The sequence below is a fragment of the Pseudomonas sp. DTU12.3 genome (assembly GCF_004124275.1).
Classification (GTDB): domain Bacteria; phylum Pseudomonadota; class Gammaproteobacteria; order Pseudomonadales; family Pseudomonadaceae; genus Aquipseudomonas; species Aquipseudomonas helmanticensis.
Map to the genome: position 1 here is coordinate 5,850,019 of NZ_CP027218.1, position 418,451 is coordinate 6,268,469.

375 protein-coding genes, 1 tRNA gene, 1 other RNA gene, 1 pseudogene and 1 riboswitch (1 of these 379 running past the window's edge) are annotated in these 418,451 nt (G+C 60.0%); of the genes and pseudogenes, 181 read left to right on the top strand and 197 right to left on the bottom strand.

Annotation, left to right across the window (positions count from 1 at the left end):
• The 12 genes from C2E19_RS27000 to C2E19_RS27055 all read left to right on the top strand — a co-directional run.
• A protein-coding gene (locus C2E19_RS27000; protein ID WP_129395772.1) for a bifunctional diguanylate cyclase/phosphodiesterase crosses the window boundary here: on the top strand, window positions 1-3,048 show its 3' portion. It extends 699 nt beyond the left edge of the window; 3,048 of the gene's 3,747 nt are visible here — the last part of the coding sequence; its start codon lies beyond the left edge, outside the window; the stop codon is at window positions 3,046-3,048.
• Window positions 3,049-3,063: 15 nt separating this feature from the next.
• Window positions 3,064-3,140: transfer RNA gene (locus tag C2E19_RS27005), tRNA-Ile, on the top strand.
• A gap of 571 nt (window positions 3,141-3,711) precedes the next feature.
• Window positions 3,712-4,173: an Lrp/AsnC family transcriptional regulator gene (locus tag C2E19_RS27010; protein ID WP_129395773.1), complete on the top strand. Its 462-nt coding sequence runs from the start codon at window positions 3,712-3,714 to the stop codon at window positions 4,171-4,173.
• Between the two features lie 893 nt (window positions 4,174-5,066).
• The gene (locus C2E19_RS27015; protein WP_129395774.1) at window positions 5,067-6,749 is read left to right on the top strand and encodes an NAD(P)/FAD-dependent oxidoreductase; all 1,683 of its coding nucleotides are present in this window, start codon (window positions 5,067-5,069) and stop codon (window positions 6,747-6,749) included.
• Window positions 6,750-6,761: 12 nt separating this feature from the next.
• A complete protein-coding gene (locus C2E19_RS27020; protein WP_129395775.1) occupies window positions 6,762-7,556 on the top strand; it encodes a carbon-nitrogen hydrolase family protein in 795 nt (264 codons plus the stop codon).
• A 38-nt stretch (window positions 7,557-7,594) separates the two neighbouring features.
• Complete coding sequence (gene pqqF / locus C2E19_RS27025; protein ID WP_129395776.1) at window positions 7,595-10,009, top strand: pyrroloquinoline quinone biosynthesis protein PqqF; 2,415 nt, start codon at window positions 7,595-7,597, stop codon at window positions 10,007-10,009.
• Window positions 10,010-10,165: 156 nt separating this feature from the next.
• Window positions 10,166-10,240: a pyrroloquinoline quinone precursor peptide PqqA gene (gene pqqA, locus C2E19_RS27030; RefSeq protein ID WP_003422658.1), complete on the top strand. Its 75-nt coding sequence runs from the start codon at window positions 10,166-10,168 to the stop codon at window positions 10,238-10,240.
• An 81-nt stretch (window positions 10,241-10,321) separates the two neighbouring features.
• Window positions 10,322-11,233, top strand: coding sequence for a pyrroloquinoline quinone biosynthesis protein PqqB (gene pqqB, locus C2E19_RS27035; protein WP_129395777.1), 912 nt, complete (start codon window positions 10,322-10,324; stop codon window positions 11,231-11,233).
• A gap of 138 nt (window positions 11,234-11,371) precedes the next feature.
• On the top strand, window positions 11,372-12,124 hold the full coding sequence (pqqC, locus tag C2E19_RS27040) for a pyrroloquinoline-quinone synthase PqqC (protein WP_129395778.1): 753 nt from the start codon (window positions 11,372-11,374) through the stop codon (window positions 12,122-12,124).
• A complete protein-coding gene (gene pqqD, locus C2E19_RS27045; RefSeq protein ID WP_129395779.1) occupies window positions 12,121-12,396 on the top strand; it encodes a pyrroloquinoline quinone biosynthesis peptide chaperone PqqD in 276 nt (91 codons plus the stop codon). The genes pqqC and pqqD overlap by 4 nt, the downstream gene beginning before the upstream one ends.
• On the top strand, window positions 12,389-13,528 hold the full coding sequence (gene pqqE, locus C2E19_RS27050; protein ID WP_174823984.1) for a pyrroloquinoline quinone biosynthesis protein PqqE: 1,140 nt from the start codon (window positions 12,389-12,391) through the stop codon (window positions 13,526-13,528). The genes pqqD and pqqE overlap by 8 nt, the downstream gene beginning before the upstream one ends.
• Window positions 13,494-15,305 carry a S9 family peptidase gene (locus C2E19_RS27055; RefSeq protein ID WP_129395781.1) on the top strand — a complete coding sequence of 604 codons (1,812 nt, stop codon included), beginning with the start codon at window positions 13,494-13,496 and terminating at the stop codon, window positions 15,303-15,305. Before pqqE ends, C2E19_RS27055 begins: the two co-directional genes overlap by 35 nt.
• A gap of 123 nt (window positions 15,306-15,428) precedes the next feature.
• Here C2E19_RS27055 and C2E19_RS27060 read toward each other — a convergent pair whose 3' ends face one another.
• Both C2E19_RS27060 and C2E19_RS27065 read right to left on the bottom strand, forming a co-directional pair.
• Window positions 15,429-15,587, bottom strand: coding sequence for a YqaE/Pmp3 family membrane protein (locus tag C2E19_RS27060; RefSeq protein ID WP_003228885.1), 159 nt, complete (start codon window positions 15,585-15,587; stop codon window positions 15,429-15,431).
• A gap of 192 nt (window positions 15,588-15,779) precedes the next feature.
• The gene (locus tag C2E19_RS27065) at window positions 15,780-17,063 is read right to left on the bottom strand and encodes an aspartate aminotransferase family protein (RefSeq protein WP_129395782.1); all 1,284 of its coding nucleotides are present in this window, start codon (window positions 17,061-17,063) and stop codon (window positions 15,780-15,782) included.
• A 169-nt stretch (window positions 17,064-17,232) separates the two neighbouring features.
• Here C2E19_RS27065 and C2E19_RS27070 point away from each other — a divergent pair, with 169 nt between their 5' ends.
• Window positions 17,233-18,147 carry a LysR family transcriptional regulator gene (locus C2E19_RS27070; RefSeq protein WP_129395783.1) on the top strand — a complete coding sequence of 305 codons (915 nt, stop codon included), beginning with the start codon at window positions 17,233-17,235 and terminating at the stop codon, window positions 18,145-18,147.
• Between the two features lie 227 nt (window positions 18,148-18,374).
• On the opposite strand, the gene C2E19_RS27075 is transcribed toward C2E19_RS27070, so the two are convergent.
• The 11 genes from C2E19_RS27075 to bioB form a co-directional block, all read right to left on the bottom strand.
• Window positions 18,375-20,153 carry an acyl-CoA dehydrogenase C-terminal domain-containing protein gene (locus C2E19_RS27075; protein ID WP_129395784.1) on the bottom strand — a complete coding sequence of 593 codons (1,779 nt, stop codon included), beginning with the start codon at window positions 20,151-20,153 and terminating at the stop codon, window positions 18,375-18,377.
• Between the two features lie 137 nt (window positions 20,154-20,290).
• Window positions 20,291-22,087: an acyl-CoA dehydrogenase C-terminal domain-containing protein gene (locus C2E19_RS27080; RefSeq protein WP_129395785.1), complete on the bottom strand. Its 1,797-nt coding sequence runs from the start codon at window positions 22,085-22,087 to the stop codon at window positions 20,291-20,293.
• 90 nt (window positions 22,088-22,177) lie between these two features.
• Window positions 22,178-23,467, bottom strand: a complete 1,290-nt coding sequence (locus tag C2E19_RS27085) for a GGDEF domain-containing protein (RefSeq protein ID WP_129395786.1) — start codon at window positions 23,465-23,467, stop codon at window positions 22,178-22,180.
• Between the two features lie 198 nt (window positions 23,468-23,665).
• A complete protein-coding gene (locus C2E19_RS27090) occupies window positions 23,666-25,768 on the bottom strand; it encodes a cytochrome-c peroxidase (RefSeq protein WP_129395787.1) in 2,103 nt (700 codons plus the stop codon).
• Window positions 25,769-26,042: 274 nt separating this feature from the next.
• Complete coding sequence (locus C2E19_RS27095) at window positions 26,043-27,848, bottom strand: phenylacyl-CoA dehydrogenase (protein ID WP_129395788.1); 1,806 nt, start codon at window positions 27,846-27,848, stop codon at window positions 26,043-26,045.
• Between the two features lie 275 nt (window positions 27,849-28,123).
• Window positions 28,124-28,420, bottom strand: a complete 297-nt coding sequence (locus tag C2E19_RS27100; protein WP_129395789.1) for a pyrroloquinoline quinone biosynthesis protein PqqE — start codon at window positions 28,418-28,420, stop codon at window positions 28,124-28,126.
• A 108-nt stretch (window positions 28,421-28,528) separates the two neighbouring features.
• Window positions 28,529-29,209, bottom strand: a complete 681-nt coding sequence (gene bioD, locus C2E19_RS27105) for a dethiobiotin synthase (RefSeq protein WP_129395790.1) — start codon at window positions 29,207-29,209, stop codon at window positions 28,529-28,531.
• The gene (gene bioC / locus C2E19_RS27110; RefSeq protein ID WP_129395791.1) at window positions 29,206-30,018 is read right to left on the bottom strand and encodes a malonyl-ACP O-methyltransferase BioC; all 813 of its coding nucleotides are present in this window, start codon (window positions 30,016-30,018) and stop codon (window positions 29,206-29,208) included. Before bioC ends, bioD begins: the two co-directional genes overlap by 4 nt.
• Window positions 30,011-30,742 carry an alpha/beta fold hydrolase gene (locus C2E19_RS27115; RefSeq protein ID WP_129395792.1) on the bottom strand — a complete coding sequence of 244 codons (732 nt, stop codon included), beginning with the start codon at window positions 30,740-30,742 and terminating at the stop codon, window positions 30,011-30,013. Before C2E19_RS27115 ends, bioC begins: the two co-directional genes overlap by 8 nt.
• A complete protein-coding gene (gene bioF / locus C2E19_RS27120; protein WP_129395793.1) occupies window positions 30,735-31,913 on the bottom strand; it encodes an 8-amino-7-oxononanoate synthase in 1,179 nt (392 codons plus the stop codon). The genes C2E19_RS27115 and bioF overlap by 8 nt, the downstream gene beginning before the upstream one ends.
• Window positions 31,914-32,043: 130 nt before the next feature.
• Window positions 32,044-33,099 (bottom strand): biotin synthase BioB, encoded by a 1,056-nt coding sequence (gene bioB, locus C2E19_RS27125; RefSeq protein ID WP_129395794.1) that lies wholly within the window; start codon window positions 33,097-33,099, stop codon window positions 32,044-32,046.
• A 91-nt stretch (window positions 33,100-33,190) separates the two neighbouring features.
• Here bioB and C2E19_RS27130 point away from each other — a divergent pair, with 91 nt between their 5' ends.
• From C2E19_RS27130 to rarD, 5 genes are all read left to right on the top strand, one after another.
• On the top strand, window positions 33,191-33,925 hold the full coding sequence (locus C2E19_RS27130; protein ID WP_129395795.1) for a ComF family protein: 735 nt from the start codon (window positions 33,191-33,193) through the stop codon (window positions 33,923-33,925).
• Window positions 33,926-34,102: 177 nt separating this feature from the next.
• Window positions 34,103-34,867, top strand: coding sequence for a TOBE domain-containing protein (locus C2E19_RS27135; RefSeq protein WP_129395796.1), 765 nt, complete (start codon window positions 34,103-34,105; stop codon window positions 34,865-34,867).
• A gap of 70 nt (window positions 34,868-34,937) precedes the next feature.
• A complete protein-coding gene (locus C2E19_RS27140; protein WP_129395797.1) occupies window positions 34,938-36,839 on the top strand; it encodes a PhoX family phosphatase in 1,902 nt (633 codons plus the stop codon).
• A gap of 193 nt (window positions 36,840-37,032) precedes the next feature.
• Window positions 37,033-38,007: a serine/threonine protein kinase gene (locus tag C2E19_RS27145; RefSeq protein WP_008083831.1), complete on the top strand. Its 975-nt coding sequence runs from the start codon at window positions 37,033-37,035 to the stop codon at window positions 38,005-38,007.
• Window positions 38,008-38,173: 166 nt separating this feature from the next.
• Complete coding sequence (rarD, locus tag C2E19_RS27150) at window positions 38,174-39,061, top strand: EamA family transporter RarD (RefSeq protein WP_129395798.1); 888 nt, start codon at window positions 38,174-38,176, stop codon at window positions 39,059-39,061.
• A 223-nt stretch (window positions 39,062-39,284) separates the two neighbouring features.
• Here the strand turns inward: rarD and C2E19_RS27155 are convergent, their stop codons facing one another.
• A complete protein-coding gene (locus C2E19_RS27155; protein ID WP_129395799.1) occupies window positions 39,285-39,803 on the bottom strand; it encodes a glycine cleavage system protein R in 519 nt (172 codons plus the stop codon).
• A gap of 677 nt (window positions 39,804-40,480) precedes the next feature.
• On the opposite strand from C2E19_RS27155, the gene C2E19_RS27160 reads away from it, so the two are divergent.
• Complete coding sequence (locus C2E19_RS27160; protein WP_129395800.1) at window positions 40,481-42,658, top strand: malate synthase G; 2,178 nt, start codon at window positions 40,481-40,483, stop codon at window positions 42,656-42,658.
• 338 nt (window positions 42,659-42,996) lie between these two features.
• Here C2E19_RS27160 and C2E19_RS27165 read toward each other — a convergent pair whose 3' ends face one another.
• On the bottom strand, window positions 42,997-43,443 hold the full coding sequence (locus C2E19_RS27165; protein WP_129395801.1) for a response regulator: 447 nt from the start codon (window positions 43,441-43,443) through the stop codon (window positions 42,997-42,999).
• 258 nt (window positions 43,444-43,701) lie between these two features.
• Between C2E19_RS27165 and C2E19_RS27170 the strand changes: the two genes are divergently transcribed.
• The 8 genes from C2E19_RS27170 (at window position 43,702) to C2E19_RS27205 (ending at window position 53,004) form a co-directional block, all read left to right on the top strand.
• Window positions 43,702-45,636, top strand: a complete 1,935-nt coding sequence (locus tag C2E19_RS27170; RefSeq protein WP_305955841.1) for a putative nucleotidyltransferase substrate binding domain-containing protein — start codon at window positions 43,702-43,704, stop codon at window positions 45,634-45,636.
• Entirely contained in the window at window positions 45,633-46,340 is a 708-nt protein-coding gene (locus tag C2E19_RS27175; protein ID WP_129395803.1) for a PolC-type DNA polymerase III, read from the top strand. Before C2E19_RS27170 ends, C2E19_RS27175 begins: the two co-directional genes overlap by 4 nt.
• Before the next feature lie 338 nt (window positions 46,341-46,678).
• Entirely contained in the window at window positions 46,679-47,155 is a 477-nt protein-coding gene (locus C2E19_RS27180) for an RNA polymerase sigma factor (protein ID WP_256661316.1), read from the top strand.
• Window positions 47,152-48,123 carry a FecR domain-containing protein gene (locus C2E19_RS27185; protein WP_129395805.1) on the top strand — a complete coding sequence of 324 codons (972 nt, stop codon included), beginning with the start codon at window positions 47,152-47,154 and terminating at the stop codon, window positions 48,121-48,123. Before C2E19_RS27180 ends, C2E19_RS27185 begins: the two co-directional genes overlap by 4 nt.
• A gap of 252 nt (window positions 48,124-48,375) precedes the next feature.
• Window positions 48,376-50,814 (top strand): TonB-dependent siderophore receptor, encoded by a 2,439-nt coding sequence (locus C2E19_RS27190; RefSeq protein WP_129395806.1) that lies wholly within the window; start codon window positions 48,376-48,378, stop codon window positions 50,812-50,814.
• Window positions 50,815-50,888: 74 nt separating this feature from the next.
• Window positions 50,889-52,022 (top strand): PepSY domain-containing protein, encoded by a 1,134-nt coding sequence (locus C2E19_RS27195; RefSeq protein WP_129395807.1) that lies wholly within the window; start codon window positions 50,889-50,891, stop codon window positions 52,020-52,022.
• The gene (locus C2E19_RS27200) at window positions 52,019-52,198 is read left to right on the top strand and encodes a hypothetical protein (RefSeq protein ID WP_129395808.1); all 180 of its coding nucleotides are present in this window, start codon (window positions 52,019-52,021) and stop codon (window positions 52,196-52,198) included. The genes C2E19_RS27195 and C2E19_RS27200 overlap by 4 nt, the downstream gene beginning before the upstream one ends.
• Window positions 52,199-52,374: 176 nt before the next feature.
• Window positions 52,375-53,004 carry a glutathione S-transferase gene (locus C2E19_RS27205; protein ID WP_129395809.1) on the top strand — a complete coding sequence of 210 codons (630 nt, stop codon included), beginning with the start codon at window positions 52,375-52,377 and terminating at the stop codon, window positions 53,002-53,004.
• A gap of 211 nt (window positions 53,005-53,215) precedes the next feature.
• On the opposite strand, the gene creD is transcribed toward C2E19_RS27205, so the two are convergent.
• The 4 genes from creD to C2E19_RS27230 all read right to left on the bottom strand — a co-directional run bounded on the left by creD (window position 53,216) and on the right by C2E19_RS27230 (window position 57,429).
• A complete protein-coding gene (gene creD, locus C2E19_RS27215) occupies window positions 53,216-54,583 on the bottom strand; it encodes a cell envelope integrity protein CreD (protein ID WP_129395811.1) in 1,368 nt (455 codons plus the stop codon).
• A gap of 171 nt (window positions 54,584-54,754) precedes the next feature.
• Window positions 54,755-56,173, bottom strand: a complete 1,419-nt coding sequence (gene creC, locus C2E19_RS27220) for a two-component system sensor histidine kinase CreC (protein WP_129395812.1) — start codon at window positions 56,171-56,173, stop codon at window positions 54,755-54,757.
• A complete protein-coding gene (creB, locus tag C2E19_RS27225) occupies window positions 56,173-56,853 on the bottom strand; it encodes a two-component system response regulator CreB (RefSeq protein WP_129395813.1) in 681 nt (226 codons plus the stop codon). The genes creC and creB overlap by 1 nt, the downstream gene beginning before the upstream one ends.
• Window positions 56,854-56,925: 72 nt before the next feature.
• Window positions 56,926-57,429 (bottom strand): ATP-dependent zinc protease, encoded by a 504-nt coding sequence (locus C2E19_RS27230; RefSeq protein ID WP_053124525.1) that lies wholly within the window; start codon window positions 57,427-57,429, stop codon window positions 56,926-56,928.
• 281 nt (window positions 57,430-57,710) lie between these two features.
• Here C2E19_RS27230 and C2E19_RS27235 point away from each other — a divergent pair, with 281 nt between their 5' ends.
• Window positions 57,711-58,598, top strand: a complete 888-nt coding sequence (locus C2E19_RS27235; RefSeq protein ID WP_129395814.1) for an acyltransferase — start codon at window positions 57,711-57,713, stop codon at window positions 58,596-58,598.
• 1 nt (window position 58,599) lies between these two features.
• Here the strand turns inward: C2E19_RS27235 and C2E19_RS27240 are convergent, their stop codons facing one another.
• On the bottom strand, window positions 58,600-59,157 hold the full coding sequence (locus C2E19_RS27240; protein WP_129395815.1) for a DUF2780 domain-containing protein: 558 nt from the start codon (window positions 59,155-59,157) through the stop codon (window positions 58,600-58,602).
• Window positions 59,158-59,305: 148 nt separating this feature from the next.
• Between C2E19_RS27240 and C2E19_RS27245 the strand changes: the two genes are divergently transcribed.
• The 3 genes from C2E19_RS27245 (at window position 59,306) to C2E19_RS27255 (ending at window position 61,135) form a co-directional block, all read left to right on the top strand.
• Complete coding sequence (locus C2E19_RS27245) at window positions 59,306-59,941, top strand: RNA polymerase sigma factor (RefSeq protein ID WP_129395816.1); 636 nt, start codon at window positions 59,306-59,308, stop codon at window positions 59,939-59,941.
• The gene (locus C2E19_RS27250; RefSeq protein WP_129395817.1) at window positions 59,938-60,612 is read left to right on the top strand and encodes an anti-sigma factor domain-containing protein; all 675 of its coding nucleotides are present in this window, start codon (window positions 59,938-59,940) and stop codon (window positions 60,610-60,612) included. The genes C2E19_RS27245 and C2E19_RS27250 overlap by 4 nt, the downstream gene beginning before the upstream one ends.
• A 208-nt stretch (window positions 60,613-60,820) precedes the next feature.
• Window positions 60,821-61,135: a hypothetical protein gene (locus C2E19_RS27255; RefSeq protein WP_129395818.1), complete on the top strand. Its 315-nt coding sequence runs from the start codon at window positions 60,821-60,823 to the stop codon at window positions 61,133-61,135.
• Window positions 61,136-61,192: 57 nt separating this feature from the next.
• Here the strand turns inward: C2E19_RS27255 and fdhA are convergent, their stop codons facing one another.
• The 8 genes from fdhA to C2E19_RS27295 all read right to left on the bottom strand — a co-directional run bounded on the left by fdhA (window position 61,193) and on the right by C2E19_RS27295 (window position 71,249).
• Window positions 61,193-62,392: a formaldehyde dehydrogenase, glutathione-independent gene (fdhA, locus tag C2E19_RS27260; RefSeq protein WP_008086916.1), complete on the bottom strand. Its 1,200-nt coding sequence runs from the start codon at window positions 62,390-62,392 to the stop codon at window positions 61,193-61,195.
• Between the two features lie 153 nt (window positions 62,393-62,545).
• Window positions 62,546-63,403 (bottom strand): formyltetrahydrofolate deformylase, encoded by an 858-nt coding sequence (gene purU / locus C2E19_RS27265; RefSeq protein WP_008086918.1) that lies wholly within the window; start codon window positions 63,401-63,403, stop codon window positions 62,546-62,548.
• Between the two features lie 214 nt (window positions 63,404-63,617).
• The gene (locus C2E19_RS27270; protein WP_129395819.1) at window positions 63,618-64,250 is read right to left on the bottom strand and encodes a sarcosine oxidase subunit gamma; all 633 of its coding nucleotides are present in this window, start codon (window positions 64,248-64,250) and stop codon (window positions 63,618-63,620) included.
• Between the two features lie 143 nt (window positions 64,251-64,393).
• Window positions 64,394-67,411, bottom strand: a complete 3,018-nt coding sequence (locus tag C2E19_RS27275; RefSeq protein ID WP_116028352.1) for a sarcosine oxidase subunit alpha — start codon at window positions 67,409-67,411, stop codon at window positions 64,394-64,396.
• Window positions 67,408-67,737 carry a sarcosine oxidase subunit delta gene (locus C2E19_RS27280; RefSeq protein WP_007913119.1) on the bottom strand — a complete coding sequence of 110 codons (330 nt, stop codon included), beginning with the start codon at window positions 67,735-67,737 and terminating at the stop codon, window positions 67,408-67,410. The genes C2E19_RS27275 and C2E19_RS27280 overlap by 4 nt, the downstream gene beginning before the upstream one ends.
• Before the next feature lie 14 nt (window positions 67,738-67,751).
• On the bottom strand, window positions 67,752-69,002 hold the full coding sequence (locus C2E19_RS27285; RefSeq protein WP_129395820.1) for a sarcosine oxidase subunit beta: 1,251 nt from the start codon (window positions 69,000-69,002) through the stop codon (window positions 67,752-67,754).
• 20 nt (window positions 69,003-69,022) lie between these two features.
• Entirely contained in the window at window positions 69,023-70,276 is a 1,254-nt protein-coding gene (locus tag C2E19_RS27290) for a serine hydroxymethyltransferase (RefSeq protein WP_129395821.1), read from the bottom strand.
• Between the two features lie 262 nt (window positions 70,277-70,538).
• Window positions 70,539-71,249 carry a TraX family protein gene (locus C2E19_RS27295; protein ID WP_129395822.1) on the bottom strand — a complete coding sequence of 237 codons (711 nt, stop codon included), beginning with the start codon at window positions 71,247-71,249 and terminating at the stop codon, window positions 70,539-70,541.
• Window positions 71,250-71,375: 126 nt separating this feature from the next.
• Here C2E19_RS27295 and C2E19_RS27300 point away from each other — a divergent pair, with 126 nt between their 5' ends.
• Together C2E19_RS27300 and C2E19_RS27305 are read left to right on the top strand one after the other, a co-directional pair.
• On the top strand, window positions 71,376-72,416 hold the full coding sequence (locus C2E19_RS27300) for a low specificity L-threonine aldolase (protein ID WP_129395823.1): 1,041 nt from the start codon (window positions 71,376-71,378) through the stop codon (window positions 72,414-72,416).
• Window positions 72,417-72,593: 177 nt separating this feature from the next.
• On the top strand, window positions 72,594-73,418 hold the full coding sequence (locus C2E19_RS27305; protein ID WP_129395824.1) for an NAD(P)-dependent oxidoreductase: 825 nt from the start codon (window positions 72,594-72,596) through the stop codon (window positions 73,416-73,418).
• 338 nt (window positions 73,419-73,756) lie between these two features.
• Here the strand turns inward: C2E19_RS27305 and gbcB are convergent, their stop codons facing one another.
• Window positions 73,757-74,857: a glycine-betaine demethylase subunit GbcB gene (gene gbcB / locus C2E19_RS27310; protein WP_129395825.1), complete on the bottom strand. Its 1,101-nt coding sequence runs from the start codon at window positions 74,855-74,857 to the stop codon at window positions 73,757-73,759.
• Window positions 74,858-75,153: 296 nt separating this feature from the next.
• Here gbcB and gbcA point away from each other — a divergent pair, with 296 nt between their 5' ends.
• Complete coding sequence (gene gbcA / locus C2E19_RS27320; RefSeq protein ID WP_008083155.1) at window positions 75,154-76,449, top strand: glycine-betaine demethylase subunit GbcA; 1,296 nt, start codon at window positions 75,154-75,156, stop codon at window positions 76,447-76,449.
• Window positions 76,450-76,546: 97 nt separating this feature from the next.
• Here gbcA and C2E19_RS27325 read toward each other — a convergent pair whose 3' ends face one another.
• The 10 genes from C2E19_RS27325 to C2E19_RS27375 form a co-directional block, all read right to left on the bottom strand.
• On the bottom strand, window positions 76,547-77,791 hold the full coding sequence (locus C2E19_RS27325) for a metallophosphoesterase (RefSeq protein ID WP_129395827.1): 1,245 nt from the start codon (window positions 77,789-77,791) through the stop codon (window positions 76,547-76,549).
• Window positions 77,792-77,816: 25 nt separating this feature from the next.
• Window positions 77,817-79,685, bottom strand: coding sequence for a hypothetical protein (locus C2E19_RS27330; RefSeq protein WP_129395828.1), 1,869 nt, complete (start codon window positions 79,683-79,685; stop codon window positions 77,817-77,819).
• A gap of 124 nt (window positions 79,686-79,809) precedes the next feature.
• The gene (locus tag C2E19_RS27340; protein ID WP_129395829.1) at window positions 79,810-83,262 is read right to left on the bottom strand and encodes a GMC family oxidoreductase; all 3,453 of its coding nucleotides are present in this window, start codon (window positions 83,260-83,262) and stop codon (window positions 79,810-79,812) included.
• Window positions 83,263-84,211: 949 nt separating this feature from the next.
• Window positions 84,212-84,778, bottom strand: coding sequence for a GNAT family N-acetyltransferase (locus tag C2E19_RS27345; RefSeq protein ID WP_129395830.1), 567 nt, complete (start codon window positions 84,776-84,778; stop codon window positions 84,212-84,214).
• A 154-nt stretch (window positions 84,779-84,932) separates the two neighbouring features.
• Window positions 84,933-85,703 carry an electron transfer flavoprotein subunit beta gene (locus tag C2E19_RS27350; RefSeq protein ID WP_129395831.1) on the bottom strand — a complete coding sequence of 257 codons (771 nt, stop codon included), beginning with the start codon at window positions 85,701-85,703 and terminating at the stop codon, window positions 84,933-84,935.
• A 9-nt stretch (window positions 85,704-85,712) separates the two neighbouring features.
• The gene (locus C2E19_RS27355; protein ID WP_129395832.1) at window positions 85,713-86,933 is read right to left on the bottom strand and encodes an electron transfer flavoprotein subunit alpha/FixB family protein; all 1,221 of its coding nucleotides are present in this window, start codon (window positions 86,931-86,933) and stop codon (window positions 85,713-85,715) included.
• On the bottom strand, window positions 86,933-88,882 hold the full coding sequence (dgcB, locus tag C2E19_RS27360; protein ID WP_129395833.1) for a dimethylglycine demethylation protein DgcB: 1,950 nt from the start codon (window positions 88,880-88,882) through the stop codon (window positions 86,933-86,935). The genes C2E19_RS27355 and dgcB overlap by 1 nt, the downstream gene beginning before the upstream one ends.
• 154 nt (window positions 88,883-89,036) lie before the next feature.
• Window positions 89,037-91,097, bottom strand: coding sequence for a dimethylglycine demethylation protein DgcA (gene dgcA / locus C2E19_RS27365; RefSeq protein ID WP_129395834.1), 2,061 nt, complete (start codon window positions 91,095-91,097; stop codon window positions 89,037-89,039).
• Between the two features lie 15 nt (window positions 91,098-91,112).
• On the bottom strand, window positions 91,113-91,643 hold the full coding sequence (locus C2E19_RS27370) for a DUF5943 domain-containing protein (protein WP_053124559.1): 531 nt from the start codon (window positions 91,641-91,643) through the stop codon (window positions 91,113-91,115).
• A 106-nt stretch (window positions 91,644-91,749) separates the two neighbouring features.
• The gene (locus C2E19_RS27375) at window positions 91,750-92,727 is read right to left on the bottom strand and encodes a dipeptidase (protein WP_129395835.1); all 978 of its coding nucleotides are present in this window, start codon (window positions 92,725-92,727) and stop codon (window positions 91,750-91,752) included.
• A 234-nt stretch (window positions 92,728-92,961) separates the two neighbouring features.
• On the opposite strand from C2E19_RS27375, the gene C2E19_RS27380 reads away from it, so the two are divergent.
• The 4 genes from C2E19_RS27380 (at window position 92,962) to C2E19_RS27395 (ending at window position 94,583) form a co-directional block, all read left to right on the top strand.
• Window positions 92,962-93,363 (top strand): lysozyme inhibitor LprI family protein, encoded by a 402-nt coding sequence (locus C2E19_RS27380; RefSeq protein ID WP_129396183.1) that lies wholly within the window; start codon window positions 92,962-92,964, stop codon window positions 93,361-93,363.
• 212 nt (window positions 93,364-93,575) lie between these two features.
• Entirely contained in the window at window positions 93,576-93,830 is a 255-nt protein-coding gene (locus tag C2E19_RS27385; protein WP_129395836.1) for a type II toxin-antitoxin system RelE/ParE family toxin, read from the top strand.
• Complete coding sequence (locus tag C2E19_RS27390) at window positions 93,814-94,137, top strand: helix-turn-helix domain-containing protein (RefSeq protein WP_122596526.1); 324 nt, start codon at window positions 93,814-93,816, stop codon at window positions 94,135-94,137. Before C2E19_RS27385 ends, C2E19_RS27390 begins: the two co-directional genes overlap by 17 nt.
• Window positions 94,138-94,166: 29 nt before the next feature.
• Window positions 94,167-94,583: a DUF3010 family protein gene (locus tag C2E19_RS27395; protein WP_129395837.1), complete on the top strand. Its 417-nt coding sequence runs from the start codon at window positions 94,167-94,169 to the stop codon at window positions 94,581-94,583.
• A gap of 137 nt (window positions 94,584-94,720) precedes the next feature.
• On the opposite strand, the gene C2E19_RS27400 is transcribed toward C2E19_RS27395, so the two are convergent.
• Window positions 94,721-95,665, bottom strand: coding sequence for a GlxA family transcriptional regulator (locus C2E19_RS27400; RefSeq protein WP_129395838.1), 945 nt, complete (start codon window positions 95,663-95,665; stop codon window positions 94,721-94,723).
• A 207-nt stretch (window positions 95,666-95,872) separates the two neighbouring features.
• On the opposite strand from C2E19_RS27400, the gene C2E19_RS27405 reads away from it, so the two are divergent.
• From C2E19_RS27405 to C2E19_RS27430, 6 genes are all read left to right on the top strand, one after another.
• Entirely contained in the window at window positions 95,873-96,817 is a 945-nt protein-coding gene (locus tag C2E19_RS27405; RefSeq protein ID WP_129395839.1) for a choline ABC transporter substrate-binding protein, read from the top strand.
• Between the two features lie 121 nt (window positions 96,818-96,938).
• Complete coding sequence (locus C2E19_RS27410; protein ID WP_129395840.1) at window positions 96,939-97,826, top strand: 3-keto-5-aminohexanoate cleavage protein; 888 nt, start codon at window positions 96,939-96,941, stop codon at window positions 97,824-97,826.
• Window positions 97,827-97,982: 156 nt separating this feature from the next.
• The gene (locus C2E19_RS27415) at window positions 97,983-98,948 is read left to right on the top strand and encodes an L-carnitine dehydrogenase (protein ID WP_129395841.1); all 966 of its coding nucleotides are present in this window, start codon (window positions 97,983-97,985) and stop codon (window positions 98,946-98,948) included.
• Window positions 98,949-99,402: 454 nt separating this feature from the next.
• Window positions 99,403-99,879 (top strand): thioesterase family protein, encoded by a 477-nt coding sequence (locus tag C2E19_RS27420; RefSeq protein WP_129395842.1) that lies wholly within the window; start codon window positions 99,403-99,405, stop codon window positions 99,877-99,879.
• 24 nt (window positions 99,880-99,903) lie between these two features.
• Window positions 99,904-101,067: a gamma-butyrobetaine dioxygenase gene (locus tag C2E19_RS27425; protein WP_129395843.1), complete on the top strand. Its 1,164-nt coding sequence runs from the start codon at window positions 99,904-99,906 to the stop codon at window positions 101,065-101,067.
• Window positions 101,068-101,413: 346 nt separating this feature from the next.
• The gene (locus C2E19_RS27430) at window positions 101,414-101,677 is read left to right on the top strand and encodes a hypothetical protein (RefSeq protein ID WP_016983943.1); all 264 of its coding nucleotides are present in this window, start codon (window positions 101,414-101,416) and stop codon (window positions 101,675-101,677) included.
• A 106-nt stretch (window positions 101,678-101,783) separates the two neighbouring features.
• On the opposite strand, the gene C2E19_RS27435 is transcribed toward C2E19_RS27430, so the two are convergent.
• Together C2E19_RS27435 and C2E19_RS27440 are read right to left on the bottom strand one after the other, a co-directional pair.
• Entirely contained in the window at window positions 101,784-102,887 is a 1,104-nt protein-coding gene (locus C2E19_RS27435; protein WP_007949927.1) for a GlxA family transcriptional regulator, read from the bottom strand.
• A gap of 549 nt (window positions 102,888-103,436) precedes the next feature.
• Window positions 103,437-104,813 carry an L-serine ammonia-lyase gene (locus tag C2E19_RS27440; protein ID WP_129395844.1) on the bottom strand — a complete coding sequence of 459 codons (1,377 nt, stop codon included), beginning with the start codon at window positions 104,811-104,813 and terminating at the stop codon, window positions 103,437-103,439.
• A gap of 437 nt (window positions 104,814-105,250) precedes the next feature.
• On the opposite strand from C2E19_RS27440, the gene C2E19_RS27445 reads away from it, so the two are divergent.
• From C2E19_RS27445 to choV, 3 genes are all read left to right on the top strand, one after another.
• Window positions 105,251-106,198 (top strand): choline ABC transporter substrate-binding protein, encoded by a 948-nt coding sequence (locus tag C2E19_RS27445; RefSeq protein ID WP_129395845.1) that lies wholly within the window; start codon window positions 105,251-105,253, stop codon window positions 106,196-106,198.
• 66 nt (window positions 106,199-106,264) lie between these two features.
• Window positions 106,265-107,110: a choline ABC transporter permease subunit gene (choW, locus tag C2E19_RS27450; protein WP_129395846.1), complete on the top strand. Its 846-nt coding sequence runs from the start codon at window positions 106,265-106,267 to the stop codon at window positions 107,108-107,110.
• Window positions 107,107-108,285, top strand: coding sequence for a choline ABC transporter ATP-binding protein (gene choV / locus C2E19_RS27455; RefSeq protein ID WP_053124583.1), 1,179 nt, complete (start codon window positions 107,107-107,109; stop codon window positions 108,283-108,285). The genes choW and choV overlap by 4 nt, the downstream gene beginning before the upstream one ends.
• A gap of 249 nt (window positions 108,286-108,534) precedes the next feature.
• On the opposite strand, the gene betT is transcribed toward choV, so the two are convergent.
• Window positions 108,535-110,532, bottom strand: coding sequence for a choline BCCT transporter BetT (gene betT, locus C2E19_RS27460; RefSeq protein WP_129395847.1), 1,998 nt, complete (start codon window positions 110,530-110,532; stop codon window positions 108,535-108,537).
• 126 nt (window positions 110,533-110,658) lie between these two features.
• Here betT and C2E19_RS27465 point away from each other — a divergent pair, with 126 nt between their 5' ends.
• From C2E19_RS27465 to yccS, 10 genes are all read left to right on the top strand, one after another.
• A complete protein-coding gene (locus tag C2E19_RS27465) occupies window positions 110,659-110,877 on the top strand; it encodes a hypothetical protein (RefSeq protein ID WP_129395848.1) in 219 nt (72 codons plus the stop codon).
• An 82-nt stretch (window positions 110,878-110,959) separates the two neighbouring features.
• Window positions 110,960-111,553: a transcriptional regulator BetI gene (gene betI, locus C2E19_RS27470; RefSeq protein WP_129395849.1), complete on the top strand. Its 594-nt coding sequence runs from the start codon at window positions 110,960-110,962 to the stop codon at window positions 111,551-111,553.
• 88 nt (window positions 111,554-111,641) lie between these two features.
• Window positions 111,642-113,114, top strand: a complete 1,473-nt coding sequence (betB, locus tag C2E19_RS27475; protein WP_129395850.1) for a betaine-aldehyde dehydrogenase — start codon at window positions 111,642-111,644, stop codon at window positions 113,112-113,114.
• 84 nt (window positions 113,115-113,198) lie between these two features.
• Window positions 113,199-114,902 (top strand): choline dehydrogenase, encoded by a 1,704-nt coding sequence (betA, locus tag C2E19_RS27480; RefSeq protein ID WP_129395851.1) that lies wholly within the window; start codon window positions 113,199-113,201, stop codon window positions 114,900-114,902.
• A gap of 280 nt (window positions 114,903-115,182) precedes the next feature.
• Complete coding sequence (locus C2E19_RS27485; protein ID WP_129395852.1) at window positions 115,183-116,625, top strand: TldD/PmbA family protein; 1,443 nt, start codon at window positions 115,183-115,185, stop codon at window positions 116,623-116,625.
• Complete coding sequence (locus C2E19_RS27490; protein WP_129395853.1) at window positions 116,625-117,962, top strand: TldD/PmbA family protein; 1,338 nt, start codon at window positions 116,625-116,627, stop codon at window positions 117,960-117,962. Before C2E19_RS27485 ends, C2E19_RS27490 begins: the two co-directional genes overlap by 1 nt.
• A 139-nt stretch (window positions 117,963-118,101) precedes the next feature.
• Window positions 118,102-119,529 carry a multidrug transporter subunit MdtD gene (mdtD, locus tag C2E19_RS27495; protein ID WP_129395854.1) on the top strand — a complete coding sequence of 476 codons (1,428 nt, stop codon included), beginning with the start codon at window positions 118,102-118,104 and terminating at the stop codon, window positions 119,527-119,529.
• Between the two features lie 288 nt (window positions 119,530-119,817).
• On the top strand, window positions 119,818-121,203 hold the full coding sequence (gene dbpA / locus C2E19_RS27500) for an ATP-dependent RNA helicase DbpA (protein ID WP_122594732.1): 1,386 nt from the start codon (window positions 119,818-119,820) through the stop codon (window positions 121,201-121,203).
• A 159-nt stretch (window positions 121,204-121,362) separates the two neighbouring features.
• Complete coding sequence (locus C2E19_RS27505) at window positions 121,363-122,541, top strand: NAD(P)/FAD-dependent oxidoreductase (protein WP_129395855.1); 1,179 nt, start codon at window positions 121,363-121,365, stop codon at window positions 122,539-122,541.
• Between the two features lie 226 nt (window positions 122,542-122,767).
• Window positions 122,768-124,960, top strand: coding sequence for a YccS family putative transporter (yccS, locus tag C2E19_RS27510; RefSeq protein WP_129395856.1), 2,193 nt, complete (start codon window positions 122,768-122,770; stop codon window positions 124,958-124,960).
• Between the two features lie 122 nt (window positions 124,961-125,082).
• Here the strand turns inward: yccS and C2E19_RS27515 are convergent, their stop codons facing one another.
• Entirely contained in the window at window positions 125,083-125,820 is a 738-nt protein-coding gene (locus tag C2E19_RS27515) for an ABC transporter substrate-binding protein (RefSeq protein ID WP_129395857.1), read from the bottom strand.
• Window positions 125,821-126,076: 256 nt separating this feature from the next.
• Between C2E19_RS27515 and C2E19_RS27520 the strand changes: the two genes are divergently transcribed.
• A complete protein-coding gene (locus tag C2E19_RS27520; RefSeq protein WP_129395858.1) occupies window positions 126,077-126,529 on the top strand; it encodes a GNAT family N-acetyltransferase in 453 nt (150 codons plus the stop codon).
• A 97-nt stretch (window positions 126,530-126,626) separates the two neighbouring features.
• On the opposite strand, the gene C2E19_RS27525 is transcribed toward C2E19_RS27520, so the two are convergent.
• The 3 genes from C2E19_RS27525 to C2E19_RS27535 form a co-directional block, all read right to left on the bottom strand.
• Window positions 126,627-126,923, bottom strand: a complete 297-nt coding sequence (locus C2E19_RS27525; RefSeq protein ID WP_007913779.1) for a helix-turn-helix domain-containing protein — start codon at window positions 126,921-126,923, stop codon at window positions 126,627-126,629.
• Between the two features lie 77 nt (window positions 126,924-127,000).
• The gene (locus C2E19_RS27530) at window positions 127,001-127,492 is read right to left on the bottom strand and encodes a M48 family metallopeptidase (RefSeq protein WP_129395859.1); all 492 of its coding nucleotides are present in this window, start codon (window positions 127,490-127,492) and stop codon (window positions 127,001-127,003) included.
• A gap of 45 nt (window positions 127,493-127,537) precedes the next feature.
• Window positions 127,538-129,661 (bottom strand): bifunctional diguanylate cyclase/phosphodiesterase, encoded by a 2,124-nt coding sequence (locus tag C2E19_RS27535; RefSeq protein WP_129395860.1) that lies wholly within the window; start codon window positions 129,659-129,661, stop codon window positions 127,538-127,540.
• Between the two features lie 322 nt (window positions 129,662-129,983).
• Between C2E19_RS27535 and C2E19_RS27540 the strand changes: the two genes are divergently transcribed.
• Together C2E19_RS27540 and C2E19_RS27545 are read left to right on the top strand one after the other, a co-directional pair.
• Window positions 129,984-130,652 carry a polysaccharide lyase family 7 protein gene (locus tag C2E19_RS27540; RefSeq protein ID WP_129395861.1) on the top strand — a complete coding sequence of 223 codons (669 nt, stop codon included), beginning with the start codon at window positions 129,984-129,986 and terminating at the stop codon, window positions 130,650-130,652.
• A gap of 707 nt (window positions 130,653-131,359) precedes the next feature.
• Window positions 131,360-131,950 carry a hypothetical protein gene (locus tag C2E19_RS27545; protein WP_129395862.1) on the top strand — a complete coding sequence of 197 codons (591 nt, stop codon included), beginning with the start codon at window positions 131,360-131,362 and terminating at the stop codon, window positions 131,948-131,950.
• 75 nt (window positions 131,951-132,025) lie between these two features.
• Here the strand turns inward: C2E19_RS27545 and fba are convergent, their stop codons facing one another.
• The 6 genes from fba to tkt all read right to left on the bottom strand — a co-directional run bounded on the left by fba (window position 132,026) and on the right by tkt (window position 138,375).
• On the bottom strand, window positions 132,026-133,090 hold the full coding sequence (gene fba, locus C2E19_RS27550; RefSeq protein ID WP_007913760.1) for a class II fructose-bisphosphate aldolase: 1,065 nt from the start codon (window positions 133,088-133,090) through the stop codon (window positions 132,026-132,028).
• A gap of 262 nt (window positions 133,091-133,352) precedes the next feature.
• On the bottom strand, window positions 133,353-133,685 hold the full coding sequence (locus C2E19_RS27555) for an MliC family protein (protein WP_008081029.1): 333 nt from the start codon (window positions 133,683-133,685) through the stop codon (window positions 133,353-133,355).
• Window positions 133,686-133,742: 57 nt separating this feature from the next.
• The gene (locus C2E19_RS27560) at window positions 133,743-133,964 is read right to left on the bottom strand and encodes a hypothetical protein (protein WP_007913756.1); all 222 of its coding nucleotides are present in this window, start codon (window positions 133,962-133,964) and stop codon (window positions 133,743-133,745) included.
• Between the two features lie 34 nt (window positions 133,965-133,998).
• The gene (locus C2E19_RS27565; protein ID WP_129395863.1) at window positions 133,999-135,162 is read right to left on the bottom strand and encodes a phosphoglycerate kinase; all 1,164 of its coding nucleotides are present in this window, start codon (window positions 135,160-135,162) and stop codon (window positions 133,999-134,001) included.
• Between the two features lie 12 nt (window positions 135,163-135,174).
• Complete coding sequence (gene epd, locus C2E19_RS27570) at window positions 135,175-136,227, bottom strand: erythrose-4-phosphate dehydrogenase (protein ID WP_129395864.1); 1,053 nt, start codon at window positions 136,225-136,227, stop codon at window positions 135,175-135,177.
• A gap of 150 nt (window positions 136,228-136,377) precedes the next feature.
• Window positions 136,378-138,375, bottom strand: a complete 1,998-nt coding sequence (gene tkt / locus C2E19_RS27575) for a transketolase (protein WP_129395865.1) — start codon at window positions 138,373-138,375, stop codon at window positions 136,378-136,380.
• Between the two features lie 270 nt (window positions 138,376-138,645).
• Between tkt and C2E19_RS27580 the strand changes: the two genes are divergently transcribed.
• The 4 genes from C2E19_RS27580 to C2E19_RS27595 all read left to right on the top strand — a co-directional run bounded on the left by C2E19_RS27580 (window position 138,646) and on the right by C2E19_RS27595 (window position 143,253).
• Window positions 138,646-139,641, top strand: a complete 996-nt coding sequence (locus C2E19_RS27580; RefSeq protein ID WP_129395866.1) for a metalloregulator ArsR/SmtB family transcription factor — start codon at window positions 138,646-138,648, stop codon at window positions 139,639-139,641.
• Between the two features lie 18 nt (window positions 139,642-139,659).
• On the top strand, window positions 139,660-140,850 hold the full coding sequence (gene metK / locus C2E19_RS27585) for a methionine adenosyltransferase (protein WP_008081040.1): 1,191 nt from the start codon (window positions 139,660-139,662) through the stop codon (window positions 140,848-140,850).
• Window positions 140,851-141,086: 236 nt separating this feature from the next.
• Entirely contained in the window at window positions 141,087-142,760 is a 1,674-nt protein-coding gene (ligB, locus tag C2E19_RS27590; RefSeq protein ID WP_129395867.1) for an NAD-dependent DNA ligase LigB, read from the top strand.
• A gap of 97 nt (window positions 142,761-142,857) precedes the next feature.
• Window positions 142,858-143,253, top strand: a complete 396-nt coding sequence (locus C2E19_RS27595) for a DUF1090 domain-containing protein (RefSeq protein WP_064388116.1) — start codon at window positions 142,858-142,860, stop codon at window positions 143,251-143,253.
• A 167-nt stretch (window positions 143,254-143,420) separates the two neighbouring features.
• On the opposite strand, the gene C2E19_RS27600 is transcribed toward C2E19_RS27595, so the two are convergent.
• Window positions 143,421-143,870 (bottom strand): cytochrome c, encoded by a 450-nt coding sequence (locus C2E19_RS27600; protein WP_129395868.1) that lies wholly within the window; start codon window positions 143,868-143,870, stop codon window positions 143,421-143,423.
• Window positions 143,871-143,998: 128 nt separating this feature from the next.
• Between C2E19_RS27600 and C2E19_RS27605 the strand changes: the two genes are divergently transcribed.
• On the top strand, window positions 143,999-145,171 hold the full coding sequence (locus C2E19_RS27605) for a murein transglycosylase A (protein WP_129395869.1): 1,173 nt from the start codon (window positions 143,999-144,001) through the stop codon (window positions 145,169-145,171).
• Between the two features lie 97 nt (window positions 145,172-145,268).
• Here C2E19_RS27605 and C2E19_RS27610 read toward each other — a convergent pair whose 3' ends face one another.
• Both C2E19_RS27610 and C2E19_RS27615 read right to left on the bottom strand, forming a co-directional pair.
• On the bottom strand, window positions 145,269-145,652 hold the full coding sequence (locus C2E19_RS27610) for an MAPEG family protein (protein ID WP_129395870.1): 384 nt from the start codon (window positions 145,650-145,652) through the stop codon (window positions 145,269-145,271).
• Window positions 145,653-145,691: 39 nt separating this feature from the next.
• On the bottom strand, window positions 145,692-146,525 hold the full coding sequence (locus tag C2E19_RS27615; RefSeq protein ID WP_129395871.1) for an EamA family transporter: 834 nt from the start codon (window positions 146,523-146,525) through the stop codon (window positions 145,692-145,694).
• Window positions 146,526-146,863: 338 nt separating this feature from the next.
• Between C2E19_RS27615 and C2E19_RS27625 the strand changes: the two genes are divergently transcribed.
• Both C2E19_RS27625 and C2E19_RS27630 read left to right on the top strand, forming a co-directional pair.
• Window positions 146,864-148,033 carry an MFS transporter gene (locus tag C2E19_RS27625; protein WP_129395872.1) on the top strand — a complete coding sequence of 390 codons (1,170 nt, stop codon included), beginning with the start codon at window positions 146,864-146,866 and terminating at the stop codon, window positions 148,031-148,033.
• Between the two features lie 290 nt (window positions 148,034-148,323).
• A complete protein-coding gene (locus tag C2E19_RS27630; protein ID WP_129395873.1) occupies window positions 148,324-149,589 on the top strand; it encodes a sodium:proton antiporter in 1,266 nt (421 codons plus the stop codon).
• Here the strand turns inward: C2E19_RS27630 and C2E19_RS27635 are convergent, their stop codons facing one another.
• On the bottom strand, window positions 149,590-150,477 hold the full coding sequence (locus C2E19_RS27635; protein WP_129395874.1) for a formate/nitrite transporter family protein: 888 nt from the start codon (window positions 150,475-150,477) through the stop codon (window positions 149,590-149,592). It lies immediately after the preceding gene.
• Between the two features lie 171 nt (window positions 150,478-150,648).
• The gene (locus tag C2E19_RS27640; RefSeq protein ID WP_016984776.1) at window positions 150,649-151,056 is read right to left on the bottom strand and encodes an acyl-CoA thioesterase; all 408 of its coding nucleotides are present in this window, start codon (window positions 151,054-151,056) and stop codon (window positions 150,649-150,651) included.
• Window positions 151,057-151,254: 198 nt separating this feature from the next.
• Window positions 151,255-151,353: riboswitch (S-adenosyl-L-homocysteine riboswitch) on the top strand.
• A gap of 23 nt (window positions 151,354-151,376) precedes the next feature.
• On the opposite strand from C2E19_RS27640, the gene ahcY reads away from it, so the two are divergent.
• The 4 genes from ahcY to C2E19_RS27660 all read left to right on the top strand — a co-directional run bounded on the left by ahcY (window position 151,377) and on the right by C2E19_RS27660 (window position 156,876).
• On the top strand, window positions 151,377-152,786 hold the full coding sequence (gene ahcY, locus C2E19_RS27645) for an adenosylhomocysteinase (protein ID WP_129395875.1): 1,410 nt from the start codon (window positions 151,377-151,379) through the stop codon (window positions 152,784-152,786).
• Window positions 152,787-152,945: 159 nt separating this feature from the next.
• Window positions 152,946-153,791, top strand: a complete 846-nt coding sequence (metF, locus tag C2E19_RS27650; protein WP_123376213.1) for a methylenetetrahydrofolate reductase [NAD(P)H] — start codon at window positions 152,946-152,948, stop codon at window positions 153,789-153,791.
• Window positions 153,792-153,960: 169 nt separating this feature from the next.
• Window positions 153,961-154,773: an ABC transporter substrate-binding protein gene (locus C2E19_RS27655; RefSeq protein ID WP_129395876.1), complete on the top strand. Its 813-nt coding sequence runs from the start codon at window positions 153,961-153,963 to the stop codon at window positions 154,771-154,773.
• Window positions 154,774-154,995: 222 nt separating this feature from the next.
• The gene (locus C2E19_RS27660) at window positions 154,996-156,876 is read left to right on the top strand and encodes a DEAD/DEAH box helicase (RefSeq protein WP_129395877.1); all 1,881 of its coding nucleotides are present in this window, start codon (window positions 154,996-154,998) and stop codon (window positions 156,874-156,876) included.
• A 263-nt stretch (window positions 156,877-157,139) separates the two neighbouring features.
• Here C2E19_RS27660 and C2E19_RS27665 read toward each other — a convergent pair whose 3' ends face one another.
• From C2E19_RS27665 to C2E19_RS27675, 4 genes are all read right to left on the bottom strand, one after another.
• Window positions 157,140-157,715 carry a YceI family protein gene (locus tag C2E19_RS27665; RefSeq protein ID WP_008083105.1) on the bottom strand — a complete coding sequence of 192 codons (576 nt, stop codon included), beginning with the start codon at window positions 157,713-157,715 and terminating at the stop codon, window positions 157,140-157,142.
• 31 nt (window positions 157,716-157,746) lie between these two features.
• A complete protein-coding gene (locus tag C2E19_RS27670) occupies window positions 157,747-158,298 on the bottom strand; it encodes a cytochrome b (RefSeq protein ID WP_129395878.1) in 552 nt (183 codons plus the stop codon).
• A 272-nt stretch (window positions 158,299-158,570) separates the two neighbouring features.
• The gene (locus C2E19_RS29055; RefSeq protein ID WP_164979458.1) at window positions 158,571-158,729 is read right to left on the bottom strand and encodes a hypothetical protein; all 159 of its coding nucleotides are present in this window, start codon (window positions 158,727-158,729) and stop codon (window positions 158,571-158,573) included.
• A 181-nt stretch (window positions 158,730-158,910) separates the two neighbouring features.
• Window positions 158,911-160,680, bottom strand: coding sequence for a flavin monoamine oxidase family protein (locus C2E19_RS27675; protein WP_129395879.1), 1,770 nt, complete (start codon window positions 160,678-160,680; stop codon window positions 158,911-158,913).
• 221 nt (window positions 160,681-160,901) lie between these two features.
• On the opposite strand from C2E19_RS27675, the gene C2E19_RS27680 reads away from it, so the two are divergent.
• Window positions 160,902-162,308: an adenosylmethionine--8-amino-7-oxononanoate transaminase gene (locus C2E19_RS27680; protein WP_129395880.1), complete on the top strand. Its 1,407-nt coding sequence runs from the start codon at window positions 160,902-160,904 to the stop codon at window positions 162,306-162,308.
• A gap of 144 nt (window positions 162,309-162,452) precedes the next feature.
• On the top strand, window positions 162,453-163,172 hold the full coding sequence (locus C2E19_RS27685; protein ID WP_007913710.1) for a 16S rRNA (uracil(1498)-N(3))-methyltransferase: 720 nt from the start codon (window positions 162,453-162,455) through the stop codon (window positions 163,170-163,172).
• Window positions 163,173-163,358: 186 nt separating this feature from the next.
• On the opposite strand, the gene C2E19_RS27690 is transcribed toward C2E19_RS27685, so the two are convergent.
• Window positions 163,359-163,976: a hemolysin III family protein gene (locus C2E19_RS27690; RefSeq protein WP_129395881.1), complete on the bottom strand. Its 618-nt coding sequence runs from the start codon at window positions 163,974-163,976 to the stop codon at window positions 163,359-163,361.
• A gap of 187 nt (window positions 163,977-164,163) precedes the next feature.
• Between C2E19_RS27690 and C2E19_RS27695 the strand changes: the two genes are divergently transcribed.
• Complete coding sequence (locus tag C2E19_RS27695; protein ID WP_129395882.1) at window positions 164,164-165,084, top strand: LysR substrate-binding domain-containing protein; 921 nt, start codon at window positions 164,164-164,166, stop codon at window positions 165,082-165,084.
• A gap of 207 nt (window positions 165,085-165,291) precedes the next feature.
• Here the strand turns inward: C2E19_RS27695 and madM are convergent, their stop codons facing one another.
• The 16 genes from madM to pilG all read right to left on the bottom strand — a co-directional run bounded on the left by madM (window position 165,292) and on the right by pilG (window position 183,725).
• A complete protein-coding gene (madM, locus tag C2E19_RS27700; RefSeq protein WP_129395883.1) occupies window positions 165,292-166,056 on the bottom strand; it encodes a malonate transporter subunit MadM in 765 nt (254 codons plus the stop codon).
• Window positions 166,057-166,061: 5 nt separating this feature from the next.
• Window positions 166,062-166,454, bottom strand: a complete 393-nt coding sequence (gene madL / locus C2E19_RS27705; RefSeq protein ID WP_129395884.1) for a malonate transporter subunit MadL — start codon at window positions 166,452-166,454, stop codon at window positions 166,062-166,064.
• Window positions 166,455-166,520: 66 nt separating this feature from the next.
• The gene (mdcH, locus tag C2E19_RS27710; protein ID WP_129395885.1) at window positions 166,521-167,441 is read right to left on the bottom strand and encodes a malonate decarboxylase subunit epsilon; all 921 of its coding nucleotides are present in this window, start codon (window positions 167,439-167,441) and stop codon (window positions 166,521-166,523) included.
• The gene (locus tag C2E19_RS27715) at window positions 167,438-168,058 is read right to left on the bottom strand and encodes a malonate decarboxylase holo-ACP synthase (protein ID WP_129395886.1); all 621 of its coding nucleotides are present in this window, start codon (window positions 168,056-168,058) and stop codon (window positions 167,438-167,440) included. Before C2E19_RS27715 ends, mdcH begins: the two co-directional genes overlap by 4 nt.
• Entirely contained in the window at window positions 168,052-168,837 is a 786-nt protein-coding gene (mdcE, locus tag C2E19_RS27720; protein WP_129395887.1) for a biotin-independent malonate decarboxylase subunit gamma, read from the bottom strand. The genes C2E19_RS27715 and mdcE overlap by 7 nt, the downstream gene beginning before the upstream one ends.
• On the bottom strand, window positions 168,834-169,685 hold the full coding sequence (locus C2E19_RS27725) for a biotin-independent malonate decarboxylase subunit beta (RefSeq protein WP_129395888.1): 852 nt from the start codon (window positions 169,683-169,685) through the stop codon (window positions 168,834-168,836). The genes mdcE and C2E19_RS27725 overlap by 4 nt, the downstream gene beginning before the upstream one ends.
• A complete protein-coding gene (locus C2E19_RS27730; RefSeq protein ID WP_007913697.1) occupies window positions 169,678-169,977 on the bottom strand; it encodes a malonate decarboxylase subunit delta in 300 nt (99 codons plus the stop codon). The genes C2E19_RS27725 and C2E19_RS27730 overlap by 8 nt, the downstream gene beginning before the upstream one ends.
• The gene (locus tag C2E19_RS27735) at window positions 169,977-170,849 is read right to left on the bottom strand and encodes a triphosphoribosyl-dephospho-CoA synthase (protein ID WP_129395889.1); all 873 of its coding nucleotides are present in this window, start codon (window positions 170,847-170,849) and stop codon (window positions 169,977-169,979) included. Before C2E19_RS27735 ends, C2E19_RS27730 begins: the two co-directional genes overlap by 1 nt.
• The gene (gene mdcA, locus C2E19_RS27740) at window positions 170,849-172,519 is read right to left on the bottom strand and encodes a malonate decarboxylase subunit alpha (RefSeq protein ID WP_093429846.1); all 1,671 of its coding nucleotides are present in this window, start codon (window positions 172,517-172,519) and stop codon (window positions 170,849-170,851) included. The genes C2E19_RS27735 and mdcA overlap by 1 nt, the downstream gene beginning before the upstream one ends.
• Before the next feature lie 336 nt (window positions 172,520-172,855).
• On the bottom strand, window positions 172,856-173,221 hold the full coding sequence (locus C2E19_RS27745) for a DUF6124 family protein (protein WP_129395890.1): 366 nt from the start codon (window positions 173,219-173,221) through the stop codon (window positions 172,856-172,858).
• Between the two features lie 535 nt (window positions 173,222-173,756).
• Window positions 173,757-174,227 (bottom strand): chemotaxis protein CheW, encoded by a 471-nt coding sequence (locus C2E19_RS27750; protein WP_129395891.1) that lies wholly within the window; start codon window positions 174,225-174,227, stop codon window positions 173,757-173,759.
• Window positions 174,220-180,129, bottom strand: a complete 5,910-nt coding sequence (locus C2E19_RS27755) for an Hpt domain-containing protein (protein WP_129395892.1) — start codon at window positions 180,127-180,129, stop codon at window positions 174,220-174,222. The genes C2E19_RS27750 and C2E19_RS27755 overlap by 8 nt, the downstream gene beginning before the upstream one ends.
• A gap of 11 nt (window positions 180,130-180,140) precedes the next feature.
• Window positions 180,141-182,201, bottom strand: a complete 2,061-nt coding sequence (locus C2E19_RS27760; protein ID WP_129395893.1) for a methyl-accepting chemotaxis protein — start codon at window positions 182,199-182,201, stop codon at window positions 180,141-180,143.
• A 143-nt stretch (window positions 182,202-182,344) separates the two neighbouring features.
• Window positions 182,345-182,884, bottom strand: coding sequence for a chemotaxis protein CheW (locus tag C2E19_RS27765; protein ID WP_129395894.1), 540 nt, complete (start codon window positions 182,882-182,884; stop codon window positions 182,345-182,347).
• 10 nt (window positions 182,885-182,894) lie between these two features.
• Window positions 182,895-183,260 (bottom strand): twitching motility response regulator PilH, encoded by a 366-nt coding sequence (gene pilH, locus C2E19_RS27770; protein WP_008084306.1) that lies wholly within the window; start codon window positions 183,258-183,260, stop codon window positions 182,895-182,897.
• A 60-nt stretch (window positions 183,261-183,320) separates the two neighbouring features.
• Window positions 183,321-183,725: a twitching motility response regulator PilG gene (gene pilG / locus C2E19_RS27775; protein ID WP_116028398.1), complete on the bottom strand. Its 405-nt coding sequence runs from the start codon at window positions 183,723-183,725 to the stop codon at window positions 183,321-183,323.
• Window positions 183,726-183,950: 225 nt separating this feature from the next.
• Here pilG and gshB point away from each other — a divergent pair, with 225 nt between their 5' ends.
• The 7 genes from gshB (at window position 183,951) to C2E19_RS27810 (ending at window position 190,000) form a co-directional block, all read left to right on the top strand.
• Window positions 183,951-184,922, top strand: coding sequence for a glutathione synthase (gene gshB / locus C2E19_RS27780; RefSeq protein ID WP_129395895.1), 972 nt, complete (start codon window positions 183,951-183,953; stop codon window positions 184,920-184,922).
• 107 nt (window positions 184,923-185,029) lie between these two features.
• A complete protein-coding gene (locus C2E19_RS27785; RefSeq protein ID WP_064388085.1) occupies window positions 185,030-185,929 on the top strand; it encodes an energy transducer TonB in 900 nt (299 codons plus the stop codon).
• A gap of 174 nt (window positions 185,930-186,103) precedes the next feature.
• Window positions 186,104-186,676 (top strand): YqgE/AlgH family protein, encoded by a 573-nt coding sequence (locus C2E19_RS27790; protein WP_129395896.1) that lies wholly within the window; start codon window positions 186,104-186,106, stop codon window positions 186,674-186,676.
• Window positions 186,676-187,113, top strand: coding sequence for a Holliday junction resolvase RuvX (gene ruvX, locus C2E19_RS27795; RefSeq protein WP_007913667.1), 438 nt, complete (start codon window positions 186,676-186,678; stop codon window positions 187,111-187,113). The genes C2E19_RS27790 and ruvX overlap by 1 nt, the downstream gene beginning before the upstream one ends.
• 80 nt (window positions 187,114-187,193) lie before the next feature.
• Window positions 187,194-187,700 (top strand): bifunctional pyr operon transcriptional regulator/uracil phosphoribosyltransferase PyrR, encoded by a 507-nt coding sequence (gene pyrR / locus C2E19_RS27800; protein WP_016985973.1) that lies wholly within the window; start codon window positions 187,194-187,196, stop codon window positions 187,698-187,700.
• 27 nt (window positions 187,701-187,727) lie between these two features.
• Window positions 187,728-188,732, top strand: a complete 1,005-nt coding sequence (locus tag C2E19_RS27805) for an aspartate carbamoyltransferase catalytic subunit (protein WP_095164512.1) — start codon at window positions 187,728-187,730, stop codon at window positions 188,730-188,732.
• Window positions 188,729-190,000: a dihydroorotase gene (locus C2E19_RS27810; RefSeq protein ID WP_129395897.1), complete on the top strand. Its 1,272-nt coding sequence runs from the start codon at window positions 188,729-188,731 to the stop codon at window positions 189,998-190,000. The genes C2E19_RS27805 and C2E19_RS27810 overlap by 4 nt, the downstream gene beginning before the upstream one ends.
• A 94-nt stretch (window positions 190,001-190,094) precedes the next feature.
• Here the strand turns inward: C2E19_RS27810 and C2E19_RS27815 are convergent, their stop codons facing one another.
• Window positions 190,095-190,526, bottom strand: a complete 432-nt coding sequence (locus C2E19_RS27815; protein ID WP_129395898.1) for an NINE protein — start codon at window positions 190,524-190,526, stop codon at window positions 190,095-190,097.
• A 249-nt stretch (window positions 190,527-190,775) separates the two neighbouring features.
• Between C2E19_RS27815 and C2E19_RS27820 the strand changes: the two genes are divergently transcribed.
• Window positions 190,776-191,399: a C40 family peptidase gene (locus C2E19_RS27820; protein ID WP_129395899.1), complete on the top strand. Its 624-nt coding sequence runs from the start codon at window positions 190,776-190,778 to the stop codon at window positions 191,397-191,399.
• Window positions 191,400-191,504: 105 nt separating this feature from the next.
• On the opposite strand, the gene C2E19_RS27825 is transcribed toward C2E19_RS27820, so the two are convergent.
• Window positions 191,505-192,539 (bottom strand): type IV pilus twitching motility protein PilT, encoded by a 1,035-nt coding sequence (locus tag C2E19_RS27825; RefSeq protein ID WP_007953348.1) that lies wholly within the window; start codon window positions 192,537-192,539, stop codon window positions 191,505-191,507.
• Between the two features lie 56 nt (window positions 192,540-192,595).
• Here C2E19_RS27825 and C2E19_RS27830 point away from each other — a divergent pair, with 56 nt between their 5' ends.
• From C2E19_RS27830 to C2E19_RS27875, 10 genes are all read left to right on the top strand, one after another.
• Window positions 192,596-193,282, top strand: coding sequence for a YggS family pyridoxal phosphate-dependent enzyme (locus C2E19_RS27830; protein WP_129395900.1), 687 nt, complete (start codon window positions 192,596-192,598; stop codon window positions 193,280-193,282).
• A 23-nt stretch (window positions 193,283-193,305) separates the two neighbouring features.
• Window positions 193,306-194,124, top strand: a complete 819-nt coding sequence (gene proC, locus C2E19_RS27835; RefSeq protein WP_129395901.1) for a pyrroline-5-carboxylate reductase — start codon at window positions 193,306-193,308, stop codon at window positions 194,122-194,124.
• A 10-nt stretch (window positions 194,125-194,134) separates the two neighbouring features.
• Complete coding sequence (locus C2E19_RS27840; protein WP_129395902.1) at window positions 194,135-194,725, top strand: YggT family protein; 591 nt, start codon at window positions 194,135-194,137, stop codon at window positions 194,723-194,725.
• Complete coding sequence (locus C2E19_RS27845) at window positions 194,722-195,015, top strand: DUF167 domain-containing protein (protein ID WP_129395903.1); 294 nt, start codon at window positions 194,722-194,724, stop codon at window positions 195,013-195,015. The genes C2E19_RS27840 and C2E19_RS27845 overlap by 4 nt, the downstream gene beginning before the upstream one ends.
• A 186-nt stretch (window positions 195,016-195,201) precedes the next feature.
• Complete coding sequence (locus C2E19_RS27850) at window positions 195,202-196,341, top strand: homoserine O-acetyltransferase (protein WP_129395904.1); 1,140 nt, start codon at window positions 195,202-195,204, stop codon at window positions 196,339-196,341.
• A 7-nt stretch (window positions 196,342-196,348) separates the two neighbouring features.
• The gene (gene metW / locus C2E19_RS27855; protein WP_008083798.1) at window positions 196,349-196,969 is read left to right on the top strand and encodes a methionine biosynthesis protein MetW; all 621 of its coding nucleotides are present in this window, start codon (window positions 196,349-196,351) and stop codon (window positions 196,967-196,969) included.
• A gap of 26 nt (window positions 196,970-196,995) precedes the next feature.
• Window positions 196,996-197,430: a DUF4426 domain-containing protein gene (locus C2E19_RS27860; protein WP_129395905.1), complete on the top strand. Its 435-nt coding sequence runs from the start codon at window positions 196,996-196,998 to the stop codon at window positions 197,428-197,430.
• Window positions 197,427-198,023 (top strand): RdgB/HAM1 family non-canonical purine NTP pyrophosphatase, encoded by a 597-nt coding sequence (rdgB, locus tag C2E19_RS27865; RefSeq protein ID WP_129395906.1) that lies wholly within the window; start codon window positions 197,427-197,429, stop codon window positions 198,021-198,023. The genes C2E19_RS27860 and rdgB overlap by 4 nt, the downstream gene beginning before the upstream one ends.
• Window positions 198,020-199,225 (top strand): radical SAM family heme chaperone HemW, encoded by a 1,206-nt coding sequence (gene hemW, locus C2E19_RS27870; protein WP_038358839.1) that lies wholly within the window; start codon window positions 198,020-198,022, stop codon window positions 199,223-199,225. Before rdgB ends, hemW begins: the two co-directional genes overlap by 4 nt.
• A gap of 34 nt (window positions 199,226-199,259) precedes the next feature.
• Window positions 199,260-199,583 (top strand): DUF3392 domain-containing protein, encoded by a 324-nt coding sequence (locus C2E19_RS27875; protein ID WP_034153666.1) that lies wholly within the window; start codon window positions 199,260-199,262, stop codon window positions 199,581-199,583.
• Between the two features lie 227 nt (window positions 199,584-199,810).
• On the opposite strand, the gene trmB is transcribed toward C2E19_RS27875, so the two are convergent.
• The 4 genes from trmB to C2E19_RS27900 all read right to left on the bottom strand — a co-directional run bounded on the left by trmB (window position 199,811) and on the right by C2E19_RS27900 (window position 202,216).
• Window positions 199,811-200,536, bottom strand: coding sequence for a tRNA (guanosine(46)-N7)-methyltransferase TrmB (gene trmB / locus C2E19_RS27885; RefSeq protein WP_129395907.1), 726 nt, complete (start codon window positions 200,534-200,536; stop codon window positions 199,811-199,813).
• 9 nt (window positions 200,537-200,545) lie between these two features.
• Window positions 200,546-201,340, bottom strand: a complete 795-nt coding sequence (locus C2E19_RS27890) for a thiazole synthase (protein WP_129395908.1) — start codon at window positions 201,338-201,340, stop codon at window positions 200,546-200,548.
• Window positions 201,341-201,400: 60 nt separating this feature from the next.
• Window positions 201,401-201,601, bottom strand: coding sequence for a sulfur carrier protein ThiS (gene thiS, locus C2E19_RS27895; RefSeq protein ID WP_122604433.1), 201 nt, complete (start codon window positions 201,599-201,601; stop codon window positions 201,401-201,403).
• Between the two features lie 243 nt (window positions 201,602-201,844).
• The gene (locus C2E19_RS27900; RefSeq protein WP_129395909.1) at window positions 201,845-202,216 is read right to left on the bottom strand and encodes a DUF423 domain-containing protein; all 372 of its coding nucleotides are present in this window, start codon (window positions 202,214-202,216) and stop codon (window positions 201,845-201,847) included.
• Window positions 202,217-202,290: 74 nt separating this feature from the next.
• On the opposite strand from C2E19_RS27900, the gene mtgA reads away from it, so the two are divergent.
• The gene (gene mtgA, locus C2E19_RS27905) at window positions 202,291-203,013 is read left to right on the top strand and encodes a monofunctional biosynthetic peptidoglycan transglycosylase (protein ID WP_129395910.1); all 723 of its coding nucleotides are present in this window, start codon (window positions 202,291-202,293) and stop codon (window positions 203,011-203,013) included.
• Between the two features lie 149 nt (window positions 203,014-203,162).
• On the opposite strand, the gene rpoH is transcribed toward mtgA, so the two are convergent.
• From rpoH to ftsY, 4 genes are all read right to left on the bottom strand, one after another.
• Window positions 203,163-204,017 carry an RNA polymerase sigma factor RpoH gene (gene rpoH / locus C2E19_RS27910; protein WP_003229146.1) on the bottom strand — a complete coding sequence of 285 codons (855 nt, stop codon included), beginning with the start codon at window positions 204,015-204,017 and terminating at the stop codon, window positions 203,163-203,165.
• Window positions 204,018-204,133: 116 nt separating this feature from the next.
• The gene (gene ftsX / locus C2E19_RS27915; protein ID WP_129395911.1) at window positions 204,134-205,159 is read right to left on the bottom strand and encodes a permease-like cell division protein FtsX; all 1,026 of its coding nucleotides are present in this window, start codon (window positions 205,157-205,159) and stop codon (window positions 204,134-204,136) included.
• Complete coding sequence (gene ftsE, locus C2E19_RS27920; protein WP_003229148.1) at window positions 205,156-205,827, bottom strand: cell division ATP-binding protein FtsE; 672 nt, start codon at window positions 205,825-205,827, stop codon at window positions 205,156-205,158. The genes ftsX and ftsE overlap by 4 nt, the downstream gene beginning before the upstream one ends.
• Complete coding sequence (ftsY, locus tag C2E19_RS27925) at window positions 205,824-207,398, bottom strand: signal recognition particle-docking protein FtsY (RefSeq protein WP_129395912.1); 1,575 nt, start codon at window positions 207,396-207,398, stop codon at window positions 205,824-205,826. The genes ftsE and ftsY overlap by 4 nt, the downstream gene beginning before the upstream one ends.
• Here ftsY and C2E19_RS27930 point away from each other — a divergent pair.
• From C2E19_RS27930 to C2E19_RS27960, 6 genes are all read left to right on the top strand, one after another.
• Window positions 207,397-207,591: a hypothetical protein gene (locus C2E19_RS27930; protein ID WP_025112092.1), complete on the top strand. Its 195-nt coding sequence runs from the start codon at window positions 207,397-207,399 to the stop codon at window positions 207,589-207,591. The two genes, ftsY and C2E19_RS27930, sit on opposite strands and share 2 nt — an antisense overlap.
• 152 nt (window positions 207,592-207,743) lie before the next feature.
• Window positions 207,744-209,099 carry a pitrilysin family protein gene (locus C2E19_RS27935; protein WP_129395913.1) on the top strand — a complete coding sequence of 452 codons (1,356 nt, stop codon included), beginning with the start codon at window positions 207,744-207,746 and terminating at the stop codon, window positions 209,097-209,099.
• Entirely contained in the window at window positions 209,092-210,582 is a 1,491-nt protein-coding gene (locus tag C2E19_RS27940) for a pitrilysin family protein (protein ID WP_129395914.1), read from the top strand. The genes C2E19_RS27935 and C2E19_RS27940 overlap by 8 nt, the downstream gene beginning before the upstream one ends.
• Window positions 210,582-211,196, top strand: a complete 615-nt coding sequence (gene rsmD / locus C2E19_RS27945) for a 16S rRNA (guanine(966)-N(2))-methyltransferase RsmD (protein ID WP_129395915.1) — start codon at window positions 210,582-210,584, stop codon at window positions 211,194-211,196. Before C2E19_RS27940 ends, rsmD begins: the two co-directional genes overlap by 1 nt.
• A 181-nt stretch (window positions 211,197-211,377) precedes the next feature.
• On the top strand, window positions 211,378-212,373 hold the full coding sequence (locus tag C2E19_RS27955; RefSeq protein ID WP_129395917.1) for a hydrolase: 996 nt from the start codon (window positions 211,378-211,380) through the stop codon (window positions 212,371-212,373).
• The gene (locus tag C2E19_RS27960) at window positions 212,370-213,200 is read left to right on the top strand and encodes an AraC family transcriptional regulator (RefSeq protein WP_129396184.1); all 831 of its coding nucleotides are present in this window, start codon (window positions 212,370-212,372) and stop codon (window positions 213,198-213,200) included. The genes C2E19_RS27955 and C2E19_RS27960 overlap by 4 nt, the downstream gene beginning before the upstream one ends.
• Window positions 213,201-213,276: 76 nt before the next feature.
• Here the strand turns inward: C2E19_RS27960 and C2E19_RS27965 are convergent, their stop codons facing one another.
• Together C2E19_RS27965 and C2E19_RS27970 are read right to left on the bottom strand one after the other, a co-directional pair.
• Window positions 213,277-214,131, bottom strand: coding sequence for a sulfurtransferase (locus tag C2E19_RS27965; RefSeq protein ID WP_129395918.1), 855 nt, complete (start codon window positions 214,129-214,131; stop codon window positions 213,277-213,279).
• A gap of 32 nt (window positions 214,132-214,163) precedes the next feature.
• Window positions 214,164-214,835 carry a TetR/AcrR family transcriptional regulator gene (locus tag C2E19_RS27970; protein WP_129395919.1) on the bottom strand — a complete coding sequence of 224 codons (672 nt, stop codon included), beginning with the start codon at window positions 214,833-214,835 and terminating at the stop codon, window positions 214,164-214,166.
• A 146-nt stretch (window positions 214,836-214,981) separates the two neighbouring features.
• Between C2E19_RS27970 and C2E19_RS27975 the strand changes: the two genes are divergently transcribed.
• The 5 genes from C2E19_RS27975 to C2E19_RS27995 all read left to right on the top strand — a co-directional run bounded on the left by C2E19_RS27975 (window position 214,982) and on the right by C2E19_RS27995 (window position 219,695).
• Window positions 214,982-216,412 (top strand): coniferyl aldehyde dehydrogenase, encoded by a 1,431-nt coding sequence (locus C2E19_RS27975; protein ID WP_129395920.1) that lies wholly within the window; start codon window positions 214,982-214,984, stop codon window positions 216,410-216,412.
• Between the two features lie 29 nt (window positions 216,413-216,441).
• The gene (locus C2E19_RS27980) at window positions 216,442-216,987 is read left to right on the top strand and encodes a twin-arginine translocation pathway signal protein (RefSeq protein WP_129395921.1); all 546 of its coding nucleotides are present in this window, start codon (window positions 216,442-216,444) and stop codon (window positions 216,985-216,987) included.
• A gap of 117 nt (window positions 216,988-217,104) precedes the next feature.
• The gene (locus C2E19_RS27985) at window positions 217,105-218,700 is read left to right on the top strand and encodes a GMC family oxidoreductase (RefSeq protein ID WP_129395922.1); all 1,596 of its coding nucleotides are present in this window, start codon (window positions 217,105-217,107) and stop codon (window positions 218,698-218,700) included.
• A gap of 115 nt (window positions 218,701-218,815) precedes the next feature.
• Entirely contained in the window at window positions 218,816-219,295 is a 480-nt protein-coding gene (gene coaD / locus C2E19_RS27990) for a pantetheine-phosphate adenylyltransferase (RefSeq protein WP_003229157.1), read from the top strand.
• 148 nt (window positions 219,296-219,443) lie between these two features.
• Window positions 219,444-219,695 (top strand): YfhL family 4Fe-4S dicluster ferredoxin, encoded by a 252-nt coding sequence (locus C2E19_RS27995; RefSeq protein WP_003213796.1) that lies wholly within the window; start codon window positions 219,444-219,446, stop codon window positions 219,693-219,695.
• A gap of 124 nt (window positions 219,696-219,819) precedes the next feature.
• On the opposite strand, the gene C2E19_RS28000 is transcribed toward C2E19_RS27995, so the two are convergent.
• From C2E19_RS28000 to C2E19_RS28010, 3 genes are all read right to left on the bottom strand, one after another.
• On the bottom strand, window positions 219,820-220,143 hold the full coding sequence (locus tag C2E19_RS28000) for a multidrug transporter (protein ID WP_129395923.1): 324 nt from the start codon (window positions 220,141-220,143) through the stop codon (window positions 219,820-219,822).
• A gap of 69 nt (window positions 220,144-220,212) precedes the next feature.
• Window positions 220,213-221,025 (bottom strand): bifunctional DNA-formamidopyrimidine glycosylase/DNA-(apurinic or apyrimidinic site) lyase, encoded by an 813-nt coding sequence (gene mutM, locus C2E19_RS28005; RefSeq protein ID WP_129395924.1) that lies wholly within the window; start codon window positions 221,023-221,025, stop codon window positions 220,213-220,215.
• Between the two features lie 12 nt (window positions 221,026-221,037).
• Window positions 221,038-221,850: an HDOD domain-containing protein gene (locus C2E19_RS28010; RefSeq protein WP_174823985.1), complete on the bottom strand. Its 813-nt coding sequence runs from the start codon at window positions 221,848-221,850 to the stop codon at window positions 221,038-221,040.
• A gap of 227 nt (window positions 221,851-222,077) precedes the next feature.
• Between C2E19_RS28010 and C2E19_RS28015 the strand changes: the two genes are divergently transcribed.
• The 6 genes from C2E19_RS28015 (at window position 222,078) to ilvD (ending at window position 229,804) form a co-directional block, all read left to right on the top strand.
• Complete coding sequence (locus C2E19_RS28015; protein ID WP_129395926.1) at window positions 222,078-222,617, top strand: type 1 glutamine amidotransferase domain-containing protein; 540 nt, start codon at window positions 222,078-222,080, stop codon at window positions 222,615-222,617.
• A 163-nt stretch (window positions 222,618-222,780) separates the two neighbouring features.
• Window positions 222,781-223,977: a class I SAM-dependent rRNA methyltransferase gene (locus C2E19_RS28020; RefSeq protein ID WP_064116292.1), complete on the top strand. Its 1,197-nt coding sequence runs from the start codon at window positions 222,781-222,783 to the stop codon at window positions 223,975-223,977.
• 444 nt (window positions 223,978-224,421) lie between these two features.
• Entirely contained in the window at window positions 224,422-225,495 is a 1,074-nt protein-coding gene (locus C2E19_RS28025; RefSeq protein ID WP_129395927.1) for a SagB family peptide dehydrogenase, read from the top strand.
• A complete protein-coding gene (locus C2E19_RS28030) occupies window positions 225,492-226,469 on the top strand; it encodes a diiron oxygenase (RefSeq protein ID WP_129395928.1) in 978 nt (325 codons plus the stop codon). The genes C2E19_RS28025 and C2E19_RS28030 overlap by 4 nt, the downstream gene beginning before the upstream one ends.
• Window positions 226,462-227,694: an MFS transporter gene (locus C2E19_RS28035; protein ID WP_129395929.1), complete on the top strand. Its 1,233-nt coding sequence runs from the start codon at window positions 226,462-226,464 to the stop codon at window positions 227,692-227,694. The genes C2E19_RS28030 and C2E19_RS28035 overlap by 8 nt, the downstream gene beginning before the upstream one ends.
• A 268-nt stretch (window positions 227,695-227,962) precedes the next feature.
• Window positions 227,963-229,804, top strand: coding sequence for a dihydroxy-acid dehydratase (gene ilvD / locus C2E19_RS28040; RefSeq protein ID WP_129395930.1), 1,842 nt, complete (start codon window positions 227,963-227,965; stop codon window positions 229,802-229,804).
• 160 nt (window positions 229,805-229,964) lie between these two features.
• Here ilvD and C2E19_RS28045 read toward each other — a convergent pair whose 3' ends face one another.
• Window positions 229,965-231,026: a haloacid dehalogenase-like hydrolase gene (locus C2E19_RS28045; RefSeq protein ID WP_129395931.1), complete on the bottom strand. Its 1,062-nt coding sequence runs from the start codon at window positions 231,024-231,026 to the stop codon at window positions 229,965-229,967.
• A 242-nt stretch (window positions 231,027-231,268) separates the two neighbouring features.
• Between C2E19_RS28045 and C2E19_RS28050 the strand changes: the two genes are divergently transcribed.
• Window positions 231,269-232,660, top strand: a complete 1,392-nt coding sequence (locus tag C2E19_RS28050; protein WP_129395932.1) for an L-cystine transporter — start codon at window positions 231,269-231,271, stop codon at window positions 232,658-232,660.
• 110 nt (window positions 232,661-232,770) lie between these two features.
• On the opposite strand, the gene C2E19_RS28055 is transcribed toward C2E19_RS28050, so the two are convergent.
• On the bottom strand, window positions 232,771-233,283 hold the full coding sequence (locus C2E19_RS28055; protein WP_129395933.1) for a dihydrofolate reductase: 513 nt from the start codon (window positions 233,281-233,283) through the stop codon (window positions 232,771-232,773).
• A gap of 85 nt (window positions 233,284-233,368) precedes the next feature.
• Here C2E19_RS28055 and C2E19_RS28060 point away from each other — a divergent pair, with 85 nt between their 5' ends.
• Complete coding sequence (locus C2E19_RS28060; RefSeq protein WP_129395934.1) at window positions 233,369-234,742, top strand: DUF2868 domain-containing protein; 1,374 nt, start codon at window positions 233,369-233,371, stop codon at window positions 234,740-234,742.
• Complete coding sequence (locus C2E19_RS28065; protein ID WP_129395935.1) at window positions 234,735-236,120, top strand: GTPase/DUF3482 domain-containing protein; 1,386 nt, start codon at window positions 234,735-234,737, stop codon at window positions 236,118-236,120. The genes C2E19_RS28060 and C2E19_RS28065 overlap by 8 nt, the downstream gene beginning before the upstream one ends.
• A gap of 173 nt (window positions 236,121-236,293) precedes the next feature.
• Here C2E19_RS28065 and C2E19_RS28070 read toward each other — a convergent pair whose 3' ends face one another.
• The 6 genes and pseudogenes from C2E19_RS28070 to C2E19_RS28095 all read right to left on the bottom strand — a co-directional run.
• Window positions 236,294-236,854, bottom strand: coding sequence for a phosphonate degradation HD-domain oxygenase (locus C2E19_RS28070; RefSeq protein WP_129395936.1), 561 nt, complete (start codon window positions 236,852-236,854; stop codon window positions 236,294-236,296).
• The gene (locus C2E19_RS28075; protein ID WP_129395937.1) at window positions 236,854-237,987 is read right to left on the bottom strand and encodes a TIGR03364 family FAD-dependent oxidoreductase; all 1,134 of its coding nucleotides are present in this window, start codon (window positions 237,985-237,987) and stop codon (window positions 236,854-236,856) included. The genes C2E19_RS28070 and C2E19_RS28075 overlap by 1 nt, the downstream gene beginning before the upstream one ends.
• A gap of 189 nt (window positions 237,988-238,176) precedes the next feature.
• Window positions 238,177-239,202, bottom strand: coding sequence for a putative 2-aminoethylphosphonate ABC transporter substrate-binding protein (locus tag C2E19_RS28080; RefSeq protein WP_041063660.1), 1,026 nt, complete (start codon window positions 239,200-239,202; stop codon window positions 238,177-238,179).
• A 35-nt stretch (window positions 239,203-239,237) separates the two neighbouring features.
• On the bottom strand, window positions 239,238-240,962 hold the full coding sequence (locus C2E19_RS28085) for a putative 2-aminoethylphosphonate ABC transporter permease subunit (protein ID WP_129395938.1): 1,725 nt from the start codon (window positions 240,960-240,962) through the stop codon (window positions 239,238-239,240).
• Window positions 240,962-242,038 (bottom strand): putative 2-aminoethylphosphonate ABC transporter ATP-binding protein, encoded by a 1,077-nt coding sequence (locus C2E19_RS28090; RefSeq protein WP_129395939.1) that lies wholly within the window; start codon window positions 242,036-242,038, stop codon window positions 240,962-240,964. The genes C2E19_RS28085 and C2E19_RS28090 overlap by 1 nt, the downstream gene beginning before the upstream one ends.
• 225 nt (window positions 242,039-242,263) lie before the next feature.
• Window positions 242,264-242,368: pseudogene (locus C2E19_RS28095) on the bottom strand (LysR family transcriptional regulator); the annotation flags it as partial.
• A gap of 271 nt (window positions 242,369-242,639) precedes the next feature.
• On the opposite strand from C2E19_RS28095, the gene C2E19_RS28100 reads away from it, so the two are divergent.
• The 6 genes from C2E19_RS28100 to C2E19_RS28125 are packed head-to-tail and all read left to right on the top strand — an operon-like array spanning window position 242,640 to window position 250,117.
• A complete protein-coding gene (locus tag C2E19_RS28100) occupies window positions 242,640-244,715 on the top strand; it encodes a type VI secretion system tip protein VgrG (RefSeq protein ID WP_129395940.1) in 2,076 nt (691 codons plus the stop codon).
• A 23-nt stretch (window positions 244,716-244,738) separates the two neighbouring features.
• Window positions 244,739-245,566, top strand: a complete 828-nt coding sequence (locus C2E19_RS28105; RefSeq protein ID WP_372238491.1) for a DUF4123 domain-containing protein — start codon at window positions 244,739-244,741, stop codon at window positions 245,564-245,566.
• Complete coding sequence (locus tag C2E19_RS28110) at window positions 245,563-246,336, top strand: hypothetical protein (protein WP_129395942.1); 774 nt, start codon at window positions 245,563-245,565, stop codon at window positions 246,334-246,336. Before C2E19_RS28105 ends, C2E19_RS28110 begins: the two co-directional genes overlap by 4 nt.
• Before the next feature lie 11 nt (window positions 246,337-246,347).
• The gene (locus C2E19_RS28115; RefSeq protein WP_129395943.1) at window positions 246,348-247,130 is read left to right on the top strand and encodes a hypothetical protein; all 783 of its coding nucleotides are present in this window, start codon (window positions 246,348-246,350) and stop codon (window positions 247,128-247,130) included.
• An 11-nt stretch (window positions 247,131-247,141) separates the two neighbouring features.
• Complete coding sequence (locus C2E19_RS28120; protein WP_129395944.1) at window positions 247,142-247,924, top strand: hypothetical protein; 783 nt, start codon at window positions 247,142-247,144, stop codon at window positions 247,922-247,924.
• 12 nt (window positions 247,925-247,936) lie between these two features.
• Window positions 247,937-250,117: a lipase family protein gene (locus tag C2E19_RS28125; protein WP_129395945.1), complete on the top strand. Its 2,181-nt coding sequence runs from the start codon at window positions 247,937-247,939 to the stop codon at window positions 250,115-250,117.
• A gap of 249 nt (window positions 250,118-250,366) precedes the next feature.
• Here the strand turns inward: C2E19_RS28125 and C2E19_RS28130 are convergent, their stop codons facing one another.
• Window positions 250,367-251,230, bottom strand: a complete 864-nt coding sequence (locus C2E19_RS28130) for a LysR family transcriptional regulator (protein WP_129396185.1) — start codon at window positions 251,228-251,230, stop codon at window positions 250,367-250,369.
• A 15-nt stretch (window positions 251,231-251,245) separates the two neighbouring features.
• Window positions 251,246-253,555: a heavy metal translocating P-type ATPase gene (locus C2E19_RS28135; protein ID WP_129395946.1), complete on the bottom strand. Its 2,310-nt coding sequence runs from the start codon at window positions 253,553-253,555 to the stop codon at window positions 251,246-251,248.
• Between the two features lie 84 nt (window positions 253,556-253,639).
• Between C2E19_RS28135 and cadR the strand changes: the two genes are divergently transcribed.
• Entirely contained in the window at window positions 253,640-254,089 is a 450-nt protein-coding gene (gene cadR / locus C2E19_RS28140; RefSeq protein WP_034153703.1) for a Cd(II)/Pb(II)-responsive transcriptional regulator, read from the top strand.
• 100 nt (window positions 254,090-254,189) lie between these two features.
• On the opposite strand, the gene C2E19_RS28145 is transcribed toward cadR, so the two are convergent.
• The 4 genes from C2E19_RS28145 to C2E19_RS28160 form a co-directional block, all read right to left on the bottom strand.
• Window positions 254,190-255,020, bottom strand: coding sequence for a hypothetical protein (locus C2E19_RS28145; RefSeq protein ID WP_129395947.1), 831 nt, complete (start codon window positions 255,018-255,020; stop codon window positions 254,190-254,192).
• A gap of 209 nt (window positions 255,021-255,229) precedes the next feature.
• The gene (locus C2E19_RS28150; RefSeq protein WP_129395948.1) at window positions 255,230-256,201 is read right to left on the bottom strand and encodes a thymidylate synthase; all 972 of its coding nucleotides are present in this window, start codon (window positions 256,199-256,201) and stop codon (window positions 255,230-255,232) included.
• 50 nt (window positions 256,202-256,251) lie between these two features.
• Window positions 256,252-257,067, bottom strand: coding sequence for a prolipoprotein diacylglyceryl transferase (gene lgt, locus C2E19_RS28155; RefSeq protein WP_007913003.1), 816 nt, complete (start codon window positions 257,065-257,067; stop codon window positions 256,252-256,254).
• A gap of 79 nt (window positions 257,068-257,146) precedes the next feature.
• Window positions 257,147-257,929, bottom strand: coding sequence for a sulfite exporter TauE/SafE family protein (locus tag C2E19_RS28160; protein WP_129395949.1), 783 nt, complete (start codon window positions 257,927-257,929; stop codon window positions 257,147-257,149).
• Between the two features lie 132 nt (window positions 257,930-258,061).
• On the opposite strand from C2E19_RS28160, the gene C2E19_RS28165 reads away from it, so the two are divergent.
• A complete protein-coding gene (locus C2E19_RS28165; protein WP_129395950.1) occupies window positions 258,062-258,808 on the top strand; it encodes an NRDE family protein in 747 nt (248 codons plus the stop codon).
• Window positions 258,809-259,043: 235 nt separating this feature from the next.
• On the opposite strand, the gene ptsP is transcribed toward C2E19_RS28165, so the two are convergent.
• Window positions 259,044-261,323, bottom strand: coding sequence for a phosphoenolpyruvate--protein phosphotransferase (gene ptsP, locus C2E19_RS28170; RefSeq protein WP_129395951.1), 2,280 nt, complete (start codon window positions 261,321-261,323; stop codon window positions 259,044-259,046).
• 22 nt (window positions 261,324-261,345) lie between these two features.
• Window positions 261,346-261,825 (bottom strand): RNA pyrophosphohydrolase, encoded by a 480-nt coding sequence (locus tag C2E19_RS28175; protein ID WP_003229203.1) that lies wholly within the window; start codon window positions 261,823-261,825, stop codon window positions 261,346-261,348.
• 143 nt (window positions 261,826-261,968) lie between these two features.
• On the opposite strand from C2E19_RS28175, the gene C2E19_RS28180 reads away from it, so the two are divergent.
• Window positions 261,969-262,625 carry an HAD family phosphatase gene (locus tag C2E19_RS28180; RefSeq protein ID WP_129395952.1) on the top strand — a complete coding sequence of 219 codons (657 nt, stop codon included), beginning with the start codon at window positions 261,969-261,971 and terminating at the stop codon, window positions 262,623-262,625.
• A 112-nt stretch (window positions 262,626-262,737) separates the two neighbouring features.
• Here the strand turns inward: C2E19_RS28180 and C2E19_RS28185 are convergent, their stop codons facing one another.
• Both C2E19_RS28185 and ilvA read right to left on the bottom strand, forming a co-directional pair.
• Complete coding sequence (locus C2E19_RS28185) at window positions 262,738-263,163, bottom strand: DUF2269 domain-containing protein (RefSeq protein ID WP_129395953.1); 426 nt, start codon at window positions 263,161-263,163, stop codon at window positions 262,738-262,740.
• Window positions 263,164-263,202: 39 nt separating this feature from the next.
• The gene (gene ilvA, locus C2E19_RS28190) at window positions 263,203-264,717 is read right to left on the bottom strand and encodes a threonine ammonia-lyase, biosynthetic (RefSeq protein WP_129395954.1); all 1,515 of its coding nucleotides are present in this window, start codon (window positions 264,715-264,717) and stop codon (window positions 263,203-263,205) included.
• 327 nt (window positions 264,718-265,044) lie between these two features.
• On the opposite strand from ilvA, the gene rpiA reads away from it, so the two are divergent.
• On the top strand, window positions 265,045-265,719 hold the full coding sequence (gene rpiA, locus C2E19_RS28195; protein WP_007913886.1) for a ribose-5-phosphate isomerase RpiA: 675 nt from the start codon (window positions 265,045-265,047) through the stop codon (window positions 265,717-265,719).
• A 144-nt stretch (window positions 265,720-265,863) separates the two neighbouring features.
• On the opposite strand, the gene C2E19_RS28205 is transcribed toward rpiA, so the two are convergent.
• The 4 genes from C2E19_RS28205 to C2E19_RS28220 all read right to left on the bottom strand — a co-directional run bounded on the left by C2E19_RS28205 (window position 265,864) and on the right by C2E19_RS28220 (window position 270,305).
• Window positions 265,864-266,781 (bottom strand): SdiA-regulated domain-containing protein, encoded by a 918-nt coding sequence (locus tag C2E19_RS28205; protein WP_129395955.1) that lies wholly within the window; start codon window positions 266,779-266,781, stop codon window positions 265,864-265,866.
• A gap of 210 nt (window positions 266,782-266,991) precedes the next feature.
• Complete coding sequence (locus C2E19_RS28210) at window positions 266,992-267,915, bottom strand: SdiA-regulated domain-containing protein (RefSeq protein ID WP_129395956.1); 924 nt, start codon at window positions 267,913-267,915, stop codon at window positions 266,992-266,994.
• A 288-nt stretch (window positions 267,916-268,203) separates the two neighbouring features.
• On the bottom strand, window positions 268,204-268,869 hold the full coding sequence (locus C2E19_RS28215) for a fumarylacetoacetate hydrolase family protein (RefSeq protein WP_007913879.1): 666 nt from the start codon (window positions 268,867-268,869) through the stop codon (window positions 268,204-268,206).
• Window positions 268,870-268,910: 41 nt separating this feature from the next.
• Window positions 268,911-270,305 carry an FAD-binding oxidoreductase gene (locus C2E19_RS28220; protein WP_129395957.1) on the bottom strand — a complete coding sequence of 465 codons (1,395 nt, stop codon included), beginning with the start codon at window positions 270,303-270,305 and terminating at the stop codon, window positions 268,911-268,913.
• Window positions 270,306-270,511: 206 nt separating this feature from the next.
• Here C2E19_RS28220 and serA point away from each other — a divergent pair, with 206 nt between their 5' ends.
• Window positions 270,512-271,741: a phosphoglycerate dehydrogenase gene (serA, locus tag C2E19_RS28230; protein WP_053124806.1), complete on the top strand. Its 1,230-nt coding sequence runs from the start codon at window positions 270,512-270,514 to the stop codon at window positions 271,739-271,741.
• 119 nt (window positions 271,742-271,860) lie between these two features.
• Here the strand turns inward: serA and C2E19_RS28235 are convergent, their stop codons facing one another.
• Window positions 271,861-272,286, bottom strand: a complete 426-nt coding sequence (locus C2E19_RS28235) for a DUF4399 domain-containing protein (protein ID WP_129395958.1) — start codon at window positions 272,284-272,286, stop codon at window positions 271,861-271,863.
• Between the two features lie 135 nt (window positions 272,287-272,421).
• On the opposite strand from C2E19_RS28235, the gene C2E19_RS28240 reads away from it, so the two are divergent.
• Window positions 272,422-272,994 (top strand): transporter substrate-binding domain-containing protein, encoded by a 573-nt coding sequence (locus C2E19_RS28240; protein WP_129395959.1) that lies wholly within the window; start codon window positions 272,422-272,424, stop codon window positions 272,992-272,994.
• 239 nt (window positions 272,995-273,233) lie between these two features.
• Here C2E19_RS28240 and C2E19_RS28245 read toward each other — a convergent pair whose 3' ends face one another.
• Both C2E19_RS28245 and C2E19_RS28250 read right to left on the bottom strand, forming a co-directional pair.
• Window positions 273,234-273,719: a DUF523 domain-containing protein gene (locus tag C2E19_RS28245; RefSeq protein ID WP_129395960.1), complete on the bottom strand. Its 486-nt coding sequence runs from the start codon at window positions 273,717-273,719 to the stop codon at window positions 273,234-273,236.
• Between the two features lies 1 nt (window position 273,720).
• Window positions 273,721-274,353 (bottom strand): 2OG-Fe(II) oxygenase, encoded by a 633-nt coding sequence (locus tag C2E19_RS28250; RefSeq protein ID WP_129395961.1) that lies wholly within the window; start codon window positions 274,351-274,353, stop codon window positions 273,721-273,723.
• A 108-nt stretch (window positions 274,354-274,461) separates the two neighbouring features.
• On the opposite strand from C2E19_RS28250, the gene C2E19_RS28255 reads away from it, so the two are divergent.
• Window positions 274,462-275,196 (top strand): DUF2059 domain-containing protein, encoded by a 735-nt coding sequence (locus tag C2E19_RS28255; RefSeq protein WP_129395962.1) that lies wholly within the window; start codon window positions 274,462-274,464, stop codon window positions 275,194-275,196.
• Window positions 275,197-275,271: 75 nt separating this feature from the next.
• Here the strand turns inward: C2E19_RS28255 and C2E19_RS28260 are convergent, their stop codons facing one another.
• Window positions 275,272-276,219, bottom strand: coding sequence for an alpha/beta hydrolase (locus C2E19_RS28260; protein ID WP_129395963.1), 948 nt, complete (start codon window positions 276,217-276,219; stop codon window positions 275,272-275,274).
• A 99-nt stretch (window positions 276,220-276,318) separates the two neighbouring features.
• Between C2E19_RS28260 and C2E19_RS28265 the strand changes: the two genes are divergently transcribed.
• Window positions 276,319-276,897, top strand: a complete 579-nt coding sequence (locus C2E19_RS28265; protein WP_129395964.1) for a DUF6436 domain-containing protein — start codon at window positions 276,319-276,321, stop codon at window positions 276,895-276,897.
• Window positions 276,898-276,999: 102 nt separating this feature from the next.
• Window positions 277,000-279,411, top strand: a complete 2,412-nt coding sequence (locus tag C2E19_RS28270) for a penicillin acylase family protein (RefSeq protein WP_129395965.1) — start codon at window positions 277,000-277,002, stop codon at window positions 279,409-279,411.
• A gap of 114 nt (window positions 279,412-279,525) precedes the next feature.
• Here C2E19_RS28270 and C2E19_RS28275 read toward each other — a convergent pair whose 3' ends face one another.
• The gene (locus C2E19_RS28275; RefSeq protein ID WP_129395966.1) at window positions 279,526-280,491 is read right to left on the bottom strand and encodes a GlxA family transcriptional regulator; all 966 of its coding nucleotides are present in this window, start codon (window positions 280,489-280,491) and stop codon (window positions 279,526-279,528) included.
• 223 nt (window positions 280,492-280,714) lie between these two features.
• On the opposite strand from C2E19_RS28275, the gene C2E19_RS28280 reads away from it, so the two are divergent.
• The gene (locus C2E19_RS28280; RefSeq protein ID WP_129395967.1) at window positions 280,715-281,356 is read left to right on the top strand and encodes an HD domain-containing protein; all 642 of its coding nucleotides are present in this window, start codon (window positions 280,715-280,717) and stop codon (window positions 281,354-281,356) included.
• 89 nt (window positions 281,357-281,445) lie between these two features.
• Here C2E19_RS28280 and C2E19_RS28285 read toward each other — a convergent pair whose 3' ends face one another.
• From C2E19_RS28285 to C2E19_RS28320, 8 genes are all read right to left on the bottom strand, one after another.
• Window positions 281,446-282,336 (bottom strand): ABC transporter permease subunit, encoded by an 891-nt coding sequence (locus tag C2E19_RS28285; protein WP_129395968.1) that lies wholly within the window; start codon window positions 282,334-282,336, stop codon window positions 281,446-281,448.
• Window positions 282,333-283,214, bottom strand: a complete 882-nt coding sequence (locus C2E19_RS28290; RefSeq protein WP_174823987.1) for an ABC transporter permease subunit — start codon at window positions 283,212-283,214, stop codon at window positions 282,333-282,335. Before C2E19_RS28290 ends, C2E19_RS28285 begins: the two co-directional genes overlap by 4 nt.
• Window positions 283,215-283,249: 35 nt before the next feature.
• A complete protein-coding gene (locus C2E19_RS28295; protein ID WP_008085321.1) occupies window positions 283,250-284,392 on the bottom strand; it encodes an ABC transporter ATP-binding protein in 1,143 nt (380 codons plus the stop codon).
• 66 nt (window positions 284,393-284,458) lie between these two features.
• Complete coding sequence (locus tag C2E19_RS28300) at window positions 284,459-285,556, bottom strand: polyamine ABC transporter substrate-binding protein (protein WP_129395969.1); 1,098 nt, start codon at window positions 285,554-285,556, stop codon at window positions 284,459-284,461.
• Between the two features lie 187 nt (window positions 285,557-285,743).
• On the bottom strand, window positions 285,744-286,856 hold the full coding sequence (locus tag C2E19_RS28305) for a polyamine ABC transporter substrate-binding protein (RefSeq protein WP_008085325.1): 1,113 nt from the start codon (window positions 286,854-286,856) through the stop codon (window positions 285,744-285,746).
• 171 nt (window positions 286,857-287,027) lie between these two features.
• The gene (locus C2E19_RS28310; protein WP_064116331.1) at window positions 287,028-288,392 is read right to left on the bottom strand and encodes an aspartate aminotransferase family protein; all 1,365 of its coding nucleotides are present in this window, start codon (window positions 288,390-288,392) and stop codon (window positions 287,028-287,030) included.
• A 56-nt stretch (window positions 288,393-288,448) separates the two neighbouring features.
• Window positions 288,449-289,807 (bottom strand): glutamine synthetase family protein, encoded by a 1,359-nt coding sequence (locus C2E19_RS28315; RefSeq protein ID WP_129395970.1) that lies wholly within the window; start codon window positions 289,805-289,807, stop codon window positions 288,449-288,451.
• A 96-nt stretch (window positions 289,808-289,903) separates the two neighbouring features.
• Window positions 289,904-290,272, bottom strand: coding sequence for a glutamine amidotransferase (locus tag C2E19_RS28320; RefSeq protein WP_129395971.1), 369 nt, complete (start codon window positions 290,270-290,272; stop codon window positions 289,904-289,906).
• Window positions 290,273-290,550: 278 nt separating this feature from the next.
• On the opposite strand from C2E19_RS28320, the gene C2E19_RS28325 reads away from it, so the two are divergent.
• Both C2E19_RS28325 and C2E19_RS28330 read left to right on the top strand, forming a co-directional pair.
• Window positions 290,551-291,927: a glutamine synthetase family protein gene (locus C2E19_RS28325; protein WP_028623670.1), complete on the top strand. Its 1,377-nt coding sequence runs from the start codon at window positions 290,551-290,553 to the stop codon at window positions 291,925-291,927.
• Between the two features lie 285 nt (window positions 291,928-292,212).
• Window positions 292,213-292,851 carry a TetR/AcrR family transcriptional regulator gene (locus C2E19_RS28330; protein ID WP_129396187.1) on the top strand — a complete coding sequence of 213 codons (639 nt, stop codon included), beginning with the start codon at window positions 292,213-292,215 and terminating at the stop codon, window positions 292,849-292,851.
• 153 nt (window positions 292,852-293,004) lie between these two features.
• Here the strand turns inward: C2E19_RS28330 and C2E19_RS28335 are convergent, their stop codons facing one another.
• The 8 genes from C2E19_RS28335 to C2E19_RS28370 all read right to left on the bottom strand — a co-directional run bounded on the left by C2E19_RS28335 (window position 293,005) and on the right by C2E19_RS28370 (window position 300,326).
• Complete coding sequence (locus C2E19_RS28335) at window positions 293,005-293,220, bottom strand: molybdopterin-binding protein (protein ID WP_003229256.1); 216 nt, start codon at window positions 293,218-293,220, stop codon at window positions 293,005-293,007.
• 106 nt (window positions 293,221-293,326) lie between these two features.
• A complete protein-coding gene (ssuB, locus tag C2E19_RS28340; RefSeq protein WP_129395972.1) occupies window positions 293,327-294,133 on the bottom strand; it encodes an aliphatic sulfonates ABC transporter ATP-binding protein in 807 nt (268 codons plus the stop codon).
• Window positions 294,130-294,912 (bottom strand): aliphatic sulfonate ABC transporter permease SsuC, encoded by a 783-nt coding sequence (gene ssuC / locus C2E19_RS28345; RefSeq protein WP_003229260.1) that lies wholly within the window; start codon window positions 294,910-294,912, stop codon window positions 294,130-294,132. Before ssuC ends, ssuB begins: the two co-directional genes overlap by 4 nt.
• 8 nt (window positions 294,913-294,920) lie before the next feature.
• Complete coding sequence (gene ssuD / locus C2E19_RS28350) at window positions 294,921-296,069, bottom strand: FMNH2-dependent alkanesulfonate monooxygenase (RefSeq protein WP_018928626.1); 1,149 nt, start codon at window positions 296,067-296,069, stop codon at window positions 294,921-294,923.
• 25 nt (window positions 296,070-296,094) lie between these two features.
• Window positions 296,095-297,060, bottom strand: coding sequence for a sulfonate ABC transporter substrate-binding protein (locus C2E19_RS28355; protein ID WP_053124845.1), 966 nt, complete (start codon window positions 297,058-297,060; stop codon window positions 296,095-296,097).
• A gap of 91 nt (window positions 297,061-297,151) precedes the next feature.
• Entirely contained in the window at window positions 297,152-297,745 is a 594-nt protein-coding gene (gene ssuE / locus C2E19_RS28360) for an NADPH-dependent FMN reductase (RefSeq protein ID WP_129395973.1), read from the bottom strand.
• A gap of 283 nt (window positions 297,746-298,028) precedes the next feature.
• Complete coding sequence (locus tag C2E19_RS28365; protein ID WP_129395974.1) at window positions 298,029-298,667, bottom strand: peroxiredoxin; 639 nt, start codon at window positions 298,665-298,667, stop codon at window positions 298,029-298,031.
• Between the two features lie 297 nt (window positions 298,668-298,964).
• Window positions 298,965-300,326, bottom strand: coding sequence for an OprD family porin (locus C2E19_RS28370; RefSeq protein WP_129395975.1), 1,362 nt, complete (start codon window positions 300,324-300,326; stop codon window positions 298,965-298,967).
• 367 nt (window positions 300,327-300,693) lie between these two features.
• Here C2E19_RS28370 and tauA point away from each other — a divergent pair, with 367 nt between their 5' ends.
• Window positions 300,694-301,680: a taurine ABC transporter substrate-binding protein gene (gene tauA, locus C2E19_RS28375; protein ID WP_164979459.1), complete on the top strand. Its 987-nt coding sequence runs from the start codon at window positions 300,694-300,696 to the stop codon at window positions 301,678-301,680.
• 97 nt (window positions 301,681-301,777) lie between these two features.
• Here tauA and argA read toward each other — a convergent pair whose 3' ends face one another.
• Both argA and argE read right to left on the bottom strand, forming a co-directional pair.
• Window positions 301,778-303,079, bottom strand: a complete 1,302-nt coding sequence (gene argA / locus C2E19_RS28380) for an amino-acid N-acetyltransferase (protein WP_129395976.1) — start codon at window positions 303,077-303,079, stop codon at window positions 301,778-301,780.
• Between the two features lie 245 nt (window positions 303,080-303,324).
• Window positions 303,325-304,470 carry an acetylornithine deacetylase gene (gene argE / locus C2E19_RS28385; protein ID WP_129395977.1) on the bottom strand — a complete coding sequence of 382 codons (1,146 nt, stop codon included), beginning with the start codon at window positions 304,468-304,470 and terminating at the stop codon, window positions 303,325-303,327.
• Between the two features lie 155 nt (window positions 304,471-304,625).
• Between argE and C2E19_RS28390 the strand changes: the two genes are divergently transcribed.
• Window positions 304,626-305,996 (top strand): inorganic triphosphatase, encoded by a 1,371-nt coding sequence (locus C2E19_RS28390; protein WP_129395978.1) that lies wholly within the window; start codon window positions 304,626-304,628, stop codon window positions 305,994-305,996.
• Window positions 305,997-306,085: 89 nt separating this feature from the next.
• Here C2E19_RS28390 and C2E19_RS28395 read toward each other — a convergent pair whose 3' ends face one another.
• Complete coding sequence (locus C2E19_RS28395; RefSeq protein WP_016983809.1) at window positions 306,086-306,550, bottom strand: Lrp/AsnC family transcriptional regulator; 465 nt, start codon at window positions 306,548-306,550, stop codon at window positions 306,086-306,088.
• 126 nt (window positions 306,551-306,676) lie between these two features.
• Between C2E19_RS28395 and C2E19_RS28400 the strand changes: the two genes are divergently transcribed.
• The 3 genes from C2E19_RS28400 (at window position 306,677) to C2E19_RS28410 (ending at window position 309,279) form a co-directional block, all read left to right on the top strand.
• Window positions 306,677-307,015: a hypothetical protein gene (locus C2E19_RS28400; protein WP_129395979.1), complete on the top strand. Its 339-nt coding sequence runs from the start codon at window positions 306,677-306,679 to the stop codon at window positions 307,013-307,015.
• A gap of 92 nt (window positions 307,016-307,107) precedes the next feature.
• A complete protein-coding gene (locus C2E19_RS28405; RefSeq protein WP_129395980.1) occupies window positions 307,108-308,892 on the top strand; it encodes a GspE/PulE family protein in 1,785 nt (594 codons plus the stop codon).
• A 66-nt stretch (window positions 308,893-308,958) separates the two neighbouring features.
• On the top strand, window positions 308,959-309,279 hold the full coding sequence (locus C2E19_RS28410) for a DUF2388 domain-containing protein (RefSeq protein WP_171057234.1): 321 nt from the start codon (window positions 308,959-308,961) through the stop codon (window positions 309,277-309,279).
• A 176-nt stretch (window positions 309,280-309,455) separates the two neighbouring features.
• On the opposite strand, the gene gcvP is transcribed toward C2E19_RS28410, so the two are convergent.
• Window positions 309,456-312,329, bottom strand: a complete 2,874-nt coding sequence (gcvP, locus tag C2E19_RS28415) for an aminomethyl-transferring glycine dehydrogenase (RefSeq protein ID WP_129395981.1) — start codon at window positions 312,327-312,329, stop codon at window positions 309,456-309,458.
• 156 nt (window positions 312,330-312,485) lie between these two features.
• Here gcvP and C2E19_RS28420 point away from each other — a divergent pair, with 156 nt between their 5' ends.
• Entirely contained in the window at window positions 312,486-313,631 is a 1,146-nt protein-coding gene (locus C2E19_RS28420; RefSeq protein WP_129395982.1) for a DegT/DnrJ/EryC1/StrS aminotransferase family protein, read from the top strand.
• Window positions 313,632-313,717: 86 nt separating this feature from the next.
• Here C2E19_RS28420 and gcvH read toward each other — a convergent pair whose 3' ends face one another.
• The 9 genes from gcvH to C2E19_RS28465 all read right to left on the bottom strand — a co-directional run bounded on the left by gcvH (window position 313,718) and on the right by C2E19_RS28465 (window position 323,326).
• Entirely contained in the window at window positions 313,718-314,101 is a 384-nt protein-coding gene (gene gcvH, locus C2E19_RS28425) for a glycine cleavage system protein GcvH (RefSeq protein ID WP_129395983.1), read from the bottom strand.
• A 48-nt stretch (window positions 314,102-314,149) separates the two neighbouring features.
• Complete coding sequence (gcvT, locus tag C2E19_RS28430; protein ID WP_129395984.1) at window positions 314,150-315,232, bottom strand: glycine cleavage system aminomethyltransferase GcvT; 1,083 nt, start codon at window positions 315,230-315,232, stop codon at window positions 314,150-314,152.
• A 155-nt stretch (window positions 315,233-315,387) separates the two neighbouring features.
• Window positions 315,388-317,004: an iron ABC transporter permease gene (locus C2E19_RS28435; protein WP_129395985.1), complete on the bottom strand. Its 1,617-nt coding sequence runs from the start codon at window positions 317,002-317,004 to the stop codon at window positions 315,388-315,390.
• 244 nt (window positions 317,005-317,248) lie between these two features.
• Window positions 317,249-318,253, bottom strand: a complete 1,005-nt coding sequence (locus C2E19_RS28440) for an extracellular solute-binding protein (RefSeq protein ID WP_129395986.1) — start codon at window positions 318,251-318,253, stop codon at window positions 317,249-317,251.
• Window positions 318,254-318,514: 261 nt separating this feature from the next.
• Window positions 318,515-319,732 carry a 2-octaprenyl-3-methyl-6-methoxy-1,4-benzoquinol hydroxylase gene (locus C2E19_RS28445; protein ID WP_164979483.1) on the bottom strand — a complete coding sequence of 406 codons (1,218 nt, stop codon included), beginning with the start codon at window positions 319,730-319,732 and terminating at the stop codon, window positions 318,515-318,517.
• A 9-nt stretch (window positions 319,733-319,741) separates the two neighbouring features.
• Window positions 319,742-320,227, bottom strand: coding sequence for a DUF4442 domain-containing protein (locus C2E19_RS28450; protein WP_129395988.1), 486 nt, complete (start codon window positions 320,225-320,227; stop codon window positions 319,742-319,744).
• Window positions 320,220-321,407, bottom strand: a complete 1,188-nt coding sequence (ubiH, locus tag C2E19_RS28455; protein ID WP_129395989.1) for a 2-octaprenyl-6-methoxyphenyl hydroxylase — start codon at window positions 321,405-321,407, stop codon at window positions 320,220-320,222. The genes C2E19_RS28450 and ubiH overlap by 8 nt, the downstream gene beginning before the upstream one ends.
• A complete protein-coding gene (gene pepP / locus C2E19_RS28460) occupies window positions 321,404-322,738 on the bottom strand; it encodes a Xaa-Pro aminopeptidase (protein WP_129395990.1) in 1,335 nt (444 codons plus the stop codon). Before pepP ends, ubiH begins: the two co-directional genes overlap by 4 nt.
• 27 nt (window positions 322,739-322,765) lie before the next feature.
• Window positions 322,766-323,326, bottom strand: a complete 561-nt coding sequence (locus tag C2E19_RS28465) for a YecA family protein (RefSeq protein WP_129395991.1) — start codon at window positions 323,324-323,326, stop codon at window positions 322,766-322,768.
• A 130-nt stretch (window positions 323,327-323,456) separates the two neighbouring features.
• Between C2E19_RS28465 and C2E19_RS28470 the strand changes: the two genes are divergently transcribed.
• The 4 genes from C2E19_RS28470 to C2E19_RS28485 all read left to right on the top strand — a co-directional run bounded on the left by C2E19_RS28470 (window position 323,457) and on the right by C2E19_RS28485 (window position 324,874).
• A complete protein-coding gene (locus C2E19_RS28470; RefSeq protein WP_007911197.1) occupies window positions 323,457-323,666 on the top strand; it encodes a TIGR02449 family protein in 210 nt (69 codons plus the stop codon).
• Window positions 323,663-323,980: a cell division protein ZapA gene (locus C2E19_RS28475; protein WP_007911195.1), complete on the top strand. Its 318-nt coding sequence runs from the start codon at window positions 323,663-323,665 to the stop codon at window positions 323,978-323,980. The genes C2E19_RS28470 and C2E19_RS28475 overlap by 4 nt, the downstream gene beginning before the upstream one ends.
• 30 nt (window positions 323,981-324,010) lie before the next feature.
• Window positions 324,011-324,189, top strand: a non-coding RNA gene (gene ssrS, locus C2E19_RS28480) — 6S RNA.
• Window positions 324,190-324,268: 79 nt separating this feature from the next.
• Complete coding sequence (locus C2E19_RS28485; RefSeq protein WP_129395992.1) at window positions 324,269-324,874, top strand: 5-formyltetrahydrofolate cyclo-ligase; 606 nt, start codon at window positions 324,269-324,271, stop codon at window positions 324,872-324,874.
• 36 nt (window positions 324,875-324,910) lie between these two features.
• On the opposite strand, the gene C2E19_RS28490 is transcribed toward C2E19_RS28485, so the two are convergent.
• The gene (locus tag C2E19_RS28490; protein ID WP_008081430.1) at window positions 324,911-325,066 is read right to left on the bottom strand and encodes a hypothetical protein; all 156 of its coding nucleotides are present in this window, start codon (window positions 325,064-325,066) and stop codon (window positions 324,911-324,913) included.
• A 197-nt stretch (window positions 325,067-325,263) separates the two neighbouring features.
• Here C2E19_RS28490 and C2E19_RS28495 point away from each other — a divergent pair, with 197 nt between their 5' ends.
• On the top strand, window positions 325,264-325,716 hold the full coding sequence (locus tag C2E19_RS28495; protein WP_127930177.1) for an EVE domain-containing protein: 453 nt from the start codon (window positions 325,264-325,266) through the stop codon (window positions 325,714-325,716).
• Between the two features lie 142 nt (window positions 325,717-325,858).
• On the opposite strand, the gene C2E19_RS28500 is transcribed toward C2E19_RS28495, so the two are convergent.
• Window positions 325,859-326,266 carry a flagellar basal body-associated protein FliL gene (locus tag C2E19_RS28500; RefSeq protein ID WP_034151993.1) on the bottom strand — a complete coding sequence of 136 codons (408 nt, stop codon included), beginning with the start codon at window positions 326,264-326,266 and terminating at the stop codon, window positions 325,859-325,861.
• Between the two features lie 150 nt (window positions 326,267-326,416).
• Here C2E19_RS28500 and C2E19_RS28505 point away from each other — a divergent pair, with 150 nt between their 5' ends.
• A complete protein-coding gene (locus C2E19_RS28505; protein WP_129395993.1) occupies window positions 326,417-327,394 on the top strand; it encodes an NADPH:quinone oxidoreductase family protein in 978 nt (325 codons plus the stop codon).
• A 16-nt stretch (window positions 327,395-327,410) separates the two neighbouring features.
• Here the strand turns inward: C2E19_RS28505 and C2E19_RS28510 are convergent, their stop codons facing one another.
• Window positions 327,411-328,040, bottom strand: coding sequence for a flagellar basal body-associated protein FliL (locus tag C2E19_RS28510; protein ID WP_129395994.1), 630 nt, complete (start codon window positions 328,038-328,040; stop codon window positions 327,411-327,413).
• A gap of 225 nt (window positions 328,041-328,265) precedes the next feature.
• Between C2E19_RS28510 and glpT the strand changes: the two genes are divergently transcribed.
• Window positions 328,266-329,615, top strand: a complete 1,350-nt coding sequence (glpT, locus tag C2E19_RS28515) for a glycerol-3-phosphate transporter (protein WP_129395995.1) — start codon at window positions 328,266-328,268, stop codon at window positions 329,613-329,615.
• Here glpT and C2E19_RS28520 read toward each other — a convergent pair.
• From C2E19_RS28520 to C2E19_RS28550, 7 genes are all read right to left on the bottom strand, one after another.
• The gene (locus tag C2E19_RS28520) at window positions 329,591-330,259 is read right to left on the bottom strand and encodes a gamma-glutamylcyclotransferase (RefSeq protein ID WP_129395996.1); all 669 of its coding nucleotides are present in this window, start codon (window positions 330,257-330,259) and stop codon (window positions 329,591-329,593) included. The two genes, glpT and C2E19_RS28520, sit on opposite strands and share 25 nt — an antisense overlap.
• A gap of 197 nt (window positions 330,260-330,456) precedes the next feature.
• Window positions 330,457-331,425 (bottom strand): CDP-6-deoxy-delta-3,4-glucoseen reductase, encoded by a 969-nt coding sequence (locus C2E19_RS28525; protein ID WP_129395997.1) that lies wholly within the window; start codon window positions 331,423-331,425, stop codon window positions 330,457-330,459.
• A complete protein-coding gene (gene ubiD, locus C2E19_RS28530; RefSeq protein ID WP_077574985.1) occupies window positions 331,425-332,891 on the bottom strand; it encodes a 4-hydroxy-3-polyprenylbenzoate decarboxylase in 1,467 nt (488 codons plus the stop codon). Before ubiD ends, C2E19_RS28525 begins: the two co-directional genes overlap by 1 nt.
• A gap of 69 nt (window positions 332,892-332,960) precedes the next feature.
• A complete protein-coding gene (locus tag C2E19_RS28535) occupies window positions 332,961-334,958 on the bottom strand; it encodes an acyltransferase family protein (RefSeq protein WP_129395998.1) in 1,998 nt (665 codons plus the stop codon).
• 207 nt (window positions 334,959-335,165) lie between these two features.
• Window positions 335,166-336,425 (bottom strand): transcription termination factor Rho, encoded by a 1,260-nt coding sequence (gene rho / locus C2E19_RS28540; RefSeq protein ID WP_003229334.1) that lies wholly within the window; start codon window positions 336,423-336,425, stop codon window positions 335,166-335,168.
• 249 nt (window positions 336,426-336,674) lie between these two features.
• Window positions 336,675-337,004 (bottom strand): thioredoxin TrxA, encoded by a 330-nt coding sequence (trxA, locus tag C2E19_RS28545; protein WP_129395999.1) that lies wholly within the window; start codon window positions 337,002-337,004, stop codon window positions 336,675-336,677.
• A gap of 120 nt (window positions 337,005-337,124) precedes the next feature.
• A complete protein-coding gene (locus C2E19_RS28550; RefSeq protein WP_129396000.1) occupies window positions 337,125-337,832 on the bottom strand; it encodes a FadR/GntR family transcriptional regulator in 708 nt (235 codons plus the stop codon).
• Window positions 337,833-338,088: 256 nt separating this feature from the next.
• Between C2E19_RS28550 and C2E19_RS28555 the strand changes: the two genes are divergently transcribed.
• From C2E19_RS28555 to ppx, 5 genes are all read left to right on the top strand, one after another.
• A complete protein-coding gene (locus C2E19_RS28555) occupies window positions 338,089-338,874 on the top strand; it encodes a transporter substrate-binding domain-containing protein (RefSeq protein ID WP_129396001.1) in 786 nt (261 codons plus the stop codon).
• Between the two features lie 21 nt (window positions 338,875-338,895).
• Complete coding sequence (locus tag C2E19_RS28560; RefSeq protein WP_129396002.1) at window positions 338,896-339,570, top strand: amino acid ABC transporter permease; 675 nt, start codon at window positions 338,896-338,898, stop codon at window positions 339,568-339,570.
• Complete coding sequence (locus C2E19_RS28565) at window positions 339,567-340,217, top strand: amino acid ABC transporter permease (protein ID WP_129396003.1); 651 nt, start codon at window positions 339,567-339,569, stop codon at window positions 340,215-340,217. Before C2E19_RS28560 ends, C2E19_RS28565 begins: the two co-directional genes overlap by 4 nt.
• Entirely contained in the window at window positions 340,204-340,941 is a 738-nt protein-coding gene (locus C2E19_RS28570; RefSeq protein ID WP_129396004.1) for an amino acid ABC transporter ATP-binding protein, read from the top strand. Before C2E19_RS28565 ends, C2E19_RS28570 begins: the two co-directional genes overlap by 14 nt.
• A 306-nt stretch (window positions 340,942-341,247) precedes the next feature.
• Entirely contained in the window at window positions 341,248-342,750 is a 1,503-nt protein-coding gene (gene ppx, locus C2E19_RS28575) for an exopolyphosphatase (RefSeq protein WP_129396005.1), read from the top strand.
• Window positions 342,751-342,917: 167 nt separating this feature from the next.
• Here ppx and ppk1 read toward each other — a convergent pair whose 3' ends face one another.
• Both ppk1 and hemB read right to left on the bottom strand, forming a co-directional pair.
• Window positions 342,918-345,143, bottom strand: a complete 2,226-nt coding sequence (gene ppk1 / locus C2E19_RS28580) for a polyphosphate kinase 1 (RefSeq protein WP_129396006.1) — start codon at window positions 345,141-345,143, stop codon at window positions 342,918-342,920.
• 18 nt (window positions 345,144-345,161) lie between these two features.
• Window positions 345,162-346,175 carry a porphobilinogen synthase gene (gene hemB / locus C2E19_RS28585; RefSeq protein WP_129396007.1) on the bottom strand — a complete coding sequence of 338 codons (1,014 nt, stop codon included), beginning with the start codon at window positions 346,173-346,175 and terminating at the stop codon, window positions 345,162-345,164.
• 207 nt (window positions 346,176-346,382) lie between these two features.
• Here hemB and C2E19_RS28590 point away from each other — a divergent pair, with 207 nt between their 5' ends.
• Complete coding sequence (locus C2E19_RS28590) at window positions 346,383-347,039, top strand: DedA family protein (RefSeq protein ID WP_129396008.1); 657 nt, start codon at window positions 346,383-346,385, stop codon at window positions 347,037-347,039.
• Here the strand turns inward: C2E19_RS28590 and C2E19_RS28595 are convergent.
• Window positions 347,020-348,255: a sterol desaturase family protein gene (locus tag C2E19_RS28595; protein WP_129396009.1), complete on the bottom strand. Its 1,236-nt coding sequence runs from the start codon at window positions 348,253-348,255 to the stop codon at window positions 347,020-347,022. The genes C2E19_RS28590 and C2E19_RS28595 overlap by 20 nt on opposite strands.
• A gap of 116 nt (window positions 348,256-348,371) precedes the next feature.
• On the opposite strand from C2E19_RS28595, the gene elbB reads away from it, so the two are divergent.
• On the top strand, window positions 348,372-349,040 hold the full coding sequence (gene elbB, locus C2E19_RS28600) for an isoprenoid biosynthesis glyoxalase ElbB (RefSeq protein WP_129396010.1): 669 nt from the start codon (window positions 348,372-348,374) through the stop codon (window positions 349,038-349,040).
• Window positions 349,041-349,157: 117 nt separating this feature from the next.
• Here the strand turns inward: elbB and C2E19_RS28605 are convergent, their stop codons facing one another.
• The 3 genes from C2E19_RS28605 to C2E19_RS28615 all read right to left on the bottom strand — a co-directional run bounded on the left by C2E19_RS28605 (window position 349,158) and on the right by C2E19_RS28615 (window position 352,621).
• Window positions 349,158-349,613 carry a YaiI/YqxD family protein gene (locus tag C2E19_RS28605; protein WP_127930187.1) on the bottom strand — a complete coding sequence of 152 codons (456 nt, stop codon included), beginning with the start codon at window positions 349,611-349,613 and terminating at the stop codon, window positions 349,158-349,160.
• Window positions 349,614-349,747: 134 nt separating this feature from the next.
• Complete coding sequence (locus tag C2E19_RS28610; RefSeq protein WP_129396011.1) at window positions 349,748-351,646, bottom strand: FTR1 family protein; 1,899 nt, start codon at window positions 351,644-351,646, stop codon at window positions 349,748-349,750.
• A 75-nt stretch (window positions 351,647-351,721) separates the two neighbouring features.
• Window positions 351,722-352,621 carry a LysR family transcriptional regulator gene (locus C2E19_RS28615; RefSeq protein ID WP_129396012.1) on the bottom strand — a complete coding sequence of 300 codons (900 nt, stop codon included), beginning with the start codon at window positions 352,619-352,621 and terminating at the stop codon, window positions 351,722-351,724.
• Window positions 352,622-352,793: 172 nt separating this feature from the next.
• On the opposite strand from C2E19_RS28615, the gene C2E19_RS28620 reads away from it, so the two are divergent.
• From C2E19_RS28620 to C2E19_RS28635, 4 genes are all read left to right on the top strand, one after another.
• Entirely contained in the window at window positions 352,794-354,182 is a 1,389-nt protein-coding gene (locus tag C2E19_RS28620) for a COG3014 family protein (RefSeq protein WP_129396189.1), read from the top strand.
• Window positions 354,183-354,286: 104 nt separating this feature from the next.
• Complete coding sequence (locus tag C2E19_RS28625) at window positions 354,287-354,667, top strand: YcfL family protein (RefSeq protein ID WP_129396013.1); 381 nt, start codon at window positions 354,287-354,289, stop codon at window positions 354,665-354,667.
• 35 nt (window positions 354,668-354,702) lie between these two features.
• Window positions 354,703-355,290: a penicillin-binding protein activator LpoB gene (gene lpoB / locus C2E19_RS28630; RefSeq protein WP_129396014.1), complete on the top strand. Its 588-nt coding sequence runs from the start codon at window positions 354,703-354,705 to the stop codon at window positions 355,288-355,290.
• Between the two features lie 3 nt (window positions 355,291-355,293).
• Complete coding sequence (locus C2E19_RS28635; RefSeq protein WP_129396015.1) at window positions 355,294-356,037, top strand: penicillin-binding protein activator LpoB; 744 nt, start codon at window positions 355,294-355,296, stop codon at window positions 356,035-356,037.
• A 60-nt stretch (window positions 356,038-356,097) separates the two neighbouring features.
• Here C2E19_RS28635 and rhtB read toward each other — a convergent pair whose 3' ends face one another.
• The 3 genes from rhtB to abc-f all read right to left on the bottom strand — a co-directional run bounded on the left by rhtB (window position 356,098) and on the right by abc-f (window position 359,375).
• Window positions 356,098-356,730 carry a homoserine/homoserine lactone efflux protein gene (gene rhtB / locus C2E19_RS28640; RefSeq protein ID WP_129396016.1) on the bottom strand — a complete coding sequence of 211 codons (633 nt, stop codon included), beginning with the start codon at window positions 356,728-356,730 and terminating at the stop codon, window positions 356,098-356,100.
• A gap of 153 nt (window positions 356,731-356,883) precedes the next feature.
• Complete coding sequence (locus tag C2E19_RS28645) at window positions 356,884-357,465, bottom strand: mechanosensitive ion channel family protein (RefSeq protein WP_129396017.1); 582 nt, start codon at window positions 357,463-357,465, stop codon at window positions 356,884-356,886.
• A complete protein-coding gene (gene abc-f / locus C2E19_RS28650) occupies window positions 357,465-359,375 on the bottom strand; it encodes a ribosomal protection-like ABC-F family protein (protein WP_129396018.1) in 1,911 nt (636 codons plus the stop codon). The genes C2E19_RS28645 and abc-f overlap by 1 nt, the downstream gene beginning before the upstream one ends.
• Window positions 359,376-359,425: 50 nt before the next feature.
• Between abc-f and C2E19_RS28655 the strand changes: the two genes are divergently transcribed.
• Entirely contained in the window at window positions 359,426-359,887 is a 462-nt protein-coding gene (locus C2E19_RS28655; RefSeq protein WP_129396019.1) for a TIGR02444 family protein, read from the top strand.
• On the opposite strand, the gene C2E19_RS28660 is transcribed toward C2E19_RS28655, so the two are convergent.
• Complete coding sequence (locus tag C2E19_RS28660) at window positions 359,884-361,026, bottom strand: AlgP family protein (protein WP_129396020.1); 1,143 nt, start codon at window positions 361,024-361,026, stop codon at window positions 359,884-359,886. The genes C2E19_RS28655 and C2E19_RS28660 overlap by 4 nt on opposite strands.
• A gap of 192 nt (window positions 361,027-361,218) precedes the next feature.
• Here C2E19_RS28660 and C2E19_RS28665 point away from each other — a divergent pair, with 192 nt between their 5' ends.
• Window positions 361,219-361,884, top strand: a complete 666-nt coding sequence (locus tag C2E19_RS28665; RefSeq protein ID WP_129396021.1) for an FKBP-type peptidyl-prolyl cis-trans isomerase — start codon at window positions 361,219-361,221, stop codon at window positions 361,882-361,884.
• 55 nt (window positions 361,885-361,939) lie between these two features.
• On the opposite strand, the gene C2E19_RS28670 is transcribed toward C2E19_RS28665, so the two are convergent.
• The 7 genes from C2E19_RS28670 to C2E19_RS28700 form a co-directional block, all read right to left on the bottom strand.
• Window positions 361,940-362,398, bottom strand: a complete 459-nt coding sequence (locus C2E19_RS28670; RefSeq protein ID WP_064116385.1) for an Rsd/AlgQ family anti-sigma factor — start codon at window positions 362,396-362,398, stop codon at window positions 361,940-361,942.
• A 184-nt stretch (window positions 362,399-362,582) separates the two neighbouring features.
• On the bottom strand, window positions 362,583-363,134 hold the full coding sequence (locus C2E19_RS28675; RefSeq protein WP_129396022.1) for a disulfide bond formation protein B: 552 nt from the start codon (window positions 363,132-363,134) through the stop codon (window positions 362,583-362,585).
• Between the two features lie 216 nt (window positions 363,135-363,350).
• On the bottom strand, window positions 363,351-364,589 hold the full coding sequence (locus C2E19_RS28680) for a heme biosynthesis protein HemY (RefSeq protein WP_129396023.1): 1,239 nt from the start codon (window positions 364,587-364,589) through the stop codon (window positions 363,351-363,353).
• Window positions 364,586-365,728, bottom strand: coding sequence for a uroporphyrinogen-III C-methyltransferase (locus C2E19_RS28685; protein WP_129396024.1), 1,143 nt, complete (start codon window positions 365,726-365,728; stop codon window positions 364,586-364,588). Before C2E19_RS28685 ends, C2E19_RS28680 begins: the two co-directional genes overlap by 4 nt.
• A 16-nt stretch (window positions 365,729-365,744) precedes the next feature.
• The gene (locus C2E19_RS28690; protein WP_129396025.1) at window positions 365,745-366,506 is read right to left on the bottom strand and encodes a uroporphyrinogen-III synthase; all 762 of its coding nucleotides are present in this window, start codon (window positions 366,504-366,506) and stop codon (window positions 365,745-365,747) included.
• The gene (gene hemC, locus C2E19_RS28695) at window positions 366,503-367,444 is read right to left on the bottom strand and encodes a hydroxymethylbilane synthase (protein WP_129396026.1); all 942 of its coding nucleotides are present in this window, start codon (window positions 367,442-367,444) and stop codon (window positions 366,503-366,505) included. The genes C2E19_RS28690 and hemC overlap by 4 nt, the downstream gene beginning before the upstream one ends.
• Before the next feature lie 126 nt (window positions 367,445-367,570).
• Window positions 367,571-368,317: a LytTR family DNA-binding domain-containing protein gene (locus C2E19_RS28700; protein ID WP_007911111.1), complete on the bottom strand. Its 747-nt coding sequence runs from the start codon at window positions 368,315-368,317 to the stop codon at window positions 367,571-367,573.
• A gap of 472 nt (window positions 368,318-368,789) precedes the next feature.
• Between C2E19_RS28700 and argH the strand changes: the two genes are divergently transcribed.
• The gene (gene argH / locus C2E19_RS28710; RefSeq protein ID WP_007911110.1) at window positions 368,790-370,184 is read left to right on the top strand and encodes an argininosuccinate lyase; all 1,395 of its coding nucleotides are present in this window, start codon (window positions 368,790-368,792) and stop codon (window positions 370,182-370,184) included.
• A 128-nt stretch (window positions 370,185-370,312) separates the two neighbouring features.
• Here argH and C2E19_RS28715 read toward each other — a convergent pair whose 3' ends face one another.
• A complete protein-coding gene (locus tag C2E19_RS28715) occupies window positions 370,313-370,972 on the bottom strand; it encodes a glutathione S-transferase family protein (protein WP_129396027.1) in 660 nt (219 codons plus the stop codon).
• 123 nt (window positions 370,973-371,095) lie between these two features.
• Between C2E19_RS28715 and C2E19_RS28720 the strand changes: the two genes are divergently transcribed.
• From C2E19_RS28720 to C2E19_RS28730, 3 genes are all read left to right on the top strand, one after another.
• On the top strand, window positions 371,096-371,386 hold the full coding sequence (locus C2E19_RS28720; protein ID WP_129396028.1) for a hypothetical protein: 291 nt from the start codon (window positions 371,096-371,098) through the stop codon (window positions 371,384-371,386).
• A gap of 196 nt (window positions 371,387-371,582) precedes the next feature.
• Complete coding sequence (locus tag C2E19_RS28725; protein WP_008084565.1) at window positions 371,583-371,828, top strand: TIGR02647 family protein; 246 nt, start codon at window positions 371,583-371,585, stop codon at window positions 371,826-371,828.
• A 195-nt stretch (window positions 371,829-372,023) separates the two neighbouring features.
• Window positions 372,024-374,867 carry a class I adenylate cyclase gene (locus tag C2E19_RS28730; protein ID WP_129396029.1) on the top strand — a complete coding sequence of 948 codons (2,844 nt, stop codon included), beginning with the start codon at window positions 372,024-372,026 and terminating at the stop codon, window positions 374,865-374,867.
• A gap of 7 nt (window positions 374,868-374,874) precedes the next feature.
• On the opposite strand, the gene rnk is transcribed toward C2E19_RS28730, so the two are convergent.
• The 3 genes from rnk to cyaY all read right to left on the bottom strand — a co-directional run bounded on the left by rnk (window position 374,875) and on the right by cyaY (window position 376,074).
• Window positions 374,875-375,294 carry a nucleoside diphosphate kinase regulator gene (gene rnk, locus C2E19_RS28735; protein ID WP_129396030.1) on the bottom strand — a complete coding sequence of 140 codons (420 nt, stop codon included), beginning with the start codon at window positions 375,292-375,294 and terminating at the stop codon, window positions 374,875-374,877.
• 221 nt (window positions 375,295-375,515) lie between these two features.
• Window positions 375,516-375,737 (bottom strand): DUF1289 domain-containing protein, encoded by a 222-nt coding sequence (locus C2E19_RS28740; RefSeq protein ID WP_129396031.1) that lies wholly within the window; start codon window positions 375,735-375,737, stop codon window positions 375,516-375,518.
• 4 nt (window positions 375,738-375,741) lie between these two features.
• Window positions 375,742-376,074 carry an iron donor protein CyaY gene (gene cyaY / locus C2E19_RS28745; protein WP_007911100.1) on the bottom strand — a complete coding sequence of 111 codons (333 nt, stop codon included), beginning with the start codon at window positions 376,072-376,074 and terminating at the stop codon, window positions 375,742-375,744.
• A 317-nt stretch (window positions 376,075-376,391) separates the two neighbouring features.
• Between cyaY and C2E19_RS28755 the strand changes: the two genes are divergently transcribed.
• From C2E19_RS28755 to C2E19_RS28780, 6 genes are read left to right on the top strand one after another with little or no spacing between them, the layout of a single operon-like run.
• Window positions 376,392-376,568, top strand: a complete 177-nt coding sequence (locus C2E19_RS28755; protein ID WP_129396033.1) for a lipoprotein — start codon at window positions 376,392-376,394, stop codon at window positions 376,566-376,568.
• 9 nt (window positions 376,569-376,577) lie between these two features.
• On the top strand, window positions 376,578-377,825 hold the full coding sequence (gene lysA, locus C2E19_RS28760; protein ID WP_129396034.1) for a diaminopimelate decarboxylase: 1,248 nt from the start codon (window positions 376,578-376,580) through the stop codon (window positions 377,823-377,825).
• Between the two features lie 3 nt (window positions 377,826-377,828).
• Window positions 377,829-378,659, top strand: a complete 831-nt coding sequence (gene dapF / locus C2E19_RS28765) for a diaminopimelate epimerase (protein WP_129396035.1) — start codon at window positions 377,829-377,831, stop codon at window positions 378,657-378,659.
• Between the two features lie 13 nt (window positions 378,660-378,672).
• Window positions 378,673-379,398 carry a DUF484 family protein gene (locus C2E19_RS28770; RefSeq protein WP_129396036.1) on the top strand — a complete coding sequence of 242 codons (726 nt, stop codon included), beginning with the start codon at window positions 378,673-378,675 and terminating at the stop codon, window positions 379,396-379,398.
• 2 nt (window positions 379,399-379,400) lie between these two features.
• Window positions 379,401-380,300 (top strand): tyrosine recombinase XerC, encoded by a 900-nt coding sequence (gene xerC, locus C2E19_RS28775; RefSeq protein WP_129396037.1) that lies wholly within the window; start codon window positions 379,401-379,403, stop codon window positions 380,298-380,300.
• A complete protein-coding gene (locus C2E19_RS28780; protein WP_129396038.1) occupies window positions 380,297-380,995 on the top strand; it encodes an HAD family hydrolase in 699 nt (232 codons plus the stop codon). The genes xerC and C2E19_RS28780 overlap by 4 nt, the downstream gene beginning before the upstream one ends.
• Window positions 380,996-381,138: 143 nt before the next feature.
• Here C2E19_RS28780 and sutA read toward each other — a convergent pair whose 3' ends face one another.
• The 4 genes from sutA to glnK all read right to left on the bottom strand — a co-directional run bounded on the left by sutA (window position 381,139) and on the right by glnK (window position 383,922).
• On the bottom strand, window positions 381,139-381,465 hold the full coding sequence (sutA, locus tag C2E19_RS28785; protein WP_007920420.1) for a transcriptional regulator SutA: 327 nt from the start codon (window positions 381,463-381,465) through the stop codon (window positions 381,139-381,141).
• Window positions 381,466-381,566: 101 nt separating this feature from the next.
• Window positions 381,567-381,992 carry a secondary thiamine-phosphate synthase enzyme YjbQ gene (locus tag C2E19_RS28790; RefSeq protein ID WP_129396039.1) on the bottom strand — a complete coding sequence of 142 codons (426 nt, stop codon included), beginning with the start codon at window positions 381,990-381,992 and terminating at the stop codon, window positions 381,567-381,569.
• Between the two features lie 215 nt (window positions 381,993-382,207).
• Window positions 382,208-383,545 carry an ammonium transporter gene (locus tag C2E19_RS28795; protein ID WP_064116402.1) on the bottom strand — a complete coding sequence of 446 codons (1,338 nt, stop codon included), beginning with the start codon at window positions 383,543-383,545 and terminating at the stop codon, window positions 382,208-382,210.
• Window positions 383,546-383,583: 38 nt separating this feature from the next.
• A complete protein-coding gene (glnK, locus tag C2E19_RS28800) occupies window positions 383,584-383,922 on the bottom strand; it encodes a P-II family nitrogen regulator (RefSeq protein ID WP_002555808.1) in 339 nt (112 codons plus the stop codon).
• Between the two features lie 413 nt (window positions 383,923-384,335).
• Here glnK and C2E19_RS28805 point away from each other — a divergent pair, with 413 nt between their 5' ends.
• A complete protein-coding gene (locus tag C2E19_RS28805) occupies window positions 384,336-384,596 on the top strand; it encodes an accessory factor UbiK family protein (RefSeq protein ID WP_129396040.1) in 261 nt (86 codons plus the stop codon).
• Window positions 384,597-384,652: 56 nt separating this feature from the next.
• Here the strand turns inward: C2E19_RS28805 and C2E19_RS28810 are convergent, their stop codons facing one another.
• From C2E19_RS28810 to C2E19_RS28845, 8 genes are all read right to left on the bottom strand, one after another.
• Window positions 384,653-385,561 carry a LysR family transcriptional regulator gene (locus C2E19_RS28810; protein ID WP_164979460.1) on the bottom strand — a complete coding sequence of 303 codons (909 nt, stop codon included), beginning with the start codon at window positions 385,559-385,561 and terminating at the stop codon, window positions 384,653-384,655.
• Between the two features lie 285 nt (window positions 385,562-385,846).
• Entirely contained in the window at window positions 385,847-386,701 is an 855-nt protein-coding gene (locus C2E19_RS28815; RefSeq protein WP_129396190.1) for a DMT family transporter, read from the bottom strand.
• A gap of 73 nt (window positions 386,702-386,774) precedes the next feature.
• The gene (locus C2E19_RS28820) at window positions 386,775-388,037 is read right to left on the bottom strand and encodes a cation:proton antiporter (protein WP_129396042.1); all 1,263 of its coding nucleotides are present in this window, start codon (window positions 388,035-388,037) and stop codon (window positions 386,775-386,777) included.
• A gap of 85 nt (window positions 388,038-388,122) precedes the next feature.
• The gene (locus tag C2E19_RS28825) at window positions 388,123-389,355 is read right to left on the bottom strand and encodes an ATP-grasp domain-containing protein (RefSeq protein WP_129396043.1); all 1,233 of its coding nucleotides are present in this window, start codon (window positions 389,353-389,355) and stop codon (window positions 388,123-388,125) included.
• A gap of 2 nt (window positions 389,356-389,357) precedes the next feature.
• On the bottom strand, window positions 389,358-390,230 hold the full coding sequence (locus tag C2E19_RS28830; RefSeq protein WP_129396044.1) for an iron-containing redox enzyme family protein: 873 nt from the start codon (window positions 390,228-390,230) through the stop codon (window positions 389,358-389,360).
• 14 nt (window positions 390,231-390,244) lie between these two features.
• Window positions 390,245-390,688, bottom strand: a complete 444-nt coding sequence (locus tag C2E19_RS28835) for a DUF3291 domain-containing protein (protein ID WP_129396045.1) — start codon at window positions 390,686-390,688, stop codon at window positions 390,245-390,247.
• On the bottom strand, window positions 390,688-391,146 hold the full coding sequence (locus tag C2E19_RS28840) for a VOC family protein (RefSeq protein ID WP_129396046.1): 459 nt from the start codon (window positions 391,144-391,146) through the stop codon (window positions 390,688-390,690). The genes C2E19_RS28835 and C2E19_RS28840 overlap by 1 nt, the downstream gene beginning before the upstream one ends.
• Before the next feature lie 21 nt (window positions 391,147-391,167).
• Window positions 391,168-391,917, bottom strand: a complete 750-nt coding sequence (locus C2E19_RS28845) for an ArpA protein (protein ID WP_129396047.1) — start codon at window positions 391,915-391,917, stop codon at window positions 391,168-391,170.
• 296 nt (window positions 391,918-392,213) lie between these two features.
• On the opposite strand from C2E19_RS28845, the gene C2E19_RS28850 reads away from it, so the two are divergent.
• The gene (locus C2E19_RS28850) at window positions 392,214-393,707 is read left to right on the top strand and encodes a YifB family Mg chelatase-like AAA ATPase (protein WP_129396048.1); all 1,494 of its coding nucleotides are present in this window, start codon (window positions 392,214-392,216) and stop codon (window positions 393,705-393,707) included.
• Here the strand turns inward: C2E19_RS28850 and C2E19_RS28855 are convergent.
• Window positions 393,704-394,918, bottom strand: a complete 1,215-nt coding sequence (locus C2E19_RS28855) for an aldose 1-epimerase family protein (RefSeq protein ID WP_129396049.1) — start codon at window positions 394,916-394,918, stop codon at window positions 393,704-393,706. The genes C2E19_RS28850 and C2E19_RS28855 overlap by 4 nt on opposite strands.
• Window positions 394,919-395,186: 268 nt before the next feature.
• Here C2E19_RS28855 and C2E19_RS28860 point away from each other — a divergent pair, with 268 nt between their 5' ends.
• The 11 genes from C2E19_RS28860 to C2E19_RS28910 are packed head-to-tail and all read left to right on the top strand — an operon-like array spanning window position 395,187 to window position 411,552.
• Complete coding sequence (locus tag C2E19_RS28860) at window positions 395,187-396,548, top strand: SrfA family protein (RefSeq protein ID WP_129396050.1); 1,362 nt, start codon at window positions 395,187-395,189, stop codon at window positions 396,546-396,548.
• A 17-nt stretch (window positions 396,549-396,565) separates the two neighbouring features.
• Window positions 396,566-399,625 carry a virulence factor SrfB gene (locus tag C2E19_RS28865; RefSeq protein WP_129396051.1) on the top strand — a complete coding sequence of 1,020 codons (3,060 nt, stop codon included), beginning with the start codon at window positions 396,566-396,568 and terminating at the stop codon, window positions 399,623-399,625.
• Complete coding sequence (locus tag C2E19_RS28870; RefSeq protein WP_129396052.1) at window positions 399,622-402,336, top strand: putative virulence factor; 2,715 nt, start codon at window positions 399,622-399,624, stop codon at window positions 402,334-402,336. Before C2E19_RS28865 ends, C2E19_RS28870 begins: the two co-directional genes overlap by 4 nt.
• Window positions 402,337-402,339: 3 nt before the next feature.
• Entirely contained in the window at window positions 402,340-403,353 is a 1,014-nt protein-coding gene (locus C2E19_RS28875) for a hypothetical protein (protein WP_129396053.1), read from the top strand.
• The gene (locus C2E19_RS28880; RefSeq protein WP_174823953.1) at window positions 403,353-405,344 is read left to right on the top strand and encodes a vWA domain-containing protein; all 1,992 of its coding nucleotides are present in this window, start codon (window positions 403,353-403,355) and stop codon (window positions 405,342-405,344) included. Before C2E19_RS28875 ends, C2E19_RS28880 begins: the two co-directional genes overlap by 1 nt.
• Window positions 405,345-405,354: 10 nt before the next feature.
• A complete protein-coding gene (locus C2E19_RS28885) occupies window positions 405,355-406,071 on the top strand; it encodes an ABC transporter ATP-binding protein (protein WP_129396054.1) in 717 nt (238 codons plus the stop codon).
• Window positions 406,055-407,278 carry an ABC transporter permease gene (locus C2E19_RS28890; RefSeq protein WP_129396055.1) on the top strand — a complete coding sequence of 408 codons (1,224 nt, stop codon included), beginning with the start codon at window positions 406,055-406,057 and terminating at the stop codon, window positions 407,276-407,278. Before C2E19_RS28885 ends, C2E19_RS28890 begins: the two co-directional genes overlap by 17 nt.
• On the top strand, window positions 407,268-408,812 hold the full coding sequence (locus tag C2E19_RS28895) for an SUMF1/EgtB/PvdO family nonheme iron enzyme (RefSeq protein WP_129396056.1): 1,545 nt from the start codon (window positions 407,268-407,270) through the stop codon (window positions 408,810-408,812). The genes C2E19_RS28890 and C2E19_RS28895 overlap by 11 nt, the downstream gene beginning before the upstream one ends.
• A 36-nt stretch (window positions 408,813-408,848) precedes the next feature.
• Entirely contained in the window at window positions 408,849-409,580 is a 732-nt protein-coding gene (locus tag C2E19_RS28900; RefSeq protein WP_129396057.1) for a hypothetical protein, read from the top strand.
• A gap of 4 nt (window positions 409,581-409,584) precedes the next feature.
• Entirely contained in the window at window positions 409,585-410,091 is a 507-nt protein-coding gene (locus C2E19_RS28905; protein WP_129396058.1) for a hypothetical protein, read from the top strand.
• A gap of 57 nt (window positions 410,092-410,148) precedes the next feature.
• Entirely contained in the window at window positions 410,149-411,552 is a 1,404-nt protein-coding gene (locus tag C2E19_RS28910; RefSeq protein WP_129396059.1) for a VWA domain-containing protein, read from the top strand.
• Window positions 411,553-411,680: 128 nt separating this feature from the next.
• Here C2E19_RS28910 and C2E19_RS28915 read toward each other — a convergent pair whose 3' ends face one another.
• On the bottom strand, window positions 411,681-413,657 hold the full coding sequence (locus C2E19_RS28915) for a methyl-accepting chemotaxis protein (RefSeq protein WP_129396060.1): 1,977 nt from the start codon (window positions 413,655-413,657) through the stop codon (window positions 411,681-411,683).
• A 184-nt stretch (window positions 413,658-413,841) separates the two neighbouring features.
• A complete protein-coding gene (locus tag C2E19_RS28920; RefSeq protein WP_129396061.1) occupies window positions 413,842-414,762 on the bottom strand; it encodes a LysR substrate-binding domain-containing protein in 921 nt (306 codons plus the stop codon).
• Between the two features lie 158 nt (window positions 414,763-414,920).
• Here C2E19_RS28920 and C2E19_RS28925 point away from each other — a divergent pair, with 158 nt between their 5' ends.
• On the top strand, window positions 414,921-416,318 hold the full coding sequence (locus tag C2E19_RS28925) for a NorM family multidrug efflux MATE transporter (protein WP_129396062.1): 1,398 nt from the start codon (window positions 414,921-414,923) through the stop codon (window positions 416,316-416,318).
• A gap of 197 nt (window positions 416,319-416,515) precedes the next feature.
• On the opposite strand, the gene C2E19_RS28930 is transcribed toward C2E19_RS28925, so the two are convergent.
• Entirely contained in the window at window positions 416,516-418,189 is a 1,674-nt protein-coding gene (locus C2E19_RS28930) for a bifunctional diguanylate cyclase/phosphodiesterase (RefSeq protein WP_129396063.1), read from the bottom strand.
• Between the last annotated feature and the right edge of the window lie 262 nt (window positions 418,190-418,451).

Sequence of the window (418,451 nt, forward strand, 5' to 3'; positions counted from 1 at the left end):
ATTCTGGATAAAGTCCTGGCCGACATGAGTCCGGACGAAATCAGCAGCATTCAGGAGCACTGGGTCGGCAACGTCCTCGATCATCGGACATTCTGGTCAGATCTATTGGTTTACGGCCTGCCCGGCTTGCTGCTGCTGGTGATCGTGCTGGCCGTGGTGATCCGCATCAACCGGCGCCTGAGTTCGGAAATCGCCCGGCGCATCGACCTCGAACAGGAATTGCGTAGCAGCGAGTACCACTATCGCGGGCTGGTGGAGAGCCTGTCGGCCATCGCCTGGGAAGCGCGGATGAGCGACTTCACCTACAGCTATGTGTCGCCGCACGCCGAAGATCTGCTCGGTTATCCACAATCGCACTGGCTGATCCCGGGGTTCTGGCGAAATATCATTCATCCGGCAGATCTGACCCGAGCTCAGGCCATCTGTGATGACGCCGTACGTGAGGGTCGCGATCACACGCTCGATTATCGGGTAATCACCGCCGATGGGCGCTGCCTGTGGGTGCGCGACATTGTCAGCCTGATCGAACACGGTCATGAGCCGGTGATGCGCGGCTTGATGATCGACATCAGTGAGACCAAACGCACCGAAGAGGCTTTGCGCCTGTCCGAGCAGAAATTTGCTTCGGTATTCCAGCAATGCCCGGACATTCTGGTAATCGCGCGGCTGTCCGATGGCTGTTTGCTGGAGGTCAACGAAGCGTTTGAGGAACAGATCGGACTGAAGGCCGAAGAAGTCATTGGCCAGACCGCCACCGACCTGAATATCTGGGGCATTCCCGGGGTCGGTCCGGGACTGTTGCAGCGCTTGCAGGCCGGCAGCATTCGCAACCTGGAAATGCCCTTTCGCCGCAACAACGGCCAAGTATTTACCGGCCTGATTTCCGCCGAGCCGTTCGACCTCGACACCACTCCGGCACTGGTGGTCGTGGTGCGCGACATTACTCAGCTCAAGGAAACCCAGCAGCAACTGCAAACCTCGGAAGAGAAGTTCGCCAAGGCGTTTCATGCCTCGCCCGATGGCTTGCTGTTGTCACGCCAGAGCGATGGCCTGCTGCTGGAGGTCAACGAAGGCTTCAGCCGCATCACCGGTTTCAACAGCGCGATGTCGGTGGATCGCTCGGCGCTGGATCTGGGCATTTGGGTCAATCTCAACGAACGCAAACAGATGCTCGATCTGCTGCATCGTGACGGTTTTGTACGCGACTTCACCTGCCATATCCGCCGCAGCGATGGGCTGATCCGCCTTTGCGAAGTCTCCAGCCGACCTCTGCCAATCGGCGAAGAAGACTGCATGCTGACCATCGCCCGGGACATTACCGAACGCCATCTGATGCAGGAAAAATTGCAGCAGGCGGCAACCGTATTCGAGAGCACCGCCGAAGGTGTTTTGATCACCGACACCCAGCAGCACATCAGCGCGGTCAATCGGGCCTTCACCGAGATCACCGGCTACAGCGAAAGCGAGGCGCTCGGCCACACGCCGCGCCTGCTCGCCTCCGGCCTGCATGACAGCGCGTTCTACGCGGCGATGTGGCATCAGTTGACCGACGAGGGGCATTGGCAAGGCGAAATTTCCAACCGACGCAAGAACGGCGAGTTGTACCCGAGCTGGCTGACCATCAGCGCCGTGCGTAACCGCGACAAATTCATTACCCACTTTGTCGCCGTGTTCGCCGACATCTCCAGCCTCAAGCATGCGCAGGCCAAGCTCGACTATCAGGCACACCACGACCCACTGACCGGCCTGCCGAACCGCACGCTGTTCGAAAGTCGTCTGCTCATGGCACTGAACAATCAGCAGGAAAACGGTGGTCAGGGCGCTGTGCTGTTCCTCGATCTTGATCGCTTCAAACACATCAACGACAGCCTCGGTCACCCGGTCGGCGACCTGCTGCTCAAGGGCATCGCCGTGCGCCTCAAAGAGCAACTGCGCGACATCGATACCGTGGCGCGACTGGGCGGCGATGAATTCATCATCCTGCTGCCCGGCCTGCAGCAGGCCAGCGACGCCGACAACATCGCCACCAAGCTGCTCAACTGCTTCGGCGCGCCGTTCCAGGCCGGTGAGCATGAGTTCTTCATCAGCGCCAGCATCGGCACCAGCCTGTACCCACGTGACGGTTGCGACGTCGCGACGCTGGTGAAAAACGCCGACGCGGCGATGTACCGCTCCAAAGCCAAGGGCCGCAACCGCGTCGAGAGCTATACCCGCGACCTCACCGCCCAAGCCAGTGAGCGCGTGGCGCTGGAGCACGAACTGCGCCGAGCCATCGAGCGCGATGAGTTGCACCTCTACTACCAGCCAAAAATCAGCCTCGACGACCACCGTCTGGTCGGCGCTGAAGCACTGATCCGCTGGCGGCACCCGACCTTCGGTGAAGTACCGCCAGAGCACTTCATCCCGCTCGCCGAAGAGAACGGCATGATTCTGCAGATCGGCGACTGGGTGCTGGAGACCGCGTGCCGACAGATGTTCGAATGGAACCAAGTCTATGACAGCCTCGGTCCTCTGTCGGTGAACCTCGCCGGCGCACAATTGCGTCAGCCGAACCTGCTTGGCCGCATCGAACAACTGCTCAACGACAACGGCCTGATGCCGGATTTACTGCAACTGGAAATTACCGAGAATTTCATCATGAGTCAGGCCGAAGAGGCGCTGGCCGTGCTGCACCAACTCAAACACCTCGGCGTGCAACTGGCGATCGACGACTTCGGCACCGGCTATTCCTCACTCAGCTATCTCAAACGCCTGCCGCTGGACATCCTCAAGATCGACCAGTCTTTCGTCCGTGGACTGCCCGACGACCCCCACGATGCGGCGATTGTCCGCGCCATCATCGCACTGGGCCGCAGCATGCAATTCACCGTCATCGCCGAGGGTGTGGAAACCCAGGCACAGCAACAATTCCTCGCCGCCGAAGGCTGCGAACAGATCCAGGGCTACATCGTCAGCCTGCCGCTGCCACCGGAAGAATTCGCGGCAACGTTTCTTCGTGTAACCGTATCGGATTATTCGGATAGCACAGCCGAGAAACCGTCGCTATAATCCGCGACCTACTGAGGGCCTATAGCTCAGTTGGTTAGAGCAGAGGACTCATAATCCTTTGGTCCACGGTTCAAGTCCGTGTGGGCCCACCAAATTGAAAGCCGCGCTAAATGCGCGGCTTTTTCTTGGGCAGTCGATCGGTAAACGTCAAAAAACATCAGTTATCCGAAACCGCGCAACTGACACCATTTTTCTCCTTCAGCCTTTTAACTTTTGGAAGCACTGGAAAGCAGAAAGCCCCGACGCTTTCGCATCAGGGCTTTCTGTAAATCTCTATCGGCTTGTTCTTTCACGGCTACCCGCATATCCCGCTCACTGGCTGGGAGTGACTTGCGCCACCGAAATCAACACGCCTTGCTACCAAGGTTCCGGTCAGTGCTGACGTGGCGATGATAGTGCCCGCCCCTTACGCAGGCAAACACAAAGGGCAGCATTAAGGCTGCCCCACGGGTATTCAAATCCTGATATCTGCATCCTCAGGAAATTGGATAAGAGGTCTCACCTTACACCGACTTAGCAGCATCGTTGAGGTACCTACGTCTGCTGAAGCCCTGCAAGGCAGCAGATTTCACGCTCTTGCCCACATCTTTGACAAGGATCAGCGTCGTGTCAACTTGGTAGTCTTGTAACATGCGTAACTCACCACCCCCATGGAGCCGCCCCTTGCCAGACACCCGCCCGCCCGCACTCGATGAAATCGACCGTCAGCTAATCGCCGCCCTGCAAATGAACGCCCGCGAAAGCGTCGCCATGCTTGCCCGGCAATTAGGCATTGCGCGCACCACCGTGACCTCACGATTGGCGCGTCTGGAAAAGGCCAAGGTCATCACCGGTTACGGCGTACGTCTGGGTCAGCGCGTGGTCGATGGCGGCTTGCAGGCTTACGTCGGGATCAAGGTGCAGCCACGCTCCGGCAAAGAGGTGGTGCGCCGGTTGAGTGCGATGGCGCAGGTGCAGCAGTTGTGTGCGGTGAGTGGCGAGTTTGATTATGTGGCGTGGTTGCGTACGGATTCGCCGGAGCAGCTCGATCAGTTACTGGATCAGATTGGTAGCGTGGATGGGGTGGAGAAGACGACAACCTCGATTATTTTGAGTAGCAAGATTGATCGGGGGCAGCCGGTTTAAGTGTTGGCCATATCATTTCGGTTGGCTGATAAGGCCTCTTCGCGGGCAAGCCCGGCTCCCACATTTAAACGGGTTGCTCACAAAATCTGCGCCAAGCACAAATCCACTGTGGGAGCGGGCTTGCTCGCGAAGGCGGTAGACCAGCTACTACTGATAGCGACTGAATGAATGCCTTCGTGAGCAAGCCCACTCCCACATTTAACCGGGTTGCTCACAAAATCTGCGCCAAGCACAAATCCACTGTGGGAGCGGGCTTGCTCGCGAAGGCGGTAGACCAGCTACTACTGATAGCGACTGAATGAATGCCTTCGTGAGCAAGCCCACTCCCACATTTAACCGGGTTGCTCACAAAATCTGCGCCAAGCACAAATCCACTGTGGGAGCGGGCTTGCTCGCGAAGGCGGTAGACCAGCTACTACTGATAGCGACTGAATGAATGCCTTCGTGAGCAAGCCCACTCCCACATTTAACCGGGTTGCTCACAAAATCTGCGCCAAGCACAAATCCACTGTGGGAGCGGGCTTGCTCGCGAAGGCGGTAGACCAGCTACTACTGATAGCGACTGAATGAATGCCTTCGTGAGCAAGCCCACTCCCACATTTAACCGGGTTGCTCACAAAATCTGCGCCAAGCACAAATCCACTGTGGGAGCGGGCTTGCTCGCGAAGGCGATTTGTCAGCAATAACGATGTCGACTGATCCGACGCTTTCGCGAGCAAGCGCGCTCCCACATTTTGGTCGGTGTGCAGGCAGCATTCGTCATATTGATCAGCTTATTGGCAAAACGACGACACTTTGCGTCTTATTAACGTGCTCTACGCTCCCTAGAATGGCTGGCATCTTTTCCTATACTCAGACGCGCATCCCGCGTCGGGTCGCCAGCAAGGTCAGCCATGAACAAGAACAATCGCCATCCTGCAGACGGTAAGAAACCAGTCACCATTTTCGGCCCGGACTTTCCGTTCGCGTTCGACGACTGGATCGAACACCCGGCTGGCCTCGGCAGTATTCCTGAACATAATCACGGCGCCGAAGTGGCGATTGTCGGGGCAGGCATTGCCGGTCTGGTGGCCGCTTACGAGCTGATGAAGCTTGGCCTGAAACCGGTGGTTTATGAGGCGTCGAAGCTTGGTGGTCGGCTGCGCTCGCAAGCGTTCAACGGCACTGATGGCATCGTCGCTGAACTCGGTGGCATGCGCTTCCCGGTCTCTTCCACGGCGTTCTATCACTACGTCGACAAGCTCGGCCTTGAGACCAAACCTTTCCCGAACCCGCTGACGCCAGCCTCTGGCAGCACCGTGATCGACCTGGAAGGCAAAACCCATTACGCACAGAAACTGGCGGATCTTCCTGCGCTGTTTCAGGAAGTGGCTGACGCCTGGGCGGATGCACTGGAAGCCGGCTCGCAGTTCGCCGATATCCAGCAAGCCATCCGTGAACGTGATGTGCCGCGCCTGAAAGAGTTGTGGAACACCTTGGTGCCGCTGTGGGATGACCGCACGTTCTATGACTTCGTCGCCACCTCGGAAGCCTTCGCCAAACTGTCGTTCCATCACCGCGAAGTGTTCGGTCAGGTCGGTTTCGGTACCGGCGGCTGGGACTCGGATTTCCCTAACTCAATGCTGGAAATCTTCCGCGTGGTGATGACCAACTGCGACGATCACCAGCACCTGGTGGTCGGTGGCGTTGAACGAGTACCGCAAGGTATCTGGCGTCACGTACCGGAGCGTTGCGTACACTGGCCAGCAGGCACCAGTCTGAAATCCCTGCACCGTGGCGCGCCGCGCTCCGGCGTGAAGAAAATCGCTCATGCGCCGGATGGCCGTTTCGCCGTCACCGACAACAACGGCGACACCCGCGAATACGCTGCTGTGCTCACCACTTGCCAGAGCTGGCTGCTGACCACGCAGATCGAGTGCGACGAAACCCTGTTCTCGCAGAAGATGTGGATGGCGCTTGATCGCACTCGCTACATGCAATCTTCGAAGACTTTCGTGATGGTCGACCGGCCGTTCTGGAAGGACAAGGACCCGGAGACCGGCCGCGATTTGATGAGCATGACCCTCACCGATCGCCTGACCCGTGGCACCTATCTGTTCGACAACGGAGACGACAAACCGGGCGTGATCTGCCTGTCGTACTCGTGGATGAGCGACGCCTTGAAGATGCTCCCGCACCCGGTGGAAAAACGCGTTGAACTGGCGCTGAACGCGTTGAAAAAGATCTACCCGAAAGTCGACATCGCCGCACGGATCATTGGCGATCCGATCACCGTTTCCTGGGAAGCCGATCCGTATTTCCTCGGTGCGTTCAAAGGCGCACTGCCCGGCCACTACCGCTACAACCAGCGCATGTACGCGCACTTCATGCAGGACGACATGCCCGCCGAGCAACGCGGAATTTTCATCGCTGGCGACGACGTTTCGTGGACGCCAGCATGGGTCGAAGGCGCGGTACAAACCTCGCTAAACGCGGTGTGGGGGATCATGAAGCATTTCGGCGGTTCGACACATAAAGCGAACCCCGGCCCAGGTGATGTGTTCAAAGACATCGGCCCTATCGCCCTGCCCGAGTAAGAGGAATCCCTGATGCGTGTAGCCCTTTACCAATGTCCACCGCTGCCACTGGACCCCGCCGCCAACCTGCAACGCCTGCATCAACTGGCGATGGAGGCCAAGGGTGCGGACTTGCTGGTGCTGCCGGAGATGTTCATGACCGGCTACAACATCGGGGCCGAGGCGGTCAGCACGCTGGCTGAGGTCTACAACGGAGAATGGGCGCAGCAGATCGGCCGGATCGCCAAGGCGGCGGGGCTGGCGATTGTTTACGGGTATCCGGAACGCACCGCTGACGGTCAGATCTACAACGCCGTGCAGTTGATCGATTCGCACGGTGAGCGCCTGTGCAATTACCGTAAAACGCATCTGTTTGGTGATCTGGATCGCTCGATGTTCAGCCCCGGCAATGACGATTTTCCCATCGTCGAACTCAATGGCTGGAAGCTAGGTTTCCTGATCTGCTACGACCTGGAATTTCCGGAAAACACCCGGCGTCTGGCACTCGCCGGCGCTGAGCTGATTCTGGTGCCGACCGCGAACATGATCCCGTTCGATTTCGTCGCCGACGTCACCGTGCGTTCGCGCGCCTTCGAAAACCAGTGCTACGTGGCCTACGCCAACTATTGCGGCCACGAAGGCGACATCCATTATTGCGGGCAAAGCAGCCTCGCCGCGCCGAATGGTAGTCGCATCGCCCAGGCCGGACTCGACGAAGCGTTAATCATCGGCGAGCTTGATCGGCAGTTGATGCTCGACTCGCGCGCAGCCAATCGCTACCTCAGCGATCGTCGCCCCGAGCTTTACGCCGCGCTGAACCAGCGCTAATCCGCTAGCATTGGCACTTCACTGTTCTGGAAGTGCCCATGCCTGCGCCGACTCACCCCCGCCCCCACACTGAAACCCTGGCCAACGGCTTGCGCGTGACCCTGCGTCATGTGCCCGGCTTGAAGCGCAGCGCCGCCGCATTGCGCGTGGCTGCCGGTAGCCATGACGTGCCGCTGGCGTGGCCGGGGCTGGCGCATTTCCTTGAGCATCTGCTGTTTCTCGGCACCGAGCGTTTTCCTGCGGGCGAAGGGCTGATGGCCTACGTGCAAGGTCACGGTGGCCAGGTGAACGCCAGCACCCGGGAACGTACCACTGATTATTTCTTTGAGTTGCCGACCAAAGCGTTCAGCGCTGGGCTGGAGCGTCTGTCAGACATGCTCGCCCAGCCACGTATGAAACCGGACGATCAGTTGCGGGAACGGGAAGTGTTGCAGGCAGAATTTATCGCCTGGTCGCAAGATCCTGCGGCGCAACAGCAATTTGCCTTGTTCGAAGGATTGCCGGCAGAGCATCCGTTGCGCGGGTTTCATGCAGGGAATCGGGACAGCCTTCAGGTTGAACGGCCAGCGTTTCAACAGGCGTTGAAAGATTTCCACCGGCAGTTTTACCAGACCGGGCAAATGAGCTTGAGTCTGGTCGGGCCACAGAGTGTTGAACAATTGAAAGCGCTGGCGGAGCAGTTTGCAGCGGCTTTACCCATTTCGAATAACGTTGCGCAGGCCGAACCTCTGCCATTGACGGTGAAAAGTTATCAACAGGTCGGCGAGCGACACGGCAATCTGTTGTTTGCGTTTGATGCCTTACCTGAGTCTTCGGTCGAGGCGTTGGCGTTTCTTTGCCACTGGCTGAACAGCGCCAAACCCGGCGGGTTACTGGCGTATTTGCAGCAGCAAAAACTGGCTGACGGGTTAACCGCTGCGCCGCTTTATCACTTTGCCGGGCAAGCATTGCTGCATCTGCAATTCAGCGCGCCATGCGAATCGTTGACTGTCATTGGCGAACGCCTGATCGATTGGTTGAGCTTCTTTGCTCGGCAGGATTGGACACCCCTGCGCGAGGAATACGCAGCCCTGCTTCAACGTCAGCAGCGAGTCAGCAGCGCACTGCAATTGGCGCGGCTCGACAGCGAACGAGGCGAAATGGCTTTGTCCGAGGCTGGCGTGACAGCGCTGCAACAGATCCTCAAAGAAATCGGCATTGTGGATAACTTCAGCGAGCACTGGCATCTGCCCGCCGCCAACGCTTTCCTGCGGTCCAGCGAACCACTGGCCAACGCCGGCCTGATTCGTGGTCAAACCAGCGCCCACCGAGGCTTGCGCACATTTGCCCAGGATCGCTCACGTGGGCGCCGCGAGCGCTCGCCGATGCAGTTCAGCCAGGCGTTGCCGGACGGCGACGATCAAGGCGCGGTTTATCTCCGTTGGCAGGTGGAGGCTGCAGCCAGCGCCGACCTGCTCTCAAGGTTGCAACGCAGTCTTTGGCAAACTCAGCAGGATGCACGCGAAGCCGGGGTCGACTTGTATTTCAGCGCCACAGGCAATCAATGGCTGCTGAGGCTCAACGGTCTTCAGGAGTCGATGCCCGGCATCCTCGAACACGCGCTGAAATGTCTGACACAGGTAGACGTCGATTCCGCTCGTGGCAAGGCGCAAACGCCGCTGATACCCATCCGCCAACTGCTTGAAGCGTTGCCGGAACATTCACTCGAGTCAGCCAAAACCGAGGACGATGCCAAGCACCTGTGGACAACTTCACGCTGGGACGGCCTCGCTCTGGGTCTTGATCAGCAGACGCAATCGGCCATGGGCCTGGCCCTGAGTCGTATTCCCGGGACCCCGGACAATCAGTTGCCAGCGCCGGCGGCGATCACCGCGCACAAGCACTGGAGCCACATCGATACCGCCTCCAGTGAACACGCCTTGTTGCTGTTCTGCCCAACCACCAATCGCGATATCGCCGACGAAGCTGCATGGCGAATGCTCGCGCAGCTGTGTCAGACACCGTTCTATCAGCGTTTGCGCGTCGAGTTGCAATTGGGCTACGCCGTGTTCATTGCGCTTCGCCAGATTCAGGGTCAGACCGCCCTGCTGTTCGGTGTGCAATCGCCAAGTGCCAAACCTGCGGAGTTGCTCAAGCACATTCAACAGTTTCACATCGGAATTCCCGCGCTGATCGAACAACTTGATGAAGCCAGTCTCAGCCAGCAACGGCAAAATCTCGCGGATCAATTCGGTGACGCCACACTGGCCAGCAGAGATGCCGCCGAACTGCTGTGGCAGGCCAGGCTCGCGGGCCACTCGTCGGATTATCTTGAGCAATTGATCAGCGCAATCGGCCAACTCGACCGCCAGACATTGCTCGCAGCTGCACAGCGTGTGATCAACGCAGAAGGTGGCTGGCTCTGCCTCGCCAGCGATCCGGCGCCGCAAACCGCATGGCAAGCGACAAAGTGATCATTACCAAGGCTGCAAGGAGCTTTCTCAAAGATTCACGGGCAAACCCGGTGACATTTTGAGTAACATAGCAGCCTAACTATTTGGAACATCTTTGCGCTGCCGTGGACTATACCTATGGACAGCGCTATCCCACCCACCCCGAGGAGACACACCATGTCCTGGACAAAACCTGCTTACACCGACCTGCGTATCGGCTTCGAAGTCACCATGTACTTCGCCAGCCGCTGAGTTCTGCTTACATAGAACTGCAGTGCAACGCCTCGGCTCGCCGGGGCGTTTTATTTTCCGCGTTGAAATGATGGAGTGTTCATGTTCGTCCAGATTCTGGGTTCGGCCGCTGGTGGCGGTTTTCCGCAGTGGAATTGCAACTGCGTCAATTGCGCAGGCTTTCGCGACGGCAGCCTGAATGCCAAGGCCCGCACCCAATCGTCCATCGCGATTTCCGATGACGGCGTGAACTGGGTGCTGTGCAACGCCTCGCCGGACATCCGCGCGCAGCTGCAAAGCTTCGCCCCGATGCAACCGGGCCGCGCCCTGCGTGACACCGGCATCAGCGCGATCATTCTGATGGACAGCCAGATCGACCACACCACCGGTCTGCTCAGCCTGCGCGAAGGCTGCCCGCATCAGGTCTGGTGCACGGACATGGTTCACGAAGACCTCAGCACCGGTTTTCCGCTGTTCAAGATGCTCACCCACTGGAACGGCGGGCTGGACTGGAACCGCATCGAACTCGACCAGAGCTTCACCGTGGCCGCCTGCCCGAACCTGCGTTTCACCCCGCTGCCATTGCGCAGCGCCGCGCCGCCGTACTCGCCGCACCGCTTCGACCCGCACCCGGGCGACAACATCGGTTTGATCGTTGAAGACCTGAACACCGGCGGCAAGCTGTTCTATGCGCCAGGCCTGGGCAAGGTCGATGCGCCGTTGCTGGAAATCATGGCGAGCAGCGATTGCCTGTTGGTCGACGGCACGATGTGGGATGACGATGAAATGCAGCGTCGTGGCGTCGGCACCCGCACCGGACGCGAGATGGGCCATCTGGCACAGAACGGGCCTGGCGGCATGCTCGAAGTACTGGAGCAACTGCCTGAACAGCGCAAGGTGCTTATCCACATCAACAACACCAACCCGATTCTCGACGAGGATTCGCCGGAGCGGGCGGAACTAGCGCGGCGTAATGTTGAAGTGGCGTATGACGGCATGAGTATTGTGTTGTAGCGACCGGCCTCTTCGCGAGCAAGCCCGCTCCCACAGGGGTTTTGTGTACGCCACAGATCCAATGTGGGAGCGGGCTTGCTCGCGAAGGCGTCCGAACAGACACCCAGGATTCCAACGGTTGTTCCCCGGAGAACCGCAATGACTGACACCCCGCTGTCCCCCGCCGAATTCGAAGCGGCCCTGCGCGCCAAAGGCGCTTACTACCACATCTACCACCCGTACCACGTGGCGATGTATGAAGGCCGCGCCACTCGCGAACAGATCCAGGGCTGGGTCGCCAACCGCTTCTACTATCAGGTGAACATCCCTCTGAAAGACGCGGCGATCCTCGCCAACTGCCCGGACCGCGAAATCCGCCGCGAGTGGATTCAGCGCCTGCTCGACCACGACGGCGCCCCCGGTGAAGACGGCGGCATCGAAGCGTGGCTGCGACTCGGTCAAGCGGTCGGTCTCGACCCGGATCAACTGCGCTCTCAGGAGCTGGTGCTGCCCGGCGTACGGTTCGCCGTCGATGCCTACGTCAACTTCGCCCGCCGCGCCAATTGGCAGGAAGCCGCCAGCAGCTCACTGACCGAACTGTTCGCGCCGCAGATCCACCAATCGCGCCTCGACAGCTGGCCGCAGCATTACCCGTGGATCGACCCGGCCGGTTACGAATACTTCCGCACCCGCCTCGGTCAGGCCCGGCGCGATGTCGAGCACGGTCTGGCGATCACGCTCGAGCACTACAAGACGCGCGAAGGCCAGGAGCGCATGCTGGAAATTCTCCAGTTCAAACTGGACATTCTTTGGAGCATGCTCGATGCCATGAGCATGGCCTACGAACTGAACCGCCCGCCGTACCACAGCGTGACCGAACAACGCGTCTGGCATAAAGGAATCACCTTATGAGTTTCGACCGCAGCAAAGTCCCGAGCTGGCGCCCCGGCTACCGTTTCCAGTACGAACCGGCGCAGAAAGGCCATGTGCTGCTGTACCCGGAAGGCATGATCAAGCTCAACGAAACTGCTGCACTGATCGGCGGTTTGATTGACGGCGAACGCGACGTCGCGGCGATCATCGCCCAACTCGATGAGCAGTTCCCCGGCGTGCCCGAGCTCGGTGACGACATCGAGCAATTCATGGAGGTTGCCCGTGCACAGCACTGGATCGAACTTGCCTGATCTGCCGCCCAAGCCTGAAATCGGCCTGCCGCTGTGGCTGCTCGCCGAGCTGACCTACCGCTGCCCGCTGCAATGCCCGTACTGCTCCAATCCACTGGATTTTGCCGAGCAGGGCAAAGAGCTGACCACAGAACAGTGGATCAAGGTCTTCCGCGAGGCGCGGGAGATGGGCGCGGCGCAACTGGGCTTTTCCGGTGGCGAGCCGCTGGTGCGTCAGGATCTCGCCGAGCTGATTCATGAAGCGCGGCAGTTGGGTTTCTACACCAACCTGATCACCTCCGGCATTGGCCTGACCGAGCAGAAAATCAGCGACTTCAAGAAGGCCGGCCTCGATCACATCCAGATCAGTTTTCAGGCCAGCGACGAGCAAGTGAACAACCTCCTCGCCGGCTCGAAAAAAGCCTTCGCGCAGAAGCTGGAGATGGCCCGTGCGGTGAAGGCCCACGGCTATCCGATGGTGCTGAACTTCGTCACCCATCGGCACAACATCGACAAGATCGACCGCATCATCGAGCTGTGCATTGCGCTGGAGGCCGACTTCGTCGAGCTCGCCACCTGCCAGTTTTATGGTTGGGCGCAGCTCAATCGTGTCGGCTTGTTGCCGACCAAAGAGCAACTGGTGCGCGCGGAACGCGTCACCAACGAATACCGCGCGAAACTGGAAGCCGAAGGGCATCCGTGCAAGCTGATTTTCGTCACCCCGGATTACTACGAAGAACGCCCGAAAGCCTGCATGAACGGCTGGGGCAGCATCTTTCTGACGGTCACGCCGGACGGCACCGCCCTGCCCTGCCACGGCGCCCGGCAGATGCCAGTGCAATTTCCCAATGTGCGCGATTACAGCATGCAGCACATCTGGTACGACTCGTTCGGCTTCAACCGCTTTCGCGGTTACGACTGGATGCCCGAGCCGTGCCGCTCCTGCGACGAGAAAGAAAAAGACTTCGGCGGCTGCCGCTGCCAGGCGTTCATGCTCACCGGTGATGCGAGCAATGCTGACCCGGTGTGCAGCAAATCCGAACATCACGGCGTGATCCTCAAGGCCCGCGAAGAAGCCGAGACCGCCACTCAAACCATCGAACAACTGGCCTTTCGCAATGAACGAAACTCGCGCCTCATCGCCAAGGGCTGAGCCTTTCAGCGCCTCGCAAGCCGTCGCCGCCGGCATGGATTTCACCGAGCTGCAGCTCGGTGCCAATGGATTGTTCTGGAATGAATATCGCCCGGAAGATGCCGCCTGCCGGATCTGGCATTGGCGTGATGGCGTGGCGAAATGTCTGACGCCGAACGGCTTCAGCGTGCGCAGTCGGGTGTACGAATATGGCGGTGGCGCGTTTTGTCTGACGCCGGAAGGGGTGGTTTTCGTCGCGGAGGCAGATCAGCAGTTGTATCGGCAAACGCTGGATGGAGCGCCCGAGGCGCTGACGTCGGGTGAGTGTCGTTATGGCGATTTGCATTTTGCCAATGGCCAGGTTCTGGCGGTTGAAGAACAGCGTGATCAGCATCGGCTGGTGGCGATTGATTTGGCGGACGGCGCGCGGCATTTGTTGGCTGAGGGCGCGGATTTCTATGCTGCGCCAACTATCAGCCCGGATGGTCAGCGTTTAGCGTGGATCGAATGGAGCCGGCCGCATCAGCCATGGACATCGACGCGGTTGATGGTGGCTGAACGCTTGGCTGACGGCGCATTCGGTTCGCCACGATGTGTTGCTGGCGGTGAGGTTGAAGAGTCCATTCAACAACCACGATTTGATACTGAAGGTCGGCTGTATTGCCTGACCGATCGCGGTGGATTCTGGCAACCGTGGGCTGAGACTTCCGATGGTTTGGAGCCTTTGTCCGCAGCGCCGGCCGATCATGCACCGGCGCCTTGGCAATTGGGCGGCTGCACTTGGTTGCCTGTCGAGGGTTCTTTTTTAGCCAGTTGGACCGAAGGTGGTTTCGGCCGTCTGATCCTCGGCGATGAAGATTTCACAGGCGACTACAGTCGCTTCCGTCATCTGGCGCTGGATGCACAAAACCTCTACTGCATCGCTGCCTCGCCGATCAGCCCTGCGGCGGTCATCGCCATTGATCGAGCTTCACGTGAAGTGAAAGTGCTGGCCGGTGGCGTGGCGCCCCTGCCCGCCGAGCGCATCAGCCGCCCGCAAACGTTGCGTTATCCGAGCGGTTCGGGCGAGGCGCATGGGTTCTTCTATCCAGCCATGAGCGGCGAGACGAAACCGCCGCTGATGGTGTTCATCCACGGTGGCCCGACATCGGCCTGCTATCCGATGCTCGACCCGCGAATCCAGTACTGGACGCACCGCGGCTTCGCCGTTGCCGATCTCAACTATCGCGGTAGTAGCGGTTATGGCCGGGAATACCGTCAGGCGTTGCACTTGAGTTGGGGCGAGGTGGATGTCGAGGATGCTTGTGCGGTCGTTGCGTATCTTGCCGAACAAGGCTTGATCGACGGGGAACGGGCGTTCATTCGTGGTGGCAGCGCAGGTGGTTACACCACGTTGTGTGCGCTGGCGTTCAAGCAGGTCTTCCGCGCTGGCGCCAGCCTTTACGGGGTCAGCGACCCGGTGGCGTTGGCTCGGGCGACACACAAGTTCGAAGGGGATTATCTGGACTGGCTGATCGGCGATCCCGAGCAAGATGCCGAACGCTACGCCGCCCGCACGCCGTTGCTGCACGCAAACAACATCCGCGTGCCGGTGATTTTCTTTCAGGGTGAACTGGATGCCGTGGTTGTCCCGCAACAAACCCGCGACATGGTCACGGCGCTGGAGCAGAACGGCGTCCCGGTCGAAGCGCATTACTACCCCGACGAACGCCACGGCTTCCGCCGCGCCGCCAATCAGGCGCATGCGTTGGAACAGGAATGGAAGTTTTATCGGCGGGTGATGGGCTTAGCAGACTGATCACCGCGTCACATTCAAAACCGCGTCGCCCCATTCGCGAGCAAGCCCGCTCCCACATTTGAAATGCATTCCAATGTGGGAGCGGGCTTGCTCGCGAAGGCGATTTATCGAGCGCCGCAGAAATCAGCGCTTGGCGATGATATACACCGCATGCACGATCCCCGGAATATACCCGCACAACGTCAGCAGAATGTTCAACCAGAACGCCCCGCCGAACCCGACCTGCAGAAACACACCCAGTGGCGGCAACAGAATAGCGATGATGATCCGAATGAAATCCATGGGGCAGCTCCTGAATGGGGGTTGGCTCACTTGAGCCATACAAGCTAATCGACCCGCGCCGTTCGTCAGGGTTCAGTGCAACTGCCATTTCATCGCCACCACCGAAAAAAAACGCCCCACGCCAAAAGAATCAGGCGTGGGGCGTGCGTTATACCGCGAGACGGTTCTTTAATTCGGGTAGGAAACTTCAGTTCAGACGGCAATCCCTTTGCGGCATTGCAGTTGGGCGGTGTGCACTCGCGAGAAGGCGCGGCCCAGGCGCAGGAGCATTTCGTCGATGTTGGTTTTGCTCACAGAGAGGGCCGGGGTGAAGCGCAGGCAGTTGGCTTGCGGGGCGTTGAGCAGCAGGCCTTCGTGCAGGGCGGCGTGGACTACGGCGTCGGCGCAATCGTCTGACAGGGTCAGTCCGTAGAACAGGCCTTGGCCGCGCAGTTCGCCATGATCGTAGCGGTGTGCCAATCGGGCCAGACCTTCGCGCAGGTGCTGGCCGTTCTCGTTGACCTGCTGGAGGAAACTGCGGTCATGCACACTGTCGAGCACCACCAGCCCGGCGGCTGTCATCAGCGCATTGCCATGGTGGGTGCCGCCGAGTTCACCCGCCTCGAAACAACACGCCTTGCCCCGCGCCAGCAGCGCCGCCAACGGCACACCGCCACCAAGCCCTTTACCGAGCACGACGATATCGGCGCGCACGCCGTAGGATTGTTCGGCGAGCAAAGTGCCGCAACGGCCGATGCCGGTTTGCACTTCGTCGAGGATCAGCAGAATGCCCAGTTCACGACAGAGTCGTTCGACACCTTTGAGGTAATGCTCGGTGGCCGGAACAACCCCGGCATCACTTTGGATCGGCTCGAGCATGATCGCCACGGTTTGCGCGTCGACTGCGGCGTGCAGCGCCGGCAAGTCATTGAACGGCACCAGATCGAAACCCGGCAGCAACGGCGCAAAGCGGTTGTGCAGGTTGCAACTGTCCGAGGCGGAAATCGTCGCCAGGCTGCGGCCATGACAACCCTGCTTCGCGACGATGATCCGCGAGGCGCCGCCGCGATGCAGTTGGCCCCATTTGCGCGCCAGTTTGATCGCCGCTTCACAGGCTTCGCTGCCACTGTTGAGCAAGTACGCCTGATCGCTGGAGGTGCTGGCGCACAGACGCTCCGCGAGGCTGAGCATGCCGCGATTGTGCAGATTAAAACCGGGATTGATCAGCGCCTGCGCCTGACTGCTGATGGCTTTCACCAGCGCTGAAGGACTGTGACCGAGGCTGTTGGCGCCACCGGCCTGGGAAAAGTCGAGGTACGCACGGTCGCTGCTGTCCCACAGCCATGAGCCTTGCCCGCGGACGAACACCTGCTGTGGCCGTTCGACGCTGGGCATCAACCGTTCGGCGCTGAGATTTTCGCTGTTTTCAGCGGGATTGGCCTCGAAGGCGAGGTCATCAAGACTCGGCGTCTGGCGCCGCAAACTGAACAGGTTCATGGAAAAACACCTCGTTCGAGGTTTTTTGAACTGCCTATGCAAACACTGTCGAAGCGAACGCTATTCATCGCGCTTTCTGGCCCTGTAAGCCTTGTGAATGCGGTTAGACTAGGCGTACTGACGGCTCCGGGCCATTTCGATTTCCCAGCATTTTCGATAAGCATTACTTATGGATATCAAACAACTGCGTTATTTCGTCGCGGTCTACGAAGAAGGGCATGTCGGTCGGGCTGCGGAACGCCTGTCGATCTCACAACCGGCGCTGTCGCAGCAGATCCGCCAACTTGAACAGAACCTCGACGTCACCCTGTTCGAACGCAGCAGCAAACGTCTGCTGCCAACCCTCGCCGCGCACACTTTGTATAACCACGCCTTGCCACTGCTCGACGGTTTGCAACGAGCGCGCGAGGCGCTGGGCAATTTCAAGGGCCAGGCCCTGCGCACGCTGGCGATCGGCGTGCTGCAAACGGTGCATACCAGTCTGGTGCCGCAAATGCTCGAACGGGTGCGCAAGGCGCAGCCGCATCTGGTGGTGCAGATTTATGAATTGACTGGACTTGAGATCGAGCGCCGCCTGCTCAACGGGTCGCTGGACATCGGCATCAGTTATCTACCGCCGCGCCAACCGGGCCTGCACGGTGTGATGTTGTACGAAGATGAACTGACGCTGGTGATTCCGGCAGATCATCCGTTGCGCGAATTCAAGAAGGTCTCGATGCGCCAGGCCGCTGAGTTGCCAATGTTGCTGTTGGGCGAAGAGTTTCAGATCCGCCAGATCTGGCAGGCGCAACTGACAGCCTTGGGGCGCCGCCCGCAGGTGCAAGCCGAGCTGAACAATATGGTGGGGATTCTCGACAGTCTGCCGCACACCAAACTGGCGACGGTGCTGCCCGGGCGTTCGCAAAAGGAATACGACGATCAGGATCTGCTGTGGAAACCGCTGAGCGAACCCCGGGTGCCGCTGAAAGTGGGCTTGGTCTGTCGCGATGTGCAACGTCAGCAGGCACCTTTGGCGCTGTTGCAGACATTGCTGGAAGAGGTGATGGAACGCGAGGTAAGGCCGCCGCTCGACCCTTTGGTCTGAGCACTTTTTTGAAGGCAAAAGAAAACCCCGCCGAAGCGGGGCTTTGCAGACTGTTTCCCTGACATCCATTTCACTCCGCCACCCTGGCAGAATCCTACGTGTCCGTGTTGTTGCTTTGCGCTTCCTGCGCGACGTCCATGAAATGTAGATTAGCCGTGGATCCAATCCACGCATATGGGAGAACAGCAGCACGTCATGTAAGCAAATGCTTACATGACGTTAATTCATCAGAATTGCGCTGCATCCAGCAGGAACAACGACTCGCTGCCGGCCTTCACCGACGCGCTCAACGAGTGAATGCGCGGCAGCAGACGGGCGAAGTAGAACCGTGCAGTGCCGAGCTTGCTGGCGTAGAAATCGTCCTGCGCTTCTTTGCCCAGCGAAGCCTTGGCCATCAGTGCCCACATGTACGCGTAGGAAACGTAGCCGAACGCTTGCAGATATTCGACCGAAGCCGCGCCGATTTCGTTCGGGTTGTTTTTCGCCCGATCCAGCAGCCACGAGGTCAGCTCGTCGAGGGTGCCGACGGCATCGTTCAGCGGTTTGGTGAATTCGCCAAGATCGGTACTGGCGGTCGCGGTGAAGTGGCGGATCTCATCAGCGAACAGCTTGTAGAACGCGCCGCCACTACCGACGATCTTGCGACCGACCAGGTCCAGCGCCTGAATGCCGTTGGTGCCTTCGTAGATCTGGGTGATGCGCACGTCGCGCACCAGTTGCTCCTGGCCCCATTCGCGGATGTAGCCGTGGCCGCCGAAAATCTGCTGGCCGTGCACGGTGGTTTCCAGACCCAGATCGGTAAGGAATGCTTTGGCCACCGGCGTCAGCAATGCCACCAGATCTTCCGCACGCTTGCGGGTCGCGGCGTCTTCGCTGAACTTGGCGGTGTCGAGTTGCATCGCCACGTAGGTGGAGAACGCGCGGCCGCCTTCGTTCGAGGCTTTCATGGTCAGCAGCATGCGACGCACGTCCGGGTGGACGATGATCGGGTCAGCGACTTTGTCTTTGTTCTGCGCGCCGGTCGGCGAACGGCTTTGCAGACGGTCGCGGGCGTATTCAACGGCGTTCTGATACGAGCGCTCGCCGGTCGCCAGGCCTTGGATGCCGACGCCCAGACGCTCGTAGTTCATCATGGTGAACATCGCGTTGAGGCCTTTGTTCGGCTCGCCGACCAGATAACCCACGGCTTCGTCGAAGTTCATCACGCAGGTCGCGGAAGCCTGGATACCCATCTTGTGTTCGATCGAACCGCAGTTCGCCGGGTTGCGCGCGCCCAGACTGCCGTCGGCATTGACCATGAACTTCGGCACCAGGAACAGCGAAATGCCTTTCGGACCCGCCGGGGCGTCCGGCAGTTTCGCCAGCACCAGGTGAATGATGTTTTCGGTGAGGTCGTGTTCGCCACCGGTGATGAAGATCTTGGTGCCGCTGACTTTGTAGGAACCGTCGGCCTGAGGTTCGGCCTTGGTACGGATGATCCCCAGATCGGTGCCGGCGTGCGGTTCAGTCAGGCACATCGAACCGGCCCAGATGCCGGCGTACATGTTCGGCAGGTACGCGGCTTTCAGCTCTTCGCTGGCGTGGGCGTTGATCGACAGGCAGGCGCCGGCAGTCAGCATCGGATACAGACCGAAGGACAGGCTGGCGGAGTTGACCATTTCTTCAACCTGCGCCGATACGGCTTTGGGCATGCCCATGCCGCCATATTCGGGATCACCGCCGACGCCGACCCAACCGCCTTCGGCGTAAGTCTGATAGGCCTGTGGGAAACCGGCCGGAGTAGTGACGGCGCCGTCAGCCCAATGACAACCTTCTTCGTCAGCGGCACGGCTCAAGGGCGCGATGCTTTTGCTGGTGACCTTGCCGGCCTCTTCGAGAATCGCTTCAACGGTTTCGGCGTCGACGGTGTCGGCCAGAGCCGGCAGTTCGGCCCAGAGTTTGGCGACCTCGAACACTTCATTGAGGACGAAGCGCATATCGCGCAGCGGCGCTTTGTAGTCAGCCATGGCAAACCTCGCAAGATCTAAACGGTGATTCGTGGAATGATGTTTTCTGAGCCCGAGTGTACCTCAACAACTTTTGCGACACATAGGGTCAACCGGTGACTGATTTGTTATTTTTAGTCACCAAAAAAAGATCGTCCTTAAAGCGCAAACACCTCCGCAGGCAACTTCATCAAACAATCACTCCCCGCCTCAATCGCCGCCCGATGCGCCGCCGTACGCGGCAACAGTCGCTTGAAGTAAAACTCGCACGTCGCCAATTTCCCACGCAGATAGTCCGCCTCCCCTTCGCCCGCCTCCAGTTGCGCCTGGGCTACCAACGCCATGCGCAACCACAGATAACCGAGAATGATGTAACCGCTGTACATCAGGTAATCCACCGACGCCGCGCCCACTTCATCCGGATTCTTCATCGCCGCCATGCCGACCTTCATGGTCAGCTCACCCCACTGTTGATTCAGCACATTGAGCTGCGCAACGAAACTGCCCAGCTGCGGATGCTCAGCGTTGGCCGCACAGAACTTATGCACGATCTTGGTAAACCCGCGCAGCAACTTGCCCTGACTGCCGAGCACTTTGCGCCCGAGCAGGTCCAGCGCCTGAATGCCGTTGGTGCCCTCGTAGATCGGCGCAATCCGGCAATCGCGCACCAATTGCTCCATGCCCCATTCGCGAATAAAACCGTGGCCGCCAAACACCTGCATGCCATGGTTGGTCACTTCCAGCCCGGTATCGGTCATGAACGCTTTGCAGATCGGCGTGAGGAACGCCAACAGGTCTTCAGCCTCCTGACGCGCCTCGGCATCGCTGCTCAGGTGTGCGACATCGAGCAGTTGCGCAGTGAAGTAGGTCAGTGCGCGATTGCCTTCGTTGAAGGCTTTCATGGTCAGCAGCATGCGCCGCACATCCGGGTGGACGATGATCGGGTCGGCGGCTTTGTCCGGGGCTTTGGCGCCCGTCAGCGAGCGCATCTGCAAACGATCGTTGGCGTATTTGATCGCGCCCTGAAAACTTGCCTCGCCCAGACACAAACCCTGCATGCCGGTACCGAGCCGTGCGTGGTTCATCATGGTGAACATGCAATTGAGGCCCTTGTTCGGCTCGCCGATCAGGTAACCCGTGGCACCGTCGAAGTTGAGCACGCAGGTGGCCGAGGCCTTGATGCCCATCTTGTGCTCGATTGAACCGCAGGACACGCCGTTGCGCTCGCCCGCTTCGCCCGCCGTGTCCGGCAAGAACTTCGGCACGATAAACAGTGAAATGCCTTTGGTGCCGGCCGGCGCGTCCGGCAGTTTCGCCAGCACCAGATGGATGATGTTGTCGCTCATGTCATGCTCGCCGGCGGAGATGAAAATCTTGCTGCCGGTGACCGCGTAACTGCCGTCGGCCTGGGGCACGGCGCGGGTCTTGATGATGCCCAGGTCGGTGCCGCAATGGGCTTCAGTCAGGCACATGGTGCCGGTCCACTGGCCGGCGGTGAGTCTGCTCAGATAGGTTTCTTTCTGTGCAGCGGTGCCATGCGCGTGGATCGCCGACATCGCGCCGTGGGTCAGGCCCGGGTACATGCCCCAGGACGTGTTGCTGGAACCGACCATTTCGCTGATCACCAGCCCCAGCGAACTCGGCAAGCCTTGGCCGCCATACACCGGATCTGCTGCCAGACCGTGCCAGCCACCTTCGACATATTGTGCGAACGCTTGCTTGAAGCCTGTAGGCGTTGTCACCACGCCGTTGTCGAAATGGCAGCCTTCTTCGTCACCGCTGCGATTGAGCGGTGCCAGCACGTTCTCACAGAACTTCGCGCCTTCTTCGAGGATCGCGTTGATCATGTCCGGGCTGGCATCGTCGGCGCCGAGCGCGGCGTAGTTGGTGTGGAAGTCGAAGACGTGGTCAATCAGAAAACGCATGTCGCGCAGGGGGGCTTTGTACTCGGGCATGGTGGCTTCTCCGTCAGCAGATTTCCTCAAACTACTGCCGGCCACCACGCCTCACAATCACTGTGCAGACGCTGAATGCGCCGTCATCACTCAACCCGCAGCAGCGTCCATGCGTACGGCGCCACGGCGGTTCTGACCGAACGCGACCACGCAGTTGCGCCCTGCGCCCTTGGCACTGTAGAGCGCCTCGTCGGCAGATTTGAGGACTTGCTCTGGCGTTCGTTGTTCCAGACGTTCGGCGACGCCGATGCTCACCGTCACCGACACACTTGATGCGCCGGAACCGGCACGACGCTGACGACCTTGCTGGTCATCCTGCGGACGGTTTTCCTGATTGCGCAGCTGGATGTTGTAGGAAGCGATCGACTCGCGGATCACTTCCAGATGCGGCATGCATTCCTCAAGGGTTTTGCCTGCGAACACCAAGGCAAATTCCTCGCCGCCATAGCGATATGCCCTACCGCCACCGCTGATTTTCGACAGTTTGCTGGCGACCAGACGCAACACTTGGTCACCGACATCGTGGCCGTGGGTGTCGTTGAATTTCTTGAAGTGGTCGACGTCGCTCATCGCCAGCACATAGTTGCGCCCGAGGCGCTGCATTCGTTCGTTGAGTGCGCGGCGTCCCGGCAGGCCGGTGAGTTCGTCGCGGAAGGCCATTTGATAAGCCTCGTGCGCCACGGCCGCCGCGATCATCAACATTACCTGGCTGCACATGATGTTCAGGGTGAACGGCAGGATGAAGGTTTTCGGCAGCATCCAGAACACACCGAGCAAGCCGACCAGTTGCGCCGCGTGCAAGGGGCGCGGGTTGCGCCAGTATTGCCAGGCCAAGAGCAGGAATGCCGAGATAAACACCGGATAGGACAGCTGGATCAGGCTCATCCATGCACCGTGCAGCGCCGGCCAGCGTATCTCTGACAGCCAGATCAGCAGCGCCTGGGGATAACTTTGCTCAAGTCCCAGCGCGACACTGCCGAATGCCAGCAACACGGCAAACCGCGCAACCATGTCCTGAAACAGGTGCGTGCGCTCCTGCCACGCGGCGAAGAGGCCGAACAACAACGGCAGCAGCAGGCAGACCAGATGAAACACCACCGCGGCGTCTTCGCGCACCTTGCCGTTGTCACGGTAATAGTCGGTCTGGGTGTCGAGCAAAAAATAGGCGATATACACCGTGAGCATCAGAAACAGTTCACGTTGGCGACGGTAAACCGCGCAGTAAGCGCCACCCAGCAGCAGAACCAGAGTCGGCAACACGTTGAACAAAGAAGTGAAGAACACGTTGAGGTCTTTGACGTACGCAGCCGCCAACCCCGCGAGTAACAACAGCAGTGAAGGTAGGAAATGGCTGAAACGTACAGCGGAAGAACGCGGCAAGGGTAAAGCTCCGACCCGTCATGGCAAAGAGATGGCATTGTGCCTGCAATGCATGCAGTTAAGCACACACAATGTGATCCAGATCACACGCAGTCTCTTTAACGGCAGAAAACCTGACTATCTGAGCGATTTGCCAAGTTTTTTGCCTTCGACCAGCCGCTGGCCACCATCAATGGTGGCCAGGCTGGGAAATTCCCCTCAAAGATCGTTGTAAAACGGCAGCAGCGGCCCCTCCGCCGGGCTCCGTCCTTCGGCACCGTAAGGCTTGAGATTGAGCGATGCATCCGCTGCCTGACGAGTCGTGACCTTCGGACTGGCCGGGCGCTGGGTCACGGCGTTTTCATCGCCGATATGGCCCTGCGGGATGACCAGCGATGGGTGATCGAACGGCGCCCGCTCCCAGGCCACGCGGGGATCGGTCAGGCCGACTTCCATGAATTTCACCAGTGCATCGATCTCGTCCGGGGTCAGGTTGAGGCTGGTCATGTCCGGGTCGAGGTTCGAAGTGTTGTGCTGGTTCACCGCTGGGTGTTCGAAACCGCTGGTGTTGTTGGCATCCTCACCACGGCGGTCGCCGCCACGGTTGTAGAATTCCATCACTTGCTTGAGCGTCGCGCGGCTTCCGTTGTGGAAGTACGGCCCGGTCAGGGCGATGTTGCGCAGGGTTGGAGTCTTGAAGGCACCGTCGACCGAATCGCGGAAGTTGACGTTGGGTTTGAGCGTAGCGTCGCACGGAATCGCTGCGCTCAGCGGTGCCTCGAAGGTGCAGACATCGACGTCCAGCGGATCGGGAATGCTGCCACCCTGCAACAGCTTGTTGTACTGCCGGCTGAACGACCACGGGTTGCCCCAAGCATCCGAGCCACCGAGGGCCAGGTCTTCAGATGTCGGCCGCACGCCGGTGTTGTAGAAGCCGTTGTCGTAAAGGGTGGTGAGGTTGTCGGCCATGACCATGCGTTCGATGCGCTCACGCGGATGCATCAACAGGCGGCTGGCAGCGTTGGTCAGCTCCGCGCCGCCATGGCAACTGACGCATTTGCCTTTGCCGAGAAACAGGTTCATGCCTTCGACCTGTTGCGCGTTCATCGCCGTTGAATCGCCTTGCAGGTAGGCATCGATCGGCGCCTGATCGGAGATCAGTGTCGATTCGTACATCTGAATCGCCAATCCGAAGAACAGCGGGAAATTGGCCTCCATCTGCGTATACGGCGCACCGCCCACCAGCACATTTTGCGTGGCGTTCCACAGGCGTGGCTGGAAGGCGTTCTTGATCAGTTCACGATAGGTCGGACGCCGCGCGCCGGATACCGAGGCGAGTACAGAGTCATTGGAGGAAATCCGTTGTTGCTTGAGCATCAACTGATCGAGCATGCGCCGGCCGATGTCGGCAAAGGTGCGGCCGCCGCAGGACATTTCCACCGCGCTGCCGGGCGGGCCCACCGCTTGCGACGCGGCGGAGGCATCGTTGAGCACCAGCCTGACTTTGGTCGCCACGGTGCTGCGCTCGGCGGTCACGTAAATCCCTGCATCAGGATCACGATTGCCGAACGGCGAAAATCCGTTGAACACGTTATTCGCGCGGCCATCCCAGAAGTTACGCACATTGAACGCGGCGTTGATTACCGACGGCGCATTACGCCCGGTGCTGCGCCGTACGTTGATGCCACCGACCTGGAAAATGCCGTCCGGTTGCTGGGTGCATTTGTCGAAACGCGGCTGGTTGGGTTTGACGAAATTGGCGTCGAACACGCCTTGCGAGCCGACGACATCATCGCTCGAATAAACGATTGGCGAATTGCGCTCCAGAGGATTGCTCAGCACGTGAGTCGGGAAGTCGGTTTTCTTCAGTGTGTAGTTCGGCCCGCCCTTGCCGCCAGACAGTGTCGCGTAGGACGCTACGTCCCCGGGAATGTCCGACGCTACGAAAGGTTTGTTGAAGATCGAGGCGACGTTGGCGTTGGTGTGCGCCTGACCGGGGTTGAGCTGGTTGGTGATGCGGTGATCGACGCCCGCGTGGTAGTGGCAGGACGCGCAAGCGGTAGCGCCATCGCTGCCGACTTCCATGTCCCAGAACAGCGCCTTGCCCAGCAGGATCGCGGCGGAGCGGTTGAGCACGTAGTCGGTCATCAAGTCGACTTTGCGTCCGCCTTCTGTCCCGGCGGGATCGGGCGGCACCATGCCACGCAGCGATTGCAGGCTCGGCACTTCCGGCACGGGCGGATCTACTTCGGCGGGCGTCGCGGCCATCGCGCCAGAGGCCGCAAATGCAAGGGCTAACCAGACAAGTCGGCAGATGTTCATGTGCTTCACCCTGACGGTTGTTGTTATGAGTTTTGCCGGGCGAGAGGCGTCGTGGAACAGCAGAGGATTTCTCGTGAGCGCCGGTTAATCTGCGCAGTGCAATTAATTGGCCAGCTCTTGTAGAAACATTTTGCATCAATAAACGCGGGGGCCGCGCGCTGGCAGCCACCGTTTCTGCTGGGGAATCGCCCCCGGAATTGGGGAAAAATCCAACGCGAAAAAAAACCGCTGCACCCGAAGGCGCAGCGGTTTTTTCAAGCGACCGCGTTAAGGCTTAGTAGCCCAGTGCGAAGTCTTCTTCTTTCATGTCCATCAGGTTGTTGGCGCCCGACAGCATGGTGACCACGTGAGTACGGGTACGCGGCAGGATGCGCTGGAAGTAGAAGCGCGCGGTTTGCAGTTTGGCGGTGTAGAACGCTGCGTCGCCGGTGCCTTCTGCCAGCTTTTCAGCGGCCAGACGCGCCATGTCGGCCCAGAAGTAAGCCAGGCAGGCATAACCGGAGTACATCAGGTAGTCCACGGAGGCCGCGCCGACTTCTTCGCGATCTTTCATCGCGGCCATACCGACCTTCATGGTCAGCTCGCCCCATTCCTTATTGATCGCAGCCAGCGGTGCAACGAATTCTGCAACGGCTTCGTTGCCTTCGTTGGTCTGGCAGAACTTGTGGACGATCTTGGTGAAGCCTTTCAGGGCCTCGCCTTGAGTCATCAGCACTTTACGGCCGAGCAGGTCGAGCGCCTGGATACCGGTGGTGCCTTCGTACAGCATCGAAATACGGCTGTCGCGAACGTTCTGCTCCATGCCCCACTCGGCGATGAAGCCGTGGCCGCCGTAGATCTGTACGCCGTGGTTAGCGGATTCGAAACCGACTTCGGTCATGAACGCTTTGGCGATCGGGGTCATGAAGGCCAGCAGTGCGTCGGCTTTCTTCTTCTCTTCTTCATCGACGCCGTATTTGACGATGTCGACCTGTTTGGCGGTGAAGTACACCATCGCGCGGTTGCCTTCGGCGAAAGCCTTCATGGTCAACAGCATGCGGCGAACGTCAGGGTGAACGATGATCGGGTCAGCGGCTTTTTCCGGCGCTTTCGGGCCAGTCAGCGAGCGCATTTGCAGACGATCGCGAGCGTATTTCAGGCCACCCTGGAAACCGATTTCGGCGTGGGCCAGGCCTTGCAGCGCGGTACCCAGACGTGCGGTGTTCATAAAGGTGAACATGCAGTTCAGGCCTTTGTTCGCCGGGCCGATCAGGAAACCGGTAGCACCGTCGAAGTTCATCACGCAGGTGGCGTTGCCGTGGATACCCATCTTGTGTTCCAGCGAACCACAGGTCACTGCGTTGCGCTCACCGATGCTGCCGTCAGCATTCGGCATGAACTTGGGAACGATGAACAGCGAGATGCCTTTGGTGCCAGCCGGTGCGTCCGGCAGGCGAGCCAGCACGATGTGGACGATGTTGTCGGCCATGTCGTGTTCACCGGCCGAGATGAAGATCTTGGTGCCGGAGACTTTGTAGGAACCGTCGGCCTGAGGTTCGGCCTTGGTGCGCAGCATGCCCAGGTCGGTGCCGCAGTGCGGTTCGGTCAGGCACATGGTGCCGGTCCATTCGCCGGAAACCAGTTTGGTCAGATAGGCTTCTTGCTGCTCAGGAGTGCCGTGCTCGGAGATGGTGTTCATCGCGCCGTGCGACAGGCCTGGGTACATGCCCCACGACCAGTTGGCTTCGCCAACCATTTCACTCACGGCCAGACCCAGCGACTCCGGCAGGCCTTGGCCGCCGTGCTCAACGTCGTGCGCCAGGCTTGGCCAGCCGCCTTCGACGAATTGCTTGTAAGCCTCTTTGAAGCCCGTCGGGGTTTTCACGCCGGACTCGCTCCAGGTGCAACCTTCGAGGTCGCCCACGCGGTTCAGCGGTGCCAGTACCTGCTCACAAAACTTGGCGCCTTCTTCGAGAATGGCGTCAACCATGTCCGGAGTTGCGTCTGCGCAAGCCGGAAGGCTCTGATAGTGCGCTTCGTAGCCGAGCAGCTCGTCACGAACGAAGCGAATATCACGCAAGGGGGCCTTGTAGTCAGGCATAGCGATAAACCTCTGCTGATGTAACCGGGAATGAACGACCGTGTTGATTTGTTGTGACGGTCAAACAGTTGTTTGAAACATACGTTTACGCCGAAATCTTGTCAAGCATCGATGTTTTGCCGTTCGTCCCCGCCTCTTTCAAACGGCGGACGCAGCGAACCGCCATGGACTCGAACGAGCCACGGGCGCTGAAAAAAGATTAGTTGAGGGAGAAGGACTTACAACGAAAAACGCCGCGACAAGGCGCGGCGTTCAACAGGCGGACGGCGAAAAACTCAGGCGAAAGTATCGATGATCGTACCGAGCACTTCGTCGGATGCCTTGGCGACTTTCGCGCCCAGCTCTACTTGGAACTTGCCTTGGGCCATCTGCACCATGTCACTGCCCAGGTCCATTTGCTGGCTGCGATCCACGCCACGCAGACGATCAATCTGTGCTTCCGAAGATTGGCTGGTGACCGAACGCTCAATGGTGTTGTTGGCGATCTGGCTGGCAGCTTGATCGACGCGGTTCTGCCCGGTCTGAATGGTGCTCAAACCCGCATAAAAAGCTGTGTTACCGGAGATTTCCATAACGGTTCTCATCCTTGGGAAGGATCAATAGTCGCCATTGAAGCAGAGGCGTCAGAAAAACACCCGTCAAAAACACTAATGGCACAGTGCCTGCCCATAGAGAAAAGCTTAGTCGAGCAAATCCAGTTGCAGATGATCCGCCACCGCCTCGGCACTCAACGCTTTCAGTTTCGGTACGCGCCCAAGACACGGCGCCGGAATCCGCTCGGCCAATGTCGCGAGGTTTTCCTCCAGCCGCGATGTCTTCGGATCGATGATATTCGCCACCCACCCCGCCAACTGCAGACCATCGCGGGCGATCGCCTCAGCGGTCAGCAAGGCATGGCTGATGCACCCCAACCTCACCCCCACTACCAGAATCACCGGCAGCTTCAGCGCAATTGCCAGGTCGGACAAATTATCCTGATCCGCCAGCGGCACCCGCCAGCCACCCGCGCCCTCAATCAAGGTGAAATCGGCATTCATCGCCAAAATCTCGCGCATCGGTGCCAGCAACGATTGCACCGTCAACGCCACACCCGCCTCGCGCGCCGCCAGATGCGGAGCGATTGCAGGCTCAAAGGCAACCGGATTGACCTGTTGATAACTCAGCGGCAACGAACATTCGGCCAGCAACGCCAGCGCATCGGAATTTCGCAACCCCTTCGGCGTCACTTCGCACCCGGAAGCGACCGGCTTGCCCGCCGCCGTACTCAGCCCGGCGGATCGTGCCGCATGCAGCAATCCGGCGGCGACGGTGGTCTTGCCGACATCAGTGTCCGTTCCGGTAATGAAATAGGCTGTGCTCATACGGGTTTCTCCAACACGGCGTAGACCACCTGATAAGTCGCTGGCAATCCCGACGCCTCACGGAACTGCTCGTAAGCTTCGACCAGCCCGAGAATCCGTGCACGCCCGGTCAACCCGCCCGGCCGCCCGGGATTCAGATTGTGCGCACCCAAGGCTTTCAATTCGTGGGTCAGACTGCGCACATCCGGGTAATGCAGCACATGCGCCTGATTCTCCAGACTCAGCGTGCGCAAGCCACTGGCTGCACACAACTGCTCATAACGGGCGAACTCGCGGAAGCGGTTGACGTGCACCAGCCCGTCGACCTGCCGCCAGCTATCGCGCAACTCAAACAACGTCCCTACACAAAGACTAGCAAATGCGAAAATCCCGCCCGGTTTCAGCACGCGAAAGGCTTCGCTGAGCACCGCATCGAAATCCGCACACCACTGCACCGCGAGGCTGGAAAAGATCAAATCGCAGGTCGAATCCTGCAACGGCAGCCGTTCGGCATCGCCAGCAATGAAATACTCAGCGCCACCCAATGGACGCGCGTGATTGAGCATGCCCTCGGCGATGTCCAGCGCCAGCCCGTGGCTCCCGGCCAACCGCGAAGCCAACGCGCGAGTGAAATAACCCGTGCCACAACCCAGATCCAGCCAACGCGCAGGCACGAACTCCTGCGGCAAACGCTGGATCAACTGTGTACCGACATCACGTTGCAACTCGGCGACGCTGTCATAACTGGCCGCCGCGCGAGAAAAAGAAGCCGCGACCTGACGCTTGTCAGGCAAGCCGCCAGGCAGCGCAACAATAGACAAATCAGTCATCACCGCACTCATGTAAAAAAGCCTGGATCGCACCGGCCACTCCGTGGGGGTCCTCCAGAAGAAACGCATGGCTGGCCTGTTCGATCAGGCCAATTTCGATATCCGGCAACAGGCTGAACAAGGCCCCCGCCGCCTCCGCAGGTACCAGCCCGTCGAGGCCGGCAAACAGATGAAACTGCGGCCCACGAAACGCTTGCAACGCTTCGCGAGTGTCCAGTTGCGCGAGCAATTCCAGTCCCGCCATCAACGACGCGGGCGTGGTGTGCGGTGCGCCGCCGAGCATCAGCCGCGACAAGCCGCGCGCGTCATCTGCGCCCTGGGCACACAGCAGCGAGAAACGCTTGAGGGTCATGCGCGGATCGGCCTGGCAACCGGCGAGAAACGCGTCGAAAGTCTCGGCGGGCATCGCGTTCGGCCACTGTTCATGGGCGACAAACGCAGGATTGCTCGCCAGCGTCAGCAACCCGCAGCAACGTTCGCCACGGCGCGCCGCCAACTCCGACGCGAGCATGCCGCCCAACGACCAGCCACCGAGCCAGACATCCTGAGGAATGCGTTCATCGAGTTCATCCAGCCAGTCCTGCAAGTCGCTGGAATCGATCTCCGGCAACGGCTCGATTTCAACCTTCAGATGCTCATCGAGGCCTTGCAATGCGGCGGCCAAAGGCTCCATCGGCGAAACACCGAGGCCCCAGCCAGGCAGCAGAATCAGGCGATCACGCATGGCTTGGCTCCGGCGACAAGTGGGCAAAGCAATCGGCCAGTCCTTCCAACAATAGCTGCACCTGCGCCTCGCTGTGGGCAGCGGTCAGGGTCACCCGCAGTCGTGCGCTGCCAGCGGGCACGGTAGGCGGGCGGATTGCCGTGACCAGCAAGCCGCGCTCGCGGAGCATTTGCGACAGGCGTACGGCGCGCCCGGCATCACCAATCATGATCGGTTGAATCGGGGTGAAGCTGTCCATGAGTTGCAGTCCGATCTGCTCGGCCCCTTGGCGAAATTGACCGATCAGCAGATTAAGATGCTCGCGCCGCCAATGCTCGGAACGCAGTAATTCCAGACTTTTCAGCGTTGCACACGCCAGTGCCGGCGGTTGGCTGGTGGTGTAGATGTACGGGCGGGCGAACTGGATCAGACTCTCGATCAGTTCCTCGCTTCCGGCAACAAAAGCACCCGCCGTGCCGAACGCTTTGCCGAGGGTGCCGACCAGAACCGGCACATCCTCCTGACTCAAACCGAAATGCTCGACGATCCCGCCGCCGTTGGCACCCAACGGGCCGAAACCGTGAGCATCGTCGACCATCAGCCACGCGCCTTTGGCCTTGGCCTCGCGGGCCAACGCCGGCAGATCAGCGAGGTCGCCGTCCATGCTGAACACGCCATCGGTGACCACCAGCGTATTGCCGGTGGCTTTCTCCAGGCGCTTGGCCAGGCTCACCGCGTCGTTGTGCAGATAACGATTGAAACGCGCGCCGGACAGCAGGCCGGCATCCAGCAACGAGGCGTGATTGAGACGGTCTTCCAGCACCGTATCGCCCTGCCCGACCAGCGCCGTGACGGCGCCGAGATTGGCCATGTAACCGGTGGTGAACAGCAGCGCGCGTGGGCGACCGGTGAGGTCGGCCAGTGCTTCTTCAAGCGCGTGATGCGGGCCGCTGTGACCAATCACCAAATGCGACGCACCGCCGCCGACACCCCAGCGTTCGGCGCCGGCGCGCCACGCTTCGATAACTTGCGGATGATTGGCCAGACCGAGGTAATCGTTGTTGCAGAAGGCGAGCAACGGCTGACCATCGACCACCACGTGCGGCCCCTGCGGAGACTCGAGCAGCGGTCGCTGGCGATACAGATTTTCAGCACGACGGGCAGCAAGGCGTGCGGCGAGATCGAAAGACATGCAGGCCTCGACAGTAAAAAACAACTCTGTAGGAGCTGCCGCAGGCTGCGATCTTTTGATCTTGTTTTTTAACAGACAAGATCAAAAGATCGCAGCCTGCGGCAGCTCCTACATGGGATGCATGGGGCGGTTAGACGGCGGCGTTGTAGAACTGCTCGCTGCTTTTCTGCTCGACCAGCGCCTGCTCGATCGCGGCTTGATGAACTTCGTCGGAATGCTCTTCACGCGCTTCCGGCTGGATGCCCAGGCGCGCGAACAACTGCATGTCCTTGTCGGCCTGCGGGTTTGCGGTGGTCAGCAGTTTGTCGCCGTAGAAAATCGAGTTGGCACCGGCGAAGAAGGCCAGGGCCTGCATCTGCTCGTTCATCGCTTCGCGGCCAGCGGACAGACGCACGTGGGATTGCGGCATGAGGATGCGCGCCACGGCGAGCATGCGGATGAAGTCGAACGGGTCGATGTCTTCGGCGTTTTCCAGCGGCGTGCCGGCGACTTTCACCAGCATGTTGATCGGCACCGACTCCGGGTGTTCCGGCAGGTTGGCCAACTGGATCAGCAGATTGGCGCGGTCATCCAGCGATTCGCCCATGCCGAGAATACCGCCGGAGCAGATCTTCATCCCCGACTCACGCACGTAGGCCAGCGTTTGCAGACGCTCGCTGTAAGTACGGGTGGTGATGATGCTGCCGTAGAACTCCGGCGAGGTGTCGAGGTTGTGGTTGTAGTAATCGAGACCAGCCTTGGCCAGTGCTTCGGTCTGATCCTGATCGAGACGACCGAGGGTCATGCAGGTTTCCAGGCCCATGGCTTTCACGCCTTCGACCATCTTCAGCACGTACGGCATGTCTTTCGCCGACGGATGTTTCCACGCCGCACCCATGCAGAACCGCGTCGAGCCGATCGCCTTGGCACGTGCCGCCTCTTCGAGGACTTTCTGCACTTCCATCAGCTTTTCTTTTTCAAGGCCAGTGTTGTAGTGACCGGACTGCGGGCAGTACTTGCAGTCTTCCGGACAGGCGCCGGTCTTGATCGACAGCAGGGTCGAAACCTGCACGCGGTTGGCGTTGAAATGTGCGCGGTGCACCGTTTGCGCCTGGAACAGCAAGTCGTTGAAAGGCTGTACGAAGAGTGCTCTGACTTCGGCCAGAGACCAGTCGTGACGCAGGGTGGCGGTGGTGCTCGCGCTCATGGGTAATTCCTTGGTTATGCTTGGCTCGCGACTGCGGAAATGGAATACCCACAGGCGCTACACGGATGTTCGGCATATTTAAGGAAGAGACATGCGCTGTCAACCACCATGCAAAGAGTCGGTTTACATCTGTTTAAAAAACGTACAGACCTGTTTGTTGTGCGATGAGCCAGCAGACGCAGAATTGCCAATCTGCGTCGCCTGCGAAACCGATCTGCCGTGGCTTGGCGAGCATTGCGTCACCTGCGCTTTGCCGCAGACCGCAGCGGGACTCACGTGTAGCGAGTGCCTGCTAGAGCCGCCGGCGTTCGAACAGGTGGTCGTGCCGTGGCTGTATGGCTTCCCGCTCGACAGTTTGATTACACGATTTAAACACAACGCGAAATGGCCGTTTGGCCACCTGCTCGCCGACGTTCTCGGGGAATACCTGCAACATCGCTTCGAAGAGGGTTTGCCAAGGCCGGATGCGTTGTTGCCGGTGCCACTGGCGAAACAACGCTTGCGTCAGCGCGGTTTCAATCAAGCGGCGCTGTTGGCGCGTTGGCTGGGCAAGTCGCTGGATTTACCTTGCGAGGAAGATGTTCTAGACAGGGTTCATAACACCAGCGCGCAGCAGGATCTCGACGCCAAGGCGCGTAAACGCAATCTGCTGCAAGCCTTCAGCCTCAATCCCGATGCACAGGTAAAGGGCCGACATCTGGCGTTGATCGATGATGTGCTGACGACCGGCGCCACCGCCCAAGCGTTGGCCCGATTGTTAATGAAAGCTGGCGCAGCAAGAGTTGACGTCTACTGCCTCGCCCGCACACCAAAACCCGGAACCTGAGGCCAACACATAACCCCCGTAGGAGCTGCGGCACGCTGCGATCTTTTGATCTTCAAAAACAAGATCAAAAGATCGCAGCGTGCCGCAGCTCCTACAGGGGATTTCGTTTGGCTTGACTCTCGCGTTGCAAGCGGCCAACTTCACTCCCCACCGCCACAGCTAAAAAGCACCCCATTCATGTCCATGCCTTCCCTGTTGTCCCAGCACATCGTCCGCCGTCCGCAGCGCATCGCCCTGCTGCAACACATCGCCGAACAGGGTTCGATCACCCGCGCGGCAAAAAGCGCAGGCCTGAGTTACAAAGCGGCGTGGGACGCCATCGATGAGCTGAACAATCTCGCGCAGAAACCGCTGGTCGAACGCGCCGTCGGCGGCAAGGGCGGCGGCGGCGCAAAACTTTCCAGCGAAGGCGAACGGGTGTTGCGCCTGTATCAAAAGCTGCAAGCCTTGCAGGCGCAGGTGCTGGAAGCGGCAGAAGACGCTAGCGATCTTGACCTGCTTGGTCGGCTGATGCTCCGAACCAGCGCGCGCAATCAGTTGCACGGCAAGGTCGTGGCGATTGACAGTCAGGGCCGCAATGACCTGATCCGCCTCGAACTGGCTGAAGGCCTGCACCTCGACGCGCAGATTACCCACGACAGCACCGTGCACTTGGAACTGCAGTCCGGCACCGAAGTGGTGGCGTTGATCAAGGCGGGCTGGCTCGAACTGCTGACCGTCGAGCAACCTGCAACGTCTGGTCACAATCTTCTGAAGGGCACTATCGAAGCCATTCTCGATGCCGAGGACGGCCCCAGCGAAGTGCGCATTACCCTGCCCAACGGCCATACCCTCTGCGCCCTGGCCGAGCCGCTGGACTTGCGCACCCGTGGTCTGACCGTTGAACAACCGGTGCAGGTGCAGTTTTCAGCGTCCAACGTGCTGATCGGTACTCCGCTGTAGTCAGGCGCTGCAACGAAAGCGTCATCGACGCTCATTAAGGTGGCTGCCAAAACCAAGCAGGGAGCCTGATGTGAGCCTATTAGAAGAAAACCAATCGACTGACCTGGAAAAAATGGTCGGCCTCAGCCGTCGCGGTTTCATCGGCGCCGGTGCGCTGTGCGGCGCGGCGATGTTCCTCGGTGGCAGCCTGCTGAGCCGCAGTGCGCTGGCCACCGGCATCAGTGCCGGTAACAGCCGCTTGCTCGGTTTCGAAAGCATTCCGGCGGCGACCACTGACGTGATCAGCCTGCCCAAAGGCTACAAATCCTCGGTGCTGATCAGTTGGGGCCAACCGTTGCACAAAAACGGTCCGGCGTTCGACCCGAGCGGCAACGGCACCGCCGCCGCACAGGAAGTGCAGTTCGGCGACAACAATGACGGCATGAGCCTGTTCGCTTTCCCCGACGACCGCAACCGCGCGTTGATGGCGATCAACAACGAATACACCAACTACCGCTATCTCTACCCGCACGGTGGCATGCCGAAATCGGCCGAGGACGTACGCAAGGCGCTGGCCTGCGAAGGCGTTTCGGTGATCGAGGTGCAGCGCAAGAACGGCCAGTGGCAGTTCGTTCAAGGCTCGCGTTACAACCGCCGTATCCACGGCAACTCACCGCTGCGCATCGGCGGCCCCGCTGCCGGTCACGCCTTGATGAAAACTGCCGCCGACAAACACGGCAAACAAGTCCTCGGCACCTTCCAGAACTGCGCCAACGGTAAAACCCCGTGGGGCACTTACCTGACCTGCGAAGAAAACTTCACCGACTGCTTCGGCAGCAGCAACGCCCAGCAGCCGTTCGATCCGGCGCAGAAGCGCTACGGTGTGTCGGCCGCCAGCCGCGAGATCAACTGGCATCCGTATGACCCGCGCTTCGACATGGCGAAGAACCCCAACGAACTCAACCGTCACGGCTGGGTGGTCGAGATCGATCCGTTCGACCCGCAATCGACCCCGGTCAAGCGTACGGCGCTGGGTCGTTTCAAACATGAAAACGCCGCACTCGCCGAGACCGACGACGGTCGCGCCGTGGTGTACATGGGCGACGACGAGCGTGGCGAGTTCATCTACAAATTCGTCAGCCGTGACCGCATCAACCATCGCAACCCGAAAGCCAACCGCGACATTCTCGATCACGGCACCTTGTACGTGGCCAAGTTCGACAACGGCGACAGCAACCCCGATCACCCGAAAGGCCAGGGCCAGTGGATCGAACTGACCCACGGCAAGAACGGCATCGACGCCAGCAGCGGTTTTGCCGACCAGGCCGAAGTGCTGATTCTCGCGCGCCTCGCCGCCAGTGTCGTTGGCGCCACGCGTATGGACCGCCCGGAATGGATCGTCGTCAGCCCCAAGGATGGCCAGGTTTATTGCACCCTGACCAACAACGCCAAGCGCGGCGAAGACGGGCAACCGGTGGGCGGACCGAACCCTCGCGAAAAGAACGTTTACGGGCAGATCCTGCGCTGGCGCACTGATCGCGACGATCACGCGGCGAAGACGTTTGCCTGGGATCTGTTTGTGGTCGCCGGCAACCCGGGTGTGCACGCCGGGACGCCGAAGGGCGGCTCGAAAAACATCACCGCGCAGAACATGTTCAACAGCCCCGATGGTTTGGGCTTCGACAAGGCCGGACGCTTGTGGATTCTCACTGATGGCGACTCCAGCAACGCCGGGGACTTTGCCGGGATGGGCAATAACCAGATGCTCTGCGCCGATCCGAAGACCGGTGAAATTCGCCGCTTCATGGTCGGGCCGATTGGTTGTGAAGTTACCGGGATCAGCTTCTCGCCGGATCAGAAGACCCTGTTTGTCGGGATTCAGCATCCGGGGGAGAACGGCGGTTCGACGTTCCCTGAGCATTTGCCGAATGGCAAACCACGCTCCTCGGTGATGGCGATTACCCGTGAGGATGGCGGGATCGTCGGCGCCTGATAAACCGCCTTCGCGAGCAGGCTCGCTCCCACATTGGATCATCCGTGTGCATGAGATAGTGGGCACACTGAAGATCCTGTGGGAGCGAGCCTGCTCGCGAAGAGGTTCAACCAGACACCAACCACCTCCCCCGCTGCCATCTGCGCTACCATGCTGGGCCGGACGCGGCAGCCTGCTGCGCGCAGGAGTCAGCATGGCCCACCCGTTTGAAACCCTCACACCCGACCTCGTCCTCGATGCCGTTGAAAGCATTGGCTTCCTCAGTGATGCGCGCATTCTGGCGCTCAACAGCTACGAGAACCGCGTCTATCAGGTCGGCATCGAAGACTCCGAACCGCTGATCGCCAAGTTCTACCGCCCGCAACGCTGGACCAACGAAGCCATCCTCGAAGAGCACAAGTTCACCTTCGAGCTGGCCGACGTCGACATCCCGGTGGTTGCACCAATGATCCACAACGGCGAAACCCTGCACGAACACGCCGGTTTCCGCTTCACCTTGTTCCCGCGTCGTGGCGGCCGGGCGCCGGAGCCGGGCAATCTCGATCAGCTGTACCGCCTCGGCCAGTTGCTCGGGCGCATTCACGCGGTCGGCGCGACCAAGCCGTTCGAACACCGCGAAGCCCTCGCCGTGCAGAACTTCGGCCACGCCTCGCTGAACACCTTGCTCGAAGGCAACTTCATCCCCAAGAGCCTGCTGCCGGCCTACGAGTCCGTCGCCCGCGACCTGCTCAAGCGCGTCGAAGATGCCTACGCCAACACCCCGCACCAGAACATCCGCATGCACGGCGACTGCCACCCCGGCAACATGATGTGCCGTGACGAGATGTTCCACATCGTCGACCTCGACGACTGCCGCATGGGCCCGGCCGTGCAGGACATCTGGATGATGCTCGCCGGCGACCGTCAGGAATGCCTCGGGCAACTGTCTGAGTTGATGGACGGCTACAACGAATTCCACGATTTCGACCCGCGCGAACTGGCGCTGATCGAACCGTTGCGCGCGCTGCGCCTGATGCATTACAGCGCTTGGCTGGCACGGCGTTGGGATGACCCGGCGTTTCCGCACAGTTTTCCGTGGTTCGGTACTGAACGTTACTGGGGCGATCAGGTGTTGGCGTTGCGCGAGCAACTGTCCGCACTGAATGAAGAGCCACTGAAACTCTTCTGATCAAAATCAAAGATCAAAAGATCGCAGCCTTCGGCAGCTCCTACCTTGGAATGCATATCCCTGCAGGAGCTGCCGCAGGCTGCGATCTTTTCGCTTTCTGACACGACACATCTATACAACCTCCTTACAATCCCCCCTTTGTCAGCTGCCTGAGCAAGGATTCTGCATGCAAGCCGCCAACCCGCGTCGCGGGTACATTCTGGGCCTGAGTGCCTACATCATCTGGGGCCTGTTCCCGATCTATTTCAAAGCCATTGCCGAGGTTCCGGCGGTCGAGATCATCATCCACCGGGTGTTGTGGTCGGCGTTGTTCGGCGCGCTGTTGCTGATGGTGTGGAAGCACCCGGGCTGGTTGCGCGAACTGCTCGACAACCCGAAACGCCTGGCGATCCTCGCGTTGAGCGGCACGTTGATCGCCGCCAACTGGCTGACTTATGTGTGGTCGGTGAACAACGGGCGCATGCTCGAAGCCAGCCTCGGTTACTACATCAACCCGCTGGTCAACGTGCTGTTGGGGATGTTGCTTCTTGGCGAGCGTCTGCGGCGGATGCAGTGGGTCGCAGTCGCCTTGGCGGCGGTGGGCGTGGCGCAGCAGGTGTGGCAGGTCGGCAGCTTGCCGTGGGTGTCGCTAGTGCTGGCGTTGACCTTCGGCTTCTACGGCCTGATCCGCAAGCAGGCGCCGGTCAAGGCGTTGCCGGGGCTGGTGGTGGAAACCTGGATGCTGGTGCCGATTGCCATTGCCTGGCTGCTCTTCAACCAGACCGCGACCAGCGCACAACCCGAGTTCTGGACCACGTCGCAAGCGTGGTGGCTGGTAGCCGCCGGGCCGGTCACCTTGGTTCCGTTGGTGTGCTTCAACGCCGCCACGCGACACTTGCCTTACACCACGATCGGCTTCCTGCAATACCTCGCACCGACACTGGTGCTGTTGCAAGCGGTGCTGCTGTTCGGTGAACACTTGTCGTCCAGCACACTGATCGCATTCATCTTCATCTGGGCCGGTCTGGCCGTTTACAGCGTCGACGCCGTGATCAGTTTGCGTCGCCGCGCCTGATCAGAAAACGTACAAACCTCTGCAGGCTACGGTTCTCGTGGCCTGCAACGTTCCTTCCCAAGGTTATCCACAGCGTGATCCCCGCCGTTTGTGTGCAAGTCACTGAATGTTGTCGGTTTTTTGATCAATTAGCGCAAAGCCACGGCCTGTATGGCGCTGCGGCTGGTCTCTACAGGTTATCCACAGGCAGGTGCACGTTAAAACTGGATAACCCGGACGGTGTTCAAAGGTCTGTGCGTAACACCAACTCGACCATTAGATCATCGGCCAGGGTTTCCAGGCGTGACTGCAAGACGTCGAGCGACAAGGTCAGCGGCACCGCGAGAATCGCCTCGGCGTGAAACAGCGGCTCGCTGCTCATCGGTGCCGGACGCACCTCAGTCACCAGCCGTTCGAGGTTGACGCCCTGCTCGCTCAACAGCCGCGTGATGTCGCGCACAATCCCCGGCCGGTCGTTGCCTACCAGTTCCATGGCGATCGGTTTCCAGGTACAGGACTGTTCGATACCGCTTTCGGCAATCAGCACGCGAATGCCATGCGTCGACAAGGCTTGTAGGGAATCGACTAATTCGTCGTAAGCCTCCGCCGGCACGCCCACCCGGAGAATCCCGGCGAACTGCCCGGCCATCCGCGACATCCGGCTTTCCAGCCAGTTTCCGCCATGGTCGGCAATGCATTGGGCAATGCGCTCGACCTGCCCGGGCTTGTCCGGGGCGAACACGGTGAGTACGAGATGGTCCATGGCGCCGCCCTCTTGTCATGACTTTTGTTATAGAAGGGCAAGTATAGGCAAGCACGTCAATTCAGCCCGACCCGACCTGCCTTGCTGAAAAACTGTGCCTGGGTTTGGGTTCGGGTTTGGGTATCAATTTGTGGCGAGGGGATTTATCCCCGTCCGGCTACGCAGCAGTCGTAAGCCCCGCCAATTCGGTTTATCTGCCAGAACGCTGGGGGCGGCTTCGCCACCCAACGGGGATAAATCCCCTCGCCACAAATCCACTCGCCATCAAGGTGCGCACCACAAAAACTGCGCCATAGCAGCCAAATAGTATTTATGTGTACAACTTTTGATATTTAGCTGGAACAATCCAATGGTTTTTTGAGAACATCCCGTTCCGCGATGTGACCGCAATGCGACATGAGGTCGCAGAACGACGTAATTAGTCTGATTTTCACAAGCGCAACTCATCATGTAGTATGCCGCAGCGCGCACTACATAACGCTGAATCGATGTCTGCCCAAGGCACGTTCGCAACCCTGAAAGCCCCGTCAGCAAGGCCCCAAGCCTTTGATTGGTCCCAGCCCAGCCGCCAGCAATGGCATGTACTGGTCGGCAGGTTTGTGGTTTAAATGGCCAGAGGCTTCATTGTCAAATTGAAGAGCTGAAAAGCGAAATAGCTGAGCAGAGTGAGGCAAGCAATGACTGAACACGTTCAAGTCGGTGGCCTGCAGGTCGCCAAAGTCCTGTTCGACTTCGTGAACAACGAAGCCATTCCCGGTACCGGCCTCACCGCCGACAAATTCTGGGAAGGTGCCGACAAGGTCATTCATGACCTGGCGCCGAAGAACAAAGCCCTACTCGCCAAACGCGATGACTTCCAGGCACGCATTGACGCCTGGCATCAGGAACGCAACGGTCAGGCGCACGACGCCGTAGCCTACAAAGCGTTCCTGCAAGAAATCGGTTATCTGCTGCCAGAAGCGGCTGATTTCCAGGCAACGACACAAAACGTCGATGATGAAATCGCCCGTACCGCCGGCCCGCAACTCGTTGTGCCGGTGATGAACGCCCGCTTCGCTCTCAATGCCTCGAATGCCCGTTGGGGTTCGCTGTATGACGCCCTCTACGGCACCGACGCGATCAGCGAAGACGGTGGCGCGGAAAAAGGCAAAGGCTACAACAAGGTGCGTGGCGACAAAGTCATTGCCTTCGCCCGTGCCTTCCTCGACGAAGCCGCGCCATTGGCCGCTGGCTCCCACGTTGATTCGACCGGCTACAAAATCGCTGACGGCAAACTGCTGGTCACCCTCAAGGATGGCAGCAACGCTGGCCTGCGCGACAATGCGCAACTGATCGGTTTCCAGGGCGACGCCAACGCGCCAATCGCGATCCTGCTGAAACACAACGGTCTGCATTTCGAAATCCAGGTCGACGCCACCACCCCGGTTGGCCAGACCGATGCGGCCGGCGTCAAGGACATCCTGATGGAAGCGGCCCTGACCACCATCATGGACTGCGAAGACTCCGTGGCGGCCGTCGATGCCGACGACAAAGTGGTGATCTACCGCAACTGGCTCGGCCTGATGAAGGGCGACCTCTCGGAATCCGTGTCCAAGGGCGGCCAGACCTTCACCCGCACCATGAATCCGGATCGTACCTACGCCGCGCCGAATGGCGGTGAAGTGACGCTGCACGGTCGTTCACTGTTGTTCGTGCGTAACGTTGGCCATCTGATGACCATCGACGCGATTCTCGACAAAGACGGTAACGAAGTGCCGGAAGGCATCCTCGACGGTCTGGTCACTTGCCTCGCGGCGATGCACAACCTCAACGGCAACACCTCGCGTCGTAACACCCGCACCGGTTCGGTCTACATTGTTAAACCGAAGATGCACGGCCCGGAAGAAGCGGCGTTCACCAACGAGCTGTTCGGTCGCATCGAAGACGTGTTGGGCCTTACGCGCAACACGCTGAAAGTCGGGATCATGGACGAGGAACGCCGTACCACGGTCAACCTCAAGGCCTGCATCAAGGCAGCCAGCGAGCGCGTGGTGTTCATCAACACCGGTTTCCTCGACCGCACCGGCGACGAAATTCACACCTCCATGGAGGCCGGCCCGGTTGTGCGCAAGGCCGACATGAAGGCAGAGAAGTGGATCGGCGCCTACGAAAACTGGAACGTCGATATCGGTCTGAGCACCGGCCTGCAAGGTCGCGCGCAAATCGGTAAAGGCATGTGGGCAATGCCCGACCTGATGGCGGCGATGCTTGAGCAGAAAATCGCTCACCCGCTGGCCGGCGCCAACACCGCTTGGGTTCCTTCGCCGACTGCCGCAGCACTGCACGCGCTGCACTACCACAAGGTCGACGTGTTCGCCCGTCAGGCCGAACTGGCCAAACGTGCTCGCGCTTCGGTCGACGACATCCTGACCATCCCGCTGGCGGTCAACCCGAACTGGACGCCAGAGCAGATCAAGAACGAACTGGACAACAATGCCCAGGGCATTCTCGGTTACGTGGTGCGCTGGATCGACCAGGGTGTGGGTTGCTCGAAAGTGCCGGACATCAATGACGTCGGCCTGATGGAAGACCGTGCCACGCTGCGTATCTCCAGCCAACACATCGCCAACTGGCTGCGCCACGGTGTGGTCACCGAAGCGCAAGTGATGGAAAGCCTCAAGCGCATGGCGCCGGTGGTGGATCGTCAAAACGCCAACGACCCGCTGTACCGTCCGCTGGCACCGAACTTCGACAGCAACATCGCCTTCCAGGCGGCGGTCGAACTGGTGATCGAAGGCACCAAGCAGCCGAACGGTTACACCGAGCCGGTGTTGCACCGTCGTCGTCGCGAGTTCAAGGCGGCTAACGGTCTGTAAATTTGTGTAGATGTGAAAAAGCCCTGGTCGAGAGATCAGGGCTTTTTTGTTTGTGCGGTTTGGGCTGTATTTGTGGTGGGCTTGAGATCGATCCCCCTCACCCCAGCCCTCTTCCCACGGGGGCGAAGGGGAAAGGGAGCAGATCTATATGCTTTTCAAAATCTGAGTTCGGCTCAGGAATTGCCAAGGGTTGAGGGGCAAGGGAGCTGATCTTGGTGCTTTTCAAAACCTGAGTTCGACTGGGAATCTCAAGTCGGTGTACCTCGAACATCCACCGCGGTCAGTCCCCTCTCCCTCCGGGCGGTCCGACGTTTCGGGAGGGCTAGGGTGAGGGGCTTCTAAAGCTCAATCCCCAATTCATGTTTCACCAATGCCAACAACTTGCCCGTATCAATCGGCTTGAGCAGAAAATCCACCACGCTCAAATGCATCGCCGCAATTGCGTCTTTCACATCGGCATCGCCCGAGACAATGATGATCGGCATCGCCGCCCGCACCGACTCGCGCACCTGGCGAATCAGATCCAGGCCATCGACATTGCCCATGCGCAGATCGGTGATCACCAGGCCGATCGAAGGTTTCTCGGCGAGCATCTTCAGTGCCGTTTCGCCACTGGCCGCGGTCATGCAACGAATGCCGTCCAACGCGAGAATCTCCGATAGCAGTTCCCGCGCATCCTTGTCGTCATCGACGATCAGGACACGTTGCGGCGGCAGATCGGGTTCGAGCATCACTGCGCTGAGCGCTTCACGCTCGGCATCGCTCAAAATATCGTGGTCGGACATAGCGTTCTCTAAGTGTGCAAATCAATCACCTGGCATGTGGTCAGACATCGCTGGGCAGAGCTTCAATGTGCACTTCGTCGGATTTTTTTCCAAGGGGGTAACTGCGGGAATTTCCGACTGTTTGCGTAGGGCATCTCCGAAACTGCGCCAATGGTGGCAAAACCTAGACTTACGTCCAATGGGCACCCTGCGCGCAGGGGTCGACCATGGCCGCAACGATCCGACAACAACAATTCAAAAAAGACTGCGGTAATGGTTATGAGTAAAGCGGACGCCTTCACCCAGGCAGGGAAAACCGCGGTATTGCAGAACATTCAGGGCACCCTGCAATTCCTCCAGCGCTTCCCGCCCTTCAATCAGATGGAACACGCTCACCTGGCTTATCTGGTGGAGCAATGTCAGCTGCGGTTCTACGGTCAGGGCGAGAGCATCATCAAACCCACCGACGGCCCGGTCGAACACTTCTATGTCGTCAAGCAAGGCCGGGTGGTCGGCGAACGCCAGCACATCACCAAACCTGGCACCGAGACCACGTTTGAAATCACTACCGGCGAATGTTTTCCGCTGGCCGCATTGCTCGGCGAACGCGCGACGCGCACCGAGCACCTGGCCGGCGAAGACACCTTCTGCCTGCAACTGAACAAACTGGCGTTCATCAAGTTATTCGCGCTCTCCAACAGCTTCCGTGATTTCGCCTTGCGCGGGGTCAGCAGCCTGCTCGATCAGGTCAATCAGCAAGTGCAGCAGAAAGCCGTGGAAACCCTCGGCACCCAATACTCGCTGAACACCCGCCTCGGCGAACTGGCGATGCGTCACCCGGTGACGTGCAGCCCGCAAACGCCACTGCGCGAAGCGGTGAAGCTGATGCACGAGCAACAGGTCGGCAGCATCGTCGTCGTGGATCAGCACAAGGCGCCGCTGGGGATTTTCACCCTGCGTGATTTGCGCCATGTCGTGGCTGAAGGCATCGGCGATTTCGGCGAAGCCATCGAACGCCACATGACCCACGCGCCCTTCTACCTTTCACCGGACCACAGCGCCTTCGATGCGGCGATTGCCATGACCGAACGGCACATCGCCCACGTCTGCCTGGTCAAGGATCAGCGTTTGTGCGGCGTGGTCTCGGAGCGTGATCTGTTCTCGCTGCAACGGGTCGATCTGGTGCATCTGGCGCGGACCATTCGCAGCGCGCAACGCGTCGAACAACTGGTGAGCCTGCGCGGCGAGATCGGCCAACTGGTCGAACGCATGCTCGCTCACGGCGCGTCTTCGACGCAGATCACCCACATCATCACCCTGCTCAACGACCACACCGTGTGCCGGGTGATCGAACTGACCCTCGCCGAAAAAGGCGACCCCGGTGTGCCGTTCAGTTGGCTGTGTTTCGGCAGTGAAGGCCGCCGCGAGCAGACGCTGCACACCGATCAGGATAACGGCATTCTGTTCGATGCCCGCGATGCCGCGCATGCGGCGGAGATCCGCGGCAAGCTGCTGCCGATTGCCCAACAGATCAATCAGAGCCTGGCGCTGTGCGGCTTCACCCTGTGCAAGGGCAACATCATGGCCGGCAACCCTGAGCTGTGCTTGTCGCGGGCGGAATGGGCACGGCGCTTTGCGGCGTTTATTCGTGAGGCGACGCCTGAAAATCTTCTTGGGTCGAGCATCTATTTCGATCTGCGCGTGGTCTGGGGCGATGAAACGAGCTGCGAACAACTGCGCCGGGGCATTCTTGACCAAGTCGGCGACAACCGTTTGTTCCAGCGCATGATGGCCGAGAATGCCTTGCGCAATCGTCCGCCGGTGGGGCGTTTCCGCGAGTTCGTGCTGGCGCGCAAGAATGGCGAGAAAGCCACGTTGGATCTCAAGGTACAGGGGCTGACGCCGTTCGTGGATGGCGCGCGACTGCTGGCGCTGGCCAATGGCATCGATACCAACAACACCCTCGAACGCTTCCGTCAGTTGGTCGAAAAAGAAGTGATCGAGCGGCTGGATGGCGCAGCGTATGAAGAGGCCTATCACTTTATTCAGCAAACGCGCATGCAACAACATCAACTGCAGACGCGGGAAAACCTGCCCTACTCCAACCGTGTCGACCCCGACAGCCTCAACCATCTGGACCGGCGCATCCTGCGTGAATCCCTGCGTCAGGCTCAACGCCTGCAAAGCAGCCTGACCTTGCGGTATCAGCTATGAGTCTGTTTTCGTGGCTGCGCCCGGCGAGTGCGGTGGTGCCGGTGGATTTCCAGCAGCGTCTGGCTCAGTTGCCGACGATTACACCGCTCAGCGAATGCACGCTGCGCGAACAGCGCTGGGTGGTGCTGGATCTGGAAACCACCGGGCTCAACCTGAACAAGGATCGTGTGCTGTCGATTGGCGCGGTGGTGATCGAGGACGGCGCGATCGATTTCAGTCAGCAGTTCGAGCGGACGCTGCAATGCCGGGAACTGAAGCTCAGCCCCAGCGTGTTGATTCACGGGCTGGGGCCGAATGCGATTGCGGCGGGTAGTGAGCCGGCCGAAGCATTGCTGGAGTTCATGGAGTTTGTCGGTGACAGCCCGGTATTGGCGTTTCATGCGCCGTTCGATCAGCACATGCTCGGGCGCGCGTTGAAAGAGCATCTGGGGCACAAGTTGCAGCAGGTGTTTCTGGATGTCGCCGACATTGCACCGCTGGTGTGTCCGCAGGCGCACATTCGTGAGGCCGGACTGGATGAGTGGATCGACTGGTTCAAGCTTGAGGTGTTCGAGCGGCATAACGCGAGTGCCGATGCGCTGGCGACGGCGGAACTGGCACTGATTCTGTTCAGCCGGGCGCGGGGGCAGCAGATTCATAGTCCGTTGAATTTGCAGCAGCGGTTGAGTCAGTGGAAGCGGCGGCAGCAGGCGCCTTCTTTTTAGAAGCACCCTCACCCCAGCCCTCTCCCCGAGGGAGAGGGAGCCGACCGCGTCGCCTGAAGACTTGCATCGACCTGAAAAAACGAGTCGATTATGGATTCACTAAAGATCGCTCAGGTCGGTGTATCTCCTGAATATCCCTCAATCGGTCCCCTCTCCCTCCGGGAGAGGGCTAGGGTGAGGGTGAGGGCCCGCCTTTAAACGCCCACCTGACCAGTGGCCAATTGCTAACCATTCCCACCTCTGCCAGAATCGCGAACAATTCGCGTTAGTTAACATTTCCCAATCGGTGATGTCCGGTGTCGTCAGTCCCAAGCCCTCACAGTCAGCTCGTCGGTGCGATGTATCGCGACCATCGCGGTTGGCTGCTGGCATGGCTGCGGCGCAATGTGGCCTGTCCGCAACGCGCCGAAGACTTGAGCCAGGACACTTTCGTGCGCCTGCTCGGCCGCGATGAATTGCTGACGCCCCGCGAGCCACGGGCCTTTCTGGTGGCGATCGCCAAAGGCCTGCTGTTCGACTATTTCCGTCGCGCCGCGCTGGAACAGGCCTACCTCACCGAATTGATGCTGATCCCTGAAGGCGAACAACCTTCTATAGAAGAACAGCAACTGATCCTCGAAGACCTCAAGGCCATCGACCGCTTGCTCGGCAAACTGTCGACCAAGGCCCGCGCCGCTTTCCTGTACAACCGCCTTGATGGCCTCGGCCATGCCGAAATCGCCGAGAAGCTCGGTGTTTCGGTGCCGCGCGTGCGTCAGTATCTGGCGCAAGGCATTCGTCAGTGCTACATCGCCCTGTACGGTGAGCCGACATGAGTCCCGCCAGTTCCCGCCCCGTACCGGCGCATGTGCTGGACGCGGCAATTGCCTGGCAACTGACCCTCGATTCGAGCAGCCCGCTGGAACGCGAAGAGTTCGCCAAATGGCACGCGGCGCATGAAGAACACGCGCGCGCCTGGCGTCAGTTGGGCATGCTCGATCAGCGCTTCAGCGTGGCCAAAGGGCCGGCGCGCAGTGCCTTGTTGCAATCGCGCGAGGGCATTCGCCGGCGCGTGCGCAGGCTTGGCAGCGGTTTGGCCAGCGTCGTCGTGGTCATCGGCCTGGGCCTGTTCCTGAGTGAGCGTTATCTGCCGCTGGATTACTGGCTCGCCGATCAGCGCACAGCCACCGGCGAACAACGCACCCTGCACCTTGCCGACGGTACCGTGCTCAACCTCAACACCCACAGCGCGGTGGATGTGCGTTTCGATGACAAGCGCCGGCTGATCGTTTTGCAGGAAGGCGAGATTCTCGTCGAAACCGGTCATGGCGATGCGCGGCCGTTTATCGTCGAAACCCGCGAGGGCAGCATGCGCGCCCTCGGCACGCGGTTCCTGGTCAAGCGCGAGGAAGATGGCACGCGTCTGAGCGTATTGCAGTCGGCGGTGGCGGCACACACGCAAACGAACCCTGAAGAACAGATCCTCCGTGAAGGCCAGCAAGTGCTGCTGCGCAGCGACGGGCTGGACCCGATTGTCGCGCTCAATCCCGGCGCCGACGCGTGGACGCGCGGCATGCTGGTGGTCGACAACGCGCGGCTGGGCGATCTGGTGCATGAACTCGGGCGTTATCGACGCGGGCACCTGGGCGTCACGTCGGACGTGGCTGATCTGCGGATTACCGGCAGCTTCCCGCTGCATGACACCGATAAAGCGCTGAACGCCCTGCTGCCGACCCTGCCGGTGCAGATCGAGCAGCACACACCTTATTGGGTGACTGTCGCAAAGGCCGAGCCAAAACCCTGAGACTGGTGCAAACCTGTGGCGAGGGGGCTTGCCCCCGTTGGGCTGCGCAGCGGCCCCGTCTTTTCCTGATCGCTCGCGGACGACGACTGCGTCGCCGAACGGGGGCAAGCCCCCTCGCCACAGAGAAGAAAATTGGCCTTCAGGGGATTCGAGTTTCAGTTAATCGAAATTATTTTCATCCAGCCCTATCACTTTTCGAGTTTCATCCGGCACACAGGCAATTGAGAAATATTTCCATTCAGGAGCCGCCGTATGTCCCGTTCGCTAGACACCTTGTTGCGCCCCAGCCTGCTGGCCGTCGCCATTGCTCTCAGCACGCCGCTGATCAGCAGCCCGTTGCTCGCCGCTGAACAAGCGTCCAGCGTTCGCGCCTACAACCTGCCTGCCGCGCCGCTGTCGACCACGCTCAACCAGATCGCCAGCCAGGGCGGCCTCGCGCTGTCGCTGAACCCGGCGCTTGCAGCCGGCAAGACCTCGGCACCGGTGAGCGGTCAGTACGATGCGGCCGGCGCCTTGCGTGCAGCCCTGCGTGGCACCGGTCTGCAACTGGAACAAAGCAACGCCGGCACTTACAGCCTGGTCGCCGTGCCTGAAGGTACGCTGGCCCTGCCGGAGACTTCGGTCATCGGCGTGGAAAACAGCGAAACCGCCTGGAGCCCGGTCGAGGGCTATACCGCCACCCGCACCGCCGCCGGCACCAAGACCGACACCGCGCTGGTCGAAGCTCCCCGCTCGATCTCGGTTGCGACGCGCCAGCAAATGGAAGATCGTGGCGTGCACAGCCTCGACGACGCCGTGCGCTACATGCCGGGCATCACCGCCAGCAGCTACGGCAGCGACACCCGCATCGACTGGCTGCGCGTGCGCGGTTTCGAGCCGACCCAGTTCCTCGATGGCCTGCCGCTGCCACGCGGTGTCTACGCCAACCCGAAACCGGAAACCTGGAACCTCGATCGCCTCGCCCTGCTGCGTGGCCCGGCCTCGTCGGTGTACGGCCAGACCCCGCCAGGCGGTTTGCTCGACATGGTCAGCCGCCGCCCAAGTGCTGAAGCCAGCAGCGAGATCCAGTTGCAGTACGGCAGCGACAACCACCGCCAGATCAACTTCGCCAGCACCGGCAAGATCGATGACGCCGGTCAGTTCCTGTATGGCATCAGCGGCGTCGTGCGCGACAGCGATACGCAGATCGACCACATCGAAAACAAGCGCTACAACATCGCGCCGAGCCTGACCTGGAACATCGACGACGACACCAAGCTGACCTTGCTCACGCAGTTCACCCGCGACGATACCGGTGTTACCAGCCAGTTCTACCCGATCCAGGGCACCAAGATCGACATGCCGTTCGGCAAGATCTCCCACCACAAGAACCTCGGTGATCCTGACTACGACTACTACGACCGCACCTACTACGCGCTCGGTTATGCCTTCGAACATCGCCTGAATGACGTCTGGCAGTTCAAGCAGAACCTGCGTTACACCAAGTCGGATCTGGCCTTCCAGACCGTCACCGTCAATAGCTACAACCCGTCGTTCGCCGGGTTCACCGTCGACGATCAGGGCAACGTCGGTCGCGGCACCACCAACGTCGATGAAGACATCAGCCAGTTCGCCGTGGACAACAACTTCCAGGCTGACTTCGCCACCGGCGACATCCGCCACACGCTGCTGCTGGGTCTCGATCATCAACGCAGCAACACCAACTACACCTCGATCTTTGGCTCCGCGCCGGACATCAACGTCAACAACCCGATCTACGGCCAGACCATCGTGCGTCCACCGCGCTCCAGCGCGTTTTACGATTACGACCAGAAGACCACCCAGACCGGTCTCTACGTGCAGGATCAGATGGCCCTCGACCAGTGGCGCCTGACCCTCGGCGGGCGTGAAGACTGGGTGCACACCAGCACGCAGTTCATCAACAAGGGCGACGCCACCAACACTCAGCGTGACAAAGCGTTCAGCGGCAACGCGGCGATCAGCTACGTGTTCGACTCGGGTTTTGTGCCATACCTGTCGTACGCCGAATCGTTCCAGCCAACCAGCGGCGCTGACGCGACCTCGACCGACTCGTTCAAGCCGACCGAAGGCAAGCAGTGGGAAATGGGCATCAAGTACCAGCCACCGGGCAGCAAAACCCTGCTCAGCGCTGCGGTGTATGACCTGACCCAGAAGAACGTCTCGGTCAACAGCATCGTCAACAACGTGACGATCACCAGCCAGACCGGCGAAGTGAAAGTCAAAGGCCTGGAGCTGGAAGCGGTCTCCGACGTGACCGATAACCTGAAAGTCATCGCCGCCTACACCCTGGCCAAGTCCGAGGTGCAGAAAGGCGTCGACAAGGGCAATCGCCTGCAACTGATGCCGAACCAGCAAGCCTCGCTGTGGACCGACTACACCTGGCACACCGGCCTACTCGACGGCTTCGGCATCGGCGGCGGCGTGCGCTACACCGGCAACACCTACGGAGACAAAGGCAACACCTGGCTGGGCAAGGCTGACGCCTACACCGTGTTCGACGCGGCCATGCATTACGACCTCGGCCGTCTGGACAACAGCCTCAAAGGTGCGTCGCTGGCAGTCAACGCGACCAACCTGTTCGACAAGGACTACATTTCCACCTGCGACGGTTTCTACTGCTACTACGGCGACCAGCGCAGCGTCGTCGCCAGTGCCACTTACAAGTGGTAAGCAACTGAGCTGAAACAGGCCCTGTGACCAGGCCGTCCCTCGTGGACGGCTTTGGTGTTTTTGAAGGTCATGAAATGAAAAGTAAAACAATTCGTCGCTGGTCGCTTATCCACACCTGGACCAGTCTGATCTGCACCGTGTTTTTGCTGATGCTGGCGTTGACCGGTTTGCCACTGATTTTCCATCACGAGATCGAGCACCTGCTCGGCGATGCCCCCGAAGTGCGTGAGATGCCCGCCGACACGCCGCGGCTGAATCTGGCGCAACTGGTCGAGGCCGCAGAAAAACATCGCCCGGATGAAGTCGTGCAGTACTTCGGCTTCGACGACGACGATGAGCCGAATGCCGTGCTGACGATCATGGCGAAAACTGCCGGCACCGAGCCGAACTCCTCGCACACCTTCATGCTCGATGCGCGCACTGGTGAAGCGCTGGAAACCCCGTCGGCCAACGGCGGCTTGATGCTGTTCATCCTGCGCCTGCATGTCGACATGTTCGCCGGGCTGCCGGGCAAGTTGCTGCTGGCGTTCATGGGTTTGCTGTTTGTCGTGGCCATCGTGTCCGGGACGGTGCTGTATTTGCCGTTCATGCGCCGGCTGAAATTCGGCACCGTGCGCCAGGACAAATCCACCCGGTTGCGCTGGCTCGATCTGCATAACCTGATCGGCGTGGTCACGCTGACGTGGGCGCTGGTCGTCGGCGTCACCGGTGTGATCAGCGCCTGCGCCGACCTGTTGATCGCCGCCTGGCGCAACGATGCACTGACTGCGCTGATCGAGCCTTATCGCGATGCCCCGCCGCTGACCCATCTGGCGCCGGCCACGCGTTTGCTCGACATCGCCGCCGAAGTTGCACCGGGCATGAAGCCGGATTTCATTGCCTTCCCCGGCACGCGGTTTTCCAGCGAGCATCATTACTCGGTGTTCATGAAGGGCGGCACGCATCTGACTTCGCACTTGTTGACGCCGGTGTTGATCGACGCCACTACCCTGAAGGTCACGGCGGTGGCCGAGCGGCCTTGGTACATGGACGCCATGGGCATGTCGCAGCCGCTGCACTTCGGTGACTACGGCGGCATGCCAATGAAAATCCTCTGGGCCACGCTCGATGTGCTGACCATCATCGTTCTTGGCAGTGGCGTGTATCTGTGGGTGGTGCGGCGCAAGGCCGCCAAGCCTGTGCCGGAACCGGCGGAGGCCTCTGCATGAAGCCGCGTCAGTCGAATTTCTGGAAAGTCTTCAGCACGCCGATCGTGATTGCGTTGCTGAGTGCGGCGGGGTTGTTTGCGGCGTTGCTGGGGGACGGAGTCTGGGATGCGTTGAGCTGGGTCGGGCTGGGTGTTCCGGCGGTTCTGGCGATACGAGGTTTTCTGCCGCGAAGCTGAAAAACCTTTGTAGGAGTGAGCCTGCTCGCGATAACGGTGGGTCAGCCAACATTGATGTTGAATGTTATTGCGCTATCGCGAGCAGGCTCACTCCTACATTGGGTCCGGCGTCAGGCTTGAGCTCGTGCGCTGACGCGCTATGCTGCTCCCTCATCGTTCTGATCGAGACCCTGCCAATGTCCGCCCCCAGCATGACCCTGTACCACAACACGCTTTCCCCGTTCGTACGCAAAGTGATGGTGCTGCTGCACGAGACCGGCCAGCAGGATCGCGTCGCGTTGCAAGACTGTGTGCTCAGCCCGGTCAGCCCGAGTGCCGAGCTCAACGCCGACAATCCGCTGGGCAAGATTCCGGCCCTGCGCCTGGCCGATGGCAACGTCATCCATGACAGCCGCGTGATCCTCGAATACCTCGACCACCAACACGTCGGTAACCCGTTGATTCCGCGTGAAGGCGCGGCGCGCTGGCGTCGTCTGACTCTGGCCTCGATGGCTGACGGGATCATGGACGCCTCGGTGATGGTGCGTTATGAACAAGTCCTGCGCGCCCCGGAAAAACACTGGGATGAATGGCTCGATGCACAACGCGAGAAGATCCGCCGCGCCCTGAATCTGTTGGAAAACGATGCAATCGCCGAGCTGACCAGCCACTTCGATGTGGCCGCGATCAGCGTGGCGTGTGCGCTCGGTTACCTCGACCTGCGCTTCCCGGACCTGGGCTGGCGCGAGGCTAATCCGCAACTGGCCAACTGGTTCTTTGAAGTGAGTCAGCGAGCGTCCATGATCGCGACGATGCCCAAGCCTTAGTTTTTGGGTGCCTGTTCCGGCCTCTTCGCGAGCAAGCCCGCTCCCACAGTTGATTTTTGTTGTTCATGCCATGGTCGCAGCAACAAAAATCCAATGTGGGAGCGGGCTTGCTCGCGAATGCACCACTTCGGTTCCACAGGCAGAAACCCAATAATCCGCGTCACCAACTCATCCTTCCACCGCTGATCCTCGCGCAACCCCAACGACCGGCTCACTCCACCACCCCGATATCAAACACCAACGGCTTGGCCGGTTTCTGGCCGATCCCGTACCAATCCAGTTTGCGCGTCAGCACCATGAACACCCCGAGCAAACCGAACAGCAACAACGAGCCCATCAACAGCGCGTAATCCTCGGCACTCAGCAACCCATACAGCAGGCCATACAACGCCGCCAACCCCGCCGAAAAACTCAAGCCGTGGCGCACACTGTGCAACACGTGGCAGACATAAAAGCCGATCAACAACACACAACCACTGGCCGACAGCAGATACGCGAGGGCGAAGCCGATATGCTCGGACAACGACAGCAACAACAGATAAAAGAACGCCAGCGCGACACCGACCAACGCGTACTGCACCGGGTGCACCGCCAGGCTCTTGAGCACTTCGAAGAGGAAGAAACCGGCGAACGTCAGGACGATGAACAGCAAGGCATATTTGATCGCCCGGTCACTCTTCAGATACTGATCCACCGGGTCGATGAAACTCACCCCGAAACTGCGCCCGTTGAACGCCTCGCAGTCGCCTAGCACGCAGCGCTCCATCGCCTCTTGCAGGTTGGTGGAGAAAAACGAAGTCTGCCAATCGGCGCTGAAACCCTGATCGTTGATCTCGCGCTTGGCCGGCAGAAAGTTGCCGACGAAACTCGGATGCGGCCAGTTGGCGGCGAGGCTGACGCTGCTGGTCTTGCCCACCGGCAACACCTGCAACGAACCCGTGCCCTGCAGGCGCAGGTCGAAAGCGAAGGCCATTTCCACAGGTTTGCTGGTGTCGAGCACTGGCAGTGCTACCCGCACACCTTGACCGAGCCAGCCGACCTCGGTGCCTGGCACAAAGTCCAGGCGCTGACCGTCGAGTTCCAGTTTCAGCGCGTTTTCGATCCCGCGAATATCGCTGATGCCCACGGCGAGAAACGGCGCGTCGAACTGGTAGTCGGCGAAGTTTTCCTTGATGCCCAACTGGGCTGGCAACGAGAAATGCCCATTGATACGATTATCCGCGTGGAACAGCCGCGCCTCGTAAATGCCACGCTTGCGCAGCTCGGTTTGCACCTGCCCGTCGAGTTCGAAACGCTCCGGCAAGAAATACAGACGTCCGCGCTCTTCGCCGATGTCTTCATAACGCTGATTGGTTTTTTCGTTGGTTTTCCACGTGCGTACCACCTTGCGATACGGCACCACCATCACCGGCCCGCTCAGTTGCTGGCTGTAACTGGAACTGCGGGCAATGTCTTCGAGTACGCCGTCGCGTAGCTGCTGACGCTCGCCGATGACGCCGTCGATCATCAGCAACGGGATCAACAGCAGCAGGATCAGCAGAGCAATGGCGCCGAGCTTTATTGTCAGATTCTTGTTCATGGGACTCTCCCTGTTTGGACGGGCAGAGTCTGGTGATTGGGTGTGGGGGGAATGTGGGGAGATTGTGGAGTTTGTGTGGGGATCAAAAGATCGCAGCCTTCGGCAGCTCCTACAGGGGAACGCATTCCAAACTGTGGGAGCGGGCTTGCTCGCGAAGGCCGTGCCTCGGTTTCAAGGCAAACGCAATGTCACTTCAACACCGTTCTCGACATTGCGAATCCGCATCACCCCACCATGCAACTTGACCACTTCTTCAACGAAGTTAAGCCCCAGCCCTGTGCTTTTGCGGCCGCTGTCGTGACGCGGCAGCGAGTAAAAACGCTCGGTCAAACGCGGCAAGGCGTAATCGGGAATCGGCGCAGTTTCATTGAACAGACGAAACTCGATCTGCTCGTCAACCCGCTCGGCAATGAAACGCAAGCCCCCCTCCCGAGGGGTGAAATCGAGGGCATTCTCCAGCAGATTGCCCAGCGCCTGGCGCAACAGAAACGGCTCGCCCGTCAACAGCAGATCCGCCGCAATCATCTGCTCGATCCGCAGCTGTTTACCTTCAATCCGCGCGGCCTGCGCCTGCAACAACTCATCCACCAACACCGCCAGTGGCACCGCGACCCGTTCTTCCAGGCCTTGGCGTTGTTCGACTTGCGCCAGATTCAGCAACCGCTCGATCAACTGCTGCATCCGCGCGCTTTCACTGTCGATGTTGCCGACAAAACGCAGGCGCTGAACTGGCTGCATTTCCCCTTGCAACAACTCGGCGGCGCCACGAATCGCTGCCAGCGGGCTCTTCAATTCATGGGTCAGCGTGTGCACATAACGCTCGACGTAGGCCTTGCCTTCCAGTTGCGTGCGCATCTGCTCCACAGCGGTGGCGAGTTGTTTCAGTTCACCGCCGCGATAATGCGGCACTTCCACCCGCCGACCTTCGCTGATGGCCTGGGCGTAACCGGTCAAACGATGCAGCGCACGGCTCAGCCACCACGACAGTAATGCACCGAAGAGCAGACCGAGGCCGATCAGACCAGCGCCGTAAAACAGCAAGCGCCGCTCGGTGCGATCGACATAAGGCTGCAATGAACTGTTGGGCTTGGCCACGGTGACCACGCCGATGATTTTGCCATTATCGCGAATCGGCGCGCCGACGTGCATGACCGAAGAGTTGGCGTCATTCGGATCGCTGCGGCTCGAGCGCGCACCGTACTCACCGCGCAGGGTCAGGTAGACGTCGTTCCAGCGCGAGTAATCCTGACCAACCGCCACCCCGCTGGAGTCGAGGACGACGATGCCCTTGGCGTCAGTTACGTAGATGCGGTGGTTGACCTGATTTTTCGGCAAGCCCCAGATCGTCGCTTGCGGCTGGCGTTCGCCATAGGCGCGCAGCAACTGCGGCCAGCGATTCTCGCTGAGGGTGCCGGCCTTGAAGTCGTCACGAAGGATTTCCGCCATCAGGTTCGCGGTGTCCACCAGGGTTTCTTCGGTGGACTGACGCACGCCGGGACGGATTTCTTCCATCACCGTATTGAGCACGAAATAACCGGTGAGGCCGACAAACAGCACATACACCAGAAATATCCGCAGGCCCAGCGACATCAGCTATGCCCCGGACTGTAGCTGTAGCCGAGGCCGCGATGGGTCTGGATCGGCTCGGCGGCGGCACGCACCAGCCGCAGCTTGGCGCGCAGGCTCTTGATGTGGCTGTCGATGCTGCGCTCGTAACCGGCATCGGCCGCCACACCCAGCGCGTCGAGCAATTGTTCGCGGCTGAACACCCGCTCGGGTTGTTCGAGCAGGCATTGCAGCAGACGGAATTCGTGGCGGGTCAGGCTCAGCGGCTGGCCTCGATAGCTGATCTGCACACGCTCGGGATCAATGCGAAACAGCGCCGAAGCGGCCTCGATGGCGGGACGTGGCGCCATGCGTTTGAGGATGGCCTTGACCCGCGCCGCGACTTCGCGCGGGCTGAACGGCTTGACCACGTAGTCGTCGGCGCCGATCTCCAGCCCGACCACGCGATCGATCTCGGCATCACGGGCGCTGAGGAACAGCACCGGCACTTCGCTGAAACGCCGCAGTTGCTTGCAGGTCTCGAAACCGCTGATGTCCGGCAGGCCGATGTCGAGGATGATCAGATCGGCCGGGGTCTGCCGCTGATGCTCCAGCGCCGCCGCGCCAAGGCTCAGCCACGTGGTGCTGAAACCCTCGCCCTGCAAGGCAAAAATCAGCGTGTCGGCAATCGCCGCTTCGTCTTCGACAATCAGGATATGAGGCATGGCGTCCGAGCCCGTGGTTGAGTGCGCGAACGGTGCCCCAAGCCTGACGTTACGTCAATGAGACCACTTGGCTCAGCAGTCCGGTTTGTCAGCCGTGAAGCGCCGCGCCGGGTTGACTGCCGCACCGAACTCGCGCAAGGCTTTGGCACCGATCAGCAGCGGATAATTGAAGTTGCTGCGGTCGGTCAGGTTGACCTCTACGGTACGCTTGACGTCGCCCAGGCACAGCTCCAGGTCGACCACCGGGCGCTTGGCGACTTCGGTGCTTTCGCCCTCGTCCTCTTCATCCGAGCGGCTCTTGATCTTGCTGATCCGCGCGACCTTGTGTTCGTAAACCTTGTTGCTGGCGTCCTTGGTGCCGAGGCGGAAACGCACCCAATCCTCGCCATCGCGGGTGAAGGTCTCGATGTCCTTGGCCGACAGCGAGGCAGTCAGGGCGCCGGTGTCCATCTTGGCCTTGAGCACTTCGCCGCCGATTTCCGGCAGCGCGATGTATTCGTAGCGCCCGTACAGGGTCGGCTCGGCGGCCATGACTGGCAGGGCGACGAGGGCAAACAGTGCAAGGAGGGATTTCACGTAAAGGGCTTCCTTGGAAAATGAGGGCGGCAGACGCGAGATTTTAGACACCCAGTAAGTAATTCGTTCGCCTTAATCCGTCTTCGCGAGCAAGCCCGCTCCCACAGGGGCACGCATTTCCAAATGTGGGAGCGGGCTTGCTCGCGAAGAGGCCATCACATTCAACACAATATCTGGCACCAGCATACCCAGCCAAAAGTGAAACATTCGTCACCACTGATTTGGCCTGCCGCGCGAAGCTGCTTATCATGGCGCGCCCATCCGTTTGCAAAGAGTTGCTTATGCGCCGCCTGCTCACCGGCTGTTTCGTTACCCTGCTGCTGTTGCTCAACACCCTGATCCTGATCGGGCCGTTGCTGGTGTTTGCCCTGCTCAAACTGGTCGCCCCGGGCCGCTGGCGCGACTATGCGTCGTCGGCGGTGATGTGGATCGCCGAGACCTGGGCCGAGATCGACAAGCTGATTTTCCGCCTGTGCATCCCCACTCAGTGGGACATTCGCGGTGGCGAGGATCTGCGCGGTGACACCTCGTATCTGGTGGTCAGCAACCACCAATCGTGGGTCGACATCCCGGCACTGATCCAGACGCTGAACCGGCGCACGCCGTTCTTCAAATTCTTCCTCAAGAAAGAACTGATCTGGGTACCGTTTCTGGGGCTGGCGTGGTGGGCGCTGGATTACCCGTTCATGAAGCGCTACACCAAGGCCTTTCTGGCGAAGAACCCCGAGCTGGCGGGCAAGGATCTGGAGATCACGAAACAGGCCTGCGAGCTGTTCAAGCGACAGCCGGTGACCGTGGTGAATTATCTGGAAGGCACGCGCTACACGGCGGCGAAAAGCGCCGAGCAACAATCACCGTTCAACCACTTGCTCAAGCCCAAGGCTGGCGGCGTGGCGTTTGTCTTGGCGGCGATGGGTGAACAGCTGGATGCGATTCTCGATGTCACGGTGGTTTATCCACAAGAGAAAATTCCAGGCTTCTGGGATTTGATCAGCGGCGCCGTGCCGCGCGTGATCATCGACATCCAGACCCGCGAACTCGATCCGGCGCTGTGGCAGGGCGATTACGAGAACGATCCGGCGTTTCGCCAGACGGTCCAGAACTGGGTCAACCAGCTCTGGAACGACAAGGATCGACGCATCGCCGAACTGCGCAGCGAGCGGCGCTGAATCAGCTACCGGTGCCGGCGCCCCAGATGCTGCCAAGGCTTTGCAGCAGCGGGCCGCCGACGCCTTGGTCACCCAGATACTTGAGCAACACCGGGGCAAACTGGCCGACCATGCCGCTGTCCATGCCCAACGCGCCGAAGGCGTTGTTCAGGTCACTGGTGTTCTTGACGTTGCCCAGTGCGTTTTCCAGACCGGCCGACTTGCCCGACGAACCCAACAACCCGCTCAACGCTGCCAGGTTGCCGCTACCACCCGACAGCTTGTCGATGCCCGGCACTTCTTTGGCCAACTGCGAATAATCGGTGCTGCTCAACTGGTTCTTGGCCAGGCCAAGCATTGCACTGGTGCCGCCGACGGCTTGCTGAGGGGTAACACCCAGACCGGTGACCGCTTGCAGCAGGCCAGCGGTTTCCGAGGTCGGTGCCGCAGCAGTGGCCGCGTTGCCGCCCTGCATGCTTGAAGCTGCCTTGGTCACATCGTCCAGGCTGAAACCGGCAAACACCGGGCTGGCCGCAAGGGTCATCAGCGAAGCCATGGCAATACCGCGTGAAATCTTCATTCAGACATCCTCTTGCGCTGTGAAAACCGTCCGTCGATGGACGATAAAACTGCCGGTTTGACCGGGGACTCACGGGCATGTTCCTCGCCTGCGCATCCATTTTCATCATACCCACGTATATGAATCGTGAAACCCTGGAATTGCCGCGATGAATGGCACAACCGCTATCGCTGAACTAGCCTGTGAACAGCCCGAGCTGCGCCCTTATCGCCCGACATTTGCCTGGAGAGTCGCTATTTCCACCGCCGACACCGATCAGTTGCGACAGCTGTTGGCCCAGTGTTCACTGGGTGACCGTCGCGCCTTCGAAACCCTCTACCGCAGCGTCGGCCCGCGCCTGCATGGCGTGGCCCTGCGTTTCATGGGCCGCGCGGATCTGGCTGAAGAAGTGTTGCAGGAAGCCTTCGTGCGCATCTGGAACAACGCCTCGCGCTATCAAGCGCACTTGTCGGCGCCGCTGACCTGGATGATCAACATCACCCGCAATCAAGCCATCGACCAGTTGCGCAAACAGCGCGAGCGCCCGCTGACCGATCTGGAACAGGACGCGCTGCCGGACGCCAGTCCTTCGGCTCACGAACAACTGGACAGCGCCCGTGAGGCTCATGCGTTGAACCGTTGCCTGGAAACGCTTGAAAGCATGCAGCGCCAGTCGATCACTGTGGCCTACTTTCAGGGATTGTCGTGTACAGAACTCGCCGAACACCTGGCCACGCCACTGGGAACGGTGAAATCGTGGATCCGCCGTGGCATGGAACGTCTGCGCCGGTGCCTTGAATCATGAACTACCAGACCCCCGCCCTGCGCCGCGCCCTCGCCGCCGATTACGCCATCGGCCTGATGCCTGCGCCTGCACGTCGACGTTTTGAACAATTGCTGCTGGATGACGCTGCGTTGCGTGCCGAACTGGCGCAGTGGCAGGAAGCGCTGGTCAGCCTCACCGAGTCCTTGCCGGAACATCCGGTGCCGGACCGCGTGTGGAACGGCATCACCGCGCGCATCGAACCGCAAGTACTGCATGTCCCCGAGAAACGTCCGTTCTGGAATTGGCTACGACTCACGGCGGCAGCTTGCTCGATTGTCGCGCTGGTGTTCCTCGGTTCGCTGTACAACCGCGACGACACCCGCTACAGCGCCACCCTGCTGACCGCCGATGCGCAACCGGCACTGAAGGTCGAGGCCCATGCCGAGTACTTGCAAGTCGAGCCGCTGACACTGGCCGCCGTCGCGCCTGATCGCAGTCTGGAACTGTGGGCAATTCCCGCCGACGGCAAACCGATCTCGCTGGGTGTGATCCCGGCGGGTGGCAAGGGCAAGGTCGAGTTGAGCGAGGCGCAGAAAGCCTTGATCGGGAAGCCGATTGCTTTGGCGGTAAGTCTGGAGCCGAAGGGCGGTTCGCCGACCGGGCAGCCGACGGGGCCGGTGCTGTATCAGGGGGCGTTGGCGGCTCTCTGATTGCATAAAGTCAAAAGATCGCAGCCTTCGGCAGCTCCTACCGGGATCGATGTAGGAGCTGCCGAAGGCTGCGATCTTTTAGGCCCTTTAGTTGCACGCCATGTGAATCGATATTTCAAAACGAACTATAAACCTGTCAGATCTGACAGTAGGCGACAACCATCATCCACGCGAGTATTGCGGCTCCCATTTATGTAACGGAGTACAAATGATGAAGCTGAAAGTTATCACGGGTGTCCTGATGAGTCTGGCCATGATGAGTACCGCCTATGCCGCTACTTGCCCGACAGTCTCGGTGAGCCAATCTCAAGACGCCGAAGATCTCACCTTCACTTCCGCACGCCTTAAAGACAAAGACACACCCAAATCGGTGGTTATTTGCCGGTATGAAGGCAAGGGCGATCGCGGCGCCTCGATCAGTTATCGAAACGAGACCCCGGTTAAAGCCACCGGGAGCAACTGGAAAGGTGATGACTGTGCTACTGCTGACGGTGACGCCAGCAAATGCTCGTTCAAAGAATAAAAACCAACGTAAAAAAAGGGCAACCCGACAGGTTGCCCTTTTTCATGGGAGCGAAACTTACGCCGCACTAAACAATTTGTGCGGATCGATCACAAACTTCTTCGGCACGCCCGCATCGAACTCGCCGTACCCTTCCGGCGCCTGATCGAGGCTGATCACCTGCACGCCCACCACTTCGGCAATGTTGATGCGATCCCACATGATCGCCTGCATCAGTTGGCGGTTGTACTTCATCACTGGGGTCTGGCCGGTGTGGAAGCTGTGCGACTTGGCCCAGCCCAGACCGAAGCGAATGCTCAGGCTGCCCATTTTCGCGGCAGCGTCCACGGCACCCGGATCTTCGGTGACGTACAGACCTGGAATACCGATCTTGCCGGCAACACGCACCACGCCCATCAACGAGTTGAGTACTGTGGCCGGTGCTTCCGATTTGGCACCGTCATGGCCGTGGCCTCGGGCTTCGAAACCGACGCAGTCCACCGCGCAATCCACTTCTGGCTCGCCCAACAGCGCGGCGATCTGTTCGTGCAGCGGTGCATCTTTCGACAGATCGACGATTTCAAAACCCTGGGCCTTGGCGTGGGCCAGGCGGATGGTGTTGACGTCGCCGATGATCACCACCGCCGCGCCGAGCAGACGCGCGGAAGCGGCAGCGGCCAGACCGACCGGGCCGGCGCCGGCAATGTACACGGTGCTGCCCGGGCCGACGCCCGCTGTCACGGCGCCGTGGTAACCGGTCGGGAGGATGTCGGAGAGGCAAGTCAGGTCGCGGATTTTCTCCATGGCCTTGTCGCGATCCGGCAGCTTCAGCAGGTTGAAGTCGGCGTACGGCACCAGCACGTATTCGGCCTGGCCACCGGTCCAGTCGCCCATGTCGACGTAGCCGTAAGCGCCGCCGGCACGGGCCGGGTTGACGGTCAGGCAGACGCCGGTGTGTTGCTCTTTGCAGGAACGGCAGCGCCCGCATGCAACGTTGAACGGTACGGAAACCAAATCACCGATTTTCAGGTTTTCGACGTCGGAGCCTTTTTCGATCACCTCGCCGGTGATTTCGTGGCCCAGCACCAGACCGGTCTGCGCCGTGGTACGGCCGCGCACCATGTGTTGGTCGGAGCCGCAGATGTTGGTGGAAACCACTTTGAGAATGACCCCGTGCTCGATCTTGCGACCGCGCGGGTCCTGCATTTTCGGATAGTCGATTTTCTGTACTTCGACCTTGCCAGCGCCGAGATACACCACACCACGATTGCCAGACATGCTTTCACCTCGCTGTTGTTTTTATGGAACCGCGTTGCCCAGGCAGGCAGCGCGTTAAATGCTCGGTAAATCAAAAGATCGCAGCCTTCGGCAGCTCCTACATGAATCGCATCCCCCTGTAGGAGCTGCCAAAGGCTGCGATCTTTTAGCGATCTAGAGAACGACGGTGCGATTGGCGTTCAGGAACACGCGCCGCTCAATGTGATAACCCACGGCCCGCGCCAGTGTCAGGCCTTCAATATCGCGCCCCTTGGCAATCAAATCCTCAGGGTAATGACTGTGATCCACCGCCTCGACGCCTTGGGCAATGATCGGCCCTTCATCGAGGTCGTTATTGATGTAATGCGCCGTCGCGCCGACCAGTTTCACGCCCTTGTTATAAGCCTGGTGATACGGCTTGGCGCCCTTGAAACCCGGCAGCAACGAGTGATGAATGTTGATCGCCTTGCCATCGAGCTTGCGGCACAGCTCCGGCGACAGCACCTGCATGTAGCGGGCGAGAATCACCAGTTCGGCCCCGGACTCTTCGATCACCTGCCACACCTGACGCTCCTGCGACGGCTTGTCGTTGGGGTCGAGGGGGAAATGGTAGTAGGGAATCTGGTGCCAGTCGGCCAGCGGCTTGAGGTCAGGATGGTTGGAAACTACCGCCGCGACGTCCATCGACAATTGGCCGATGCGCTGGCGGTAGAGCAAGTCGTTGAGGCAGTGATCGGCCTTGGAGACCATGATCACCACTTTTGGCCGGTAGTTCGGCGCCGTCAGTTCGAAGATCATGCCGAAGGCCTGGCCACGTTCGGCCAAGCCGGCGCGGAAGGATTGTTCGTCGAAACCGTCAGGCTGACGGAATTCCACGCGGATGAAAAAACGCCCGGAGAGGCGGTCATCGAACGAATGGTGCTCGGTGACGTAGCAACCCTGCTCGAACAGAAAACGCGTCACCGCGTCCACGGTGCCGAGGACGCTGGGGCAGTCGGCGGTCAGAATCCATGTGTCTGGGGCGCGGCTCATGGTGCGGTGACTCCTGTTCTTGTGCGGGGTGTCAGGTTTTTCCCTCACCCTAGCCCTCTCCCAGAGGGAGAGGGGACTGACCGAGGTGTTGTTTCGAGCTACGCCGACCTGAAATATCGCGGCGAACTCAGGCTCGAAAACCACACAAACCTGCTCCCTTTCCCCCTCTCCCCCTAGGGGAGAGGGCTGGGGTGAGGGGGTAGCTTTTGATCTTTCAGGCCTGAACGCTCAACCCGTACTCAGCCGAAGCATCCTGCAACCACAACCACCAGTAATCCGAGAAGCTGCGGCGAATCAGCAGTTCCCAAGTGTCTTCCGCCGTATGCCGAATCATCAGCTGCGACTTGGCGAACACCGTGCCGACCGCTTTACCCACCGGAAAACTGTTCGGGTGCACGTCATAGCTGGTCGATTTCATCAGCACCTGACGCACATTCGGCCCGCTCAGTTCGAGCACTTGCTGGCCGCCACTGACGTTAACGATCGCAAAGTGCAGATCGCCCAGGGCTTCACGCAGTTTCTGTTCAGCAGCGAATTCTTCACCGCTTGGCACGATCAGCAGCCACTCGTCCGGGCCCATCCATTGCAGGCTGGTTTCGCCTTTGACGATGACGCTGAGGGCGCCGGGCAGTTCGATGCCCAAGGCCTTGTGCACACCGGCGGCGAACGCTGCATCGTGGCCGTCGCCACGAATGGTCAGATGGCCGAGAAGTTTCTTTTCACGCACGATCACGCCGGCGTTCTTGCGCCCCTTGCCGACCAGGCTGGCGAGGTCGGCATGCTGCAGCGACGACTCGGCCTTGGCGCCGGTGGTCGGGCGTTGTTGGTAAATATTGGCTGTGGTCATAAAGCACCTTCCTGAATTCTTTTGGTTCCTGCGGTGGCTGATCTGCCGCTTTCGCGAGCAGGCTCGCTCCCACAGGGGAACGCGGTCGAATGTGGGAGCGAGCCTGCTCGCGAATAGCCGCCCGCCCACAGTTCTTGAGGCCGTCAGATGTTCTGGCGATCACCCTTCGGATCGAAGAACACCGAAGAAACAATCTCCGCCTCGATCACGCTGCCATCCGCCAGCGGTGCAAACACCCGCTCACCGAGGCGCTTCAGACCGCCCTTGACCACACCCATGGCAAACGAATAACCGAGGGAGTTGTGCGCGTAGCTGGAGGTCACGTGGCCGACCATGGTCATCGGGATCGCCTGCTTGGTGTTGAACACCAACTGCGCACCTTCCGGCAGCCACACGTTCGGATCGATCGGCTTCAAGCCGACCAACTGCTTACGCTGATCCTTCACGCAGTCTTCACGGTTCATCCCACGCTGGCCGATCCACGAGAACGGTTTGGTGCGACCGACGCACCAGCCCATGTTCAAGTCGTCCGGGGTCATCGAACCGTCAGTGTCCTGACCGACAATGATGAAACCCTTCTCGGCGCGCAGGACGTGCATGGTTTCAGTGCCGTACGGGGTCAGGTTGTACTGCTTGCCGGCCTCGACGATTTTCTCCAGCACGCCCATCGCATAGTCGGCCTGCACGTTGACTTCGTACGACAGCTCACCGGTAAACGAGATGCGGAACACCCGCGCCGGCACACCGCCGACCAGACCTTCTTTCCAGGTCATGAACGGGAAGGCTTCGTTGCTCAGATCAATGTCGGTCACGGCGCTGAGCAGCTTGCGGCTGTTCGGGCCGGACAGGGTCATGGTCGCCCAGTGGTCGGTGACGGAAGTGAAGTAAACCTTCATGTCCGGCCATTCGGTCTGGTGATACAGCTCCAGCCATTGCAGCACGCGCGCCGCGCCGCCAGTGGTGGTAGTCATGACGAAATGGTTGTCGGCCAGACACGCCGTGACACCGTCGTCGAAGACCATGCCGTCTTCTTTGCACATCAAACCGTAGCGGGCCTTGCCCACATCGAGTTTGGTCCAGGCGTTGGTGTACACGCGGTTGAGGAACTCGCGGGCATCCGGGCCTTGAATGTCAATCTTGCCAAGGGTCGAGGCGTCGAGCAGGCCAACGCTGTCGCGCACGGCTTTGCATTCGCGCTTCACGGCGGCGTGCAGGTCTTCGCCGTTTTTCGGGAAGTACCATGGACGCTTCCACTGACCGACGTCTTCAAACTCGGCGCCGTTCTTCACGTGCCAGGCATGCAGCGCGGTGTGACGCACCGGCTCGAAGATGTGCCCACAGTGACGACCGGCCACGGCGCCGAAAGTCACCGGCGTGTAGTTCGGGCGGAACATCGTGGTGCCCATCTGCGGGATGGTCACGTTCAGCGAGCGGGCCGCGATGGCCAGACCGTTGACGTTGCCGAGCTTGCCCTGATCGGTGCCGAAGCCCAGCGCGGTGTAGCGTTTGACGTGCTCGACCGACTCGAAACCTTCGCGGGTCGCCAACTCGATCGCTGCAGCGGTCACGTCGTTTTGCAGGTCGACGAATTGCTTCGGCGCCCGTGCGGTGTTCTTTTCATGCGGCACCTGAAACAACGCCAGCGTCGGTTCTTCGTGACGGCTCAGGGCTTTCGGCAGCACGCCTTCAACAGTCTGGAAACCGGCTTCAGCGGCAGCACGTACGCCGCCTTCAAAACCGTCAGCGAGCGAATCGCCGAGACCGTATACGCCGTTGATGCCACCGACGCACACACGTTTCTGCGGGGCTTCGCCCGGTACGAAACCGAGGATGTCTTCACGCCAGGTCGGCTTGCCACCGAGGTGCGAAGCCAAGTGAACAACCGGGCTGTAACCGCCGGAACTGGCGATCACATCGCAGTCGAGCCATTCGCCCGGGCTGGTCACGGCGTGCGCTTTGACATCAATCGCGGCAACGCGGGCAGCGGTCACACGCTTGCTGCCACGGGCTTCGATCACGGCGCTGCCAGTCAGAATGCGGATGCCTTTGGCACGCGCCTCTTCCACCAGCGCACCGCGTGGGTTGCTGCGCGCATCGGCGATGGCCACCACTTGCAGACTGGCGTCGAGCCAATCAAGCGCCACACGATAGGCGTGATCGTTGTTGGTGCTGAGGACCAGCTTCTTGCCCGGCGCTACGCCATAGCGGCGCACGTAAGTCGACACCGCTCCGGCCAGCATGTTGCCCGGCACGTCGTTGTTGCCGTAGACCAGCGGACGCTCGCAAGCACCGGTCGCCAGCACCACTCGCTTGGCGCGGACACGGTGAATACGCTGACGCACCTGACCAATCGGCGCACGGTCACCGAGGTGATCGGTAAGGCGTTCGTGAATGGTCAGGAAGTTGTGGTCGTGGTAACCGTTGACCGTGGCGCGCGGCAACAGCAGCACGTCCGGGGTGTTCTTCAGTTCGGTGATGACACTGGCGACCCAGTCCATCGCCGGTTTGCCGTCGAGGCTTTCGCGCGAGTCGAGCAGGCTGCCGCCGAACTCTTCCTGCTCGTCCGCCAGAATCACCCGGGCCCCGCTGCGCGCAGCAGCCAGAGCAGCGGCGAGACCGGCAGGGCCAGCACCGACGATCAGCACGTCGCAATGCTGGTTCATGTAGTCGTAAGTGTCCGGATCGACTTCGGTCGGCGAACGGCCCAGACCGGCAGCCTTGCGAATGTACTTCTCGTAGGTCATCCAGAACGACTGCGGATACATGAAGGTTTTGTAGTAGAAACCCGGCGGCATCAGCTTGCCGCCGACCTTGCCGAGAATGCCCATCATGTCGTTGTTGACGCTCGGCCAGCCGTTGGTGCTGGTCGCAACCAAACCTTGATACAGCGCCTGTTGCGTGGCGCGCACGTTGGGGATTTGCGTGGCTTCGGTAGCACCGATCTGGAGCACTGCGTTCGGCTCTTCGGCACCGGCGGCGAAGATCCCGCGAGGACGCGAATATTTGAAGCTGCGGCCAATGATGTCGACGCCGTTGGCGATCAGCGCGGCGGCCAGCGAGTCACCCTCGAAGCCTTTGTAGCTCTGACCGTTGAAGGTGAAGCTCAGCACTTTGTTGCGGTCGATCCGTCCACCGTTGGACAGGCGATTGGTCTGGCTCATACCTTCTCTCCCAGCGCCGTCGTGGCTGTTTTCGCCGAATCAGCCTTGTCGGTGAATTGCGGCTTGGTGCCGATCTTGTAGGTCTCGAGAATCTCGTAGGTCACGGTGTCGCGGGTGACGTTGAAGTACTGACGGCAACCGGCAACGTGATCCCACAACTCGTGATGCAGACCGCGCGGGTTATCGCGGAAAAACATGTAGTCGCCCCACTCTTCATCAGTGCAGGCGCCTGGATCGAGCGGGCGCGGAATGTGCGCCTGACCGGATGCGTGGAATTCCTCTTCGGAGCGCAGTTCGCCGCAGTGAGGACAGAAGATATGCAACATGGGGATTTCTCCTGTTAGTGGGCGACAGCCGCAGCGCCGTGTTCATCGATCAACGCACCGTTGTGGAAACGGTCGATGGAGAAAGGTGCGGCCAATGGGTGCATTTCACCCTTGGCCAGACTCGCGGCAAACACGTTGCCCGAGCCAGGAGTCGCTTTGAAACCACCGGTGCCCCAACCGCAGTTGAAGAACATGTTCGGTACCGGGGTTTTCGAAATGATCGGGCAAGCGTCCGGGGTGGTGTCGACGATGCCGCCCCACTGACGGTTCATGCGCACGCGCGACAACACCGGGAACATCTCGACGATGGCCTGAATGGTGTGTTCGATCACCGGGTACGAACCGCGCTGGCCGTAGCCGTTGTAGCCGTCGATACCGGCGCCGATCACCAGGTCGCCCTTGTCGGACTGGCTGATGTAACCGTGCACGGCGTTGGACATGATCACGCTGTCGATAATCGGTTTGATCGGTTCGGACACCAACGCTTGCAGCGGGTGGGATTCGATCGGCAGACGGAAACCGGCGAGCTTGGCCATGTGTCCGGAGTTACCGGCGGTGACCACACCGACGCGCTTGGCGCCAATGAAACCCTTGTTGGTTTCAACACCGATGCACACGCCGTTTTCCTTGCGGAAACCGATCACTTCGGTCTGCTGGATCAAGTCCACACCGAGGGCGTCGGCGGCACGGGCAAAGCCCCAGGCCACGGCATCGTGGCGCGCCACGCCGCCGCGACGCTGAACAGTTGCGCCCATCACCGGGTAGCGAGTGTTTTTCGTGCAGTCTAGGTACGGAATCTCGTCAGCGACTTGCTTGGCATTGAGCAGTTCGCCATCGACGCCGTTGAGGCGGTTGGCGCTGACCCGACGCTCGGAATCACGGATGTCCTGCAGGGTGTGGCACAGGTTGTAGACGCCACGCTGGGAGAACATCACGTTGTAGTTCAGGTCTTGCGACAGGCCTTCCCACAATTTCATCGCGTGTTCGTAAAGGTGCGCCGACTCGTCCCACAGGTAGTTGGAGCGCACGATGGTGGTGTTGCGCGCGGTGTTACCGCCACCCAGCCAGCCCTTCTCGACCACGGCGACGTTGGTGATGCCGTGTTCTTTCGCCAGGTAGTAGGCAGTCGCCAGACCGTGCCCGCCGCCACCGACGATGACCACGTCGTAGACCTTCTTCGGCGTCGGTGTGCGCCACATGCGCTGCCAGTTTTCGTGGTGGCTGAGGGAGTGTTTGAAGAGGCCGAAGCCCGAATAGCGTTGCATAGTCAGTTACTCCAGAACACTCAGCGATAAACCGGGAAGTCTGCGCACAGGGCCGACACTTGCTGGGCAACATTGGCCTCGACATCGGCATCACCGAGGTTGTCGAGGATGTCGCAGATCCAGCCAGCCAACACTTCGCACTGGGTCACCTTGAAGCCGCGAGTAGTGACGGCTGGGGTGCCGATGCGCAGGCCCGAGGTCACGAACGGTGATTGCGGGTCATTCGGCACGGCGTTCTTGTTGACGGTGATGTGCGCACGGCCAAGGGCGGCGTCGGCGTCTTTGCCGGTCAGGCCCTGACGGATCAGGCTGACCAGGAACAAATGGTTGTCGGTGCCGCCGGACACTACATCGTAGCCACGTTTGATAAATACGCTGGCCATCGCCTGAGCGTTGTCGATCACTTGTTGCTGATAAGCCTTGAAGCCCGGCTCCAGCGCTTCCTTGAAGCACACGGCTTTACCGGCTATGACGTGCATCAGCGGGCCGCCCTGAGCGCCGGGGAAGACGGCGGCGTTGAGCTTCTTCTCGATCTCTGCGTTGGACTTGGCCAGGATCAGCCCGCCACGTGGACCGCGCAGGGTTTTGTGCGTGGTGGTGGTGACCACGTCGGCGTACGGCAGAGGGTTCGGGTACAGACCGGCGGCGACCAGACCGGCAACGTGGGCCATGTCGACGAACAGCAGCGCGCCGACCTTGTCAGCGATCTGACGGAAGCGCGGGAAGTCCAGAGTCTTCGAGTAAGCGGAGAAACCGGCGACGATCATTTTCGGCTTGGATTCGACGGCGAGACGCTCGACTTCGTCGTAATCGATCAGCCCGGTGTCGGTGTTGATGCCGTACTGCACGGCGTTGTAAAGCTTGCCCGAGGACGACACTTTGGCGCCGTGGGTCAGGTGACCGCCGTGGGCCAGGCTCATGCCGAGGATGGTGTCGCCCGGCTGGATCAACGCCAGGTATACGGCGCTGTTGGCCGACGAACCGGAGTGCGGCTGGACGTTGGCATAATCGGCGCCGAACAGTTGCTTGGCGCGTTCGATGGCCAGCGCTTCGACTTTATCGACGTGCTCGCAGCCACCGTAGTAGCGCTTGCCCGGATAGCCTTCGGCGTATTTGTTGGTCAGGCCGCTGCCTTGCGCTTCCATCACGCGTTTGCTGGTGTAGTTCTCCGACGCGATCAGCTCGATGTGATCTTCCTGACGTTGCTCCTCGGCATTCATCGCCGCCAGCAGTGCATCGTCGTAACCCTGGATCTGGTCTTGCTTGCTGAACATCGCGTCTCTCCCAGCGGCATCTGTGCGCCATTCGTCTCGGTAAGGCACCGGCAATCACGGCAGTGCCCTTTGATGCCGATGGTATGACCGGCGCAGACAGCTCAAATGCCTGCGCGCGCCACGCAAAGGTGCGTTTACGACATGGCTGGAAATGACTAGAAGGATGCAATCCCCTGTAGGAGCTGCCGAAGGCTGCGATCTTTTGACTTTGGCTTTTTCAAGATCAAAAGATCGCAGCCTTCGGCAGCTCCTACAGGGGGTTTTAGACGAGCAACTGGCGGATGGCGAGCAGCAGGAGGAAATGTGCGGGATAAAGGGCGTAAGCCCAACGCCGCATCGGCGGTGGCTGAAGATGTCGCCCATGTCGCAACAGGAACATTCCGAGCATTGGCGCAAGCAGACAGGTGGCAATGCCGAGGATCGCGACGCTACTGCCAAATCTCGTCGAGTCGTACAGCACTTGCCATTGATTCGCTGCGAGGCATATCAAACCCGGCAACAGGCTGAAATACCACGGCCGGCGAAACAGCAGCAGCATCGCCAACGGCAGCAGCACCCCGAAGAACCCGAACATCAGCCGCTCCGGGAATACAGCGGCAAGTGTCACTGCACTTACCGCCAGCAGTCGTGAAACCCAAACCGGATCCTGCCACCCCCGCGCCACCAGCAAACCCAGCGCCAGCGTCGGCAGCACATTCAACGTATCCGGCTCCGGAATGTACAACCGATACGGAATCTCGCTCACCGCACTGAACAGCAACAACCAGCCCAGATACCGCCACTCCATCCTCCGCGACCCATCGCGCGCCAGATTCGCCGCCATCGCCAGACAAAACCACGGAAACGCCAGCCGCCCCGGCACATACAGCCAATCGACGGAGAACCCGACATATCGCAGGTGATCGAGCAACATGCTCAGCAGCGCCAGCCACTTGAGCAGATCCAGCGCGCCGTCGCGTTTAGTCAGGTGCATAATCGGCCTGCGTCCATGTAATGTTCTGACAGCGACATCCCGTGTGCTCCCCGGAAGATCTTCGGTAAAGTGCGCACCCTCATTGACCACGAGCCTTCACAAGAGTCTCGACCACGGAAGCCGGCCATGACCGACAAGAGCCAACAATTCGCCAGCGACAACTACTCCGGTATCTGCCCTGAAGCCTGGGCTGCCATGGAGCAGGCCAACCACGGCCACCAACGCGCTTATGGCGACGATGAATGGACCGCACGCGCGTCCGATCATTTCCGCAAACTGTTCGAAATTGACTGCGAAGTATTCTTCGCCTTCAACGGCACCGCCGCCAACTCGCTGGCCCTGTCGTCGCTGTGCCAGAGTTACCACAGCGTGATCTGCTCGGAAACCGCCCACGTCGAAACCGACGAATGCGGCGCGCCGGAATTCTTCTCCAACGGCTCGAAACTGCTGATCGCCGGCACTGAAAACGGCAAGATCACCCCGCAGTCGATCCGCGAAGTCGCGCTCAAGCGCCAGGACATCCACTACCCGAAACCGCGCGTCGTGACCCTGACCCAAGCCACCGAAGTCGGCAGCGTCTACACCCCGGAAGAAGTCCGCGCCATCAGCGCCACGTGCAAGGAGTTGGGCCTGCACCTGCACATGGACGGCGCGCGCTTCTCCAACGCCTGCGCCTTCCTCGGCTGCTCGCCAGCCGATCTGACCTGGAAGGCCGGCGTTGACGTGCTGTGCTTCGGCGGCACGAAAAACGGCATGGCCGTGGGTGAAGCGATTCTGTTCTTCAACCACAAGCTGGCGGAAGATTTCGATTACCGCTGCAAACAGGCCGGGCAACTGGCGTCGAAAATGCGCTTCCTCTCGGCACCATGGGTCGGCATTCTCGAAACCGACGCCTGGCTCAAATACGCCCGCCACGCCAACCACTGCGCGCAATTGCTGGCCGAGCTGGTCAGTGACATTCCGGGCGTTGAACTGATGTTCCCGGTGCAGGCCAACGGCGTATTCCTGCAACTCTCGGAACCGGCCATTGCCGCCCTGACCGCGAAGAACTGGCGTTTCTACACCTTCATCGGCAAGGGCGGCGCACGCTTCATGTGCTCGTGGGACACCGAAGAAGAACGCGTCCGCGAACTCGCCCGCGACATCCGCGAAGTCATGTCCGCCTGACCTGACTCCACACCCTCCCCTGTAGGAGCTGCCGCAGGCTGCGATCTTTTGATTTGTTTTTTAAGATCAAGATCAAAAGATCGCAGCCTGCGGCAGCTCCTACAGAGATTGCGTTGCCCTTGGTCTACATTGTCTGTCGAGCCCTTCGCTCACATAACAATAAGCAGGAGCATCGGCATGTCGTTACAAGGCAAAACCCTGTTCATCACCGGCGCCAGCCGTGGCATTGGTCGTGAGATTGCGCTGCGTGCCGCGAGGGACGGGGCCAATATCGTGATTGCGGCGAAGAGCGCGGAGCCTCACGCGAAACTGCCCGGCACCATTCACAGCGTCGCTGCGGAAGTCGAAGCGGCGGGTGGCAAGGCGCTGGCGTTGCAGGTGGATGTGCGTGATGAGGATGGCGTGCGCCAGGCTCTCGCCCAAGCCAACGAACATTTCGGCGCGATCGATGCGCTGGTGAACAACGCCGGGGCGATCAAGTTGACCGGTGTGCAGCACATCGAACTCAAGCGTTTCGACCTGATGCACCAGATCAACACCCGCGCGGTATTGCTGTGCAGCCAGGCCGCCCTGCCCTATCTGAAGAAATCCGCCGGGCACATTCTCAACCTGTCGCCGCCGCTGAATCTGGCGAACAAATGGTTTGCACAGTTCAGCCCTTACACGGTGACCAAGTACGGCATGAGCATGCTGACGCTGGGGATGAGCGAGGAATTTGCCAGTTACGGGATCAGCGTCAATTCGCTGTGGCCGCAGACGATGATCGCTACGGCGGCGATTGAGTTTCAGTTGGGTAATCGGGAGTCGTTCAAACAGGCGCGTCTGCCTTCGATCATGGCGGATGCGGCGCATGTGATTCTGGATAGCCGCGGGCGGCAGATCACCGGCCGGCTGTTGATTGATGAGGACGTTTTGCGGGAGAGCGGTGTGACGGAGTTCGGACAATATCGCTTTGATCGAGAAAGCGACGCGGCGTTGATGCCGGATTTGTTTATCGACTGAAAAGCCCCTCACCCTAGCCCTCTCCCGGAGGGAGAGGGGACTGAATGGGGGATATTTGAGAATTACGCCGACGTGAAACTGCTTTGCCGAATCCACAATCGATAAGGTCATTCAGGTCGGTGTAGAACGCCAGACACCTCGGTCGGCCCCCTCCCAGAGGGAGAGGGCGCTGATTGGGGGATGCTCAAGGAATACGTCGACCTGAATCTGCTTTGCCGAATCCACAATCGATAAGGTCTTTCAGGTCGATGTATAGCGCCAGACACCTCGGTCGGCCCCCTCTCCCTCTGGGAGAGGGATGGGGTGAGGGGTAAGCCGTACGCAAAAATTCGCCCCACTCAGAAATCGATCCGCACATCGCCTTTAGGCACGCTGCAGCAAGACAGAATGTACCCCTCGGCCTCGTCGTCCTCGGTAATCCCGCCGTTGTGCTCCATCTCCACTTCGCCCCCCAGCTTGAGCACCTTGCACGTCCCGCAAATGCCCATGCCGCACGCCTTCGGAATCATCAACCCAAGCTTCGCCGCTGCCGCATGCACAGTCTCGCCCGGTGCCACACGAATGCTCTTGCCCGACGAAGTGAACTCGACCTGATGCAGATCCGCCGCATCGATTTCCGGTGCATCCGCAGCCTGCTCGGCTTGCTCCACCGCATCGGCACGCGCTTCCGGTGGCGTCGCACCAAACGACTCTTCGTGATAACGCGACATGTCGTAACCGGCCACTTCCAGCATGCGCTTGACCGCGTTCATGTACGGCGTCGGCCCGCAGCAGAACACTTCGCGCTCAAGGAAGTCCGGGACCATCAGCTCAAGCATCTTGTGGTTCAGGTAACCGCGATACCCAGCCCACGGCTCACCCAAGCCGTGCTTCTCACAAATCAGGTGCAAGCTGAAGTTGTCGATCCGCGACGCCATATGCTCCAGCTCGCGGTGATAGATGATGTCTTTCGGCGAACGCGCGCTGTGGATAAAGGTCATGTCGACGTTGGCGTTGGTGTCGTAAAACCAGCGCGCCATCGACATGCATGGCGTGATGCCGACGCCGCCACTGAGGTACAAGACTTTCGGGCTCGGGAAGTCGATGGCATTGAACAGGCCGACCGGCCCGTGCACCGCCAACTCTTGCCCCTCATGAAGCGTGTCGTGCAACCAGTTGGAAACCTTGCCACCCGGCACGCGCTTGATCGTCACCGAAAAGCTGTACGGCACCGACGGCGAACTGGAGATCGTGTACGAGCGCATGATCGGCTGGCCTTCGATTTCCAGCTCCAGGGTGACGAACTGCCCGGGTTTGAAGAAGAACAGGATCGGCTGATCAGCCATGAAGCAGAAGGTGCGCACGTCCCAGGTTTCCTGGATGACTTTGACGCAACGGACGATGTGTCGGCCATTGGCCCAGGTCTGGGTGGTGACCGGATTCAGGAAGCTGTTGGACATGCTGTTCTCCACGGCCGACTGTCGGCCTCATGTCGGCGATTCTGCGTATAGCGCAGACCGTCCGTTTACCTATCCGCGACATCGGCATACTTATCGCGACCAGCCCCCAACCACCGGGGGTTGCGCGTCGGGAACAGATTGCACCATGTCGCCCATGGATAAGGTTCCGCCCAGCGCCGGCCCCACACTCGCCTCACACCAAGACGAATTCTTTACACCTTGCGTAGCAACCGTTAACAGCACACCTGATCAGCCACTTTTCGCCGGCCACGCAGATGGCCTTGAGGATCAAATCGATGGACGTCACCGCAAAAATCAGCCTGGGCGATCCGCTGGAACCCGCACGCAAGGCCACCGCACAAATGCTCCAGGAGCGCGAGCGGACGTTTTCGCTGCCACAGCCGTTCTATAGCGACGAGCGGCTGTTCGATATCGACATGCAGGAGATCTTCCAGAAAGAGTGGTTGATCGCCGGCATGACCTGCGAGATCCCGGCCAAGGGCAACTACCTGACCCTGCAGATCGGCAAGAACCCGATCATCGTCATCCGAGGCGCCGAGGGTGTGGTGCATGCGTTCCATAACGTCTGCCGTCACCGTGGCTCGCGCCTGTGCACCAGTGAAAAAGGCAAAGTCGCCAAACTGGTCTGCCACTACCACCAGTGGACGTACGAGCTGGACGGCCGCCTGCTGTTCGCCGGCACCGAAATGGGCGCCGACTTCGACATGAAGCAGTACGGCCTCAAACCGGTGAACGTGAAGACCGCCGGCGGCTACATCTTTATCAGTCTGGCGGAAAATCCGCCGGCCATTGATGACTTCCTGTCGACGCTGAACCATTACATGGAACCGTACGACATGGAAAACACCAAGGTGGCGATCACCACCACCTTGATGGAAAAGGCCAACTGGAAACTGGTGCTGGAAAACAACCGCGAGTGCTACCACTGCAACGCGTCGCACCCGGAACTGCTGAAAACCCTGCTGGAATGGGACGACGTCACCGACCCGCGCGCCGATCAGGCGTTCAAGGATCACGTCGCCGCGTCCGCTGCAGCGTGGGAAGCCGAGAAAATTCCTTATGCCCACGCCAGTTTCGGCCTGCGCAACCGCATCGTGCGCATGCCACTGCTCAAGGGCACCGTGTCGATGACCCTCGACGGCAAACAGGGCTGCGCGAAACTGATGGGCCGGATCAAAAACCCGGATCTGGGCTCGATGCGCATCCTGCACCTGCCGCACTCGTGGAACCACTGCATGGGCGATCACATCATCGTCTTCACCGTGTGGCCGATCAGCGCGCAGGAAACCATGGTCACCACCAAGTGGATCGTGCACAAGGACGCGGTCGAGGGCGTGGATTACGACGTCGAGCGCATGCGTCAGGTGTGGGATGCGACCAACGATCAGGATCGACGTCTGGCGGAAGAGAACCAGCGCGGGATCAACTCGACGGCGTATCAGCCTGGGCCTTATTCGAAGACCTATGAGTTTGGCGTGGTCAACTTCGTGGATTGGTACAGCGAGCGCTTGCTGAATAACCTTGGGGCCGAGCCTGCGCCTTACCTCAAAGGCGTCCCCGTCCAAGGCTAAAAGCAAAGGCTTCGCGAGCAGGCTCGCTCCCACATTTGGAATGCGTTCCAACTGTGGGAGCGAGCCTGCTCGCGAAGAGGCCGGCCCAGTCACCGCCTCACTTGGACGACCACCTCACCGATCCATCCTCACCAATAAACTCCTCAAATATCTCCTCCCCCACCAAGCGGATCTTCGCGTACCCGTTCAACACCCGCAGCGGATACGCCGGGTCCTTGGCATCTTGCGTCTCCGACCACAACACCCGCGAATGCCCGTTCAGCTCACTGGAATTGCCATAGGGAATCGCCCCGTGCCCGGCGCAACGCGCGTGCAAACCGCCCTGCTGCGCATAAACGATGCCGTTGTGCAGATGCCCCCAATACCAATAGTCCGGCTCACGCCCCAGCGCATCGCACACCGGTTGATACAACGCAGTCTCGTTGTGCCCGGAAATATCGAAGCCCTGATGATGGCTGAGCACCATGATTTTTTTGCGTTTCGGCAGGCCTTTCATCCACTCGATCTGCGGCTCGTTCAACGTGCCGTCCATGTACAGGTTCATCGCATCGGACGCATAGGCCGAATCCAGCCCGACCACCAGCCAGTCATCGTTGATCAGCGCAAAATAGCTGGTGCCCTGCTGGCCCGGAAAACGCTTGGCCAGTTCCTTGAAGTAGCCGTGGGCGCCGCTGTACATCTCGTGATTGGAGTTGAGGGTGAACGAACCGTGGGTGCCCATTGGCCAGCCGGCCATGTCGACGTCTTCCTGGGAATGACTGCCGGCGTAATAGACATCCCCCAGATGAATGGTGAAGTCGGCGTTGGCCAGTTGCATCTGATTGGCCACGGAGACAGCAGGTGCATGACTGTTGAACGGTCCGGTGCCCCAGTCGCCGGCAATCGCCAGGGTCACCTCACGGTCCATTTGCACCACCGCCGGGTCAGTGCCGAACGTCGCGTGATGGCGCAGGTTCTCGATCCACTTGAGCAGTGCCTCGCTCCACAACAAATCGAGCAGTTCCCACTTGCGACACCCCAGCAACGTGCCGTCCTTGAGTACCCTGGTTTGCAGTTGATCCGGCGACTGCGGCAACGGCGTCGCGTTGCCGATGCGCAGGATCGACAAACCGTGGGATAGCTCCCACGGCACCGCCGGCTCGTCGTCCGGCAACTCGCCGTTTTTCAGCACGTACTGCGCCTGGTCGTGACCGCGCTGGAGCAACTTGATGATGGCCTGGAACTCCTCGGGTTCCAGTTCGCTGATGAGCTTCATCCAGGCCATTTCCACCCGCGTGAGCAGCCCGTGCAGACGTACTTTGACCTTGTCGTATTCATGCTTCAGATGACCGACTGCTGACATGACGAAATCCTCTATCCGTAAGACTTCACAGGGTTTTCATGAATTCGATCAGCGCCCGCTTGTCGTCGTCCGACAGCGTCGTGCCGTACAGGTGGCCCGTGTTGTGGTTGCCCTCCAGACGCGTGTCGTATTTGAAGTCGGCCGAGGCCTTGGCCTGGGCGCCGCTGGTAACAAAACCAACGTTGACCGGATCGTAGATGTCGGAACCGGTGATGAACGTCTGCGGACGTTTTTCTGGTGGTTGCAGCAAGTCCCACAGCGTCGGCACCGAGCCGTTGTGCAGGTACGGCGCGCGCAGCCAGACCCCGTCGGTCGGCGTGTTGCTGTAGCTCTGGGTCTTGCGGTAGGCGCCGAAGTCGAACGGCGGTTTCTTGAAGCTGTGGAATGCAGCCACCAGCCCCGTGGTGAAAGAGTCCAGCCGATGCGGATCGGTGCCGAGCTGGTCGATGTTGGTAGTGACCTGACCGGTATCCGCCCGACCGAAGTCATGACAACCGGCGCAGTTGTTGTCCCAGATCGGTTTGCCCTGCGCGACTTTCGCCTGATTCAGCGCCCACGGCCACGCCGGCGCCTTGTGCCCGAGCAGCCAGTTGGTCACGCGATTGAAGCTCGGCGGCAACACCGATTCCGGCGTCGCGCCCACGGCCATCGCAGCGGCGTAGTTGCGTTCGTGAATCTTGTTGTTATTACCGTCCCAGTGCAGGTACATCGATTCCCGCGGTTTCTGATTCCACACTTGCGGCAGGTCGACGGTGCCGATGGTCGAGTCATCCGGGAAGCCGAACACGACCATTTTCGTCGGGTTGAAGGTATCCGTGCGGCCCGGGCCCTGTTGCGGGCGCAGCTTCTGCCAGGCGTAGGCCTGTTTCTGCTTGAGCAAGGCGCTTTTTGCCATCGGCATGATCAGGTAGCGGTTATAGAGTTTTTCGAAGAAGCCCAACTGAAACTTGCTGTTGATCGCCGCCATCACCGCGTCGGTGGTGAATTTAGGGTCGCTGGCGCAATCGTAGGCAAACCATTGGAAGGCTTGCAGTTGCAGGGTATTGGCCGGTGCACTGGGTACATTGACGGCGACGTCACCGGCATTGGCGCGGTAGGAACCGGTATGGCACAGCGCGCAATTCGGCTCGACCGTCGGGTAGCCGATCTGTCGCTTGGCCATGCCGATCGGCAGATCCTTGCCGTTTTCAAAAAGGAAGCCGAAGACTTCCCAACCACCGGGCTTGGGCATTTTCTCCGGGCACATCTGCGGCAGTACGGCGAACAGGTAATACGGAATACGCGCTTCGATACCGAGGCCAATGGCGGCGTACTTGTAGTGGTCTTCGTCGGAGGCATATTCCTGCTCGGGAACGACGCGGAGCATCTGATACCAGGTTTCGTAGCCGATAAAACCGAGCACCGCGACCACGATCAGCGTGCCGACCTTGAAGGCGTGACTCTGCCATTGCCGCGCCCACGCCGCGCGCCACTCGCGCCAGCCATCGCATAGCAGCGCCCATGGCTGATTCTGCGGCGCGGTGCCCAAGTACAGCAAAATGCCGAGAATCAGAAAGAAGCTCAGGTCGCCCATCAGCATCGGTACGAACACCGAACCTTGAATGCTGGTGTTGATCAGGTAAATCCAGAAGATCACCGCGATCAACCGCGTCAGCACACACAGCCAGGAATGCACCACGTAGCGCGGCGCGTTGAAACCCGACGGCATGTAAAACACGCTGATACCGACCAGCAGCATCCCGGCGTTTTCCAGCCATGGGTCGGAGAGTTGCGGCGGCAGCCCGACCACTGATGTCAGCAACCCCGGCGCGAACAGCGCAGGGATGGCGAACACCATGTTCATCGCAATACCGATCCAGATGAAGCGTTGAAACCAGCGGATGTAGCTGTCCATATCATCCATTTCCTTGTCTGAATTGCGAACACGACACCGCACCTGTAGGAGCTGCCGCAGGCTGCGATCTTTTGCCCTTCAAGATCAAAAGATCGCAGCCTGCGGCAGCTCCTACAGGAGAGGGTCAGGCCTGGGCAGTTTTCTCCAGGTGTTCAAGGATGATCGGGTAGACATCGACCACCGCGTTCTTGCCGAACATGCAGTCGATGTGGCCATAGCCCGGCACCACTTGCCGGCTGTAACGCTCCGGCCCGTGCATATCGCACAAACGCTGGTAGGTCTTGAGAGTACTTTCCGGCAGGTAACACTGGTTCTCCGCCCCGCTGATAAAGCAGATCGGCATGGTCAGCCGATCAAAGTGCGGCATGTACACATCGTTGCCTTTGAAATCCACCAGATGCCCTTTGCGCACGATCAGCGCCAGATGCTCGAAGGTCTCGATGTTCGACTCGCCGAACAACTCGTGCAGGTTGTCGTGCAGGGTTTCGTTAAGGGTGTCGTGGCGATACAGCGAGGCGTACATGAAGGTGATGCGGTGGCACACCGGATTGGTGCAATAGCCCTGCGCTTCGATCCGCGCGTAACCGTTGAGGGCCTTGTCGTAGAGTTTGTTGAACCAGTTTTCCTTGCTGTCGGCGTAAGCGGTCATCGACTTGATGCCGATGGCATCGAGCATCCCCGGCAAATGCAGACCGGCTTTCAATCCGGTGGCGGTAGCAACCACAGTGTCCGCAGCAATCTGCGAGCAGACCACCGAACGCACGCCCTGCAAACCGGCGAGCAGCGACATGAAGAACGTCGTCGCGCCGTAGCAATGCACCACGCACTGCACATCTTTTGCTTGGGTTTGCTGCTGAATCTGCGCAATGGCCGCCTTGAAGTCGTATTGCGCGATCTGATCGCCGTTCCACTCCTTCTTGCTCGTCGGCAACAGAATGCTCACGCGAAAATCCAGCAGCCAGACGTCGTAGTCGTGCTTGCACAGGTATTCGAGCAGGTTGGTTTGAATGGTGTCGGTGGAAAAGATGTTCGAGCCCACACCCAAGCCATGCACCAGCATCACCGGGCCTTTGCTGCCGGCCTGATAACGCGTCAGGCGCAATTCGACGCCATCCTCGGTGGGGAAGAAATGCACAGCCGGAACCGGTGCATCCAGCGGCCGCTTCAACCGTGGCGGTGCATCCGGATTAAAGTAGATATCGCCGGCAAACACGCCGCCGTAGCTTTCCCAGAGAATCCCGGCGAAGAACTTGCCGAACCGCGCCAGCCCTTCGATGCGCTCACGTTCGTTACGCGCATTGAGAACCTTCATGGTGGTCATCTGCTTGGCGAAATCGGTCGGATGAATGTGCATCACCCCGGAGCCGATCACCTCGCCGGTCCTGTCGGGGCCGCGATACAGCGTCACGTATAGCGTGCTGGTGTCGTGCCAGATGTTCAGCACGCCATTGTCTTCCGGCACGGTTTTGAAGGCGCTGAAGAAATAGTCGTTGCCGTCCTCGGCAGTCAGTTTCATGTCGTATTTCATGTGGCGTGTATCGACCTGCTGCTCGAATTGTTCGAACAGGTTGAACACGCCGTTACTCGCGGTCAGCGGCTGTGCTGAAAGCGCCGGGGCGATGACGGTGCCGACAATCGTGGCCGCGTGCTCGGGTTCCTTGATCATCCGGTTGAGGTCGTTAGCGGTGATGGTCAGGGTGAAATCGATCGGCGAGTTATCCGCCTCGCCGCGTTTGGCTGCCGCTTCGTAGACTTTCAGATCGGTGCTTTGCGCCGCGGTGAAGGCGCGGGAGAAGTAACCTTTCATGGTTTCGGTGAACTGCACGCCAAGGGTTGGCGGCGCCACCGGTTTGCGCGGGGCCGACGGCAGTGTGTAGTCGATCTGCCAGCCACGGTCGGCGGCGAGCAAACCCATGTTGCGTTCACTCACGGCAGAGATGGTCAGCAGCGGATTGACCGCCAGCGACGTCGGAATCACCGCGCCGTCAGTCACGTACAAATTGGTGTAGACATCGGTGCCACTGGCGCCGCTGAACACCTGGCCTTTGTGATTGACCACGCCTTGCGCGGCGTCTTCAGCCATCACGCAACCGCCCAACGGATGCACGGAGACGATGCTGTGCTTGAGCAGCTTGGTCCAGATCGGATTCTCCACCCACACGCCGCCCAACGCCTTGGTGCTCTGCTGCAAACGCTGGTTACCGAGTTTGAAGTTCTCCTGCTCGCCAACGCCGGGCCAATCGATGCGCAGTTGATCTTTGTTGTCGAGGACCATCCGCCCCTGACCGCTGTCGTGGCTCATGATCAGGTAGGTCTGCATGTTGTGCAGCGCGCCGTAATACGGGCCGCGCAGGAAGCTTTCGGCTTCGCGCTCCTTGTACTTCACCTTGCCGTTGAAGCTGTCATCGGTGGCCACGCCGATCATCTCGGCGAAACCCGCCATGCTCGTCACCATCGGCCGGCCGAGCGCGCCGGGGATCGAGCCTTCTTCGATGACCATGCGGCTGCGCCAGTCGCCTTCGGTGCGCATGTCGATGACCGAGGTGATGCACGGGCCGACCGGGTGCAGTTCCTTGGCCGAATGTGCGCCGAAACCGATGCCGTTGATGACCTGCTCGCAGTTGTGGCCGAAGCCGAGGATGTCGCCGTTGCCGCTCATGTTCTCACCGAGCTGGCCGGACATCAGCACGCCTTTGTCGCGCGAACGCAGGAGGATTTCGGTCGAGCCAAGTGTGCCGGCGGAGACCACGACGATATCGGCCTTCACGAACAACGTCGGCGCGCTGAACATTTCACGCCCGCTGTCGAGGTACTGGAAATGCACGATCCAGCCGTCACCATCGCGCTCCAGATGGCGCACCTCGGCCTGACAGAAAATCTCCGCGCCGTGGTTCCAGGCGTCCGGCAGATAATTCATCAGCGTGGTGTTCTTGGCTTTGTTGTTACAGCCCGAGACGCAGTCGCCGCACTGGTTGCACGGCAGCTGCTCGACACCGACGTGGTTGAGGTTATTCGGCAACTTGTCGAAGGTCACGTTGATCGGCGGCCTGTAGAAATGCGCACCTTGCTTGAGAAAGTCAGCCGACTTCTTGTTGGCGTCGAGCTTGGGCAGGTTCGGCGAAGTGCTCGGATAAGGAGTGGGTTTGAGCATCTCGCGAGCGCGGGCATAACCGTCCTTGAGCAACGTGTCGCGGTGTTCACGCACGGCTTGCGGCCAGCGCGGGTCATCGAATACGCCGGGTTCCGGTTCAAGGGCAACGTTAGCGTTGATCAGCGACGTGCCGCCGAGACCGCAACCGACCACGACGTTTTGCTGGGCGTTGACGTGCAAGTCGAACAGCCCGGTGCGCGAACCGATATGACCATCCGGGTCATGCACCTGCAGCTCTTCGGTGGCGGCGATCATGGTGTTGGGGTATTCGCCGGGCTGGATTTCCCGGCCGCGTTCGAGCAGGCACACACGTTTGCCGGCACGGGACAGGCGCGACGCAGCAATGCCGCCGCCGTAACCCGAGCCAATGACAATCACATCGTAGTGTTCCTTGATCTCGCTGATGGGCGTTGCGATCCGTGTCATGGGGTGCATCCTCTAATCAGGCAGATGGGGCAACTCTGCGGTTGCCTGCAATCATTGGGCGAACGGACACCTGGCCACCAGATCAAGTCCGGCGACAGCACAGCGGTCTGGCAGGTTGGCGCGCTACAGGCGAGCGTGCTGATTGGCGGCACGACGCAGCGTGCGCTTGCGGGGAAAGGGCGGGGAGCGGTGTGAGCGACTATCCATCATGCGTTCTCCCAGAACCTGATGTGGATAAGTGACGGCTGTCCTTGTGCCATTGCAGTGAAGACAGCAGCGGATTCGAAGTCAAGGCAACGCCTTAGAACTGTATGAAATGTGATCAAGTGCCGTTTGCACTATGACGGGCGGGGCTTATCGGGTTCGACGAACAAGTTATCCACATAGCCACCCACAGCAAATGGGGGTAACTGTGGATGAGTGGGAAAATAACTGGCTGATTTGCGAAGAAAAATCGTGACTTATCCAGAAGGACGGTTTGCGAGGCGCATTGGTCGTTTTTTGATCACATCCTTGTAAGCCCCGGCCTGCATGGCCTGTAGCAGATGGCGAACACGTTATCCACAGAAGCGCCAACAGAGATCGGGGGTAACTTTGCCTTGTCTGTGGAAAAACCCGCAAGGCTGTGAAAAATCAGTCTTCGATAGACAATTTGTCGAACACAACCGTAAATTGAGCAAATATTGACCAATACTCTGTAAGCCACGTTTTATAAGGCTCGCAGCGGATAGCGAACATCTTATCCACAGAAGCGCCAACAGAGATTGGGGGCAACTTACGCCGTTATCCTGAGGAAAACCCTCGGAAAAACCGCCACTTAGGCTGGTCGTTTTTTGATCTGCGGGCTGCAAGCCACGATTGACGTGACTTGCAGTGAGGCGCGAACACCTTATCCACAGACTGACCAACAGGGATTGTGCGTAAACGCTGGCCGGTGGATAACCGAACGTTAAGCGCGGTGCATCAGATAAGCCGCACCGGTCACCCGAATCAGCGGATGCGGTGCCACTTGGCAGGTTTTGATGATGCCGAAGCCATGGCGCTCGTAGAAACGCCGCGCACCGGTATTGGCCGCATAGTCGATCAGGCTCAAACCGTTGAGCGCCAACTGATCGGCGCGCGCCTGGGCATGCAGGAGGAACTGCAAGCCCAACCCCTGATTGCGCCAGCCTTCATATAGCGCCAGGCTGGAGATGTACAACGAATCCGCTACTTCCATATCGGCATACGGCGCCAGCACCGGATCGGTGGGCGGCGTCGGATCGGGATCTTCGCGCATGGCATAGCTGTGCATCATGCCAACGACCCGCCCATTGGCCTCAGCGATCAGGCAGTTCTGCCAAGAGAAATCCACGTCGTCGCGGGCATAACGCCGTTCGCCGACATCCAGCAGCGCTTCCCCAGGCTCGGCCAACTGACTCCAGATGTAATCCGCAGCCCCCTCCGAGGAAATCTGAAACAAGCGGGCAATCTCACGCGCATCCGTACGCCGCGCAGGTCGAAACTCGACGGTCATTCACATTATTCCTGTGGCAAACCCACTGACCTGTAGGAGTTGACGAGTGCAACGAGGCTGCGATCTTTTGATCTTGTTTTCAAAGATCAACGTCAAAAGATCGCAGCCTCGTTGCACTCGTCAGCTCCTACAGAGATTTGGGGGGTGTCGGGGGCTAGCGGACGACGCCTTCTTCAATCAGCAACTTGAGGATGGCTTCGGCACCGGCCTGCGGGGTGACGCCTTTGAGCACTTGTCCACCGCCGCCACTGGCTTTGGCGGTAGCGGCTTTCATGCGGTCGGCGCCGCTTTTGGCTTTGATCACTTTCAAGCGTTTAGGCCGTGGTTTGGCCGATTGCAGGGTGGCAACCGCGAGAAGTTCATCGTCGACAACCTCGACATCAGCAGCCTCCAGAATTCCGCGTCGCGCCGGGCCGTAAGCGCTTTGCCGTGGCTTCGGCGCGGCGTTATCCACAGTCGCGAGGAACGGCAGCTTCACCTTCAAGCGCCGCCGTTGCCCGCGCGGTAACGCTTGCAGCACCAGCGCCGAGCCGTCGTTGATCGATTCGACCTGCGCCAGCCCCACCACCAGCGGCCAGCCCAGACCTTCCGCCAGCAGGAACGGCAACATCCCCGAACCTTCACCGGTTTCCGCCTGGCTGCCGGTCAGTACAACTTGGGCGCCCGCTTCGCGCAGGTACGCAGTCAGCGCCGGCAAAGCATCAGCGCCAGCAGGCTGCTCGAGCACGTGCATCTGCTCCAGGCCCATGCCCAGATAGGCGCGCAACGCCGGTTCCGCAACGTCGCCGGCATGCAGCACTTGCAGGTTATCCCCAGCCAGTTGCAGACCGAGTTCCACGGCGCGCGCGTCCTGATCGGCGCGGCGCGGCCGCCCGGAGGTCGGGTGGGCGCCAATTGAAACCAGACTGATAATCTTCGTGTTCATAGCGTTTCCTTAAGCCGCATCGCGCTTGGCTTCGTTGCGGTAAGCCGCGACCGCCGCAATCAAAGCCTGCAGGATCTCCGCGCTCTCGCCAATCACTGAGAGGTCGGCACGCTTGATCATGTCGCAACCCGGATCGAGATTGATCGCCACGACCTTGTCGCAGGCGCCGATGCCCTGCAGGTGCTGGATCGCCCCGGAGATGCCCACCGCCACGTAGACCCGCGCGGTAACCCAGGTGCCGGACGCGCCGACCTGGCGATCACGGGCCATGAAGCCATCGTCCACCGCCACCCGCGACGCGCCTTCGGTGGCGCCGAGTGCGGCGGCAGTTTCGTGGAACAGTGCCCAATCCTTGACCCCGTTACCGCCGGAGAAAATGAACTCCGCTTCGGCCATCGGAATCGCTGCCGGATCGACCGCCACCGCACCGAGATCTTCGATCCGCGACAGGCTGCGCGGGACGCTTGTGGATAACTCCACCGACAACGCTTCGTGACGGGTTTCGCTGACCGGCTCGGCGCATTCGGCGGCAGCCAGAATCAACCGTGCAACCGGACGGGCGAGGTCTTGCAGCCCAGCACCGGCGCGGCCGATGCATTCCTGATCCTTGACCTGCCAGACCCGTGTCGCCGGGCGTTCACCCAGTGCAGCGGCAAAGCGCCGACCGAGTTCGCCGCCACCGCTGCGACTGTCCGGCAGCAGCCAATGACGCGGGTTGAACTGGTTATCCACAGCGCGCATACCTTGCACGCGTTGCTCCGGTGCATAACCGCTGAACTCTTCTCCTTCCAGCACCAGCAAACGATCCACGCCGGCGGTGGCGAAAGCGCTCTCTTTGTGCTCGCCAAAGACCACCGCCAACACCGCGCCATCCTTGCCGGCAAGTTGATGGGCGAGGCCGAGCAAGTCGCGGTCGTGGCTGCTCAAGCGGCCACCGACCATGTCCGGCACCACGCTGATGTAAAACGCCGGCGCGGGCACCTGATGCAGCGGCAATTGCACTTCCACAGCCGCAGAACGTTTAACCGCCCCACCCTGCTGCGCGCCGCTGCGGTCGATCCGCTTGATGCCGTTAGGGCCGATAAAACCGATGCCGTGCAGATTCTTGCGAACGATGCCGTTCGGCCCCATCCAGCTGTGTTGCGCCGGCTGCATGGCGGCGTGCAGCGGATGCAGACGGTTACGCGCAATCCATTTGGCGCGTGGGTCGCGGCGGATAATGTCGCTCATCAGTGGGCCTCCGCAGGTTCACGTTTGGCCGGGGTCGCAGGCTTGCTTGGCGCGGCGTCTTCGAGCAGCGCGTCGGCGACCAGTTCGGCGATGTCCTTGATCAGCGGACGCGGCTCGACCACGCCTTCGAGCATCGCCGTGCACTGTGGACAACCCACGGCCACCAGCTCAGCACCGGTTTCGCGGATGTCTTCCATGCGCATGTCAGGAATCCGCTGTTTGCCCGGAATATCAGTGATCGGCGCCCCGCCACCGCCGCCGCAGCAGCGCGAGCGGAAGCCGGAACGCTGCATCTCTTTAACCTCGATGCCGAGGGCACGCAGCACTTCACGCGGCGCTTCGTATTCGCCGTTATAGCGACCGAGGTAGCACGGGTCGTGATAGGTCACGCTGTTGCCTTTGTGCTGGCCAAGATTGAGCGCGCCGGCCTGGATGATTTCGGCCATGTAGGTGCTGTGGTGCTGCACCAGGTAGTGGCCATCGAACGCGCCGTACTCGTTTTTCAGCACATGGAAGCTGTGCGGATCGCAGGTGACGATTCGGTTGAAGCTGTACTTGGCCAGGGTCTGGATGTTGCGTTTGGCGAGCAACTGGAAGGTCGCTTCATCGCCAAGACGCCGCGCGACGTCACCGCTGTCACGCTCTTCGAGACCGAGCACGGCGAAGTCGATTTTTGCCGCCTTCAGCACTTTGACGAACGCGCGCAGGGTGCGCTGGTTGCGCATGTCGAACGCACCGTCGCCGACCCAGAACAGCACGTCGGTGGATTTCTTCTCGCTGAGCAGAGTGAGGTTCAAGTCCGCCGCCCAGTTCATCCGTCCGCCCGGTGCGAAACCGCCAGGGTTATCGGTGGCAATGAGGTTTTCGAGGACTTCGGCGCCCTTGTTCGGGGTTGCGCCTTTTTCCAGGGTCAGGTGCCGGCGCATGTCGACGATGGCATCGACGTGCTCGATCATCATCGGGCATTCCTCAACGCAGGCGCGGCAGGTGGTGCACGACCACAGGGTTTCGGCGTCGACCAGACCATTGACGATTGGTTGATGCGGATTGCCTGAGTGTTCGCCGATGGGTTTGCCAGGATAAGGACTGCCGGCGAACTTCGCATCGGTGCCGCCAGCGAGGCCGACGACCATGTCCTGAATCAGCTTTTTCGGGTTCAGCGGCTGGCCGGCGGCGAACGCCGGGCACGCGGCTTCACACTTGCCGCACTGCACACAGGCGTCGAAACCGAGCAACTGGTTCCAGGTGAAATCCTTGGGTTTCTCAACACCCAGCGGAGCACTCGGATCGTTCAAATCCAAAGGCTTCAAACCGGTGGAACGACCGCCGCCAAAACGCTCGGCGCGACGGTGCCAGGCCAAATGCAGCGCACCGGCGAAGGCGTGCTTCATCGGTCCGCCCCAGGTCATGCCGAAGAACAGTTCCGACACGCCCCACAACACACCGATTCCCAGAATCACTGCGAGCACCCAGCCGCCAAAGTTCTCCGGGAGGATTCCGGCCACGGGCAATGTCAGCAGAAAGAACGACGCCGAGAACGCCAGCAGGCTTTTCGGCAGGCGCATCCACGGGCCTTTCGATAACCGCGCTGGCGGGTTGAGTCGACGCAGATAAACGAAGATCGCGCCGACGAACATCACCGCTGTCATCAGCAGCAAGGCGTAACCGAGAATGCGGTTATGCAGGCCGAAACCGTGCACCAGCAGCGCCAGCACGATCGACGCCACCGCACCGCCGGCCGTGGCCACGTGGGTGTTGGCGATGTATTTGTCCCGCGCCACCACGTGGTGCAAGTCGACCATATAGCGCTTGGGCATGGCTAGCAGGCCGCCGATCAGATCGACCTTCGAGGCCCGGCCCCGACGCCACATGGCCACCCGCCGCAACGCGCCGAGGACACCAAGGCCGATAGCTGCGAACAACAGGATTGGAAGAAGGGTGTTCAACATGGTGAAGCTCCCACCAGTACAACCTGGAGAAACACGATCTGCATTACTGTGGGAGCGGGCTTGCTCGCGAAAGCGCTGGATCAGTCAGCTCATCTATGACTGACGGATTGCATTCGCGAGCAAGCCCGCTCCCACAGGGGTCATGTGCAAGCCCTTAGAAATCCTTGCAGAGCCGCAGGGCGTCGTAGATCGCGGCGTGCGTGTTGCGCTGCGCCACGCAGTCGCCGATGCGGAAGAGCAAGTAGCCGTCGCCCGCCTCGCTCAGCGAAGGTTGCGGCTGGATCGCGAACAACGCTTCGACGTCGATCTGGCCCTTGTTGCGCGAACCCTCTTTGAGTGCGTAGTAGATTTCCTCATCCGGACGCACGCCGTTTTCCACCACCACCTGATCGACCACCCGCTCCTCTTTGGCGCCGGTGTATTCGTTCTCCAGCACCGCGACCAGTTTGTCGCCTTCGCGGTAGACTTTCTCGAGCATCATGTCGCCGGTCATGATCACTTCTTTCGGGTACATGCTGCGGTAGTAGGTCGGGAACGACGTACCGCCGATGGCCACGCCCGGTTTGATGTCGTCGGTGACGATCTCGACCTGGCTGCCCTTGTCGGCGAGGAAGTCGGCAACCGACATCCCGGTGAACTCGCAAATGGTGTCGTAGACCAGCACGTTCTTGCCCGGCGCAACCTTGCCGTCGAGCACGTCCCAACTGCTGACCACCAGCCCTTCGGCAGCGCCCCAGTGTTCGTTCTGTTCCAGATACGGATGCCCGCCGACCGCCAGCACCACCACGTCCGGACGCAAGTCCATGATGGTGTCGGCATCGGCCGCCGTGCCCAGGCGCAGATCGACTTTCAGCCGTGCCAGTTCCAGCTGGAACCAGCGGGTGATGCCGGCGATCTGGTCGCGTTGCGGCGCTTTCGACGCGGTAGTGATCTGCCCGCCGATGAATTCCTTTTTCTCGAACAAGGTCACGTCGTGGCCACGCTCGGCGGCCACGCGGGCCGCTTCCATACCGGCCGGGCCGGCACCGACGATCACCACTTTGCGTTTGACGCCGGTGGATTTCTCGATGATGTGCGGCACGCCCATGTATTCACGGGACGTCGCGGCGTTCTGGATGCACAGCACGTCGAGGCCTTGATACTGCCGGTCGATGCAATAGTTGGCGCCGACGCACTGCTTGATCTGGTCGATCTGGCCCATCTTGATCTTGGCGATCAGGTGCGGGTCAGCGATGTGCGCGCGGGTCATGCCGACCATGTCGACGTAACCGCCTTCAAGGATGCGCGTGGCCTGGTTCGGGTCCTTGATGTTCTGGGCGTGCAGCACCGGCACCTTGACCACTTCCTTGATCCCGGCGGCCAGATGCAGGAACGGCTCCGGTGGATAACTCATGTTCGGAATCACGTTGGCCAGGGTGTTGTGGGTGTCACAACCCGAGCCGACCACGCCGATGAAGTCGAGCATGCCGGTGTCGTCGTAATACTTGGCGATCTGCTTCATGTCCTCGTGGGACAAGCCGTCCGGGTGGAACTCGTCACCGCACAGACGCATGCCCACGCAGAAGTCGTCACCGACCTCGGCGCGCACGGCTTTCAACACTTCCAGGCCGAACTTCATCCGGCCTTCGAAGGTGCCGCCCCATTCGTCGGTACGCTTGTTGACGCGCGGACTCCAGAACTGGTCGATCATGTGCTGGTGCACCGCCGACAGTTCAACGCCGTCGAGACCACCGGCCTTGGCCCGGCGCGCCGCCTGGGCGTAGTTGCCGATCACCCGCCAGATTTCTTCCGGCTCGATGGTTTTGCAGGTGGCGCGGTGCACCGGCTCACGCACGCCGGACGGCGACATCAGGGTCGGCCAGTTGAAGCCGTCCCAGCGCGAGCGTCGGCCCATGTGGGTAATCTGAATCATGATCTTGGCGCCATGCTTGTGCATGGCATCGGCCAGATTCTGGAAATGCGGAATGATCCGGTCGGTGGACAAGTTCACCGAGCTCCACCATTCCTGCGGGCTGTCGACGGCCACCACGGAGGAACCACCACAGATCGCAAGGCCGATGCCGCCCTTGGCTTTCTCTTCGTAATACTTGACGTAGCGGTCGGTGGTCATGCCACCGTCAGTCGCGTAGACCTCGGCGTGCGCGGTGCTGAGCACGCGGTTGCGGATGGTCAGTTTGCCGATCTGGATCGGCTGGAACATTGCTTCGAAAGCCATGGCGGGTTCCTCGACTTACAACGGCTTGACGGTGAACAAGCCGTCTTCGTGGCCTTCTTCGGAGCCACCGTAAACTTGCTCGGCAACCGTGCGAATCTTGCTGCCGCGCGCCTCAAGAATCTGATCCATGGCCCCGGCAAACCAACCGGTGAACATGTAGTCGACCTTGCGCCCGACCTTGCCGTACACATAGACGAATGCCGAGTGTTCGAGCTTGACGCTGGCGGTGCCTTTGTCGAGGTCGATGTCCTGGATCTTGAACAGGCCCCAGCCGCGCTGCGACAGGCGCTTCATGTAGTGTTCGAACACCGCGACCCCTTCCAGACCGTGGCATTCAGCTTCTTTTTCACACCAGTGCCAGGCGGATTTGTAGCCGGCCTTGTAGAGGATCTCGGCATAGGCGTCAGCGCCCAAAACCTCTTCGATGCCCATGTGGTTGTTGACGAAAAAATGCCGTGGCACGTAGAGCATTGGCAGGGCGTCGGAGGTCCAGACACCGGTCTCGCTGTCGACTTCGATTGGCAATTGCGGGGCGATCTTGGCCATGGAAACTTAACTCCAGAAAATTTTAGATTCAGTGTCGGCCGCGGCCCTCACCCCAGCCCTCTCCCAGAGGGAGAGGGAGCAGATCGGCGGCGGTCTTGAGAAAGCGTTACTCGCCCCAGACGTCTTTCAGGACGTTGACCCAGTTTTCGCCCATGATCTTGCGCACCACGCGCTCGGGATGGCCGCGTTTGAGGAGGGTTTCGGTCAGGTTCGGGAACTCGCCGACGGTGCGGATGCCCAGCGGATTGATGATCTTGCCGAAGCTGGTCAGACGGCGGGCGTAGCCCTTGTCGTGGGTCAGGTATTCGAAGAAGTCCTGACCGTGCCCCTGGGTGAAGTCGGTGCCGATACCGATGGCGTCTTCGCCGACGATGTTCATGGTGTATTCGATCGCTTCGGCGTAGTCGTCGATGGTCGAATCGATGCCCTTGGCGAGGAACGGCGCGAACATGGTCACGCCGACAAAACCGCCGTGGTCGGCAATGAACTTCAGCTCTTCATCGGACTTGTTGCGCGGGTGCTCTTTGAGACCCGACGGCAGGCAGTGGGAATAGCAGACCGGTTTTTTCGATTCGAGGATGACTTCTTCGGAAGTCTTCGAACCGACGTGAGACAGGTCACACATGACGCCAACGCGGTTCATCTCGGCAACAATTTCGCGACCGAAACCCGACAGGCCGCCATCGCGCTCGTAGCAACCGGTGCCGACCAGGTTCTGGGTGTTGTAGCACATCTGCACGATGCCGACGCCGAGCTGCTTGAACACCTCGACATAGCCGATCTGGTCTTCAAACGCGTGGGCATTCTGGAAGCCAAAGAGGATGCCGGTTTTGCCCTGCTCCTTGGCGCGACGGATGTCGGCAGTGGTGCGCACCGGCATCACCAGGTCGCTGTTGTCGCGGATCAGCTTCTGGCTGGCAGCAATATTGTTCACGGTCGCCTGAAAGCCTTCCCACACCGACACAGTGCAGTTGGCTGCCGTCAGACCGCCCTTGCGCATGTCTTCGAACAGCTCGCGGTTCCATTTGGCAATGATCAGACCGTCGATAACGATACTGTCGGCGTGTAATTCGGCTGGGCTCATCAGGCGTCCCCTTATTGGCGATTCATGCGCCGAATCGTCTGCCGGCGCTTTGGGGCCAGCATATGCCTCGGTGCCGGGGCGACCGGGTGCAAAAACGACAGGGGAATTGCCGAAAGCGTCAATCCGCGACAAAGGGTCGCCAGACGCCCCGATCAGCTACCTGTTCAAGCCCGCGCGCTTGAGCCAGAATCTCCGGCATCTTGGAAACACCACTGGATTAGAGCGGCGACAACAATGAAATCGATCTTCCTGGCTTTGGCACTGCTTGCGACCGGCGTACACGCCGCCGAAGAATCCGACAACAACCCGTGCGACGCCGTCGAAAACGACGTCCAGACCCTGGAATGCTCGACCTACAGCCGCAGCACCGCCGAAGACCTGCTCAAGGACAACTACGCCAGCCTGACCGAACGCATGCAGACCGCGTACGGCAAAAACGCGACGCAACTGGCGGACATCACCGCCAAGATGAAAACGGCGCAGCAGCAATGGCTGAAGACGCGGGATGCGGATTGCGCGGTGGAAGCGTTCCCGGCGACGGCAGGGAGCAAGGCATTCACGATTGCCCAGAATGACTGCATCGCGAGGATGAGTGATGAGCGGTCGGAGTTTTTGGAGTCGATTGGGCAGGAATAGTCCTCAAAATTTGAAGGAAAATTGGCACTGCTTTCTGCAATTGCCTCGTGAATCTCTTCTTCTTACGGCACATGCCGACTTCGCCTACACCTATTGCGTGAAAGCCCCGATCTACGGGCGCTTCACGCAATATCCTGACAACTGTTCTTGATTGGCCACCTTAAAAATATAAGCAAAGATTCGCGAATCTTATAAAAGACTTATATTCTTCCATGAACAGCATCCACTGGACACGAAAGGCCGTTAAGCAACTCTTGAAATTGCACTCTGTGCATCAGGTACAGGTTCGAGATGCCGTTACGGCGCTTGCCGACATGCCTGATGTGGGCAATGTCAAAGCACTGATTGGCCATGACTACTCCTACCGCCTGCGTGTCGGTAATTATCGAGTCATGTACGACTGGGATGGCGCAATCAAAGTGGTCAGTATTCAAGAGGTCAAGAAACGCGATGAACGCACCTACTGACATCCAAATCATCAACGACGCCGAGGGCAACCCCGCCTTCGTCGTCATTCCCTACGCGCAGTACGTTGCGCAAAAAATGCAGCCCGACCTGATTCCCCATGAGGTCGTCAGCCGGATGGTCGATGGGGCAACACCGATCCGTGCCTGGCGCGAACACCTCAACCTGACTCAGGAAGAAGTCGCTAAACGCATGGGTATTTCGCAACCGGCGTTTGCCCAGCAGGAAACAGTCGCCAAGCCACGCAAGGCCACTCGCGAGAAAATTGCGTCGGCGTTCGGCATCACCGCCAATCAGCTTGAGCTGTAAGCTGCCCTCTTCACTTCAAGGAATTCCCCATGAACATCTGCGGCATCGAAATCAAAGGCAGCGAAGCGATCATCGCCGTGGCCGCTCTCGACGGTTCGACCCTGAGCCACATTCCCCTTGCCACCAAGAAAATCGCCCTCGAAGACGATGACGAAGCGGCAAACGTTAAGCTCTTTGCGGCGCAGGTGGCGTCGTTTGTGCGGGAGAATTCGGTTGACCGTATCGCGATCAAGAAGCGCAGCAAGAAGGGTGAGTTTGCCGGTGGGCCGACGACGTTCAAGATTGAAGGGATTTTGCAGTTGCTCGATGGCTGTGAGGTGACGTTGTTGTCGCCGCAGACGATCAATGCGCAGGCGAAGAAGCATAATTTCGAGCTGCCGGGGACGTTGAACAAGTATCAGCATGAGGCTTACAAGGCGGCGTGTTCGGCGTTGATGAAGAAGTAACCGTTTTTTCAGAAAATGAAGATCCAAATGTGGGAGCGAGCCTGCTCGCGAAAGCGGTGGATCAGTCAATCCTGTATTGACTGACACGCCGTCTTCGCGAGCAGGCTCGCTCCCACATTGGTTTTGGGTACATCCATTCAGACCTGGGCGGTACGGCGGTCTTCGCGCGGGCAGCGGGCGAAGCGCGCGCGGTAGCTGCGGGTGAAGTACGACGGCGATTCGAAGCCGCAGGCGATGCTGACTTCGAGCACGCTCATGTCGGTCTGGCGCAGTAGCTGCCGGGCCTTTTCCAGGCGCAGGCGCAGGTAGAAATTGCTCGGCGTGTCGTTCAGGTGCAGCCGAAACAACCGCTCCAGTTGCCGCCGCGTCACCTTGATCGATTCTGCCAATTGCAAAGTAGTCAGCGGCGGTTCGCTGTGCTGCTCCATCTCGCCGATCACCTGAACCAGTTTCTTGTTGTTGATGCCGTAACGCGTGGCGACTTCCATGCGCTGGTGGTCTTTGCGTGGACGGATGCGCCCCAGCACGAATTGTTCGCTGACCTGAATCGCCAGTTGCGGGCCATGGGCCTGGGCGATCAGATCGAGCATTAAATCGATGGAAGCGGTGCCGCCCGCCGAGGTGATGCGCCGACGGTCGATCTCGAACAGCTCCTGAGTGACGCTGAGCTGTGGATAAGATTCCTTGAACGCGTCGATGGCTTCCCAGTGCAGGGTCAGGCGATGGCCATCGAGCAGGCCCGCCTCGGCAAGGACGAAGCTGCCGGTGTCGATGGCGCCGAGGGTAAGGCCTTCGTTATCCAGCCGCCGCAACCAGTGCTCAAGGGTTGGCGTGGCGAACTTCAGTGGTTCAAACCCGGCCACCACCAACAGCGTCGCACCTTTCTTCAACGGCTCCAGCGCCGCATCGGCGTTGACCGACATGCCGTTGCTCGCCAGCACCGCCCCGCCATCGGCACTGAGCACATGCCAGCGATACAGTTCGCCACGAAAACGGTTGGCCACACGCAGCGGTTCGATCGCGGAGATAAAGCCGATGGCGGAGAAGCCCGGCATCAGCAAAAAGTAGAAATCCTGAGACATGTGCGCACTCGATTCGCGGGTAACGAGAGGGAGGGGAGCGTGGATCGTTGATACGCCGATTGTCGTCGGCGTTCAAGCGCACAGGTCGCTACAGTGCAAATGCCAGTCGCCGCAGTGCGCTTTCATGGGCGTATAGCTGCGTAACTTTGCATCACCGGCACGACAGATGCCGGAACTCACAATAAACGACCTGCCGAGGAACCCGACATGAAACGACTGATCAGCAGCTGTGTTCTTGCACTCAGCGGTACCGCTTTCTTGAGCGCCAGCGTCATGGCGGCCGACCCGGCAACGTGCCAGAACGTGCGCATGGGCGTGGTCAACTGGACCGACGTGATCGCCACCAGTGCGATGACCCAGGTCCTGCTTGACGGCCTCGGCTACAACACCAAACAAACCAGCGCCTCCCAGCAAATCATCTTCGCCGGGATCCGCGATCAGCGGCTGGACTTGTTCCTCGGTTACTGGAACCCACTGATGACCCAGACCATCACGCCGTTCGTCGACGCCAATCAGGTCAAGGTTCTCGAAGCGCCAAGCCTGAAAGACGCCCGCGCAACCCTCGCCGTGCCGACCTATCTGGCCGACAAGGGCCTGAAAACCTTCGCCGACATCGCCAAGTTTGAAAAAGAGCTGGGCGGCAAGATCTACGGCATCGAGCCAGGCTCGGGCGCCAACACGCAGATCAAGGCAATGATCGCCAAGAATCAGTTCGGCCTCGGCAAATTCCAGTTGGTCGAGTCCAGCGAGGCCGGCATGCTTGCCGCCGTCGATCGCGCCGTGCGCCGCAAAGAGGCCGTGGTGTTCTTCGGCTGGGCGCCGCACCCGATGAACGTCAATGTGAAGATGACCTATCTCACCGGCAGTGAAGACGCCCTCGGCCCGAACGAAGGCATGGCCACCGTGTGGACAGTCACTGCGCCGAAATACGCCGAGCAGTGCCCGAACGTGGGCCGTCTGCTGACCAACCTGACGTTCACCGCCGAGGACGAGAGCCGGATGATGCAGCCGCTGCTCGATCACAAGGACGCTTTCGAATCGGCCAAGCAATGGCTCAAGGATCACCCGGAAGACAAGCAGCGCTGGCTTGAAGGTGTGACTACTTTCGATGGCAAACCCGCCGCTGAAAACCTCCAGCTGACCAGCAAATAACCCTCTCATTTAAAAGCCCCTCACCCTAGCCCTCTCCCGGAGGGAGAGGGAACTGAACGAAGCTTCGCAGCTCGCGCAACGGGCTGCGGACAGACCCATCACGCCTGAAGGAAACCGCACCATGAACCACGACGTCATCATCACCTGCGCACTCACCGGTGCTGGCGACACGACCGCCAAGAGCCCGCACGTGCCGGTCACCCCGAAACAGATCGCAGCGGCAGCCGTTGAAGCGGCCAAGGCCGGCGCCACCGTTGTGCACTGCCATGTGCGCGATCCGCAGACCGGCAAGTTCAGCCGTGACGTGGCGCTGTACCGCGAAGTGATGGAGCGCATCCGCGAGGCGGACGTCGACATCATCGTCAACCTCACCGCCGGCATGGGCGGCGACCTCGAAATCGGCGCCGGCGAGAACCCGATGGAGTTCGGCCCCAACACCGATCTGGTCGGCCCGCTGACCCGTCTCGCCCACGTCGAAGCACTGCTGCCGGAAATCTGCACCCTCGATTGCGGCACGCTGAACTTCGGCGATGGCGACACTATTTACGTTTCCACTCCGGCGCAACTGCGTGCGGGCGCCAAGCGTATTACCGAGCTGGGCGTGAAGGCCGAACTGGAGATTTTCGACACCGGTCACCTGTGGTTTGCCAAGCAGTTGATCAAGGAGGGCTTGCTGGATAACCCGCTGTTCCAGTTGTGCCTGGGCATCCCGTGGGGTGCACCTGCAGATACCACCACGATGAAAGCCATGGTCGATAACTTGCCAGCCGACGCGGTGTGGGCCGGTTTCGGGATTGGCCGGATGCAGATGCCGATGGCCGCACAAGCGGTGTTGCTCGGCGGCAACGTGCGGGTCGGGCTGGAAGACAACCTGTGGCTGGACAAGGGCGTACTGGCGACCAACGGCCAATTGGTCGAGCGCGCCACCGAGATCCTCAGCCGCCTCGGTGCCCGCGTGCTTACGCCTGCCGAAGGCCGCAAGAAAATGGGCCTGACCCAGCGCGGCTAACCCTCAGCTCAAAATGGGGCTCTGACTGCCCCCCATTTCACCTGTAGGAACTGCCGAAGGCTGCGATCTTTTGATCTTGTTTTTTAAGATCAAGATCAAAAGATCGCAGCCTTCGGCAGCTCCTACAGGGTCTTCGAACTTTTCAGGAATGTCGCCATGAGCTTTATCACCGAAATCAAGACCTTCGCAGCATTGGGCAGCGGTGTCATCGGCAGTGGCTGGGTGGCCCGTGCGCTGGCCCACGGCCTGGATGTCGTGGCCTGGGATCCGGCGCCCGGCGCCGAAGCGGCGCTGCGTAAACGTGTGGCCAATGCCTGGGGGGCGCTGGAGAAAAACGGCCTGGCGCCCGGCGCTTCGCAGGATCGCCTGCGCTTTGTCGCGACCATCGAAGAGTGCGTACGTGATGCCGATTTCATTCAGGAAAGCGCCCCGGAACGTCTGGAGCTGAAACTCGATCTGCACAGCAAAATCAGCGCAGCGGCCAAGCCCAACGCATTGATTGGTTCGAGTACCTCGGGCCTGCTGCCGAGCGAGTTCTACGAGAGTTCGACGCACCCGGAACGCTGCGTGGTCGGTCACCCGTTCAACCCGGTTTATCTGTTGCCGTTGGTTGAGGTTGTGGGCGGCAAGAACACCGCGCCGGAAGCCGTTCAGGCAGCGATGAAAGTCTACGAGTCCCTCGGCATGCGCCCGTTGCATGTGCGCAAGGAAGTGCCGGGGTTCATCGCCGATCGTTTGCTCGAAGCGCTGTGGCGTGAGGCGCTGCATTTGGTTAACGACGGCGTGGCAACCACTGGCGAGATCGACGACGCGATCCGTTTTGGCGCCGGTTTGCGCTGGTCGTTCATGGGTACGTTCCTGACTTATACGCTGGCGGGTGGTGATGACGGCATGCGTCACTTCATGTCGCAATTCGGCCCGGCGTTGCAGTTGCCCTGGACCTATCTGCCGGCACCGGAGCTGACTGACAAGTTGATCGATGATGTGGTGGACGGCACCAGCGACCAGCTCGGCCGGCACAGCATTGCGGCGCTGGAACGCTATCGTGATGACTGCTTGCTGGCAGTGCTCGAAGCGGTGAAGACCACCAAGGAAAAGCATGGCATGAGTTTCAGCGAGTGAAGTGCCTGGCATGACATCGCTGCCCTCACCCTAACCCTCTCCCGGAGGGAGAGGGGACTGGACCGAGTTGATTGTTCGAATTACGCCGACTTGCACCACCGAGCCGAACTCAAGTTTTGAAAGGCCCCCGATCTGCTCCCTTTCCCCCTCTGCCCCCTGAGGGAGAGGGGACTGACCGAGTTGATTGTTCGAATTACGCCGACTTGCGCCACCGAGCCGAACTTGAGTTTTGAAAGGCCCCCGATCTGCTCCCTTTCCCCCTCGCCCCCCTGAGGGAGAGGGGACTGACCGTGTTGATTGTTCGAATTACGCCGACTTGCGCCACCGAGCCGAACTCAGGACTTGAAACGCTTGAAGATCGGCTCCCTTTCCCCCTCGACCCCTTGGGGGAGAGGGCTGGGGTGAGGGGGTAGCTCTTGACCTTAACGACCCGCCAACTGCCGGAACCCAAACCATGCCGCACCTCACCACCTACCAGACCAAAATCATCCCCGACTGGGTCGACTACAACGGCCACCTGCGCGACGCCTTCTACCTGCTGATTTTCAGCTACGCCACCGACGCCCTGATGGACCGCCTCGGCATGGACAGCAACAACCGCGAAGCCAGCGCAAATTCGCTGTTCACCCTAGAGCTGCACCTCAACTATCTGCACGAAGTGAAGCTCGATACCGAAGTCGAGGTACGCACACAAATCATCGGCCACGACAGCAAACGTCTGCATCTCTATCACAACCTGCACAAGGTTGGAGAAGAGCAGGAACTGGCCGGCAATGAACAGATGTTGCTGCATGTCGACCTCGCCGGCCCACGCTCGGCACCGTTCAGTGCCGACACCTTGAGTCGCCTACAGAGCATCGTCACCGAGCAGAAAGATTTACCCACACCCGCTTACATCGGCCGCGTTATCGCGCTGCCGCCCGCAAGGTAAATCCATCAATCGCAAGGAGCCGCCATGAACACCGCTACCGCAGTTGCCGACTTCCGTACATATCCGTTGATCAGCGCGCTAAGCGGCGTGCAAAGCTTCGCGGATCGCGTTGCCATCGAATGGGCTGACGGCCGAGCCAGCCCGTTTCACCACGTCTGGCTGCGGGACAATTGCCCGTGTGAACGTTGCGTTTACAACGTCACCCGCGAACAGGTGTTCGAGATTGTCGATGCCGCCGAAGAGCTCCAACCTACAGCTGCACATATCGATGCAGATGGCTGCCTGCGCATCGACTGGCAAGATGGCCACCTCAGCCGCTTCGATCCCGGCTGGCTGCGCGCCCATGCTTATGACGATGAATCCCGCGCCGAACGTCTGGAAGCCAAACCGAGAAGTTATTTGTGGCGCAGCGATTTGCAGTTGCCGGTCTTCGACTATTCGACGCTGATGAACGACAACGCCGCCCTGCTGCAATGGATGATCGCCATCCGCGACATCGGTCTGACGCAAGTGCGCGGCGTGCCCACCGAACCTGGTTCGCTGAAGCTCATCGCGCAACGTATTTCGTTCATCCGCGAGAGCAATTTCGGCGTGCTGTTCAACGTGCAATCCAAGGCCGATGCCGACAGCAATGCCTACACCGCTTTCAACCTGCCATTGCACACCGACCTGCCGACTCGCGAGCTGCAACCGGGCCTGCAATTTCTGCATTGCCTGGTGAATAACGCCGAGGGTGGCGAGAGTATTTTTGTCGATGGCTTTGCGATTGCCGATGCCTTGCGCAGTGAAGACCCGGCGGCGTTTCAGGCGTTGTGTGAGATCCCGGTGGAGTTTCGCAACAAGGATCGCCATAGCGACTATCGCTGCCTGGCGCCGATCATCGCCTTGGACGCTCTGGGCAGAGTCGCCGAAATTCGCATGGCGAACTTTTTGCGCGGGGCGTTTGATACGTCGGTGGAGCAGATGCCGGTGTTGTATCGGGCGTATAGGCGATTTATCGCGATGACTCGCGAGCCACGGTTTCGCCTGATGCAGCGACTCAATGCGGGCGAACTGTGGTGCTTTGATAATCGCCGCACGTTGCATGCGCGCAATGCGTTTGATCCGGCGACCGGAGCGCGGCATTTTCAGGGCTGCTATGTCGACCGGGATGAGTTGTTGTCGCGGATCCTGGTGTTGCAGCGCTAGACCGTAAAAAGATCGCAGCCTTCGGCAGCTCCTACAGGGAAACGCATTCCAATGTAGGAGCTGCCGAAGGCTGCGATCTTTTGCTTTTCACCAGTCCAAAAAAAGCCCCGATGCAAGCCGTGACAGGATCGGGGCGCAAGCTACTGTTGAGGAGCTGCCGTGCGAGGGTGACCAAACCTTCGTGAAGCGAGCTGAGACCAGTGTGCCCACTCCCCTTTCTATCGAGTTAGCCGAAAACGACCTGTTCATAGTCGTCCCAGCCACGCTGACAAAACGCCCTTGCCGTGCCCGCCCGGGCCTTACAGAATCAAACCAAGACCTCCGTTGCCACAGAAGGATTTGCGTGATGATGTACGCCGATTTGATTGACCAGGAAGATCTGTTGGGCCAGCTCAAGGCATTGGGTATTCAAGTGCCCAGCGGCACGACCGCCGATCAGGCTTGCGAGTGCGCAGTGCGCGGTCTGGATAATGTTCGTGCGTTTGAACTGCGCAAGATGGTCAAGGACATGTACACCAGCGGCGCCAGCATCCAGCCGGCGGTGCGGCAGGCGATCGACAAACAGTTGTTGCCGGCACTTGCGGACTACCAGCAAAGCCATAGCGCCTGACAGACCCTCTTCGCGAGCAAGCCCGCTCCCACATTCGACCGCGTCCGTCCATGAGAACGCGGTCGAATGTGGGAGCGGGCTTGCTCGCGAAGAACGATGACTCGGTCTACAGCCTTACGCTGGCAAACGTCGACTCATTGCGCGCCTGACTCAACGCCGACATCGGCCCCGACAGCGGCGACATCACGATCGCCTGCGGCAGCGGCAGCATCGCCACTTGCTGGGTGGTGTTGGAGCCTACGCGCTCGTCACGCGGAGGAATGCCGAAGTATTCGCGGTAGCACTTGGAGAAGTGCGGCGTGGAGACGAAACCACACACCGACGCCACTTCGATGATCGACATCGGCGTCTGCTTGAGCAGTTGCCGGGCGCGGATCAGGCGCAGCTTCAAGTAGTAGCGCGACGGCGAACAGTGCAAATATTTCTGGAACAACCGCTCCAGCTGTCGACGCGACACGGCGACGTATACCGCCAACTCATCCAGGTCGATCGGCTCTTCCAGATTGGCTTCCATCAGCGCGACGATTTCCTGCAGTTTCGGCTGATTGGTGCCGAGCATGTGCTTGAGCGGCACGCGCTGGTGATCCTGCTCGTTGCGGATGCGCTCGTAGACAAACATCTCAGAGATCGCGGCGGACAGTTCACGACCGTGATCGCGGCTGATCAGGTGCAGCATCATGTCCAGCGGCGCGGTGCCGCCAGAGCTGGTGAAACGGTTACGGTCAAGGGTGAACAGACGCGTGCTCATGGCCACGCGCGGAAAAGCTTCCTGCATCGCCGCCAGACACTCCCAGTGCACGCTGCAATCGAAACCGTCGAGCAATCCGGCGCAGGCCAGCGCCCAACTGCCGGTGCACACGGCGCCGAGGCGCTTGGACTGACGCGCCTGGCTTTGTAGCCACGAGACGTGTTCACGGGTAACGGTGCGTTGAATGCCGATGCCGCCGCAGACGATCACGGTGTCGAGTGGCGGGGCTTTGTGCATGGAAGCGTCGGGAGTGATTTGCAGACCGTCACTGGCCCACACCTGGCCGCCATCGACGGTAAGAGTGCTCCAGCGATACAGCTCGCGACCGGACAATTGGTTGGCCATGCGCAGGGGTTCTACTGCGGAGGCCAGAGAAATCAGCGTGAAATTGTCCAGCAGCAGAAAGCCGATGGATTGAGGCGCACGGTTCTGGGGTTGGGCCCCGGAGTTGAACGACGTCATCGCGGTATCTCCTCACACAAAGCGGGTGATGGCCTCAGGCGGAGGCTCTTGTTATTGCCAGCGTTCTCGCGTGGGAGACGGGCTTTGTTATGACAGAGCAAATGCCATGCCTAAAATTGGATGGCCGTTCAATAACTCCTGAAAACGACGTCGCGACGTGTCTATACGAGCCGTCCGACGAAAGGTATTTCGAAGTGCCATCAGCGGCGAGGAAAGCGCGGTTCAGGAGGGTGTGAGCAAATCGGTAGCACTTGTGGGAACTGGCCTGCGCGCGGTTTACGGGGAGTGTCACCGCAAGCACGGGTGACGGACGGTAGAAGGGCTGAGCGCGTGTAACAGGTGGGAAAGACTCTTATCTGATTGCGACGCGCTAAAAGGTGGCGTGTTTGATTGGGTGTGTTCACTTGACGAGCAATTTTGACTGGTCTGGCGCCTTCGCGAGCAAGCCCGCTCCCACAGTGGATCTCCAGTGGACACAAAATTTGTGAACACCAGGTTCCAATGTGGGAGCGAGCCTGCTCGCGAAGAATTCACCTCGGTGTCACTGATTCAGCACTCAACCGCGCTGACCGCCAGGCCACCCCGCGAGGTCTCTTTATATTTGTCATGCATGTCGGCACCGGTATCGCGCATGGTGCGGATCACCCGGTCCAGCGAGATAAAGTGCTGACCATCGCCACGCAACGCCATCTGCGCCGCATTGATCGCTTTCACCGCCGCAATCGCATTGCGCTCGATGCACGGCACTTGCACCAGGCCACCGACCGGATCGCAGGTCAGCCCGAGGTTATGCTCCAGGCCAATCTCCGCTGCGTTGCACAACTGCTCCGGCGTAGCGCCAAGAATCTCCGCCAGCCCCGCCGCCGCCATTGCGCACGCCGAGCCGACTTCGCCCTGACAGCCAACCTCGGCGCCGGAGATCGAAGCATTCTTCTTGCACAGAATCCCCACCGCCGCCGCACTCAGGAAGTAGTCGACCACGTTGGCGTCCGTCACCGCCTCGCTGAACTTCATGAAGTAGTGCAACACCGCCGGAATGATCCCCGCCGCACCATTGGTCGGTGCGGTCACCATGCGCCCGCCCGCCGCGTTTTCTTCATTAACCGCCAGCGCAAACAGGTTGACCCACTCCATGGCGCTGAGGGTCGAGCCGATCACATTGGGCTTGCCCAACTCCTGCAGACTGCGGTGCAACTTCGCCGCGCGCCGACGCACATTCAAACCGCCGGGCAGGATGCCCTCATGTTTCAGCCCCTGTTCGACGCAATCCTGCATCGCCCGCCACAGCTTCATCAGGCCGGCGCGAATCTCTTCCTCACTGCGCCAGACTTTTTCGTTGGCGAGCATCAGTTCGGCGACGCGCAGGTTGTTCTCTTTGCACAGCTCCAGCAGCTCAACCGCGCTGGAAAAATCATAAGGCAATTCAGTGCGATCCAGATCGACAACACCACTGGACGCCTGCTTCTGATCCACAACAAAGCCGCCACCCACCGAATAGTAGGTGTCGCGATGCAATTCGCCGTGATCGCCCTCGGCAACGATCGTCATCGCATTGGGGTGGAATGGCAGGTTTTCATCGATCAGGCGCATGTCCCGTGCCCAGACAAACGGCACCGACAAACGACCATCCAATAAAAGTGTGTGTGTTTCGCGCAACGCCTGAATGCGCGGGCCGATTTGCGCCGGGTCGATTGCGTCTGGCCACTCGCCCATCAGGCCCATGATCACCGCGTTATCGCTGCCGTGACCGATACCGGTGGCCGACAGCGAACCGAACAACTGCACCTCGATCCGCCGCACCTGCTCCAGTTGATGCTTGTCCCTTAGCGACTCGACGAACAACGCCGCCGCGCGCATCGGCCCGACGGTGTGGGAACTGGACGGGCCGATGCCGATTTTGAACAGGTCGAAAACGCTGATAGCCATTGCTGCAGAGCTCCTGAGGATGCCGGTCCGGAACGCAAAAACGCCCGCTGGCGGAGCTGCTACGCTCAAGCTGCGATCCGCCGGAATGCCCGCATCATCAGGCTTTTGTCGGGGCGCACGGCGTCTGACACCGACGCACTCATGTCCACCAGCGCCGCGCCGTTTTCGTCCCGGTTTTTCGCCGTTTTTGTGCGGCTCAGAGGGCTGATCGGGGCAGAAAAAAGCTGTAAACGACGTCACTGACACTAGATACGACCATCCCTGTACTGGATACGACCCCCCCTGTAGGCGTCAGATTTTCACTGGTACATGATCGTTATGACTCGATTGCAAGGCGCCGTGGTAGAGCTGTCTCCAGAACGCCATCCAACCGCAACCTATAAGTGCGGTGGTCCACAGTCGGAACACTGCCAAAAAAAACACCAAGGAGTCCATCCATGAAAGGTTCCCCGTCGTTGTTGTTGGCCGCCATGCTGAGTCTGCCGTTACTGGCGCAAGCTGCAGAACCGGCGCAGTGCAGTACCGTTAACTTCTCCGATGTCGGCTGGACCGACATCACCGCCACCACCGCGACCACCTCGGTTGTCCTCAACGCCCTCGGCTACAAGACCAAGACCACCATGATTTCCGTGCCCGTGACCTACAAGTCGCTGGCGGACGGCAAGAACATGGACGTGTTCCTCGGTAACTGGATGCCGACCATGGAAAACGACATCAAGGCCTACCGCGACGCCGGCACCGTGGAAACCGTGCGCACCAACCTCAAGGGCGCCAAGTACACCCTCGCCGTGCCGCAAGCCCTGTATGACAAAGGTCTGCACGACTTCGCCGACATCGCCAAATTCAAGAAAGAACTCGACGGCAAGATCTACGGCATCGAGCCTGGCAACGACGGCAACCGCCTGATCCAGAGCATGATCGACAAGGATGCCTTCGGCCTGAAATCCGCCGGTTTCAAAGTCGTCGAATCGTCGGAAGCCGGCATGCTCTCGCAGGTTGACCGCGCGCAGAAACGCGACACCGCCGTGGTCTTCCTCGGCTGGGCGCCGCACCCGATGAACAAGCGCTTCAAGATTCAATACCTGACCGGTGGCGATGATTTCTTCGGCCCCGATTTCGGTGCTGCAACCGTGGCGACCAACACCCGCAAGGGTTACGCCGAGGAATGCAGCAACGTCGGGCAGTTGCTGAAGAACCTGGAGTTCAACGTCGACATGGAAAGCGAACTGATGGGCAACATCCTCGACGACAAGATGAAGCCTGACGCGGCCGCCAAGGCCTGGCTGAAAAAGAATCCACAGGTGCTCGATACCTGGCTCGCTGGCGTGACCACCATTGACGGTAAACCAGGCCTGGAGGCCGTGAAAGCCAAGATTGCCCAGTAATCGCTTATGCCGAGGGAGCTTGCTCCCTCGGGCTGTTTATTTCCTTGCATGCGGACGTTCACTACCATGCTGATTGATCAGAAAATACCTCTAGGCCAGTACATCGCGGGCTTCGTTGAATGGTTGACGCAACACGGCGCCAGCACTTTCGACGCAATCGCCGTGACCCTGGAAACGATGATCCACGGCGTGACGTTTGCGCTCACCTGGTTCAACCCTTTTGTCTTGATCGGCCTCATCGCCCTGCTCGCGCACTTCATCCAGCGCAAATGGGGATTGACCGTTTTCGTCATCGCCTCCTTCCTGCTGATCCTCAATCTGGGGTACTGGCAGGAAACCATGGAAACCCTCGCACAGGTGCTGTTCGCAACCCTGGTCTGCGTGGTCATCGGCGTACCGTTGGGCATCGTCGCCGCGCACAAACCGATGTTCTACACGTTAATGCGTCCGGTACTCGATCTGATGCAGACCGTACCGACCTTCGTTTACCTCATTCCTACCCTGACCCTCTTCGGGCTGGGTGTGGTGCCGGGCCTGATCTCCACGGTGGTGTTCGCCATCGCTGCGCCGATCCGCCTGACCTACCTGGGCATCCGCGATGTCCCGCAAGAACTGATGGACGCCGGCAAAGCCTTCGGCTGCTCGCGTCGCCAATTGCTCTCACGGATCGAACTGCCTCACGCCATGCCGAGCATCGCTGCCGGCATCACCCAGTGCATCATGCTGTCGCTGTCGATGGTGGTGATTGCGGCACTGGTCGGCGCCGACGGACTCGGCAAACCGGTGGTCAACGCACTGAACACTGCTGATATCGCCCTGGGCTTCGAAGCGGGCCTGGCGATCGTACTGCTGGCGATCATGCTCGACCGTATCTGCAAACAACCCGACGCCAAAGTAGGGGGTGACGCATGAGCATAATTCGCTTCGAAGACGTAGACGTAATCTTCTCCAAGGATCCACGCGAGGCGCTCAAGCTGCTGGATCAGGGCATGACCCGCAACGAGATCCTCAAGAAAACCGGGCAGATCGTCGGTGTGGAAAAAGCCACGCTGGACGTCAACAAGGGCGAAATCTGCGTGCTGATGGGCTTGTCCGGCTCGGGCAAATCGAGTCTGCTGCGCTGCATCAACGGCCTCAACACCGTGAGCCGCGGCAAGCTGTTCGTCGAGCATGAAGGCAAGCAGATCGACATCGCCTCCTGCACCCCGGCCGAACTGAAAATGATGCGCACCCAACGCATCGCCATGGTCTTCCAGAAGTTCGCCCTGATGCCGTGGCTGACGGTGCGCGAGAACATCAGTTTCGGTCTGGAAATGCAGGGCCGACCGGAGAAGGAACGGCGCAAGCTGGTCGATGACAAGCTCGAACTGGTCGGCCTGACGCAATGGCGCAACAAGAAGCCTGACGAACTCTCTGGCGGTATGCAGCAACGTGTCGGTCTGGCGCGGGCGCTGGCGATGGACGCCGATATTTTGCTGATGGACGAACCGTTCTCGGCCCTCGATCCGCTGATCCGTCAGGGTCTGCAGGATGAACTGCTGGAACTGCAGCGCAAGCTGAGCAAGACCATCGTGTTCGTAAGCCACGACCTCGATGAGGCACTGAAGCTCGGCAGCCGCATCGCGATCATGAAGGACGGCCGGATCATCCAGTACAGCGTGCCGGAAGAGATCGTGCTGAACCCGGCGGACGACTATGTGCGGACCTTCGTGGCACACACCAATCCGCTCAACGTGCTGTGCGGACGCAGCCTGATGCGCACGCTGGACAACTGCAAACGCATCAACGGTTCGGTGTGCCTCGATCCGGGCGGTGATTCGTGGCTGGATCTGGCTGAAGGCAACACCATCAAGGGTGCGCGGCAGAATGGTTCAGTGCTGAACCTGCAGAACTGGGCGCCGGGGCAAGCGGTTGAAGGCCTGGAGCGTAAACCGACGCTGGTGGATTCGAACATCGGCATGCGCGATGCGTTGCAGATTCGTTATCAGACCGGCAACAAACTGGTGCTGCACGATAACAATCATGTGGTGGGGATCCTGGGCGACAGTGAGTTGTATCACGCGTTGCTGGGCAAGAACCTCGGTTAAGGCGGGATAAAAAAAGGGATCGCGGTGAGCGATCCCTTTTTTATTGGGTCAGGGAAAAGAGCCCCTCACCCTAGCCCTCTCCCGGAGAGAGAGGGAACCTACCGAGTTGTCTTTCGCTATACATCGACCTGAAAGATCAGAGTCGATTATGGATTCAGTGAAACTCGTTCAGGTCGACGTAGTTCTCAAGCATCCCGCAATCAGTCCCCTCTCCCCCCGGGAGAGGGTTAGGGTGAGGGGCTTTTGATCTTAGCTGTACACCCGGCCAAGGAGCTGCCGATGGCTTTCAAACTGATCGAGCACATCCCGCGTGATCTGATCCTGCGTGAAACCCATCAGGTCGTAATCCTGGCTGCCGTTGTGCAAATACACTTCAGCACGGTAGTAACGCTGGCGCGCTTCATCGGACTGGGCCGATTCGGTCGGGGTCGCCAGATAGCCGTCCAGGCTGACTTCATAGACGAAAGGGTTGCCCTCTTCCATCTCGACGCGCACGCCCATGCAGCGCTTGGATTTACCCAACAGCGTCTGCACTGTCAGACCCTGCGCACGCATCTGCGCGGTGGCATCTTCCAGCGCCGGGCTGACTTGCTTATCCATGAAACGCTGCACCACCGATTGGCTCGGTTGCAGGTCCAGTTGCGTCAGACGCTCGCTGAAACCGCGACGACCGCGCTCCGCCAGTTGCGCTTGCTCCTGTTCGATCTGCACGTCCTGGCGCATCGCCTTGTGCAGGCCGAACATGAAGAACACCAGCACCACCGAGAACGGCAGACCGGCCAGCACCACCATGGTTTGCATGGCTTCGAAGTTACCGGCGAACAACAGGCCGATGGTCACCAGAGTGATCACTGCCGACCAGAAAATCCGCAGCCAGTGCGGTGCATCTTCATCGACATTGCCGCCCTTGCAGGACAGATTCGCCATCATTACCGCGCCGGAGTCGGCCGGGGTCAGGAACAGCACGAAGCCAACGAAGATCGACACACCGATGACGACTTTCGACGCCGGGTAATGTTCAAGCAATTGATAGATCGCCATCGACGGCTGTTCCAGCGCCGTCTTGCCGAGCTCCACCGCCCCATGGTTCATCACCAGGTCCAGCGCCGAGTTACCGAAGATCGACAGCCAGGCCAAAGTGAAGCCCAGTGGAATCAGCAGCACGCCGGCGACCAGTTCACGCACGGTACGACCACGGGAAATACGCGCGATGAACATGCCTACGAATGGTGCCCAGGAAATCCACCATGCCCAGTAGAACAGCGTCCACAGGCCCATCCAGCGCTCGGACTTGGCGTTGTCGCCTTCGTACACATAAAGGTCGAAGGTTTTCAGCACGATGCCATTGAGGTAATCGCCGATGTTCTGCACGAAGCCGTTGAGCAGGTGCAGGGTCGGGCCGAACAGCAGGACGAAAATCAGCAGACCGCTGAACAGCACGATGTTCAGGTTGGACAGACGGCGGATGCCGTTTTCCACACCGGACACGGCAGCGATGGTCGCCACGGTGCTCATCACGATGATCACGATCAAAAGGTTAGTGTTGCTGTGTTCCATGCCGAACAGGTTTTCCAGTCCCGACGACACTTGCAGCGAACCGATCCCCAGGTTCGTCACCAGACCCAGCAGGGTCACGAACATGCCGAAGCCGTCTACCGCGTGACCGGCCGCGCCTTTGACCCAACGCTCGCCGACCAGCGGATACAGCGCCGAACGCAGTGCCAGCGGCTGGTTATGACGGTAAGCAAAGTACGCCACGGCCAGACCGACCAGTGCGTAGATCGCCCAGCCGTGCAGGCCCCAGTGCAGGAACGTCAGTTGCACGGCCTGACGCGCGGCCATGTTGGTGGCCGAGGCGCCTTCCGGCGGATTGAAGTAGTGATCCAGCGGCTCGGACGCGCCGAAGTACAGCAGCGAAATACCGATACCCGACGAGAACAGCATCCCCGCCCAGGCGCCGTAACTGAAATCCGGGGTGTCATCCTTGCTGCCCAGTTTGAGTTTGCCGTACGAGGAAAACGCCAGGCCGACGACAAATACCAGGTAGGCGGCGATCACCACCATGTAGTACCAGCCGAAGCTGCGCGACAACCAGGCCTGAGCGATACCCAACAATCTGCCGGCCTCTTGCGGGGCGATAATCAGAATGGCGGTCAACAACAGAATCAGCGCGGTAGAGGTGTAAAACACCCAACCGTTGACCGTCACCTTCTCGGGCGGGGTCTTTATAAGCGAGGCAGAACTCATGGCACAAATGCTCCAGGCAGTGCGAGAGAAGAACACAAGGCAACACGGAACCCGACCAATCGGTTAGTTGGCAGCCGACCGGCGGGTGATATAAAGACATCCCGAAAAAAGCCCGAACCTGCCGAAATGGCGCTGCGAATCGCTTTCGTGGCCGAAGGTGCGGACGTTCATCCGAAACCTGGCCCTGAGCGTCTTGCCCTTTCAACACGTCCATCGAATCGCGAACCGCGCCATGCCCCACGCAGGTTTCAAGCATTTTCGGATGTCGGTTTTATCGCCACTTACAAGCAGGAAAAATCTGTAGACAGCGACGATTTGTCGCAGATCTTATTCTTTGTTGATTGAACGTTCAATCAAAACAAAATAGACTGGCCCTCAATCCGATAGGCGTCATTCGCCGCTCGGAAGGCCTAAGGAGATGTGCAAGATGCCCAAGGTCGGTATGCAACCCATCCGCCGCCAACAACTGATCGAAGCCACTTTGCAGGCGGTCGATCAGGTCGGAATGGGGGACGCCAGCATTGCGCTGATCGCCCGTTTGGCCGGTGTCTCGAATGGCATCATCAGTCATTACTTTCAGGACAAGAACGGCCTGATTGCCGCCACGATGCGGTATCTGATGAACGTCCTCAGCGAGAACGTCACCCTGCGCCGCCAAGCGCTGGCAGATGACAGCCCACGGGCGCATCTGCAGGTGATCATCGAAGGCAACTTCGACGCCAGCCAGGTCAATGGCCCGGCAATGAAAACCTGGCTGGCCTTCTGGGCCACCAGCATGCACCAGCCGTCTTTGCACAGGTTGCAGCGGATCAACGATCACCGTCTGTATTCCAACCTGTGCTGCGAGTTCCGCCGTGTGTTGCCGCTCGAAGATGCGCGCACCGCAGCGCGTGGCCTGGCAGCGTTGATCGACGGCTTGTGGTTGCGCGGCGCTTTGTCGGGAGACGCTTTCGACACGGCGCAGGCGCAACAGATCGCTTACGAATACATGGATTTCCAATTGGCCAAGAAGGTGAGCTAGAGCACACAGAAAACGCTCGGCCCCTGAACGCCACCGCAGCCTCACCGCGGTGGTCAACGCCAACCACTAATGCACTTGCGAGGACACTATGGCCCGTTTCGAACTGCAAAAACTCTACATCGATGGCGCGTACTCCGACGCTGGCAGCGATGCCACCTTCGAAGCCATCAACCCGGCGAACGGTGAAGTCCTCGCCCAAGTGCAACGTGCGACCAAGGAAGACGTCGAGCGCGCTGTGGTCGCTGCTGAAAAGGGCCAGAAAATCTGGGCCGCAATGACCGCCATGGAGCGTTCGCGCATCCTGCGTCGTGCCGTCGACATCCTGCGCGAGCGCAACGATGAACTGGCCGCGCTGGAAACCCTGGACACCGGTAAATCCTTCTCCGAAACCAAGTACGTCGACATCGTTACCGGCGCTGACGTGCTGGAATACTACGCAGGCCTGGTGCCGGCGATCGAAGGCGAGCAGATTCCACTGCGTGACACTTCTTTCGTCTACACCCGTCGCGAGCCGCTGGGCGTTGTCGCCGGTATCGGCGCGTGGAACTACCCGATCCAGATCGCGCTGTGGAAATCCGCGCCAGCCCTGGCTGCCGGTAACGCGATGATCTTCAAGCCAAGCGAAGTCACCTCGCTGACCACTCTGAAACTGGCCGAGATCTTCACCGAAGCCGGCTTGCCAAACGGTGTGTTCAACGTACTGACCGGCAGTGGCCGTGAAGTCGGCACCTGGTTGACCGAGCACCCGCGCATCGAAAAAATCTCCTTCACCGGCGGCACCGACACTGGCAAGAAAGTTATGGCCAGCGCTTCGGCTTCGTCGCTGAAGGACGTGACCATGGAACTGGGCGGCAAATCCCCGCTGATCATCTGCGACGACGCTGACCTCGATCGCGCTGCCGACACCGCGATGATGGCCAACTTCTACAGCTCCGGTCAGGTCTGCACCAACGGCACTCGCGTGTTCGTACCGGCGCACCTGAAAGCCGCTTTCGAAGCCAAGATCGTTGAGCGCGTTGCCCGCATCCGCGTCGGCAACCCGGAAGACGAAAACACCAACTTCGGCCCACTGGTCAGCTTCGCGCACATGGAAAGCGTGCTGGGCTACATCGCCAAGGGCAAAGAACAAGGCGCCCGCGTACTGTGCGGCGGCGACCGTCTGACCGACGGCGAATTCGCCAAAGGCGCATTCGTCGCACCGACCGTGTTCACCGATTGCACCGACGACATGACTATCGTTCGTGAAGAAATCTTTGGCCCGGTGATGGCGATCCTCTCTTACGAAACCGAAGAAGAAGTGATCCGCCGCGCCAACGACACTGACTTCGGCCTGGCTGCCGGTATCGTCACCAAAGACCTGAACCGCGCGCACCGCGTGATTCATCAACTGGAAGCCGGTATCTGCTGGATCAACGCCTGGGGCGAATCCGACGCAAAAATGCCGGTCGGCGGTTACAAGCAGTCGGGTGTTGGCCGTGAGAATGGCATCAGCTCGCTGAACAACTTCACCCGCATCAAATCGGTACAGGTCGAGCTGGGCGATTACGTTTCGGTGTTCTAAGAACCGAGATTTGCATTGCTCGCGATTCGAGTGCGCAGCACTCGTCCAGGCCCGACCTGACCATATCTAAAGAGGGTGCATCCAATGTCCCAAGAATTCGATTACATCATCATCGGTGCCGGCTCGGCCGGTAACACCCTGGCGACCCGTCTGACTGAAGACGCCGGCGTCACCGTTCTGCTGCTCGAAGCAGGCGGCCCTGACTACCGTTTCGACTTCCGCACGCAAATGCCGGCTGCACTGGCGTTCCCGCTGCAAGGTCGTCGCTACAACTGGGCTTACGAAACCGACGCCGAGCCACACATGGACGGTCGCCGGATGGAATGCGGTCGCGGCAAAGGCCTCGGCGGTTCTTCGCTGATCAACGGCATGTGCTACATCCGCGGTAACGCGATGGACTACGACGGCTGGGCGAAACTGCCGGGTCTGGAAAACTGGTCGTACCTCGACTGCCTGCCGTACTTCCGCAAAGCCGAAACCCGTGACATCGGCCCGAACGACTACCACGGTGGCGAAGGCCCGGTCAGCGTGACCACGCCGAAGGCTGGCAACAACCCGCTGTTCCACGCCATGGTTGAAGCTGGTGTACAGGCCGGTTATCCGCGCACCGAAGACTTGAACGGTTACCAGCAGGAAGGCTTCGGCCCGATGGACCGCACCGTCACGCCGAAAGGCCGTCGTGCTTCCACCGCCCGTGGTTACCTCGACACCGCTAAAAAGCGTTCGACCCTGACCATCGTCACCCACGCCCTGACCGACAAGATTCTGTTTGAAGGCAAGCGTGCCGTTGGCGTGCGTTACCTGATCGGCGCCGCTGAAGAGCGCGTCGAAGTCAAAGCACGCAAGGAAGTCCTGCTGTGCTCCGGCGCCATCGCTTCGCCGCAGATTCTGCAGCGCTCCGGTGTCGGCCCTGCCGAACTGCTGAACTCGCTCGACATTCCGGTCGTTCACGATCTGCCGGGCGTCGGTGAAAACCTGCAGGATCACCTTGAGCTGTACCTGCAATACGCCTGCACCCAGCCAGTTTCGCTGTACCCGTCGCTGCTCTGGTACAACCAGCCGGCCATCGGTGCCGAGTGGTTGTTCAACGGCACCGGCATAGGCGCCAGCAACCAGTTCGAAGCCGGCGGTTTCATCCGTTCGCGTCCGGAATTCGAATGGCCGAACATTCAGTACCACTTCTTGCCGGTGGCGATTAACTACAACGGCAGCAACGGTGTGAAAGAGCACGGTTTCCAGGCGCACATGGGTTCCATGCGTTCGCCGAGCCGTGGTCGCATCCAGGCCAAGTCGAAGGATCCGCGCGAGTATCCGAGCATCCTCTTCAACTACATGGCTACCGAGCAAGACTGGCAGGAATTCCGCGACGGCATCCGCCTGACCCGTGAAATCATGCAACAGCCGGCACTGGACGCTTTCCGTGGCCGCGAAATCAGCCCGGGCATTGAAGTGCAAACCGATGAGCAACTGGACAAGTTCATCCGCGAGCACGCCGAAACCGCGTTCCACCCGTCCTGCTCGTGCAAGATGGGCACCGACGAGATGGCTGTGGTTGATGGCGAAGGTCGCGTGCACGGCATGCAGAGTCTGCGTGTGGTCGATGCTTCGATCATGCCGATCATCACCACCGGCAACCTGAACGCGCCGACGATCATGATCGCCGAGAAAATCGCCGACAAGATCCGTGGCCGCCAGCCGCTGCCGCGCAGCACCGCGCCGTACTACGTCGCGGGCGATGCGCCGGTCAAAGGCAAGCCGATGCGTGATATCACCCCGGCTGCTCAGTAAGACGTAATACCGAGGCGCGGCCTTCGTCGGAACGCCGCCCGGAGACAAGCCCGCTCCCACACTGGATCTGTGTCGTTCACAAATCAAATGTGGGAGCGGGCTTGCTCGCGAAGGGGCCCTCACATTCAGCACAAATTCCCCCGCAGCACAGTAAATCCCCCTACACCCCCTCTTCACTTGATCCTACCCCCACGCAGGCCTACTCTAGACCTCGCGCAACCGTTTCACCCCCTCCCCGCCGTCGCTCGACCGCTTCCCCCCCTTACAAGGAGGTTCCCGAATGTTCGATTTCCACCCCCAGCTCAAGCAGCGCTTCGCTGCCTTGCGCACGGGCGCTGAGTTTTTTTCCCTGCGGTATGTACGCGAGTCCGGCCAGTACCTGTCGGTGCGCAAGAACGTCGCCGAACCGCCAAGCCTGAGCCGTGACGAAGGCGCGATGCTCACCGTTCGCGTCAACGGCGTTGAGGCCTACGCGGCGACCAACGACCTCTCGCAACAAGGCCTGCAAGCCGCCCTTGAGCGCGCCGAACAGCAAGCCCGTCGCCTCAAGCCGCACGCCTTGCTCGATCTGCGCGATCAGCCAGTGTCCAGCGACCGCGCTGATTACTTTTCACCCAATCTCGAACAACCCTTCCCGTCGCTGAGCGAATGCTTCGAGCTGCTCGGCGCGGAATCCGCCTCGGTGCCAAAGGATAAGCGCCTGGTGAACTGGGAAGTGAGCATCGGCATCACCCACGTCGAACAGATCTACCTGAGCAGCGCCGGGGCGGAACTGCGCCAGGCCCAGCGCTTCGTCTACCCAGGCCTCGACGTCACCGCCTACGACGGTAACGACAGCCAGACCCGCAGCCTCGGCCGCGAGAACTTCGGCCAACAGGGCAGCGCCGACGTGATCAGCCGTTGCGGCCTGATCGGCGCCGGCCCGCAAGTCGCCGATCAGGCGCTGCAACTGTTGCTCGCACCGAACACCCCGCAAGGCCCGCGCGACCTGCTGTTGATGCCCGATCAGATGATGCTGCAGATCCACGAATCCATCGGCCATCCGCTGGAACTCGACCGCATCCTCGGCGATGAGCGCAATTACGCCGGCACCAGTTTCGTCAAAGCCAGCGACTTCGGCAGCCTGCAATACGGCTCGAAACTGCTCAACGTGACCTTCGATCCGGGCATCCCCGAAGAACTCGCCAGCTACGGCCATGACGACGACGGCACTAAAGCCAACAAACAATTCCTGATTCGCGAAGGCCTGCTGCTGCGGCCACTCGGTGGTGCACTGTCGCAGTTCCGTGCCGGGATGGACGGCGTCGCCAACAGCCGCGCCTGCGGCTGGAACCGCGCGCCGATCGACCGCATGGCCAACCTCAATATCGAACCGGGCGACCAGCCGCTTGAGCAGTTGATCAAAGGCATCGAGCACGGCATTTTGATGAGCACCAACCGTTCGTGGTCGATTGACGATGCGCGCAATAAATTCCAGTTCGGTTGCGAATGGGGTCAGTTGATCGAAAACGGTGAACTCAAAGGCGTGGTAAAAAACCCGAACTACCGGGCGATTTCCGCGCACTTCTGGAAAAGCCTGCGCGCCGTCGGCGACGCCAACACCGTCAAGGTGCTGGGCACGCCGAACTGCGGCAAGGGCGAACCGAACCAGGTGATCCGCGTCGGCCACGCTTCGCCGGCCTGCGTATTCAGCAACGTTGATGTGTTTGGGGGAGACGCCTGATGAGTATTTCGAAGAGTCAGTCCGACGCCTTCAAGGTCATGGTCAACTGGCTGCGCGACAGCGTGCGCGAGCCAGAGCAGTTCACCCTCAGCTACGCTGCCGAGTCTTCGGCGTTCGTGCGTTTCAATCACGCCAAAGTGCGTCAGGCCGGGCAAGTGCAGCAGGCCAACATCGTTCTGAAGCTGATCAACGATGGGCGTCACGCCGACCTGCAAGTCACCTTGTCGGGTGATCAGGAAGGTGATCTGCAACGCCTCGCCGAAGGCTTGCAACAACTGCGCGAAACCCTGCCGCTGCTGCCACAGGATCCGTATTTGCTGCTCAATCACAACGGCTGGCAGAGCCAGAACGTGCAGGAACATCCACTGCCGGACACTGAACAGGTTGTCGATGAAATCTGCGCTGCTGCTGAAGGACTGGACCTGGTTGGCTTTTATGCTGCCGGCCCGATCAGCCGTGGTTTTGCCAGTTCTTCGGGGGCGTTTGGCTGGCATCAGGCCAACAGCTTCAACTTTGATTTCAGCCTGTTCCACGACAACGGCGAAGCGGTGAAAGCCAGCTACGCCGGGCATGACTGGAGCAGCGAAGGTTTCGCCAAGCGTTTCCAGCAGGCTCGCGAGCAACTGGAATTTCTCGGGCGTCCGCTGCGTACATTGGCGCCGGGGCAGTACCGCGCGTACCTGGCACCGGCGGCGCTGGAAGAAATCATGGGCATGTTGAGCTGGGGTGGTTTCTCGGCGCAGTCGATCGCCAGCAAAAGCAGCCCGCTGCAGAAGCTGTATGTCGGCGATCAGGCGTTCAGTCCGCTGGTGTCGCTGGACGAGAAAGTCAGCGAATCGCTGAGCCCGGCGTTTTCCGGTGAAGGTTATCCACGCAGCGATTTGCGCTTGATCGTCGAGGGCAAGGCTGGCGATCAACTGGTCGGCTCACGCAGTGCCGCGGAATATGGCCTGACGGCTAACGGCGCCAGCGGTGGTGAATCGCCGAGCGCGCTGAACATGGCCGCCGGTGATCTGCCGCAAGCGGAAATCCTCAAGCAGTTGGGCACCGGGTTGTACATCAGCAATCTTTGGTACCTGAACTTCTCGGACCAACCGGCGGCGCGCATGACCGGCATGACCCGCTTCGCGACTTTCTGGGTGGAGAACGGCGAGATTCAGGCGCCGGTGAGCACCATGCGTTTTGACGACAGCGCTTACAGCCTGCTCGGTTCGCAGTTGGAAGCATTGACCGTCGAGCGTGAGTTGCTGTTGTCGGCGAGTACGTATAGCCAGCGCAATACCTCGTCGGCATTGCTGCCGGGGGCGCTGGTCAGCCGACTCACCTTGACGCTCTGACGGCGATCGTTCCCACGCTCTGCGTGGGAATGCAGCCCGGGACGCTCCGCGTCCCTGCCGAAAGCGGACGCGGAGCGTCCGTTGAGGCATTCCCACGCAGAGCGTGGGAACGATCATCTAACAGACAACAAGAGGTTCCATGCCCAACCGCCCGCCTCTCGACGCCATCACCGCCCGCTGGTTGCCGTGGGTCGTGGCCATTGCGTTCTTCATGCAGTCCCTCGACGGGACCATCCTCAACACCGCGCTGCCAGCCATGGCCCGTGATCTCGCCGAAGATCCGTTGCGCATGCAGGGCGTGGTCATCTCCTACATGCTCACCGTGGCGCTGTTGATCCCCGCCTCAGGCTGGATCGCCGACCGCTTCGGCACCAAGAAAATCTTCTTCGGCGCGATCCTGCTGTTCAGCTTCGGCTCGCTGCTCTGTGCACTGTCGAGCAGCCTGAGCATGCTGATCGGCGCGCGGGTCATTCAGGGCTTGGGCGGCGCGTTGATGTTGCCGGTCGGGCGACTGGTGGTGCTGCGCGCTTATCCGCGATCCGAACTGGTGCGGATCATGGGCTTCATCACCATCCCCGGCCTGCTCGGCCCGCTGATCGGCCCGACCATGGGCGGCTGGATGGTTGAGTACCTGACGTGGCACTGGATTTTCCTGATCAACCTGCCGGTCGGTGTGATCGGTTGCTACGCGGTGTGGAAGTTCATTCCCGACCTGCGCGGCACCGAGCGCACTCGCTTCGATAGTTTGGGTTTCCTGCTATTCGGCGCGGCGATGATCCTCATCACCATCGCCATGGAAGGCCTCGGCGAACTGCACCTGCCGCACCTGCGCGTGATGTTGCTGCTGTTCGGCGGCATGGCCTGCCTGGCGGCGTACTGGTTGCGCGCCGGGCACATCGAAAACCCGCTGTTCGCCCCGTCGCTGTTCAAGACCCGCACCTTTGCCGTGGGTATTCTCGGCAACCTCTTCGCGCGTCTGGGCAGCGGTGCGTTGCCGTTTCTGGTGCCGCTGCTGTTGCAGGTGGCGTTGGGTTATTCACCGTCGCAAGCGGGGATGAGCATGCTGCCGCTGGCCGCAGCGGCGATGATCGCCAAGTGGGTGGCGCGGCCATTGATCGAGCGGCTTGGTTATCGCATCGTCCTCACCGGCAACACGCTGGCACTGGGGATCATGTTGGCGAGCATGGGCCTGGTCAGCGAGCAGACGCCGTATTGGTTGCTGTTGTGCCTGCTGGCGATTCTGGGGGCGATCAACTCGCTGCAATTTACGGCGATGAACACGGTGACGCTGATCGACCTGGATGATGCGAGCGCCAGTAGCGGCAATAGTTTGCTCTCGGTGGTGGCGCAGTTGTCGTTGAGCCTTGGCGTTGCCTGCGCCGGTGCGCTGCTCGGAGGGTTCACGGCGGAGGTCGGCAACGATGGCGTCGAGACCGTGCTCGGTGCGTTCCAGCTGACCTTCGTCACCGTCGGGATCATGGCGATGCTCGCGGCGACGATCTTCTCGCAACTGTCGAAAGAAGACGGACGCCGCGCCAAACGGCCGGAAGAGCACATCGAACACTGATTTGTGCTGAAGGGCTTTTGTGGCGAGGGGATTTATCCCCGTTGGGTTGCGCAGCAGCCACAAAAAGGCTGAATGCGGTCAGCCTGACAAACTGAGGTGACAGATTTGGGGGCGCTGCGCACCCCAACGGGGATAAATCCCCTCGCCACAGATAAATCCCCTCGCCACAGGTTTATTTGTAGTCAGGAAAGCCTAGGCTCAAATTCATTCGCTGTTCGTCCAGAACTTTCGAAGAAAGTGGCACGGGGCTGCTACACTGCGCGACATTTTGTTTTGCAGGCCAGTCCCGTGACCACCATCGCCACCGCTTTTAATACTCTGCCGCTGTCCGCCGCCATGCTGGCTAACCTCGAATCCCTCGGTTATGCCCAGATGACGCCGATCCAGGCGCAGAGCTTGCCGGTGATCCTCAAAGGGATGGACCTGATCGCCCAGGCCAAGACCGGCAGCGGCAAGACCGCCGCGTTCGGCATCGGCCTGCTCAACCCGATCAACCCGCGTTATTTCGGTTGCCAGGCGCTGGTGATCTGCCCGACGCGTGAGCTGGCCGACCAGGTCGCCAAGGAAATCCGTCGTCTGGCCCGTGCCGAAGACAACATCAAGGTCCTGACCCTGTGCGGCGGCGTGTCCTTTGGCCCGCAAATCGCTTCGCTGGAACACGGCGCGCACATCATCGTCGGCACCCCGGGCCGTATCCAGCAGCACCTGCGCAAGGGTTCGCTGGTCCTCGATGGCCTGAACACGCTGATCCTCGACGAAGCCGATCGCATGCTCGACATGGGTTTCTACGACGCCATCGAAGACATCATCGTCAAGACCCCGGAGCGTCGCCAGACGCTGCTGTTCTCCGCCACGTACCCGGTGGGCATCAAGCAACTGGCCTCCAAGTTCATGCGTGATCCGCAAACGGTGAAAGCCGAAGCGTTCCACGATGACACGCAGATCGAGCAGCGTTTCTACGAGATCTCCCCGGAAGATCGTATGGGCGTCGTGACCAAAGTCCTGCACCACTTCCGTCCGGCGTCCTGCGTGGCGTTCTGCTTCACCAAGCAGCAAGTGCAGGAAACCGTTGATCACCTGACCGCCAAAGGCATTTCCGCCGTCGGCCTGCACGGCGATCTGGAACAGCGTGATCGCGATCAGGTGCTGGCGATGTTCGCCAACCGCAGTACGTCGGTACTGGTCGCCACCGACGTCGCCGCCCGTGGTCTGGACATCGATGCACTGGATATGGTGATCAACGTCGAACTGGCCCGCGATTCGGAAATCCACATTCACCGCGTTGGCCGTACCGGTCGCGCTGGCGAGAAAGGCATCGCGATCAGCCTGGTTGCTCCGGGCGAAGCGCACCGTGCACAAGCCATCGAGCAACTGCAGAAGTCGCCGCTGAACTGGGATCAGGTCGATAACCTCAAGTCCCAGGGCCTCGCGCCGCTGCAGCCGCCGATGACCACGCTGTGCATCGGCGCTGGCCGTAAAGACAAAGTGCGTCCGGGCGACATTCTTGGCGCACTGACTGGCGATGCCGGCATTCCGGGTGCACAGGTTGGCAAGATCGCGATCTTCGACTTCCAGGCTTACGTGGCCGTTGACCGCACCGTCGCCATGCAAGCCTTGCAGCGCCTGAACGACGGCAAGATCAAAGGCCGTTCGCTGCGCGTACGCATTCTGTAACCGATCTGCTGGCCGACAGAGATCAAATGTGGGAGCGGGCTTGCTCGCGAAGAGGGAGTGTCAGACGACATCAATGTTGACTGATATACCGCTTTCGCGAGCAAGCCCGCTCCCACATTGGTCTTCGGTGAATTTTGAATTCTTTGTGAGGACACCGTTTTGCGCTCTACCGAAGTCGTGATCATTGGCGCTGGCGCCGCTGGGTTGATGTGTGCACTGACCGCCGCCGGGCGTGGGCGTCAGGTGATGCTGCTCGACCACGCGAACAAGGCCGGCAAGAAAATCCTGATGTCGGGCGGTGGCCGCTGCAATTTCACCAACATGTACACCGAGCCGAGCAATTTCCTCTCGCAGAATGCCCACTTCTGCAAATCTGCACTGGCGCGTTACACCCAGTGGGATTTCATCGGCATGGTCGGCAAACACGCCGTGCCGTACCACGAGAAAAAACTCGGCCAGCTGTTCTGCGATAACAAATCCAGCGACATCCTCGAAATGCTCCTGACCGAGTGCGATCAGATCGGCGTCGAGCTGCACCTCGACACCTCTATCCAGACGATCGAGAAAGTCGAGAACGGTTACCTGCTCGACACCACCCTCGGCCAAGTCCAGTGCCAGTCGCTGGTGATCGCCACCGGCGGGCTGTCGATCCCGACGCTGGGCGCCACCGGTTTCGGTTATCAAGTGGCCAAACAATTCGGTCATGAACTGCTGCCAACCCGCGCCGGGCTGGTGCCGTTCACCATCACCGATCAGCTCAAGGAACTGTGCACCGAGCTGTCCGGGACGTCGGTGGATTGTCTGGTCAGCTGTAACGATCAGAGCTTTCGCGAGAACATCCTGTTTACCCACCGCGGCCTCAGCGGCCCGGCGATTTTGCAGATCTCGTCGTTCTGGGAATCTGGCGATACGGTGGAGATCAACCTGCTGCCGGATCACGACGCGGCGAGCTGGCTGCAAGAGCAAGTGGCCGAGCGTCCGAACAGTGAATTGAAAACCCTGCTTGGAGAGATTTTCACCAAGAAGATGGCCAATCTGCTGGCGGACAACTGGTTCGTGTCCAAGCCGATGAAGCAGTACACCCATGCTGAGCTAGCGGAAATCGCCGACAAGCTCGGCAGCTGGAAAGTCGTGCCGGCCGGGACTGAAGGTTATCGCACGGCCGAAGTGACCCTCGGCGGCGTCGATACCCGCGAAGTATCCTCCAAGACTATGGAATCGCTGAAAAGCCCCGGCCTGTACTTTATCGGCGAAGTGCTCGACGTCACCGGTCACCTGGGCGGCTTCAACTTCCAGTGGGCCTGGGCCTCCGGCTACGCCGCCGCGCAATACGCCTGACCAGACACAATTCAAAACTGTGGGAGCGGGCTTGCTCGCGAATGCGATCTATCAGTCAACGATGATGTTGAATGACACACCGCATTCGCGAGCAAGCCCGCTCCCACATTTGCTATGTGTGATGCAGTAAGGAACACTTTTTGCTGTCAGATGTGATCGCCGCCATTGCGTCGGCGTCATTACTGGCTCAATTTAGCGGCATCGCCTCGGAAGGCCTTCGCACTTCATGTCCTCGACCTCGTTTCGTCAGTCTTTGCGGCGCCTGTGGGCGCTGGATAAATTCAGCTACAGCGTGCGGGTGTTCATCGCCCTGACCGGCAGCATGGCGCTGTGTTGGTATCAGGATGAAATGGGCCTGTTGATCCCGTTGTTCCTGGGGATTATCGCCAGCGCCCTGGCCGAAACCGACGACAGTTGGCAGGGCCGCCTCAATGCCCTCGCCGTGACGCTGGTGTGCTTCAGCATCGCCGCGCTATCGGTGGAATTGCTCTTCCCCTACCCCATCGTGTTTGCCATCGCCCTGGCGCTGGCCAGTTTCGGCCTGACCATGCTCGGCGCGCTCGGCGAGCGTTACGGGGCGATTGCTTCGGCGACGCTGATTCTGTCGGTGTACACCATGATCGGCGTCGATCAGCGCGGTGGCGCGGTCACCGATTTCTGGCACGAACCGATGTTGCTGGTCGCCGGTGCCGCGTGGTACGGCTTGCTCTCGGTGGTGTGGCAGGCGCTGTTTTCCAATCAGCCGGTGCAGCAAAGTCTGGCGCGATTGTTCCGCGAACTGGGCTTCTACCTGAAGCTGAAAGCCTCGCTGTTCGAGCCGATTCGGCAGATGGACGTCGAAGCCCGGCGTCTGGAACTGGCCCAACAAAACGGTCGCGTGGTGGCGGCGCTGAACAGTGCCAAGGAAATCATTCTGCATCGGGTCGGCAACGGTCGTCCCGGCTCGAAAGTCAGCCGTTACCTGAAGCTGTACTTCCTCGCTCAGGACATCCACGAACGCGCCAGTTCTTCGCACTATCCGTACAACGCCCTCGCTGATGCGTTTTTCCACAGCGACGTGCTGTTCCGCTGCCAGCGTCTGCTGCGCCAGCAAGGCAAGGCCTGCCGCGCATTGGCCGAATCGATCCAGATGCGTCAGCCATTCATTTACGACGCCAGTTTCGCCGAAGCCCTGAGCGACCTCGACGCCTCCCTCGAACACCTGCGCATCCAGAGCAACCCGGCCTGGCGTGGCCTCCTGCGTTCGCTGCGCGCACTGGCGGCCAACCTCGGCACGCTCGACCGCTTGCTCAGTGACGCAAGCAACCCGGACGCCCTGGCCGATGCCACCGACAGCAGCCTGCTCGACCGCTCACCGCGCAACTTCAAGGACGTCTGGATTCGCCTGCGCACACAACTGACGCCGACCTCTTTGCTCTTCCGTCATGCCCTGCGCCTGCCGCTGGCATTGAGTATCGGCTACGGCATGGTGCACTTGATTCACCCGTCGCAAGGTTACTGGATCATCCTCACCACACTGTTCGTCTGCCAGCCGAACTACGGCGCGACCCGACGCAAACTCGGTCAGCGGATCTTCGGCACGGCCATCGGCCTGACCGTGGCCTGGGCGCTGTTCGATCTGTTCCCGAGCCCGTTGGTGCAGTCGTGTTTCGCCATCGCCGCCGGCGTGGTGTTCTTTACCAACCGCACCACCCGCTACACCCTGGCGACGGCGGCGATCACCATCATGGTGCTGTTCTGCTTCAACCAGGTCGGCGATGGTTACGGGCTGTTCCTGCCACGGCTGTTCGATACCTTGCTCGGCAGCCTGATCGCAGGGCTGACGGTGTTGCTGTTCCTGCCGGACTGGCAGGGTCGACGCTTGAACAAAGTGCTGGCCAACACCCTGACCTGCAACAGCATCTATCTACGGCAGATCATGCAGCAATACGCCGCAGGCAAAAGTGATGACCTCGCCTACCGACTGGCGCGACGCAATGCGCACAACGCCGACGCCGCGCTGTCGACGACGCTGGCGAACATGCTCATGGAGCCGGGGCATTTCAGGAAGGAAGCGGACGTGGGTTTCCGCTTCCTGGTGCTGTCGCACACCTTGTTGAGTTATCTGTCAGGGCTGGGTGCGCATCGCGAAACGCAGTTGCCGGCGGAGGTGCGCGAGCAGTTGATCGATGGGGCCGGAGTGAAACTGGCGGCAAGCATTGATGAAATCGCCCAAGGGCTGGCGAGCAAGCAGCCGGTGGCGATTCAGAGCGACGAGGAAGAAGCGCTGGCCAATGAGCTGGAACAGATGCCCGACGAGATTGATGAAGGGCAGCGATTGGTGCAGACGCAGTTGGCGTTGATTTGTCGGCAGTTGGGGCCGTTGCGCACTTTGGCGGCGCATCTGATCAAGGACACCAGTGAGGTCAGCGCTGGCTGACAAGACGCCTTCGCGAGCAGGCTCGCTCCCACAGTGAATGTGTGCACGGCACAGACCCCATGTGGGAGCGAGCCTGCTCGCGAAGAGGCCATCAGACACCCAGCAAATTCAGGATCAGAAACTCACATCCCATGCTGCCTCAACAACTTGTCATAACTCCCATCCGCCTTCATCGCCGCAATCGCCTTGTCAAACCCCGCAACAATCTGCTCATGCTGCGGATTCTTCAGGCTGACCAAGATATGCAGGCTGTTCTCACTCAACGGCTTGGGCAAAAACTCCACCGCGTTGCGCACCTTGGCGGATTCGCGCGCCAGGTAATACTTCGCGACATACTCATCCTCCAGCGTCAACTTGACCCGATCCGCCGCAAGCATGCGCACGGCCATGGCGAAGTTATGCACAGGGACTTTCTGCAGCGCCGTGTCGGCGTCGAACGGCGCTGAATAGGCATAACCGCGCACAACGGCAATCGGATAGGTGTGCAGTTGCTGCAGATTGGAGTAGTCGAGCGGCGTGTCTTTGCGCTTCAGAAAGCGGATGCGGTTGAGCAGATACTCAGCGGAAAACTGCCCGAGCTTCGTGCGCTCGTCGTTGTACCAGGCGTTGACCAACACGTCGTAACGCCCTTCGCCAACCCCCAGCAGCGCCCGCGCCCAAGGCACTTGTTCATAATCGCTGGCGTAACCGGCCCGGGCCAGCGCGGTGCTGACAATGTCGGTGGCCAGGCCACCATTGACCAGTGTGTCATCGGTAAAGGGCGGCCAGATATCAAACACCAGCCGCAGCTTTTCCGCTGCAGCGCTTTGACTCAGCAACAGCAATCCGATCAAAGCAAAGGCTCGATGCAATCGCGGCATGCTTGAAAATCCTTAGCGGGCGGAAATGCCCGGCGTGTTTTCAGTCAAAACCCCAAGGCCCCTTACCGGCAAAACCCAGGCCCTAACATTAGCTCATTGCAGTCAGTGCACAGCGCTCTCCAGCAGATTACACAAAGAACCCTGCATCGCGAGAAAGGAATGATGGCATTTTGATCTTTGTCACAGACTCTTACGCCATACAGACATCCTCGACGTCTGCGCTTAGTATCGGGCGATCTGTTCAAGGAATCGGCAAATGACAATCGAGTGGATCTGCAAACATCACAGCGACTTGGGCAAGGAACAGCTGTATGCGCTGTTGAAACTGCGTTCGGACGTGTTCGTGGTCGAACAGAAATGCGCCTACCCGGACCTCGACGGCCAGGATCTGGAAGGTGATACCTACCATTTGATGGGTTGGGAGGATGACCAGTTGATGGCGTACCTGCGCCTGCTTGATCCGGAGTCTCAGGGTGGAGACGTGGTGATCGGCCGCGTGATTACCGCACCGCAGGGGCGTGGCAAAGGGCTTGGGCACGAAATGATGGAGCAAGCGCTGAAACAGGCCGAGAAGCATTGGCCGCAAGTGCCGATCTATCTGTCGGCGCAGGCGCATTTGCAGGGGTATTACGGCAAGTACGGGTTTGTGGTGGCGGGTGAGGAATATCTGGAGGATGACATTCCGCACATTGGGATGCGTCGTTCCTGAGGGCCCTTTCGCGAGCAAGCCCGCTCCCACTTTTGGAATGCATTCTCCTGTGGGAGCGGGCTTGCTCGCGAAGGCGTCAGCTCAGGCACAACACATTTTACGGATACTCAAGCACAGCCTTGATCTGCCGCAAATTGCGCTCAATCCAGCCGCGATCAATCGCCCCCCACTCGCGAATCCGATAGCGCCCGGCATGATTGCGTGCGCCCTCTTCCTGCTCGAACTCACAAACAATATCCAGGTCGGCCAACGCCGCAATGGTGTCCTGCGCCGTGCGCCGGGGCATGCCGGTGACTTCGGTCAGCGTCGGCACACTCGGGGCCAGACCGCTGTCGATCAGGTAGGCGACGTAGAGGCGGCGGTAGAAACTGCTTTTGGTCTTGCTTACGTCCATGCATGGGCCCCGTTGATTAGAAAGTCAAAAGATCGCAGCCTTCGGCAGCTCCTACAGAGGCTGCGATTTTTTGATGTTTATTGCATGTCGCGCCAGGTCAGGTACACGCGCAGATCGAACTCAACCTGGTGATACCCCGGCAGCATGTGCTCGCACAATTTATAAAACGCCTTGTTGTGATCCGACTCTTTGAAGTGCGCCAGCTCGTGCACGACGATCATTTTCAGAAAGTCCGGCGCAGCCTCCTTGAACAACGAGGCAATACGAATCTCTTTCTTGGCCTTGAGCTTGCCGCCCTGCACCCTCGACACCGTGGTGTGCAGGCCCAGCGCGCGGTGGGTCAGGTCGAGACGGTTGTCGAACAGCACTTTATCGATGGCCGGCGCGTTGCGCAGGTATTCCTGTTTCAGGTCCAGCGCGTAGCTGTACAGCGCCTTGTCGCTCTGCACATCGTGTCGCCCCGAATAACGCTGATTCAGGTAATCACCCAAGCGCCCTTCGGCGATCAGTTGGCGCACCTGATCCTGTAATTGCGCGGGATAGGCCTGGAGGTACTTCAACACAGTCATGGACGGGCGACACGGTTCGAAAAAAGGTGCGCCAGTGTAGCGAATTCAACCGGGCAGCGCGCTCCAGTCGAAGGGCTCGACGAACGTGGCGGCGTCTTCGGCGATCAATGGCCGCGCGACAAGGAAACCTTGCACATACTCACAACCGTGGGCTTGCAGCCACTGATATTGCTCAATGGTTTCGACGCCTTCGGCGATCACCAGCAAACCGTATTGCTTGCACAGGTTGATCACGGTACTCACCAGCGACGCATCCCGCGCAGAGTCCGGCAATCGCGCAATGAGATGGCGATCAAGCTTCAGCGTATCCAGCTCAAGATCGCGCAAATGCGCCAGCGAGCAAGGCCCTGAACCGAAGTCGTCGAGCGCCACGCGCACCCCGAGGTTGCGCAACAGACGCAACTGCTTGCGCGTTTCGTCGGGGTTTTGCATCAAGGCTTCTTCGGTGACTTCGACCTCCAGCTGTCGCGGCTGCAGCGCGTGTCGCTCCATGACCTGGCGCAACTCGGTGACCAGATTCGGCAGGCTGAACTGGGTGTTGCTCAAACTCACGCCGAGCACCAGATCCTCGGCAAACAGGGTTTCCCAGGCTTTGCGCTGGCCGGCGCCACGATGATAGATCCAGCTGCCGAGCCGGCTGATCAGCCGCGCTTCTTCCAGCAACGGCAGGAAAAGCCCCGGTGGAACATCGCCGACGCTGGGATGCTGCCAGCGCAACAACGCTTCAAACCCGCGTATCTGCCCCGTGTCGATCGCCACCTGCGGCTGATAGACCAGATTGAAATCGCGATTCTCGATGGCCGTGCGTACGCTTTCTTCAAGCATCAAGCGCGAACGGGCGCGACCGTTCATTTCATGATCGTAGAAGCGATATTGCTGACGCCCGGCGCGCTTGGCTTCGTACATGGCAATGTCGGACGCACGCAGCAAACCGTCGAGGTTCGAACCGCAATCCGGATACGTGGCAATGCCGATGCTCGCGCCAAGGGCGATATCCAGCCCCTCGATTTGCTGACAGATCGACACACGCTCGATGAGTTTCTCGGCGATCTTCGCTGCCTGCTCCGGGAATTCCAGATCCAGCAACGCGGTGAATTCATCGCCGCCCATACGCGCGAGTATGTCGAACGGGCGCAGGCACGCCTTCAATTGCTCGGAAACCCAACGCAATACACGGTCGCCGGCATCGTGGCCCAATGAGTCGTTGACCCGTTTGAAACCGTCGAGGTCCAGATACAGCAGCACCCAACTACTGTCGCTGCGCTCACCGCGCAGCAGCAGGTTTTCCACAGTCTGGTAAAAGCCTCGGCGATTGAGCAACCCGGTCAGCGGATCGGTCACGGCTTGAAACTCAAGCTGTTGGTGCAGGTGGCGCACCACCGACATGTCGAGAACCGTCACCACCATCGCGTGTTGTTCTGTGGGTAGCGCCGCGCAGGACAAGGCCACTGGCACCTGCTGGCCGGGCGCGGTACGCAATAATGCGTCGTGCAGTCTTAATGTTTCGCCACGTTTGTAGCTGGCGTAAAAATCGGAATCGGCCCAGAGCGGAATGTGCGGTTTCTGCAGGTAATCGAGAAACTCTTTACCCTCCAGCTCCTTGACCGGCGCATTGAGCAGACGCGAAATTGCCGGATTGGCGAAGCGGATCAAACCGTCCTCGCCCACCACCAATATCCCCTCGGCGGCGTTATCCAGCACAGAGGCATTAAAGGCACGCGCCACTTCCAGGTCATGACTCAAACGCTGCAAGGCGCGACGATTACGCTGGTGCTCCAGCAACGCCTGCACTTTCGGCTTGAGAATCTGCGGATCGAACGGTTTGAACAGGTAATCCACCGCACCACTGGCATAGCCCTTGATCACGGCATCCTGGGATTGCTCATTGGCGGTGAGGAAAATGATCGGGGTCAGGCGTGTGCGCTGGCTGCCGCGCATCAGCCGCGCGACCTCGAAACCGTCCATGCCCGGCATCTGCACATCCAGCAGCACCAGGTCGACGTCGTGTTCGAGCAACAGGCTGAGCGCCTCGAAACCGGAGGCAGCGGTGATGACCTGCCAATCCTGACGCTGCAGCAACGCGCGCATGCTGATCAGGTTTTCAGGGTAATCATCAACGATCAATAGGACAGAGCTGCCTTCACCTGGCTGGGGTTGCGCGCATTCCATGCTGCTTCTCTTGTCGGGAATTCAGGTCGGTTTCCGGTAAAAACCGTACACATACTGAGCCATCACTCTAGTCCGTGATCTGAAAAAGCAGAAGCTGTCATCGAGCCATCATTTAGCCAATGCCTTGTTTAGCCGACTAACGGTCACCGCTACAGCCCCCGAAAACCGGGAAAGATGGCATTTCGACAGGATGTTGACGCCAATCATCTGCCAAACGGGCATTAACAAAAAATCCCTCTACGCTTATAAAGGCCGCCCCCAAAAGGCGCGGACTAGAGCTTCTGGCACCCGCGTTCAGGATGAATCGAGTGGAAGAACCGACATGATCGATCTCGCAACCTGGAACCTCAGCGTTCCCGTCGGCAGCCCGCCATACACCGTCGAAACCTCCAAACTGGTCAAAGGTTTCAAGGATCAGTACTTTCATTCCGACACCGGCACCTTGTTTTTCTGGTCACCGGTTACCGGGTCAAAAACCGAAAACGCCATCTACCCGCGCACCGAACTGCGCGAAACCTACAGCAACGGCACCCTGCGCAACTGGTATTACCCCGACGCCGACAACTTGCTGCGCGCGACGGTCACGGTCAACAAAGTGCCGAGTTCGGGCAAGATCGTCATTGGCCAGATCCACGCCTATGAAAGCCAGAAACCGCTGGTCAAACTTGAATACCAATACAAGACCAAAACCGAGACCGGCAACCTGGTGATCAAAGTCCGCATGCACCCGGACGATGACGAAAGCCGCGTTATCACCCTCGCCACCGGGATCAAACTGGACAACGAATTCAACTACCTCATCCACCTCAGCCCCGGCGGTGCGCTCGGCATCAGCGCGGCGGGTTATCAGTGGGATTCACAAATCAGCGCGACTTGGCGGGTGAAACCGCTGTACTTCAAAGCCGGGGTTTATGTGCAGGACAACACCGGATACACCAGTGAAGGCGGCCAGGTCACCTTCTCCAAACTCGATATCGATCACGATAAATAACCCACCCGCCAAATGCATTCCCCCGGTAGGAGCTGCCGAAGGCTGCGATCTTTTGATCTTGTTCTTGATTTTAAAAAGCCAAAATCAAAAGATCGCAGCCTTCGGCAGCTCCTACATTTAAACGGTGTTGTTTAGTTCTGTCGGCGGTTACTTCCGGATGCCTACAACACCTTGCGTCGTTGCCTACCACTACGCCAGAATCCGCCGGCTTGTGCGCCTGAAGGGCCATCGGTAAATTGATTCGCGTCACTGATTTCCAGTGATCGGGTTTAGTAGCCCGAGGTTTCAAGCGTTGTGCACTAGCATCTGTCAGTCAGGTATTTCCATACGAGAATAAACCGTGCATCACCAAGGGGGCGCTCTAACAAATAAATCCGCCCCCTCATTACCTTATTTAGACATTCTGTCCTTGGTTTGTCGGGGTGTGCTCACAACTATTACCGTAGACCAAGAAAAGTCCTTCTTCATTATTTGCTTTCAGCTCAAGTGCCTAGCTCTTAAGTAAGCACCATAAAATCCGCCCCCTTATTTCGCGCCCTTTTCGTTTATTTCCCACGTTGCTATATCCAGCATAACAAAAAAATATAAAAACCTGTCAACTCTGACAGGTGACAACACTATGCACAAAACCCAATCTAATCCTGGCAAGAAGCCAGGAAAAATCAATCTACTCTCTATCCGCTATCTTCAAATGGGACAGTAAAAAAATGGACGACAAAGATAAGTCATTTCTGGGCACACTGCACATAAGCCGCCCAATAGGTAATATAAACATCTCTGCGAGTATTGGCTTTCAAAGAGCATACTTAATCAGCTCACGACCGTCCACCATCAACGGATCATCAGATTACTCAAAATACGTGGATCATAAAGATACCAACGAGTTGCACACCAGCTCGTGCTCAGGAAACACTCCAGCAACGTTTTATTTCCGGCACATTACCGATGGAGAGTATGTTATTTATAGCAGGACTCCTGGCCCAAACCATGGAAGTTATTTGGAATTACAAAATGGCAACATCCGCGCATCAAAAAACTCAGACTGCGCAAGCGTTTTTTCTTTTAAACAAAATGGTCAGCGCATTCTGATTCACGAAGAATCCGAACAAAGGATTTTTGCGGAGCTTGTCTGTAAAGACGGTGGTATCGAACTCTATAATGAAGAGAATTTTTCCGGAAATAGAGCAAACTTCACTGCACAAATAGTGAGCAAGGGCGGAACCGGCCCTATTGGAGAAATCCGATTGGAGGTTCTTGAAAGGAATGTCGACTGGCTGAGCAAAAGTGAAAACAGCTGAAATTGTATCGCAGCATTCTTCCACAAAAAACCCGCCTCTCGGCGGGTTTTTCATAACGCTAGTTAACGCTCAGGCTTAGTTAACCTTAGCGTTCAACTCACCCTTCAGATAACGCTGATACATCGCTTCCAGCGAGATCGGTTTGATCTTCGAAGCATTACCCGCCGTACCGAACGCTTCATAACGAGCGATACACACATCACGCATCGCGGTCACGGTGGCGCCGAAGAATTTACGTGGGTCGAATTCGCTCGGGTTGGTGGCCATCAGGCGACGCATGGCGCCGGTGGACGCCAGACGCAGGTCGGTGTCGATGTTGACTTTGCGCACGCCGTACTTGATGCCTTCGACGATTTCTTCAACCGGTACGCCGTACGTTTCTTTGATGTCGCCGCCGTACTGGTTGATGATCGCCAGCCACTCTTGTGGAACCGACGAAGAACCGTGCATCACCAGGTGGGTGTTCGGGATGCGCTTGTGGATTTCCTTGATGCGGTCGATGGCCAACACGTCGCCGGTAGGTGGCTTGGTGAACTTGTAAGCGCCGTGGCTGGTGCCGATGGCGATGGCCAAGGCATCAACTTGAGTGCGTTTTACGAAGTCAGCGGCTTCTTCCGGGTCGGTCAGCATTTGGCTGTGATCCAGAACGCCTTCAGCGCCGATGCCGTCTTCTTCACCGGCCATGCCGGTTTCCAGCGAACCCAGGCAGCCCAGCTCGCCTTCTACCGATACGCCGCAGGCGTGAGCCATGGCCACGGTTTGTTGGGTAACGCGGACGTTGTAGTCGTAGTCGGTCGGGGTCTTGCCGTCTTCGCCCAGCGAGCCGTCCATCATTACCGAGCTGAAGCCCAGCTGGATCGAGCGCTGGCAGACGTCAGGGCTGGTGCCGTGGTCCTGGTGCATGCACACCGGGATGTGCGGGAACTCTTCGATCGCAGCCAGGATCAGGTGACGCAGGAATGGTGCGCCGGCGTATTTGCGGGCGCCGGCCGAAGCCTGAACGATCACCGGGGAGTCAGTCTTGTCAGCGGCTTCCATGATGGCGCGCATCTGCTCAAGATTGTTGACGTTGAAGGCTGGAACGCCGTAGCCGAACTCGGCTGCGTGGTCCAACATCTGGCGCATGCTGATAAGTGCCATTGTGTGTGTCTCTCCCGGTTTAGGGTCGTTAATCGTGCCAGCCTGCCGGAGCGGCGGCGGCTATTCAAGTGATTGCAGATCGGGGGTTGAGGCCCGGTCTGGTGATTCGATAAAGCAAATTCCTGAGAACTGCGCAGAACCCTTGTGGGAGCGAGCCTGCTCGCGAAAGCGGTCTGACAGACACTGCATCATCGACGGCAAGATTGCTTTCGCGAGCAGGCTCGCTCCCACATTTGGTTCTCTGTACATCAATTCAATCGTTTTACTCGGCTTTGCAGCCGCGGCCGATCAGGTCATTGGTGGCGACCCAGTACACCAGGCCTTCCTCACCCTTGACGTGAAACGCCAGCATGCCGTCGCTGTACAGCGTGCCCGAGGCGCCCGGCTCTTCTTTCAGGCGATAGACCTGATCACCGCCACCCAGTCGAACGTCGACTTCCTTCTGGCCGGCATCGGCGTAGCGCCACAGCACTTTGGCCTGGCTGTCGCAGGTCCAGGTGGTCCAGTTATCTGCCGGGGCAGACGATTGAAACAGGTTCAACTGCGCGCAACCGCCCAACAATGCCAACGCCGCAATGGCGATCAAGCCTTTCATCCGTGTTCCTCGACTGACGGCGCACGCCGCCAGCCCTGAGTTAAAGAGTCAGACCCGTCAAGGACAACCATGTTCCTTGGCCGGGGTTTGCGTCTCGTATTTGTCCAGACCGTCCGGCCCGGATCGCTTGTTCAGCACCGGGTTGGTTTCGGCCTGCCAGTCGGCCTGATAACAGCCCTTCTGCGACTCGCTCGGTGCCGGCGTGGCTTCGGCCTTCGGGTTACTCCCGCAGGCCGCCAGCGTACCGGTCAGCAACAACAGTGCTAACGACTTGACCATGAAAACACTCCTTTGCCTGGCCAAACGGGCGGCCTCAGGCCTTGGCCCGGCTTTCCAGGACTTCTACGGCTGGCAGCACTTTGCCCTCGACGAATTCGAGGAACGCGCCACCACCGGTGGAAATGTAGGAGATTTGCTCAGCCACGCCATATTTATCGATAGCGGCCAGAGTGTCGCCACCGCCTGCAATGGAGAACGCCGAGCTTTCAGCGATGGCCTGGGCCAGCACTTTGGTGCCGTTGCCGAACTGGTCGAATTCGAACACGCCGACCGGGCCGTTCCACAGAATGGTTTTCGACGATTTCAGCAGTTCAGCGAAGTTGGCTGCGGTTTGCGGGCCAATGTCCAGAATCATGTCGTCGGCAGCAACGTCAGCGATCAGCTTGACGGTGGCTTCGGCGGTTTCAGCGAATTCTTTGGCAACCACTACGTCAACCGGCAATGGCACGCTGACTTTGGCAGCGATGGCGCGCGCGGTGTCGAGCAGATCCGGTTCGTACAGCGATTTGCCAACCGGGTGACCGGCCGCCGCGAGGAAGGTGTTGGCGATGCCGCCGCCGACGATCAGTTGATTGCAGATCTGACTCAAGCTGTTCAGCACGTCGAGTTTGGTCGACACCTTGGAGCCGGCAACGATGGCCGCCATTGGCTGAGCCGGCGCGCCCAGCGCTTTGCCCAGGGCATCCAGTTCAGCGGCCAGCAGTGGACCAGCGGCCGCAACTTTGGCGAACTTGGCCACGCCGTGGGTCGAACCCTCGGCACGGTGAGCGGTGCCGAAAGCGTCCATCACGAATACGTCGCACAGGGCGGCGTATTGCCGGGCCAGTTCGTCAGCGTTCTTTTTCTCGCCTTTGTTGAAGCGCACGTTTTCGAACAGCACGATGTCGCCGGCCTTGACCTCAACGCCACCGAGGTAATCAGCCACCAGCGGCACTTCACGGCCCAGCGCCTTGCTCAGGTAGTCAGCGACTGGCTTGAGGCTGTTCTCGGCGGAGAACTCGCCTTCGATCGGACGGCCAAGGTGCGAGCAGACCATCACGGCCGCGCCTTTTTCCAGGGCCAGCTTGATGGTCGGCAGCGAAGCCAGGATACGCGCGTCGCTGGTGACAACACCGTCCTTGACTGGGACGTTGAGGTCTTCGCGGATCAATACGCGCTTACCTTGCAGATCGAGGTCGGACATCTTCAACACGGTCATGGGTCGCACTTCCTACGGTTTTTTTGAAGTTGCTGTTTGCAGATAGTGTTCTGCAACGTCCAGCATTCGGTTGGCAAAACCCCATTCGTTGTCGAACCAGGCCAGGATGTTCACCAGCTTGGGGCCGGAAACACGGGTCTGACTGGCATCGACGATGGCCGAATGTGGGTCATGGTTGAAATCACAACTGGCGTGCGGCAGCTCGGTATAGGCGAGCAGGCCTTTGAGCGGGCCACTGGTGGCGGCCTCGCGCAGGATCCGGTTGACCTCGCTGGCGTCGGTCGCGGTGGCGGTCTGCATCGTGATGTCGAGGCAGGACACGTTGACCGTCGGCACGCGTACGGCTTTGGCCTGAATTCGCCCGGCAAGTTCCGGCAGCAGGCGCTCGATACCGCGCGCCAGACCGGTGGACACCGGGATCACCGACTGGAACGCCGAACGGGTGCGGCGCAGGTCTTCGTGATGATAGGCGTCGATCACTGGCTGATCGTTCATCGCCGAGTGAATCGTGGTGATCGACACGTAATCGAGGCCGATCGCCTTGTCGAGCAAGCGCAACAGCGGCACGCCGCAGTTGGTTGTGCAGGAGGCGTTGGACACCAACAGTTCGTCGCCGGTCAGGCAATCCTGATTGACGCCGTAGACGATGGTGGCGTCGACATCTGCCTCGCTGGCCATCGGCTGCGAGAACAACACGCGTGGCGCGCCGGCGTCGAGAAAGCGCTGGCCGTCTTCACGGGTGTTATAGGCACCGGAACACTCAAGCACCAGATCGACGCCCAGCGACGCCCAATCAATGCCTTCGGGGGTGGCACTGCGCAGGACCTTCACGCAGTCACCATTAATATGCAGACAATCGCCTTCTACTCGCACCTCGCCAGGAAAGCGGCCATGGGTGGAGTCGAAGCGTGTCAGGTATTCGATGCTGGCCATGTCAGCCAGATCGTTGATCGCGACAATTTCAAACCCGGCTTTCTCGCCTCGCTCAAACAACGCACGCAAGACGCAACGACCAATCCGGCCGTAGCCGTTGAGTGCAACTTTGTAAGGACGCGGTTGAGGCATGGGGTTCTCGATTACCGTGGTGAATCAGGCAGTGCGATGTTGCCTGAACCAACGCTTTCGCGAGCAGGCTCGCTCCCACAGGGAAATGCATTCCAATGTGGGAGCGAGCCTGCTCGCGAAGGCGTCAGCTCAGACGACATCTTTTCTGGATCAGTCTTCCAGCAGCTCTTCAGCCTGACCGAGGATGTTTTCCAGGGTGAAGCCGAACTCTTCGAACAGTGCCGAAGCCGGAGCCGATTCGCCGTAAGTGGTCATGCCGATCACGCGACCTTCCAGACCCACGTACTTGAACCAGAAGTCGGCGTGTGCCGCTTCGATGGCGATACGTGCGCTGACTTGCAACGGCAGAACGGCTTGCTTGTAGCCCGCGTCCTGAGCATCGAACACGCTGGTGCACGGCATCGAAACCACGCGGACCTTGCGGCCCTGCTCGGTCAGCTTGTCGTAAGCCTGAACCGCCAGACCGACTTCCGAACCGGTCGAAATCAGGATCAGCTCAGGCTCGCCTGCACAGTCCTTCAGCACGTAACCGCCACGGCTGATGTCGGCAATCTGGCCGGCATCACGTTCCTGGTGTTGCAGGTTCTGACGCGAGAAGATCAGCGCCGATGGACCGTCCTTGCGCTCCAGAGCGTTTTTCCAGGCCACGGCCGATTCAACGGCATCGGCTGGACGCCAGGTGTCGAGGTTTGGTGTGGTGCGCAGGCTGGTCAGTTGCTCGATCGGCTGGTGCGTCGGGCCGTCTTCGCCCAGACCGATGGAGTCGTGGGTGTAGACGTGGATCACTTGCTTCTTCATCAGCGCGGACATGCGCACGGCGTTGCGGGCGTATTCCATGAACATCAGGAAGGTCGCGCCGTAAGGCACCAGGCCGCCGTGCAGGGTCACGCCGTTCATGATCGCGGTCATGCCGAATTCGCGCACGCCGTAGTACATGTAGTTGCCGCTGGCGTCTTCAGCGCTGACGCCCTTGCAACCTTTCCACAGGGTCAGGTTGGAACCGGCGAGGTCAGCCGAACCGCCAAGCAGTTCCGGCAGCAGCGGGCCGAATGCGTTCAGGGTGTTCTGGCTGGCTTTACGGCTGGCGATGGTTTCGCCTTTGGCCGCGACTTCAGCGATGTAAGCCGAAGCTTTTTCGGAGAAGTCGGCGGGCAGCTCACCGCTCAGGCGACGGATCAGCTCGTTGGCTTCGGTCGGGAATGCTGCGGAGTAGGCAGCGAAACGCTGATCCCATTCGGCTTCGGCCGCGCGACCTTTTTCCTTGGCATCCCACTCGGCATAGATGTCGGCCGGGATTTCGAACGGGCCGTAGTTCCAGTTCAGAGCCTTGCGGGTCAGCGCAATTTCCGCGTCACCCAATGGGGCGCCGTGGCAGTCTTCTTTGCCCTGCTTGTTCGGCGAACCGAAACCGATGGTGGTCTTGCAGCATATCAGCGTCGGCAGCGGACTCTTGCGAGCGGTTTCGATGGCAGTCTTGATTTCTTCCGGGTCGTGACCGTCAACGTTGCGGATCACTTGCCAGTTGTAGGCTTCGAAACGCTTCGGGGTGTCATCGGTGAACCAGCCTTCGACTTCGCCGTCGATGGAGATGCCGTTGTCATCGTAGAACGCGATCAGCTTGCCCAGACCCAAAGTACCGGCCAGGGAAGCGACTTCGTGGGAAATGCCTTCCATCATGCAGCCATCACCCAGGAACACATAGGTGTGGTGATCGACGATGTCGTGGCCAGGACGGTTGAACTGCGCGCCGAGGACTTTTTCCGCCAGGGCGAAGCCCACAGCGTTGGCCAGACCCTGACCCAGTGGGCCGGTGGTGGTTTCAACGCCCGGGGTGTAACCGAACTCCGGGTGGCCCGGGGTGCGGCTGTGCAGTTGACGGAACTGCTTGAGGTCTTCGATCGACAGGTCGTAACCGGTCAGGTGCAGCAGCGAGTAGATCAACATCGAGCCGTGGCCGTTGGACAGCACGAAGCGGTCACGGTCGGCGAACGATGGATTGCTCGGGTTGTGCTTGAGGTAGTCGCGCCAAAGCACTTCGGCGATATCTGCCATACCCATAGGGGCACCGGGATGGCCGCTGTTGGCTTTTTGCACGGCATCCATGCTGAGGGCACGAATGGCGTTGGCACGCTCACGACGGCTAGGCATCGCTGATCTCCTGGGTTCTGGTAAGTCGAAACGGAAAAAAGGAGGGCATTTTCCCTCACCGGAGCGCCTCGGGGCAATGACAGATAGTCATCCGGGGGCGTTTTTCCAATGGATAGCGGCGCTTTCTGTTGGTGAAACCTTTCCGCTACTCGTTTGTAGAGTTAACCGGTGAGTGAGAAGTGCAATAAAAAGCGCCACTGATCGAGCAATATCAAAACTTTTTGATATTGCCCTTGCGATGAATTCCCCCCGTCACTAGACTGCGGCCCTATGAATTTACGCGTGCCTTCCATTCGCCATGACGATTGCGACGAGCTGGCGGCCCTGTGCAAGGCCGGCGGCGATCCGTTGCGGCTGAATGTATTGCGCGCGCTGGCCAACGATTCGTTTGGTGTTCTCGAGCTGGCGCAGATCTTCGGTATGGGTCAGTCCGGCATGAGTCACCATCTCAAGGTACTGGCACAAGCCGACCTGGTGGCGACGCGCCGCGAAGGCAACGCGATCTTTTATCGCCGCGCCCTGCCCCACACCGATCTGTTGGGCGGCAAGTTGCACGCGGCGTTGTTAGAAGAAGTCGACAACCTGACGCTGCCTGACGATGTGCAAGCGCGCATCGAGCAGGTTCACGGCCAACGCGCCGCGGCCAGTCAGGACTTTTTCGCAAGGGTCGCGGAGAAATTTCGCGCCCAGCAGGATTTGATCGCAGGCCTGCCGCAGTACCGCGAAAGCGTGCTGGCCCTGCTCGACAAACTGAACTTCGATGGTGCTGCCACGGCCATTGAAGTCGGCCCCGGCGATGGTGCTTTTCTGCCGGAACTGGCCCGTCGCTTCCACGCCGTCACCGCGCTGGACAACAGCCCGGCGATGCTCGAACTGGCGCGTCAGGTATGCGAACGTGAACAGCTGGCTAACGTCAGCCTGCAATTGGCCGATGCATTGAACGGCACAAGCCTTCAGGCCGATTGCGTGGTGTTGAACATGGTGTTGCACCATTTCGCCGCGCCGGCCGATGCGCTCAAGCACATGGCCGACCTGCTGCAACCGGGCGGTAGCTTGCTCGTGACAGAGTTATGTAGCCACAACCAGAGTTGGGCCAGGGAGGCCTGCGGTGATCTGTGGTTGGGGTTTGAACAGGACGATTTGGCCCGTTGGGCCACCGCTGCGGGACTCGTTCCCGGGGAAAGCCTCTATGTAGGCTTACGTAATGGTTTCCAGATCCAGGTTCGCCACTTTCAGCGACCGACTGGCGACACTCACCATCGGTAAATTCAGGAAAACATCGAGATGAGCGAATACTCCCTCTTCACCTCCGAGTCCGTGTCCGAAGGGCATCCGGACAAAATCGCCGACCAGATTTCCGATGCGGTGCTGGACGCCATCATTACCCAGGACAAACACGCACGCGTTGCCGTGGAAACCCTGGTCAAGACTGGCGTGGCCATCGTTGCCGGTGAAGTGACCACCAGCGCCTGGGTCGATCTGGAAGAGATCGTGCGTAACGTGATTCTCGACATCGGCTATAACAGCTCCGACGTCGGCTTCGACGGCGCGACCTGCGGCGTGATGAACATCATCGGCAAGCAGTCCCCGGACATCAACCAGGGTGTTGACCGTGCCAAGCCTGAAGATCAGGGCGCCGGCGACCAGGGTCTGATGTTCGGTTACGCCAGCAACGAAACCGACGTTTTGATGCCAGCGCCGATCACCTTCTCGCACCAGTTGGTGCAGCGCCAGGCCGAAGCCCGTAAATCGGGTCTGTTGCCTTGGCTGCGTCCGGACGCCAAGTCGCAAGTGACTTGCCGTTACGAAGGCGGCAAGGTTGTCGGTATCGACGCGGTTGTTCTGTCGACCCAGCACAACCCTGAAGTGTCGTACAAAGACCTGCGCGAAGGCGTGATGGAGCTGATCGTCAAGCACGTGCTGCCTGCCGAACTGCTGAGCAAGGACACCCAGTTCCACATCAACCCGACCGGCCAGTTCATCATTGGCGGCCCGGTAGGTGACTGCGGTCTGACCGGTCGCAAGATCATCGTCGACAGCTACGGCGGCATGGCCCGTCACGGCGGCGGCGCGTTCTCCGGTAAAGATCCATCGAAGGTTGACCGTTCGGCTGCCTACGCTGGCCGTTATGTTGCCAAGAACATCGTCGCTGCCGGCCTGGCCGAGCGTTGCGAGATCCAGGTTTCCTACGCGATCGGTGTTGCTCAGCCTACTTCGATCTCGCTGAACACCTTCGGCACCGGCAAGATCAGCGATGACAAGATCGTCAAACTGGTCCGTGAAGTGTTCGACCTGCGTCCATACGCAATCACCACCATGCTCGACCTGCTGCACCCGATGTACCAGGAAACTGCAGCGTACGGCCACTTCGGTCGCACGCCAGAGACCAAGACTGTTGGCGAAGACACCTTCACCACGTTCACCTGGGAAAAAACCGACCGCGCCGACGCTCTGCGCGCCGCTGCTGGTCTGTAAGACTTCCCCGGCGGTACAAAAAAGCCCCGCACGGTTCGCGCCGTGCGGGGCTTTTTCATGGCTGCCAGATCAAAAGATCGCCGCCTGCGGCAGCTCCCACATTGAAATCCGGGCACCTGTAGGAGCTGCCGCAGGCTGCGATCTTTTGATCTTCAGCTGTCGAAACACCCCGAAAAACACCTGCCCACCCCTGCCCGAAATCCCGACTAGCCTTCAAATACCCTCCCTGAGCAAGGATGCTCACGATGCGCTCGCTGCTTGTTTTCCTGTTGACCTTCATCAGCCTCACTACGCTCGCCGACTGTCCCGAATGGACCGTCCTCAAAGCACAAAACGAAATCACCGCCCTGCAAAACCAGATCGACCAATGGGACGACGCCTACCACCGCGAAGGCCGCTCACCGATTGCCGACGAACTCTACGATCAGTCGCGCCTGCGCTTGAGCGAGTGGCGGCTGTGCTTCGATCTGCCGTCCGCGCCCAAGCCGTTGCGCACGGCGTCAGGCTCAATCGCACACCCTGTCGCTCACACCGGCCTGGACAAGTTGCACGAGGCCGCCGCCGTGGAAACCTGGCTGCGCGACCGCCAGGACGTCTGGGTGCAACCGAAAGTCGACGGTGTCGCGGTGACGCTGATCTATCGCGCTGGAGTTTTGCAGCAGGCCATCAGTCGTGGCGACGGGGTTCGTGGGCAAGACTGGACCACATCGGCACAGAAAATCGGCGCCATCCCTCAGCGCCTTACGCAACCACTGGATCTGCTGGTGCAAGGCGAACTCTACTGGCGCTTGAACGAACACGTGCAGGCGCGGGCCGGCAGCGTTAACGCCCGCGCCAGCGTTGCCGGGCTGATGGCGCGCAAATCTCTCGATTCAGAACAAGCCGCCGGGATCGGGCTATTCGTCTGGGACTGGCCGCAGGGACCGCCGGACTTGCCCGAACGCATGTCCACGCTGGCAACCTTGGGCTTCGCCACAAGCGCGCCCTACAGCCACGCCGTCAGTGACTTTGCAGAGGCGCAGAAATGGCGCGATCACTGGTATCGCTCGCCCCTGCCGTTTGCCACCGACGGCGTGGTTTTGCGCCAGAGCCGGCGCCCGCCAGTTGAACGCTGGCAAGCCCGCACACCCTATTGGGCCGTCGCCTGGAAATATCCGTTTGCGCAAGCATTGGCCGAGGTGCGCAAGGTCAATTTCAACATCGGTCGAACCGGGCGCATCACGCCAGTCCTCGAACTCAAACCGGTCATGCTCGATGACCGGCAGATCAAACGGGTCAGCGCCAGTTCGTTAAAGCGCTGGCAAGCGCTGGATATTCGCCCCGGCGATCAGGTTGCAATCAGTCTCGCCGGTCTCACCATTCCTCGGCTCGACAGCGTTGTGCTGCGCGCCACCGAACGGGCCGACATCGACATTCCCAACGCCGATGACTTCCACGCTTTGAGCTGCTGGCAACCTGATCCGGGTTGTGAAAGCCAATTCCTTGCACGGCTGACCTGGCTCAGTGGCAAACAAGGGTTGGCGATGCAGAATGTTGGCCGTGGCACCTGGGAGAAACTTCTCGAAACACGCCGCCTGAACAACCTGCTGGATTGGTTGACCCTCGACGCGCCAGAGCTTGCTAACATTGCTGGCTTCGGCGAACGCAGCAGCGCACGCCTGATGGAAAGCTTTCACAGCGCCCGCCAACAACCGTTTGCCCAATGGCTTAAAGCAATGGGCTTGCCGCCAACTGGCCAGGCACAACTGCCGGACTCGTGGCAGGCGCTGGTACACCGTGACACCGAACAATGGCAGGCAGAAGCCGGCATAGGCCCGGGACGCGCGGCGCAATTAAGCGCATTCTTCCGCGACCCGCAGGTGCTGGCCCTGAGTGAAACCTTACATGCCGCCGGAATCGACGGTTTCTGAACACGCAATCCCGCCTCGCCGGGAACCCAACGGCGGCCAGGGCGCTCCAACAGCGCAGTGCCTTACCGACCCGATTGCCTTTGCACATGGAGCTTTTATGAAATTTCTCGCACCGCTCGCCATGCTGACCCTCTGCGGCATGATGGCCGCCCCTGTAATGGCCGATGAAGACGCCCCGGGCCTGACCGGTTGCGCCGCCAAAAAGCAGGGCATCATGAACCAGATCGAACAGGCCAAGTCGCGCGGCAATGCCGATCAGCAGGCAGGTCTGGAAACGGCCCTGCGTGAAGTGAACGAACACTGCACCGACGCCGGCCTGAAGAAAGAACGCGAAAACAAAGTGCTCGAAGCCAAACACGAAGTCAGCCAGCGCCAGGCCGATCTCGACAAGGCAATGAAAAAGGGCGATCCGGAGAAGATCAACAAGCGCAAAGACAAACTCGCCGAATCGCGCAAAGAACTGCAGGACGCGCTGGACGAAATCGACAAGTAATTGATGGCCCTGTGGCGAGGGGATTTATCCCCGTCCGGCGGCGAAGCCGTCGCAAATCCGGCTAGTCGGGTCTGACTGAAAAAACCCGGTTGTATGGTTTTGGGGCTGCTTCGCAACCCAACGGGGATAAATCCCCTCGCCACAAGGTTACTCAGCAGTCTTGAAGATCAATGATCCCGAAACTGTTTATGGCAAGCAGTGCAGGCGTCCTCAACTTTCTGCACCGCAGGCCCCAGGTTGCTGGCTTTATACGGCTGGACCTGACTGGCGATCACCAATTCACCGGTGGCCGCTTCAAGGTTGCGGGCCATTTCCTGAAAACGCGCCTGCTGCTTCCAGACATCGTCCTTGGCGCTGGTGTGATCTTCCTCGCGAACCTGCGGGAAATGCTTCCACGGCTCATGGGACAACGCATCGAGTTTCACCGCACCTTCGGCGAATTTCGGTCCATCGAACGGAATGCGTCCACGCAACATGCCGCCGAGGTCTTCACCGGTCTTGAGCATTTGCTTGAAGATCGCCTTGCGTTGGCCCAGCGGCGAATTCGGATCGACACCGCCACAGGCGGACAAGGTCAGACAGGCCAGCAATACAACAGAAATTCTTTTAAGAGTCATGGTGGCTTCAGGTCACGGAATTCGGCGGCCAGTATCCTCGCGTCACCGCCAAACACCAATAGCCCTATTAAAAATACGGGTTGCTTGAACGCATGGAGCATTCGGGCAACCGGCACAGGAATCACTCCATGAACAGCCGTTTCCAGGCCTGGCGTCACCCGCTGATCGCAACCCTTCCGCTGCTGGCAATCCTCGCTGGCTGCACCGGTGGCGAGACTGCCAAGCCGAAAACCCATGCCCTCGCGACCTATTCCAGTGCCACTTGGGAAGCACTGCCGGCGGTGTCTGACAGTGACCTGGTCGCCGGTTTCGGTTCGTGGCGCAGCGCCTGCACCCGACTCAAGGCTGATACGGTCTGGGGCCCGACCTGCGCAGCGGCGGCCACAGTGCCGCAAAGCGCCACGGAGATTCGCGCGTTCCTCAAGCAGAATCTGGATGTCTACGGCCTGCGCGCTGAAAACGACAACCCCAACGGTTTGATCACCGGTTACTACGAACCGGTCTACCCCGGCAGCTTGACGCCGACCGACACGGCCAATGTGCCCGTGTATGGCGTGCCGGAAGACATGATCATTGTTTCACTGGACAGTATTTATCCAGAACTCAAAGGCAAACGTCTGCGCGGTCGCCTCGAAGGCCGCGTGCTCAAGCCTTACGACGATGCCGCGACCATTGAATCGAAAGGCGTCAAAGCTCCAGTGGTGGCGTACCTGACCGATCCGATGAACCTGCAATTTCTGCAGATCCAGGGTTCCGGGCGTATTCAGACCCAGGACGGCAAACAGCTGCGTATCGCCTACGCCGATCAAAACGGTCATCCGTACCGGCCGATCGGGCGCTGGCTGGTCGAACAAGGTGAGCTGAAGAAAGAAGACGTGACCATGAGCGCAATCAGCAACTGGGCCAAAGCCAATCCGGCGCGCATCCCGGAACTGCTCGGCAGCAATCCGAGCTATGTGTTCTTCACTCGCAACCCGGACAGTAACGAAGGCCCTCGCGGTTCGCTGAACGTACCGCTGACTGCCGGTTACAGCGCGGCAGTGGATCGCAAGGTGATTCCGCTGGGCAGCCTGCTGTGGCTGTCGACCACCCGCCCGGATGGCACGGCACTGGTGCGCCCGGTGGCGGCGCAGGATACCGGCGGCGCGATTGCCGGCGAGGTCCGCGCGGATCTGTTCTGGGGCACCGGTGATGCGGCCGGACAACTGGCCGGCGACATGAAACAGCAAGGGCAGATCTGGATGCTCTGGCCCAAAGGCGCGGCGTTGCCGCAAGTGCCGCAGGTGGCCGACAAACCCTGAAAAGCAAAAGATCGCAGCCTGCGGCAGCTCCTACGGGGATTAACACATAACCTGAGTAGGAGCTGCCGCAGGCTGCGATCTTTTGATCTTGCTTTACCTAAACAGATACAAAGAAGAACGAAGCAATCAACCCCATCCCCACAAACCACACCAGCGACCGCAAGATCGCCCAGTCCGCCAGATAGCAAATGATGTACAGCAGGCGACTGGTGATAAACAGCACCGCCAGCACATTGACCGTCACCAGCTGCGCCGTGCCCACCAGGTGCGCAACGATCACCGCCGCCGCAAACGCCGGCATCACTTCAAAGCTGTTCAGTTGCGCGGCATGCGCACGTCTCGCCACACCGTTGAGGCTTTCGAGAAAGTCGCGCGGATCATGGTTGTCACTCAGTCTGTAACCGCCCACGGCCTTGGCCACACCCGTGCAGACATACGGCAGAAAAATCGCGACCAACACACACCACAGAGCCACCGTCATAACGCCGTCCTTTTTTCGATTTATAGAATTCGCGGGCCGTCAGAACTTCATGATCAACATGCCGATCAGTACCAGCCCACAGGCTAAGAGCCGTGGCCGGCCGAAAGGTTCTTTCAGGTAGCGCATACCGAACAGCACCACCAGAATCACGCTGATCTCGCGCAACGCCGCCGCTTCGGCAATCGAGCCCAACTGCATCGCCCACAGCACCAAAGCGTAGCTGGCCAACACGCAGAAGCCCACCGCCAGCCCGAGCTTCCACTCTTCGCGCCAGAACAACCGGAACGCCGGACGCTTGGCGACCCACGCCAACAGCGGAAACGGCCAGGCACTCAGCAGCGTCACCCAGACCAGATAATCCAGCGGGTGCGACCAGCGTCGCAGCGCCTGGCCATCGATGTAGGTGTAGCAGCCGATGCACAGGCCGATCAGCGCCACCACCGGCAGCATCGACCACGGCAGGTGTTTTCCGCCGCCGCCCTGCCAAAGCAGGCAAACCATGCCCAATGGAATCAGCATGATGCCGAAGATCTGCTGCGTGGTGAGGACTTCGCCGGCGAAGATCAGCGTCAGCGCCAGCACCACCAGTGGCGACAACCCGCGCATCAGCGGATAGACCAGGCCGAGATCGCCGACCCGATAAGCCTGGATCAACAGGTAACGATAGAGCAGTTCAAACGCCGCAGAAGCGAGAATCCACGGCCAGATTTCCATGGGTGGCAGACTCACGAACGGCAACGCGATGGCGACCACCAGCAGCGCCACGGTGTCCATGCACGCCACCACCAGCAGCCGTTCGGCGCTGAATTTGATCAATGTGTTCCACGTCGCGTGCAAAAGCGCCGCCACCAAAACCAAAGCTGTCGCCAGCACGTCTCACCCCTTATTTTTATAGTCTCCATGTACGAGCTGCCGCAGGCTGCGATCTTTTGATTCTGATTTTTAACAACAAGATCAAAAGATCGCAGCCTGCGGCAGCTCCCACAGTGAGCACCCGAAAACCCAAACGGTTAAACATCCGAAAAACCGAATAGTCAGATTATTGATTCGCGATGTGTCAGCAGCTGTTTATACTGCAACCGACCACGCCGCACTCAGTTGCGCACAGAAAAATACCAATAATTCCTGCCTGCTCCGTACTCATTCGAGAACGGTCGCTGGCCTGCGTATGCCTGATCAACGCGTCAAGACTAACGACAGAGACCTTGCGCATGCCACTCGCCTTGCTTGCCCTTGCTGTTGCCGCGTTCGGCATCGGCACCACTGAATTCGTCATCATGGGCTTGCTGCCCGACGTCGCCCGCGACCTCGCCGTGAGCATTCCTCACGCCGGCCTGTTGATCACCGGTTATGCCTTGGGCGTGGTGTTCGGCGCGCCGATCCTGGCGATCGGCACCGCGAACATGCCGCGCAAAGCGACGCTGCTGGGCATGACGCTGATGTTCATCCTCGGCAATATCCTCTGCGCCCTCGCACCGAACTACGCGACATTGATGGCGGCGCGCGTGGTCACCGCGTTGTGTCATGGCGCGTTTTTCGGCATCGGCTCGGTGGTCGCCGCCGGACTGGTGGCACCGAACAAGCGCGCGCAGGCAATTGCCATGATGTTTACCGGCCTGACGCTGGCCAATGTCCTCGGCGTGCCATTGGGTACAGCGCTCGGTCAATACGCCGGCTGGCGCTCGACGTTCTGGGCAGTGTCGGTGATTGGCGTGATCGCGGCGCTCGCGCAGTGGTTATGGCTGCCAAAACACATCGCGATGGACAAGGCCAATCTCGCCAGCGAATTCAAAGTGCTGGGCAAGGTCAATGTGCTGTTGGCGTTGGGCATGAGTGTATTGGCGTCCACCAGCCTGTTCAGCGTGTTCACTTACATCGCGCCGATCCTGCAGGACATCACCGGTGTCAGCCCGCACGGTGTGACCGTGATGTTGTTGCTGTTCGGCGTCGGCCTGACCGGTGGCAGCATGCTCGGCGGGCGCTTGGCCGATAGCCGTTTGCTGCCGTCGCTGGTCGGTGTGGCCTTGGCGGTGGTGGTAATTCTCGCGGCGTTCAGCCAGACCAGCCGTTCGGTGATTCCGGCCGCCATTACGCTGGTGCTGTGGGGGATTTTTGCCTTTGCGCTGTGTCCGATCCTGCAATTGCTGATCATCGATCAAGCGCACGAAGCACCGAACCTCGGCTCGACGCTGAACCAGAGCGCATTCAATCTCGGCAATGCAACGGGTGCGTGGATCGGTGGTCTGGTGGTTGCCAGCGGTGCGGATCTGGCGGACTTGCCGTGGACGGGGGCGCTGGTCGGTGTACTGACGGTGCTGACGGCGCTGTTTTTCATCTATCTGCAACGTCGCGAAGCGGCTGCGGTCAATGTGTCCGGCTGATCGGGTTTAGCCTGCAAGAGCCCTCACCCTAGCCCTCTCCTAGAGGGAGAGGGGACTGACCGTGTTGAATGTTTGAGTTACATCGACCTGAAATTTCGAGCCGAACTCAGGCCCTGAAAGACTTGAAGATCTGCTCCCTTTCCCCCCTCTCCCTAAGGGAGAGGGCTGGGGTGAGGGGGCTGTTGATCTCATCACACCCTCAACTGTGTCCCGATCCTGACTCAGCCCATCCAATCCCTGCACCAAAGATTCGGTGCGCTATCTTTCACCCCTCATCCAAAGGACCCCGGATGCTTGAACTTGTCGCCGCTTTCATCTGCCTCACCACCCTCCTCACCTTCGTCAACTTCCGCTTCATCGGCCTGCCGCCGACCATCGGTGTGATGGTCACTGCGCTGTTGTTCTCCCTGTTGCTGCAAGGCCTGAGCGTGCTCGGCTACCCCGGCCTCGAAGAACGCGTGCAGCAACTGATCGGCCAGATCGACTTCGGTGATCTGTTGATGAACTGGATGCTGTCATTCCTGCTGTTCGCCGGCGCCTTGCACGTCAACCTGAACGATCTGCGCAGCTACCGCTGGCCCATCGGTTTGCTGGCGACCTTTGGCGTGTTGATTGCCACCGCGGTGATCGGCAGCCTCGCCTTTTATATCTTTGCCCTGTTCGGCTGGCACGTGAGCTTCCTCTATTGCCTGTTGTTCGGCGCGTTGATCTCGCCAACCGACCCGATCGCCGTGCTCGGCGTGCTGCGTACCGCCAATGCGTCGAAACCGCTGAAAACCACCATCGTCGGCGAGTCGTTGTTCAACGACGGCACCGCAGTCGTGGTGTTCACCGTGCTGCTGGGCATCGCTCAACTCGGCGAAACCCCGACCATCAGCGCCACGGCCATGCTGTTCGTTCACGAAGCGATTGGCGGCGTGTTGTTCGGCGGGATGATCGGTTACCTGGTCTATCGGATGATCAAGAGTATCGAGCAGCATCAGATCACGGTGATGCTCACTCTGGCGCTGGTCATCGGCGGTTCGGCGATGGCCACCGAGATTCATGTTTCAGCACCGATTGCGATGGTCGTCGCTGGTCTGATCATCGGCAACGTCGGCCGTAATCTGGCGATGAACGAAATGACCCGGCGCTATCTCGACGGTTTCTGGGAATTGCTCGATGACATGCTCAATGCGCTGTTGTTCGCGCTGATCGGCATGGAGCTGTTGCTGCTGCCGTTCAACTGGCTGCACGTGGCGGCAGCGAGTTTGCTGGCGGTGGCAATTTTGTTGTCACGCCTGCTGACCGTGGCCCCGGCCATCGTCCTGCTGCGGCGCTGGCGGACGGTGCCGGCCGGCACGATCCGGATTCTGACCTGGGGCGGTTTGCGCGGCGGTGTCTCGGTGGCACTGGCGCTGGCCCTGCCGCTGGGCCCGGAGCGCGATCTGCTGCTGAGCATCACCTACATCGTAGTGCTGTCGTCGATCCTGTTGCAGGGCCTGACCATCGGCAAACTGGTCAAACATGCGACTCGCAATGAGCCCGCGACCACCACTGAACCCGCGCATCACTGATCACTTTTTGTTCTGCTGCGGATCAGGCTTCTCGGCCTGATCCGCAGACTCCTTCGGCGCCCCGCTCTCACTGCGGATCTGTGCATGACTGATCAGCGCGAAGATGAAGCTGCCGCCAATGATGTTGCCCGCCAGCGTCGGCCCGGCAAAGACCATCCAGAAATCGCTCCACGGCAACTCGCCGGCAAACACCAGGTACGACACTTCGGCCGAACCCACCACGATGTGCGTAAAGTCGCCGAGCGCCATTAGATAAGTGATGAGGATGATGATCCACATCTTCGCACTCTCCATGGACGGGATCATCCAGACCATGGTGGCGATCATCCAGCCGGAAACGATGCCTTTGGCGAACATCTGGCTGGCGTGGTTTTCCATGACCTTGCGGCCGATTTCGAGGAAGGCGTGATCGGTCTTGGTGTCGAAGATCGGCAGTTCGAGCATCACGTACGCGACCAGAATCGTGCCGCAGAGGTTGCCGACCAGCACCACCGTCCAAAGGCGAAGCAGCCGGCCGAAATTGCGCATCGTCGGCTTGGTCATGACTGGCAGCACGGCGGTCAGGGTGTTCTCGGTGAACAGTTGCTGACGGGCGAGAATCACCGCCAGAAAGCCTGCGCAATAACCGAAACTGGCGATCACCTTGAATTCGTCACCTTCGGGCAGGCGCGAGTTGAGCAGGCCCATGCCCATCAGCGACAGGCCCATGGTCAGCCCGGCCGCCAGTGCCGACCACCAGAGTGCGGCGATGCTGCGCTCCAGTTCCTGATCGCCTTGTGAGCGGATGATTTCGTGCAGGACGGCCGCGCGCGGCGGCTGGCTCTTCTCGACTTCGTGCTGTTCTTTGGCCGAGAGGTCGGGGGTCTTGCCGTCGGTGGGGGTGGTCATGGCGTGGCAACCGTGGGGGGCTTTAAGCTACGACTCCCGCGGCTCACGACTGTTCAGTGACCCGATCAATCTTCAGTGACTTTGAAAGCGCTTTCGCGAGCAGGCTCGCTCCCACAGGTTCACGCTATACCTGTGGGAGCGAGCCTGCTCGCGAAGGGCGCACCGCTAATGTCACTTGGTGACCAATTCATCTTCCTGAAACTGGTCTTTGACGTACTTGATCTCGGTGCGCCCGTGCGGTGCCGGCAAGCCGTCTTCACCGAGGTTCACAAAAACCATCTTCTCAACAGTGAGAATGCTCTTGCGGGTGATCTTGTTGCGCACTTCGCAAGTCAAGGTGATCGAGGTGCGGCCGAACTCGGTGGCGGTGATGCCCAGCTCGATGATGTCGCCCTGGCGCGAGGCGCTGACGAAGTTGATCTCGGAAATGTACTTGGTCACCACGCGCTGATTGCCCAGCTGCACGATGGCGTATATCGCCGCTTCTTCGTCGATCCAGCGCAACAGGCTGCCGCCGAACAGAGTGCCGTTGGGGTTGAGGTCTTCGGGTTTTACCCATTTGCGGGTGTGGAAATTCATCTTCACTCCTGAGTGTCTTGCCGAACGATGAGCGGTATCTTGGCAGACTGAGCGGTCATGCTCCATGCGGCTTCGACTATGGTCGTCATTAACGATCTTCATTTGGCCGACAGAAACCCTTTGGAAGATCAGTCTAGACGGCTATAATCGCCACCGTTTCAAAACGGTAACGTTCACTTGCTACCGTTTTCCCGCCACCTGTCCGAGGGGCGCTGCAGCAGGTTCAACCTGTCAGGCTCGGATGGGGCGTTGACTGGCCACGGCCGGACACTAAACGCACAACGGCGCCCATTCGCATACATTACGAATGGAGGCTCATCATGAGCGCTGTTATCACGCCTGCAGATTTTAACGATTACAAAGTTGCCGACATGTCCCTGGCTGCCTGGGGCCGTCGCGAAACCATCATCGCCGAATCGGAAATGCCGGCTCTGATGGGTCTGCGTCGCAAGTACTCCGGCGAACAGCCGTTGAAAGGCGCGAAGATCCTCGGCTGCATCCACATGACCATTCAAACTGCCGTACTGATCGAAACCCTGGTTGCCCTGGGTGCCGAAGTTCGCTGGTCGTCGTGCAACATCTTCTCCACTCAGGATCAGGCCGCTGCCGCTATCGCTGCTGCCGGCATCCCGGTTTTCGCCTGGAAAGGCGAAACTGAAGAAGAGTACGAGTGGTGCCTGGAGCAGACCATCCTGAAGGATGGCCAGCCATGGGACGCCAACATGATCCTCGACGACGGCGGCGACCTGACTCAGCTGCTGCACGACAAGTACCCACAGGTTCTGGATCGCGTTCACGGCGTGACCGAAGAAACCACCACCGGCGTACACCGTCTGCTGGACATGCTGGCCAAGGGCGAGCTGCGCATCCCGGCCATCAACGTCAACGACTCGGTGACCAAGTCCAAGAACGACAACAAGTACGGCTGCCGTCACAGCCTGAACGATGCAATCAAGCGCGGTACCGACCACCTGCTGTCCGGCAAGCAAGCGCTGGTCATCGGTTACGGTGACGTGGGCAAGGGTTCGGCGCAGTCCCTGCGTCAGGAAGGCATGATCGTCAAGGTTTCCGAAGTTGACCCGATCTGCGCCATGCAAGCCTGCATGGACGGTTTTGAACTGGTTTCGCCGTTCATCGACGGTATCAACGACGGTTCCGAAGCAAGCATCGACAAAGCGCTGCTGGGCAAGATCGACCTGATCGTGACCACCACCGGTAACGTCAATGTTTGCGACTCGAACATGCTCAAAGCCCTGAAGAAGCGTGCTGTTGTCTGCAACATCGGTCACTTCGACAACGAAATCGACACCGCTTTCATGCGCAAGAACTGGGCATGGGAAGAAGTGAAGCCACAGGTACACAAGATCCACCGTACCGGTGCTGGCGCTTTCGACGCTCAGAATGACGACTACCTGATCCTGCTGGCCGAAGGCCGTCTGGTCAACCTGGGTAACGCCACTGGCCACCCAAGCCGCATCATGGACGGCTCGTTCGCCAACCAGGTTCTGGCACAGATCTTCCTGTTCGGCCAGAAGTACGCCGACCTGTCGCCAGCCCAGAAAGCCGAGCGCCTGACCGTTGAAGTACTGCCGAAGAAACTCGACGAAGAAGTGGCCCTGGAAATGGTTCGCGGCTTCGGCGGCGTGGTCACTCAACTGACCAAGCAACAGGCTGACTACATCGGCGTGACCGTCGAAGGCCCGTTCAAGCCGCACGCTTACCGCTACTAACAGGCGCTGATTGCTCGCTCTCCCTGTGGGAGCGGGCTTGCTCGCGAAGGTGGCTTCACATTCAACATCTGTGTTGTCTGACCCGCCGCTTTCGCGAGCAAGCCCGCTCCCACAAGGGACTGCAGCGCCTCGAAGGTTCTTGTTTCCAAGGGTATGACCATGTCCCAAGACCGTCGCTACAGCTTCGAGTTCTTCCCGACCAAGACCGATGCTGGGCATGAAAAACTGCTCGCCACTGCCCGTCAGCTGGCCACTTACAATCCTGATTTCTTTTCCTGCACCTATGGCGCTGGTGGTTCGACCCGTGATCGCACCCTCAACACCGTTCTGCAACTGGAAAGCGAAGTCAAAGTACCGGCCGCACCGCACCTGTCGTGCGTCGGCGACAGCAAGGACGACCTGCGCGGCCTGCTGAACGAGTACAAGGCTGCCGGCATCAAGCGCATCGTTGCCCTGCGTGGCGACCTGCCGTCCGGCATGGGCATGACCAGCGGCGAGCTGCGTCACGCCAATGAACTGGTTGAATTCATTCGTGAAGAAACCGGTGATCATTTCCACATCGAAGTCGCTGCTTATCCGGAGATGCATCCGCAAGCACGCAACTACGAAGACGATCTCGCCAACTTCGTGCGCAAGGCCCGTGCCGGCGCCGACAGCGCGATCACCCAGTACTTCTTCAACGCCGACAGCTACTTCTACTTTGTCGACCGTTTGCAGGCGCTGGGCGTGGATATTCCGGTCGTACCGGGGATCATGCCGATCACCAACTACAGCAAGCTCGCGCGCTTCTCCGATGCCTGCGGTGCGGAAATTCCGCGCTGGATCCGCAAGCAACTGGAAGCCTATGGCGATGACACGCAAAGCATTCAGCGCTTTGGTGAGCAAGTCGTCAGCGAGATGTGCGAGCGCTTGTTGCAGGGCGGCGCGCCGGGGCTGCATTTTTATTCCATGAACCAGGCTGAGCCTAGCCTGGCGATCTGGAATAACCTGAAGTTGCCTCGTTAAGCGTTAGAAGCAGGATCAAAAGATCGCAGCCTTCGGCAGCTCCTACATTGGTATTAATTACACCTGTAGGAGCTGCCGAAGGCTGCGATCTTTTGCTTTTGAAGCCCCGAAACAGAGCTTGTGCAGGCACTTTCTGGCTCTTTCGCGTTTCTCGTCGTAATCTCAAGCCATGCCTTTGATCACACAGTTATTCGCCGTGCTGGTTTTTGCTTGCCTGAGCTTTGCCGCTCGAGGCGAGAAGTTGCGTATTGTCACCGAGCCATGGGCGCCGTACGTGTATGAGGAAGGCGGCAAGAACCTCGGACTCGACTACGAAACCACGGCCATTGTCTTCAAACGCCTGGGCATTGAAGTCGAATGGCAATTCCTGCCGTGGAAGCGTTGCCTGTCGATGCTCGAAACCGGCCAAGCCGACGGTGCACTGGATATTTTTCACAGTGATGAACGCGACGCCACCTTGCTCTACCCGAGCGAGCCGCTGTCGGACGTCGAGTTCGTGATGTTCTACGCCAACAATCGGCCGCATCCGTTCAGCAAACTCGAAGAACTCAAAGGCCTGACCATCGGCACCTCGCCGGGCTATCTGTACAGCCCCGACTTCAGCAATTCGACGCTGTTTACCCGCGAACCGGCGCCAACCCACGAGGCCAATTTCGGCAAACTGGTGCGTGGCCGGATTGATCTGCTGATCACCGATCGCCGCGTCGGCCAGCATTTGCTCGACGAATTGGATATCCGCAATCAGATCACTGAAAACCCTACAGTTATTAGCCGTCAGAGCCAATTTCTCGCGGTTCGCCGCAATGCCGGCATGGATTTACTCGTACAGCGCTTCGGTGCCGAGCTCAAGCGCTTCAAGCGCGAGCCGGCCTATGCCGAGCTGAGCGCCCGCTATGGCGCAGCTCCGGCGGATGCCGCGCCGCTGGGCAATGCCTCGGCGAGCAGTAAAACCGTTGAGCAGCAGGAAAGCGGCGCGCAGTGATTGCTCTGTTATACTCCGGCGTTCCCGCCAGGCTCACGCCCGGACGCCCGGAACCGTAACAGGCCTCTCGACCCGCTACAGCGCAGCTTTGCAGCCCGCGCGAGCGCTCCAGACGTGCCTTCGGAACCGCAGCAGGACCGGACGGGATTGCGTCCTCTTAAACGTGATTCGCGCCAGGCAAGACTCCCATTGGGCCAAGCCCTAACTAAAACAGGATTACTCATGTCCTTTGCTTCCCTCGGTCTCTCCGAGGCTTTAGTCCGCGCCATCGAAGATGCGGGCTATACCGAGCCTACTCCGGTGCAACAGCGGGCTATTCCCGCCGTGTTGCAAGGTCGCGACCTGATGGTTGCGGCACAGACAGGTACCGGTAAAACCGGCGGTTTCGCCCTTCCGATCCTGGAGCGGTTGTTCCCCAACGGTCACCCGGACAAATCCCAGCGTCACGGCCCGCGCCAACCGCGCGTACTGGTCCTGACCCCGACCCGCGAACTCGCGGCCCAGGTTCACGAGAGCTTCAAGATCTACGCCCGTGACCTGAAATTCGTCAGCGCCTGCATCTTCGGCGGTGTCGGCATGAACCCACAGGTTCAGGCCATGTCCCGTGGCGTTGACGTACTCGTCGCCTGCCCGGGTCGTTTGCTCGACCTCTGCGGCCAGGGCAGTGTTGACTTGTCCCACGTGGAAATCCTCGTCCTCGACGAAGCCGACCGCATGCTCGACATGGGCTTCGTGCACGACGTGAAGAAAGTTCTCGCGCGCTTGCCGTCCAAGCGTCAGAACCTGCTGTTCTCGGCAACGTTCTCCAAAGACATCACCGACCTCGCCGGCAAGCTGCTGCACAACCCGGAACGCATCGAAGTGACGCCGCCGAACACCACGGTCGAGCGCATCGAACAACGCGTATTCCGTCTGCCGGCCAGCCACAAGCGTGCGCTGCTGGCGCACCTGATCACCGCTGGCGCGTGGGAACAGGTACTGGTCTTTACCCGTACCAAGCACGGCGCCAACCGTCTGGCCGAGTATCTGGACAAACACGGCCTGCCGGCTGTGGCGATCCACGGCAACAAGAGCCAGAACGCGCGCACCAAAGCGTTGGCCGATTTCAAGGCTGGCGAAGTACGCATTCTGGTCGCCACCGACATCGCTGCACGTGGTCTGGACATCGACCAGTTGCCGCACGTGGTCAACTTCGAACTGCCGAACGTTGATGAAGACTACGTTCACCGTATCGGCCGTACTGGCCGTGCCGGTCGTTCGGGCGAAGCGATCTCGCTGGTCGCACCGGACGAAGAAAAACTGCTGAAAAGCATCGAGCGCATGACCAAGCAGAAAATCGCCGACGGCGACCTGATGGGCTTCGATTCGAGCACCATTGAAGCCGAGAAGCCGGAAGTGCGCGAGCGTCCGGACGTGCGTAACCCGCGCAACCCACGTGGCCCACGCGGCGACGGGCCGAATGGCGGCGGCGGTGGCGGCGGTCGTAAAGACAAGGGCAAAGACAAGGGCAAAGAGAAGCCGGCCGGTGAACGTGGCGAGCGTCCTGCCCGTCAGCAGAAACCGCGCGAAGGCACTCCGGCCCGTGAACAGCGTCCGAGCCAGCCACCGCGTGCGGCGGCTGATCGTGCACCGGACGAGTTCCTCGACGACGATGTGGACAACTTCGGTAACCGCGTTGACTACGTGCCAAAGCCTGCCCCGGCTGGCGGTCGCGGCCGTCGTCCAGGCGCACCGGCGCAGGGCGCAGGCGCAGGTTCCGGCGCACCACGTGGCGGTCAGCCACAAGGTCGCCAGAACGGCCCGCGCAACAGCAACGGCTCGAGCACCGGCACCCCACCGGCCAAACGCAGCGGCCCGCGCAATGGTGCACCGCGTGATGGTCAGCCGGCTCGTCGCGATGACGCTTCGTCCTCGCGCAACCGCCGTCCAGCCCGTGACGACCAGCCACGCAGCGAACCGGCTGTGCAAAACCCGCGCAGCAACGGTCCGAAGATCATGCACAAGGAATCGAAAGCCGACCGCTTCCCGACACCTGAGCAGCTCGATCAACTGCCAGCTCGCCCGCGTGGCGAAAAACCAGCCTTGCTGACCCGCAATCGCTGATTTGACGCTGCGATGAAAAATGCCCCGCCTCGCAAGAGCCGGGGCATTTTTTATGGACGACCCCAACCCGCATTCTGTAGGAGCTGCCGAAGGCTCGGGCCGCGATTGGACGATCTTTTGATCTTAGAAAAGCCAACATCAAAAGATCGTCCGATCGCGGCCCGAGCCTTCGGCAGCTCCTACAGGGGGAATTGTGTTTTGGCGGGCAATAAAAAACGCCCCCGGCCTTTCGACCGGGGGCGTTTTTGTGTGACGGGGGAAAGTTATTTAACTTTCACGCCTTCCAGCGAGATATCCAGATCTGCAGTTTGCGAGGTAGGACCTGGGCCCTTGATCCCGAAATCGTTCAGGTTCAGGGTGGTCTTGGCGTTGAAGCCAGCACGCTCGCCGCCCCATGGATCCTTGCCTTCGCCGTTGAACGTGGCCTTGAAGGTCACTGGCTTGGTCACGCCGTGCAGGGTCAGGTCGCCAGTCACGTCAGCAGTCTTTTCACCGGTCGATTTAACGGCGGTGGAGACGAACTTGGCATCAGCAAACTTGCCAACATCCAGGAAGTCTTTGCTGGCGATGTGCTTGTCACGTTCAGCGTGGTTCGACCACAGGCTGGCGGTTTTCACATCAACAGCGATCTTGCTGGCTTCAGGCTTGGCCGAATCCCACGAGAAAGTACCGTCGAAATCTTTGAAAGTACCGTGGATGAAGCTGTAACCCAGGTGGCTGATTTTCCAGTCAACGAAGGCGTGCTGACCTTCCTTGTCGATTTTGTAGTCCGCTGCCATGGCCTGAGCCGAGAGCAGTGCAGAACCGATTGCCAGAGCGGCCAGAGTCTTTTTCAACATGCTTTCTTTTCCTTTGAGTCGAGGTTGAATTTCAGGCTTTGCGACCGAGCATTCGTGTCAGGGTCGCATCACGATCGAGAAAGTGGTGCTTCAATGCTGCCAACGCATGGAGACCGGAAAAAATTACCAGCGCCCACGCCAGCCAGAGATGAATCACCCCAGCGGTATCTGCCTGATCCGGTAGCCCGGAAACCAGTGCAGGAACTTCAAACAGGCCAAACACCGGGATCCCGACACCGTCTGCGGTGGAAATCAGGTAACCGGCAAGCATCACAGCGAACAGCGCCAGATAGAGAAACCCGTGGCCGAACTTGGCGCCGATACGAGTCATGCGGCTGTAGCTTTGCAGCGTCGGCGGCGGTGGGCTGATAAAGCGCCACAACACCCGCAACACCATCACGGCCAGCAACACCAGGCCGATGCTCTTGTGCAGATCCGGCGCCTCTTTGCGCCAGCTGCTGTAGTAATCCAGCCCGACCATCCACAGGCCCAACGCGAACAGCCCGAAGACCACCAGCGCCACGCCCCAGTGCATGAAGATGCTGACCCAACCATAGCGCGATGAAGAGTTACGTAGCTGCATTGCCCAAATCCTGTGAGAACTGCGAACCAAGACTAGCGAGTTATCTATCGAATTAAAGCGGAAAATTTCGCTTTGAAATATCGATAAATACGATCAAGAGTCTGTAAGTGGCGTGTTAAGGAAAGATTAAAGGCGATTACGGCGTGGGGCGTCTGGACAAATGATCGTTGCTGAACCCTCGGGCGCCTGCACAAGCGCAAGCAAAGGTGGCCATGGGAAACTGCCGAACGGGACAGAGTTATTCGTGGAACCGGCCCTTTATTCATGGCTGATTAGTTATGAAGCACCGCCGGTGGTTGCAGGCAATCGGCGCTGTAGGGATCTATCTGGCATTTATGCGCGAGTTCTGAACTATAACCGCCAGGTAATAAGCGCCCGTTGGAGCAACCTGGAAGTGCAATCAGCAAAAGCATGAGCGTGAACGTTTTCATCAAGTGCCTCCTATTTTTCCCAGCATAGAATTGGCGCCGGGGCACCCGCTATCACCTCAGTCTGAGTACTTTGTGGGAAGGCTCCGGTACACAAGTAAGCCCCGTGACCGGATGGCGAAGGACAAAATTGCAGGGCAAAAAAACGCGACCCGAAGGTCGCGTTTTTTATTGAAGCAAAGGCTTACTGCGCCTTGGTCTCAGTAGTGGCTGCCGGTTTGGCCGCTGGCTTCTTCGCCGGTTCGGCCTTTTTCGCTGCCGGTTTGGCTGGGGCCTTCTTCGCCTCGGTTTTAGCTGCAGGCTTCTTCGCCGCTGGCTTGGCCGCCGCTTTCTTCGCCGGTTCAGCTTTCACCGGAGTCACTGGCTTCGGTGCTTCCACCGGAGCTGGCGCAGGTGCCGGAGTCGGCGCAGGCGCTGGAGCAACCGGAGCAGGAGCTGGCTCTGGCGCCTTCACAGGCTCTGGCTTCTTCTCGTCATCCGAACCGCCAAACAGGTTGCTGAAGAAGTTGCCCTTCTTCGCTGCCACGGCACCCGCCGCGCCTGCCGCTGCTGCAGCCGGCAGCACTTTGACTGGCTCGAACGATTTGCCTGCCGCCAGATCTTCAACCTGACTGGCCGCACGCTGACCGGTGCGCAGTGCACCTTCCAGGGTGCCCGGGTACAAGGTGTCGGTGTGTTCGCCAGCGAACGTCACACGCTGCAGCGGACGTTCCCACAGACGCCAGAACTTGCTGATCTGGCCCGGGCCGTAAGCCAGGTACGCGCCACCCATCGAAGGATCGGTGCTGTAGCGACGGATTTCATAACCGGTAAACGAGCCACGGGCCTGTGGATAAAACGCGTGCAGACGAATCAGCACCTGATCGACCATCTGTTTGTCGCCAAACGCCTGCATCACGCGGGCATTGTCGCCGGACAGGTTGATCACCACGTTGGCGCCGCCCTTCAGGGCTGGTTCGATCCAGAGCATACCGAGACCGGTGTTGCTGTAGATCTCGCCGGACATGCGCGCCTTGCTTTCCCACACCGGCGTCTTGAACTTCAGCATGATCTGGTCGCGCCAACCGTAGTTGGTGCCCTTGATCGCCGCAAGATGCTGAGCATCCAGCGCAGGCGTCAGCGCAATCTTGTTCAGTGCACGCAATGGCACGGCCAGCACCACGTAGTCAGCCTGGTAGCCAACGCTGCCGACCTTGACGGTCACGCCGTCCTTGTCCTGGGTGATCGCCGACACTGGCGCGTTGGTCTTGATGGTTTTGATCTGTTTGACGAACGCCTGCGCCAGTACCTGGCTACCGCCGACCAGACGCGAAGCGCGCAGGTCACGGTCGGACACGCCGCGATAGACGCGGTTCTGCTGCGCGAAATACAGCAGCGACAGACGCGAAGGCTCGTCGTAGTGAGTGCGGATGTCCTGGTTGATCAACTGACGCGCGGTCGCTGGCAAGTTCTGCTTGTCGAGCCAGCTCGATACGGTGATCTGGTCCAGCGCGTGCAGGGTGTTGGTCGCGGCCGGGTTCTGCGGATCGTCGATCGAACGCGCCAGATCGTCGAGGGTTTTCTGGTAGCGCTTCAAGGCATCGGCGGTGGCCGGCTGCTTGGTCGCCAGATCAGCGGCGGAGAAATACTCGCCGTCGATCAGATAACCCGGCGTACGCACGAATTCCGGTGCTGGCGTGGTGCCCAGCTTGAAGGTCGAAACGTACTTGTTCAGCACCGGCTGGGTCTTGTCGTTGCCGATCCACTCGCTGGTGGCCATACCGGAGCGACCGCCCAGGCTTGGTTTGGCTTCCAGCAGGGTGACCTGCCAACCTTTGTTTTGCAGTTCGTAAGCGGCAGTCAGGCCCGACAGGCCGCCACCGATCACGATTGCGGTTTTATCCTTGGCCAGCGCCGTAACGCTGAACAGCCCCAATATCACCAGCGCACAGGCGCGCAGCCAACCGACAGACATTCAGCGAACTCCGGAAATACACAGAAAAAAGCAGTTGTGCGGGTCAGACGACCCAAAGAACCGCGAAGAATACGTTAGCCATCAAAACGCCGCCAGCGACGTCTATCGGCTCATACAAAGTAGCTCAATCGACACAATGGGTTGTCCCCGCGCGACGCATTGCATAGGCTTGCGCGATTGTTTGCCCGCGCCTGACGCGAGCCGCCTCGAGGAGACTGTAAATGGGCCTGAATAACCAGTGGATGCAACGCGACCTCGCGGTGTTGTGGCATCCCTGCACCCAGATGAAAGACCACGAACAGCTGCCGCTGATCCCGATCAAGCGCGGTGAAGGCGTCTGGCTCGAAGACTTCGAAGGCAAGCGCTACCTCGACGCCGTCAGCTCGTGGTGGGTCAACGTGTTCGGCCACGCCAACCCGCGCATCAACCAGCGCATCAAGGATCAGGTCGATCAGCTTGAGCACGTGATTCTGGCGGGTTTCAGCCATCAGCCGGTGATCGAGCTGTCCGAGCGTCTGGTGAAGATGACGCCGGAAGGCCTGAACCGGGTGTTCTACGCCGATAACGGTTCGTCCTGCATCGAAGTCGCGCTGAAAATGAGCTTTCACTACTGGCTCAATCGCGGCCAACCGAACAAAAAGCGTTTCGTCACCCTGACCAACAGCTACCACGGTGAAACCATGGCGGCGATGGCGGTCGGCGACGTGCCGCTGTTCACCGAGACCTACAAAGCGCTGCTGATGGACACCATCAAAGTGCCGAGTCCGGATTGCTACGGGCGCCCCGAAGGCATGAGCTGGGAAGAACATTCGCGCAACATGTTCGCGGCCATGGAACAGACATTGGCCGAGAACCATGACAGCGTCGCGGCAGTGATCGTCGAGCCGCTGATTCAGGGCGCTGGCGGCATGCGCATGTATCACCCGGTGTATCTGAAATTGCTGCGCGAGGCTTGCGATCGCTACGGCGTGCACTTGATCCTCGATGAAATCGCCGTTGGTTTCGGCCGTACCGGGACGATGTTTGCCTGTGAGCAGGCCGGCATTCGCTCGGACTTCCTCTGTCTGTCGAAGGCCCTGACCGGCGGCTACCTGCCGCTGGCGGCGTGCCTGACCACCGACGAGGTCTACAGCGCGTTTTACGACGACTATCCGACCTTGCGCGCGTTCCTGCATTCGCACAGCTACACCGGCAACCCGCTGGCGTGCGCGGCGGCACTGGCGACGCTGGATATTTTCGAGCAGGACAACGTCATCGAGAACAACAAGGCGCTGGCCCAACGCATGGCCTCGGCGACGGCGCATCTGGTCGATCATCCGAATGTGTCGGAAGTGCGCCAGACCGGCATGGTCCTGGCCATCGAGATGGTCAAGGATAAGGCCACGAAAGAGGCCTACCCTTGGCAGGAGCGTCGCGGTTTGAAGGTGTTCCAGCATGCGCTGGAGCGTGGCGCGCTGCTGCGTCCGCTGGGCAGCGTGGTGTATTTCCTGCCGCCGTACGTGATCACCCCGGAGCAGATCGACTTCCTCGCCGAAGTCGCCAGCGAAGGCATCGACATTGCAACGCGTGACAGCGTCAGCGTCGCCGTACCGAAAGACTTCCACCCCGGCTTCCGCGATCCGGGCTGATTCAAAATTTGTGGCGCCTGAGCTACCGCTTTCGCGAGCAGGCTCGCTCCCACAGGGGGAATGCATTCCAAATGTGGGAGCGAGCCTGCTCGCGAATGAAGTCGACACCGATCCACCTGATTCACATTTTTCCAGAGACCCGAAATGAGACTGTCCCGCTTCTTTATCGACGCTCCCCTGAGCACCGGCGAACACGAATTGCCGGAAGCCCAGGCGCATTACATCAGCCGCGTGCTGCGCATGGCCGAGGGCGATGCGGTGCAGCTGTTCGACGGTTCCGGCCATGAGTTTCGCGGCGCCCTGCTGGAAGTCGGCAAGAAGCGCGTGACCGTGCAGATCGACGAGCAATTCGCCGGTCAGGTCGAATCGCCGTTGCACATCCACCTCGGCCAGGGCCTGTCCCGGGGCGAGCGGATGGACTGGGCGATCCAGAAAGCCACCGAACTGGGCGTGAATGAAATCACCCCAATCTTTAGCGACCGCTGCGAAGTCCGCCTCAAGGACGAACGTGCCGACAAACGCCTGTTGCACTGGCGTCAGGTGGCGATCAGCGCGTGCGAACAGTGTGGTCGTTCGCGGGTACCGGTGATTCATCCACCGGTGTTGTTGGCGGACTGGATCAAGCAGACCGAAGCCGAGTTGAAACTGGTGCTGCACCCGGTGGCCGAGCCGTTGGTGAGCCATGCCAAACCGGCGACTCTGGCATTTCTGATCGGGCCTGAAGGCGGTTTGACGGATGCCGAAGTCGAGCAGGCCAAGGGTAACGGCTTCCACGCCGCCCGCCTCGGCCCGCGAGTGTTGCGCACCGAGACGGCGCCAGTGGTTGCACTGGCGGTGGCCCAGCAGCTTTGGGGTGATTTCTAAGGCCCCTTCGCGAGCAAGCCCGCTCGCACATTGGATCTAGGGTGTTCACAAAATCTGTGTTCACTGGATATCTACTGTGGGAGCGAGCCTGCTCGCGAAAGCGGTATATCAGCCGACATCAGCATCGGCTGGACTGACGCCTTCGCGAGCAGGCTCGCTCCCACAGGGGATTGGGGATGATTCGGTTTAGAGGACATAAAACAGAATCGCGACAAAGTGCAGCAAACTCCCGGCAATCACGAACAGATGCCAGATCCCATGCGCATGCCGCAGCCGGTGATCAAGGGCAAAAAAGATAATCCCCACCGTGTACAAAACCCCGCCCGATGCCAGCCAGGCAAATCCGGTGGTACCCAGCGCCGCGATCAAAGGCTTGACCGCCACCAACACAATCCAGCCCATCACCGCGTAAATCACGATCGACAGAATCCGCGCCTCCGAACGCGGTTTGATCTCTTGCAGAATGCCGATCAGCGCCAGCCCCCAGACAATCCCGAACAACGTCCAGCCCCACGGCCCGCGCAGAGTCACCAGACAAAACGGTGTGTAGCTGCCAGCAATCAGCAGGTAGATCGAAAAGTGATCGACCTTCTTCATGATCGCTTTCTTGCGCCCACGCACGCTGTGGTAAACCGTCGAAGCGCTGTAGAGCACCAGCAAAGTGAACGCGTAGATCGCCACACTGACAATCTTCCACGGACTGCCATCCAGGCTGGCAATCACCAACATCCACACGCCGCCGACAAAAGCCGCCACCGCCCCGACCAGATGGGTCCAGGCGTTCAATCGTTCTCCGTGATACATCTATCGCTTACCTCATATTCATTACCGCAGCGCGCAAGGCTCGGGCCTTGAGCGTAAAAGCGCAATCAAAAGATCGCAGCCTGCGGCAGCTCCTACAGGTGATCGCATTCCAATGTAGGAGCTGCCGAAGGCTGCGATCTTTTGATCTTCCGTGCACAATCGGCCGATACCAAAAAGAGTCCGCGCCATGCTGATCGACGAAGAGTTGACCCTGAAAAAACTCGAGGTGTTCCTCGCCTTCATGCGCACCGGCAACCTCGCCCGCGCCGCTGCCGAACTGCAGACCAGCAACGTCAGCGTGCACCGCGCGATTCACTCGCTGGAAAGCGCCCTGCGCTGCCCGCTGTTCAAACACGAAGGCCGCAATCTGACGCCGCTGGAAAGCGCTTACGTCCTCGAAGAACGCGCGCAGAAACTGATCAACGACGTCGTCGAAAGCGTACGCCTGACCCGCGAAGCTGCCGGCTTCTCTGCCGAACGCTTCAAACTCGGCTCCTTGTATTCGCTGACGGTAAAAACCGTACCGCAACTGATCATGGGCCTGAAAATCCGCCGCAGCGAGCTCAATATCGACCTGATCCTCGGCTCGAACATCGACCTGCTCTACAAGCTGAAAAACATGGAAGTCGACGCGATTCTGGTGTCGCTGGACGACAGTATCAACGACCCGGATTGCGAACAGATTGCGCTGTTTTCCGACGACATATTCCTCGCCACCCCAGCGGATTCAAAGTTCGCCCAGCGCAGTGAAGTGGACCTGGCGGAAGTGCGCGATGAAACGTTCATCACCTTGACCCAAGGCTTCGCGACGCATCAGGACGGCAACCGAGTGTTCAAGCAGGCGGGGTTCGAGCCGAAGGTGGCGATGCAGGTGAATGACATCTTCACGCTGCTGAGCATGGTCAGCTCGGGGGTGGGTTATGCGTTGCTGCCGGGAAGGATCGCTGCGGTGTATGAGAACCGGGTGAAGCTGATTCCGTTGCAGGAGAAGTACCGGTTGCAGCAGCACATTGGCGTGGTGTTCTTGAAGGCCAAGGAGCGCGATCCGAATTTGCTGGCGTTGTTGGCGGAGTGTCGGATGTATGCCAATCGGCAGGTTGGGGTTTAGATCAAGATCAAGAGCTATCCCCTCACCCCAGCCCTCTCCCCCAAGGGGGCGAGGGGGAAAGGGAGCAGATCTCCGTGGGTTTCAAGGCCTGAGTTCGACTCAGGACTTTCAGGTCGGCGTACCTCGAACATCCAACTCGGTCAGTCCCCTCTCCCTACGGGCGGTCCGACGTTTCGGGAGGGCTAGGGTGAGGGCCGCTTTTAGCGATTAACCCACCAACCCGCGCATCGCCAAAAACAACAGCGAAGGCCCAAGCAAACACCCGAGCGCCGTATAAAACGCCGCCGTCAGACACCCATAAGGCACCAGCTTTGGATCCGTCGCCGCCAACCCGCCGGCCACACCGCTGGACGTGCCCATCAGTCCGCCGAAAATCACCGCACTGCGCGGGTTATTGAGGCCGATCATCGGCGCCACGAACGGCGTCATCACCATCACCAGAATCGCCTTGATCAGCCCCGCCGCAATCGACAGCGCCATCACCTCGGAACTCGCACCAATCGCCGCGCCGGTCACTGGCCCGACGATGTAAGTCACCGCGCCCGCGCCAATGGTGGTCAGACTCACCGCATCGGTATAACCGAACGCCATCGCCACGCCGACCCCAGCGACAAACGACGTACCGACACCTACAAACAGCGCCAGCACACCGACAAACCCGGCACGCTTGAGCTCTTCAACACTGACACCAAACGCCGTGGCAACAATCGCGAAATCGCGCAACATCGCCCCGCCGAGCAAGCCGATGCCGGACAGCAAGGGAATATCCACCACACCCTTCTGCCCGCCAGTCAGTGCGCCGCCGACATACGACAGCACCAGCCCGAGCAAAATAGCGATGGCCGAGCCGTGCAAGCGGCCCTTGGTGAAGGTGTTGGACATCCAGTAGGACACCCACATGGTCAGGCCGACAATCAGGAAACCGCTGATCAAACCGTAACCGGTGATGACTTTCATCATTGATTCGTACATGGCGATTACCCCGCAGTCTTGGCTGGAGCGATCGGGGTCTGCTCCTTGTTGCCCATGCGCGTCAGCACCGGCACCAAGGCAAAGGCGATGACCACGGCCAGCGTCCCGGCGAGGATCGCCATTGGCCCGCCCTTCAGTGCGCCGTAGACGTTTTGCTGGGCCGCCATGGCCACCACGATAGGAATGTAGACCGCGCTCCAGAATTCGACACCCTGCTCGGTCTTGCCCTTGAGCCAGCCGCTTTTGTTGAGGTAACTGCCCAGGCCAATCAACAGCAGCATCGCGATACCGACACCGCCGACGTTGGCCGGCACGCCGATCAGCTTGCCGAGCAGTTCACCAACCCAGATACCCACCAGCGTACAAAAGGCGAGAAACGCCACACCGTAAATAATCATTGTTGTAGTCCTCAAAGTGCATCGTCGAATGTTGTTTTTGTTGTTCGAAGCTTGAGTCGCGGCGGTTTAAAGTTGGCGGCTACCCTCCTCACGCAACAGCGCCTGCAAGGTGTCGAGACGCGCACTGTCGAAGGCAGTGACTGTGCCCTGCTCGAACACCCGGCGCGCCAGCCCGGTCAGCACCGCACCGGGCGGCAGTTCGATCTGTAAACGCACGCCGCGCTCGTAAGCGCTTTGTACAGTGCCGCGCCAGTCCACCACGCGGCACATGTTGAAAGCGAGGTCGTCACGCAGCGCTTCTACTTTGGTCACAGGGCGCGCGCGGCTGCCGCTCAGGTAAGCGATTTTCGGAGTTTTCAGTTCAACTTTGGCGAAGGCTTCGGCGAGGGTTTGCCCCGGTTTGTCCAGCAACGGACAGTGCGACGGCACACTCACCGCCAGACGTTTTGCCAGACCGGCGCCACGGCTGCGCGCTAGTTCGGCCACCGCTTGCATGGCCTCGTCACTGCCGGCGATCACCACCTGATTGTCGGCATTGATGTTGGCCAGATACACCGGAGAATCTTCGCTGTGCACCTGCGCCAGCAGCGTTTCGACTGTGGACAATTGCAGGCCGATGATCGCGGTCATGCCATAGCCTTGTGGATAGGCTTGCTGCATCAGTTCGCCGCGCAGGCTGACCAGATGCAACGCATCACTGAAGCTCAAGGCCCCGGCAACTACCGCTGCCGGGTAAGCGCCGATCGACAGACCGGCGACGTAATCCGCCGTGAGTCCGTCTTGCAATAACTGTCGTGACGCAGCGACGCCAGCAATAAGCAAACAGAGCTGGACCGCCCTTGTCGTGCGCAATGCGTGAGCAGAATCCAGCAACGAAACATCTTCGCCAAGCACATCGCTGGCCTCGACCAAGGTCTCGCGGGGCAAGCGCTGAAGCATGCCCGCTTGCTGCGCGCCCTGGCCGGGAAACACCAGCAGACTGCTCACGCTGCCTGCTCCTGCGGGTTCCACGGATCGATCACCAGGCACGCCTGATGAGCATTTTTCAGCAGCACGCGCGCCGAACCGCTGGCCCACTCACGCAACGCCACAGCACCGAACGGCGTCTGCAATTGCATATCGACCCGGCACACGGCTTGATCGAAAAGCTCCACGAGTTTGCGTGCCTGATTACGCGTGATCAGTTGCGGTGTCCGCAGAATCAGATCGAGATCACTGGCCGCGTGCATCGCGGTAAAACCACTGGCCAATTCAAACCCGACACTGCCACTGACACCCCAGACCCAACCGCAATCGTCGAGCATCGGCCGCAGTTGTTTGAGCGCCTGCATCACTGGCAGATCGCGTTCGCAATCGACATGACAAAGCGCTTCGGGACTGACCCGACAGGCAATCGAATCGACGGCCATAAACGCCGCCAACCGCTGCTCGCGCAACACACCGCGCACGCCAACCGCGACAAACCCTTCATCGCTCAACGCCCGCCGCACCACCACCGGTTGCCCGGCGGCCAGCGACTCGACGGCCCACAACGGCGCATCCGCCGGCAACTGCGCCGGGGTCACGCCCCAGAGCAGATCGTGGGCCAGAGGCGTGCTCACCACTGCGCCCTCAACAGTTCGCGCACTTTGCTGGAGGCCGCACGATTTTTCGCGCCGAGACGATTGCTCAAGTCAGTGCTGGAGACATCGCCGATGGCTTGTTTGAGGCATTCGTTAACCCTTGAGAGATCCTCCGCCGTCGGCTGCTCGATCTGCTGCACCGACAGGGTTTCCCAAAGCAATCCGAGGCTGGCGTAACTGTCGATGTCATAGGCCATCGGCGGCACGCTGGCGGCCAGCGCTTCCAGCTCTTCGACGCTGCGCAAGGTCACACGCGCCGCCGACGCCTTGCCCATCGCATGCACCATCACGCCCGGATCGCGCAGCGCGATCAAACGATTGGCTTGATAACCGTGAGCTAAAAACGCCCCGGACATCGCCTTGCCCACCAACAACGCAATCACTGGATGACCGGCCAGACGCGCACGGGCGTAACTGTCCGCCGCACCGGCCAACGCCTGATGAATGCCGAGCGCTTCTTCGCGCCGACCATAAGCCTGGCTCGGCACATCGACGATGGCGATGATCGGGCGCTTTTGCGCCTTGTCACAATCAGCAGTGATCGCATCATCCACAGCCTTGGCCAAACCCCAACCTTCAAGCAAACCGACTTCGCCGTTGCGAGCACGAGGGAAGCGATTGTCCGGATCAGCGACCACAGCGATAAAACGCCCCAGCTCACCGTCAGCCACCTTCAACGAGGCCGGCAGCCCTTCGACCTTGAGAGCGCCGGCGCTCAAGGCGTTAAACCAGTTCAAACCGCGCAATGAATAACCGCTCATGAGCGCTCTCCTTGATACAGGTCGCGAACCACCGACGGTTCGATTTGCGGGTCGGTATTCAGCTCGCCGAGGCGTTGCAGAAACCACTCAGCACGTTGACTGCGCGGCTGAGCCGGCAAACCTTGCTGAAGCAATTCGCCGACCTGCTGCCGAATCTTCGCCACGTCATCGGCGACATAACGATCCACCAGACCACTGGCGAAACGCTGCTCGCCACCGGTCAGGCTCCAGATGAAGGGCCGGTCGCGGGAGTCGTATTCTTCGATCCCGGCTTCCTGTTCGATCACTTGCGGGCCGTTCAAACCGAGGCGTGCTTCCTGAGTCACCAGCAAATAACTGCACAGCGCCGCTGCAATCGACATACCGCCGAAACACCCAACGCTACCGGCGACCACACCGACCACCGGTTGGTACTGCTGCAAATCGACAATCGCCGCATGAATATCAGCAATCGCCGCCAGCCCGAGATTGGCTTCCTGCAAGCGCACGCCACCGGTTTCCAGCAGCAACACCGCGCGGGTCGGAATACCTTTTCGGTTGTCTTCAGCCGCCAATTCCAGCGCGCCGGCAATCTTCGCCCCGCCAACTTCGCCAAGGCTGCCGCCCTGAAACGCACCCTCAATCGCCGCAATAACCACCGGCAAACCGTCGAGGCTGCCCTTGGCGATCACCACACCGTCATCGGCCTGCGGCACCACGCCCTGACGTTCGAGCCACGGCGACATCACCCGTTGAAACGGATCGAGCAATTCGCGAAAACTGCCAGCATCGAGCAAGGCTTTCGCCCGTTGTCGCGCGCCGAGTTCGACGAAGCTGTGTTTGTTGAGCAACGCGGCGCTGTCAGTCATGGCCGATCTCCTCGAAACCTTGTTCCAGACGCAAACGCACCACCCCCGGTGTCGCGCCGAAATCGTGAATATCGATGGCCATTGCCGGCGGCGTGGTGCCGTCGAACATCCGCGCAAACAGGTGCTGCCAACGCAGTTGCGCGCCGTTGACCGAAGTCTGCACATTGATCGTCAGCTTGCCGGCCAGGCCCGGTTCGATCAGCACTTCCAGATCACCCGAGCCGACACAACCGACCAGCGCGCGACCGCGTGGCGGCTGCCCGGCGGGGAATTCAAACGATAGGGTTTCCATCAAAACGCTCCCTGAAGGATGCCGTCGCGCTCGATGCGATCGAGCAGCAGCGTGGCGGCGAGCAAGTCGGCGGCGCCACCGGGCGAGGCATTCAATGCGATGAGTTGTTGATCCAGTTCGTGCAGCCGGCGGCGACCGCTGAGGCTGGCGCTGCCACCGGCGTCGAGCACCGCTTGCGCGCCGAGTTGCATGGCCTGCAAACCCTCTTCGCCGGCGCGGTAGAGCACGCAGGTGTCAGCGAGGTTGGTCATGATTGCGAGCAAAGCGTCGAGCCGGGCGTTCTGTTCGCCGCTGGCGTTGGCGCGGCTGCGTTTGAGTTGCGGCAGGCCGCGTTGCAGCACCGAAGGGAAGCCGAGTTGCGCTTCTTCACGAGCGCCGCGTGCGCCGTAACGCAGGGCGACTTGCACGCCGTGGCTCAAGGGTTTGGGTGCGTAGCGGTCATCCAGCAAGGCCAGTCGCGCGGCGCGCAATGAAACTGCATTGGCGCTGGTGGATTTCGGCTCCATTGCAGCGGCGGTCACCAACAATCCCAGCGCCCAGATCGCCCCGCGATGCGTGTTCACGCCGTTGGTGGTGGTGAGCATGGCTTGCTCGCCCTCACGGCCGATGCGGCCAATCGCTTCGCGCAACGTTGAATCGACTTCGCCGATTTCAACCGCTGCTTCAGCCATCTCCTTGAACGCCGGCCACAACGACAGCGCCGAAGCGTGCATCAGGCCCAGGTGCAAATCGGTGTGCGCGCCATTGCCGCGACGGTCGACCAGTGCCGGTTTCGGCGACAGATCGGCTTCGTCAATCAGCGCGTCCACCGCCAGATCGGCCAATCGATCAGCCAGGGACAGCGGTTTCGCTTGCAGGTTAAATGCGTGCATTACCAGCTCCTGAATTTGGCGGGCGGGTTGTACAAGCCGCCAGACCACTCGACCAGATCGGCCACGCTCTTCGCCGCGAGCAATTCGCGAGTGGCGTCGGTGCGGCGGATGCCGAGGTCTTCGGGCAAGGCGATCAGGCCTTCACGGCGCATGCGTTCGGTGTCTTTCGGGTTGTGGCGCAGGCCGATGGCGGTGACGCCGGCGACTGCGGCGATCATCGCCTGGCGCTCTTCCAGCGAACGCGCCTTATACAGGTAGGCGATGCCTTCTTCGGTGAGCAGGTGGGTGACGTCGTCGCCGTAGATCATGATCGGCGCCAGCGGCATGCCGCTTTTCTTCGCCACTTCCACCGCATCGAGGGTTTCGACGAAGGTCGGTTTGCCGCCCTCCTGGAACGTCTCGACCATTTGCACCACGAGTTTCTTGCCGCGTTCGAGCATCGGTTGCTGCGAATCGTCGTGGCGCATGTCCAGCCACGCCGGGGTGCCGTGACGGCGACCGCGCGGGTCGTGGCCCATGTTCGGTGCGCCACCGAAACCGGCGAGGCGGCCACGGGTTACGGTCGAGGAATGGCCATCGCCATCGACCTGCAACGTCGCGCCGATAAACAGATCCACCGCGTATTGCCCGGCCAGTTGGCAGAACATCCGGTTGGAACGCAGCGAGCCGTCGCGGCCGGTGAAGAACACGTCCGGGCGCGCAGCGATGTAGTTTTCCATGCCCAGTTCGGTGCCGAAGCAATGCACGCTTTCGACCCAGCCACTTTCGATCGCCGGGATCAATGTCGGGTGCGGATTGAGCGTCCAGTTGCGGCAAATCTTGCCTTTGAGGCCGAGGGATTCGCCGTAGGTCGGCAGGATCAATTCGATGGCGGCGGTGTTGAAACCGATGCCGTGGTTGAGCGACTGCACGTTGTGTTTTTCGTAGATGCCGCGAATCGCCATCATCGCCATCAACACGTGCACAGGCTTGATGTGGCGTGGGTCGCGGGTGAACAGCGGTTCGATGTAGAACGGTTTGTCAGCCACCACGACAAAGTCGACCCATGAGGCGGGAATATCAACGCGTGGCAATTCGCTGACGTCGTCGACCAATTGGTTGACCTGGACGATGACGATGCCGTCGCTGAACGCGGCCGGTTCGATCAGCGCCGGGGTGTCTTCGGTGCTTGGGCCGGTGTAGATGTTACCGGCGCGGTCGGCCATGAAACCGGCTGAGAGCACGACATTGGGGATCAGATCCACCACCAGTCGCGCATAAAGTTCTATGTAGGTGTGGATTGCGCCGATTTCCAGCAGGCCGTCTTCGAGCAATTGGCTGATGCGCAGGCTTTGGGTGCCGGCGAAGGAGAAATCGAGCTTGCGGGCGATACCGCGTTCGAACAGATCGAGGTGCTCGGAGCGGCCGACGCTGGGCATGATCATGTGCAGGTCGTGGAGCTTTTCCGGGTCGGCCTTGGCCAGCGAGCGCGAGAGGAAATCCGCCTGCTTCTGGTTGTTGCCCTCCAGCACCACACGGTCGCCGGGATGAATCAGCGCTTCGAGCGCGGCGACGATCTTGTCGGTGGGCAACACCACACCGTCGGCCAGCCCGCGCACCTTGTCGAGGCGGCGCTGCTTCTCATCGCGCCGCCGCGTCCAGCGCGAGTCGGGGGAAATTGTTGTTGTCATGCTCACTCCACGGGGTTCGCTGTCGTGGAGCTAAGGTAGGCGTGTGGGGTGGGGGCATCAATCAAGCGCGGTGGTGAATCATTACGCTCAGGGTAACGATCAAGAGCGCCCTCACCCTAGCCCTCCCGAAACGTCGGACCGCCCGTAGGGAGAGGGGACTGATTGGGGGATATTCGGGAATTGCGCCGACCTGGGAATGTTGCACTGAATCCGGAATTCACCAGGTTTACCAGATCCATAATCGACTCGGTTTTTCAGGTCGATGTACAACGCCAGACACCTCGGTCGGCCCCCTCTCCCTCCGGGAGAGGGCTGGGGTGAGGGTCGGCGTTTAAATCACTCCGTCGGCACCAACTTATCCAAAACACGGTTGACCGCCATCTCCGCCACCATCACCACCTGCGCAATACCTTGCAGGGTCTTGCGGTCCGTGCCTTGCACCAGCGCTGCATGGTTGTTGAGCATAACCGTAGCCGAACCAAGGGTTTCACTGGCGTCAGCCAGCAGGGATTCGGTGTCGGCATTGGGATTGGCCATGTACAGCGTGTTGGGGGTGTAGGGCGTGGCCATGAGGTCGGCGTTGGTGGGGCCGAGGTAATGGTCGAGGGCGCGTTCGGCGGCTTCGTGGAATTTCTTTGAGTCGGGGGATTCGTAGGGGGATGCCGGGTCGGTGGGCGGCGGGTTAGGCGTTACTTTGAACATGGGGATGAACCTCTATTAGGCCTCACCATCTCGCTGCTAAACGGTAGGGTGGCGGCTATGCGCAAGTTAGCAGACCGGTCAAACCCCAACCCGGCGCACCCGAAGGTGCCATGCGCACAGCCACCATCAAGCGCAGGCGAATGCCTGACTGGATGAGACTTGTACAACCGAGGTAAGGACAAAGCCGGGCTGCTAAACCCGATCACTGGGAATCAGTGACGGAATCAAGTTACGCAGCATGCCAAAGGCGCACAAGCCGGCGGATTCTGGTGCATGCGTAGGCAGCGGCGCAAGGATTTGTAGGCTAGGGAGCCGTAACACAGAGTGTCTTTAAACAGCGGGGCTGGAAGGCGTTTATTGCGCACGGAGATTGAGGATTTTTCTGTCGGATCAAGGTGTGGCGACTGGCGCTTTCGCGAGCAGGCTCGCTCCCACGGGAGGTCTGTGTCGTACGCAAAATCCAGGATCACCGAAGATCAACTGTGGGAGCGAGCCTGCTCGCGAAGAGGCCAGCCAGAACACTGAAGACTCTGGATCAATGGACCAGCCCCGCATCCACCAACAACTTCTCCAACCCCAACAAATCCGGCACCTTAGCCACCTGCTCCCCTACCTGCACCGCCGCCTGCTCCAGCGCACACAACGGCACGTCGACATAACTCAACTGGCTATCAAGCTTGTAAGAACGCGGAATCCCCTGCACCAGCAGCGCAATGAACTTCAACTCCGGCAACCCGCCCAGCGCATTCAAAATCACGATCCGCGCACGCTCGCCAATGACGATTTTCTGCCCGCACGCCGACTCGAAACTCAACAACGGAATCTGCCGCTCACGCCACTTCACTCGCCCCAGATACCACGGCGGCGTATCCAGATCGAAGGCACTGGCCTGGTAATCGATTAACTCAGCAACAGCAACGTTAGGCAGGATCAAATTACGATCCGCCAACGGCAGCAACAACCCGGTCAGTTGACTGGTGCGCGGATTATGCCGGCGCTCATGCATGTTTCTTGCTCCACTGGGCGATGCTTTCAAGCAGCACCGACTCTTGATACGGCTTGCCGAGGTAGTCGTTGACGCCAATCGCCATCGCGCGATCGCGGTGTTTCTGCCCGGTACGTGAGGTGATCATGATGATCGGCAGGTGTTGCAGGCGTTCGTCGTTGCGCACTTGGGTGGCGACTTCGAAGCCGTCCATTCGCGGCATTTCGATGTCGAGCAGCATCAGGTCGGGCATGTGCTCTTCGAGCAGCAGCATGGCGTCGACGCCGTCCTTGGCGGTCAGCACGTTCATGCCGTGGCGTTCGAGCAAACGGCTAGTGACCTTGCGCACGGTGACCGAATCATCGACGACCATCACCAGCAACGGTTTCTGCGGTTCGCTGTCGATTTCCGGCAGCGTCGGCGTCTGTGCAATGCGTGCCTGCATCGCGCGGATCGGCGCGAGCAGATCGAGAATCAGCACCACCCTGCCGTCGCCGAGAATCGTCGCCCCGGACACGCCCTGCACCGCTGCGAATTGCGCGCCGAGGCTCTTGACCACGATTTCGCGCGTACCCGCCATCGCATCAACCTGCACCGCAATGTGCCGGTCGTTGTAGTGCACCAGCAGCACCGGCAATGGCAAGTTCTGCCCGAGCAGTTTCGGCCGTGGCGCGGTTTTCAGCAGTTCGCCCAGGTAGCACAGCTCATAGGTCTGGCCGCCGTATTGATAGCGCGGCGGATCAACGCGGAAGTGCCCTTCCAGATCATTCGGCAAGACGCGGACGATGCCTTCGATGGTGTTCAGCGGGATCGCGTATTGATCCTCACCGCACTGCACCATCAACGCGCGGTTGACCGACACGGTGAACGGCAAGCGAATACGGAAATGCACGCCCTGCCCCGGCACGGAATCAATGCTCATGCTGCCGCCGAGTTGCCGCACTTCTTCATGCACCACGTCCATGCCGACGCCGCGCCCGGAAATCTGGGTAATCTTTTCCGCCGTGGAAAACCCCGGCTGGAGGATGAACTGCAACACGTCGCGGTCGCTGATCTCGGCTTCCGGCGCGAGCATGCCGCGCTTGATCGCCTTGCGCCGCACCGCTTCCAGTGGCACCCCGGCACCGTCATCGCGGATATCGAAAACGATGTCGCCGCCCTCGCGGGACAGGTCGAGGCTGATCTGCCCTTGCGCCGGTTTACCCGCCGCCAGACGCACTTCGGCGGATTCCAGACCATGGTCGACGGCGTTGCGCAGCATGTGTTCCAGCGGCGCAGCCATGCGTTCGAGGACGTTGCGATCCATCTCGCCTTCGGCGTTGCCGACGACGAAGGCGACGTCTTTGTTCAGCTCTTCGGCGACCTGGCGGACGATGCGTTTCAGGCGCGGCAACATGCGCTCGAACGGCACCATGCGCGTACGCATCAGGCCTTCCTGCAATTCAGTGTTGATGCGGCCCTGTTGCTGCAACAGGTTCTCGGCGTCGTGGTTGCGGCGGTCGAGGGTTTCCTTGAGATCGAGCAGGTCGGAGGCGGATTCGAACAGCGCCCGCGACAGTTGCTGCAACTGTGAATGACGGTCCATTTCCAGCGGATCGAATTCTTCGTAGCCAAGGCGTTCGGCATCGACTTGCTGACGGCTGAGAATCCGCCCCTGGGTTTCAGTGTCGAGGCGGCGCAACTGATCGCGCATGCGCTCGATGGTGGTTTCCATCTCGTTCAGGGCGATCTGCGCGTCGTTGACCTGCTGCTCGATACGGCCTCGGAAGATCGAGGTTTCGCCGGCCAGATTAACCAACTCGTCGAGCAGTTCGGCGGAGACTTTGACCATGTCCGCGCCAGCCTCGGCAACCGGCGGCGCCACGTCAGTCTTGACCGGAACAGGTAGCACTGGCGGCGTTTCTACCGTCGCCGGATGACTGAAATTCTGGATCGCGTTGATCAGCCGATCCGCCGGTGGGCACGGTTGCCCGGCGCGCACGCCATCGAGCATTTGCGCCAAACGATCATGCCCGCGCTGCACCAGCGCAAACAGCTCCGCCGACGGCTGCAAGGCGCCACTGGAAAGACTTTCGTAAAGGTATTCCAGCTCATGCGCGAGGTCGCCGATCGGGCCGATCTCGACCATCCGCGCGCCACCCTTGAGGGTGTGCAGATCGCGCAGCAGGGTTTCCACTTCCTGGCGATTGCCCGGCTCGGCCTGCCAGCGCAGCAACGCGGCGCCGGAGTTTTCGATGATGTCGAAACCTTCTTCGAGGAAGATCTCCAGCAACTCAGGGTCGTGACCGGCGCTGTCGTGATCGGCTGTTGCTGGCGGCGCTTCGACAACGTTCTGGCCTTGGCGGACCTGACGGATAACGTCGATCAGATCCTGTGCCGGCGTCAGCGGCTGATGGTTTTGCAGTTGATCAAGCAACAACGCCAAGCGGTCGTGACTCTTGAGCAGCAAGCGCCCCAAGGTTTCGCTGTAACTGTAGCGACGATCGACCAGGCCTTCGTAGAGACTTTCCAGCTCTTGCGCCAGATCGCCGATGGCCTCGACTTCAGCCATCCGCGCGCCCCCCTTGAGCGTATGCAGATCCCGCTGCAACGAGGACAGCGGCGCTGTGTTGTCGGGGTCGCTGAGCCAGCGCTGCAAGGCTTGGCCGGAGCTGTCGAGAATGTCGACCGCTTCTTCAAGGAAGATCTCGACAATCTCGTCATCGGGTTCAAGCGCCGTTGCCTTTTGCTGTAACTCAGCGGTGGCGCTGCCCAGTTCGCGGATGCTCAAAGTGCGGCTGCCATCGCTGCGAATCAGGCCCATCGACGACGGATCGAGACTCTCATCGAGCAGATCATGCAAGGCGCGAATCCGCTCCGGTTGCGGCGTGACTTCCTGCCCGGCCGCCAGTTCGTCGAGCATATTGATCAGCGCTTCATGAGCGTTTTGCGCCTCCTGGAAAAACCGTTCACTGACCGCCAGGCTGCTTTCTTCTACTGCGCCATACAGGTCGAGCAAGGCCTCACAGAGCACATCGACCGGCAGCAGATCGGCCATGTGCGCGCCTTCGCCGAGGGTGGTCAGTTCATCCAGCAAGGCGCTGAGTTCCTGACGCTCGCCGGGATGTTGCTGCCAGCGCTGCAAGAGGTTTTCGGCGTCGAGGAGGATGTCCATGCCCTGGGCGAGGAAGTTGTTGATCAGTTGCGGGTCACGCTTGATCCGCAGCCCGGTATTTGGTGCATTGAGGATGGTTTCGAGGCGCTCGGCGAGCAGCGTGTCGGTGCGTTTGATCAGCGATTGCGCACCGACAATCGGCGCCAGCGGATCGTGCTTGAGCTGACGCAGGCCTATACGAAACAGGCCCTCGGCTTCCAGCAGCAATTCCACTTCGTCGAGATCCAGCGGCAACTGATGCGCCTTGAACTCGCGGGCCAGTTGATCGAGCGACGCGGCCAATTCGGCAATCGGCAAAACCCCGGCCATTGAGGCGCTGCCCTTGAGCGTATGCAGCGCGCGCTGCAACTCATCGCTGGCCTGTAGCGGCAGATGCTCGGCGGCTTGATCGAGGAAACGGTTGAGGCTGGCGAGATGGGTTTCGGCTTCTTTGCGGAAGATCTCCAGCAACAGCGGATCGAGTGCAGCGACATCGTCGATGTCTTCGGCGGCCAGCGGTTCGTCACCTTTGGCCAATGCGTGGGCACGGGCGGCAAGCTGATCGACGTCGCTGCGCTGACGCTGGCTGTTAGTGGCGAATTCGTTGATCAATTCGGGCAGCAAGAGCACCGTGTCGGTCAGCAGTTGCTGGACCACCGATCCCGGTTCGACACTTTGTTCAAGCACACGGTTGAGCAGGTTTTCCACGGCCCACGCCAGCTCACCGAGGATCAACGCGCGGACCATGCGCCCGCTGCCCTTGAGGGTATGGAAGGCGCGACGGAGTTCGGTCAGCGCATCGCGATCCTGCGGGTTGGCGGTCCAGCGCGGCAGGTATTCATGGAGCACTTCGAGGACTTCGTCGGTCTCTTCGAGGAACACTTCGCGCAGCTCGTCGTCGATCGGTTCTTCGCCGGCCGGCGGCGGCATCAGGCTGCCGGGCGTGATCAGCGCCGGCGGGTTCAGTGCGGAAACCGGGCTGGCCAGAACCTCGGCCAACGATTGCACGATCTCGGGATCATCCAGCGCCTGCATGTCCTGCATCACCAGCGCTTCGCTGGGGCTGAGAACGTCTTCGAGCACGGGCACAGAGTCTTCGCCGGGCTCTTCGTCAGGGAAATAACCGAGGTTGGCGAGGGACTTCTGCGCGATGTCCAGCAGTTGCTCGCTCGGCGCCTGCGGATCGTCACTCAAGCGCTCGAGGTAGTACTCGAGGCTGCTGATGACATCGGCCAGACGATCCAGTTGTTCCCAACCCGGCTCGTGCGGATCGAGCAGCAGATGCTCGCGGATAAAACCGTTGCAGGCCTCGACCAGACTCGCCGCGCGGCTGAGCGGAATCATCGCCAGCGCACCGCGCACCTGGGTCAGCAGCGCCGGCAATGGTTGCAGTTGCTGGCGATCCCAATCGGCATCGATGTAGTCAACGATCATGTCCTTGGCCTGTTGCAGGCAGATCCGCGCTTCCTTGATCACGATCTGATAAATCTGCGTCAGGTCGGTGGTGGGCAAGCGCGAGTCTTCCGGACTTTCCGGCTCGACCGTGCCGACCATTCCGGCCAGCGTCGCTTCGACGTAAAGCAGCGCGCCGGCAACGTCCATCAGGATCGCGTCATTCGGTTCGCGCTGGCCTTGGGCGAGGCTGAGCACCACGGCCAGTTGATCGATGATGACTTTGCGCGGCTGGCCGAAACCGAGCACGGCAAGGGTGTCGGCGATCTGCCTTAATGGCGCGAGCAGGCTTTCCAGATCCGAAGTGTGCTGGCGATCGCTGCGCACGAACAGATCGAGGCGTTCCTTGACCCGCACCAGTTCTTCGCACAGAGCTGCCAGCACCGAGCGCATCGCATCGCGGTCGGGGCCGGCCAGGCGCGCGCGTTCTTCGTCGACCATCGCGCTGTCGGGCAACGCGTCGTCCAGCGAGTAGCGATCTTTCATGGTCAGCATCTGCCCGGTGGGATGTTCGGCTTTGGCAATATAGAACAACAGGCTTTTCAGCAGCTCCGCCGGCGCCGGCTGATTGAGGCCAGACAGGCCTTGTTCGAGCAGGCGCTTGAGTTCTTTGTCGGCGTCCTTGAACAGGCTGCGCAGCGCCGGGCTGTTGGCAATCACGCCTTCGCGCATGCCTTCGACCAGCGCCGAGGCGACTTGCCACAACGGGCTCAGGGGCGAATCGCCGCTCAGCGCTTCGAGGCGGGTGAAGACTTTGGCGAGGTATTCGAGGTGCGTCTGGTCGTCCTGCTCGCGCAGCAAACCGACCAAGGCCATTTGCAGCATCTGGCGTAATTTGCGCAGCACATTCGGCAGTTCCGCCGGTTCCAGCAGTGCCAACGCCGCTGCGCTGAGCGGCGGTAAATCGGGCAGTTGCGGGCTGAACAGGCTGGTTTCCGAGAGCAGGCTTTCGCCACGGGCACTGCGCAGATCATTGATCAGCGGCAGCACCACCAACGGCAGATCTCGGCGGGCGCTCTGCACGCGGTCGAGGTAGATCGGCAATTGCCCGAGGGCTTGCAGCAACAAGTGCAGCGCTTCGTCGCGATGGCTGACGCGCTCGTGCTGCAGGGCTTCGACCAGATGTTCCATCTCTTCGGCGAGCAATGCAGCGCCGTAGAACTCGACCATCTGCAGGCTGCCGTGGACCTGATGGATGTAATCCAGGCACTCGTCCAGCCCGGGAAAGGCCTGCGGATCATCCAGCACGGCTTCAATCGCCTGATGCGCCTGCTTCAGCGTTTCGGCAATTTCGCCCTTGACCCATTCGAGGGCCACATAGTCGTGCCGATCACCCATAACCGCTCCGATCACACTTTATCCGTCGCCGGCGCGGACGCTGCCGGCAAGGTGAATCCGGACACCGAACGGCGCAGCTGGCTGGCCATTTTCGCCAGGTTGCCGATGCTTTCGGCGGTGGCCGTGGAACCGGACGAAGTCTGCGAGGTGATCTGCTGGATCACGTTCATCGTCAGCGAGATCTGCCCGGCCGAAGACGTCTGCTGCTGCGCTGCGTTGGAGATGCTTTGAATCAGCGCCGCAAGGGTCTTCGACACGCCTTCGATTTCTTCCAGGGCCACACCGGCATCCTGCGCCAGTCGCGCGCCGCGCACCACTTCGGTGGTGGTTTGCTCCATGGAAATAACGGCTTCGTTGGTATCGGTCTGGATCGCCCGCACCAGGGTTTCGATCTGCCGAGTGGCGGCGGACGAGCGCTCGGCGAGGCGCTGCACTTCGTCGGCAACCACGGCAAAACCGCGCCCGGCATCACCGGCCATCGACGCCTGAATCGCCGCGTTGAGGGCAAGGATGTTGGTCTGGTCGGCGATGTCGTCGATCAGGCTGACGATGTCGCCGATTTCCTGCGACGACTCGCCTAGACGCTTGATGCGCTTGGCGGTGTCCTGAATCTGTTCGCGAATGTTGTCCATGCCGTGGATGGTGTTGTGCACCACCTCGTTGCCCTTGTTGGCAATTTCCACGGAGCGCTCGGCTACCGCCGAAGACTCAGCGGCGTTGGCCGAGACCTGATCGATGGATTCGGCCATGTCGCTGATTGCCGTCGACGCTTCGGAAATCTGCTGGGCCTGATGCTCCGAGGCCTGCGCGAGATGCATCGCGGTGGCCTGGGTTTCCTGCACCGCTGCGGCGACCTGGCCGGCGGTGAGGTTGATGGTCGCGACCAGATCGCGCAGTTGGTCGACGGAGTAGTTGATCGAGTCGGCGATGGTGCCGGTGAAGTCTTCGGTCACCGAGGCCGTCACCGTGAGGTCACCGTCGGCGAGGTCTTCGATTTCGTCGAGCAGGCGCATGATCGCGTTCTGGTTGCGTTCGTTCTTCTCGGCGGTTTCACGCAGTTGCCGATTGGTTTCACGGACCATGACCATGCCGATGAGGATGATCGAGGCCAGCGCGAGCAAACCGAGGACGTAACCGCCGATAGTGTCGGTGTTGCGCCCGCCGGCAAGGTTTTCGAAACCGGTGGCCAGGTGCGAGGCTTCGTCGAGCAGGGTTTGCGAGAGGCTGAAGATGTTGCTCGCCGATTCGCGAACCTTGAACAGCTCGGGCGAGGTTTCGAGGATTTCATCGACGGAGCCGGAGACGAACTGGAACAGCTCGGAGATTTCGCTCAAACGCGCGCGGGCGTCGCGGTCTTCGACCTGGCTGATTTTCAGCGTCGGGTTGCCTTGCAGCATGCCGTTGAGCACTTGGCCGAAACGCGTGGCGTCACGGCCAAAGGCATCGGCGGCTTGCTGGGAGTTTTCGTCGCCGGCGAGCACAGTGTTGACCGCGCCGAGGATACGTTCGGCCAGCAGCGATTGACGTTGGGCCATGGCCACTTGCGCCGCCGGAGCGCCGCGTTGCAAAAGAATTTCGACGACTTTTTCGTATTCGATCTGCAACTGTGGCACGGTTTCGGCCAGGGTCGCGGCGACCTGATGCAGCGACAGCACGGTCTGTTCGCTGGAGAGAATCGCGTCGGTGTTTTTCAGCAGGCGTTCCCAGTCGAGCTGCACAGCGCGCATTTCCGGGCGCACGGTGGCGGGGGCTGGCGGCAGGCCCGTGACCGCGTCGCCCTTCTTCAGGTAACCCCAGCGCAAGGCGAAATCGTTGCGTGCATCGCTGAGCAGCTTGAACGCGGCAGCCTTGCCGGCGGCGGCTTCGGTGGCGTTCTTGGCAATGCGTTGCGAGAGCACGCGCAGCTCACCGGCGTGGCCGATGTACTGTTTGTCGTAGTTCGCCTGGGTGTTGAGGTACGCGAAGTTGGCGAACAGCAGCATGATGAACACGATCAGTGCGATGAACAGCACGATGATCTGCGAGCGACTGCGCGATCCTTCCGCCGGCTTGCCTGTTTTTGCTTTTGTCATCGGTCCTCGCCTATGAAACCTGCCACGATCCAATGTGGGAGCGGGCTTGCTCGCGAATGCGGTGGGTCAGCCAGCATCAACTTTGAATGTCAGACCGTATTCGCGAGCAAGCCCGCTCCCACATGGGATTTGTGTTGTTTCGACTAAATTGCGACGCTCATGAACACCGGGGATTTGGCCAGGGCAAACAGGCTGAACACCCGCCAGTTCTGCTCACGCCGGAAATAGCCTTTGACGAACTCGGCCTTCGAGCCCTGGCGCTTGCTGATCGAGATCGGTTCGAAGCTGTCCTGCTCGAAATGCTGCAGGCCAATGACCTCATCGACCATCAACCCGGCAAACACATCCCCATGTTCCACCACCAACACCCGCCGCTGTTTACGCAACGGCGACAGCTCATGCCCGAAAAAGCCGCACAGATCCATGATCGGCAGCAGCCGCCCGCGCAGGTTAGCCACGCCTTTGACCCACGGCTTGACCCCGGGCAACTGGGTGAAGCGCGGCTCGTGCAGCACTTCGCTGACTTCGCCCATCGGCGCCACATACCAATGCTCGCCGAGGCGAAAGCCGATGCCGCTCCAGCGGTCCCGACGCGCCGCTTGCGACGGCAGGTCCGCCGCCAGCAAACGGCAGCGCTGGTCGATTTGCCAGAGCAGTTCGAACGCGGTCAGCGATTCGCTCATGGTCGCGCGATCAGCCTTTGAGCACGTTATTCAGGGTCTTGATCAGGGTGTCTTCGTCGACCGGTTTGGTCAGGTAGTCCTTGGCGCCCTGGCGGGTGCCCCAGACCTTGTCGGTTTCCTGATCCTTGGTGGTGATGATGATCACCGGGATGTGGCTGGTCTCGGCATCCTTGGTCAGTTGGCGGGTCGCCTGAAAACCGTTGAGGCCGGGCATGACGATGTCCATCAGCACCGCGTCGGGTTTTTCCTGACGGGCCAGGGCCACGCCGTCGGCGCCGTTTTCGGCCTTCAACACTTCATGGCCGTGCTTTTCGAGCATGCCGGTGAGTTTGTACATTTCAGTCGGCGAATCATCGACGATCAGGATACGTGCCATGGTTTTCCCCATTTTTCTTGTCGACCCCCGGCCCGCTGGCCGAGCATCACTGTACGTGTCTTACTGCGGCAGAACGGCGGCGAAGCCCGGAACATGGGCCTGGATCGCGCTGAGCAGTTCTTCCTTGCTGAAAGGCTTGGTCAAAAATTGATCGGAACCGACAATCCGCCCCTTGGCCTTGTCGAACAGTCCGTCACGCGATGACAGCATGATCACCGGCGTGGCCTTGAATGCACTGTTGTTCTTGATTAAAGCGCAGGTCTGATAACCATCCAGACGCGGCATCATGATGTCGACAAAAATGATCCCGGGATGGTTGTCGGCGATCTTCGCCAAGGCGTCGAAACCGTCGATCGCCGTGATCACTTCGCAACCGACATTCTTCAACAATGTTTCGGCGGTGCGACGAATCGTTTTCGAGTCGTCGATCACCATGACCTTCAAGGCGCTGGACTGCTGTTCCATAAGAGGGCTCTACCGTCGCCTTTGCGAATCAATTTGTCCGTTTTGCGGTTATGAATGGCTCGAAACCCTTGATGCTCAAGGGCCAGCACGCTACGCCAGCCTTTTTAGCACAGTCTCCAGATGCAATCTATCGACGGGTTTTTCCTTGACCGAAAACCCGCCCGGCGCCACTCTGGCGGCACTTTTTCAATACCGATCCGGTAGCCAATTTTCGAGGAAAACCCAATGAGCGTTCGCGTCGGGATTGTCATGGACCCTATCGCCAGCATCTCCTATAAAAAGGATAGCTCGCTGGCCATGCTGCTGGCCGCGCAAAAGCGCGGCTGGGAACTGTTCTATATGGAGCAGAGCGACCTGTATCAGGCCGAAGGCCAGGCACGCGGGCGCATGAAGCCGCTGAAAGTCTTCGCCAACCCGGAAAAATGGTTCGAACTGGACGCCGAGCAGGACAACCTGCTGAGCGATCTGGACGTGATCCTGATGCGCAAGGATCCGCCGTTCGACATGGAGTTCGTCTACTCCACCTACCTGCTCGAACAGGCCGAAACCGCTGGCGTACTGGTAGTGAACAAGCCGCAAAGCCTGCGCGACTGCAATGAAAAGCTGTTCGCCACGCTGTTCCCGCAGTGCACGCCGCCGACCATCGTCAGCCGTCGCCCGGACGTCCTGCGTGAGTTCGCCGACCATCACGGCGACGTAATCCTCAAGCCGCTGGACGGCATGGGCGGTTCGTCGATCTTCCGCCACACCGCCGGCCACCCGAACCTGTCGGTGATCCTCGAAACCCTGACCTTGCACGGCAAGCAGCAGATCATGATTCAGGGCTACCTGCCGGCTATCGTCGATGGCGACAAGCGCATCCTGATGATCGACGGCGAGCCGGTGGATTACTGCCTGGCGCGGATTCCGGCACTCGGCGAAACCCGTGGCAACCTCGCCGCCGGTGGTCGAGGTGAAGCGCGTCCGCTGACTGACAAGGATCGCTGGATCGCTGCTCAAGTCGGCCCGACCTTGCGTGAGAAAGGCCTGCTGTTCGTCGGTCTCGATGTGATCGGTGAAAGCCTCACCGAAATCAACGTCACCAGCCCGACCTGCATCCGTGAAATCGACAATGCGTTTGGCACTGACATCGGAGGCATGTTGATGGATGCGATCGAGAAGAAGCTGCAAGCCGCCGGCAAATTGCCACAAGCTTGATGCACGTCACATGCAGTCTGTCGCTTGAAGCGTGAAGCCCAAGGCGTGAAACCAACATTGCGTTATCATGCGCAGCCTCTGAAAAACGCGATGTTGGTTTTCTTGTCATGACCCTCCCGTCCGATCTGCCCGCAGAACTCGCCCATCGTGGCGTGCGCCCGGCCGATCGCCTCGGATTTACCTTATTCCTTGCTGCGTTGATCCATTTGGCGCTGCTGCTCGGCGTCGGCTTCACGATGGTCGAGCCCAAGCAAATCAGCAAAACCCTGGAAATCACCCTCGCCACCTTCAAGAGCGAAAAGAAGCCGGAGAAGGCTGACTTTCTCGCTCAAGAGCATCAGGAAGGCAGCGGCACGCTGGACAAGAAGGCGATCCCCAAGACCACTGAAGTGGCGCCATTCCAGGACAATCAGGTCAAGAAAGTCACCCCGCCACCGGCCGCCAAGCCGCAAGTGCAGGAAGCCGCGCCCAAGGCTGCGGTGACCACCGTCGCGCCGAAGCCGAAAAAAGCGCCGACCAAGAAAGAAGAAACCAAGACCGAAGTCAAACCGACGGTCGACGCACCGGAATTCGATAGCTCGCAGCTGTCCAGCGACATCGCCAGCCTCGAAGCCGAACTGGCCAAAGAACAACAGTTGTACGCCAAACGCCCACGCATCCACCGCTTGAGCGCTGCGTCGACCATGCGCGACAAGGGCGCCTGGTACAAAGACGACTGGCGCAAGAAGGTCGAGCGAATCGGCAACCTTAATTACCCCGAAGAAGCCCGGCGCAAGCAGATCTACGGCAATTTGCGCCTGATGGTTTCGATCAACCGCGACGGCTCGCTGTATGAAGTGCTGGTGCTGGAATCGTCCGGCCAGCCGCTGCTGGATCAGGCGGCGCAGCGCATCGTCCGGTTGGCGGCGCCGTTTGCCCCGTTTACCGGGGACTTGTCGGACATCGACCGTCTGGAAATCATCCGCACCTGGAAATTCGCCCGCGGCGACAAGCTCTCCAGCAATTAAAAGACACCGCAAATCCCCCTGTGGGAGCGAGCCTGCTCGCGAATGCGGTGGATCAGCTACATCAATGTTGAATGACACACCGCTTTCGCGAGCAGGCTCGCTCCCACATTGGATCGGTGTGTTGCTTACATCTCCAGCTTGTCAGTTTGCCCCCCGAACGCCACACTAGCGCACATGAAAAACGTCAGCCCCAGCTACCTCAAGCATCAATTCCTGATCGCCATGCCACACATGGCCGACCCGAACTTTGCCCATACCTTGACCTACATCGTCGAGCACACGGCCAATGGCGCTATGGGGATTGTGGTCAACCGGCCGCAAGAGCTGAATCTGGCCGACATTCTTGAGCAACTGCGCCCGGACATCGAGCCGCCAGCACTCTGCCAGCACGTACCGATCTTTATCGGCGGCCCGGTGCAGACCGATCGCGGTTTTGTTCTGCATCCGGCGGGCAAGACCTTCCAGGCCACCGCGCAACTGGACGGCGAGCTGGCCCTGTCGACCTCGCAGGACGTGCTGTTCGCCATCGCGGACGGCGTCGGCCCGGCGAAAAGCCTGATTGCCCTCGGTTACGCCGGTTGGGAAGCCGGGCAACTGGAAGCCGAAATGGCCGACAACGCCTGGCTGACCTGCCCGTACGACGCCGACATCCTCTTCAACACCAGCAGCGAATTGCGCCTCGAAGCGGCGGCCCGGCACCTGGGGATCAACCTCAGCCTGCTGACGAGCCAGGCAGGTCACGCCTGATGGCCCTGCGCCTGATTCTCGGCTTCGACTACGGCACCAAACAGATCGGCGTCGCGGTCGGCCAGGTGATTACCGGCCAGGCCCGCGAGCTGTGCACCCTGAAAGCGCAAAACGGTATTCCCGACTGGAATCAGGTTGAAGCGCTGTTCAAGGAATGGAAACCCGACGCTGTGGTCGTCGGCCTGCCGCTGAACATGGACGGCACGCCGAGCGAAATGTGCCTGCGCGCGGAGAAATTCGCCCGCCGCCTCAACGGCCGTTTCAACGTGCCCTTCTATACCCACGACGAGCGCCTGACCACCTTCGAGGCCAAAGGCGAGCGATTGGTGCGTGGCGGCCAGAAAGGCAGTTACCGCGACAACCCGGTGGACGCCATCGCCGCCGCTCTGCTGTTGCAGGGCTGGCTCGATGAAAACACTGCATTGTTTGAATCCTGACAAGCGCTTCGGCGCTTTTCTTTTGAGTGAAAAACCGAGCCGCGTCCAAGGACCCGGCTCGCCCCCAACAAGGAGCAACCATGAGCCTGCCAAATCCCGCCGATCTGATCAGCCAGATGGCGACCCGCCTCAAGGCGCACCTTGCCCAGCGTGAAATCTCTGAACCGCGTTACATCGGCATTCGCACTGGCGGCATCTGGGTCGCGCAGGCTCTGCTCAAGGAATTGGGCAGCGACGCGCCACTGGGCACGCTCGATGTGTCCTTCTACCGCGACGACTTCAGCCAGAACGGTCTGCACCCGCAAGTGCGCCCGTCCGCCCTGCCCTTCGAGATCGAAGGCCAGCATCTGGTGCTGATCGACGACGTATTGATGAGCGGCCGCACCATCCGCGCCGCCATGAACGAATTGTTCGACTACGGCCGCCCGGCCAGCGTGACCCTGGTCTGCCTGCTGGATCTGGACGCCGGTGAGCTGCCGATCCGCCCCAACGTGGTCGGCGCAACCTTGTCGCTGGCCGCTCACGAACGGGTGAAGCTGTCCGGCCCCGAGCCGCTGACGCTCGAACTGCAAGACTTCAACCTTTAATCCGCCCTATTGAGAGTCCCCTTCGCGATGACGCCTCTAGATACCAAGCGCCCGCTGCAGCTCAATGATCAGGGCCAGCTGCGCCACTTCCTCTCGCTCGACGGCCTGCGCCGCGAGTTGCTGACGGAAATCCTCGACACTGCCGACTCGTTCCTCGAAGTCGGTGCCCGGGCGGTGAAGAAGGTCCCGTTGCTGCGCGGCAAGACCGTGTGCAACGTATTCTTCGAAAACTCCACACGCACCCGCACCACCTTCGAACTGGCGGCCCAGCGGCTGTCGGCGGACGTGATCACCCTGAACGTGTCGACCTCGTCGGCAAGCAAGGGCGAAACCCTGCTCGACACCCTGCGCAACCTCGAAGCCATGGCCGCCGACATGTTCGTCGTGCGCCACGGTGATTCCGGCGCTGCGCACTTCATCGCCGAACATGTTTGCCCGCAAGTGGCGATCATCAACGGTGGCGACGGCCGTCACGCGCATCCGACGCAGGGCATGCTCGACATGCTCACCATTCGTCGGCACAAGGGCAGCTTCGAAAACCTTTCGGTGGCCATCGTCGGCGACATCCTGCACTCGAGGGTGGCACGTTCGAACATGCTCGCGCTGAAAACCCTCGGTTGCCCGGACATCCGCGTGATCGCGCCGAAGACCTTGCTGCCGATCGGCATCGAGCAATACGGCGTGAAGGTCTACACCGACATGACCGAAGGCCTGAAAGACGTCGACGTGGTGATCATGCTGCGCCTGCAGCGTGAACGCATGACCGGCGGCCTGCTGCCGAGCGAAGGCGAGTTCTACCGCCTGTTCGGCCTGACCACCGCACGTCTGGCCGGGGCCAAACCGGATTGCATCGTCATGCACCCGGGGCCGATCAACCGTGGCGTGGAAATCGAGTCCGCAGTGGCCGACGGCCCGCACTCGGTGATCCTCAATCAGGTCACCTACGGCATCGCGATTCGTATGGCCGTGTTGTCCATGGCCATGAGCGGGCAAACCGCCCAGCGCCAATTCGAGCAGGAGAACGCCCAGTGAAGCTCAGCATTCTCGGCGCACGCGTCATCGATCCAAGCAGCGGCCTGGATCAAATCACCGACATTCACGTTGAAGCCTGCAAGATCGTCGCCCTCGGCGCCGCCCCAGCGGGTTTCACGGCAGTAGAAACCATCGACGCCCAAGGCCTTGTCGCGGCTCCAGGGTTGGTCGACCTCAACGTGGCCCTGCGTGAGCCGGGCTACAGCCGCAAAGGCTCGATCATCAGCGAAACCCGCGCCGCCGCTGCCGGTGGCGTGACCAGCCTGTGCTGCCCGCCAAAAACCAAACCGGTGCTCGACACTTCCGCCGTGGCCGAACTGATCCTCGACCGCGCCCGCGAAGCCGGCAACACCAAGGTGTTCCCGATTGGCGCGCTGAGCAAAGGTCTGGACGGCGAGCAACTGGCTGAGCTGGTCGCGTTGCGCGACGCTGGTTGCGTGGCGTTCGGCAACGGACTGGAGAGCTTCCGCAACACCCGCACTTTGTGCCGGGCGCTGGAATACGCGGCTACCTTCGACCTGACCGTCATCTTCAACTCGCAGGATCACGATCTGGCTGAGGGCGGTCTGGCTCACGAAGGCGCGGTGGCCAGCTTCCTCGGTCTGCCGGGGATTCCGGAAACCGCTGAAACCGTGGCCCTGGCCCGGGACCTGCTGCTGGTCGAGCAAACCGGCGTGCGTGCACACTTCAGCCAGTTGACCAGTGCTCGCGGCGTGGCGCTGATCGCGCAGGCGCAGGCCCGTGGCTTGCAGGTGACGGCGGATGTCGCGTTGTATCAGCTGATTCTGACTGACGAAGCGCTGATCGACTTCAGCAGCCTGTATCACGTGCAGCCGCCGCTGCGCACTCGCGCTGACCGTGATGGTCTGCGCGCAGCAGTGAAGTCCGGTGTGGTCTCGGCGATCTCCAGCCATCACCAGCCGCACGAGCGTGACGCCAAGCTGGCGCCGTTCGGCGCAACCGAGCCGGGCATCAGCAGTGTTGAGCTGTTGCTGCCGCTGGCGATGACGCTGGTTGAGGACGGTTTGCTGGATCTGCCGACGCTGCTGGCGCGTCTGAGCGCTGGCCCGGCTGAGGCATTGCGCCTGCCGGCGGGCAAGCTGGCGGTCGGTGGGGCGGCGGATATCGTGCTGTTCGATCCGCAGGCTTCGACGGTGGCTGGTGAGAATTGGCTGTCGAAGGGTGAGAACTGCCCGTTCATCGGGCATACATTGCCTGGGGTGGTTCGCTATACCCTGGTGGATGGCCGGATCAGCCACCAGGCTTGATACCGGGTTGCCTGCATTCGCGAGCAAGCCCGCTCCCACATTGGATCTGTGATCGACACAAATCCCCTGTGGGAGCGGGCTTGCTCGCGAAGGGTTATTGGAACGCGCCGCGATTCTCAGCGTTGCGCACGGAAACCTGATCGTTCAGCGTCCAGAAGTCATACAGCACCCCCAGAAAGAACAACCCGCCCGTCAGCAGATAGATCAGTCCGCTGATCCACTTGCCCTGATACATCCGGTGCACGCCCAGCGCGCCGAGGAACGTCAGCAGAATCCACGCCACGTTGTATTCGATCGGCCCTGCGGTAAAACGCAGATCCGCTTCACGGTCCATCGCCGGGATCAGGAACACGTCGATCAACCAGCCAATCCCGAGCAAACCAAAGGTAAAAAACCAGATCGTCCCGGTCACCGGCTTGCCGTAATAAAAACGATGAGCACCGGTAAAGCCAAAAATCCACAGCAGATAACCGATCACCTTGCTGTGCGTATCCTGGGGTTGTGCAACCTGCTGATAGCGGTTCATGGATGACCTCATTTGCCTCGATAGATAAATTTTTTCTGACTTTCTGTGACTTTTTTGTGTCGAGCCGACAAGTGGCTCTTCACTGTTACACCTTGCGCAAAGCCTTATTACACCGCACTTGTGTCCGACAATCGCGTCAATCTGCCGCTTATTTGGTTCCGTTGCCCACAAGCTGAATCGACCAACGGACTCAGAAGGGACAAAAAAGCTGTTATAAAGTTGCGCGCTATCACTGAAGAGCCACGCCTAATGCGACCATTTTTCAAGACATGGCTAACCATCTGCCTATTAATGCCACTGGCCGCCCACGCCACCAATCGTGAGCAACGTCTTCCCAACGTTAACGGCTTCACCCCTAAATCCCATGCTTCGGCTCCATCGAGCAAAAGCAGCAAAAGCAAAACCACCACGCTGAGCAGCAAGAGCCACAGCAAGCTGGTGCCACCGATGGCGAGCAAGGAAAGCAGCAATGTGCTGAGCCGTGCGGTGAACGTCCTCGGTACACCTTATCGTTGGGGCGGCAGCAGCCCAAGTAAAGGCTTCGATTGCAGCGGCCTGGTGAAATACGCGTTCAACGACGCCACGTTCGACCTGCCACGCACCTCCAACGCCATGGCCAGCGGCCACGGCGAGAAAGTCGAGCGCAAGGATCTGAAGCCGGGCGACCTGATTTTCTTCAACATCAAGAGCCGTCGGGTCAACCACGTTGCCATCTACCTGGGCAACGACCGCTTCATCCACGCCCCGCGTCGTGGCAAAGCGGTGAGCATCGATACGCTGAACAAGCCGTATTGGGAACAGCATTACGTGGTTGCCAAGCGCGTGTTGCCGAAAGAGCCTGCGAGCAAGCAGATGCGCGTCGTTCAGCGCTAAGTCTTCGAAGCAAGATCAAAAGATCGCAGCCTGCGGCAGCTCCTGCAATTGGAATGCATTTCCCTGTAGGAGCTGCCGAAGGCTGCGATCTTTTGCTTTTGGCGTTTAAAAATTATCCGGCGTACGCGCCTTCTCCCGCGCATGCTCGCGGCTGATCAAGCCTTTGGTCACCAGATCCTTCAGGCACATATCCAGTGTCTGCATCCCCAGCGAGCCACCGGTCTGAATCGCCGAGTACATCTGCGCCACCTTGTCTTCGCGGATCAGGTTGCGGATCGCCGACGTCCCCAGCATGATCTCGTGCGCCGCCACCCGTCCGCCGCCGATCTTCTTGATCAGCGTCTGCGAGACCACCGCCAGCAACGACTCCGAGAGCATCGAGCGGACCATCGACTTCTCGTCACCGGGGAACACATCCACCACCCGGTCGATGGTTTTCGCCGCTGAAGTCGTGTGCAGCGTGCCAAACACCAAATGCCCGGTCTCGGCAGCAGTCAGCGCCAGGCGAATGGTTTCCAGATCGCGCATCTCACCGACCAGGATCACGTCCGGGTCCTCCCGCAGCGCCGAGCGCAAGGCCGTGGCGAAGCTGCGGGTATCACGGTGGACTTCACGCTGATTGATCAGGCATTTGCGCGATTCGTGAACGAATTCGATCGGATCTTCAATGGTCAGGATGTGGTGATGGCGATGGGTGTTGAGGTAGTCGATCATCGCCGCCAGTGTGGTCGACTTGCCCGAACCGGTCGGCCCGGTGACCAGCACCAGCCCACGCGGCGCATCGGTGATCTTGCGGAAGACATCGCCCATGGCGAGGTCTTCCATGCTCAGCACTTTCGACGGGATGGTGCGAAACACCGCCCCCGCGCCACGGTTCTGGTTAAAGGCGTTAACCCGAAACCGCGCGACACCGGGGACTTCGAAGGAAAAGTCGGTTTCCAGATGTTTCTCGAAGTCGACCCGCTGGGTGTCGTTCATGATGTCGTAGATCAATTCGTGCACTTGCTTGTGATCCAGCGCCGGCAGATTGATCCGCCGCACATCACCATCGACGCGGATCATCGGCGGCAGACCGGCCGACAGGTGCAGGTCGGAAGCTCCCTGTTTGGCGCTGAAGGCCAGCAGTTCAGTGATATCCATAGCGCTCCTCAATTCCAGTAGAATGCCGCGAACCTTCAGACCGCCGGCGCCTCTTGATGTCCACGATAGCAGACAACATTCTCCACGTTGGTTCGCGCATCCAGACCGCGATCCAAGCCGCACACCGTCCTGAAAACAGCGTTCAATTGCTCGCCGTGAGCAAGACCAAGCCTGCCGAGGCCTTGCGCGAAGCGTACGCCGCCGGCCTGCGTGACTTTGGCGAGAATTACTTGCAGGAAGCCTTGGGCAAACAGCTCGACCTGGCCGATCTGCCCTTGATCTGGCACTTCATCGGCCCCATTCAATCGAACAAGACTCGGGCGATTGCCGAGCATTTCGACTGGGTGCACTCCGTGGATCGCCTGAAAATCGCTCAACGTCTGTCTGAACAGCGCTCGGCCGAACTGCCGCCGCTGAACATCTGCATTCAGGTCAACGTCAGCGGTGAAGCCAGCAAATCTGGCTGCACCCCGGCCGATCTGCCGGCTCTGGCTGCCGCGATCAGCGCTTTGCCGCGCCTGCAACTGCGCGGTTTGATGGCGATTCCCGAGCCGACTGAAGATCGCGCCGAGCAAGACGCGGCCTTCGCCGCCGTGCAGAAGTTGCAGGCGAGCCTCGGCTTACCACTCGACACACTGTCCATGGGCATGAGCCACGACCTTGAGTCGGCCATTGCCCAAGGCGCCACTTGGGTTCGTATCGGTACGGCCCTGTTTGGCGCCCGCGATTATTCCCAGTCTTGAACGTTTCCAGATAAGGACCACACATGAGCAACACACGTATTGCGTTTATCGGTGCGGGCAACATGGCGGCCAGTCTGATTGGCGGCCTGCGCGCCAAGGGTCTGGAAGCGGCGCAGATCCGCGCCAGCGACCCGGGTGAAGAAACCCGCGCCAAGGTCAGCGCCGAACACGGCATCGAAACCTTTGCCGACAACGCCCAGGCCATCGACGGCGTCGATGTGATTGTGCTGGCAGTCAAGCCGCAGGCGATGAAAGCCGTGTGCGAGGCGATTCGCCCAAGCCTGAAACCCAATCAACTGGTGGTCTCCATCGCGGCTGGCATCACTTGCGCGAGCATGACCGCGTGGCTCGGCGAGCAGCCGATCGTGCGCTGCATGCCGAACACCCCGGCGCTGCTGCGTCAGGGCGTCAGCGGTCTGTACGCGACCAGCGAAGTCACCGCCGAACAGCGTCAGCAAGCTGAAGAACTGCTGTCTGCCGTGGGCATCGCCCTGTGGCTGAACGAAGAACAGCAACTGGACGCGGTCACTGCGGTGTCCGGCTCCGGTCCGGCGTATTTCTTCCTGTTGATCGAAGCCATGACCGCCGCCGGCGTCAAACTCGGCCTGCCAAAAGACATCGCTGAACAGCTGACCCTGCAAACCGCACTCGGCGCCGCGCACATGGCCGCCTCCAGCGACGTTGACGCAGCCGAACTGCGTCGTCGCGTGACCTCGCCAAATGGCACCACAGAAGCTGCAATCAAATCATTCCAGGCCAATGGCTTCGAAGCCCTGGTCGAAACCGCACTCGGCGCCGCCGCGCACCGCTCGGCCGAAATGGCCGAACAACTGGGCAAATAAGGAGCCTTACATGATTGGATTGAACACTGCAGCGGTTTACGTGCTGCAAACCCTCGGCAGCCTTTACCTGCTGATCGTGCTGCTGCGTTTCGTGCTGCAATTGGTGCGGGCGAACTTCTACAACCCGCTGTGCCAGTTCATCGTCAAAGCGACCCAGCCACTGCTCAAGCCGCTGCGTCGAATCATCCCGAGCTTGTTCGGCCTCGACATGTCGTCGCTGGTATTGGCGATTCTGGTGCAACTGGCGCTGATGGCGCTGACCCTGCTGCTGACTTACGGCACCACCGGTAACCCGCTGCAACTGTTCATCTGGTCGATCATTGGTGTGACCGCGCTGTTCCTGAAGATTTTCTTCTTCGCCCTGATCATCAGCGTGATTCTGTCGTGGGTCGCGCCGGGCAGCCACAATCCGGGTGCTGAACTGGTCAACCAGATCTGCGAGCCAGCGCTGGCACCGTTCCGCAAAATCCTGCCAAACCTTGGCGGTCTGGATCTGTCGCCGATCTTCGCCTTCCTCGCGCTGAAGCTGATCGACATGCTGGTGATCAACAATCTGGCAGCGATGACGATGATGCCGGAAATCCTCCGCCTGCTGATGTGAGCTGGTTCCGATGGGACGGTGACGACTTGATCCTCGAGTGTCACCTGCAACCGGCAGCCCGCAGCGATGACTTCGCCGGGCTGCACGGTGATCGTCTGAAGATCCGCCTGACCGCGCCGCCGGTCGAGGGCAAGGCCAATGCTTGTCTGATGGGCTTTCTGGCCAAGGCGTTTGGCGTTTCGAAAAGCCAGGTCAGTTTGCTCAGTGGCGAGCTGAACCGGCAGAAGCGAGTGAAAATCTGCTCGCCGAAGAAGTTGCCGGATTTGCCTGACCTGGTGCGCCCAAACTGAAGCACCGAGTCGCCCCATTCGCGAGCAAGCCCGCTCCCACATTGGAATGCGATCCCCTGTGGGAGCGGGCTTGCTCGCGAATGGCCGCACCTCGGTCAGAAGCGAACACATCAGGGCCCGATCGTTGCTTGCCGCTAACCCCCCCGGTCTTTAGACTTACGCCTCATTTCAACGAGAGCAGGGTCGATGCCAACTGCCTTTCCCCCCGATTCTGTTGGTCTGGTGACGCCGCAAACCGCGCACTTCAGCGAACCGCTGGCGCTGGCCTGCGGCCGTTCGCTGGCCGCCTATGACCTGATCTATGAAACCTATGGCACGCTGAACGCGCAAGCGAGCAACGCCGTGCTGATTTGCCACGCCTTGTCCGGCCATCATCACGCGGCCGGCTATCACAGCGTCGACGACCGCAAGCCCGGTTGGTGGGACAGCTGCATCGGCCCCGGCAAACCGATCGACACCAGCAAGTTCTTCGTGGTCAGCCTGAACAACCTCGGCGGCTGCAACGGCTCTACCGGCCCGAGCAGCATCAACCCGGAGACCGGCAAGCCGTTCGGTGCCGACTTCCCGGTACTCACCGTGGAAGACTGGGTGCACAGCCAGGCGCATCTCGCCGACCTGCTCGGCATCGGCCAGTGGGCGGCAGTGATTGGCGGCAGTCTCGGCGGCATGCAGGCGTTGCAATGGACCATCACCTATCCAGATCGCGTGCGTCACTGCCTGGCCATCGCCTCGGCGCCGAAGCTGTCGGCGCAGAACATCGCCTTCAACGAAGTCGCGCGTCAGGCGATCCTCACTGACCCGGAATTCCACGGCGGCTCGTTCCAGGAAGCGGGCGTGATTCCCAAGCGCGGCTTGATGCTGGCGCGCATGGTCGGCCACATCACCTACCTGTCCGACGATTCGATGGGCGAAAAATTCGGCCGCGGCCTGAAGAGCGAAAAGCTCAACTACGACTTCCACAGTGTCGAGTTCCAGGTCGAAAGCTACCTGCGTTATCAGGGCGAAGAGTTCTCGGGCCGTTTCGATGCCAACACCTATCTGTTGATGACCAAGGCGCTGGATTACTTCGATCCGGCGGCGAACTTCGACGATGACCTGGCGAAAACCTTTGCAAACGCCACGGCCAAGTTCTGCGTGATGTCATTCACCACTGACTGGCGCTTTTCCCCGGCACGTTCGCGTGAGCTGGTGGATGCGTTGATGGCCGCGCGCAAAGACGTCAGCTATCTGGAAATCGACGCACCGCAGGGCCACGACGCCTTCCTGATTCCGATCCCGCGCTACTTGCAGGCGTTCGGCAATTACATGAACCGCATCACGTTGTGAGAAAGCCATGAGAGCTGATCTGGAAATCATCCAGGAATGGATCCCCGCCGGCAGCCGCGTCCTCGACCTCGGTTGCGGTGACGGCGAGCTGCTGACCTGGCTGCGCGACAACAAGAACGTCACCGGTTATGGCCTGGAAAACGACGCCGACAACATCGCCGAGTGCGTGGCCAAAGGCATCAACGTCATCGAGCAGGATCTGGACAAGGGGCTGGGCAACTTCGCCAGCAACAGTTTCGACATCGTCGTCATGACCCAGGCCCTGCAAGCCGTGCACTACCCGGACAAGATCCTCGACGAAATGCTCCGGGTCGGTCGCCAATGCATCATCACGTTCCCCAACTTCGGCCACTGGCGCTGCCGCTGGTATCTGGCGAGCAAGGGCCGCATGCCAGTTTCCGAGTTTCTGCCGTACACCTGGTACAACACGCCGAACATCCACTTCTGCACCTTCGAAGATTTTGAAGAACTTTGCCGCGAACGTGATGCGAAGGTCATTGATCGGCTTGCCGTGGATCAACAGCACCGCCACGGGTGGGCCAGTAAGCTATGGCCTAATCTGTTAGGTGAGATCGGTATCTACCGCGTCAGCAGCCCGCAGCTTGCAGACCACAAAGTCGCGGTCTGAGCCACGTCATTCCGAGGAGCACGATCATGGGTCGTTTAACGTTGTTGTTATTGACTGCCTGCCTGAGTGCCAGCGCGCTGGCGGCCGACGTCATCAAAGGCGAGCGTCAGGAAACCTTTGGCGACGTGACGGTGCACTACAACACTTTCAACTCGACATACCTGCAACCGGACATCGCCAAGGCTGCCGAGCTGATCCGCAGCAAGAATCAGGGCGTGATCAATGTCTCGGTGATCAAGGACGGCAAACCGCTGGTCGCCAGCGTCACTGGCACGGTCAAAGACCTGACCAGCCAGAGCGTGACGCTGAATTTCCGCCAGGTGACCGAACAAGGCGCGGTGTACTACATCGCCCAATATCCGGTGGAACAGCAGGAAACCCGCACCTTTGAAATCAAGGTGCAGAACGGCGACAAGATCAACACCATCAATTTCAACCAAGAACTCTTTCCCGGCGAATGATGAACATCAAGCAGCTCGTACTGGCCAGCCATAACGCCGGCAAACTCAAAGAACTTCAGGCCATGCTCGGCGAATCGGTGCAACTGCGCTCGATTGGCGAGTGGAGCAAGGTCGAGCCGGAAGAAACCGGTCTGTCGTTCGTCGAGAACGCGATCCTCAAGGCACGCAACGCTGCGCGCATTTCCGGGCTGCCGGCGCTGGCCGATGACTCGGGTCTGGCGGTGGATTTCCTCGGCGGTGCGCCGGGCATCTATTCGGCGCGTTATGCCGACGGCAAGGGCGATGCGGCGAACAACGTGAAACTGCTCGACGCCTTGAAGGACGTGCCGGAAGCCGAGCGCGGTGCGCAGTTCGTTTGCGTGCTGGCGCTGGTGCGTCACGCCGATGATCCGTTGCCGATCCTCTGTGAAGGCCTGTGGCACGGGCGGATTCTGACCGCTGCCAGCGGCGAACACGGTTTCGGTTATGACCCGCTGTTCTGGGTGCCGGAGCGTGACGTGTCCAGCGCCGAATTGAGCCCGGCCGACAAGAACCAGATCAGCCACCGCGCCCGTGCAATGGATCTGCTGCGCCAGCGTCTGGGCTTGAAATGACCCGTGATTCTTCTGCGTCGTCGCTGATCGTCGGCGGCGCCGCCTCTTCGCCTCGGGCGCCGTTGCCGACGCTGCCGCCCCTGGCGCTGTACATCCACATCCCGTGGTGTGTGCGCAAATGCCCTTATTGCGATTTCAACTCGCACACCGCCAGCCCGGTGCTGCCGGAGCAGGAATACGTCGACGCCTTGCTGGCCGATCTCGATCAGGACCTGCATGCGGTTTACGGCCGTGAAATCAGCTCGATCTTCTTTGGCGGCGGTACGCCAAGCCTGTTCAGTGCAGAAGCACTTGGGCGTTTGCTCGAAGGCGTCGAGCAGCGCATTCCGTTTGCTCACGACATCGAAATCACCCTGGAGGCCAACCCGGGCACGTTCGAGCAAGAGAAGTTTGTCGCCTACCGCAAGCTGGGGATCAATCGCCTGTCGATCGGTATCCAGAGCTTCCAGCAGGAAAAGCTCAAGGCGCTCGGGCGGATTCACAACGGTGACGAAGCAGTGCGCGCGGCCGGGATGGCGCGTCAGGCCGGGTTCGATAACTTCAACCTCGACTTGATGCACGGTTTGCCCGATCAGTCGCTGGACGATGCCTTGAGCGATCTGCGCCAGGCCATCGAACTGAATCCGACGCACATCTCCTGGTATCAGCTGACACTGGAGCCGAACACGGTGTTCTGGAATCAGCCGCCGGTGCTGCCGGAGGACGATACGTTGTGGGACATTCAAGAAGCTGGGCAGGCGTTGTTGGCCGAGCACGGTTACGCGCAATACGAAGTGTCGGCTTATGCTCAGGCCGGGCGCCCGGCGCGGCATAACCTCAATTACTGGAGTTTTGGCGACTTCATCGGGATCGGCGCGGGTGCGCATGGCAAGCTCAGCCATCCCGACGGGCGCATCGTGCGCACTTGGAAAACCCGTTTGCCGAAGGACTATCTCAACCCGGCAAAAAGCTTCCAGGCTGGCGAAAAGGCGCTGACCAATGACGAGATGCCGTTCGAGTTTCTGATGAATGCTTTGCGCCTGACCGCTGGCGTCGAATCGCGCCTGTACCCGGAGCGTACCGGGCTGTCGCTGGAAAGCCTCGCCGAAGGCCGGGCCGCGGCAGAACAAAGCGGTCTGTTGCAGGTCGAACCGTCACGTCTGGCGGCCACCGAGCGCGGACAGCTGTTCCTCAACGACTTGCTGCAACAATTTCTGAACTGAGCCCAACCTCAACTTCAGCCCCAAGGAAAACCGCATGGATTTGATACTCGACCTGCTCGCCACCGTCTCCCGCTGGAGCCGCAGCAACCTCTCGGAAATCGCCCTGGCGCTGGTCGGCTGCCTGCTGGTGCTGTTCGGCGCCGACTTCAAAGGCTGGGTCGAGCAACGCTTGGGCAGCATCGCCGGCGCTTTGCGCATACCGCTGATGTCGCTGCTGTGCGTGATCGGCAGCGGCGCAGCACTGATCTACGCCACGCCGTGGGTGATCAAGGGTTTGAGCCAGTTCAACAACTACAGCCTGGCGCCCGTGCTGCTGGTAGTCCTCGTCCTCATCGGCGTAGTCGCCGACCGCCGCTAATACCACAGAACAACTGTAGGAGCTGCGGCACGCTGCGATCTTTTGATCTTAAAATCAAGATCAAAAGATCGCAGCGTGCCGCAGCTCCTACACCGTTTGCACAGGTGACCTAAAACAAATGTGGGAGCGGGCTTGCTCGCGAAAGCGTCGTGTCAGTCAACATTGTTGTTGTCTGACCCAGCGCCTTCGCGAGCAAGCCCGCTCCCACATTGGATGTTGCGTAAGGCTCAGGACTGTTTTTCGAACTTCAGGTCCCAGACGCCATGGCCAAGACGTTCGCCACGGCGTTCGAACTTGGTGATCGGGCGTTCGACCGGGCGTGGCACGCATTTGCCGTCTTCGGCGAGGTTGCGGTAGCCCGGGGCAACGTTCATCACTTCCAGCATGTACTCGGCGTACGGTTCCCAATCGGTGGCCATGTGCAGAACGCCGCCAACCTTCAGCTTGCTGCGCACCAGCTCAGCGAACGAGGCCTGAACGATACGACGCTTGTGGTGACGGCTCTTGTGCCACGGATCCGGGAAAAACAGCATCAGGCGATCGAGGCTGTTGTCGGCGATGCAGCGGTTGAGCACTTCGATCGCGTCGCAATCGTAGACCCGCAGGTTGGTCAGACCTTGCGTCAGCACGCCATTGAGCAGCGCGCCGACACCCGGGCGGTGAACCTCAACGCCAATGAAATCCTGATCCGGTGCCGCCGCAGCCATTTCCAGCAGCGAGTGGCCCATGCCGAAACCGATCTCCAGCGAGCGCGGTGCCGAACGGCCGAACACCTGATCGTAATCCACCGGCGCGTCGGCCAGCGGCAGCACGAACAGCGGTGTGCCCTGATCCAGACCTTTTTGCTGGCCTTCGGTCATGCGCCCGGCGCGCATCACGAAACTCTTGATGCGGCGGTGTTGGCGCTCGTCGCCTTCTTCCGTCTGGATAGGCGTGTCGTTCGATTCAGTCATCAATGGCTCTTACTTGATCAGACCATCCAGCGGCGAAGAGGCGCTGGCATAGAGTTTTTTCGGCATACGGCCAGCGAGGTAGGCCAGGCGGCCTGCAACGATGGCGTGTTTCATGGCTTCAGCCATCATCACCGGTTGCTGGGCGTGGGCAATGGCCGAGTTCATCAGCACTGCATCGCAACCCAGTTCCATGGCGATGGTTGCGTCGGACGCAGTGCCGACACCGGCATCGACCAACACAGGGATTTTCGCTTCTTCGAGGATGATCTGCAGGTTGTACGGATTGCAGATCCCCAGGCCGGAACCGATCAGACCGGCCAGCGGCATCACCGCGATGCAGCCGATTTCCGCCAGCTGACGGGCGATGATCGGGTCATCGCTGGTGTAGACCATCACGTCGAAACCTTCCTTGACCAGCGTTTCCGCGGCCTTGAGGGTTTCGATGACGTTGGGGAACAGGGTCTTCTGGTCAGCCAGCACTTCCAGCTTCACCAGGTTGTGGCCATCGAGCAGCTCACGGGCCAGGCGGCAGGTGCGCACGGCTTCGATGGCGTCGTAGCAACCGGCGGTGTTCGGCAGGAAGGTGTAGCGATCCGGCGACAGCACGTCGAGCAGGTTCGGCTCGCCTTCGATCTGACCGAGGTTGGTGCGGCGCACGGCGAAGGTGACGATCTCGGCACCCGAGGCTTCGATGGCCTGACGGGTTTCTTCCATGTCACGGTACTTGCCGGTACCGACCAGCAAACGCGACTGGTAGGTACGACCGGCCAGCACAAAAGGCTTGTCGCTACGAACGATGCTCATGGGGAATCCTCTTTAGGGGTGAGGGTCTTGCAGAATTCTGTGCCCTTGTGGGCCGCCCGACTAGCCGCCGCCGATGGCGTGCACGACTTCGACGTTGTCACCGTCGTTGAGCGTGGTGTCGGCATGCTGGCTGCGCGGGACGATATCCAGATTGAGTTCGACTGCCACCCGGCGTCCGGTCAGTTCCAGACGGGTGATCAGGGCCGCAACGGTCTCGCCGTCGGGCAGTTCAAGGGATTCACCGTTCAACTGAATGCGCATGCGCAATGCCGCCATCATTTTTAGGGGCTGGCATTCTAGCCCGATCAGTCAGGCTGACCCAAGCCATTCGTCTTGAAAGCGCTTGCTCCGCGCAAATGCCTGTCTACGCGGCCAACTGTAGGAGCTGCCGCAGGCTGCGATCTTTTGATGTTGTTTTTGAAGATCAAAAGATCGCAGCCTGCGGCAGCTCCTACAGGGAACAGTTTCAGATCAGATCAGGCGCCAGGTGGGAACAGTTTCAGATCAGGCCAGGCGCCAGGCGGCGAGGCCCAGGCATAGCCAGCCGATCAGGAATGCCAAGCCACCGAACGGCGTGATGATCCCGAGTTTGCTGATACCGGTGGTGGTCAGCACATACAGGCTGCCCGAGAACAACAGGATGCCGACAGTGAACGACACGCCAGCCCAGGTCACCAGTCGCCCCTGAACGTGCGTGGCCAGCAGCGCGACGCAAAACAGCGCCAGCGTGTGTACCAACTGATAGGTAACGCCGGTATGGAAAATCGTCAGGTATTCGGGGGTCAGGCGGTTTTTCAGGCCATGGGCGGCAAATGCGCCCAGCGCCACACCGGTGAAACCGAAAAAAGCGGCCAGCATCAAAAAGCCACGCAGCATGGGGAACTCCAGTCAGTCTCGATCGGCAGGGTCTGTATAATGGCCCGCTCCACGGGTTCGGCCAAGCCATCTCTATGCTGCGTACTATTTTCCGTCGTCTCTCGAAGGCCCTGCTCTGGTTCGCGGGTGGCAGCATCTTGCTGGTGCTGGTGTTTCGCTTCGTGCCGCCGCCGGGCACGGCGCTGATGGTTGAACGCAAGGTCGAATCCTGGGTCGACGGCGAGCCGATTGACCTGCAACGCACCTGGAAACCATGGGATGAGATCTCCGACGACCTCAAGGTCGCGGTCATGGCTGGCGAGGATCAGAAGTTTCCCGAGCACTGGGGTTTTGACTTCAGTGCGATCCAGGCAGCGCTTGCCCATAACGAACTGGGCGGCTCGATTCGCGGCGCCAGCACCTTGAGCCAGCAAGTGTCGAAGAACCTGTTTCTCTGGGCCGGTCGCAGCTATCTGCGCAAAGGCCTCGAAGCCTGGTTTACCGCGCTGATCGAGGTGTTCTGGCCCAAGCAGCGGATTCTTGAGGTGTACCTGAACAGCGTCGAGTGGGATGACGGAGTGTTTGGCGCCGAAGCCGCGGCCCGCCATCACTTTGGCGTGAGCGCGAAGTCGCTGTCTCGGCAGCAGGCGAGTTATCTGGCTGCCGTTTTGCCAAACCCGCGAGTCTGGAGTGCCAGTCATCCGACCGCTTATGTCTCGCGTCGGGCCGGGTGGATTCGGCAGCAGATGAGTCAGTTGGGTGGTGACAGTTATTTGCTGGGCCTCAATGATTCGCGGCGGGCACCTTGGTCGCAGTGATTTGACAGCAAAAGATCGCAGCCTGCGGCAGCTCCTACATGGGAATGCGGTCACCTGTAGGAGTTGCCGCAGGCTGTGATCTTTTGATCTTCCAACAAAAACGCCCCGATCATCGCTGATCGGGGCGTTTTTTATTGCCTGCTCGCCGGTTATGCGGCGATCGACAACTTGAGCTTGTTCATCGCGCTCTTCTCGAGCTGACGGATCCGCTCGGCCGACACGTTGTACTTCTGCGCCAGGTCGTGCAGCGTGGCTTTTTCTTCTGCCAGCCAACGCTGGTAGAGGATGTCGCGGCTACGCTCGTCCAGCACTTCCAGCGCTTCGTGCAGGTTGTGGTTGGAGTTGTCGCTCCAGTCGGCATCTTCCAGTTGACGCGCCGGATCATACCGGTGGTCTTCCAGATAGTTGGCCGGCGACTGGAAAGCGCTGTCGTCGTCGGCTTCAGCAGCCGGGTCGAAGGCCATGTCATGGCCGGTCAGACGACTTTCCATCTCGCGCACTTCCCGCGGCTCGACGCCGAGGCTTTCCGCCACACGGTGGACTTCCTCGTTGTTCAGCCATGCCAGACGTTTCTTCTGGCTGCGCAGGTTGAAGAACAGCTTGCGCTGGGCCTTGGTGGTCGCGACTTTCACAATGCGCCAGTTGCGCAGGATGAACTCGTGAATCTCCGCCTTGATCCAGTGCACGGCGAACGACACCAGACGCACGCCCATTTCCGGGTTGAAACGCTTCACGGCCTTCATCAGGCCGACGTTACCTTCCTGAATCAGGTCAGCCTGAGCCAGACCGTAGCCGGAATAGCTACGGGCGATATGTACGACAAAACGCAGGTGGGCGAGCACCATCTGCCGAGCCGCCCCCAAATCCTGCTCATAGTAGAGACTCTCGGCCAGTTCACGCTCCTGCTCCGGCGTCAGCAATGGAATGCTGTTGACGGTGTGCACGTAAGCTTCCAGGTTCGCACCCGGAACCAACGCATACGCAGGCTGCAAAGAATTGGTCATACGAAAAAACCTCCCACTTACATACTCGTGCCTCTCGGCACTGCGAAAAATTGACCGGGAATTCAAGTACAAGTTCCCAAAAAAACCGCAAGGCCAATCACGCGCAAAAAAAGATTCTACTTCGGCGCCAGCTCCCTGAGATGACGTGCGACTGCAATCCATGCACCGATATAACCCAACAGCACCGCGCCAAGCAAGAGTGACAGACCGTCGGCAACTGGCACTCCGGCCAGAGCGAAATCACTGCCGTACAAGCCGGCCAGCCCAACCACTGCATCGTTCAGCCAGTTCAAGCCAAATGCCAACAGACCCCAGGACAGTAGCCCCGCACCGAAGCCATACAACGCGCCCATATAAAGGAAAGGACGCCGCACATAGCTGTCAGTGCCGCCGACGAGTTTAATCACTTCTATCTCGGTGCGGCGGTTTTCAATATGAAGACGAATGGTATTGCCTATCACCAAAAGTAATGCAGAAACCAGCAACACCGTCAGACCGAATACAAAACGATCGCCAAGCTTGAGGATGGCGGCCAGACGCTCGACCCAGACTAGATCAAGTTGCGCTTGTTGTACCTTCGGCAGCTCGGAAAGTTTTTGTCTTAATGCTTCCAGCGTCGGCTTGTCGACTTCGTTCGGGGTGACCAGCACCACGCCCGGCAACGGGTTCTCCGGCAGCTCGCGCAGGGCTTCGCCCAGGCCTGACTGTTGCTGGAACTCTTCCAGCGCCTGATCGCGGCCGACGTATTCAGCGTCAGCTACGCCGGGCATGCCTTTGATCTGCTCGCGCAACGCTTCACCCTGCTGCGGGCTGGCGTCGAGTTGCAGGTACAGCGAGATCTGCGCCGCACGCTGCCAGGAGCCGCCGAGGCGCTCGACATTGTTGAGCAGCAGCGACAAGCCCATCGGCAGGCTCAGCGCCACCGCCATCACCATGCAGGTGAAGAAGCTGCCGATCGGCTGTTTGCCGAGACGACGCAGGCTGTCGAGCAGGCTGGCGCGATGGCTTTCGACCCAGGCGCGGAACAGCGTGGCGAAGTCCGGGCCGTCGTCATCGTCGTGTTTTTTCTTCTTCGGTGGCTGCGGATCGGCGGCTTTCGGGGCCACGCGCTCGGAAACCTTCGGACTGCGTGTCGCACTCATACGCCGGCCTCCCCGTCGCCGATCAAGCGGCCACGTTGCAGGGTCAGCATGCGATGGCGCATGCGCGCGATCAGTGCGAGGTCGTGACTGGCGATCAGCACGCTAGTGCCCAGCCGGTTGATGTCTTCGAACACGCCCATGATCTCGGCCGCCAGACGCGGGTCGAGGTTACCGGTCGGTTCGTCCGCCAGCAGCAAGGCCGGACGATGCACGATGGCACGGGCAATGCCAACGCGCTGTTGCTGACCGGTGGACAGGTCGCCGGGGTACAGATCGGTTTTATCCGACAGCGCCACACGCTCCAGCGCCGAATCGACGCGCTTGGCGATTTCGGCCTTGGACAGCCCGAGAATCTGCAGCGGCAACGCGACGTTGTTGAACACCGTGCGATCGAACAGCAACTGGTGGTTCTGGAACACCACGCCGATCTGCCGGCGCAGGAACGGGATCTGCGCGTTGCTGATGGTGCTCAGGTCTTGCCCGGCCAGCAGCAGTTTGCCGCTGGTCGGACGTTCCATCGCCAGCAGCAGGCGCAACAAGGTGGATTTACCGGCACCGGAGTGACCGGTGACAAACAAGAATTCGCCACGACGGACTCGAAAGCTCAGCTCATGCAAGCCGACGTGACCGTTCGGGTAGCGTTTACCGACCTGTTCGAAACGAATCATGAACGCTCCCGCTCGGCAAACAGTGCCTGGACAAAGGGTTCGGCTTCAAAGGTACGCAAATCGTCGATGCCTTCACCGACGCCGATGTAGCGGATCGGCAGGCCGAATTGCTTGGCCAGGGCGAAGATCACCCCGCCCTTGGCCGTGCCGTCGAGCTTGGTCAGCGCCAGGCCGGTCAGTTCGACGGTCTGGTTGAATTGCTTGGCCTGGTTGATGGCGTTCTGGCCAGTACCGGCGTCGAGCACCAGCAGCACTTCGTGCGGTGCGTCGGCGTCGAGCTTGCCGATCACCCGGCGAACCTTTTTCAGCTCTTCCATCAGGTTGTCTTTGGTGTGCAGACGACCGGCGGTGTCGGCGATCAACACGTCGATGCCACGGGCCTTGGCGGCCTGCACGGCGTCGAAGATCACCGAAGCCGAGTCGGCGCCAGTGTGCTGGGCAATCACCGGGATCTTGTTGCGCTCACCCCAGACCTGCAATTGCTCCACGGCGGCGGCGCGGAAGGTGTCACCGGCGGCGAGCATGACTTTCTTGCCTTCCAGTTGCAGCTTCTTCGCCAGTTTGCCGATGGTGGTGGTCTTGCCAGCGCCGTTGACGCCAACCACCAGAATCACGAATGGCTTGTTCTGCGAGACGATTTTCAGCGGTTGTTCGACCGGTTTGAGCATCGCGGCCAGTTCGGCTTGCAGGGATTTGTACAGGGCGTCGGCGTCGGCCAGTTCTTTGCGGGCGACCTTCTGGGTCAGGCGCTGGATGATCTGCGTGGTGGCTTCGACACCGACGTCGGCGGTGAGCAGACGGGTTTCGAGGTCATCAAGCAGATCGTCGTCGATGGTTTTGCGGCCGAGGAACAGGCTGGCCATGCCCTCGCCGATGCTGGCGCTGGTTTTCGACAGGCCTTGCTTGAGGCGGGCGAAGAAACCGGCTTTGGTTTCTTCGGTGCGCGGGGCTTCGACGGGCGCTTCAGCGAGCACTTCGACCGGCACAACTGGCGCAGCGGCGACAGGTGCAGGTGCAGGTGCAGGTGCAGGTGCAGGCTCGGGCTGTTGAATGACCGGGGCAACAGGGGCGACAACTACTGGAGCAACAGGCTCGGGAACGATAGTTTCAGCGACTACAGGTTCTGCAATAACAGGTGCTGCAGCAGCCGGCGCAGGCTCAACAATCGGCTCAACTACACCTGCAACTGCCGGAGCGACTTCGGCCACAAACGCAGGCGCAGGAATCACTGGCGTGATGTGCGGCGCAGCCTCTTCAACCAATGCCACCGGCTCTTCGGCCACCGGCAATGTCAGCCACGGCGCGGCCGCCGGAGTCAGCGGCAATTCAGCCGCCACAGGCACTTCAGGCGCAGGCTCGGGCTCAACCGGTTGCAACACCGGCTCGGCAATCGGCAGCACAATCGGTGCCGGCTCTTCTTCTAATACCGGAGCAGGTGCCGGCGCAGGCTCGGGAATCGCGGGCGGCTGTTCGACGACGGGTTCCTGCGGTTTCTTACGCAGCCATCCGAACAGGCTTTTCTTCTCGCCAGCCGCAGCTGGGGTCTTCTTGTCGTCGTTGGAACCAAACATGGAGGACGGCTATCTCACGGTAGCGACGCGCCATAAGGGCGCCCCGGCAAATAAATATTCGATGCAGAACAGACTGTGTTTCATCCAGCTTGTTCACGCGCAACATTTTGTCGAGGCGCCACAGGCACCTCAAAGGTCGATTAATACGAAGGACTGGAACGGCATCGTCGGCGAAAACGCAGAGTTTAGCTGACAAACTCAAAGCTTCTGCCGGGAACCCATACAACCTATCTACCGATCAGTGGCTTGATAGGCGTGGCCGCCAGTAAAACGGATCAGTATCCTAGCACCTCCTCGCCCGCCTAGGCTAAGACCAAGCGGGCAGCCCAACAGGTTAAAAAACGAATGAATGCTCTAGCCCGCCGCGCCGCAGGCCTGCTGCTCAGCACAGTCTGCCTGCCCCTTTCGGCCCTGGCGGCCGACCCACAACCGACTCACGAATTTACCCTCGACAACGGCCTCAAGGTCGTCGTGCGCGAAGACCATCGCGCGCCGGTGGTGGTCTCGCAGGTCTGGTACAAGGTCGGTTCCAGCTACGAAACCCCGGGCCAGACCGGTCTGTCTCACGCGCTTGAGCACATGATGTTCAAGGGCAGCGAGAAAGTCGGCCCCGGCGAAGCGTCGCTGATCCTGCGCGATCTGGGCGCCGAAGAGAACGCCTTCACCAGCGACGACTTCACCGCTTATTACCAGGTGCTGGCCCGCGACCGTCTGGGCGTAGCCTTCGAGCTGGAAGCCGATCGAATGGCCAATCTGCGCCTGCCGGCTGACGAGTTCGCCAAGGAAATCGAAGTCATCAAGGAAGAGCGCCGCTTGCGCACTGATGACAAGCCGATGTCCAAAGCCTTCGAGCGCTACAAGGCCATGGCCTACCCGGCCAGCGGCTACCACACGCCGACCATCGGCTGGATGGCTGACCTCGACCGCATGAAGGTCGAAGAGCTTCGCCACTGGTACCAATCCTGGTACGTGCCGAACAACGCCACGTTGGTAGTAGTCGGCGACGTCACCCCGGACGAAGTGAAAACCCTCGCCCAACGCTACTTCGGCCCGATCGCCAAGCGCGACGTGCCACCGGCGAAAAAACCGCTGGAACTGGCCGAGCCCGGCGAACGCCAGATCACCCTGCACGTACAGACACAACTGCCTAGCCTGATGCTCGGTTTCAACGTGCCAAGCATCGCCACCGCTGAAGACAAGCGCTCGGTCAACGCCTTGCGCCTGATCTCGGCTTTGCTCGACGGCGGCTACAGCGGTCGCATACCGACGCAACTGGAGCGCGGCGAAGAACTGGTCTCCGGCGGCTCCTCGAACTACGACGCCTACACCCGTGGCGACAGCCTGTTCACCCTGTCGGCAACGCCGAACACGCAGAAGAAAAAGACCATGGCGCAAGCCGAAACAGGTCTGTGGAAACTGCTGGAACAGCTGAAAACCACCGCGCCGTCCGCTGAAGAACTGGAACGCGTGCGTGCGCAAGTGATCGCCGGCCTGGTCTTCGAACGTGATTCGATCACCAGCCAGGCCACGGCGATTGGCCAACTGGAAACCGTCGGCCTGTCGTGGAAACTGATGGACACCGAACTCGCCGATCTGGAAAGCGTGACCCCGCAAGACATCCAGAACGCCGCCAAGCTGTATTTCACCCGCGAACGTCTCAGCGTCGCCCACGTCCTGCCACTGGAGACGACTCATGAGTGAGCGCAAAACCCCTCGTTTGATGCTGCTCGGCCTGATCGCCATTGCGGTGATCGGCTCGACTGCTTTCTATTTGTCGCCAAGCGCTGACAGCAAGGCCAGCGAAGCCCTCGACAACGCCAAAACCCAGCAGAAGCTGCAATCGCTGGCCGAACTCGACGGCAAGGCCCCGGCCAGCCGCAAGCTCGATGTGCAAACCTGGAGCACCGCCGAGGGCGCCAAGGTGCTGTTCGTCGAAGCCCATGAACTGCCGATGTTCGACATGCGCCTGATTTTCGCCGCCGGCAGCAGCCAGGACGGCAGCGCGTCGGGTCTGGCAGTGCTGACCAACGCGATGCTCAACGAAGGTGTCGCCGGCAAAGACGTCGGCGCCATCGCGCAGGGTTTTGAAGGTCTGGGTGCGGATTTCGGCAACGGTGCTTTCAAGGACATGGCGCTGGCTTCGCTGCGCAGCCTGAGTGCTGCCGATAAACGTGAGCCGGCGCTGAAGCTGTTCTCGGAAGTAGTCGGCAAACCGACCTTCCCGGCCGACTCGTTCGCGCGCATCAAGAACCAGATGCTCGCCGGTTTCGAATACCAGAAACAGAACCCCGGCAAACTCGCCAGCCTCGAGCTGATGAAGCGTCTGTACGGCGATCACCCGTACGCGCATTCGAGCGACGGCAATCCGCAAAGCGTGCCGAAGATTACCCTCGCGCAATTGCGTGAGTTCCACGCCAAGGCCTACGCCGCTGGCAACGTGGTGATTGCGCTGGTCGGTGATCTGTCTCGCGCAGAAGCCGAGGCGATTGCCAATCAGGTCTCATCTGCGCTGCCGAAGGGTCCGGCGCTGGCGAAGATCGCGCAACCGCAGGAACCGCAAGCCAGCGTCAATCACATCGAGTTTCCGTCGAAGCAGACCAACCTGCTGCTCGCGCAACTGGGCATCGACCGTGACGATCCGGATTACGCCGCGCTGTCGATGGGCAACCAGATCCTCGGTGGCGGTGGTTTCGGCACACGCCTGATGAGTGAAGTGCGCGAGAAACGCGGCCTGACTTACGGCGTGTATTCGGGTTTCAGCCCGATGCAGGCGCGCGGCCCGTTCATGATCAATCTGCAGACCCGCGCAGAAATGAGCGAAGGCACCCTGAAACTGGTGCAAGACGTGCTCGCCGACTACCTGAAAACCGGCCCTACGCAGAAAGAACTCGACGACGCCAAACGCGAGCTCGCCGGCAGCTTCCCGCTGTCCACCGCGAGCAATGCCGATATCGTCGGCCAACTCGGCGCGATGGGCTTCTATAATCTGCCGCTGAGCTACCTGGATGATTTCATGCGTCAGTCGCAAAGCCTGACCGTGGAACAAGTCCGCGACGCCCTGAACAAACACCTGAGCACGGACAAAATGGTCATCGTCACCGCTGGCCCGACCGTGCCGCAAAAGCCGTTACCGGCCCCATCTGATAAACCTGCCGAGCAACCGCTCGGGGTTCCGGAGCATTAATGGCAACTCGTTCCCCTAAAAAGCCTGCGCATAACGTCCACAACGGTGTGAACCAGTTACGCATCATTGGCGGCCAATGGCGCAGCCGCAAGCTGAGCTTCCCCGATGCACCGGGCCTGCGCCCGACGCCGGATCGCGTGCGTGAAACCCTGTTCAACTGGCTCGCGCCGTACGTTGAAGGGGCCAAGGTACTTGATCCGTTCGCCGGCAGCGGCGCGCTGTTTCTCGAAGCGCTGTCCCGTGGCGCGGCCATGGGCCAGGCGCTGGATGCCAGCAACATCGCGGTGTCCAGCCTGAAAGAACACCTCGGCACGCTGCGCTGCACCAACGGCCAGGTGCAAACTGCTGACGCCCTGCGTTATCTGGAAACCCAGACCGCCAGCGCGTACGACCTGGTGTTCCTCGACCCGCCGTTCAACCAGAACCTGCTGCCGGTGGTTTGCGCTCTGCTGGAAGAACGTCAATGGCTGGCGCCCGAGTCGTGGATCTACACTGAAAGCGAAACCGCGCCGTCGACGCTGGGCCTGCCGGGCAACTGGCGCCTGCACCGCGAGCAGAAATCCGGGCGGGTTTATTACGCCCTGTGGCAACGTACGGCGGAAATCGCCGCCTGACCCAAGGCAAGCAAAAACCTGTGGCGAGGGAACTTGCTCCCGCTGGGCTGCGTAGCAGTCCCCAAAAGGGCCGCTCCGCGCCCCGGCGGGAGCAAGCTCCCTTGCCACAATGAGCCTGTGTACTCTGGAAATTGACTATCAGCGGTGTGGGCCTCATCACATCGCTGCATCGAGAACCATCGTGTCCGCCTCTTCAGAACGTTTCATCCCCGCCTTCGGCCTCGGCAATCCGCACCTGCAAACCTTGTGGGGCCCGCTGTGGCGCAAAACCGTGCATATCCAGCGTGAGCGCGAGCGCCTGTGGCTTGAGGATGGCGACTTCCTCGATCTCGACTGGCACGGCCCGCACACCGCCGATGCGCCGTTGGTGCTGGTGTTACACGGGCTGACCGGCTCTTCCAACTCGCCTTACGTCGCTGGCGTGCAAAAAGCCTTGGCCGACCAAGGCTGGGCCAGCGTCGCGCTGAACTGGCGCGGCTGCTCCGGCGAACCCAACCTGTTACCGCGCAGCTACCACTCCGGCGCCAGCGAAGACCTCGCCGAAACCATCAAGCACCTGCGCGCGAAACGCCCGTTGGCGCCGTTGTACGCCGTCGGTTATTCCCTCGGCGGCAATGTGCTGCTCAAGCATCTGGGCGAAACCGGTAGCGCCAGTGGCGTGCTCGGTGCAGTCGCGGTGTCGGTGCCGTTTCGGCTCGATCAATGCGCCGACCGGATCGGCCAGGGATTTTCCAAGGTCTATCAGGCGCACTTCATGCGCGAGATGGTCGCCTACATCAAGAACAAGCAACGGCAGTTCCAGCATGACGGACGTGAGGACGGGCTCGCAGCACTGGCAGCCCTCGGCTCGCTGGAAAACATGCGCACGTTCTGGGATTTCGATGGCCGGGTGACAGCGCCGCTGCATGGTTTCAACGATGCCGAGGATTATTACCGTCGCGCATCGAGCCGCTACTTCCTCGGCGAGATCCGCACGCCGACCCTGATCATTCAGGCGGCGGACGATCCGTTCGTGTTCCCGCACAGCTTGCCCCAGGCTGAAGAACTGTCGGCCTCGACCGCATTTGAATTGCAGCCTCGCGGCGGCCACGTCGGATTTGTCGACGGCTCAGTGCGCCAGCCCGGCTACTACCTCGAACGCCGTATCCCGCAATGGCTGGCCAGCGTGTCCGCATGAGCGATCAGGGCGAGTCGATCCGATTCTGGCAAACCGCGCCACTGGCCGGTGTCGAATTGTTGTCGGCACGCTACATTGAGCATCGCTTCGCCCCGCATGTGCACGACGGTTTTGTGATCGGCATGATCATGGCCGGCGCCCAGCGCTACCGTTATCGCGGCGCCGAGCATCTGGCCGGCAGCGGCACGCTGGTGCTGATCAATCCGGACGAATTGCACACCGGGCACAAAGGCACTGAGGATGGCTGGCTGTACCGGGCGTTTTATCCGGAGACCGGCAAGATTGTTTCACTGCTGGATGAGCTGGAACTGTCCACCAGCAATCTGCCAGCGTTCGGCGCCACGCTGTACCGCGACCCGGATCTGGTCAGCGGCTTTGCACAACTGCACCGCTTGCTCGAAAGCCCGGCCAGTGCGCTGCAACAACAAACGGTCTGGCGCGAGATGATGTTGTTGCTGTTGCAGCGTCACGCGGCGGTACGAGAAATCGGCAACCCCGGCAAGGAGCACCGCGCGGTACTGATCGCCAAGGACCTGCTGCATACGCACCTGGCAGCGCCGCCGTCGCTGGAAGAATTGGCCGCAGCGGTCAATCTGTCGCCGTTCCATTTCGCCCGGGTGTTCCGCCGCGCGACCGGCATGCCGCCGCACACCTGGCTAATGCAGCAACGCATCGCCCAGGCACGGGCGCTGCTGCAGCACGGCTGCCTGCCGGTGGAGGTCGCCACGCAATTGGGTTTTGCCGATCAGAGCCATTTGAGCCGACAGTTCAAGCAGGCTTATGGCGTCGGACCCGCCGCCTACCGCAGTGCCCGTCTGGAAAGCTGAAAGATCGCAGCCTGCGGCAGCTCCTACACGAAACGCATTCCATGTAGGAGCTGCCGCAGGCTGCGATCTTTCGCTCTTATTCGCCGGTGGCAATACCGCGCGAAGGCTCATTGATCCACTCACTCCACGACCCCGCATACAAAGAACCCAACGGATACCCCGCCAGGCACAACGCAAACAGGTTATGACACGCCGTCACCCCGGAGCCGCAATACGCCACCAGATCGGACGGCGAACGCCCACCCAGTTTCGCCGCAAAGCGTTGTTTGAGCTGATCGGCCGGAAGGAATCGCCCGTCGCTGCCAAGGTTGTCGGTGAATGCCGCGCACTGCGCCCCGGGAATATGCCCGGCCACCGGATCAATCGGCTCCACTTCCCCTTTGAAGCGCGGCAAGGCGCGGGCGTCGATCAGCGTCAGCGTCGGCTGGCCGAGGCGCTGTTGCAATTGCTCGGCGCTGAGCAGCAAAGCTTTATCTGGCTGACCACTGAAGTTGCCACGCGCAACCGTCGGCGCATCCAGACTCAGCGGCAAACCCGCCGCGTGCCAGGCCTTGAGCCCGCCATCGAGGATGAACACTCCGTCTCGCTTGCCCAGCCATGCCAGCAACCACCACGCCCGCGCCGCATAGGCGCCCGGGCCGTCGTCATACAGAACCACTTCGCTGTCATGGTTGATGCCCCAGGCTTGCAGGCGCTCGATCAATGCTGCCGGTTCGGGCAGCGGATGACGACCCGACACGCCTTTGACCACGTTGCCGCTGAGGTCACGCTCAAGGTCGGCGAAGTTAGCCCCGGCAATGTGCCCTTCGGCGTAGCTGCGCTGGCCGTAATCCGGATCTTCGAGGGCAAAACGACAATCGAGAATCAGCAACCTGGGCTGTTCCTTGCGGGCATCCAGTGCTTGCGGGCTGATCAACTGCGCAATCGGCATAACGGGCTCCTGTGGGATTTCAACAGAACGGTTTATTTCACGTCTTCGAGGGCCTGGGCCAGGGGGACATAGAACTCGTCGAACAGGGCGTTGACCTGGTCGCGCGCCTCATCGGTGACAAACCCGGCTTCGAGCACCAACACCTGATACACGCCGCGTTTAACGGCTTGCTCGCTGAGGTGGTTGGAATTTTCACGGGTGGTGCAGAGGAAACGCACCCACGAGGTCAGGATGATCCAGGCGTTGAGCGTCAGGGATTCAATCTGCACACGGTCCATCTTGAGGATTCCGGCGGCAACAAAGCCTTCGTAGATCGCGGCGCCCTGAATCACGCAGCGCTGCGAGAAGCGCCGATAACGCGCGGCCAGTTCCGGATCGCTGTCGAGCAGATGTTCAAGGTCGCGGTGCAGAAAACGGTAACCCCACATCGCCGAGAGCAGTTCCTTGAGATAGAAACGCTTGTCTTCAACCGTCGCGGCACGCCCCTGCGGCGGGCGCAGGAAGCTGTCTACCAAGGCCTCGTACTCACTGAACAGCACGGCGATGATCGCCTGCTTGTTGGGGAAGTGGTAGTACAGGTTGCCCGGAGAAATCTCCATGTGCGCGGCGATGTGGTTGGTGCTGATGCTGCGCTCGCCCTGTTGATTGAACAGCTCGAGGCTGTTCTGCACGATGCGCTCGCTGGTTTTTATTCGTGGGGCCATGGCTTGAGCTTTAATTCAGAGTGCGATGAGGGGCATCTTACGACCTATCCGGAAATGGATAAAACAAAGCTGCGCACGGAAGTCATTTGACTTTATAGAGCATAGACTCTAAAAAGTTCATCACTACAATAAATCCGGAGCCTACGATGACTGCCGATATTGCCTACCTGCAAACGCTGCAACAGCCACTGGAAGAGCTCAATCGGCAGTTCAAAGCGCAACGGGCTGCTTACGCCGTCAACCCGATGCCTCCTGCGGCCCAGCGCCAGCAATGGCTGAAGGCTTTGCGCGATGTGCTGAGCAACGAGCGCCAGGCCCTGATCGACGCCATCAGCGCGGATTTCAGCCATCGCAGCGCCGACGAAACCCTGCTCGCCGAACTGATGCCGAGCCTGCACGGCATTCATTACGCCAGCCGCCACCTCAAAGGCTGGATGAAGGCCTCGCGGCGCAAGGTTGGCGTCGCGTTCCAGCCGGCTTCGGCGAAAGTCGTGTATCAGCCGCTGGGCGTAGTCGGCGTCATCGTCCCGTGGAATTACCCGTTGTATCTGGCTGTCGGGCCGCTGGTCGGCGCATTGGCGGCGGGCAACCGGGTAATGCTCAAGCTCAGTGAATCGACGCCGGCCACCGGCCTGCTGCTCAAGGAATTGCTGGCAAAAATCTTCCCCGAAGATCTGGTCTGCGTAGTGCTCGGCGAGGCCGACATCGGCGTGGCGTTTTCCCGCTTGCCGTTCGATCACTTGTTGTTCACCGGCTCCACCAGTGTCGGCAAACATGTGATGCGCGCCGCAGCGGAAAACCTCACGCCGGTGACCCTCGAACTGGGCGGCAAATCCCCGGCCATCGTCTCCCGCGACGTGCCATTGAAGGATGCCGCCGAGCGCATCGCCTTCGGCAAAACCCTCAATGCCGGGCAAACCTGTGTCGCCCCCGATTACGTATTGGTGCCGGAAGACCGCGTCGGCGGCTTCGTCGAAGCCTATCGCCAGGCCGTGCAGAGTTTCTATCCAACCCTTGCCGACAACCCGGACTACACGGCAATCATCAACGAGCGCCAATTGGCTCGACTCAATGGCTACATCAGCGATGCGACCAGCAAAGGCGCGCTGCTGATTCCGCTGTTCGATCAAGGTCAGGGCCGGCGCATGCCGCACAGCGTGCTGCTGAATGTCAGCGACGAGATGACGGTGATGCAGGACGAAATCTTCGGCCCGTTGCTGCCGATCGTGCCGTACCAGGATCTGGAGCAGGCATTTGCCTACATCAATCAGCGGCCAAGGCCTCTGGCTCTTTACTACTTCGGCTACGACAAACGCGAACAGAACCGCGTGCTGCACCAAACCCACTCCGGCGGCGTGTGCCTGAACGACACGCTGCTGCACGTGGCGCAGGACGACATGCCGTTCGGTGGCATCGGCCCGTCCGGTATGGGCCATTACCACGGGCACGAAGGCTTCCTGACATTCAGCAAGGCCAAAGGCGTGCTGATCAAACAACGCTTCAACGCAGCCAAACTGATTTATCCGCCTTACGGCAAATCCATTCAGAAGCTGATCCAGAAGCTGTTCATTCGCTAGATATCTGTCACTGACGGGTTATAAAAACAATGCACCCAAGCCTGACCGAAACACCTGCCCTGTCGCGCCGTGGCCTGCTGAAATTCAGCCTCGGCGCCACGGCATTTCTCGCCACCGCCGGCCTCGGCGCCAGCCTCAGTGGCTGCTCATCCAGCGTCGCGGCCAATGGCTTCGTCTCGTTGCGCGACGGCGATCTGCTGTTTCTGCGCGCACTGATTCCGGTGATGCTCGACGGCGCCGTCGCCGCCGAGAAAATGCCGGCGGCGGTGGATGGCACGCTCAAGTCGCTGGACTACAGTCTCGATCACCTGTCGCCGGAGATGCTCAAGCTCACCCGCCAATTGTTCGACGTGCTAGCTATGGCCGTGACGCGCGGGCCGCTGACCGGGATCTGGGGCAGTTGGGAAAACGCCAGTGCCGAGGCAATGCGCAACTTCCTCGATCGCTGGGAAAACAGCTCGTTGAGTTTGTTGAAAATGGGGCATAGCTCACTGCAGCAAATGGTGCTGATGGCCTGGTACACACGCGCGGAATCGTGGGGGCATTGCGGCTATCCGGGCCCACCTACCGTCTGAAATCAGCGCGCGCCTTTCGCGAGCAAGCCCGCTCCCACATTTTGAAATGCCTTCCCCTGTGGGAGCGGGCCTGGCGAAGGGGCCCGCAAAAACAACAAAAACAAGAGAACCTGACCGATGCCCGTACCCGACCCCTTCCGCGAAGGCCTCGCCCGAGGCTGGAAAACCTACAACGGCGCGCAACTGACCGACGACCTGACGCTTGAAGCCGATGTCGCCATCATCGGCAGCGGCGCCGGCGGTGGCACTACCGCCGAAATCCTCAGCGCCGCCGGCTTCAAGGTCCTGCTGATCGAAGAAGGCCCGCTGAAAACCAGCTCCGATTTCAAGATGCTCGAAGACCAGGCCTACAGCAGCCTTTATCAGGAAGGCATCGGCCGCATGAGCAAGGACGGCGCGATCACCATCCTGCAGGGCCGCGCGGTTGGCGGCACGACGTTGATCAACTGGACATCGAGCTTTCGCACGCCCGAGCCGACGCTCGAGCACTGGGCCAAAGAACACAACGTCAAAGGTCACAGCGTCGCCGAGATGGCGCCATGGTTCGAGAAAATGGAACAGCGCCTCGGCGTCGCCCCATGGATGGTGCCGCCGAACGCCAACAACGACGTGATCCGAAAGGGCTGCGAGCAACTCGGCTACAGCTGGCACGTGATCCCGCGCAACGTGCGCGGCTGCTGGAACCTCGGCTATTGCGGCATGGGCTGCCCGACCAATGCCAAGCAGTCGATGATGGTGACGACCATTCCGGCCACCCTGGAAAAGGGCGGCGAACTGCTTTATCTGGCACGTGTGGAAAAACTGCTGATCAGCGGCGACAAGGTTTCCGGCCTGCATTGCGTGGCGATGGATGAACGCTGCGTCGAAACTACCGGGCGCACCATTACCGTCAAGGCGCGGCATTACGTGCTGGCCGGCGGCGGCATCAACAGCCCGGCGCTGCTGCTGCGTTCCGACGCACCGGACCCGCATAAAAACCTTGGCAAACGCACCTTTCTGCACCCGGTGAACATGTCCGCGGCGCGATTTGATGAGGTGGTCAATCCGTTTTACGGCGCGCCGCAGTCAATCTACTCGGACCATTTCCAGTGGAAGGACGGCACCACCGGGCCAATGGCGTTCAAACTCGAAGTACCGCCGCTGCATCCTGCGCTGGCGGCGACTTTGCTTGGCGGTTTTGGCCAGGAGAGCGCGCAACACATGGGCGACCTGCCGCACACCCACGCGATGCTGGCGTTGCTGCGAGACGGTTTCCACCCGGACAGCAGCGGTGGCGCGGTCGAGTTGCGCGGCGACGGTTCGCCGGTGCTCGACTATCAAGTGTCTTCTTACGCCTGGGAGGGTCTGCGTCGGGCCTTTCACGTCATGGCCGAGATCCAGTTTGCCGGCGGCGCGCAAGCGGTGATGCCGATGCATGCTGACGCCCGTTATGTGAAAACCTTGGCTGAGGCCCGCACGCTGATCGATGGTCTGAGCCTCGAGTTGTACCGCACGCGGCTCGGCAGCGCCCACGTCATGGGTGGCTGTGCGATGGGCGAAGAGCCGAAAACCGCGGTCACCGACAGCCTCGGCCGTCATCATCAACTGAGTAATCTGTCGATTCATGACGGCTCGCTGTTTCCCACCAGCATCGGCGCCAACCCGCAGCTGTCGGTGTACGGCCTGACCGCACAACTGGCGACGGCCCTCGTCGAGAGGCTGAAAACCCCGTGAAAACCGTTAATATTCTCATCGTCTATAGTGCTTTCTTACGCAAAAGGCGACTTGGCCGACCGGGACGGCTGCGATACCATCCGACTCCCCAACGGACTCCCGCCAGGACGACGCGATGAACCGAGTGTTGTACCCAGGTACCTTCGACCCTATTACCAAGGGCCATGGCGATCTGGTCGAACGCGCCTCGCGCCTGTTCGATCACGTGATCATTGCGGTCGCCGCCAGCCCGAAGAAGAACCCGCTGTTCCCGCTGGAACAACGGGTCGAACTGGCTCGCGAGGTGACCAAACACCTGCCGAACGTGGAAGTGGTCGGTTTCTCGACGCTGCTCGCGCATTTTGCCAAAGAGCAGAATGCCAACGTGTTTTTGCGCGGTTTGCGCGCGGTGTCGGACTTCGAATACGAATTCCAGCTGGCCAACATGAACCGCCAGTTGGCGCCGGACGTCGAGAGCCTGTTTCTCACACCGTCCGAACGTTACTCGTTCATTTCTTCGACGCTGGTGCGGGAAATTGCCGCGCTGGGCGGCGATATCAGCAAATTCGTCCACCCCGCCGTGGCCGACGCCCTGACCCTACGCTTCAAAAAGTAGGAGCTGCCGCAGGCTGCGATCTTTTGATCTTAAAATGATCGCAGTCCAGTGCCCTTGATCGCACCCGCGTGCACTGCGCTCGCCAATGCGGCACAATTGCGCGCATTGATTTATAGCGCCCGGGCCTGCCGCCCCGGCTGGAGTTAGCATGTCCCTGATCATCACCGACGATTGCATCAACTGCGACGTCTGCGAACCCGAGTGCCCAAACGCCGCCATTTCCCAGGGCGAAGAGATCTACGTGATCGACCCGAACCTGTGCACCCAGTGCGTCGGCCACTACGACGAACCACAATGCCAGCAGGTCTGCCCGGTGGATTGCATTCCACTGGACGAGGCGCATCCGGAGACTGAAGAGCAGTTGATGGAAAAGTACCGCCTGATCACCGGCAAGGCCTGAATCTCAAGCGCCCGACCGACCCTCTTCGCGAGCAAGCCCGCTCCCACATTTGAAATGCATTCCAATGTGGGAGCGAGCCTGCTCGCGAAGAGGCCATCAGCACCACTGAAAATTCTGAATCAGCTCACTCGCGCTGCTCAAACCCCTCCCCAATACATCCCAGGCACCGCACAAACGCCGCCTTCGCCGGATCAACCACCAACGCCTGCCCCGCATCGCCAATCCCGCCACCCAGTGCGGTAAACGGCAATGACACGACAAACGCCGCCGTACCGATCACCGTTGCCACCACCAATAACGGTCGGGCAATCAGCAAATCGCCGATCATGGCGTAGGCCGGGGGATTCTGGATGGCATAACGAGGATCGCCGCTGCCGCCTTCCGTGGCCTGAACGGCCAGACTGGAACACAGCAACAGCGTCACCAAGAGAACTTGCAGGCATTTCATGGCACGATCCTTCGGGCTGAACAGTGAGACAACTCACTATAGACCGTAGGACTTTTTCAGCTTTTTGCCTCAGCTCTGGCAGCGCGGGCAGAACACACTGGCGCGCTGCCCCAGCTTCACTTCGCGCAGCCCGGTGCCGCAGACCTTGCAGTGTTCACCACCACGGCCATAGACGAACAGCTCTTGCTGGAAATAGCCTGGCTGCCCGTCGCCACCGATGAAATCACGCAACGTGGTACCGCCGCGCTCAATGGCAGCGGCAAGGATGCGTTTGATCTCAATGGCCAGCTTCAGATAACGCGCCCGGGAGATGCCTCCGGCCTCGCGACGCGGATCAATCCCGGCAGCGAACAGCGCTTCGGTCGCGTAGATATTGCCAACACCGACTACCACCGCGTTGTCCATGATGAACGGCTTCACCGCCATCGACCGCCCGCGCGACAGCTGGAATAAACGTTCGCCATCGAACAGATCGGTCAATGGCTCCGGCCCGAGACGAATCAGCAATTCGTGATTGAGCGGATCGGTACTCCACAACATCGCACCGAAACGTCGCGGATCGGTGTAGCGCAGCGCCAGACCCGATTCCAGTTCGATATCGACATGCTCATGCTTCAACGCCGGCAGCCCGACCTCGACCAGACGCAAATTGCCCGACATGCCCAAATGGCTGATCAGCGTGCCGACTTCGGCATTGATCAGCAGATACTTGGCCCGACGCTCGACCAACACGATGCGCTGCCCGGACAGACGCACATCGAGGTCTTCGGGGATCGGCCAGCGCAAGCGCCGATCGCGCACAATCACCCGGCTGACCCGCTGGCCTTCCAGATGCGGGGCTATGCCGCGGCGGGTGGTTTCGACTTCCGGCAATTCAGGCATGGTGTTCTCGAATCAATGCGCGCCGAGGTCGCGGATCGTTTGTTTGAGGGTTTCGAAGTCGTAATCCGACAGCCCTACGTAATCGAGTACCAGTGGCCCGACAGCGTTCCATTCAAAATCTTCGGTCTGATTGCCCAGCACTCGATAGGACGCGCAAATGTGCTCGGCCATCTTCAGGATCGCCAGCAGGTTTTTCAGCTGACTGTTGCGCGATGATTCATCGCTGAAAATCGCCAACGCATTGTGGTGATTGGCAATCGCGGCGCTGACGTGTTCCGGCAGACGCCAGGATTTGGCGGTGTAGTAACCGACTACCGCATGGTTGGTATTGAACTCGCTGTTTTCAGTGTCGACCACGCGACATTCAGCGCTGGCATTGGCGTAAGCCTTTTCCAGCACCGACATGTAATTGGGGAAACGCTGCAGCATCAACGGCACGCCGCAATCGTGGAACAGGCCCAAGGCATAAGCCTCGTCACCGGCCTGGGTACCGATGCGCTTGGCCAGGGTCAGGCAAGTCATCGCCACGTCCTGGGCCGTGTCCCAGAACCGGTTGAGGGTGACGATAGTGTCGTCGTTCATCTCGCCCTTGATCGACTGCGCATTGATCAGGTTGATGATCGAACGGCTGCCCAACAGGTTCACCGCACGCTGGATCGAGGTGATCTTGTTGCTCAAGCCGTAGTATGGCGAGTTGACGATTTTCAGCAGCGAGCCGGACAAGCCAGGATCCTGGGCGATCAGCTTGGCGATCACCTCCAGGTCCGGGTCGGGCATGTACTGCTCCATTTGCAGATCCACCATGATCTGCGGTTGCGCGGGCACACTGATGCCTTGCAGCGATTGTTGAATCTGTTCGGTGGTCAGCTCTTGGGACATAAGTACACACTCTGGGACAGGCGGCGATTCTAACCCCGGAAACTGCAGGGCGACACACCGATGGGCATATCGGAGGAACTTTCATTCAAGCCCAGGCTTCGGATTTTGTAAGGCGCAACGGCCAGTTTCTGTCCGCTGAGCCAGCAAATCCCCACAGACTCAGGAGCTTATCGATGGCCACCTCACTTAATGGCAAGCGCGTCGCTTTTTTGGTAACCGATGGTTTCGAACAGGTTGAATTGACAGGTCCCAAGCAGGCGCTGGAGCAGGCTGGCGCGCAGGTCGACATCCTCTCGTCCGAGGCCGGCAAGGTCAAAGGCTGGAACCACGACAAACCGGCCGACGACTTCAAGGTCGACCAGACTTTCCAGGCCGCCAGCATTGAACAGTACGACGCTGTGGTGCTGCCGGGCGGCGTGCAGAACTCCGATACCATTCGCATCGATCAGGATGCACAGCATCTGGTCAAGACCGGCGCGTCTGCCGGCAAGCCGATTGCAGTGATCTGCCATGGCAGTTGGTTGCTGATCTCGTCAGGGCTGGTCAACGGCAAAACCATGACCAGCTATAAAACCGTCAAGGATGATCTGGTGAACGCCGGCGCGCACTGGGTGGATAAGGAAGTGGTCAAGGATGGCAACCTGATCAGCAGCCGGCAGCCGGATGATATTCCGGCGTTCAGCAAAGCGCTGATCGATACACTGTCTGCCTAGCTTTCAAGGCTGTCTTCGCGAGCAAGCCCGCTCCCACATGGGAATGCATTTCAAATGTGGGAGCGGGCTTGCTCGCGAAGAGGCCGTCAGCGTTTCATCGCACGCCAAACCCGACACCACACTCAACACGCTATACTCCCGCTCTTTTTTCCGGAGCGACGTCATGTCCCTGCCAAGCCTGCGCCTCAAAGCCAATGCCGACCGTCGCCTGCGCAACGGCCACTTGTGGGTCTACAGCAACGAAATCGATGTAGCCGCCACCCCGTTGCACGGCTTCAAGGCCGGCGATCAGGCGATTCTCGAAGCCGCCGGCGGCAAGACCCTGGGCATCGTGGCGATGAGCCCGAACAACCTGATCTGCGCCCGTCTGGTGTCGCGCGACATCAAACTGCCGCTGGACAAATCCCTGCTGGTGCATCGCCTCAACGTCGCCTTGTCGCTGCGCGAGCGTCTGTTCGACAAGCCGTTCTATCGCCTGGTCTACGGTGATTCCGACCTGTTGCCAGGCCTGGTCGTCGACCGTTTCGGTGACATCCTCGTCGTGCAGATCGCTTCCGCGACCATGGAAGCACACAAGGATGACGTCATCGCAGCACTGACCCAAGTGCTCAAGCCAAGCGGCATTCTGTTCAAGAATGACTCCGCCGCGCGTGACGCAGAAGGCCTCAACCGCTACGTCGAAACCGTGTTCGGCCTCGTGCCGGAGTGGGTTGCGCTGGAAGAGAACGGCGTGAAGTTCGAAGCACCGGTCATCCAAGGCCAGAAAACCGGCTGGTTCTACGACCACCGCATGAACCGCGCACGCCTGGCGCCTTACGCCAAAGGCAAACGCGTCCTTGACCTCTATAGCTACATCGGTGGCTGGGGTGTGCAGGCAGCGGCATTCGGCGCCAGCGAAGTGTTCTGCGTCGACGCTTCGGCCTTCGCCCTCGACGGCGTCGAGCGTAACGCGGCACTGAACGGTTTCGCCGACAAGATGACCTGCATCGAAGGTGACGTCTTCGAAGCCTTGAAAGAGCTGAAAGCCAGCGAAGAGCGCTTCGACGTGATCGTTGCCGATCCTCCGGCGTTCATCAAACGCAAGAAGGACATGAAAAACGGCGAAGGCGCCTACCGCCGCCTGAACGAGCAAGCCATGCGCCTGCTCAACAAGGACGGCATTCTGGTCAGCGCTTCGTGCTCGATGCACCTGCCGGAAGACGACCTGCAGAACATCCTGCTGACCAGCGCCCGTCACCTGGATCGCAACATCCAGATGCTCGAGCGCGGCGGTCAGGGCCCGGATCACCCGGTGCACCCGGCCATCGCCGAAACCCGCTATATCAAGAGCATCACCTGCCGTCTGCTGCCTAACAGCTGATCGGCCTGAAAGCGCGGAGCCCACGGGCTCCCCGCTTGCCTTCAGGCGGTGCAATGCCGTCGACAGTACCCTTCAGACTTTCAACTCCTACAAATAACTTCCTGTGACCTTGCAGGAAATTTCCGCGCATCTTAAATCCAACGATATATAACTTACAAAGTTTGCGTCTTGACGCGATGACTCCGACAACATTACTGGATTTTTCCTACTTAATATCTGCTTGCCAATAATCAATTACAAACTATGATTAAGTTGTCACCACGAGGTGGCATCAATCTTGATGAACAAGGAGTTCACACTATGAAAGCAATTACTCTGGAAACCAACAAAATCGCAAACCTGGCTTTTCTCGTTGCACCTAAAGCCCGATAAGTAAGTCAGGACGCCGGGGAGTGCCGGCACCCCAGCGTCCTTCCGACACTATTCCAGAGCGAAGCGTTGATCATGCACATCAATCCGTACCTATTCATATTGCCGCGCACACCCGGACTGATAGTCTGGAACTACAAAGACCACGTTCAACACGAACTTGATCTTGGCTACGCAACTCGCCTTGCCAAACTTATATCAAACCCGAACGCATTTGATAACTTCAACATAATAGACACGCAACTTCTGAATGCAGGAATACTGACCACTTCAAAAATAGACAGCCCAACATGGGGATGGGATGAACTGTCGAAGATTTACCATATCGGTACGCAAAATATCCCTTGCGAACACCCCCCACAGAATATCCAGGAGTGGTCCAGTCAATACCTGAGCCATTGCAACGAAGTACTGAGCAAACCCTGTCCCGAAGATGAACGCCCTACGCTGGCCGCCGATCAACGCATCGCGTTGCCCGCTCCCGGCGTGCTGACCGATACCCGACTCGGCAGCGTACTGTTGCAGCGTAAAACCTGCCGATCCTATACCGGTGAAGCGATCACTCTGAATGACCTCGCCACCCTGCTCTACCTTTCCCTGGGCTTTCTGCACGAACGTGAACATGACCGCGACGACAACATTGCCCACGGTCTCGATGCACGTCGCAGCAGTCCTTCGGGCGGTGGCCTGAATGCCTGTGAGGGTTTTGTCCTGGCACAGAACGTCAGCGGTCTTGAGCCCGGCATCTACGCCTATCACCCTGCGGAACACTGCCTGAGCCTGATCAACCCGCTGCCTGAAGCGGCGCTGGGTCATCTGCTCGGCGGTCAGCATTTCATCAACAACCTGCCGCTGGGACTGTTCATCACCGCACGATTCGACAAGCTCTGGTGGAAATACGAACACTCGCGCGCCTACCGCATGGCGTTCGTCGAAGCGGGTCACCTCTCGCAATCGTTTCAATTGGTTGCCACTGCACTGGGCTTTGGCACCTGGCTGACCGGCGCCTTTGCTGATGAGCAGGTCGAGACACTGCTGAGGATTGCCGGCAGCGCGGAACAACCACTGTTCTTCGTCGGCTGCGGCGCCAGTGATGGTCAGGCCATGTGTGAGGAAATCCAGGCTCTGTTGCAGGAGGCCAGCACATGAGTGCGTTGACCAGCGATCCATTGGAGGCACCTGCTTCCTGGGCACTGCGCTTCACCCTTGGCGACTGGAACAACCGCGCCTCGGTACGCACCAGCCAGCACGACTTCCTGTTGCCGGAAGACGTTGAACAACAACTGGAGACCCGCCACTGGTTTCCGCCGGCATTTCTGCCATACCTGGCGCATCCGGCCATTCAGGCTGCGGGCGCCGCTGTCCGGCACCGGTTGGCAGCCAACCATCTGGTGCACTTTCTCGACTACACCACGCTGCTCGAACACCGCATCGTCAACCGCGCCGTCGAAACCATCATCCACGGTGAGTTGCCGGCCCACATTCCCGCGCGGATGAAAAATGCTGCCCTGCAGCTATATACCGATGAGGGCTACCACGCACTGTTCTCCAACCGACTCGCCGAACAGATAGCCAGCCGGTATGCCATCGTCGATCGCCCGGTGATGCCGTTGCGCATCAGCCGATTGAATTCCCTGATCGCCCGCACACCTCAAGGCAACCGCCCATTGGCCTGGTTTCTGCTTGGCTTCGTCTCGGAAACCATCATTGCCCGAGAGCTGCTGAATGCCTGTCGTGACAGCCTGGTCTCCAGCGTGAGTGACATGCTGCGCGACCATCTCGCCGACGAGGCGCGCCACAGCCGCTACTTCGCCGAAGTGTTCCATTACTTGTGGCTGACGCTGAACAGCCGTCAACGCACCTTCAGCGCCAAACTGCTGCTGGAGGTCATCGGCCTGTTCTTCGAAGTCGACCAACGCTGGTTGCAACAAAGCCTGCGCGGCGCCGGTATCGCCGAAAGCACTATCAGGAAAATAGTCGACGGTCTGGCCGATGCACACGCCAGCCGGCAACGCGCCAAAACGGGGGCGACGGCAACACTCGACGCACTGAAAAACGCCGGATTCTTTGCACTTCCCGACAACCAGAAACTTTTCGCCAAGGCAGGACTGATCGATGGATGAAGGAAAATCTGCGGCAAGCGTCCGCCAACAACGCGCTGCCGTAAGCCTGCTGATGGCGATGGTGCTGCTGGGGGTTTTTCCGCTGGATGTTCTGCTGCCTTCCTTTCCGGCACTGGCCGAACATTTCCGCAATACGCCAACTGACATCGCACTGTCGATCAGTCTGTTCGCCATGGGCATCGCCTTTGCGCAGTTGCTGATCGGGCCGTTATCGGACGTGATCGGGCGCAAGGGCCTGCTGCTTGCCGGCATGACGATCTCGATGCTCGGCGCCCTCGGTTGCGTACTCACCGCTGATTACACACTGTTCCTGATATTCCGGGTCATGCAGGCGTTGGGCTGTGGCTGCTTCGTACTGTCTCAGGCGCTGGTCCAGGATCTGTTCGAAGGTGAACAACGTGATCGCCTGCGAATCCTGATGGTGACCGCCACGGGAGTTTTCATTTCGCTGTCACCTTTAGCCGGCACCTTCCTGCAAGCCACCCTCGGCTGGCGCGGCAGCTTCTGGGTGTTCATCGCCCTGGCAGGCGTGGTGCTGATCAAAGCCTGGCTGTTTCTGGACGGCAGTCGCCCGCTTCACAATGGCCCACACCCGGGCTTCGTTCAGTCCTATCGACGGGTATTGGGGGATGTCGAGTTCGTCAGCTATTGGCTCATATCGGCGTTCGCTTTTGCCTGCCATTTCTCGTTCATCGTGATCTCGCCACTGATCTTCATGGACCGCCTGCAACTCGCGCCCTATGACTTTTCGCTGATCCTGCTGATCTACGGCGCCGCCTATATCGTTGGCGGCATTGTTGCCACGGTCCTGAGCCGCAGGATTTCGCCCGGTCAGCAAATCACTGTGGGCCTGAGACTGATTCTGCTGTCGGGACTGGCGATGCTTTATCTGTCGTCGAACTTTGCGCTGGCGCCTGCCACCGTACTGATCCCGATGCTGATCTGTACCGCCGGCACCACCATTGCGCGCCCGGCCGCCACTTCTGGCGCCATGCGTCTGTTCCCGGAAATCGCCGGGACCTCGGCTTCGGCGGGCAGCACGATCATCTTTATCTGTGGCGGATTGATCAGCGCGTTGATCAGCCTGAGTCCGGCCAACCTGCAAGCGACGCTGGGTTACAGTTTTGTTCTGTTGAGCAGCGTTGCGCTGGTACTCAACAGCTGGATCCGGCGGCGTGCCACGATCTCCGGCGCCGAGGCCATGACCCAAGCCGGCAGCGAATAAACCTGCCGGTCGTCATCCCGCACGCTTCGTCGGCACTGCAACAACGCTTTGCGCCATTCCCTCCAGACGCCAGCGGTGTAGAATCGGCTGATTCATCGCCATTCATCCCCCGGCGGGTTTATGAGCTCGGGCTGAGACCAGCGGCGATCCCGCAACGTCATCGGCAACTTCCGGACACCCGGTCATTTTCTGAGTGTTCCAGACGTCAATAGAAGCTCACTCCCCTTTTGCACCTGATTAGTAAGTGATTAGCCGCCCGGAGTGCTCCATGCCAGATTATCGTTCGAAAACATCCACCCACGGCCGCAACATGGCCGGCGCCCGCGCATTGTGGCGCGCCACCGGGATGAAAGATGACGACTTCAAAAAGCCGATCATCGCCATTGCCAACTCGTTCACCCAGTTCGTACCGGGCCACGTGCACCTTAAAGACCTGGGCCAACTGGTCGCCCGTGAAATCGAACGCGCCGGCGGTGTAGCGAAAGAATTCAACACCATCGCCGTGGATGACGGCATCGCCATGGGTCACGACGGCATGCTCTATTCGCTGCCGAGCCGCGAGATCATCGCCGACTCCGTCGAGTACATGGTCAACGCCCACTGCGCCGACGCCATCGTCTGCATCTCCAACTGCGACAAGATCACCCCGGGCATGTTGATGGCTGCCTTGCGCCTGAACATTCCGGTGATCTTCGTTTCCGGCGGCCCGATGGAAGCCGGCAAGACCAAACTCGCCTCACACGGCCTCGACCTCGTCGATGCCATGGTGATTGCTGCCGACGAAAGCGCTTCTGACGAGAAAGTCGCCGAGTACGAGCGTAGCGCCTGCCCGACCTGCGGTTCGTGCTCCGGCATGTTCACCGCCAACTCGATGAACTGCCTGACCGAAGCACTGGGTCTGGCATTGCCGGGCAACGGTTCGACCCTCGCCACCCACAGTGATCGCGAACAATTGTTCCTGCAGGCCGGCCGCACCATCGTCGAGCTGTGCAAGCGTTACTACGGCGAGAACGACGAGTCGGTATTGCCGCGCAACATCGCCAACTTCAAGGCGTTCGAGAACGCGATGATGCTCGACATCGCCATGGGCGGTTCGACCAACACCATCCTGCACTTGCTCGCGGCCGCCCAGGAAGCCGAAATCGATTTCGACCTGCGCGACATCGACCGTCTTTCGCGCACCGTTCCACAGCTGTGCAAAGTCGCGCCGAACATCCAGAAGTACCACATGGAAGACGTGCACCGCGCTGGCGGCATCTTCAGCATTCTCGGTTCGCTGGCCCGTGGCGGTCTGCTGCACACCGACCTGCCGACCGTGCACAGCCGCAGCATGGAAGAAGCCATCGCCAAATGGGACATCACCCAGACCGACGATGAAGCTGTGCATCACTTCTTCAAGGCCGGTCCTGCCGGTATCCCGACGCAGACCGCGTTCAGCCAGTCGACCCGCTGGGAAACCCTCGATGACGACCGTGAGAACGGTTGCATCCGCAGCTTTGAACACGCCTATTCGCAAGAAGGTGGCCTGGCCGTGCTGTACGGCAACATCGCCCTCGACGGCTGTGTGGTGAAAACCGCCGGCGTCGACGAGTCGATCCACGTCTTCGAAGGCAACGCGAAGATCTTCGAAAGCCAGGACAGCGCCGTGCGCGGCATCCTCGCAGACGAAGTGAAGGCTGGCGACATCGTCATCATTCGCTACGAAGGCCCGAAAGGCGGCCCGGGCATGCAGGAAATGCTCTACCCGACTTCGTACCTGAAATCCAAAGGTCTGGGCAAAGCTTGCGCCTTGCTCACCGACGGTCGTTTCTCCGGCGGCACCTCCGGGCTGTCCATCGGTCACGCTTCGCCAGAAGCTGCGGCCGGCGGCGCGATCGGCCTGGTGCAGGACGGTGACAAAGTGCTGATCGACATCCCGAACCGCTCGATCAACCTGCTGGTCAGCGACGAAGAACTGGCCGCACGCCGCGCCGAACAGGACAAGAAAGGCTGGAAACCGGTCGAGATCCGTCCACGCAAAGTGACCACCGCCCTCAAGGCCTACGCCCTGCTGGCGACCAGCGCCGACAAAGGTGCTGTGCGTAACAAGGCGATGCTTGACGGGCTGTAAGTCTTAGCTGTCGAAAAAAAATGCCCCGCCAAAGTGCGGGGCATTTTTTTGTCTGAAGAATGAAAACCCGATCCCTGTAGGAGCTGCCGAAGGCTGCGATCTTTTGATCTTGCCCTTAAAAGATCGCAGCCTTCGGCAGCTCCTACAGGAGATTCTGGGGTTACTGAATTTCTTCTGGCTTGACGATCACCCAGTTCTTGTCCGCCGTCACCGGCAACCCTTCCTTGGCCTGCGCCGCTGCGTGCTTGGCCATCATGCCGTTCAACTGCGTCATGTACTTGTCCTTGCGGTTGATCCACAAGTGAATCCCGCCCTTGGCCACGTCGACATCGTGGAACAGCATGTAACCGTCGCTAGTTGGAGTATCGCCACCGACCAATACCGGTTTTTTCCACTCATCAATGTAGGTAAGAATCGCCGCGTGCTTGCCGGCCATCCACGTTGCCGGGGTCCACAGGTACGGCGTCAACTCCAGGCCCAGGTTGGCCTTCTCGTCATATTTGCCGGCAGTGATCTGCTTGCGCGCGGTGGTCAATTCGTTGGTCTCGCGGTTTTTCAGCAGCGTGGTCACGCCGATGACGTTCTGCGGTTTGACGTTGTAGCCATATTTCGGATCCGCAGCGACCATGCGCACCAGTTCTTCCGAGGCAGCGGTCATCACGTAGACCTCGATGCCGTTCTCCATCAGCTTGTTGTACAGCTCAACTTGGCCGGTGAAGATTTTCGGTGGCTGAACGTCGAGGTTCTTCACCACATCGCCTTCGTAGTATGTGGCCGGCACCGGTTTGCCCGAGGCCATCAGCTCATCAACGTAGCCTTTGAGTTCCTTGAGGGTGAAACCCGAGAACACCTGCGCCACCCACGGGTAGCAGACCATGTCGTCGACTTCGCAGAGACGGTAGTAGTAACTGAACAGGCTTTCCTTGTGGTCGGCAGTGTCCTTGAACGGCATCAGTTTCAGGGAGGGATCGAGTTTGTCGCGGGTGATCAGGCCCTTGTTTTCCATGAACGGCAGCAAGGACTCTTCGAGGTCGTAACGGTAACTGGTGTTGTCCATGTCGAACACCGCGTAGTTACCCTTGTTGGCGTTGGCCGCGATCATCGCGTCCAGCGCCTTGGCCTGATCGGCGGGCCAGTGTTTCAGCTCAGTGGCGAAAGCCTGAGAAGCCAGGCCCATCCCCACAGCCAGTGCGACAGCCAGAAATTTCGGTGCGAACTTCATCGACGTTTTCTCCCTGATGTAAAAGCATCGACGCTAACAAATGTGTGTGACAGTCCTCGTCTGTCAGCGACCGCCCACGCCGCTATTTGCGCCAGATGCATTGCCGAGAGCGACACGCGCTTATTCCAAAAACGACGGACGACCTGCAATTTTGGTATTAAATCATTGGAAATCAAACTGTTAGGCTTGCCGGTTCGCAGCAGCCCCGGAAGGCTGTTGGCAAAGTCTTTCCTGGAGTTCTCATGAACCTACCGTTGATTCTCAACCTGCTGGTGTTCCTCGCCCTGCTCTTCGGTCTGGCACAAACCCGCCACACCACGTGGAGCCTGGCGAAAAAAGTCCTGCTCGCCCTCGCGCTGGGCGTGGCCTTCGGCGTCGCGCTGCACACCGTTTACGGTGCCGGCAACCCGGTGCTGAAAGCCTCGATCGGCTGGTTCGATCTGGTCGGTAACGGCTACGTGCAGTTGCTGCAAATGATCGTCATCCCGCTGGTGTTCGCCTCGATCCTCAGCGCCGTGGCGCGCCTGCACAACGCGTCGTCGCTGGGCAAGATCAGCTTCCTGACCATTGGCACGCTGCTGTTCACCACCGCAATTGCGGCGCTGATCGGTATCGGCCTGACCAACCTGTTCGGCCTCACCGCTGAAGGTCTGGTCGCCGGCACCCAGGAAATGGCCCGCCTGCAAACCATTCAGAGCGACTACGCCGGCAAGGTCGCCGACCTGAATGTGCCGCAACTGCTGCTGTCGTTCATCCCGCAGAACCCGTTCGCCGATCTGGCGCGGGCCAAGCCGACGTCGATCATCAGCGTGGTAATTTTCGCTGCATTCCTCGGGGTTGCTGCGCTGCAGCTGCTCAAGGATGACGTCGAGAAAGGTCAGAAAGTGATCAACGCCATCGACACCCTGCAAGCCTGGGTGATGCGTCTGGTGCGCCTAGTGATGAAACTGACCCCGTACGGTGTGCTGGCGCTGATGACCAAAGTGGTCGCCGGTTCCAACCTGCAGGACATCATCAAGCTCGGCAGTTTCGTTGTGGTGTCGTACCTCGGTCTCGGCCTGATGTTCGTCGTGCACGGTTTGCTGGTGTCGGCCGCCGGGATCAACCCGCTGCGTTTCTTCCGCAAGATCTGGCCGGTGCTGACGTTCGCGTTCACCAGCCGTTCCAGCGCGGCGAGCATTCCGCTGAGCATTGAGGCGCAAACCCGTCGTTTGGGGATTCCGCAATCGGTGGCGAGTTTTGCGGCATCGTTCGGTGCGACCATCGGCCAGAACGGTTGCGCCGGTCTGTACCCGGCGATGTTGGCGGTGATGGTTGCGCCGACCGTGGGCATCAACCCGCTGGATCCGCTGTGGATCGCGACGCTGGTGGCGATTGTGACGTTGAGTTCGGCCGGTGTGGCCGGTGTCGGTGGCGGCGCGACGTTCGCGGCGCTGATCGTGCTGCCGGCGATGGGTTTGCCGGTGTCATTGGTGGCGTTGTTGATTTCGGTTGAGCCGCTGATTGATATGGGGCGTACGGCGTTGAACGTGAGCGGTTCGATCACGGCGGGTGCGATTACCAGTCAGGTGATGCAGCAGACTGATAAAGAGTTGCTGGATGCCGATGAGCATGCGGAGCTGGCTCAGGCTTAACTGCAACACATACTTGTGGCGAGGGGATTTATCCCCGTTGGGTTGCGTAGCGACCCCATTATTTTGGGGCTGCTGCGCAACCCAACGGGGATAAATCCCCTCGCCACAATTTAGGCTTTTTCCCAGACTTCGAAGTTGTACGCCGGCTTATCTTCAACCGCCGGGTTTTCAACGTTGGAAATCAGTTTCCACTGGTTCAAATCAAACTCCGGAAACCACGCATCCCCTTCCGGGTTCAGCGCCACTCGGGTCAGATACAGACGATCCGCCTGCGCCAGCCCTTGCGCGTACAACTGCGCGCCGCCAATCAGCATCAACTCATCAACGCCCTGCTCTTTCGCCCATTCCTCGGCGCGAACCACGGCGGCTTCCAGCGACGGATAAACTTCCGCACCTTCGAGCACCAGATCGGCCTGACGGCTGACCACGATGTTCAAGCGCCCCGGCAACGGCCGGCCGAGCGAATCCCAGGTCTTGCGACCCATGATGATCGGCTTGCCCAAGGTCGTGGCCTTGAAGTATTTGAAGTCCCCCGGCAGGTGCCAGGGCATGCTGTTGTCGACGCCGATCACGCGGTTTTCACCGAGGGCTGCGATCAGGCTGAGGGGGAGTGATTTAGTCATGCCGGCGAGGATACCAGAGCCGCGCTTACCCCGATAAGCGCCACAGCGGTTATGCTCAGCGCTGGATTAAGCGACGGGATGCCGCGTGACTGAACTGACTCCACTGCAAAACCTCTGGCTCACCGAGACCGTGCGCCTGCGCGAAGAACACGCCGGCCCGCTGGAAGATCTGGAAGCCAATCGACTGGCGCGCACCGCTGGCGGCGATCTGCCGAGCCGCATTCAACGCCGGGCGTTGTGGCTGGCCGAGCGAGACGGTCTGACATCTGCACTCAAACACTGGCTGCAAGGCGCGCGTCTGGCGCTGGTGTTGCTGATGATCTTCGCGGTGCTGAGCGGCGCCGGTCTGGCCTTCGCCGCACTCGGCCAGACGCCGGTCAATGTGTTCTGGGCCTTGGGCAGTCTGCTCGGGCTGAACCTGATTCTGCTGCTGAGCTGGTTGCTGGGCTTGATCTTCGCCGGCGAACACGGCGCCACCCTCGGACGATTGTGGTTATGGCTCAGCGAAAAAATGGCCCGCGATGCCAAAGCCGCGCAACTGGCGCCCGCCCTGCTGCTGATGCTGCAACGCAAGAAACTCAATCGCTGGGCACTCGGTACGCTGGTCAACGGCTTGTGGCTGTTGGCGATGCTCAGCGCGCTGATTCTGCTGCTGACGCTGATGGCGACCCGGCGCTACGGCTTCGTCTGGGAAACCACGATTCTCAGCGCCGACACCTTTATCCACGTCACTCATGCGCTCGGCTATCTGCCGTCGCTGCTCGGTTTCAACGTACCGACGGTGGCGATGATCCGCGCCAGCGGCGACGCTGCACTGAACATCGAAAGCGCCCGCCAGGCATGGGCGACCTGGCTGGTTGGCGTGTTGGTGGTGTACGGCGTGCTGCCGCGTCTGCTGCTGACGCTGTTGTGTTTCTGGCGCTGGAACAGCGGTAAAACCGCGCTGCGTCTGGACCTGAACCTGCCCGGCTACGCGCAATTGCGTGAACGCCTGATGCCGACCAGCGAACGCCTCGGCGTCAATGACCCGGAGCCGGCGCAACTGCATCGCGTAGAAAGCAGCGTCGGCGAACTCGCCAGCGAAGGTGCGCTGCTGGTGGCCATCGAACTCGATGAACAGCGTCCATGGCCACCCGCGTTGCCGGAGAACGTCAGCAACGCCGGCATCCTCGACAGCCGCGAATCACGCCACAAACTACTTGAACAACTGAGCCGCTTTCCGCCCGCACGTCTGGCGATTGCTTGCGATCCACGACGCTCACCGGATCGCGGCAGCCTCGCTTTGATCGCCGAACTGGCGCGCAGTTCGGGTGAAACCCGCGTCTGGCTGCTGCAAGCGCCGCCCGGTGAAGCACTGGATGCCGAACGCCTCGGCGACTGGCACGTCGCGCTGCAACAGCTTGATCTGAAGTTTGCCGATTGCGCGCCGTTGAACTGGTTGGAGACGGGTCATGACTGATGCCTGGAAAGCGCCGCTGAAACTTGCGGTGGTCGGCCACACCAACGTCGGTAAGACTTCGCTGCTGCGCACGCTGACCCGCGATGTCGGTTTCGGCGAAGTCTCCCATCGCCCGAGCACCACGCGGCATGTCGAAGGCGCGCGGTTGTCGGTGGACGGCGAGCCGCTGCTCGACCTCTATGACACGCCGGGATTGGAAGACGCCATCGCGCTGCTCGACTTTCTCGAACGTCTGGAACGCCCCGGCGAACGCCTCGATGGCCCGGCGCGACTGGCGCGGTTTCTCGACGGCAGCGAGGCGCGCCAGCGTTTCGAGCAGGAGGCGAAAGTGCTGCGGCAACTGCTCGCCTCCGACGCCGGGTTGTACGTGATCGATGCGCGCGAACCGGTGCTGGCCAAGTATCGCGATGAACTGGAAGTGCTCGCCAGTTGCGGCAAACCGCTGCTGCCGGTACTGAATTTCGTCAGCAGTGCCAATCATCGTGAACCGGATTGGCGTGAGGCGTTGGCGCGGCTCGGGCTGCATGCGCTAGTGCGTTTCGACAGTGTGGCGCCGCCGGAGGATGGCGAGCGACGACTGTACGAAAGTCTTGCGCTGCTGCTGGAAAACGCCCGGCCGCAACTGGAGCGATTGATTGCTGATCAGCAGGCCCAGCGCCTTGCGCGGCAGCAAAGTGCGGCGCGTTTGATTGCTGAATTGTTGATCGACTGTGCGGCTTGTCGGCGCAGTGTGGTCAGCGAAGCCGAACAGGAACAGCAAGCCATCAGCGAACTGCGCAAGGCTGTGCGCCAGCGTGAGCAGAAGTGTGTTGAGGCGCTGCTCAAGCTGTATGCGTTTCGTCCGCAGGACGCGGCGGCGAGTGATTTGCCGTTGCTCGATGGGCGTTGGGGTGATGACCTGTTCAACCCGGAAACCCTCAAACAACTCGGTGTTCGGGTCGGCGGCGGTATTGCTGCGGGCGCGGCGGCCGGGGCTGGTGTGGATTTGCTGGTCGGCGGGATCACCCTCGGCGCGGCGGCATTGGCCGGCGCGATTGCCGGTGGCGCGCTACAAACGGCGCGCAGTTATGGCAGTCGGCTACTGGGCAAGATCAAAGGGCAGCGTGAGTTGACGGTGGATGACGGGGTGTTGCGGCTGTTGGCGCTGCGCCAGCGGCAGTTGGTGTTGGCGCTGGATCAGCGCGGGCATGCGGCGATGGACAGCATTCAGGTGGCGACACCGCAGGACAAGACCTGGCGCGAGGGCAAATTGCCGGAGGCGCTGAACAAGGCGCGGGCGCATCCGCAGTGGTCGTCGCTCAATCCGCAGGCGAAGTTGAATCAGGCGGAGCGGCAGGAGCAGATTGAGGCGTTGGTTGCTCGGGTGCTTGAGCTTTAGATCGCTACCCCCTCACCCCAGCCCTCTCCCCCAAGGGGTAGAGGGGGAAGGGAGCAGATCTTCTGGCTTTTCGAAACCTGAGCTCGGCTGGATATTTCAGGTCGATGTATCACCTGAGAACAACTCCGTAGGCTCCCTCTCCCTCCGGGAGAGGGTTGGGGTGAGGGCAACGATCACGCACCCGACAACAAAACCTCAGCCTTGCGCTTCAGCAGAGCCAAATCAATCACCGGCACCGCCATCTCCTTGGCCAACTCATCCCACTGGCGCATGCGCAGGCTGACCGCACACAACGGATCCCGCTCAAACACATCTGCCTCCGCCTCCGTCATCACCCCACCCTGATACGCCAGTGTCCGCCGACTAGCCTCACTCAAGCGCTCGAAATACCCCGGCTCACGCAACGTCAGATACCGCTTGGCCTGCACGTGATATTCCACCAACCGCGCCATGCGTTCGCTGAATCCCGCCTCACGCAAATAATCCGCGCCGAGGCGTTCATGGCTGACCACACCATAACCGCCCATGTTCTCTGCGCCTTCGGCACACAAATGACCGATGTCATGAAAGAACGCCGCCAACACCACTTCATCATCAAAGCCTTCGGCTATCGCCAGTTCTGCGGCCTGAGACATGTGTTCGATCTGCGACACCGGTTCGCCGATGTAATCGCTGGTGCCGAAGCGTTCATACAACCCGAACACGCGGGCAACCACTTGCTCGTGACCTGTCATCAAACTTCCCCCAGTAATTGCGCAATGTTGCGCTCGGCCATCGCCGGGCCAACGCTCATGCCGACGCCGGTGTGCATCAGCGCCACGCTCAGGCCCGCTGCCGGACGCAGCAACGAAAACGGCCCCGGCCCCCGAGAACCATAGACGCCCTGCCAGCGCTCGACCACTTGCACCTTGCAGCCCAGCGTCTGCTCGGCGAGTTCGAGCATCCAGTTATCGACCTGCTCGGCGTTGAACGGTGAAGGGTCGCTGCCGTAGTGGTGCGAGTCGCCGATGATCAGTTCGCCATAGGGCGTCGGGCTTATCAGCAGGTGGATGCCGTTGTCGTGCAGGTGCGGTTGTTCGCGGAGGATCTGCGCCTGCACCGCCGCCGCTTCCGGCAGATCGGCGAAGGCACCGTAGTGCACGCAGCTCAGGCCGGTGAGCAAGGCGTGTTGCAGATTGAGATCGATCTGCGGTTTGCCGCGGAGCATTTGCAGGCGGCAGATTTGCGGGTCGAGAGCGGCAATTGGCTCGGCCAGCAACGTCTGATAATCGTGACCGGAGCAGACGATGATCTGTTTGCCGGTAAAACTGCCTGCGGTGCTGTGCAAGCGACCAGGTTCAACGTCACGCACCAGCGTGGAGAAGTGAAACTCGACGCCGAGGTCGCGGCGCAGATAGTCGATCAGCGCCGGGATCGCTTCACGCGAGTACAGCTGTTGATCGTCGAGGCCATGAAGAGCAGCGCGGTGGTGGCTGAACTGGCCGTTGTACAGATCGCGCAATGCAGCGCCGCGCAGCAGTTCGACGTTGTAGCCGTGTTCCACCGCGCGGCCGGCACAGAAGGTTTCGAGCAGATGTTCTTCGGCTTCGGTTCTGGCGAAAAGATAAGAGCCGTTGCGCTTGATTTGCAGGCCGGCGAGTTGCGCCCAGTCGCCCCAGATCTCGCGGCTGGCTTTCGCAAGCTCCAGCATCGGGCCGGGTGGCTGGCCGGTGACCAGGGCTTGACCGAAGTTGCGCACCGAAGCGCCGAGCGGCGTGGCGGTGCGTTCGAAAACAGCGACTTTGAGACCACGTTTGGCGGCGGCGTAGGCGTGGGACAGGCCGAGAATGCCGGCGCCTACGATCAACAGGTCTTTGTGTTGTGTCATTTAGAGGTGCTCTGAATGAGAGGCTGCTTTCGCGAGCAAGCCCGCTCCCACAGGGGATTTTTTGTGCCCACAGCATTTGTGTCCATAGAAGATCCAATGTGTCAGCCCCCACAGAGAATTGTGTGCTGCACACGATCCAATGTGGGAGCGGGCTTGCTCGCGAAGGGGCCCTGTCAGTCGATAAAGATCTTACTTGGCGGCGACTTTTTCGGATTTGCCGTCATAGCGCTTGCGCCACTCGGTCAGGATCTCGTCGCGATTCTTCGAAGCCCAGGCAAAGTCGTTCTTGATCAGACGCTGCTCGTAATCGGCCGGCAATTCAGTCTGCGGCTTGGCAATCCCCGGCTGTGCGAGAACAGCGAAGTTCTCCTTGTACAGATCCATCGCCTCAGCGCTGGCAGAGAAGTCAGCCAGTTTCTTCGCCGCGTCTTCATGCGGCGTGCCTTTGATCACCGCGGTCGCTTCGATCTCCCAGCCCAGACCTTCCTTCGGCAGGATGATGTCCAGCGGCGCGCCCTGACGCTTCAGCTGTACCGCCGGGTATTCAAAAGAAATACCAATCGGGAACTCGCCCGCCGCTGCCAGTTTGCAAGGCTTGGAGCCGGAGTGAACGTACTGGCCGATGTTCTGGTGCAAGCCGTCCATGTAGGCCCAGCCCTGCTTCTCGCCGAAGGTTTGCAGCCAGGCGCTGACGTCGAGGAAGCCAGTGCCGGACGACGCCGGATTCGGCATGACGATCTTGCCTTTGTACTCAGGCTTGGTCAGATCCTGCCAGCTCACCGGTTTGCTCAAACCCTGCTTCTCGGCTTCAACGGTGTTGAAGCAAATGGTCGCAGCCCAGACGTCCATACCGACCCACGCTGGCGGGTTGGCGGCGTCGCGGTAGTTCGCGCCGATCTTGCCGAGATCCTTTGGCGCATAGCTTTGCAGCATGCCTTGCTGATCGAGGATCGCCAGGCTCGAAGCCGCCAGGCCCCATACCGCATCAGCCTGCGGACGGGCCTTTTCGGCGAGCAGTTTGGCGGTGATGATCCCGGTGGAATCACGCACCCATTTGATCTCGACGTCTGGGTTAGCCTTTTCGAACGCGGCTTTGTATGCGGTCAGTTGCTCGGCTTCGAGGGCGGTGTACACCGTCAACTCGGTTTTTGCCGCGAAGGCATTCAGGCTGAAAGTAGCGAGCACAGCAGCGGCCAGGGCCATAGGCTTGAACATGATCGGTATCCTGTCTTTTGAGTTGAGGGTGTGAATCAGTGACCGGGCGCGGTTTGCCGCCAGGCTTGAGAACGGCGCAGCAAGCCGCGCGAAGCCCACGCCAGCAGCAAGGACACGCCCGCCGAGGTGAACAGAATCAGGGTCGACATCGCCGCCGCGCCGCCGACGTTGCCGGCGTCATCCATGTTCAGCACCGCGACCGCCGCAAGGATGGTGTCGGGGCTGTAGAGGAAGATCGCTGCCGACACGGTGGTCATCGCCGAGACGAACAGGTAGCGGACGATGTCGAGCAGCGCCGGCAGGCAAATCGGCACGGTGACGCGCAGGTAATGGCGGTACAACGGCGCCTTCAGCGACAGCGCGGCGGCTTCAAACTCGGCGTCGAGCTGACGCAGCGCAGTGGTCGCGGTCATCTGCGCGGTGGTCAGGTAGTGCGCAATGGTGCAGACGATCAGCAGCGTCATCGTCCCGTACAACACGTGCAGCGGGTTGCCGCTGAGGTTGAAGAAGAAAACGTAACCCAAGCCGAGCACCAGCCCCGGCACCGCCATCGGCACAAAGCTGAGCATGCGCAACGCCAGGTTGAGGCCGCGTTGATCGCGGGTTTTCTCCATCAGATAAGCACCGGTGAAAATCAGCACGCTGCCGATCAACGCCGTGCCCAGCGCCATTTTCAAACTGTTGCTGTAAGCCAGCCAGCCACCGCCGGCGGTTTCGTTGAACTGGTAGTGGTTGAGCGACAGCGACAGGTTGTACGGCCAGAACTTCACCAGCGACGAGAACACCGCCATGCCGAACACCAGAATCAACGCCGCGCTGATCAGCAACACAATCGCCAGATAGCAGCCGTCGCGCAGTTTCGACGGCGCCGGTTTGAATACCTGCGCCCGACCGCTCATGGAGTCGCCGTGACGCCGACGCAGCCAGGCGTCGACGCCAAAGCTGAACAGCGCCGGCAGCAACAGCACCATGCCGATCAATGCGCCGCGACCGAATTGCTGTTGACCGACCACGGCTTTGTAGGCTTCCAGCGCCAGCACTTGGTAGTCGCCACCGACCACCACCGGCACACCGAAATCGGTGATGGTCAGGGTGAACACCAGACAGAACGCGGCGAACACAGCCTGACGCGTTGCCGGCCAGGTGATGCTGCGAAACGCCTTGGCCGGACTGGCGCCCATGCTCGACGCAGCATCGAACAATCGTGCATCGGCCAGCGACAGCGCCGAGAGCAAAATCATCAGCGCATGCGGGAAGGTGTAGATCACCTCGCCCAGCACAATCCCCCAGAACCCGTAGATGTTGTCCGAAACCAGCCCGCGCAACATGCCCTGGTTGCCGAACAGATAGACCAGTGCAATCCCCGGCAGCATCGACGGCGCCATCAGCGGCAGCAGGGAAATGCCGCGCCAGATACCTTTCGCCGGAATCAGCGTGCGTTGCAGCGCGTAGGCAAACAGGTAGGCCAGCGGTACGACGATGGCCGCAACGCTGAGGGAAACTTTCAGACTGTTGCCGAGCAGCCAATGGAAATTCTCGCTGGTCACCAACTCCTTCGCCGCGACCCAGCCACCGCCCTGCCCGGCTTCACTGCTGAAACCACGCCAGAAGATCGCCAGCAACGGCAGCAACACCGCGACGCCGAGCAACACCAACAGGAGAAGTTTGCCGCCGACAACAAAAATGCGGTCGCCGATCTCGGCTTTCGAGGACTGTCGCACCTGCTTGTGCGGTAGCGGCAGCGCGAGGTTGCTGTTCATCAGGCAAACACCTGCAGGCTGCGCGGCGGCAAGGCGACCATGATCTGCTGGGCACCGAGGCGCGGCATGGCTTCCGGGGCGAGTTCGGCGAGCAAGGCGTGGCCCGGCAGTTGATCGAGTTCGAAACTCATGCGGCAGCGGTTGCCGAGGAAGGTGATTTCGCGGACTTTGGCCGGGAACAGGTTTTCTTCATGCACCGGTGGATTGACGTTGATCGCTTCCGGGCGGCAGAACAAACGGCCCGAGGCGCGCTGGATGCTGCCGTCGCTGAGGCGCAGGTTCATCCCGCCAACCTGTGCGTGACTGTCGCTGCTGCGCTGGAACGGCAGCCAGTTGCCCTGCCCGACAAACTCGGCCACGAACGGCGTGGCCGGGCGGTTGTAGATTTCCTGCGGGGTGGCGTACTGCTCGACGCGGCCATTGTTCATCACGGCGATGCGGTCGGCCATCAGCATGGCTTCGTCCTGATTGTGCGTGACCATCAGGGTGGTGATGCCGAGGTTGCGTTGCAGCTGGCGCAGCTCGGTGCACAGATGCTCGCGGACGCGGGCGTCGAGGGCCGACATCGGCTCATCGAGCAACAGCAGCGACGGTGCCGGCGCCAAAGCGCGGGCCAGCGCCACACGTTGCTGCTGGCCGCCGGACAGCTGGCCGGGGTACTTTTTCTCGCTACCGGTGAGGCCGACCAGTTCCAGCATCTGCCCGACGCGACGGCGCACTTCGTCGCGACCGCTGCCGGCGAGGCCGTAGGCAATGTTCGCCTCGACAGTCAGATTGGGAAACAGCGCGTAGGACTGGAACAGAATCCCGTAATCGCGAGCCTGCGGGGCGAGGTGCGAGACGTCGCGGTCACCGAGGTACAGCTCGCCGCTGTCCTGTTTTTCCAGGCCGGCGATGCAGCGCAGCAAGGTGGTCTTGCCGCAGCCCGAGGGGCCGAGCAGGCACACCAGTTCACCGGCGGCGACGTCGAGGGACACATTATCCAGGGCGGTGAAAGCGCCGAAGCGTTTCTGCACGCCGCGCACTTTCATCGGCGCACCGGGGTTGGTCAGGGCAGTTGCGATGGCAGGATTCATGGACAGACCTCATCAAGCAGATGGGGCCAATCCTAGAGTTGTAATGCGTCCGTCATGTGGCAACGAGGCAAAAACTGTTGATAGTGGTATTCGGGGATTTGGGTTCACCAAAGATCGTTCCCACGCTCTGCGTGGGAATGCAGCCCGGGACGCTCTGCGTCCCAAAAGCCGAACGCGGAGCGTCCGTAGAGGCATTCCCACGCGGAGCGTGGGAACGATCATATGCTAGGCCGGGGACATCTCTTGGGCCAAGCCGAGAAACGCCGCCGGCAACCGCGCGCCCTTCCTTTCTTTCAGGCAATAAAGATACTCAGGAAGGTCAACAGAATTTAAACGCATACAACTACATGAGTTTAATTTGCAAAAATCAACTTACGATTTATCTGTCGTATTTGACCTACAAACATGTCAGGACTACCAGTCTCGCAATGACGTCGGTGAAGTGATATCCGAACCCTATAAATAATCACAGTTTTTTCCTTCAACCTTAAAAGATGCCTCCTACATTTTTACTTCGATGCATTTGTTAGCTTTCGGTCATTGCCTCTGAATCAACACGTTCAGATACAAATAGCCACAGTTACCGTCGAAGGAACAATGGATGCATAGCCCTAACCCTCTCACCCGTTCCAAACTGATCATTGAAGGTTTGGAGCACGATCTTCAAGTCCTCGAGTTCAGCGGTCGAGAAGCGATAAGCACGCCCTATGCCTTCGATGTGGTGCTGGTCAGCGAGAGGCCGAATCTCGACCTTGAAAGCCTGCTGCATAAACAAGCGTTTCTGGCATTCAATGAAGGTCACAACGGTATCCACGGACAAATCCATCGCGTCGCGCAAGGCGACTCCAGCAAGCGCCTGACTCGTTACAGCATTACGCTTGTCCCACGGATCGCTTATTTGGGGCACAGAAAGAACCAACGTATTTTTCAACAGACCACAGTGCCGCAAATCATTGCGCAAGTGCTGGAAGAACACGGCATCCATCGCAACTTTCATCTGTTTCAGTTGGGTTCCGTTTATCCAGATCGTGAATACTGCGTGCAGTACGACGAGTCAGATTTGCACTTCATCCAAAGGCTTTGCCAAGAGGAAGGTATTCATTACCACTTTCGGCACAGTCGAGAGAAACACCAGATAGTATTTGGTGACGATCAAACCGTGTTCCCCAAGCTTGACCAGCCAACCCCCTACAAACAGAACAGCGGGATGGTTGCCGAGAGATCGGTAATCAAACAATTCGACCTGCGAATTGAAGCGCGCACAAGCCGCACAACCCGCCGTGACTACGACTTCGAAAAGGCCCGTATTCTGCTGGAGTCCCGTTACGAACCTCAGGCCATTCAGACACAACCTGACCTGGAGGATTACGCCTACCCTGGCCGTTTTACCCTCCGTGAGCGTGGCAAATCTTTAACCAAACGAGCAATGGAACGCCACCGTGCCGACTTTCGCCAGGCCGAAGGAAAAAGTGATCAGCAAGCGCTGGTATCCGGGCACTTTCTGGAGATGACCGAGCATTCGCGCACGGAGTGGAATGATCTGTGGTTGCTCACCGAAGTACGCCACGAGTGTAAACAGCCGCAAGTGCTGGAAGAAAGTCTCACCAGCGAAGCGTCCGCTCATGAAAGTGATTTTGTTCAAGGCTATCGAAATCAGTTCGTCGCGATCCCTTGGGACGTTTTCTACCGTCCGCCACACCATTACCAAAAGCCGCGAGTGCTGGGCAGCCAGACCGCCGTAGTCACCGGCCCGAAAGGCGAGGAAATTCACTGCGATCCATGGGGCAGGGTCAAAGCGCAATTTTTTTGGGACCGCGAGGGTCGCAATGACGACAACAGCAGCTGCTGGTTGCGCGTGTCGTCCAATTGGGCTGGCAACGCCCATGGCAGCGTGACCATCCCGAGGGTGGGCATGGAGGTACTGGTCAGTTTCCTTGAAGGCGATCCTGATCAACCCGTGATCAGTGGGTGTCTGGCCAACAGCGCCAACCCCGTGCCCTACGAATTGCCCGCGCACAAAACCCGCAGCATTTTTCGCTCTCGCAGTTCGCCGGACAATGGTGGATTCAACGAATTGCACATTGAAGATCGAGCCGGCCAAGAGCTGATTTACCTGCGTGCCCAACGCGACATGGAGCAAAAGGTCGAAAACGACAGTCGCCTGGAGGTAGGCAACGAACGCCGGGAAACCATCAAGGGCAACAGCATTACCGTGCTGGAAGCCGAAGAACACCGAACCATCACTGCCGACCGCAAAGTGCAGCTCAAGGCCAATGACTATCTCCACGTCGCGAGCAATAGCCAGACACGAGTCGACCAAACGCTGGTCGTTGAGGCCGGCCAGCAAGTGCACATCAAGGCGGGCGCGCACCTGACGCTGGATGCCGGCGCGAGCATCAGCCTGAAAGCAGGTGGGCAGCACATCGTGATCGGCCACGCTGGCATTTTCAGCAGCAGTGAAATACAGATCGGTGGTGTCCCGGTGGCGGGTTCCACTGCCGCATTGTCAATGCCGGGCGCCAACGCTGCCTTGGCGGTGCCCGCAGAATTGCCGGCCATGATCGCACTCAGCCAAAACCAATTGATGACCGTCAGCAATGCCATGGGATCGGACTTCTGCCCAATCTGCGAAGCCTGTCGCGAGGGGATTTGCCTGCCCCTGGGAGCCGCCGCATGACTGACTCGCCAGCGCGCCGGTGGATGAGGGAACAACAGAGACTGGGCCACACGTTGTGCATCGTTCTGAACGCAGAGAGCGAGCGTGATATGCGCCAGTCGCTCCTGACAACCTGCCAGTTCGACGACTACCTGAGCGTCTATAACGACACGTCGGTCGCCGATCTGGCTGATGCCGGGCCGTTTGTCTTCACCTTCAATCAGCCTGATGACACCCGCATCCAGGAACTGCTGAAAAGCGCGCAACGTAACTGGGGCTGGTTTGCCAGCATTCAAAAAGGCGATTTGAACAGTCTGGTCAAGCATTGGCAGGCACGGCTGATCATCGGAGCGCGGCCACATCAGGCGCTGTATCGCTTTCACGATAACCGCGTGCTGGATCGTGCACTCGCGCATCTGCCCGAGGAAGCGTATCCGGCCTTTCTCGGACCAGCGATCAGCGTGTGCTATTGGCAGGGCACGCGCTGGGAAAGCACAAATAACCCCGCCCCCGCCAGCTATCCCGTGCCGGCGCAGCCGCTGTGGCACCAAGTGCCAGCGCCTGAACAACACGCCGCTGATATTCGCCTGACCAATGCACATCGCTACCTGCTGGCGGAGCATGTTCGGGCCTATGCGCAACTTGCCGAACAACATGACCCTGACACTTGGCTGCGCGACCGACTGGCGCAGGCAGAGACGTGGGGATGGCTGGCGCCGGAGCAGCTGGAGTTTCTGTTGACCCAAAGCCTGCGAGCGCAGGGCTGTACGTTGGCGCCGGATTGGCAGGTTCGCCCAGGCGAAACGCCGGACGAACATTTCGAGCGGGTGCGTCAGGCCACCGCATTCTGCCAAGGAGACGCCGCCTCGTGAAACACCTGCTTCGTATTGCAAGCCTGGGTGGCTGTCTTGCGTCACTCGCAGGCTGCGCCAGCAGTCCGCCGAATACGTTCACCTTTACCGCTGATATGCCGCCCGACTTTTCATACGTCGCGGCGGTGTATTACGTGCCTGCCAAGGGTGAAACCTGCACCGTTGCAACGAAGAACAACTTGGCGCCCGTGTTCAACGACAAGTGGCGGACGGAGTACAAACCCGATGCTGAAATCATCATCCGCAGAACCCGTAGCGGTTGCCCGTTGGTGATCAGTCGCATCGAGCTGGAGATGTATGCGACTTACGGAAAAGACCGGGGGGATTTTGGTGCGCATGCAGCCATTGTCGTCGTCCGCGATGAAGTGGAGGAACTAGACAAACGCACCTTCAACGAAGCTGGCGAAAGTGCCTTCTACGGGCAGTGCCAATGGATGTTTCGCACTGCGGGGTCAAAAAGACGCATCGTCAAACTCCTCGATTGCAAAAACATCGATGCACAGGGCGAGCCGGCGCGTGGTCGGCCGTTTGCCGCGTACACCCTCGATCAACTGCCGGGTAAGACCGTGAGGATGCACATCAAATTGGCTGACGAGGAAAGACCCGGCTGGGGAGATACGTGGGTCAAAGTTCCGAACGGCTGGAAGCGCTGCCTAGGCAAGGGGTTTGAAGACCAACGTGGTTACTGCAACGGCAATTACACCGACTTCAGCACCTTTCAAATGCCAGACGGCCGGCAATGCACCATCTACCCCGGTTGTACGGAATAAGGACATACCTGATGACTAGTTTGTATCCCCTGTTTAGAAGCGCCGTTTTGGGCTGTTGCTACATCGGCGTCGCAGGCTGCGCCAGCAGCAAACCGAATACGTTCACCTTTACCGCTGATATGCCGCCTAACTTTAGCTATGAGGCCATCGCAGTGTATGTGCCAGCCAAAGGTGAAACCTGCACTGTGCCGGGCGGAAGAGGGACTGGGGTTGGTTACAACCGGAAATGGCGTGAAAACTATCAGCCAAACTCCGAGATCGCCCTGCGCAGAACAGTCAGCGGTTGCCCGCTGGTGATCCGCCGCGTCGAGTTGGATATCTATGCAGTCTACGGTAAAGACTGGAGTGATTTTGGCGCCGACAGCGCCATGGTATTTATTCGGGATGAAGTGAAAGACGAGCACAAAAGTGTTTTTAACGAAGCGGGCGAAAGTACCTTCTTTGGTGAATGCCAACAGCTGTTTCGCACCTCCGGCAAGCCCCGAATTCTCAGAAAACTTCTCGATTGCAAAACTATTGATGCTCAGGGCGAGCTGAAACGAGGCAAGCCTTCTGCGGCTTATACCCCAGAGCAACTAGCGGGTAAGACCGTAAGGATGCACATCAAATTGGCTGACGAGGAAAGACCCGGCTGGGGAGATACGTGGGTCAAAGTTCCGAACGGCTGGAAGCGCTGCTTAGGCAGAGGCTTTCAAGACCAACGTGGTTACTGCAACGGCAATTACACCGACTTCAGCACCTTTCAAATGCCAGACGGCCGGCAATGCACCATTTACCCCGGTTGTACGGAATAAGGACATACCGAATGACTAGTTTGTATCCCCTGTTTAAAAGCGCCGTTTTGGGCTGTTGCTTTGTCGGCGTCGCAGGCTGCGCCAGCAGCAAGCCGAATACGTTCACCTTTACCGCCGATATGCCGCCCAACTTCAGCTATGAGGCCATCGCAGTGTATGTGCCAGCCAAAGGTGAAACCTGCAGCGTGCCGGGCGGACGAGGGACTGGGGTTGGTTACAACCGGAAATGGCGTGAAAATTATCAGCCAAACTCCGAGATAGCCCTGCGCAGAACAGTCAGCGGTTGCCCGCTGGTGATCCGCCGCGTCGAGCTGGATATCTATGCGACATACGGTAAAGCCCGGGGTGACTTTGGTGCCGACAGCGCCAGGGTATTCATTCGGGATGAAGTGAAAGACGAGCACAAAAGTGTTTTTAACGAAGCGGGCGAAAGTACCTTCTTTGGTGAATGCCAACAGCTGTTTCGCACCTCCGGCAAGCCCCGAATTCTCAGAAAACTTCTCGATTGCAAGACTATTGGTGCTCAGGGCGAGCTGAAACGAGGCAAGCCTTCCGCGGCTTATACCCCAGAGCAACTAGCGGGTAAGACCGTGAGGATGCACATCAAATTGGCTGACGAAGACAGGCCCGCTATCGGAGATACGTGGGTCAAAGTTCCGAATGGCTGGAAGCGCTGTATGGGGGATAACTTCGAGGACCAATACGCGTTCTGCTTTGGCAATTACAAAGACTTCAGCGGCTTTCAAATGCCAGACGGCCGGCAATGCACCATCTACCCCGGTTGTACGGAATAAGGAGGTTTCGACATGACGTCAATGGAAAAAGAACTGGAATCGCCGCTAAGCAGCCGTGTCTTGGCGTGTCCCGCGCAAGGTCGATGGAGCAGCTTTCAATTGGTCGACGAGTTTGGTTCTGGTGAACCCTATGCCGGGCTGGCCTACGTCGTAACCGATTCCGAAGGGAGGAGGTACGAAGGCAATCTGGATGGCGAAGGCGCAGGCACAGTTGCTGAGCATTTTGCGGGACCGGTAGCACTCACTGTCGATCAGGATTACCAAGGCGATGACAAGATTTATGCTTTCTTGCAGGCAAGATCCCATTACCCCCTCAAAATCACTGAACTCCAAGTCCGTGCCGAACAAACCCGCTACTTGAAACACAACTCCACTCGCACCAAAGAAAACCCCGCACAAACCTGCGCCGGTGAATTCTTTCAAGTGGAAGTTCGCCATCTGGTCAAGCATGTTTCGCATCTGCCACCGCAGGTTTACAGCCATTACCCGCCCGGGTCCGGGCCGGGAAAAATCATGGGCAAGCATTATGAACGCGGGGTTGCCCTGATGCCGCTACAGCACACGGTGCTGGAGGTGCGCCCGATGCGGGCCTTGCGCCCCATGCTGTCAATCGACCCTGGGTTCTGCGTGTTGAACCTCTATCAACTGGCGCTGATGTCCACCCTGAGCTATTGCCCCTTTGGTCAGGAGCCGGATAAACATCCCGTCGAAACAGAAACCGTAAGCTTCCCGGTGAAACCCACTGTGGGTAACTGGTTCGGGGATGCACTGGCCAAATTCGAAGAGCTTGGGAAAGTCGATGCAACGCAGACAAATGCGCATTACCCGCTTTTTGAAGATGTGCCGTATTCCAGGCGACTGGAGATCGTGCCTTTCGACCCATGTCTCTATTCGGCAAATGATCCGCAACTGGGTGTAGATCAGGAGCACCCCGCCAAGATCCATTTCTTCGACGACAGGATCTCAGGTAAACAGTCCACCGATACCCAAGCCTTCATCACCCACCACGACGAGTTGATCCTGATTTCAGTACGTGGCACCTATGAACTCATCGCGGACGGACTGCGTGACGCGGACGCCTTCCAAGTGCCGTTCGAAGACACCGACAGCAAGGTCCACCGTGGTTTCTACGAGGCTGCGCAGAAAGCCTACGATTTCGTCGCGAGATACCTCGACAGGTTCTACGCCGGTCAAAAACTACTAATCTGCGGCCACAGCCTCGGGGGTGCAGTGGCATTGCTGCTCGCGGAAATGCTTCGTCGAAGACCGGAAGGCTACAACATCCAGCTCTACACCTACGGCGCCCCCCGCGCCGGTGACGCGAATTTCACCCTCGGCGCAAAAGACTTGGAACATCACCGCATGGTCGCCCATAACGACCCCGTGCCGAGTGTGCCGGGCACCTGGATGAACACCAAAGCGGGTGTTTTCGGCACGGGCGCAGCGCTGACCTTCGTCAACGTGCCCGTTGGCCTGTCGGTATTTGTCGCCGGCATCACCAACTGGACCGGCGAACCCTACGATCATCACGGCACGCTGTACCACGCGATGCAGGTGCAGTTTGATCGCAAGGAAAAGTCCATGATCCTGTGGCAGCCCGGTTGCGACACCGTTGCCCAGCATGCCGCCTGCTCGGTGGCCATCCAGCAACAAAACGGCCTGCCGGATCGACCTTCGTTGCTGGCTCAACTGTTCAGTGCCGGCAGCCACTCGATGGTCGGCAGCTACATTCCGGCGTGCTGGGCAACGCTGAAACGCTGGCAGGAAGCGCACACGGAGAACCGCTCCATCGTGAGTGACGCGGAGTTCAAATGGGTACAAACAGCACTGGTGAGCATCACCGCGCAGTTGCGGCAGAAGCGTGGGCAAACACGCCCCGACGCTTCCGTTCGCAATGATGAAAAAATCAACGTAGCGCTAAACCTTGAGATCGACCGGATACAGGTGACAGTCGAGCGGCTGCAAAAATTGCAGCGCGAGCGCACCACCGAACAGAAAGTCTACGGATCGCTTTCGACTCAGCCTGAACAGTTATCTGCAAGCCTGTCGCGCTGGCTTGCCCATGCGGAAAACAGAGTCGTCGAGCAGTTGGCCATGGCGCCGGTCAGCAGAAGTGACGACCGACTGTTGACTTCGATCTACGGCCATACTGTGGGCTCACCCCATACGCTGGATATCGATTCGTACATCTGAAAAACAGTCCAGCACCTCGCGCTATGCGGGTATCGCGGGTATCGCGCAACTGAGGCGGCGCGATTTAACCGCGAGGTTTACATGAGCGCAGAGCCGACAATATATTCGGGGATTTTGGTTCAGATTGTGTGTTGCCTGGGCTGACGCCTTCGCGAGCAAGCTCGCTCCCACAGGGAATAGCATTCACAACACAAATCCAATGTGGGAGCGAGCCTGCTCGCGAAGAGGTCTCCTCGGACACTGAAGATCTCAGGCCGGGGACATCTCTTGGGCCAAACCGAGAAACGCCGCCGGCAACCGCGCGCCCTTGCGCTCTTTTAGGCAATACAGATACTCAGGAATCTGCGGCGCATTCTCGATCGTCAGCACGCGCAACTGCGGATCATGCGGCACTTCCTGCCGGGCAATAATGCTGATGCCGATATTGCGCAGCACCGCCTCACGGATCGACTCGCGGCTGCCAATCTCCAGCAACGGGCCGTAACTCACCCCGGCAGTCGCCAACAACTCTTCGGTCAGCCGCCGTGTAGTCGAACCGGATTCACGCATCAACAGCGTATGCCCGGCCAACGCGCTCAACGCGACATGCTCCTGCGCCGCCAGCGGATGATTGCGATGCACCGCCAGCACCAGCGGATCAGTACCGAGCACCCGACGAATCAACCGCGCGTCATCGAGCAATTGCGACGACGCCGCAATGTCCACCCGATAGTCCTCCAGCGCTTCCAGCACCTGCTGCGAATTACCGATTTCCACCGACACTTCCACCTGCGGCAGACGCTCGCGAAAGGTTTTTACCAAGTCGAGAATGTAATACGGCGCAGTGGCGGCGATGCGCAAAGTGCCCTGCACCTGACCGCTGTTGCGCAGGAAAAACTCGATGTCAGCTTCCTGCTGCAACAGCGTCTTGACCATCGGCAACAGCCGCGCGCCTTCGTCACTGACACTCAAGCGTCGGCCGCCGCGATAAAACAGCTCCACCGAATACTGACTTTCCAGATTGCGGATCTGCGTGGTCACGGTTGGTTGACTCAGGCCGAGTTTTTTCGCCGCCAGCGTGATGCTGCCCAGACGGGCGACCATGTAAAACGCTTTCAGCTCGGCACTCAGCACAACCATCCCTCATCGTTATTTGCGCAGCAAGCGCAAACCGTTGAACACCACCAACAGGCTCACGCCCATGTCAGCGAACACCGCCATCCACATGGTGGCGAGTCCGGCGAAGGTTACCGCAAGAAAGATCGCTTTGATCACCAGGGCCAGCGCGATGTTCTGTTTCAGGATACTGGCGGTATTGCGCGACAGGCGGATGAACGCGGGGATCTTGCGCAGATCGTCGTCCATCAGGGCGACATCCGCTGTTTCAATCGCCGTATCGGTGCCGGCAGCGGCCATGGCGAAACCGATCTCGGCGCGAGCCAGTGCCGGCGCATCGTTGATGCCGTCGCCGACCATGCCGACTCGCCGCCCCTGTGCATACAGGTCTTCGATGGCTTGCAGTTTGTCGGTCGGCAGCAAGTCACCACGGGCCTCGTCGATACCGACCTGCGCGGCAATCGCCTGAGCGGTGTGGACGTTATCACCGGTGAGCATCAGGGTTTTCACCCCGAGTTCATGCAGTTGGCGGATCGCTTCGCGGCTGGTTTCCTTGACGGTGTCGGCCACGGCGAAGAGTGCCAGTGGGCCAGAGCCGTCGAGCAGCAGCACCACGGACTTGCCCTGCTTTTCCAGCGCGAAGAGTTTTTCTTCCAGCGCCGGCGAGCACAGGCCCAACTCTTCGACCAGACGATGGTTACCCAAGTGGTAGGTCTGGCCGTTGATGTCGCCTTTGACGCCCCGCCCGCCCAGCGCTTCGAAGTTATCCACAATCAGCGCTTGGAAGTTTTTATCCACAGCGGCGTTGGCAATGGCCAGCGACACCGGGTGATCGGAGCGTCCGGCCAACGCAGCGGCGATGGCCGGTGCCGTGGCATCCGCCGTCGCGTCGAGGGACAGGTAATCGGTCTGCACCGGTTTGCCGTGGGTGATCGTCCCGGTTTTATCCAGTGCTAGATAATCGAGCTTGAAACCGCCCTCCAGGTACACGCCGCCCTTGACCAGAATGCCTTTGCGCGCCGCTGCCGCGAGGCCGCTGACGATGGTCACCGGGGTGGAAATCACCAGTGCACATGGGCACGCAACGACCAGCAACACCAGCGCGCGGTAGATCCAGTCGAACCACACGGCGCCCATGAACAGCGGCGGAATGATCGCCACGGCCAAGGCAAAGACGAACACCACGGGCGTGTAGATTTTCGAGAACTGATCGACGAAGCGCTGAGTCGGTGCGCGTGCGCCTTGGGCCTGTTCAACGGCGTGGATGATCCGCGCCAGGGTCGAGTTGTTCGCCGCTGCGGTAACCGCGTACTCCAGCGAACCGGCCTGATTGATGGTGCCGGCGAAGACCTTGTCGCCGACGGTTTTTTCCACCGGCAGGCTTTCCCCGGTGATCGGCGCCTGGTCGATGGTCGAACTGCCGCTGACCACTTCGCCATCCAACGCGATGCGCTCGCCGGGCTTCACCCGCACGCGGGCGCCGAGTTCGACGCTTTTCACGTCTTGCTCAATCCAGCTGCCATCAGCCTGCAACACCGTGGCTTGCTCCGGTGTCATCTGCATCAGGCCGCTGATCGCATTGCGCGCACGGTCCAGCGAACGCGCTTCGATCAGCTCGGCGACGGTGAACAGGAACATCACCATCGCCGCTTCCGGCCACTGGCCGATGAGGATGGCACCGGTCACGGCGATGCTCATCAGCGCGTTGATGTTGAGGTTGCGGTTCTTCAGGGCGATCCAGCCCTTTTTATAAGTGGTCAGGCCACCGCTGAGGATCGACACCAGCGCGATGATCGCCACCACCCAGGTGGGTGCGGCGTTGGTGAAGTGGATGACTTCGGCGGCAAGTGCGCCGATGCCGGACAGCGCCAACGGCCACCAGTGTTTTTTCACTGGCGCCGGGGCCGGCGCTTCGACGCCCGCCTCCAGCGGCTCGGCGTGCATGCCGAGGGATTTGATCGCCTCGGTGATTGGCTCAGTGCCGGGCAGATTGTGGGTCACGCCGAGCACACGGTTGATCAGATTGAATTCCAGCTGCTGCACGCCGGCGAGTTTGCCGAGCTTGTTCTGGATCAGCGTCTGTTCGGTCGGGCAGTCCATCGCTTCGATGCGGAAACTGCTCAGGCGCGCATCGGCGCTGGTCTTTTCGCTCAGTTGCACCAACGCAGGCGCGGCGGCTGTCGACGAGCAGCAGGAATCCTCGTGCGCATGAACCGGTGCCGGCGCTGCGACTTTCGACCCGCAGCAAGAATCGCCGCCGTGTGAATGCTTATTCACAGGCTGCAATTTATGACTGTGATCGTGGCCGTCGCCGGGCTTGTGGGTGTGCTGGGAATCGCTCATTGGTCGCGTCCATGAAGGTGCCTGTTGCCAAGTAAAGACCCTGTAGCCACTATAGGGTCAAGCACCCTTTTGGAGATTGCCGTCATGAAGATCGGAGAACTGGCCAAACTCACCGACTGCGCCGTGGAAACCATCCGCTATTACGAGCGCGAAAACCTCCTGCCGGAACCGGCCCGCAGCGACGGCAACTACCGCGTCTACACCCAGGCGCACGCCGAACGCCTGACCTTCATCCGCAACTGCCGCACCCTCGACATGACCCTCGAAGAGATTCGCAGCCTGCTGACTTTGCGCGACAGCCCGCAGGATCAATGCGAAAGCGTCAATGCGTTGATCGACGAACATATCCAGCATGTGAAGGCGCGGATCGATGGATTGTTGGCGTTGCAGACGCAACTGCTCGACCTGCGCCAACGCTGTGGCGAAGGGCCGATGGCCGACCAGTGCGGGATTTTGCAGCGACTGGAGGTCAGCGGCGGAGTCGTCGCAACCGAAGTCGAACACTCCCACGTAGGCCGCAGCCACGGCCACTAACCACATACCCTCCCTGTAGGAGCTGCCGCAGGCTGCGATCTTTTGATCTTATAAACATAAAGATCAAAAGATCGCAGCCTGCGGCAGCTCCTACACGGGTTTAGATCACGTCGAAACTCACCTCGGTGGCGGCTCCCGTGCCCCAGAAAAAATTGGGACTCAGGCGAGCGCCCAGATAAATGAAGTATTTAACCGTGACGCTTTGGCCAACATGCGGCAGATAAACTTCAGGGGCGATATGAAACTCTATGGTCTGCTTTGGATTGACAGCCAATCTGCGCTGACGCTCGACCCAATGATCCGGCGATTGCGTCCAGAGAATTTCAATGCCGTAACAGGCGCGCAGGTGCTCAATCGGCGCCAGTCTTACGGTAATGCCATCAGGAAACGCGGCAGCGTCCAGCATTCCATTGACCACGCCTTCCACCTTAAGCACGGGCTTGCGGCCCAGTTCTGAAGCGACGAAGACTTTCCGCGCGGGGGAAGGGTTTGCACCACCGGCTTGCGGAAGGTGAAAGAAAGTCACCTCGACATCAAGACCTTGCAAACGCTTGAGCTCGCTGTCCGGGATGGCAATCGGGATCCAGTAATCTTTACTGTCGACCACGACATCCGCTGATTGGAACGGCGGGGAACCGTCCAATGGCAGCCACTCCACGCGAAGCATGTCGCCAATGCTGATCTGCGGCGCGGAAGGGTCCAGCATGGCATACGTCGAATTGCTAAACGGCGAGCCCGGGCCAATGATTTCCAGGGGAATGACAGCGCCTTCCGGCTCGGATTTACCGAACTCGAAATAACGGTTTTCCTTTAAATAGAAATAGGCGATCAGTGGCGGCTGTAATGTCGTTGCTGTCGCTGTCAGTGCCGTCTCTGTCGAGAAACCTGAGTCAGTATTGCCGCCATCGAAAAAACCGCCTGCGTCTGCCATGACCATTACCTCGCTTTGGAGGCCGTCAGCTAATCACGGGGCGCGGAACGGCGGCTACTGTCAGAAATGACAGTGGAAAATGCATCTGAAGATATCCAACCTACTCTGTAGGAGCTGCCGCAGGCTGCGATCTTTTGATCTTATAAACAGCAAGATCAAAAGATCGCAGCCTGCGGCAGCTCCTACACAAGGGTGTTGCGTATTGTTTGTCAGACCGCCATTGGTGCGGTCATTGGCGCGTGGTGTTCGTAGCCTTCCAGCGAGAAATCGCTCGGTTCCACCAGCTCCAGCCATTCCGGCTGATACACGCCAGTCTTGGCAAACTCCGGCACACGATCCGAGATCTTCAGCTTAGGCATGGCGAACGGCTCGCGCTTGAGCTGTTCGTTGAGCATGTCCAGGTGGTTCTCGTAGATGTGCGCATCACCGATGAAATAGGTGAACCAGCGCGGCGTGTAGCCGGTCAGGCGACCGATCAGGCTCAGCAGCGCGGCGCCTTCGGTGAGGTTGAACGGCGTGCCCAGACCCAGATCATTCGAACGAATGTAGAGGGTCAGTGAAATCTCTTTGGTCTCGACGTTCGGATGGAACTGATACAGCAGGTGGCATGGCGGCAGGGCCATTTCATCCAGCTGAGCGACGTTCCAGCCGTGGAACAGGATGCGACGGCTGCCCGGATCCTTGATGATCGTGTCGACGCACTGGCGCACCTGATCGATGGCTTTGTACAGCACCACGTAGGCCTGGCCGTCTTCTTCGCCTTGAGCGATCTGCTTGTAGCCGTTGCTCAGGGTTTGTTCGATGGCGGCGGTGTTGCTCAGCGGGATCTGCTTGTACGCCGGCCATTTGCGCCATTGCACGCCGTAGATTTCGCCGAGGTCGTCGTCGCCCTGACGGAACGGGTTGGCCAGCCACTGCGCGTTTTCGTTGGCGTTCTGGTCCCAGACCTTGCAGCCCAGCGCACGGAATTCAGCGGCGTTATTGACGCCACGGAGGAAACCGCACATCTCGCCGATGGCCGATTTGAAGGCCATTTTGCGCGTGGTGATCGCCGGGAAACCTTCCTGCAGATCGAAACGCAGCATCGCACCCGGGAAGCTGATGGTGTTGATGCCGGTGCGGTTGGCCTGTTTGCTGCCGTTCTGAATGACGTGCGAGACCAGTTCGAGATATTGCTTCATGAGTTACCTGTGTCCTTTGAGCCCCGGCGTCGCGCGCCGGGGTTCGTAGTTTAAGCCGTCGGCGCGAGCGGTGCTGCCGGTGCGCGACGATAGGCCAGCCAGATCAGGAACAGCCCGCCGACGATCATCGGCACGCAGAGCACCTGGCCCATGGTCAGCCAGTTCCAGGCCAAGTAGCCCAGTTGCGCATCCGGCACGCGAACGAATTCGACGATGAAACGGAAGATGCCGTAGAACAGCGCGAACATGCCCGATACGGCCATGGTCGGACGCGGCTTGCGCGAGAAAATCCACAGGATCAGGAACAGCGCCACGCCTTCGAGCGCGAACTGATACAGCTGCGACGGGTGACGCGGCAGTTGCGCCGGATCGCTGAACGGCGGGAAGACCATCGCCCACGGCACGTCGGTGGCTTTACCCCACAACTCGGCGTTGATGAAGTTACCGATGCGCCCGGCGCCCAGACCAATCGGCACCATCGGTGCGACGAAGTCCATCAACTGGAAGAATGACTTGCCATTGCGCTTGCCGAACCACAACGCGGCCAGCATTACACCGATAAAGCCGCCGTGGAACGACATGCCGCCCTTCCACACTTCGAAAATCAGCGTCGGGTTGGCCAGGTAGGCGCTCAGATCGTAGAACAGCACGTAACCGAGACGTCCGCCGACGATCACGCCCATCGACATCCAGAAGACCATGTCGGAGAGTTTCTCCTTGGTCCAGGTCGGGTCGAAACGGTTGAGCCGACGCGACGCCAGCAGCCACGCGCCGCCAATGCCGATCAGGTACATCAGACCGTACCAGTGGATTTTCAGCGGACCGATGGCCAAGGCCACCGGGTCGATCTGCGGGTAAGGCAGCATTGCGACTCCTCGTTAGAGTTGAAACCAAAATTCCCGGGCGACGCTGCCACCTCAGGATTAAGCCAGGATTGCGACGCGGTTAAAGCAGAAAGCTCAAACCCACGCTGAACAGCAAAGCGGCGAACAGCCGTTTCAGCAAGCGCGGCGACAATCTGTGCGCCAATCGCGCGCCGATGCGGGCGAAGACCATGCTGGTCAGGGCGATGCCCAACAACGCCGGCAAATATACAAAACCGAGACTATGGGCCGGCAACAACGGATCGTGCCAGCCGAGAATCATGAAACTTGATGCACTGACCAAGGCGATCGGCAGACCGCAGGCCGATGACGTTGCCACCGCTTGCTGCATCGGCACGCTGCGCCAGGTCAGGAACGGCACGGTCAGCGAACCGCCACCGACGCCGAAAATCGCCGAGGCCCAGCCGATCACACTGCCGGCCACGGTCAGACCGAGTTTACCCGGCACCGTTCGGCTGGCCTTGGGTTTGATGTCCAGCGCCAGTTGCACCGAGATGATCAAGGCAAACACGCCGATGATCTTTTGCAGGTGCGGGCCGGAAATCGCTTCGGCGGTCAGTGCGCCGAAACCTGCACCCAGCAGGATTCCGACGGCCATCCACATGAAGATCGGCCAGCGTACCGCACCGCGGCGGTGATGCTCACGCACGGCGTTGACCGAAGTGAAGATGATCGTCGCCAGCGACGTACCGACCGCCAGATGCGTGAGGATCGACTGATCAAAGCCCTGCAAGGTGAAACTGAACACCAGCACCGGGACGATGATGATCCCGCCGCCGACGCCAAACAGTCCGGCCAGCACGCCCGCACAGGCGCCCAGCGCCAGATAGAGCAGAAATTCCATGACCGTCTCCCCAGACCGCATCCGCAAAACCGGAGCGGCATGGTAACGGATGCACACCCCTCTGCTCCACTTGCGATGGATGCACGGACGCGGGATGCGTAGAGTGAGCAAAAAACACACAAGGACCACCTTATGTGCCTGATCGTTTTTGCCTGGCGCCCGGGCCATGCCCAGCCGCTGATCGTCGCGGCCAACCGTGACGAGTTTTACGCGCGCCCCAGCCTGCCGCTGGCGCAGTGGCCGGAGGTGCCGCACGTGCATGCCGGGCGTGATCTTGAAGCCGGCGGGACCTGGCTCGGCATCGGCGCCAATGGCCGCTTTGCCGCGCTGACCAATATTCGCGACCCGCAGCAGGCGCCAGCGCGCAAGTCGCGAGGGGAGCTGGTGGCGCGGTTTCTCACGGGTGATGCGTCGATCGATGATTATTTGAGCGAGGTGGTCGGGCGTTCGGCGGAATATGCCGGGTTTAATCTGCTGCTCGGCAACAGTCATGAGCTTTGGCATTTCAATGCGCGGTTGTCGGAGCCGGTGATGTTGCAGCCTGGGGTTTATGGGTTATCCAATGCCGGGTTGGATACGCCGTGGCCGAAGTTGCTCAAGGCCAAGGCTGCGTTGAGTGCGGCGCTGGATGATCCGACGCCTGAGCGGTTGTTGGGGTTGTTGAGTGATGCGCAGGTTGCGCCGTCGGCTGAGCTGCCGGATACCGGGGTGGGGATGGCGACGGAGATGTTGTTGTCGAGTGTGTTTATTGCCAGCCAGAGTTACGGGACACGGGCGAGTACGGCGTTGGTGGTGCAGGCGGATGGGGGGCGGCGGATGGTGGAGCGGAGTTTTGGGCCGTATGGCGGGCATTTGGGCGAGGTGGAAATAACAGCTTAAAAGCCTACCCTCACCCCAGCCCTCTCCCGGAGGGAGAGGGGGCCGACCGAGGTGTCTTGGACCATACACCGACCTGTAAGACCGAGTTGATTATGGATTCAACACAGCACCTTCTTGTCCGTGTGAGTCGATTATGGATTCAGCAAAGCACTTTCAGATCGGCGGAGCTGTGCAGCATCCCCCAATCAGTCCCCTCTCCCTCCGGGAGAGGGCTAGGGTGAGGGGCTTTTGATCTTCAGAGGGCCTTGATAACCGCCGGCGGATTCATCTTCGACAACCCAAGGTTCTTCAGCGCCAACTGCAGCGAGCTGTGGATAACTTGCGGGTTATCGATGGTCATCAGCTCAGCCAGCAAATCCTTGGCCTTGCTCAGATTGACCTGACGCAACATCCATTTCACCTTCGGCAAGTTGGTGGCGTTCATCGACAGGCTGTCGAAACCCATCGCCATCAACAGCACCGCCGCTGCGGGATCACCGGCCATCTCGCCGCAGATACTCACCGGTTTGCCTTCTGCATGGGCATCGCGCACTACCGTTTGCAGGGCTTGCAACACCGCCGGGTGCAGGTAGTCGTAAAGATCGGCCACCCGTGGGTTGTTGCGGTCGACCGCCAGCAAGTACTGGGTCAAGTCGTTGGAGCCGACGGAGAGGAAGTCGACCATCCGGGCCAGTTCCTTGGTCTGATACACCGCCGCTGGAATCTCGATCATCACGCCGATCGGCGGCATCGGCACGTCGGTGCCTTCATCGCGGACTTCGCCCCAGGCCCGGTGGATCAGGTGCAGGGCTTCTTCGAGTTCGTGGGTGCCAGAGATCATCGGCAGCAGAATCCGCAGGTTGTTCAGGCCTTCGCTGGCCTTGAGCATCGCGCGGGTCTGCACCAGGAAGATTTCCGGGTGGTCGAGGGTCACGCGAATGCCGCGCCAGCCGAGGAACGGGTTGTCTTCCTTGATCGGGAAGTACGACAGCGACTTGTCACCGCCGATGTCGAGGCTGCGCATGGTCACCGGTTGCGGGTGGAACGCGGCGAGCTGCTCACGGTAGATCGCCAGTTGCTCCTTCTCGCTCGGGAAGCGCTGGTTGATCATGAACGGCACTTCGGTGCGGTACAGGCCGACACCTTCGGCGCCACGCTTCTGCGCCCGCGCCACGTCCGCCAGCAAACCGGTGTTGACCCATAGCGGCATGCGGTGGCCATCGAGGGTCACGCACGGCAGGTCGCGCAGGGTGTCGAGGCCCAGCGCCAGTTGTTTCTCTTCTTCGACGACTTCGGCGAACTGCTTGCGCAGCACTTCGCTCGGGTTGGTGTAGACCTCGCCGCGTGTGCCGTCGACGATCATTTCGATGCCGTCGACCTTGGCGTACGGCAGGTCGACCAGACCCATCACCGTCGGAATGCCCATGGCCCGGGCCAGGATCGCGACGTGCGAGTTACCCGAACCGAGTACCGAGACCAGACCGACCAGCGTGCCTTCCGGCACCTCGCCGAGCATCGCCGGCGTCAGTTCTTCGCTGACCAGAATGGTTTTTTCCGGGTAGACCAGGTTCTGCTGACGCTCTTCCTGCAAGTAAGCGAGCAGGCGGCGACCGAGGTCTTTGACGTCCGAGGCACGCTCACGCAGATAGGCGTCGTCCATCAGTTCGAAACGGTTGACGTGTTCGGTGACCACCTGACGCAGCGCGCCCTGTGCCCACTGGCCGGTCTTGATCACTGTGGTGATTTCGCTGCCCAGCGAGGCATCGTCGAGCATCATCAGGTAGACGTCGAACAGTGCGCGCTCTTCCGGGCGCAACTGCGTCGCGAGTTTGGCGGACAACGCGCGCATATCGGCGCGCACGCCTTCGATGGCGGTCTTGAACAGCGCCAGCTCAGCGTCGATGTCGGTGATGTTCTTGTCCGGCACCACGTCGAGATCGGCCGGTGGCAGCATGACCACCGCCGTACCGACCGCCGCACCCGGCGAACCCGGTACGCCGACGAACTTGGCTTCCTGAATGCCTTTGCCCTGACGACCCAGACCACGGATGGAACCGGTGGCCTCGGCGTGGGCGATTACGCCGGCGAGCTGCGCGCTCATGGTCACGAGGAAGGCTTCTTCACCTTCGTCGAACTGGCGGCGTTCTTTTTGCTGGATGACCAATACGCCGACGACGCGGCGGTGGTGAATGATCGGTGCACCGAGGAACGAGGCGTAACGCTCTTCACCGGTTTCGGCGAAGTAGCGATAGCGCGGGTGATCCGCAGCGTTTTCGAGGTTCAGGGGTTCTTCACGCGTGCCGACCAGACCGACCAGACCTTCGTTGGGTGCCATGCTGACCTTGCCGATCGAGCGCTTGTTCAAGCCCTCGGTGGCCATCAGGACGAAGCGGTTGGTCTCGGGATCAAGCAGGTAGACCGAGCAGACCTGGCTGCCCATGGCCTCTTTGACGCGCAACACAATAATCCCCAACGCCGCCTTGAGATCCTTGGCGGAGTTAACTTCCTGGACGATCTTGCGCAGCGTATTGAGCATGGCTCGGGGTCGAACTCCGTCGTCAGTCGCGCGCTAAAAGGCGCGGGGCAAGCTCTTTGAGGGCGCGGCGATACACCTCGCGCTTGAATGTCACCACCTGGCCCAACGGATACCAATAGCTGACCCAGCGCCAGCCATCGAACTCCGGTTTACCGGTCAAATCCATCCGCACCCGCTGCTCGTTGGAGATCAGGCGCAGGAGAAACCATTTCTGTTTCTGGCCGATGCACAGCGGTTGGCTGTGCGTACGCACCAGACGTTGCGGCAAACGATAGCGCAACCAGCCCCGAGTACAGGCCAGTATTTCAACATCTTCACGTTCCAGGCCAACTTCTTCGTTCAGCTCGCGGTACAAGGCGTCTTCCGGCGTCTCTTCAGGGTTGATTCCCCCTTGCGGAAACTGCCAGGCATCTTGATTGATACGGCGAGCCCATAGCACCTGGCCGGCGTCATTCGTCAGAATGATCCCGACATTGGGGCGGAAACCATCGGGGTCGATCACGGCAACAACCTCGCAAACGCATGTCGCCGCATTGTTCCACAAAGGTTGATAAGGCGGCAACGAAGCTTCCTACCTTATGTGCACTCTTGTGAAAAGACCGTATTCTTGTCGCCTTTTTACAGACTTATCAGCGGGTAACTGCAATGCGCCTGGCACTCTTCGATTTGGACAACACCCTTCTGGGCGGCGACAGCGATCACGCCTGGGGCGACTATCTGTGTGAACGCGGCTTCCTCGACCCGATTGCGTACAAAGCGCGCAACGACGAGTTCTATCAGGATTACCTGGCCGGCAAACTGGATAACGCCGCGTATCTGAACTTCTGCCTGGAGATTCTCGGCCGCACCGAAATGGCCATGCTCGATCAATGGCACAACGATTACATGCGCGACTGCATCGAGCCGATCGTGCTGCCGCAGGCGCTGGAACTGCTGAAAAAGCACCGCGACGCCGGCGACAAACTGGTGATCATCACCGCGACCAACCGCTTCGTCACCGCGCCGATTGCTGTGCGTTTGGGCGTTGAAACCCTGATCGCCACTGAGTGTGAAATGGTCGATGGCCGCTACAGCGGGCGCAGCACTGATATTCCGTGCTTTCGCGATGGCAAGGTGACGCGCCTGAATCGTTGGCTGGAAGAGACCGGGTATTCACTGGACGACAGCTATTTCTATAGCGATTCGATGAATGATTTGCCGTTGCTGAAGCAGGTGGCGAATCCGGTGGCGGTTGATCCGGATCCGAATCTACGGGCTGAGGCCGAGAAGCGTGGTTGGCCGGTGATTTCGTTGCGCGGCTGAAGATCAAAAGATCGCAGCCTTCGGCAGCTCCTACAGGTTCGGTGTCAGACCACATTTTTGTGATCGACAAAAATCCCCTGTAGGAGCTGCCGCAGGCTGCGATCTTTTCGCTTCACACCGGTTTGGCGCCCATCAACCCGGCAATCGCTACAAAACACACAAAACTGAACAACGCCAAAGCAAAGCTGAAACGCCCGACGCCACCCGGCGCCTTGCGCAATCGATTCAACCGCACCAGCAACCACAACCATGCCAGCGCCGCCACGGTGTAGAGCACGCTCGACGCCAGAATCCACGTCTGCCCCAGCGGCCAACCGACCAGATGGACCATCCACCATCCGGTGAACGGCATGCTCAGCAATGCCAGGCCCATCAACAGCCAGACAAACAGCCGTGGCCGCTGCAACGTGCGACTGCCCGCCGTCGCGTCACCTTTGCGTTTTGCCAGAAAAACCCAGATGCCCAAGCCCAGCGCACTGGCCAGCAAGACCACGGTTGCGACCACGTGCGCCATTTTCAGGGCCGTTAACGTTTCCATTGTCAAAATTCCTTATGGCTTGCCCATCAGCGTAGCCGCTCAGCCAAGAAACAGCTGATAGGCCGGGTTCTCGCTTTCGTCCCAGTATGGATAACCGATTTCCTCAAGCGCTGCCGGCACCAGATGACGCTCGTCGTGCGGCACCTGCAGGCCGGCGACCACACGGCCATCGGCGGCGCCGTGGTTACGGTAGTGGAACATCGAGATGTTCCAGCGCCCACCGAGCTTATTAAGGAAGTTGAACAGCGCCCCCGGACGCTCCGGGAACTCGAAGCGGAACACCACTTCATCGACCACCTGCGCCGCGCGGCCGCCGACCATGTGGCGGATGTGCAACTTGGCCAGTTCGTTGTCGGTCAGGTCGAGTACCGGGAAGCCCTGCTCGGTGAGGCTCGCGAGCAAAGCGCTGCGCGGATCGTTTTCCGGGTGAGTCTGCACGCCTACGAAGATGTGCGCTTCGCTGCCGGTGTTGTAGCGATAGTTGAATTCGGTGATCTGGCGCTTGCCGATGGCTTCGCAGAACGCCTTGAAGCTGCCGGCCTTCTCGGGGATGGTCACGGCGATGATCGCTTCGCGGCCCTCACCCAGTTCGGCGCGCTCGGCAACGTGGCGCAAGCGGTCGAAGTTGACGTTGGCACCGGAGTCGATGGCAACGAAAGTCTGGCCGCTGACACCGCGTTGCTCGACGTATTTCTTGATCCCGGCCACGCCCAACGCGCCGGCAGGTTCGGTGATCGAGCGGGTATCGTCGTAGATATCCTTGATGGCTGCACAGATCTCGTCAGTGCTGACGGTGATCACTTCGTCGACATAGTCTTTGCAGATGTCGAAGGTGTGCTGGCCAATCTGCGCCACCGCCACGCCGTCGGCAAAGATGCCCACGGTCGGCAACACCACACGCTCGCCGGCAGCCATCGCGGCTTGCAGGCAGTTGGAATCGTCTGGCTCGACGCCGATGACTTTGATGTCCGGACGCAGATACTTAACGTACGCCGCGATACCGGCGATCAGACCGCCGCCGCCGACCGGGACGAAAATCGCGTCCAGCGGCTGCGGGTGCTGACGCAGAATTTCCATCGCCACGGTGCCCTGCCCGGCGATGGTGTGCGGATCGTCGTACGGGTGGATGTAGACGTAGCCTTTTTCGTCGACCAGTTTCAGCGAGTAGGCCAAGGCTTCCGGGAACGAGTCGCCATGCAGCACCACTTTGCCGCCACGCGAACGCACGCCTTCGACCTTGATCTCGGGGGTGGTCTTGGGCATGACGATGGTGGCTTTGACGCCCAGCACTTTCGCCGCCAGGGCCAGACCCTGCGCATGGTTGCCTGCCGACGCGGTGACCACGCCACGGGCGCGCTCTTCGTCAGTCAACTGAGTCAGTTTGTTGTAGGCGCCGCGAATCTTGAACGAGAACACCGGCTGCAAGTCTTCGCGCTTGAGCCAAATGTCATTGCCCAGCCGCTCGGAGAGCTGGCGAGCGTTCTGCAGCGGGGTTTCTACGGCAACGTCATAAACGCGCGAGGTGAGGATCTTTTTGACGTACTGTTCGAGCATCGGAAAGCATCACTGAGCGGGTTGGGCAGGGCCAAGGAGTCTAACCCGGCTTTTGCCCGGGCGACCACACTAAACAGGTGGTTTTAAGGTCTGGAAATCCATTCTTGCGTGAGCACCATTGTGGCGAGGGGATTTATCCCCGTTGGAGTGCGAAGCGCTCCCCGGCATTCTTTCAAAAATACCGCGAGTTCAGGTTTTACGACGGCTGCGCCGCCGAACGGGGCGGTGCGACGTTTCGCTAAATCCCCTCGCCACAGGAGTTTTCGCCGGGCATGGGGATATAATGCCGGCCTTTCCGTTCTCACCTTGCCCGCTTCCGGAGCCCGCATGACCCAGGATCAACTCAAACAGGCAGTGGCTCAGGCCGCCGTCGACTTCATCCTTCCTAAACTCGACGACAAGAGCATCGTCGGGGTCGGCACCGGCTCCACCGCCAACTGCTTCATCGACGCACTGGCCCAGCACAAGGGCGCGTTCGATGGCGCGGTCGCCAGTTCCGAAGCCACTGCCGCGCGCCTCAAGGGCCACGGGATTCCGGTGTATGAGCTGAACACCGTCAGCGACCTGGAGTTCTACGTCGACGGCGCCGATGAAAGCGACGCGCACCTGAACCTGATCAAGGGCGGCGGCGCGGCCCTGACCCGCGAGAAGATCGTCGCGGCCGTGGCCAAGACCTTCATCTGCATCGCCGACGCCAGCAAACTGGTGCCAGTACTGGGCGAGTTCCCGCTGCCGGTCGAAGTGATCCCGATGGCCCGCAGCCACGTTGCCCGCCAACTGGTGAAACTGGGCGGCGACCCGGTTTACCGCGAAGGCGTACTGACCGACAACGGCAACATCATCCTCGATGTATTCAACCTGCAGATCACCAACCCGGTGGAGTTGGAAGCGCAGATCAATGCGATCGTCGGCGTGGTCACCAACGGCCTGTTCGCGGCGCGTCCGGCGGATTTGTTGTTGCTGGGTACATCTGAAGGCGTGAAAACCCTCAAAGCTGAGTAAGCCAGACTGCCCACAATAATGGGCAGACGAATAAACCTGTGGGAGCGAGCCTGCTCGCGAATGCGATGGATCAGTCAATGCAAATGTTGACTGATCAGACGCCTTCGCGAGCAGGCTCGCTCCCACAGTGTTTTGTGGTGTTGGTTAGTTCGGCGTTGGTTTTTTGAAGACGTAGAACAGGTTTGGCTCGCTCACCAGATACAACGTGCCATCATCATCCATCGCAATGCCTTCCGCCTGCGGCACGGTTTTGTGCAAACCCTGGCGGCCGCCACTGATCGACATGGTACTCAACGGGCGCCCGTCGACATCCAGCTCCAGAATCAATCGCGACTCATCCGACAGCGCCAGTAAATGGCCGCTGCGTTCATCGTATTGCAGGCTCGACAGATCGCGCACAAACATCCCGGCGTCACGCTTGGGGTTGTTGATCACGTGCACGGCGTAAGACTTTTCCGGGTTGAAGTGCGGAAAGCCATGCACTTCGTAGATCAGCATCGGGTCGCGTTCTTTCGCTACAAAAAGGCGCTTGCCGACTGAATCGTAGGCCAGCCCCTCGAAACCCTTATTGCCGCTCATGTGCACGCCGAGGGTCATCTGCTCGGCATCGGCCGCATCGAGGAACGTGGTGCCTTCTTGCAGGTGAATCTTGATCAGCCGCTGCTCACGCTCGTCGGTAATCACATAGGTGTCGGCACTGATGAACTCGACAGCCTCCGCATCGCCAAAACCGATCAGCGCGATGCGTCGCAGGATCTTGCCTTGCAGCGACAACTCGACCAACTCGGCATTCTTGTTGGTCACGGTAAACAGGCTTTTGCGTACCGGATCGAAGGTCAGTGCGGAAACATCGTCGTCCAGCCCTTCGATGACCCTAGCCTCGATCTCGACTCGATATTGGTTCAAGGCAATCGATTCACTGCTCTGCGGCTGCCACAAGGTGTGCAGATTGAACCAGGCACGCTCGAACAGGCGCAGGTATTGGCCGATCGCAATCAACGCGATCAGTGCAATCACCGAGACGATGATGACCAGAGGTTTGGGACGGGCAAGTCGACGCATTCGGGCGGGCTCGGAATCAGAACAGGCGGATGAAATATCACGCCCGTCTGAACTGAAGCTTAATGGCCACTTGCCTCAAACCACAACCCAACCCTGTATTTGATCGTTCCCACGCTCTGCGTGGGAATGCAGCCGGGGACGCTCTGCGTCCGACAGTCAAAAGATCGTCCGAACGCGGCCCGAACCTGCGGCAGCTCCTACACAGAGGCACTACCTCTGTTTTTCGAAGCGATAGAACAGATTCGGCTCGCTGACCATGTACAGCGTGCCCGCCTCGTCCATGGTTACGCCTTCGGCGCGGGGAATGGTTTTCTTCAAACCATTGAAGCCACTGAGCAAGGTCATGAAGCTGACTTGCTCGCCCTTCTCGTCCAGCTCCAGCAGCAGATGCGAGTCGGCCGAGAGCACCAGGGTGTGGCCGGTGCGCGGGTCGATCGCCAGTGCCGAAAGATTGCGGATATCCAGCTCGTCGCTGGCCAGCTTCTGCTTGTCACCCTTGAGGATCTGGCTGCCATCGCTTTTCCAGGTAAACAGCGCCGGCGGTCGCTCTTCGCCCAGTAACAATTGTTGATTGCGCGGATCCCAGGTAATCGCCTCGAAAGCCTTGTTCTGGTTGGCGGAAGGGCCGAGGTCATATTTCGGGAAGTCGGCGATATTCAGCTCGCGGGTGTTGGCGTCGACCTTGACGATGGTGAGGATGTGCTCGCGCTCATCGACGATCGCCATCAGGCCATTTTCCATCACGGTCAAACCTTCCGGGTTGACCCAGCCCACCAGCGGCATCTTGCGCAACACATCGCCTTGCAGCGTCAGCTCGACCAGGAACGGATTTTTGCCCATCACCGAGAACAGGGTTTTGGTCCGCGGGTTATAGGAAAGGTCCGAGGCCTCATCCTTCTCCATGCCCGGCAACAACTTCGCGTCGATCACCGCGCGATAGTCCGGCAGCCAGATGCTTTGCTTCTGCTCGGCCTGACTTTCGAAGCGCTCATGCACCCACAGCACCGCACGGTCATCCCAATGCATGGCGAAGGCCAAGCCATAAACGGCAGCGACCACCAACAACAACCAGAAGTACCAACGCAGGGCGAAACGTGAGCGGCGAGCAGATTTGAGCTGAGTTTGAGATGACATCGAAGGACGCGTTCCGAAAATTCAGGCTATGGGTAATAGCACAAAGAGGCCGGCTCAGACGCCAGAATTGCGGAAATTATCCAGACAGGATGTGAAAAAAACGGCAAATGGCGGGATTGCCGTGCGGGTTTGTGGGCCAAGACACAAAAATACCGGCCAGGCCTCTGTGGCGAGGGGATTTATCCCCGTTGGGTCGCGCAGCGGCCCCAAAAATCTTGGGCCTGCTGCGCAGTCCAACGGGAATAAATCCCCTCGCCACAAAAGCTCACACCATCAGGAAATGGCGGGTTAGCGCACGCTGCTGGTGAAGCTGCTCGCGCCAACCAGTTCGAGGACGATGTCATCGCCGACGTTCAGCGGGCCCACGCCCACTGGCGTGCCGGTGAGGATCACGTCACCGGCCTGCAGCGAGAAGCAGCCGGCCATGTGCTGGATCATCGGCACGATCGGGTTGAGCATCGCGCTGCTGTTGCCGTCTTGGCGCACTTCGCCGTTGATGGTCAGGCGAATGCCGATGTCGGTCAGGTCCGCAAAGGTGCTGCCAACCACGAACGGCGCAAGCACTGCCGCGCCGTCGAACGACTTGGCGATTTCCCACGGCAGGCCCTTGGCTTTCAGCTCGGCCTGCTTGTCGCGCAGGGTCAGGTCGAGCGCCGGGGCGAAGCCGGAGATCGCGTCGAGCACTTCTTCACGGCTCGGCTTGGTCGACAATGGCTTGCCGATCAACACGGCGATCTCCGCTTCGTAGTGCACCGAACCGCGCTCGGTCGGAATGGCAAAACCGCCTTCCAGCTCGACCACGCAACTGCCGGGCTTGATGAACAGCAACGGCTCGGTAGGCACCGGGTTGTCCAGTTCCTTGGCGTGTTCGGCGTAATTACGGCCAATGCACACGACTTTCCCGATCGGGAAGTGGATGCGTGTGCCGTCGACGTACTGGTGCTGATAGCTCATTTACCGACTCCTGCCTTCATTGATTCATCAAGGATTTCAGATCAAACCGCGAAGATCTTGCCCGGGTTCATGATGCCGTTCGGGTCGAACACCGCTTTCACCGCTTTCATGTACTCGATCTCAACCGGCGAGCGGCTGTAGGTCAAGTAATCGCGCTTGGTCATGCCGACGCCGTGCTCGGCGGAGATCGAACCGTTGTACTTCTCGACCGTTTCGAACACCCACTTGTTGACGGTCGCGCACTTGGCGAAGAACTCGTCCTTGCTCAGGTTATCCGGCTTGAGGATGTTCAGGTGCAGGTTGCCGTCGCCGATGTGGCCGAACCAGACGATTTCGAAGTCCGGGTAGTATTCGCCGACGATCGCGTCGATTTCCTTGAGAAACGCCGGCACTTTCGAGACGGTGACCGAGATGTCGTTCTTGTACGGCGTCCAGTGCGAGATGGTCTCGGAGATGTATTCGCGCAGCTTCCACAGGTTGTGCAGCTGGGTTTCGCTCTGGCTCATCACGCCGTCCAGTACCCAGCCCTGCTCGACGCAATGTTCGAAGGTTTCCAGCGCGCTGTTGGCCACTTCTTCAGTCGTCGCTTCAAATTCCAGCAACGCGTAGAACGGGCAATCGGTTTCGAACGGTGCCGGTACGTCGCCACGGCCCATGACTTTGGCCAGAGCTTTGTCGGAGAAGAATTCGAATGCGGTCAGGTCGAGCTTGCCCTGGAAAGCATGCAGCACCGGCATGATCGAGTCGAAGTCGGCGGTGCCGAGGACCATGGCGGTAAGGTTTTTCGGCGCACGATCGAGGCGCATGGTCGCTTCGACGACGAAACCGAGAGTGCCTTCAGCGCCGATGAACAACTGACGCAGGTCGTAACCGGTGGCGTTCTTGATCAGGTCTTTGTTCAATTCCAGCACGTCACCCTTACCGGTGACGACTTTCATGCCCGCCACCCAGTTGCGGGTCATGCCGTAGCGAATCACTTTGATCCCGCCGGCATTGGTACCGATGTTGCCGCCAATCTGGCTGGAACCGGCCGAAGCGAAATCGACCGGGTAATACAGGCCTTTTTCTTCGGCAACGTTCTGCAAATGCTCGGTGACTACGCCCGGCTGACAAACGGCGGTGCGGTCGGTGAGGTTCACATCGAGAATCTGATTCATATAGTCGAACGAGACGACCACTTCGCCATTCGCCGCCACCGCAGCGGCGGACAGCCCGGTGCGCCCGCCCGATGGCACCAGGGCGACCTTGTGCGTGTTGGCCCAGCGGACCACGGCCTGCACCTGCTCGATGGTCTTGGGAAACACGATGGCGCTTGGCGCCGGGGCAAAGTGCTTGGTCCAATCCTTGCCGTACGCATTCAGGGAGTCGGCGTCGGTCAGGACCTTGCCAGGCTCGACCAGGGTCTTCAGTTCATCAATCAGGGCAGGATTGGTCATCGACAGAACTCTCGAACAATTCATGGTCATCCTGAGAACGCTTCACGTCGCAGGAATGAGTGTTTAGCGGGGAGGCTATGCTAGCATATCGACCCCGCAGGACAGTGCCCAAGGCCAGTTCTGCGGTAACGGCTTTCCTGCCGTTTGGGTCAGCTCCAGGCTGCGCCCCTCCCTGCCATTTTTCTCCGGGATACAGGTTTACGCAGATGAGCAAGACTTCTCTCGATAAGAGCAAGATCAAGTTCCTTCTTCTCGAAGGCGTCCACCAATCGGCTGTCGACGTCCTCAAGGCGGCGGGCTACACCAGCATTGAATACCTGACAGGTTCCTTACCGGAAGCCCAGCTCAAGGAAAAGATCGCTGACGCTCACTTCATCGGCATTCGTTCGCGCACCCAACTGACCGAAGAGATCTTCGATCACGCGAAGAAGCTGGTTGCGGTCGGCTGTTTCTGCATCGGCACCAACCAGGTTGACCTGAGTGCTGCCCGCGAGCGCGGTATTGCCGTGTTCAACGCGCCGTACTCCAACACCCGCTCCGTTGCCGAGCTGGTACTGGCCGAAGCGATCCTGCTGCTGCGCGGCATCCCGGAGAAAAACGCTTCCTGCCACCGTGGCGGCTGGATCAAGTCCGCAGCCAACTCCTTCGAGATCCGTGGCAAAAAACTGGGCATCGTCGGCTACGGTTCGATCGGTACGCAGCTGTCGGTTCTGGCTGAAGGTCTGGGCATGCAGGTGTACTTCTACGACACCGTGACCAAGCTGCCGCTGGGCAACGCCACTCAGGTTGGTAACCTGACCGAGCTGCTGGGCATGTCCGACATCGTCACCCTGCACGTTCCGGAAACCGCTGCGACCCAGTGGATGATCGGCGAGAAGGAAATCCGCGCCATCAAGAAGGGCGGCATCCTGATCAACGCTGCGCGCGGTACCGTGGTCGAGCTGGACGCACTGGCGGACGCGATCAAGGACAAGCACCTGATCGGCGCGGCCATCGACGTATTCCCGGTCGAGCCACGCTCCAACGACGAAGAGTTCGAAAGCCCGCTGCGTGGCCTCGACAACGTGATCCTGACCCCGCACATCGGTGGCTCGACCGCTGAAGCGCAAGCCAACATCGGTCTGGAAGTGGCAGAGAAACTGGTCAAGTACAGCGACAACGGTACGTCGGTTTCGTCGGTAAACTTCCCGGAAGTGGCCCTGCCGGCTCACCCTGGCAAGCACCGCCTGCTGCACATCCACGAGAACATCCCGGGTGTGATGAGCGAGATCAACAAGGTCTTCGCCGAAAACGGCATCAACATCTCCGGTCAGTTCCTGCAGACCAACGAGAAGGTTGGCTACGTGGTGATCGACGTCGACGCCGAGTACTCGGACCTGGCGCAAGAGAAGCTGCAGCACATCAACGGCACTATCCGTAGCCGGGTTCTTTTCTAAGAACAGCTACATGCCTCCAGTTACAAGCGGTAAGTGATGTTCGCTTTTGCTTTGACTTGAGGCTTTCAGCTTGAAGCTTGCAGCTGTAAAAAAGGGAGCCCCGAAAGGGCTCCCTTTTTTTATTCGACGTTGACGGTGATTTTCTTCGAGACGATCGGTGGATCGAACGGCATGTGGCCGCTGTCGCCCAGCTCCAGCTGCAAGGTGTGCTTGCCCGGAGCCAGTTTGATGTCAGCCTGGGTCTGCGCCTTGCCGAAGTGCATGTGGTTGGCATCGTTCGGAATCGGCGCGCCGGCGGCCGGCAGCTTGTCGACGTCGATCAGCAGATGATGGTGACCGGTGTTCTTGGTGACGTCACCGGCCGGGGCCAGTGCAACGTCCTTGACGCCAAACTTGACGGTGAAGGTCTGCGACACAGTCGCCCCGTCCTCGGGAGAAACGATGAACACTTCGGCACCCTTGGGTGCCGGGGTGGCGGCACTGGCCAGCACCGAAACGCCCATCAGCACACCGGCCAACGCTGCACGTGACATAAAGCTTTTCATTTTCTTCTCCAGTTTTTTCGTAAAATCCGCACGGTCATGACAACTTCATGACCATTCGTTGTCGAAGGCACTCGACAACCATAGCAAAGCGAGCCTGACTCAGAGCATCGCGTTAATGATTTCAAAGGAGTGACCATGCGCTTTTTGCCTGGCCTGATCTGCCTGCTACCCCTTTTGAGCCCTTTGGCTCACGCCGAACTGATTGATGACGTCAACGACCGTGGCGAGCTGCGCATAGCCCTTGAGGCTAATACACCGCCCTTCAATTACAAGGATGACGGCGACAAACTCACGGGGTTCGAGGTCGAGCTTGGACAACTGTTGGCCAACGAGCTGGATGTGCGCGCCGACTTCATCGTCACCGACGAAAGCGACTTGCTCCAGGGCGTTGAAAGCGGCAAGTACGACGTCGCGCTCAATCAAATAGCACTGACACCTGAACTCAAGGATCGTTTCGACTTCAGCGAGCCTTACGGCAAGGTCGATTCACAGTTGCTGGCGAAGAAGGATGAACAGCCGCAGCCGCAACCGATGGTGCTGGTGCAGGCGTTGACGGATGCCAAACCGAAGGCGAGCGCGCCGGTGGAATTGGCGATACCGTTTCAGAAAGGCAACCCGGCGTTTCACGCCAGCCTTGAGAGCGCGATGCAGCGGATCAGGGCGGATGGACGCTTGGCGGCGCTGACCGAGAAGTGGCTGAAACCTTAGAAGCCCCTCACCCTAGCCCTCCCGAAACGTCGGACCGCCCGTAGGGAGAGGGGACTGAATGGGGGATGCTGAAGGGATACGCCGACCTGAAATGGATGTACCGAATCCGAAATCGACTGGTCATGGCTGTGTCGAATCCATAGTCGATAAGGTCTTTCAGGTCGATGTAAGACGCCGGACAACTCGGTCGGCCCCCTCTCCCTTCGGGAGAGGGCTGGGGTGAGGGCAACGATTTCGGATCAGTCCAAAGCAGCCAAAGCCACCGAGGCCTCAGCCAATTCAAGTTCGCTAAAAACCTGCACGCCATGGCGTTTGAGCAGTGCAGCCGTTACGCCTTCACCGGAGACTTTCACGCCACTGAACGTCCCGTCATAAGTCAGCAGGTTTCCACAGGATGGACTGTTGGCTTTCAGGACTGCCACGCGGATGCCGTGTTTCTGCACCAACGCCAGCGCCTGCCGCGCACCGTCGAGAAACTGCGCACTGACATCCTCGCCCTCGGTGGTGATCACCGCAGCGATTCCATCGAGCACTTCACCGCCCTGCCCGCCAGGAATCTCCGCCGCCGCCCGTGGCGTCGGCAATCCTCCTGCGACTTCCGGACACAACGGCACCACGCGCCCTTCGGCAATCCACTGTTCGAGCAGATCAAACGGCCCGCTCGCGCCACCGTCGTAGCGCACGCGATGACCCAACAGGCAGCGGCTGACCAGAATCTTGTCCATATCAGAACGGCTCGTTGCCACGCCGACGGAACCAGCCGGTCAGCGACAAACGTTCACGGTTCGCCGGCAACACTTCGTGCGGCACTTCGCCAGAGAGAAACACCACCAGACAACCGCCAGTGGGCTGCACGTCATGCACGCGCTCATCGTTGAGGTACATGCGCAACTGACCGCCGTCCTCCGGCAGCCAGGCGTCATTGAGGTAGACCACCACCGACACCATGCGCTTGTCATCGTCGCGAAAACGGTCGACATGCCGGCGATAAAACGCACCCGGCGGATATAGCGCGAAATGGCATTCGAAGTCTTCCAGGCCAAGGAACAGACCACGATTGAGCGCCTCGCGCAGGCTGTCCATCAGGTTCAGATAACGGTCGCTGGAATCGTCCTGGCCCGGATCGATCCACTGAATATGATCGCCGCGAATCCCCTCGCGAACCTCTGAAAACGGCCCGCGCCCGACCCCTGCCGGCGCCAGTTCGCCCTCGGCCTCGCGTTTACGGCACTCGGCCGCCAGCTCGCGGGTCAAACCGGCGGGCAGGAAGATGTTCTGCTGCGACCAGCCGTGTTCGGCCAAGTCATCGACAATGCGTAACAGCAGCGGGTGTTCAGAGGATATTTGCATGGCGCGCATAGTATGCCGGCGGCAAGAAATCCGACAGAGCCACGCGGCGGCTTGCTACGAATTCTCGACAAGTACCGGCACCGCACGGAGAATAGTCCGCTGCTGACAGGAGTCCCTATGCGCCGTTTGCTTTTTTCACTGTTGATGTTCTGCGTTTTGCCCGCTTGGGCGGACGGCCACGATCAGTTGTACAAGGTCGCCGGCTGGCCAGATCAACGTGCGCATTTCAACGACGCCCTGAGCGCCGCCCAGCAACGCTATCAGAACAGCCTGCCGCCTGCGGTGTTTCAGGCACTGGTCAACAACAGCAACCAGCGCTTCGCTCCACAGGCCGTGGACCAACGCGCCGAAGCACAACTGCGGCAGAAGCTTGCCGATCCGAAACCGGCGCTGACCTTCTTTCAATCGCCACTGGGCAAGAAAATCGTCGCCGCTGAATTGCTCGCGACCCGCCGCGACCAACTGGCGAAAAATGCCAAGGGCCTTCCGAAGATGCAGGTCAGTGACAGCCGTCTGCTGATCATCGGCCACCTCGCCCAGGCCCTGCCGGCCCGTGAAGCTGGCGCCGAAGTCAGCCTGGCGATTGCCGGCGTTGCGGCGGACAGCTTGAGCTCGATGATTCCGGGGCTGCTCGGTGGCGGTCAGGCGCAGGGCATGTTGAATGGTCAGCGTCAGCGTTTGATGGATCAGATCGGCGCGGACATGAACAACACGCTGCTCTACGTTTATCGCGACTTGTCGGATGAAGAGCTGGAAGAGTTTGCGACGTTTGCCGAGTCGACTGAGGGCAAGGCTTATTACCAGGCCGCCCTGGCGGCGATTCGGGCGGGGCTTGCGGTCGGGCAACCCTAAAAGATCGCAGCCTTCGGCAGCTCCTACACCGATCCATGTAGGAGCTGCCGAAGGCTGCGATCTTTTGATCTTGTTCTAGAGATTGCGGCCCTTGATCCGCTTGCTCAGAAACTCGAAATACTCCTCGCGCATCTCCTCCGTCTCATTTGCCAGATGATGCCGCGCCTCGGCCAGCAGCAGAATCTGCGGTCGATCGAACTTCCATTTCAACACTTGCAAATTGTGCTGCCAGTCGACGGTCATGTCCGCCTGTCCCTGAATGATCAGCGGCCGTCGCGGACTTTTTTTCGCGTGTTCGACGCGAATGATCCAGCGCGATAACGCCCCGACCCATTGGGTCGGCAACCGCTGCGGCTGCAACGGATCCGCCTGCAGAAACGGCAAGAAATCCGGATCGTTCGAGTTCTCGCTGAAGCGCCGCGCGACACCTCGGACGAACGGCCTGAGCAAGTAATAACTCAGTTGCGACCAGCCCCACGCGCGTGGCCGCACCAACGGCGCCAACAGAATCAACTGGCCCTGCGCCGGACTGCCCTCGCCATGGTTGAGCACGTGATCGACCACAATCGCCCCGCCCGTGCTCTGCCCGCACAAGTGCCACGGCTGCGGCAGCGAGATCGACTGCGCTTCGGCGAACAAGGCTTGCAGGACATCCTGGTATTCAGAGAAGTCGCGAATGCTCGCCCGTGGCCCGCTGGACAAACCATGGCCCGGCAAGTCGCAGGCGATCACCGCAAAGTCCTGATCCAGCGCCCACTCGATCACATACCGATAGAGCCCGGTGTGGTCGTAGTAACCGTGCAACAGAAACAGCGTTGCCTTGACCTTTTCCGGCCACCAGCAATGGCTGACCAGTTCGTAGCCATCGACGTCGAAACGACCCATGCCACGCCAGACATCGCGATGGGGAAAATCGGTTTTATAGAACTGCTGGTACGCCTTGGCCTCGTCCGACAACGGCTGCCACTCGGCCAAGGGCTTGAGGCTCGCGCGGATTTGATCGGGGTCGAAAGTGGCGGGCATGCGGGAATTCCAAAACGGTAAACAGACTTTATCGGTCTGCGATATTCATCTGTAGTGGCAGACATGGCAAGCTAGCCGACCTTTCGAGGATCGAAAACCATGCGTTCGCCCTACCGCACCGCACTGTTCGCCAGCCTGCTCGCGCTGATTTGCGCCGGGGTGCTGTGGGCGGCGTACGACTGGTTTCAGGGGCGTTATCTGCGCGCGTTCAGCGAGCACACCGCAGTGTTTTCCGGCGATCCGCTGCGCCTGCCCGACGATCTCGCCGGCCCCGGCAATATTCGTCTCGTGCACTTCTGGGATCCGGCGTGCCCGTGCAACGTCGGCAATCAACAGCACCTGACCGAGATGGTCGAACAGTTCAGCGGCAAGGGCGTGGAGTTCTTCGCCGTGCAAAGAACCGGCAGCCACGGTCAGTTGCCCGCCACGCTCAGCAACCTGAAAACCATCACGGTATTGCCCGGCTCCGAACAGGTCCCCGCCAGCCCGGCCGTGGCGATCTGGGATCGCAGCGGCAAGCTGGCGTACTTCGGTCCGTACAGCGAGGGCCTGACCTGCAATTCCAGCAACAGCTTCATCGAACCGATCCTCAACGCCCTGACTGAAGATCGCCCGGTCAACGCCACGCACACCCTGGCGGTGGGCTGCTACTGCCCGTGGCCGGTGGAGGCGCAGTAAGGCATTCCGGACTTTTCCCGGACAGCGATGCACGGCACAGAGGGTCTGTGCTACTTGTTTGCAGCCCGACGGGCGGCAATCCCGCATGCACAAGGAGTCACCATGAAACGCGTGTTCACCGTACTTGGCTTGCTCATCGTTGTTCTGCTTGCCGGCGTCGGCTGGTATGTCTACAGCAAACAACCGACGCGCCAGGGTCAGGTTGAACTGCGTAACCTGCAAGGTTCGGTGACCGTCCGCTACGACGAGCGCGGCGTGCCGCACATTCGTGCCGAGAACGAAACCGACCTCTACCGCGCCCTCGGTTATGTGCATGCCCAGGATCGGCTGTTCCAGATGGAAGCCATGCGTCGTCTCGCCCGTGGCGAACTGGCCGAAGTACTCGGGCCAAAACTGCTCGACATCGACAAACTGTTTCGCAGCCTGCGCATCCGTGAACGCGCCGCCAGTTATGTCGCCAGCCTCGATAAACAATCGCCGGCGTGGAAGGGCCTGCAAGCCTATCTGGATGGCATCAACCAGTATCAGGACACGCACGCTGCACCGATCGAGTTCGACGTGCTGGGCATCCCCAAACGGCCGTTTACCGCCGAGGACAGCATCAGCGTCGCCGGCTACATGGCTTACAGCTTTGCCGCGGCGTTTCGCACCGAGCCGCTGCTGACCTACGTGCGCGATCGGCTCGGCGCCGATTACCTGAATGTCTTCGACCTCGACTGGCAGCCCAAGGGCGTGCTGGTCAACGGTCACGGCAAACCGGCACCGGCCCTCGCCGCCGGCGACTGGAAAGACCTCAACGCCCTCGCCCGCCTCAGTGAACAAGCGCTGATCGACAACGGCTTGCCGCAGTTCGAAGGCAGCAACGCCTGGGTGATTGCCGGCAGCCGCAGCCAGAGCGGCAAGCCATTGCTGGCCGGCGACCCGCACATTCGTTTCTCGGTGCCATCGGTGTGGTACGAAGCGCAATTGTCGGCGCCGGGCTTTGAGCTGTACGGCCATCATCAGGCGCTGGTGCCGTTCGCGTTTCTCGGCCACAACCTCGACTTCGGCTGGAGCCTGACCATGTTCCAGAACGACGATCTGGATCTGATCGCCGAGAAGGTCAATCCGGACAACCCAAATCAGGTCTGGTATCGCGGCCAGTGGACCGACATGGTTGTCAGCGAACAGCAGATCAACGTGAAGGGACAGACGCCCGTCACCCTGACCCTGCGCCAGTCGCCCCACGGTCCGATCGTCAACGATGCGCTGGGCACCGCTGCCGGCAAAACGCCGATTGCGATGTGGTGGGCGTTCCTCGAAACACCGAATCCGATCCTCGAAGGTTTCTATCAGCTCAACCGAGCCGACACTCTGGCCAAGGCCCGCGCTGCCGCCGCGAAAGTACAGGCACCGGGACTGAATCTGGTTTACGCCAATGCCAAGGGCGATATCGGCTGGTGGGCCTCGGCATTGCTGCCCAAGCGCCCGGCCGGGGTCAGGCCGGAGTTCATACTCGACGGCAGCAGCAATCAGGCGGACAAGGACGGTTTCTACCCGTTCAGCGCCAACCCGCAGGAAGAGAACCCGGCGCGCGGCTACATCGTTTCTGCAAACTTCCAGCCGCTGTCGCCGACCGGCATGGAGATTCCCGGTTACTACAACCTCGCCGACCGTGGTCAGCAACTCAATCGTCAGCTTAGCGACAAGAGCGTCAAGTGGACGAACGAGGCCAATCAGAAACTGCAACTCGGCACGGCGACCGGTTACGGCCCGCGCGTGTTGGCGCCATTGCTGCCGGTGCTGCGCGAAGTGGTCAGCGATCCGGCACAGTTGAAACTGGTCGAGCAACTGGCGCTGTGGCCGGGCGACTATCCGCTGGATTCGGTCAGTGCGACGGTGTTCAACCAGTTCCTCTACGACCTCGCCGATGCGGCGATGCGTGATGAGTTGGGCAATGACTTTTTCGACACGCTGCTATCGACACGAGTGATCGATTCGGCGTTGCCGAAACTGGCGGCGAATGCCGACTCACCGTGGTGGGACAACCGCAACACGCCGGCCAAAGAAACACGCGCCGACGTCGTGCGCACGGCGTGGGCGGCGAGCATGACGCATCTGAAACTGACCCTCGGCGACGATGTTGCCGGATGGCAATGGGGCGCGGCGCACACGCTGACTCACGGGCATCCGCTGGGACAGCAGAAGCCGCTGGATCGCATCTTCAATGTCGGGCCGTTTGCGGCGCCGGGCAGTCACGAAGTGCCGAACAACCTCTCGGCGAAGCTCGGCCCGGCGCCGTGGCCGGTGACTTATGGGCCGTCGACGCGGCGCTTGGTGGACTTCGCCGATCCGGCGCATGGTCTGACGATCAACCCGGTCGGGCAGAGTGGCGTGCCGTTCGACAGTCACTATGACGATCAGGCCGAAGCGTATGTCGACGGGATGTATGTGCAGGCGCATTTCAGCGAAGAAGAGGTGACGGCGAATACGCGCAGTACCTTGAAACTGTTGCCGGCGCGGGCTGCACAATAGTTCTAGGTTGCCTGGACTGACGCCTTCGCGAGCAGGCTCGCTCCCACAGGAGTACGCATTCCAAATGTGGGAGCGAGCCTGCTCGCGAAGGGGTCATCAGCAACACCGTGAATTTCAGAGTGGCAGCGCAAAATTCAGCCGAAACTGCTGCGGCGTTACGCCCAATCGGCGGTTGAACACACTGCGCATATGTTGCGCATCGCGAAACCCGCACTGATACGCCACCGTCTTCAACGGCGCCGTGGTGCTTTCCAGCATCACCCGCGCCGCATCCACCCGCGCCTGCTCGACGAACTCTGCCGGCGTAACCTTGGCTTCCCGCGCAAACACCCGGGAGAAGTTGCGCGCACTCATGTTCGCCGCATTGGCCAGATCGGCGATGGTCAGGTCGCCAGTGAGATTGGCCAGCACGTACAGCTGCACCATTGCCACTGCCGACGTCGGCTCCGCGTGCGGCGTGAGGAACGGACTGAACTGCGACTGTCCGCCAGAGCGCTGGGTAAACACCACCAGTCGTTTGGCCACGCTCAAAGCCACTTCCGCGCCGTGATCACGCGCCAGCAGATACAACGACAGATCAATCCCCGCGGTGACCCCGGCCGAGGTGTAGAGCGTGCCGTCCTCGACGTAGAGGCGATCCGCTTCGACCCGCGTTGACGGACACAACTGCGCCAACGCCTCGGCATCGTTCCAGTGTGTAGTGGCGGTGCGCCCTTCCAGCAAACCGGCGCGCGCCAGCATGAACGCACCGTTGCAGATCGAGCCAAAGCGCTGAGCGCGAGCGCAGGCCTCGCGCAGCCAGGTGTCGAACTCACTGCCGAAATCCATGAACGGTAGCTGCGGCCCGCCGGCGACCAACAGCAGGTCATAGGCGTCGAGGGCTTCGTTGAAATGGCGATGGGCGTTGAGGATCAAGCCGTTGGAACAGGCCATCGGTGTTTTTTCCAGGCCGATCACTTCGAGCTGATAGTGATCTTGCGGCGCGAGGAAGCGATTGGCTTCGGCGAACACATCCATTGGGCCGGTGACGTCAAGCGCCTGCACACCTGAAAACACCACGATGGCAATGGTTTTACTCATGGCTGTTGATTCCCCTTCAAAGCAAAGATCGCAGCCTGCGGCAGCTCCTACATGGGTAGGTGGATACCTGTAGGAGCTGCCGCAGGCTGCGATCTTTTAGCTTGGCACGATTTGCAGGTGGATTGGCAAGGATCGCAGCCATGCGTTGATTGTCCGTTTAGCGTCTCAGGGAACAGACTTTGTCCATCAGCGCCACGACGGCGTTTTCGACGAGGAAACCGTTATGAGCAGCACCATCGCCGGCATCAAAATCCCTGACAGCGCCCTCGCCCGGGCCACCACCGACTACATCCGCGACATCGAGTCCGACTTGCTCTATCACCATTCGCGCCGGGTATTTCTGTTTGGCGCGTTGAGTGGCGAACGCCAGCAACTGCCCTACGACCCCGAGCTGCTGTATGTCGGCGCAATGTTCCATGACCTCGGTCTGGTCGAAGGCCATCGCAGCGATGATGAGCGCTTTGAAGTCGACGGTGCCAACGCGGCGGCGGCGTTTCTCAAGCCGTACGGGTTGAGCGATGACGACATCGAACAGGTCTGGCTGTCGATTGCCCTGCACACCACACCGGGCGTGCCGAAGCATCTGCGCCCAACCGTGGCGCTGGTGACGGCTGGTGTGGAAATGGACGTGCTGGGCATGGATTACGCGGCGTTCAGCACCGTGCAGCGTGAAGCGGTGGTGCATGCGCACCCGCGTGGGGAAGGTTTCAAGGAGTGCATCATCTGCGCGTTTGCCGATGGCTTGCGCCACCGTCCGCAGACCACGTTTGGCAATGTGAAGACCGATGTGCTGGTAGATCAGGAGCCGGGGTTCAAGCCGATGAACTTCGTCGAAGTCATCCGCAACTCCCCTTGGGTGAACTGAGGGCAAAATCAAAAGATCGCAGCCTGCGGCAGCTCCTACATTGGAATGCGTTCCCTGTAGGAGCTGCCGCAGGCTGCGATCTTTTGCTGTTAAGCCGCTTCCGGCGAAGGTGCGCGACGCACGTCCGGCTGCTTCCACGAATCGGCTGCGCTTTCTTCGATGGCTTGCTGGATGGCTTTCTTGCGGGCTTCTTCGGCGCGGCGGCTGAAGAACCAGACCATGAAAGTCACGATCGATACCGCCAGCAGAATCAGGCTCGCCACGGCGTTGATCTCAGGCTTCACGCCCAGACGCACTGCCGAGAACACTTCCATCGGCAGGGTCGTCGAACCCGGGCCGGAGACAAAGCTCGCCAGTACCAGGTCGTCCAGCGACAGGGCGAAGGACATCATGCCGCCCGCCGCCAGCGATGGCGCGATCATCGGGATGGTGATCAGGAAGAACACCTTCCACGGCCGTGCACCGAGGTCCATCGCCGCTTCTTCGATCGACAGGTCGAGCTCACGCAAACGCGCCGACACCACCACCGCCACATACGCCGCACAGAACGTGGTGTGAGCGATCCAGATGGTGACGATGCCGCGCTCTTGCGGCCAGCCGATCATCTGCGCCATGGCCACGAACAGCAGCAACAGCGACAGACCGGTGATCACTTCCGGCATCACCAACGGCGCCGTCACCAGGCCGCCGAACAGCGTACGGCCCTTGAAGCGGGTGATGCGCGTCAGCACGAATGCTGCCAGTGTGCCCAGTGCCACCGCGGCGACCGCGGTGTAGCAGGCGATTTCCAGCGAGCGCAATACCGAACCCATCAGTTGCGTGTTGTCGAGCAGGCCGACGTACCACTTGATCGACCAGCCGCCCCACACCGTCACCAGTTTCGAGGCGTTGAACGAGTAGATCACCAGGATCAGCATCGGCAGGTAGATGAACAACAAACCCAGGACCAGCATCAGGCTGGAGAAACGGAAGCGCTTCATTCTTTACCCTCCATTTCCTTGGCCTGACTGCGGTTGAACAGAATGATCGGCACAATCAGGATCGCCAGCATCACCACCGCCAGCGCAGACGCTACCGGCCAGTCACGGTTGTTGAAGAACTCTTGCCAGAGCACTTTACCGATCATCAGGGTTTCTGGACCGCCAAGCAGTTCCGGGATGACGAACTCGCCGACCACCGGAATGAAGACCAGCATGCAGCCGGCAATAATCCCGTTCTTGGACAGCGGAATGGTGATTTTCCAGAAACTGTTGAAGGTGCTCGAACCGAGATCGGAAGCTGCTTCCAGCAAGCTTTGATCATGCTTCACCAGGTTGGCGTACAGCGGCAGGATCATGAACGGCAGGTACGAGTAAACCACGCCGATGTACACCGCCAGGTTGGTGTTGAGGATCTGCAGCGGCTCGTCGATAAACCCCATGCTCATCAGGAAGCCGTTGAGCAGACCGTTGTTGCTGAGGATGCCCATCCACGCGTAGACGCGGATCAGGATCGCGGTCCAGGTCGGCATCATGATCAGCAGCACCAGCACCGTTTGCATCTCTTTACGCGCGGTGGCGATGGCGTAGGCCATCGGGTAGCCGATCACCAGACAAAGAATGGTGCTGATCAGCGCCATCTTCAACGAGCCGAGGTAGGCGGCGATGTACAACTCGTCGCCGGCCAGCATCGAGTAGTTGCCCAGATTCAGCAGCAGTTGCAGCTTCTGCTCGGCGTACGTGTAGATCTCGGTGTACGGCGGGATGGCCACGTCGGCTTCGGCAAAACTGATCTTCAGGACGATGAAGAACGGCAGCATGAAGAACAGGAACAGCCAGATGAACGGGACCCCGATGACCAGCTGCCGGCCATTGGGGATTATTCGATTGAGGCGGCGTTTGAATTTGCGCATGTTCATGAGCGAAGTACCACGCCGCTGTCATCTTCCCAGTACACGTAAACCTGATCGCCCCAGGTTGGACGTGCGCCGCGGCGTTCGGCGTTGGCAACGAAGGATTGCACCAGCTTGCCGCTTGGCAACTCGACGTAGAACACCGAGTGACCGCCGAGGTAGGCGATGTCATGCACCTTGCCGCTCGACCAGTTGTACTCGCAGGTCGGTTGATCGGCGGTGACCAGCAGTTTCTCCGGGCGGATCGCGTAGGTGACCGACTTGTCCTGCACCGAGGTGCTGATGCCGTGGCCGACGTAGATCTGCCGGTCGAGGTCCTTGCAGGTGATGGTCGCGTGGCCTTCGGCGTCGTCGATCACTTCACCTTCGAAGATGTTGACGTTGCCGATGAATTCACAGACCAGACGGCTGGTCGGGGTTTCGTAGATGTCGATCGGGCTGCCGATCTGGGCGATCCAGCCCAGGTGCATGATCGCGATGCGCTCGGCCATGGTCATGGCCTCTTCCTGGTCGTGCGTCACCATTACGCAGGTCACACCCACGCGCTCGATGATTTCGACCAGCTCCAGCTGCATTTGCGAACGCAGTTTTTTATCCAGTGCACCCATCGGTTCGTCGAGCAGCAACAGCTTCGGCCGCTTGGCCAGCGAACGCGCCAGTGCCACACGCTGACGCTGACCGCCAGACAGTTGATGCGGCTTGCGCTTGGCGTACTGGCTCATCTGCACCAGCTTGAGCATCTCGGCCACGCGGGCGTCGACTTCAGCCGCCGGAATCTTGTCCTGCTTGAGGCCGAAGGCGATGTTCTGCGCCACGGTCATGTGCGGGAACAAGGCGTACGACTGGAACATCATGTTGATCGGTCGCTCGTACGGCGGCATGTCGGTGATGTCGACGCCGTCGAGAAAAATGCGCCCCTCCGTGGGCCGTTCGAACCCTGCCAGCATCCGCAGCAGAGTGGATTTGCCCGATCCCGAACCGCCGAGCAGGGCGAAGATCTCGCCCTTCTTGATTTCCAGGGACACATCGTCCACGGCAATCGTCTCGTCGAACTTCTTCGTGACCCGGTCGATTTTGACCAACACCTGTTTCGGTGTCTGGTCGCCCTCGAGGGCTTTCTTATAGGCGCCGGAGGCAACTGCCATTTACGAAACTCCCAGAAAAAAACGATGCAGTCCGCCCCGCAAGGCGAACCCAGGATAGTGTGTGCCTTACATCCCCGACTTGACCTTGGTCCAGCTGCGGGTCATCAGGCGCTGAATGTTCGGTGGCAACTCGGTCGATACGTAGGCCTTGTCGATAACGGCCTGCGGTGGATACACCGACTCATCGGTGCGGATGGATTGTTCCATCAGCTTGTCCGACCCAGGGTTAGGGTTGGCGTATCCGACGTAATCACTGACCTGGGCAATCACCTCAGGTTTCAGCAGATAGTTGATGAAGGCGTGAGCCTCCTTCACGTTCGACGAATCCTTCGGAATCGCCAGCATGTCGAACCACAGCGCGCCGCCCTCTTTCGGTACCGAGTAGGCGATGTTCACGCCCTTCTTGGCTTCTTCAGCACGGTGCTTGGCCTGGAAGATATCGCCGGAGAACCCGATGGCTACGCAGATGTCGCCGTTGGCCAGATCACCGATGTATTTCGAGGAATGGAAGTAGGTCACGTAAGGACGCACCGCGAGCAGCTTGGCGGTGGCTTTTTCGTAGTCCTTGGGATTGGTGCTGTTGGCGTTCAGGCCCATGTAGTTGAGCACGGTCGGCATCATTTCATCCGCCGAATCGAGGAACGCGACGCCGCAACTCTGCAGCTTCTTGATGTTCTCGGGTTCGAACAACACGCCCCACGAATCGATCTTGTCGACACCCAGCACGGCTTTGACTTTATCGACGTTGTAACCGATGCCGTTGGTGCCCCACAGGTACGGCACGGCGTACAGGTTGCCCGGATCGTTCTGTTCCAGACGCTTGAGCAGCGCCGGGTCGAGATTGGAATAGTTCGGCAGTTGCGCACGGTCGAGCTTCTGGAACGCGCCCGCCTTGATCTGCTTGCCGAGGAAGTGGTTCGACGGCACGACCACGTCGTAACCGGTACGCCCGGCCAGCAATTTGCCTTCCAGGGTTTCGTTGGAATCGAATACGTCGTAGACCGGTTTGATCCCGGTGGCTTTCTGGAAATCTGCCAGGGTGGTCTCGCCGATGTAATCCGACCAGTTATAAATATGCACCGTACCGGCGGCCTGGGCACCGACAGCAATCGTCAGGCCAGCGGTGGCCAGCAGGGCTTTGCGCAAAGAAGAAAAAATAGGCAAGTGGAGGTCCTCTAAATTAGTTGGGCCCAAGTTGCCCCGCGCTGCATGACAGCCATGGCTGCCCGGCAACAAAACCGGCGCGCAACTTACCCTCAAAAACCGTTCCAGCAAAACTTTCTGTCATTTAATTAATCCGCTGGCTGCCTTCGCGGGGGACGACGGCCAGCGGTTGTTGCTGCAAACCGGCTTATTTACCCGATTTGATCTTGGTCCAGCTGCGGGTCAGGATGCGCTGGGTCGCGGCCGGCAAGTCGGCAATCGCGTACAGCTTGGCCAGCACGTCAGCCGGTGGGTAAACGCCCGGGTCACTGGTGATGTCTTTATCGACCAGCGGAGTTGCAGCGGCGTTACCGTTCGGGAAGCGTACGGCGTTGGTGATTTCCGCCATGATTTCCGGCTTCTGCAGGAAGGTCATGAACTTGTAGGCGCCTTCGACGTTTTCGGCATCTTTAGGGATGGCGACCATGTCGTAGAAGCTGCCGGCACCTTCTTTCGGAATGTTGTAGCTGACTTTCACCTTGTCACCGGCTTCAGCCGCGCGGGACTTGGCCTGGTAGATGTCACCCGAGTAACCCACGGCCACACAGATGTTGCCGTTGGCCAGGTCAGAGATGTACTTGGACGAGTGGAAGTAGGCGATCGAAGGACGGACCTTCATGATCAGCGCCTCAGCCTTGTCGATGTCTTCTTTCTTCTGGCTGTCGGTTGGCAGGCCCAGGTAGTGCAGCGCCACCGGGATCATCTCGGTTGGCGAGTCGAGCAGGCTGATGCCGCAGGATTTCAGCTTGGCAGCGTTTTCCGGCTTGAAGATCAGGTCCCACGAATCGACAGGTGCATCGGCGCCCAGTGCAGCCTTGACCTTCTCGGCGTTGAAGCCGATGCCGATCGAGCCCCACATGTACGGGAAAGCGTGCTCGTTGCCCGGGTCGCTGACCGACACGGCTTTGAGCAAATCAGTGTTGAGGTTCTTCCAGTTAGGCAGCTTGGACTTGTCCAGCTTCTGGTAGACACCGGCCTTGATCTGTTTGGCGAGGAAGTTGTTCGACGGTACGACGATGTCGTAGCCGGACTTGCCTGCGAGCAGTTTGGCTTCGAGGGTTTCGTTGCTGTCGAAGACGTCGTAGACGACTTTGATGCCCGACTCGTCTTCAAACTTCTTGATGGTGTCCGGGGCGATGTAGTCGGACCAGTTGTAGACGTGCAACACCTTGTCGTCCGCCTGAGCCGCAGCCGCCATGATTCCCATCAGGGACATGGCGAGCAGAGTCTTGCCAGCGAGCTTTTTGCCTAATGCCTTCATGCGTAATGCTCCAAATTTTTCTTTTTTGAACCACTTTGTTCAGCGGCCGAACCCGGACAACTGGAACCGCGGCTAGTCTGGCAAGATCCGAGGCGGTCTTTCAAGAAAAGACCAGCCTTTCTGACAGCTTTGAGCGAGAGCGCCGCAGCTCCCCCGCTCAGAGCCTAGCACTTAGCCTTGCAACGCACTGAGGGTCAGATCCAGGCATTTACGTGCCTTTGTAACCAGCTCATCGATCTCCGCCTTGCTGATGACCAGCGGCGGCGCGATGATCATGGTGTCGCCCACAGCGCGCATGATCAGGCCGTTGTCGAAGCAGAACTGGCGGCAGATCATGCCGACACCCTTGCCTTCGTAACGCTTGCGAGTGGCCTTGTCCTGCACCAGCTCGATCGCGCCCAACAGACCGACACCGCGAACTTCACCCACCAATGGGTGATCGTTCAGTTCCCGCAGACGTTTCTGCAAATACGGTGCCGTTTCGTTGTGCGCGTTCTCGATAATTTTTTCATCGCGCAGAATGCGGATGTTTTCCAGACCCACCGCTGCCGCCACCGGGTGACCGGAGTAGGTGAAGCCGTGGTTGAAATCGCCACCTTCGTTGAGCACCGCAACAACGCTGTCGCGAACGATCAGGCCACCCATCGGGATGTAGCCGGAGGTCAGGCCTTTGGCGATGGTCATCATGTCGGGTTTGAGATCGTAGAAATCGCTGCCGAACCACTCACCGGTACGACCGAAACCGCAGATCACTTCGTCGGCGACAAAGAGGATGTCGTACTTGGCGAGGATTTCCTTGATGCGCGGCCAGTAGCTGTCGGGCGGAATGATCACGCCACCGGCGCCCTGGATCGGCTCGGCAATAAAGGCACCGACGTTGTCGACGCCGACTTCGAGAATCTTCTCTTCCAGCTGATTGGCCGCCCAGATGCCGAACTCTTCAGGGGACATGTCGCCACCTTCAGCGAACCAGTACGGTTGCGCGATGTGAACGATGCCCGGGATCGGCAAGTCGCCTTGTTCGTGCATATACGTCATGCCACCGAGGCTCGCGCCGGCCACGGTCGAACCGTGATAACCGTTCTTGCGGCTGATGATGACTTTCTTGTTCGGCTGGCCCTTGATCGCCCAATAATGACGAACCATACGCAGCATGGTGTCGTTGCCTTCGGAGCCGGAACCGGTGAAGAACACATGGTTCATGCCTTCTGGCGCGACGTCGGCGATCGACTTGGCCAGTTCCAGTGCCGGCGGGTGCGCGGTCTGGAAGAACAGGTTGTAGTACGGCAGTTCGCGCATCTGTTTGGCGGCGGCATCGGCCAGTTCATCGCGACCGTAACCGATGGCGACACACCACAGACCGGCCATGCCGTCGAGGATCTTGTTGCCTTCGCTGTCCCACAGGTAAACGCCCTTGGCGTTGGTGATGATCCGCGGGCCTTTTTCTTTCAGCTGCTTAAAGTCGCTGAACGGCGCCAGGTGGTGATCATTGCTGAGTGCTTGCCACTCGCGGGTTTGCGGATTGTTGCTGGTCATGCCAATTCTCCTTGTTATCGGTGAAGGCGCGGCTTCTGAGGGCCGCGCCCGGCGTATCAGACGGCGAAGAGCAGGTACTCACGCTCCCACGAACTGATCACGCGCTTGAAGTTTTCATGCTCGGCCCGCTTGACCGCGACGTAGCCAGTGATGAAAGTTTTGCCCAGGTATTTCTCGACGGTCGAGCTGTTTTCCATGCGCTCCAGCGCGTCTTCGATGGTCAGCGGCAGGCGCAGGTTGCGGCGTTCATAACCACGACCGACCACCGGTGCGCTCGGGTTGAGGCCCTCGACCATGCCGATGTAGCCGCAGAGCAGGCTTGCGGCAATCGCCAGGTATGGGTTGGCGTCGGCGCCCGGCAGACGGTTTTCCACGCGACGGTTCTGCGGGCCGGCATCCGGCACGCGCAGGCCGACGGTGCGGTTCTCTTCGCCCCACTCGACGTTCACCGGTGCCGAGGTGTCCGGCAAGAAGCGGCGGAACGAGTTGACGTTCGGTGCGAACAGCGGCAACAGCTCGGGAATCAGTTTCTGCAAACCACCGATGTGGTGCAGGAACAGCTGGCTCATGGTCCCGTCTTCATTGGAGAAAACGTTCTTGCCGGTCTCGATGTCGATGATGCTCTGGTGCAAGTGCATCGCACTGCCCGGCTCGCCCGTCATCGGCTTGGCCATAAAGGTCGCGGCGACGTCGTGCTTGAGTGCGGCTTCACGCATGGTGCGCTTGAACACCAGGATCTGGTCGGCCAGCGACAGTGCATCGCCGTGACGGAAGTTGATTTCCATCTGCGCCGTGCCGTCTTCGTGGATCAGCGTGTCGAGATCCAGCTCCTGCAGTTCGCACCAGTCGTAGACGTCTTCGAACAGCGGATCGAATTCGTTCGCCGCTTCGATGGAGAACGACTGACGACCGATTTCCGGACGGCCCGAGCGACCGATTGGCGGCTGCAACGGATAGTCAGGATCGTCGCTGCGCTTGGTCAGGTAGAACTCCATTTCCGGCGCCACGATCGGCTGCCAGCCCTTGTCGGCATAGAGCTTGAGGACTTTCTTGAGGACATTGCGCGGCGACAGCTCGATCGGGTTGCCTTGCTTGTCGTAGGTGTCGTGAATCACCTGCGCGGTCGGCTCGATGGCCCACGGCACCAGGTACACGGCGTTCTGATCGGGGCGGCAGATCATGTCGATGTCGGCCGGGTCGAGCAGTTCGTAATAGATGTCGTCTTCGACGTAATCGCCGGTCACGGTCTGCAACAGCACGCTTTCTGGCAGGCGCATGCCTTTTTCGGCGATGAACTTGTTGGTCGGCGAAATCTTGCCACGGGTGATACCGGTCAAGTCGGCGATCATGCATTCGACTTCTGTGATCTTGTGGTCTTTCAACCAATCGGTGAGCTGGTCGAGGTTGTTACTCATAAATGCCTCTGGGCTGAGTCTCCTGACGTAGTGTCAGGCAAAGTTTGACGCCGGCGGCGTCGCGTTAAAGGGGGCTTGCTTGTGCGCAGTGCGGGCTTACGCCAGGCACCGCGCATAGACAATGAAAGAGGAGCTTACCTGCCCTTTACGCTGGCGTTGCATTTCCTGTGCACACTGAAGACGAGCAGCAAGGCGTGCAGAATCGTGAGCACCGCTTGGGAAGCGGCACAGGCTTTGGAAGTGAAAGCGATCTATATTGGAAGGGAACGCCATAAACGGGATGCCTTGTCGTACGTCCAGAATATCGGACGCTGCCGTTTTGCCTGTTGCCGACGAGACTGTCGTCAACGGACCGCACGCCATGCTGGCTGCGTTACGGACGGATTTGTCGCCACTGATGTGATGAGCATGCAGACCGGACTGTTGCGAGCAGTCGGTGATGCCGATTAACGGCAGGCGAGACATGAAGCACCCCGGTATTATTGCTGTTATGGGTTTGATCCGAGCTTAGCCTTGTTCATTTTTTTACACAACACCCCCGTAAAAAATACAACACGGCCTGCTCAAGCCCGCGGGTGCCAAGCGTCCCAGGGACAAAAAAACGCCTCAAAGTGCCCCATAAATGCCCTCACAGCGCTTTTTTAGGGCAAAAAAGGCCTCGCTTGACTTCGGCATGCCGTTCGGGTTGACTGAAACCAGAAAAGATCAATGATTGATATTTTTAACAACAAAGGTGTTGCATCATGTCGGTACCCCCGCGTGCCGTTCAGCTTAACGAAGCGAACGCGTTCCTTAAGGAACATCCTGAGGTTCTGTACGTTGACCTTCTGATTGCGGATATGAATGGTGTGGTGCGCGGCAAGCGCATTGAACGCACCAGCCTCCACAAGGTTTACGAGAAAGGCATCAACCTGCCGGCCTCTCTATTTGCTCTGGATATCAATGGTTCGACGGTGGAAAGCACCGGCCTGGGCCTGGACATCGGCGACGCCGATCGTATCTGCTATCCAATCCCCGACACCCTGTGCAACGAGCCATGGCAGAAGCGCCCTACCGCGCAACTGTTGATGACCATGCACGAACTCGAAGGCCAGCCATTCTTTGCCGACCCGCGAGAAGTACTGGCCAATGTGGTTCGCAAGTTCGATGAAATGGGCCTGACCATTTGCGCCGCGTTCGAACTCGAGTTCTACCTGATCGACCAGGAGAACGTGAACGGTCGTCCGCAACCGCCACGCTCGCCGGTTTCCGGCAAACGTCCGCACTCGACACAGGTCTACCTGATCGACGACCTCGACGAATACGTCGACTGCCTCCAGGACATTCTGGAAGGTGCCAAAGAGCAAGGCATCCCGGCCGACGCCATCGTCAAGGAAAGTGCCCCGGCGCAGTTCGAAGTGAACCTGCACCACGTCGCCGACCCGATCAAGGCGTGCGACTACGCAGTACTGCTCAAGCGTCTGATCAAGAACATCGCCTACGACCATGAAATGGACACCACCTTCATGGCCAAGCCTTATCCGGGCCAGGCAGGTAATGGTCTGCACGTACACATCTCGATTCTGGATAAAGAAGGCAAAAACATTTTTGCCAGCGAGGATCCCGAGCAGAACGCCGCGCTGCGTCACGCGATCGGCGGTGTGCTCGAGACCCTGCCCGCGCAGATGGCTTTCCTCTGCCCGAACGTCAACTCCTACCGTCGTTTCGGCGCACAGTTCTACGTGCCGAACTCGCCGTGCTGGGGCCTCGACAACCGCACCGTGGCGATTCGCGTACCGACCGGCTCGTCCGATGCCGTACGTATCGAACACCGCGTGGCCGGTGCCGACGCCAACCCGTACCTGCTGATGGCTTCGGTACTGGCCGGCGTGCACCACGGTCTGACCAACAAGATCGAACCGGGCGCGCCAGTCGAAGGCAACAGCTACGAGCAGAACGAGCAAAGCCTGCCGAACAACTTGCGCGATGCCCTGCGCGAGCTGGACGACAGCGAGGTGATGGCCAAGTACATCGATCCGAAGTACATCGATATCTTCGTCGCCTGCAAGGAAAGCGAGCTGGAGGAGTTCGAACACTCCATCTCCGACCTTGAGTACAACTGGTATCTGCATACCGTGTAAGCGGTTGTAGCGCCAAAAAGAACGCCGTCGGCTGATTCAGCCCATGGCGTTTTTTTATGGCCAAACACAAAACCTGTGGCGAGGGGATTTATCCCCGTTGGGTTGCGAAGCAGCCCCAAAACCATCCCACTCGGTGTGTCAGGAATAACCGGTTCTCAGGGTTTACGACTGCTGCGCAGCCGAACGGGGCGGTGCGACGTTTCGCTGAATCCCCTCGCCACAGGGTACTGGCAGACAACACCGAACACGGCTCGTACAATGCCCGCTGCCCCGCAGGAGACTTCCATGACGCGACCCGCCCCCGTTCGCAAACCCCGTGCCCGCAGCCAGGCACGGATTGATTCGATACTCGATGCCGCACGCACGCTGCTGGCCGCCGAGGGCGTGGCGAGTCTGTCGATCTACAGCGTCGCCGAGCGTGCGCAGATTCCGCCCTCCTCCGTGTATCACTTCTTCGCCAGTGTGCCGGCGTTGCTCGAAGCGCTGACGGCGGATGTGCACGCCGCATTCCGTGCCTGCCTGCAAGCGCCGATCGATCACGATGCCTTGCGCGACTGGCGTGATCTGTCGCGGCTGGTCGAGCAACGCATGCTGGAGATCTACGGCGAAGATGCCGCTGCTCGCCAGTTGATCCTCGCGCAACATGGTCTGACCGAAGTGACGCAGGCTGACCGCCAGCACGACCTTGAGCTGGGTGACCTGATGCACAAGCTGTTCGATCATCACTTCGAGTTGCCGAGGCTGCCGGAGGATGTCGATGTGTTTGCCTTGGCAATGGAGTTGGGTGACCGCGTTTACGCGCGTTCGGTGCAGCAGCATGGGCAGATCACCCCGCGCATGGCGGAGGAAGGGATGCGCGTGTTTGATGCCTATATCGGCCTGTATCTGCCGCCGCATCTGCCCAAAAGATCTCTAGTGATCTGACTGGCCTCTTCGCGAGCAGGCTCGCTCCCACATTTGGAATGCGATCCCCTGTGGGAGCGAGCCTGCTCGCGAAGGCCGCACCGCAGTTTTCAGATCAGGCACAAAAAACCCCGAAGGGCTCACGCCCTCCGGGGTTGTTTTTTACTCACTGGCTTACAACTTGGCGATCGACACCTCGGTGGATTTCACAAAGGCGATCACTTCGCTGCCCACCACCAGTTCCAGCTCCTTGACCGAACGGGTGGTGATCACCGAAGTGACGATACCCGAAGCGGTCTGCACGTCGATTTCCGACAGCACGTCGCCGAGGACGATTTCCTTGATCGAGCCTTTGAACTGGTTGCGCACGTTGATGGCTTTGATAGTCATGATATTTCTCCTGAGGTCGAAATAAGCTGCAAGTGGCAAGCTTCAAGCGGCAAGCAAAAGCACAGCGCTTCTACTTGCAGCTTGTAGCTTGAAGCTCGCAGCTGTTTCATTGCGCCCAACGCAATTGCGTAGGCAGGGGTGAAACAGGTTCCGGTTCCGGCGGTTCGCCAGGCAGGGACAAAACTCGGTTGAGCACTTCGGTTTCCAGCGCCGCCAGGCGATGCGAACCGCGCACCCGAGGGCGCGGCAATTCAACATGCAGATCAAGACCGACTTCGCCGTCCTCGATCAGAATCACCCGATCGGCAATCGCTACCGCCTCACTGACGTCGTGGGTCACCAGCAGCACGGTGAAGCCGTGTTGCTGCCAAAGACGCTCGATCAGTTGCTGCATTTCAATGCGGGTCAGCGCGTCCAGTGCACCGAGCGGTTCGTCGAGCAACAGCAGGCGCGGTTGATGGATCAGCGCCCGGGCCAGGGCGACGCGTTGCTTCTGCCCGCCGGACAGGGCTGCCGGCCATTCATCGGCGCGATCCGCCAAACCGACCGCGTCCAGCGCATCCAGTGCTTGCTGACGCCAGTTGCCCTTAAGCCCAAGGCCAACGTTGTCGATGATCTTTTTCCATGGCAGCAGACGCGCTTCCTGGAACATCAACCGGGTGTCTTCCCGTGCGTCACTGAGTGGCGCAGAGCCGGCGAACAGTTCACCACCAGTCGGTTGATCGAGGCCGGCGAGCAAGCGCAGCAAAGTACTTTTGCCACAACCACTGCGCCCGACCACCGCGACGAATTGCCCCGCCGGAATATGCAGATCGATGTCACGCAGCACCTGCCGCGCGCCAAAGGTTTTCTGCAGGTTGCGCACCGCCAGCGGAATCCCGCGCAGCAGGCGTGGCGGTTGTTGAGCGGTCATGCTGCACCTCCTTTGGCAACCTGATAGGCCGGGTGCCAGCGCAACCACACACGTTCAAGTCCACGAGCGGCGAGGTCGGCGAGTTTGCCGAGCACCGCGTAAAGCAGGATCGCCAGCACCACCACGTCGGTCTGCAAAAACTCCCGGGCGTTCATCGCCAGATAGCCGATGCCCGAGCTGGCGGAAATGGTTTCCGCGACGATCAGCGTCAGCCACATAAAGCCCAGGGCGAAGCGCACACCGACCAGAATCGAAGGCAGCGCGCCCGGCAGAATCACCTGCCAGAACAGGCTGAAACCGGAGAGGCCATAACTGCGCGCCATCTCCACCAACGCCGGGTCGACGTTGCGAATGCCGTGATACGTATTCAGGTAGATCGGAAACAACGTGCCCAACGCCACCAGGAAAATCTTTGCCGACTCGTCGATGCCGAACCACAGGATTACCAGCGGGATCAGCGCCAGGTGCGGCACGTTGCGGATCATCTGCACTGAACTGTCGAGCAGGCGTTCGCCCCATTTCGACAGGCCAGTGATAAAGCCCAGAACCAGACCGATGCTGCCGCCGATGGTGAAACCGAGCGCCGCGCGCCAGCCACTGATCGCCAAGTGCGTCCAGATTTCGCCGCTGCGCACCAGGCTCACGCCGGCCTCGATCACCGCCACCGGTGCCGGCAGAATCCGTGTCGACAACCAGCCGGCCGACACCGACAACTGCCACACCGCCAGCAACAACACCGGCAACGCCCAGGGCGCGAGGCTGTGGATGATTTTCTTCATGGCGCGCCTCAGCTCTGCGACGCGGCTTTGGGAAGAATGTCGTTGGCGACCATCTCGCCGAACGGGCTGACATAACCGGCGCTTTTCGGCAGTTCCGGACGCTCGATGTCGAGGTGCGGGAACAGCAGTTCAGCGACGCGATACGACTCTTCAAGGTGTGGATAACCGGAGAAGATGAAGGTGTCGATGCCCAGATCGGCGTATTCCTTCACACGAGCAGCCACGGTCGGGCCATCGCCGACCAGCGCCGTACCGGCACCGCCGCGCACCAGACCGACGCCAGCCCACAGGTTCGGGCTGACTTCGAGGTTGTCGCGGCTGCCGCCGTGCAGAGCGGCCATGCGTTGCTGGCCAACGGAATCGAAACGCGCCAGCGAAGCCTGGGCACGAGCGATGGTGTCGTCGTCCAGATGCGAGATCAAACGATCCGCCGCTTGCCAGGCTTCAGCGTTGGTTTCGCGGACGATCACATGCAGACGAATGCCGAAGCGTACGGTGCGGCCAAGCTTGGCGGCTTTGGCGCGCACTTGTGCGATCTTCTCGGCCACCGCTGCTGGCGGCTCGCCCCAGGTCAGAACCATTTCCACTTGTTCGGCGGCCAAGTCTTGCGCCGCTTCCGACGAGCCACCGAAGTACAGCGGCGGACGCGGTTGCTGGATCGGCGGATAGAGCAACTTCGCGCCCTTCACGCTGATGTGCTGACCGTCGTAATCAACGGTTTCGCCTTCGAGCACACGACGCCAGATGCGAGTGAACTCCACCGAGGCTTGATAGCGTTCTTCGTGGCTGAGGAACAGACCGTCGCCAGCCAATTCTTCGGGGTCGCCACCGGTGACCAGATTGAACAGCGCACGACCGCCGGACAAACGATCGAGCGTCGCTGCCTGCCGCGCCGCGACCGTCGGGGAAATGATCCCGGGGCGTAGGGCAACGAGGAATTTCAGGCGCTGGGTCACCGGAATCAGCGACGCCGCCACCAGCCACGAGTCTTCGCAGGAGCGGCCGGTGGGAATCAGCACACCACCGAAACCCAGACGATCCGCCGCTTGTGCGACCTGTTGCAGATAACCGTGGTCAACGGCGCGAGCGCCTTCGGCGGTGCCAAGGTAATGGCCGTCGCCGTGGGTAGGCAGGAACCAGAAGATATTGAGGCTCATGGAGTGGTCTCCTTGGGGATTCGAATTACAGCGCTTTGGCCACAGCGGCCGGTGGTGTCCAGATCACATCCTTGATGCTCAGTGGCTTGGGAATCAGCTTGAGCTGGTAGAACGTGTCAGCGATTTTCTGCTGCGCGGCGACCACTTCCGGGGTCAGGAACAGCGCGCCGTAACCCTGGCGTTTCACCGAGGTCAGGGTGATGTCTGCCGGCAGGCCGAGCAGCGGCGCGACTTGTTGGGTCACGTCTTCAGGGTTGGCTTTGGACCACTCGCCGACGGCGCGCACTTCCTCAACGAGGGCTTTGATCACCTCAGGGTTTTTCTGTGCATAGGGTTTGGTCGCGAGATAGAACTGGTGGTTGTCGACGATGCCTTTGCCGTCGCGCAGGGTGTGCGCTTGCAGTTGTTTCTCGGCAGCGGCCTGGTACGGATCCCAGATAACCCAGGCGTCGACGCTGCCACGTTCGAACGCAGCCCGAGCATCGGCCGGCGGCAGGAATACGGTTTGAATGTCGGTGTACTTGAGACCGGCGTCTTCCAGCGCACGCACCAGCAGGTAGTGGACGTTGGAGCCTTTGTTCAGCACGACTTTCTTGCCCTTGAGATCGGCCACCGATTTGATCGGCGAGTCTTTCGGCACAAGGATCGCTTCGCTGTTCGGCGCTGGTGGTTCATAAGCGACGTAGAGCAGATCGGCGCCGGCTGCCTGGGCGAAGACCGGCGGGGTTTCGCCGGTGACGCCGAAGTCGATCGAGCCGACGTTCAGGCCTTCCAGCAACTGCGGGCCGCCGGGAAATTCAGTCCATTGCACGTCGACGCCTTGGGCGGCCAGACGCTTTTCCAAAGTCCCTTTGGCTTTGAGCAGCACCAGCGTGCCGTACTTCTGATAACCGATCCGCAATGTCTCGGCTTGAGCTTGAGTGATGGCGCCGAAGGTGACAGCCGCAGCAAACAGAGCGACCAGACCACGACGCAAAAATACAGTGCGCATAGCGCTCTCCTTTTTTGCTGTTGGGTTTTGGCTGCACCTGCTTGGCCGTTAGCGGCGAAGTAAGGTGAGTTACATCAAGTTCGGGTGTGGCTTAAATGCTCCAGCGAGCACTCAACAAACGTTCGTTCAACAAGCCCGGTTCCAGCGGCTTCGGCCGGCGCGCCATGGCGCCGACAAACTGATCCAGCGCTTCGTGCAGACGCTGCTCCAGCGCCGGTGCCAGTTGCGCCGCGGCACTGCCTTCGCCGTAAGCGATCTGGCTGTCCTCGGCGAAAATCCCCTGGAGCATTTCCTGGGCTTTCAATGCCGAGAGCACAGGCTTGAGCGCGTAATCGACCACCAACATGTGGGCGATGCTGCCGCCGGTGGCCATCGGCAAAACAATCTTGTGATTCAGGGCACGCTCTGGGAGCAGATCCAGCAGCGTCTTCAACGCGCCAGAGAAAGACGCTTTGTAAACCGGTGTGGCGATCAGCAGGCCATCGGCGTTTTCAATCTGTTGCAGCAGGTCGAGCACCTTCGGGCTGTCGAAGCGGGCGTGGAGCAAGTCTTCGGCCGGGAAGTCCCGAATCTGATAACTCACCACTTCCACCCCTTGCGCCTGCAACCAGCGTTGCGAGCGGTCCAGCAGCACCCCGGAACGGGAGCGCAGGCTGGGACTGCCACCGAGTGAGACGACCAGCATTCAGGCACTTCCTTAAGCGTTACAGGCGATTCGCGGGTTGCGATCTCGCTTCGATGGGAGTGACCTTACCAGCTGATTTATATATCTATAAATCATATTTATTCATTTGGTTATGCGTTTAGGAGATATGCAATTTACATTGTTCAGAGCGAAAAAAAAGGCCGTCGAAACGGCCTGAAATCCCCTGCTATGTGGATGCCTCGAAAAGATCGCAGCCTTCGGCAGCTCCTACAGAAAGCGGCGTACTCCTGTAGGAGCTGCCGCAGGCTGCGATCTTTTGATCTTAACGATTCGGCTGTGGCGTCAGGCGCAGATACGGCTTAACAGCCCGATAGCCCTTCGGAAAGCGTTGCTTGATCTCGTCCTCATCCTTCAACGAAGGCACGATCACCACCTCATCACCGTCCTGCCAGTTGGCCGGCGTGGCCACCTTGTAGTTATCGGTGAGCTGCAGCGAGTCGATCACCCGCAAAATCTCGTGGAAGTTGCGCCCGGTGCTCGCCGGATAGGTGATGGTCAGGCGAACCTTCTTGTTCGGATCGATCACGAACAACGAACGCACGGTCAGTGTGTCGCTGGCGTTTGGGTGGATCAGGTCATACAGATCGGAAACCTTGCGATCGGCATCCGCCAGGATCGGGAAGTTGACGATGGTGTTCTGGGTTTCGTTGATGTCTTCGATCCATTTGTGGTGCGAATCCACCGGGTCGACCGACAGTGCAATGGCTTTGACGCCGCGCTTGCTGAATTCATCTTTGAGTTTGGCGGTGAAGCCCAACTCGGTGGTGCACACCGGGGTGAAGTCCGCCGGGTGGGAGAACAGCACGCCCCAGCTATCGCCCAGCCACTCGTGGAAACGAATCTTGCCGGCGCTGGAATCCTGTTCGAAGTCGGGGGCGATGTCGCCGAGTCTGAGGCTCATGGTGCTGCTCCTGATGAGTTGTTGGAGACCTCAACTGTAGCTCGGGATTTGCCATCATGAAAAAGAATAAATAACTAGATATCTAGATCTTAAAAGAATATTAAACATCTGTTCACTGGACGCTCGGCGGCATCCCGACGAACATCGGCCGCAAGGTTCGAGAAGGCCTTGAGTTGCTGTAAAGAGGGGAATTTCGGGACAGGCTTACGGGGGTGAGCCTGACTCGAAAACGCAAAAGCCCCGTCCGGCGCGATGCCGGACGGGGCTTTTTTTACATCAACGAATCGAGACGCGCTATTACAGCAGCGGGATCGAGTAGCTGACGATCAGGCGGTTTTCATCCTGGTCACGCTGACCTGGGATGTCGTTGCGCCAGGTAGCGTTTTTCCACATGAAGCCGAGGTTTTTCGCCGGGCCTTCTGGAATCACGTAGCCAACGGTGAAGTCACGTTCCCACTCGGAGCGGCCATTGCCGTTTTCACGACCGTTGGTGCCCACGGTGTCGATGTTATCGCCACGCAGGTAAACCATACCGGCGGTCAGGCCTGGCAGGCCGACTTTAGCGAAGTCATACGAGTAGCGTGCTTGCCAGGTGCGCTCGCCGGCACGGCCGAACTTCTGGATCTGCATGTCGGTGATGGTGTAGTTCGACGAACCGTCGCCCTGGTTCAGCCAAGGGAAGTCGCTGCTGCCGTTGGAAACCTGATAGCCGCCACCGAAAGTGTGACCTTCAACGGTGTACAGGAACAGGCCGCTGTACAGGTTGTTGTCGACTTTACCGCGACCGCTAGCGGTACCGGTGTAGTTACCGCTGCTGTAGTAAGCAGGGGTATTGCCGTTGGCGCCGTCGTCGGAGCTGTTGAAGTAACGCAGGTCAGACTTCAGCACGCCCGGGCCGATTGCCCAGTTGTGCACCAGACCCAGGAAGTGCTGCTTGTAGAAATCTTCCAGATTGCCGTAGTAGTACTGGGCAGTCAGGTCCTTGGTGATTTTGTAGTCACCACCGGCGTAGATGAACTTGTTGCTGTCGCGACCGCTGATGGTTGGGCTGTTGGCGCCACCGATCGACAGTTGCTCGTTGTTGCTGGAGTTACGACCTTTCACGGCTTCGATCTGGCCACCGACCAGAGTCAGGTCCTTGATGTCGCCGGAAGTGATCTGGCCACCCTGCCAGGTTTGTGGCAGCAGACGACCGTCGTTGGTGACGATGACCGGGTTCTTCGGCTGCAGCGTACCCAGCTTCAGTTCGGTCTGGGAGATCTTGGCTTTGGCAGTCAGGCCCAGGCTCGAGAAGTTATCAACAGCTTCACCGTTGGACTTGCTCGGGAACACGGTGCCGCCGTAGGAAGTCGCAGTGGCGCCGTTGGTGCCGCCGCCCGAATCCAGCTTCACGCCCAGCAGGCCGATCGCGTCGATACCGAAGCCGACGGTGCCTTGGGTGTAACCGGAGATGAAACGCAGATCGAAGCCTTGGCCCCATTCTTCGTTCTTGCTCTGCACGCCCGAAGCGGTTTTGGCAGCGCTGTCGCGGTTGTCGGTGTTGATGTAGAAGTTACGCAGCCCCAAGGTGGCCTTGCTGTCTTCGATGAAACCGGCGGCGCCTGCCTGCTGCGCCAAAACCCCTACGGCCACAGCCAGGGCCAAGGTGGACTTGTTCATGTAAAGCTCCTCTCGTTTCTAATTTTTGTGTTCCTGGTCCCGGGTCTATTGCCCTGGATCCTAAGATGCGCGATTAGCGCCAGACCGTGACCGACAAGTCAATCGTAACCATGTATGTCTACGACCAAGGTCTAATCGCAGTGATTTGGTCCCTGCACAGTACTGATTTCCTGTTAACCCCAAAAAGAATTATTTCATTCTTTTTAATACCATTCGGGAATATGGCCTAGTAATGGCTACCCGCACCGGGATACAGGATATCGGCTACTAAGCTCATTCCTAAATGGTATTTGTGCGCCCTTTTTTAGATCGCTTAGCGTTGACGTATTCAAATCACGTCAATCCCTATCCAAAAGGCGACGCCATCATGGCCAAACGCGCACTATCTAGTCAATTTGTTACAGTTTGTGTGTCAGCGATAATTTCGTTCTCGGCCCAGGCTGCCAACCTCACGGTTGGCTACCAGACCGGTATCGACCCAAGCAAAGTCCCGCAGGCTGATGGCGTCTACGAGAAAACCATCGGCGAGAAAATCGACTGGCGCCGCTTCAACAGCGGCCCGGAAGTTGTGACAGCCATCGCTTCCGGCGACGTGCAGATCGGCAATCTCGGCTCCAGCCCTTTGGCTGCCGCCGCATCGCGTAATCTGCCGATCGTCGCATTCATCGTGTCGGCACAGATCAATGCGGCCGAAGCCTTGGTGGTGCGCAATGGCAGCGGCATCAATACCCCGCAGGATCTGGTCGGCAAGACCATCGCCACGCCGTTCGTTTCTACCTCCCATTACAGCCTGCTCGGTGCGCTCAAGCACTGGGGCCTGGACACCTCGAAAGTCAAAGTGGTCAACCTGCAACCCGCAGAAATCGCCGCCGCGTGGAAGCGTGGCGATATTGACGGGGCGTTTGTCTGGTCGCCCGCGCTGGGTGAAATCCGCAAGACCGGCAAGACCCTGACCGATGCTGCGCAGGTCGGTCAGTGGGGCGCGCCGACCTTCGAAGTGTGGGTTGCGCGCAAGGACTTTGCCGAGAAACATCCTGAGGTCGTGGCCAAATTTGCCAAGGTCACTCTAGACGCGTTTGCCGATTACGCCAGCCATAAAGACCGCTGGACAGCCGACTCCGAGCCGGTACAGAAAATCGCCAAACTGACCGGTGCCAACGCCGCCGACGTGCCGGAATTACTCGCAGGCTCCACGTTCCCGGATGCCAAGGCACAGCAAACCACCGCGCTGCTGGACGGCGGCACGGCGAAGGCGATTGGTGAGACGGCGAAATTCTTGAAGGAACAGGGCAAGGTTGAAACAGTGCTGCCGGACTATTCACCGTATGTCAGCGCGAAGTTCGTGGCGCAATAAAAGCTTCGCGAGCAGGTCGAATCGTCGCACCGTCGCTCCCACAGGAAGTCGCGTTCCAAATGTGGGAGCGAGCCTGCTCGCGAATGGAGCAACTCGGTTACAGGGTTTTTTCGAAGATTTTCGAGTTGCGCTGAAAGTTGTATAGCGATGCCCGTGCCGCTGGCAGGCGTTCAACGCTGCTAGGCTCGAACCCACGCTCGCGGAACCAGTGCGCGGTACGTGTGGTGAGAACGAACAAGGTCTTCAAACCCTGCGCCCGCGCACGGGTTTCGATGCGCTCCAGCAACTCATCACCGCGACCGCCATGGCGATACTCCGGATTCACTGCCAGGCACGCCAGCTCGCCGGCATCGGAGTCGGCAATCTGATACAGCGCCGCACAGGCGATGATCATGCCTTCACGTTCGACCACGCTGAACTGCTCGATCTCACGCTCCAGCACTTCGCGCGAACGCCGTACCAGAATTCCCTGCTCTTCCAGCGGGCTGATCAAGTCAAGCAAACCGCCGACGTCTTCAATCGCCGCCTCGCGCACCAGTTCGAATTGTTCTTGCGCAACCAGCGTACCGCCACCGTCACGGGTGAACAGCTCGGTCAGCAGCGCGCCGTCTTCGGCGTAGCTGACGATATGGCTGCGCGCCACACCGCCACGGCAGGCTTCGGCGGCGGCATCGAGCAATTCCGCCTGATAGTTGCTGTTGCCCAGCCGCTGCAAATGCGCCGGCACTTGCTGTGGACGCAGTTCGCGCACCAACCGGCCGTTTTCATCGATAAGGCCGAGGTCTGCGCCGAACAGCAGCAGCTTGTCGGCGCCCAGATCGATGGCGGCGCGGGTGGCGACGTCTTCGCAGGCGAGGTTGAAGATTTCCCCGGTCGGCGAGTAGCCCAGCGGCGACAGCAGCACGATCGAGCGCTCATCGAGCAGGCGATTGATGCCCTTGCGATCGACCCGGCGCACTTCGCCGGTGTGGTGATAGTCGACACCTTCGAGCACGCCGATCGGCCGCGCCGTCACCAGGTTGCCGCTGGCCACGCGCAGACGCGAGCCCTGCATCGGCGACGAAGCCATGTCCATCGACAGTCGCGCTTCAATAGCGATGCGCAACTGGCCGACGGCATCGATTACACATTCCAGGGTCGCGGCATCGGTGATGCGCATGCCGTGGTGGTAATGCGGGGTCAGGCCGCGGGCGGCGAGGCGGGTTTCAATTTGCGGGCGCGAACCGTGCACCAGCACCAGACGCACGCCAAGGCTGTGCAGCAGAACGATGTCGTGGACGATGTTGCCGAAATTCGGATGCTCAACGCCGTCGCCGGGCAGCATGACGACGAAGGTGCAGTCGCGGTGGGCATTGATGTAAGGGGACGCGTGACGAAGCCAATTGACGTATTCGGGCATGAACCTGGGCCTGTAATAAATAGCAGCCGGAAAAAGGGGCGAAACGAAAAACGCACAGCGGGCTGATGGTTATCGTCGGAACAGGCTTGGCGACACGCGCGCTCTCCTCATGAATACGGGTTCAATTCCCACAAATTTAACGACCTTCCCTGTAGGAGCTGCCGCAGGCTGCGATCTTTTGACTTTGTTTTTAAAAGACAAGATCAAAAGATCGCAGCCTTCGGCAGCTCCTACAAGGGAGGCGTTCAATTGTTCAGGCAGTAATGTTCAATCAGTTGCCGTAATAGATGCACGGTAGGCTGCAAACGTGACATTTCAAGGTACTCACCGGGCTGATGCGCACAGGCAATGTCGCCGGGGCCGAGGACAATGGTTTCGCAGCCAAGGAGCTGAAGATAAGGCGCTTCGGTGCCGAACGCTACTGCTTCGGCGCTGTGACCGGTGAGCTTTTCGGCGATGCGCACCAGTTCGGCGTCTTCGGACTGCTCGAACGACGGTACTTCCGGGAACAGCGGCTTGTAATCGATCTTCACCTGATGGCGCTCGGCCACTGGGTTGAGCTTGCGCAGAATCTCCGCGCGCAGGACTTTCGGGTCCATGCCCGGCAATGGCCGCAGGTCGAACTCCAGCGAACACTGGCCGCAGATACGGTTGGGGTTGTCGCCGCCATGAATGCAGCCGAAATTCATCGTCGGTTGCGGCACGCTGAACTGCGAGTTGTTGAATTCACGTTGCCACAACAGGCGCAGGCCGCGCAGTTCGCCGATCGCATCGTGCATCGCTTCGAGGGCGCTGTGGCCCAAGCGCGGATCCGACGAATGGCCGCTCTGCCCGAGGATATCGATGCGCTCCATCATGATGCCTTTGTGCATGCGGATCGGCTTGAGCCCGGTCGGCTCGCCGATCACCGCCGCGCGGCCCAGCGGACGTCCCGCCTCGGCCAGCGCCCGGGCGCCGGACATCGAGCTTTCTTCATCGCAGGTGGCGAGGATCAGCAGCGGCTGTTTGAAAGGTTGATCGAGCAAAGGCTGCACGGCTTCGATGATCAGCGCGAAGAAGCCTTTCATATCGCAGCTGCCCAGACCGACCCAGCGGCCATCGACTTCGGTGAGCCTCAGCGGATCGGTCTGCCACAACGCATCGTCGTACGGCACCGTGTCGCTGTGCCCGGCCAGCACCAGCCCGCCGGGGCCGCTGCCGAAACTGGCGAGCAGGTTGAATTTGCCGGGGCTGACCTGCTGGATATCACAGCTAAAGCCCAGGTCACCCAGCCAACCGGCGAGCAAATCGATCACTGCCCGATTGGATTGATCGAGGCTCGGTTGGGTACAGCTGACCGACGGCGCGGCGATCAGCGCAGCGAACTGGTCTTGCATGGACGGCAAAGGCATCGCTGACTCCAACTCCCGATTTGAAGTCCATCATAGAACCATCCGGCGTCAGGAATAAACCGCCGCAGGGCGTAGGACGAATCAGTCCTGTACACTGCACGGCCTTGGCAGCCACATATTCCCCGGCTGCGCTCCCGATCCTGGATTTTCCGGCCATGCAGAAAGAAACCGAAATCAAACTCCGCGTCAGCCGCGAAACCCTCGCCGCCCTGCGCGAGCACCCGCTACTGAAAAAACGCAACAAAAGTGGCTGGGAACGCCGTGAGTTGATGAACCAGTACTTCGACACCCCCGAGCGTGATCTGGCTCAGGCCAAAGTTGCCCTGCGCCTGCGCAAGGACGGCGACGAAGTGATTCAGACCCTCAAGACCCGTGGCCAGAGCGTCGCCGGTCTGTCCGAGCGTAACGAATACGACTGGAAGTTGCCGAAAGCCAAGCTCGATGTGAAGAAACTCGACGGCGAATGCTGGCCCGAGTCGCTGGCCGAGCTGGACAAGAAAACCCTCAAGCCGATCTTCACCACCGATTTCGTCCGCGAACGCGCCGAAATCGCCTGGGGCCGTGGCAAGACCAAAGTGGTCATCGAAGCCGCACTGGACCTCGGTCACGTCGTGGTCGGCAAGCAGAAAGAAGAAATCTGCGAGCTGGAACTGGAACTGCGCGAAGGCGAACCTGCCGCGCTGCTGGAACTGGCTGCCGAACTGGCCGAAACCCTCGCGCTGATGCCGTGCGACATCAGCAAGGCTGAGCGCGGTTATCGTCTGTACGACGCCAACAGCTATTCGCTGAGCCTGCCGGCGCCGGAGCTGACCGCGGAAACCCAACTCGACGACGCGTTTGCCGCACTGAGCTGGCATTTGCTCGGCAGCAGCCAGCGTCTGGCGGAACAGTACCGTTTCAACGGCCACTGGCGCCTGTTGCTCGACTGGGTCGAGAACCTCGCCGAAATGCGCGCCCTGCTCAGCAGCCTCGGCCAGGCCGCACCGCGCCAGTCGACGCACGACTTGCGTGTTGCGCTGGATGCCTTGCTGGAAGACTGGCGCCCACTGGTGCAAGCCGGTATCGAAGACGAAGACGTGCGCAAAGCTGCGCCAGAGCAGTTCCTCGAAGAACTCGAAGACCCGCGCTGGGGCCTGTTCTCGCTGAGCACTTCGCGCTGGTTGCTGGCCCGCACCTGGACCGCCGACCGTAACGTACGTGGTAACCGTCAGGGCGGCGCGCAATTGCACAGCTGGCTGCCGCGCACTTTGGGCGAAGAAGCCACGGCCCTGCAATTGCAGCGCTACCAGCAGCAGCCGGAAGATCTGGCTGAACAACTGCCGCGTATCGAACGCATTCAGGTCTGGCTGCACCACGCGCGCAACGTGCTGGAGATCCCGGAAATGGATCGCTTGTACGGCGAGCTGAACAAGTTGGCGCAACTGGCCAACGAGCCGACGATCACTGACGAACTGCTCGATGCGCGCAAGCAGCAGGCGATTGCGGTTTATCAGAATCGCGCATGGAAAATGCTCCTGCGCATGTAACACCGCTTTCGCGAGCAGGCTCGCTCCCACATTGGAATGCAATCCCCTGTGGGAGCGAGCCTGCTCGCGAAGAGGCCAGCTGCCTTAAATCAAACCGGGAGGCTGGTGGTGGATTTGATCTCCGACAACGCCACAATCGAATTCACTTCCTGTATCCCCGGCACCAGCGACAGCTTTTCGAAGAAAAACCGCTCATACGCCTCGATGTCCGCCGCGACAATGCGCAACAGAAAATCCACTGCGCCCATCAACACGTAACACTCCAGCACCTCCGGAAACCCGCGAATCGCCTCGGTGAACTCGGTGAAGTTCGAGCGTCCGTGCGCGTTGAGTTTGATCTCGGCAAAGATTTGCGTGTTCAGGCCAATCTTCTTGCGATCAAGTAAGGTCACCTGGCCACGAATGATCCCCTCTTCCTTCATCCGCTGAATCCGCCGCCAGCACGGCGATTGCGACAGGCCCACCTGTTCGGCGATCTGCGCACTGGACAGTGAAGCGTCCTCTTGCAGCAGGGCGAGTATCTTGCGGTCGTAGCTGTCCAGCTCGCTGTGCATAAAAAAACCTCTAATCTAATTCCTTGCGAATTGATTTAGTCGATCAATCGCCAATAACGCCGATCATAGCCAAGAAATACCCGCTACCGAATGTAAAAATTCCTCCAGTTATTTTGGAGACCCACCATGCCGCATCTTGAAGCCGTGAACAGCGCCCCGCACCGCGCCGACGTCTGGAACGTCAGCAACGCCCACTGCCTGGCGCAATATCAGATCCTCGCCGAAGCCGAGCCGGACTTGCTGGTGCGCGTGCTCAACCTGTTCACGTTGCAGTTCCTCACGCCCGAACAGGTCAACGTGCAGCGGATGGACGACTTGCTGTCGATCGACATCGTCATGGGCGGTTTCAGCTGGCATCGCGCGCAAGTGATCGCGGAAAAACTTCGTAACCTGATCAGCGTCTGCTCGGTGAATCTGCAAAATGCCGACAGCGCTTGGGATGGCCGTGCACAAGCGGCCGGCTGACAAATCCGGCAACGGCTTCGTCGGGTAGTGGCCCAACGGTCTGCGCGGCCACGACTATCCTTTTGCGCAATGTCGCTCAAAAGGAAGCCCGCATGTCCGTTCAACTCGCCACTCAGGACCGCAGGCTCGAACTCAACGATGTGTTGCGTGAACTGGTCGCTCAGGGGTTTATCTGCCAGGAGTCGGCGGAGCAGGCGCTGAATGCCCGTCGCCGGCACGCCGCTCACGGCCAGATGCATCCGCTGGAATTCATCGCCAGCCAGCAACTCGACGACCTCAGCCGTCCGGGCAAACACCTCGACCTCGAAAGCCTGACCCTATGGCTGGCGCAACAGGCCGGCCAGCCGTATTTGCGCATCGACCCGCTGAAGATCAACGTCGCCGCGATCACCCCGTTGATGTCCTACGCTTTTGCACAACGGCACAGGATTCTCGCGGTAGCGGTCGACCGCGATTCGGTGACCGTGGCCAGCGCCCAGCCCTACGTCAATGCCTGGGAAGCCGACCTGACCCATGTCCTGAAGCTGCCGATCAAACGGGTGGTGGCCAACCCGGCGGACATCCAGCGTTTCAGCGTCGAGTTCTTTCGCCTGGCGAAATCGGTCAGCGGCGCCAGCAATGCCGATCAACAGGGTGGTAACCTCGGCAACTTCGAGCAGTTGCTCAACCTCGGCGCCAGCGATCAGGAGCCGGACGCCAACGACGCGCACATCGTCAACATCGTCGACTGGCTGTTCCAGTACGCCTTCCAGCAGCGCGCCAGCGATATCCACATCGAACCCCGGCGCGAGCAAGGCACGGTGCGCTTTCGCATCGATGGCGTGCTGCACAACGTCTATCAATTCCCGCCGCAGGTGACCATGGCGATCGTCAGTCGCCTGAAAAGCCTCGGGCGGATGAACGTCGCCGAGAAGCGCAAACCCCAGGACGGCCGCGTCAAGACCAAGACCCCGGACGGCGGTGAAGTCGAGTTGAGGTTATCAACGCTGCCGACGGCGTTCGGCGAAAAAATGGTCATGCGGATTTTCGACCCGGAGGTGCTGCTCAAGGATTTCGATCAACTGGGCTTCAGCGCCGACGACCTGCGGCGCTGGCAGGACATGACCCGCCAGCCCAACGGCATCATTCTGGTCACCGGGCCGACCGGTTCGGGCAAGACCACCACGCTCTACACCACGCTGAAAAAACTGGCGACGCCGGAGGTCAACCTCTGCACCATCGAAGACCCGATCGAGATGGTCGAGCCGGCGTTCAACCAGATGCAGGTGCAGCACAACATCGACCTGAGCTTCGCCGCCGGCGTGCGTGCGCTGATGCGGCAAGACCCGGACATCATCATGATCGGCGAGATCCGCGATCTCGAAACCGCTGAAATGGCGATTCAGGCCGCGCTCACCGGGCATTTGGTGCTTTCAACGCTGCACACCAACGACGCGCCGAGCGCGATCAGTCGGCTGCTCGAACTCGGCGTGCCGCATTACCTGATCAAAGCCACCGTGCTCGGGGTCATGGCCCAGCGTCTGGTGCGCACCCTGTGCCCGCACTGCAAGGCGCCGCTGACCCTGGAAGAGGAAGACTGGCAAACCTTGACCCGCCCTTGGCAGGCACCGCTGCCGAGTCATGCGCAACGCGCCATCGGCTGTCTCGAATGCCGCGACACCGGCTATCACGGCCGTGCCGGGGTGTACGAAATCATGCAACTGAGCGATAGCCTGAAAGCCTTGATCACCCCGGACACCGACCTCACGGCGATACGGCGCCAGGCCTTCAAGGAAGGCATGCGCAGCCTGCGCCTGTCCGGCGCGCAGAAAGTCGCGGCGGGCCTGACCACAATTGAAGAGGTGCTGCGGGTGACACCGCAGAGTGAGCTGAAATAGCCCGTCATGGAACTGGATCGGGGGATTGGCAATCCAACGCCGTAGTTAACCCCCAGGAGTCACCTCATCATGCGTCTCAAACTTGCTGTCGCCACGCTGGCCTTGCTGTCCCTTCCCGTTGGTTCGGCCATGGCGGACAGCTTTTGGCGTAACGTCATTTCGTCCGGTGCGACCACAGGTTCCACTTACCTGACCTTCAAGGATCACAAGCTGATCATCGCCGCGCAGGACGATGCCGGCAGCTTCGTCGCCAGTGACGGCGGCATTCGCGGGCCGTATCTGGAAGCGGCGATGCAGAAAGTCCGCGCCGACAATCCGGGCCTGCAGGCCACGGACATGGAATTGGCCAATGCGATTCTGGCGAAGAACGCTGTGGCTTCCGAGTAAAAAAAATGCCGCTCAAACGAGCGGCATTTTTTTGCCCGGATTTCAGCCCCACCGTATAACCCTGTGGGAGCGAGCCTGCTCGCGAAAGCGTCGTATCAGCCAACATCAATGTATCTGACACACCGCCTTCGCGAGCAAGCCCGCTCCCACATTTGGACTGTGTGTATTCAGGGAAATCAGCGGTAATCGTCCACCGGGACGCACGCGCAGAACAGATTGCGATCCCCATAAACGTTATCCACCCGATTCACCGCCGGCCAGTATTTGTGTGCCTTGGTGTGTGCGTCCGGGGTAATGCCTTGCTCGATGCTGTAAGGCCGCTCCCAAACGCCGGTGACATCCGCCAGGGTATGCGGCGCGCGTTTCAGCGGGTTGTCTTCCGCCGGCCAGTTGCCGTTTTGCACTTCGCTGATTTCCGCACGAATACTCAACATGGCACCGATAAACCGGTCCAGTTCAGCCTTGGACTCACTCTCGGTCGGTTCGACCATCAACGTCCCCGGCACGGGGAAGGACATGGTCGGCGCGTGAAAGCCGTAATCCATCAAACGCTTGGCGACGTCCTCCTCACTGATCCCGGTCTGCGCTTTCAATGGCCTTAGATCCAGAATGCATTCATGCGCGACCCGCCCGTTGCGCCCGGTATACAGCACCGGGAACGCGCCGGATAAATGCTGCGCCAGGTAATTCGCCGCGAGGATCGCCACCTCACTGGCATCGGCCAATTGCGGGCCCATCATGGCGATGTACATCCAGCTGATCGGCAAAATGCTCGCACTGCCCCACGGCGCCGCGCTGACCGCGGTGTTCTGCGGATGCGGCCCGTCAATCGGCACCACCGGGTGATTGGCGACGAACGGCGCCAAATGGGCGCGCACGCCAATCGGCCCCATGCCCGGACCACCACCGCCGTGAGGAATGCAAAAGGTCTTGTGCAAATTCATGTGCGAGACATCGGCACCGATGTCCGCCGGCCGCGTCAGCCCGACTTGCGCGTTGAGGTTGGCGCCGTCCATGTACACCTGGCCGCCGTGCTTGTGGATAACTTCGCAGATCTCGCTGATGCCCTCCTCGTACACGCCGTGGGTCGACGGATAGGTCGCCATCAGGCACGACAACCTGGCCCCCGCCTCGGCAGCTTTGCTCTTGAGATCTTCAAGATCAACGTTGCCAGCCTCGTCGCACTCAACGATCACCACCCGCAACCCGACCATTTGCGCCGAGGCCGGGTTGGTGCCATGGGCCGACGACGGAATCAGACACACATCGCGCCCACCCTGCTGCCGGCTCTCGTGGTATTTGCGGATCGCCAGCAGCCCGGCGTATTCGCCCTGGGCGCCGGAATTGGGCTGCATGCAGATCGCATCGAAGCCGGTGATCGCGCACAGCCAGCGCTCCAGTTCCTCGATCATCAAGGTGTAGCCGACGGCCTGCTCGCGGGGCACAAACGGGTGCAGGTTGGCGAATTGCGGCCAAGTGATCGGGATCATTTCGCTGGTGGCGTTGAGTTTCATTGTGCAGGAGCCCAGCGGGATCATCGACTGGTTGAGCGCCAGATCCTTGTTCTCCAGTTGCTTGAGGTAACGCAGCATCTCGGTTTCGCTGTGATGGGCGTTGAACACCGGGTGGCGCAGGTACGCGGTTTTGCGCTGGAGGTGGTCGGGGATCCCGGAAACCAGAACTTCGGCGTCGAGATCGTCGACGTTCAGTCCATGATCAGCGCCCAGAAGGACATCGAACAGTTTGCCGACCGTGGTTTCATCAGAGGTTTCATCAAGGCTCAGCCCGACTCGACCGCGCCCGAGAATCCTCAGGTTGATCTGCGCAGCCTGGGCGCTATCGATGATCGCGGTTTGCGCGCCGCCGACTTCCAGCGTCAGCGTATCGAAAAACTGTTCGTTGACCCGTTTGATCCCGTGACGCTCAAGCCCCGCCGAGAGAATGCAGGTCAGCCGATGCACGCGCTGGGCGATACGTTTCAAACCTTGCGGCCCGTGATACACCGCATAGAAACTGGCGATATTGGCCAGCAGCACCTGCGCTGTGCAGATGTTCGAGTTGGCCTTCTCCCGGCGAATATGTTGCTCGCGGGTTTGCAGGGCCATGCGCAAGGCGACGTTGCCCCGGGCATCTTTCGACACACCGATGATCCGCCCCGGAATCGCCCGTTTATATTCCTCGCGGCTGGCAAAGAATGCGGCATGCGGCCCGCCGTAGCCCATCGGCACACCAAAACGTTGCGACGAGCCGAATACCACGTCGGCGCCCAGTTCACCCGGTGGCGTCAGCAACAACAGGCTCAACAGATCGGTTGCGACACAAGCCAGTGCCTGCTGCGCGTGCAGATGATCGATCAACGGCCGCAGATCGCGGATCTCACCGTGGGTATCGGGATACTGCAGCAGCGCGCCAAATACTTGGTGTTGTTGCAAGTTATCCACAGCGTCGACGATCAGCTCGAAGCCGAAGCCTTCGGCGCGGGTCTGCACCACGGAAAGGGTCTGCGGGTGGCAGTTCTCATCGACAAAAAACAGATTGCTCTTCGACTTCGCCACGCGCTTGGCCAGTGCCATGGCTTCGGCAGCTGCGGTGGCCTCATCAAGCAATGAGGCATTGGCCAGTTCCAGCCCGGTAAGGTCAATGGTCAGTTGCTGAAAATTCAGCAACGCTTCGAGTCGGCCCTGGGCAATTTCCGGCTGATACGGCGTGTAGGCGGTGTACCAGCCAGGATTTTCGAGGACGTTGCGCAAGATCACGGTGGGTGTGAGGGTGCCGTGGTAGCCCATGCCGATCAGGCTGGTCCAGAGCTGATTTTGCTCCGCGTAACCGCGCAGCCTGGCCAGCGCGGCTTGCTCGTCGAGCGCCGGCGGCAGATCCAGCGCGCGGTTGAAACGGATCCCGGGCGGTACGGTTTGTTCGATGAGTTCGACCCGACTGCCGAGGCCGAGGCTGTCGAGCATGGCCTGCTGTTCGGCGGCGTCGGGGCCGAGGTGACGGCGCAGAAAAGCGTCGGGGTCGCGTAACTGGCTCAGGGACGGCAACTGGGACATGACGGGCTCTCTCTTGGCTGGCGCTCGGCGTCAATGCAACACGGTCAAACCAGCATAGCAGCCGATACCGACGCACACGGCTTGGCGGCCGAGGGTGTTCCGGGCCATGCTGTGGCGCCTGCTTCAGGCGTTCAACCCGCGGATGATCAAAGCCTCATGAGCCCACTGCCGTTCCTGCCATTCTCCAAACCCGTCATTGATGAAGCGACGATTGCCGCCGTCGGCGACGTCCTGCGTTCCGGCTGGATCACCAGCGGGCCGAAGGTGCAGGCCTTTGAAGCACAGCTGTCGGAATACTTTGGCGGCCGCCCGGTGCGCACCTTCAATTCCGGCACGTGCACCATGGAAATCGCCTTGCGCATTGCCGGCATCGGCCCCGGCGACGAGGTGATCACCACGCCGATTTCCTGGGTGGCCACCGCCAACGTGATCCTTGAAGTGGGCGCCACGCCGGTGTTTGCCGACATCGACCCGCTGACCCGCAACATCGATCTGGATCAGCTTGAAGCGGCAATCACGCCACGCACCAAAGCGCTGATTCCGGTGTATCTGGCCGGTTTACCGGTGGACATGGATCGCCTCTACGCGATTGCCCGCAAACACAACCTGCGCATTGTCGAAGACGCCGCGCAGGCCTTGGGATCGAGCTGGAATGGCCAGCGCATTGGCGCTACCGGCGACTTCGTGTCGTTCAGTTTTCAGGCGAACAAGAACGTCACGTGCTCCGAGGGCGGTTGCCTGGTGCTGAATACCCCCGAAGAGGCGCGACTGGCGGAGAAGTACCGCTTGCAGGGCGTCACCCGTAATGGCTTCGACGGCCTGGACGTCGATGTGCTGGGCGGCAAGTTCAACATGACTGACGTTGCAGCCACCATCGGCCTCGGGCAATTCGCTCATATCGAAAGCCTGACCGCGCATCGGCGTGAACTGGCCCGCCACTACTTCAAATGTTTCGGCGATGACTTCGAAGCTGTTTATGGCGCGCAACTGCCGCCGGCGGACTTCACCCACAGCAACTGGCATCTGTTTCAGCTGGTATTGCCAGAACGTGCAGATGGCTTGCCGGCGCGGGCGACTTTCATGGAGCAGATGCAGGCGCACGGTATCGGTATCGGCTATCACTACCCGCCGATTCATTTGCTGAGTCTGTACCGCGAGCGCGGTTTCAAGGAAGGGATGTTGCCGGTGGCGGAACGGGTCGGACAACTGATCGTGTCGCTGCCGATGTTTACCGCCATGTCCAAGGACGACGTCGAACGCTCGGTGGCCGCAGTAAAAACCGTCCTGCATCGCACCCTGTAGGAGCTGCCGCAGGCTGCGATCTTTTGATCTTGTCTGTTATAAAATCAAAAGATCGCAGCCTGCGGCAGCTCCTACACGTACGCGGGTTATTCGCCGATGGCGGCTTTGTAGGCAGCAGCGTCGAGCAGCTTGTCCAGCTCAGCCGTGTCGCTTGGCTTGATCTTGAAGATCCACGCGCCGTACGGGTCGGAGTTCAGCAGTTCCGGGGAGCCGCCCAGCTCTTCGTTGATCGCAATGACTTCACCGCTGATCGGCGAATAGATGTCGGAGGCGGCTTTCACCGACTCGACGACACCGGCCTGATCTTCAGCGGCAAAGACCTTGCCCACTTCGGTCAGCTCGACGAACACCACGTCGCCCAGCGCTTCCTGCGCGTGATCGCTGATGCCCACGGTGACGGTGCCGTCGGCTTCCAGACGTGCCCATTCATGACTTTCGGCAAAACGCAGGTCGGCAGGGATATCGCTCATCTTCGGTGTCCTCGAGAAATTGTCAGCGGTCGTGCCCGCCAAAAAAGGTTAGATCAAAGTTTTGCCATGGCGTACGAAGGTCGGTTTGACCACCCGTACCGGGTACCACTTGCCACGGATTTCCACTTCGGCGCGGTCGGCGGTTGCCATCGGAACACGCGCCAGGGCAATCGATTTGCTTAGCGTAGGAGAGAAACTACCACTGGTGATCTCCCCTTCGCCAACATCGGCGATACGAACCACCTGATGGGCACGCAAGACACCGCGCTCTTCGAGCACCAGGCCGACCAGTTTGTGCGCAACACCGGCGGCTTTTTCCGCTTCCAGCGCGGCGCGGCCGATGAACTGGCGTGTGGCCGGTTCCCAGGCGATGCTCCAGGCCATGTTCGACGCCAGCGGCGAAACGTCCTGATGAATATCCTGGCCGTAGAGGTTCATCCCGGCTTCGACGCGCAGGGTGTCGCGGGCGCCGAGGCCAATCGGGGAAATGCCGGCACCGACCAGATCGTTGAAGAAACCCGGCGCCTGATTGGCCGGCAGACAGATTTCCAGACCGTCTTCACCGGTGTAACCGGTGCGGGCAATGAACCAGTCACCGTCGGTGTAGCCTTCGAAGGGTTTCAGGTGCTGGATCAGCGTGGCGCGCGATTGGGTGACCAGTTCGGCGATTTTCTGCCGGGCCTGCGGGCCTTGAATGGCGAGCATCGCCAGCTCGGAGCGCTCGTGCAGTTGCACGTCGTAACCGCCGAGCTGGGCATGCATCCACGCCAGATCCTGATCGCGGGTGGAGGCGTTGAACACCAGGCGATAAGCGTCATCGAGACGGTAGACAATCATGTCATCGACGATGCCGCCATGCTCGTTGAGCATGGTGCTGTACAACGCACGGCCGGGGCGATGCAGGCGCTCGACATCATTGGCCAGCAAATGCTGAAGCCAGGCCTTGGCCTGGGTGCCGGTGACGTCGATCACGGTCATGTGGGATACATCGAACACCCCGCAATCGCGGCGCACTTCGTGGTGCTCCTCGACCTGCGAGCCGTAATGCAGTGGCATGTCCCAACCGCCAAAATCGACCATCTTCGCGCCGAGGGCGAGATGCAGGTCATAGAGAGGCGTACGCTGTCCCATGGGTTTCTCCTTCCGGGCGTGGCGAAGGTGCGGACAGCCGCTGCACGGGTGAAAGCCTTGAAATAGAAGGCTCTCAGCCGATTTCAGCGAACGGGTCTGTCAGACGAACCGCACCGAATGCCGCGCATTGTAGCCGCATGATTCAGGACTGACGACTAAGTGTTTCGGTGCGCCGAGCGCCGGATCAGGCCGATGACCGGCAACAACCCGACCAGAACCAGGGTCAACGCCGGCAACGAGGCCCGCGCCCATTCGCCTTCGCTGGTCATTTCGAAGATCCGCACCGCCAGCGTGTCCCAGCCAAACGGGCGCATCAGCAGGGTCGCGGGCATTTCCTTGAGCACATCGACGAATACCAGCAACGCCGCGCTCAACGTGCCGGGCAGCAAAAGTGGCAGATACACTTTGAAAAACAGTCGTGGCCCACTGACTCCGAGGCTACGTGCTGCTTCGGGCAAAGATGGCCGTATACGCGCCAGACTGTTTTCCAGCGGGCCATAAGCGACAGCAATAAAGCGCACCAGATAAGCCATCAGCAGTGCAGCCAGACTGCCGAGCAACAGCGGTTTGCCTGCGCCACCGAGCCAGCCCGAAAGCGGAATCACCAGCTCGCGATCCAGATAACTGAACGCCAGCATGATCGACACCGCCAGCACCGAGCCCGGCAGCGCGTAGCCGAGGTTGGCCAGGCCAACGCCGGAGTTGATCGCCGGCGTCGGCGCCAGTCGCCGGGCGAACGCCAGCAGCAGCGCAACGCTGACGGTGATCAACGCGGCCATGCCACCGAGGTAGAGCGTGTGGACGATCAGCCCGGCGTAACGTTCATCGAGATCGAAACGGCCGCGCTGCCAGAACCAGACGATCAGTTGCAGCATCGGAATGACGAAGGCGCAGGCGAAGACCAGGCCGCACCAGCTCATTGCGGCGATCGCCTTGAGCCCGCGCAAGTGATACAGCGCCTTGACCCGTGGCCGTTCGTTACTCGCCCGGTTCGCGCCGCGCGCGCGTCGTTCACCGTACAGCACCAGCATGACCACCAGCAGCAACAGGCTGGCCAGTTGCGCCGCGCTCGACAGACTGAAAAAGCCGTACCAGGTTTTGTAGATCGCCGTGGTGAAGGTGTCGAAGTTGAACACCGACACCGCGCCGAAATCTGCCAGGGTTTCCATCAGTGCCAGCGCCACACCGGCACCAATGGCCGGACGCGCCATCGGCAACGCCACACGCCAGAAGGCTTGCCATGGCGATTGACCGAGCACTCGCGCAGCTTCCATCAGGCCTTTGCCTTGGGCGAGAAACGCGGTGCGCGCCAGCAGGTAGACGTAGGGATAGAAGACCAGCACCAGCACGATAATCACCCCGCCGGTGGAGCGCACTCGCGGCAGGCGCAGGCCTGTGCCAAACCATTCACGCAGGAGGGTTTGCACCGGGCCGGCGAAATCAAGCAGGCCGACGAAGACGAAGGCCAGCACGTAGGCGGGGATGGCGAACGGCAGCATCAGCGCCCAGTCGAGCCAGCGCCGGCCGGGGAACTCGCAGAGGCTGGTGAGCCAGGCGAGGCTGACGCCGAGCAGGGTTACGCCAACGCCGACGCCGAGTACCAGCGTCAGGGTGTTGCCGAGCAGGCGCGGCATCTGGGTTTGCCACAGGTGCGACCAGATTTGTTGATCGATGGTCTGCCAGGAGAGCAGCAGAACGCTCAGGGGCAGCAGCACCAACGCGGCGATGGCGAAGACGATGGGGTACCAGCGGCGTTGGGCGGGGTGGGCCACTTTTGGGTCTCTGGAGGGAATGGGGTGTTCTTTGATGAGGTGTTTCAGGTTGAGATTGCTGCCCTCACCCTAACCCTCTCCCAGAGGGAGAGGGGACTGACCGAGGTGCTCTTTCGATTTACGCCGACCTGAAATATCGAGCCGAACTCAAGTCGCGAAAACAACACAAGTCGGCTCCCTCTCCCTTGGGAGAGGGCTGGGGTGAGGGGCTGGTTTTTGAATCAAACAAATCTTTCGAAACGATTCAGTTCCAACCCGCCCGATCCATCATCCGAATCGCCTCGGCCTGACGCTTGCCCGCCACTTCTACCGGCAAGGTATCAGCAATGAACTTGCCCCACGCCGCCACTTCCTGCGAAGGCGCCACCGCCGGGTTGGCCGGGAACTCCTGGTTGACGTCAGCAAAAATCTTCTGCGCTTCAGGTGTGGTCATCCATTCAACCAGCGCCTTGGCCGCTTCCGGGTGCGGCGCATGCTTGGTCAGGCCAATGCCCGACAGGTTCACATGCACGCCGCGATCGGCCTGATTTGGCCAGAACAGTTTCACCGGCAGCTCCGGCTTCTGCTTGTGCAGCCGACCGTAGTAGTAAGTGTTGACGATGCCAACGTCGCACTGGCCGGCGTTGATCGCCTCCAGCACTGCAACGTCATCGGAGAACACGTCGGTGGACAGGTTATTCACCCAGCCCTTGAGGATTTCCTCGGTCTTCGTCGCGCCGTGGACTTCGATCATGGTCGCGGTCAGCGACTGGTTGTAGACCTTCTTCGCCGTGCGCAGGCACAGGCGCCCTTCCCAGTTCTTGTCGGCCAGTGCTTCATAAGTCGTCAGTTCGCCCGGTTTCACGCGTTCGGTGGAATAGGCGATGGTGCGCGCGCGCAGGCTCAGGCCAGTCCAGGCATGAGTCGACGAGCGATATTGCAGAGGAATGTTGGCGTCGATGGTCTTCGAGGTGAACGGCTGCAGGATGCCCATCTGCTCGGCTTGCCAGAGGTTGCCGGCGTCGACGGTGAGCAGCAGGTCGGCGGTGGCGTTTTCACCTTCGGCCTTGATGCGCTGCATCAGCGGCGCTTCCTTGTCGGTGATGAACTTGATTTTCACCCCGGTCTTGGCGGTGTAGGCATCAAAGACCGGTTTGATCAGCTCATCGATGCGCGACGAGTAAACCACCACCTCATCAGCGGCCTGGGCCGTTGTACTGCCGATCAGGGTTAGGGCCAGTGCGGTCAGAAGACGCTTGGGTGCCAACATGGGAGTGGTCTCTCGGTCGGGAAATGTGGGCCAAATGATAAGGACTCACATTTACCACCTCAATCGAACTCTTTTTGAAGGAGTTACCAGATGTTGCACAGTTGACCACACCCCCCTGTAGGTGCTGCCGAAGGCTGCGATCTTTTGATCTTAAAAAACAACATCAAAAGATCGCAGCCTGCGGCAGCGCCTACAGGGGAATGCATTTCAAATGTCGGAGTGAGCCTGCTCGCGATGAGGCCATCAGCAGCAACGAAAATGTCAGGCTTTGGCGAGGGCCGGAAGATCACCGGTCAACCCGAGGGCTTCGCGCACAAACAATGCTTTCGCCTCGGGCATCTGCTCCACCAGCTTCAACCCGGCATTACGCAACCAGCGCACCGGCAACGGGTCAGCCTGAAACAACCGCTCAAACCCTTCCATCGCCGCCATCAGCGCGAGATTATGCGGCATGCGCCGACGCTCGTAACGGCTCAGCACTTTCACATCCGCCAGACGCTCACCGCGCTCAGCCGCTTGCAGCAACACTTCGGCCAGCACCGCCGCATCAAGGAAACCAAGGTTCACACCCTGCCCCGCCAACGGGTGAATGGTGTGCGCCGCATCGCCGATCAGCGCCAGCCCTTGCGCCACATAACGCTTGGCATGACGCTGACGCAGCGGCACGCACAGTCGCGGATCGGCACTGATCACTTCGCCGAGACGCCCCTCAAAGGCGCGCTCCAGCTCTCGACAGAAAGCCGCTTCATCCAGCGCCATCAAACGCTCGGCTTCGCTCGGTGTGGTCGACCAAACGATCGAACACCAATCCTGCTGCCCGTCACGCTCCAGCGGCAAAAACGCCAGCGGCCCGTGATCGGTGAAGCGCTGCCATGCAGTCATCTGGTGCGGCTTGCTGCTGCGCACGCTGGTGACAATGGCGTGATGCAGGTAATCCCATTCACGAGTCGCCACGCCGGTCAGCCGGCGCACGGCCGAGTTGGCGCCGTCAGCGGCGATCACCAACGGTGCGCGCAACTGACGACCATCGGCCAACGTCAGCAGCCAGTCATCACCGGAACGACGCATCTGTTCCAGTCGCGCATTGGCCAGCATGCCCAGATCGCAATCGTGCAGACGGTCGAGCAAGGCGTCCTGCACCACGCGGTTTTCGACAATATGGCCAAGCACTTCGGCGTGCACACTGCTCGCCGAGAAATGAATCTGCCCAGTGCCGCTGCCGTCCCAGACGTGCATGTCGGTGTATGGGCTGCTGCGCCGTGCGGCGATCCCCTCCCACACGCCGAGGCGTTCGAGAATCCGCTGGCTCGCCGCTGACAGGGCGCTCACCCGCGGTTCAAACGCGGCTTCGGCGTCGAACGGTTTGACGCTCAGCGGGCTACCGTCGAGCAACAGGACTTCCAGCCCGCTGTCCTGCAACGCCAACGCCAAGGCGCTGCCGACCATTCCGGCTCCGACAATCAGCAGATCTGCGCGCATTTCCATGCTTTAAGCCTGTCTCGCTTGCGGCTTGAGCCGCACGTAAAGGGTTTTACCGACCCGCGCCACCAGATTGCCGGCGCCGTCATGAATATCGACCTGCAACTGCGGCAGGTATTTCTCGCCATTGGCGGTCTGCCGGCGGATCTCGCCGAGCAAGGTTTCGTCGATGGTGAACCGGGCGAACACCGGGCCTTTGCCCGGCGCGATGAAATCGATGTCGGCAGCCTTGTCCCAGACGATGTATTTCGAGCCAAGGTTTTCCATAAGCATCAGCATGAAGAACGGATCGACCATCGAATACAGGCTGCCGCCGAACTGGGTGCCGACATAGTTGCGGTTGTACCAGCCGAGACCCATCGACACCTGAACATCGCGGAAGTCATCGCTGATGTGCTGCACGCGTACGCCAGCGCCGAGGTACGGCGGGTAAAACGTCATCACCCAGCGCATCAACCGCGCCTTGCCGAATTTTGTGGTCAGCCACTTAAGCATCCGGACGCGTTCCCAATCCCATGGCCTGGCGCGCAAACCAGCGCTTGGCCGGTGGCAACAGATCGAGGCCGAGCAGGCCAATGTTGCGCCCCAGCGAGACCAACGGTTGCGTGCTGCCGAACAGGCGCGTGACCTGATCGGAGAAACCGACGGTGAGGTCCTGATCGAGACGCTGACGCTCGCGATAGGCCTGCAACGTGGCGAAATCGCCCAGCGGCTTGTCGCTCGACAGCAACGCAGCAGCCAGGGCATCGGCATCGCGCAGTGACAGGTTGAAACCCTGCCCGGCAATCGGATGCAGGCTGTGCGCCGCGTTACCGAGCACGGCCAGATGCGAGCGCACTTGCTCTTCGGCCTCGACCAGCGTCAGCGGATACAAATGTCGCGCGCCGACCTGTTTCAGCGTACCGAGGCGGTAACCGAACACGCCCTGCAATTCGCTGAGGAAGTCGCGTTCGCTCAAATCGGCCAGACGCTGCGCGTCCATTCCCAAACGGGTCCAGACCAGAGCGCAACGGTTGTCCGGGAGCGGCAGCAGCGCCATCGGCCCTTCGTCGGTGAAGCGCTCGAAAGCCATGCCGTTGTGCGCTTCGCTCGGGGTGATGTTGGCGATCAGCGCGCTCTGGTTGTACGGACGCTTGCGCACGTTGATGCCCAACTGTTCACGCAGACCGGAACGACCGCCATCGGCGAGCACGGCGAGGTCGCATTCCAGCGTGGTTTCATCGTTGAGGGTCAGGCGATAGCCGTCGGGTAGCGGTTCCATGCGCGTGACTTCCGCCGGGCAGCGCCAGCTGATCACGTCTTTGTCGACGTGCTGCCACAGGCACTGGCCGAGCCAGGCGTTTTCCACCACATAACCGAGCGCCGGCACGCCCTCTTCCATCGCCGACAAACGCGCGGTAGAAAAACGACCACGGTCGGAGACGTGAATCTGCTTGATCGGTTCGGCACGGCGGGAGATTTCCTGCCACACGCCCAAGCGTTGATAAATCTGCCGCGAGCCGAACGACAACGCCGACGAACGCGCGTCGTAGCTCGGCTGCCAGCTGTCGCCGGGGGCGAACGGCTCGATCAGCACGATCTTCCAGCCACGCGCCTTGGCCCCGGCCTGCAAGGCCAACGCCAGACTGGCGCCGACCAGACCGCCACCGATGATTGCCAGATTGACTCGACTCATGCCGCGTGTGTCCTTGCTTGCGCCATCAGCGCTTCGATTTCAGCGACGGTTTTCGGTACGCCGGTGGTGAGGATTTCACAGCCTGTCTTGGTCACGACCACGTCGTCCTCGATGCGCACGCCAATGCCGCGCCATTTCTTCGCGACGTTTTGATTGTCCGGGGCGATGTAGATGCCTGGCTCGACGGTCAGCGCCATGCCGACTTCCAGCACGCGCCATTCGCCGCCGACCTTGTACTCGCCGACGTCGTGTACATCCATGCCCAGCCAGTGGCCGGCGCGGTGCATGTAAAACGCTTTATAGGCTTCGCTGGCAATCAATTCGTCAACTTCGCCTTGCAGCAATCCGAGCTTCACCAGCCCGGTGGTGATCACCCGGACCGTGGCTTCGTGCGCCTGATTCCAGTGCTTGTTCGGGGCGATTTCGGCGAATGCGGCTTCTTGCGAGGCCAGTACCAATTCGTAGATCGCTTTCTGTTCGGGCGAAAACTTGCCGTTGACCGGCCAGGTACGGGTGATGTCGCTGGCGTAGCAGTCAATCTCGCAACCGGCGTCGATCAGCACCAGATCGCCGTCCTTGAGCAACGCGTCATTCTGTTGGTAATGCAGGATGCAGCTGTTGCGCCCGGCGGCGACGATCGACCCGTAGGCCGGCATCTTCGCTCCGCCCTTGCGGAATTCGTAATCGAGTTCGGCTTCGAGGCTGTACTCGTGAAGCCCGGCCCGACTGGCCTGCATCGCGCGAATATGCGCCTGCGCCGAGATCCGCGCGGCTTCGCGCATCACCTTCACTTCTGCCGCCGATTTATACAGGCGCATGTCGTGCAGCAGATGATCCAGGGCAACGAATTCGTTCGGTGGCTGCGCGCCGAGGTGCGCCTTGGAGCGGATCACGTTGATCCAGTCCATCAGGTGGCGGTCGAATTCGGGGTTGCTGCCCATCGCCGAATACACCCGGTCGCGACCTTCGATGAGGCCCGGGAGAATGTCGTCGATGTCGGTAATCGGGAAGGCGTCGTCAGCGCCGAAGTCGCGGATCGCGCCTTCCTGCCCTGCGCGCAAGCCGTCCCACAATTCACGTTCGGCGTTGCGTTCACGGCAGAACAGCACGTACTCACCGTGCTCGCGGCCGGGCATCAGGACAATGACAGCCTGCGGCTCGGGAAAGCCGCTGAGGTACTGGAAGTCGCTGTCCTGGCGGTAGACGTGCTCGACGTCGCGGTTGCGAATCGCCACCGCGGCGGCGGGCAGGATCGCGATGCTGTTGGGTTCCATCTGCGCCATCAGGGCCTTGCGGCGACGGCTGTACTCCGCTTTGGGGATATGGGTCATGGGCAGATGGCTTTCCCTGGCTCGCGATTAATGCAGCGACGGCTTGGCGGCTGGCGGCACGTCGGCTTTCTTGGTTTCCGAGAACAGCAGCAGCGGCGCGACGCGCAGGTATTCCATGACTTCCATGTAGTCGCTCTCGCCGTCTTCGGATTCTTCCAGGGCGTCTTGCACCTGGGAAATGGCGGCCAGATCCTGCAGCACTTCAGTCGCTTCAGTGCTGAGCATGCTGCTGTCGCGGCAGTTCAGGCCGAAACCGCTGAGGAAGCCCTGGCACCACTCGCCCAGTGCAGCGGCGCGCTCGGCCAGTGGCGCGTCATCGATCGGCAGCAGCAGAACGACAGTGACGTCGTCACCGGTCAGTTCGCCTTTGACCATCTCCTGCAGGCCGATCAGGGCGTTGCGGACGTTGTCCTGGATGTCGCCTTCGAGCAGTTCGGCGGCGTCGATCAACCAGCCTTCGTTATCGAAGCCGGCACCGGCGCAACTGCGTCCGAGCAGCACGCCATGCAGTTCGGCAGGCGAGACGTTGTGGCCGCTGGAAGTCAGCAGGGTGGCAAAGGCTTGGTACGGGGAATTCGCAATGGTCATGGGCAGCTAGGCGCCAGACGGCGCTATGTCTAGAATGAAGGCCTTGTATCCTACATCGACAGACTCGCCAAGACTATTAAAGGCTGTCCGCCAGCTATCCCATCAGACAGACTCCAACTCAGTGGACACAATGGAAGACACCGACCTGCAAGCGCTGATGGCCAGACTCGAACTGCTGATTGGCCGAGTCGAGCAACTAAAGAGTCAAAACGCACTCTTACTAGCTCAGGAAAAAACCTGGCGCGAGGAACGCGCTCACCTCATTGAAAAAAACGAAATCGCCCGGCGTAAGGTCGAATCGATGATTTCGCGCCTCAAGGCCCTGGAGCAAGACTCATGAGTTCAAGCAATAGCGTCACCGTGCAGATCCTCGACAAAGAATATTCGATCATCTGCCCGCAGGAAGAACGCAGCAATCTGGTCAGCGCCGCCCGCTACCTGGATGGCAAGATGCGCGAGATCCGCAGCAGCGGCAAAGTCATCGGTGCGGACCGTATCGCCGTGATGGCCGCGCTGAACATCACTCACGACCTCTTGCACAAAGAAGAGCGACCGGACATCCAGGCCAGTGGTTCGACCCGTGAACAGGTGCGCGACTTGCTCGATCGTGTCGATCTGGTGCTCGCCGACGATCAGACCACCACCAAGGGCTGATTCGACTGGCCGCTTGCGGTATACTCGCGGCACTCCCTGGGGTGCTTGCCAGTTGACGATGTCCCTGAGCCGATTCGCACTACCCTGGAAGTTGCACGTTGGGCTGGTGTGCATGTCCGCTAGACGGAAAGCCTTAAAGTCTACTGCATCTTCCACCTTGAACTTTCGGGTTCAAGGGCTAAGTTGACAGCGGTTCATCCGGGGAGCCTGATTCGAATCCGATGTCGGTGAAAACCGCCATCGGATTTTTTATGCGTACGTTTTCGTCCAACCTGCCGAAGCCGAACCATGACCGAACCCGCGCTGCTGCCCCGCCCGCAACTCCGCCGCCTGCTGCGCAAGGCACGTCGCTCGCTGAGCAAAAGCGAGCAACGCGAGGCCGCCAAAGGCCTCTACCGGCAATTGGCACAAGACCCGCACTTTCGCCGGGCGAAACATATCTCTCTGTATTTACCCACCGACGGTGAAATCGATCCGCGCCTGCTGCTGCGTGAAGCGCAGCGTCGAGGCAAGGCCACCTACCTGCCGGTACTCAGCGCCTGGCCTCGAACCAAAATGGTTTTCCAACGGATTCGCCCCGGCGAGAAACTCAAACCCAATCGCTTCCGCATTCTTGAGCCACGGGCGAATCTGGCGCAGCAACGCAAGGTCTGGACGCTGGATCTGGTGCTGTTGCCTTTAGTTGGATTTGACGATGTCGGCGGGCGACTGGGCATGGGCGGTGGTTTTTATGATCGCAGCCTGGCGTATCTGGCCCGCCGCAAGAGCTGGCGCAAGCCGACGCTGCTGGGGCTGGCCCATGAATGTCAGAAGGTCGAGCGATTGGCGCAGGCAAGCTGGGATGTACCGTTACAAGGCACGGTCAGCGACAAGGCGTGGTATTTCGCAGGATAGGACGCCGCGCAGATCAGCGGCGTCGAGAAAGCAGTATCAGCGCTTGAAAGCTGTCGACTGTTGAACCTGTTGCGCGACTTCGATCGGCGCGTCAGCCTTGGTTGTCCACAGACTTTGCGCGTAACCGGTGGTCACCACGCCCAAGCCAAACAAAATTACCAAAGTCCATAGTAAATCCGGTTTGCGTTTCATCGATTGCCCCCCTCAAGGCACATCATCACGATGACAGCAGCGGTTTCCGTTCGTAGGCCGTGCAGCAGCGTCAAGCTTTAAAGGCCGGCATTTTGCGACAACGTGAACCTCTGCGCAAACGCTGACGTCAACCGACCGTCGGTTTGTCATAAAATTGCCCGACAACCTGCCCAATGACCGTTTCAGGAGCACAAGACATGGCCTATTGGCTGATGAAATCCGAACCCGACGAACTCTCGATCAAAGGTCTGGAAAAGCTCGGCAAAGCGCGCTGGGACGGGGTTCGCAACTATCAGGCACGGAACTTCCTGCGCTCGATGGCGGTGGGTGATGAGTTCTTTTTCTACCATTCCAGCTGCCCGGAGCCGGGAATAGCCGGCATCGGCAAGATAATCGAGGCGGCGTACCCGGATCCCACCGCACTGGAACCGGAGAGTCATTACTTCGACCCAAAGGCAACGCCAGAGAAAAATGCGTGGAGTGCGATTGACGTTGAACACGTCGAGACGTTTGCGCGGGTGTTGAAGCTGGACTATCTGAAGCAGCAGACCGCGTTGGCGGAGATGCCGTTGGTGCAGAAGGGCTCGCGGTTGTCGGTGATGCCGGTCACACCCGAGCAGTGGGCGGCGGTAATTGCACTCAAACCCTGATTCATTTGGCGCCTGATGAATTGCTTTCGCGAGCAAGCCCGCTCCCACAGGGTTATTCGGTGTATGCAAAAATGTGCATCACTACAAATCCACTGTGGGAGCGAGCCTGCTCGCGAAGAGGCCAGCCCGGACAACAAATGACCTACTGAATGATCAGGTTGTTGAACAACAGATCTTCAACCACCGGCTTGCCGGTCTCGTCATTCATCACTTGCTGGGTCTGCTTCAACGCCTCCTGACGCAGCTTCTCTTTACCTTCGATGCTGCCCATCGCTTCGGTGGTCTGTTGAGTAAACAGCGCCACCAGCTGATTGCGGATCAACGGTTCGTTGGCCTTGACCAGTTTCGCCGACTCCTCGCCGGTCACGCGCAGTGCCACGTCGGCCTTGTAGACCTTGAGCTTCGGCGTGCCATCCAGCCCATAGTTACCCACGAACGGCGGGCTCAGGGTGATGTAGCTCACCTTCGGCGCTTCGCCTTCTTTGGCTTCTTCGGCCAGCGCTGCCACAGGCAGAGACAGGGCCAGCAACAACATGATCCACGCTTTCACAATTCGCTCCTTATCCGGTTTGCGGCCTAGCATAACGACCCGCCGCGCAAGCACAAGCTTATGGCTGACTATCAGGGTCGGGCATGCTCGTTGACCCGTTGACTGACACACCTACACTTATCGGCCATCACTCCCAAAGGAATAGCCCTGATGAAAGCCGTGCTGTGCAAAGCCTTCGGCCCTGCCGAATCGCTGGTGCTGGAAGACGTCGCCAGCCCCGCCCCGAAGAAGAACGAAATCCTGCTGGAGGTGCACGCCGCCGGGGTCAACTTTCCCGACACGCTGATCATCGAGGGCAAGTACCAATTCAAGCCGCCCTTCCCGTTCTCACCGGGTGGTGAGGCCGCTGGCGTGGTTCGCGAAGTCGGCGAAAAGGTCAGCCATCTCAAGGTCGGCGACCGGGTCATGGCCCTGACCGGCTGGGGCAGTTTCGCTGAACAGGTCGCCGTGCCGGGCTACAACGTGCTGCCGATCCCGCCGTCGATGGACTTCAACATCGCCGCCGCTTTCAGCATGACCTACGGCACTTCGATGCACGCGCTCAAGCAACGCGCCAACCTGCAAGCGGGTGAAACCCTGTTGGTGCTCGGGGCATCCGGCGGTGTTGGCCTGGCGGCCGTGGAAATCGGCAAAGCCATGGGCGCCCGTGTCATCGCCGCCGCGAGCAGCGCCGAGAAACTGGCGGTGGCCAAGGCTGCCGGCGCCGATGAGCTGATCAACTACAGCGAAACCAGCCTCAAGGATGAAATCAAACGTCTTACCGACGGCCAGGGCGCTGACGTGATTTACGATCCGGTCGGCGGTGACTTGTTCGATCAGGCCATCCGCGCCATCGCCTGGAACGGTCGCCTGCTGATCGTCGGCTTCGCCAGCGGACGCATCCCGGAACTGCCGGTGAACCTCGCGTTGCTCAAGGGCGCGGCGGTACTCGGCGTGTTCTGGGGTTCATTCGCCCAGCGCCAGCCGCAGGACAATGCGGCGAACTTCCAGCAGTTGTTCAGCTGGTTCGCCGAGGGCAAATTGAAGCCGCTGGTGTCGCGGGTCTATCCGCTGAGCAATGCGGCGCAAGCAATCAATGACCTTGGCCAGCGCAAGGCAGTGGGCAAGGTGGTGGTGCAGGTGCGCTGAGCACGGCGCAGCCCCTTCAACCGCCGGGCGACGCTGCGAGGTCGCCCGGCATCAGTTGTTCCTGAACCTTCTCGCTGCGTGATTCGCTGAGCTGCCCCTTGTCATCGAAGCGCAAGACAATCAGCCAGTCGTAAACATCCACCGGCCACTTCGGCTGGCCGATCAAGGCCGGGCCGTCACCGCCGAAAGCTGCAATCAGTTTATTGATGTGGCCGTGATGCCAGGCGATCAGCACGGTGTTCGCCTGATTGCGCGCGCGCAACTGATTGACCAGTTTGTCGACGTCGTTATTGGCGAAAGGTTGTTCGATCGGCAATTGCAGGCGTTGCGACAGTGGGATCAGCGTCTGCCGAGGCCGGATGCTTTGCGCGCTGTCAGCGGTGGCGATCAGGCGTTGCGGGGTGAGTGTCTGACCGCTCAGCTTCAGCGGGTCAAAATAGTCGGCGTAAGCCGCAGCGCGCTGCTCGCCTCGGGCGTTGAGTTCGCGCCCGACCTCCGGTTTTTCAGCATGGCGAATAATCAGCACGGTGGCGTTGCGCAGCCCCGGCGCCGCCGAGCCTTGGGCGAAACTCAACACCAAAACTGAAACGGTGACGGCAATCACCATCAACAATCTCGGCAATAACCTGCGAATCCTCGGGGCCATCATTCGTCTCTGGGCAATCAATCGGCTTATTGATCGCGAGTCTAAGACAGAAAATTGCGGACGCTACAAAAACGCCCTGTTCTTACAGCTGAGCGACAGGTTCGTAATGGAACGCGCGACTTCCAACATTTTCCGCTGTTTTGCCGATGCGAACCGGTGCTATTTTCGGTAACGAAACTGTAACATTCGCATCCGCAGTCAAAACAAGAAATCTGGAGCTCTTGAATGTTTGCTTTCTTTCGTCCTGCCGCACATCAGGCTCCACTGCCTGAAGAAAAAATAGACAGCACTTACCGACGCCTGCGCTGGCAGATCTTCGCCGGTATTTTCTTTGGCTACGCGGGTTATTACCTGCTGCGCAAAAACTTCTCCCTGGCCATGCCGTACCTGATCGACGAAGGCTACAGCCGTGGCGATCTGGGTCTGGCGATGTCGGCGATTGCGATCGCCTATGGCTTGTCGAAATTCCTCATGGGCCTGGTGTCCGACCGTTCCAACCCGCGCTTCTTCCTGCCGTTCGGCCTGTTGGTCTCGGCGGGAGTGATGTTCGTGTTCGGTTTCGCGCCTTGGGCAACGTCCAGCGTGACCATGATGTTCATCCTCCTGTTCATCAACGGCTGGGCCCAGGGCATGGGCTGGCCGCCAAGTGGCCGGACCATGGTGCACTGGTGGTCGCAGAAGGAACGCGGCGGCGTGGTGTCGGTGTGGAACGTGGCGCATAACGTCGGCGGCGGTCTGATCGGCCCGCTGTTCCTGCTCGGCATGGGCCTGTTCAACGACTGGCATGCGGCTTTCTACGTACCGGCAGCGGTGGCGCTGGGCGTCGCGGTGTTTGCCTTCATCACCATGCGCGACACCCCGCAATCGGTTGGCCTGCCGCCGATCGAGAAGTACAAGAACGACTACCCGGAAGGCTACGACGATAGCCACGAAGACGAATTCAGCGCGAAAGAGATCTTCGTCAAATACGTGCTGCGCAACAAAATGCTCTGGTACATCGCCATGGCCAACGTCTTCGTCTACCTGCTGCGCTACGGCGTGCTGGACTGGGCACCGACCTATCTGAAAGAAGCCAAGGGCTTCACCGTCGATAAAACTTCGTGGGCGTACTTTTTCTACGAGTGGGCGGGTATTCCGGGCACGCTGCTGTGCGGCTGGATGTCGGACAAGATCTTCCGTGGCAACCGTGGCCTGACCGGCATGGTGTTCATGGCGCTGGTGACTGTCGCGACCCTGGTCTACTGGCTGAACCCGGCCGGCAACCCGACCGTCGACATGATCGCGCTGTTCTCGATCGGCTTCCTGATCTACGGCCCGGTGATGCTGATCGGCCTGCAGGCACTGGAACTGGCACCGAAGAAAGCCGCTGGCACTGCCGCAGGCTTCACCGGTCTGTTCGGTTATCTCGGTGGTTCGGTCGCGGCCAGCGCAGCGATGGGCTACACCGTTGACCATTTCGGCTGGGACGGTGGTTTTGTCCTGCTGGTGGGCGCTTGCCTGCTGTCGATGGCCTTCCTCGCCCCGACCCTGTGGCACAAACAGGTTGCCAGTCAGAGCCGTGAAGCGGTCGCTTGATCGGTCTGTGATTTACAGCGCTTGAGCCGCGCCTCCAGATTGCGGTCTGGCATGGCGTGGCTGCGCAGGGCGTGCGCGGTCTGCTCGACATAATCGCGAGTGGTGCCGTAACGCCCGCTGGCGCTTGCAAACACCTGGCTCAGCACATGATCCGGCAAGTTGCCGGCATAGCTGGGCAGGTGCCGCTCCAACACAAATCCCAAGGCCTGCACCTGGCTACCGTCGGCAAGACGGCAGTTGAGCCAGTGTGGCCGATAGGACGGCACCGGCATCTCGCGTTTCCACAGCGCGTACAGCGCCGCATCGAGATTGTCTTCCGGCAAGCGATAAGCAAAGCCACTGCACGAACCGCCGCGATCCAGACCAAACACCAGGCCGGGCAATTCCGGCGTACCGCGGTGCTCGTGCGACCACAGGTACAAGCCACGATGGTAGCCATGCACCCGACCGCGCACCCGCTCCACCGCCGAACATTCCGGCCGCCAGATCAGCGAACCGTAGGCGAACAGCCACACCGGCCCGCCCTTGTGGCGCGCCATGGTCGATTGCATGGAAGCGAGAAGTTGTTCGTGCGTCAGCTGCGGCCCAAGATCGAGCCGCGGAGGGTAATTCAAATTCAGAAAAGCGTTTTCAATGGCGCTCATGGCGAATAGCGTTCAGCTCCCCGCGGGTGAAGAATTACTTAATAGAACGCACCGCTGTAACAATAAGGCACATATGTTTTAAGGCAATTTGAGTGCCATGGCACAGTTCTTAATTGATTGCCTGATTGATATATAACCTAGCGGTATTTATGCAATTACATAAATACCGATCGGCTATATAGAGAGTTATAACGGATTCAGGGACGAGGCGCGTAGGCGAACACATCCGCACGCATTTGATGGGCATCCATCCCGGCTTCGACCAAGGCGTCGAGGGTGCCATAGACCATCGCCGGCGAGCCGCTGGCGTAGACGTGCAGCGGTTTCAGATCCGGGAAGTCTTCACAAACCGCCTCGTGCAGCATGCCGCAGCGCCCTTCCCAGCCACATTGATCGCTGACGACTTTGTGCAGGAACAGGTTGGGTAACTTCAGCCATTCGTCCCAGTGTTCGATTTCATAGAAATCTTCCGGACGACGCACGCCCCAGTAAAGATGCACAGGATGTTTGAAGCCATTGGCGCGACAGTGTTCGATCAGCGCGTGGATCTGGCCCATGCCGGTGCCGGCGGCGACCAACACCAGCGGCCCATCCGGCAGCTCGGCCAGATGCGTATCGCCGAACGGTAGCTCGATGCGCACCATGGCGTTGCGCTGCAGCTGTTCGATCAGGCTCAGCGCACTGGCTTCGCGCGCCAGCACATGGATTTCCAGATCGCGCCCGCCATGCGGTGCCGAGGCCATGGAGAACGCCGACTTCTCGCCGCTCTCACGTTCGATCATCAGGTACTGCCCGGCGTGATAACGCGGCGGCTTGCCGGCCGGCGCACGCAGACGCACGCGCCAGGTGTCGCCACCGACGTCGCGGCATTCGATGACCTGACATGACAGGCTGCGCACCGGCAGTTCTCCCAACGCGAGCACGCCATCCCACAGCAGGATGCAGTCTTCCAGCGGCTCGGCTATGCAAGTGTAGAACTCGCCGTGGTCATGCACCTTGCCGGCCTGTTCGACGCGGCCTTCGACCAGCAGCGCCGCACACACGTGACAATTGCCGTTGCGGCAGCTTTGCGGGCATTCGTAGCCCAGGCGCCGCGCACCATCGAGAATCCGCTCACCGGGCTGTATCTCAAGCACTGCTCCGGAGGGCTGCAGGGTTACACGCATCAATCTATTCCTAACTGATTCCAGATGGCATCGATCCGTTGGGTGACGGCGTCGTCCTTGACGATCACGCGGCCCCACTCGCGAGTGGTTTCGCCCGGCCACTTGTGGGTGGCATCGAGGCCCATTTTCGAACCCAGGCCGGAGATCGGCGAGGCGAAGTCGAGGTAGTCGATCGGCGTGTTATCGATCATCACCGTGTCGCGCTTGGGGTCCATGCGCGTGGTGATGGCCCAGATCACGTCGTTCCAGTCACGGGCGTTGATATCGTCGTCAGTGACGATAACGAACTTGGTGTACATGAACTGTCGCAAAAACGACCAGACACCGAGCATCACGCGCTTGGCGTGCCCCGGATACGACTTCTTCATGGTCACGATGGCCATGCGGTACGAACAGCCTTCCGGCGGCAGGTAGAAGTCGGTGATTTCCGGAAACTGCTTTTGCAGGATCGGCACGAACACTTCGTTCAGTGCGACGCCGAGAATCGCCGGCTCATCCGGCGGACGGCCGGTGTAAGTGCTGTGGTAGATCGGCTTGATCCGGTGGGTGATGCGCTCGACGGTGAACACCGGGAAGCTGTCGACTTCGTTGTAGTAACCGGTGTGGTCCCCGTACGGGCCTTCATCGGCCATTTCGCCCGGATGGATCACGCCTTCGAGGATGATTTCGGCGGTGGCCGGCACTTGCAGGTCGTTGCCACGGCACTTGACCAGTTCGGTGCGGTTACCGCGCAAGAGACCGGCAAAAGCGTATTCGGACAGGCTGTCCGGCACTGGCGTGACGGCGCCAAGAATGGTCGCAGGGTCCGCACCCAATGCCACGGACACCGGGAACGGTTGGCCCGGATGCTTTTCGCACCATTCGCGGTAATCCAGCGCGCCGCCACGGTGGCTCAGCCAACGCATGATCACCTTGTTGCGGCCGATCACTTGCTGACGGTAGATGCCGAGGTTCTGGCGGTCCTTGTTCGGGCCTTTGGTGACGGTCAGGCCCCAGGTGATCAGCGGGCCGACGTCGCCGGGCCAGCAGGTCTGCACCGGCAGCATCGCCAGGTCGACGTCGTCGCCTTCGATGACCACTTCCTGGCACACCGCGTCTTTGACGACTTTCGGCGCCATCGAGATGATCTTGCGGAAGATCGGCAGCTTCGACCACGCGTCTTTCAAGCCCTTCGGCGGCTCAGGCTCCTTGAGGAACGCCAGCAGCTTGCCGATTTCGCGCAGCTCGCTGACCGACTCGGCGCCCATGCCCATGGCCACCCGCTCGGGGGTGCCGAACAGGTTGCCGAGCACCGGAATGTCGTAGCCGGTCGGCTTCTCGAACAGCAGCGCCGGGCCTTTGGCCCGTAGCGTGCGGTCACACACCTCAGTCATCTCCAGCACCGGAGAGACGGGAATCTGGATGCGTTTCAACTCTCCGCGCTGCTCAAGCTGCTGCACGAAATCCCGAAGATCCTTGAATTTCATTGACGATGGCACCCTCAAAATAGGCGTACATCCTACCTGCTATGCAGCCCTGTGGCAGCCTGTCGCTGCTTACTTGGCTGCATTCGTCCGGGCTTTGCCGAGGTTTCCCCGGCCTTGCAGGCTGATGAACAGCGGTTCCATGATCGGTGCCACCAGACGCGCGCCGACTTCCGAGAGGTGATTATCGTCGGTGTACAGCGAGAAGCCGTCGAGTTCTGCGTGACAGAGTCCCTTTTCATCACACAGGCGTGGCGCAGGATCGACCACACGCACCGCCGGGTCTTTGGCCAGCTCGGCGAACAGCTGGCTGATGAACACCTGGCGCTCGTGGTGAATGGCCACTTGTTGACCGACGCCTTCGACCGAACGATCCAGCATCGCCAGGCGAGTCAGGCGATATGGCGGGCTGAAAGGCTGCAATGGCGCCTCTTTGACCAGCCAGACCCGGTGCCCACTGGCACGCAATTGTGCGACCCGCGTCCGCAGACCATCGGCCAGACGTTGCTCGGCATAGGCGCGATCATAACGACCGTCCGGAGTTCGCAGCACGTGACCCAAGTCGCCATTGGCTGCACCGTAGACGTACAGGCTCCAGCGCGCGACCAGCACCACATCGCTGACGGTTTGCTCTTTTAACGCCTGCTCAATGCGACGGTTGAAGTGCGCGCACACCGGGCCGTGCTCCAAGCCTTCCACCGGAATGCAGCCGGGGGAGCTAGCGAGGATCACGCTGACGTCATGGGCTTTCGCACCGTCATCGAACACCGGAATCAGCGCCGTGGCGTGACTGTCGCCCCAGACCATCGCCTGCGCAGGCAAGTCGGCGACGCCGTAATGACAGAACAGTTTGTCGTCAGGTGTCTTGTCGTCCGCCAGGCACGCCATCAACTCCGGCCGCCAGTCGTGGCCGCGGGCGTATTGCAGGGCCTGATCGGACAAGCGCCACGGCAAACCATCGGTCCAGCGCAGGGTTTGGCCGGCCAGCGCCAGCACCAGCACACCCAAGGCGCCGGCGATCAAAATCGGCCGACGGCCGGCGAGCAAACGGCGCTCACGGAACGGGGTTTCGATGAATTTCCACGACAGATAACCCAGCACAAGCGTCAGCAGAATCAACCCGGCGCTGTCGAGCGAACGGGTGTCTTCGACGCTGGCATAGCTGGAAAACACGAATACCGGCCAATGCCAGAGGTACCAGGAATAGGAGATCAGGCCAAAACCGACCATCACTTTACTGCTCAACAATTGACCAACGAAGGTTTGACGATGACCGTTGGCGAAAATCAGCAGCACCACACCGAGCACCGGCAGCAACGCCGCCGCACCGGGGAATGGCGTGGCCTTGTCGTAACCGAACACCGCCAGCAGGATCAGGCCCATGCCGAGCAGGCTCAACAGTTGCGCAGCCATGGGCTTCAAGCGCCAGGCATGCTTCGGTGCGACTGCCAGCATCGCACCGGCGAGCAGTTCCCAGGCGCGCATCGGCAGCAGGAAGAAGGCTTTTTCCGGGTGATGACTGACCGCCCAGACGCTCAGACCGAAGGACACCAGCAGAATCGCGAACAACGCCAGCCGCCAGTGCTTGAGGCGACCTGACATGACGGCCAACAGCAGCGGGAAGAGGATGTAGAACTGCTCTTCAACCGCCAGCGACCAGGTGTGCAACATCGGTTTGAGGTCAGAGGCGATGTCGAAATAGCCGTCCTGGCGCATGAACAGGATGTTCGAGACGAACAGCACCTGATAGCGCACTGAGCGCCCCAGTTCTTCGTAATCCTTGGGCGCCAGCAGGAACCAGCCCACCGCCAGCACCGCAATGATCATCGCGAACAGCGCCGGCAGAATCCGCCGCGCACGGCGCGCCCAGAACTCGACGAAGCTGAACCGTCCAGCCTGACGCTGGTTCCAGATGATCGAAGTGATCAGGTAGCCGGAGATGACGAAAAACACGTCAACCCCGACAAAACCGCCGGTAAACCCCGGGACGCCAAAATGGAACAGCACCACGGCGATGACCGCGACTGCCCGCAAGCCGTCGATATCCCTTCGATAAGCGAGTGTGCTCATAAATCTTTAATGCCAATCAGTTGGTTATTATTTGTACAGCCGGATTCTCTTACCCGGAAACGGTCTCGTACGTTGCTACTCATTCTGCAAGGCACAGACCTTACCAGATCGCCATCGTCCCATCGCTGAGACAAAATCCAGTCAAAATCCGGGCAAAAAAATAGCGCCCCCATAGGGACGCCATTTTTATCGGCTCAGCCGGCGATGTTACTTGCGCTTCATCGACAGGAAGAACTCGTCGTTGGTCTTGGTCGTTTTCAGCTTGTCGACCAGGAACTCGATCGCTGCGACTTCGTCCATCGGGTGCAGCAGCTTGCGCAGAATCCACATGCGCTGCAGCTCGTCGTCGGCAGTCAGCAACTCTTCGCGGCGGGTGCCGGAGCGGTTGATGTTGATCGCCGGGAACACGCGCTTCTCGGCGATCTTGCGATCCAGAGGCAGTTCCATGTTGCCGGTACCCTTGAACTCTTCGTAGATCACTTCGTCCATCTTCGAGCCGGTTTCAACCAGCGCGGTGGCGATAATGGTCAGCGAGCCGCCTTCTTCGATGTTACGCGCAGCACCGAAGAAACGCTTTGGCTTCTCGAGGGCGTGAGCATCGACACCACCGGTCAAGACCTTGCCGGAGCTTGGAATCACGGTGTTGTAGGCACGGGCCAGACGCGTGATGGAGTCGAGCAGGATCACCACATCTTTCTTGTGTTCGACCAGGCGCTTGGCCTTCTCGATCACCATTTCGGCAACCTGGACGTGACGGGTCGGCGGTTCGTCGAAAGTCGAGGCAACCACTTCGCCGCGCACGGTGCGCTGCATCTCGGTTACTTCTTCCGGACGCTCGTCGATCAGCAGCACGATCAGGTGAACTTCAGGGTTGTTACGGGCGATGTTCGCTGCGATGTTTTGCAGCATGATCGTTTTACCGGCTTTCGGCGGTGCGACGATCAGACCACGCTGGCCTTTGCCGATCGGGGCGCACAGGTCGATCACACGACCGGTCAAGTCTTCGGTGGAACCGTTACCGGCTTCCATCTTCATGCGCACGGTCGGGAACAGCGGGGTCAGGTTCTCGAAGAGAATCTTGTTTTTCGCGTTCTCGGGACGATCGAAGTTGATCGTGTCGACCTTGAGCAGAGCGAAATACCGCTCGCCTTCCTTCGGAGGGCGGATCTTGCCAACGATGGTGTCACCGGTGCGCAAGTTGAAGCGGCGGATCTGGCTTGGCGAGACGTAGATATCGTCCGGGCCGGCCAGGTAGGAAGCGTCAGCGGAGCGCAGGAAGCCGAAGCCGTCCTGGAGAATCTCCAGCACGCCATCACCGGAGATTTCCTCGCCGCTTTTAGCGTGCTTTTTCAGCAGGGAGAAAATCACGTCCTGCTTGCGCGAACGGGCCATATTTTCTATGCCCATCTGTTCGGCCAATTCGAGCAGTTCGGTAATCGGCTTTTGCTTGAGTTCAGTCAGATTCATATAGGAATGACGTAATCATTTATGGAGGGGGGGAAATTAAGCTTTTGGCTTAATGAGGCCGCGCCGCGGAGAAGGCGACAGGATCGCGAACTAATTCGAAAAGGAGTGCGTCGGCGACGGCTAGCAGGGGGCAATGGAGAAACCAGTGCGGGGCCGAATGTACCACCTGAGTTTCGGAGCGTCTAGCCCTGAATACGCAAAAAGCCCCGCTATTTGCGGGGCTTTTTTTAAAGCACTTTACTGCGACGCTTAGATGTTGGCGTCGAGGAAAGCTGCCAGTTGCGACTTCGACAGCGCGCCGACTTTGGTCGCAGCGACTTCACCGTTCTTGAACAGCATCAAGGTCGGGATACCACGCACGCCATGCTTGGCCGGGGTTTCCTGGTTTTCGTCGATGTTCAGTTTGGCAACGGTCAGCTTGCCTTTGTAAGTCTCGGCAATCTCGTCCAGTACCGGAGCGATCATTTTGCAAGGACCGCACCATTCAGCCCAGTAATCGACCAGGACAGCGCCTTCGGCCTTGAGTACGTCGGCATCGAAGCTAGCGTCGCTAACGTGTTTGATAAGATCGCTGCTCATGGAATTCTCCAGGTTGTAAGCAAAAAAACGTGGCCCATCATAGCCGCCCTTCCTGTGTTCAGGAAGCCGCAGATGATTGAGTCTTGCTATGGTGCCGCATGAGTTTGGGTATAGCTCAAGTCAAGCCGTGGCGGGGGCGATGAAGGCGATCCCGGTGCGCAGGGCCGCATTGCGCACGTGTTCCTGCATGGCTTTTTGCGCAGCAGCGGATGCCCGGCGAGCGAGGGCACGAAGGATTTTGCGGTGTTCCTGCCAGGTTTCCATGGCGCGCTCGGCACGGATGAACGGTAGTTTCTGGCTCTCGAGAAACATCTCGGCACTGGCGGTAAGGATGCTCAGCATCGCCTGATTGCCGCTCGCCAGCAGAATGCGCCGGTGGAATTCGAAGTCGAGTTTCGCGGCGGCTTCAAAGTCGCCGGCCTTCAATTGCTCGCGCATTGCCGCAACATTGTCTTCCAGCGCATCCAGATCGAACGTGCTCAGCGTCACCGCTGCCAGCCCTGCGGCGAAACCCTCCAGCGCATAGCGCAACTGAAAGATATCCAATGGCGACGCCTGCGCCGCGAACGACCAGCCCGGCGCGTTATCGCCGCGTGACAACTCCACCGGCGCCTGCACGAAAACGCCCTTGCCCGGCTGAATACTGACCACGCCCAGTGCACTCAGTGATGACAACGCTTCACGCAACGATGCCCGACTGACACCGAGTTGCAGCGCCAGATCCCGTTGCGACGGCAAGGCATCGCCGGGGCCGAAGCCCTGTTCGCTGATCAGTTTGCGGATCGCTTGCAGCGCCACTTCGGGTACCGCACGGGAGATCGAGTTCATGGTTTTTCAGACGCACCAGGCCAATGTGCGGCTAGTTGTAAAGCTATTCGAGGAGTCCGGCAAGTCGTGCCCCAGCGGGGTTCGACGCTTGGGGCCGATGCGCCATGGCAGTGCGAAAAACAACCTGACTGTTCAGACCAGTAAGACCGAACAAACCCGCTGAAACCGCGGCCTGCCGCTACCAAGGCCGCCTATTGGCACGGCGCATGCTCTGTCCGATCACAGAAATCACTTCCCGCCGATCCGGAGATTGTCCATGACCCAGCGTTACAGCGCCCTCCTCGCTTCCCTGTTTGCCGGCCTGCTGCTCTGTCAGGCGCCCGCACATGCCGACGGTCTCGACGACGTGGTCAAACGCGGCACGCTGAAAGTTGCGGTGCCACAAGACTTCCCGCCCTTCGGCTCGGTCGGCCCGGACATGAAGCCGCGCGGCCTGGACATCGACACGGCAAAACTGTTGGCCGAGCAACTCAAGGTCAAACTTGAACTGACCCCGGTCAACAGCACCAACCGCATCCCGTTTCTCACCACTGGCAAAGTCGACCTGGTGATTTCCAGCCTCGGCAAAAACCCCGAACGCGAGAAGGTCATCGACTTCTCCCATGCCTACGCACCGTTCTACCTCGCCGTGTTCGGCCCGCCCGACGCCGCGATTACCAGCCTCGATGACCTCAAGGGCAAGACCATCAGCGTCACCCGTGGCGCCATCGAAGACATCGAGCTGACCAAGGTCGCTCCCGAAGGTGTGACCATCAAGCGCTTCGAAGACAACAACTCGACCATCGCCGCCTACCTCGCAGGCCAGGTCGACCTGATCGCCAGCGGCAACGTGGTGATGGTCGCGATCAGCGAGAAGAATCCGAAACGCGTGCCGGCGCTGAAAGTGAAGCTCAAGGATTCGCCGGTCTACGTCGGCGTGAACAAGAACGAAGCGGCGCTGCTGGCCAAGGTCAACGACATCCTGACCACCGCCAAGGCTGACGGCGCACTGGAAAAGAATTCGCAGACCTGGCTGAAAGAGCCGCTGCCGGCCGATCTCTGATCGACTGCGCGGGAGACCTTCATGGCTTATCAGTTCGATTTCATGCCGGTGGTGGAAAACACCGACCTGCTGCTGCGCGGGGCGCTGTTTACCCTGGAGCTGACCGCCATCGGTGCGGTGCTCGGGGTCGGCCTCGGGATTGTCGGGGCGCTGATGCGGGCGTGGGAGATTCGCCCGTTCTCGACGCTATTCGGCGTTTACGTCGAGTTGATCCGCAACACGCCGTTTCTGGTGCAGTTGTTCTTCATCTTCTTCGGCCTGCCGTCGCTTGGCGTGCAAATTTCCGAATGGCAGGCGGCGGTGCTGGCGATGGTGATCAACCTCGGCGCCTATTCGACCGAGATCATCCGTGCCGGCATTCAGGCGATCCCGCGCGGGCAGCTGGAAGCCGCAGCAGCATTGGCGATGACCCGCTTCGAGGCGTTCCGCCACGTGGTCTTGCTGCCTGCGCTGGGCAAGGTCTGGCCGGCGCTGAGCAGCCAGATCATCATCGTCATGCTCGGTTCGGCGGTGTGTTCGCAGATCGCCACCGAAGAGCTGAGCTTCGCCGCCAACTTCATTCAGTCGCGCAACTTCCGCGCCTTTGAAACCTACGCGCTGACCACGCTGCTCTATCTGTGCATGGCGCTGCTGATCCGCCAGTTGCTCAACTGGATCGGTCGCCGCTATATCAGTCGAAGCGGGAGCCGCGCATGAGTGACTTCACCTTCTGGGACATCCTGCGCAATTTGCTCACAGGCCTGCAATGGACGTTGGCGTTGTCGCTGGTGGCGTTTATCGGCGGCGGCCTCGTCGGGCTGCTGATCCTGATCATGCGCATTTCAAAAAACTCTGTATCGAGCAACATCGCCCGCACATGGATCGAGCTGTTCCAGGGCACGCCACTGTTGATGCAGCTGTTTCTGGTGTTCTTCGGCGTGGCGCTGGCCGGAATCGAGATTTCGCCGTGGATGGCCGCAGCGATTGCCCTGACCTTGTTCACCAGCGCCTATCTGGCAGAGATCTGGCGCGGTTGCGTCGAGTCGATCGCGCATGGCCAGTGGGAAGCCTCGGCGAGTCTGGCGCTCAATCCCTTGGAGCAACTGCGCTACGTGATCCTGCCGCAAGCGCTGCGGATTGCCGTGGCGCCGACCGTGGGTTTTTCGGTGCAAGTGGTCAAAGGCACCGCCGTGACCTCAATCATCGGCTTCACCGAGCTGACCAAGACCGGCGGCATGCTCGCCAACGCCACGTTTGAACCGTTCATGGTCTACGGCCTCGTCGCCCTCGGCTATTTCCTGCTCTGCTACCCCTTGTCCCTCAGTGCGCGCTACCTGGAAAGGAGACTGCATGCCTCTGCTTAGAATTTCCGCCCTGCATAAATACTACGGCGATCACCACGTGCTCAAAGGCATCGACCTCAGCGTCGAGGAAGGCCAGGTGGTGGCGATCATCGGCCGCAGCGGCTCGGGCAAATCCACCCTGCTGCGCACGCTTAACGGCCTGGAATCGATCAACGACGGCGTGATCGAAGTCGATGGCGAATACCTCGACGCTGCCCGCGCTGATTTGCGCAGCTTGCGGCAGAAAGTCGGTATGGTTTTTCAGCAGTTCAACCTGTTCCCGCACCTCACCGTCGGCGAGAACGTCATGCTCGCGCCACAGGTGGTGCAGAAAGTGCCAAAAGCCAAGGCAGCGGAACTGGCGCGCGCAATGCTGGAACGGGTGGGTCTTGGTGAAAAATTCGATGCGTTCCCGGATCGGTTGTCCGGTGGTCAGCAGCAGCGTGTGGCGATTGCCCGGGCACTGGCGATGTCGCCGAAAGTGTTGCTGTGCGATGAGATCACCTCGGCGCTTGACCCGGAACTGGTCAACGAAGTGCTCAGCGTGGTGCGCCAATTGGCCAGGGAAGGCATGACATTGATCATGGTCACCCACGAAATGCGCTTCGCCCGCGAGGTGGGCGACAAACTGGTGTTCATGCACCATGGCAAGGTGCATGAGGTGGGGGATCCGAAGGTGTTGTTTGCCAATCCGCAGACGGCGGAGCTGGCGAACTTTATTGGCACTGTAGAAGCGACAGCCTGAAAGATCTTCTGAGGCAGTGATGACCCCTTCGCGAGCAAGCCCGCTCCCACATTGGAGTGCTGTCACCTGTGGGAGCGGGCTTGCTCGCGAATGGCCGCGCCGCGTTCTCAAGACTTTTATCTGATCGTTCCCACGCTCTGCGTGGTAATGCCTCACCGGACGCTCTGCGTCCGCTTTTGGGACGCGGAGCGTCCCGGGCTGCATTCCCACGCAGAGCGTGGGAACGGTCCGGTTTGAACCGTGCGCGTTGGCGCCAGCGTTTGATCGTGGCACGATGTCGAGGTTATCGACCGAGACCCCCTGACCATGCCGCAATCCCAAGCCAAGAATCTGTCCCTGATCGCCGCAATCGACCTGGGCTCCAACAGCTTTCACATGGTCGTGGCGAAAGCCCAGAACGGCGAAATCCGCATTCTCGAGCGTCTCGGCGAGAAAGTTCAGCTGGCTGCCGGCATCGACGATGAGCGCAAACTCAACGAAGAATCGATGCAGCGCGGCCTCGATTGCCTCAAGCGTTTTGCCCAACTGATCAACGGTATGCCGCTGGGCGCCGTGCGCATCGTCGGCACCAACGCCCTGCGGGAAGCGCGCAACCGCCTCGAATTCATCCATCGCGCCGAAGAAATCCTCGGCCATCCGGTGGAAGTCATCTCCGGCCGTGAAGAGGCGCGCCTGATTTATCTGGGCGTGTCGCACACCCTCGCCGACACTCCGGGCAAACGTCTGGTCGCCGACATCGGCGGCGGCAGTACCGAATTCATCATTGGTCAGCGTTTCGAGCCGCTGCTGCGCGAAAGCCTGCAAATGGGCTGCGTCAGCTTCACCCAGCGCTATTTCAAGGACGGCAAGATCACCCCGGCCCGCTACGCCCAGGCGTACACCGCAGCGCGGCTGGAGATCATGAGCATCGAGCACGCCCTGCATCGCCTGACCTGGGATGAAGCCATCGGCTCCTCGGGCACCATCCGCGCCATCGGCCTGGCGCTGAAGGCTGGCGGTCACGGCACTGGCGAAGTCAACGCCGAAGGTCTGGCGTGGCTCAAGCGTCGCCTGTTCAAACTGGGTGATGTCGACAAGATCGACTTCGAAGGCATCAAGCCTGACCGCCGGACAATCTTCCCGGCGGGTCTGGCGATTCTCGAAGCGATTTTCGACGCCCTCGAACTGCAGCGCATGGACCACTGCGACGGCGCGCTGCGTGAAGGTGTGCTTTACGACCTGCTTGGCCGTCATCATCACGAAGACGTGCGTGAACGCACCCTGACCTCGTTGATGGAGCGCTATCACGTCGATCTGCAACAGGCCGCTCGAGTCGAGCGCAAAGCCTTGCACGCATTCGATCAGGTCGCGGCGGACTGGGAGCTGGATGACGGCATCTGGCGCGAACTCCTTGGCTGGGCAGCTAAAGTGCACGAAGTCGGCCTCGACATTGCGCACTATCACTACCACAAACACGGCGCTTATTTGATCGAGCACTCGGACCTCGCCGGCTTCTCTCGCGAAGACCAGCAGATGCTCGCCCTGCTGGTGCGCGGCCATCGCCGCAACATTCCCAAGGACAAGTTTGCTGACTTCGGCGACGACGGCGACAAGCTGATCCGTCTGTGCGTGCTGCTGCGCTTTGCGATTCTGTTCCATCACATTCGTGGCACCCAAGCGATGCCGCAGGTGGTGTTGCACGCCAAGGGCAATACCCTGGATGTGCAATTCCCGGAAAACTGGCTGGACGAAAATCAGCTGACCCAGGCGGATTTCGGGCTTGAGGCGGATTGGCTGACGCGGGTGGGCATCGTCCTCACCGTGCACTGACACAGCGCAAATCCCCCCTGTAGGAGCTGCCGCAGGCTGCGATCTTTTGATGTTGTTTTTATACGATCAAGATCAAAAGATCGCAGCCTGCGGCAGCTCCTACAGGTCGGTGTAACAGGTACAAAAAAGGCGATCCCGTGGGATCGCCTTTTTTATTCGGCTGAAGATCAACTGCTCACTGGCAGAATCGGGCTGCCCAGTCGCTCCAGCAATGTCGCCTGCGCGCTGCGCGGGTTCTGGTTGCCGGTCGGCGTGTTGCGGATGTAACGGCCATCCGACTGCAGGCTCCAGCTGTGGGTGTTGTCGGTCAGGTACAGCTCGAGCTCTTTCTTCACGCGGGTCAGCAGCTTTTTGCCTTCTACCGGGAAGCAAGTCTCAACGCGCTTGTCGAGGTTGCGCTCCATCCAGTCGGCGCTGGAGAGGAACATCTGCTCGTCGCCGCCATTGAGGAAGTAGAACACGCGGGTGTGTTCGAGGAAGCGGCCGATGATCGAGCGCACATGGATGTTGTGCGAAACCCCGGCGATGCCCGGACGCAGGCAGCACATGCCACGCACCACCAGATCGATGCGCACGCCAGACTGGCTGGCCTTGTACAACGCGCGGATGATCTTCGGATCGGTCAGCGAGTTGAACTTGGCAATGATGTGCGCCGGTTTGCCGTCGAGCGCAAATTGCGTCTCGCGGGCGATCATGTCGAGCATGCCCTTTTTCAGGGTGAACGGCGCATGCAGCAGCTTCTTCATGCGCAGGGTCTTGCCCATGCCGATCAACTGGCTGAACAGTTTGCCGACGTCTTCGCACAAGGCGTCGTCGGAAGTCAGCAAGCTGTAGTCGGTGTAAAGCTTGGCGTTGCCGGCGTGGTAGTTACCGGTGCCGAGGTGCGCGTAACGGACGATCTCGCCGGCTTCGCGACGCAGGATCAGCATCATCTTGGCGTGGGTCTTGAAGCCCACCACGCCGTAGATCACCACCGCACCGGCCGCTTGCAGACGACTGGCCAGCTGCAGGTTGGACTCTTCGTCGAAGCGCGCACGCAGCTCGATGACCGCCGTGACTTCCTTGCCGTTACGCGCGGCATCGACCAGCGCATCGACGATCTCGGAGTTGGCGCCGGAGCGGTAAAGGGTCTGACGCACAGCGAGTACGTGCGGGTCTTTCGCCGCTTGGCGCAGCAGGTCGACCACCGGGGTGAACGACTCGAACGGGTGCAGCAAGAGGATGTCCTGCTTGCTGACCACGCTGAAAATGTTTTCGCTGTTCTGCAGCAGTTTCGGGATCTGCGGGGTGAACGGCGTGTATTGCAGCTCCGGATGACTGTCCAGACCGGTGATGCTGAACAGCCGCGTCAGGTTGACCGGGCCGTTGACCTGATACAGCTCGCTCTCGCTCAGGTTGAACTGCTTGAGCAGATAGTCCGAGAGGTGTTTCGGGCAAGTGTCAGCGACTTCCAGGCGCACCGCATCGCCGTAACGACGCGAGAACAACTCGCCACGCAGCGCGCGGGCGAGGTCTTCTACATCTTCGGAGTCGAGCGCCAGGTCGGCGTTTCGGGTCAGGCGGAACTGGTAGCAGCCCTTGACCTTCATGCCCTGGAACAGGTCATCGGCGTGGGCGTGGATCATCGACGAGAGGAACACATAGTTGTCGCCGGCGCCGCCGACTTCTTCCGGCACCTTGATGATCCGCGGCAGCAAGCGCGGCGCCGGGATGATCGCCAGGCCGGAATCGCGACCGAAGGCGTCGATACCTTCCAGCTCGACGATGAAGTTCAGGCTCTTGTTCACCAGCAACGGGAACGGGTGCGTCGGGTCGAGGCCGATCGGGGTGATGATCGGCGCGATCTCGTCACGGAAATAGCGGCGCACCCAGGTCTTCAGCTTGACCGTCCAGTTGCGGCGACGGATGAAGCGCACCTGATGCTTTTCCAGCTCCGGCAGCAGGATGTCATTGAGGATTGCGTACTGACGGTCAACGTGACCGTGCACCAGCTCGCTGATCCGCGCCAGCGCTTGATGCGGTTGCAGACCGTCGGCACCGGCCTGCTCACGGGCGAAGGTGATCTGCTTCTTCAGGCCGGCAACGCGGATTTCAAAGAATTCGTCGAGGTTGCTGGAAAAGATCAGCAGGAACTTCAAGCGTTCCAGCAACGGATAGGACTCGTCCAGCGCCTGTTCCAGCACGCGGATATTGAACTGCAATTGCGAGAGCTCGCGGTGGATGTACAGGCTGCTGTCATCCAGACCGGGAATGGCGATGGCTGGCACCGCCGCCGCAGGTTCGGCCACCGGCGCGGGCGGCGCAGGCTCCAGTTCCGGCGGGGTTTCGGTGATTTGCTCGACCACCGGTTGAGCTTCTTTTACGGCAACTTCAGTGAGTCCTTCGGTATTCATCGAATGTTCCTGGGAGGGCTATTTCTGCTCTCGTAACAATTGAGCGGCACGGACAGCAAAGTAAGTCAGGATGCCATCAGCACCGGCACGTTTAAAGGCGGTCAGTGATTCGACAATCACCGCCTCGCTCAACCAGCCATTCTGGATCGCCGCCATGTGCATGGCGTATTCGCCGCTAACCTGGTAGACGAAGGTCGGCACCTTGAAGGCATCTTTTACCCGGAAAAGAATGTCCAGGTATGGCATGCCCGGCTTGACCATGACCATGTCCGCGCCTTCAGACAAGTCCGCACCGACTTCGTGCAGCGCTTCGTCACTGTTGGCCGGGTCCATCTGATAAGAGGCCTTATTCGCTTTGCCGAGATTCGACGCCGAACCCACCGCATCGCGGAACGGGCCGTAATAGGCGCTGGCGTACTTGGCCGAGTAAGCCATGATCCGCACGTTGACGTGACCGGCGATTTCCAGCGCTTCGCGGATCGCCTGGATGCGACCGTCCATCATGTCCGACGGTGCGACGACCTGCGCGCCGGCTTCGGCGTGGGACAACGCCTGACGCACCAGTGCGTCGACGGTGATGTCGTTCTGCACGTAGCCTGCTTCGTCGAGAATGCCGTCCTGACCATGAGTGGTGAACGGATCGAGCGCCACGTCGGTGATTACGCCGAGTTCCGGGAAACGCTCACGCAGGGCGCGGGTGGCGCGCTGGGCGATGCCTTCGGGGTTCCAGGCTTCAGCGGCGTCGAGGGATTTCAGTCCTGCCGGGGTGACCGGGAACAGCGCCAGCGCCGGAATACCCAGTTCGACCCAGTTCGCCGCTTCTTCGAGCAGCAAATCGATAGTCAGCCGCTCTACCCCGGGCATCGAGGCCACGGCTTCGCGGCGGTTTTCACCGTCAAGCACGAACACCGGCAGGATCAAGTCATCGACCGTCAGCACATTTTCCCGCACCAGCCGACGCGAAAAATCATCACGGCGATTGCGGCGCAGGCGCGTGGCTGGGAACAGACGATTGGCTGGGGTAAAGCTCACGGCGGACTCCTGAGCCCGCGCAAACGGGCGAGCGTGACAGTTATAGACGGCCATTATGACGAACAGATGACAGTTGTGTGAGGCCTGTGACGTGTAGCCGCATTCCATTCTCAGTGTAGGAATTGTTCACGTCGAGACACATTTGGACACTTTCATGAATGTGTCCGAAGGGTTAGGCTGCGCGTTCATTTCGCCAGCACCCAGACAATGCTCCAACAATTTCTGCATGACTTTGGCTACTTTGCCTTGTTCCTCGGCACGTTCTTCGAAGGCGAAACCATTCTGGTGCTCGCGGGCTTCCTCGCGTTCCGTGGATACATGGACATCAATATGGTGGTGGTCGTGGCGTTCTTCGGCAGCTATGCCGGCGATCAGCTGTGGTACTTCCTCGGCCGCAAGCACGGGCGCAAGTTGCTGGCGCGCAAACCGCGCTGGCAGATGATGGGTGACCGCGCGCTGGAACACATCCGCAAGCATCCGGACATCTGGGTCCTGAGCTTCCGCTTCGTTTACGGTCTGCGCACGGTGATGCCGGTGGCGATCGGCCTGTCGGGTTATCCGCCGGGACGTTATCTGCTGCTCAATGGCATTGGCGCGGCGATCTGGGCCAGCGCCCTCGCCGCCGCTGCCTATCACTTCGGTGCGGTGCTGGAAGGCATGCTCGGCAGCATCAAGAAGTACGAGCTGTGGGTATTGGGTGCGCTGTTGATTCTTGGTGTTGGCCTGTGGCTGCGCCGCCGCTTCAAGAATGCGCGGCTGGCCAAACAGGTTTACCAGGACGAACAAATCGCCAAAGCGGCCAAGGCTGAACAGCTGAAGGCCGAACAGGCCAACCCCGCTGAACCTAAGACGCCCACCGAGTAACCTGCCGGCGACAGCGGTATAACCCGATAACGCTGATCAGACTGTAACCGAGCAGGCCGGCCCACATTTGCGGGCTGGCCGGCCAAAGACCGACCAGCGGCGCCAGCCACACCAGCGGCACGTTCAACGCCAGCCGCAGCAGCTCGACTTGCAATGCCCACGGGCGATTCTCCAGGGCCACGCCCAACGCAAACACACCGAACGCTACCGCCCCCCAGCCAAGCAACAGCGCGGCGCTCGGCAAGCCGCGCTCCAGGTTCATCAGATAACTGCCCAGCGCGATGTAGACGCAAAACTGCACCGCCACATACCCCTGCTGACGCCGCCCAAGCGGCACCTCGAATTTGCGGAACTGCGCCAGATCCGGCTTGTTCATCGGGTACTTCGCTGCGACATCCGCCGGCCGCCAACCGGTGCGCATGAACCAGATTCGCAGTTTGTCCCACGGGCTCCCGGCCCGCCGCGCGTCATCCCACAATTGCGCATAAAACTGCAGATTGGCCCACAGCGGATTCCAGCTCGCCAGCGGTGTGGTCACGCCGAAAATCACTGGCTCGTTGTCGTCCTCTTCCTGAAACGTGCCGAACAGCCGATCCCAAAGAATGAACACCCCGCCGTAGTTGCGATCCATGTAGAGAGCGTTCTGTGCATGGTGAGCCCGATGATTGGACGGCGTAACGAAGCACCACTCGAACCAGCCGAGCTTGGGAATGTGTTGGGTGTGCACCCAGAATTGATAAAGCAGGTTCAGCGCCGCAACGCTGACGAATACCAGCAACGGCACACCGAACACGGCCATCGGCAGGTAGAAAATCCAGCCGAGCAGAAACCCGGTACTGGTCTGGCGCAGCGCGGTGGAAAGGTTGTACTCCTCGCTCTGGTGATGCACCGAATGCGCCGCCCAGAGGATGTTGCGCTCGTGGCCCAGGCGGTGCAGCCAGTAGTAGCAGAAGTCGTAGAGGACGAAGGCAAAAATCCAGACCCAGACGCTGTCCGCCGAAAGTCTGAGCAATGCCAGATGCTTGAGGGCAAATGCGTAAGTCAGCAGCCCGACGCCTTTGGTCAGCAGCCCGGTGGTGGTCGAGAGCACGCCGGTGCTGATGCTGTTCACCGCATCGGCCAAGCGATAGTTGCTGACCCCGCGCCAACGGTCGGCAAGCAGCTCCACCGCGATCAACACCAGGAAAAACGGCACCGCATACAGAATGAAATCCATGACGCGCCCCGCTCGCAAACGTATGCAATAGATCCTAGGCGCAGCCACCGATTAACCCTATGGCAACACGCGACAATTTAGTGGACATTTAGCGCCATGAATCTGGAGAGAAACCCATGAGCAAAAAAGTTGCAGTGATCCTGTCCGGCAGTGGCGTGTACGACGGCGCCGAGATCCATGAGAGCGTCATCACCCTGCTGCGTCTCGACCAACGCGGCGCCCAGGTGCAGTGCTTCGCCCCGAACATCGCGCAATTGCATGTGATCAACCACCTGACCGGCGAAGAAATGCCCGAGTCGCGCAACGTGCTGGTGGAATCGGCGCGCATTGCCCGTGGCAACATCAAGGACATCCGCGAGGCCGACGTCGAAGACTTCGATGCGCTGATCGTGCCCGGCGGTTTTGGTGCGGCGAAAAACCTCTCCAATTTCGCTGTCGAGGGCGCAGGCTGCACCGTGCAGCCGGAAGTGCTGGCGCTGGCCGAAGCGTTTGCCGAAGCCGGCAAACCGGTAGGGTTGATGTGCATTTCACCGGCACTCGCGGCGAAGATCTACGGCCCTGGCGTGACTTGCACCATCGGCAACGATGCCGACACCGCCACGGCGATGAACAAGATGGGCGCGACCCACGAAGATTGCGCGGTGAGCGAGATCATCGAAGACAAGGCGCGCAAACTGGTGACGACCCCGGCTTATATGCTGGCGCAGAACATCAGCGAAGCGGCTTCGGGGATCAACAAGCTGGTTGACCGGGTGCTCGAACTGACCCACGAAAACGACGCCTGACACGGTCTATTGTAGGAGTGAGCCTGCTCGCGATGGCGGTGTGTCAGGCAACATATCTGTTGAATGATCGACCGCTATCGCGAGCAGGCTCACTCCTACCAAGGATTTGTGTTGGGCTCAGGGTTTACGGGTCAGGCGCGTGAGGATCCGGTCCAGCGCATTGGCAAACGCCTGCTTCTCGCGATCGCCAAACGGCGCCGGGCCGCCGCTCATCTGGCCTTGCTCACGCAAGTCGGTGAACAGGTTGCGCACCGCCAACCGTTCGCCCATGTTCTGCGCATCGAACTCCTTGCCGCGCGGATCCAGCGCCGCAACGCCCTTCTTCACCAGGCGGTCGGCCAGCGGAATGTCGCTGCAAATCACCAGCTCACCCGGCACCGCGTGTTCGACCAGATAATCGTCCGCGGCATCCGGGCCGCTCGGCACCACGATCAGCTTGACGATGGCCAGCCCCGGCTTGATCTGCGGCTGCCCCGCGACCAGCACCACTTCATACTGGCGCTTGAGGGCAAACTTCACCACCAGATCCTTGGCCGCCCGTGGGCAGGCGTCGGCATCGATCCATACACGCATTTTGTTTACCTCATAAAGCAAAAGATCGCAGCCTGCGGCAGCTCCTACAGAGTGCGCGTCGCGCCGCAATATTGCGACATGCGCGCCCCCTGCAGGAGCTGCCGCAGGCTGCGATCTTTTAAGGGATCACCCAATCAAGCAGCAGAAACCCGCCGTTTCTCCGCCACCCAACTACGCCCATACAACAGCACAATCGCCACAATCGCTACCGCCTGCGCCGTCAACGAATACGCATCGGCATGAATCCCCAGCCAGTCGAACTCGAAGAACGCCACCGGCCGCGTGCCGAAAATCCCCGCCTCCTGCAACGCCTTCACGCCATGCCCGGCAAACACCACCGACAGTGCACAGAGCAGCGCCGCGTTGATGCTGAAGAACAGCGTCAGCGGCAGTTTCGCCGACCCGCGCAGAATCACCCAGGCCAGACCGACCAGCAACACCAGCGCTGTCGCCCCGCCCGCCAGCACCGCGTCATGCCCGGCCGGGCCAGCCTGCAGCCAGAGGGTTTCGTAAAACAGGATCACTTCGAACAGTTCGCGATAGACCGAGAAGAACGCAAGAATCGCAAACCCGAAACGCCCGCCACCGCCGACCAGGCTGCTCTTGATGTAATCCTGCCAGGCCGCCGCGTGACGACGATCATGCATCCACACACCGAGCCACAGCACCATGACGCTGGCAAACAGCGCCGTCGCGCCTTCAAGCAATTCACGCTGCGAACCGCTGACGTCGATCACGTACGCGGCCAGCGCCCAGGTGCCGAGACCCGCCAGCAGCGCCAGGCCCCAACCGACGTTGACACTGCGCACCGCCGATTGCTGGCCGGTATTGCGCAGGAACGCGAGGATTGCCGCCAACACCAGAATCGCTTCGAGGCCTTCGCGCAGCAGAATCAGCAGACCGGAGATGTAGCTCAACGACCAGCTCAGGCCATCGCTGCCGAGCAAACCGGCAGACTCCTTGAGCTTGGCTTTGGCCGCGTCCAGACGCTGCTCGGCCTGCTCGACCGACAAACCGTCCTGCAACGACTGACGGTAAGCCATCAGCGATTTCTCAGTGTCTTTGCGCACGTTGGCGTCGACGTTATCCAGCGAGCTTTCGACCAGTTCGAAACCTTCGAGATACGCCGCTACCGACAGGTCGTAGGCCTGATCGTGCTCGCCGGCGCGGTAGGCGGCCAGGCTCTTGTCGAGCGTCGCGGCGGTGTAGTCGAGCAACTGCGCCGGGCCACGCTTGACCTGCGGCGGTTGCGCACGCTGAGCGCGGAAAGTCGCTGCGGCTGGCACGCCTTCGGCAGCCAGCACTTCAGCCGGGGTCTGGCGTGCCAGATCGGCGAGGTTGTAAGTCTTCTCGGCTTTGGCGGCAGCGGCATCGGCGCTGAACCCGGCGATGTACGTCGCCAGATCCCAACGCTGGCGATCGTCGAGCTGATCGGCGAACGCCGGCATATCAGTGCCTTCGACACCTTGGCCGAGAGTGCTGTAGATCGCGTAAAGACTCAGGTGATCCATCCGGGCGGCATCACGCAGATTGGCCGGTGCCGGGGTCATGCCCAGACCTGCCGGACCGTCGCCGGCACCGCTGTCACCGTGGCACACCGAACAATTCTGCGCATACAGCGGTGCGCCGCGGGTCGGATCCGGGGTAATGATCGGCGCCTGACTGACTTCATACGCCACCGCCAGTTGCGCGCCCAGTTGCCGCGCCTGACGGGCGACTTCCGCACCGTCCTGCTTCGCCCCGATCGCCGCGCGCAAGGCACTGACGCCCTGCTCCAGCGCGGCCTGCTCAGGCTTGGCCGGCATGTCGGCGATCAGCCCTTGCAGCGCTTGAGTGAACTCCAGTTGCTCACGGTATTCGGAATCATCGACGACTTTTCCAGCCTCGACCGTCGGCGGATAATCCGCGCTGATGTAATCGAGCAGGTGCAGCGCTTGCGGGGCGCCTTCCACGGTATCGGCCAGCAGGTTGAAGCTGCTCAGCGCGCACAACGGGAACACCAGCCAGGCCAGAAATCGGGACGAGGCAGTCATGAACAGGTCTCAAAAGGAAATGCGAAGTTACATATTGTTCACTTCGCAGGCATTTCCCTCAAGCTTTGTCGGCATTTAGCGCAAAGGCGTCGCCATGTTGCGGTAGTGCTCGGTCATGAACTCGACAAAAACCTTCACCTTCAGGGCGACATGCCGGGCGTGCGGATACAGTGCGTAATAGTGCCGCTGACCGAGGGTGAAGTTGGGCAGGATCTGCACCAATCGCCCACTCAACAAGTCGTCCTGCACCGTTGCCCGGGTGAACGCCGCGATGCCGACACCCGCCAGCGCGGCGGCGTGCAGCGAACTGATCGAATCGGTTTTGAACCGCCCCTGGGTTTTGACTGGTGTTATTACCCCCCGCGCGTCGCTCAGTTGCCAATCGTTGGCAGCGGCGAAGGCCAGCAATTGATGCCCGGCCAATTCACTTGCCTGGCGCACCAAGCCATGTCGGGCCACATAAGCCGGCGAGGCCACCAGCAACATCGGCGACACCGTCAGCAAGCGCGCGACCAAGGTCGAATCCTCAAGTGGCCCGCAAATGCGCAGCGCTACATCGAAGCCTTCGGCGATCAGATCGACGAAGCGGTCATCGCAGGACAAGTCGACTTCAATCTCGGGATAGCGCTGCTGAAACGCCGGCAACCAGTTCGCCAACTCGAGCGTACCGATCACCATCGGCGCGCTGATGCGCAAAACGCCGCTGGGGCTTTCATGGGTTTGCCCGACTGCCACGGCGGCTTGGTCGAGGCGGTCAATGATGTCCACACACGCGAGGTAATACTGCTGCCCGGCCGTGGTCAGGCTGAAGCGGCGGGTATTGCGATTGATCAGGCGTGTGCCGAGTGCGGTTTCCAGTTGCTGCAACTGCCGGGAGATGGTCGAGTGCGTGGTGTCGAGGCGTTCGGCGGCGGCGCTGAATCCACGGCACTCGACGATGCAACGGAACGCACGCATGGCCATCAGTTGATTCATCGGGGCACCGGATTGAGTTGAGCGGCGAGGCCGCAAGCCTAACGCAAACCATGAGGGCATGGCACCTGACAGGCCGAGCATACGTTGTGTAAAACAGCCAAGCACATTGCCAGCACTGATCCATATAATGCGTCACGTCAACCCCTTTGCGCCCAAGGAAGAAGCCACCGTCATGCGTCACTGCCTACTGTTGACTGCGCTGCTCAGTGTCATTGTGCAGCTCAATGGATGCGCCGCCTTCCGCGATTACGACTTGGAAATGCAGCAAACCACCGATCAACTGATGATGGGCAATGTCGATGGCGCGCTGTACCTGATCGAGTGGAACAACCCGTGGGAATCCAAGGATCTGCTCTATTACTTCGAAAAAGGCGCAGTCCTCAGCGTCGGCAACTTGCTGCCCGAAAGCCAGATGGCCTGGCGCAGTGCTGACCAGATGATCGTCCAGCGCGAAGACGCCGTGTCGTCCGCACCGATGAAATTCCTCGGTCAATTAGGCCGGGAACTGGGCGTCATGCTGGTCAATGACAAGCTGCAGCGCTACAACGGTTATGACTACGAAAAGGTCATGCTGACCACACAGATGGCCCTCAACCAATTGTCCGTCGACGACTTCGAAGGCGCTCGCACCGATATCAAAAAAACCCACGAACGCGAAGCACTGATCGCCCGCGAGCGCGAGCGCCAGTACGAAGAGGTCGAAGAACAAGCCAAGGCTCAGGGCATCAAGGTGCAATACAAGGATCTGCGCGGCTACCCGGTGACCCTCCTCGATGCGCCTTCGGTCATCGAGTTGAAGAACGGTTATCAGAGTGCGTTCAGCCATTATCTGGCCGGTTTCACCTATGAGGCCTTGGGCGAGCGCGATTTGGCTGCGCCCGGTTATCGGCAAGCCATCGAACTGCGCCCCAACGTGCCTTTTCTCGAGCAAGCGTTGCGCGATCTCGACAAGCCGCCAGCGAAGGCTGACGAAAGCGACGTGTTGATCGTGGTGCAAAGCGGCCTGGCCCCTGCCCGCGCATCGGTCAAAGTGCTGATTCCGGTGCAGCTCAATGAAAACCTGGTCATCGAGGCGCCGATTTCCTTCCCGGTGATGGTGCCGGATACGGTCACGCCGTTTTTCGACTCGATCAAGGTCGATGCGCGCAAACGACCCTTGAGCCTCATCAACAGCGTGACCGACATGGCGACGCGCACCTTGCGTGATGACATGCCCGATATCATTGGATCGGCGAGGTTCCGCGCCAACCTGGATGCCGTCGCCCAGGCCGATTACAACAGCCAGAACCCCACCAAGGCCTCACTGGTCGTGACCCGCAAAGATCCGCTCGAAGAGGCTGACACCCGCACCTGGCGCACCTTGCCCGATAAAACCCTGGTAGCGCGGCTACGCCTGAAAAAGGGCAAGCACACGATCAACGTACCCAACTCCACCGGTACGCTGACCGTACGCATTGATCGTGATCACCAGGTCATCAACCTGCGGGCATTCGGCGACCGGTTATTTATCATCGGCACGGCTTACGTGGCGTCGACGGAACCAGCACCGGGCTTGAAATAGACATGCGTTGGCGCTTGAAGAAAATCAGGCAGACCGTCAATCTGCCGAGCATCGGCGCGCGCCCTGTCGCCCGCCCCGGACAACCTGAAGAACGGAGTCTTTGCATGCGCTTCAAATTCGTCGCGATTAGCGTCTTGGCCCTGTTGGCCAGCGGCTGCGCAACGCCGCCCCCGCTGCTGCCCGCACCGGGCAGCGCCGCGAGCAAAGTCGTGGCCATGGGTGAGCTGAAAAATATCGCGATCGGCAACATGCGCGTCGCCCGCGAAAACGGTTTCATGACCGTCGGCGTCCAGTTGAGCAACACCGACAAGCGCAACAAGACCTTCTATTACCGCTTCGCCTGGCTCGGCGCGGAAGGCTTTCCGGTTGCCGACGAAGAAGTCTGGAAACCCCAACTGATCTACGGCGGACAGAACAGCTTCCTCCAGAGCATCGCCCCAACGCCAAAAGCCGTGGACTTCCGTCTGGAACTGCAGACGCCTTGAGCCCGATACCCCCTTCCGTTCCAGAGAGCATTGCCATGTTTGCACGCGTTTCCTGCCTCGCCGTTTTCGCCCTGCTGGCCTCCGGATGCGTCGACAATTCGCCGACCCTGGGCAGCGGCAACATAAGCTACGGCGACCCGAAAGCGGTTGAAACCGTCACCAACGAATTCGGCTCCACCGACCTGCAGATGATCGCCGAGTCGATGACCCGGTCGCTGGCTCAGTCAGGGGTTCTGCAAGGGCGTCCGGTGGTTCAGGTCTACGACGTGATGAACAAGACCAGCGAGTACATCGACACTCGCGAGATCACCACCAGCATCAAGACCCAACTGATGAAGACCGGTGTCGCGCGCTTTGCCAGCGACAACACGGCGATGCAGAGCCAGATTGACCACCTCAAGCTGCAAAACCAGAGTGGCCTGTACAAGAAGAGCACCGTGGCCAAGACTGGCAACATGATCGCGGCGAAATACCGTCTTGAAGGTTCGATCAGCTCGATCGTCAAGCGCAGCAGCGATTACAAGGACGTCTTCTACAAATTCAGCCTGCAACTGATCGATGTCGAGAGCGGTCTGGCCGAATGGATGGACGAAAAAGAAATCCGCAAAACCACGGAGCGTTAATCGATGCGCACATGGATTGGCATGATCGCTATGGCTTGCGCGTTCAGCGTGCAGGCGGCGTCGAAAGTCGCCGTCGCCGACCTCGCGTACGAAGCGCGCGTGGAGCAATACATCCACACTATTTCGGCGCAGAGCGATCATCAGGAGAGCTATTACGGCGCCAGCGGTTCGTCCAGCCATGAAGAATACGAGACGCGCAACAGCTACATCGAACAGACCGAGCTGCGCCGGTTCACCGGCGACATCAAGGGCGAAATGCTCCGCACCGGCATGTTCCAGCTGGTGCAGGGCAAGCCGTACACCGCGTCGTCCAAGGGTGACATCTACGACGTGATCCAGCGGATCAAGGCTGGCAGCTTCAAGGGCGCCGACTATGTGCTGTTCGGCACGGTCTCCGACATCGACTTCACCCAGGACATGAACGAGCTGGCGAACACCGACAGCTATTCGGCGGTGCTGGCGCTGACCCTGGTCGCCGATTTCAGCCTGATCAATACCAGGACGTACGAAATCATCTCGGCCTTCACCGCGATGGGTGAAGCGCAGGACACCAAACTGGTGAACGGTCGGGATATCCATGTATCGCTGAACCGCCCACGGGTGGTCCGTGATGTGTCGAAGGCGTTGGGTGAGGATGTCGCAGGGCAATTGAGCCAGCAACTCGGTAGCGGCGGTTACGAGCCATCGCGCGAGCCGGCTCAGCACAACAATCTGCCGGCGGATACACCACCCGTGATTCTGCGCTGAGTAAATCGCAGGCCATAAAAAAGGCGACCTTTGTAGGTCGCCTTTTTTTGTCTGTGCGATTTATGCGGCGGCTTTACGCAAGGTAGCCATAAACGCCGCAGCGCCGATGAACAGCCCGGCAAACGTGCGGTTCATGCGCTTCTGCTGCTTCGGTGTGCGCAGCAAACGCAGCACCTTCGACGCCAGCCCGGTGTAGCCCGCCATGACGATCAGATCGACACAGACCATCGTCACGCCGATCACCACATACTGAATCAGCAGCGGCGCGTGCGGATTGATGAACTGCGGCAGTACCGCCAGCATGAATACCAGCGCCTTGGGGTTGCTGATATTCACCAAAAAGCCACGAAACACCAGCGCCAGCGGTTTGCCGATGGGCCGTACGGCCGCGTCATCGCTCATGTCCATGGGCAGCGCACGCCACTGTTTGATGGCGAGATAGATCAGGTAGGCGACACCAAACCACTTGATTGCATGGAAAGCCGTGGCCGACGCCGTAAGAATCGCGCCAACGCCGGCGCCGACAATCGCGATCTGCACGGCCAGACCGATCTGCAGGCCGAGGGCGTTCCAGTAACCGCGCCAGAAACCGTATTGCAGACCGCTGGACATCGACGCAATGGCGCCAGCACCCGGGGAAAGACTGATCACCCAGCAGGCAGCGAAAAACGCCAGCCATGTTTGAAGCTCCATCGCACACCTCGACTCATGCTGTAACAAGTCGTCAAAGCTAATGCTGTTTGGGGCTAAAAGCAAAAGATCGCAGCCTGCGGCAGCTCCTACATGAGAATGCGATCCCTGTAGGAGCTGCCGCAGGCCGCGATCTTTTGATCTTGCTTTGAAAATCTACTTCTCAAACCCGCTCGACGGAAAAACATCGGACCCACGCCAACGCCGCACCGAGCGCTGGAAAAACAGACTATTGGGCACTTGCACCATCGCACTGCCAGTCCCCAATTCTTCAGCCTCGATCAACGTCGTGTACAGAAGATTGATCGCCACCACTCGCCCCTTCACCCCAGGCTTGTCCGTGGTGTCCACCAGCTCGACGATATCGCCCAGCCGAAACGGCCCGACCGTGAAGATCAAAATCGCGCAGAGCAGGTTCGACAGCACACTCCACATCGCGAAGAACGCGACCGCCGCCACCGCAACGAACCCCGACAGTGCCGTCCACAACACCGTGGCCGAGACACCGAGACGCTCCAGTACGAAAATCAGCGCACTGCCCATGATCAGCCAGCGCAATACGCCACGCAGTGGCATCAGCAGTTGCGGCGGAAACGGATAACGCTCGCCCAGTCGGGTCAGGCCCTTGGCCACAAAGCGTTGGGCAAGATAACCGGCCAGCAGGATCAGCAGAATCTGTACGCCAAACCAGATCGGCTCGACCCACTCCGCCGGCAGCGGCAGCTTGAACGCGTCCATCAGGACAGCGCCTCCAGCTCCGCCTGCATGCTTTCCAGTATCTCGAGGGCTTCCATCCACGCCTCTTCCAGCTCGCCTTCGCGAACCTTCAGCTTGGCCTGTTCGGCCAGCAGGTCACGCAACTCGTTCTTGCGCGCCGGCTCGTAGATGTCGCTGTCGCCAAGGCTGGCATCGACCTTGGCGAGCTTCTCGTGGAGCTTGCCGAGTTCAGCTTCGAGCTTGTCAGCTTCGCGCTTGTGCGGTGCAAGTTGCTGACGCAGGGCAGCCGCCGCCTGACGCTGGGCCTTCTTGTCGGTCTTGTCCGGGTTGACTGTAGTGGTGCTGACCGGCGCGTTGCGCTGGCGGTATTCCACCAGCCAGCGCGCGTAGTCTTCGAGGTCGCCATCGAACTCTTCGACCTTGCCGTCAGCGACCAGGTAGAAGTTATCGGTGGTGCTCTTGAGCAAGTGTCGATCGTGAGATACCACCAACACCGCACCGCTGAATTCCTGCAGCGCCATGGTCAGCGCCAGGCGCATTTCCAGGTCGAGGTGGTTGGTCGGTTCGTCGAGCAGCAACAGGTTCGGCCGTTCCCAGGCGATCAACGCCAAGGCCAGACGGGCCTTTTCGCCACCGGAGAAATTCAGCACCGGCTCATCGATACGCGCACCACGGAAGTCGAAACCACCGAGGAAGTCGCGCAGGGTCTGCTCGCGCTCGGTCGGCGCCAGACGCTGCATGTGCAGCAACGGGCTGGCCTTGGAGTCCAGCGAGTCGAGCTGGTGCTGAGCAAAGTAGCCGACCACGGTGTTCTCGCCACGGGTCAGGCGCCCGGCAATCGGTGACAGCTCGCCGGCGAGGTTCTTGATCAGCGTCGACTTACCGGCGCCGTTCGGCCCGAGCAGGCCGATCCGCGCACCCGGGGTCAGTTGCAGCTTGACCTTCTCGAGGATGGTTTTGTCGCCATAACCCAGGCTCGCATCGGACAGATCGATCAGCGGACTGGAGATCTTGCTCGACTCGCGGAAAACGAAATCGAACGGCGAATCGACGTGGGCCGCCGACAGCTCTTCCATGCGCTCCAGGGCCTTGATCCGGCTCTGCGCCTGACGGGCCTTGGTCGCCTGCGCCTTGAAGCGGGCGATGTAGCTTTCCATGTGCGCACGTTGCGCCTGCTGCTTCTCGTAGGCCTGTTGCTGCTGGGCGAGACGCTCGGCACGGGCGCGTTCGAAGGCGCTGTAGCCGCCGCGATACAGGGTAATTTTGCGCTGATCGACGTGCGCCACATGATCGACGACTTCGTCGAGGAAATCGCGGTCGTGAGAAATCAGCAGCAAGGTGCCCGGGTAGCTCTTCAGCCACTCTTCGAGCCAGATGATCGCGTCGAGGTCCAAGTGGTTGGTCGGTTCGTCGAGCAGCAACAAGTCCGACGGGCACATCAAGGCCTGCGCCAGGTTCAGGCGCATCCGCCAGCCCCCGGAGAAATCGCCGACCTGACGATCCATCTGCTCGTTGGTGAAACCGAGACCGGCAAGCAACTTGCGCGCCCGCGCATCGGCGGTGTAACCGTCGGCGCTGTCGAGTTCGGCGTGCAGGCGCGCCTGAGCGGCACCGTCATGCGCGGCTTCGGCGGCCGCGAGATCACGTTGCACCTCGCGTAGACGCAGGTCGCCATCGAGCACATAGTCGACGGCAAGCCGTTCGAGCGTCTCGATCTCTTGGCGCATGTGGGCGATGCGCCAGTCGGCCGGCAGGAAGCAATCACCCGAATCCGGATGCAGCTCACCCCGAATCAGGGCGAACAAGCTCGATTTGCCGGCGCCGTTGGCACCGATGAGGCCGGCTTTGTGGCCGGCGTGCAGGGTCAGCTCGGCGTCTTCTAGCAGACGTTGCGGGCCACGCTGTAAAGTCAGGTTCTGAAGTCGGATCATAATGGCGGCGGAGTCTACCAGCTTCGCTCACAACTGGCGCGAGTAGCACGATGTCCTCTGACCTGTGGAGCTTTTCCCTTGCCACCTACGCCCGCCCGGGCGTGGAAGACGCCTGCCTGCAACTGCAAACGGCGGGCGCGAATGTGTGCCTGCTGTTGTGTGGTTTGTGGCTGGAGCAACGCGGGGTGATGTGCGATGAACAACGCGTTCGCCAGCTTCAGACGCTGACCGGACCGTGGGATATCGAAGTGGTGCAGCCGCTGCGGACACTGCGTATGCAGTGGAAGGCGCGGGCGCTGGATGATGCGGTGCTGAAAGGCATGCGCGAGCAGATCAAATCACTTGAGCTTGAGGCTGAGCGAGCGTTGCTGTCACGGCTTGAGGGCGTGGCGCAGGCGTGGCCGCGAAACGCTGCAGGCTCGACGACCTGGCTGGAGGGATTGGCCGGCAGTGCGGCCAGCCCGAACCGCGACGCGCTGCAAGTGCTGCGCGTCGCGGCAACCGGCACTTAGGAAGCGCTGGTCGGGTTGTTGCTGACGCTCGACGCAGCGGCTGGCGATGGCGCAGCCGAAGGGGTCGAGGTAGTGGCGGCTGCAGCAGGTGCCGCTGGCGCAGCCGAAGTTGCCGGTGCGGCAGGCTTGGCCGCTGGCGTGGAAGCCGGTTTGGCAGCGGCTGGCTTTTTCACGGCTGGTTTTGCAGCTGGTTTTGCAGCAGCCGGTTTTGCGGCGGGCTTGGCTGCCGGTTTGGCGGCGGCTTTCACTGCTGGTTTGGCAGCAGGCTTGGCGGCCGGTTTTGCCGCAGCTTTGGCAGCAGGTTTGGCTGCAGCCGGTTTCGCGGCTGGTTTCGCGGCTGGTTTCGCAGCGGCGGTTTTAGCAGCTGGTTTTGCCGCAACTTTGGCAGCGGGTTTAGCGGCCGGCTTGGCGGCTGCGGCTTTCGCCGGAGCAGCTTTGGCAGCGGTGGTTTTAGCAGCCGGTTTGGCAGCGGCAGTACGCGCAGCCGGCTTGGCGGCAGCAGGTTTTGCAGCGGTGGTTTTAGCCGCTGGTTTTGCCGCGCTGGCCGCAGCCGGTTTTTTCGCGGCAGGTTTGGCAGCGGTTTTCGCAGCCGGTTTGGCAGCCGCTTTCACCGGTGCTTTTGCAGCTGGCTTGGCAGCGGTTTTTGCAGCTGGCTTGGCCGCTGCAGTTTTCGCTGGCGCCTTGGCTGCTGCAGGTTTTGCAGCGGCTTTCTTCGCCGGCGCTGCCGCTGGTTTGGCCGAGCGAGTCGACAATACCTTGCCCACGGCTTCTTGAACGCGACCAACACCCTGGGCCAGTTTCAGGCTTTCCTGAGCGTCGCGCTTGAGTTGCAGAATGTAGCTGCGCGTATCGGACTGACGATCCTTCAAGGCATCGAGCAGGTCTTCGAGTTCTTTCACTGCGCCTTTGGCTTTGGTCTGTGCCTTGGCTTTACCGGCGGCAGCTGCGTCCTGCAATTTGGTGCGGGATTTGTGCAGTTTTTCTTGCGCCTTGCCGCGTTGCTTTTCCAGCTTGGCGAGCAGTTTTTCAGCATCAGCCAAGGCTTGCGAGCAAGCGTTTTCCAGATGCTCGAGCAGGCTGCCCGAGAGTTGTTGGAGTAAGTGCAACGGAGTGTTTACAGGCTTCTTGGTGGCCGACATGGTTTACCTCCTGGCTGACGTGAGTGCGGCTCATACTAGACCTCTGCTGCTACCGCCGCTAGGTCATGTTGACAGTATCGAAACAGTTGCGTTGCAACGAAGTGAAAATGTTCTGCATGAAGGCAAAAGCAGTTCACCGTTGCAGACGTTTGCGCTGGCATAATCCACCGCATCTCAGGACGGAGAGTGCCCATGTCGCGCTACCTTTTTTTATCCCTCTGCATGATTTTTTCCGCAGCCCACGCTGACGAAAAAACCACTGCGAATGACGCTCACGATCTGGCCTACAGTTTGGGCGCAAGCCTCGGTGAACGGCTGCGTCAGGAAGTCCCGCAATTGCAGATTCAAGCGTTGGTCGAAGGCTTGCAGCAAGCCTATCAGGGCAAGCCACTGGCACTGAGTGAAGCCCGCATCGAACAGATCCTCGCCGATCACGAAGCGCAAAATGCCGAACAGAAACCGCTGCCGTCGAGTGACGCCGCGATGGAAAACGAACAGCGTTTTCTCACCGCAGAAAAAGCCAAACCGGGCGTAAAGGAATTGACCGATGGAATCCTGCTGACCGAACTGACCCCTGGCACTGGCGCCAAGGCCGGTCCCGATGGAAAAGTGCAGGTGTTGTACATCGGTCGTCTGCCTGACGGCACGGTGTTCGATCAAAACACTCAGCCGCAGTGGTTCAACCTCGACAGCGTGATTGCCGGATGGCGCACCGCATTGCAGAACATGCCGGTGGGGGCGAAATGGCGCCTGGTGATTCCATCGGATCAGGCCTATGGCGCCGACGGTGCCGGTGACCTGATCGCACCGTTCACGCCGCTGGTATTCGAGGTGGAATTGCGCGGCGCGACCAGTTGATCAGGCAATAAAAAACGGTGCGCCAGGGGCGCACCGTTTTTAGTGGAAAAGCAGATCAGGCCTGAACCGGATCCTCTTCCTTATGTGCTGTATGCAGCACTTCAATCAGGCAGTCTTCAAGTTCGAAACGCTCGTGCAGCAGGCCACCGAGCTCCTTGAATTTCTCGGCAACGCACTTGCCTTCATCGCACAGATCGTTGAACGCGAGCAGCTTCTCAGTGATGACGTCGATGCGTGGATAGATCGTCTCGGCGAGTTCCAGGCCACGTTTGTCGTTGAACGCCTTGGCTTCGCCCGTCAGCTGTTCGTAGATTTCGAAGTGCCCTGCCGAGACGTAATCGACCAGCACGCCGCAGAACTCCTGCAAGGGCTTGCGACTCTCGGACAGTGACTCAGGCTGCGCGCCGAGTTTGTCGTAGGCGCCGATCAGATCTTCACGCTCCTGCAACCAGCGGTCGATCAGCAGATGAACTCCACCCCAGCGTTCCTGAGCATTCTGACAACTTTCGAGCATGGCGATCTCTCTTCCCTTGTGGGTCATGCTGCTCTACACCCGCGCCTCTCTTCTGGTTTGAAGCCGGGAGGGCGGTCGGGCAGAGCGTCATCGAGCAACATAATTCCAATGACACGTGCGGGCCAGATTATGCCCGCACGCCTATGGCTTCAAGGTACGCAGGAGATAAAGTTCATACAAGTGTTTAATCCCTGATCAGCCTGCGGTGCGACGCTTCGCCGCTGAGCGGTTGTTGCAGAGCGTTCCAGACCAGTCGCATCAGTTGGTAAAACGCCAGAATCGACATCGCCACAAAAAACAGCAGACTCCACTCGGGGATGCTCAGATCGAACAGCGTCCAGGAAATTTCCACACAGTCGGCGCTGCCGCTGACCATGCGCAGTACCGCGCACAACCAGGGCATGCTGCTGAACAAGGTCTCGGGCGCAGGCGAACATTCGACCAGTTGCAGTACTGAATCGCCCTGCATCAACACCTGCCGCCAGGCCGCCGTCGTGCCACCGAGGCTCGCGCAAAGCGCAACCACCCAGTAGAGCGAAAGGCCGACACGTCGCGGACCATGCACCGCCGCCAGACCACAGCAGACGGTCAGCAGCGTCATGAACATCCGCTGTACCAGGCACAGACTGCATGGCGCCAGGCCAACCGCGTATTCAAGGTAATAAGAAGCTCCCAGGGCAACAGCCCCCGCAGTGAAAGCCATAAAAAACAAGGAGCGTGAGCAGGCCAACGACATGGCTTTTCCGTAACAGTAGAGACAGGCAGTTACGGTAGAGGAAAGCGCGTCAGCCTTTCAAGGCAGGCAGCCGCCGACACTTCACCAGAGGTGTAGGGAAATCCCGACAGGCAACAGAGGAATTGATGTAGGCCGTTGTAGGACGTTGCCCAAGACGCGTGTTGGCGAGGATTTTTCCGTCATCAGGCACACGAGGGAGCACGCTCCCCCGTGATTTTATGCGCGAACCGGGACCGGTAGGGGAGCGGCCAGCAGCCGCTCATCGAGCAGGCCAAGACCCTCCTGAAACAGTTGATTACTGCGTTCGGTATCGCCCAACTGTGCAAGCAGGCGCGCCAGCTCTGCACAGGCTTCCGGATTACGCTGCAGGCGCAGGCTGCTTTCCAGATAATCGCGGGCCTTGCCCCACAAGCTGGTTTGCAGGCACAGACGGCCAAGGGTCAGCAGCAGGCTTGGGTCGGCCGGATGCTCCTTGAGCCAGCCTTCGGCCGTTTGCAACTGACGCGCCGGATCGCTGCCGCGCACGAGGCCATAAAGACGTGCGAGATGACTGTCGTACTTGCGCTTGAGCGCCGTTCGCAGCACATCCTCCGCTTCGACCTGAGCGCCCAACTGACGCAACTGTTCGGCATACGCCAAGACCAATGGCGGCTCCTGACGCTGCGCCGAGGTGAGCTGTTCCCATGCGCGCTTGAGCGACTGCAGACCTACCGTGCCATCCTCCTCGCGATGCGCTGCCAGCGACAGGTTTGCACCCCAGGCCCGGCGTTCCAGTTCAGTCAGCTCTGCGGGGGGCAGGACTTTGTCCTTGCGCAGCTCCGGCAATAGACGGATCACCTCCGACCATTCACCACGCTGTTGATGCAAACGCTGCAACTGACGCAAGGTCTGCGCATTGCGCGGGTGGCGCTCGTGCATCGCTTGCAGGGTCACCAGCGCACCGTCGGTATCACCGCGGTCGGTTTGCAACTGCGCATGACTCAAGGCAATCGCCAGCTCGGCTTGCGGCTGACGTTCCAGCGCACGTTCCAGCAAGTGATCGCACTCTTCGTAATTACCCTGCTCGTTGGCCGCACGTGCCGCGCCGAGGTAGTACAGCAGCGGTTGGCGTTCGGCCTCTGCAGCACGGTACAAATGCCGTTGCGCGCTGGCCCAGCGACCTTCGGCGAGATCGAGTTGGCCGTGTTCGATGGCCACTTGCACACGACGACTGCGGTTGCGCCGCGACCATGGATTGACCACACCGGTGGAGGTCATGACCAGTTCGACCAGCGTCTTGATGCCCCAGAACAGCAGCCACAACACCGCAATCACCGCGAGCGTTGCCCACAGGCTCGCTTCGTAACGGAAGGTCTTGTAGGCAATCAACACGTAACCGGAATGCTGCGCCACGGCAAAGCCCAGCGCCGCCGTCGCCGCGATCACCAAAAACACAATCACATACAGGCGTTTCATGGCGTCGCCTCCTGCGCGGTATTGGCGGCAGGTTTGGCGAAGGGTTTCACCGACTCTTCGGCGTTGACGTTGCGCCGCTCGAGATAGCCCTGCACCGCACTCAGGGTGCCAGCCATGTCAGGGGTGTTGACCGTGACCGGTTCCTTGCTCAGTTCTGCGACTTGCTCGAGCATCACTTTGCTTTGCGGATTATCCGGATTGAAGTTGCCCTTGAGCACGTCGCGCGCCTCGGTCAGCGCTTGGGTGTAAACCGCTGCCTGGCCGTTGAGAGCGGCCCACTGCGCCTGCTCAAGCGAAAGGCTCAGGGCCAGACGCACCTGGCTCAGACTCTGCCCGGCGAGCAGCGGTCGCACATTCTTGTCAGCATTGAAATCGATGCGGATGTAGCGCGAAACCTGATCCCACCACTGCGCCCAACGACTCGCACCGTCACCGTCGGCAGTCAGGCCGAGCAGCGATTCGCCGCGATCCTTGTATTCCGGCGCCAGCTCGGTGAGGTCGATGACCTGGTCACGCAACGCGCCGAGGCGCAGGAACAGACCGGTACGATCCGGCTGTGCAGTGCTGCGCAACGCGACCAGGGTTTTCGCCACTTGCTCGCGGGCGGCGAAAGAGCCGGGATCGTTTTGCTCACGAAGGATTTCGTCGGCACCCTGCACCAGCGCCTGCGCGCTGCTGATGTCCTGCAAGGCCGAAAGACGCAGGCTGGCCAGACGCAGCAGATGTTCGGCCTCGGCCAGACGCCAGTCCTTGCGGCTGGCACCGAGGACGGTTTCCAGACGCTGGTTGAGGCGTTGTTGATCGCCCTGAAGTTGGGTCACCAGACGTTGACGCTCGGCAAGCTCGTCAGCACCCGGCAACTGCGCGAGGCGTTCGGTCAGACGCTGTTCATTGAGTTTCAGACTCTGCGCCTGATCGTTCAGCGCCTGCACTTCCCCGGATTGCTGTTGAGTGTTGGTCTGCAGGTGCCGGACCTGCCAGACACCCCAGCCACCCATGGCGACCCCGGCAGCGCCGAGCAACAGGGCGACGATGGCCAGTCCATTGCCTCGGCGCGGCTCTGTGGCCGGCGGTGGAGTTTCAACCTGGGCATCAATCACAGGCTGGACGTCATCTTTAGGCAAGGCTGTTTCGCTCACGTATCCATCCTTTGCATTAGAAAACGGGTACGGGATGCTCCCGTAACGCCGTCAGCAAAGCCGCGGCACTCGCGCCGCGGCAATCCACAACTGTTTGAGCCCCGGCGGCACGTGCCTGCTCGGCGACTCTTGGGCTTGGCACAAACAACGGCAACTGCGCAATTGCCGGCCAGGCATCGCCGGCCATCTGACGCAGGTGCTCGAAACCCTGTCCACTGCTGACCACCAGCCCGTTCAAGCGTTCCGCTTCGATCCGCTGCGGTAACGCTTGCGGTGCATAGGCTGGCAGCTCGCGTCGATACAATTCCAGATACTCGACACTAGCACCTAGCTCACGCAAGCGCTCGGCAAGCAGTTCGCGCCCACCCTCCCCGCGCAGGATCAACACCTGCGCACCGGGCTGGCTGACCGCCTCACGCAGACGCGGCAATTGCAGCAACGCTTCACTGTCATCGCCCTCAGACGGGAAGTGCGCATCGAGGCCGCGATCCAGAAGAATCTGCGCGGTCGCCGCACCGACACTGAACCACGGCATCGTCAGCGCAGGTGAACCGTCGAGCAACTCCAGTGCAATGCGTGCCGCCGGTTTGCTAACCACGATTACCGCGCTGCAATTCGGCAACTGCGCAATCGCCTGACGAATCTTGTCAGAGACCGGCAGCGCGACAATGTCCAGAAGCGGCAGACAACTACTGAAAACGCCCTGCGCCGCCAACGTCTCGGCCAGCGCCGCACAATCGTCCGCAGGGCGCGTCAGCAGCAGGCGCCAACCGGTCACTCGTGACCTGCCTCGCCGTAGACCGCTTTGAGAATGTCGTCTGCACCTTGGCTGAGCAGGTCTTCAGCGACTTTCACGCCCAGCGCTTCGGCATCGGCGCGCGGAGCACGAGCTTCGGCACTGAGCAGCTTGCCGCCGCTCGGTTCACCGACCAGACCACGCAGCCACAACTGCTCGCCTTCAAGCACGGCGTAGCAGGCGATCGGCACTTGGCAGCCGCCATTCAGATGTTTGTTGAGGGCACGCTCGGCGGTCACGCGCGACGAGGTATCGGCGTGATGCAGTGGTGCGAGCAAGGCGTGGATTTGCGTGTCGGCGCTACGGCATTCGATACCGACTGCGCCCTGGCCACCGGCCGGGAGACTGTCATCGACACTGATCGCCGAAGTGATGCGCTCTTCGAAACCGAGACGTATCAGACCGGCCGCTGCGAGGATGATCGCGTCGTACTCGCCAGCATCAAGTTTGGCCAGACGCGTATTGACGTTACCGCGCAGGAAGCGGATCTCAAGATCCGGGCGACGGGTCAGCAGTTGCGCCTGACGACGCAGACTCGAGGTGCCGACGATGCTGCCGGCAGGCAACGCTTCAAGGCTGTCATAGGTATTGGAAACGAAAGCGTCGCGCGGGTCTTCGCGCTCGCAAATGCAAAACAGACCGAGGCCTTCAGGGAAGTCCATCGGCACGTCTTTCATCGAATGCACGGCGATGTCGGCTTGATTTTCCAGCAGCGCGGTTTCCAGTTCCTTGACGAACAGGCCCTTGCCGCCGATTTTCGACAGCGGCGAATCAAGCAGCTTGTCGCCGCGACTGACCATGGGCACCAGCGTCACCAACAAGCCCGGATGGGCCGCTTCCAGACGGGCTTTGACGTATTCGGCCTGCCAGAGGGCCAGCGCACTTTTACGGGTGGCGATGCGGATTTCGCGAGAGGACATGGATCAATCCGTACTGAATAGATACGGCGGATAATAACAGCTCAGCCAAATCCACTTTGACTTGAATCAGAGTCGGCGCGGCCTCCCTGGCCTGCAATGCCCGGTAAAAAGGAGCTGGAGCCCGGGTTACAGGCCCTGCATCATTTTGCGCACACCGGCCACATGCCGACGGCTGACGATCAGCGCATCACCATTGAGACCTTTGAGGAACAGCTGGAAATGCCCCAGCGGCGTGCGTTGCAGGCGCTCGATGCGGTCACGGGCGACCAGCGCGTTGCGGTGGATACGCACGAAACGCTCGCCGAATTCGTCTTCAAGGGCCTTGAGTGGCTCGTCGAGCAGCACTTCGCCAGCCTCGTGGCGCAAGGTCACGTATTTGTGGTCGGCAATGAAATAGACCACCTGATCCAGCGGGATCAGTTCGATGCCTTTGCGAGTACGCGCGCTGATGTGGCTGCGCGGGCCGGTGCCGCTTTCAGCAGCAGGGCGGGTCAGGGCCGAGAGTTGCGCCCGGTTTGGACGTTCCGCCCGTTTCAGGGCGTCATGCAGATGTTCGGTTCGCACGGGTTTCACCACATAGCCCACGGCGCTGGCCTGCAGGGCTTCCACGGCAAATTCATCGGGGCTGGTGCAAAACACCACGGCGGGCGGCGTTTCTCGTTCGCACAGACGGGCAGCAACCTGCAGGCCATCGAGGCCTGGCATGCGGATATCGAGCAGCACGATATCCGGCTTGTGGCTGTCGATCAGTGCCAACGCCTCCTCGCCATTCGTGGCGCTGGGCTCCAGAACTGTATAACCCTCGAGCTCGCTCACCATTCGGCTGAGGCGCTCGCGAGCGAGTGGTTCGTCATCAACGATCAGGACATTCATATTGCGCTGGATTCCTGCGTGAGTCTCGCACAAGGATAGCGTAGACAGGTGAAGTGACGTCCGTCACCGCGATCCACGCTAAGACTAGCCCGAGCGCCAAAAAGTGCCGTACGTCGGCCAGCAATATTTGCCAGTGTCCGGGTCGTACCGCTCAAAGCCCGCTGTTTCCTGCGTTTTTCACGGGGAATGCCGAAGGACAATTGCACCCACCCCCTCTTCTTATAGTCGGCGACCAGACCTTTGCGCGATCCGCAGTCGCGCCGACCCTTATGTCCTACTGTAGACGCTCGTCGGAACGATATTGCTCAATCGAAAAATATCCTTGCGCAAATCCCCCGGGGCCAGCGCCGACTATGACTGAGCAGATGAGAAAAAAACGTATCGACCAGTGTCAACGACAGGATTGGCAACCCTGTTATTATCCGCGCCAGCGTTTCACGCCTTTTTTCTTCAAGCCGATACGAGCGAATTCATGAGCACTGACAAGACCAATCAGTCCTGGGGCGGCCGCTTCAGTGAACCCGTCGACGCCTTCGTCGCCCGCTTCACCGCCTCCGTCACTTTCGACCAGCGCCTGTATCGCCACGACATCATGGGTTCGATCGCCCACGCCACCATGCTGGCCAAGGTCGGCGTGCTGACCGATGCCGAGCGCGACAGCATCATCGATGGCCTGAAGACCATTCAGGGCGAAATCGAGGCCGGCCAGTTCGACTGGCGCATCGATCTCGAAGACGTGCACATGAACATCGAAGCACGCCTGACCGATCGCATCGGCGTCACCGGTAAAAAGCTGCACACCGGGCGTAGCCGTAACGACCAGGTCGCCACCGACATCCGCCTGTGGCTGCGTGACGAGATCGACCTGATCCTCGCCGAAATCACCCGCCTGCAAAAAGGCCTGCTGGAGCAAGCCGAGCGCGAAGCCGCGAGCATCATGCCAGGCTTCACACACTTGCAGACCGCGCAGCCAGTGACTTTCGGTCACCACATGCTGGCCTGGTTCGAAATGCTCAGCCGCGACTACGAGCGTCTGGTCGACTGCCGCAAGCGCACCAACCGCATGCCGTTGGGCAGCGCCGCGCTGGCCGGCACCACCTACCCGATCGACCGTGAATACACCGCGCAACTGCTGGGTTTCGATGCGGTCGGCGGCAACTCGCTGGACAACGTTTCCGATCGCGACTTCGCCATCGAATTCTGCTCGGCCGCGAGCATCGCGATGATGCACTTGTCGCGTTTCTCCGAAGAGCTGGTGCTGTGGACCAGCGCGCAGTTCCAGTTCATCGATCTGCCGGACCGTTTCTGCACCGGCAGCTCGATCATGCCGCAAAAGAAAAACCCCGACGTGCCAGAGCTGGTACGTGGCAAGACCGGCCGCGTGTTCGGCGCACTGATGGGTCTGCTGACCCTGATGAAAGGCCAGCCGCTGGCCTATAACAAAGACAACCAGGAAGACAAGGAGCCGCTGTTCGACGCCGCCGATACTCTGCGCGATTCGCTGCGGGCCTTTGCCGACATGATCCCGGCGATCAAACCGAAGCACGCGATCATGCGTGAAGCGGCGTTGCGCGGTTTCTCCACCGCGACCGACCTGGCAGATTATCTGGTGCGTCGTGGTTTGCCGTTCCGTGATTGCCACGAAATCGTTGGCCATGCCGTTAAGTACGGCGTCGACACTGGCAAGGATCTGGCCGAGATGAGCCTGGAAGAACTGCGTCAGTTCAGCGATCAGATCGAGCAGGATGTGTTTGCCGTGCTGACGCTGGAAGGCTCTGTGAATGCCCGTGACCATATCGGCGGGACTGCGCCGGCGCAGGTCAAGGCAGCGGTAGTACGCGGCCAGGCCCTGATCGCCAGCCGCTAAAAGCAAAATCTTCGCGAGCAGGCTCGCTCCCACATTTGGATTTTTGCTGAACACAAATTTGTGGCTGACAAAAATCCCCTGTGGGAGCGAGCCTGCTCGCGAATGCGATCTTCAGAGCACCAGAAACATCACTTCTTGGCAGCGATCATCGCCAAAAACGCCGGCATCGCCGCCTCCTTGTCCGCTGCAATCTTCTGCACATGCGGATTCTGCTCTAGCCGCTCCAACAACGCCTTGGCCTGGGGCATCTCCGCCAGCAAATCAATCCCGAACAGCTTTTGCCCGACTGCACAGGCCAGCGGCACGCTGTAGAGGAAATACAAATCGGCAATGCTCAAGCTGTCGCCCGCCACGTACGGAGCGAATTTGCCGTGCCGGCCTAGCGCCGCAAAACCCAGCTGCAATTCAGTCTTGGTCTTTTCCTTGATCGCATCCGGCAAGGTCATGCCGAAAAATGCTTCGCCATAACAGGCACGCCCCGGCAGCTCGATGTACAGCTCGATTTCCTTGGCAATCGCCAACACCTGCGCACGCTCGAACGGATCTCTCGGCAGCAGCGGCGAGCCTTTCTGGGTCTGTTCGAGGTATTCAAGGATGATCGCGGTTTCGTTGACGAAACCCGCGTCCACGCCCAGTACAGGGACTTTGCCGCGCGGGCTGATGGCCAGTGATTCCGGTGTCGGCGTCGGGTAGAAGGTGACCTCTTCGAACGGCAGGCCTTTTTCCAGCAGCGCCAGTTTGACCATGTTGTAGTAGTTGCTGACTGAGAATCCGTAGAGCTTGAACATCACATAGCCTCCAGGCCGTGCGGGGTGGGCAGTGCCTGTTTATAGATCGTCAAGGCGAATCCCGCCAGCAGCATCACACCGCTGAATGCGGGTAAACTGGCGCCTTTCCTTGAGGAGCCTGCCATGAGCGAGCCGACAGACATCGACAATGACAACGACGAAGAAGAGTTCACCGAAGCGACGTTGATCGAAGCCATCGAGAACCAGATCGAAAGCGACAACCCGCCGGCCGCCAAAGCGACGTTCAACAAGCTGACCCTGGTCGGCGTTGAGCGGGAAGAGATCCTCAATCTGATGGCACATGTGCTGGCTTACGAGATTGACGCGATGCTGGATGAAGATCGTGCGTTCAATACCGAATGGTATGAAGCGGCGTTGCGTGCATTGCCAGAGTTGCCACCGGAAAAAGCCTAAGATCAAAAGATCGCAGCCTTCGGCAGCTCCTACACAAATCCCCTGTAGGAGCTGCCGAAGGCTGCGATCTTTTTTATGGGGACTACACTGGAATTCGCCTCAAGACAAAATCCCTGATCTGAACACTGGACATGCCGCAAAAGCGGGTTCACCTTAGGGGCGCTGTCGTCTAATTCCTAGAAAGTCTGGAGTCCTTATGTCGCTTACCCCTGAGCTGGTTGCCGAACTGGAAGTCCTCGCACTCTTTCCCCTGGACAGTTCCCAGGAAGGTTTGAAAATCCATCAGACCGCTGCCCCGAAACACATTTCTGCCGCCAAACGTCTCTTTGAAAAAGACCTGACCGATCAGCCCGACGGCGGTTATCTGACCAGCCTCGGCCGCGACGCCGCACAAAATGTGCAAACCGTGCTGACCATTCTCAGAGAGCAGGAAACAGCCTGATTTTCCCCTGACTTCGCCCACGGGAACTCCCGCCAAGGGATTTCCGCGGGCCTGCCCGGGCGTCAACCGCCACTGCACGATAGAAATCTGACGTCAAAAAACAAAATCAGCTTAAAAGTCCCGCTGCGCTAAGGCTAAACTGCCTGACATTCCGAGACCCTCTACGTCCGTGCCTGCGAGCCGGTTTGAGCTGACATGACGCGCACCCACGAAATCCGCCCCGACCTGGACGAGGGAATAGACCGCAAGGTACTCAGCCAGCTGCGCGCGCGCTTTCTCAAACTCAATGAAGGCCGCCTCGGCCGCGCACTGGAAGGATTGTCGACGCGCCAGCAAGGCGTACTGACGCTGCTGCCGCTGTTCTTCCACGTCAATCATCCGCTGTTACCGGGGTATGTCTCGGGCAGTACGCCGGCCGGCCTGTCCAATTATGAGCCGGATGCCAACGCGCTTGCCGAAGCCCAGCGCCTGACCCGTTCGTTTTCCTACAAGCCGCGCCATGGCAGCAATCCGCCGCGACCGATTCATGGCCTGTTCCTGATGGGCAGCCTTGGCACGCTGGCGCAGGCCGATCAGAGCGATATGGACGTGTGGGTTTGTCACGCGCCGGACCTGAGCGAAAGCGAACTCGCTGAATTGAGCAAAAAATGTCAGTTGCTCGAAACCTGGGCGGCGAGCCAGGGTGCCGAGGCGCATTTCTTCCTGATCGACCCGGTGCGCTTCGTCAAAGGCGAACGCGACACTCAGCTCAGTTCGGAAAACTGCGGAACCACTCAGCACTATCTGCTGCTCGACGAGTTTTATCGCACCGCGATCTGGCTCGCCGGACGTACGCCGATCTGGTGGCTGGTACCGGTCTACGAAGAGAACGCCTACGACCTCTATACCCACACCCTGCTCTCGAAGCGTTTTATCCGCGCCGACGAAACCCTCGACCTTGGCCATCTGGCGACAATTCCACCGGGGGAATTCATCGGCGCCGGTTTGTGGCAATTGTTCAAGGGCATCGAATCGCCGTACAAATCGGTGCTGAAACTGTTGCTGACCGAGGTCTATGCCAGCGAGCACCCGCAGGTTCAGTGCCTGAGCCTGCGCTTCAAGAAAGCCGTGTTCGCCAATCAGCTGGATCTGGACGAGCTGGATCCGTACATGGTCGTGTACCGCCGGATCGAGGAATACCTGACGGCGCGTAATGAACCGGAAAGGCTGGAACTGGTACGCCGCGCCCTGTATCTGAAGGTCAACCGCAAACTGACCGGCACCAGCCGCAGTCAGGGCTGGCAGCGCTCCCTGCTGGAAAAGCTGGCCGGCGAATGGCATTGGGATCAGCGGCAACTGGCCCTGCTCGACAGTCGCAGCCAGTGGAAAGTCCGCCAGGTCAGCGCCGAACGCCGCGCACTGGTCAATGAACTGAACTACAGCTATCGCTTCCTGACCCAGTTCGCCCGCACCGAGCAGACTGTCAGCCTGATCAACAAGCGTGACCTCAATGTGCTCGGCCGCCGGCTCTACGCCGCCTTCGAACGCAAAGCCGACAAGATCGAGTTCATCAATCCCGGCATCGCCCCGGATCTGGCCGAAGACACCCTGACGCTGGTGCAGTCGCGCAACAAAAAGGAACCGGGGCAAACCCAGTGGGGCCTGTACAACGGCAGCCTCACGGCGCAGGAGTGGGAACACTTCGCGCCGATCAAGCGCAGCCGCGAGTTGCTCGAACTGCTGACCTGGTGCCATCGCAACGGCGTGATCGACAGCAGCACCCGCCTGGCGCTGCATCCCGGCACCAGCGACCTGAGTGAGTTCGAGTTGTTCAACCTGCTCGGCAGCCTGCAACAGTGCATCGCCCTGCCCTTGCCCACCGTGTCCGAAGAGCCGCTGCTGCGCGCCGCCGTGCCGAGCGAAGTGCTGATACTGGTCAACGTCGGTGTCGACCCGCTCAAGCATCACCGCGACCTGAACATCCTGATGACCACCGAGCGCACGGACTCGCTGAGCTACGCCGGTGTACGCGAAAATCTGGTGCTGACGCTGGATCAGGTCACGCTCAACAGCTGGAATGAAGTGCTGGTCAACCGCTTCGACGGGCCGCACGCCCTGCTCGACTGCCTGCGCGATTACCTCAACAACCTGCCACGCGGGCCGTTGCAGCCGTCGCTTAAGGTGCGTTGCTTCTGCCACAACCGCGCGCAATTCATTGCCCGGCGCGTCGAGGAAATCGTCGATACCGCGCAGAACCTGTTGCTCAGCGACTTGAATCACCGCTACCTGATCCAGGTGCAGCAGCACTATCACGTGCTGGAGTTGGTGCCGGGCCAGGTCAACCACGTTGCCCTCGCCACCCTGCCGGCGCTGCTCGATTACCTCGGCGAAGAACAGCCGCGCTACAGCCCGCTGCACCTGGACCCGATGGCGCTGGAAGAACACGACCTCGCGCTGATCCTGCCGATGGGTCAGCCGGAATGCATTCAGGTGTTCTACCGCATCACCGAGCAGCAGGCCGAGCTGTATGTGCTGGATGAGTTCAACGCGTTGTGGCTGCAACAATTGCCGTACCACGATGAACAGAGTTTGTTGGTACCGCTGCAGCGCTTTTTGCAATCGATCCTGTTCCGCCGCGAAGCCGTGCTGCCGATGGACGCCGGCCCCGAGGGTCGCCTCGAAACTTTGTATTACCAGTTATTGCCTTCCGGCCCGGGGCGTGCGCGCCGGGTCGAAGCGCGACCAGCACCGCAGACGCCGGTGAACAAGCCGTTTTATGACGTGCAGGCGATCGTCGGCAAAGCCGCACCGGGGGAAGTGCAAGTCACCTTGTATTGCAATCAACGGGAATTCAGCGAGCTGGAACATGGCGACCAGCTGTTCAGCGTGGTCGCCAGGGAGATCGTCGAGCAGCGCCGCGAAAGCGAACGCTATCGCTGCTACATCACCGACCTCGACCTTTCGGGCCTGCTCGGTGACGGGCAAAGTTCAAGCAATCTGTATCTGCGCTACAAGGCTGACCTGGAGCGCGCTCTGAACGAGGCACTCGAACAGGTCTGAGGCGGGCTTACTCGCGGAAATCACCGCCGTTGGCCGGCTGCGACTCGACTTCGAGCAAGGTCAGCTTGAGGGTCTTGCCACCTGGTGCTGGCCAGTCGATGTGCTGACCGACTTTCAGGCCCAGCAGCGCACTGCCAACCGGTGCCAGAATGGAAATCTTGCCTTCGTCAGCGTTGGCATCCTTGGGATAGACCAGCGTCAGGTGGTAATCCTTGCCACTGCCTTCTTCGCGGCAATGCACGCGCGAATTCATGGTCACGACATCGGCGGGCACTTCATCGTGGCCGACCACGGTGTCGGCGCGGTCCAGTTCGGTTTGCAGCGCAATCACGCCCGGTGCAGCCTGATCTTTCTCGTTCAGGCTGTCGATCAGGCGCTCCAGACGTTGCACGTCCAGACGGGTAAGGGTGATGGAAGGTGCGGTCATGATCCGGGCAGACTCCTTTCTTCTGCACACAAAAAAAGCAAAACCCCGCCAAAAAAGACGGGGTTTTCACCGTGCCTCGGTGGTTTGAGGCGTCTGCGGACACTATCACAGCTCAAAAAATATACAAGCCACCCACCCGGCCACCCCTGTAAGAGCTGCCGCAGGCTGCGATCTTTGCTTTTAAAGATTCAAGATCAAAAGATCGCAGCCTTCGGCAGCTCCTACATTGAGGAGTTGCGGCGTTCTGCGGCCTGGGCGCAGATGACCCGGCGGCGCTGATCGTCCGCCGAGCGCCATTCGCGGATGTCCTCGACATGCCGGAAGCAGCCCAGGCAAACCTTCTGTTCGTCCAGTCGGCACACGCCGCTGCACGGCGAAGGCACGGCCGGGCTGATGTTGCTGTAAAGCGGCTTCGGCGGACGAACGGGAGCGGTGTCAGTCACGGAATCACAGACCTTCGAAATCGAATTCGGCGCCGGCCTGCTGCTTGACGATGCGCTCGAGCATTTCGCCCAATTGCTCTTCGCTCTTGTCGCACATCCAGCGCTCGCTTTCTTCATCGTAGTCGAAGTGGAAACCACCGGACACCGCCGCCAGCCACAGCTGACGCAGCGGCTCCTGACGACTGAAGATCAGCTGCGAGCCGTTTTCGAACTTGACGGTGAGCACACCGGCCGAGTTCTCCATGTCGATATCCAGGTCGCTTTCGTCAAAGATGTCTTCCAGTTTTTCCTGGGTTTCATCGACCAGATCGTGGAAACGGGCTTCGGACAAACTCATTGCGGCAACCTCAAAAAATGTCTGATCAGGCTCAAGCGCCGAAAGATACGGACGCGCCTCACTGATTGCAAAGAATAACGACCAAGCACCTCAATGGCACTGCAGACACCGTACCTGTGGGAGCGGGCTTGCTCGCGAAGAGGCCGGCACATCCAAGATATTTGCCGCCTGAACCAGCGCTTTCGCGAGCAAGCCCGCTCCCACAGGGGTTTGTGCGTCTGCAGCAAGCCCCGCCGGACGGGAGGGGCATCACATAGGCAAGCTGCCGGGTGGCCGGTATACTCCGGCGCAATTAACGCATTTTCAAGGATTTCGCCATGAAGCGCCTGATCTCTTCCCTTGCTGCGCTCGTCGCGGTTGCCTGCCTTGTTTCGGCCTGCGGTCAAAAAGGCCCGCTGTACCTGCCGGATGACAGCCAGGACCCGGCCGAGCAAGCCAAATCGTCGCAACAACAACCTGCCTCCAAGGCGCACAAGCACGACGTTTACCAATAAGGGATCGCCATGGACGCTTTTAACTACCGTGGCGGCGAACTGTTCGCGGAAGGTGTGGCGCTCTGCGCCATTGCCGACCGCTTCGGCACGCCTACCTACGTTTACTCGCGCGCGCACATCGAAGCTCAGTATCTGGCCTTTGCCGATGCGCTGGCCGGCATGCCGCACCTGGTCTGCTTTGCGGTCAAAGCCAACTCCAACCTTGGCGTACTGAATGTCCTGGCCCGTCTCGGCGCCGGTTTCGACATCGTTTCCCGTGGCGAGCTGGAACGCGTACTCGCCGCTGGCGGTAGCCCTGACAAGATCGTTTTCTCCGGCGTCGGCAAGACCCGTGACGACATGCGTCGTGCGCTGGAAGTCGGCGTGCACTGCTTCAACGTCGAATCCACCGACGAGCTCGAGCGCCTGCAAGTAGTCGCCGCCGAGCTGGGCGTTCGTGCACCGGTATCGCTGCGCGTGAACCCGGACGTCGATGCCGGCACCCACCCGTACATTTCCACCGGTCTCAAAGAGAACAAGTTCGGCATCGCCATCGCCGACGCCGAAGACGTGTACGTACGCGCCGCGCATCTGCCGAACCTGGAAGTGGTCGGTGTCGACTGCCACATCGGTTCGCAACTGACCACGCTGCCGCCATTCCTCGATGCGCTCGACCGTCTGCTGGATCTGGTCGATCGTCTTGGCGATTGCGGCATTCACCTGCGCCACATCGATCTCGGTGGTGGTTTGGGTGTGCGTTATCGTGATGAAGAGCCGCCTTTGGCTGCCGATTACATCAAGGCTGTGCGCGAGCGTCTGAACGGTCGTGATCTGGCGCTGGTGTTCGAGCCGGGCCGTTTCATCGTTGCCAACGCCGGCGTGCTGCTGACTCAGGTCGAGTACCTCAAGCACACTGAGCACAAAGACTTCGCCATCGTCGACGCGGCGATGAACGACCTGATCCGCCCGGCGCTGTATCAGGCGTGGATGGACGTTACCGCGGTCAAGCCGCGTGACACCGCTGCGCGCAAATACGACATCGTCGGCCCGATCTGCGAAACCGGTGACTTCCTCGCCAAGGACCGCGAACTGGCATTGGCCGAAGGCGATCTGCTGGCCGTGCATTCGGCCGGCGCCTACGGTTTTGTGATGAGTTCCAACTACAACACTCGCGGCCGTGCTGCCGAAGTGCTGGTAGACGGTGACAAGGTATTTGAAGTGCGCCGCCGCGAAACCGTGGCCGAGCTGTTTGCCGGCGAAAGCCTGCTGCCGGAGTAACCCATGCTGCTGCGTTTTACCAAAATGCACGGCTTGGGCAATGACTTCATGGTTCTCGACCTGGTCAGCCAGCACGCGCATATTCAGCCAAAGCACGCCAAGCAATGGGGCGACCGCCACACCGGCATCGGTTTCGACCAGTTGCTGATCGTCGAGGCGCCGAGCAACCCGGATGTAGATTTCCGCTATCGGATCTTCAACTCCGACGGCTCGGAAGTTGAGCAGTGCGGCAACGGTGCACGCTGCTTTGCGCGCTTCGTGCTCGACAAGCGTCTGACCGCGAAACGGCAGATTCGCGTCGAGACCAAGGGCGGCATCATCGAACTGGATGTGCGTAACGACGGCCAGATCGGCGTGAACATGGGCGCCCCGCGTCTGGTGCCGGCGGATATTCCGTTCCAGGCGCCAGCGCAGGCCATCAGCTATCAGCTGGAAGTCGACGGCACCACGGTCGAACTCGCCGCTGTGTCGATGGGCAACCCGCATGCGGTGCTGCGCGTACAGGACATCAACAGTGCACCGGTGCATGACCTGGGGCCTAAAATCGAACACCATCCGCGCTTCCCGGCGCGGGTCAATGTCGGTTTCCTCCAGGTCATCGACCGTAATCGTGCGCAATTGCGCGTGTGGGAACGTGGCGCCGGGGAAACCCAGGCCTGCGGCACCGGCGCGTGTGCAGCGGCTGTCGCCGCGATCAGCCAGGGGTGGATGGATTCGCCGCTATTGATCGACCTGCCTGGCGGGCGCCTGTCCATTGAATGGGCAGGCCCTGGCCAACCGGTACTGATGACCGGTCCGGCAGTTCGTGTATACGAAGGACAAGTACGTCTTTGAGTGAGCAGAAACCATGACCGATAAGCCTCAGGTACCCGCCCGACAGTCCGACGAATCAGCGTCCGAGAGCCTCGAGGCGGCAGCGGTTGCCGCATACCTCGAGGCGCATCCGGACTTCTTCGTCGAGCACGAAGAACTGCTGCCCGCCCTGCGCATTCCTCACCAACGCGGTGACACCGTTTCGCTGGTCGAGCGGCAGATGACCATTCTGCGCGACCGCAATATCGAGATGCGTCATCGCCTCTCACAGTTGATGGATGTCGCCCGCGACAACGATCGCCTGTTCGACAAGACCCGTCGCCTGATCCTCGCCCTGATGGACGCCGCCAGCCTGGAAGACGTGGTGATTAGCGTCGAAGACAGTCTGCGTCAGGATTTTCAGGTGCCTTTTGTCAGCCTGATCCTGCTCGGCGACAACCCGGCGCCGGTCGGGCGCTGGGTCAGCCACGCCGACGCCCAGGTCGCCATCGGCGGCCTGCTCACTGAGGGCAAAAGCGTCAGCGGCAGCCTGCGTGAGCACGAACTGGACTTCCTCTTCGGTGAAGAACAGCGCAAGCAGATCGGCTCCACTGCCGTCGTCGCAGTCAGCCATGAAGGTATCCACGGCATCCTGGCGATCGCCAGCCGTGACCCGCAGCACTACAAGAGTTCGGTCGGTACGCTGTTCCTCAGCTACATCGCCGAAGTCATGGGCCGCGTGCTGCCACGGGTCAACAGCTCCCTGCGCTCGGTACGCTGAGCATGGAACGGCAACTGGACGCTTACTGCGAACACCTGCGCAGTGAGCGACAGGTGTCGCCGCACACGCTGTCGGCCTACCGCCGCGACCTCGATAAAGTTCTCGGCTGGTGCGTCAAACAAAACATCGGCAGTTGGTCTGCGCTGGACATTCAGCGCCTGCGCAGCCTGATTGCTCGCTTGCATGCGCAAGGGCAGTCCTCGCGCAGCCTCGCCCGACTGCTCTCGGCGGTGCGCGGGCTCTATCACTATCTGAATCGTGAAGGTCTTTGCGACCATGATCCGGCGACCGGTCTGGCCCCCCCGAAAGGCGAGCGCCGCCTGCCGAAAACCCTCGACACTGACCGTGCGCTGCAACTGCTCGAAGGTGCGGTAGAAGATGATTTTCTCGCGCGGCGCGATCAGGCGATTCTTGAGCTGTTCTATTCTTCCGGCCTGCGCCTTTCCGAACTGACCGGGCTCAATCTCGATCAGCTCGACCTCGCCGATGGCATGGTTCAAGTGCTCGGCAAAGGCAGTAAAACCCGTCTGCTGCCGGTCGGCAAAAAGGCCCGCGAAGCAATCGAACAATGGTTGCCGTTGCGCGCGATGGCCAATCCGGCGGATGACGCCGTGTTCGTCAGCCAGCAAGGTCGGCGCCTCGGCCCGCGAGCGATTCAGGTGCGGGTCAAACTGGCCGGCGAACGCGAACTGGGGCAGAACCTGCACCCGCACATGCTGCGGCATTCCTTCGCCAGCCATTTGCTCGAATCCTCGCAGGATCTGCGCGCGGTGCAGGAATTGCTCGGCCACTCCGACATCAAGACCACGCAGATCTACACCCACCTGGACTTCCAGCACCTGGCGGCGGTCTACGACAGCGCCCACCCACGGGCCAAACGCATGAAAGGCGACGATTCATGAGCATCCAGTTGATCACCTTCGATCTCGACGACACCCTCTGGGACACCGCTCCGGTAATCGTCAGCGCCGAAGCGGTATTGCGCGAATGGCTGAGCGAACACGCGCCAAATCTGGGCGCGGTGCCGGTGGAGCATTTGTGGGCAATTCGTGAGCGTGTATTGGCTAGCGAACCGGGGCTGAAACATCGGATTAGCGCGCTACGTCGACGTGTTTTGTTTCATGCGATGGAAGACGCTGGATATGCCCATGGCGAAGCCACCGACTTGGCAGACAAGGGTTTTGAAGTGTTTCTGCATGCGCGACATCAGATCGAAGTGTTTCCTGAAGTAGAACCGGTGCTGGAGATTCTTGCCAATCACTATGCCCTTGGCGTAGTCACCAATGGCAATGCCGATGTAGGCCGTTTGGGTCTGGCGGATTACTTCAAGTTTGCGCTGTGCGCGGAAGATATTGGCATCGCCAAACCGGATGCGCGACTGTTTCACGAAGCGTTGCAGCGCGGTGGCGCCACCGCCGAAACCGCCGTGCACATCGGTGATCATCCGGGCGATGACATCGCCGGGGCGCAGCAGGCCGGGATGCGGGCGATCTGGTTCAACCCGGCGGGTAAACCGTGGGAAGCGGACCGTCTGCCGGATGCCGAAATCCGTAACCTCAGCGACTTGCCAGCCGTGCTTGCACGCTGGAACCGCTGAAAAGATCGCAGTCTGCGGCAGCTCCTACAGGGAAACGCATTCCAATGTAGGAGCTGCCGAAGGCTGCGATCTTTTGATCTTCTCATCACCCATGAAAAAGCCCGCAGCGACGGCGGGCTTTTTCAGCAAGCAAGCGGCACGCCTCAGATAGGGCGGCTACCGTACTTGTTGTCCGGCTTCTTCGGAGGATCGGCGACCACATTGGCCTCCACTTCCTGAACCTTGCCGCCGCGCGACAGGAACTCTTCCATGGCCTTGGCCAGGGCGTCGCGTTCCTTGTTCTTGGCTTCAATGCTCGGCAACTCGTCTACCGACACCGCAGCCTTGGCTTTGCCTTTGGCAGCCGGAGCCGGCGTATCGTCGCCACCATCGTCATCAGCAACGTCTTCCGCTGCTGCTTCCAGGCCTTCCTCGGCCTCGTCTTCGTCGCCTACTTCGAGGTCGTCGTTTTCCAGATCATCGTCGCTCATGTTCTACCTCATGACTTGCGAAAAGCAGATTAGTTATAGACCAGCTTTGGCAACTGTCGAAAGTCGCCGTTAAAAAATCGTTAACCGCTGCTGACCAGCGGTTATGCCCCTTCACCGTGCAAGGTGGCGAGGACTTTTCGGGCACCGCCATGATCACGGTGCTCGCCCAGATAAACGCCTTGCCAAGTCCCCAGTGCCAGCCGACCTGCCGAAACCGGCAGACTGATCTGGCAACCAAGCACGCTGGCCTTGAAGTGCGCCGGGAGGTCGTCCAGGCCTTCGTCGTTATGCTCATAGCCGTCTGTTCCTTGTGGGATCAGACGATTGAAAAATCGTTCGAAGTCGCGACGGACCGCCGGATCGGCGTTCTCGTTGATGGTCAACGACGCCGAGGTGTGCTGCAGCCACAAATGCAACAGTCCGACCCGGCACGCCCTGAGTTCAGGCAGGCCTTTGATCAACTCGTCCGTTACCAGATGAAAGCCCCGGGGCCGTGCCCGCAGGGTTATCAGAGTCTGTTGCCACATACAGTTCTCCGCACGTTCGGGGCGCATTCTAGCGCGCTCTGGGAAAAAACAAAGGCCCTAATATTCCTGCAATGATGTAAGCCATTGGCCGCAGAAAAACGCCCGCCGTAAACACGACCAAAGCCGTAGGAAAAATCCTTTCAGCCTTCACTTCAATGACAAATCCCGGACAAAAAAATGCCCGGCAAGCCGGGCAATTTTTTTGCTACGCGTACTTACAGGTTGTAGCCGCGTTCGTTGTGTTGTGCCAGATCGAGGCCGACCGACTCTTCTTCCTCGGTCACACGCAGACCCATGACGGCGTCGAGGACCTTGAGGATGATGAAGGTAACGATCGCCGTGTAGATGACAGTGAAACCGACGCCTTTGCACTGAATCCACACTTGTGCGGCGATGTCGGTCACGGTGCCGAAGCCGCCCAGCGACGGTGCAGCGAAGACACCGGTAAGGATCGCGCCGAGGATACCGCCGATACCGTGCACGCCGAACGCATCCAGGGAATCGTCATAACCGAGTTTGCGTTTCAGCGTGGTGGCGCAGAAGAAGCACACCACGCCTGCGGCCAGACCGATCACCAGTGCGCCCATCGGGCCCACGGTGCCAGCAGCCGGAGTGATCGCTACCAGACCGGCAACCACACCCGAAGCGATACCCAGTGCGCTAGGTTTGCCGTGAGTGATCCACTCGGCAAACATCCAGCCCAGTGCCGCCGCAGCGGTAGCGATCTGGGTCACCAGCATCGCCATGCCGGCGGTGCCGTTGGCGGCTGCAGCGGAACCGGCGTTGAAGCCGAACCAGCCGACCCACAGCATCGCTGCGCCCATCAAGGTGTAACCAAGATTGTGCGGAGCCATCGGCGTGGTCGGGAAGCCTTTGCGCTTGCCCAACACCAGGCAGCAGATCAGACCGGCCACACCGGCGTTGATGTGCACCACGGTGCCGCCTGCGAAGTCGAGCACGCCCCAGTCCCACAGCAGGCCGCCGTTACCGGACCAGACCATGTGGGCAATCGGTGCGTAAACCAGGGTGAACCAGATGCCCATGAAGATCAGCATCGCGGAGAACTTCATCCGCTCGGCGAACGCACCGACGATCAGCGCCGGGGTGATGATCGCGAAGGTCATCTGGAAGGTGACGAATACCGCCTCGGGGAACAACGCCGCAGGCCCGGTCAGGCTGGCTGGCGTGATGCCGGCGAGGAACGCCTTGCCGAAACCGCCGACAAAAGAATTGAAGTTGACGACGCCCTGCTCCATGCCGGTGGTGTCGAACGCGATGCTGTAGCCATAAATGACCCACAGGACGCTGATCAGACCGGTAATGGCGAAGCACTGCATCATCACGGAAAGAATGTTTTTCGAGCGAACCATGCCGCCGTAGAACAGCGCCAGGCCCGGGATGGTCATGAACAGCACGAGGGCTGTCGAGGTGAGCATCCAGGCAGTGTCGCCGGAATTGAGGACCGGGGCCGCCACTTCGTCTGCCGCCATAGCAAGGCCGGGCATTACGATAGACAACAGGGCTCCTAGCCCTGCGAATTTACGCAGAGTCATATTGTTTTCTCCTGGGGCGTTGGGGTTTGTGGCGGCGGTTAAATCGCGTCGGTATCGGTTTCGCCGGTACGGATGCGAATCGCCTGTTCCAGATTCACCACGAAGATCTTGCCGTCACCGATCTTGCCGGTGTTGGCCGCTTTGGTTATCGCCTCGATAACCCGATCCAGATCCTTGTCGTCGATGGCCACGTCGATTTTCACCTTGGGCAGAAAATCGACCACATATTCCGCGCCGCGATACAGCTCGGTGTGACCCTTCTGCCGGCCGAAGCCTTTGACTTCAGTAACGGTAATGCCCTGCACGCCGATTTCGGACAGCGACTCGCGCACGTCGTCCAACTTGAACGGCTTGATGATGGCAGTGACTAGCTTCATGAAACTCTCTCCCGAATTGGTGGACTTGCCCCAGGAAAACAAACCCGACTCAAGTCTAAGCGCAGTGCCTGGCTTTGTAACGCATCGTCGGCCTTACCTGCCCGACTGACGCCAGCTAACCGCTGCTGACGAAACTCCCCGCTTCGTCTGCCGCACTGCATTCGTCACAGCGACTGCATCAGTGCATGGGTCGAAGGTGACTAAGCAGAAAGCTTGCCATCTCGCCAAAAACCTCTGATTTCAATCCCTTGGCCGCTGCCGCAAGCCATCTCGTGCAAAAGGCCGTGCGGATACGCACAACAACGGTGCGTCGCCGTCCGTCCGCCTGCGCGAAAAGCGTGCATCCCTGACCGCGAGATTGACTATAGACACTGCGTGATACACTGCCGGCCATTGTTTCCAGGACATCCACCATGCTCGCGCCCAAAGACTTCCTCGACGCCCTGAGCGGCACCGCCTCCCGCCTGTTCACCGGCGACACCCCGCTGCCGAAAGCCGAAATCGAAAGCCAGGTCAAGATGCTGCTGCAGAGTGCCTTCAGCAAACTCGACCTGGTCAGCCGTGAAGAGTTTGATAGCCAGATGGTGGTGTTGGCGCGCACCCGCGCACGGCTGGAAAGCCTTGAAGCGAAAGTCGCTGAGCTGGAAGCGAAGCTGACTGCCCCTGAGCAATAACAGGCGGCCGATCTGCCCCGCGTCAAGTTTCGATGCGGGGACAGAAAGCGGTCAGTTCAGTTGATGCAGTAGAGCTTGGCAAGCAAGTAGTCGACCATGACCTTCAGCTTCTGCGAACCATGCCGGTTCGGCTGATACAGCAACCAGGCCATGCCTTGCGATGCGCCCGAATAACGCCAGTTTGGCAGAACCGAATACAGACGTTTGTCCCTCAGCGCCTGCTCAGCGATTGCCGACGGAACACAGGCAATACCCAAGTCACTCATGGTTGCTTCGAGAACGGCCTCACTGTCATTTGAACAGTAACGTCCGCGCACACTGATTTGAACCCTGTCGCCACCGTTAACGAACTCCCATTTTTCGCCTTCCAGATTATCGGCCATGACAATACAGCTGTGCTCGGCCAACTCTGCTGGGTGAAGCGGTATCCCACGCTCGGCGATATAGTCGGGCGACGCGCAGAGGGTGTAGCCGACTTTGAACAGCTTGCGCCCGATCAAGCCCAAGGGCGGTGAATCAGTAATCCGGATACTCAGATCAATTTCGTTGGAAATGAGGTTCAACTCCGAATTATCAAATATGAATTGAACGTTGATATCCGGGTATTTTTTCAGAAACTCCGGCATCAGTTGATTGCAGATATTATTCATCATCTTCGGCGCAGAAATCCTGATAAGTCCCTGCGGACGTACCAACTCTTCCTTCAGCTCGAAGACTCTCGACGACGAGTGTAGTAGCGCTCGGCAATGAGAGTATATCTTTACGCCATCTTCGTTGACTTTCAGCTGACGGGTACTACGCTCCAACAAACGCATTGACAACGCTTCTTCCAACTTTGAAATCTGTCGACTCACGGCTGAAGCTGACACACCAAGTTTAGTGGAAGCATCAATAAAGCTACCCGTTTCAACAACAACTGCGAACGCAGCCATGCAGGGCAGCATGTCGATATGACCCTTATGCATATAGTTATTCTCAATCCTTCGGGAAGATGTTTTATTATCTCTAGACTGAAAAACCATGAGCACGGCACAGGTATTCAGTCATAACTATAGACAGTAAATGACAATGACGAAGTCTTCGTCGGCTGACAACTTTCAACAAACAACTATCATCTTTATTATTTTAAGTCCCGCCCCCTGTCGCAGGCTAACGAACAACAGGAGACAATTCTTTCAATGCCGGCCTATTCTCAGACCGAATTGTGTTTTTACCACTCGCAAACGTTTGCATTGCTCCTTGAAAAAAAATCAATGAAACAAGTGAAGAATAACAGCCCCTACCAACACCAGGCAGATGCCACTCACCTGAATGGGTAACAGTCGCTCTTTGAAGAAAAGGTATCCCAACACCGCGGCGATGCCTCCTGACAAAGTACTGATAACTGTCACCACGGACACTGAGCCGTGAATGGCGCCAAATGAGAACGCCGAAAAACCACCCAGATTCAACAAGCTCGCGCTGGTCAACGTGCCAAAACTTTTGGCCGGTGGCAGTTTCAAGCCTGAGTCGATTTTCAACACCATAAAGAACAGGATAAACAAGCCCACTGCATAACCCAGCCACAACATGGTAATAGGACCTAACGATGGCAGCGTATATTTACCTTGAATCCAGAAACTTGTGCCATACAGGATGGCCGCAAGCAGTCCATAAATGATTGACGCCTTGTTCTTGCGCTTTAATTCACCTTCGGCACTGTCATGTGCACTGGTGAGTAGAACACCAATCACGCAAACCCCGATACCCACAAACTGAGTGAGCACAATGATGTCACCGCTCGCCCATGCCAAGGCAGTTGTGAATACGCCGTAAGAGGTGACGAGTGGCGCAACGATTGCAGCCTTGCCCAAAGCGAACGCCTTTGACAGCGCCAGCGCTCCTGCGACCGTGAATATGGCGGCTATGCCCCCCAAGACCCAGACTTGTACCGGTGCGGACAACGATTTGACGAGGTAGGCTGGGTAGATGAGCAATAGCGCACTCATCAAAATGAAGCCGAGTGCCTGACCAAAAAAAACGGCTCGCTTGACACCTACGGCCCTGGCGTTCAATCCGACCAGGAAGTCTGTTCCCCCCCAAAACAAAGCAGCAACAAAGCCCATCAATATGTCCACAGCAAGTCCTTTTTATTGGATCCAGTTCCAGCCGCAAAATAGACTGATTCCAATAAAAAAGTCAAACTTTTGCTTCAGCTGAACTTTTAGATAGTCTACTTGCAGGTCTTGTTGAATACTGAACCCAAAGATTCAACATTGGCGTAGTCATAACGGTAGAGAATAACGCGAGTACCAGCAGAACACTGTAAGTGGTTACCGAAAGAATACCTAACTGAAGACCTATACTTAGAACCACTAGTTCCACCAGCCCTTTGGTATTCATTAGAACACCCACCTCCATTGCGGTCGACGGCTTAAGCCCACTGAGTCTGCCACCCAAGTAAGATCCACCGATTTTCCCAACAAAAGCGCCCAGTATGAAAATCCCTAGCCAGCCCCAGATACTGCCCTGCGAAAAGGCACCAAAAGAGGCTTGAAGTCCAGAATAAGCAAAGAATAAAGGTGTCAGAAACAGACTGGAAAATTTGCCGACCGTTTGGTTCCACTGTTGCTCGAGCCCTGGCATCTTGCAGAAAACATAGGCGGCCACGATGGCACCGATGGCCTGGTGGAATCCCAGCCTTCCCGTAATTTCCGCACTGATCAGGCAATAACAAAATGCCAGTGTGATTCTGATGTGATGACTTCCGGCTGCCGAACCAAACTGGATCCTCAACACCAATGGCCGTACAAGGTAGAAAGACACCAGGAAAAAACCCAGCAATGCCAAAGTCTTGATCAGAGACTGCAGGACATCGGTCTCGCTCATGGAGTGAAAAGCCACCAGAAGCGCGACGCCCAACCAGGCAAAAATATCGGTATAGATTGCCGACGACAACGCATAGGAGGCTGAGACTGCCTGAATATTTCTGGTGTCGGCAATGATTCGCACCAGCACGGGAAGCGCCGTCACGGACAAGGCCAATCCACAAAACAGGATGTAGGACCAAAATCCTTTATCCGGTGCCATGGCGGCTTTCGAAACAATCGCTATTGCACACCCAATAGCGAAGGAAGCAAGCATTCCGAACAGGGCAATGGTAATGGGAGCCAGCCTGGACACGGGACGATCGGCAGTTTGTCCGACAGGGGCGTGCCAGGCGATCTCAAACATCAGCAACACCAGGCCCAACTCAGCGAGTACCTTCAAATTACTCAGTGAATCCATATTGAACAGAAAACCGGACACCGCTGGAGACAGTCCACCTAATACCGAAGACCCCAGCAGCAGTCCCGCGGCAATTTCTCCTATAACCCGGCTCTGCCCAAACTTCTCGGCTAATCGTCCGAGCAGGATCGCGACCACTAATATCAGACAAACCTGAAGCATCCAATGCGACATACACTCTCCTGGAACTACCTTGGTACTCGACCTGTTGAATCACGCAAGCTTGACGGTCGCCCACAGGCAACCGCGGCAGCCGTATTCAGATGTATTGCAGACGCAGGGTTTCGTGGACGATTCTGGAATGCTCTGCGAGAACCTTTGGATCCTCATGCACCAGATATACAAACCCCCAGGTGGACAGAAAGTCCTGAGTGTCCTGTACGTGATCGCCTTCTTTTACCAACAAGTTGATGTCGTGAACCGAAGACAGTTTTGACACCACGTCCAACCCATCAATTGCCTGAATGTGGCCCGCCTCAGCGTTGATCAGGCAGCAAATACAGAAATGCTTCTGGTACTGCACCTCCGACATCGCGCGATCCGCCTGGCCCAGGAAGATATCCAGATTCAAGTCATAGCAATTGAGCCCCGTGCACGCCTCTATGAGCGAAGGCACATTGGCGCCTGGCAAGCGGCCATTCTGCTCAATGATGAAATGACCTTTTTCGTTGATCTTGAACTCGACATCGTTGATCCCGAAATCGACATCAAGTGCCTCGTTCACTTGCCTGATATAGCTGAAAGCCTGAAGGGCCTGCTCACTCAGGGGCGGAAGGGATCGTATGTTTTTGTAGATGCTCGGGTTGTTTCCGATGCTGATTTTTTCGTATTCGGCGAAGCACAGAATCTGCTTTTTTTCGCCTTTTCCAAAATTCGCCGTGGCAATAAAAAACTCAGGGCCTTCAATAAACTCTTCAATGAGCGCCCCTCGTTCCTCATCAACATGTCCGTCATTGGCCGATTCGATCGCCGCCAGCGCCTTATAGACCTCGCCTCGGTTGTGGCAGACCTTGACGTTTTTCGCCCCCGTACCTTGACTGGGTTTTACCACCGCCGGAAATGCGAGTTCCGGCAATTCGCCCCTGATCATCTGATCCAGAGAAACCTGCATGGACCGAGTCGCGGCCACCTCACGCAACCTGAGTTGCTGTTTCATGGCGAACTTGTTGGCGCGCGCCTGGCGAGTCGACACCGGGTTACCGACCAGTGAAAAATGGTGCGCGAGGCGATCGGTAAATTTCAGCGCAGAGTCAGACCCGGGAATGATCGCCTGAACATTCAGGCCGCTGAGCTTTTCAACTGCCTCATCAAAGTCATAGGCCTTGATGGAATCGCTGAATCCTTCACAACTGTGCAAACGATCAAGCATCCCGGGGAAGCGGTCACGCGTGGTCAGGGCGATGGAACGGAAGCCCTTTTTGGAAATTTCGAGGCCGTAACGCCTCCCGGAACTCACGGGATCGATGACAACGATCGAGGGGCGTGAAGTCATGATCAGATCCCCCGCATCGCGTCATACATGTAACGGTAGTAACGCACGGCAACGTTGTATCGAATGAGCACGCCCATCGCCAGCTCCTGAATGACCTTCGTGCCGCCTTGTGCGTAATGCTCCAGGACGGTGTCGAGCCATGCCTCACTGTGATGGGTATCAATGCCGATATGCGCCTTGTGATAAGCAATCACATCTTCAGGCTGGTTCAGACGCTCAAGTGCTTGCGTCGTGGCGCCAAATCTGGTCGGTGCAGACCCTTCCACCAGGCCCATTGCCCCGATCAGACGCATGTTGTATTCCCGGCGCACCGCCCACATCAACAGAATATTGCCATTCATCAGGCATTCTTTAGGCGGGATCTCAGGCGTGATGTTCTTATGCGCGAGCACATTGCGCATGTAGGCGGACGACGTTTTAAACATCGTGGTATGGACATATTCAAAATTGCCATTGCCCATTTCATCCCAATAGTTCTCGCCCGCTACCATCTTGCAATGAATGGGCATCCCCAATTGCACGACGGCCATCAGGTCATCAAAAGAACCGTCTACCATTTCTTCCATGCAGATGTAGTACGCCACCTGTTCAAGTGTCGCGGTGTTTTTCATGAAGTTAATGAAAAACTCAATATCCTCATTAATTTTCTTTTCACAGTCCAGATACCATGTCAGAAATTCTTCTTTGGTGGTCGGCAACTCGCGTCTATCGATTTTTGCCTCTTCGGCCGCCGTCCACTCGTCTTCAATTCGTTCGACGTCCTTACGCATTGCATGAATGTCTGCCCCTTGGTTTACCAACACTGCAGGGTCGTTCAGAAACAGTCGATAATAATCGGCCATGCGTTGTTGGCCACTGCGTTGTTCAAATTCCATTTCACAACTTCCTATTAATAAATAACGATCGGCAATGCACTGTTTTTCAAATCAAACGCTTGGTAAGAAGGCCCGACCTCATAGAGAATCTGCATCTTTTCGTGGGCTTCTTTCAAAGTCGGAATGTGCCCCTCCTCTATCCACCACATGACCACTCGCGGTTTACTGACAGGAAGAAACCATTCCGCACCGCGCTTCCTGAACTCGTTATGAGGTGTCTTGTACAAGAAATCCTTGAGCGACTCAGGACTTCTCCAGACCGAAAGGGTATAGAGATAGCCCTGCCCCCATAACTCATCCAGGAGTGCCTGATCCTCATTGAGTTCTCGCCATATAAAACCCGGATGCTGTTCTGCGAGATTGTTGACGTAGCGCGTAGATTCATAAAAACTGCTCATGCGCGGATCAGTTTTCGGGTATCGCGGCTTCACCAGATCGAACTGTGCCAGGACTGCCATCAATGGTGATCCCACATTTGGATTTCAATAATGTTTCGGTCAGGATCCCGCACATATACAAAGGTGCAAACCCCTACCCCTTCAACTTCCTGACGCACTAACTTGCCGAGCATCCAGCCCCCTTCGCGTATGACTTTCGCGCAGACCTCATCCATATCCGTTACTTCAAAGGCAATATGCGTCAGCCCCCTTGAGTTGGCATACGCTGTTTCTCGCTTGAGACTTTCCTGATACTGGAATATTTCAAGTGTTGGCCCTTCCGGGCCAAAACCCGGAAATCTCAAATGCACACCCTCAAGGCGAGCATTCTCGACGCCTGTCCCGCCGGAGACACTTGGTCCGGATAGGGACCTTACAGGCCCGGCCTGCTCGCAACCAAAGACTTCGGAATAAAATCTGGCAAGTTTCTTCCAGTCCGAAGCAATCAGATTAGTGTGGCTGTATTTGACTGTACTCATGATCAGACACCGGCTCACTTATCAGTCACGGAAAACAAAAGTCTCATGTTCAACATGACGATCACGGTCGCGCGCACGTTCCCAGGTGGTGTTTAGAATTATCCGCTGAACATCCTGGGTCAAAGGCTTGACGCGGTGCAGCGTAGTATCAGCCTTGAGCAAATAAACATCGCCGGTCATATGGAAGTACGAGTCGATGGTATTTTCGACCAGCAGATTTTCGACCCGAGGATTTTTCTTGTCCCAGTTGGTGTGTGGTACACACTCAAGCAAGCCGCCGGATTCGATACTCGGCGCCTCGACGATCCAGATAATGGTGTATGGGTAATCACCCCAATGCCAACCGTGAGTATCACCGGACTTGTGCTGGCTGTTGATAATGTAGTTATCCCACTTCCATGGCGTAGGAATAACCTCTTCCTTGACAATATTCCCGATCAGACTCATGAGGTACTGCGAGTTATAAGCCAGCGGAATGTATCGACCAAACTCTTCAATATTGTCCCGCGAAACATTGCTCAAGTAGCGAGGCGTATTACCGGTAGATTCGATAAGGAAGTCACGGCGTTTGGCATGATTAGCCATAAGATATTTTACATCTGCCATGATTGCATCACGGACCAATGGATCGATCAGATGATTGATCTTCAAATAGCCATCTCGGGCAAATCGATGTTGCTCCCAGAAGAAGTCGCGAGTTTCATAAGGGTTGCTGTCGAGAATTTCCAAATGCGTTTGATCGGCACTTACCACGTCCAGATTTACAGTCATGACTCATTCCTTTTCGGCTAATCAGAAAGTTAACAATTCGTTGCAGCGCTAGAGATCCTATCCAGCTTTGCAACGCTGATATACGCAAGTAAAGGAACTACAGTCATTCGCCAAACGAGGTAATTAGGTACGTTCGTGCACATTTCTTATTGCTATCAGTGACGCCAGCCTTCGACGAACTGGTTTGGCAATATCTTGAGATATATCCAAACGTTTCAAATACCGCAGACCACCCTTGATCGCCTCTACGCTGCTTGAACCGCAGGAAGCGGTTTGTGAGCCATTCAAGGAGCACCATGTCCCTCTCCATCGTCCACAGTCGCGCCCAGATTGGCGTCGATGCCCCGGCCGTCACCGTCGAAGTTCATCTGGCCAATGGTTTGCCGTCACTGACCATGGTCGGCCTGCCCGAAGCGGCCGTAAAAGAAAGCAAGGATCGGGTGCGCAGCGCGATCATCAATTCCGGGCTGCAGTTTCCGGCGCGGCGGATCACCTTGAATCTGGCGCCGGCAGATTTGCCCAAGGATGGTGGACGGTTTGATCTGGCGATTGCCTTGGGGATTCTGTCGGCGAGTGTGCAGGTGCCGTGTCTGACGCTGGATGATGTGGAGTGCCTCGGCGAGTTGGCGTTGTCCGGCGCAGTGCGGCCGGTACGCGGGGTGTTGCCGGCGGCGCTTGCCGCGCGCAAGGCCGGACGGGCGCTGGTAGTGCCGCGCGCGAATGCCGAAGAGGCGTGCCTGGCGTCGGGGCTGAAGGTGTTTGCGGTGGATCATCTGCTCGAGGCGGTGGCGCATTTCAATGGGCACACTCCGGTTGAGCCTTATGTGTCGGACGGTTTGATCCATGCCGCCAGACCCTATCCCGACCTCAACGAGGTTCAAGGGCAAATTGCCGCCAAACGAGCGCTGCTGATCGCGGCGGCGGGTGCACATAACCTGCTGTTCAGCGGGCCGCCCGGCACGGGTAAAACATTGCTGGCCAGCCGCTTGCCGGGATTACTGCCGCCACTGTCCGAGAGCGAAGCGCTTGAAGTGGCCGCGATTCAGTCAGTGGCCAGCGGCGTGCCGCTCACGCATTGGCCGCAGCGGCCCTTTCGCCAGCCGCATCACTCTGCATCCGGGCCGGCACTGGTCGGCGGCAGTTCGAAACCGCAACCCGGCGAGATCACCCTCGCCCATCACGGCGTGCTGTTTCTCGATGAGCTGCCAGAGTTTGATCGCCGCGTTCTGGAGGTGCTGCGTGAGCCGTTGGAGTCCGGTCACATCGTGATTGCCCGGGCCAAGGATCGGGTGCGCTTTCCGGCGCGTTTTCAGTTAGTAGCAGCGATGAATCCGTGCCCCTGTGGATATCTTGGCGAACCGAGCGGCAAGTGCTCGTGCACACCGGACATGGTCCAGCGCTATCGCAACAAGTTGTCGGGGCCATTGCTCGACCGCATCGATCTGCACCTGACGGTGGCGCGGGAAGCGACATCGCTAAACCCTGCGGTCAAACCCGGAGAAGACAGCGCCAGCGCCGCATTACGGGTCGCGGAGGCACGTGAACGCCAGCGCAAACGTCAAGGCTGTGCCAATGCGTTCCTTGATTTACCGGGATTGAAGCGACACTGCACGTTATCCACCGTCGATGAGACATGGCTGGAGTCGGCCTGCGAGCGCCTGACCTTGTCGCTGCGCTCGGCGCATCGCTTGCTCAAGGTCGCGCGCACGCTGGCCGATCTGGAACAAGTCGATGCAATCAGCCGCGAGCATCTGGCCGAAGCACTGCAATACCGCCCGGCGTCATCTTAATGCTCGGTCAAATCCACCAGCGGCGTTTGCCGTACTTCGGTTTCACGGCCTGCCTGAATCTCGCTGACGCGTTTCAACGCGTTATCCACAGCGTTTTTGTCGGCCAACAGGCTGTAATTGATCTGGAACTGTTGGCTGGCTTTCGGCGCGATGGTCGGCACCAGGTTCAACGGCCGCTGATAGCGACGGTTGTAGGAAAAACTGGTTCCGGGCTCAAGCCCCGTGACGTAGCCCTGCCCCTGGGTATCGGTGTTTTTCCACAGGGAAAACACCGGCAGCTGTTGAGTATTGAAACCGACAGAAACCCCCAGGCTACCCGTCTTGTTATGCAGCACGGTCAGGGTCTGTCCCTTGGCGTCCGCATAGGGCACGACGTTGTAAACCGTTTCGTCGTAGTCCTTGGTCGGCGCGCGATACGTCTGCCAGTCGGCCAGTTCGCCCTTGGCCTTGTCGTTAAAGGGCGAGACCTGTTTGACCGGTGCCGCAAACCGCGCGCCTTGCTCAAGAAATGGCGTACTGAAGTTACTGTGATACAGCGCCTGATATTCTTTCGGATAGTCGCCATTGTTGGTCAGCGTATCGTTAAGCGCGAACGCGGTGCTGCCGGGCACCGTGACCAGTTCGGTCGCGACGGAGAAGTCGACCTTCTTGAACGCCTGCTCTTTCAATTCGCCACGCAGGCTGATGGCATACGGCGGCTTCTCATCGATGTGCAGGCTGACTTTACTCGCCGGAATGTTCGCGGCGCGACCGTGCAGGGTCAGCAGCTCACCGTTGTCCATACCCGGATGGCCAACCCATTCGTAACCGCAGCGGGTGACCATTTCGTTGAAGCCTTCCAGCCAGCCCAGACCACCACGGCCATTGAGTTCGATAAAGGCCGGATTGACCACTTCCTTGACCGGCGAATCCCAGCCCATGCGCACAGCGCCGACCGTTGCCTGCAAGACATTCATGCCGCGAGTCGGCACCACCGAGAGCTTCATCACGCCGTTATCGATATCAACAATGCTCACACCTTCCTGCCGACCGCCATGCAGGGTGCGCAGGGTCACGGAGAAGGCTTTGTCGGTTTTGATGCCCAGTTGCTCACTGGTAATGCTCCAGTTTTGCGCAGGCTTGTCGGTGTCGAGCAGGACGTAATCCCAAGCCATGGCCTGGGAAGCTGCCGCCATCGTGGCGAGGGCAACAGCGAGTTTGAGCGAATTCATGAGCGTGCCTTTTATTGGAGTTGTAGGTTTTTTTATATCGCTGATGAATCGTTTCAGCAAGCGTAAATAAACCAGATCCAGGCGGCTCTTTGTTGAGTGACGAATTAATCCCGGGCGAGGCGCGCATTCTTCAGCTAGCCTCGTTCGGTTTTGGCCTATCGGCTGATTGACGGCGACATCATAATGACATTAAGGTCGCCAGCTAAATGCAGGAGCAAGGCACAGGCATTTGCGCCTGTCATTGCGCAACGGAACATATGGAGTATGGATGCGCGGGGCACTATTACGCAGCGGCAAGAGCGGGTCATTCACTGCATTGGGCGAAACAGGTCAACCGGTTTACCGGGCGGCTCTGCAATTGCGCGAAGCGATTCGCCGCAAGAATCCTGACCTGGTCGATCACCTGGCCATCCCTCAAAGCGACGAACTCGGCAACCAGATCGACTGGTACAGCGGCCTCGACGGCGATGTAATCCCGTGGAGCAGCGCGACCGAAGAAGAGCGCGCACCTGCTCGTCGGCAACTTGAAGCGCTGAAAACTGCGCTCGAAGAATTGAGCCAGCGTTTCCTCGGCACCGACTCGGACGAACCGCAGCAGGGCGACAAAGCCGTGTTCGGCAAGCTGCTCAAGCGCGTCATCCATTTCCCCGACGAAAACTTCGTCTACCTGGTGCAAGGCAAACCCGTGCTGACCTTTTGGGGTTTCGAGCACGCCGGCGCTGATCGCAATCGTGATCCGCTGCACTGCCTGTATCAGGTTCCGCCTGTTTTCACCTTGCCCCCCGAAACGCCAGCGCCGGCAGCGGCCCCGCTCGCGCCAATGGTTCCGGTCGTGACGCGTCCATGGTGGCGACGCTGGTGGTGGTGGCTGTTACTGCTGCCGTTCCTGTTGTTGCTGTTGTGGCTGTTGCTCGGTCTGCGCGGCTGCGTGCCGATTCCACTGGTGGCCGTCGACCTGCTGCCTGAAGGTGTGGTGCCCGTTGAACGGCAGGTAAAACCGCTGCCCGTCGGTAGCGCGACCACGCTCAATGGCATCCCGGTTACCGGCACCGGCGCCAACGTCGATACCGGCGCGGCGGTGCTCGGCACACAAGGCGCAGAAGCACCGGCACTCGAAGGTGACGCAGCGACTGCCGAAAACGCCGGCGTGACCCAGGACCCGGCAGCCGAAACACCTGCCAACGCTGCCGAAAACCCGACTGCACCGCCAGCCACGCCAGCGGCCGAGGCTGACAAGGCCGCCGCTGCCAAGGCCGGCCCCGCCCTGAGCATTCCGCCCAACGCGGCGGATGGCGCGGCCGATTTTCTCGATGGCCAATACCGCGCCGGTGCCGGCATTCAAGACCGCCGCACCGGCAAACCGTTACGCCTCGAATACCAGTTCAAGGACGGCAAGGGTGAAGTGACGGTGCATCAGGCCGATGGTTCGAAGTGCAGCGGCCCGGTCGCTGCCTCCATGAAGGGCGGCAGCCTCGCCATCGACAGTCAGGGCCAGGCCGTTTGCGGCGATGGCAGCACCTACGACATGCCCAAGGTCAACTGCCGCAAGGGAGCGACCACGGTCGCCGACTGCACTGGCGGTTATGGCAAAGATCAATTCCCAATGTCCATGCGGCAGATGGGCGAATAAGCACGGAATAACCCGAAATGTTGCCTGAAGTCACCCAGTTCGAAGACACCGTCACGCTCGTCAGCGACACCGGCATCCAGTTCATGGATTTCGCCCTGCGCCTGGATCCCCGCAAGGAGCCGGCGGGCGAGTTCGCTCCGATGATCAGCGGGCTGGTCTGCCGGCTGATGTACAACGAAGAGAAAGACTTCTACTTCTACGAGCCCGAGCCGGAAAAGATCGAGAAGGCCAAACCGGCGTTCAGCCTCGACATGAAAAGCAGCCTCGACCTGCTCAACGGTGTCTGGCTGCCGATCCCGTTTTTCCGCTTCATGCCGCCGCACCGTTTCGATGAAGGCCCGAGCAACTGGTCGCGCATGCGCCTGGTCAAACTGGCCACGCCCGACATCGATGGCAACACCCATCGCCTGACGATGGCCTTCGACAGCCGCGTGATGCCCAAGCGTGACGGCACCGCTTACCTGGCGCCAAACGAAGAAGACATCAGCTCCGGCGTGTCTTTCAAACTGGCGACCAAGGCCAGCGAAACCCGCTGGTTCCTCGCTCAGCCGTGGGTCAATGAATGGCTGCTGGAATTGTTCAACGAGGGCAATAGCCATCGTTCGCGCGAAGAACTCGATATCGACATTCGCGCCAGCCATCACCTCGCGCATTACCTCAACGTGCTGAGCCTGCTGGGTAAGCCGTCAACGGCGATGCAGTCGACAGCGCGGCCGAAAGTCGACATTCCTGAACTCAAAGTCGTTGCCAATGACAGCAACGGTCAACCGATCCTGGTGGACCTGGTGCTCGACGTCGGCAACTCGCGCACCTGCGGCATCCTCATCGAAAACCACGGTCAGGCCGGCTCCGGGCTCAAGCACAATTACGTGCTGGAACTGCGCGATCTGATCACCCCTGAGCACACCTACAATCAGCCGTTCGAAAGCCGCGTCGAGTTCGCTCAGGCGAACTTCGGCAAGGACCATTGCTCGGTCAAAAGTGGTCGGCACGATGCGTTCCAGTGGGCGACGATCGCCCGTGTCGGTAACGAGGCCGGGCGTCTGGCCAGCCGTCGTCGCGGCACCGAAGGCTCGACGGGGCTGTCGAGTCCGAAACGTTATCTGTGGGACGAGAAGGCCTACGCGCCGGGCTGGCGTTTCAACTGCTCGTACGTCAAGACCGACAACGAGCCCTACGCCACCGCCGCACCGTTTTCGCACCTGATCAACGAAACCGGCGAGGCGCTCTACAGCCTCGACGAAGATGATCGCTTGCCGGTGTTCATGCCGCGCTATTCGCGCAGCTCGCTGATGACCTTCATGCTCGCCGAAGTCCTGGCGCAGGCGCTGTCGCAGATCAACAGTCCGGCGCAACGTTCGCGTCAGGGCCACACACGCTCGCCGCGTCAGCTCAACAGCATCACCCTGACCGTGCCGCCGGGAATGCCCCAGGCAGAGCGCAGCATTCTCAACGAGCGCATGCTGCAAGCCATCGGCCTGGTGTGGAAAAGCCTCGGCTGGCACGCTGGCGAAGACGATCCGCACGAAAAAGAAGGCGCCAGCCCGCGCACGCCGATCCCGAGCATCCGCGTCGAATGGGACGAAGCGTCCTGCGGCCAGTTGGTCTACCTGTACACCGAGGTCAACGAGAACTTTGCCGGTCACCCGGAAGAGTTTTTCGACACCATCGCCCGGCCTGACAAGACCGACCGCGAACGCATCACGCTGGCGACCATCGACATTGGCGGCGGCACCACCGATCTGGTCATCACCGATTACCGCCTCGACCGTGCTGGCAATACTGGCAGCGGCAGCAACGTGCACATCGTTCCCGAGCAGCGTTTCCGCGACGGTTTCAAAGTGGCCGGCGATGACATTCTGCTCGACGTGATCCAGGACTTCATTCTGCCGAGTTTCGAAAAAGCCCTGCAGAACGCTGGCGTGAAAGCGCCGGACTCACTGATGTCGCGGTTGTGTGGCGACGAGTCGGTCAGCGCGCAGGACGTGATCCTGCGCCAGCAACTGAACCTGCAAGTGTTCTCGCCTCTCGGCCTGGCGCTGCTCAAGGCCTACGAGGCCTACGATCCGCAGGTCCCGCAGGAGGTCACGCCGCAGAGCTATCGACAGTTACTCGGCGACAACGCGATCAGCCAGACCGTGCTCGAATACGTCAACGCTGCCGTGCGCCGTGACGTTGGCGGGCAAAGCGATTTCGATCTGTACGCAGCGCAGATCAGCTTCGATCTGCAAAAGCTTCACGCCGCGTTCCTCAACGACCAGATCAACATCACCAAGATTCTCGGTGCACTGTGTGAAGTGGTCGCGCAGTACCCGTGCGACGTGCTGTTGCTGACTGGCCGGCCATCGCGCCTGCCGGGCATCCAGGCGTTTATCCGCAAGGTCTTGCCGCTGCCACCGGGGCGCATTCTGGCCCTGCAGAATTACCGTACCGGCGGCTGGTACCCGTTCCACAAGAACGGCCGCATCGACGATCCGAAAAGTACCGCTTCGGTCGGCGCCATGCTGTGCCTACTGTGCGCCAACCACAGCGTGCCGAACTTCTACTTCCGCTCTTCGGCGCTGAAACCGTATTCGACGGTCAAGCACATCGGCGTGATCGACCTGAACAACGTGATCAAGGATGCCGACGTGCTGTACCGCGACATCCAGTCCGAAGACTACAAGATCAAGCTGCCGGAGATCGGCGTAGGCGATGACGCCGATACGCCGCAGCTGGAAATGCGCGGCGACCTGCGTCTCGGCTTCCGCCAATTGGCGGCTGATCGCTGGTCGGCCTCGCCGCTGTACACCTTGCGTTTCACCAAGAGCGGGCGAGAGAAGTTCTCCCGCGCAGTCGGTGAAAACGGTAGCGCACCGTTGCTCAAGGTGCGCTTCGAGGTGAAGAGTGCCGACCAGTACACGAAAAAACAGGACCTGGTCAGCGATCGCCTCTCGGTGCGGGCCATTGAATCCAACAGCAACAACGTCAGCTTCAACCCGCGCAGCGACCTCGAGCTGGAACTCAACACCATGCTCGATGCCGGCCTGAGCGAGACCAAGTACTGGCTCGACAGTGGAAGTGTGAAACGCAAATGAACGACCTGACCCCCGAGCAACGCCAGCTCTCTGCCCAATGGGCTGCGGTTTATGAAGGTGCCGGTCAGGCACTGGACTGGATTGACCAGACGCGCGGCAACGCGCCACGTCTGGACAGCGAAGCCGACAACCTGAACATCCGCCTGCATCGTGCCCGCAACCTGGCTCACAGCCTCGGTCGCGTGGCCTGCACGCCGATGACCATCGGCTTTTTCGGTTTGTCCCAGGCCGGCAAGTCCTACCTGATTTCGGCGTTGGCGGCCGGTCAGAACGGCAAACTGGAAACCGATTACGGTGGCCAGCGCCTGGACTTCATTCGGCACATCAACCCGGTTGGTGGCGGCAAGGAAGCCACGGGCCTGGTGACGCGCTTCAGCCGTCGCGCCACGCCGAGCCAGGACCCGCAGTTCCCGGTGGAGCTGACGCTGTTCAAGGAAATCGAGCTGGCGAAGATTCTCGCCAACTCCTGGTTCAAGGACTTCGACCTTGAGCGGATTTCCTACGAGATCGACGAAGAACGTATCCAGCGCGTCCTTAAGCCGTTTGAAGGCCGCGAGAACGGGCCGCTGCAACCGGGTGTCAATGCCGACGATCTGGTATCGCTGTGGGATTACCTGCGCGACAACTTCCGCAATTCGGTGAAAAAACTCGAACACCTGTATTGGCCGAAAGCGCTGCAACTGGCGCCACGCCTGAACTATCAGGAACGCGCCGAGCTGTTCGCCATCCTCTGGGGCGAGCAACGCGAGCTGACCCGCGTGTATCAACAGCTGGCCGGCGCGCTGCACAAACTCGGCCTGCCCGAGACCGTGTTCGCCCCGCTGAAAGCCTTGGTGACGTTCGAGAACGACACCTACAGCCAGCGCGACAGCATCATGAACGTCGACATTCTCGAGCGTTTCGGCAGCCCGGCGGATTTGCCGGTCGACGTGCGCCCGCAAGTCGCCGGGCGCCTGCAAAACAGCCAGGGCATTCCGGTTGCGCAACTGGCGGCATTGACCGCCGAGATGACCTTCGGCCTGATCGAGCCACCGGCCGACGACATCGTCAATCAGGTCGACCTGCTCGACTTCCCCGGTTATCGCGGACGCAAGAAACTTCACGAGATTGCCGACTCCAGCGATCCGGAATCGGCGACCAAGGACAACTCGGTCTCGCAACTGATCCTGCGCGGCAAGGTCGCTTACCTGTTCGAGCGCTATACCGACAATCAGGAAATGAACGCGCTGGTGGTCTGCACCGGCTCGACCAAACAGAGTGACGTCAACGACGTCGGCCCGGTGCTGACGCGCTGGATCGAAAAGACCCAGGGCGCCGATGCCGCCGAGCGCAGCAAACGCGCGAACGGACTGATCTGGGCACTGACCATGCTCGACCTGCGGGTGACCAACTCGCTGAGCCTGACCGCCGACCAGTACGACGAGAGCTGGAACGGCATGGTCAAGCTGACCATGCTCGAACGTTTCGGCAGCCTCAGCTGGATGAACGACTGGGCCGGTACGCCGTTCCAGAACACCTTCCTGGTGCGCAAACCGCGGATGGACGCGGCGTTCATCATGCAGGACGCCAGTGGCGCCGAAACCGGCCTCAACAGTAATTATCAAAGCCGCGTCGAAGCGTTGGGCAGCAGCTTCGCCAGCAACGCACTGGTGTGCAAACACGTCGCCAATCCGGCCGAAGCCTGGACGGAAATGCTGAAAGATGATGACGGTGGTATCAGTTATTTCAGCAACAGTTTCACCAAAGTGGCCAATATTGAATTCAAGCTGCAACGCATCCGCGAGCAGCTCGACCAGTGCCTTGACGGCCTGACCACCCACGGCCTCAGCACTTGGTATCACGCCGACGGTGACGGTGCGGCCGCCGCCAAGAAAGCCCAGGCGCAGATGATTCTGTCCGGTCTGGGCCGACGCCCGGCGGTGCTTGGCGAGTTGATCGATCAGCTCGACATGCGCAGCGAAGAAGTGCGCGACCTGTACCTCAGCGGCGTCTACGAAACCGATGACGAACCGGCCGCCAGCGATGAACCGGTCAGCACGCCACCAAGCCAGAGCCTGTACGGCAACGACGCCGGTTTCGATTTCGACTTCGGTGGCGACCTCGGTCAGGACAGCGCCCCCGTCAGCAGCAAAACCGGCGGCGCGGCGCCGGAACTGCAAAGCAATGAACACCGCTTCGCCAAAGCGACCTTCAAAGCCTGGATCGCCCACCTGCGCGAACTGACCACCCGACAAAGCCTGCTCAACCTGCTGGGTCTGGAGAAGGCGTTGCTCGAAGCGGTTGTCGATGAATTGATCACCGCCGGCTACCGCCATGACTTGCCCGGCCAACTCAGCCGCGCCGTACTCAAGCGCGCGCAAAGCGGCGCCCGTCGCGATCAACTGGTCGAACGCCAAGTGCTGGAAGTGCAACGCGTGCTGCGTGATTTCGTCTCCTGGTTCGGCTACATCCAGAAGCCGGTGAGCGAACGCCCGAACAGCCGCGCCGGTGCCAAGGCGCCACTGTTTTCCTTCTATGCCGACATCGGTCCGGGACAGGTTCCGGTGTTGCCGGCGCAACCGTCGAACCAGGCGCAGCTGTTTTTGGGCGACTGGCTCTCGGGCCTGGCCTACATCACCCTGGACAATGCCGGCCATGGTGCCGGTCGCGAAATCACCCCTGAACAGAACGAACGCCTGGGCCAAGTGCTCACCGCCTTCGCAGCGAGATAAGCAATGCCAATTCGTGTCGACCTGCTCGCGTTAGAGCCCAATGTGCCTGGCCGGGCCTGCCTTACCGTCAAGAAATGGCAGGGGGCGGAGGAACAGCTGGAGTTTTCCATCCAGCGTAACCAGGACAGTTTCTATCTTCAGGAAGGACAAGTCTGGAGCAACAACCCGTTCTGGTTTCAGGTGTCGCGTTTCGACGTTGCCGCCAGCGGTGAAGCGCTGGAAGCCCAGGTTGGTCCGGAAGTTGTCGACCCGTTGCTGGAAGGCGGCGCCAGTTCGCAATTTCGCATCGAACTGCGTGAGCAGGGCCTGGGGCAAAGCGACGTCGGCGTAGTCCGCCCGGGTGTCGGCTTGCTGCCGTCCACGGCCGGCGGTGAGACCCGCTCGACTTACGGCGCAGCACAACTGACTGCGCCGAGTGCGCCCGCGCCGGAAATCCCCGAGTTGCCGGAGCTGGTACTGCCTGAGATCGAGGCGCCGGTCGAACCTGAGCCGATCATCCCTGAGCCCGTCTACACCCCGCCACCGGCGCCGGTGAAGAAGAGCAACAAAGGTCTGATCGGTCTGCTCATCGTGGTGTTGCTGCTGATCGCTGCAGCCGTGGCTTTCTGGCTGATGAAGCGCGCTCCGGAGCCTGCCGCTCCGGCTGTCGCCTCGACTGCACCGGCAAATGCCGAGGCCTGCACCCTGGAAAGCATGAACAGCCTGCCCGAGCTGACGTTCGTCCAGACCTGCATCAAGGCGGCTCCCGACAGCGCCAAACTGCTGGAGATCATCAACGAGGCCAAGGCCGGCAAACATTGCGGCATCGCCCAGCGCCTGTACGCCAACCGCGCCCAGGCCGGTGATGCACTGATCGCCAACGCCTATGCCCATGAATACGATCCGAAATACCTGAAAGCCAGCGATTGCTTCCCGGCAGCGGACAACGCCACCGCTGCTTACTGGTACGAAACGATCCTGACGCAAGACCCGAACAATGCCGAAGCCAAGCAGCGTTTCGAGGAGTTGCAGAAGTGATGCGCACCTCCATGAATCGGTTCCTGCTCAGCGGTGCCGCGCTGCTCGCACTGTGCATCGGCTCGCTGGCCCAAGCCGATGAAAAGCCGCTGATCCAGGCCGGCAAAAAGACTTTGTTCCAGCGCGTGCTGACCACCCCGGGCTGCAAGATCAGCCCGACGGCGGGTGGCGCGGCCGGCGACGAGCAACCGGTGTTCAGCCGTTTCTATGTCTACGAGCGCGCCCAGGCGAGTAACGCCGAGTGGCTGAAAGTCGGCCCCGACAGTTACGGCAAAACCATCGGCTGGCTGCCCGCCAGTTGCACCACCGACTGGAAAATGCAGCTGACGCTGGCGTTCACCAACCCGGCCAACCGCGACCGCCTGCTGTTTTTCAAAGAGCGCGCCACGGTCGAAGGCATCCTTGATGCGCCGGATCCGGTGAGCAAGGTTGCTCCGCTGCGAGCCACCCTGAAGAAAGGCAAGCAAGCACCCGGCGTACTTGCCGAAGAACCTGAATACTTCGTCGACCTGCAAAAGCAGTTCTACCTGCTGCCAGTGCTCAGCGGCGAAGAAGTCATGACCGAAGCGGGCTTCCGCACGCGCCTGCTCAATGTCGCCTCGGTCAGCAAAGCCGAGGCAAAAGACACCAAAGGCGCAGCCGCTGGCGGCGCGTCCGGCGGCAAGGAAGCCGAAGACAAGGCCACCAGCCAACTGAAGGAATTCAGTGCGGCGGTGGTGTTTGTCATCGACTCGACGATTTCGATGGACCCGTACATCGACCGCACCCGTGAGGCGATCCGCAAGGTCTATCAGCAGATCGAATCGCAGAACCTCGGCAAACAGGTCAAGTTCGGCCTGGTCGCATTCCGTTCCAGCACTGATGCGGTGCCGGGCCTGGAATACACCACGAAGATGTACGCCGACCCGACCAAAGTGAAAGACAGCGCGGACTTCCTCGCCAAAGTCGCCGACCTCAAGCAGGCCAAGGTCTCCAGCAGCAGCTTCGACGAAGATGCCTACGCCGGTGTCATGCACAGTATCGACAAGGTCGACTGGAGCCAGTTCGGCGCGCGTTACGTGGTGCTGATCACCGATGCCGGCGCCATCGAAGGCGACGACAAACTGTCGAAAACCGGTTTGAGCGCTGCGCAGGTGCGTCTTGAAGCCGGCAATCCGGGCGTGGCGATTTACACCCTGCACCTGAAGACGCCAGCAGGTATCAAGGACCACGCCAAAGCCGAGGCGCAATACCAGAACCTGTCGACTTACCCGGGCACCAACACTTCGCTGTACTACCCGGTCAACGCTGGCGACATTCAGGAGTTCGGACGCAAGGTCGACACCCTGGCCGCGGCCATCACCTCGCAGGTGAAAGCCGCCTACATGGGCGAAGACGCCATCGGCAGCGCGGCGAATGCCAAACAGGATCCCGCCGAGAAGAAGATGCTCGACGATGCGGCGCTGATCGGCCACGCCATGCAACTGGCGTATCTGGGCGAGAAGACCAACAGCAAGGCCCCGCCGGTGTTCAAGGCGTGGATCACCGACCGTGACCTGATCAAACAGAACATCCCGACCACCGACGTACGCGTGTTACTGACCAAATCCCAGCTCAGCGACTTGAGCGATGTGATGAAGCAGATTCTCGATGCGGCCAACGAAGGCCTGATTTCGCCGACGGAAATGTTCGAGCGCCTGCGCTCGGTCGCCGCGACCATGGGCGCCGACCCTAATCAGCTCAAGCAGAACGGTAACGCCAAACTGGCGGACATGGGCGTGCTCGGTGAGTACCTCGAAGACCTGCCTTACCAGAGCGAAGTGTTGAACCTCGACGAAGAGACCTGGAAGAGCTGGGACGGTCTGGCGCAAGAGAAATTCATCCGCACGCTCAACACCAAACTGCGCCACTACCAGCGCTACAACGCTGACGTCGACCGTTGGGTGGCATTGGCCAAGGACAGCGATGCGCGGGACAACGTTTATCCCGTGCCTCTGGAAATGATGCCTTAACGAGACGCTGATGCTCGATATCAAAAACCTGCTGGTGCGCCGCGGTGAGGGCGCACTGGCGCATCACGTGCGCCTGCCGCAATTGCATGTCGGTGGCGGGGAAATCCTCGCTATTACCGGCGAGAGCGGCAGCGGCAAAAGCACGCTGCTCGAAGCCATCGGCCTGTTACTGGCGCCGGTCGAGCTCGAACGCTTTCGCCTCGGCCCGCCGGCCTCGGCAACGCGACCGGCGCAGGACATTGCCCAACTGCTGGCCAGCGATGACCAAGCGAGTCTGGCTGCGGTGCGCTCGCGGGATTTGGGTTTCATTTTGCAAAGTGGCGGGCTGCTGCCGTTTCTCAGTGTGCGCGACAACATCAGCCTGCCACGACGCTTGCTCGGGATGCCGGCGCACAGCGCTCACGTCGATCACGCGGTCGAGGTGCTGCGCCTGCGAGGCTTGCTGGATAAAAAGCCGCAAGCTTTGTCGATCGGCGAGCGCCAGCGGGTGGCCTGCGTACGCGCGATTGCTCATGAACCGCTGCTGCTGTTGGCCGACGAGCCTACTGCGGCTCTCGACCCGCACAGCGCTCGACGTTTGTTCGAATTGTTGCTGAGCCTGGTATCGAGCATGGGCCTGAGTGCGCTGGTGGTCTCGCATGACTGGGCCTTGCTGAAGGATTTCGGCTTGCCACGACTCGGCGCCATCAGCCGTCAGGGAGAAACACTGTTTGAACCGATGGACTGAGCGCCTGCGCCTGCTGATCACGCTGGCTGTGCAAGACCTCTGGCACGACCGCAAGGTGTCGCTGTGCATCGCCGCCTCGCTGGTGGCGGTGATCGCGCCGCTGTTGCTGTTGTTCGGGCTCAAGCACGGCGTGGTCAGCCAGTTGCAGGATGAACTGCTGCGCGACCCGCGCAATCTTGAAGTGAAGATGCTTAGCAACGGCAACTACGACAGTGCCTGGATCGAGCGTCTGCGCCAGCGCCCGGAAACGGCTTTTGCCCTCGGTCAGACCCGCTCGCTGAATACTCAGGCGGACTTGTTTGTCGGCCTGCAAAAGTTTGTCGAAGGCGCGGAAATCATCGCCACTGAACCTGGCGACCCGCAGCTGAACCTGCCGCAACTCAATCCGGTCGGCAATCAAGTGATCCTCAGCGCCCGCGCCGCACAACGCTTGCAGGCCAAGGCCGGCGACCGTGTGCAACTGCGCGTGCTGCGCCGACTGGAAGGTGCCAATGAGCGCGGCGAAATCACCTTGAGCGTCATCGCTGTACTGGACGGCGCACGCTTCGGTCGCGCCGCCGGGTTTGTCGCACCGCCGCTGCTGCTGGACCTCGAACGTTTTCGCGACGGCTATCAGGTCGCAGCGTTCGGCATCGCCACCGGCAAGCCGCAAGGCAATCTGCAACCGCTATATGCCCGAGCCCGCGTGTATGCGCGTGACATCGATCAGGTCGCGCCGCTGGAACGCTGGCTCAACGAACAACACATCGAAACCTCGAGCCGACTGGCCGACATCGACAACGTCAAAGCCATCAATCATGTGCTCGGGTTGATCTTCGGCGTGATTGCCCTGGCGGCGCTGATCGGCTGCGTGGCGTCGATGGTCGGGGCGTTTCTGGCCAACATCGACCGCAAGCGCAAAAGCCTCGCGGTACTGCGCCTGCTGGGTTTCCAGCGCGCGGCCGTCGGCGGTTTCGTGATTGTCCAGGCGCTGCTGCTGAGCCTTGCCGGTTACCTCGGCGGGCTGGCTTTTTATGCGGTCGGTAGCCATTTGTTCGACTACTTGCTCGGCAGCAGCCAGGCCACCGGCACGTTCGTTTGTCACATCACTTTCTGGCATGGCCTTGCCGCCCTGCTCCTGACCTTTCTGGTCGCTGCACTGGTGGCCATGATCGGCGCCGTGCGAGCCATCAGCATCCAACCTGCGGAGAGTCTGCGTGAGCTATAAACGTTTTGGCTGGCTGTTGCCCCTGAGCCTGGGCTACCTGCTCGACGCTTCGGCGGCGGGCTGGGAAGAGAAATATTACAACCCGCTGCCCGAGGCCAGTGATGTGGTTCTGCCGATGCCCTGCGAAGGCTCGATGGTGTTTCGCAAGGTGTTCATTCCGGTCGCCGGCCCGCTGGATGACTATCCGATCAACATCGGCCAGGACGGCGCGGAATACGGTTACGTCGAACAGACTCGCCCGACCTTCATCGCCGGTAGCTTTACCGGCGGCAAGAGCGACAAATCCCGTTACTACCTGATGGCCAAGTACGAGATGAGTCAGCTGCAATACGACGCGCTGACCGATGAAACCTGCCCGACCGCCGCGACCAAAATGCGCCTGCCGCAAGTCGCCGTGAGCTGGGTACAGGCCATCGACGCCGCTGACAAATACAACCTGTGGCTGCGCAAGAACGCCGCCGACAAGTTGCCGAAAGAAGACGGCGCGCTGGGTTTCCTGCGCCTGCCGACCGAGGTCGAGTGGGAGTTCGCCGCACGTGGCGGGCTGGAAGTCGGTGCGGCGGAGTTTCGCGACACGCGCTATCCGATGCCCGATGGCATCAACGCCTACGAGTGGTTCGCCGGGGCGCAATCGTCGAACGGCAAACTACAACTGACCGGTCTGCAAAAACCCAACCCCTTGGGCCTGCATGACATGCTCGGCAACGTCGACGAAATGATGTTCGAGCCGTTTCGCCTGAACAAACTCGATCGTCAGCACGGCCAGGCCGGCGGTTATGTCGTGCGCGGCGGCAATTACCTGACCGCCCAGGCTGACCTGCGCACCGCGTTGCGCAAGGAAGAGCCGTATTACAACGCCGACGGCCAGGTGAAAAACAAGACTACCGGCCTGCGCCTGGTCATGGTCTCTCCGACCCTGACCTCGCGTGAGCGCGTCGCCAGTATCGAAAGCAGCTGGAAGAAACTCGGCACCGGCAGCAAAGAAACCGAATCGGCCGATAAAGGCGCGGTGCAGTCCCTCAATACGCTGGCCTCGGGCGTCGAAGACAAAGCCCTCAAGGAAAAACTCCAGGCCCTGGAAAACCAACTGCGCGCGAGCAATCAGCAGCAGGAAGAAACCCGCGATCAGGCGATTCGCGCCAGCCTCAACCTCGGCGCATTCCTTTGCACCAAGATGCTCGACGACGGCCAGTACGTGGATTTCCTGCAGAAAAACTACAAGCTCAACTGCGAGTCCGCCGACAAGGACGCCAGTTGCGACATGCGCAAAGCCAAGCTCGAGGAGCAGAAGGATCGCCTGCACAAACTCAGCCGTTACTACGCCAGCAGCCTGGTGGAATCGGCGACGTTGTATGGCCAGCCATTGCTTGAAGCACAGGTGCCGGTGATGGAAGAAATCATCACTCGCAACAAACAGCTGCAAGACCTCAAACCGTACTTGCGCACGCACTGGGCGAATCAGAAGACCTTTCTGCAAAAGCAGAAAATCGACACCGACGCCTGGCTCAACAGCTGCAAAACCGTATCCCAATAACAACGCACTACAACACTGTCATCAAGGAGCTTCACCATGTCGCGCAGCCTCTGGACTCGCTTCAAGCTACAAATCGCTTTCGTACTCACCGGCAGCCTGCTGCTGACCGGTTGCGCCAACACCGGCAGTTCGATGCTCGGCGGCAGCGATGGTGCCGACCCACGCCTGACCCAGGGCAGTGACGCGCAGTTCTTCAGCAAATCCGGTTATCAGGCCTGCGCCGTCGGTGCCGGCGTCGGTATCCTCGGTTGCGCGCTGTCCAACAGCAGCAACAAGGCTGTTTGCGCGATCGCCGCCGGTATCACCGCATGTGGTGTGGCCATGGGCGCCAACTACTATCTGGATCAGCGTCGCAGCGAATACTCCGACACCACCACCCGTCTGGCGAAGATGAACAGCGATGTCGAGCAAGACACGCAAAACGTGGTGGCCCGTACCGCGACCGCGCAACAAGTGATCAACGACGATCAGGCACGCATCGCCCAGATCAAAAAGGACATCGCCAGCAAGAAGGTCGACAAGACCAAGGCGCAGGCGCAAATCACCGAAATCGACCAGAACATCGCCCGCCTGCGTAAAGACCTCGGCAACATGCGCACCAAGGTCACCGAGTACACCAAGGTGGCCGACGCCGAACGCGCGCAAGGCGCCAGCGCCGAGATCAAGCAGGTCGACGTGAACATTCTGAAGATGAACGAGAAAGTCGCCGCCCTGCAAAAGGAAGTCGACGGTCTTTACAGCCAGCGCTCCGCGATCACTCTGGGTTAAGCACATGACGCTAAAACAGCTGGCGGTCCTCACCGCCATCCTGGCCTTGAGCGGTTGCGCGACCAAGCCTGGCGAATGCGATTCGACCAATCGCGACAGCAGCATGCTGACCAAGATGAACTGTGACTACTCCGGTGGCTACAGCGATCAGGTCAAGCAGAAGGAGCAGGCACTGACCGAATCGCGCCTGCAAAACGCGATGTTCCGCCAGGTCTACGAGAACATTCAGGCCCAGCAACTGAGCACCAGAACCGATCTGGCCAGCCAGCAGAAATCCCAGGCTGAGTTGAACCAGTCGCTGGGCAAGCTGCTGACCTCGCTCAAGGGCCGGCGCGGTAATGAAGGCTCGGTGCAGAAGCAGATTGCCGATCTGGAGCAGCAGCTCAAGGCCTCGCAGGCAGCCCCTACCGCCAAGGCTTCACCGGCGACACTGGCGGCCAAGCAGGAACAGCTGAAAACACTGCAGAAGAAGGTCAATCAACTGCAGTTCAGTCTCGGTTACGAAGAGTAACTTTTCACCCCGCAGGCTTCCCGTCGGAGGCCTGCAGCTTTTTCAGGAATCGTCGTCATGCAGCGGGTCATCAGGGATGCGCACGCCACACCGGAGGGGATGAGTGCGCTGCAGGCCAAAGTCGCCCTCATTCAAAAACACTTTCCGCCGACCAGCGCGAGCCTGTTCGCCATCCCCCGGATGGGCAGCGGCGATGTGCTGGAATGGTGGACCGAATTGGGTGGCCAGCCCACGCCCTATGCCGAACTCAATGAGGACGCGCAACGACGCTTGCTGCAAACCTACGAGGTGCGCCAGACCTCCCTCGAACAACTGGCCGACGAATTGCAAAAACGCGGGCAGCCGACGGTAGCGGATGACTTGCGCAGCCTGCTCGGCAGCCCTGAGCTGGACAAGCTTTACAGCCTCAATGGTGAGCCGCTGGTGGTGCGCTGGAACCAGCGACCGCCGCGACCGATCGTGCCGCCGGTCGTACCGCCAGTGCCATTGGCGCCGGTGGTGCCGCCTTCGCGCCGTGGCTGGTGGATCGCCGCCGCCTTGCTGGCGCTGCTGTTGTTGCTGCTGGCGCTGTGGCTCTGGTGGTTTCTGCACCGTGAACCCGTTGTCGTTGCAGTGCCCCCGGCAGCAGCGGTCGTGGCGCCTGTGGAACAACCGGTCGAGCCGGTGCCCGAGCCTGTGGTCGAACCGCAACCGGTTCCAGAACCAGAGCCGGAACCCGAGCCGGTCCCGGAACCCGTCCCGCCGCCAAAACCGGTGGTCGTTGCCCCGCCGCCGCCACCGACACTGGACAACTTCGCCTGCCGTAAAAAAGCCCCGAATGCGGTGATCCCGCAATTCGTCGTGGTGCTCGATACATCAGGGTCGATGGAGCTCAACACCAAAGCGGTGAAAGCCGATGAAGAATGGTTCTTTGGCAACAGTCTCAACCAGTACATGGACCCCAATCGTGCCATGCGAATCTTCGAGAAACCGAGCCGCATGAACGTCGCCCAGGATTCGCTGGCCGGCATGATCAACGCGCTGGACCCGAAGATCGACACGCGCCTGATCACCTTCGCCGGTTGCGAAAGCACACCTGACCAAGGGGTGTTCAAGTTTGCCGATCGTTCACGCCTGATCAACGGAATCCGTGGCCTGGTGCCCAACGATGGCACGCCGTTGGCCGATAGCCTGGCGAAAGCGGCGAGCACCGTGGACGGGCGTAACAATGACGCGGTGATCGTGATGTTCATCGACGGCGAGGACGGTTGCCAGAAGGACGTCTGCGCGGTGTCCCGGCGCATCGCCCAGGAGCAACCGCGGTTGCGGGTCAATGTGGTGAGCATCGGCGCCGGCGGACCTTCACAGTGCATCGCGAAAAATACCGGAGGCCGGGTTTACGCAAGCACCAACGCCGCCGAACTGGCCAGGCAGTTGAAACTGGCGAGCAAGGAAGTCTCCAGCAACGCCAAATGTAACTGACACACACCGGCTCCTCGTCCCCGCATAATCCCCCTGTAGGAGCTGCGGCACGCTGCGATCTTCTGATCTTGCTTTGCAGAATCAAAAGATCGCAGCCTCGTTTCACTCGTCAGCTCCTACAAGAGGCTTCAGCGGAAGCGGTCGACCTCGGAGCGCAGGTCTGCTGCGAGCTTCTCCAGCTCTTTGGCGGTGACGGCGAGGTTTGACACCACTTCGCGCTGTTCACTGTTGGCCAGCGCAATGCTCTGCAGGTTGCTGCTGAGCAATGTCGCGGTGCTGCTCTGCTCCTGAGTCGCCGTGGTGATCGCGGCAAACTGCTGACCCGCCGAACGGCTCTGCTCATCAATACGCGCAAGCGCCGAGGCGACATTGGCGTTACGCGACAAACCTTCCTGCATCAACACATTGCCCTGCTCCATGGTGCTGATCGCGTTGCCGGTTTCCTGCTGGATGCTGTGAATCATGCTGGAAATCTCATCGGTCGCCTGACGAGTGCGCGAGGCCAGGCTGCGCACTTCATCCGCCACCACGGCAAAACCGCGACCTTGCTCACCGGCACGCGCCGCTTCAATCGCAGCGTTGAGCGCCAACAGATTGGTCTGCTCGGCAATCGAGGTGATCACCCCGACGATGCCGCCGATTTCCTGCGAGCGCTGGCCAAGGGTGTTGATCACCGTGGCGGTGCTGTTCAACGCGCCGGCGATTTGCTCCAGCGACGACGAAGCCTCTTCCATGGAGCTGCGACCAATCTGCGTCTGCTGGGCGTTTTCCTGCGCCAGACGCTGAGTCGCGCCCATGTTGTCGGCAATGTTCAACGAGGTCGCGCTGAACTCTTCCACCGCACCGGCCATGCTGGTGATTTCGCCGGACTGCTGCTCCATGCCTTCGTAGGCGCCGCCGGACAGACCGGACAACGCTTGCGCACGGCTGTTGACCTCTTCCGAGGAGCGACGGATGTGCTCAACCATCGTCGACAGTGCCTGGCTCATCTGGTTGAACGCGCGGGACAGCTGACCGATTTCGTCGTTGCTCGACACGTTCAGGCGCACGCTCAAATCGCCAGCGCCCAAGGCTTCGGCCTGACGCACCAGATCGCCCAGCGGTTGCAGCTTGGAACGCAGCAGCCACATCGCCGAGCCCACTGCCAGCAGCATCGCCAGCAGGCTGCCGATTGCCAGTTGTGTACCGACGCTCCAGGTCACCGCACGAATCTCGGCTTTCGGCATGCTCGCGACCACCGACCACGGGCCACCGTCGAATGGCACGGCAATGCTGTAGAAATCTTCGCGAGTGTCACTCCAGAACTCGCCTTTGCCCGGTTTCGCTGCCAGGCCTTTGATCACTGGCACCGCTTGTTCCAGCGCCTGCACGCCCGCCGGCGGCACCAACCATTTGTTTTGCTCGTCCAGCAACGCCAGCGAACCGCTCTGGCCGATGCGGAAGCGCTTGAGGTTGTCGAACTGGGCGTTCTGCGCGTCGGTGTAGTCGAAGCCAACGAACAGCACCGCAATCACCTTGCCGCTGCCATCGCGCACCGGGGTGTACTGAGTCATGTAAGAACGATCGAACAGCAAGGCGCGACCGACGTAGCCTTGCCCCGCCATCAACTTCGCGTAGGCCGGGTGCGCATGGTCAAGCAAAGTGCCGATGGCGCGGGTGCCGTCCTGTTTGGTCAGCGAGGTGCTGACCCGCACGAAGTCTTCGCCGCTGCGCACAAACAGCGTGGCAACGCCGGCAGTCATTTGCTTGAACTCGTCGACTTCCTTGAAGTTGTTGTTCAACACTTCACTGCCCAGGTGCAGGCCCGGGGTCTGCGTGCCAGCGACCGTCACCGGCTCATCGGCGTGAATGCTCAGGCCGGCGCTGAAGCGCTTCTCGAACAACCCGCTCAGGCGTTGGGTGCTTTCCCGTAGCGTGCCGTGGAAGGTGCTCAACTGGTCGGCGAGCAGACGCGCTTCGCTGGCCAGATGTTCTTCACGGGTGGCGAGGTTGGCGGTATCCAGCGAACGCAGGGCGAACACCGTACTGCCACTGATGACGATTGCCAGAATCACAGCAAGGGCGAGACCCAGCTGCGAGGCGATCCGAGCGCGAGGTTGAGACATGGACAGCTCCTGGCCGAGCCACGGGATCCTCCTTGATCTCGACTCGGATAATTTTCTAATAATGGGGGTGAATCGTGGATACCGGCACGACGGTTCCACTTGCTCATAGTCGGCGGTGAAACCGAATACTTGAGCGCTTAACGAGGGTATGGCCCAAGGCCGGCATTGTGGCGGCTCGAACGTTTCAGCTCAAGCGCGCAACCGCCGGCAGCTCCATGGCGCGGACTTCGCCTTGCAGGAAGTCGCTGAGGCGGCGCAAACGTTCACCTCCCGGACGGGTTTTTGGCCACACCAGGTAATACTTCAGTCCACTGGCAACTGCCGTTGGCCACGGCAGACTCAGTCTTCCTTGCGCGACATCTTCGGCGACCATCAACAGATCGCCCATCGACACGCCGTAACCGCGCGCTGCCGCGATCATCCCCAGCTCGAGGGTATCGAACACCTGCCCGCCCTTGAGCGAGACTTGATCGGACAGACCCATGTGCTCCAGCCAACTGCGCCAGTCACGCCGATCCGGGGTCGGATGGAGCAATTCGGTCGCGGCCAGCCGGGCCAGATCCCATGGTTGATCGTTGAGCAGGTTCGGTGCACCGACGGGAATCAGCTCCTCGGGAAACAGCAGACTGGCCTCCCAGTCCGGCGGGAAATGGCCGTCGCTCAACAGCACTGCGCAATCGAACGGCTCATCGTTGAAATCCACCGAGTCGACATCCATCCAGGCACTGGTCAGTTGCACTTCGTTGCCCGGCTGCAAATGACGAAAGCGACTGAGCCGCGCCAGCAACCAACGCATGGTCAACGTCGACGGCGCTTTCATGCGCAAAATATCGTCCTCGGCGCGCAAGGTATTGCAGGCCCGCTCAAGGGCGGTGAAGCCCTCGCGAATGCCGGGCAACAGCAACCGCGCGGCTTCGGTCAGTTGCAAATTGCGCCCGCTGCGGTGAAACAGCCGGCAGGCAAAGTGATCTTCGAGCGTACGAATATGCCGGCTCACTGCACTTTGGGTAATCGACAGTTCTTCTGCCGCACGGGTGAACGAGCTGTGTCGCGCCGCCGCTTCGAATGCGCGCAGGGCATACAACGGGGGAAGTCGACGGGCCATGCACAAAGCTCCTGTGGCGGGGTACAGCGAAATGAGCGGAATGTGTTCAGGATGAGTTTTAGTCATGCAACCCATCCTTTTTATCCCTTTGTGCAATGCGGCTCAAGCGCCGAGAATCGACGGTCTCCTGTTCCCTCCGAAATCGAGTGGTGATGACCATGCAGCATCCTGTGCGTACCGAACTCTGGGCCATTCTGCGGCTGGCAGGGCCGTTGATTGCTTCCCAGTTGGCGCACATGTTGATGGTGCTGACCGACACTTTGATGATGGCGCGCTTAAGTCCCGAAGCGCTGGCCGGTGGTGGCCTGGGGGCGGCGACCTATTCGTTCGTGTCGATTTTCTGCATCGGTGTGATCGCGGCAGTCGGTACCTTGGTAGCGATTCGCAAGGGTGCCGGCGACATCATCGGCGCGGCCCGTCTGACCCAAGCCGGGTTGTGGCTGGCATGGTTGATGGCGCTGGGCGCCGGTTTACTGCTGTGGAACCTGAAACCGATGTTGCTGCTGTTCGGCCAGACCGAAACCAACGTCAACGCCGCCGGGCAGTTCCTGATCGCCCTGCCCTTTGCCCTGCCCGGCTACCTGAGTTTCATGGCTTTGCGCGGTTTCACCAGTGCGATCGGTCGGGCGACACCGGTGATGGTCATCAGCCTCGCCGGCACGGTGGCCAACTTCCTGCTCAATTACGCGCTGATCACCGGCATGTTCGGCTTGCCGATGATGGGGCTGATGGGCATCGGTCTCGTCACGGCGATTGTCGCCAACTGCATGGCGCTGGCGTTGGCCTGGCATATCCGTCGGCATCCGGCCTATGACGCTTATCCGCTGCGCGCAGGCTTGTCGCGGCCCAACCGGCAATATCTCAAAGAATTGTGGCGTCTCGGCCTGCCAATCGGCGGCACCTACGCGGTGGAAGTCGGTTTGTTTGCCTTCGCGGCGTTGTGCATGGGCACCATGGGCAGCACGCAGTTGGGCGCGCACCAGATCGCCCTGCAGATTGTCTCGGTGGCGTTCATGGTGCCGGCGGGCATGTCGTATGCGATCACCATGCGCATCGGCCAGCATTACGGTGCCGGGCAACTGCTGGATGCGCGGATGTCGGGCCGCGTCGGAATTGTTTTTGGCGCGGTGGTGATGCTCGGGTTTGCCATGGTGTTCTGGTTGTTGCCCAACCAGCTGGTCGGGTTGTTTCTCGATCATGACAATCCGGCGTTTGCCGAGGTTATTCGTCTGGCGGTAAGCCTGCTGGCGGTGGCGGCGTGGTTTGAGTTGTTCGATGGCACGCAGACGATTGCCATGGGCTGCATTCGTGGACTGAAGGATGCGAAAACCACGTTTCTGGTCGGGCTCGGTTGCTATTGGCTGATTGGCGCACCGGCGGCGTGGTGGATGGCGTTCCACTTGAACTGGGGGCCGACGGGCGTCTGGTGGGGATTGGCGCTGGGCCTGGCGTGTGCGGCGGTAAGCCTGACGCTGGCGTTTGAATGGAAGATGAAGCGGATGATTCGGCAGGAGCCTGTGTCCTCCACTCGTTTCACAATCCCCCAGCCCGACTGAGTTCCCCCGGCGGAACGAGATTTTGTGGCGAGGGGATTTATCCCCGTTGGGTGGCGAAGCCGCCCCAAAATCTGATGTCGCGGTGTATCAGTTACACCCGGCGCGATGGTTTTGCGACTGCTTCGCAGCCGAACGGGGCGGTGCGACGTTTCGCTGAATTCCCTCGCCACAATGTTGTTTCAAATTTGCTCTAGTGGTCAGCTCACGATTTCGAGGGCTGGCTGTTGGCTTGAACCAAATGTCAGGTACTCAACCAGTTCCGCCAACGGCAACGGCCGGCTGATCAGATAGCCCTGCACCTGATCGCAGCCAAACCCGCGCAGCAACTCCAGTTGCTCCGGCGTCTCGACCCCTTCGGCGACCACTTCCAGATGCAGGTTGTGCGCAAGATTGATCATCGCGTGCACCAGTTTACGGTTCTCTTCGCGCTGCTCCATGCCACCGACAAAGCTCTTGTCGATCTTCAGCAAGGTGATCGGCAGGCTGTTGAGGTGCACGAACGAGGAAAACCCGGTGCCGAAGTCATCCAGCGAGAAACGCACGCCGAGCCGGCCGAGGGCGTCCATGGTCTGTTTGACCAGATCGCTGCGGCGCATCACGGCGGTTTCGGTCAGTTCGAACTCCAGCCATTGCGCCTCGACGCCACGCTCAGTGATCAACCGACTAAGCGTCGGCAACAACTGGCTGTCCTGAAACTGGCGGAACGACAAATTGATCGCCATGTGCAACGCCGGCAGACCACGCTCGCGCAACGCCTGCATGTCACGCAGCGCCCGGGAAATCACCCAGTAACCCAGCGGCACAATCAAGCCGCTCTGCTCGGCCAGCGGCACAAATTCGCTGGGTGGCAGCAGACCGCGCTCGCCATGCCGCCAGCGCACCAAGGCTTCGAGGCCGACAATCTGGCCGTCCTCAAGATTCAGCCGTGGCTGGTAATGCAGCTCCAGTTCATCGCGACGCAAGGCCCGGCGCAGCTCGCTTTCGAGGTCGGCCATGCTCCGCGCGTTTCGATTGATGCGTTCGTTGAAGATATGAAAGGTGCAGCCTTGCGTGCTCTTGGCTTGCTGCATGGCGATGTGTGCGTGCCACATCAGCGGATCGGCGCCCGCTTGCGCGCGGGCATGGGCGATGCCGAGGCTGGAGCCGATCAGCAGGCTTTCACCATCGACCCAATACGGTTCAGACAGGGCCTCGGTGATGCGTTCGGCCATCCACTCGGCGCGTTGCGGCGCGCGACGGGTGTCGATCAGCAGGGCGAATTCATCGCTGCCCAGGCGTGCCAGTTGATCACCGGCTTCGAGCTGACTTTTCAGCCGCGCGACCACTTGCAGGATCAAGCGGTCGCCGGCCTGATGGCCCAAGGCGTCGTTGGCGTGGCGGAAGTTATCGAGGTCGAGGTGCCCGAGGGCGAGGCCACGACCGTCGCCTTCAGCAAGACGCGCGGTCAGCAAGGTCTGGAAACCCTGACGGTTGGCGATGCCGGTCAACGGATCCTGTTCGGCCAGGCGTTGCAGAGTATTTTCGAGCACGCCGCGCTCGCGCACATGGCGCAGGCAACGGCGCAGCATGCCGGCGTCGAGGGCGTCGAACACCAGCCAGTCACTGACGCCAACGGGCGCGGTGTCCGGTTCGTGTTCCAGCAGCAAGACCGTCGGCAGGCTGCAACGACCGGGCGCCGGCTGCAACGCCGCAATGGTCAACAGCACCGCATGGCGGTTGTCTTCGAACAGACTGCTGACCGAGTCCCAGCTCGGCGCGCTGATTAGCACCGCCGCGCTCCCCATCGGAGCCAGACACTCGCGCAATAACGCTGTCCACGCTGGCTCTTCGGCCAGTAGCAGCAAACGCAAGGGTTCGACAGGCGTAGACAAGCTAGCTCCCTAGACTCTGCAATGATGTGGGCGGGGCATTATGCCGTTGCGAAGTTCAATGACCAAATGACAACGGTTATCAAAACGTTATTTTGTGTCACGAATGAGTACATTAGCCGCAAAATCACCGCGCATCCTCCGCGAAAGTAACAAAACCGGCAAATTTGAATCGCGCAGTACGTCACAAGTCGGAGAGAGCAGCACAAATCTCTGAGCCTGTTAAAATGCCGGCCCATTTCGTCAACGACTCCCGAATTTTCGT

Excerpts from the sequence above, each read along its gene's own strand:
- ppk1 (WP_129396006.1), bottom strand. The coding sequence starts at position 345,143 with ATGAATACCGAAGGACTCACTGAAGTTGCCGTAAAAGAAGCTCAACCG.
- C2E19_RS27095 (WP_129395788.1), bottom strand. The coding sequence starts at position 27,848 with ATGCCTGACTACAAGGCCCCCTTGCGTGATATTCGCTTCGTTCGTGAC.
- ftsE (WP_003229148.1), bottom strand. The coding sequence starts at position 205,827 with ATGATTCGTTTCGAACAGGTCGGTAAACGCTACCCGAACGGTCACGTC.
- lgt (WP_007913003.1), bottom strand. The coding sequence starts at position 257,067 with ATGCTGCCTTACCCGCAGATCGACCCGGTGGCCTTGGCCATCGGTCCG.
- ahcY (WP_129395875.1), top strand. The coding sequence starts at position 151,377 with ATGAGCGCTGTTATCACGCCTGCAGATTTTAACGATTACAAAGTTGCC.
- argH (WP_007911110.1), top strand. The coding sequence starts at position 368,790 with ATGAGCACTGACAAGACCAATCAGTCCTGGGGCGGCCGCTTCAGTGAA.
- C2E19_RS28605 (WP_127930187.1), bottom strand. The coding sequence starts at position 349,613 with ATGCGTGTATGGATCGATGCCGACGCCTGCCCACGGGCGGCCAAGGAT.
- C2E19_RS27560 (WP_007913756.1), bottom strand. The coding sequence starts at position 133,964 with ATGGTCAAGTCGTTAGCACTGTTGTTGCTGACCGGTACGCTGGCGGCC.
- C2E19_RS28865 (WP_129396051.1), top strand. The coding sequence starts at position 396,566 with ATGTTGCCTGAAGTCACCCAGTTCGAAGACACCGTCACGCTCGTCAGC.
- proC (WP_129395901.1), top strand. The coding sequence starts at position 193,306 with ATGAGCAACACACGTATTGCGTTTATCGGTGCGGGCAACATGGCGGCC.
- C2E19_RS28490 (WP_008081430.1), bottom strand. The coding sequence starts at position 325,066 with ATGAAACGCAAACCGGATTTACTATGGACTTTGGTAATTTTGTTTGGC.
- C2E19_RS27725 (WP_129395888.1), bottom strand. The coding sequence starts at position 169,685 with ATGACTGACAGCGCCGCGTTGCTCAACAAACACAGCTTCGTCGAACTC.
- C2E19_RS27730 (WP_007913697.1), bottom strand. The coding sequence starts at position 169,977 with ATGGAAACCCTATCGTTTGAATTCCCCGCCGGGCAGCCGCCACGCGGT.
- ftsY (WP_129395912.1), bottom strand. The coding sequence starts at position 207,398 with ATGTTTGGTTCCAACGACGACAAGAAGACCCCAGCTGCGGCTGGCGAG.
- C2E19_RS27900 (WP_129395909.1), bottom strand. The coding sequence starts at position 202,216 with ATGCTGCGTGGCTTTTTGATGCTGGCCGCTTTTTTCGGTTTCACCGGT.
- C2E19_RS27390 (WP_122596526.1), top strand. The coding sequence starts at position 93,814 with ATGAACGCACCTACTGACATCCAAATCATCAACGACGCCGAGGGCAAC.
- pqqB (WP_129395777.1), top strand. The coding sequence starts at position 10,322 with ATGTTCGTCCAGATTCTGGGTTCGGCCGCTGGTGGCGGTTTTCCGCAG.
- C2E19_RS27465 (WP_129395848.1), top strand. The coding sequence starts at position 110,659 with ATGGCGCTGCGAATCGCTTTCGTGGCCGAAGGTGCGGACGTTCATCCG.
- C2E19_RS28330 (WP_129396187.1), top strand. The coding sequence starts at position 292,213 with ATGACGCGACCCGCCCCCGTTCGCAAACCCCGTGCCCGCAGCCAGGCA.
- C2E19_RS27355 (WP_129395832.1), bottom strand. The coding sequence starts at position 86,933 with ATGAGCGACATTATCCGCCGCGACCCACGCGCCAAATGGATTGCGCGT.
- C2E19_RS28830 (WP_129396044.1), bottom strand. The coding sequence starts at position 390,230 with ATGGAATTTGAACAACGCAGTGGCCAACAACGCATGGCCGATTATTAT.
- C2E19_RS27530 (WP_129395859.1), bottom strand. The coding sequence starts at position 127,492 with ATGACTGTGTTGAAGTACCTCCAGGCCTATCCCGCGCAATTACAGGAT.
- C2E19_RS28875 (WP_129396053.1), top strand. The coding sequence starts at position 402,340 with ATGCCAATTCGTGTCGACCTGCTCGCGTTAGAGCCCAATGTGCCTGGC.
- C2E19_RS28090 (WP_129395939.1), bottom strand. The coding sequence starts at position 242,038 with ATGAATCCTGCCATCGCAACTGCCCTGACCAACCCCGGTGCGCCGATG.
- C2E19_RS27600 (WP_129395868.1), bottom strand. The coding sequence starts at position 143,870 with ATGACTCTTAAAAGAATTTCTGTTGTATTGCTGGCCTGTCTGACCTTG.
- C2E19_RS27555 (WP_008081029.1), bottom strand. The coding sequence starts at position 133,685 with ATGAAAGGCTTGATCGCCATTGCGGCGTTGGCATTGTTGGGCGGTTGC.
- ssuB (WP_129395972.1), bottom strand. The coding sequence starts at position 294,133 with ATGACCGCTCAACAACCGCCACGCCTGCTGCGCGGGATTCCGCTGGCG.
- hemC (WP_129396026.1), bottom strand. The coding sequence starts at position 367,444 with ATGTCCTCTCGCGAAATCCGCATCGCCACCCGTAAAAGTGCGCTGGCC.
- C2E19_RS27565 (WP_129395863.1), bottom strand. The coding sequence starts at position 135,162 with ATGACCGTGTTGAAGATGTCCGACCTCGATCTGCAAGGTAAGCGCGTA.
- C2E19_RS28470 (WP_007911197.1), top strand. The coding sequence starts at position 323,457 with ATGGAAGACACCGACCTGCAAGCGCTGATGGCCAGACTCGAACTGCTG.
- C2E19_RS27115 (WP_129395792.1), bottom strand. The coding sequence starts at position 30,742 with ATGCGTGATCGCCTGATTCTGCTGCCTGGCTGGGGCCTCGGTGTTTCG.
- C2E19_RS28590 (WP_129396008.1), top strand. The coding sequence starts at position 346,383 with ATGCTCCAACAATTTCTGCATGACTTTGGCTACTTTGCCTTGTTCCTC.
- C2E19_RS28310 (WP_064116331.1), bottom strand. The coding sequence starts at position 288,392 with ATGACCAGCAACAATCCGCAAACCCGCGAGTGGCAAGCACTCAGCAAT.
- C2E19_RS27580 (WP_129395866.1), top strand. The coding sequence starts at position 138,646 with ATGAATTTACGCGTGCCTTCCATTCGCCATGACGATTGCGACGAGCTG.
- C2E19_RS28880 (WP_174823953.1), top strand. The coding sequence starts at position 403,353 with ATGCGCACCTCCATGAATCGGTTCCTGCTCAGCGGTGCCGCGCTGCTC.
- C2E19_RS27145 (WP_008083831.1), top strand. The coding sequence starts at position 37,033 with ATGGCCCACCCGTTTGAAACCCTCACACCCGACCTCGTCCTCGATGCC.
- C2E19_RS28335 (WP_003229256.1), bottom strand. The coding sequence starts at position 293,220 with ATGACTATCAAAGCCATCAACGTGCGCAACCAGTTCAAAGGCTCGATC.
- serA (WP_053124806.1), top strand. The coding sequence starts at position 270,512 with ATGAGCAAGACTTCTCTCGATAAGAGCAAGATCAAGTTCCTTCTTCTC.
- C2E19_RS27395 (WP_129395837.1), top strand. The coding sequence starts at position 94,167 with ATGAACATCTGCGGCATCGAAATCAAAGGCAGCGAAGCGATCATCGCC.
- C2E19_RS28250 (WP_129395961.1), bottom strand. The coding sequence starts at position 274,353 with ATGCGCGCCATGCAAATATCCTCTGAACACCCGCTGCTGTTACGCATT.
- C2E19_RS27980 (WP_129395921.1), top strand. The coding sequence starts at position 216,442 with ATGCACCCAAGCCTGACCGAAACACCTGCCCTGTCGCGCCGTGGCCTG.
- C2E19_RS27940 (WP_129395914.1), top strand. The coding sequence starts at position 209,092 with ATGAGTGAGCGCAAAACCCCTCGTTTGATGCTGCTCGGCCTGATCGCC.
- C2E19_RS27935 (WP_129395913.1), top strand. The coding sequence starts at position 207,744 with ATGAATGCTCTAGCCCGCCGCGCCGCAGGCCTGCTGCTCAGCACAGTC.
- C2E19_RS28475 (WP_007911195.1), top strand. The coding sequence starts at position 323,663 with ATGAGTTCAAGCAATAGCGTCACCGTGCAGATCCTCGACAAAGAATAT.
- C2E19_RS27055 (WP_129395781.1), top strand. The coding sequence starts at position 13,494 with ATGAACGAAACTCGCGCCTCATCGCCAAGGGCTGAGCCTTTCAGCGCC.
- C2E19_RS28295 (WP_008085321.1), bottom strand. The coding sequence starts at position 284,392 with ATGGCAGTTGCCTCCGGCGCCTATAAGAAAGCCCTCGAGGGCGACCAG.
- bioC (WP_129395791.1), bottom strand. The coding sequence starts at position 30,018 with ATGACTGATTTGTCTATTGTTGCGCTGCCTGGCGGCTTGCCTGACAAG.
- C2E19_RS28810 (WP_164979460.1), bottom strand. The coding sequence starts at position 385,561 with ATGCATAAGGGTCATATCGACATGCTGCCCTGCATGGCTGCGTTCGCA.
- C2E19_RS27970 (WP_129395919.1), bottom strand. The coding sequence starts at position 214,835 with ATGGCCCCACGAATAAAAACCAGCGAGCGCATCGTGCAGAACAGCCTC.
- C2E19_RS28510 (WP_129395994.1), bottom strand. The coding sequence starts at position 328,040 with ATGGCCCCGAGGATTCGCAGGTTATTGCCGAGATTGTTGATGGTGATT.
- C2E19_RS28555 (WP_129396001.1), top strand. The coding sequence starts at position 338,089 with ATGACCCAGCGTTACAGCGCCCTCCTCGCTTCCCTGTTTGCCGGCCTG.
- mdcA (WP_093429846.1), bottom strand. The coding sequence starts at position 172,519 with ATGACAACAACAATTTCCCCCGACTCGCGCTGGACGCGGCGGCGCGAT.
- C2E19_RS28485 (WP_129395992.1), top strand. The coding sequence starts at position 324,269 with ATGACCGAACCCGCGCTGCTGCCCCGCCCGCAACTCCGCCGCCTGCTG.
- ssuD (WP_018928626.1), bottom strand. The coding sequence starts at position 296,069 with ATGAGCCTCAATATCTTCTGGTTCCTGCCTACCCACGGCGACGGCCAT.
- C2E19_RS27515 (WP_129395857.1), bottom strand. The coding sequence starts at position 125,820 with ATGCCGCGATTGCATCGAGCCTTTGCTTTGATCGGATTGCTGTTGCTG.
- C2E19_RS28835 (WP_129396045.1), bottom strand. The coding sequence starts at position 390,688 with ATGGCAGTCCTGGCACAGTTCGATCTGGTGAAGCCGCGATACCCGAAA.
- C2E19_RS28395 (WP_016983809.1), bottom strand. The coding sequence starts at position 306,550 with ATGCACAGCGAGCTGGACAGCTACGACCGCAAGATACTCGCCCTGCTG.
- C2E19_RS28850 (WP_129396048.1), top strand. The coding sequence starts at position 392,214 with ATGTCCCTCTCCATCGTCCACAGTCGCGCCCAGATTGGCGTCGATGCC.
- C2E19_RS28325 (WP_028623670.1), top strand. The coding sequence starts at position 290,551 with ATGTCGGTACCCCCGCGTGCCGTTCAGCTTAACGAAGCGAACGCGTTC.
- C2E19_RS27270 (WP_129395819.1), bottom strand. The coding sequence starts at position 64,250 with ATGACCACAGCCAATATTTACCAACAACGCCCGACCACCGGCGCCAAG.
- C2E19_RS28260 (WP_129395963.1), bottom strand. The coding sequence starts at position 276,219 with ATGCCCGCCACTTTCGACCCCGATCAAATCCGCGCGAGCCTCAAGCCC.
- C2E19_RS28440 (WP_129395986.1), bottom strand. The coding sequence starts at position 318,253 with ATGTTGGCACCCAAGCGTCTTCTGACCGCACTGGCCCTAACCCTGATC.
- C2E19_RS27735 (WP_129395889.1), bottom strand. The coding sequence starts at position 170,849 with ATGCACGCATTTAACCTGCAAGCGAAACCGCTGTCCCTGGCTGATCGA.
- pilH (WP_008084306.1), bottom strand. The coding sequence starts at position 183,260 with ATGGCACGTATCCTGATCGTCGATGATTCGCCGACTGAAATGTACAAA.
- C2E19_RS27175 (WP_129395803.1), top strand. The coding sequence starts at position 45,633 with ATGAGTCTGTTTTCGTGGCTGCGCCCGGCGAGTGCGGTGGTGCCGGTG.
- C2E19_RS27255 (WP_129395818.1), top strand. The coding sequence starts at position 60,821 with ATGATGAAGCTGAAAGTTATCACGGGTGTCCTGATGAGTCTGGCCATG.
- C2E19_RS27840 (WP_129395902.1), top strand. The coding sequence starts at position 194,135 with ATGATTGGATTGAACACTGCAGCGGTTTACGTGCTGCAAACCCTCGGC.
- C2E19_RS28910 (WP_129396059.1), top strand. The coding sequence starts at position 410,149 with ATGCAGCGGGTCATCAGGGATGCGCACGCCACACCGGAGGGGATGAGT.
- C2E19_RS27655 (WP_129395876.1), top strand. The coding sequence starts at position 153,961 with ATGCCTTTGATCACACAGTTATTCGCCGTGCTGGTTTTTGCTTGCCTG.
- C2E19_RS28205 (WP_129395955.1), bottom strand. The coding sequence starts at position 266,781 with ATGCGTCGACTTGCCCGTCCCAAACCTCTGGTCATCATCGTCTCGGTG.
- ligB (WP_129395867.1), top strand. The coding sequence starts at position 141,087 with ATGCTCACGATGCGCTCGCTGCTTGTTTTCCTGTTGACCTTCATCAGC.
- C2E19_RS28870 (WP_129396052.1), top strand. The coding sequence starts at position 399,622 with ATGAACGACCTGACCCCCGAGCAACGCCAGCTCTCTGCCCAATGGGCT.
- C2E19_RS27830 (WP_129395900.1), top strand. The coding sequence starts at position 192,596 with ATGTCCACGATAGCAGACAACATTCTCCACGTTGGTTCGCGCATCCAG.
- xerC (WP_129396037.1), top strand. The coding sequence starts at position 379,401 with ATGGAACGGCAACTGGACGCTTACTGCGAACACCTGCGCAGTGAGCGA.
- C2E19_RS27425 (WP_129395843.1), top strand. The coding sequence starts at position 99,904 with ATGAACACCGCTACCGCAGTTGCCGACTTCCGTACATATCCGTTGATC.
- C2E19_RS28150 (WP_129395948.1), bottom strand. The coding sequence starts at position 256,201 with ATGAAGCAATATCTCGAACTGGTCTCGCACGTCATTCAGAACGGCAGC.
- C2E19_RS27430 (WP_016983943.1), top strand. The coding sequence starts at position 101,414 with ATGATGTACGCCGATTTGATTGACCAGGAAGATCTGTTGGGCCAGCTC.
- C2E19_RS27250 (WP_129395817.1), top strand. The coding sequence starts at position 59,938 with ATGAACTACCAGACCCCCGCCCTGCGCCGCGCCCTCGCCGCCGATTAC.
- rpiA (WP_007913886.1), top strand. The coding sequence starts at position 265,045 with ATGACCCAGGATCAACTCAAACAGGCAGTGGCTCAGGCCGCCGTCGAC.
- C2E19_RS27440 (WP_129395844.1), bottom strand. The coding sequence starts at position 104,813 with ATGGCTATCAGCGTTTTCGACCTGTTCAAAATCGGCATCGGCCCGTCC.
- C2E19_RS28080 (WP_041063660.1), bottom strand. The coding sequence starts at position 239,202 with ATGTTCAAGCCTATGGCCCTGGCCGCTGCTGTGCTCGCTACTTTCAGC.
- pqqD (WP_129395779.1), top strand. The coding sequence starts at position 12,121 with ATGAGTTTCGACCGCAGCAAAGTCCCGAGCTGGCGCCCCGGCTACCGT.
- C2E19_RS27635 (WP_129395874.1), bottom strand. The coding sequence starts at position 150,477 with ATGACCACCCCCACCGACGGCAAGACCCCCGACCTCTCGGCCAAAGAA.
- C2E19_RS28115 (WP_129395943.1), top strand. The coding sequence starts at position 246,348 with ATGACTAGTTTGTATCCCCTGTTTAGAAGCGCCGTTTTGGGCTGTTGC.
- ilvD (WP_129395930.1), top strand. The coding sequence starts at position 227,963 with ATGCCAGATTATCGTTCGAAAACATCCACCCACGGCCGCAACATGGCC.
- C2E19_RS27350 (WP_129395831.1), bottom strand. The coding sequence starts at position 85,703 with ATGAACACGAAGATTATCAGTCTGGTTTCAATTGGCGCCCACCCGACC.
- C2E19_RS27890 (WP_129395908.1), bottom strand. The coding sequence starts at position 201,340 with ATGAGCATCGTTCGTAGCGACAAGCCTTTTGTGCTGGCCGGTCGTACC.
- C2E19_RS27860 (WP_129395905.1), top strand. The coding sequence starts at position 196,996 with ATGGGTCGTTTAACGTTGTTGTTATTGACTGCCTGCCTGAGTGCCAGC.
- ubiD (WP_077574985.1), bottom strand. The coding sequence starts at position 332,891 with ATGAAATTCAAGGATCTTCGGGATTTCGTGCAGCAGCTTGAGCAGCGC.
- C2E19_RS27080 (WP_129395785.1), bottom strand. The coding sequence starts at position 22,087 with ATGCCCGAGTACAAAGCCCCCCTGCGCGACATGCGTTTTCTGATTGAC.
- coaD (WP_003229157.1), top strand. The coding sequence starts at position 218,816 with ATGAACCGAGTGTTGTACCCAGGTACCTTCGACCCTATTACCAAGGGC.
- C2E19_RS28560 (WP_129396002.1), top strand. The coding sequence starts at position 338,896 with ATGGCTTATCAGTTCGATTTCATGCCGGTGGTGGAAAACACCGACCTG.
- mdtD (WP_129395854.1), top strand. The coding sequence starts at position 118,102 with ATGCCCAACCGCCCGCCTCTCGACGCCATCACCGCCCGCTGGTTGCCG.
- choW (WP_129395846.1), top strand. The coding sequence starts at position 106,265 with ATGCTGATTGATCAGAAAATACCTCTAGGCCAGTACATCGCGGGCTTC.
- C2E19_RS28915 (WP_129396060.1), bottom strand. The coding sequence starts at position 413,657 with ATGTCTCAACCTCGCGCTCGGATCGCCTCGCAGCTGGGTCTCGCCCTT.
- pyrR (WP_016985973.1), top strand. The coding sequence starts at position 187,194 with ATGAGCCTGCCAAATCCCGCCGATCTGATCAGCCAGATGGCGACCCGC.
- C2E19_RS28665 (WP_129396021.1), top strand. The coding sequence starts at position 361,219 with ATGTCGCGCTACCTTTTTTTATCCCTCTGCATGATTTTTTCCGCAGCC.
- C2E19_RS27170 (WP_305955841.1), top strand. The coding sequence starts at position 43,702 with ATGAGTAAAGCGGACGCCTTCACCCAGGCAGGGAAAACCGCGGTATTG.
- C2E19_RS27610 (WP_129395870.1), bottom strand. The coding sequence starts at position 145,652 with ATGACGGTGGCTCTGTGGTGTGTGTTGGTCGCGATTTTTCTGCCGTAT.
- metF (WP_123376213.1), top strand. The coding sequence starts at position 152,946 with ATGTCCCAAGACCGTCGCTACAGCTTCGAGTTCTTCCCGACCAAGACC.
- C2E19_RS28065 (WP_129395935.1), top strand. The coding sequence starts at position 234,735 with ATGACTGATGCCTGGAAAGCGCCGCTGAAACTTGCGGTGGTCGGCCAC.
- rpoH (WP_003229146.1), bottom strand. The coding sequence starts at position 204,017 with ATGACCAATTCTTTGCAGCCTGCGTATGCGTTGGTTCCGGGTGCGAAC.
- C2E19_RS27535 (WP_129395860.1), bottom strand. The coding sequence starts at position 129,661 with ATGGAATGCGCGCAACCCCAGCCAGGTGAAGGCAGCTCTGTCCTATTG.
- C2E19_RS28315 (WP_129395970.1), bottom strand. The coding sequence starts at position 289,807 with ATGAGTAACAACCTCGACCAGCTCACCGATTGGTTGAAAGACCACAAG.
- thiS (WP_122604433.1), bottom strand. The coding sequence starts at position 201,601 with ATGCGCATTCAGTTGAACGGTGAATCCCTTGAACTGCCCGACGGCGAG.
- C2E19_RS28920 (WP_129396061.1), bottom strand. The coding sequence starts at position 414,762 with ATGGCCCGTCGACTTCCCCCGTTGTATGCCCTGCGCGCATTCGAAGCG.
- C2E19_RS28620 (WP_129396189.1), top strand. The coding sequence starts at position 352,794 with ATGCGTCACTGCCTACTGTTGACTGCGCTGCTCAGTGTCATTGTGCAG.
- C2E19_RS27985 (WP_129395922.1), top strand. The coding sequence starts at position 217,105 with ATGCCCGTACCCGACCCCTTCCGCGAAGGCCTCGCCCGAGGCTGGAAA.
- C2E19_RS27695 (WP_129395882.1), top strand. The coding sequence starts at position 164,164 with ATGCTGATCGACGAAGAGTTGACCCTGAAAAAACTCGAGGTGTTCCTC.
- C2E19_RS28180 (WP_129395952.1), top strand. The coding sequence starts at position 261,969 with ATGCGCCTGGCACTCTTCGATTTGGACAACACCCTTCTGGGCGGCGAC.
- C2E19_RS28135 (WP_129395946.1), bottom strand. The coding sequence starts at position 253,555 with ATGAGCGATTCCCAGCACACCCACAAGCCCGGCGACGGCCACGATCAC.
- C2E19_RS28215 (WP_007913879.1), bottom strand. The coding sequence starts at position 268,869 with ATGAGCTATCAGCACCAGTACGTCGACGGCACACGCATCCACTTCCCG.
- C2E19_RS27595 (WP_064388116.1), top strand. The coding sequence starts at position 142,858 with ATGAAATTTCTCGCACCGCTCGCCATGCTGACCCTCTGCGGCATGATG.
- C2E19_RS27415 (WP_129395841.1), top strand. The coding sequence starts at position 97,983 with ATGAGCTTTATCACCGAAATCAAGACCTTCGCAGCATTGGGCAGCGGT.
- C2E19_RS28035 (WP_129395929.1), top strand. The coding sequence starts at position 226,462 with ATGGATGAAGGAAAATCTGCGGCAAGCGTCCGCCAACAACGCGCTGCC.
- C2E19_RS27760 (WP_129395893.1), bottom strand. The coding sequence starts at position 182,201 with ATGACAAAAGCAAAAACAGGCAAGCCGGCGGAAGGATCGCGCAGTCGC.
- C2E19_RS28780 (WP_129396038.1), top strand. The coding sequence starts at position 380,297 with ATGAGCATCCAGTTGATCACCTTCGATCTCGACGACACCCTCTGGGAC.
- C2E19_RS28550 (WP_129396000.1), bottom strand. The coding sequence starts at position 337,832 with ATGAACTCGATCTCCCGTGCGGTACCCGAAGTGGCGCTGCAAGCGATC.
- C2E19_RS28285 (WP_129395968.1), bottom strand. The coding sequence starts at position 282,336 with ATGAAGCGCTTCCGTTTCTCCAGCCTGATGCTGGTCCTGGGTTTGTTG.
- bioD (WP_129395790.1), bottom strand. The coding sequence starts at position 29,209 with ATGAGCACAGCCTATTTCATTACCGGAACGGACACTGATGTCGGCAAG.
- argA (WP_129395976.1), bottom strand. The coding sequence starts at position 303,079 with ATGCCCGAATACGTCAATTGGCTTCGTCACGCGTCCCCTTACATCAAT.
- C2E19_RS28820 (WP_129396042.1), bottom strand. The coding sequence starts at position 388,037 with ATGTCGCATTGGATGCTTCAGGTTTGTCTGATATTAGTGGTCGCGATC.
- C2E19_RS27155 (WP_129395799.1), bottom strand. The coding sequence starts at position 39,803 with ATGGACCATCTCGTACTCACCGTGTTCGCCCCGGACAAGCCCGGGCAG.
- C2E19_RS27420 (WP_129395842.1), top strand. The coding sequence starts at position 99,403 with ATGCCGCACCTCACCACCTACCAGACCAAAATCATCCCCGACTGGGTC.
- C2E19_RS27485 (WP_129395852.1), top strand. The coding sequence starts at position 115,183 with ATGTTCGATTTCCACCCCCAGCTCAAGCAGCGCTTCGCTGCCTTGCGC.
- C2E19_RS27975 (WP_129395920.1), top strand. The coding sequence starts at position 214,982 with ATGACTGCCGATATTGCCTACCTGCAAACGCTGCAACAGCCACTGGAA.
- C2E19_RS28720 (WP_129396028.1), top strand. The coding sequence starts at position 371,096 with ATGAGCGAGCCGACAGACATCGACAATGACAACGACGAAGAAGAGTTC.
- C2E19_RS28635 (WP_129396015.1), top strand. The coding sequence starts at position 355,294 with ATGCGCACATGGATTGGCATGATCGCTATGGCTTGCGCGTTCAGCGTG.
- C2E19_RS28680 (WP_129396023.1), bottom strand. The coding sequence starts at position 364,589 with ATGAAACGCCTGTATGTGATTGTGTTTTTGGTGATCGCGGCGACGGCG.
- dgcB (WP_129395833.1), bottom strand. The coding sequence starts at position 88,882 with ATGTTGAACACCCTTCTTCCAATCCTGTTGTTCGCAGCTATCGGCCTT.
- sutA (WP_007920420.1), bottom strand. The coding sequence starts at position 381,465 with ATGAGCGACGATGATCTGGAAAACGACGACCTCGAAGTAGGCGACGAA.
- cadR (WP_034153703.1), top strand. The coding sequence starts at position 253,640 with ATGAAGATCGGAGAACTGGCCAAACTCACCGACTGCGCCGTGGAAACC.
- C2E19_RS27290 (WP_129395821.1), bottom strand. The coding sequence starts at position 70,276 with ATGTTCAGCAAGCAAGACCAGATCCAGGGTTACGACGATGCACTGCTG.
- C2E19_RS28855 (WP_129396049.1), bottom strand. The coding sequence starts at position 394,918 with ATGAATTCGCTCAAACTCGCTGTTGCCCTCGCCACGATGGCGGCAGCT.
- fdhA (WP_008086916.1), bottom strand. The coding sequence starts at position 62,392 with ATGTCTGGCAATCGTGGTGTGGTGTATCTCGGCGCTGGCAAGGTCGAA.
- rdgB (WP_129395906.1), top strand. The coding sequence starts at position 197,427 with ATGATGAACATCAAGCAGCTCGTACTGGCCAGCCATAACGCCGGCAAA.
- C2E19_RS27995 (WP_003213796.1), top strand. The coding sequence starts at position 219,444 with ATGTCCCTGATCATCACCGACGATTGCATCAACTGCGACGTCTGCGAA.
- C2E19_RS27300 (WP_129395823.1), top strand. The coding sequence starts at position 71,376 with ATGACCGACAAGAGCCAACAATTCGCCAGCGACAACTACTCCGGTATC.
- C2E19_RS27275 (WP_116028352.1), bottom strand. The coding sequence starts at position 67,411 with ATGAGCCAGACCAATCGCCTGTCCAACGGTGGACGGATCGACCGCAAC.
- C2E19_RS28520 (WP_129395996.1), bottom strand. The coding sequence starts at position 330,259 with ATGAGCGCCATTGAAAACGCTTTTCTGAATTTGAATTACCCTCCGCGG.
- C2E19_RS27015 (WP_129395774.1), top strand. The coding sequence starts at position 5,067 with ATGAACAAGAACAATCGCCATCCTGCAGACGGTAAGAAACCAGTCACC.
- betI (WP_129395849.1), top strand. The coding sequence starts at position 110,960 with ATGCCCAAGGTCGGTATGCAACCCATCCGCCGCCAACAACTGATCGAA.
- pilG (WP_116028398.1), bottom strand. The coding sequence starts at position 183,725 with ATGGAACAGCAGTCCAGCGCCTTGAAGGTCATGGTGATCGACGACTCG.
- gcvT (WP_129395984.1), bottom strand. The coding sequence starts at position 315,232 with ATGGGACAGCGTACGCCTCTCTATGACCTGCATCTCGCCCTCGGCGCG.
- gcvH (WP_129395983.1), bottom strand. The coding sequence starts at position 314,101 with ATGAGCGATATCCCTGCCGACCTGCGTTTTGCCGAAAGTCATGAATGG.
- C2E19_RS27785 (WP_064388085.1), top strand. The coding sequence starts at position 185,030 with ATGACCCTCCCGTCCGATCTGCCCGCAGAACTCGCCCATCGTGGCGTG.
- C2E19_RS27090 (WP_129395787.1), bottom strand. The coding sequence starts at position 25,768 with ATGAACATCTGCCGACTTGTCTGGTTAGCCCTTGCATTTGCGGCCTCT.
- ptsP (WP_129395951.1), bottom strand. The coding sequence starts at position 261,323 with ATGCTCAATACGCTGCGCAAGATCGTCCAGGAAGTTAACTCCGCCAAG.
- glnK (WP_002555808.1), bottom strand. The coding sequence starts at position 383,922 with ATGAAGCTAGTCACTGCCATCATCAAGCCGTTCAAGTTGGACGACGTG.
- C2E19_RS28165 (WP_129395950.1), top strand. The coding sequence starts at position 258,062 with ATGTGCCTGATCGTTTTTGCCTGGCGCCCGGGCCATGCCCAGCCGCTG.
- C2E19_RS28805 (WP_129396040.1), top strand. The coding sequence starts at position 384,336 with ATGCTCGCGCCCAAAGACTTCCTCGACGCCCTGAGCGGCACCGCCTCC.
- C2E19_RS27060 (WP_003228885.1), bottom strand. The coding sequence starts at position 15,587 with ATGGATTTCATTCGGATCATCATCGCTATTCTGTTGCCGCCACTGGGT.
- C2E19_RS27185 (WP_129395805.1), top strand. The coding sequence starts at position 47,152 with ATGAGTCCCGCCAGTTCCCGCCCCGTACCGGCGCATGTGCTGGACGCG.
- creD (WP_129395811.1), bottom strand. The coding sequence starts at position 54,583 with ATGAACAAGAATCTGACAATAAAGCTCGGCGCCATTGCTCTGCTGATC.
- C2E19_RS28725 (WP_008084565.1), top strand. The coding sequence starts at position 371,583 with ATGTCGCTTACCCCTGAGCTGGTTGCCGAACTGGAAGTCCTCGCACTC.
- pqqF (WP_129395776.1), top strand. The coding sequence starts at position 7,595 with ATGCCTGCGCCGACTCACCCCCGCCCCCACACTGAAACCCTGGCCAAC.
- C2E19_RS28795 (WP_064116402.1), bottom strand. The coding sequence starts at position 383,545 with ATGACTCTGCGTAAATTCGCAGGGCTAGGAGCCCTGTTGTCTATCGTA.
- C2E19_RS28220 (WP_129395957.1), bottom strand. The coding sequence starts at position 270,305 with ATGACCAATCCTGCCCTGATTGATGAACTGAAGACCCTGGTCGAGCCT.
- C2E19_RS27375 (WP_129395835.1), bottom strand. The coding sequence starts at position 92,727 with ATGAGCCCAGCCGAATTACACGCCGACAGTATCGTTATCGACGGTCTG.
- mutM (WP_129395924.1), bottom strand. The coding sequence starts at position 221,025 with ATGCCTGAATTGCCGGAAGTCGAAACCACCCGCCGCGGCATAGCCCCG.
- C2E19_RS28570 (WP_129396004.1), top strand. The coding sequence starts at position 340,204 with ATGCCTCTGCTTAGAATTTCCGCCCTGCATAAATACTACGGCGATCAC.
- C2E19_RS27675 (WP_129395879.1), bottom strand. The coding sequence starts at position 160,680 with ATGTCTGTCGGTTGGCTGCGCGCCTGTGCGCTGGTGATATTGGGGCTG.
- C2E19_RS28120 (WP_129395944.1), top strand. The coding sequence starts at position 247,142 with ATGACTAGTTTGTATCCCCTGTTTAAAAGCGCCGTTTTGGGCTGTTGC.
- yccS (WP_129395856.1), top strand. The coding sequence starts at position 122,768 with ATGTCCTCGACCTCGTTTCGTCAGTCTTTGCGGCGCCTGTGGGCGCTG.
- C2E19_RS27805 (WP_095164512.1), top strand. The coding sequence starts at position 187,728 with ATGACGCCTCTAGATACCAAGCGCCCGCTGCAGCTCAATGATCAGGGC.
- C2E19_RS28255 (WP_129395962.1), top strand. The coding sequence starts at position 274,462 with ATGCGCCGTTTGCTTTTTTCACTGTTGATGTTCTGCGTTTTGCCCGCT.
- ilvA (WP_129395954.1), bottom strand. The coding sequence starts at position 264,717 with ATGCTCGAACAGTACGTCAAAAAGATCCTCACCTCGCGCGTTTATGAC.
- C2E19_RS27325 (WP_129395827.1), bottom strand. The coding sequence starts at position 77,791 with ATGTCAGCAGTCGGTCATCTGAAGCATGAATACGACAAGGTCAAAGTA.
- C2E19_RS27160 (WP_129395800.1), top strand. The coding sequence starts at position 40,481 with ATGACTGAACACGTTCAAGTCGGTGGCCTGCAGGTCGCCAAAGTCCTG.
- C2E19_RS28755 (WP_129396033.1), top strand. The coding sequence starts at position 376,392 with ATGAAGCGCCTGATCTCTTCCCTTGCTGCGCTCGTCGCGGTTGCCTGC.
- C2E19_RS28645 (WP_129396017.1), bottom strand. The coding sequence starts at position 357,465 with ATGGACGCGTTCAAGCTGCCGCTGCCGGCGGAGTGGGTCGAGCCGATC.
- fba (WP_007913760.1), bottom strand. The coding sequence starts at position 133,090 with ATGGCACTTATCAGCATGCGCCAGATGTTGGACCACGCAGCCGAGTTC.
- C2E19_RS27070 (WP_129395783.1), top strand. The coding sequence starts at position 17,233 with ATGGATATCAAACAACTGCGTTATTTCGTCGCGGTCTACGAAGAAGGG.
- C2E19_RS27235 (WP_129395814.1), top strand. The coding sequence starts at position 57,711 with ATGCGCCGCCTGCTCACCGGCTGTTTCGTTACCCTGCTGCTGTTGCTC.
- C2E19_RS28730 (WP_129396029.1), top strand. The coding sequence starts at position 372,024 with ATGACGCGCACCCACGAAATCCGCCCCGACCTGGACGAGGGAATAGAC.
- choV (WP_053124583.1), top strand. The coding sequence starts at position 107,107 with ATGAGCATAATTCGCTTCGAAGACGTAGACGTAATCTTCTCCAAGGAT.
- C2E19_RS27825 (WP_007953348.1), bottom strand. The coding sequence starts at position 192,539 with ATGGATATCACTGAACTGCTGGCCTTCAGCGCCAAACAGGGAGCTTCC.
- rarD (WP_129395798.1), top strand. The coding sequence starts at position 38,174 with ATGCAAGCCGCCAACCCGCGTCGCGGGTACATTCTGGGCCTGAGTGCC.
- gshB (WP_129395895.1), top strand. The coding sequence starts at position 183,951 with ATGAGCGTTCGCGTCGGGATTGTCATGGACCCTATCGCCAGCATCTCC.
- gbcA (WP_008083155.1), top strand. The coding sequence starts at position 75,154 with ATGGACGTCACCGCAAAAATCAGCCTGGGCGATCCGCTGGAACCCGCA.
- C2E19_RS28885 (WP_129396054.1), top strand. The coding sequence starts at position 405,355 with ATGCTCGATATCAAAAACCTGCTGGTGCGCCGCGGTGAGGGCGCACTG.
- C2E19_RS28495 (WP_127930177.1), top strand. The coding sequence starts at position 325,264 with ATGGCCTATTGGCTGATGAAATCCGAACCCGACGAACTCTCGATCAAA.
- pepP (WP_129395990.1), bottom strand. The coding sequence starts at position 322,738 with ATGACCCATATCCCCAAAGCGGAGTACAGCCGTCGCCGCAAGGCCCTG.
- creC (WP_129395812.1), bottom strand. The coding sequence starts at position 56,173 with ATGTCGCTGGGCCTGCGGATATTTCTGGTGTATGTGCTGTTTGTCGGC.
- C2E19_RS27660 (WP_129395877.1), top strand. The coding sequence starts at position 154,996 with ATGTCCTTTGCTTCCCTCGGTCTCTCCGAGGCTTTAGTCCGCGCCATC.
- C2E19_RS27130 (WP_129395795.1), top strand. The coding sequence starts at position 33,191 with ATGCGCTGTCAACCACCATGCAAAGAGTCGGTTTACATCTGTTTAAAA.
- madL (WP_129395884.1), bottom strand. The coding sequence starts at position 166,454 with ATGATTATTTACGGTGTGGCGTTTCTCGCCTTTTGTACGCTGGTGGGT.
- C2E19_RS28770 (WP_129396036.1), top strand. The coding sequence starts at position 378,673 with ATGACCGATAAGCCTCAGGTACCCGCCCGACAGTCCGACGAATCAGCG.
- ssuE (WP_129395973.1), bottom strand. The coding sequence starts at position 297,745 with ATGCTGGTCGTCTCACTCGGTGGCAGTCCCAGCCTGCGCTCCCGTTCC.
- C2E19_RS28145 (WP_129395947.1), bottom strand. The coding sequence starts at position 255,020 with ATGGCAGACGCAGGCGGTTTTTTCGATGGCGGCAATACTGACTCAGGT.
- C2E19_RS28015 (WP_129395926.1), top strand. The coding sequence starts at position 222,078 with ATGGCCACCTCACTTAATGGCAAGCGCGTCGCTTTTTTGGTAACCGAT.
- ssuC (WP_003229260.1), bottom strand. The coding sequence starts at position 294,912 with ATGAAGAAAATCATCCACAGCCTCGCGCCCTGGGCGTTGCCGGTGTTG.
- C2E19_RS27065 (WP_129395782.1), bottom strand. The coding sequence starts at position 17,063 with ATGAACCTGTTCAGTTTGCGGCGCCAGACGCCGAGTCTTGATGACCTC.
- C2E19_RS27815 (WP_129395898.1), bottom strand. The coding sequence starts at position 190,526 with ATGAACCGCTATCAGCAGGTTGCACAACCCCAGGATACGCACAGCAAG.
- C2E19_RS28160 (WP_129395949.1), bottom strand. The coding sequence starts at position 257,929 with ATGGAATTTCTGCTCTATCTGGCGCTGGGCGCCTGTGCGGGCGTGCTG.
- C2E19_RS27960 (WP_129396184.1), top strand. The coding sequence starts at position 212,370 with ATGAGCGATCAGGGCGAGTCGATCCGATTCTGGCAAACCGCGCCACTG.
- ubiH (WP_129395989.1), bottom strand. The coding sequence starts at position 321,407 with ATGAGTCGAGTCAATCTGGCAATCATCGGTGGCGGTCTGGTCGGCGCC.
- C2E19_RS29055 (WP_164979458.1), bottom strand. The coding sequence starts at position 158,729 with ATGAAAACGTTCACGCTCATGCTTTTGCTGATTGCACTTCCAGGTTGC.
- madM (WP_129395883.1), bottom strand. The coding sequence starts at position 166,056 with ATGTACGAATCAATGATGAAAGTCATCACCGGTTACGGTTTGATCAGC.
- trxA (WP_129395999.1), bottom strand. The coding sequence starts at position 337,004 with ATGAGCAGCGATCTTATCAAACACGTTAGCGACGCTAGCTTCGATGCC.
- C2E19_RS27790 (WP_129395896.1), top strand. The coding sequence starts at position 186,104 with ATGAAAAACGTCAGCCCCAGCTACCTCAAGCATCAATTCCTGATCGCC.
- C2E19_RS28905 (WP_129396058.1), top strand. The coding sequence starts at position 409,585 with ATGACGCTAAAACAGCTGGCGGTCCTCACCGCCATCCTGGCCTTGAGC.
- rnk (WP_129396030.1), bottom strand. The coding sequence starts at position 375,294 with ATGACCGCACCTTCCATCACCCTTACCCGTCTGGACGTGCAACGTCTG.
- C2E19_RS27330 (WP_129395828.1), bottom strand. The coding sequence starts at position 79,685 with ATGGACAGCTACATCCGCTGGTTTCAACGCTTCATCTGGATCGGTATT.
- C2E19_RS28185 (WP_129395953.1), bottom strand. The coding sequence starts at position 263,163 with ATGGAAACGTTAACGGCCCTGAAAATGGCGCACGTGGTCGCAACCGTG.
- mtgA (WP_129395910.1), top strand. The coding sequence starts at position 202,291 with ATGCTGCGTACTATTTTCCGTCGTCTCTCGAAGGCCCTGCTCTGGTTC.
- C2E19_RS27545 (WP_129395862.1), top strand. The coding sequence starts at position 131,360 with ATGGACGACAAAGATAAGTCATTTCTGGGCACACTGCACATAAGCCGC.
- C2E19_RS28270 (WP_129395965.1), top strand. The coding sequence starts at position 277,000 with ATGAAACGCGTGTTCACCGTACTTGGCTTGCTCATCGTTGTTCTGCTT.
- C2E19_RS27690 (WP_129395881.1), bottom strand. The coding sequence starts at position 163,976 with ATGTATCACGGAGAACGATTGAACGCCTGGACCCATCTGGTCGGGGCG.
- C2E19_RS28625 (WP_129396013.1), top strand. The coding sequence starts at position 354,287 with ATGCGCTTCAAATTCGTCGCGATTAGCGTCTTGGCCCTGTTGGCCAGC.
- C2E19_RS28860 (WP_129396050.1), top strand. The coding sequence starts at position 395,187 with ATGCGCGGGGCACTATTACGCAGCGGCAAGAGCGGGTCATTCACTGCA.
- C2E19_RS27205 (WP_129395809.1), top strand. The coding sequence starts at position 52,375 with ATGTCCGCCCCCAGCATGACCCTGTACCACAACACGCTTTCCCCGTTC.
- C2E19_RS28845 (WP_129396047.1), bottom strand. The coding sequence starts at position 391,917 with ATGACTGTAAATCTGGACGTGGTAAGTGCCGATCAAACGCATTTGGAA.
- trmB (WP_129395907.1), bottom strand. The coding sequence starts at position 200,536 with ATGACTGAATCGAACGACACGCCTATCCAGACGGAAGAAGGCGACGAG.
- purU (WP_008086918.1), bottom strand. The coding sequence starts at position 63,403 with ATGAGCCGCGCCCCAGACACATGGATTCTGACCGCCGACTGCCCCAGC.
- C2E19_RS28100 (WP_129395940.1), top strand. The coding sequence starts at position 242,640 with ATGCATAGCCCTAACCCTCTCACCCGTTCCAAACTGATCATTGAAGGT.
- C2E19_RS28305 (WP_008085325.1), bottom strand. The coding sequence starts at position 286,856 with ATGAAGGCATTAGGCAAAAAGCTCGCTGGCAAGACTCTGCTCGCCATG.
- C2E19_RS28025 (WP_129395927.1), top strand. The coding sequence starts at position 224,422 with ATGCACATCAATCCGTACCTATTCATATTGCCGCGCACACCCGGACTG.
- gbcB (WP_129395825.1), bottom strand. The coding sequence starts at position 74,857 with ATGTCCAACAGCTTCCTGAATCCGGTCACCACCCAGACCTGGGCCAAT.
- C2E19_RS28420 (WP_129395982.1), top strand. The coding sequence starts at position 312,486 with ATGAGCCCACTGCCGTTCCTGCCATTCTCCAAACCCGTCATTGATGAA.
- C2E19_RS28055 (WP_129395933.1), bottom strand. The coding sequence starts at position 233,283 with ATGACTAAATCACTCCCCCTCAGCCTGATCGCAGCCCTCGGTGAAAAC.
- argE (WP_129395977.1), bottom strand. The coding sequence starts at position 304,470 with ATGCCTTTGCCGTCCATGCAAGACCAGTTCGCTGCGCTGATCGCCGCG.
- C2E19_RS28050 (WP_129395932.1), top strand. The coding sequence starts at position 231,269 with ATGAACCTACCGTTGATTCTCAACCTGCTGGTGTTCCTCGCCCTGCTC.
- C2E19_RS28070 (WP_129395936.1), bottom strand. The coding sequence starts at position 236,854 with ATGACAGGTCACGAGCAAGTGGTTGCCCGCGTGTTCGGGTTGTATGAA.
- C2E19_RS28840 (WP_129396046.1), bottom strand. The coding sequence starts at position 391,146 with ATGAGTACAGTCAAATACAGCCACACTAATCTGATTGCTTCGGACTGG.
- dapF (WP_129396035.1), top strand. The coding sequence starts at position 377,829 with ATGCTGCTGCGTTTTACCAAAATGCACGGCTTGGGCAATGACTTCATG.
- C2E19_RS28390 (WP_129395978.1), top strand. The coding sequence starts at position 304,626 with ATGCAGAAAGAAACCGAAATCAAACTCCGCGTCAGCCGCGAAACCCTC.
- C2E19_RS27625 (WP_129395872.1), top strand. The coding sequence starts at position 146,864 with ATGCCACTCGCCTTGCTTGCCCTTGCTGTTGCCGCGTTCGGCATCGGC.
- C2E19_RS27345 (WP_129395830.1), bottom strand. The coding sequence starts at position 84,778 with ATGACCGTCGAGTTTCGACCTGCGCGGCGTACGGATGCGCGTGAGATT.
- C2E19_RS28815 (WP_129396190.1), bottom strand. The coding sequence starts at position 386,701 with ATGGGCTTTGTTGCTGCTTTGTTTTGGGGGGGAACAGACTTCCTGGTC.
- C2E19_RS28275 (WP_129395966.1), bottom strand. The coding sequence starts at position 280,491 with ATGAGTAAAACCATTGCCATCGTGGTGTTTTCAGGTGTGCAGGCGCTT.
- C2E19_RS27285 (WP_129395820.1), bottom strand. The coding sequence starts at position 69,002 with ATGCAACGCTATTCGGGCTTCGGCCTCTTCAAACACTCCCTCAGCCAC.
- dgcA (WP_129395834.1), bottom strand. The coding sequence starts at position 91,097 with ATGGCTTTCGAAGCAATGTTCCAGCCGATCCAGATCGGCAAACTGACC.
- C2E19_RS28020 (WP_064116292.1), top strand. The coding sequence starts at position 222,781 with ATGTCCCTGCCAAGCCTGCGCCTCAAAGCCAATGCCGACCGTCGCCTG.
- C2E19_RS28075 (WP_129395937.1), bottom strand. The coding sequence starts at position 237,987 with ATGACACAACACAAAGACCTGTTGATCGTAGGCGCCGGCATTCTCGGC.
- C2E19_RS27305 (WP_129395824.1), top strand. The coding sequence starts at position 72,594 with ATGTCGTTACAAGGCAAAACCCTGTTCATCACCGGCGCCAGCCGTGGC.
- C2E19_RS27670 (WP_129395878.1), bottom strand. The coding sequence starts at position 158,298 with ATGCAGCTACGTAACTCTTCATCGCGCTATGGTTGGGTCAGCATCTTC.
- C2E19_RS27520 (WP_129395858.1), top strand. The coding sequence starts at position 126,077 with ATGACAATCGAGTGGATCTGCAAACATCACAGCGACTTGGGCAAGGAA.
- C2E19_RS27245 (WP_129395816.1), top strand. The coding sequence starts at position 59,306 with ATGAATGGCACAACCGCTATCGCTGAACTAGCCTGTGAACAGCCCGAG.
- C2E19_RS27435 (WP_007949927.1), bottom strand. The coding sequence starts at position 102,887 with ATGACGTCGTTCAACTCCGGGGCCCAACCCCAGAACCGTGCGCCTCAA.
- C2E19_RS28675 (WP_129396022.1), bottom strand. The coding sequence starts at position 363,134 with ATGTCGTTGGCCTGCTCACGCTCCTTGTTTTTTATGGCTTTCACTGCG.
- C2E19_RS28280 (WP_129395967.1), top strand. The coding sequence starts at position 280,715 with ATGAGCAGCACCATCGCCGGCATCAAAATCCCTGACAGCGCCCTCGCC.
- C2E19_RS27380 (WP_129396183.1), top strand. The coding sequence starts at position 92,962 with ATGAAATCGATCTTCCTGGCTTTGGCACTGCTTGCGACCGGCGTACAC.
- C2E19_RS28445 (WP_164979483.1), bottom strand. The coding sequence starts at position 319,732 with ATGCGCGCAGATCTGCTGATTGTCGGAGCCGGAATGGTCGGCAGCGCC.
- C2E19_RS27765 (WP_129395894.1), bottom strand. The coding sequence starts at position 182,884 with ATGAGCGAATCGCTGACCGCGTTCGAACTGCTCTGGCAAATCGACCAG.
- elbB (WP_129396010.1), top strand. The coding sequence starts at position 348,372 with ATGAGCAAAAAAGTTGCAGTGATCCTGTCCGGCAGTGGCGTGTACGAC.
- lysA (WP_129396034.1), top strand. The coding sequence starts at position 376,578 with ATGGACGCTTTTAACTACCGTGGCGGCGAACTGTTCGCGGAAGGTGTG.
- C2E19_RS28660 (WP_129396020.1), bottom strand. The coding sequence starts at position 361,026 with ATGTCGGCCACCAAGAAGCCTGTAAACACTCCGTTGCACTTACTCCAA.
- C2E19_RS27370 (WP_053124559.1), bottom strand. The coding sequence starts at position 91,643 with ATGGCCAAGATCGCCCCGCAATTGCCAATCGAAGTCGACAGCGAGACC.
- gcvP (WP_129395981.1), bottom strand. The coding sequence starts at position 312,329 with ATGTCCCAGTTGCCGTCCCTGAGCCAGTTACGCGACCCCGACGCTTTT.
- C2E19_RS28700 (WP_007911111.1), bottom strand. The coding sequence starts at position 368,317 with ATGAATGTCCTGATCGTTGATGACGAACCACTCGCTCGCGAGCGCCTC.
- C2E19_RS27385 (WP_129395836.1), top strand. The coding sequence starts at position 93,576 with ATGAACAGCATCCACTGGACACGAAAGGCCGTTAAGCAACTCTTGAAA.
- bioB (WP_129395794.1), bottom strand. The coding sequence starts at position 33,099 with ATGAGCGCGAGCACCACCGCCACCCTGCGTCACGACTGGTCTCTGGCC.
- C2E19_RS27850 (WP_129395904.1), top strand. The coding sequence starts at position 195,202 with ATGCCAACTGCCTTTCCCCCCGATTCTGTTGGTCTGGTGACGCCGCAA.
- C2E19_RS28045 (WP_129395931.1), bottom strand. The coding sequence starts at position 231,026 with ATGAAGTTCGCACCGAAATTTCTGGCTGTCGCACTGGCTGTGGGGATG.
- pqqC (WP_129395778.1), top strand. The coding sequence starts at position 11,372 with ATGACTGACACCCCGCTGTCCCCCGCCGAATTCGAAGCGGCCCTGCGC.
- C2E19_RS27525 (WP_007913779.1), bottom strand. The coding sequence starts at position 126,923 with ATGGACGTAAGCAAGACCAAAAGCAGTTTCTACCGCCGCCTCTACGTC.
- C2E19_RS28030 (WP_129395928.1), top strand. The coding sequence starts at position 225,492 with ATGAGTGCGTTGACCAGCGATCCATTGGAGGCACCTGCTTCCTGGGCA.
- C2E19_RS27875 (WP_034153666.1), top strand. The coding sequence starts at position 199,260 with ATGGATTTGATACTCGACCTGCTCGCCACCGTCTCCCGCTGGAGCCGC.
- betT (WP_129395847.1), bottom strand. The coding sequence starts at position 110,532 with ATGAGTTCTGCCTCGCTTATAAAGACCCCGCCCGAGAAGGTGACGGTC.
- cyaY (WP_007911100.1), bottom strand. The coding sequence starts at position 376,074 with ATGAGTTTGTCCGAAGCCCGTTTCCACGATCTGGTCGATGAAACCCAG.
- C2E19_RS27400 (WP_129395838.1), bottom strand. The coding sequence starts at position 95,665 with ATGTCTCAGGATTTCTACTTTTTGCTGATGCCGGGCTTCTCCGCCATC.
- C2E19_RS28245 (WP_129395960.1), bottom strand. The coding sequence starts at position 273,719 with ATGGACAAGATTCTGGTCAGCCGCTGCCTGTTGGGTCATCGCGTGCGC.
- ruvX (WP_007913667.1), top strand. The coding sequence starts at position 186,676 with ATGGCCCTGCGCCTGATTCTCGGCTTCGACTACGGCACCAAACAGATC.
- C2E19_RS28450 (WP_129395988.1), bottom strand. The coding sequence starts at position 320,227 with ATGCTTAAGTGGCTGACCACAAAATTCGGCAAGGCGCGGTTGATGCGC.
- C2E19_RS27540 (WP_129395861.1), top strand. The coding sequence starts at position 129,984 with ATGATCGATCTCGCAACCTGGAACCTCAGCGTTCCCGTCGGCAGCCCG.
- C2E19_RS28615 (WP_129396012.1), bottom strand. The coding sequence starts at position 352,621 with ATGAATCAACTGATGGCCATGCGTGCGTTCCGTTGCATCGTCGAGTGC.
- C2E19_RS27180 (WP_256661316.1), top strand. The coding sequence starts at position 46,679 with ATGTATCGCGACCATCGCGGTTGGCTGCTGGCATGGCTGCGGCGCAAT.
- C2E19_RS28505 (WP_129395993.1), top strand. The coding sequence starts at position 326,417 with ATGAAAGCCGTGCTGTGCAAAGCCTTCGGCCCTGCCGAATCGCTGGTG.
- C2E19_RS27965 (WP_129395918.1), bottom strand. The coding sequence starts at position 214,131 with ATGCCGATTGCGCAGTTGATCAGCCCGCAAGCACTGGATGCCCGCAAG.
- C2E19_RS28715 (WP_129396027.1), bottom strand. The coding sequence starts at position 370,972 with ATGTTCAAGCTCTACGGATTCTCAGTCAGCAACTACTACAACATGGTC.
- C2E19_RS28790 (WP_129396039.1), bottom strand. The coding sequence starts at position 381,992 with ATGTGGCAACAGACTCTGATAACCCTGCGGGCACGGCCCCGGGGCTTT.
- C2E19_RS27295 (WP_129395822.1), bottom strand. The coding sequence starts at position 71,249 with ATGCACCTGACTAAACGCGACGGCGCGCTGGATCTGCTCAAGTGGCTG.
- C2E19_RS28125 (WP_129395945.1), top strand. The coding sequence starts at position 247,937 with ATGACGTCAATGGAAAAAGAACTGGAATCGCCGCTAAGCAGCCGTGTC.
- C2E19_RS28465 (WP_129395991.1), bottom strand. The coding sequence starts at position 323,326 with ATGACCATTGCGAATTCCCCGTACCAAGCCTTTGCCACCCTGCTGACT.
- rhtB (WP_129396016.1), bottom strand. The coding sequence starts at position 356,730 with ATGGAGCTTCAAACATGGCTGGCGTTTTTCGCTGCCTGCTGGGTGATC.
- C2E19_RS28105 (WP_372238491.1), top strand. The coding sequence starts at position 244,739 with ATGAGGGAACAACAGAGACTGGGCCACACGTTGTGCATCGTTCTGAAC.
- lpoB (WP_129396014.1), top strand. The coding sequence starts at position 354,703 with ATGTTTGCACGCGTTTCCTGCCTCGCCGTTTTCGCCCTGCTGGCCTCC.
- C2E19_RS27240 (WP_129395815.1), bottom strand. The coding sequence starts at position 59,157 with ATGAAGATTTCACGCGGTATTGCCATGGCTTCGCTGATGACCCTTGCG.
- C2E19_RS27020 (WP_129395775.1), top strand. The coding sequence starts at position 6,762 with ATGCGTGTAGCCCTTTACCAATGTCCACCGCTGCCACTGGACCCCGCC.
- C2E19_RS28535 (WP_129395998.1), bottom strand. The coding sequence starts at position 334,958 with ATGAGCACACTCGCTTATCGAAGGGATATCGACGGCTTGCGGGCAGTC.
- bioF (WP_129395793.1), bottom strand. The coding sequence starts at position 31,913 with ATGTCTTTCGATCTCGCCGCACGCCTTGCTGCCCGTCGTGCTGAAAAT.
- rho (WP_003229334.1), bottom strand. The coding sequence starts at position 336,425 with ATGAATCTGACTGAACTCAAGCAAAAGCCGATTACCGAACTGCTCGAA.
- C2E19_RS27135 (WP_129395796.1), top strand. The coding sequence starts at position 34,103 with ATGTCCATGCCTTCCCTGTTGTCCCAGCACATCGTCCGCCGTCCGCAG.
- C2E19_RS28825 (WP_129396043.1), bottom strand. The coding sequence starts at position 389,355 with ATGACTTCACGCCCCTCGATCGTTGTCATCGATCCCGTGAGTTCCGGG.
- C2E19_RS28085 (WP_129395938.1), bottom strand. The coding sequence starts at position 240,962 with ATGAACAGCAACCTCGCGCTGCCGCTACCGCACAAGCAGGTGCGACAG.
- C2E19_RS28265 (WP_129395964.1), top strand. The coding sequence starts at position 276,319 with ATGCGTTCGCCCTACCGCACCGCACTGTTCGCCAGCCTGCTCGCGCTG.
- C2E19_RS27340 (WP_129395829.1), bottom strand. The coding sequence starts at position 83,262 with ATGACACGGATCGCAACGCCCATCAGCGAGATCAAGGAACACTACGAT.
- C2E19_RS28320 (WP_129395971.1), bottom strand. The coding sequence starts at position 290,272 with ATGTCTCGCCTGCCGTTAATCGGCATCACCGACTGCTCGCAACAGTCC.
- epd (WP_129395864.1), bottom strand. The coding sequence starts at position 136,227 with ATGCCTCAACCGCGTCCTTACAAAGTTGCACTCAACGGCTACGGCCGG.
- C2E19_RS28900 (WP_129396057.1), top strand. The coding sequence starts at position 408,849 with ATGTCGCGCAGCCTCTGGACTCGCTTCAAGCTACAAATCGCTTTCGTA.
- C2E19_RS27750 (WP_129395891.1), bottom strand. The coding sequence starts at position 174,227 with ATGCATGAGCGCCGGCATAATCCGCGCACCAGTCAACTGACCGGGTTG.
- C2E19_RS27100 (WP_129395789.1), bottom strand. The coding sequence starts at position 28,420 with ATGGAAATCTCCGGTAACACAGCTTTTTATGCGGGTTTGAGCACCATT.
- mdcE (WP_129395887.1), bottom strand. The coding sequence starts at position 168,837 with ATGAGCGGTTATTCATTGCGCGGTTTGAACTGGTTTAACGCCTTGAGC.
- C2E19_RS27755 (WP_129395892.1), bottom strand. The coding sequence starts at position 180,129 with ATGGGTGATCGGCACGACTATGTGGCCCTCGAATGGGTCAAGGGCGAA.
- betA (WP_129395851.1), top strand. The coding sequence starts at position 113,199 with ATGTCCCAAGAATTCGATTACATCATCATCGGTGCCGGCTCGGCCGGT.
- C2E19_RS28240 (WP_129395959.1), top strand. The coding sequence starts at position 272,422 with ATGCGCTTTTTGCCTGGCCTGATCTGCCTGCTACCCCTTTTGAGCCCT.
- C2E19_RS27165 (WP_129395801.1), bottom strand. The coding sequence starts at position 43,443 with ATGTCCGACCACGATATTTTGAGCGATGCCGAGCGTGAAGCGCTCAGC.
- metW (WP_008083798.1), top strand. The coding sequence starts at position 196,349 with ATGAGAGCTGATCTGGAAATCATCCAGGAATGGATCCCCGCCGGCAGC.
- C2E19_RS28400 (WP_129395979.1), top strand. The coding sequence starts at position 306,677 with ATGCCGCATCTTGAAGCCGTGAACAGCGCCCCGCACCGCGCCGACGTC.
- C2E19_RS28610 (WP_129396011.1), bottom strand. The coding sequence starts at position 351,646 with ATGACTGCCTCGTCCCGATTTCTGGCCTGGCTGGTGTTCCCGTTGTGC.
- creB (WP_129395813.1), bottom strand. The coding sequence starts at position 56,853 with ATGCCTCATATCCTGATTGTCGAAGACGAAGCGGCGATTGCCGACACG.
- glpT (WP_129395995.1), top strand. The coding sequence starts at position 328,266 with ATGTTTGCTTTCTTTCGTCCTGCCGCACATCAGGCTCCACTGCCTGAA.
- C2E19_RS27745 (WP_129395890.1), bottom strand. The coding sequence starts at position 173,221 with ATGTTCAAAGTAACGCCTAACCCGCCGCCCACCGACCCGGCATCCCCC.
- C2E19_RS28235 (WP_129395958.1), bottom strand. The coding sequence starts at position 272,286 with ATGAAAAGCTTTATGTCACGTGCAGCGTTGGCCGGTGTGCTGATGGGC.
- C2E19_RS28000 (WP_129395923.1), bottom strand. The coding sequence starts at position 220,143 with ATGAAATGCCTGCAAGTTCTCTTGGTGACGCTGTTGCTGTGTTCCAGT.
- ftsX (WP_129395911.1), bottom strand. The coding sequence starts at position 205,159 with ATGAGTGCGACACGCAGTCCGAAGGTTTCCGAGCGCGTGGCCCCGAAA.
- C2E19_RS27200 (WP_129395808.1), top strand. The coding sequence starts at position 52,019 with ATGAAGCCGCGTCAGTCGAATTTCTGGAAAGTCTTCAGCACGCCGATC.
- metK (WP_008081040.1), top strand. The coding sequence starts at position 139,660 with ATGAGCGAATACTCCCTCTTCACCTCCGAGTCCGTGTCCGAAGGGCAT.
- C2E19_RS28355 (WP_053124845.1), bottom strand. The coding sequence starts at position 297,060 with ATGCGCACTGTATTTTTGCGTCGTGGTCTGGTCGCTCTGTTTGCTGCG.
- C2E19_RS27195 (WP_129395807.1), top strand. The coding sequence starts at position 50,889 with ATGAAAAGTAAAACAATTCGTCGCTGGTCGCTTATCCACACCTGGACC.
- C2E19_RS27630 (WP_129395873.1), top strand. The coding sequence starts at position 148,324 with ATGCTTGAACTTGTCGCCGCTTTCATCTGCCTCACCACCCTCCTCACC.
- C2E19_RS28565 (WP_129396003.1), top strand. The coding sequence starts at position 339,567 with ATGAGTGACTTCACCTTCTGGGACATCCTGCGCAATTTGCTCACAGGC.
- hemW (WP_038358839.1), top strand. The coding sequence starts at position 198,020 with ATGACCCGTGATTCTTCTGCGTCGTCGCTGATCGTCGGCGGCGCCGCC.
- C2E19_RS28405 (WP_129395980.1), top strand. The coding sequence starts at position 307,108 with ATGTCCGTTCAACTCGCCACTCAGGACCGCAGGCTCGAACTCAACGAT.
- ppx (WP_129396005.1), top strand. The coding sequence starts at position 341,248 with ATGCCGCAATCCCAAGCCAAGAATCTGTCCCTGATCGCCGCAATCGAC.
- rsmD (WP_129395915.1), top strand. The coding sequence starts at position 210,582 with ATGGCAACTCGTTCCCCTAAAAAGCCTGCGCATAACGTCCACAACGGT.
- betB (WP_129395850.1), top strand. The coding sequence starts at position 111,642 with ATGGCCCGTTTCGAACTGCAAAAACTCTACATCGATGGCGCGTACTCC.
- C2E19_RS27680 (WP_129395880.1), top strand. The coding sequence starts at position 160,902 with ATGGGCCTGAATAACCAGTGGATGCAACGCGACCTCGCGGTGTTGTGG.
- C2E19_RS27490 (WP_129395853.1), top strand. The coding sequence starts at position 116,625 with ATGAGTATTTCGAAGAGTCAGTCCGACGCCTTCAAGGTCATGGTCAAC.
- C2E19_RS28595 (WP_129396009.1), bottom strand. The coding sequence starts at position 348,255 with ATGGATTTCATTCTGTATGCGGTGCCGTTTTTCCTGGTGTTGATCGCG.
- C2E19_RS27930 (WP_025112092.1), top strand. The coding sequence starts at position 207,397 with ATGGAGGACGGCTATCTCACGGTAGCGACGCGCCATAAGGGCGCCCCG.
- C2E19_RS27445 (WP_129395845.1), top strand. The coding sequence starts at position 105,251 with ATGAAAGGTTCCCCGTCGTTGTTGTTGGCCGCCATGCTGAGTCTGCCG.
- C2E19_RS27665 (WP_008083105.1), bottom strand. The coding sequence starts at position 157,715 with ATGTTGAAAAAGACTCTGGCCGCTCTGGCAATCGGTTCTGCACTGCTC.
- C2E19_RS28365 (WP_129395974.1), bottom strand. The coding sequence starts at position 298,667 with ATGAGCCTCAGACTCGGCGACATCGCCCCCGACTTCGAACAGGATTCC.
- tauA (WP_164979459.1), top strand. The coding sequence starts at position 300,694 with ATGGCCAAACGCGCACTATCTAGTCAATTTGTTACAGTTTGTGTGTCA.
- C2E19_RS27405 (WP_129395839.1), top strand. The coding sequence starts at position 95,873 with ATGAAACGACTGATCAGCAGCTGTGTTCTTGCACTCAGCGGTACCGCT.
- abc-f (WP_129396018.1), bottom strand. The coding sequence starts at position 359,375 with ATGATCCGACTTCAGAACCTGACTTTACAGCGTGGCCCGCAACGTCTG.
- C2E19_RS28525 (WP_129395997.1), bottom strand. The coding sequence starts at position 331,425 with ATGCGTGTAACCCTGCAGCCCTCCGGAGCAGTGCTTGAGATACAGCCC.
- C2E19_RS27820 (WP_129395899.1), top strand. The coding sequence starts at position 190,776 with ATGCGACCATTTTTCAAGACATGGCTAACCATCTGCCTATTAATGCCA.
- C2E19_RS27075 (WP_129395784.1), bottom strand. The coding sequence starts at position 20,153 with ATGGCTGACTACAAAGCGCCGCTGCGCGATATGCGCTTCGTCCTCAAT.
- C2E19_RS27280 (WP_007913119.1), bottom strand. The coding sequence starts at position 67,737 with ATGTTGCATATCTTCTGTCCTCACTGCGGCGAACTGCGCTCCGAAGAG.
- C2E19_RS28210 (WP_129395956.1), bottom strand. The coding sequence starts at position 267,915 with ATGTCATCTCAAACTCAGCTCAAATCTGCTCGCCGCTCACGTTTCGCC.
- C2E19_RS28655 (WP_129396019.1), top strand. The coding sequence starts at position 359,426 with ATGTCCTCTGACCTGTGGAGCTTTTCCCTTGCCACCTACGCCCGCCCG.
- C2E19_RS27640 (WP_016984776.1), bottom strand. The coding sequence starts at position 151,056 with ATGAATTTCCACACCCGCAAATGGGTAAAACCCGAAGACCTCAACCCC.
- C2E19_RS27685 (WP_007913710.1), top strand. The coding sequence starts at position 162,453 with ATGAGACTGTCCCGCTTCTTTATCGACGCTCCCCTGAGCACCGGCGAA.
- C2E19_RS27190 (WP_129395806.1), top strand. The coding sequence starts at position 48,376 with ATGTCCCGTTCGCTAGACACCTTGTTGCGCCCCAGCCTGCTGGCCGTC.
- C2E19_RS27605 (WP_129395869.1), top strand. The coding sequence starts at position 143,999 with ATGAACAGCCGTTTCCAGGCCTGGCGTCACCCGCTGATCGCAACCCTT.
- C2E19_RS28670 (WP_064116385.1), bottom strand. The coding sequence starts at position 362,398 with ATGCTCGAAAGTTGTCAGAATGCTCAGGAACGCTGGGGTGGAGTTCAT.
- C2E19_RS27410 (WP_129395840.1), top strand. The coding sequence starts at position 96,939 with ATGAACCACGACGTCATCATCACCTGCGCACTCACCGGTGCTGGCGAC.
- C2E19_RS28925 (WP_129396062.1), top strand. The coding sequence starts at position 414,921 with ATGCAGCATCCTGTGCGTACCGAACTCTGGGCCATTCTGCGGCTGGCA.
- C2E19_RS28370 (WP_129395975.1), bottom strand. The coding sequence starts at position 300,326 with ATGAACAAGTCCACCTTGGCCCTGGCTGTGGCCGTAGGGGTTTTGGCG.
- tkt (WP_129395865.1), bottom strand. The coding sequence starts at position 138,375 with ATGCCTAGCCGTCGTGAGCGTGCCAACGCCATTCGTGCCCTCAGCATG.